This window comes from Mucilaginibacter frigoritolerans (assembly GCF_007830615.1).
Taxonomy (GTDB): domain Bacteria; phylum Bacteroidota; class Bacteroidia; order Sphingobacteriales; family Sphingobacteriaceae; genus Mucilaginibacter; species Mucilaginibacter frigoritolerans.
Map to the genome: position 1 here is coordinate 57,672 of NZ_VLLI01000005.1, position 323,167 is coordinate 380,838.

Genomic DNA, 323,167 nt, shown 5'->3' on the forward strand with positions numbered 1-323,167 from the left:
TCAGGTCTAAATCAGGAAATGCCAACAGGAGTTGACGAGCTACAAGAGGAACTCCGAATGGCAATGCTGAAGATAGAGCTGCTGGAGACGATGATAGACATAGCCGATGAAAAGTTGGGGGCGAATATCAGAAAAAAAGCCGGGGCCAGGCAATCAGGAGAATAGTACAAAGACAGGGGAAGGGCAATTTGTCGCGTCTTTGTACATTGTCAGGCTATTCCCGTCAGGCATATTATAAGGGTCAGGTTTTAAAGGAGCATCAGGCATTCGTTGGCGAGGTTATCATTGAAAAGGTAAAAGCTTACCGCAAGGTACAGCCGAGGATAGGTGCTCGAAAGCTGCTGTTCATGCTGTCGCCGTTTATGCATCGGCATCAGTTAAAGATAAGCCGGGATCGTTTTTTTACGTTATTACGTGATAACTGGCTTTTGATAGGCAGAAGACGACGTGGCAAGCCAAAAACGACGGATTCGAGTCATTGGATGCGGAAATATCCCGATTTGGCAAAAGACCTTAGCCCTGTGTGTGCAGAGGGCTTATGGGTAAGCGATATTACCTATGTAGACCTCAATGAAGGCCATTGTTATCTAAGCCTGGTGACAGATGCCTACAGTCGTAAAATAGTAGGCTACCATCTGAGTGACAATCTTTATGCCCGTGGGCCTGTAGCAGCGCTGGAAATGGCTATCAGTGGATCTCGCGATATGACTGGGTTGATCCATCATTCAGATCGCGGCTCACAATATTGTTGTAATGATTATATAGGCATTTTGCAAAAGCATCAGATCGGCATCAGCATGACCCAAAGCGGGGACCCACGGGAGAATGCAATAGCAGAAAGAGTGAACGGCATATTAAAAACAGAAGTTTTAAAACAAGAAGTTTTTGCGGACATAGCTTCGGCCAAAGTAGCAGTTAAGGAGGCAGTTGAAACATATAATTACCTAAGACCACATAGTAGCGTCAGCATGTTAACTCCAGCATTGGCACACCGGGCACACGGCGGACTTGAGCAGAGTTGGAAAAACTATTACAAGTATAAACCAGAAACTAGCGAAATAATGGATGGTTGAGGAGTACGGTTTTCTCCACAAAAAGCAGGAGTTCTTTAAAAAGAAAAAGAAGCAAAAAAAGAAAAAGGGCATTAGAATGTTGAAAAGGCGTTGCCTTTCCAACATTCTAACACCACAAATAAGTAACCAATAATTATTAATTTTGAATGTCAACTTTTCTCAGGACGAGTCATTGCCCCAGGTGTTTCTTTTTGTTTCATGTTTTTGAGGGACAACATAAAACCAGCGTTGATGCCCGGCCTCAACTGATATCAGTTTGATGAATTAATTATAGTAGAATAGTCTTAATATATTATGGAAGTTTTGGGAGTATAATTACTGGTATATTAATGTGGTAAGTGGCGTACAAATTTGTACCCCGATTAAAAAACTTAACCATCTGTTCTTTTGGCCCTTGGACTACCGCAAGCAAGTCTGTTTTTTTGTTAGCTTTTAACCAATCCCAATTTTTTTGGTGACCAGTATCCGGAATGCTACGAAAATAGACACCACCGCAATTCAGTTTTCGGTACAGGTCTTGATTAAGTTGCTTTTCCGCATCTTGGACAATGGGGTCAGAAGGGTTTTCGTTCAAATGGGCCACCATCAACTCGGCAGCGAAACTTTCCATCAGGTTGCCAAGCTCCCCAACAGAATCGATATCGTACGCGTGAAGCATTGAGGCAAACGCTATTTTTTCAAAATTTTTAATAACTGCATATTCAGGAACGAGCATAACCGGAACGGTGGCCCAGTCAATGATACGGGTAAAAGCATCGCTAAGAATAAAGTCTGCCATATCAACATTAACAGGAGGTGCCATTACAATCATCGAGATATTTTTGTTTCCCATTATGGTTGTCATAATATCGACTAATTCCGTATCTGTGTTATTAAAAGATATTTCTGGCAAATAGGACCCTTGAAAAGCCCTGTTTTTCAAATCCTGTTCCATACAAGAAGCAAAATCTTCAATAGGATTACCTACAATAAAGGAGGGCTCCGTTTCGCCTGCCGGTACAAGGTTTTTGATAACAGCAACAGGACAGAGACTGAATAACAGTACTTTTGCTTTCATTTTTTTTGCAATACGCAAGGCAAAGCGCGTTGTATGATTGGCGTTTGCTGACAAATCGGTTAACACGGCTATGGTTTTCATTTCTTTACGGTTTACTATAAAATGGCGTTAGCCGGTGATAAGGTAGATTTAGTATAACGAAACAGTTCTTTTTTAGTAGACCGTACGTCTGCAAATAGCTCCTGTAGTTCGGTTTGCAGGTTGTTATATTGTTCAAGTAACCTGAAGTTCATTTCTTTTTTTAAGTCGCTGATGTAAGGTTCAATCAATGTCAGAAATTCAGATATCTTAATTTTTAAAGCCTCAAGTTGTTTTTCCTGGCCATTAATCATCAACAAGAATCGCGATTTGTCGGTTGGGGGAGTTGCTTCCGGCAAGTAACTATCTATTCCCTTCCTGAAAAAAAGAGTTTCAGATTCAAGAAAAGAAATATCCTGAAGCCAATGTGTTACTTGGATATAGAGTTCTTGTAACTCTGTCTCCAGCCCTGTATCATATAATGTTTTCGTCATGATGTGAAAATTTGTTGGTGAGGATTATTGTTGATTTGTAACCTTGAAAATGAGCAAAGGGACAGTTGATAAATCGGCCATTTTTTTAGTATGGCTACGCTCAAAAAGCTCTGCAAAAAGGTTTCTTGATTTATGCGCCATGGCCAATATATCTACTTGACTGCGCCCACAGAGCCACTCAAGGCCATCTTCAATATTTTTATTATCAATCAGCCTGTAGTAGATATTCGGATAATCTGCTTTGTTGGATAGCTCAATCAGGCAATCTGAAATCCTTTTTTTCAGAATATCTGTTTGATCGCGATAATTTGTAATATGGGTTAGTAAAATTTTGGCATTTAGAGGCTTGGCAATTTCAATAAGTCTGTATATAGTGTTCAGATCATTATCGATATTTTTAAATTCTGTAGCAAAAGCGATTTTTCTAATCTGTTTGTAAACTGTTCCGGGTTTAACCAGCAGTAAAGGTTGGTTTGAATTGTCAATGAGTGTATTGGTATGATTTTCAACTAATAGGCCAGATAGAACGCCTCCTTTATGCGTTCCTAAAACGATAAGGTCAATTGTAAGGTTTTCTGTGATCCCCTTGATCACATCACTAACTCTTCCTGCTTTGCTAATACAAATAACTTTCGGTTTATAACTTTCAGGAGGTACAGTTGATTCTAATTCCTTTTTTAATTGGTCAAGATCAGTCTTACAGTCTTCTATCAAATTATCAAATTCATCAGGGGGCCAGCATACGAATGATGACTGCGGAATTTCTGCAGGAACAATCATTGCGCTACAAAGCAGCACATTTGCTTCTATTTGTCGGGCCATGTCATATCCATATTGTACGGCCTGTTTGGAGCTTTCTGAAAAATCAGTTGTCAGGAGTAATGTTTTCATGTCCTAATGAGTTAAAATTTCATTGGTAAAACTCCGTAATTTATGGCAGCAGAAAAGTGACCCCGGTCACTTGTTGAAATGATCTTTAATCAAAAATGTGACAAATGATTATACAAAAAACCATAATTCTACCAGTTTTGACGGTGTAAAACGTTTTTAGCTAATTACGCTTAATTCTATACTAGATTAACTCCGGTAATTCAGCAACGTGCCAAGGGCAATTATGTATAATATCATTCTACAGTTTGATCAAAGTCATTTCTGTGCTTAACTTCAGTATTTAAATTTGATTCATAATCAACATTAAATATTAGGTTATGAAAAATATCTTAGTCCCTACCGATTTTTCTCCAGCTGCAAACTGTGCAGCACGATATGCGTTACATCTTGCAGCCTTTTTAAAAGCAGATTTGACACTTTGTAACGCCATGTTGATACCAGTTAATGCTATAGCAGCCGCTCAGGTTGCCTGGCCTTTGGAAACCTATGATGAAATTAAAAAAGAGGTTACTGAACAATTGCAGCAGGAAACTGAAAAGTTGAAACACTTGTTAATTGAAAGGACTGACTTTTTTCCAAATGAATTTCGTCCAGATATTTCTTACACCAGCGAAGTTGGTGAAGTGACCGATGTTATCCAAGACGTAATGGATAAATATTATATATCACTGCTTGTTATGGGAATGTCAGGAAAGAGTGGATTGGAACGTTTCTTTATGGGTAGCCCTAGCCATGAAGTAATTGAAAAAGGTAATTTCCCGGTTTTGCTGATTCCTCCATCATATACTTTTCAGCCAGTAAAAAAAATAGCATTTGCTACCAACTTTGATAGGGGAGATGTGAATGTGCTGCATACACTGGCTTGTTTTGCCAAGACATTAGACGCAGAAATTGAGGTATGCCACATTTCAGATAATAAGTTTGAAGAAACAGAGGGAAAATATCTGGCTGATGTTTTTGTTATGGAGATTTGTAATAAAGTAAACTATCCAAAAATTCATTATAATCACATAAAAAGCAGGCAGGTAAATCAAGGTCTAAACTGGTTACATGAACATGCTGGGGTGGATATGCTTGTAATGGTTCACCGACCACATAGTTTCTTAGCTAATATGTTTTTGAGTAGTCATACACAGAAATTGGCCCAACATGTAAGTTTGCCGTTGCTGGTATTCCCACCAGAATATGGTGCAGCTATTTGAGTCGCAAAATATGGTAATAGTTGTATTGGGATTAACCGGACAATTTTATTTCAAATTGGCCTGGTGATATTTTGAAGTTGCGAATTACATGAGCTAAGCAAGAACTTTATTTGATGACCAGAAGGTTACTGTGTAGTAAGTAGTAATTAAAACTCAATTTTAAATACGTGAAATGATGTTTCGTGGAAATAGCTTATTGTCCAATTATTAAGGGTACATATGTTTTTTACTATGGCTAAACCCAATCCCGTACCTTCTGATTTATTGCCTTTTTTAAACCTATCAAACATATTGCTCTTGTCTAAAATCTGGGGTAATCCATCGTTTTTAAACAGAAGTTTATCAGTGTTTAAAATAATGATCAATTTTCCTTTGCTTATATTATGCCTTATAGCATTACTGAATAAATTATTGAGCAGTATATCAATCAAATACTTGCTGGCAGAAATTTCTTTAATAGCCAGATGAGTTTCTACCTTTATTTGTTTATCATTTGTTAACTCATAAAACTGTTTTATTTTTTCTTCAATTAAAATATCCAGCCTCAATAGTTCAATATCAGCTATCAGGTTGTTTTCAATTTTCACCAGCAATAATAATGATTGGTTTAACCTTGCCAGTTTGTTTGTAGCAGCATATATATCATTTATTTGTTCATATTGATCCGTCTTTAGGGTTTCATCCTGTATTAATGTATCCAGTTTTGAAGTGATTACTGCCAATGGGGTTTGCATTTCATGAGAGGCATTTTCCGTGAACTCTTTTAAATTTTGAAAGTCGTTTTTTACATTTAATGACATCAACTGAACGGTATCATTCAATTCATTAAACTCATCAACTTTAGTGCTTTTTAAAATGAGGCTTTTATTATCTGAAATATTGAAAGATTTTAATTCGGCAAGTGTTTTATAAAAAGGTTTCCATAAACCGTTTAAAATATATCTGTTGGTTATAAAAAGAGTAAGTAATAATCCAATTGATAAAACTAGTGTTATTAAACCTATTATCTGCACCAGGTACTCTGTATCTGCTCTGGATACAATGAGTGTAGTTAAATAATTGTTGCCATTTAGCGTTATAATGGATGAAACAGCTCTTCCTTCTTCCTTCTTCCTTCTTTTTCTCTTTAGGATTAATATATATAGTATCAAAAAAACGCTTGTTAATTTCTTGCTTATTGGTTTTTAAAAATATTACGAGGTCCTCATCAAAATCAACCTGCCTGGGTAATTTATGGTTTGCCTTAATATAATCTTTAATCCCGTCAATTTCCTCTATTAAATTTAGGTCGAGCTGTTTTTTGGCGATATAATTAATTGTGAAAAAGTAAATTATAGCCCCTATAAACAATACAGAAATGGTAATAATAATACTTGCTTTATTGTAATGGACCGAAAGTTTCATTAAGCTTTAAATTTATAGCCAATGCCATATACCGAACCGATATAATCGTTGCATTTAGCATCCAAAAGTTTTTTTCTGAGGTTTTTAATATGCGTATAAATAAAATCAAAGTTATTATGCATGTCCATTTCGTCGCCCCATAAATGTTCGGCAATTGCATTTTTTGATATTACCTTTCCTTTGTTTGCAATGAAATATAATAGCATATCATATTCTTTGCGGGTAAGTATAATCGGTGTATCATTAACTTCTACCGTCCTTCCCTGTAAATTGACAGTGATTTCATTGAAAATTATATTGTTATTACTATTAGCAGCTTTTCGCCTGTAAACAGAAGCAACCCGTGCTTTTAATTCTGCCAAATGAAAGGGTTTTGTTAAATAATCATCAGCCCCTATGTTCAAACCTTTAATTTTATCATCTAATGAGTTTCTGGCTGATATAATGAGCACAGCCTCATCTTTCATTGCTTTTTTTAAAAAATTAAGCACCTCAAAACCTTCACCATCGGGCAGGCCTATGTCAAGTAATACACAATCATAATTGTAGCTTGATAATTTATCAATAGCGCCAGCGAGGTTAACTGTGCTTTCACAAATATTACCATCTTCATTAAAATAGGTGGTTATATTTTCACGCAGAGCTTGTTCATCTTCTATTACAAGGAGTTTCACTTTGGGTTTTTATCAAATATAACGTTAGATTTTTTTTAAATATATTGAGTGCTTGTATTTATAAAAGTTATAAATAATAATAATATTTATTAAACACTACAGAATTGCTTCAAATTCAATAAGTACATTTATATAATAAACCCATATGAGTAAGAATACAAAAGCCACATTTGTTATACAAAAGGTACAACCTGGACTTTTAGGACTAATGGACGGCTCGGTCTCAACACTCGCACCCATATTTGCCACAGCAGGTTTAACGCATCAGCCTATTAAGGCCTTTTATGTAGGGTTGGCTGCCTCATTGGGAGCCGGGATTAGTATGGGCCTGGCCGAAGCATTATCAGATGATGGCACAGTTACAGGCCGCGGTAGCCCGTTAGTTAGGGGAGGTATTACTGCATTTGCCACGGCATTGGGTGGTATGCTGCATACCTTGCCATTTTTAATAGACAATTTGCGTATTGCACTGCATTTTGCATATGTTGTGGTTGTATGTGAATTGTTAGTAATCGCCTTTATCCGTTACAAATTTATGGAAACGCCATTAGTGAAAACCATATTACAGGTTATTGTAGGTGGCGGAATTGTATTTCTGCTGGGCATTTATTTAGGCAATGTAGGGAGTTAATAAATTAATAATGAATATAATAGAACCAACAAGTAAAAATCTTAATAATCCATCTACAGTTAAAAGATATTCAGCAAGCCTGCGATTATGGCATTGGTTAAATATGATCGTTATAAGTGGGTCGCTTATTACGGTACTCATAAATTCCACCATAACCGATAAACATGCAATTACTGATCTTGTAAAAGTAAGAATACAGGAAACAAAAGGAGTTGATAATGACCTGAGCCGTTCAGTTGCCGGTGCTCTTGAAGATAAAGTTTGGGATATACATATTTACTTTGGTTACTGCCTTGCCGGGTTGCTGTTTTTTCGTTTGATACTTGAATTTTTTCAGGTAGCCGATCAGAAATTTATAAGAAGATTAAAAAAAGCCTCAGCTCAATTTAAAGCAATTAAAAAAGATCGTCAGGAAGCTTTACATGAACTCACTGTTAAAATAATATATGCAATTTTTTACTGCTTGTTAGCCATAATGGTGGTAACAGGCCTGTCACTTGCGTTTGATGATGATTTTCAGGTACTCAAATCAATACATCGCCCGGTTAAAAATGTTCATGGGTTTTGTATGTACCTGATATTGGCATTTATTGTTGTTCATTTAGTAGGTGTATTTTTGGCCGAACGTAAAAAGGATAGTAAAGGGATTGTTTCTGATATGATAAATGGCGGTTAAATAAATAAATGATCATGAAAGCTTATTCAATTATTGTTGCATTATTTATTTGTTCTGTAAATAGTGGTTTAGCTCAGCGCTATATACCTGTTGAACAAAGCTCATCGGTACAATTTAATGTATCACATCAAATGATATTTAAAAGTACAGTTACAGGTACATTTAAAGGTTTAAAAGGGACAATAGTGTTTGATCCATCTAATGTTACAGGGGCTACATTTGATATATCGGTAGCCGCAGGTACTGTTGAATCGGGAATTGGTATGCGAGATAATCACTTAAAAGAAGAAAGCTATTTTGATGTAAAGAAATATCCATTAATAAGCATTAAGTCCCAGTCCATTATCAAAACATCAGGAGAGAATACTTATACTTTCGTTGGTGCACTTACCATGAAAGGCGTAACTAAGACCATCTCATTCCCATTTACAGCCAAAGCCGAAAATGGAGGTTATCATTTTAAGGGGAATTTTAAATTAAACCGTTTGGAATATAATATAAGTACTGATAATTCAATTGATAAGAATGTTGAGGTTGATCTGGATGTTGTTGCCAAATAACCTCAACACTGTTTGATCCTATTTAAATCCAACACTTACGATACTACATTGGATACCAGATCCGTAGTTTGTCTGAACCCTGGTCTTTAGATAATGATTTTATAAATACAAAACAGGCAATAGTGCTACCACTGTTGCCTGTTTTGTATTGACTGCTTTTAATGGCGGGAATTCCTTTATTAAGGAAAGAATATTCAATATTCTAAAGATCCACCTTAAAGCCATACTTTGAACTGAACTTTTTATAAAGTTGTTTATGCAGATTATCAAGGTTAATATCGCGGCCCTGTATAAATGCTTTCTGGACATTGAGGGATATCATATCTAACGCATCACCACCGGAGATAAAAAGATTGGCATCCTTACCAACTTCCAGCGTGCCAGTAGTTTTATCAATACCCAAAATTTTTGCGTTGTTAATAGTTATCATACTTAAGGCTTGTTCCTTGGTTAAGCCATAGCCAACTGCCTCTCCAGCCTCAAACGGCAAATTACGCTGGCGCCAGTAGCCAATTCCGGTTAAACCGTACAGCACCCCTGCATCCTGCAATATTTTGGGCAATTTGTATGGTTGATAAACATCATCATCATCTCTTGCCGGCAAACGTTGTGTTTCCTTTAAAATAACTGGAACATTGTTGTCTTTTAATACACTGGTAACCAAATATGATTCATAACCGCCAACAATAACCTCGCTTATCCCGAATTTTTTAGCAAAGCTAACCGCCTGTATAATTTCCTTGGCGCCATCAGCATTTACAAATAATTTTTTGGTGCCGTTAAAAAGCCCTTTCATTGCTTCAAAGCGGATATTTATAACAGCTGGTTTTGCAATTTCGGAGTAGGCTTTGGCCTCGGTAAATAATTCTGTTATGGCATCAATGGCCTTTTGTGCCTTTTCTGCCGGAGTTTCTTGTTGGCCGGTAGTAGGGGCGGCAGTTCTTCTTCTGGTATTGGTAACAACAATGGGCCAGGTTAAATGTATACCTATATCAGTTTTATAAGCAGCATCTTCCCAGTTCCATGCATCTAATTGCACTACAGATGATTGTCCGGAAATTACACCGCCATCTGGAGTTGTCTGCGCTAATAAAATTCCATTGGAACGTACTGTAGGTATTACTTTCGAATCTGTGTTGTACGCTATTAAAGCACGTGCATCAGGGTTCAGTTCGCCGGTTTCTTCATCGTCAACATTGCCTCTGGCACCCTCTTCAATTTCAATTAATCCAAGAGTTGTTATCGGACAAATAAAACCCGGATAAACCTGTTTGCCGGTAGCGTCAACAACAATCGCACCTGCAATATTTGGTGCTGAACCTTCGCCTATGGCAGTTATCTTACCTTTATCAAAGGCCACGTAACCATTGGTTATTACTTGTCCATTGCCAACATGTATAATACCGCCGGTTATAATTATGGCTTGTGATTGTGCTGGTGCAGGCGAAATATTTGCCTGTCCATAAGTGAGGATAGTGGTAAACAATAATCCTCCAATAATTAAAAATATCTTTTTCATCTTAAAATCAGTTCTGGATTATTGATTATTTTGAGTTTGAATGTTTGTTTGTGTTGCGCCAACGCTGCTTTCTCCAACTCCGTCATCATCGTTGTCTTCATCTTCATCTTTAATACGCGGTCTTCTGCCGGGTGGCTTTTGTGTTAATGAGCCTTTGTTTTTTGCAGCTATCATTTTTTGGATGATCCTTGCTTCATCAGCCTTCATTGTTTTCTGATTTTCAGCATCTTTTTCTATATCCCAATAAGGAATACCATCCACATAAGTTTTTTCGGCAACAGCGTAAATAGAAAGCGGATCGGTTGACCAAAGTACCAAATCAGCATCTTTACCCACTTTTATACTGCCTACCCGCTTATCAATGTGTAGCATTTTGGCAGGATTAAGGGTAACAAATTTAAATGCTTCTTCTTCGCTTACGTGTCCATAAGCAACTGCCTTGCCTGCTTCTTGATTAAGCCTGCGGGCCATTTCCTCATCATCTGAGTTAAAAGCTACTACTATTCCTTCTTCATGCATGATTGCACCGTTGTAGGGGATTGCCTCGGCAACTTCGTTTTTGTAGGCCCACCAATCAGAGAAGGTTGAACCTGCAATATTACGGGCCTTCATTTTATCGGCAACTTTATACCCTTCCAAAATGTGGGTAAAAGTATTGATTCTGAAGCCCATTGAATCTGCAACGTGCATCAGCATATTCAATTCAGATTGTACATAAGAGTGACAGGTTATGAAACGTTTGTTATCCAAAATCTCAACTATGGCATCTAGTTCAAGATCACGGCGTACATTGTTGCTTTTTACTGCACGGGCAGTTTTGTATTCTTTAGCACGGGTAAATTCATCAACATAAACCTGTTCTACTCCCATACGGGTTTGAGGATAGCGCAGCGTTACGCCAAATGGCTGATTGTTATTACTGCCCTTAACATTTTCTCCTAATGCAAATTTGATAAAGCCATCAGACCCTTCAAATTTCATATCATCAGCCAATACTCCCCAGCGGTGTTTAATCAATTGTGTTTGACCGCCAATAGGGTTTGCAGAGCCATGAAGAATGTGGGATGTTGTAACCCCACCAGCAAGTTGCCTATAAATATTAATATCTTCCGGATTTAATACATCAGCAATCCTTACTTCCGCGGTAACAGCCTGGGTGCCTTCATTTATACCTCCTTCGGCTGCAATATGGGAGTGTTCATCAACAATACCTGGCGATAAGTGCTTGCCAGTAGCGTCAATAACTTTTGCTTTTCCGGCGGCAAGATTAGTGCCTACTGCTTTTATCTTTCCGTTTTCAATTAAAACATCTGCATTTTTTAGAATACCTTCTTTTTCATTGGTCCAAACAGTGGCATTTTTAAATAAAACGGTTTCAGCCTTCGGTAATTCGGTATAACCATACGCGCCGAAAGGATAAATAACGGAGCCATTGGTAATTGTTGGTTTAGGAGCTTCATGTGCTGTTTGCGGACCTGCAGCACTGATGTAGGTGGCTGTCCAGGTGATGTCAGTACCATCAGGCATTTTACCGTTTCCATGAAAGGTAAGCGGCGATATTGCCGTAATATATCCTGTTAAACGTACATTGCTGCCTGGTTTATTTTTTGTCTCGAAGAAAATACTCACGATGTCACCGCTACGGTTAATTGTACCTTTGGTACGAACACTGTCATCGCTTCGCTCAACACTTAGGTCATATGAACCAGGTGTTCCGCTGATTTTAAGTGTTAATCCCTGCAATACATCGCTTGCTAAAGTATAGTTGCCGCGCAAATCTGTAACATCAAGTTTAGTTACTACGTATTTGCGACCTTCTATCCAATTTTCATAAATAACATTATCTTTTTTAAATAGTTCATTAGAAGTAATGATGAAATTGGCCATCTTGCCTTTCTCCAGTGTTCCCACCTTGTCTGCTATGCCCAGCATTGTAGCCGGGACAATGGTCAATGAATTTAAGGCTTGTTTCTCGCTGAGCCCATTATCAATTGCTGTGCGCAGGTTATTCCAAAAATCTGTAGGTTTTTGCAACCCAAATGAAGTTATGGCAAAATTGATCCCGGCTTTTTCTAATGTAGCCGGATTAGTAGGAGCCAGTTCCCAATTTTTCAACTGGGTATAGCTTATATTGCGTGCATCCAAAGGATCTTCTACATCGTATGGATCAGGAAATGTAAGCGGAATAATGAAACTGCTGCCGGTAGCCTTCATTGCATCTATGCGCCGGTATTCGTTTCCGTCAGTTTTAAAAATATATTGTTTGCCAAATTCCTTTGCTATTTTATTGGCACGCATTACATTCAGTGCATCGGTAGTTTCAAAAATTTGTGGAATATCCTGTGTATGATTAAAAGCATCTAACGAAATATTGTATTCTGCTGTTTGGGTTTTATACCATTGTGCATCATAATAGGTTTGGCGGAGCAATGCAATACTACCCATCAGTGATGAAGGGTAATTAGTTGCGGCAGTGCCTTTGCTAAATGAATAGTTTGCCGCCGCCTGGTCGTTTAGCATCACCTGGTTATCACGTTCATCGCCAAGGCTAACAGCTACTGATGTGCCTCGGGCAATGCCATCATGTATTAAGGATTGTACAACGCCGAAGCCATTTTTCTTATAATCTTCGGCAGCAGTTGCGTTGGCATGAAATACCGCTTTTGCACTCATCTCTGGTTTGATGGATTCATTCCATCCATAGGCACCCTGTTTGGTTGAAGTATAAACCGGTACTCGACCAAAACTTACTTGTTGAAAAGCTGCACGTGGTGCTTCGGGCATGCCATAAGTAGTATAGGCATCAATAAGACCGGGGTAAATGTATTTACCTTTTAAGTCGATGACTACATAGCCAGCCGGTACTTTAACAGCAGGGCCTACTTCTTCAATCTTCCTGTCTTTAATTAGTAAGGTACCATTGGTGATAGTTTGGTTGGCGCTTACCACAATGTTGGCATTGGTGAAAGCGTACAGTCCCGGTCGGATATCCCACGGGCCATTAACGGGGAATGTTTCCTGTGCCAAAACAAATTGGGTTAAGAAAACAATACAACAAATAAGGTATAGTTTTTTCATTTTCAGTAATAGTTATTGCTAATATATTAAATAAACGAATACTTTTTTTTCCTCTGGAGGGTGAGAAGGCTTACATTTTCGCCAGATGATATAATAAACGGGGAATTTGTGTTCTTGTCACAAAAAAATCACAAACCAGACACTGATTTCTATGATTATTTAAGTGGGATTTAGAGATTACCCTTTTTCTTTTAAATTATTCGCTTTCTTCTTCAAGGCGTTCTTCTTCCAAATCAAGCCGGTTTTCAATTATACGGATCACATCATCATCATAACCATTCTTTCTTCTGAAGGCATGCAATTCCCGTCGCTCATGTTCAATGATCTCAATCATTACTTTCTTAAACCTGCCAATTAAGTTTCCTGGCTTTGCATCCATGAGTAGCTTCACCTTAAAATCATATAGCTCGTGTTTGTTTTTTAGCAGTGCATTATCCGTAATATCGGCAGGATATGTTTCCCTTAACTTTTTGAGTGCCGAGTTATACAATTGCAGTTCAATTTCTAAAATTTGCTGTTCATCGGTTTTTGCGGGAATAAATTGTGGTTTTATTTTCTTGATCAACCACGGTAATAACAGCCCTTGCCCTACAAGAGTAATAATGATAACCACAAAGGTGATGAACAAAATCATATCCCTGTTAGGAAATGACCGGCCTCCGGGCAGTAGCAAAGGTATGGATAGTGCAGAGGCCAGTGATACTACACCACGCATTCCCATAAAGCTGCTGATTAACGGATTTCGCCAGCCGGGCCTTCTTTGAGCAACGGTTATGAAACGGCCAATAAACCTCGTAAACACAGATGAAAAAAGCCCTGAAAATAGCCTTACAAAAATCACTACCAGTGATATTAATGAGGCAACCATTAATGACTCAGTTAATGCTCCATCTTTAACACTATGAATAATTTCAGGTAATTGTAGCCCTATCAGAAAAAACACTACCGCATTTAGTATAAAAACCAATGCCGACCAGATGGCATTTGATTTAAGACGACTGGAATGAGAAAATACAAAATGATTTTGGTAGGCGATAAATAAGCCTCCGCTAACCACGGCCAGTACACCCGATGAGTGTAATGCCTCGGCAGTCAGGTAAATGAGATAAGGTAATACGATAGATAAAGTAATATTGAGGTTTGCAGTAGTTGGAAGCCAGCGAAAAATGGCATAAAAAATGAAACCAATAACCACGCCAATTATAATGCCTGATATAACCACCATTATAAAACCGAAAGCCGCCTCGTGCCATACAAAATGGTTACTGATAATTGCCAATAACGCAAAGCGGAAAATGGTTAAACTGGTTGCATCATTAAGCAAGCTTTCACCTTCAAGAATGGAAGCCAGTGCCTTTGGGATTTTTACAAATTTCAAAATGGCTGATGCTGCAGCGGTATCGGGCGGTGAAATGATAGCGCCTAATAAAAAGCCCTGTGCCAGCGTAAATCCTGGGATAAGATAATAGCTCACTAAGGCTACGGAAGTAGCTGTTAATAACACATACCCCAGGGCCATTACGCTTATAATACGGCGCCAGTACCATAACGCTTTCCATGAAGTGTTTTGTGCTGCGTCATACAAAATAGGGGGTAATATGATAAGAAAAACCAGATCGGGGTTGATATGTGTATTGGGGATGCCAGGAATAAAACCTGCTATTAAGCCAGCGATTACTAAGAATATTGGATAGGCAATTTTAAGCCTTTGTGCAAGCAGTACCAGAAACGAAACGCTTAGTACTAACCCTAAGCAAAGGAGTAATATTTCATGCATGTTTAAAATTGCAGTTTTGATTTTAAAATTGCAAGGCTAATGGTCATTACTAATTTGTAGTATTAACAATAAAGTTTTAGAGGTTAAATTTTATTTGCCTATGTATTAAATTAGTTACAATGTTCTAATATGATAAAAAGCATGACTTTCGAAACAAAAAATACGTTAAAGGAAAAAAAGTTAATTGCTAATTTTATTGTAAATTTTTCTGAAACAAAAATTATATTTAATTGTAGTTGTACAAGTTTTTAAATTTAACCCCTGTTTTTTATCCTAAATTATTTATCCGATGAAAGATGATATTTTGGAAGCGCTCTTAGAGCCCGTAACGTTTTCCACCCCAACTGATAATGAATCCCTTGATTTGAAAGAGTTGTTACGCGTGTTGTCATTGGTTAAAAACGGAAAGTTAAGCACCCGGATGCCGGTTACTCAAGCAGGAATTAACGGAAGGATTTGTGAAGTACTGAATGATATCATTGACATGAATGAGCGTTTAGTGGCAGAAATTTCGTCCGCAGAAAAAATTATAGGTAAAAAGGGCAACTTGTCAAAAAGAATTGAATTATTAGATGCACGAGGGGATTGGGCAGGTGGAGTAACATCGTTAAATAATTTAATATCTGATTTAACATCTCCAACACTTGAAATTGCAGGGATGATTAATTCGGTAGCCAATGGCGATTTGTCCAAACATATTCCGCTTGAAATTAGCGGACATCCGTTAAAGGGCGAATTTTTGCGTATTGCAAAAGAATCCAACCAGATGCTTTCCAAGCTTCAATTATTTTCGATGGAAGTAACACGGGTAGCCAGACAGGTGGGTTCTGAAGGGAAATTGGGTGAACAAGCGCGTATAAAAGGCGTTGCAGGTGTATGGGCAGAGTTAACAGATTCGGTAAACCAAATGGCAGGTAACCTTACAGCCCAGGTGCGAAATGTAGCAGCGGTGACCACCGCGGTTGCAAAAGGTGACCTTTCCCGGAAAATTACGGTAGAAGCCAAAGGGGAAATACTCGAATTAAAAAATACCATCAATACAATGGTGGATCAGCTGAATTCATTTTCATCAGAAGTAACGCGTGTGGCGCTCGAAGTGGGTACGGAAGGAAAGCTGGGCGGGCAGGCAAAAGTACCCGGTGTTGCAGGTACATGGAAGGATTTAACAGATTCGGTAAACCGTATGGCGGGTAACCTTACCTCGCAGGTGAGAAATATAGCCGGTGTAACAACAGCAGTAGCAAATGGTGACCTTTCCAAAAAAATTACAGTAGACGTAAAAGGGGAGATGCTGGAATTGAAAAAGACCATCAATACAATGGTGGATCAGCTGAACTCTTTTGCATCAGAAGTAACGCGTGTGGCACTTGAAGTAGGTACAGAAGGTAAATTAGGAGGCCAGGCCAGGGTAAAAGGAGTAGGTGGGGTATGGAAAGATCTGACAGATTCTGTAAATCAGATGGGTAGTAACCTTACCGATCAGGTACGAAATATAGCCTGGGTTACCACTGCAGTAGCAAAAGGAGATTTATCAAGAAAGATTACAGTAGATGCCAAGGGCGAGCTTTTGGAGCTGAAAAATACGATCAATACGATGGTGGATCAGCTAAACTCTTTCTCATTTGAGGTTACACGTGTGGCTCGTGAGGTGGGTTCAGAAGGGCAGTTGGGTGGCCAGGCTAATGTGCCGGGTGTAGGTGGTACATGGAAAGATTTAACAGATTCGGTAAACCAAATGGCCGGTAACTTAACCGGACAGGTGCGTAACATAGCAGAAGTAACCACTGCGGTGGCAAAAGGTGATTTATCCAAAAAGATTACGGTTGACGTACAGGGAGAAATGCTTGAGCTTAAGATCACCATTAATACGATGGTGGATCAACTGAACTCCTTCGGATCGGAAGTAACACGTGTGGCCCGTGAGGTGGGCTCTGAAGGGCAATTAGGTGGTCAGGCGAACGTGCCAGGAGTAGGTGGTACCTGGAAAGATTTGACAGATTCTGTAAATAAAATGGCGGATAACCTTACCTCGCAGGTAAGAAATATTGCGGAGGTAACCACCGCGGTGGCAAAAGGTGACCTTTCGCGTAAAATTACAGTAAATGCAAAAGGTGAGTTATTGGAGCTGAAGGATACTATCAATACTATGGTGGATCAGCTCCGTGGCTTCGCATCAGAGGTAACGCGTGTGGCCCGTGAGGTGGGTTCAGAAGGGCAGTTGGGCGGTCAGGCTAACGTACCGGGTGTGGATGGTACCTGGAAAGATTTAACTGACTCGGTAAACAAGATGGCCGGTAACCTTACCGCACAATTGAGAAATATTGCTGATGTATCCATCGCGATAGCAAATGGAGACTTATCTAAAAAGATCACGGTAGACGTGCGGGGAGAGATTCTTCAGTTAAAGGAAACCATCAATACCATGGTGGATCAGCTTCGCGGATTTGCATCAGAAGTAACGCGAGTGGCCCGTGAGGTGGGTACCGACGGTAATCTTGGTGGACAGGCCTTTGTGCCGGGTGTTGCGGGTACCTGGAAAGATTTAACGGACTCGGTAAACCAGATGTCGAGTAACTTAACCTCACAGGTACGTAATATTGCCGAAGTAACCAAGGCGGTGGCTAGCGGTGACCTTTCCAAAACGGTAATCATCGACGTAAAGGGTGAAATTATGGATTTAAAGAACACCATTAACACAATGGTGGATCAGCTGAACTCCTTTGCATCAGAAGTAACGCGTGTGGCCCGTGAGGTGGGTACCGAAGGAAAATTGGGTGGCCAGGCGCATGTAAAAGGTGTGGGTGGTACCTGGAAGGATTTAACGGACTCGGTAAACCAGATGGCATCCAACTTAACCGGTCAGATCCGTGGTATTGCGAAGGTGGCAACCGGTATTGCTAAAGGGAACTTAAAACAGCGCCTATCTATCAATGCCTTGGGTGAAGTGGCGCAGCTTACAGATACCATTAATGAGATGATTGATACCCTGGCGGTATTCGCAGACGAAGTAACCACAGTTGCGCGTGAGGTGGGTGTACAGGGACGCTTGGGTGGGCAAGCAAGTGTGCCGGGTGCATCTGGAACCTGGAAAGACTTAACAGAGAACGTAAATCAGCTGGCACAGAATTTAACGGTGCAGGTGCGTTCTATCTCCGAAGTAGCATCCGCAGTAACCAAGGGTGACTTAACCCGGACTATCCGTGTGGATGCCAAGGGCGAGTTAGAGGCTTTGAAAGATACCATTAACCAGATGATTGCCAATTTGAAGGGTACTACCCTCAGAAATCATGAGCAGGATTGGTTAAAATCAAACCTTGCAAAATTTGCCCAGATGTTGCAGGGGCAAAGGGATAGAAATGCGGTGGCAAATAAAGTTCTTTCGGAATTGGCCGAATTGGTAAACGCCCGTTATGGTGCATTTTACATTTTGGAACAGCGGGAATTTGCAGATGAGCCTACGCTTAAACTATTTGCCGGCTATGCCCAAAAGAATCGTAAATTAATTAACCAGGAATTTGAATTAAGTGAAGGTTTGGTGGGGCAATGCGCAAAGGATAAAGAGCGGATCCGTTTATCGAATGTTCCGGCAGAGTATCTTCAGATAAGTTCCGGTATTGGCAGCGCTGCGCCTATTGACCTGGTTATTTTGCCGGTGTTATTTGAAAACAATGTAAAAGCGGTAATTGAGCTTGCTTCATTTGATAATTTTAGCGACACACACATTGACTTTCTGGATCAGCTAACAGAAAGTATTGGTATTGTATTGAACAATATTGAAACCAATACCCGTACAGAGGAACTTCTGAAGCAATCACAATCACTTGCTGGTGAGTTATCTGCTCAACAGGAAGAACTAAGAAGGGCTAATGATGAGTTGCATGATAAAGGACGTTCATTAGAGGAAAAGGCTGAGCAGCTTACGCTAACATCTAAATATAAATCAGAGTTCCTGGCAAATATGTCGCACGAGTTAAGAACTCCGCTTAATAGCTTATTGATTCTGGCACAACAGCTTTTTGAAAACCCGGAAGGGAATTTGACCGAAAAACAGCGAATGTTTGCTAAAACAATTCATTCATGTGGGGATGACCTGATCCAGTTGATTAATGATATTCTTGATCTTTCGAAAATAGAATCGGGAGTGATTTTTGCAGATGTAATGCCTGTTAACTTTAAGGAGATTGCTTCGTTCGCTGAATCAACATTTAAACCGATATCAGAAGCCAAGAATCTTAAATTTGAGATAGACATTGAAGAAGGGCTGCCGGAAATGCTGGAGACCGACATGCAACGCTTAAACCAAATCTTAAAGAACCTTTTATCTAACGCATTTAAATTTACTGAAAAGGGCGGGGTACGGCTTGAAATATTCAGACCAAGTTTAAAACATGAAAATCCTTTAGCCAATGCTGAATCAGTGATTGCCTTTTCAATTATTGATACTGGTATAGGTATTTCAAAAAACACACAGGGAATAATATTTGAAGCATTTCAACAAGCAGAAGGTTCAACAAGCCGTAAATATGGGGGCACAGGTTTGGGCCTATCAATCAGTAAGGGTTTTGCAGAACTTTTGGGAGGTACAATAACTGTAGGCAGCGAATTAGGTAAAGGTAGTGTATTTACTTTATTCCTTCCATTAAAGTATAATGAGGGTACAAAATTAACTGTTAATAATCCGGTAAAAGAAAACCTTCCGGCCCAGCATTCCAGAACCAATTTGCTGGATACAACGGAGTTAATGATAGATGATGATCGTCATAATATCTCGGCCGAGGACAAGGTTTTACTGGTTATTGAAGATGACCTGAGGTTTACCAAAATAGTTGTTGATAAGGCACATGATTTTGGTTTGAAAGTACTGGTGGCTATTAGTTATTTAGAGATTTTTGAAAGCATCCAGAAATACGACCCGATAGCGATCACGCTGGATGTTAATATGCCCGAATCAAATGGCTGGAAAATAATTAAGCTGTTAAAAGCTGATATTAATTTCAGACATATCCCAATTCATATCATTTCAGGTGAAGACAGCAAGCTGATGGCAGTGAAGTTAGGTGCCAAAAGTTTTAATCTGAAACCGCTTTCTAATAATTCGCTGGATGACTTAATTTCTGGGATTGTTCATTTTAGTGAGCAAATAAAAAAGAAATTACTGATTATAGAAGATAATGAAAATGAACTGGAGTTGCTTACCAGGATGCTGGCTGGGGATGGGATTGAAGTATTATCTGCTAATACAGCTAAAAAAGGGTTAGCTCTATTAAAGAAAGAAGCATTTGATTGCATTATTTTGGATTTTGTTTTGCCTGATGCTAATGGGCTTGACCTGCTTAACCGGATAAATGCACTGAAGAAGCCCCAAACAACCATTATCTTGCATTCGGCCCGTGACTTTACACAAAACGAATTGATTTTATTAAAGCGGCTTAATCATAAAATTATAACTAAAACATCAACCTCACATGCCTATCTTTTAGAGGAAATATTGAACTTACTACATATTCATAAACGTTTTATAAGTGCAGAAAACTTGAATCTGATAGGAAGTATAAATACCAGTAGTGACGTTTTGGAAGGTAAAAAAGTGCTGGTTGTTGATGATGATGTGCGTAATTTATTTGCCTTAACTGCGGTATTTGAACGCTCAAATATAGAAGTGATAACTGCTGAAAGTGGTAGGGAAGCGCTTGAATTGCTAAATAGCGATAAAAAAATAGACATTGTATTAATGGATATCATGATGCCCGAAATGGACGGCTATGAAACTATCCAGATAATAAGGAAAGAGCCGAAACATAAATATTTGCCAATTATTGCGGTTACTGCAAAGGCAATGATTGGTGACCGTCAAAAATGTATATCTTCGGGTGCATCTGATTATATTACAAAACCGGTTAAAACGGATCAATTGCTGTCATTAATGCGGGTGTGGTTAATCAAATAAATATTGTCAAAAAATGATATCCAGGTTCAAAAATGGTTGCTGATATTCCTATTAAGATTTTGCTGGTTGACGATAACGAGAACAATCTTATGTCGATGGAACTGGTGTTGGAGAGTGATGATTACTCTTTTTTTAAGGCAACGTCAGGAAGGGAAGCATTGCGCATTTTATTAAAAGAAGAGGAATTTTCACTGATATTATTGGATGTTAAAATGCCAATAATGGATGGTTATGAAACTGCAGAGCTTATTTATGAAAGAGACAAGCTTAAAGGCATCCCTATCATTTTTATTACCGCTCATGACTATGAGGAAGAAGCCATGTTTAAAGGCTATAAGGCTGGTGCTGTTGATTTTATCAGAAAACCTTTTAAACCCGAGATATTAAGATCAAAAGTTGCTGTTTTTGTTGAACTGTACAAAAAAAACAGGCTTTTAAGGAAGCAGGAAGAAAGGCTTCAACTAATAAATAATGATCTGACACTATCCAACCAGGAACTGGAGCAACGGGTTTTAGAACGGACAATTGAGTTGGAGAATTTAAACAAAGAATTGACTGAGTTAAATTTATCCAAGGATAAATTCTTGTCTGTTATATCTCATGATTTAAGAAATCCTTTAACTTCATTGCTTATTTCATCCAACAACCTGTACACTAATTTAGAAAATATCGGTCCAAAAGAAATAACCATGTTTGCAGGCATTATTCATCGTACCTCCAATAAAATATTGGAACAGTTGAATGAGTTGGTTGAATGGGCAAAAAAGCAGCGCGAAAAAACAAATTTTAATCCGGAAAACTTTCAGCTGCTTAAGGGAATAAACCAATCTTTTGAATTGATAAGGCCAAATGCTGTGCAGAAATCCATCACTATTAAAACAGAAATTGATGAGGATATTTATATAAGTGCAGATCCGCCAATGTTCAGATCAATTATACAGAATTTGGTTACTAATTCTATAAAATTTACTCCTCATGGAGGGGTAATAAATTGTATGGCAAAATCTGTTGGTTCAATGATTGAAATTTGTATACAGGATCACGGTGTTGGGATGTCTGAGGAAACCAAGACCAATCTTTTGAGTAATAATACTTATGTGTCAGAAACAGGAACTGATAAAGAGCAGGGGAGTGGTTTAGGCTTATTTTTGGTTAAAGAATTTATAACCCAGCATGGCGGAGCGGTAACCATAGATAGTGAGCTTGGAAAAGGCACCTCGTTTTTCTTTACTATGCCCAGAGTGGAGACTTATATTACACATTAAGGTATAGGACTAACACCCCATAAAAAAACGGGATGGTCAAAGACCATCCCGTTTTTTTATGGGGTATAGAAAATTCTATTAATTCCCTGGTTCGTCTGAAGGAGTACCTACAATTTTATAAACCTTGTTGCCATTATTATCTGTAGTTATTTGATAATAATAATCATCAGGCGATACATAGAAAGTCTCACCATTGATTTTTATTTTCCTTGAATCTTGTGGTAACTCATTATACACATCCCCAATTTGCGGAGCTTGCTGAGGTGCTGCACTTACGTTATTTCCGTTTGGTTGTCCGTTAGCTCCATTACCTGTGTCTAAACGTCCGTCTTTACCGGCTATTACATAAGTGGTAGAACCATCATCTTTGGTTACGGGTTGATAATACACTCCATTCAATTCGTAATATTGCTGCCCGTCAATTGTGATTGGCTGAGCGTTATTTGGTAAAGTAGTTATTTCGGCGCCCAATGGTGGCTCAACTACAGTATACTGGCTATTGTTGTATTGGTAGTAGAAACCGTTACTGTAATAATATTGTGCGTCGCCCCAATAAAACGGATAATAGCCATAAGGTAAATAACCTATACTGAAGCCAAGTCGTGGCCAGTAAAGGCTTGCATAGAAGCCACCGCCCCAATAGAAACCACCACGACCTCCCCACCAGCCGCGTGCACCCCAGTAATGAGGTCCATAATAACCGCGGCCACCATAATAACCACGACCGCCATAATAACTGCGACCGCCATAATATCTTCCTCCGGCATAGTGGCCAGCATAGCCACCGTGTGCAACTACTCCTGTACGTACACCGACACCGCCACGAACACCAACTGCACCGCGAAAGCCATTAGTTACTGCAGCATGTCCGGCTGTGCCTCTAAATCCGCCATTGGTTCGCGGGGCAAATGAGCGTGATGGAGCTGCTGACATTGAACGGCCACCGCCGCTAAAGTGACCGCCGCCACCGCCAGAAAAATGACCTCCGCCACCGCCAGAATGACCTCCGCCACCACCGTGACCTCCACGCTGAGCGTTAGCAGGAATAACTAAAAACAGACACATTAGTCCGCTTAGTGATGTTAGAATTAAATATTTAAATGCCCTTTTCATGATTTGTAATTTATACAGCTTTTTAGCTTGTTATTTTATAGACTTAATAAATAGTCAACGGTTTAATGTTGCAAAATAATTATTTTAATATTTTTAATTGTGAAGTTATAGTCATTTAATTCAAATGAATTTATCGTATGGTTTCCTTGTAAAATAGCTTAAATTTATACCTTAGCGTCATCACAAATTGCAGTAAATACAACTAATATCTAACAAAAAATGATCATAAAAGACACTAATGCACTGAATCAGGTAGTTGAGTTTCATACTACTTTTAAACATCCGGTTATTGAAAAACCGGCTATTCCATCAAAAGAAAGATGCGAACTGAGGGTTTCTCTTTTGGCTGAAGAGTTAAAAGAACTACAGCAAGCCATTGATGATAATAACCTGGTTGAAATTGCCGATGCATTGTGCGATCTGCAATATGTACTTTCGGGCGCTATTTTAGAGTTTGGCCTTGGCGAAAAATTCAAAGAACTATTTGATGAGGTTCACCGCTCCAACATGAGTAAAGCATGTAAAACAGTTGAAGAAGCTAATCTCACTATCAATCATTACAAAAACACTGCCAATACAACATCATACCATAAGGAAATTGATGGCCTGTTCCTGGTTTATCGTACGGCGGATAATAAAACGTTAAAGTCTGTTAATTATTCTCCGGCAGATTTAGGCGGAATATTGGAGGCTTAATACCTCCAATATTTATAGTTATACCCTTAAAAATGTTTTCTTTTCGTATAAATATCTTAAAAATAGCCATTTAACCAGTACAAAGGTTGCGGCCATTATTACGGCGCCATAGGGTTGACCTGCCAGTTGCCCCAACCAACCAAATAAGCTGGTATTAGTATATGTCCATTTAATAAAATGACTTGAAATATAGATTAGTATAGAGTTCATACCAATCACTTTGAAAAAGAATGCCCATTTTTTGTATCCCAGAATGTCAATTATATAATAGAATAACGACATTAATAACAAACTGATCCCGCCCACATGGAGCACAAACGAACTTGACCATAAATTTTTATTGATAGGAAAATCAAGGTTCCAGATTTGAGCAAGTATTAAAAATATAACACCGGTAATAGCCAGCCATAATGCTTTACGTGTTGGCTCCATGTTTTTTCTTTTCAATATAGTACCCGCCCATATGCCCAGTAAACCAGTGCTGATTGCCGGGATAGTAGAAAAAAGCCCTTCCGGATCGTGCATGTTTATTTTGGTACCCGGGTAAGGAACGTATAATTTACCAGGTAAAATTGTTCGGTCAACATAAGAGGCAAAGTTGCCGGCGGGCGTAAGGTCGCCAGGATGGAAGCCAGGTGCAGAGCTGAACTTAAGTAACAAATAATATCCCACTATAAAAAAACAGAACCAAAAGATCTGCGCCCATTCTTTGGCATACAGGTAAATAATGTTGGCTATCATATAAGCAATACCAATACGACCTAATACGCTTGGGAATCGGATATCGGCAATCGGCTGTATTTTTAACCCGTTGTTAACAAAAAGGCCCAGGAGAATTAAAAAGATGGTTCTTTTAACAACTCTTAATAGCAGTTGTCCGCGGGTTTTTCCTTTTTCAAACTCACGGCCAACAGAGAATGGAGTTGAAACACCGGCCATAAACAAAAACAATGGGAAGATGGTATCATACGCATGAAACCCGTTCCAGTCGGGATGTGTAAATTGTAACGACAAGGTATTCCAGAATGCCGATTGGTGATTGGTTGCGGCAGCCATGGTATGAAAAATTTCTTCTGCTCCAATAATCCAGAACATGTCAAAGCCGCGTAGGGCATCGAGTGAGTATAACCGGGTTGGGGCAGAATCTAAATCATCAGTGGTTGGTGCTGTTTTTGTGGTTGAGGCCATAATAGTTTAAAAATCAGGTAATAATTATTGGAAAATTAAACTATTAAATTTTATTTTCAAAGCATCCGCCACTAAGTTTAATTATTAAAGGAGTTGGGTTGATATTCACGGTGTTCAAAAATGAACTGATAAACACCGTGAACTTTATATTAATTCGTGTCGATAACGGCCGGCAAAATGTATCGCTCCATCATTTGGTCAACCTGTGGATGGGCATATGGCGCACCATATGCCGTTGCTGTAATAACAATAACCAGAGGCTGATCTTTAAATACAAATATGGAATTACCCCCGTTGCCCGCACAATAAAAAGTTTCGTAAGCTTTATTCTTTACTACATATTTTTTATTCCAGAACAGGTAGCCATAATACTCTCCATTTCTGCCAGGGAGTGCTTTATATTTGGTAAACGTTTTTTCTATCCAAAACTTTGGGATTACTTGTTTGCTGTTCCATTTTCCATCATTTTTATAAAGCTGACCAAACTTGGCAAAATCCAATGCTTTTAACCTGATGCCACCAGCTGTATTTGGTACATGCTGCGGGGTATATTGCCATTTGTAATCCCTGATATTTAATGGCTTAAAAAGCTTTTCATCCGCATATTTGTCCAGCCCCCCGGGAACGGTTTTGTTTAAAATGTCGCCTAAAAGAATTACACCAGCAGTAAAATAATGCCATTCGTCTTTTGGCCGGGTTAAACTTACCGGAACGCTTAATGCAAATTTTACCCAGTTATCTGTTGGATACATATTTTCTTCATTGCCAGGCGAGGCATCTATATCATCATTACCGTCAAAAACAGAGCTCATAGTGAGCAGGTTTTTAATGCTTACTTCCTCTTTTAATGGCGAATAATGGTCGAATGATTTCAAATCATAAAACTCCTTCAATGTCTGATCTTCGCTTTTTAAGTAACCTTCACCCATGGCAATGCCGGTAATGGCTGATGCAAAAGATTTCCCAACCGAGCGTGGGTCGTGGAGTGTATCGCGTCCTTCGCCATTAAAATATTCTTCAACCAGCAGCTTACCATTTTTGATAACTACCACACTGCTGATGTTTTTAAATACGGCAGCGTCAATATAGGCCTTTAACTCTTTGATTTTATTGCTATCAAGCTTTTCTGTCGAAACAGGAAAACCATCATAAGCTTTAACCGGGTTAAGGTTGATTTTAGCAAGGTCGATCTTGGGTTTCCGGTTCACGGTTATATTTAGTTCGCCTTTGGCTATCAGGTTACCCACTTTAAGCGTTGCTAGTTGTACATAGGGCCGTATTTCCATTCGTAGCAGGTGCTTCCCTTCGGTTAAGGCGCTATCGCCTCCAAAATGCATAAATCTGCCCCAAAATGATTGCGTCCACAAGGTATTTTCTGCCTGGTAGTTTATTAAAGGTTTGCTAATTATGGTTTCAAAGTTTTTGATACTGCCATATGGTGCACCTGGATGCAGGTTACTGCTGTACACCAAATGATCATCAATAAATAAGGAAAATTGATAGCAGCCAATTTTTACCAATGAATCGGCATTTAATTCAGGAGCTAACTGATGCATGTAATTGGTGAGCGAGTTGCCCATAAAAACGGTAATAAACAGATTGCTTTTATTGGTAAGGGTATAGGCTGATAAGAAGTCTGTTTTCTTTAACTCAGCAGCAGTAATAGCTTTCTCCGTAAAAATGATCTGGCCAATATTGTTCTGGTGCAAGGCCGAGGTAATACCCTGTGTTTTAACAATATCATTTTGCTGTGCCGAAAGCTGCAGAGAACAAGTCATTAACAGCACTAAAAAGTAATAATGGCGCATAAATAGTTTTTTAAGTTTCATACCCAAAGCTAAAGTGAAATAAGGTCCCAAAATAGAACCATATTAACATCGGTTTTATAAAAGCCTTCGGTATTGTAAAGGTGATAGGTGCTGTAATGATTTAAATGAGCGGATAAAATGGCTTTGATCTGCAAAGCCACATTGAAAGGCTATTTCAGTTAGTGAAAGGTCGGCTTTGGGTAATAACGAAAGGGCCCGCTCAATCTTGAGGGCTCTCCTGTAATCCCCCAGTCTGCAGTTAAAATGTTTGTAAAAATCACGGGATAAATGAACAGGATGGATGTTCAGGGTTTTAGCTATATCAGTTAAACTTAGATCTTCAATCGTATCGTTCAATAATTCCCTGATCTGATCAACCCATTTGGGCTTTTTCTTGTCGCCTGTTACCTGAATGTTATTCATCAAGCTAAACAATTCAACCAAAAGCACATCAATAGCCAAAGCTCCATTATGCTGATCGAGTTTGCTTTCCCTGAATAAGTTGTACATCAGCATTTTTGCATGCGGATCTGCAAAGTTAATGCTCCCCTGTATGCCTGCATTGCTTATTTCGTATTTGCATAACCAATCCTTCTCCAGCTCAATATGAAAGCCACGGGTGAAGCCATTGGGCTTAATGTTATAATGTGATTCCTGCCAGTTATGAAATAATAAACTACCGGCATCACAATGATAAGTTTCTTTTTTATTGCCTTCAACTACGCGGCCTTCAAGAATAAAAGTGAAATATGCATTTTCATGATAATGCCAGTCAACCTTTTCGTGGGTATATTCTGTATCGGTTAAGGTTAAACCATCAAGCCTGATGGTCTCATTTGTAATGCCATAAAACTGACCGGTTTTTAAATTATTCATTCAGGTATGCATATAACATACTTGTTGACTTTAGGATTGGGGAAATGTTACAGAATTAACTAATTAAATCCGTGTCGTTTTGTATCCCCGCAGGAGGGTCTTAAGGATTTCTGCGGGGACAATATTTAATTATTAAGGCAAATCAATCACAAATGTAATTGACCCACTCAGGGAGAAAGTAACATTATTAAACGTTACATCCGACCCAACCTGTGATGTAAAGCCTGTTACCATTACAGTAGCCGTATTGGCTCCACTTATTTCAACATTATAAGTACCTACGGGTATAGAATATGGCCCGGAGCTGTATCCTGTAGGTACGCTAATTACTGTTACAGGATGCCCGTATTGCCAAAAAATGATAGAATAGGGTACCGGATTGCTATTATAGAAATAGCCTGTGGCATTGGTAATGTTTAGCTTTACGTTTTTAGAATTAGCGCGTTTTGCAGGTGCAGCATTTACTGCTTTTGGAGCTGGCGCAAAACTGGTTTGACTTAAAAGGCATAGCAAAGCCAGTCCGCAGAGGATTAGGTTCTTTTTCATAATGGTTATTGGTTAATTATTTAGTATAGATTAAAATTAATTATTTAAAATAAATAAACAAATGGTATTAATCTTTTCTTGTTTAATTATAATAAAAGTTAATAATTTAAATTAATTTGATCAAACCCATTAGCATTTTTGCTGTTTTTAGATTAATGGATCTTCTGATTAAAAAACTCGAAAAAATAGGACGTGATCCTAAAACTACCGCTAAAGTAATAGGTTTGCGTTACGTGGCAGATACCGTGCCCGGGTACACCCGGAAAAAGTCAGGTAAAGGATGGAGTTATTATGATACCGATAACAAGCTGGTTAAAGATAAAGCGTTAATTAGTCGTTTTAATTATCTGGTGATACCACCAGCTTACACCCATGTATGGATCTCACCATTTGAAAACGGGCATTTGCAATTTACCGGCAAAGATGCTGCCGGCCGCAAACAATACCGCTATCATCCCGCATGGAACAAAATTCGTAATCAATCCAAATACTATCGCTTGCAGGCATTTGCGGCTTACCTTCCGGCAATCAGGAAACAGGTTGATAAAGATCTTAGTAGAAAGGAGCTCGATCATGATAAAATTGTTGCCCTGGTAATCAGGCTAATGGAGCTTACCAGCATCAGGATAGGGAATGAGGCCTATAAGAAACTCTATGGATCATTTGGTTTAACCACTTTAATGAACAAGCATGTTAAAATTGAAGGCTCTGCTATTAATTTTGAATTTAAGGGTAAAAAAGGAGTTTATCATAAAATAGCATTACACAGCATTAAACTGGCCCGACTGGTAAAACAGTGCCGCGATTTACCAGGAAAGGAACTTTTTCAATATTATAATGATGATGGAAGCCGTTGTAATATAGGATCAGAAGATGTAAATAATTATTTAAAGGAAATTACGGGTGAGGATTTTACCGCAAAAGATTTCCGTACCTGGGCAGGCAGTGTAAACGCCCTATATGCTTTTAAACATGCGGGCGAATTTGAAACCGTTGTCGAATGTCGTAAAAAGATTATAAACGTGCTTGATGAAGTGGCTTTAAATTTGGGTAATACGCGTACCGTTTGCAAAAAGTATTACGTGCACCCAACCGTAATAAAAAGCTATGAAGATGGTGCATTGTTTAAATATATTAGTCAAATAGATGACGATAAAAACACCAATTCGGCTGATTTGAACACTGCCGAAAAAGCATTATTGCTCATATTGGAAAAGGAAAAGCTGGCCGAAGCGAGTTAGTAACATTATTTTTTGTGTAACTGAAAAATTACCTCCTTAGGTTATAGGAAGATTCAAGCTAATCATTTAATTTAGGTGACTTAAATATGACAATATGCTGATCAACCGAAAAGTCTTAGCTACCCTGGGTTTGGCTGCTGTAGTAACAGTGGTTTCATTAACCTCTATGGCCCCCGAGAAAGAGGGATTTAAAAATCTGAAAGTACTACCCAAAAACATTACAGACAAGCAATTGGACCATGTTATGGATGAATGGGCACATTCATTAGGCGTACGTTGCGGCTTTTGCCATGTACGTGATGAAGCTGCCAAAAAGATGGATTTTGCCAGCGATGCTAAGCCTGAAAAAGAAATGGCTCGTAAAATGTTCAAGATGATGAACAAAATCAACGAAAAATATTTTGAAGCTAAAAAAGATTCCTTAGGAATGATAGCTGAATCTGGAGTAAATTGCTACTCTTGTCACCGAGGTGAATCACATCCTGAAGTTAAAATGCCCGAAATACACAGAGGTCCGGGTGGGCCGCCACCTGCTCCAGCAGCTCCCGGAACAACGCCTCCTCCGCCGCCACCTGCTCCTCCGGGAAATAATAATTAATAGCATAAAAAAACACCCTTTAGCATTATGCTAAGGGGTGTCTTGTTTTAGAGGATTGCTGTTTATAATATAAAATAAACTAAGCAGCAAAACATAGTTTAAAACAATACTTACTTTTCAGCTCTCTTTATATATTTTTTATAAAGATATTCAGCGTAGCCCACACTAACATAATCCGGGAATTTCCAATTAGGCCAGTAGGTTCTTTTCAGGTATTTAAGATAACTGAAAAATAACACTCCGAGGAATAAGATTACAGAAAAACATAATAAAACTTTTACAAGAAAAATGATAGCATCCATTTTATGATAAGTTTGTTTTTTTAATTGTACGGGTTATTTAGTCATTGGGTTACAGTACATTGGTGAATGTTTGTAACTTTTAAGCCAATAATAAATTAGACTTGTATACTTTGGTTAACAGATAATCAAAATTCAATAAATCTGCTACCTTTGAGTTTATACTATGCAGAAAATTCTTGTTGCCAATCGTGGAGAAATTGCTTTAAGAGTAATGCGCTCTGCCCGCGAAATGGGTATTAAAACAGTCGCAGTTTATTCGGATGCCGACCGGGATGCATTACATGTTCGTTATGCGGATGAGTCTGTTCATATTGGCGAGGCACCATCAAATAAGTCATACTTAGTGGGTTCAAAAATAATTGATGCTTGCATCAAAACGGGGGCAGATGCTATACATCCGGGTTATGGCTTTTTAAGTGAAAACGCGGCTTTTGCCCGGCAAGTAAGAGAAGCCGGACTGATACTAATAGGTCCTTCGCCCGAAGCGATGGAGGTGATGGGTAATAAGCTTTCAGCCAAAGCTGCCGCCCTTAAATATAACATTCCTATGGTACCTGGTACCGAAGAGGCTATAACAGATGTTAATGAAGCTAAAAAACGTGCTGTAGAGGTTGGTTTTCCTATTCTGATTAAGGCAGCTGCAGGTGGTGGTGGCAAGGGCATGCGTATTGTTGAAAGTGAGCTTGTTTTTGAAGAACAAATGCAACTGGCCGTATCCGAAGCTGTTTCGGCTTTTGGGGATGGCTCAGTGTTTATTGAGCGGTATGTTTCATCACCAAGGCACATTGAAATACAGGTGTTAGGTGATACACATGGTAACATCCTGCATTTATTTGAGCGTGATTGTTCAGTGCAACGCCGGCATCAAAAGGTAGTAGAGGAAGCGCCGTCATCAGTTTTAACACCCCAGATAAGGGAGCAAATGGGCAAATGTGCGGTAGATGTGGCTCGTTCGGTTAATTATAGCGGAGCCGGTACGGTTGAGTTTATAATGGACGAAAATCTGAATTTCTATTTCCTTGAAATGAATACCCGCTTACAGGTAGAGCATCCGGTAACGGAATTGATAACAGGAATTGATTTGGTTAAAGAACAGATCAAAATAGCCAGAGGAGAAGCTATTAGCTTTAAACAGGATGGCTTACAGATAAATGGCCATGCAATTGAACTGAGGGTTTATGCTGAGGATCCTGATAATAACTTTTTGCCTGATATCGGTACACTTAAAACCTATATCACCCCAAAAGGGCCTGGTGTAAGGGTAGATGATGGTTTTGAACAGGGTATGGAAATCCCTATTTACTACGACCCGATGATTGCCAAGCTGGTAACCTACGGCAAAGACAGAACAGAAGCAATAGATAGAATGATTCGCGCTATTGATGAGTATAAAATAACCGGGATAACAACCACATTAGGTTTCGGTAAATTTGTAATGCAGCATGAAGCATTCGCTTCCGGAAATTTTGACACTCACTTTGTAAGCAAATATTTTACTCCTGGCAGTTTAAATAAGGGTAATGAGGAAGAGGCCTTAATCGCTGCTTTGGTTATGGAAACCTTGCTGAATGCCAAAGCCGTGGCAATAAATAACAACATACAAACCGAAGACTCCAATTGGGTTAAAAACAGGAGAGGATAGTTTTGGGTATTTAGTCAGGAATATTAAAGTCTTTAAGCCTAATACGATTTCATTATTTGGTCAACAAACGCAACCTGTGCTGCATTGATTTTTTGCTTAGCTGTTTCGAAATCAAACCAGGCCCCTTTATCAATTTCAGGGAATGATTGTTTTTTGCCTGATTTGGGCGGCCATTCTATCTCAAATTGATTACTTACTATATTATCGTGATTAATATCACCTTCTAACGCCCAGGCGTAAACCTTTTTGCCACTTTTTAGTATAACCGGATTTAACAGGATAAAATCACCGTCAATAGAGGAGCCGGTTTCTTCAAAAAACTCACGTTTGGCGGCATCAAGGGCCTTTTCATCATCTAAAAACTCACCCTTGGGGATAGACCATGTGCCCAGATCCTTATTCTTAAAGAACGGCCCTCCAGGATGCACCAGGAAAAACTGCAATTGATTATTAATTCTTCTGAATAGTAAGATTCCGGCACTTTGTTTGGACATGGGTAAGATTTAAAACTAAGTTAATAAAACTCAAAGCTATTATCATTAAATTTGATTTGAACACAAAAGTTTAACATTTGATATGATTGACAGCAAGTGGAAAAGTTTTAAGGTAACCGGCGATTATAATATTGACATCAGAAGCTTATATGAAGCGTGGGCAACTACGGAAGGTATTGAGAAATGGTTTTTACGGAAAGCAAATTATTACACCGTACCCTTACGCCTGCGCGAGGTGGATGAATTTATTTTAAAAGAGGATACTTACGAGTGGTATTGGTTTGGTTATGATGATGATATGGTAGAAAAGGGTCAGATACTGGAAGCTAACGGAACCGATTTTATAAAGTTTACTTTTTCTGGTGGTAGTACGGTAAGTATCAGTATTTATAGCCGTAATGGCGTTTCCATTGTTGAACTTTTACAGGAAAACATCCCATTGGAAAATGACCCCTCACAGAACCTTTTTGTACAATGCCAGATAGGGTGGACCTTTTACTTGGCCAACTTGAAATCGGTACTGGAAGGCGGTGTTGATCTCCGCAATAAAAAGCTGGAGGTAAGCAGCAATTTCAAATAGAATAAAAAGCTTTAGGCTGACAAAAAGCTAATGGCATTTAATTAGTTTTGCCAGCAAATACTCCATTTTAAGGAGACTTACGCAACATGTTTACAGGAATAATAGAAACTTTAGGAAAGATTACTTCTTTGGTTCACGATCAGGGAAATTTACATATCACAGTAGAATCATCTATCTCATCAGAGCTGAAAATTGACCAGTCTGTTGCCCACAATGGTGTTTGTTTAACGGTTATTGCACTGGCAGATGGTAAACACACCGTAACTGCTATTGAAGAAACGCTGAATAAAACCAGTCTGGGTCATTTAAAACATGGCGATTTGATTAACCTGGAACGCTGCATGCAAATGAATGCCCGCCTGGATGGCCACATTGTACAAGGGCACGTAGATCAAACGGCTATCTGTACCGCCTTTAAGGAATTAGATGGCAGCTGGGAATATACTTTTGAGTACGATGCCTCAAACGGCAATGTAACGGTTGAAAAAGGCTCTATCTGCGTAAACGGCATCAGTCTTACAGTTGTTAATTCAAAAATCAATAGTTTTTCGGTAGCTATAATTCCTTATACATTTGAACATACCAATCTGCAACATGTGCGCGAAGGTTCAACCGTAAACCTGGAGTTTGATATTATAGGAAAATACGTTGCGCGTTTAATGCAGCGTTAATGCGTTAGTTCAACCATTCGTCTTTTGGCATAAGCTACGTAGGACTGCTGCTCCTGTGGCGGATTACTTTTAAGGTACTTTCTATAGTTTTGTAAAGCCTGTTTCCTGTTTCTTAGTTCTGTATCATACATGTTTGCCAGTGCATAATATGTTATGGGCTTCACTCCGTATAATAAGCTTTTTTCATAGGCATTTACCGATTTCTTAAGCTGATGTATTTTATCATAAGAGTCGCCGATTTCACTGTAGTATGAACACGCATTAGGTGATACTGCTTCTTTAATGGCCTTATCAAAGTAAACTATGGCCATTTTTTGGTCTTTCAGCGCTTTATAACTCATCGCAGTATAATAGTATGACGTTTCGCTCGGTGTTTGATTTTGTTCCAGTATTTTAAAAGTATTAATGCTGTTAACATATTGATTAAGATGAAAATATGAAGTCCCCAACATATTTATTACCACACTGATCTGATCACCTGACTTTATAAGCTTATTGCATACTTCAACAGTTTCCGGGTACTGTTCCAGGCGGTATACAGTTTGCGCCTTTGCAAATAATAGCAATAGGTTTCCGGTATCAGCCTTAAGGGCAATGTCTACAACGGTATCGGCATTTTTATAAAATTTAAAGTTGAGGTAAAAGGTCGCCAGATCATAAGCCACGTCAGGTTCAACAGGGTTAATTTTGTTGGCTTGATGTAAGTACTTTATTGCACCAGGAATGTCCCCTGCATTTTGTGATAGAGTACCCATTTGTTTCAATACATTAAAGTTCGTACTGTCTTTAAGTAATATTTTTTTGTAGTAGCCAATAGCCTTAACATCGTTTCCGCGGCGGGCATTTATACTGCCAAGATTAAATAACGCAGCTATATTGGTGGTATCAGCATCATAAATACGCTGGTAATATCCATCAGCATCAGGGAGCCTTCCGGCCATCTGTGAAGCATATGCCAGACCTGATAATATTTTCACATCGCTTACGGGCTCGGGGTGTGTTTTCTTCAAATAATCTGCAGCTTCAGAAAATCGTTGCGTTTGATAATATTCAAGCAAAAGTGAGTCGGCAGCTTTAGTGTTTGGCTGGGCTATTAATAATTTAAACAAGGTTATCAGAATGGTAGTGAGTACACTTTTTTTCATTTAACTAATTTATTAGTTAAATGTGATAAATCCAAATTGTCAAACATTTTCCGGAAAATGATGTTCCTTAAACATTACCAAAACATAACAAATATGGATAAGTTAAAGAAGTTCGGATTGATGGAAAAGATTGTCCATGAATTGGAAGATTTGAAAAATAGTCAACAAGCCATTATTCAAAAACTGGCAAAAATTGAAGTTGACAATATAGAGTTAGGGGATAAACGCCTTGAAAAGGACCTGCCCGACATGCACCAGCGTGTAACTGATAACCTTGATACTATTGCAAGTATTCTGGAGGATTTTGCTTCACAAACCGATAAGTTTAGTGATAACAACAATATTGCTGCGCTAAAAGAGCAGGAAGCCTTAGCTAAGCACTAAATAATAAAAGACCTGCGAATAAGCTTCGCAGGTCTTTATTAATATTTGCAGGGAGTATTTTAGTCTCAGTTACTGGTACTGAATATAAATAGGAGCAGGTTTTAATTTCAGTAGTTCGGCCGGTGTTAACATACGGTGAGGCTCATTTTTTATATCATTTTTATAAAACAACTTAAAGCCTGTAAATTGTACCGGTTCCTGCTCTATAAAGTAAAAATAAGATCCCTTTTTCAAATCAGGACCGCCCCAGCCATCCATATCCATTACCAATTGAGTTTCAGGACGTAGTTTGATGTTTTTGTAATTGGTTACCATTCTTTTGGTAAAGCGGTGTATAATGAAAATTTTAGGCGGCAGGTTATACTTATTTACTAATGATGCCAGGTATTTGCTTACATAATTAACATCTTCTGCATCAAAAGTACCTATCCTTTTACCGGGAATACTGCCTTCTTTCATCGAAAACTCCGGATCAATGCCTAAATGAACATTAGGCATTTTTAAATATTTTTCTAATAGCGGAACTTCTTTTTCAACCGTACTGAAACCTACCTGCAGATCTAAAAATACAATAGCATTTATAGAGTGCGCCATGTGTATTACGCTATCAATCTGCTTAAAGGGCATGCGCAGGTTGTGCAGGCCATTGGCACCAGCGTAAGCCTGTGCAGTAACGCAGATATAATGTAAGGCAGGTTTTACTGGTGTATTGGGATCTGCTTTTTCCCAAACCTTTACTTCACCTTGCAATTTGGTTAACATCACTTTTGGTGGATATTGACCCAGCACCCCCATGTTTTTAGAATACATGTTGCCATAATAGGCTACCACCCGGTAAAATGGTAATATAGCACCCGGCAAAGGATAAGGAGCATTTTTTACAGGCCATCTGCTGCTTTTTCCATTAGCCAATTTTAGTACTAATGAATCGTATAAAGTTGTGTCTAAGGTTTTAACAGTTGTGTCTTTGTATTTTAGATAATTAACTTTCGCAGATGCGGATGTATAGGTTAAAAGAACCAGGGCTAATATTGAAAAAAGGATAGATTTGTTGTTTTTCAAAATAGGTAGTTTATGATTAATGATAAATATTTTGTTAATGCCTTATTGCCTTTTTGTAAAGACTAAAATAGGTTTGCAAAGCATATCGCAAATGTGCAGGTAATTTATTTAATTTATCAATTCATTTTCGAGATAATCTCCATTTTATTAGAATAAGGGAGATTGTTATATTTTTTATCCAGACTGGAAAAAGTAGACTTACGGCGTTTTTCAAAAACACCGTAAGTCTTTTTAATACTAATTTTAATTTGAGGATGTTGTGGTTGTAGTTGGCGCCGGTGGTGTTGCCGGGGCAGGCGCTGTGTCCGACGCATGTGGTTTGTAAATTGCACAAGTAGCAAAATCAATAATAGCACCTGGCCAAAAAATTAAGATAAAGGATTTCGAAAAATAGAATTCCAATAGTTGACTTTGGGAATAATGAATTTTGTGATTTAATAATTGCATTAATAAGGGATTTGGGTTTCCCAAATATATAGGATTAAACGAAAAGAACAAACCCAAAACTTTAGTTTTGGGTTTGTTCTAATTATCTATTCAATACTTTTTCCCTTCATTGCAGTGCTTATAGCTTCATCCATCAAGCGTTCAGCAAACGGACGGGTAAACTCATTCAGCTCATCAATTGATTTGTGAATCAAATCTTTGTCGCCGCTGGTTAACGCATCTTTTAACTTTTGGACGTATTGGGTTGTTTCGCTTATTTCAGTTATCGATAAAAAGTTGCTGTACTTTTTTATAAAGTTCTCAACTGTATATGTCATTTGTTCACCTTCTGTGCGGGCTTCAATCAGCATTCGCTGTGCTACATCATCTTTAGCATGGGTAATACTGTCCATCAGCATTTGTTCAACCTGGTCGTCTGTTATGCCGTAGGTGGGTTTTACTTCTACCTCTTGTTTCACACCGGAGCGAAGCTCAATGGCCTGAATTTTTAAAATGCCATCTGCGTTTAACAGAAAGTTAATATCCACTTTTGGGAAGCCAGCAGGCATAGAAGGGATACCTTTCAAATCAAATTCAGCCAGTTTACGGTTTTCTTTAATCAGATCACGCTCACCCTGGTACACGGCAATTTTCATATTTACCTGCCCATCAATAGAAGTTGTGTACTGTCTTCCGGCTTTGGTGGGTATTTTTGAATTACGCGGGATAATTACATCCATTAAACCACCCATGGTTTCAATTCCAAGCGAGAGGGGAGTAACATCAAGTAGTAAAATATCGGAACGGTTACCGGCTAAAACATCGGCTTGTATAGCTGCACCAAGAGCAACTACTTCATCTGGATTTACTTCATCATGTACAGGGCGTCCGAAAAACTCAGCTACCATTTTTTTAACCAATGCCGTACGAGTTGAGCCGCCAACCATAATCACTTCATCGATCTGGCCGATTTCCAGTTTGGCATCTTTTAAAGCATTCTGGCAACAGGTAATGGTTTCCTGTACTTTGGGTAATATTAGCTCGTTAAAAGTATTACGATCTATAGTATACCATATATCGCCTATTTTTTCGTTAAAAAGACTTTGATGTGCAAATGCCTTTTTTGCTTCTTCAGCCTTTAAACGCAGTCGCTGGGCTAGTTTATTATCGGCAATAAGGTCAGCTTTGTTTAGTTGGTTTTTCTCTATCCAGTAGTCAACAATGGCGCTGTCAAAATCATCACCTCCTAAAAAGGTATTGCCATTGGTTGATAAAACCTCAAAAATGCCGTTTTGGATCTGTAGTATCGAAACATCGAATGTACCGCCGCCCAAGTCGTAAACCGCAATTGTCTTTGTTTCTTCCGGATTTAAACCGATGCCATAAGCCAGACTCGCTGCGGTAGGCTCGTTTACAATACGTAAAACATCTAGTCCTGCAAGCTTACCTGCATCTCGGGTAGCCTGGCGCTGTGAATCGTTAAAATAGGCGGGAACGGTAATAACCGCGCGGTTAACAGGCGTTTTTAAAGCATGTTCGGCACGTACTTTTAATTCTTTTAATATCAGGCCGGATAGTTCTATTGGCGTATAAAATTTGTCACCAACTTTTATTTTTACCAGGCTTTCGCTATCATCATCAATAACTTTATAAGAAAAAAAGTCTTTATAATTCTCGATGTCTTTATAAGAACGACCCAACAGACGCTTTACCGAGAAAACAGTGTTTTGCGGATCGGTTATTAAATAGTCTTTAGCCTCATTACCAACGGTAATATCTCCTGTTGGGCCAAAATGTACAACAGACGGCACCAAAACGCCCTTGCCGGTATCATTAATAACCTGTGGGTTTTTATCAGGGTTGATAAAAGCCACTAGGGAATTGGTAGTTCCAAGGTCAATACCTACAATTAATTCTTCCTTTTGTATAGAACCTGTTGCCAGGTTGATAGAAACTTTAGCCATGATATGTATAACAACGGGCAAATGTAGGAAGTTTTACAAGATGCTGTGTCATATCAGTGTTTTTGATTTTAGAAATTGTATTATGCCCGAATTTTACGTGCCGAAAATTTTAGTGCGGATTTTTACGTTTATAGGCAAAAGAATTCTTTATAATCTGGTTCACACATTTAATATTTTGTCTTTACTTTCACATCTGATGAAATACCCCTTACTTTTTACCTTATTATTAGTTATTGTATCAGCCACAAACACCTTGGCCCAGGAGTTTGGCGGTAACCCTCCATCCATTAAATGGGAACAGATCAATATGCCAGCTGCCAAGGTGATATTTCCGGTCGGTTTGGATTCTGCAGGGTTACGAGTAGCCAATATTGTAAGGCAAATGAACAAAGCCATACAGCCGACTATCGGTTTTAAACAAAGGCAAATCAGTATTTTATTACAAAATCAGACTACCATAGCCAATGCCTATGTGGGTTTGGCGCCTTTCAGAAGTGAATTTTACTTAACGCCCGAGCAAAACAGTTTTGAGATAGGCAGCCTTTCGTGGCCGGAGCAATTGGCCATACACGAGTTCAGGCACGTACAGCAATATAATAATTTCAACGTGGGATTTTCACATGTATTAAAAGTGTTTTTTGGCGAGGGCGGGCAGGCCTTAGGTAACGATGCTGCCATTCCCAATTGGTTTTTTGAGGGCGATGCTGTTTTTAATGAAACGCATGTAAGCGAACAGGGCAGAGGACGGCTTCCATATTTCTTTAACGGCTTCCGTGCTTTATGGGTAGATGACCAGGATTATAGCTACATGAAGATCCGTAATGGCTCTTTACGGGATTATACGCCCGATTGGTACCCTCTGGGCTATATGCTGGTATCATACGGAAGAAATACCTATGGCGACGATTTCTGGAAAAAAGTAACCCACGATGCCGCCGCTTACAAAGGTGTTTTTTATCCTTTTCAAAAAGCGATAAAAGATTATTCGGGCAAAGATTTTACACAGTTTAAAAATGATGGACTGAACTTCTATAAAAAACAATTTGATTCCACGCTGTCAGGGAATCAATCCGTTAATAGACCGCCAATTAAGCCCCATCAGCATTTTATTGCCGACCGGGAATATCCTGCCTATGTAAATGACAGCACCGTTATTTACATGAAGAGTACATATAATCATATCCCGGTATTTGTACAAAAAAACGGAGCATATGAAAAAAAGATCAGTGTTCGTTCGGTTTCGCTGGATACTTATTTCGCATATAGCGATGGTAAAATTGTTTACGCGGCTTACCGCCCGGACTTACGCTGGAACTATCGCGATTATAGCGAATTGATGGTGCTCGATGTAAAAACAGGTAAAGAGCACAGGCTTACCAAAAACACTAAATATTTCTCGCCCGATTTTAGTCCCGATGGAAAAACAATTGTAACGGTTAAAGAGGGGACTAACGGTAAATGTGAGGTTCATTTGCTAAACGCTGCTGACGGTAAACTGATTGGCATTGTTTCTAACAAGGAAAACCTGTTTTATACCTATCCAAAGTTTTATGGAAACGATAAGCTGATTGCTGCCATACGCACGCCTAAGGGCCAGATGTCACTGGATTTAATCGACATAAAAACCGGAAAAAATCAATATCTGCTGCCATTTTCTTATCAACCTATAGCCTTCCCCATGGTGAAAAACGATACGGTTTATTTTTCAGCAACATTAGGAAAAGACGACCGTATCTTCGCTTTAAGCCTTATTGGTCATAAGCTATTAGAATTGAATAACTATAACGTCAATTATTCTGTGGGGAACTACGAGGCGGCTATCAGCAATAATAAATTTGCTTGGGTTGGCCTTACCGCCTTTGGATACCAGGTTAACGAAGCAGATAAAACAAAACTGCAATGGCAAGCAGTTGATTCGTTAGAGGTAAGAAACTCATTATATGATTTTGGTATCAGCGTCTTAAAAAGGGATAGCTCAACCGATTTGCTGGCTTCAGTAAAAAATGATTCATTACCCATTACTAAATACCATAAATCGCATCATCTTTTCAATTTTCATAGCCTCGTCCCCAATTTTAATGATCCTAATTATACGCTAAGCCTGCAAGGCGAAAATGTGCTGAATACTTTGCAATCGGCACTCTCTTTTACCTATAATCGAGATGAAGGTTATAAACAGCTCGGTTTTGATGCAGTTTATGGCGCTTTATTCCCTTACTTATCTGCCGGGGCCGACTATACTATTGACAGACGAAGTTATTACAAAGGCTATAATGTTTATTGGAATGAAACCGATCTGCACGGCGGGTTCGAACTGCCGTTTAATTTAAGTAGCGGGAAAAACTTAACAGGTTTACAAATCGGGAGCGACATATATTATACGCAAAGTATGTTTCAGCAGCCCTTCCGTAATGTCTTCGCTAATCAGAATTATGCCTATAGTAATGATTATATCAGCTTTAGTAATAATATTCAGCAGGCAAGGCAAAATATATTCCCGCGTTTTGGGCAAACTATTATGCTGAATTATAAAACTGCCATAAGCGGCATAAATGCCGACCAGTTCCTTGCAAACGGGTCGTTTTATTTCCCGGGTTTTGCCATCAATAATAACCTGGTTATCAATTTGGCCTATCAGCAAAAAAACAAAAATAGTGTTATTGATTTTTCGAATGATTTTCCATTTTCGAGAGGTTACACTGCAGAAAATTTATATAACATGAATAAATTTGGTGCCAATTATCATTTCCCAATAGCTTATCCCGATGCAGGGTTTGGTAATGCCTTTTATCTATTCAGAATCCGCGGCAACGCTTTCTACGACGATACTTATGCTAACGATTTTTATAGTGATGGCAGCAAATTCAAAGCCACCTTCCGCTCTGCCGGAGCAGAGATATACTTCGATGGGCAATTATTTAATGAGGGAGCAGTATCCTTCGGTTTCAGATATAGCTATTTGCTTGATCCGGATATTTTTGGAGGCACAGGGCGTAGCCGCTTCGAGATCATCGTTCCGGTTACGGTATTTTAGAATAGCTCAATCTGTACGTAACATAATTGGGCCAGTTTCTACTGGCTTTAATAATTTTGTGCCGTTAACTTCAACATCTTCATAAGTTAGGTGTTCGGCATTATCAACAACCTGGTCTTTAGGCGTACTTTTAATAGTTACTTTTTTTAGGCTGATGTTTTTTAGCGGGTTTCCCTTAACACCAACGGCATAAATTCCTGCTTCGCCTGAATAATTGCAGCTCACATTCTGAATAATAAAATTATTAAAGCGCGTAGGATAATGTCCACCGCGCGAGCCATGATAGTTATTTTCAAAGCGGATAAATGCCGAGAGGGTGCTATCACATTGCACGTCGCTTACATGAATATCTTCTATAAATCCTCCACGATCCAAATTTGATTTAAAGTAAATGGCACTCAGGCATTTTTTTATTTTAATGTTATACATATAAATATTCCGCACCCCTGCAGACATTTCGCTGCCAATGCAAAGCCCGTTAGTTTTAGAATTAAAAATACAATCTCGCACTACTAAGTTTTCCGTTGGTTGGCCAATGCGCCAGCCATCTTGGTCGCGACCAGCTTTAATGGCAATGCCATCGTCGCCCGTGGTAAAATTGCAATGTTGAATTAAAACGTTGGTACATGCTTCCGGATCACAGCCATCGTTATTCAGGTTCATGCTGTTAATGGTTACATTTTGTACGGTTACATTATTGCAAAGCACCGGATGAATTACCCAATAGGGGGCATCAATAATACTGATACCATCTACCAATACATTTTTACAACCAAAAAATTGGATCATATCGGGTGGTAAATATGATCCGGCGCCGAATACCCTTTCATAAACAGGGGTGCCGTCATGTCCCATTTGTCTTAATTTATTTTGTTCTTCCGAGCGTTGCGGGCGCCATTTGGCAAAGTTTTTACTGGCCGATCCATTTATTTTTCCGTTGCCGGTAATAGCAATGTCTGAACATTGATAAGCATAAAAAAGCGGTGAATAATTAAATAATTCGGTGCCTTCCCATAAAGTTAATACAGCAGGCAAATAATCTTTGTCATCTGCCGAAAAAATAAGCTCGGCGCCATCTTCAAAATGAAGGTTCACATGGCTCTTTAAAACGATGGCCCCGGCAATAAAAAAGGTGCCTTTCGGTACAATTACTTCTCCGCCACCTTCCACACTGCATTGATTAATCACTTTATCAAATACTGCTTTCGTATCTGTCTTTCCGTTGGCAATGGCGCCAAAAATGGTAATGTCGTATGTCGCCTTTTTAAACTCAGGTACTTTTATGTTTAGGAGAATATCGCCAACAGGGGTGCTCACTTTTTGCTGTGCAAACGAGATGAACGAAACCAAAAGCGAGGTTAGTACAAAAAAGGCCTTTTTTAAATTAAGGTAAAACTGGTTCATAATGGAAAATTGACTAAAGATATAAGGAATATGTATTCGTCCAAATGTTGTAACAAGGGATATACATTACTTAATCATATTTTTTATCAGTTCGCCCAAAGTTTTAAGGCTTTGTTCAATTATATCGCTAAAACTGATGCCAAAGCTGATGCGGATAAAATTGGTGAATCGGGCATCAGTACTAAAAATTTGACCAGGTGCTATGCTAATGTTTTGTCCCATAGCCACTTGGTAAAGCTCAAAGGCATTAATGCTTTTGTCTAGTTCTATCCAAAGGGCATAACCACCCTGAGGGCGACTTATTTTGGTGTTTTCCGGGAAATAACTGGCAATTGCCTGTGTGTATTTTATACATTGGGTGTTCAATTCCCGGCGTAAATTGCGCATGTGTAAGTCGTATCTGCCCGTTTCAAAAAAGTGGCCAATAGCCGCCTGGGTAGGAGTGGCTGAACTCACCGTATGCATCATTTTTAGGTCGATAATCTGCTCTTTAAACCTACCTGGTATGCACCAACCCACCCGGTAGCCCGGTGCCAGCGATTTGGAGACCGACGAACATAACATTACCCAGCCTTCAGTATCGAAACTTTTACAGGTACGGGGGCGGCTTTTGCCAAAATAAATCTCACCATAAATATCATCCTCAATTAAAGGTATCTTTCTTTCAGTAATTAAGTTAACCAGTTGTTGTTTTCTGTCATCAGGCATACAACTGCCAACCGGGTTGCTGAAATTGGTTACAAACAGGCACGCTTTTATATCTACCTTATTCATCGCTTGTTCTAAATAATCAATGTCGATACCGCTTTCCGGATCAACCGGGATTTCCAATACCTTGAGGTCTAGGCTCAACATTACATTAAATATCCCGAAATAGGTAGGACTTTCAATAGCTACTGTATCCCCCGGCTTGGTTATAGCCCGCAGGCAAAACACCAAAGCCTCCTGGCAGCCTTGGGTAGTTACCACATCGTTTTCGGTGATTTGTCCACCCCAGTTAAAAGCGTTTTTAGCAACCTGTTTGCGCAAGGATAAATTCCCCTGTAAAAACTCATAGTTCACATTTCCACTAGGGCTTTTGCGAATGGCTTCCATCATTGACTTGTTGAGCCGAGCCAATGGTATCAAGTTTAAAGATGGAGAGGAACGAGACAACCGTAGCACACTCTCTTCCGTCATGTTTCTATAAACCATGGAAATCATTTCTTTAACGCTAACCTCTTCAATCTTTTTTAACGGAGGTTTTACCGTAGGCGTTTTTGAAAACCTGGAAGGTAGATATTTAATGTAATAGCCCGATTTTGGACGCGCTTCTATGAGTCCCATGTTTTCCAACTCAACATAGGCTTTATAAGCTGTACTGATACTTATACCCTGTTGTGTACTCAAATATCTTACAGAAGGCAATTTATCACCTGAATTAAGCAGATTCTGCTTAATTTGATTTTCAATGCGTGAAACTATTTTGGAGTAAAGGAACTCCTCTTCTGCAATGCCGGATAAATTTTCCATAATAATCTGTTATGGTCAAAATTAACGATTCTGTATCTGTTTTGCTATTCACTAATGCTTTAATTTTGTGTTGATAGAAAATAAATAAATATGGAGTTGCAAATAATTGATTACCGGCCAGAATATCAGCCCTATTTTGAGAAGTTTAACAAACAATGGCTGGAAGAATATTTTACTGTTGAACCTCTTGATAAGTGGGTACTGGAGCAACCGGAAGAGGCCATTATAAAAAACGGTGGAAAAATATACTTTTTAACATCGGGCGATAAGGTGGTGGGTACTGTTGCTTTGCGATTTATTGAGGAGGGCGTTTTTGAGTTAACCAAAATGGCGGTGGATAAATCATACAGAGGTACTGGTGCCGGTCAGTTTTTATGTCAGGCTGGAATAGACAAAGCGCATGAAATGGGTATACAAAAGCTTATCCTTTTTTCCAACCGGATATTGAAAAATGCCATTCACATTTATCATAAATTGGGTTTTACAGAAATACCCGTTGAACAGGGTACTTATGGCAGGGCCGATATTATGATGGAAATTAATTTCTAACATCAATTAACCAGAAATGCAAATCAAATCAATTACCGACCAGGAAGTACAACAGTACAGGGCCGAAACAAGGGGAACCACTCAGCGTATTCATTTTAACAATGCAGGATCATCGTTGCCGCCGGATGTTGTGGTGGATACCGTTGTTAACTATTTAAAGGAAGAAGCTATTTATGGCGGATACGAAACCGAAGCTAAATATAAAGAACAGCTAAACAATACCTACAGCCTTATTGCCCGGTTAATAAATGCTGATAAAGATGAAATTGCCCTTGTAGAAAATGCCAGCTCCGCCTGGGGAATAGCATTTAATGGGATAGAATTTAAACCTGGAGATGAGGTGATTATTTCGGAAATGGAATATGTAACCAATATAATTGGTTTTTTAAATGCCGAAAAAACACGTGGTATTAAAACAAGAATTGTTTATAACGATGAACAAGGTAATTTTGATTTGAAAACTCTGGTAGAAGCGATATCGGCCAAAACAAAACTGATTGCTGTAACCCATATCGCTTCTACCACAGGTGGGGTGATGCCTGTTGTTGAAATTGGTAAAATAGCGCGAAAACATAACATCTTATACCTGGTTGATGCCTGTCAAAGCGTAGGGCAGGTGCCGGTAGACGTAAAAGAGATTGATTGCGATATGCTTTCAGTAACCGGACGTAAATACTTGCGTGCTCCAAGAGGCACCGGCTTTTTATATGTCAGAAAACACATTTTGGATAAAATAAAACTCAGCTTTATTGATGGTTTTGCTGTCAAATCTGTGAGTCAGGATGAGTTTAAGCTAAAGGACGACGCGCGCAGATTTGAATTGTATGAAAAGAACAGAGCGATTACGTTGGGTCTGGGCAAAGCAGTGGAATATGCACTCAATATCGGGGTCGACAGGATATGGCACCGCGTTCAACAGCTGGCAATATTAATGCGCAGGCACTTAAATAATATTGATGGTGTAACGGTTCATGATATAGGCGATCAGCAATGCGGTATCGTCACTTTCTCAGTAAGCGGGTTTGAAGCAGTGGCCATAAAAAATAAACTGGCGGAAAAGCAGATTAATGTATCCGTCGGCCTCGCCCAATCAACATTAATTTACATGGACAAATACCATTTAACAAGTGTGGTAAGGGCATCGGTACATTACTATAATACCGAAGAGGAAATATTGTTGATGTGCAATGAGCTTACCCTGTTATTAAAAACGGTAGCCTCCGAAGTTTACCCTAAATAATATGCAGGCCGCCTGTCGTTCAACAAGTCGTTAAACTCATTAAAATGTTTGTCGCGTGTTAATAAAGGATCAATTTCAAGTGTGATGACCCGTTCTTCCGTTTTATTAGCTTGTTCAATAGGTTCACCGGTAAAGTTGTATAATACGGATCCGCCGGTAAAGGTAAGAGTTTGGGTGCTTCCATCTTCAAGTTGGCGGGTTTCTGTTCCGCAGCGATTGGTTACAGCAACAAATACCTTGTTTTCGAGTGCACGGGCTGGCAAACCTATGCGCCATACGTCCGAAACAAGGTTGGATGGACAGGCAATCACGTCGGCGCCTAACAGCGCCAGGCTGCGCGCAGCTTCAGGGTAGCGCCAGTCGTTACAAACCATAATGCCCACTTTGCAATCTTTTAAAGGGTGTTCAACTACAAAAAAGCCTGAATCTCCTTCATTAAAACATCCTTTTTCGCGGAAAAATAAATGGGTTTTGCGGTATGACTTCACTTCACCATTAGGGAGAGCTATTAAAGCAGCATTGTATACGTTACCTGCACTTTTCTCTACAAACCCGGCAACTACCATAGCTTGGTGATCTTTTGCCAATTGTTTAAAAAAAGCTATACTTTGTCCGTTGAAATCTTCCGCAGCAGTTATAGTTTCTTCGCGGGTTATGAATGAGTATCCGGTTGTACTCAGTTCGGGCAGCACAATAATATCTGTCTGTACATCTTTTAACAAATGAGCTATTTGCTGTAAATTCAAAGCAACATTGCCCCAAACCGGTGTGAACTGTACAAGACTGATGTTAAGCATATAAAGATTATTTTAAAATAGACCTAAGCAAAGCTAATCTCTAATTACTAACTTTCAATCTCTGGTAAAAGTATTCTGAAAATTGATCCTTCGCCCTCATTACTTTCAACTTCAATTTTGCCTTTGTGCTTTTCAACAATCTGTTTCACAATGCTCAAACCAAGTCCGGTGGATTGTTCACCGTTAAGACCCGGTCTTCCTGCTTTAGTAAATGGATCAAAAATAATAGGCAATTTTTCTTTTGGGATACCGATACCTTTATCCTTTACTTCAATAACAACATGTTTCTTGTTTTTGCTCAAAATAACATCCACCTTAGTATTAGGTTTCGAAAATTTTAGTGCATTCCCAATCAGGTTATCCAGTACCCGTTGAAATTTTTCCATATTTATCATGGCATAAGCTGGGCTGGCCCTGCTTATCAATTCAATATTTTTGGTATCTTTTTGAATTTTCCAAATATTGGCAATATCAATTAAAAACTTATTTATTTCCGTTTTTTTGGTGACGAGTTCAACAATGTTTTCGTTACGGGCCGACTCCAGTAATTCATCAATAATACTACGTGCTTTACCACATGATGTCTTTATCAGATCTAAGTTTTCTTGTGTATCCTCGTCAATTTCGTCCATTTCCATCATCATCGCTATAGATTCAACTGCAGCTATTGGGTTACGTAAGTCATGCGCTACCAAGCCAAGCAACTGGCTTTTAAATTCACTCCCCCGTTCAATTTCAGCGTTTTTTTTCCTTATCTCTATCAATTGCATGTAATAATTAGCCTTGTAGGTAAAAAAATACCTTGATACCAAATAAAAACCACCCAGTAAGATAAATGAAATTAACTGGTTATAAAGCATTTCCGTGTCAAATGCATGATTATGTATAAGTAATGAAGTAAACAGCAATTCGGCTGCAATCATCAGGATAATAGTTTCAAAATATTCAAAAACAAACAGGATACTTACAATAATTAATGCTATAAGGTACAAAGTAAGTGCATTGCGCGGATCTGAAGTAGCGATAAAACTGGAGTACATACCACAAGAGATGAGGTACAGAGAAAACGAAAAAACAAAAAACGACATTATGGCAGTTGATCTCTTTGTTTTTCTAAAGCTATCTATCAGAACGTTACTTGAAAGATAGTAGATAAAACTGCCTGCAATAAACACCCAATTGGTTACATTAAATTCGGGAAAGTTTTCGGCTTTGGTGAGGCTCAACGGAAAAACAAAATAAAGCAGCCTGATAATTGAATTTAAAATTAAAAAAATGACACTAGCTATTCGCACCGATAGCAGGTTTTGGCCCGTATAGTAGTGGCGGTAGGCAGCTTTATACTTACCTGGCAAATATTTAAAAAAGCGTTTATCCAAGGGTGTATAAGAATTACATAGGAACCCAAAAATAGGGATTATTTACTAATTGTTAAATGTAATTATCACAATAATAGTCAATGACAAATTAACCGACCGGTAAAATTTTAAGAGACAATTTAACAGTATTGATGCACTGGCAGGGGATTTGATCGGCTTAGACGGATTAAGTTGAGCGGATGATTGAGTGAATTAAATGTAATGTTTTATATAAATATTTTGATTCAACAAAGCATCCCTTAACCAGTCTTCAAAAACAAAAACTATGAATTTTAACAATTTTACCATAAAAGCACAGGAAGCCGTACAAAAGGCTTCCGAAATAGCAACGGGCAACCAGCAACAAGCTATTGAAACAGCGCATCTGTTAAAAGGTTTGTTATTGGTTGATGAAAATGTTATTTCCTACTTATTAAAAAAATTAAACGTAAATATTAACCGCCTTAATGAAACACTTGATCAGCAGATTGGTTCGTTTCCTAAAGTTAGCGGCAGTAATGTTTATTTATCATCAGGTTCCAACTCAGCCTTACAAAAGGCACAGTCATATTTAAAAGAGTTTAAGGATGAGTTTGTATCTGTTGAGCATATTTTATTGGGAATTTTATCAGTAAATGATAAAACCAGCACAGCGTTAAAAGATTACGGTGTAAACGAAAAAGACCTTAAAAAGGCTATTGTAAGTTTAAGGGGTGATAATAAAGTTACAGATCAAAACGCCGAAGCTACTTATAATGCTTTAAATAAATATGCACGTAATCTGAATGAATATGCCGAATCAGGCAAATTGGACCCGGTTATAGGCAGGGATGAAGAGATTAGGCGTGTGATACAAATATTATCGCGTCGTACTAAGAATAACCCAATACTTGTTGGCGAACCAGGGGTTGGTAAAACTGCTATTGCAGAAGGTATCGCTTTCCGTATTATAAAAGGCGATGTTCCAGAAAGCCTCAAATCAAAAACCGTTTATTCGTTAGATATGGGAGCCCTAATAGCTGGTGCCAAATATAAGGGCGAGTTTGAGGAACGTTTAAAAGCTGTTATAAAAGAAGTTACCCAGGCTGATGGTGAAATCATTATGTTTATTGATGAGATCCATACGCTGGTAGGTGCAGGAGGTGGTGAAGGTGCCATGGATGCAGCTAATATATTGAAACCGGCTTTAGCTCGTGGCGAATTAAGAGCTATTGGTGCAACCACATTAAACGAATATCAAAAATACATTGAGAAGGATAAAGCGCTGGAACGTCGTTTCCAGATGGTGCTGGTGGATGAACCTGATACAGCCGATGCTATTTCCATTTTACGTGGTTTAAAGGAACGTTATGAAACCCACCACAAGGTGAGGATTAAAGACGAAGCAATTATTGCCGCTGTTGAAATGTCACAACGCTATATTTCAGACCGTTTTTTACCAGATAAAGCAATTGACCTGATGGATGAGGCTGCTTCTAAATTACGTTTGGAAATGGATTCTGTTCCCGAAGCTGTCGACGAATTGGAACGCCGTATTATGCAATTGGAAATTGAGCGCGAAGCCATTAAACGTGAAAAGGATGATAAAAAGGTAAAAGAACTAAGTGTAGAAATTGCTAATCTTTCTGCTGATCGCGATTCTTTACGTGCTAAATGGCAGGGTGAAAAAGATATTGTTGATGGCATTAACCTGAAAGTTGAGCAGATTGAAAACTATAAACAGGAAGCAGAACAGGCGGAACGTGCCGGTGACTATGGTAAAGTAGCCGAGTTACGCTATGGCACCATAGTAAAAGCCCAGCAGGAAGTTGAACAGTTGAAAGCTGACTTGCTTGAAAATCAGAGCGATAGCCGCATGCTGAAGGAAGAAGTCACTGCCGATGATATTGCAGGGGTAGTTTCACGCTGGACAGGCATCCCGGTTTCAAAAATGATCCAGAGTGAGCGTGAGAAATTGCTGCACCTGGAAGAAGAACTGCATAAACGTGTAGCAGGGCAGGAGGAAGCGATAGAAGCTATAAGTGACGCTATCCGCCGTAGCCGTGCTGGTTTGCAGGATAAACGCAAACCTATTGGTTCGTTCATATTTTTAGGAACAACAGGCGTGGGTAAAACAGAATTGGCCAAAGCTTTGGCTGAGTACCTGTTTAACGATGAAAGTGCGATGGTGAGAATAGATATGTCAGAGTACCAGGAGCGCCACGCAGTATCCAGATTAATTGGAGCGCCTCCGGGCTATGTAGGCTATGATGAAGGCGGCCAATTAACCGAGGCTGTACGCCGCAAACCATACAGTGTAATATTGCTGGATGAGATTGAGAAAGCGCATCCGGATGTGTTTAATATCCTGTTACAGGTTTTGGATGATGGACGTTTAACTGATAATAAAGGCAGATTGGTGAACTTTAAAAACACTATCATTATCATGACATCCAACATCGGTTCCAACATTATTCAGGAAAACTTCCAGGATTTTGATGATAGTGATAAGGATGAAGTGATCGCTAAAACTAAGAATCAATTGTTTGATTTGTTAAGGGCAACCATTCGTCCGGAGTTTTTGAACAGGATTGACGAGATCATTATGTTTACACCGCTGAGCCGTGATGAAATTACAGAGATTGTGAAATTGCAGTTTAAACAGGTTCAGCAAACTTTGGCAGAAATGGGTGTAACCATTGAAGCGTCAGAAGAAGCATTGGATTGGCTGGCACAACTAGGTTATGACCCTCAGTTTGGAGCAAGACCATTGAAACGCGTTATCCAGAAGAAGATACTGAACGAATTGTCAAAACAAATATTGGCAGGAAAAGTAGACAGAGACAGCAAGATTAAACTGGATATGTTCGACAATCAGTTTGTGTTTTTAAATGAAAATAATGTGGAGGAGCAATCTGTTAAATAAACAGGTTGGGTATTAAGGAAAATAACTACACAATATATATTACAGCAGGAAGCCGCCTCAAAATAAAATTTGCGACGGCTTCTTTATTGATATTATAATACTATCAAAAGTTGTTATTTTAGTGTTCATCATCTCATATAATGAACAATATTTTTTCCATTCGCCTGATTAAACCTGAAGATACCCAAGGGGTATTAGCTATCTATGCTCCATATATTACTGACGCTGTTATATCTTTCGAATACGAAGTGCCTTTGGTGAGTGAATTTGCTGAAAGGATCAGTACCATAAGTAAAGAATACCCATGGTTGGTTTGTGAGTATAATAATGAAATTATAGGGTACGTTTATAGCAGCAAACACAGAGCGCGAACTGCTTACCAATGGTCTGCAGAGTGTACGGTGTACTTATCTGAGGGTTTTCATCGTCTTGGACTTGCACGGATATTGTACAAAGCTTTGTTTGATATTTTGAAGCTTCAAAATATTATAAATATTTATGCAGGTATAACGGTGCCTAATATTAAAAGTGAAGAATTTCATAAATCGATGGGCTTTTATCTGATAGGGACTTATAAAAATGTGGGCTACAAATTCAATAAATGGCATGATGTTGCCTGGTTTCAGCTTGACCTGGGCGAACATGCCATCAATCCGCCTGATCCAAAAAACATTACCGAAATTAGTGATAGCGTTGAAGTAACTGCAATTATACAGAAAGCGAATAAATCCTTATCTCACATAAAGTTGGTGTAATTGGGGCTTTACCCTAAACTAAAACGGCTGCCCATTTACACAGGCAGCCGCTTTCTATTTAATCTGTTTTATTTCGATTTTTTGTCAGATGATTGTTTTACCTGCTTTGTAGGTTTCTGTCTTGATTTGTTATTGTTGTTTCCGTTTCCTGCATTACCAGGTCCTTTTGGCACGGCAGGAGCGTTTGAAACACCAGGTCCTCTTGGTACACCTGGACTATTTGTTGTAGCTGCCGCGTTTGATCCGCCTGGCCTGGCTGATGTACCAGGCGTATTAGATGCGCCTGGTCTTGCCGTATTGGAGGCGCCAGGAGTATTATTAGAAGCCACTGGAGCAGCTGGCCTTGCATTGTTATTTTGAACTCCATTTGGTGCAGGTCTTCCGGTATTAACCGGACCTCTTTCCGGTGCTCTTTCTGCTGCAAAGTTTGGTTTACCACCACTTCTGAACTGGTTCTTATCTTCACGTGCTACCTGTTGATTTCTGATCTGTTCAGGAGTTGCCATAACATGGCGCTCGTGCATCGCTTCCATTTCGTGTGGTGTTGGCCGGGCTACTACACCTCCGTTGCCGTTAAAGCTGTAACGGTTTCTGGGGCCTTCATTAACAATTACGGTTCTGTCGACATAAGTGTTATGTACAATAGTCACATTTACCCTAACAACTGCAGTATTATAACGGAAATGACCTTCACGCCATTCCCCGCCACCGTAACCAACGCCACCGTAGCCACAACCGTAATTTATACCGCCGTAAAAGCCAATACTATTTCCCCAATATCCAGAATGGTAAACATAAAAATGGCCTACAAACCCCCAGTATGGAGGTGTCCATAAAAGGCCTGGACTTGGTGGAGCTACCCATACACCAGGTACCCAATAGTAATCATTTCTTTGCGGGCTATATGACCAGAATCCCGGCTGCCACAGGTATCCGTCTTGCGGGCACTCAGGCTGCTCATAATCTGGTAATGGAGGTGGCGCTGCTTCAACAGATAAATTTGTATCAACCGGAGCAGTATTGTCAACTGCAGCATCGTTTGCAGGTGTACCCTGATTCATACCAGCAGGTACCGGAGGTGCAGCCTGAACAGGAGGTGGGGTATTAAACTTACCATATGTCAAACAATTGTTCAGGTTATTTACATTGTACCCTTGTATTAGTTGAGGGTCCCAGTTTTGTGTATTGGGATTGTAGAAATACAAAGTGTTCTGATCAACATTATACAAAAATGTATAGATGGGAATAGTTTGCGTGTAATATTTGCTTTCGTAGGTAAGTTGATAAGCGTTTCCATTTGTTTGCGGATCGGCTTGCGAAATTACCACGCTTCTACGGCCAGGTGTCATTCTTGATGGCATCCTGCCTATATTGGTATTTAGTACCAGGTCAATAAATGCATCTTTAAACATAATTGCTGCATCACTCATAGCCGGGGTTTCCTGTCCGGTTTGGTAGTCAATAGCAAAAATGCTTGCTTCAGGATGCCTGTCCGGGACGTTGTTTTGCGCACGTACCATGGTTGTTAAGCCCAGTACAAGCATTAAAATAAAAGTAAAATGTTTCATGTTTTAACAAATCTTGATTAATTAAGGCAAATAAACAGGCGGATTTAAAAGTGTTTGTTGGTTCAAAATCAATGAATTAAGATGGGTATACATCTGTTTTTGCTCATTTAATTTGAAGCTTTAAATATAATACCGTTCCTGAATAATGCAAATTATCATTTACATGTTATACGTTTTGTTCATTTATATTGGTTGCCGGATGTATGTAACTTAATTATAACATATGTTTATTTATGTACAGCCCATCTATTTTAAATGCACTGCAAACAAGCCGTCTGTTTTAGGGTTAAGTAAGATATTACTCAAATAAAAATTGCCATGCAAACCTATAATAACCTGGTTGAAGCCACCAATGATCTTATGAAAAGAGGATACACAGAGAATCTTAGTCTTGAAGGTGATACTGTTGACGATAAAGAAAAGAAAATCAAAATGACTGCTGACGATTTCGAGATTGATGAGTTTTACCGCTTCGAAGGTGCCAGCAATCCGGATGATATGTCTATTATTTATGCAGTTAATTCTCCGAAATATAAATTGAAAGGGATACTAGTAAATGCTTTCGGCACTTATGCCAATAATAGTAAATCAGCAATTTTGGCCAAGTTGCATCATTACCAGGTTAATGATCATTTGAAATAACCCAAGGTGCATTTATGTTGTTAATTTATAAACGTTAGAGTTGTGCTAATATCTTTTTGCCCCTTGATTGGATTCCGGCAGAACCGTTACGCATCAAAAATTTGATCTGGTTGGCTAATTCTTCTTTTATCCAGGGGTAACGATACCTTAAATTGAATAAGGTTTCTGAGGCAAAGCATTTCACTGCCACTTTAACTTTGGGGTCAATCATCCAGTCAAAACATTGTTCAACTACAGGTTCCATATCCAGTCCGGCGAGTTTGTTTTTTATGGAGATAGCAACTTTCGCCTCCGTAATATGCATCATAATTTTAGCGTAGTGCCTTTTGCAACTGGCGTGTTTAACATCTTTTATACGTGATACGAAATATTCCAGCTCATTTCCGTATCGCTCCGGATGCTGCAGAAAAACATTTTCCAGGATCCATGCAGCACGAAAAGCGATGTTTTTATCCGGATGAAAAGTAAGCTCTATCAGGTTGTGCAAATCAAATTGCTCTTCTTTTAAAATACGGCTCAGTTCCAAAACTTTGGTTTTGCCGATAGTATCAGATATTTGTTCAAGCAAATTGTCCATAATGGATATGCTAAATTCAATATTATACTCTGAAAGTTATAATTTATTCATTTTCAAATTTTAAGGCCAACAAATACTCAAGTGGTATTCTCTATCAACAAAAATTCTACCTTTGCTTTCCGTTAAATCAAAGTTTACATATGGTTAAATTCAACCGTTTCACGCTGGACAATGGCCTTCGGGTGCTTGTTCACGAAGATAATACAACCCCTATGGCGGTGCTAAATATTTTATATGATGTTGGCGCCCGCGATGAAGATCCTGATCAAACCGGCTTTGCCCATTTATTTGAGCACCTGATGTTTGGCGGATCTGTAAATATACCCAACTATGATGAACCGCTTCAACGCGTAGGAGGCGAAAATAACGCCTTTACCAGCAATGATATTACCAATTATTATATCACCCTGCCTTCGGCAAATTTAGAGACTGCATTCTGGTTGGAGAGCGACCGCATGTTGAGTCTTGCTTTCAGCGAAAAAAGCCTGGAGGTACAGCGTAATGTGGTTATTGAGGAATTTAAGCAACGTTATTTAAATCAGCCTTATGGCGATGTTTGGTTAAAGTTAAGACCACTGGTTTATAAAAAACATCCTTATCAATGGGCAACTATTGGTAAAGAAATTAAACATATTGAAGATGCTAAGATAGAAGATGTAAAAGCTTTCTTTAAAAAGCATTATAATCCGCAAAATGCTATAATAGTGGTTGGCGGCAATGTGAAAACGGAAGATATAAAACAGCTATCAGAAAAATGGTTTGGGTCAATCCCGGCAGGTGAAAAATATCATCGTAATTTGCCACAGGAGCCAGAGCAGCATGATGAACGCCGGAGCACAGTTACCGCAAAAGTTCCGCTTAATGATGTTTATATAGCGTTTCAGATGGGAGCGAGGCTGGACAAATCTTATTATGCTGCTGAACTTATTTCTGACATTTTATCGCGCGGTAATTCATCTAGATTATATCGTAACCTGGTAAAAGAAAAAGAGTTATTCAGCGAAGTACATGCTTACATGTCGGGCAGTTTGGACAAAGGCATGTTTGTGTTTGAAGGTAAACCGCTTGAAAACGTGAGTACAGAAACAGCTGAAGCAGCCATTTGGGAAGAACTGGAGCGCATTAAAACAGAGTTGATACCTGCTGATGAACTCATCAAGGTGAAAAATAAGATTGAATCGACAATGATATTTTCGGAAATGGCTTTGCTGGATAAGGCAATGAACCTGGCTTCGTTCGAGTTGCTGGGCGATGCTGATCTGCTAAACCATGAAACAGGGAAATATTTGGCAGTAACAGCGGAGGAGATTAAGAATCTTTCAAATGAAATATTTAGAAGAGATAATTCATCAACACTTATTTACCTGGCTGAGAAAGCGTGAATCTGAACTTTAGTTTTAATAAAAAACGACCAACGAAACAATGATTATAGATAGAAAAAAAGCCCCGGAATTCAGGGCCATTGATAATATAAACCTGATAAAACCTGTAAAGCAAAAGTTGGATAATGGTTGTAATGTTTTTTCGTTTAACTCCGGCGATCAGGATCTGGTGCGTATTGAATGGATATTTGGCAATCAACGCTTTGACGAAAAAAAGCCTTTACTAAACGTTGCTGTTAACACGATGCTTACGGATGGCACCAGTACTTTAACGGCAGCACAAATTGCTGATAAGGTTGATTTTTATGGCGCTTTTTTACAAGTAGATTATGGGTATGATAATTCGCAGGTTGTGTTATATAGTTTAAATAAACATTTACAGCATACCCTGCCCGTAATAAAGGATATTCTTACAGATTCAGTATTCCCTGAGAAGGAACTGGAAACGTTTATCCGTAATCAGCAGCAGAAATTACAGGTAAGTATGCAGAAGAATGATTTTGTGGCCCGTCGTGGTTTTAACAAGGCATTGTATGGCGACACCCTGTATGGTTTAGGTGCTGAAAATGATACTTACAAAACGCTTCGCCGCGAGGATATGCTGCTGTTTTTTAAACAAATGTATCAGCCATCCAATTGCACTATTATTGTTGCCGGTAAAATTGAACCGGGAATATTAGAGCTAATAACCGACACTTTTGATAAAAAATGGGTAAACTCTTCCGAAAAATCAGATACCAGCCAACCTGAATTAAAACCTTCGGCAGAGCATTTTTACTTTATTGAGAAGCCCGATGCCCTGCAGTCTGCTATTCGTATGGGCATTCCGGCTATAAATCGTAATCATCCTGATTTTGCAGCATTGCAGGTTTTGAACACGATTTTGGGTGGCTATTTTGGGTCAAGATTAATGGCTAACATCCGCGAGGATAAAGGATATACGTACGGAATCGGATCGGGCATGTCGGCCTTAAAACATGGCGGGGCATTGTTTATAGCTACCGAAGTAGGAGCCGATGTTTGTAAAGCAGCGGTAAATGAAATTGAGAAAGAATTGAATTTATTGCAGACAGAATTAATTACAGAAGAGGAATTGTCCCTTGTGCGTAACTTCTTGTTAGGTTCTTTATTGGGCAGTTTGGAGAATGTTTTTTCTCATGCCGATAAATTTAAGAATCTGTATTTCGCCGGATTAGATTATGATTATTATGATTATTATGATCGTTATGTAGAAACGGTTAAAACGGTAACAGCCGGACATTTACAAGAACTGGCTAAACAATATCTGAACTTTAACCAGTTTTATAAGGTTATTGTAGGAAAGTATTAAGGTGGATTTCGGATTTCGGAATTTCTATTTCGGAATTGTTATTTAAAAAGTTGATAGATCGGCGTTGTTTTGAAATATAGGCTGTCATTAGAAGGCAATTTTAATAAGCTATCATTCCAAATGATAAATAAATCCGCAATTGAAATTCCGAAATCCGAAATAAATAGTATCTTTGCCCGGCAAATAACAAATATTTGCCATGCAATTAGACCCCCAGAAATTTGTTGCCGAAGGATTAACTTACGACGACGTTTTACTACTCCCGGCTTATTCAGAAGTTTTACCGCGCGATGTTGACACCAGCTCATATCTCACAAAAAAGATCAGGATAAATATTCCTATTCTTTCTGCTGCTATGGATACCGTTACGGAATCAGCTTTGGCAATTGCTATTGCTCAGGCCGGCGGTATTGGTATTCTGCATAAAAACATGACCATTCAGGCACAGGCTGACGAGGTACGTAAGGTAAAACGTTCAGAAAGTGGCATGATTCAGGATCCGGTTACCCTGCACGAGGCATCAACCGTTGCTGATGCAGTGAAAATAATGCGCGAATACCGCATAGGTGGCATCCCGATCATCGACGGAAAAAATAAATTAAAAGGTATCATTACCAATCGTGATCTTCGTTTTCAAAAAGAAATGACGCGTCCGGTTAGTGAAGTAATGACCAGTGTCAACCTGATTACTGCACCACAAGGAACTACCTTATTTCAGGCAGAAGAAATATTACAGAGCCACAAAATTGAAAAATTACCGGTAGTTGATAACGAAGGTGTTTTACGGGGCTTAATCACTTTTAAAGATATTCAGAAATTCAAAAACTTCCCAAGTGCCTGTAAAGACGAGTTTGGTCGTTTACGCGTTGGCGCTGCCGTTGGGGTAGCTGCCGATAATATTGACCGGGTTAAAGCATTGGTTGCGGCAGGGGTTGATGTTATTACTGTTGATACCGCACATGGTCATTCAAAAGGGGTTATTGATATGGTTAAAAATGTGAAAGCTTTATACCCTGAATTGCAGGTAATAGCTGGTAACATAGCAACCGGCGAGGCTGCCATTGCCCTTGCAGATGCAGGTGCTGATGCGGTTAAAGTAGGTATAGGTCCGGGTTCAATTTGTACAACCCGTATCGTGGCCGGTGTTGGTGTACCGCAGTTATTTGCCGTTTATGAGTGCGCCAAAGCATTGGAAGGCCGCGGTATTCCGGTTATTGCTGATGGTGGTATTAAACAAACCGGAGATATTGTAAAAGCAATTGCTGCAGGTGCAAGCTCTATAATGGCAGGTTCATTGTTTGCAGGTGTTGAAGAGTCACCGGGTGAAACCATTATTTACGAAGGCCGCAAGTTTAAATCATACCGTGGTATGGGTTCTGTTGAGGCAATGGACAAAGGTTCAAAGGATCGTTATTTTCAAGATGAAACAGATGTGGTAACCAAATTAGTACCGGAAGGCATTGTGGGCCGCGTACCATACAAAGGCACCCTTGCCGAAGTAATTTACCAATACATAGGAGGATTGCGTGCCGGGATGCATTATTGCGGTGCCGCCAATATTGAGGATTTACAAAAAGCCAAATTTGTGCGCATTACAGCTGCCGGAATGAAAGAAAGTCATCCGCATGATATTACTATAACAAAAGAGGCTCCGAATTATTCAAGATAATAGGAAAGCCTATAAATTATACAAAGTCCGGGAGTGAATACTTCCGGACTTTTTTGCTTTATAAAGCATCGTAAAACAAAGCTGAGGCACCTAATATAGCACTGTTGGCTAATTCAGATGTTAGTATTTTTAAGCGATCAATACTTTTAGGGTAACCAAAGGTTTTTATCTTTTCCCACATCGTTTTTTCAAAGAATTTAAAAGCCGAAGAAACGGATCCGCCTAAAATAATCAGTTCAGGGTCGTAGGTATACATAATAAGCTTTATGGCATTTCCCAAGTGAGAGCCTAACTCGGCATAAAGTTTTAATGCCTGTTGTTCTCCCTTTTGGGCATTTTTAAAAACATCTTCTCCGTTCAGACTATATACATTTTGAAAAAATGAACCGCTGCAATAGTATTCATAGTTATGGTCAAGATAATCAACCATTCCAAATTCTCCGGCACCGCAATTTGGCCCAGCATAAAGTTTATTATTGATAATAATGCCAGCCCCAAGCCCGGTACCAATAGCTAATCCCACCATGTCAGCGTGGTTTTGGCCTTTACCGAAGTAATGTTCGCCCATGGCAAAGCAGTTGGCATCATTGTTTACATAAATCGGGATCTGATAGCGAGCTTCCATAATCTGTTTTAAGTGAACTTCTTTCCACGATGGAATATGCTGTACATCGTAAACAATACCTTCTTTTACATTCACCACGCTGGGTACACCTATACCGATGGCTTTTGCTTCACTATCAACCAGTTGATCTGCAATGAAAAATACATCTTCCAAAACCTGTTCTTCCGTACCGTTTTTGTGGATAGGCTGGGATATAATGTTGCCGATGTTACCATCAATAACCGAAGCGCCCCGTATGTTGGTGGCACCCAGGTCAATACCGATCAGTTGTGCGTTTTTCATAGGTTATTGGTATTCAATTTTACAATAAGTTTTTGAAAATATTTGTTTTTAAGAATTTACATATATCCCTTAAATAGTAATTTTCAATGCTTTTGTTGATAACTCCAGTGTTAATAAGTGTGCAAAATATAAGTATTTATTGCTAAACTGATTACATATCAGTGAGGAAGTGCTGTGGATGGAATTGTTAGAAACATGTTAATAAAAAATGAAAATAATGCTTGACAAATATTCATTAAGCTCCTATCTTAGAAATATCAAGAACGACGTACTTTGACAGCCTTACAGGAATACAGAAATTGAATCGGGCAAATCCTCGGAGGAGCTAAAGATCATGGAAGTACCTGAATCATCTGGAAAGTAAAAGGCGAGAGCTTTGGAAAAGAAAGATAATTAAAGAGGTATTAGCAAGGATTACAATTTTTTACGGAGAAAAGTAAAAACCACTAATGTACTGAAAGAATCAATGTTTGCAAGAACAACAGAATAGCAGTCGGTCAGCTTACACAAAACTTGGTGCTTTTTGAGTAACTACGGTTAAGCAAAGGGTTAGAAAACGGAAGTCAAATCGAAAGAAGAGGCTTCCGTTTTCGTTTTTATAAGCTTTTTTTTGACGGGTAACATTGTTTTTCATTTTTGTGGCCGCCTTAAAATCGCTAATTTAGCCATAACATGAGCAAGGACGGCAAAAGCAAGACCAACGGAAGACCGAAAATATTTGTTTTAGATACCTCAGTAATCTTATACGATCATAACGCTTTCGAAAATTTTCAGGAACACGATGTAGCCATACCCATTCAGGTATTGGAAGAACTGGATAATATGAAAAGCGGTAATGATACCCGCAATTTTGAAGCCCGCAGCTTTATCAGGCTGATGGATGAGTTATCACACAACCGTCTTATTAATAAATGGCAGCCGCTAAACGGAAAAGGCAAGGGGAATTTTAAGGTTATTATTGACACTAAAAATCTGGCTGCTGATGCCGAAACCGTTTTCGGATCGGCAAAAACAGATCATCGCATATTAAATGCTGCATTAGGTTTGCAGGAAGAACATCCTGATAAAAAAGTGATACTGGTTTCCAAAGATATATGCCTGCGTTTAAAAGCAAAAGCACTTAACCTGCATGCGGAAGATTACGAAACAGGTAAAATTAAAAATCTTGCAGAACTTTATACAGGTGAGACCACTTTAAGCAAGGTTGCTGAAAAATTGATCACCCAACTAAACAAAGCAGATAGTATCCCTGCTGGAGATTTAGAGCTGGAGCATCATACCAGTAATCATTTTTATATTCTGAATGGTAAAAAGGGTTCTGTCCCTGGTTTTTATAATTCAAAAACTGCTCAACTCGAGAAAATAACTGAACAGCCTGTTTTTAATGTACATCCCCGTAATGTTGAACAATCTTTTGCTATCCACGCTTTATTGCATCCGGATATAAAACTGGTTACCATACAGGGTAATGCTGGCACTGGTAAAACGCTATTGGCTCTTGCCGGGGCTTTGGAGCAACGTAAATACTTCAGGCAGATATTTGTTACCAGGCCTATTGTACCTTTAAGTAATAAGGATATAGGCTTTTTACCCGGGGATATTAAATCTAAAATAGATCCATACATGGCCCCGATTTGGGATAATCTTAAATTTATAAAAGACCAGTTTGCAGAGGATGAGAAAATGCAGGCTAAAATTGATGAATTGGTGGCAAACGAAAAAATATCCATTACACCGCTGGCCTTTATCCGCGGACGGACGCTGAGTAAGATATTTTTTATAGTGGATGAGGCACAAAACCTTACCCCGCATGAAGTAAAGACCATTATATCACGTGCCGGAGAAGATAGTAAGTTTGTTTTTACGGGTGATATCTATCAGATTGATACCCCGTATCTGGATGCCGAAAGTAATGGCCTGAGCTACCTGATTGATAAAGCCAAAGGACATCCGTTATACGCACACATTACCCTGCAAAAAGGGGAGAGAAGCGAGCTGGCTAATTTGGCGACGGAACTTTTATAGTGCTATTCACCATTTGCTTCAACTATGTGATCTGTTACCCTTGCAATATCATTGCTAATCTTATTAATAAAACCAAGCTGCTCTTTTAGCAAAATTTCATCGGCAGAAAGTTTAACAACCGATTCATTTTCCACAACCGGATGAGTTTTACCCGTATTAAATTCAACGATTCGTCCATTGAATTTTTTGTTGCACTCATTCAGTACCGATATACTCTTTTTTATGAGTTTTAAATTTTCGGATGGGGCAGCGTGTAATGCTTTGTTTGACACTGAAGAGGCAATAGTAGCAATGTACGATGATAAAATATGGTTAAGTACAACAAATTTGTGCAGTTCTTTTATATTACGCTGCTTGCTCTTGGGTTCAGAGGTCATCCTCTCAAAAGCGGCAGATAAATTGGCCGATTTTACGAATACATCCTTGCGGGCCAGTTTATATTCAATAGTACCCACTTGTTTCCCTATAATGCTTTCGGCTATTTTTACCAGGTAATTAATATTAGCGGTAATAACACCTACCAGGTTATCCTGTATCTTTTCAAACTCCCAGCTCGGGAAAATGATATAGCTGGCAATAAGCGCAATCGATGAGCCGATAATAGTATCAATAATACGCTCTTTTACTACTAAACCTACTCCTAAAAATTTAAAAAGGATAAGTACATAAGGAGTCATGAAAATTACACTTACTACATAATTTAACCGTAAAAAGCTGTAGGTGCCAATCATTAATATCACCAAAAGTGCAAACTGGATATTTTTATCAGGAATAAACATTAATATAATAATGCCTGCTATACCACCAAAAATGGTACCAATTAAGCGCTGGTAATTACGCTGCTTGGACAGACTGAAACCGGGTTTTAGGATTACAATAATGGTAAGTAATATCCAATAACTATGATGCCCAAGTGAAATACTCTTAGCGGTTATAAAGCCAACCAGACATACCATAGATACCCTTAAAGCATGTTTAAAGGCTGCTGAGCCAAATGAGAAATTATCGAAAAATACATGTGGCGCGTAATCCTGCTGAGGTACAAATTTTGCAAACTCCAGTTTGTTTTCCGAATCTTCCAGCAAGGTTTTGGACGATTTGAAGTGGTAATAATTACCCATGCTTTTTATCCTGTCGTTCAGATCGCGCAGGTTGATCAGTATTTTTTTAAGGGCAATATTGGTAGCAGTTTGATCATTGGTTTTTATTTCATCAATTTTAAGTTTTAACTGTTCAAGTACCGGGTCAAAATCAAATTGACTCCTGTTTCTTTTATTTGTTAAAACCATGTAAGCAATATTGTCCATCTCATCAGCCATTTGCCTTATAATCAACGATATGTCATCTAAAATACCTGTGGATTTGAATTTTTCATTGATATGGCTATAATCATAATGGGTAGCCATTACCTGTTCAAACATATCCACCAAATCAACAAAAGTAAGCACAAGTATCCGGCTAACATTTGTTGATTCCTTGACCATGATCCTACTTTTAAAAAGCAATTCCCTTACTGCATCCTGATGTTGGCTAACAATTATTTGCTTTGAAACCAGCTTGCGATAGTTTTTATCGATATCTGTATTTGGTGAATAAAAATCGGCTTTGATCCTTAAAAAATCAGCTATATCAGCAATGTTCTCTCCTAAAACCTGTTGGGCAGCACGATAAGGCCTTATGCCGAAAAATACCAGGCTAAACAGCATATACCATATCCCTCCGGCTAAAATAGTTGCACTTAAAGGCAAAACCTCGTTAGGTTTGGCTGCTTTATCCATCATAAAGATCATTACCAGCAAGGCACATGTCCCTACAGAGGCTGCCCGGTTGCCGTAAACCGTAAACATGGAGAAAAAGAAGGAAAATAAAGTGATTTCAGTGCCCAGGGTAAACAGGCTTAGTCTGGCAAATCCGGTTGTAACAGCCACCACAAACAGAAAAAAATTCCCGATGGCCATGGCATTCCGTTTATGCGAAACAGGACCCGGACTATCAATGGTGCAAATACAAAGTGCTCCTAATGAAAGGGTTAATCCTATATCAAATTGATTGAATTGGGCAAATACCAATGAAGGCAGCAGGATGCCGATAGTCATACGCAACCCATCAGAGAAATATTGGCTGTAAAAAAAGCTTTTAATCTCCCTGATGTTTGTTTTCATATACGTTTTTTTTGTGCTTAAATTGGTTGTCAAATTTACATAAATTAAATTTATTGGTTACTTTTTAATAGATATTGCATTAATATTTGATAACCATTATAAATTACTCATTTTTTTATAAATTTAAATTTTAGATATTTAAATTCACGCCCTGAAAAGCACGGCTAATTTGATAAATAATATCTGCTGCTATTTAACCAATTATAGTAAACTTACTTTTTATATCCAACTTATCCTGATATGCCTTTAACGTTAAAACTCAGCCAAAGAGAAACAGCTTTTAATAACGAAGTTGTAACCCGCTTTGAGTTATATAACAGCTTGTTTCAAACGCTGCCTTTTTACCAGGTAAAAGATACCGGCATTCTGTTGCCGTTTTTTAGCTCCCATTGCGAAAAGGAAGTAAGTAAAGAAGTATCGCCAACCACTATTATTGAGTCGTTCTTCAAAAAATATGTCCCGGATATTGAGCACCAGGAGCAGATAAACCGTTTGTTTCGCTTTATTCAATACATTGAACGCCAGGTAGTATTATTTGATGCCATTGAAGATTCTTCCTTTAGTAAAATTGGTCGCTCTGACGATAGCGGAACGCTGCAAAGTTTGTTACAACAGGCCGCAGTTAGTGATCAGGCACGCAATAGTATCAGTGAAAAGCTTAATGATTTTTCATTAAGGTTGGTATTGACTGCACATCCAACACAATTTTACCCAGGAAGCATACTTGGTATCATGACTGACCTGATTGAAGCACTTAAAACTAATGATATTAACAATATCGACGTTTTATTACAGCAATTGGGGAAAACCCCGTTTTTCAATAAAACATCGCCAACCCCGGTTGACGAGGCCATTAGCCTGGCCTGGTTTCTGGAAAATATATTTTATCATGCAGTATCTGGCATTCAATCAAAGCTTGATGAAGAGTTTGATTTAAAGGCCGACCGCAAAAGTCAGCTGCTTGAATTGGGCTTTTGGCCGGGTGGCGACAGGGATGGGAACCCTAATGTAACTACAGAAACCACAAAAGCGGTTGCCAGCTTTTTAAGACAAAGGGTATTTCGTTGCTACTATCGTGATATTAGGGTTTTAAAACGCAGAATAACCTTCCGTGGTGTTGAAAAAGCAGTGGCTACACTTGAGCAGATTATTTATGATAATGCCAATAATAAACAGAATCCGGAAGATTTGCAGGATGAAATATTAGAGTTACTGCAGTCTATTAAACATACCTTAATTACCAGTCACGATAGTCTTTTTGTGAATATTGTTGATGATCTGATTAAGAAAGTTCAGCTGTTTGGATGTTATTTTGCCACGCTTGATATCAGGCAAGATAGTAGGGTGTTACGTAACGTGTTTAATTTCAGTACAAAACAATCTGAAATTAATAGTGGAATTAAAGCAGGGTATGAAGATCTGGACGAGAAAGATAAACTGGATAACCTGCAATTTAACGAAGCAGATTTCCATTGCCCGGATGATGCTGATAAATTGATTTGCGATACACTAAATACCATCAGGCTGATGAAAGAGATTCAGCAAAGTAATGGTGAAAAGGCTTGTCAGCGCTTTATTATCAGTAATTGTCAGCAGGCATCAGATATTTTGCAGTTGATTAATCTGTTTTTGTGGAGCGGTTGGAAAAAAGACAATTTGAGCGTTGACTTTATGCCTCTGTTTGAAACAGTGAACGATTTGAAACATGCAGCCGGGGTAATGGAACTATTGTATACGCATCCTTTTTACAAAGAACATTTACAGAGCCGTGGCAACCTGCAGAGTATTATGCTTGGTTTTTCTGATAGTACCAAGGATGGTGGTTACCTGATGGCCAATTGGTCAATTTATAAAGCTAAGGTTGAGTTAACTGCTATAGCACGCAAATATGGTGTATCGTTGGCGTTTTTTGACGGCAGGGGCGGCCCACCGGCACGTGGAGGTGGTAAAACCCATCGTTTTTACGCTTCAATGGGCGAGGAGATTGCTAATGAACATATCCAGCTAACCATTCAGGGACAAACTGTAAGCTCTCAATACGGCTCAGTAGAAACGGCAAGGTTTAATATGGAGCAATTGATTAATGCCGGTATTACATCGGCATTAAACCCTAATAAAGATGATTTATTGGATACCCGGCATAAAGAACTGATATCAGCCATGGCTGATGAGAGTTTTAAGCTGTTTATTGACCTGCGCCAGCATCCATTGTTTGTAGAGTATCTGGAGAAATTTAGTCCGCTGAAGTTGCTGTCACACATCAATATCAGCAGCAGGCCAACCAAGCGCAATTCTGATGCTCAGCTTAAGCTAGAAGATTTAAGAGCTATTAGTTTTGTTACTTCATGGAGCCAGTTAAAGCAAAGTATCCCGGGCTTTTATGGAGTAGGTACAGCGCTAAATAAGATGAAAACAGATGGTAACTGGAACGAGATAAAGGAGTTGTACAATTCATCTGGTTTCTTTAAAACAATGGTTGATAATTGTACCATGTCCATGACCAAATCTGATTTCAGGGTAACAGCTTACCTGGAGAAAGATAAAAAGTTCGGACAGTTCTGGAAACTGTTAAAGGATGAGTTTGAGCTAACCAAAGCCATGCTGTTTGAATTAACCGGTACTAAAGTTTTGATGCAGGAATATCCTGTTGAACGTCGGTCAATCGCTATCCGCGAAAAAATTGTATTGCCGCTGGTTATCATACAGCATTATGCATTGCAATGTTTAAACAATTGCAATGATGAAGAATTAATTAAAATATATAATAAGCTGGTTATCAGAACAGTATATGGTATTGTAAATGCCGGCCGTAACTTGGCATAATAGATTTAATAAAATATCTGAATTCCTTAATTGAATAGGGATTCAGATATTTTAATTTTTGAAAAGGTTATTAAAATCAGCATAGGATTTTACCCCATTTACATAAGTAAACGTACCTTTTCGCAGCACTTCTTCTGCTGCATTGAAAAATGCGCCATAGGCGGCTCTCATAAAAGAAGAACCAATACTTACCCTTTTTACTCCAATTTTGGCGAGCATATCTACAGTAAAATTGCTTCCTGATATTCCCATAATTACATTTACCGGTCGGGGAGCTACCGCCTTAACAACGGCCTCAATTTCTTCAGGAGTTTTTAGTCCTGGGGCGAACAGTACGTCGGCGTCGGCATCGGCAAATGCCTCCAAGCGCTTTATAGTGTTTTTAAGATCGGGCCTACCATATAAAAAGTTTTCGGCCCTTGCGGTAAGTGTAAAAGGATGAGGTAAGCTTTGCGCTACCTGCACAGATGCTTTTATACGTTCAACGGCCAACTCGAAAGGGTATATTGGGTTGGCTGGATCTCCTGTAGCATCTTCAATTGAACCGCCTGCAAGGCCGGCTTTAGCTGCTAAAAGGATAGTTTCGGCACAGGTTGCTGGATCATCACCATAACCATTTTCCAAATCGGCTGATACGGGCAGGCCAGTAGCATTTATAATGCTTTGAGCATTTTTCAAACTGTCTTCACGGGATATTAATGAAAGTCCGTCTGGCAGGCCAAGTGAAAAAGCAAGGCCCCCGCTGGTAGTAGCAAGCGCTTTGTATCCAAGGCTCTCCAATATTTTTGCTGAACCTGCATCCCAGGGATTAGGAATAACAAATATTCCTTCGCGCTGGTGCAGTTTTTTGAAAGCTTCTGCTTTTGTCTTAAATGAATGGTTATCGCCGGTATTCATCATCGTTAATTTTATAGTAAAAATAAAAGTATGAATATTTTTATCTGGTACTTTGAAAATAATTTTAGTTTTTAGCTTTAATTCTATTGGCTGTTCAACTATTTTGCTAAATTGTCACAGGATTGTAAGTCAGGTAAGGATGTCAATTAAGCCCTAACATATTTATATCAAAAAATGAAGAATTTAATTACCCCGGTTCTTGGATTGATTATTTTATTAACGATAGCTTGTAATAACCGGCATGCTAAAAATTATAATAATTCAAGTGTGGATTCGGCGGGAGCATCTTTTATAAAAAACGGAATTACCGGGGGGCTTACAGAAATAAAAGCATCAGGTGAAGCTATAACCAACTCTAATAATCAAAGAGTAATTGCTTTAGCGAAAATGATGATTGATGACCATACCACTGCTGGAGATGAATTAACAAAGATAAAAACAGATAAACAGGTGAGTGGTGCAGATTCGATTAGCGCGGAGCACCAGTTATTAATTGAAAATCTTTCGAAAAAAACAGGAACCGCATTTGATAAGGAATATTTACAAATGATGGTTGCCGATCATATTGAAGCTGTAAAGCTATTTACAGCAGGTAGTCATAATCCAGATACAGAGATCAGTAAATTTGCTGCAGCCACATTGCCGGTTATCCAAACGCACCTGGATTCTGCTAATGCTATTTTGTTATCATTGAAATAATAAAACCTAGCGACGTAGTACTTTGCGTATCTGAGTTTAGAATGATTGTTTTTTTGGCCGTATATTTGACCCGAGACAGATAAATTGATGAAGAAAAACTTTTTTATTGCCTTTGAGGGTATTGATGGTAGCGGTAAAAGCACACAGGTAAAATTATTAACAGATCAGCTTACAGCGGCAGGGCATAAGGTTTACGTAACCTGCGAGCCTTCAGAAGGCCCGATAGGGAAGATGATAAGGGATATCTTCACCCACAAGATGGAAGCCGATCACAAGACAATAGCAGGGCTTTTTGTTGCAGATCGATTAGACCATTTGCTTAATAAAAGAGATGGTATTCTTAAAAAACTGGAAGAAGGTTATACCGTATTAACGGATCGTTATTATTTTTCTTCATACGCTTATCAAAGCCCTTACATGGATTTAAATTGGGTAATTGAAGCTAATTCATTAAGTGCTGACCTGCTGAGGCCAGATTTGAATATTTACATCGATATACCTGCAGAAATTAGTGTTGACCGCTTAAGGAAGGGGCGAAGTTCAACCGAACTTTACGAAACACTTGAAAATCTACAGAATGTTAGGAATAAATATTTTGAAGTGATGGAGTTGCTGAAAGATGAAGAGAAAGTGATGGTTACTGATGGCAACCGACCACCTGAATTGATTGCTGAAGAAATCTGGAAAAAAATATCTAAAGAATTTATAGAAAGTCCGGTGCTGTAAACCGATTCAAAAAAAATATCCTATGAATTTTATCAATTCATAGGATATATCATATGTTTTAAAGCTGTTAAAGCTTAAAATTTTCTTGCTTTTACCGGAACATAAACCGGTTTCAAGTTAAAGTTATCAGGTACTTTACCATAATACTTGTTATCAATTCTTACTGCTAAGAAACCATTTCCGATTAAAAATTCAACACGTGGCTTACGGTTCATAATAATTTAAATTAAATTTAACTAAGTCAACAACAATTAGATCTTGATATTGTTTAATCAAATATTGCAAATAATTATGACAATTGCAAGCTTTTGATTTTTTAATTATATAAATATTAAGAATATGACTTTTTTATTAAAAAAATATTCTTGAAAGCGCTAAAATAAAGTTAACTGCTGTTGCACAGGTGGTTGTACCTTGCCCATAACCGTACGGCCCCCGTATTTCCATGAGTTTTCCCGCTCCTGCTCAATCACTTTATCGAAATTTGCATTTGGAATAAAGTTTTCTTCAGCACGTTGCGTTATTTGTGTTAATCGTTTAATGGCTTCATTTTTTTCTGAATTACCAAGCTTGGCTTTATGAATGGCGTTTTGCAATATGCCAATAGTTTCATTATATACTTTTACTGGCACTGGGAAAGGATGCCCATCTTTACCGCCATGTGCAAATGAAAATCTTGCAGGGTCCTTAAATCTGGAAGGGGCACCGTGAATTACTTCACTAACCAATGCCAGCGATTGCAACGTACGCGGGCCTAATCCCTGTAGTAGCAATAAGTCTTCAAAATCTTTGGGTTGTTTTTCCTGCGCCAGCCATAAAACAGCGCCCAGTCTTTTGAGGTCCACATCCTTCGCGCGTACATCGTGGTGAGCTGGCATAACCAGTTTGCTGATTTCTTTGAGCATCTGATCCGGATTTTCTCCTGCTATCAGCATTACGCTTTTGCGGGACCCGTCAGCCTGCTTATCGGCCATGTTTAAAATATTTCCGATATTTTGGCCGTAAATGAAAGTATGCGGATCATCCACAAAAGAGGTAAGTGTTTCTGAATGCCAATGATAACGGCGGGCAGTGCTGGTTTTATCGCTCATGCCTTGCTGAACAACTGCCCATTGTCCGCTACTGCTTAAAATGAAATTGTGAGTATATAGTTGAAATCCATCCTGAATGGCGGTATTATCTACCTTGGCACTTAGTTTACTGCATTTTACCAGGTGATGACCATCCAGGCCAATGGTTTCGCCAATCTTTAACAGTTCATCCGGTGTTTGTTTGGAGTATTTGCCTTTGCCACCGCAAATGTAAATTCCCAGCTCCTTGCTGTGCGGGTTAACAGAATGTTTTAAAGCGCCCATTACTGAAGTGGTAATGCCTGATGAGTGCCAGTCCATACCCATTACAGCACCAAGACTTTGAAACCAGAATGGATCACTAAGGCGGCGTAAAACCTCATCCTTGCCATAATCCATCACAATATTTTCAACCACAGCCAAGCCAAGCTTTGCCATCCTTTCGGCAAGCCAAACAGGTACATGGCCATAGTGTAAAGGCAAATCAGCACTTCCCGAACGCTTCATGCTAACAAATTTAGCAAAATTTCTGAATTTTTGTTTGAACCGGAATTTATTGAATTAAAGAATTAATAGAATTTTAACTTGTCATTCCAAAAAATCCGGTAATTCAATGAATTCGGGTTCTGAAATTATTTCAGCGCATCAAACCCATATTTGGCATCGCTCCAAAATTCATCCAATGCGATAATACGGGGTTTAAAGAAAGAGATCAGTTCGGGCCAGTCGCTTTTGTTGAAGATGCTCACACCATCTATTTGTTTAAATATACGGCTGATGGTTTTGCCATATTCATCCCTGCCATGTAATTCCCAGCTCCATGGTTCATTTTGATAGGAGGTAAGAATGTTTTTATATTCCAGAAACTGTTCAAAAAACAATTCCTGGATACCCGGATCGGGATGAATAAGCTCAATTGCTATGGAAGCCGAGCGTTTATCGGCCTGCATTTTGAAGAAAACGTGTTTGATACCGGTTTTATAGTTTACCCAGTTTACCCTTAAACCTTCGGCTGATAGTTGCGGGGCAATATACTGGCCAAAGGTTGTCCAAAAGGCTTGTTTTAGTTGGGATGCTTCTTCTTTTGAATACAAAACGCAGGTTTACTTTATTTAACAACAAAAGGCAACGTTATCTTTTCGTCGCGTGAGTTATCGCTCAATATTAATTTATAATCGCCCGGATAAACTTTCCAGCCGTGGTTGCTCAAGTCCCATTTCTGCAATTCCTTTACCGGTATTTTGATGGTAACAGATTGTGAATTGCCTTGGGGTATTGAAATCCGTTTAAAGCTTTTTAATTCTTTTACCGGCATGCGGTCAATTTTCGGGTATTCGATATAGGCTTGTACCACTTCATCTCCATCCATTGGCCCTGTATTTTTAACCTGCACGTTAACGCTCAGTGTATCGGTTGTTTTGTATTTACTGTTTAAATTGCCTTCCTGTTTATAATCAAAAGTGGTATAGCTTAAGCCAAATCCAAAAGGATACTGTACCGGGCCGTCATAATAACGATAGGTACGCCCTTTCATGCTATAATTGCTATAATCGGGTACATTGCTTAGTGATTTATAAAAAGTAAGAGGCAAATGCCCTGATGGGGAAATATCGCCAAAAACAATATCAGCCAAAGCATTTCCACCTTGCTCGCCAGGATACCAGGCAAAAATAATGGCATCGGCGTATGGAGCAATGGCATCAATATTTACATCGCTGCCTGCGGTAATAACCGCTATGATGGGTTTGTTTTTTACTGATTTTCTTAACTCTTTCATAAAAGCAATTTCACTTGCAGGCAAGTTCAAGTTCTTTTTATCGCCGCCGCCTTCTGATAAAAAAGCATCACCGGCTTCGCCCTCCAGAACAGGAGACAAGCCGATTACTGCAATAGTGGCATCGCAATTTCCGGCAGCCCAGGTACCACCAAAATGGGTAGTGTCTTTATAATCCGATCCCTGGTCATACTCTACTCTTGTGCCCGGCCCAACGGCTGCTGTTATGCCTTCTACAAAGTTTACCACTTTGCTGCTGGTGCCGTGATAATTGGCCACCATAGCATCAAACGAAGCGGCATTAGGACCTAATACCATAATGCTGGAATAGTCGCTTTTTTTCAACGGCAAAACATGATTATCGTTTTTAAGCAGCACCATAGTTTGTTGTGCAGCTTTACGTGCAAGGGCAATATGTGCCGCATTGTGCACACTATCGGCTCCATAAGTATGGTATGGTATTAAAGTGGCATCATCATAAAAGCCCAGCTTAAATTCGGTGCGAAGTATGGCTGATAAAGCGCCATCAATTTCTTTTTCGGTTAATAGGCCCTGTTTAACGGCTTTTATGGCATCTTCCTGTAATACCGTAGAGCAATCAAGATCTATACCTGCTTTGATGGCTGCAGCAGCTGTTTCAACCGGTCCAGGCAAAGTTTTGTGGGTACTGTACACATCATTTAATGCACCGCAGTCTGTAACTACATGGCCCTTAAATCCCCATTCTTTTCTTAGGATATCGGTTAACAAAACTTTATTAATGGAGTTAGGCACACCATTAACACGATTATAAGCGCTCATTACCGATTCTACGCCGTTATTAACCAGTGCATGAAATGCATAGAGATAGGTTTCGCGGAAATCCTTCTCATCAATTTTAGCGTCAAAATAATCACGTGTGGCTTCGGGGCCGCTGTGTACAGCAAAGTGTTTAGCCGTGGCCGATGTTTTTAAGTAATGCGGATCATCGCCTTGTAAACCTTTTACAAATGCGCTGCCCATTATGGAGGTTAAATAAGGATCTTCCCCATAAGTTTCCTGTCCGCGGCCCCAGCGCGGATCGCGAAAGATATTGATATTGGGCGTCCAAAAGGTAAGGCCCATGTATTGTAAATGACGATCTTGAGCTATAGCCAGGTTATACTTGGCCCGTGCCTCTGTTGATATAGCAGTGGAGACCTGCTTCAATAAATCATTATTAAACGTTGCCGCCATTCCTATTGCCTGGGGGAATACAGTTGCCTCCCCGGCCCGCGCAACGCCATGCAGTGCCTCATTCCACCAGTTATAAGCTGGTATGCCTAAACGGGGTACAGCTTTACTCTGATAGCCCAACAGGCTTACTTTTTCTTCTAAAGTTAATCGTGAAACCAAATCCTTCACCCTTACATCAATTGGCTGGGATGAGTCTTTGAAAATTAGTTTTTCCTGTGCATTAGAAATAAAAGGAAGAAGTAGTAGCGAAAGCTGTAGTAATTGCTGTTTTAATTTCATTTATTCTGAAGTATGGAGTCTGGAGCCAAAAATGATTAAAATATTGGATATTTTTTCTTGTCATTAATCATTTGGTCATTATTTCATTAGTCATTGGTAGGAGTGGCCATGGTCGATAGTCCATAGACCATGGTAGCAGTTTGGTTGATACTGATGAAATAATCCCTTCTGCCACGAGTGGTAACAATGGTGAGGGGAATGAGGTTTGACAGCAAAAACAATTACTTTAGCCCACATATTATAAAGACCGGAAAGGCCGGATGATTTTTATTTAGATTTTAATGAAACGGATATTTTTATTTACAGCGATTTTGTCGCTTATTCAGTTATCGCTTAGCGCATTTGGACAGGATACTTTATTGTTTGATACACTTGTAAAACCGCAGTTAATATCTAGACAATTTAGCTTTACTGAAGGCGCCTCGGTTGATAAAAAGGGGAATGTGTTTTTTACCGATCAACCCAATAACAAAATATGGGAATACAGTACAGATGGCAAGCTATCTGTTTTTCTGGATAGTGCAGGAAGAAGTAATGGGATGTATTTTGATAAGAAAGGCAATTTGGTGACCTGTGCCGATGAAAAAGACCAGCTTTGGTTAATCAGTCCGGATAAAAAGATTAAAGTACTGCTGAGCGAATATAAGGGGCATTTAATGAATGGCCCGAATGATGTATGGATTGATAGGAAAGGAGGGATCTATATGACCGATCCATATTACCAGAGGCCTTACTGGGCGCGCACCAAGCCTGATCTGGATGGACAAAGAGTTTATTATTTACCAAAGGGCGCAAAGCAGCCCGTTATTGTAGATGCCGATTTAAAACAGCCCAACGGAATAGTAGGCACGCCGGATGGAAAATATCTGTACGTGGCTGACATTGGTGATAATAAAACCTATAAATACACAATTAATAAAAACGGGACTTTAAGTGATCGTGTACTTTTTGTTAAGCAGGGGGCAGATGGGATGACATTGGATATTAAAGGAAATGTTTATTTGTGTGGTAAAGGGGTTACGATTTATAATCCGCAGGGAAAAAAGATAGCTCACATAGATATTGATGAGCCATGGACAGCTAATCTGTGTTTCGGCGGCATACATAAAGATGTACTTTTTATCAACGCTTCAACAGCACTTTATACCGTTCAAATGAATGTGAAAGGGGTTGAATAAATTGTTTTATTATGTTGATTTTAAATAAACTAATGGTTAATTAGTGTTAATAATCAATATTATATGATTGTTAATTAAAGTTTTTAATTAGGATAATTAAATGGCGGTAGGGTAATTGTTAATTATTTTATTCCTCTAGGTTTAAATTTCTATTGATGCTAAGCCAGATGCGTCCCATTGCCGGTGATACCATTGCTGTATTATTGTATACACACCTTTAATAATAAATCAAATAATTTAAAACTCCAGGCTGTAAACCAATTATTTTTCTAATTTTATACAATAAACCATTATAAAATCCAATACCCTGTTAATGTGCTTATGTTGCAGGTAATGAATGTTTTGATTAATTGATTTGGCTGCATGAAACGAATTTTACTGCTAATTTCTATCTTATTCTTATTTCGTTTTGTTTCCCTGGCACAGGGTTATGACAGTCTTTTGGTGAAGCTTAATAATACCGTTGATACTAAAAAAAAATACGATAGTGAAAAGTTAGCCCGCATTGAAAAATTGCAGCAGGATCTGGATAATGCGGCGAATCCCGATCTGAACTTTAAGTACAATATCTATTTAAAGTTTTACGAAGAATATAAATCATTCAACTACAATAAAGCTTTTAGCTACGCCAAAAAATTACAGCAAACAGGTGTGCTATTAAAAGATCCAGCAAAAATTGCCTACAGCCGTATTAAATTCGGTTTCATACTGTTATCATCGGGAATGTTTAAAGAAACCTTTGATACGCTTAAAACAGTTAATGTGAAACTGCTTAATAATGAAGAGCGTAAAGAATACTACTTTTTAACGGCCCGCACCTATTACGATCTTTCTGATTTTGATAAGGATGATTATTATGCACCCATTTACAATGCCCGGGCAGGAAAGTATATTGATTCGGGAGTTACCTTATGTAAGTCAAATTCGTTTGAACATATTTATTACACTGCTTTAAAATTTCTTAAAACGGGGCAGCCCGATAAGGCCATTAATAATTTAAAAACGCTTGTTCATGATTATCATTTAACCGATCATCAGTATGCTGTAACCGCTTCTACTTTGAGCGATATTTATATTCGTAATAATCAGGTTGACAGTGCTATTGGGTTATTAATTTCTGCTGCCATGGCTGATATCCGGTCGTCAACAAAAGAAGCTGCTGCTATGACCAATTTGGCTCAGTTATTATATAAGAATGATGATGTAGAAAATGCTTATATCTACATTAAACAAGCTTTGGATGATGCTATTTATTATGGTGCAAGGCAAAGAAAGATACAGGTTAGTGCCATACTCCCGATAATCGCAGGCTCCCGTATCAATTCTGTTGAGGGGCAACGGAAGGCTTTGTTCTTTTATGCATCATCACTTACTATTCTGGCTCTTATTATTGTTGTGTTTGCGGTTATTATTTATAAGCAGCTCAGGAAGTTACGCGCCGCTGATAAAATCATTATTGAAACCAATCACCATCTTCAGGAAAGCATCAATAAACTAAATGAGGCCAATAAGATAAAGGAAGAATACATAGGATATTATTTTAATCTGATATCTGAATACATCAATAAACTGGATAAGTTTAAACGCTCAGTTGATAATAAATTAATTACCCGAAGGTTTGAAGATATCAGCATACTTGTAAATAATATCAACCTTACAAAAGAACGCGAAGAGCTTTTTATAAACTTCGATAAAGCCTTTCTTAAGATATTTCCCAATTTTGTAGATAGTTATAATGCTCTTTTTGGAGAGGATAGCCATGTTAAACTTTTACCCAACCAATTACTGAATACCGACCTGCGCATTTTTGCTTTGGTACGGCTTGGAATTAATGATACCGAAAAGATAGCTCATATCCTGGAATATTCTGTTAATACCATTTACAATTACAAGGCCCGGATAAAAGCCAGATCAATTATCTCCAACGATGAATTTGAAGAGGCGATTATGGCTATAAAAGCCATTTAAATTTCCACTCTGCATTTATATTTGATTATACTACGTTTATATTTTACACTTTTGGATTTTTAGTTAAATAGTTGATATTTAATTAATTATATTTTAGCTTATTCCGCTGTTGTTTATATTTTGACTGTGAAATTAGCAACTGCATTTATAATCTCTTCTCTTTGGTATGTCAATTAAAGCCAATCTGTAGCGCTTAAATAATTGACTTATTTATAAACCAAGTTTCCAAATCTTATTGTGTCATGAAAATGAAAAGAACACCTTTCGGGTTGTTTAAGTACATTTCTGTAAGTGCATTGTTATGTGCCAGAAATGCTCCTGAAGCAAAGTATTTAAACACCTGTTTCCTTTCGGGTTAAGTGTCTTATAGCAGTACAACGTGCTATACCCAGTAACCACCAATCAACCAATTAATAAACTCTAATTTTTAAGCATTATGTATAAAAAACAATTACTAAAATTATTTTTTTGCTCTTTGTTTTTACTGTTATCATCATGGGCTATGGCTCAAAAAATAACAGTTACCGGTAAAGTTACCGACGAAAAAGGGCAAGTACTTCCCGGCGCTTCTGTTGAGATAAAGCAGAAAAATACAGGGACTAATACAGACCTTAACGGAAAATACTCGTTAAGTGTAAACGCTAATGATGTATTGATCTTTTCTATGCTTGGGTATGCTAAACAGGAAATACCTGTTAAAAACCAAAGTGTAATAGATGTTCAATTAGCTGAAGACAACCAAACTTTAAATGAAGTAGTGGTAGTTGGCTACGGCACTCAAAGAAGAAAAGACCTTACAGGTTCAATTTCTTCTGTTAAAGGAGCTGTTTTTAAAGATCAACCTATTACTAACCCAATTGAAGCGTTGCAAGGTAGGGTGGCAGGCGTTAACGTCATTGAAAGCTCTGCCGCTCCGGATGCGGTACCTCAGGTGATCATAAGGGGTGTAGCATCTTTTTATCAGCCTAATCCGCTTTACATAGTTGACGGCGTGAGAAGATCGGATCTCAATAATGTTAATCCGCAAGATATTGAGTCCATTGACGTGATGAAAGATGCAGCATCTGCAGCTATTTATGGCTCAGCAGCGGCAGGTGGGGTTATATTGGTTACTACCAAGAGAGGTTCAAACGCCGGAGCCCCACCTTCCATCAATTTTAGTGCGAGATATGGTGTTACCAATCCAAAATTGGTTCAATTGCTTAATCGGGATGATTATATCAAAATGGAGAATGTGGTTAATCCTAAATTCTTCAATGGCGCTACCATGACCGATACTTTAGCAAACACTAACTGGGTTGATGCATTGTATCGCAACGGTACCGAGCAAAACTATAATCTTTCTATTTCTGGTGCTTCAACCAATGTGAATTATCTGGCTTCCGGATTTTATAATCAGCAAACCGGTATTTTCATCAAAAACTATTCAAATATCGGCGGTTTCAGGGCCAATACTGATTACAAACTAGGCAAAAATATCACCATCGGCGAGCAGATTGATGGTTCACAACGCATCACCTCACCACTTGTTGGTGCCCAGGCCGATTTGCATAATGCACCATTCCGTACACAACCCATTATCCCTATTTATAACAAGGATGGTTCATACGGAACGGAACCTGCCGGCTACAATGGTCTTCAGTTTTCAGGCCCGAATCCATTAGGTGCGGTAAATTCCGCAATGGCTCAGGATACCAAGAATAATTTCCAGGGTAATGTTTACGCAGACATTAAACTTCCTTTGCATCTGGATTTTAAAACTACTTTAGGTTATAGCTATTACCTGGAAACAGAAGACTTTTTCCAAAATACCTATAATTTTGGCCCTGTTTCTTCAAACATTAATTCACTTAACAAGTCATATGCACAAAGCAGCCAGTTGTTAACCAACTATGTACTTTCTTATAATCAAAGCTTTGGTAAACATCATATCAATGCACTGGCAGGTTATGAGCAGATTGTTGATAAAACAAATAATATTTATGCCGGTGAAAGCCAGGTAGGTATTCCAGGTTATTCTTTCGTTCAGACTTCTTCTTCTGCGCTTTCGCTTTCAGGTACTTATGACCCTCAAAGCTTAATCAAATCGCAATTTGCAAGAGTAAATTATAACTTCAATGAAAGATATTTCATCTCTGGCTCAATAAGGCAGGATGCTAACTATACCCAGTTTGGTCCTGATAAGGTAAAAGGTGTTTTCCCAGCAGCATCTGCTGGTTGGACAATAAGCGAAGAGCCTTTCTTTAAGAAGATTGCACCGGGTGTTAATAGTTTGAAATTACGTGGCAGCTATGGTAAATTAGGTAACAGTACAGGTTTTCCTGCATATCTGTTTACTTCAAACTACAGCCAGTTTAATTTAAGTACAGGTATAGCCGGTGGCGCACAAGGATTCGCTCCTGGTCAGCCTTTCCAAATCGCTAACTCTTTAAATAGTATCCCTAATCCTGATTTACATTGGGAAACCATTACCGAAACCAATATCGGTATTGATGGAGAAGCACTACATGGTAGCTTATATTTCACAGCCGAATATTACAACAAAAACACTTCCGATTTAATTTACGCCCTTTCCCTGCCAACAAGTACTGGTTTTACACAATCATACATTACCAATATCGGAACAGTTAATAACAAAGGTTTCGATTTTATGGCTGGTTATCGCAATAAAATTGGTAAACTGGGTTTCGACATAAGTGCTAATGCAAGCTTTAACAAAAACAAAGTAACCAAGCTTAGCGGAGCAGCAACTGATGCAGTTTATGGTGGTTACAATTACTATAACATGGGTGATAATGCATTTAACACCATGCCAAACCAACAATTAACCATTACAAAGGTTGGACAACCATTTGGTGAATTTTATGGCTACAAGGTTCTTGGAATATTCCAAACTGATGCGCAAGCCTCACATCAAACGGTAAACGGAAATGTGGCTCATGCTGGTGACCTTCAATTCCAGGATTTAAACGGCGATGGAAAAATTGATGCTAACGATAGGCAGGTAATAGGTAACCCTAACCCTAAAATGACTTACGGTTTCAATATCCGTCTTAATTATCAGGGCTTTGATTTGGCTGCTTTGTTTAATGGTGTTGCCGGGGTGCAGTTGTTTAATGGTGTAAAATCATATGAGCAATATCCGTTTGCTGATGGTAACACTACCAAACAAATTTTTAACGATTCATTCTTTGGTAGCAATGGTTTAACCTCACAACCAAGGGTTGGTATCCCATCAAATGGTGGCTTTATTTTAGATCCAAACCAGAACTACACCTCTGTAAATAGCTACTTTGTTGAGAATGGGGCCTATTTAAAGCTTAAAAACTTACAGTTAGGCTATACTTTTTCCGGTAATGTGTTAAAACAAATCAGCGTCAAAACTTTAAGGGTATTTGTGATGGCAAACAATGTATTTACTATCACCAAGTATAAAGGACTGGATCCGGAGTTAGGCAGTGCATTTACTACCGGTGGTACGGTTAATCCTACTACGCAAGGTATTGATGCGGTAACCAATTATCCACAAGCAAGGATTTACTCAGCAGGCGTTGATGTTAGTTTTTAATAATAAACCTTAAAATTTACGAAGATGTTAAAGAAAAAATATATAGCAGCACTCGCACTAATTTTACTGGCGGGATGTAAAAAAGATCCAATTAATGTTGGACCTCCAAATCAATATAGTAGCAGTACTTTTCCAAAAACTGTAAGTGATTTGCAAAGTGTGCTGGTTTCATGCTACGCCAACCTGCGCGATCAAGGCATATTTGGCTTCCACTTTTTGCCAAAGGCACTATCAAATTCCATGCATACGGTTAACTCCGAATATAACGGTGATCCGGGATGGAACGAAATGGCTGCTAATAATCTTTCCGTAGGCAATGAATACCCTTCAGAAACCTGGCAGGCGCTTTATACAGGTGTGAAAAACTGTAACGTAACCATTTATGCTGCCGGTACTTTATTGAAAAATAACCCATCAGCTGATCAGCAGACTATTAACCTGGTGCTTGGACAAGCATACTGTTTAAGGGGGTGGTATTATATGGAATTGGAATGTTTGTTTGGCGAGGCCTACATGCAGGCTGGTGGTGTAAATGGCGACAAAATGGGCGTGCCTTTGTATACCGAAGTGCCACAAAATTTAGCACAAACACAAGTTGCACGCAGTTCTGTAAAAGATACCTGGGCCTTAATCATCAGCGACGAAAAACAGGCTGCTGCTTTATTAAAAGGACAAGTTTGGCCTTCAACGGATGCGGCAAGAGCTACTGAATGGGCCGCTAAGGGACTACTGGGCAAAGCATATGTTTATACCCAGGATTGGGCCGATGCAGTTACTACATTGAAGGATGTAATACAAAACAGCGGTAAAACCTTAATGCCGTATACTACTTATCATGATGCATTTAATGGTAATAATAAATTTAACAGCGAATCACTGTTGGAACTTTATATTGACCAAAATTCAATGGGTGGTTATGGTATTTACAGTGGTGCTGCCAATTCATCTACCATTGATGGTTTAATTTGGGCTCCACGCACATTCGGAGGTTACAATGGAACTATTCCTTTTGATGGTACTGAGGGCACTACACAGGCGCTGGGTTATCCAAACGAATTTGTGCATGATCAGAACGTTGTCCGTTTTGGTTATTCTATTGGAAGTGCCTATAATCTGGTTGCTAACCCGAAATATACAGGCTCCAATCCGTCATTCCTTAATCCGCAATTAATTCAAGATCCTGCGTATACAGCTCAAGCTATAGCAGTAAGAACAAGTCAAACTGCAGATCCGCGTTTATATGTAAATACCCTGCAACCATGGGTAGACTCTGTAAAATTCGATGGTGTAAACTGGGCAAAAGTGGCAAAACCAGATGTGTACGCTTTTCAGCAAAATCATTACGGGTTTAGCATGAGGAAATACTCACCAATTGACTATAACGAGAATACCATCAACTCGGATAAATGGGATTATTACCTGCTGCGTTTAGCTGATGTATATTTATTGTATGCAGAAGCAAGTGTAGGTGCCGGTGATGCAGTAACAGGTCTTGAATATCTGAACAAAGTAAAACGCAGGGCTTACGGTTTATCAATCAATGCTGCTTCGGCAATTGACTACAAATCATTAACAGATCAAACCAGTGCTGCAAATCCAGTTAGCCCCGATCCGGTATTGGGTCATAATCCTTTATATTATGAGCGTTGGGCCGAATTATTTAATGAAGGAACCTGGTGGTTTGATGTGTGCCGTTGGAAAATAGGTGATTCAGAAGCAGCTTATTTTGGTTCAGCCATTAATGTTACTCAACCACTTACCGCAACCTTTAGCGATAATAAATCATATGTATGGCCTATTCCGTTAAGTGAGATTAATACAAACTCAAAAATCAAGCAGAACCCGGGGTACTGATATAGTTGATTAATAAGTGTAAAGCCGGTGAGATGGCTTTACACTTTTTTGTTTGTTACTATAAACCAAACATCCCAGGTATGATTTATAGTAACTTGCTTCTTTGTACTATTATCAAATAATGTAATCCTTTATTAACAGCAATAAAAAGGCATCAATAAATGCTTGGATTATTTGAAGCTGGGGAATTTTAACCGAATAAATTATACAATAATGAAAAGAATATTTGTCTGTTTATTTAGCCTGGTAATTTTCAGTGCTGTAAAAGCGCAGGATATACCGGCTATCAATGCAAGCATGAACAAGGTTAAATTGAATTTTATGCTTGATGCAGATGGCAAACCTGTTTACAGTGTTTTTTATGGCAATAAAGCAGTCATAAATAATTCTTACCTCGGAATTAAGCTGGCTAATGACAGTGCATTCGATAAAAATTTTGCTTTAACGGGCTCAGAAAAGACTGATGTTGACGAAACCTGGCAACCGGTTTGGGGCGAAGTAAAAGACATTCGTAACCACTATCAACAGGTTATTGTTCATCTGAAACAAAAGAACGCTCCGGGTAGATTGATGAATATTATTTTCAGGGTATTTACGGATGGGGTTGGTTTCAGATATGAATTTCCAAAACAGGCAGGTCTTAAATATTTTACGGTGGCTGATGAATTAACTGAGTTTAGTTTAACCGGTGATCATAAAACTTTTTGGATTCCAGGTGATTACGATAGTAATGAGTACCAATACACTATTTCACCTTTGAGTAAGGTAGATGCGTCTGTACTGGCAAAATCAGCAACGGATATTGCTGTACGTTTTGTACCTGATAAGTATGGCATACAAACGCCTTTGATGATGAAAACTGTCGATGGACTTTATATCAATATTCATGAAGCGGCTTTGTCAAACTATACCTCCATGCAATTGCATGTAGATGCCAAAACATTTAAACTAACAGCTAATTTGGTGCCTGATGCAGTGGGTAATAAAGCTTACATGCTTGCTCCCTGCAGCACCCCATGGCGCACAATTATTGTAAGTGATAAAGCAGCTGATATCTTGTCATCTAAAATGATTTTGAATTTGAATGAGCCATCAAAAATTGAGAATACTTCATGGATAAAACCAATGAAATTTGTTGGCGTTTGGCTGGAAATGCAAACTGGAAAAAGTACATGGAATTATGCCGATAGGGCAGATACGCTTGGTGCAGATGGAAAACTTATTCCGAATGGAAAACACGGAGCTAATACGGCGAATGTAAAAAGGTACATTGATTTTGCTGCCAGTAATGGAATTGGAGGTGTTTTGGTTGAGGGATGGAACGTAGGCTGGGAAGACTGGTTTGGCAACTGGAAAGAGAATGTGTTTGATTTTGTTACACCATATCCTGATTTTGATGTTAAAGCCATTACTGATTACGCCGCTTCGAAAGGTGTAAAAATGATTATGCACAACGAAACCTCAGGCTCAGCTACCAATTATGAGCGACAGATGGATACTGCTTTCCGTTTTATGAATAAATTTGGATATACATCAGTTAAAACCGGTTATGTAGGAAAAATTATTCCGCGAGGCGAGCATCATGACGGGCCCTGGATGGTTGCCCATTATGTTAGGGTTGCAGAAAAAGCTGCACAATATCATGTAATGTTGGATGCCCATGAGCCGGTTAGACCAACAGGTTTACAACGTACCTATCCAAACTGGATGGCTTGTGAAGCCGGACGTGGAAATGAATATAATTTATTTAGTAGTGGCAATAACCCTGGACATGAAACCATTATGCCCTTTACCCGCTTAATGGGTGGCCCAATGGATTATACGCCTGGAGTTTTTAATATTAATGGATATTCTACTGTTCCTGGAAGACAAATCCATACCACATTAGCCAAACAACTGGCTTTATATGTTACCATGTACAGTCCGCTGCAAATGGCGGCTGATATCCCTGATAGCTATGAACAACATATGGATGCTTTCCAGTTTATAAAAGATGTAGCTGTTGACTGGGATGATACCAAAATTGTTGAAGCTGAACCGGGAGAATACATTACCATAGCCCGTAAAGAAAAGAATGCACCTAATTGGTTTGTAGGTGCCATTACAAATGAAAATGCACGTAATGCTGTTATACCGCTCGATTTTTTGGATAAGGATAAAAAATATGTTGTTACTATTTATGCAGATGGTGCTGGTGCCGACTGGAAAAAAAATCCGGAAACATATCAGATCACCAAATGCTTAGCAAAATCAGGAACAATACTTAATATCAAATTGGCAAATGGAGGCGGAGCCGCAATCAGCATAAAACCCGCTGCCGAAGAAGACAAAGGCCTGAAGTTTTATAAATAGATATTATCTAAACCTTGTTGTTTTTTAAAGTGTGCAACTTTGCACGCTTTTTTTGTTTCTAGCTATTTGTGTAATTAAAAGCATTTCAAGGTTTAGTTATAGCTTTTTTTAATTGCCTTTTTTAATATATCCACAGCTTCTTTTAATTCACTATGATTTAATGAAGCAAAACCTAGTCTTATCGCGTGGTTTTTAAAGTTTTTATCATGGTAGTAATCAAGCCCGTTACTAATAGAGAGCCCCATTTCAGCTGCTTTTTCGGCTACTTTTGCGGTATCATGTTTATTAATATAATTAATCCATATGGCAAAGCCTCCTTCAGGCACTTTGAAAGATATTTCGTCTGACAAATGTTCATTAAGTAAACGACAAAGCTCATCGCGCCTTTCATGGTAAAGTTTGTTGGCTTTTTTTAGGTGTCGTCCAATATCCCCGTTTTTTAAAAGATTAGCCATTGCTTCTTCCAGCAAATGCTCTCCCTGACGGTCAATTAGTTTACGAAGCTTCGTGACTTGTATTAAAAAGTTCTGCGGTGCTACCATAAAACCAATTCGGATACCCGGTGCAATGGTTTTACAAAATGAACCAATATAAATTACATTGCCATAATAATTGGCGCTGGCTAAAGGTAATACAGGACTACTGGTATACTGAAAATCAAAATCATAGTCGTCCTCAATAATTGCAAACTTATAGTTTTTGGCCAACTCCAACAGACGCATTCGGCGGTCAGGACTAAGCGTTACCGTAGTTGGAGTATGATGATGAGGGATCACATATAATAACCTTACTTTTTTCTTTTTGCAAATAGCTTCTACAGCATCCATATCAATTCCATACTCATCAACCGGTACCAATTCCAGCTTTCCACCAGCCTGCTCAAACACTTCATTTGCCCCAGAATAACCAGGCTCGCCAACAATAACGATGTCATTTTTAGTTAATAAAATTTGTGCTGTAAGGTAAAGTGCCATTTGTACTCCCTTGGTTATCAAAATATCCTCTGACCCAATATGAAGGCCACGGGTTTCAAAAAGAAAGCTGGCAAGTTCATTTCTCAGGTTTTCTGAGCCCTGTTCCGGCCCGTACATCAGGTATTTATGGGTGAATTGATAATTTGCAAACCGCCTGTATTCTCTAACAAGCAACTCAACAGGAGCAATGCGGGTATCCGGAAAGCCGTCATTAAAAAAAAGGTTACCTTCTGCGCTCTTTTTAAACAAACTGATGCCAGTTGTTTTATTTTCAACATTAAAAGAAGTTTCATTTGGTAAACTATGCGGTTTAACCAGATCCAATATGGGTCTTGGCTTAACATCCGGGAGTTTTTTGGCCACAAAGATTCCTTTACGCGGATATACATCTATCCAGCTTTGAGCATACAATTCATCATAGGCGGCAACAATAGTTTTCCGGTGAACTTGCATGCCGTCTGCCAGTGTTCTGCTTGAAGGTAACGCAGAGCCAGGCGATAAAGTTCCTTGCCTTATATGAGCAATTATACCATTGGCTATCTGTTGATAAACAGGTATATGAAGATTTTTGTCAATTTTTAAAAGGTTTTCAGTTAATATCATTCTGGACTACCTTGTTTGTTGTTTGTGGACTACTAAAATAGTCCAATAGTCTGGTATTTTCGGGTATAAATAATAAAATAATTATGGAAAAGAATTCAATAGTTAAAATCATATCAGTATATCTAAGAGTTGCAATTGCAACTGCATACCTATGGGAAGTTGCTGATCGTTTAGGTTTTCTTGGTGCACACGGTCAGCCACACGTAGGTTGGGGCGATTGGGCACACTTTATTGATTATGCAAGTCAGGTAATGCATTTTTTACCGTCTTCTTTTATTCCGGTGCTTGCTGTATTTGCATCATTGGGCGAAGGCCTTTTTGGACTGATGCTGTTATTCGGCTTGTTTACCCGTATAGCAGCTTTAGGCAGCGGTGTTTTAAGTTTATGTTTTGCCATAGCTATGGCCATTTCTTTTGGTATTGATTCACCTTTAGGTTATTCTGTTTTCACACTAAGTGCTGCAAGTTTCCTTTTGGCAATGCAACCACAATACGCTTTTAGTATTGATGCACTATTGAATAAAAATAAAGTACAAAATGATTTATCAACCTTATAAATAAATACTGAGCCATGAAATTGAAACACACAAAAACTTTATCAATAATTCTCTTGATGATCCTGTCCGCCATAAAAGTTTGGGCGCAGCAGCCTGTTCGCCTATCATCAGCTGGGAAGATTATGGATATCACAATTCTAAAAAAACTGATTAATGAACCTGGCATTAATAATAAAGAGGTAAGGATAGAGGTAGTCAGTTTTCCTCCAGGGAGTACATCACCGCCACACATGCACCCATGCCCAACCTTTGGCTATGTACTTGAAGGAGAAATAGAATCAGTTTTTGAAGGTCAAAAGCATATTTATAAGCAGGGTGATTCCTTTTATGAAAAGTCTTTTGGATTGCATTCTGTTACGCATAACAATAATCTTTCAAAACAGGCTAAACTATTGGTGTTCTTTATTGCAGACCCGAATCAATCAACCAGTGTTCCACCTAAAAATAGTTCAAAAGTGGACAGGTAGTTTATTAAAATGAAAGCAAAATAACTTATATCAATAAAACAAAAAAATGAATAAAGCTTTGATATGTACCACTTGTGGTACTCAATATCCACCCGATAAGGAAGTGCCAGACTTATGTACTATTTGCAATGATGATCGTCAGTACATTGCTGAAAACGGGCAACATTGGACAACAATGGATGAACTTAAGAAAACCTATGCCACTAGAGTTGAACTAATTGCAGAGCAGATATACAGTTTAAGAGTACAACCTGATTTCGCCTTAACTAACCGGGCGCTGCTGGTAAAATCAGCTGGTGGTAATATTTTATGGGATTGCATTCCACTTCCCGATGCGGAGACAATTGATTTTATCAAGGCGAACGGGGGGCTTAAAGCAATTGTATTTTCGCACCCGCATTATTATAGTACAATGAATGAGTGGGCGTCATTGTTTAATTGTCCTGTTTATATTCATGAAAATGATAGGGAATGGATTAAGTATAATAACGAACATATCCACTTATGGAGTGGCCAAACCCAGCAGTTATGGGACGATATCCGGATTATTCATACTGGTGGGCATTTTCCGGGAAGTTGTGTGCTGCATATTCCTGCTTTGTCAGAAAAAGGAACGATTTTATGTGGGGATAGCCTTTATATTTCATGTAGCAAACGCCACACGGCTGTTATGTACAGTTATCCCAACCAAATTTTATTACCCCGAAACGAGTTTGCTACTTTTTATCAAAAATGGGATGGAATAACGTTTGACACTATGTACGGTGCTTTTGACAACCAGGATTTAAAAGGAAATGCCATGCAGGTATTTGAAGTATCAATGCAACGGTACAAAAAAAGTTATGGGTTGTAGCATTATTTGCTACAACCCATAATAATGATAAAGATGAGTATTTTAATTACTCTCCTCTTTTTAAACCGAATTTCTCTATTTTACTGTAAAGGTGGCTGCGTTGTATATCAATATCATCGGCAGTTTTTGAAACGTTCCAGTTGTTTTTCTCCAATTTAAATTTGATATACTCCCGTTCGGCGAAATCTTTGTACTCCTGGAAATTTGCAAACTGGTCATAGTCGGTTTGCTGGCCCGCAGGTACATTGGTTATACCTGTTGATGATGATGGATTGGCAAAAGCCTTTACATCGGCATCAGTAATAATTTTATCACTTAAAATAATTAAACGTTCCACCATATTGCGCAACTCGCGGATGTTACCGGTCCAAGGCAGTGATTTTAAGGCATCCATAGCAGCTTCTGATATTTTTTTAACCGGCATGCCGTAATCATTGCATATCTCATCTAAAAAACTCTGTGTAAGTAAGCCTATGTCGTCTTTACGATCGGTGAGGGAAGGTACGTGTATTAAAATAACACTTAAGCGGTGGTATAAGTCCATCCGGAAGTTACCTGCTTCAATCTCTTTTAAAAGATCTTTGTTGGTAGCGGCTACTACCCGCACATCTACTTCAATTTCTTTTTCACCGCCCACACGGGTAATCTTATTTTCCTGTAATGCACGTAATACTTTAGCCTGGGTAGGAGGACTCATATCGCCAATTTCGTCCAAAAATAAAGTTCCGCCATTAGCAGATTCAAACTTGCCTATACGTTGTTTGATGGCAGAAGTAAATGAACCTTTTTCATGCCCGAATAGTTCACTTTCAATTAATTCAGAAGGTATGGCAGCGCAATTTACTTCAATAAGTGGTGCACCAGAGCGGTTTGATTTTTCATGCAGCCAACGGGCTACCAGCTCTTTACCGCTTCCGTTTGCACCTGTAATTAATACACGGGCATCCGTAGGCGCAACCCTTTCAATGGTTTCTTTGATTTTCAGTATGGCCTGGGAACCGCCTAAAATAGGCCTGACTTTGGATACCCGTCTCTTTAATACTTTAGCTTCTGATACCAGACTCCCTCTGTCGAGTGCGTTGCGGACAGTAATAAGTAAACGGTTAAGATCGGGTGGTTTTGATATAAAATCAAATGCTCCTTTTTTACTGGCTTCAACGGCTGTTTCTACAGTTCCATGGCCGGATATCATGATAAAAGGAAGGTCTGGTTTAATATAAAGACCTTCAGTTAGCACTTCCATGCCGTCCATCCGGTTCATTTTAATATCACACAAAACTAGGTCATAATCATTCTTTCTGATTAATTCCAGGCCGTCTATTCCATTATCAACATCTTCAACTTCATAATCTTCGTATTCCAAAATTTCGCGTAGTGTACTGCGAATAGAGCGTTCATCATCAATAATTAAAATTTTTGCCATATTCTATAAAAATATTCTCGGGTGGGGTGTGAAAATGCTAATATATGTAATTGTATAGAAAAACAAACACTTTTTTAAGTATATGGTTTTGCAGATATGCAAATAAATATATAAGCCCACGCAAAATGGTGTTTGAGCGTTTTTTAATTATGTAACATGTTTATAAACAGAGGATAGCGGTGCCCAAAGAGAAAATAAAATCAGGCCAATTGTTCAAAATCTTCCAAAGTATCTATATCTATCTTTCCTTTTTCAAATGGAACTATAGTTACCGTATCAGTATATTTTGTAAGTAATTTTTTAGCTCCTTCAGTTCCTTTAAGGCCCAGTAATTCGTCAAAGTATGCTTTATCAAACAAGGCAGGCGGTCCAACTGTATCATTATATCCACAAGCCGCAATGCCCGACTTAGTTTTGGCAAGCGTTAGCATGTTCAAGATGTGTGTATCAATAAATGGCTGGTCGCAGAGCATCAGGATTACGGAACTTATAGCCGGATTAAGTTCTTGTATTTTGGCAACACCCAGCCTGATAGAAGAAGCTATACCTTCAATCCAGTTATTGTTTTGAATGATACTTATCTCAGGTTCATTAATAGTTGGAATAATTACTTCTGCATTGGCACCTAAAATTACCATTATTGTTTCGCATGCGGATGAATGTGCAGTTTCAATTGCCCGTTGTAAAAGTGTTTGCCCTTTGTAAACTAAATTTTGCTTCGGTTTACCCAGTCTGGAAGAAGAACCGGCTGCAAGGATAATAATTCCGATTACAGGTTTACTCATGGTTTTATTTGCATTGATTTTGTTACCCAACAAATGTAAAGTTATGTTGTTGATAAGCTTGAATTACCTTTGGTTTACAAAAAATACAATTAAACAACACTCTGTAAATTTGTAATAGGTATTTTTACAGAAGGAATATCTGTATAATAGCCATTGATGGTTATTTATTTTTGAACTATATAAATACTTAATACTTGTTACTGGATAATCACGGAAGAAAAATTAATTACCTGAGACTGGCGGTGACTGACAGGTGTAATTTACGTTGTTTTTACTGCATGCCCGAGGAGGGATTGAACTGGCTTTCGCGTAAGGAATTGATGACCTACGAAGAAATGCTGTTGCTTTGCACCGTATTGGTACAAATGGGCATCGAAAAAATACGGATAACAGGAGGTGAACCCTTTGTACGTAAAGATATTATGCAACTTTTAACGGCTTTATCAGCCCTTGATGGATTAAAGGAACTAACTATAACTACTAACGGTGTATTAACTGCGCCTTATGTAAAAGAATTAAAAAGCATTGGTGTGAAATCAGTAAACCTTAGTCTGGATACATTAGATAGCAATCGTTTTTTTTCTATAACCGGCAGGGATGAATTCGCAAACGTTATGGCTACTATGGATGAACTGCTAAAGAATAACATGGAGGTGAAGATAAATGCTGTGGTGATGGATGGTAAAAACACACAGGATATTATTCCGCTTGTTGAATTAACAAAAGAATTGCCTTTAAGTGTTCGCTTTATTGAAGAAATGCCTTTTAATGGCGATGGCCATGTTTATAATGGTTTAAAATGGGACTATGTGCGTATTTTAGAGGAAATACAAAATCATTATCCGCAAATTGAAAAGCTTACTGATCCATTATATTCTACCTCGTATAATTATCAGGTTAAAGGACATAAAGGTAGTATCGGTATTATAGCAGCCTATTCACGCACTTTTTGCGGTACCTGTAACCGTATTCGTGTTACACCTGTTGGTGAACTGAAAACCTGTTTATATGATAGTGGAATATTAAATGTAAAAGATTTGATTAGAGAAGGACGCAATGAAGAGCATTTAAGAAATATAATGATAAATACTTTTAATAACAGGGCAAAGGATGGTTGGGAAGCAGAGCGTTTAAGGCCCGCTAATAACAACGTTCATGAATCAATGGCTACCATTGGGGGCTGAGAGAAGTCATAACAAGAAATAGTTGCACAAATGATAACCGTAGAAGAGGCAGAAAAAATAATACTTGAACAGGTAACTGATTACGGGGCCGAGATTATTCCGTTTGAGCAGGCATTGGGTAGAGTGCTGGCTGAAAATATTAAAGCCGATAGGGACTTGCCTCCGTTTGACCGTGTAACTATGGATGGTATTGCCATAAATTATAATGCGATTGAGAATGGTATAAGTACCTTCAGGGTTAAATTAACAAAGGCCGCCGGTGATGAACCTGTTGATATTGATGAACATGCAGAATGTGTGGAGATTATGACCGGAGCTATGTTGCCTCCTTCAACAGATACTGTTATTAAGTATGAAGATCTGGAAATGCGGGCCGGGTTGGCAACTTTGGTAACCAACGACATAAAAAGAGGCCAAAATATCCATTATAAAGGGAATGATAAAAGGCAGGATGATATTGTAGCTTCAATAGGACAATTAATTACGCCTGGCATTATAAGCATGGTAGCATCTGTAGGGGAAACAGAATTACGGGTAAAAAAAATGCCCAGGGTGGTTATTTTGTCGTCAGGTGATGAACTGATTGAGGTAAATCAAACACCATCTCAATATCAAATCAGGCGATCAAACAATTACACGGTTAAAGCAGTATTAAAGCAACATAATCTGGATGCAGAAATGCTGCATTTGCCGGATGATGAAGCAATTATTAAAAAACAATTAAAAACCTGCATTGAAAAATATGATGTGTTGCTGTTAAGCGGCGGCGTATCAATGGGTAAATTTGATTACATTCCTAAAGCATTAGATGAATTGAATGTAACCAAGCTCTTTCATAAAGTTCAGCAGCGTCCTGGTAAACCATTCTGGTTTGGCAAACACGAAAAAGGAAACCTGGTGTTTGCACTTCCAGGTAACCCGGTTGCAACCTTTATGTGTATTTACAGGTATTTTTTACCCTGGCTTAATGCCTCACTTGGTTTGGAAGAGAAGCCCGTAATGAGGGCAGTGTTAAATAACCGGGTAAGTTTTATTCATCCCTTAAAATACTTTATGCAGGTTAAATTGCATTATAATGAATATTGCCAGCTAATGGCTACCCCTGTAGAAGGTAATGGATCGGGTGATTTTGCAAATTTGGCAGATACTGATGCCTTTATGGAATTACCTTTGGAAAGAAATGAATTTAAAAGGGGAGAGGCTTTTAAAATATGGAAGTTTAATCACAGATTTTAATGATTGGGTTGATTAGACAGATTTTTAATGGACGATTATAAGTATTCAGAGATAACACATAAAATAATTGGATGCGCTATGCGGGTGCATTCTTTTTTAGGTAATGGGTTTCAGGAATTTATATATCAAAGAGTATTAGCACTTGAATTTACAAAGGCTGGATTGAGCTTTAAAAGAGAAATCGCAGTGCCAATTTTTTATAAAGATTATGCTGAGCCCATAGGAACAAGGAGAGTTGACTTTTTAGTTGAAGACTTAGTATTAGTTGAATTAAAAGCGTTGATTGTATTGGAGGATGTGCATTTAAATCAAATATTAAATTACTTAAGAGCTTACAAAATTGAGATTGGCTTATTAATAAACTTTGGAGAAAAAAGTCTGAATTTCAAAAGGCTAATTTTATCACCAAGAAATATCAGTCAATAATAAAATTATCTGTTAAATCAATTAATCATTCAAAATCTGTGATCACTCATCTCGACGATAAAAATAATCCAACAATGGTTGATGTTGCCGGTAAGCAGGTTACACACCGTACTGCTGTTGCACGGAGCATAGTTTCATTGCCTGATGAAGTATTAAATTATCTGGTTGATGGTGATTTGAAAACTAAAAAAGGTTCAGTATTTCAGATTGCTATTATTGCTGGTATAATGGCCGCTAAAAAAACCGGTGACCTCATTCCTCTTTGCCATCCGCTGGGTTTGGATAACTGTAACGTTGTTATCAGCCTGAATGAAAAACAGGAGGTAGTAATTGATTGTACAGCAAGTATTACCGCTAAAACCGGGGTAGAGATGGAAGCATTGGTTGGGGCATCAATTGCAGCTTTAACCATTTATGATATGTGTAAAGCAATGAGTCATGATATCGTGATAAAGGAAACAATACTGTTATCAAAAACAGGAGGTAAACGTGATTTCAAAAGAACATAAAAAGCATACTAATTTGCAAAGACCTGCATTTGGTAATTTTAGCCGGAATGAATGGGCCATTGTTGGTGCACCCTGTACTACCATAAAATTATTGGCAGATCAGGTTATTAACGCTCTATCTTCGAAATATAAATGTGCCTATGCTGATACTGCTCATAATGATGATACGATCTTGTCGCCTGGAAGATTATCAAATGGAGCAGCATTAGAGTATACTGATCAGGTAAATTACAGACAATTAGATTATGCCGAATCATTTAACTCATTTAAGCTGAAAGAAATTTTCTCATCGTCAGATTTGGTTTTGGTTAATGGCAACCATCAACAGGCCAAAGCGCAGGTGGTTATTATTTATGCTAACAAAAAGGCTTCTCTACACAAAAGAATTGAACAATTAACCAATGTACAAATGATATTATTGGCAGAAGATGTTACCGAAGCTTTTGATTTTGTAAAAGAAGCTATTCCCAATTGGCAGCAATTACCATTGTACAGACTTGATGAAACCGAAAAGATCATTTCGTTTTTTGAAACTCAGATGCAACATGCGCGCCCTGTTTTAAATGGGTTGGTATTGGCTGGTGGTAAAAGCGAAAGAATGGGTTTTGACAAAGGTTCCGTTAATTGGCATGGGAAAGAACAGCGCTATTATATGGCAGATTTGCTCAAATCCTTTTGCAATGAGGTGTTTATATCATGCCGATCCGATCAGCAGAAAGAAATTGATGCGAATTATTTAAGAATTGCCGATACATTTACGGGCTTGGGCCCTTTTGGTGCTATACTATCTGCATTTCGTGAGAAACCTGATAATGCATGGTTGATTATAGCCTGCGATTTGCCACTCATCGACGAAAATACCCTTAAATATTTAACTGCTAACAGAAATGTTTCGTCAATAGCCACAGCTTATCAAAGTACCTTTGATGATTTTCCTGAGCCTTTAATAACTATTTGGGAGCCAAAAAGCTATCCGGTTTTACTTTCTTTTTTAGCGCAGGGATATTCATGTCCGCGTAAGGTATTGATCAATAGTGATATCACTTTGTTAAATGCACCTAATCCTGACGATTTAACCAATGTGAATACACAAGAAGAGTTGGATAAGGTTAAACATTTACTTAATCAAAAAATAGCTATACAATGAACCCTGACTTTTTGAGATACAGTTGCCAGATAGCACTACCCGGCTTTGAAGAAAAAGCTCAATTGCTTTTACAGAAAGCGAGGGTGCTGGTAGTGGGTGCGGGGGGGCTGGGCTGTCCGGCGGCGCAATATCTGGCTGCGGCTGGTGTGGGTAATTTAGGCTTAGCGGATTTTGATATTGTATCTGTGGGTAATCTGCACAGGCAAATATTGTATACACCAGAAGACGCAGGAGAAAAAAAAGTTTCTATTGCTTGCGAACGTCTGCAAAAGCAAAATCCCGGCATAAAATTGATACCGCATGATATAAGGGTAACATCTCAAAATGTAATGGACCTGCTGTTGCAATATGACATAATAGTTGATGGTACTGATAATTTTGATACCCGCTATTTATTGAATGATGCCGCTGTAATTTTGAATAAGCCCGTTGTTTACGGAGCGATATATCAGTACGAGGGACAGGTTGCTGTTTGGAACATTGAGAATGAAAGCGGAGTTAAAACACCAAACTATCGAGATCTTTTTCCAAATGTGAATGCATCACAAATACCTAATTGTGCCGAAGGTGGGGTAATACCAACACTTGCTGGTATTATTGGTTGCATACAGGCTAATGAGGTAATTAAATATATTACTAAAACAGGTGAATTATTAGTCGGAAAAGTCATGATTTTTGATGCGCAAACTTTGCAAAGCCGTATCATAAAAATAGGGGAGGTTACTGGTACACACATAGTACGTTTAACCGAAACTGTTTTTGTGCCTGAAATTTCTGCCGCCGATTTAAAAAGGGAACTTCAAGAAAATGCAGTTGAATTGGTGGATGTGCGAACTATAGAAGAGCGTGAAGACTTCAATATAGGTGGGCAACATATCCCAATAGATGAATTGTATAATCAGATCAATGATCTGGATAAAAACACTAAAACTGTTTTTTATTGTGCTTCTGGCAAAAGAAGTGCAGAAGCTATCAAATTCATCAAAAAACGATTCCCTGATGCGCCTTTTTTTTCTCTTGAAGGCGGATTAAAAGACTGGCGGAATTAAAAAATGTAAGGCTTGCCTTGATCGGCATTATGGATGTGCTGCAACCCAAACTTCCCCATCCTCAAATATTTCTTTTTTCCAAATAGGAACGGTTTGTTTCAGCGTATCAATAATAAACCGGCAAGCATCAAACGCAGCAGCCCGGTGCGCGGCAGAAACCGCTATAATTACGGGTATTTCTCCAACTTCAAGTACACCTGTTCTATGGTGGATCAGTATTTTTTGAACCGGCCATTTTTCGAAAGCCTGTTTGGCAATTTTCTCCATTTCTGCTATTGCCATTGGTTCATAAGCCTCAAATTCAAGCCGAATAACCGGTTTCCCCTTTGTAGCATTACGCACTGTTCCAATAAAAACGTCAATACCACCTGATTCAGGAGACATAATCCAATCCGTTGCTGATTGAATGTTTAAAGGAGCTGAAAATATTTTGATTACTGTATTCAAGAAATTGTTTTTGATTTTATCAGCCTCCGCTTACAGGTGGTATAATGGCAATTTCATCCCGCTCGTGGATAGTATCTCCGGGTAATGCATATTCATTGTTTACTGCTATCATATATGAGGCTAATTGCTTTAGCCTGGGATATTGATGCTCAAGAACATATTTTAAGTTGTAAACCGTAGCATCATTGGCTAGTTCTAAATTAACTGATGATCTGCCAAAAATTTCCTTCGAAATACCAAAGGCCAGTACTTTAATATTCATTATTCAAAATTAGTTACAAATAGTGATAGTATGACAATCTGGAAGCATAATTGTTGTTTATTGAGCTTTAATTAAATGTAAAAAAATAAATATGAATTGTATATTTGACTATGGCTGCCGTTTCAATAAAAAAAATCTCCATTACAAGGGTCAATAATCTGGAATTTACAGATACCACCGACGCCCTCGCCATTGAAGAGCCCTTAGAAATAAGGTTGGAATATGGCCCTGAAACAGAACGTAAAGTTCAAAATATTTCTGTAACCATGCGCACACCAGGTAATGATGCAGAATTGGCAACAGGCTTTTTATTTACAGAAGGGATTATTAAAAGCAAAGCAGATATAGCAAATACAGGTTATTGTTTTATTGCGTGTGCAGAGAATAAAGAGAATGTTGTGCAAGTAAGCCTGGTACCTGGCGTTATGCCTAATCTGCATAATACCGAAAGAAATTTTTATACAACCTCAAGCTGCGGTGTATGCGGAAAAGGTTCTATTAATGCTATTCGTACAGTAAGTACATTTACTCAACAAAAAACAGGTCAAATTGCTGTAAATGCCGAATTGCTTTACAACTTACCGATAGTTTTACAGCAACACCAGGCAGTATTTGCTGATACAGGGGCGCTGCATGCCTCTGCATTGTTTAATTTGAAGGGGGAGTTACAGCTGGTTAAGGAGGATGTTGGGCGTCACAATGCATTAGATAAGCTGATTGGGGCTTCTTTAAATAATAATCAACTTCCTCTTGATAATAGTATTTTGCTTTTAAGTGGTAGAGCCAGTTTTGAACTAATACAAAAGGCCGCTATGGCAGGTATTCAAATTGTTGCGGCTGTTGGGGCGCCATCAAGTTTAGCTGTTGAGCTGGCTGAAGAATTTAATATTACACTTACAGGATTTTTGCGAAATAACCGTTTTAATATTTATACTGCGGCACACCGCATTTTACTACCATCATATGAAGTTACGAATTAAAGGCAATTCATTAAGATACCGCCTTACAAAATCAGATGTTTCGCAATTAGCAGAAAAGAGCTATGTGGAAGAAAAAGTGGATTTTGGAGAACAGGTATTAATTTATGCTTTAAAAATCACTAATGATGCTGTTTTAATATCAACCTTTAAAAATAATACCATTACCTTATGTATGCCAGTTAACATGTTAACTGAATTACAAAATACAGATAAGGTTGGTTTTGAAGGTGAGCATGGAAATCTGCATTTATTAATTGAAAAGGATTTTACTTGTTTAGATAACGTTATAGAAGATCAAAGTGATAATTATCCCAACCCTTTAGCCGAAAAGTTTTATGAAAAATAATGATAATTTACCTGCATCAGAAAACCCAGAAGAATTATTAAAGCTAAAACTCACTGAACCTAAAAAGTGGGCGGCGGGGATCCCTGCTGTACTGGTAGCCGGTACTGACGTTATTGAAGAAGCCGGACTGGTAAGAGGATTAACGGGTTTATTCCACATGAATAAAAAAGGTGGCTTTGATTGTTCAAGCTGTGCCTGGCCTGATCCGGATGATGAACGCTCACCAATTGCTGAGTATTGCGAGAATGGCGCTAAAGCATTTGCGGAAGAAGCCACTACCAAAAAACTGGATGCGTCTTTTTTTGCAAATAATGCCGTAGCTGATCTGGCTAAACTTAATGACTATGAAATAGGGAAAAAAGGTAGGATTGCACAACCTGTTTATTTACCAAAGGGAGCTACTCATTATCAACCTATAAGCTGGGATGAAGCTTTCAAAAAAATAGCATCTCAATTAAATAGTTTGGACACTGCAAACGAAGCTGCCTTTTATACCTCGGGCCGAACCAGTAATGAGGCTTCATTTATGTACCAATTATTTGTGCGGGAATTTGGTACCAATAACATGCCCGATTGCTCCAACATGTGTCACGAATCAACCAGCGTGGCTTTGGCTGAAGCAATAGGAATTGGTAAAGGCACTGTTAAGCTTAATGATTTTTATGATACTGATGTAATTATCATAATTGGGCAAAACCCTGGCACTAATCACCCAAGAATGCTATCTGCTTTGGAAAAGGCAAAAAATAACGGATCAAAAATAATAGCCATAAATCCCCTGCATGAAGCTGGATTGATGGCATTTAAAAATCCTCAAAAAGTAAAGGGTGTTTTAGGCTTTGGCACGCAATTAGCCGATTTATATCTCCAGGTTAAAATCAATGGCGATATGGCGCTTATTAAAGCCATAGAAAAGCTGCTTTATGATGCTGAACGTGAAACACCTGGTAAAGTATTTGATAATGAATTTATACAAAACAAAACAGTGGGCTATGAAGAATTCATTGATCATTTAAAAAAATACAATCCATTAGAACTTGCAGAAGAAGCAGGTGTTCCATTTGCACAGGTACAGCAAGCTGCTGATATGCTTAAAGATAAAAGCAGGATAATTATTTGCTGGGCAATGGGTGTTACACAACAGGTTAATGGTGTCGATACAATTAAAGAAATTGTTAACCTGGCCATATTAAAAGGTAGTATTGGTAAAGCAGGTGCAGGCTTATGTCCGGTGCGTGGTCACAGCAATGTGCAGGGTAATCGTACAATGATGATTTGGGAACGTCCCAAAATGTCACAATTGGATAAACTTAAGGAAGTATTTGGCTTTGAACCACCACGCGAAAAAGGGTATGATGTAGTAGAATCAATAAAAGCAATGCATGAAGGGACGGTAAAAGTTTTTTTTGCCATGGGTGGTAATTTTCTGTCAGCTACACCGGATACTGTATTTACAGCTGAAGCAATGCGTAAATTGAAGCTATCTGTCCATGTATCTACCAAATTAAACCGTAGCCATTTGGTGCATGGCGAAGAAGCTATTATTTTACCCACCTTATCAAGAAGCGATAAAGATGTGGTAAACGGCGAGGAGCAATTTATAAGTTGTGAAAACTCCATGGGGGTAGTTCAAATGTCCAAAGGGATTTTAGATCCTGTTTCAACGGATTTATTAAACGAAAACCAAATTGTATGTAAGCTGGCTAAAGCAACTTTAGGAGCTCGTTCTGTTATTGATTGGGATAAATATGCCGTTAGTTACGATGAGGTGCGTAATGCCATAGAAAAGACTATTCCCGGGTTTACTGATTATAATATTAAGGTTCGTAAACCGGGGGGATTTTATTTACCTAATGCACCACGTGAAGGCCGGTTTGAAAATACAGAATTTAATGGGAAAGCTCCGTTTACAATAACTAATTTGCCTGAGCATAAATTGGCGGAAGACGAATATATGATGACCAGCATCAGAACACACGATCAGTTTAATACTACCATTTATGGATTAAATGACCGGTACCGTGGAATACACAATGAGCGCAGGGTTATTTTTATGAATGAAAAGGACATAGAAAAGGGAGGCTTTAAACCTGGTGAAAAGGTTGATCTGTTTAATTATTATGATGGCATTGAAAGGGTTGCCCGGCTTTTTATAATTGTACCTTATAATATACCCGAACGTAATACTGCAACTTATTATCCCGAAACAAATGTTTTAATACCCATAAATAGTGTTGCGCTTAAAAGTAATACACCAACATCAAAACTTATTTTCATCAAAATAAAGAAACATATTCCGGTTAATTTAAATTAACCGGAATATCTAATTCCGTTGATTGGTTAATCCAACAAAAAAAGGCGGTCTTTTAAAATGCTCTTTTAATGTTAAGAAATTATCAATTAAAAGGGCATTTTTTGTGTCTATATAACGCCTGTGTTATCCCAAAAAAACCATTGCGTTAAGGAATTGTAATTGGCTATAAAATTCAGAATTTACACAGAATTGAGGAGGTTTCTTTGTGAAAAAAAGCTCCTTAATGAATCAAATTACCAAATATTTATCCCTCTTTTTTAAAGCAAATCTCAATTGCTATAGTGAAAAAGATTTGGCAATAAAACCGGTTCATGAAAATGAAATACCGGAACTGAAATCTCTTTTGTCAGGCATTTATTGTACCGGAAATTCTATTCAAAAGGATTTTTTATATGGATGTAGCTTAAATTTTTAGCCTACGCATGCTCAATTGAAAAAATGAATATCAGCTTATTATTAATTAACGCAAAACTCACTTAATGGAATCAAATTTACTTATTCACAAAAAACTATACTTATTCATTTTACTACTTGTTTGCAGCACTACACTACTGCAGGCACAAACCATTAAAGGAAACATTACTGACGCCAAAAATGGTGAAACTTTAATTGGAGCTACTGTCCATATTGAAAAAGGCACTTACCAGCAAAATACAACAGTTAAGCTTGATGGTACATATGTATTTAAAAACGTTCCGGCTGGCGAATACAAGTTACAGGTAAAATATGTTGGCTATAAAACCACTAAAGAATATACAATTGAAGTAAAGCAAGATGAGATTGCTGTTTTAAATGTGGCAATGGTTGATAATTCGACCGCTCTTAATGAGGTAACCATTACAGAACATGCCGGTAAAGCAACTGACAGATCAGCAAGAAGTGACGAAAAAAACTCAAATAATACCATCAATGTGGTTTCGGCCCAAAGTATTGCCATTTCTCCGGATGTGCTGGTATCTAATGTATTGAGCAGAGTATCCGGCATTTCAATAGACAGAAGCAGTACAGGTGATGCACAACATGTTATTATTCGTGGTATGGATAAACAGTACAATACTACTTTAATAAATGGAATTAAAATACCGAGTCCGGATAATAAGAACAGATTTGTTCCGCTGGATATTTTCCCTGCTGGATTGGTGGATCAGATAGAGGTTTTTAAAACACTTACTCCTGATATGGAAGGTGATGCCTCAGGAGGTGTGGTTAATTTGGTAATGAAAACCGCACCTGACAAATTGAAAATAGAAGGTGATTTTGGTACAGGCTACAGCCAGTTGTTTTTTGACAGGCCATTTGCAAGCTTTGATCACAGTACTGTAAATAGTAAGGCCCCTGGCGAGATAAATCCAGGTGGGATTGCCAGTCCCAGCGATTTTCCATATCAAAACCTGTTAACAAAAACAGGTAATCCGCCACCCAACACCAATGCCAGTTTAACCATAGGAAATAGGTATTTGAATAATAAGTTAGGTGTATTATTTTCAGGAAGTTACCAAAACCTGTATCAAGGTAGCAATAGTTTTGCTGTAATCCAAACAAATGATATTGGGCCGGCACAGGGTAACTCTAAACAAAATACCGAAACAGGTTTTCAAGATACTTACAATCGTCAGTATTCAACACAACTTCAACGTTTAGGGGCCATTGCATCTATTGATTATAAATTCGATAATAACAACGTTATCAATTTGTTCGCCACTTATCTGGAGTTAAATCAATACCGCGTACGTCAAACACAGGATGATACTTATGGTGGTTATACTTATCAAGGATACCGAGGTACATTTTCTGTTGATAATTTAACAGAAACCAGGAGCGACCTTCAAAGCATTTATAATATAACGTTAAGTGGAAAACACAAAATAAGCAGCCCATTTTCATTGGACTGGACAGTAGCAAATTCTCAGGCTACACACAAACTACCTGATGACGCAGAATTTGATACAAAGTATGGAACAAGTCCCACTACAACAACTAACGAGGCAACCGGTAATCCTGCCGAACCTTATGTTTCGGTTGCACAAGGTGTAACCAATGGGCCAGTATACGTTCAGAATGAGTCAAGAACATGGACACATAATACAGACAAGGACCTATCAGCTTATTTAAACCTTCATTACAATGTTAAGATATTCGGCAGGACAGCAATTTTTTCAGCCGGAGGAATGTTCAGGCATAAAACCAGGGATAATTTTAACGACTCCTATAACTTGCCAAATACAATAGTTAACGGTGAACCGGAAGTCTACACTTCAATTCCTGCAGCAAAATTCATGTTTACAGGCTCGGATACAGTTAATGCAAAAGGTTCTTCAGCAACCGACCCAGGTGTTTACACCTTCGTTGAAAATATTCATGCGTTATACGGTATGGTGAAATATTATATAACAGAGCGGTTAGATGTAATAGCGGGCTTAAGAGGCGAACACACCTATCAAAATTATTATTCGCTACTGCCGTCGTACCTGCCCGGCAAAACAGCCACAATAACCTATCTGGATTACCTTCCAAGTGTAAATATTAAATATGCACTTACAAATGAACAGGCATTAAGAGCATCATATTATGAATCTATCCTAAGACCGGCATTTGCCGATCTTATCCCTTACCCGGATCCTATTGCTAATGAGGAGTATTCACATGTTGGTAACCCTTATTTACAACATACTGTAATTAATAATTACGATTTACGGTATGAGTTTTTCCCGGGAGCATTTGATGAGTTTATGTTAGGCGCATTTTATAAGCAATTAACTAATCCTATTGAAACCGAACTTGCGCAATCAACAACTGGGGCCGGAGGCCTATCGCTTACTCCTAATAACTTCGGTAACGCTACAAATTATGGGCTTGAACTCGAAGCAAAAAAGTTCTTTGGTAACATTGGGGCTTCAGTAAACTATACTTATACCAATTCTCAAATTACTACTCTGAAAACGATTACACTAAACAATACACTTACCCATATAGATCAAACCAGGCCATTGCAGGGGCAGGCGGCCAATATAGGCAATGCATCCTTATTATATAAAGATCAAAAGATCGGAGTAGATGCGCAATTATCATTATCATATATAGGTGAAAGGATAGCGGCCGTGTCAAGTTATTATGGTTTAGATACATGGGAGCGACCTTCTACCTTTCTTGACTTTTCGGCTCAAAAGAAGATTGGCCCCCATTTTATTATTTACATAAAGGCTAATAACCTGTTAAATACACCTTACCAGCTGATCTTGAAACAAAATAATACCTATCTGTATTCAGGGCTGGCCAAATTACCGCACCAGGAAAGTGCCGATTATACCACATTACAGTACGATCAATTTTATGCACGTTACAACTTAGGTATTAAATACAATTTTTAAAAACTTCAACAACAATTAATAAAATCAATTAATCAATTTCATCATTTTATGAAAAAACTACAAATTATTGCGTTGGGCATATCACTTCTTGCACTTGCTGCATGCAGTAAGAAGAGTGATAACGCTGTGGTATCTGTACCACAAATTCAAATCGGCAAGGCAATTCCTAATACAGGAGTTTTACCTGCTGGTAGCTACAAAGGTACCTTGCTTGCAAATCAAACCTACACTGTAGGCGGTGATATTACCATTAATGCTGGCGATACCCTTTTAATACAAAAAGGTGTTAAAATTAATATGACAAATGGCGCAAACTTTATTGTAAATGGTGATTTAATTAGCCTTGGCACAAGTAGTTCACCAGTTACTATTACAGATCCCCGCAGAACTAAGGTACCAGGTACATCTGTTTTAGGTCAGGATTCAGCATATGTTGGTGGATGGGGTGGTATCTACGCAGGTCCTACAAGCAAGTTAGTAGTACTTAAATGGACTCACCTTGACTTTGGTGGCGCTGCTTTGAAAGCTCTTCCTTTTACTGGTGCTAATTCATTAAAAGTAGGTGCTCAATACATCCTTTATTTTACCAACCCAAATGGAGTTTTTATAATGGAAGATTCATGGATGTACGGTTCTCCTGATGACGCAACCCGTTTTTATGGTGGTTATTATAATATTATGCGTAATACCATGGAAAAATGCGGTAGTAATGGTGGTGACGGTTTCAACGCAAAAGGTAGTGCTGTTGGTAACATGGCTTATAATTTAATTATAGGTGGTGCAACAAATGGTACCAAAACTGCCAGTGACGGTACTACTGCCGGCGAATGTCAGTTTACCATGTACAATAACACCTATGTGAATGATGGTTTCAGAAATAATGGTGTATACGGCGCAAGAAGCGGTTCTGTAGAAATAGAAAACAATTCAAGGGCATTAGTATATAACAACCTAATCGTTAATTGTGATTTTGGTGTACGTATAGCTGGTGGCCCGGCTGGTGCAAAAGTTTATCTTGCTGATACAACTTTAGTTACCAATGGTAGTGTTTTATTCCCACAAACCAAATATGGTTATAATTTTTATTATGCTGATGCTGCCTCAATAGCAGATCAGTTTGTGCCTACAAACGTTGCTCAGCAAGTGGTAACTCATCCTCAATCAACTGATATTCCTAATATGGCTGCATTCTTAGGTGTTAATTATACTTTTGGTTTAGTTTATGACGGTTCTTCACTTGTTGGAAAAAACAATCCTATGTTTACCAATTTCCCACTGCCTGCAACTGCTGGTTCATGGGTAACCCAATGTTCTGTTGATGGTTATAATTTCCGTTTGCAGTCTGGTTCTCCTGCTGCAGGTAAAGGAACAACTACTGCTTTCCAACCTATTACAACTGGTATTCCTCTTGATGCTAACTTTGGTTCAAGTGGTATTACGCCTCCGGGACAAGATATCGGTTGCTACCAGTTAAATGGTACTGGTAACCAACACTAAGAAATAAGGAAATACTATCAGGTATACTCCTGTAACCCATTTTTATAAGGCATTGCTTTATAGAAATGGGTTTTTTTGTACAATAAATTCAGATCCTTCGTTTAAGGGTCATTATTACCATATCATGTTTGTTGTCATGAAAAACCTCAAGCACCAGGTTACGGTCATTTTGTGATTTAAATATATCATCAATTTGTTCAAGACTCATAGTGGATGTTGGTTTTAAATTGATGGATAAAATTTCATCATCTTTCTCCAGCCCAATTGTGTCGCCGGCGGATCCTGGTTCGACCCTGCTGATTATAATGTGTTTATAGTCATCGCCCCCGGCATAATATTCTAGCCCACTCATGTCATGTTCAAATGGTTCTTTGAAATTCGGACCGGGCTTTAAATAAATTAAATTGTTATGATAATCAAACACTATAATAAATCTTTTTAATATTCCAAGACCTAAATTCCCATCTCTTTTTATATCCTCACTTTTACAAATCAGGGAGTCGCCTGTTGGAAAAGAAGATACGATGTTCCTGATTTTGTATTTGCCCAATTCAACCTCACTTATCCGGCTTATATAGCCGCTAACAGGTCCATTAAATCCCATTCCTAAATTAGCTGCAATGCAATTTTTAGGTAATGCCTTCTCCATGTTTTCTAATAAAAGGGGATGACCTGCTCCCAGGTCAATAACAAGTTTGGTTTTCTTTATACAACCATCGGGCATATTAACATTTGTTTCCAGGTAAGGCTTATGATCTTCAATAGTAATTGGTATTTTTTCACCCTTTCCATACAGGCGGACATCTCCTGGCCTGTAAACTGTAAGTGTTGAATCGCTAAAATCAACTCTAACAGCCAGGTTATTAAAGAACTCATATCCAAGCAAGCCATGTATGGGCATTCCGGCGTAGTTGGATAATCCAAAATTGTCTTTTTTAAGTATGGCCGCAGCCACATCATGGCTAGTTAATCCCGGTATATTTATTTGCAGAGGGGCCGTAGCATAAGCCTCATAATCATCTCCTTCACCCAATCCGCCCAATTTCAAAGTACGGTTTTTGCAAACTTTAAGACTGTCTATTAGCTGTGGATCGGTAATAATCATCAAACCCACACCTGTATCCATAATAAAGTTAAACGGCCCTTTATTGTTAATTTCTACCTTAATAATGATCATGTTCCGTACCAGCCTGAACGGGATTATTACCCTTTTTTTATGACCATTGATATCAAAATATTGAGCGTCTACTGATGATGCTAAAAAGCAGCTCAAAAACAATAGCCAAAATACCCAGCCATGAATAGTTTTAGCATGCATAATTCAAATTTGTTGGTTTACACTTTAAATATTGAAAATGTAAACCCCTTCCTGTTAAAGTATATTTAGGTATCCGGTATGTCAAAGAAACTTAATGTTAAAAGCTCTAAAATTATTAGCTCTAAGTAATTAAGATTTCCGTATATTTTTTATAAATTGAGGTTTTAATTGGCTCCGGACCTTATATTGTTGTAAAGATTTTTACACTTTCAAAGTATAAATTTAAGCATGATTAATAAATAAAGCTATTCATAGGCTGTACAAGTTGATACAAGTTTGTACAAAAGAATCTGTTCGTTAATCTGTTATATTTTTGTTTGAAATTTGATTTTAAGCTATGCACACTGATGAGTTTTTAATAGAGAAAACCAAAAAACTGTTCGAATCCAATACCGGATGGGGGGATAGTGACGATTGGACAAATCAGGATTTTGTTATATTAAGCGAAAAGATACAGGAGCGTACGGGTGTGGCACTTAGTCATGTTACTTTAAAAAGGGTATGGGGGAAGGTGAAATATGAAAGTTTGCCCAATACACATACTTTAGATACCCTCGTACAGTTTCTGGGGTATCAAAACTGGCGGGATTTTAAATCACAAAATGGCAATGGTTCTGTAAAAGAAAAAACAGCTCAGCCGGTAATTGAAATTGAGAATAGTTTAGCTATACAATCGTCTCCAAAAAAGAAAAAAAAGGTTTTAAGAGGCATTACAATTATAGTTACGGTGTTAGTTTTAAGCGCTTTAATATTCTATATCAAAAATTATAACCGTGCTGTTGAAGATAATGAGTACAGCTTTAGTAGTAAAAAAGTAGTTTCAGAGGGGCTGCCAAATTCGGTTATCTTTAATTATGATGCTTCTAAATCGCCTTATGATTCTGTAATTATTCAGCAATCATGGGACAAGAATTTGCAGGTAAAAGTTTCAAAGTATCAACATCAACATACTTCAATTTATTACTATCCTGATTATTATAAAGCCAAATTGATTGTTGGAAACAGTATTGTAAGTATGCACAGGCTTTTAATAAAGTCAAATGGTTGGTTACCCATTGTTCCTCAATCGCCGGTACCAGTTTATTTTAAAAAAGAAGATGCCATATCCAATGGGAAAATGACATTATCTATCGGAAAATTGCAGGAAAGGAATATAAAAATGCAGCCAACGCCGCCAAGTGTCCTTTTTGCCAATGTGCAGGATTTTGGTGAGATCTACAGTGATAACTTTACTTTTGAAACTTCCCTTAAAAATGACTACCACGAAGGCGCCGCGGTTTGCCAGTCGACAAAAATATACCTGTTGTGTGAAGGAACTGCTGTTTATATTCCGCTGTGTAATAAAGGGTGCATCTCTGATGCTGATTTGCTTTTTACCAATTTTTATACATCAGGCAAACAGGAAGATTTGTCCGCTTTTGGGGTCGACTTTAATGCATTTGTAAAGGTTAGGATTGAAACAAAAAACAGGAAGGCCAATATTTTTATCAATGATAAATTGGTTTATAAAGTTAACAAAGACATTATCCGCTCAAAAATAATTGGCATTGATTTTCTGTTTCAGGGAACAGGCTCTGTTGATTATGTGAAGTTATTCAACAATAAAGTAAATTATGAAGATGATTTTTAGGTATTATCTTATTTACAGTATTTTTTAATAGCCTCAATTGCTTCTTTTGAGCCCAATTGAAGGGCTTTATTAAGGTCAACACATCCATTCTTCACATCGTAAATTTGCGCTTCTGCAATTCCGCGATTTAGCCATGAATCATAATTTTTGTCATTTAATGCTATTGCAGTAGTGAAGTCTTTTATGGCTCCGGGCTCGTCTTTTAAGTTCAACTTAGCTTTGCCGGATAATATATAGTTGTTTTCGTCTTTAGGGCTTAATTTTATAGCACGGGCAAAGTCTGCATGCATTGCTGTTGTATCAAGTGTATAACTTTCAGCAAGGCCACGGTAAGCGTAAGTTTTAACATTATCAGGGTTGATCAGCAACACACTGATATAATCATATACGGCTCCTTCATAATTCTTTTGAATCATTTTTAAATTGCCCCTGTAAAAGTATGCCTCATCATTATTCTGATTGCTGTCCAATGCCATTTGAATATATTTTGCAGCCTCATCGTAATCCTTTAAACCAAGTTTTACATTCCCAATGTTTGCATTGGCTATGGAATACATTTTTTTTCCAACAGTTATAGCTTTATTAAACTCAGCAATTGCTCCTGTATTATCGCCTAAACCTTCCATTGCCTTACCGCGCTCAATGTAAAACTTTCCGTCTTTGGTTTGGGTATTGATAGCCTTATTGAAAAATAACAATGCTTCCCGGTATTGGTGATCAGCATTGAGTTCCTGGCCAAATCTTAATTGTCCATCCAGGTTGTTCGGATCAAATTCCAATTGTTTTTTAAAATCTGCTATGGCTCCTTTTTTATCGCCCAGCCTGCTTTTAACCTTTGCCCTTGTAGAATAGGCGTATCCGTTGCTCGGAAATAATTGTATAGCTTTATCCAGATCATTTAAAGCACCAACATAATCTGCCTGCATTGACTTTACTTCGCCACGGCCGCCATATGCATCTGAATTTTTAGGTTCATTTTGTATAGCTGTATTAAAATCAGCAAGGGCGCCTACGGTATCATGTAATGCTGTTTTGGCTTTTGCTCGCGTAATGTATGCATAAGCATCGCCATTATACATTACTGCAGAATCGCCGTCAAGCAAAGCTTTATGATAATCTTTTAACGATATCTCTACATCACCACGATTTTGAAATGCCTTTGCAAATTTATGATCAAGCTGTAAAGCATGGTTAAAATCGGCTATTGCAGCAAGCGTATCATTCAATTTGCTTTTTGAGATACCCCGGTACAAGTAAAGTTCAGGGTTATTAGGGTTAAGTTGAATAGCTTTATTAAAATAATCAATAGCCTCTTTGTTATCTTCTGTATTGCTGGCCGCTTTTGCCAGGTAATAATAGCCGTTAGGTATATTGGGGTTTATGGCAATAGCTTGTTTATAATCGTCAATGGCACCTTTATAATCTCTTAAATTTACCTTAATGTTGGCCCGGTAAAAAATAGCTTCTGAATTTTTAGGGTTCATCCGGATAGTTGTATTGTAATCTTCAATGGCGCCATTATAATCAGCAATCGTGCCTTTTGAATTTGCCCTGTAAAAGTAGATGTCGGCATTTGTTGGATTAAACTTTATAGCGGTACTATAATCCTGTATTGCTCCTTTATTATCACCTAAATTAGTTTTTGCAACACCCCTGTATTCATACAGTTCCGGATTGCTTGGTGCGTATTCCATTGCTTTTGTAAAATCATCTACAGCACCGGCGTAGTCATTGGAGTTTTCTTTAGCATTTGCTCTATAGTGATAAACATCAGCAGTATGTAAGCCTAAACCAATGGCCTTAGTATAATCATCAATAGCTTTTTGGTATGCTTTGATATTTTGATTAGCATTTGCCCGATAATAAAATACTTCAGCATTACCCGGATCAAATTCTATAACTTTTGAAAAGTCTGCTATTGCTGCCTGGTAGTCATGTATATTGCCGTTTGCATTTCCACGATACAGGTACGCTTTTGCATTTTTATTATTCAGATCTATAGATTTGGTGAATTCAGCTATTGCACCTTTATAGTCTTTAATATTAGCTTTATCATTGCCCTGCTTCAGAAATTCCTCAGAAGTTTGAGCGAAGCAGAGATAAGGTAAAAAGGAAATTATAAATAATAGTCTTTTCATGATTTTAGTAACATCAATTATTGGCAATAAATAAGCCAAATATTTAAATGATGGATATATTATTATCTTTTAGTTAAGAATGGTTAATAAGTTAATAGTTTATTGTGCCAAGATAGCTAAAACAAAGAAAATCACGCTTCATTATTGCTAAATATACTTAAAATGAATAATTGCACCTGTTAAAAATGGTAGGGGCATTAATACGACAATATTCGATAAATGGTTGTATTAGTTAAAATAGGGAATAAGTTTCTAATTATGGGATTTATAATCCCCAGATAAAGAAAAATTAATTCATTCTTCTCCAGAACTAAATGAAATAAAAAAATATTATTTAATTCTACTAATTATATAGATTTAGTAGTATATTTGTTTCGCTGAAGAAAATGACAACTAAAAACGCACATATCATTAATCAAATTACATACGGAAAAAAGCCGGAATGTATATTGATGTGCTGTTGTTGTAAAATGTGAATCGCTCTCAGCGGTTTATCATCAATAGCTCAATTTAATACCTCATTTTAAATTTCTTTACCCATTCACTTTATAAAAGATGTTAGTAACAGCAAGTAAATATCCAACTTTTGATCTTTCAGAAATTGTAACTGATAATGATCTTTCATATAGGGCTTTCCAACCGTTGCAACCGGTTAAAAGAGGTAACTTTGTTCCTGATTTTAATTTGAACAATGAATACGCCCTTTGGCAGCGCTTTAGTAACGGAACCGAAACACATGGGCCGGTTTCAGTAAGGCAATTATTAAATAAGCCATTGGTAATTAGCTTTTACTCTAAACACTGGCTTAACTATGGTTTGCAACAATTAAACTTGTTAAATGCGTTGCAGCAAGAGATTAAAGCACATGGCGGTAATTTATTGATCCTTACTGCCGAAAAAGATGAAGAGCTGACAAAAATTGCATGGGAAAACAACCTGTCATTAAATTTTTATTATGACAGGAATAATGTAATTGCAGAGCAATTAAGGGTTTACTCTGATAATGACCCGGTATGGAATAAGTTTTCGGGCATTGATACCAACGTTCCTTTACTGGCAACTTATATTATTAATACCTCTAAACAAGTGGTTTATGATCATATTGATACTGATTTTACCGGAACTTTTTCTGGTAAGGATATTCTTTCTGTAGTATATGAATCTGCCTTACTTCAAAATAATAAAAAGTCAGCTTGAAAGTTATAACTACATAATCTTAATTGACAAATAATAAATGAACATGCACGTAAAGTGGTTGTATATTATTCTGATTTTGATATGTATCAAAGTTCCGTTGTATGCTCAAACCACAACACATTATGATTATGCAGCAATAGATGCAGGTTTGAAATCAACTATAACTCATTCAAGTAATAGTGATTTAGCTGTAAGCAACAATAACGAAGAGTTAAAATTATTAAACGATCTGGAGAATAGTTTTGATAAAAAACCAAGCCGTAAGGCACTGTTATTGTTTTTAAGAAAGATAAATGCAGATGAAAATTTAAAAGACACCCGTTCAGGATCGAAGCTTTACTTGCATATGGCAACAGCATTTGCCAGGTTGAAATTATATCCGCTGGTAATGAAGTGTTATTTTAAAACCATTTTGCCTTACGATGATATTTATAAGGAAGGACATTTCATTAAACAATCAAGTAATGATAGCACAACATCATTGCAACAAAAAGATGCTGATAGTTCAGTTGATGTTACTGGTCTTTTAGCCATTAATAATCGCGATAGTTTACTTTTGAAAACCGACAGTGACTTTTATAATCACGACCGAAAAGAGGTTAAATCAAGGGCAATACCTGAATATGATATTGTTAGTCCTTTTAATGATGGTAAAACTGCGGTTAAGTACGCTATGCTGATTCATATTCAACAGCCGGTATCAGGTAAACCTAAAGTGTTTGTAAAAATAAATAGGGTAGGACATACATTTATTACACTCATCAAATACAATTCAGATTCAACCTATGTTGCCAGATCATTTGGCTTTTATCCACAGAAAGATAATATTTTATCAGCAACACCTATTTTCCCATCATCAACTTCCGAATTTAAGAATGATAAAATGCACGATTGGGATGAGGTAATAGGGAAATTTATTTCAAAAAGAAGGTTTCAAAAGGTTCTGGATTTGGTTAAACAGTATGACCATGAAAAATACAACCTCAATAAAAATAACTGTACCGATTTTGGCCTGAATGCAGCCGTAATTAGTGGTATTAATATATCAGGTACAGCTGGCAAATGGCCCCTTGGTCATGGTAATAATCCAGGAAATACAGGCCAGAGCGTTTTACAGGGAAAAGTAACTAATGCAGATACCGGAAACAAGGATGATTTGTTTATTTATAACGATCTGATTCCTGCCAATTAAACCTGCCTATTTCAAATTTATGGTAAAAGAATCTAATAATGAAGCTTGCTCATTTAATGTGCCTTCGGTAGGTATAGTATAGTAGTTACCTGAAAGGTTAAATTGATCTGCTGTTTTTTCAATAGCAATTTTTAAGAACCCGTGCTTATTATCACAATATTTTTCAAGAAAAACATTATCCAGGTAATTACTGGTGTCTGGAAATTCAGCATCATTTAATGGGGCAATAGCGTGAAGTTGTGCATAACCACCGGCTCCGGCTACTACAAATGGCAGTACCTTTCCATCAGGATAATGTTTGCTAAATCGTTGGTAGTTGTGAACATGTCCGCTTAAAACAATATTAGGTATTACATTTGCATCCTCAAAACACTCATTCAAAAATAATTGCATGCGCAAGCTCGATCCATGATTGGTATCTGCAGAATATGCTGAATGGTGCAAACAAATAACTATTGCCTTTTCATTTTTCTGATTTCCGGCTTTTTTCAGCTCTTCAACAAACCAGTCCTTTTGTTCGGGGGTAATAGTTCCAAACCTTGGCACATTGCTGTACAGACAAATAATATTGGCTAAGGGTGTTTCCAGCGTCCAGTAAATATTAGGCTGAATATTGCTTTTAAAATTGGTATCTCCCGCAAATGGAATAGGTCTTGATTGGGTATCACAAAACACTTTTAAAAAAGCATCGAGACTTTTAGGTTTAAGCGGATCATTAGCATCAACATCCGCATCATGATTACCAGATATTGCAAATATAGGTGCAGGGTAATTTTTAAAAGGCTCAAAAAACTGAGGGTAGTATTTATGTTCCTGACCAAAATTGTAAACCAGGTCGCCCAGATGAAAAAAGAACTGCGGCTTATCTTGTTCTACAATTGTTTCATCATATTGCTTCATCATTTCGCTTACCACCTGGTGCTGAAAAGTTGGAAGTGTAATACCACCGGTATCGCCACAAATGTGAAAAACCATTTTGTTTTCCGGCAGATTTGGCTTTAATTCTTCAAGTACTAAATGGTAGGGGTAAGAGCCCACCGGAGGTGGTAGCGGACGGAATTTCTCCTGATCATCAATAGCAGCAATTTTAAAAACGGGTCTTTTACGAGGGTTAGTGGAGAATGATGGCATTTAAAATTTAAAGCTTAAACGTTAAGGGATGTTTAAAGCAAATATAGTTTTCAGCTGTAAATAAATGACTAAATACCACTATAAATTAGCAGCAATTGTTATTTATTAACATAGTAACTCCATTAATTTCATGGTAATTAACTAATTTACATTATCTATTAAATATTTATGCCCTGCTATTTTATTGATCCTGATATTGCGAAAGCCAAGACCATTAATGCTGATTTTTACACCAGTGCTGCGGTGTTTGAAGAATGTAAAGAGAAGCTATTTGCTACTTCGTGGCAATTTATTGGCAGTGAGGAACTGGTAAGTGAAAACGGATCAGCGTACCCATTTATTTTATTAGAAAACTATATAAATGAACCATTATTACTTACAAGAGATAAAAAAAATGAGCTGAGTATTTTATCAAATGTATGTACCCATCGTGGAAACCTGGTTGTTGATAAAGTTTGTAAAACCAATAGCTTAAAATGCAGCTATCATGGGCGTATGTTTGGCTTGGATGGAAAATTTATTTCAATGCCTGAATTTAAGGAGGTAGAAGATTTTCCTGCAGCATCAGATGATTTACACCGTCTGAACTTATTTAAGTGGAGCAAATGGTTATTTACTGCAATTGATCCGCAATACCCTTATGAACTATTCTTTCGGGATATGATGGAGAGAGTGGGCTGGATGCCTTTGGATGATTTTGAGTTTGAACCGGCTTTATCCAGGGTTTTTAAGGTAAAAGCGAATTGGGCCCTTTATTGTGAAAATTATCTTGAAGGATTTCATATTCCATTTGTACATGCAGGTTTAAATGCTGTGATTGATTTTGGTGAATATGCTACCGAGTTGTTTTTTCCATACTCCAGCCTGCAGATTGGTATTGCAAAAACTGATGAAGACTGTTTTGATTTGCCGGTTTCATCGCCAGATTATGGTAAGAATATAGCTGCTTACTATTTTTGGGTATTCCCCAATATGATGTTTAATTTTTATCCCTGGGGGCTTTCAGTAAATGTAGTGGAACCATTATCTGTTGGTGAGTGTAAGGTATGTTTTTACACTTATGTGTGGGATGAATCAAAACTGAATAAAGGGGCGGGAGCAGGGCTGGATAAAGTTGAACAAGAGGACGAAGAAATTGTAGAAAATGTTCAGCGCGGAGTTCGGTCTCGCTTTTACAAAAATGGGCGGTATTCCGTAACCCGGGAACAAGGCACACATCATTTCCATAGGATATTGGCCGAGTTTATGAATAAATAATAAAGCCCTTAATAAATGCATTTTTTGATAGCAATATTTCAATATTTATATAACAAAAATAGCTGTTAATGGTTAACAAATAAAGTTTTGTATAGTGAGTGTAAATTTAATGCTGAATTTATATGTTTAAACATCTATTTATCTATATTTGTTCTCAATAAAACAAAACGAAAAACAATCAAAAAATAAAATCATGGCAACAACATCAAAATGGGTAATTGACCCAATGCACTCAGAAGTTCAGTTTAAAGTAAAACACCTGGTTATTTCAACTGTAAGTGGTTTTTTTAAAAGTTTTGAAGGGACCCTTGAAACTGAGAACGACGATTTTGAGAATGCAAATATTTACTTCGCATTAAACATTGATAGTATTGATACTAATCAATCACAAAGAGATGAGCACTTAAAATCAGCTGAATTTTTTGATGCAGCTCAGTTTCCTCAAATTACTTTTAAATCAACTTCATTCAAAAAAACTGATGATGATGAATTTAAATTAACAGGCGATCTTACTGTAAAAGGTGTTACCAAAACGGTAACGCTTGATGCTGAATTTGGTGGTTCAACTGATGATTTTTATGGCAATACAAAAGCTGGTTTTGAAGTTACCGGTAAAATTAACCGTAAAGATTTTGGTTTAACCTGGGAAGGTATAACTGAAGCTGGTTCTGTTGTTGTTGGTGAGGATATAAAATTGCTTATTAACATCCAGTTTGCAAAACAAAAATAATTGTTGATTTGATAATGTTGATGGCATCGATTTGCTCTCAATTATATGACAAGCCCCATATCAAAAGCCATTTGCGGAAGCAAATGGCTTTTTGTCTTCAACTTATTGCGGTATATTTGTAATATCATCATGCTTATAAAAATCTATCCTGAAAATCCTAACCCGAAAGCAATAGAACAGGTTGTTGATGTATTGCGCAAGGGCGGTTTAATTATTTACCCTACCGACACTGTTTATGGTCTTGGATGTGATATTACCAATCACAAAGCTATTGAGGCTATTTGCAGGATCAGAAATATTAAACCAGATAAGGCCAATTTTTCTTTTATCTGTTATGATTTAAGTCATATTTCTGATTACATCAAGCCTATAGATAATACAACTTTCAGGGTGTTAAAAAAGGCGCTTCCAGGTCCATTTACCTTTATTTTTAATGCCAATCATAACGTACCTAAATTGTTAAGTTCCAACAAAAAAACGGTAGGTATAAGGGTGCCCGATAACAATATAGCCCGTGAAATTGTAAAGATTTTGGGTAATCCTATTCTGTCAACCTCTATAAAAGATGACGACGAGATCATTGAATACTCAACCGATCCTGAATTGATCTACGAGAAGTATGAAAATATGGTTGATATTGTCATTGATGGCGGCTATGGTGAAAATATACCCTCAACAGTGGTGGATTGTACAAATGGTGACTTTGAGATCATCCGTGAAGGTAAAGGCGAGTTGGAGATGTATTTGTAATTTTAATGTATGCGTCTCAACTGGAGGATGGTGTTAAACTTCCTTCTTTTTTTATTACCAGTTTATGTATCTTTTCATACAGTTCTTTGGTATCAAATGGTTTAGAGATAAAATCATTCATGCCTATTTCAATGCAGTGTTCGTATTCGCCTTTAAACGTATGGGCAGACATTGCAATAATAGGTATATCCTTTTTGTCAGTCTCTAATTCCCGTATCTTACGTGTGGCTTCATAACCATCCATTTCGGGCATCTGTAAATCCATCAGAATAATATCAAAGTTACTGTTGCAGTGTTTTTCTAGCGCAATTAATCCATTTTCGGCCACATCGGTTTTAAAACCTTGTTTTTTCAGCACTTTTATCACAAGCATTTGGTTTATCATATTGTCTTCAACAACTAAAATATTAATGCCTTTACCTTTTTGAATTAATATTTCTGTTTGCACTGGAACTGTAATGCTTGTTTTATCTGTGGACTTCAGAAAAGTGAGGTTGAACTGAAAATCTGATCCAAAACCGGGTTTGCTATTTAAAAATATTTCTCCGTTCTGTAATTTTACCAATTGCTTTACAATACTTAACCCAAGCCCTGATCCTCCGAATTTACGTGCGGTGTCATTGGTTGCCTGTTCAAAGCTTTCAAATATTTTTTCCTGTTTATCAAGCGGGATTCCAATACCGGTATCTTTTACACTAAATGCAAGGGAAATGTTATCTGTATTTTCTTCAACGAAGGTTACGGAAATTTTTATTTCTCCTTTTTCAGTAAATTTTATTGCGTTTGAAACCAGGTTAAGCAATATTTGATTTAGGCGGACAGCATCACCAATTACCATTTCAGGAACGCGCTCATCAATATAACATTTAAGATCAACACCTTTTTGTTTTGATTTGGGTTCCATCATTAGTATGGTGGTATGGATAATATCCCTCAAATTGAATGGTATATTTTCAAAAACAATTTTACCGGCTTCCATTCTTGAAAAGTCAAGAATATCGTTCAGAATAACCAGCAGGTCATCGCCTGATTTAATAATGATGTGGATATATTCCTGCTGTTCTTTGGTTTCTAACGATTCTTCCAGCAATCTGGCAAAACCAAGTATCGCATTCATCGGCGTCCTGATTTCGTGGCTCATTTTGGCCAGGAAAAGCTGTTTGGTTTTCTCGGAGGCTTCGGCCCTTTCTTTTTCTTTTTTAAGTTTTTCTTCGGCCTCTTTAAGCTCATGTATATTGCGCATGTTATGCTCAAGGGTTTCTATCATCTGGTTAAAGGACCTTGCAAGCATGCCAATTTCATCACGCGAATAAACCTTTACTCTGGTTTCTAATGATCCTTTACCGATGAGGGTAGCTCCGTCAATTATGGCCTTTATACCCTTTTCAATACTACGGCTTACAGAAATAGTTATTAATATACTGGTAGAACCTATGGTAAGTGATAAAGTAAGCAATAACCGTAATACAATGTTTTCGAGCCAGCGAGAACCTTCGCCAAGTGTAAATGAAAAATCATCTTCAAGTTTGGTGAGTTTTCTGTTTATAAGTTCTGCTTTAGCAAGCTCCTTGTCAATATCGTCCTGAGAAACTGTTTTGGAAAGTATCATTGCGTGAAGCTTATCACTGATAGCTATCAATTGTTCCATTGTTTGTTCGGCTTGTCCCCAAATAACAATTACCTTACTTAAGTATGATACCCTATAAAAGCGCCTGAGTAGGCTAATCATTCCATCTACATCAACGGGTTCATTGCGGCCATCAATAAATCCCTGGCGGGCAATCTGCAAATCGGGTTTGGGCTTTAATAATTCGAGCCGGGTCCTGTTATCACCAAACGGCACCTTTAAAAAATCCCGAAAATCCTTATAATCCTTTTCATTATGTGAATGGGCATATATTTGCAAGCTGTAAACGGCATCTTTTTGTGCTTTCGACCATAATCCCTCACCATTTACAAAAGCTCTGACAGAAGTTAAGGTGCTAATGGCAAACCATAGTGTGCATAATTCAATGGTGACTAATAAGGCCATTATACCAACTGTGAAATACAACTTTCTGGCAATGGAGATGTCTTTAAGCCTTTTTTGAAAAAAAGAAATTACCATTTTAAAGGATTTAGGTATAAAAATAACGTTTAGTTATATATTATACGAAAACTATTAATTAATAGTTATGCGAAACGGCTTTATGTGATAAGTATTTTTAATGTTTTGTTAAAAGTGCTTATTTATTGTCAATATTGACATTATTACTGATAATTGGAACTTTCATTAATTAGCTTGTAATTAATGAAAGTTTGAAAGGAAGGGGTAAATACTCACTAATCCCTTTTACAATTACGCGTGAATAGATACAGAATTTACTCAAAACAGTGGGGTTTTATTGCTGAATCTATCTTATTGATTTGATGAATGCAGGGATTTTTTCTAAATAATTTTCTGTTCCCAGCAGTTTTACAAAAGCGCTACCCACAATAGCCCCGGCAGCATATTCCGTTGCTTTTTTAAATGATTTATTATCTGAAATGCCGAAACCAATAATGGCCGGATTTTTTAAATGCATAGCTTTAACCCGTTTGTAGTAATCTTCAATGTTTACAGATACCTGCAAATTGCCACCGGTAATTGATGATGATGAAAGTAAGTAAATAAAGCTGTTACTTAACTCATCTATCTTATGGATACGATCATCTGATGTTTGAGGGGTAACCAGGAATATATTGCTCAGATTGTTGTTCTTAAAATAATCAGCATATAAGGTTTCGTACTCATACATAGGTAAATCGGGTACAATGACGCCATCAACACCTACTTCGGCAGCCTTTTTGCAAAAGTTTTCTACACCGTACTGAACCATTGGATTTACATACCCCATTAACAGTATCGGTATGGTAACGCGTTTGCGTAAATCAGCCAATTGATCAAATAACAGATGCAGATTCATGCCTTTTTCCAGTGCTACTTCTGAGCTATGTTGTATGGTTGGGCCATCAGCAACAGGGTCAGAATAAGGAAAACCTATCTCCAGGAAATCAGCTCCAGCTTTTTCCAATGCTTCGGCAATATCAAGCGTTGTATTGGGTTCAGGATAACCTGCGGTAAAGTATATAGATAATAAATTATCCTTTTTTGAATTGAAAAGTTGATTTAAACGGTTCATGTCTTTGTTTTTTGTCCATAGTCGATAGACCATAGCCTATGGTATGTTTTTATTGTATTTATTGCCTTTGCTATCGTCTATGGTCTATCGACCATTGACTTCTAATATCCAAAATATTTTATATAAGTATCCAGATCCTTATCTCCACGGCCCGAAATACAAATCACTACGTTATCATCTTTTTTGAATTGCATTTTTTCCAGTTGCGCCAGAGCATGTGCCGTTTCAATGGCTGGAATGATGCCTTCCAACTGTGAACAAAGCAAGCCGGCCTGCATAGCTTCATCATCAGTAATACTTACATATTGGGCCCTTTTTATTTTATATAAATGCGCATGTTGCGGACCGATTCCCGGATAATCTAAACCCGCTGATACAGAGTAAGGCTCAACTACCTGGCCATCATCTGTTTGCATCAATATGGTACGGCTGCCATGTAAAACGCCCTCGCGGCCAAGGAAAGTAGTGGCTGCTGAATGTCCGCTTTCAACACCTTTACCCGCAGCTTCAACGGCAACCAGTTTTACGCTTTCATCATCTAAAAAATAATAAAACATACCCATGGCATTGCTACCACCGCCTACGCAGGCTATTGCATATTGTGGTAATTCATTACCTGTTTTTTCCAGTAGCTGTTTTTTGGTTTCGAATGATATAACTGATTGAAAACGTGCTACCATATCCGGATAAGGGTAGGGGCCAACTACCGAACCTATAATATAATGGGTATCAACCGGGTTACCTATCCAGTCGCGCAGTGCTTCATTTGTAGCATCTTTTAAGGTCTTACTTCCAGAAGTTGCAGGAACAACTTTGGCGCCCAGCATTTTCATACGGGAAACATTTGGCGCCTGGCGGGCCATATCAATTTCGCCCATGTATACCACACATTCAATACCCATTAACGCACAAACAGTAGCAGTGGCTACGCCATGCTGCCCTGCGCCAGTTTCTGCAATGATGCGTTTTTTACCCAGGCGTTTGGCTAAAAGGATCTGTCCAATGGCATTATTAATTTTGTGCGAACCAGTATGATTTAAATCTTCGCGTTTAAAAAATATGTTTGCACCATATTTCTCTGAATATCTTTTAGCGTGATACAGGGGAGATGGCCTGCCTACATAATCTTTTAAAAGATTATCAAATTCGGCTTTAAAGCCCGGATCATTTATAATGGATAAATATTGCTGGCGCAATTCTTCCACATTGGGATACAACATTTCGGGAATGTAAGCGCCCCCAAAATCTCCATAATATCCATGTTCATTAACTCCGTAATTCATCAGTCTATATTTTGTTTAATGATATCAAATGCTTGTTCTAATTTTTTTATATCCTTTATTCCCGGCGAAGTTTCAAACTTGCTGTTCAGATCTACACCATAAAATTGAGGGTGGTAAATACTTTTTACAGCATCCAGATTATCCAAACTTAATCCGCCACTTAAAAAGAAAGGGATATCTAATTCATATTTATCTAGCACATTCCAATCAAACATAATGCCCGAGCCACCGTGAGCCTTTGTTTTAGTATCGAAAAGGAACAGGTCAACCTTGTTTTTGTATTTATCTAATTGTTTAAAATCAAAATCATTGTCTATACCAAATGCTTTGATCACTATGGCTTTATTTCTGAGTGTTTTGCAAAATGCCGGGGTCTCATTACCGTGAAGCTGTATAAAATCAAAATCGTATTGATCGATTAAACGATTTATAGTATCCATGTCCTCATTTACAAAAACTGCAGTTTTGTTAATTGAGGTCGGGATTATTTCAAGTTCATCTGATGGCAGGTTATCTACAAACCTGGGTGAATTGCCATAAAATATAAATCCCATATAATCAGGATTTAATGCGGCAACTGCTTTTATGTTTTCGGGGTCTTTTAAACCGCAAATTTTTATTTTCATTTTAGTTCTCCACCAAAGTTCTAAAGCTTCTTAATGCTTTTTTGCTAATCAGTGCTTCTTCTGCTTCATAAAAGCTATCTGCAAAGCTTTTTTCAGGATTAATAGTTTTGATGGCAAGGGCAGCATTGCATAATACAACATTGTTTTGGGCAGCAGTAGCCTCCCCATTCAATACCGTCATAAAAATACCGGCCGATTCGCTTACAGTACTTCCTCCTAATATTTGTTTCGGATCCAGTTGTTCAAATCCCAACTCTTCAATGCTGTTAATTCTTTCACCTTCGGCAGAAAACGTTTTGAAATCGCAGGTTAATGAAACTTCATCGTAACCATCCAAAGCATTTAAAATAGTATAACGGGTATTTGATTTTTGGTACAAATAAGCATAAACCCTTGCCAGTTCAAGGTTAAACACACCTACCAGCTGATTTTCGGGCTTTGCCGGGTTGACCAATGGGCCCAGCATATTAAAAAAGGTTTTTACACCGAGTTCTCTGCGGATAGGAGCCACCGTTTTCATTGCAGGATGGAACAACGGAGCGTGTAGAAAACAGATGTTAGCATCATTGACATTGGTTTTAAGCTTATCCCCATCATTAGTAAACTTATAGCCTAAAAACTCCATCACATTTGACGAACCACAACCTGAGGAAACACCATAATTACCATGTTTAGCTACTTTGTACCCAGCACCAGCCACTACAAATGATGCAAGGGTTGATATATTAAAAGTATCTTTACCATCACCGCCGGTACCGCAAAGGTCTATTAATTGATCTGTTTCCAGGTCTATTGGCAAACAGAGCTCCAGCATGGCATCGCGGAAGCCTTCCAACTCGTTAACAGTAATGCTACGCATGCAATAAGCAGTCATAAAGGCTGCCATTTGCGAGTTATTGTATTTACCTTGAGCAATAGCTGTCAAAATATCTTTTGATTGCTCGCGGCTAAAGGTTTTGTGTTCAAAAAGATGGTTTAAAATCTGTTTCATTTTAGTGTATAAAAAAAGGGTTACCAAAACTGGCAACCCTTCTGAATATGTTAAAAAAACAAAAATGGAATTGCCTTACGATTACTCGTTAAGCCACCACCAATTGTTGTTTAATACTTTCATTTGTTGTTTAATGGCACAAATATGGAAATAGTTTTTACTAAAAGCAAGCAGAATGATATTTTTACATGGAAAGTTCAATTAATTAGTAATTGATTTGAATAGTTTGAGGATTATTAGCTTTAATCATTATTCTATCATTAGGACTTTCCGGAAACAAACAAGCAACTATGGCTATTCATAATCAAAAAATAAACCCTGAAGATGATCTTGGCTTTGGACCCCAGCCGGTAATTAAAAACCAGCCTTTAATTAATAAGGATGGAACGCCAAACGTAAAACGGGTTGGTCTGCCATTTTTTAATACAGCAAATAATTACCATAATTTAATTACCATGAGCTGGACAAAGTTCTGGGTTTTGGTAGTAAGCGGTTATTTGATCATTAATATCTTATTTGCCTTTATCTATATGCTCTGTGGGCCCGGAAGCCTGGATGGTACATCGGGTAATACCACCTTTCATCATTTTATGGATTCTTTGTTTTTTTCGGCACAGACTATATCCACTGTGGGATATGGACATATTAGTCCGAGAGGGATGGCATCCAACAGCATAGCTGCTTTAGAATCAATGATGGGTTTACTTGCTTTTGCTTTGGCTACAGGTTTGCTTTATGGTCGTTTTTCAAGACCATCTGCCCAGATAGCATTCAGTAAAAATATTTTAATAGCGCCATACCTGGAAAAAAGCAGGGGGTTGATGTTCAGGTTAGCGAATTTACGCCGGAATATGCTTATTGATCTGGATATTGAGATTATGTTTTCTTTTAATGAAACGGTTGATGGCAAAACACTCCGCCGATTTTACCCGCTCAAGCTTGAACGACGTAAAGTAAGTGTGCTTACTTTAAACTGGACTGTTGTGCATCCGCTTGATGAAAATAGCCCCCTGGTTGATATGACACTGGATGACCTGGAAAAATCAGAAGCGGGTTTTACCATTTTGCTGAGGGCCTTTGATGATACTTTTTCGCAAACAGTACATGCCCGTACATCTTATCAATATGATGATGTTATTTGGGGCGCTAAATTTAAACCTATATTTAACCGGGATGCGGATGGAGGAATAATACTTGATTTAAGCAAGATTAATGATCATGAATTGATTGAAGTTTAGCGGGAATAGGAGGGTTTATATGCTAAATTACGATTAACATATAAACCATTATGGTTATTTCAACAAGCTGTTCTTTTCTTTCGCCATAGTATTATAAACCATTTTATCCAAAAGGCCAGGCAGGAACTTACTCAGAAAAACAACCAGTTTTCCTTGTGTGGTCATAATTAATGTTCTGGCTCTTTTTTCAACGCCATCTGCAATGATTTTGGCAACTTCATCTGAAGTCATCATCTTTTCTTCGTGAAGAGTGCTTTCTCCCTGCTCAATTCCATTTTTGTCTAAAGCTGTATTACGAATGTTCGATGCGGTAAAACCAGGACATGCAGTTAAAATGTGAATATCGTTTTTAAGATTTTCGACTCTTAAAGCATCCAGAAAACCATTCATAGCAAATTTTGATGCCGAATAGCCAGTACGACCTGGCAATCCTTTGTAACCAGCAATAGAGGATACGCCAACAATACTTCCTTTTGTTTTTAAAATTTCTGGCAATGCATATTTTGTGCAATATACTGTGCCCCAAAAATTAACATCCATAACTGATTTTAATACATCAACACCAGCATCGTTCAACAAAGCCCGCATAGAAATGCCGGCATTGTTAATTAAAACATCAATGCGGCCATAAGTAGTAAGGGTTTGTTTAATTAAGTGACGGCAATCTTCCTCAACGGTAACATCACACTGAACGGCAATTGCTTTTACCGCGTATTGTTTTTCAATGCTTTCTGTTAATTGGCACAGTGTAACATACTGGCGGGCAGCTAAAACAAGATTAGCACCGCGTTTGGCAAATTCAATAGCTAATGATTTTCCTATACCTGAAGAGGCTCCGGTGATGACTACAATTTTATCATTTAACTTCATAAGTGGAATGGAATAGCTGGGGAATACCCTGAATTCTTATTTCGGGCATCCTTATTAAATATTTGACGGCGAATATAACCATTGCACCATAAAAATACTTAATGTAACTCCAGCTTAATTTCTCCAGCTCTTTACTTTCTAAATTGATAAAATATGTTTTTGGGAAATAATAATTTTTGAATCCTGCAACGCGTATCCGGTAGGACAGATCAATATTATGGCCGTACATAAAGAAACGTTCGTCAAACAAACCAATTTCATTTAATACCGATTTGCGAATAAACATACAGTCGCTGCTTAAAATGTCTATTTCTGAAATCTGAAACTCTTCAACCCAGTCTTTACGGTTACGATCATACAGACGGGTTTTTGATAAAAATTTAGCAAAGCCAATGAATTTTAAAAATGCGCCCCATGTATTATTTAAACCATGTATAGATTCGGGTAAAAAACGCCCCTGTGGATTAAGCATTCTAACAGACAAACCTCCAGCATCTTTGTGTTCGTCCATAAAGACTATCATTTTTTCTAAAGAGTCTTTGCCGCAAATTGTATCCGCATTGACCAGTAAAATATACTCCCCTGTACATAATTGTAAAGCTTTATTATTTGCTTTTGCAATTCCGGTATAGGTTTCGTTGGTAACAACTTTAAAATCAGGGAAATTAGTTTCCACCATTTCCAATGATTTATCTGTAGATGCATTGTCTGCTATAATTATCTCATAATCAATATTTTTGCAGGCAATGATAAATGAATTTAACGCTTGTTTTAACAATGCGCAAGCATTGTGATTAACTACAACTACAGATAATTTCATAATTACTTGGATAATGAATTAGTATACGGAACCCTTGTAGTGATAGACCTCCCTAAGGTGATCTCATCCACGTACTCTAATTCACCACCAAAAGCTATGCCACGAGCAATTGTTGAAATGGTTATATCGAATGATTTTAATCGTTTGTGTAAATAGAATATAGTAGTATCACCTTCCATGGTGGCGCTTAAAGCAAAAATAATTTCTTTTACTTCATCGTTTTTAAGGCGTTCAACCAATGAATCTACCTGTAGATCTGATGGGCCAATGCCATCCATAGGGGAAATTAATCCGCCTAAAACATGATATACGCCATTGTATTGATTGGTATTTTCAATAGCCATAACATCACGGGTATCTTCTACCACACAAATTACACTATGGTCACGTTTAGGTGAAGCGCAGATCTGGCAAATGGTATGATCAGATATATTTAAACAAACCTCACAAAACTGAATCTCGTTACGCAGTTTACTTATAGAAGCACTAAATTTTTCCACATCGCTTTTATCCTGATTAAGCAGGTGCAATACAAGGCGTAAAGCAGTTTTTTGACCAACTCCCGGTAATTTAGCAAATTCGGCTACAGCATCTTCCAGCAACTTTGATGAAAAGTTCATGTTGCGAAGATAGTGAATAGTCCGAAACACAGGAAGTATGGAATGGCTACCATTTTATTAATGGCATTGAAATTATTTTGTTTAATAAAGTACTATACATAACTTGTCGGCAGGAAAACTATTTACTGTTAAACATCTCTCCGGGCTTTACCGATTTTACGGAATCCGGACTAAAATAAAAACATGTCTCCCGGAATATTACTCTCTTTCATAATAGGTTATTTTTTAGTGTTGCTGGTTATATCGTGGTTAACCTCTCGTAAGTCTTCTGATAATGACACTTTTTTTGTAGCCAACCGCAACTCAAAATGGTATTTGGTAGCTTTTGGGATGATTGGTACCGCCTTAAGTGGGGTAACTTTTATCTCTGTTCCCGGAAAAGTTGGTGCTATAACCGGTGATCAGTTTGAATACTTCCAATTCGTTTTAGGGAATGCTGCAGGCTTTATAGTTATTGCAACCGTTTTATTGCCGCTTTATTATCGATTGCAGCTAACATCCATTTACAGTTATATTGAAGGAGCATTGGGAAAATGGAGCTACAAAACTGCTGCCGGAATATTTTCCATTAGCCGCATAATCGGTTCTTCATTCAGGCTGTATCTGGTAGTTATTGTATTACAGAAATTTATTTTTGATAGTTACCATATACCTTTTGCTGTTACCGGGCTCATTTGCTTGGTATTAATATGGTCATATACCTTTAAGGGCGGCTTAAAAACAATTATTATTACGGATAGTCTGCAAACACTGTTTTTAGTTTCATCGGTATTTTTATCTATCTATTTTATATGCCAGAGTTTGCACTACAATATTTTTGAAGCAGCCGATGCCATTAAGAACAGCAGCTATTCAAAAATTTTCTTTTTTAATGATTTCTTGACCAGCAAATTTCATTTTGCAAAGGCCTTTTTTGGCGGTCTGTTTATTACCGTAGCCATGACCGGCCTTGACCAGGATTTGATGCAAAAAAACCTGAGTCTGAAAAATATCCGCGAAGCAAAAAAGAACATGTTCAGCTTTACAGCCGTTTTTGTGGTGATCAATATTTTCTTTTTAAGTGTAGGTGCATTGCTTTACCTGTATGCTACCCGTTACGGCATAAAGGTTGAAAAAACAGACTATTTATATCCTACCATTGCTTTAAAATATCTGGGTGTTGTACCGGCAATGGTGTTTATGCTGGGATTAACAGCGGCTACTTTTGCTACAACAGATTCGGCTTTAACAGCGCTTACTACTTCTTTTTGTGTTGATTTTTTAGGTTTTAATAAAAATAAAGACTTGAACAGTAAAAAAATGGTAAAAATGCGCCATTATGTACACATTGCCTTTTCAGGTTGTATGTTTTTAACCATTATTATATTTAATTCAATTAATGATGGGGCAGTGGTGAGTGCTATATTTAAGGTCGCATCATATACTTACGGGCCATTGCTTGGTTTATACTCTTTTGGGTTATTTATGAGCAACAGACAGGTTAATGATAAGCTTGTGCCGTTTATCTGTTTAATATCACCGGCAATCTGTTATTATTTGAGTACACATTCAGCTCAATTACTGGGGGGATATGTTTTTGATAACGAACTGATAATAGTTAACGGTTTAATTACATTTGGTGGATTGCTGCTTACATCCAAAAAATCTGAAAGACGGGGAGATCAAAGATCTTTAAGGTTTAATGAGGCAGGAATATAGTATTTTTGAAAATTAATTAACATCTACCGGATATTACCGACATCCGGACTAATAAAATAATATGACAGGTGAAGATAAAATAAGACAAGCGTTTGAGAACAAAAACTGGCAGGAAATAAAGGTTACTGATTCATGGCAGATATTTAAGATAATGGCCGAATTTGTGGATGGCTTTGAAAAATTAGCTAAGATAGGGCCATGTGTTTCTATATTTGGTTCAGCACGTACCAAGAATGATAATAAATATTACAAGCTGGCAGAAGATGCGGCCCGTTTATTAACTGAACGGGGATATGGTGTAATTTCTGGTGGCGGCCCGGGTGTTATGGAGGCTGCAAACAAAGGCGCTTATGAAGCCGGGGGTAAATCAGTAGGATTGAATATTGAATTGCCGTTTGAGCAATTTCATAATAAGTATATTGACAGGGATAAGATACTGGAGTTTGATTACTTTTTTATCCGTAAGGTAATGTTCATGAAATACTCGCAAGGATTTATTATCCTGCCGGGAGGTTTTGGAACGATGGATGAATCATTTGAAGCGATTACCCTAATTCAAACAGGGAAAATTGCCCGGTTCCCGATTGTTTTTGTCGGCGTTGATTACTGGAAAGGGCTTTTTAACTGGGTGGAAGAAAAGATGCTTAACGAAGAGCATAATATTCATCCGGATGATTTAAACCTGTACCGCGTGGTTGATACTGCAGAAGAGGCTGCTGAGCACATCTTCAGGTTTTATGATAAGTACGTTCTTAAACCGAACTTTTAATTAATACAACCATTTAAAAAGTATTGAACATCATTTTTAATAAGCAGGTCTATCACTTATAGTGTTTACCTGCTTATTTATTTTTAACCGGATTAAAACTTTTTAGCAAAATGGTTATTTCTCATCAATATGGCAAAAACTAAACAATCTGCAGCACTCGGTTTTATATTTATTACCATTTTTATTGATGTGCTGGGATTAGGGATTATTATTCCCGTTTTGCCAAAATTACTGCAAATACTAGGGCATATTGATGTACGCGGGGCATCCAGATATAACGGTTTGTTAACCTTTGTGTATGCCTCCATGCAGTTGATATTTGCAAGTATTATGGGTAACCTGAGCGACCGATTTGGCCGCAGGCCTATTTTACTTATTTCACTATTTGGATTTGGTATTGATTATATGGTGATGGCTTTTGCACCAACTATTTTATGGTTGTTTGTTGGGCGTACCATAGCAGGTATTTGCGGTGCCAGCACATCCACCGCTACTGCATACATTGCCGATGTAAGTACGGGTGATAAAAGGGCCGCTAATTTTGGATTAGTAGGTGCCGCCTCTGCTGTGGGGCTGATATTTGGGATTGCGCTTGGTGCGTACCTTTCGGCCATTAATTTAAGATTACCCTTTATTGCAGCCGGTGCTTTTGCATTCAGCAATGGGCTTTACGGCTTGTTTGTCTTACCTGAATCACTAACGCCAGAGCATCGCCGGAAGTTTGAATGGAAGCGCGCCAATCCATTTTTAGCCTTGTTAAGAATCTATCAAAAACAACCAGCCCTGGCGAGTTTATTGGGTGCAACCGCGATAGTTTATATCGCCCAAAAGGCGGTGGAATACCTGCTTTCGTTTTTTGTGTATGAAAAATTTAACTGGACTCCAGCCAGCGTTGGTACCCTGGGGATATTTATAGGTTTGGTTTTGGTTGGCATACAAGGAGGACTCATCAGGTATACAGTGCCCAAATTTGGCCAGCAAAAAAATATTATAGCAGGGCTGATCTTTTACGCTATCGGATTAATACTTATAGCATTTGCCAGCCAGGGCTGGATGCTTTATTTGTTTATGATCCCGTATTGTTTGGGAGGATTGTCGGGCCCGGCATTACAAGGCATAGCAAGTAATAAGGTTGCCCAAAACGAACAGGGAGAACTACAGGGGGCCTTTGCTATTTTAAACAGCATAAGCCTGATAATTGGACCTCTTTTGTTTAGCTATGTGTTTTTCTTTTTTACAAAAAAAACATCATCTGTTTATTTTCCAGGTGCGCCGTATCTTCTGGGTGCTATATTGATGCTTGTCAGTACTGTTATTACTGTCCGGAGCTTTAAAAAAGCTTAATCGTTTAAACCACTAACACCGCCGGATATTACAAACTTCATCATATCGGCAGCACTTTTATCAATGTGTTTTACTTTGTCACTTGAAATGATAACCACTTGCCCTGCAAACGAATAGGAGTAAGGGAAATAAACGGCTACTTCGCCGGGTAAATTTAAGGATGACAGGTCTTTTTGAACCAGGAAGCCGATTTTTTTTAGTCCGAATTCATTTACCTCCACCAAAACCGGCTCATTAAACTTTTTCTCTTCGCCTACAAAAGCTTCTGTTAAATCTTTTATGGATGAATACAGGAATTTGAAAAGGGGCAAACGGTTAAGCCAGCGGTTAAACCAGCGCTTAATAGGATCGGTAACTACGTTTGTTATTAAAATCCCCGCAATAAAAATAACCAACAGTACATTTAAAATGCCCAGACCAGGAATATATATGGGTTTCCCCGTTTTTGACCCGGGCCAGAAAATGTCACTCAGGTTAAGGGCATTGTCAATGCTTCTGACTGCCCAAAATATCAAAAAAAAGGCTGCCCCAAGCGGTACGACTACTAATAGTCCTTTTACAAAGTAATTTAATAAGGCCGTGGCTATCTTTTTCATCTGGTATTAAAATTTACTCATAAAAGTACACTCTTTTCACCCTCTGCGAAACATTTGTTAGTATTTCATACGGTATGGTGCCAATTTGGGTTGCAAGTTCCTCAATCCGTAACTGATCATTAAAAACGATTACCTCATCGCCCTCTTTAACATCCGTTCCAGAAACATCCAGCATACACATATCCATGGTGATATTACCTACGGTGGGCGCTTTAACGCCTTTTATCATCATTTTACCAACGCCATTACCAAAGGCACGTAAATATCCATCAGCATAACCTATACGTACAGTTGCAATTTTACCATCTTTTGCCAGCTTGCCGCTGCGGTTGTAGCTTACAGTTTCATTTGCTTTAATCTTTTTTACCTGCGAAACACTGGTTTTTAAGCTGGCTATTGGCTGTAAACCGCCATCAGAAGCTTTTACAGCGGCGTCAACCCCGTATAAGCCTATGCCGAGCCTTACCATGTCATAATGGGCATTTGGCCAGCGTACAATGCCCGATGTGTTGCAAATGTGTTTAATCACTTTATAACCCAAAGTTTTTTCAATTTGCTTAAAAGCTTTTTCAAAGTTTTTGATTTGCTTTAAGGTAAATTCATCGTGCTGGCTGGCGTCACTTGCTACCAGGTGTGAAAATACCGACTGTACGTGCAGGTATGGGTTCTTTTCCAGCAGATCGCATAAGGTCTCAATCTCAAAATTTTCAAAACCCAGGCGGTGCATACCAGTATCTATTTTAAAATGGACAGGATAGTTTAATACATTTTTATCCTGTGCGTATTTAATGTAATCATCAAAAAGGCCGAAGCTGTAAATAACAGGCTCAAGTTTATATTCAATCAGTTTATCAAAGGCCGATAATTCGGGGTTTAACACCATTATGGGCAACGTGATTCCGGTTGACCGTAATGCCACGCCCTCATCTATATAGGCTACTGCCAGGTAATCAACCTTGTTGTATTGAAGCATGTTGGCTACTTCGAAAGTGCCGCTGCCATACGAAAATGCTTTTACCATCGCCATTACCTTAACTCCTGGCTTTAATTTATGGCGATAATAGTTCAGGTTGTTTAATAATGCATTCAGGTTTATTTCTAAAATGGTTTCGTGCGCCTTTTGTACCAATGCACGGCTAACACGTTCAAATTCAAAGCTGCGCGAACCTTTTATCAGGATGGTTTCCTCTTTAAAATTCAGTGCACGCAGGTTTTGCAGCATGGATGCGGTGTCGGGATAGAAATGTTTTTCAGGTACATCGAAATAATCCTTGTGCGCCAGCAAAGCTTCGCCAACACCAACAAACTTGTCGACCTTTTTTATGCTGATCATATCGGCAACCTGTTTATACAAAACATCCGGCTGCAAGCCTGATTGGAAAATATCTGACAGGATCAACGTTTTTTTAGTGTGCTGATTTTGCTGGTTCAAAAAGTTTAAAGCAATTTCTAACGACTGTATATCAGAGTTGTAAGAATCATCAATAACCGAGCAATCATTAATGCCGGTTTTCAGTTCCAGGCGCATGCTTACCGCATTTAGGTGCTCAATCCGCTTGTCGGCTTCTACCGGGATGTAATCCATGGCCAGCATTACCGCCCAACAAACAATGGCGTTTTCAACCGATGCTTCATCCAGAAAGGGGATAAGACATTCTATCTCACGCTCCTTGTATTTCGCACGCAGGTAAAAGTTTTTCGAAATTACTGTCTCACTAAAAACATACAGGTCGGCCTGTTTAAATTTAGTACTCCATGTAAAGCAAGTTTTGGCTTTTATGTGCGTTTTAAAATCTATCAGCTGATCATAATTGTGGATCAGCAAACGGCAATTTTTAAATAGTTGCAGCTTTTCAATTACTTTTTGATTCCGGCTTTCAAAGCCTTCATCATGGGCCGGGCCTATATGGGTTAACACACCTATAGAAGGTTTTATCATCGCTTCCAGCTTATTCATTTCGCTGGTGGTGGAGATACCCGCTTCAAATATGCCCAGGTTATTCTTTTCATTTATCTGCCAAACAGAAAGCGGGACTCCGATTTGTGAGTTATAACTTTTAGGATTGCGAACAATATTTTTATCATTACACAGCAATTGGTACAACCATTCTTTTACAATGGTTTTGCCGTTGCTGCCGGTAATGCCGATAACTTCCAGATTAAAACGGTTACGGTGATAAGTGGCAAGGGTTTGCAAGGCCTGCAGCACATCATCAACAATTAAGAAATTAGCTTCCGGTACTTTAATTTCCGGGCCTTGCTTTACCACAAAGTTGCGTACACCGGCTGCGTAGGCTTCGGCTATAAACTCATGCCCGTTTCTGCGTCCGCTTAGAGCGAAAAATAAGCCTTCAGATGGATTACTGATCCTACGACTATCTGTTAACAAGGTACTGATGGTATATTCATGTCTGATGTTTCCAATGGCACGAATGATCCGTTGAATGTCTGAAATGAGGTATTGATTATTGGGCATGGCACGAAATTGCTTATATTTCTGTAGATAGAAGAATTTTTAACGAATTTTGGTTTGATGGATTATCCAAAAACTAATAAAATTTTTACCGAAGCAGCCGCACAAACCAAAGCCGAGCATTATTGCGCCTACCAGGAACGCTCGCAACAGGAAATGCGCGATAAATTATACGAATGGGGTTTACACAGTTTGGCGGTCGAAAATATTATCAGCAGGCTGATAGGCGATAATTTTTTGAACGAAGAGCGTTTTGCAAAAGCCTATGCCATCGGGAAGTTTAAACAAAAAGGGTGGGGGAAGATGAAGATAAAGCAAGGACTGAAATTGAAAAGGGTACCCGATGTTTTGATCAAAAAAGCCATGCAGTTAATAGACGGCGATGAGTATTTATTGACCCTGCAAAAGATTTTAATCAAAAAAGCAGCTTTGACAAGCGAAAAAGATGCCTACAAACGCAGGTATAAGCTGCATCTGTATGCTTTAAGTCGTGGATATGAAAATGATATCATTTCTGATGTTTTGAAATCCAGTGACTTATAAAATAATTAAAAAAAAGTAAAATTATTCCTTGCAGAATATTCTTTTCTGTCTATATTTGCACTCCGCAAGCGAAAAGGATATAGAAGTGATTGAAAAGCGGAATAAAATGCGAAAGTAGCTCAGTTGGTAGAGCACGACCTTGCCAAGGTCGGGGTCGCGAGTTCGAATCTCGTCTTTCGCTCAAATCCCTTTCTAAAGAAGGGATTTATTGTTAAAAGGTTTAAACACCTGCTCAGATGGTGGAACTGGTAGACACGCAGGACTTAAAATCCTGTTCCCGTAAACGGAGTGCGGGTTCGATTCCCGCTCTGAGTACAAATCCCGATACCGGCGTATCGGGATTTTGTGTTAATATGAATACCTATACCAATGCGAAAGTAGCTCAGTTGGTAGAGCACGACCTTGCCAAGGTCGGGGTCGCGAGTTCGAATCTCGTCTTTCGCTCTGAATCCTTTCCGTATCCGGAAGGGATTTTTTGTTTCTAATGGACGTTGGTCTTGTCCCACGAATACATGACACAGTACGAAACACGCCGGGCCAGGCGAAACAAGCGATATCTGTAAATCAATAAGTTAACCTGCCCGATGGGCTATGTTGGGACAAATGGGCCAAAAAATGTGAAATTTTAGCGAAGAAATGCTCGCCTCCCGGGACAAAATCAGCATTGTGTCGTTTTATGAGGAGATCGCTGTTTCAGGATGGTATATAAAAGCTCGAAAATATTTATCGAAGCATCTTTTTAATACCAGATACAATTATGTTTACTTTAAAAAGCCATCCAGATAACCTAATATTGTGTTCGTCTGCATCATTAGGCTGACATGCCCCTGCGAAGGAACAATGGCCAAATGCGATTTTGGCATCGGTACCAAATCGGCAGATACGCCACCCCCAAGTAATTGATATGTTTTCATCAACTCAATTTTATCCAGGCCATCGTTGTCGCCTGAGATGATCAATACCGGCGAAGTAATTTTCGCAATATTGCTGTCACCCATGTCGAATGGCGTCCCGGCAAAAGCAATCATCTGTTCTAAAAACTTTGTCCATTTTGTTTTGTCCGGTGCTACAGCATCATATGCTGCTTTCATGGGGGTATTCGTTAAAAATTCGGGTTTCAAACCTTTAAGCGCATTAGTTACTACTGGCAACCAACCACTACTTTTATAAGTAGAAGAAATGATCACTAATTTTCTTACCCGTTTAGGGCTTTGTATTGTCAACTGGTAAGCCACGGAGCCACCCATGCTATATCCGGCAACATCAGCACTGTCAACTTTTAAGTAATTCATTACTCCTTCCACATCACTTGCCAGGGTAGCCAAGTCTAATTTTCTGTCTGAAAATGGTGTGTGCCCATGCCCTTGCATTTCAATGGCAATTACTTTTCTTGTTTTTGACAATTCAGGTATTAATTGCCCCCAATTCATCTCAATGGTATAAAAAGCACCATGCAGCAAAACGAGAGGCTTACCCTCGCCATATACTTCATAATAAACTTTAATGCCATTAACAGGTACGTAGCCACTGTCAGCCGGTTTATTCTGTTGCCCTTTAGACTGAAATACTGTAAAAAAAAGCATAGCAATAATTATTAATATTGGTTTGGGGACATTAGATTCCTTAAATACTCTTTTCATAAAACGTTATTTAAATTACTTTTTTACTTTAATTTCATGCTTACGCTACCCGGTTTCCGGCATTTTCGTGTTAATGTTACTATATGTTCAAAGATTCTGATCTTTCTCAGTTTGTTTTCTATAAGTTTAATATTTGTCCAAAGTTAAACTGGTCAGGGAACACGCGTGAGGGGAATACGTGACAATATGAGGGGCATTTGTGACCATTTGGATTTGTCCAAAGCGGGGGGATTTAGCTATATAATTACCCTTCCGGTTTAGCGGTGGTAAAGTTGAAGGCCTGCAAAAAGCATAAGAAAGGCTAAAAGGCCAAATAAGATAAATGCGATTATTGTCACTAGCCAGCGTGGCAACTTAGATACCTCAAATGAACGTTTTTTCATTTTTATGTGGTTAATTATAAATATTAATCTGTTTTGCCTGTCAATTATTTGTTATAACGCATTCTCTGAATTATTATTAGTGAAGCACGAAATATTATAAATCCATTGAGGTTTCATATGGCTATAGGTTTACCATTTGTTCGCATAACCAGATTTCTGGAAAAATTCATGCACCTGATTATTATCACTATAATTCAACTCGATAATTTTGCGGATCGCCAGTTGTTTATCTTTTTCGTTATTATAATAGGACTTGCAAATTTCGTAACCCATAAAATATCCAAGATCCTGAATACCACCAGGTGCGGTTCCTCCATTATAAAGCCAGCCTTTAATTTCTTTGTCATACATTTCACCTTTAAATTTCTCCCAAAGTTCCCGTTCATGCAGTCGCCCATAAGTCATGTAAGGGAACATTAACTGCTTTTTTACAATTAACTCGGCAATAAATTCACAAGCCCCTTCTTCAATACAGTAAGCCATCAGGTTCATGGTGCCCTTATCTTCGGCTTCAAGCCCAATCTGCTGTGTATGGGTGGCCTCATGTGTTACTATATAAACTACGTTAAGGTTATTTTTGAATACATTTTGTAAAAATGGAGATAACTCTGATGCGTCAACAGAGCTGTCTGCTGCGGCCATTTCAGTTCCGATTAAAATCCGGCCGGTTGAAGTTGTACCGCCGGTATTTAAATGAGCTATGGAAAAAAAGATTTCAGGTTGTTTAAAATTAGGATAAAGTAGTTTATAGCTATTCATGTTATCCTGTATGGCTTGCTTGTATAAATCAATTTTCAGTGTTTTCGCTCTTATTGATTGCCAAAATTTTGGATATTTATTTATTGATTCGACATATTTACTGGCGTTAAGCTTGGGTCTTAATTTTATAAAGTCCCGCATTCCGGAAGATGCTTTGTCAATAAAAAAAGTTTGCAAAACCTGCTTCTGTGCTGTTGTATCCTTAAGTTCAATCACCCGATCATAAGCCGCCCAGAAGTTGGTGATATCTGTTGTGTGAATTTTTGACAACTGCTGGCCTTGTGAAAAAGCCCTTCCCGAAAAAATGATTAAAAATTGCAGAAATATAATGGTGGTTCTTTTCATAGTCTCAACCAAATATAAGATGAGATTAAGGTAAAAGGAAATAAAAAACAGCAGATAATAAAGCCTGGAATAGCATGCGAGTTAATGTGTTTTTTATTATTAATAAATTAATTTTCAATGATTTGTATATTGTATTTATAGTTAGCGGATTGATATTTCATGCATATTTACTTATCAATATCTCACACGCGTAATTCGTTATCTTTAAGACTATAAGCCTAAAACTACTTTTCTGCTTATTTTTACCTGAAAAATTGCTTTAAATGGATGTCCTGATCGAAAATATAAAAAGCTACGTGCCGCTGTCATTGGCAGATGAAGAAATTATCAGGAAGCTATTTCATAAAAAAATAATTGAGAAAGATGAACATTTGCTGGAAGCAGGCCAGATTTGCCGCCATGTTACCTTTATTGAACAGGGACTGGTGAGATATTATTTTTTCACTAACGGTGAAGAGCAAACCAATTATTTTAGTAAGGAAGGAGATTGGGTTTGCCATTACCCAAGTTTTATACCCAAAACGCCCACAACTATGTATATACAAGCGGTGGAGCCTACCACAGCATGGACTATCACCTACGACGACTTGCAAATCTTCTATCAGGAGGTTAAATACGGAGAAAGATTTGGCCGTTTAGGTATTGAACATGTCTTCAATAGTATTATTGGGCAGGTTACATCACTCTATACCGACAAACCCGAAGTACGTTATGAAAAATTTATAAAGGCCTATTTTGGTATTGCCCAGCGGATACCCCAATACTATATTGCCTCTTATGTAGGTGTCAAACCTCAGTCACTAAGCCGCATCCGTAAAAGAATTTCTACTCAATTTTGATTTGTTAACCCAGGTGCATCAATACTGATTGCTGCCACGATAATTTTGTTTCAACATTTAAAAACAAATTATCATGACAACTAAAATTTCTTATTCAATTGCATTATTAGTAGGCCTGGGAATGATTTTCCTTGGGGCCCGTTTCTTTTTCTCTCCTGAAGTAGCAACAGCCGGATATGGCATTCACTTTAATGCAGGTGGAGATTATTCCTTTCACCATATAAAAGGTATCAGGGATATATTTTCCGGTATACTTTTGTGCGCCTTTGTTCTGCTGGATGAAAGACGGGCCGTGGGGGTGACCTTGTTAACCGGGTCAATAATTTCCTTTACCGACATGCTTATTGTGCTGAGCAAAAGCTATAATGGCGTTGTCCAGGCAACGCCGCATATCGTGGCAACCATCCTTTTAATTGTTTTCGGAGTTCTTTTATTGGCAACTAAACCTCAAAAAAAGGCGTTATGAAAACCTTCGCTGGCGCACGCGTGCCGCGTGTGTCCATCAACCAACCAGGCTTTATAAGTACGAAATGTTAATCAACCGGTCGCTGGCGCACGCGTGCCGCGTGTGTCCATCAACTAACCAGGCTTTATAAGTACGAAATGTTAATCAACTGGTCACTGGCGCACACGTGCCGCGTGTGTCCTTCAGCCAATCAAGCTTTTATAAGTACAAAATATCAATAAGTCCTTTACCGCCCGAATAGTCAATAGCACCTGAGTATTTCCAATGCCACGGCTCAACAACAAATCCGGAAGCGACCGGGTTATTATGTATGTAATCAGCTTTTTGCTCGGTTACTTCCGGGCTCCAGAGTTCTATCGGATGGCTATCATGCTGCCAAAACTGATAGTTGGTGTTATTACTGCTTTTTGCGGCAGCTCTTTTAAACATCCACAACATCCATTCTTTTCGGGATTCCTGCGTGTTGGTACTTATAGTTTTTATTAATTGTTTTGACGTAAATTCTTTAAACCTTCCTAATATTATTTCAGGATTATTATCCCTGGCACAGTAGATTAAATGGATATGGCTTGGCATAATGCACCAACAATATAATTCCATACCAATGTATTTTGACAATAGGTTAAACTATCAATTATTATTTCATTGTATTCTGGGCGGATAAATACATCTATCCAATTAACTGTTGCAAAGCTTACAAAATACAATCCTTCTTTATTAGCAAATTTATATTTCCTGCTCATGATTAATATTTATTGCAATATAGATGAATTGTATAATAGATATATGTATGCAATAGGTATAAAGGACACACGCGACACGCGTGCGCCAGCAACGGATTTGTTTGGCTTACGCGGTGGTTGTTGAGAATTATCCTGTTGTGTTGTATGTAATAAATACTTACTTTAGGTCTTTCCTAAACCCAAAACACATACACAATGAATCATCCCAATTGGATGGGCGACCTGCTTGCCTCTCGCCCTAATTTCGGTAATCTTAAAATTAATCAGGTAATGCTTCCCGGCACTCATGACTCCGGCACTTTCAGGATCGGCGCTCCTCAGGAGAGCGATCACACGGCGCGCACACAATCATTAAGCTTTGCTCAGCAATTGGAGTTAGGCGTAAGGTATTTTGATCTGCGCGTAAAACTGAAGAATTCGGCATATTATCCTTATCATGGCCCCTGGACCTCTGATAGTGACCTTTGCAGAAAGGGAGACAATCCTGACGACCCCAACAATAAGCTCCAATTTAAACAGATGCGCGATTTTCTGAAACAGCATCCCAAGGAGATCATTATCCTTAAATTCCAGGGTTTCCTGGATTTGACAAGCGATCAGGATTATTACGACCTGGTAGAGCTGCTGAAAAAATACTTTAATTTTCCAGGCTGCAATTTGGTGACGCTGCCGCATGGTACCGCAGCAGAAATCAATAAGCAAACCGTAAACAGTTTGCTTGCTGCCAACAAGCGCGTATTTTTATTTTTTGATAAAACCGATGTGCCCATACAAAAAAAGGTATGGGATTTTGCTTTTCAGTATTTACCAACGTTAAAAAAACTCATGTACGGTCTGTGGGATCCTTATTGGCATGATGAAGGCGCGAATATAGCTGATGACAATATTGACCTGAATATACGCTGGTGGCCCTTTCATCTGCGCAACCTGAGTACTTGGAACTACGACGGCTTTTTTGTGCTGCAATCGCATATGCAGCAACTCCCCGGCAAAGAGAGCGACGCCTACTTCAATATTTCAGAACAGGTAGCTGCCGCAACCTATTACATGGATAAAGACCCTCAGGGGAACTTAATCCGTAACAATGCCCGTAACATTGCGAAATATATTGAATGGTATAATGCCGGTAAAAAGGTAAACATCGTAACATTCGATTTTATCCAGCATGGCGATGTTTGCGATGCAATTGTCAATAACTACCTGAATAAGGTATTTTCTTAAGCAAGTATTGCTAACGCCTAACAATAAAGCCTGATATTTTGTATCAGGCTTTATTGTTGTTGAGCTTCCACTATAGGTACTAAGCGTAAATTTCAAGTGTTTATATTAATGTCCAAATTTTGCGGGTGACAATACCTGCGAAGGCTGTGTATTTTGCATAACGAAGACTAAAGGACACAAGCGACACGCGTGCGCCAGCAATGGGGAGCAACCCCGCTGTGACGTAAGGATATCAGGTGTTAAACAGTTTCCAATTACCCTCGGAAACCACCTCGACTGCGCCGTCTGTCACTTTGATGGCGGTATTGTCGTCAATTGCATATACAGGTACCGGAAGTTTTGCAGCCCATTTTTCTGCATTGGTTCCGCAAGCGTCCGGGTGCTCATTGTTATCAAAGTGGGGGATCAGGGCAAAGTCAACCAGTCCTGCTCCCTGGGCTGTAACAAATTGCCTGCTGATTTCTCCCTGCGGTGTATCGAATACCATGGCCTCTGATGAATGCACGCTATTGATGCCATTCGGCGGGTTACGGTAGGTTTCGCCGAAAAAGGAAGACACCGCCATACTCCCTGCGCTTACCCCAACATACACCAAATCCCTGGGTAGTGATGGAAATAGGTCGGCCAGGCCAGACTGCCGCATCCAGTACGCCAGGTATACGGGGTCGCCGCCCCAAACCAACAGCGCATCGGCTTCTTCAACCGAAGAAACCCAAGCTTTTTTATCAATGCCGGGCAGCGCTGTGAGTTCCAGCACACCAACAGACTTCCAGCCCAATTGGACGAGTGGTGATTTGACGTTTCCGCAGATAGCCTGGTGCGCAAAATAAGCACCACCAGGGAAGGGGTGTATAGCAGTGGGAATGAACAGCGCATTGCACTCCGTTATTGGTTTGCCCAAAAGACTGACCAGTACATTGTGAATGCTGCTGTTATTGATACCTGAAGAAGTGAGAAGGAGTTTCATAATTTGTTTTTGTGTTTTAAGCTGAACGTTTTATGCATTTTAAAGCGGGGATGATTTAGAAATGTTGCTCAAACCGCAGGTTTACGCTCATTGTTTCAAGTACCGAAGCGCAACGGCCCCTGATTTAAAAACCTTCGACTCAACCAATTTTAATTGTAACCGTTCTGGCAGGCTGCCTTCCACCAGGCGCGTCCCCCGGCCAACAATTACCGGATGAACAACGAGGTGATATTCATCGATCACGCCCGCCTGTGCTAATTGTGGGATCATGCTTACCGTACCAAGATAAATGTTTTTGCCAGGCGTCTGCTTCAGTTTCAACAATTCAGCTGCTGGGTCTGTGCTGACAACACGCGTATTGTATTCAGCGTTGGCTAAAGTTCGCGAAAAAACAACTTTGTCTAAGGCGGTGAGCCTTTGACCAAATTCAGTATCTAATTCGTCGTTCCAATTGGCCTCGTCGGCCCAATAGGGAAACATAATCTCATACATTTTACGCCCGTAGGCGATAAGGTCAACGTCCTGATTCATCAGGACGTTAAAATATCCACCAACTTCCTCATCGGGGCCAGGAAGACTCATGTGGCCGACGCAGCCGTCGATACTCATGTTGATGGCTAAGATTACTTTTCTCATGGTTTAATTTAGTTTTAATTTTCACTTGGCGCCTGCACCGTTTACATAACAAAGTTACGGGCGTGAATAAGGATAACAACCCCCAAATGCGACATTTTTAAGGGGTGTTTACGACCTTGAGTTGTATATTTACAATATAAAGCATGTTTCCATCCTGGTGCCTGATAAATGTGTTTAATTAATTTCCGGTATCGGTACATTTAGAATCGAACAATAAAGCCTGGTATGAAAATATCAGGCTTTGTTGGTATGTACTGTCCTGCTCGGTAATGATTTTCAGTCCCGATAATTCCGATAGTCAATAATATGTGCAATAGTTAGGGGGCAAATATCATAATTCCTGACTACATGGACATGATATGCAGGGTTGTATCTGACAGATCCTGCGAGAATATAAAAAACTACAATTGTAGTTGTATAATTACAAAATTAGTTTTATAATTGTATATGAAACGACTAAGCGAAAAAGAAGAAACGCTGATGCAGGCAGTTTGGAAATTAAAAAAAGCCTTTGTTAAGGAGGTGCGCGATGAGCTGCCCGATCCTAAACCCCATATAAATACTGTATCAACTATGATGCGCCGATTGGCAGATAAGGGGTTTTTAAAATTCGAAGATTTTGGCAGTACCTACCGCTATGCGGCGGCGGTATCGAAAATGGAATATACCAGGAAATTTGTAACGCCTCTTTTGGCGGGGCTGTTTGGTAATTCTATGAAAAATGTGGTATCGTTTTTTGCGGAAGAGGACGAAGTATCCTTAGATGAACTAAAGGAGATCATTAAAATGATAGAAGATAAGAGCAAATAAATTTCAGTACTATGGAACCATTAATTATCTACCTGTTAAAGGCCAATGTGGTTATATCCATATTGTTCCTGTTTTATTTATTGGTGCTTAAAAACGATAAATCATTTTGGCAAAATAGGTTTTACCTGCTATTCAGTTTATTGTTATCGCTGTTTTTGCCTTTGTTGCCGGGGATGAATTTTTCGAATTTAGACGGGCTACAACGTAAAATAACGATGGCTAACCCATTAAATAGCCTGTATATAACTTTTGGCAATTCGCAAATGGTTAACACGCATGTTAGTACGGGTGTTAACACGGCTCATGTTGCTATTCAACAAGGCTTTATACTTCCGTCACTCATGCAAACCTTAGTTGGTATTTACTTATTGGTAAGCCTCATTTTGCTGATAAGATTGGCTATAAAATTACTTAAACTCGGCATCCTGATCAAAAAGACCGATAAACATTTAACAGAAGGTATTTACCATTGTGCTTTTGATGGAACTGCTCCGTTTTCCTTTTTCAAGTACATGGTTATCAATAAACAACTTTTTAATGATCGTGAATTGCGGCAAATTATTTCGCATGAAAAGGTACACATACAACAATGGCATAGTATAGATATACTTTTTGCAGAACTGGCGCACACCATATTATGGGTTAACCCGCTAATGGTATACTTAAAACGATGCATCAAGCTTAACCACGAATACATTGCCGACAGTGAAGTAATAAATAGCGGCGTTGATAAAAAAGACTATCAGTTTAGTATCCTGCATAGATCGTTTAAACTCCAGGCCTCCCAATTAACCAATTTATATGGTTCTTCAAAAATTAAAACCCGTATCAAAATGATGAATTTAAAAAAAACGCCAAACGCAAATTTGTATAAGTATGCCTTTGTATTATTATTGGTTGCAGCCAGTTATTTCTTAATAAACCCATCAAGCGCGAGTGCCGCGTTGCAGAAAGACGTGACCGAAAAAGGCGCGACTGACGTTACCGATCCCTTAAAAGCTATTGAAGGTTTATATAAGATGCCTGATAAAAGCGCTTTTATAAAATTAACCGAAGTAAACAATGCCTTAGTGGTTAAACAATTATGGAACGGGGTCGAATTTTCACTAAAACAAAAAAGCGAACTTGAATTTACCATGACGGATGGTGCATCATTTAAGTTTACAAAAGACAAAGATGGAAATGTGACACAAGTACTGGCCTTTGAACACGATACCTGGCTGAGGGCAAACAACAGTGACCTAAAGGAAACAGCACTTAATACACAGCAGCTTAAAGCCTTGGAGGGGATTTACCAAAGTGAGGCGAATAAGGCGGCATACGTACAGGTTATTGCAAAGCAAAAATCAATTATCGCTAAACAACTTTGGGATGGCAAAGAAATAACTATGTCGGCCCAATCGGATGTCTCGTTTCTTGTTAATGTTCCCTACTTAAGAATGGTTAAATTTACAAAAAATGATAAGGGGATCGCTACAATGTTCATGACCTTGAATAAAAAGGAGTGGAACAAAGTTGATAGTTATCACCCCGCCGATCAAATAAAATTGCCTGCACAGGACCTGAAAAAATTTGAGGGCTATTATGAGTTTAGAGACAGAAAAGGGCAATTTTTACAAATTACCGCTACCGGCAATGGCTTAGTTTTGAAGGAATTATGGGACAACAGGCTAGTTGATTTTACAGCCACAGGCCCCCTGGCGTTTTATACAAAAGAGAACCCGGAGTTTACCCTTGAGTTTACTGCTGATAATACCGGCCGCATTACCCAGGTTTTGGCCTGGGGAAAGGATGTTTGGAATAGAAATGATAACTATCACGCCCTCGTCGAAATAAAATTAGCATCACAGGACCTGAAAAAATTTGTGGGCAAGTATGAGTTTAGAGACGAGAAAGGGCGATTTATACAAATTAGTGCTACTGACAGTGGTTTAGTTTTAAAGCAATTATGGGATAACCAGCAAATCGGTTTTTCAGCCGCAAGCCCGTTAGAATTTTTTTCAAAAGAGCATACTAACTTTACCCTTCGGTTTACCAGTGACAATGCCGGCCACATTACCCAGGTTTTGGCCTTTGGACAAGATGTTTGGAATAAAGTGAATTAAAGGTAATGCTACTTACGCAAGCATCAACTATTATTAAACCGATTGAACCATGAAAAAAATAATATTATTCCTGTTAATAATCCCCTTCGCCTGTATGGCGCAGGAAACGCGGCCCGTTGCCGTAGAGTCAATGACGCCGGAGCTTACAAAGGTGGTGGTTGATACTTTGTCGAAAGCATTGATTGCTAACTATGTTTTTACAGATAAAGCACAAGTGATGAGCAAGTATCTTTACGGGCAATTGGCAAAGGGCGTTTACAATAATATCAAGGACCCGCAAGCTTTTGCTGAACAAATCTCGACCGACTTGCAAACAGGCTGCCCCGACCTCCACATGGGTTTCCATTATAATGCCCGGCTGGCGCAATTGGGCCCGCCACCACCAATGAATGGTCCTGACCCACGCCAGGATTCACTTCGAAATGCCGACATGGCGGCACGTAATTTCGCGTTCACGGCTTCAGAAATTTTACCCGGCAATGTAGGCTACGTGAAATTTAACGGCTTTGTGGATGTTACCCCCCCCGCCATACAAACCGTTACAGCGGCCTTTCGCTTCGTACAGCATACCAAAGCATTGATCATCGACCTGCGCGAAAATCATGGCGGCAGCCCGGAGATGGTTAAACAGGTGGCAAGTTATTTCTTCCCGGAAAAAACACGGGTGAATGATATCATTGTCCCCAATAAGCGTGATACCTCCAAGGGCTGGACAGATCCAACAGCCACCGACGGGGTTATCCTCCGGATGCCGGTGTATATATTAACCAGCTCCCAAACGGTTTCTGCAGCCGAAGACTTGGCTTACGCGATGCAGGCGACAAAAAGAGGAACTATAGCAGGTGAAAAAACAGCAGGTGGCTCCCATCCGGTGGGTCCGGTCTTTTTGGGTCATGGCTTTGTAGCGGGCATTCCGTTTGCTCATTCGTATAATATCCATACCGGGACAGAATGGGAAGGTATCGGGGTTGTACCGGACATTGCGCTTAAGGCGGATGCATCGCTGGATGAAATCAGTTTAACCTTATTCCCCAATTCCTGGTATGCAAATCAGCATAAAGCTGTAGACCGGCCGGTAGAACCCTCTACCGTTCAGGCTTATCTTGGCACTTATGAGGGCGGGCTAAAGTTTTATATAAAAGACGGCGCTCTGTATTGTGAAAACCCGGAACGAGGAAACCAGGTTTTTAAATTGCGTTATATCTCACCCGGATTTTTCCAGCTGGACGAAAACGTACAGGTTAAATTCGGTCAACAACAGGGAGCTGCTTCCGGGATGCAGTTTTATTGGAGCAATGGCAACATCTCGTTTAAACAAAAGAACCAATAAAAAGGTATAAAATTTCTTTGTAGAAGAGCACATTGGGTCATCATTATCCTGCTGGTTTTGAGTGCTTCATCTCAGCAGGGCCTCCGGGGCGGCACGCTTGTTTAGTCACTCGAATTGGCAGAGGATTAGGTTTGCAGCTGCCCTACGTATTGATAAGTGTTGATGAGCACGCCCGTGGGTGTGGCTTTTGAGCTAACGAAAGCGAGTTCGCTCGGCTCAACACTGTTTGTAAAGAAGCGTTTGCCCTGGCCCAGCAATACCGGGTATACGAATAGAACAACCTCGTCAACCAATCCCTGTCCGAGCAGCACAGACGTTAGCGTGGAACTTCCCCAGAGGATCAGGTCAGGGCCGTTCGTTGACTTAACGCCGCGGATACCTTCGATGATGTCTGCACCCAGGTCACTAACTGGGCCCCATCCGAGGCTGTCAGACCTGTGGGTCGCAACGTATTTGGTGGCGGCGTTTAACCCGTTCGCCAGCGGACTGTCCCCGGCATTTGGCCAGAAGCCGGCCCATATATCGTAGGTGCGGCGGCCAAGCAGCAGATCAAAGCTTGTGCCTTGTGCCTCAATGACGGCCTCGCACCCAGCCGGACTTCGAAACGGTGCAATCCATCCGCCATGCGGGTAGTCGTCGCCGTCTTCGCCCCGTCCGCCGGGTGCCTGGATCACACCATCCAGCGAGATATGTTCAATAATTCTGAGTTTTCTCATTTTGTTTGCTAATAGTTTATTATTTGTCCAAAGTTAAAACGGACAAGATACATACATGAGGTGCAATCGTGACAATAAGAGGGCGTTTTTGTGACTGTTTGTGTTTGTGTAATTGGAGGAAATAATTAAAAATCAAATGCTGATTTTCTCACTTTGGTCGTCCTGCTCGGTTATGCAGCGTTTACAAGTTGGCCGTGTACTCGTGTTATTTTACTTTAGCACAGCACAATACTTAACCCACTGGTAGCTGCACATAAAAAGTAGTTCCGTTGCCCTTATCGCTGTTAAACCAGATACTGCCCCCATGTGCTTCCACTATCTGTTTGGAAATGGCCAACCCCAGGCCGAAGGGTTGCTCACCAGCTGTTCCCTGCCTTTTGGCCTCGGTGAACATATCAAATATTTTATCCTTCATTTCTAAAGGGATTCCTATACCATGATCTTCTACCTGGATAATAACATGGTTGGCATTTTCTGTCATTTTTACCAATATATTTGCCCCGGTAGGGCTGAATTTAATGGCATTGGCGATCAGGTTGCTCACCACCCGCCACATTTTTTCGCGGTTAACAGACAAGGTAACGGGCGCTGCCTGCAAAGTGATTTGCTGCATCTTTGCTTCGGCTTTGAAACGCATCAGGTCTACACAGTAATACAACATCTGGTACAGATCTATCGGTTCTTTTTTCATGTCCTCGACGTGAGAGTGCACCTGCAAAAGGTCGCTAACCAGTTCAAGCGAGTTTTGCCCCGAGGTTTTAATCAGTTCCAGCATCATTCGGTCATCTTCTGAACGGTCTGGATCATCCAGCATCAGCGTGGCTACCGAGGTAATGCCGCCAATTGGGTTGCGCAGGTCATGGGCGGCAATCTTCATCATCCGGGTATTGTCTGCCTGGCTTTGCTCTAAGTCGCCCAGTGTTTTTTTCATCTGATTGTTCTGTTCACGGCTTTGTTTATTTAAACGATTGGAAATCTGGTACATGCGGTAAATAATCACGATCAGTAGGATGCTTATCATGCAAACGAAAATCAGTAGCCAAATTTTTGTCTTATTACTTTCGTTTTTGGTTTGAAGCAGTGTGTTATCATCCTGTATCGCATTATACTTTATATAATCGCCTATAAATTTTTTCAATTGATCGTTTTCGGCTGTTAATGCTGTTTCTATTTGGCGGTGAACACTAATTATTTTATCCTTATCGCCACTTATTTCGGTATATGCCAAAATGACCTTTAATACCTTTACCTTTAAATAAACATATCCCTTTGCATTGATAAGCTGATAAGCACGGTTATAATAGCTCAGCACGCTGTCCGGCTTGTCTTGATAATAAGCGGCAAACTGGCCAAGTGAATTAATTTCAAAATATTCCATCCCTGCATTTCGTGAGTCGGATAAGGCTCGTTGGATCATAGATAATGCCTCTTTCTTGCGCCCTTCATCAAACAGCTCACTGGCTTGCAACTGCATAATGACTATCAGCATCTGCTGATCCTTATACCGGGTGGCAATTTTCTGCGACTTATTAAGGTAATACCGAATGCTATCGTGCGTAAGGGCAGCATTGACGATACAATAATTGGCATATACCATGCTCATCATGCTATCCTTTTTTAACTTTTGGCCTGTTTTAATAGCGAGGAGGGAAAGGGATTTAGCGCGTACGGTGTCTTGCATACCAAGGTACACGGTGGCCATATTCATCAACACCTGCGTTGTGTTTGCTGTATCAGACTGTAATTTGGAAGCAGACAAAACCTTGCTGAACAATTGCAATGATTCCCGGAACAGTCCTTTTAAAAAAAGTGCTGAAGCGATAACATTGTCGGCTGCTGTTTCGCCTTTGAGATAGTGTAGCCTTACTGCCATCGTTTTGGCTTTCCTGCCGTAATAAAAGCAGCTGTCGGGGTTTTTGAGGTAGTAGAGCATCCCTATCCGATTAAGGCTATTGACCAGGCTGCTGCTATCTTTGATGGAAGAAAGTTTGTGTTGTTCTTGTTGTATCAGTGCGGTTTGGCCTTGCGCCGGGCTGTAGCAAAGGTAAAATAACAGGAACAGTATAAGATAGCGAATTAGTTTTAGTAAATTCATTTGCTCATGGGTAAAAACTTGATCGTAAGTTACAATTTTCCCGGAGTCTAAAATATTAGTTATTATTTATTGTATGCAGCCTCATTGACCCAATGAAACCCCCGTTGCAACAGCGGGAAGCCATTAGGATCTAACCTTCTCATCCAAACTTCAACTGAATCTTTTTTCCACACTCCTTTTATTATCAAATAAGTAGCTGTATCGGTCTTTTTCACACCTTTGAAATTTTTTAATTCTGCAAGTCCTAGCTTTGTTAAATTGTATATTAAATGGAACTTATGTGTTGTATCTGAATAGGTATAGGCTACAATTGTATGTTTTTTTAAATCAGGCTTAAAGCTGTAATTACTAACGCTGTCATCCATCATTTGAATTTGCGCGCCGCCATCACGACTTATCATAAATTTTCGCCAGCGGGTAGTGTCAGTTGTTAAAGGTTTTAATGTGTCCTTGTTTTTTATAAAAGCTTCTACATTATATATACCGTATAATGGTGGTTTTTTAGCCTTGCTGCCGTATTGTTTTTCCCTGGCAAGGGCATCGACTACGCCGAAGTAAAGTGTATAGAAAATCAAAGCATATTTTACAACAATTAGTGTGGTGTTTTTCCATCTCGCGTTAAAGCGGCGGGGCATAAGGTTTGACGGAAGTGTGTCCCTGTTTCTAAAGAAAAAATTTATCAGCCGGTCTGTATCCCTAAGCATTAAAAAGATGCACATTACAACAAGCATAGTTGCAAGCAGCTTTACCGGTACATCAAAACAATAATTAATGGCCATTATATTAACGGCAACAACCAGGCCCACTATGGCGCCAAGCGTGCTGGTTTTTCTGAAAAATAACAGTAACCCTGTAATTATTTCGGCAGAGCCTGTAAAATAGTTAAAGCCTCTTGAATATCCCATATACGTCCATGCAAGGCCCATTGGCGAAAGTTTGCCAACAGGTTCCAATAACCTGCTAAACGATGGAGCCGGGAACTGCAGTTTGATTACCTTATAAAGCCCGTAGCATATCATGGTGATAGCAACATAGTATATAGATTGCCTGTAAATTATCAGAATAGGGGATCACTCCATTTGGATTAAAAAATATGTACAAAATGAAAAACAACATGAAGAATCGGAATGCTACTTTTTGGGCGATTGTCCAGTAGGCAGGTTCAGCTGGTATGGTTGTCATGCAGTTTTTTAGGTTATTAAATTGTGATTATCAACCTCTAAAATAAAGAATTAATAATAATAGTTTGGTAGCTAATATTTAAGCCCGGGCAATTCATGACTGAGGTGAAAAACTCAAAAGTTAAAATCGATTTGACAACGGTTTACTTAACAATCCAGTAGGCAGTCTAACAATAAACAAAACGCGCTCTCTCAAAACTGAAATGATACGCAGCGAAGTAGCCCCAATAATCCGTCCGGCTAAGCATGTCGCTTATCTGAAATAACGAAAGGCTTTTTCAGTCATAATCAGTTGTACTGATTATGACTGACAGTTAAATGTATTTAAAATTTATCAATCTGAAACGATTGGATAAGCTTTTCCACTAGTCCAGGCATATCGGTTGGACGAAATAATGGAATCTAATAAACAGACAATGCCGACCGGGGGATGTAATAATTTGTGCCAATTTGGTTAGTTATTTCTCTAAACTCCAACCTTTTTCAAAATAAAAAAGGAATCATCCGGATAATTAAACGTATCTTGCCACCTTAACCAATAATTATAATGGCAACAGGAACAGTAAAATTTTTTAATGAATCAAAAGGCTTCGGCTTTATTACACCAACAAGTGGCGGCAAAGAAGTATTTGTACACGTAACAGGACTGATTGATCAGATCCGTGAAAACGATGAAGTTAGCTACGAAGTAGAAGAAGGTAAAAAAGGCCCGAGTGCCGTTAAAGTAAAAATAGCATAAGCATTGGCAAGATCAACAGAAACATTTAGTAAAAAAGAAAAAGAAAAGGCCCGCTTAAAAAAGGCGAAAGACAAAAAGGAGAGGGCAGAAGACCGCAAGGCTAATGCTGGCAAGGGCAAAAGTTTGGAGGATATGATGGCTTATATTGATGAGCATGGTAATATTACTTCAACTCCGCCCGATCCATCCAGGAAGATAAAGATTAATGTAGAAGATATCCAGATTGGCGTTGCCAAGCAGGAAGATGTACCGCATGATACTGTACGAAACGGCGTGGTTACCTTTTTTAATGAAGCAAAGGGCTACGGTTTTATTAGAGACATGCAAACAGAAGAAAGCATTTTTGTGCATATTAATGCCTTAACTGAGCCTTTAAAAGAAAACAACATGGTCACTTTTGAAACAGAACAGGGCCAAAAAGGACTGTCTGCAATTAAAGTGAAAAAGAAATAAGAACCGGATAAGGGTTGGTTTAATTTCAATAATCAAGGTTAGTACTTTGATGAGATTTTTTCTTTCCTTTCAACATAATTAATTCTAAACCATTCGTCGCGCTATTTACTGAATATTTTCAATAAATTGATTCGGAATTTGTTTTGTGCTATGCTAAGTAGCATCACCGTATATTCAACATAGGTTGGGTATACGGTTTTTTGTTTAGGGAGATATTCAAACAAGAAAGCCTGACATTAAAAATATCAGGCTTTCTTGTTTTGAGAATATATCAGAAAATAATTAGATCTCTACATTCGCCACAAAGGATTTCATTACGTGATTGATATCCAAAAATTGAGAAGCAAACCAAAGCGCATTGTTTCTTTTCTCGGTAAATGAGCTATCCGGTTTTAAGGTGCCGATTAGTTTTGATAATAATTGTGGGTTGTCTGGTTCGGCTATATACCCTAAATCATACTCTTTAATTAAATCATACATTGATGTTCCGGGTAAGGCTGTTGCAATGCATACGCCTCCCATACCCAAAATAGTGGTGAGTTTTGATGGCATCATCAAGTCGCCAGCTTTGGCTTTCTGAAGTACCAGGTGATAATCGGCCATGTTTAAAAACTCGTTAAAGAGAGCTTTATCCTGTACTGGCAAAAATTTCACGTTTGTTAATTTTTTCTGTTCAGTTATTTCCATTAACCGCTCTTTGTAAGGTCCTGATCCGCAGATAATGAATTGGATGTTTTTATTATCCATATGGTTTTCGGCCGCTAAAAGAATATGGTCAAGAGCTTGTTTTTCGCCAATGGCTCCAGAATAAAGGAATAAAATATCATCGTTTTTATAGCCCCAGTTGGTTTTAAGCTTATCGCGGTCCTTAAGCGGGAATATATAAGAAGAGTCAACCCAGTTAGGGAATAAGAAAACATCCCTGTCGAGTTTTTGCTTTATTTTATTAACCATACCAGAAGAGATACTGCTTACATAATTAGCTTTTGAAAGCAGATTTTTTTCGCTCTTGTAGATAATGTCAAAAAGCTTCTTGTTCGACAGCATATTCAGCTCTTGTGCGGCATCAATTTGCAAATCCTGGATATGATAGAGTAATTTGCTGCCTGTTCGCTTTTTAAGCATTAAACCAAGGTATCCCAAGTGAAAAGGCGGGGCAATGGTGATGATTAGATCGAATCTTTTTCCGGTTATAATTAAACCGAGTATTTTCCAGATCATTGAAGTCCAGAAGGAAAAATCTTGTATTATTCTTTTTTTGCCCGATGGATTAGAAGGTACATATAGCGGACAGCGATATATTGTTGTTGTGGTATTAGATTCCGGGTATTTTATGATTTCTTTTTTAAACCAGAATGAACGTTTTTTGTAAGGTTCCTGTACTTCCCATTGTGGATAATATGGATAAGTAGTAATAACAGAACAATCATAACCATTAACAGCCAGCCAGTTCATCATTTCACCATTATATTTACCAATACCAGTTGGCTCTGGCGTAAAATTTTGGCTAATAAGTAAAACTTTTTTATTAGCGATCAAATTATTTTTACTCGAACTCATTTATTGATATTTTAAGATATTTTTAAATAGTGTATTGCGTTATTATTAATTTGTTTTTGTACGAAACTTGAAAACCTGACAATTGCCAGGTAAGTGAATTCCGGAAAACTATTGTTGCTTTTGGGGCCAGTAGTAACGATACTATTAAGTTTTTTATAAACCGTGTGTAATTAAATGTTAGTAGTAAGAGCCATTAAAACCGCAACAGAGGAACACTGTGACGTCCAAAAACAGCCATTGTATATTCAATACCTATAGAATAGAAAGAATAAAAGTGTACAGAAGCAGGTACTTGAACGTTATTAAAGCCATCAAGACCAAGACCGGTAACATAATTAAGGCTATACGATAAATTGATTTTTAAAAGCGGGTCATTATAATAGCTTTTTATATTAATATTATAACCAAACTCCACCGGAATAACAGGTGTTTTATAGCGAATATAAGTTGAAGCATCAGGATATATATCATTTATGCGGTTATGTAAATAACCGATTCCTGTGGCGGCATAAAAATGCCTCATAGGATCTAAAAAAGCATCTTCATCTATAAGAGTTCCGAAGTGTAAATTAGCTTTGACAATAACTGCCTGGTATTTATTTATAAAATTGACGTTATTCAGGCTGAACGGAAAGCCATTAGGTGTTCCTGCACTTAAAGTGCCAAATTGTGTTTCCAATGATACATCAAAAAAGTCAGAGGGATAATAATTGACTTTTACGCTATACCCAAATGATGCTTTTGAATTTGTAAAATAAGTATTTACACCACCGGCATTAAACCCTAAATTAAGTGATTGCTCATCGTTTTGTGCTTTTAAAGTGCCGCAAATGAAGATAAAAGCTATTAGTAGAAGTACTTTGTTCATATGATATTTTTTAGGCGCATTAAATATCAAGCTGTTTTAGTCTTATTTAAAAGACGATAAATTACTATTGAATATTTAATGCTTCAAATCCTGATTGAACTTATACGAAACTTTACGATTTGAGTTCGCTATTAATAATAAAATATTACATAGATTTATTAAAAGCGTTGTATCAGTTGTTTTGCCTATTCAGAATTTCCCTTGTTTTGATGACAATAAAATATTCATAAATGGATTGAAGAGCAGCATAAGTTAAGCCTGCCCTGCCATCTAAAAATGCCCTGCGCCAAATAACCATATAAAACCATTTAATAAGCGTACGGAAAGGCAGCTTATAAAAAAAACCTTTTTGATGATATCTGCGTTGAGAAAAGTCGCGGCTGAATAACATTTTTTTCAGTGAAAACTTTTCGCCGCCGGTATTTTCTTCTATCCATCGTTTAGCTTCCATGGTAGAGTACTGGTTATGCTTTGTTAACCAATGCGATATTCCTTTTGAAAAGGGATAATGATCAAAGTAGCCCGGTAAATCTTCCACCTTACCGTCAATTTCCAACACCTCATTAATTTCCCTCATGTACTTTGCTTTACCGAGCCTAACCAGGCGGATATAGTAGGGCGAAATTTGAGCATGTTTAAGCCATGTGCCCCATAAATAGTCTTTTCTGCGTATTCTGTAGGCATTGGTATCCCCGTTATTATCCTTTAATGCTTCATTTATAATTTTTATAAGTGATTCGGGAATACGTTCATCAGCGTCCAGAATCAGCAGCCAATCATATTTATACTTAATAGATTCCAGTGCCGCATTCCTTTGGGATGCATAGCCGTCAAACTTTCTTTGTGTTACGGTTGCATTGGCTTTACGGGCAATTTCAATGGTTGAATCATCACTGAAAGAATCAAACACGTGTATATCATCACACCAGGATATTGACTTTAAGCATCCCGGAAGATCATTCTCTTCGTTTTTAGTAAGTATAAGAACTGAAACCATAAAAAATTAAAGCTATTACTACGAATACCCTGGTTATTTTGCAGGATTCCCTTTTACCGTTGTATTTGGCAAAACGTTTTTGGTAACTACACTACATGCACCCACTATGGCATATTCACCTATAGTTACACCCGGCATAATAAATGCCCGGGCACTGATAAAAGAATATGCACCAATTATAATAGGAGAGGTAACAAGGTTTCTTGCAGGTTGTGTGAAATCATGCGTACCTGTGCAGAGATAGGCCTCTTGTGCCACAGTAGCATGTTCATGAATTTCAATAACACCCAGTGTGTAGGCGTTTGCCCTGTCGCCTAAGCAAGCACGATGGTGCATAATTAAGTTCCATGGAATCTGAATCCGGGCTCGTTGGTGAACAAATGGACGTCCAGAAATTTTTGCGCCAAATGCTTTTAACCAAAATAATCTCCAAAAATTTGCAGGTTTTGGTGTCCACGAACAGAAAATTAACCAAACATATTCCCACAAAACCATTTTAATGCGCTGGCTTTTGCTCCACGGACTATCATAAGGAGTATTTTGAGCGTGAAGTTTTTTAGCCATTTTTCTTTTCGTCCAATAAATGCTTAAATTCTTTGATAAATTGATGAGCTATATTTGATGCAGAATGTGTTTTCCGCACTTTAGTAACTTTATCGGCGAGCGTTGTCAGGTAAGCCTGATTATCCTCTAAAGATAAGATGAGCTTTGAAAGCTCGTCAATAGCGTTGTGGGAGCGATGATTGAAAACTAAACCATTTTCGCCATTTTTTATAAAGTCTTTGAAGCATAAAAGATCAGAAACTATCGGAACACAGCCCCATGACATTGCTTCCAGTGGAGATATCCCAAATGTTTCCCCTTTTTCGGCTAAAGATGGATAAATAAAAATGGTTGCCTTTTTGTAATGTTCGTTAAGTTTCTCTATATCAAAAATTGGTTCCAGGAATTCAATAGGAGCATTTCCGGCCAATACTTTTAAAGAGTTAATATAATCTGCACCGCCGCCGCCCATTGAAATTTCCCATGGGCCAATGATCCGTAGCCGGTATTTTGATGAAGATTTTTTAAATGCATTAATCAGCATATTTAAACCCTTTTCGGGATGAATGCGGCCTGTGAATAATATTATCGGTTCTTTTTGATTAAAATCAACTTTCTCTGCCGCATCAAATGGGAGAGGATTGGGAATCATTGAAATCTTATTTTGATAAACCAACGGAAGTTCCTCTTTAATAGCTTCAACCACAGAGTTGGAGTTAGCTCTTAAACAAAGTACTTTTTTATAGAATTTCATTTGCCCCTTGGGCATGCGTTGCACGTCTACTACTGCTGATTTTATTGCTTTTTTGGATAGAATTAACGGGGCCCAAAATGTGCTTGTAATGATGATATCAAAATCTTGAGGGATCACTTTTTTTACCCTCATCGTGTAAATGAGATCAAAAAATTTCAGAATAATTCCTGATTTTGGAGTTTTAAATCCTTTTACTCTCAGATAGTTAACACCATCAATGGTTTCTGTTTCGCTTAATGTTTCAAATTTTTTAGAAATGTGGGTTACCTCATGCCCCATTTTAGCGAATTCTTTTCCCAGCGAAAACCACATTTTTTCTACGGCTCCCCCCAACAATGCAGGAACTGGTAAAAATGCTCCTTGTACGATAATTATTTTCAAAATAAATTAGTATTAGATATTTATAGCCAATTTAAATTGGGTTATGGTTAATAAAGGCATTGAAAAAATTGCTTGCCGCTTTACTGGTGGTAAACAGCTGTTGATAGGTGTTTAATGCACAATTGCTCTCTTTTACTTTTTCTGCAGCATCTAAGGATATCCATTTTTCTAAAATGTTCTTTATCCCGCTAATAGTGTCGTCACAAATTAAGCCACCACCTGAGTCCATAATTTCTCTCCAAATATTTACCTGATTTGATATTAATACGGGTTTACCACATGCCAATGCCTCAACAACAGCTATCCCGAAGTTTTCCTGGTGACTGGGAAGTACAAATGCCTCACAGCCATAAAATGCACCCCATTTGGCATCTCCGGTAAGCATCCCTGGAAAAAATACATCCTTTTTAATTTCAGGTTCATTTTCTAGCAGTTGTTGTATCATTATACCAAATGGCGTGTCCAAACCAGGCCCGGCTATAACCAGTTTGGGCATGTTTTTATTAGCCAGCCTTTTATGAAGACTGATATAAGCGTTTAAAAGCAGATCAACACCCTTTTTTTGGTGCACCCGGCTTAAAAATAGTAAATAAGGCGATCCGTTTAAACCTGGGCAAAGCTGGTTAAAAGCAAGTGATAAATTATCATTGTATGGTTGTGGGGTAGCCACTCCATAGCCTACATTATATTCTTTTTTAGGACGATACGGCTTAAATGTTTCGCGGGCTAATAGTAATTCAGTTTCACAAGTAAATAATAAACCATCTGCATCGTTAACTACTTTACTTTCAATTAGTTTCCAATATAGCCAATTTCTTATTGCCTTTAGTTTTCTGCCACTGGCCCGTTGAAAATAAGGATCAAGCATACCATGTGGCATTACCAGAATGCGGGGAAATGGTTTGCCGGCAGTTTCTTTTTTTAGCTTTTTTAATACTTTCCAGGCTGCGTAGCTTTGATACAACCATAGCCCGTTAATCATTACTACATCAAATCGTAATATATTGCTTTTTAACCAATCAATTAGCTCGGGCGAATAGCACCAGGGGCCTTTAGCTGGCCCCAGCGCATGTATCTTAAATTCATCTTTTCCTAAATAGGCTGAATCCGGTGCATCAACACAGGCTACTTCACGGATAACTCCCATTCCAAGCATTGCGTTGTTAAGGGTCCGTATTCCCTGAGCGGGGCCACCATTTTCAGGGCTCATACTGGTTATAACATGCAGTAAATTCATAACCTAACTTTATAACAGACGGTGCAATTTATTTTCTGATTGCAAGGATATATTTTTATAAATACTTTCAATTTGTTCCAACACGGATTCAGGCTCAAACCTTTTTACATTTTTTAAGCCGCTTTCAATTACTCCATTTAATACTGTCTCCGGTAATTGTAATACATAGTCAATTAAGTCTGCAGCTTCCTGAGCCCAATTATTAACCTCGTTTATATTGTAAGGTCGTTTGGGTATAAAAAAGGCTGCTTTACCGGCAACTTCGGTCATGGGTGCTTCATTAGTAGTAATTACCGGACATGCTGATGCCATAGCTTCTGCAATTGGCCACCCGAAGCCCTCTGCAAGCGAGGGGAATAAGAAAACTGATGCACCAGCATATGCCATCCTGACAAATTCATCGTTTAAGCCTGATATCAAATGTATGTCAGCTTTATATGGTGAAAGGCTGTGCATTTCTGAAATTTTTAAAGATGGAGAATAGCCAATCATTAAAAGAGGCAGATTAATTGCCGATTTTTTTCTCCATGCATTATATATTTCAATAACACCAGTGCGGTTTTTATACCATTGATTACCACCTACATGAAGAATAAAGCCATTTGCTAAATCAATGCCAAGTTTTTTGGTTAATTGATTTCTGCTTTCTGCACGAGATTGGTATGAGAACAATTGATTTAAACCATTGTATACAACCTCCGAAATCAAGGGCGCAATTTTGAGCATTGAATGCAGATCTGACCTGGTTTTTTCAGACACGGAAATGAAATTTTTTCCGGTTGAATATCCTCTCTTAATTAAGGCCTGATATTGACGACCAGACCATGATACAGGGTTTTCGGGGATTTGCCTTAATGCCGAACGCTGAGCCAAAAAATCATGACAGTGAATAACATGTAGCCTATCGGCAACCAAAGGCACCCAGGGGCCCAATGCCTGATCGCAAAAGGCAAATATGGTATCCTTTGAGCATCTTTTTATTCTTTTGCGTATAGTTAAAGGGAAAATAAGATATTGATCAGTATAACCCATCCACTTTTTCAATGAAGCAGGTACTTTTAAGTTGAAAAAATATGGTTTTGGAGTCCAAATCTCAACCTCATGCTTTTTGCTTTTCATGCCGTTGATAAGCATATTTGCAAAACGCGGCATGCTTTGGTGATTTGAAAATTCAGGATGAGTGAAAAAAACAATCCTCATTAAATAAAATTCAAAGTTGAGGTTAAATGACCAAAAAATGGAATAGTCATCTTAAAAATAATTTTTCAAGGAATAATCTGAATTTCGGGGTTTTATATTCAGTAAATATTGCCACAATGTATGAACAAATGAATATGAATACGAGTACAGAAATGAATATTAAATAACCAATTAAGCTTGGGGCGTTCCAAATGCCAATAAAGTAATAATTTCTGATGATTGTTAATATTAACATAATTATTGGAAAATGAATAAGGTAAGTGCTATATGAAAAGGACGAAAGTTTTTCGTTGGCCTTTAAAAAAAAACCCTTAGCTGGTTGATTATAATTCTCAAAAGACGAAATTCCAAAAGCAACAATTAATGCTAATATAAAATCATATAAAAAATCATCAATATGAACCACTTTTTTTAATGCAAGCCAAATTGGTAATGCAATTAAGGATATAAATTTATATGGTTTTTTTAATGTTATATAAAAAGGTATTAAGCCAATAAGCCATATGAAAAATGAAAGCTTAATGCTTTGGGGTAAAAAAGTAAACATTAAGATTAATAATATTGCACATAAAAAGGCATATTTATTTTTACTTTTTATAAATATTAATAATAATGAACAGCACGGAAAAGCTACATAATACCAAAATTCATATGCTAAACTCCATAATGGACTATTACTTCCAATTGGTGGTAAAATAATTGTTTGCATCATACAGAGGGACGTTACAAAATATTTAAATGACAAACGATTTGCAATTGAAAAGCCTAAAGTTGCGGTTTTGATTTTGTCTGTATAAAGTCCCACCTGATCAAAATAAATTCCGGTGTGGTCAAGTACAATTGTAAGAACAAGCGCGAATAACAAAACGGCGTAAAGGCGGCTGATTCTTTTTAGAGCATATAGTTTTATATCGAATTTCCCTTTTCTGATTTCTGAAATTACAGAACCCCCAACTAAATATCCGCTTAAAACGAAAAAAATAACAACTGCTTGGTGCCCCAGGCTTGTTAATAGATAGAAGAATTTAGTAAATGCATTAGCATGCTTTAGCAACGGATAATCTTTAAATAAAATGGATCTTAAGTGATTAAACACCACTAACAATGCCGATCCCCACCTTAACAAATGAATGAAATTTGACCTTGAAAGCCTTATGTATGTCATTTTAATAGATTCAATTAATTGATAATAATTGGGTTATAATTATTAATCGATTTATCATTGGTTAATTCGATAAATAAATCTTTCATTCGGCTTTCTATTGTCCAATTATTTTTTTTAAAAGTTCGTTCAGCATTTTTTCCAATTTGCAAGGAAAGACCAGGCTGTGATAAAACCTCAGTAATGATTTTTGAACACTCAGCCTCATTATTGTAAAAAAAAGCTGTTTCACCATTTGTAAACATTTTTTCGTGAATTGGTGTTTTTTTAACTAATGCTGCAGTAGCACATCCAGGTATCTCGTATGATCGCATAGTCCATTCATCGTGATTGGAGTCAGATACCGTACATAATGCTAATTCTGAAGAACGGATAACATTAGCATAGTCTTCACCCCAAACTGGCGGATGAAAGTTATTAGGAAATCGATTTACTAAATTTCCGCTTCTTTTATTCCATAATTGGCCAAAAACGTGTATGTCAATGCCATCATTTAGCAATCGTTCAATAAAGGCCCCTCTTTTATCCATACAGGTACCAACAAAACTAACAGGGTAGATTTTTATTTCATTTTTAGAAGGATGATATAACGGACTGTAGATTCCATGTTGCCATAATCGGCATTTATTTGCACCTAGAGATTGAAGATTTTTAATATCATTTTCACGCTTTACTAAATGTAAATCGAAATAGGGAACCAGTTTTAGGTAATCCTTCCACATCCATTTATCTCCATTTCTATCTCCCCAGGGATTGTCATCCTGCATAGAGATTAGATAGGGCCGGGGATTAATTTTTTTTACTTCTTCTAAAACAGAAGGCTGTATTTCACGGGGCCACTCAAGCCATATTATATCAGGTTTATTAATTTTACAAATGTTGATAAAATCTTTTTCAAGGGACGCTGAATTTTGTCTAAACCTTGGAGTTTGTAAAATTTTGGCAAAAGATTCTGCTCGTTTTCCAAGTTTGGAGGGATAATTACTTGTATTAAAAACAACTACCTCTATACCACATTGCTGTATAGCCCAAAGCCTTTGAAAGCCAGATGCACTTGGGTTATTGAGGTAAGCAGCAAAAATTATTTTCATATATTAAAATAAGTTGTGTTCAATACAGAGTAGATCTTGTAATGAATCAGTCTATTTGATCTAAGTGGTTAATTTGTAGTTATTTGAAGTTTTTTAATTGTAATTCACCTTTGTTATCTAGCTCTCTTGCTTTAAACATATCAATGGGAGATCTTAGTTTTCTTAAAATCCATAATGTAATAGCATAAATTAAAACTCGTTGTATTATTCCTCTTATCAGACTCCCTTCCAGAGCATCCACGCCATCTAAAGAAATATCAAAGTAGATTGTAAAAGTTAATAAAAGCGCTAATGTGGGTACTTTTATATTGGATGTTGATTTTAAATAAAATGGAGAAAAAAATCCATGATAAATACTAAATATAAGGTAATAGTTTAAAGCCAGGAAAAGTGGGTACCACCAGGAAAATAATGCAAATGCATTTGTAGGAATAGAACCAGTTTTAAAGCCCCCAACTTCGGCTCCAGTCGCTAGATTATCTATTTCATCTCCAACCGAGTGAGAGCTTACCTTTATTTTATCAACTTTTATGGAAAACAAACTCAGAACAGGCTGAGGTAGTTGAACCATTATTCTGTCAAAGGTAAATGCTCTTAATTTATCGAAATCACCGTTATTAAATAGCCCAACTCTGTATAGGCAATTATCATCAAATTTTATTTGAATAAAACGTGCCAAAAAGGGATTTCGGACATAGTTTTCTTGCCATTCTTGCTCCGCTGATACGCCTTTAGTTAGTTCTACCTGTTGATCTTTATAATCGGCAATAGCTCGTTTGTCAAAAAAACGATCAACAGTTGCTTTAAATTGCTCGGAACTTGTACGGTTTTCCCGCGCTCCTCGTTCAATAAGAATAGCAGTGGATAAGTCTGAAAATTGCCCAATTACCGCGATACCTATTACTCCTCTGATTAGCCCTGTTTTTATTGATTTTTGAGTAACAATTGTTTGGCCAGACAACACGGTAAGTAACCAACCGGCTACAACAATACCAATAGGTTGAACCATGGCTATCCGAGTATTATAAACAAACGAAAAAACCACCTGTACAAGGTAAAATAAAAATAACCATATTCTTTGCTTTTTTATAAAAAAACGGTTATAATATGGAGGAAGCAGCATTAGAAATGGTGCCATCATTAAATAGGCAAAACCATCTAAAAGTTTAGAAACAATTATCGGTGGATGCAGTGTTTTTAATAAAATTGCAAACAACCCAATTAGTCCGATAATCCATAAACTTTTGGATGGTAATGTTATTTTAGATTTTAGCTTTCGACTTAAACTGCTTACCCCTTTACGAATATATAAGGATGATTCTGAGCATGATAAATAGTGCGCAAAAAGAATACAAAATGCAAATATTAATCGATGTTCAAAGGTTTGGACAGGAACTACAAGTGATTCAATAATCGGATTCCCTTCAAGTAATGTACCAACCATTGGGGCAATGCTATTTGCCGATATCATTAGAAAAACTACTGTAGCTGATAAAGCTGCTCCAATGCTAATATTGCGGTAACTGAAAACAATTATACAACCAGAAATGAATGCGGTAAGTGCAAATAAATTTGATATTATATTTGCAGGACTTACATCCAATAACATTTGTCCGAAAAACACACATATAGACCCCGTTATTAGTGTTTTACGAATAATACTTAAACTTTGGATATAGTTTTTGTTATACAGCACGGGTAAAATTAAAAATCATTTTTATGGTAAAAGGAGCTTAAGCTGTAATCTATTGTTAAGAATAGTTTCATTTTGTGGAGATATTATAACTAAATTTTAAGTAAAGTGGAGCCTTTAATACACAATCTACCACCAATTGCATTGTTGTCCAATTTGAAATGCCCAATCTTGTTCTGTAGGCAAATTTTTGATGTATGAGTTATCTGGGTATTGCTCTTTAATTTTAAAAATATGATTTAATACTTTATTTCTAAAATCATCAACTGTGTTATCAGATATTAATACCCATGGGTTATTTGTAAACATCTCAGAGATATGTGATTCAACATTAATAACTACTGGAACATGCCTATACAAAGCCTCTAAAACGGGTAATCCATATCCCTGGCGTGCAGGTACTAAAAATAAATCACATTTACTATATTGGTCTTCAACTTGTTCTGTAGTTAAAAAACCAGGAAAACTAACGTTCTTTTCCAAGCCCATTTCTTTCGACAATGTCTGCAAGTAGTTCATTTGAGGGCCATTGCCAGCAATAACCACTTCAACATCTTCGAATCCAATTTTACTGTTTTTAACAAGGTATTGTGCAGTTTCTAATATCCAGTCTAAATTTTTTGAGGTATTAAGCCGTGAAATAGAAAATATGCGTAATATTTTACCATTAAAACGCGGTGACTGGTTAATACTGCGGGTAGGGGGAAGCCCACCCTGATATATAACACCAAATTTTCTGCGGTATAATGATTCAAGCTCTTTTGTATTCCAGTTTGTCATAGTAAGGCAAACTTTTGCACGGCTAACTCCATTAAAAGTAATAAAATTGGAAATATGGCTTCGAAGGGTTGCAATCCAATTTTTTAGTGCAGATTTAGGTACTGAGGGACTTAGTAAACTTGGAGGATCAGTATAATGAAGAATATAATTATTATTAAAAAATGCACCGTAGAAACCAGCCTTTCCTCCCATAAAAAATGGCAAACCCAATAACTCGTTTTTATTTTGTTTTAACCACCTTTTTAATCTTAATGATTTAACCAGTGGATTCCAGTGATCTTTAATCTCTACTGTAATAAGCTGGTCTAAATATCCTGGCATGTTTATATGATCATAAAAGCAAACTAACACAGGTATATGCCCATTTCTAATAATTTCTGATGCAAGGGCAATTATATTTCTCTCAATGCCTCCGTATTCGCCAATATGTGGATAAAAGATGATTGCTTTTTTCATTAACGGTATGAATCCTTTTGTATTAATTTCTCAATTTATTAGCACAAAATTTGGCTAGTTTATGTGATGGTTTTTCAATGATAATATAAAATGCATAAACTATAAGGTGTAAAGTCGCTAACATTAAAATCCAAAAAATTAAATAGCCGGGAAAATAGGCAGCCGGATATTTATTGAAGGCCCAAAATACCAGTGTATGTATTAAATATAATGAGTAAGATGCTAAACCAAAGCGTTCTAAAAGCACAGAAGATTCTGCATTACCAAAATTGTGATATAAAACTTCTTTTTCTATCCAAAAGAAAGCATACAATCCAAATAATAAGATGGTAAATTGGGTAGTAAATATCAAACCAATAAATGGCAGTGTAACAATTTTTAAATATAAGCCGAGCCTGTATAGCGGAAAAGTAAATCCTGAAAAGAAAAGAGCACCCAACCTCCATCTTAACAATGGATTTTGTTTATCATTTGAAATCTTATTAGTATTAGATGCATCAGAAACTCTTTCTGCTATTAAAACACCTGCCAGCCAACAAGGAAATGCCAATAATGCTGGCTTCCAATCTAAAAAACCACCATCACCAATTTCATGAAAGTACATTTGCCTGTCTGCAGCCCATGTAATAATCAGCACAATTGAAATAAGACTCATTAATAAAATTAATTGAATAAGCATTCCCTTTTTTATTACTACCAAAATTAGCGGGTAAATAAGATAATAAAATCCTTCGCAATACAATGTCCAGATAGGTACTACTCTTAGGAAGCCATTTGGGTGTTGAAAGTTGGCTAATTTTCCAATAATTAAACATGCAATTAAGGGTAACGATAGTCTTAAAAACCTAGCAGTATAAAATGATTTAAGATCTAATGAATTTCTGCGAATATTGGGATAATGGATACAAAGTCCGGATATAATAAAAAAACATATTACCGCAGCTTGTCCATTAATAAGCCACCCATATAAATGCTCTAAAAACTCAAATGCTTTTGTATTAACATGGCCAGCAAAGAGGGGCGGTAAGCCACCATGAAAAAAAAACACCCACAAAGCGAAAATATATCTAAGTTGGTCAATACCTAAAATATGTTTTAATGGCGGTGCTGTAATTTGACGGTTATAGCGATTTAGAATTAACATGTTTAGTTAAATGTATTCGGGTTTGTTTACTGCGAATTTATCATCAATCAAAGCTAATTTTATTTAGCATTGGAAACTTCTGTCTGCTTTAATTGTTGGTTGTTATTGTTATTCAATAGCATTTGGGCGATTTTTTTACCAATGCTGATAAAGTAAGTTTCGATATATTTATAAGTGAGTTTTGAAAAAAAGAATGATAAAATCGTAACAGTAGCAAATACAAGTATTACAGCTAAATTACTATCAATATCGACACCTGTAATTTTAAGGAACTCAAGAACAATCCATAGAAAAGCAAAATGAGATATATACATTGAATAGCTTACCTCACCAATGGTGGGAAATAGTTTATGCAAATGGATTTTTGAAATTAATTTTGCTGTTAAACAGGATATTACACCGGCAACAGGAGGGAGAATAATCCATGACCAGCTTGAAAAACCAAGATAATAAGATGCGATAATTGTAATTACACCGGCAATTGTTCCCCATATTAATATTTTGAAGAATGTTTTACTTTGCCAGTAAAAAAAAAGTAGTATTCCCCAAACAAAAAGAGACATTTGATTTGCGATAAAATAATAGGCAAATGCCCCTCCTCCTTGACCGTGATGTCCATTTAATTTTGCAACAAATAGAAGAGCCCCTACTGCAAACAATGAAAAAAATTGCACAGGTAATAGATAAGCTCTTGAAATTTTAGTTAAATTAAGTATAAACGGAAAAAAAACATAAAAGAGCATTTCGCATCCTATTGACCAGCCGCCAGGTACTATATTGTTATTTGCAGCAGGGTACAGGCCGTTAAGAAATAAAATATTACATAAAATGTTCTTTTTTGTATAGTCTTCAATATTACCGGGATGCCATATTCCAATATTATTTGAAGTAATAGATGATAAGTAGTAATACGCAATTATTGCGATATAATACATCGGAGCTATCCTGAATAGTCTTTTGATATAGAAACCAGCCAAACTTTTAGACCAAAGCGTTAATTTTGAACCGGTATAGCATAACGTAAAAGCAGACATTACAAAGAATAATTGAACACCACATTTTCCCCACTGTGAAAATATGCGAATAAACGCTGCATTAGGAAATACTTCGCCTGCATGATGGAATATTACCAATAAAATCGCCAAGGCTCTTAAATTATTAATAAATTGAAGCTTTGGAGGATGAATAGAATCAACCGAGCTAAATGAATAGTTTTGCATGCTATTTAACCAATTAGGGGTCTTTACGGAAGATTTTGATTGCTAATGAGTCATTGCTGTGTTCCGTATGTTCACCTTGGAACGCTTTTATGTTTTTATTATTTTGAAGCTATATTTTTCGCTTCTTCAGCAACAGCTACTATCTGCTTTGCATAGGTTTGCCATCCACCCAATGCCTTTACCTTTTCAAGGCAAGCGACACTCATACCTTTACGCATATTTTCGTCATCGGCCAGTTTTGTAAAAGCTTCTGTCAAAGCTTGTGGGTTACGTGCCGGAACAATTAATCCCTCATGCCCATTTTCAAACAGGGTTTCAGAACCTGTATTTGGGGTTGCAATAATTGGGCACCCGCATGCCATTGCCTGGATTTGTACAAGAGCTAAGCCCTCTTCAATGCTTGGTAAAACCAATGCATGCGCAGATGATAAATATTGTTTCACACTGGCACGTGGCACCATGCCTACAAATGTGACATGATCAGTTCCTATTGAGTTAATTAATGGTTTGATATCATCAGCGACACTTCCAACTACTATTAATTCTTTATTTGGATGATCAAATGCCTTAAAAGCTTCCAATAAGTAAGGAACTCCTTTTCTCAAGGAAAACTGACCAACAAATACAAGTCTAAAGGTATTATCTATAGGGGCACCTGTTGGGAAAAACTCTTTTAATGAAACGCCGTAAGGGACAACTCTGATTTTATTTGCATCGGTTCCCTGATCTATAAAAGTTTGTTTTACAAAATGAGAAGCAACGGTTATAAGAGTTGCCTCATTAGCTTCGGCTTCTTCATTTTCGATAAGCCATGGATGTACTGACCTATAAGGCATATTCCATCTTTTGTGCTCATCATTTAATGAAATATCGGCATGTCTTATTTGTGTTGAGCCACGGTCCATAATATAACCGGCCCCCCGACTTTTTGCTACTCTTCCTGCATGTAAACCGGAACCTGAAATCCCCATATAGGCATCACACTCCGGCAGATTACGACCAACCCATCTTGAATAAAATTTTGTATTTAGGACGGCAATTTCATCATCCATCGTATTGGTATAAAATGGTAATTTATGTCCAACTCTACGAATTCCTTCAAATAAAAAATTACATGATATCAAATCACGTGGTATTTCTTGTTCATTTGATTCCTTTTTCGCTTTCCACCAAGGTAATGAAGTAAATATTTGTTTTAAGTTACCCATTTGGTATAGTTCCCGGGCAAGATCCATATGATGATATCGAACCCAGGTTGATTGAACTATTTTCATTTAACAGGATTTTATAGTGATGAGATTATAGTAAGAAGTTTTGCTCTATTCTAACGAGATCTGCTTATCAATTTGTTGGCTGTATGTAAGCCCGATTTAATTTCATCCCATATACCTGAAAGAAAGTTACTTAAATTATCTCCAGTTAATTGTAATGAGCGCCTTATAACATATGGTATTAAAATAAAATCAGCAATTAATGTGGAAATTGCCGCACCTTCAACACCATAATAGTAAGATAGAATTGCACATGTTAAGATAGCCATTGTACTTGCAATTAAATATCTTATAGCTAAGCCTTCATGTTTATTACATGATGTATGAACAACGCTGCTGGTATACCAGATTGCGTTGAAAATAATAGGAAACAGAAATAAAATAAGTAAATGTTGAGGCAATGGTATGGCTTTTCTAGTCCATAATGCATAGATATCATGCCCGAAAAAGGATAATATCAATACACACAGTACCGAAGCTATAAATGTAAAACCAACCCCCAACCGATGTAGTCGTGCTGCTTTTACCAGGTTATTAGTGCCAATTAATATACTAAGTTCCGGCCAAATTATTGCGTTTACCATTTCCATTAACTGATTTATTGATCTAACCATTGTTCTAACCGTTGCAAATAAGGCTACAGCAACTGGCCCCAGAATTCCTTGTATAACTAAGATGTTTCCTTGAAAAATAAGTGCGTTACCTAATGGAAACGCTTGGAATGCTATACCTTTTCTGAACAATAAACGAAACCGGCTTACTTCAATATCTTTAAATGAAAAGGAAAGGATAGGTAATGATTTGCCGCTGAGCCAGGTATTTATGAAAAGATAAACCAGCATGGAGGAAAGTAATGACAAAGCAAGATAATCATAGCGGGTGGTAAACCTTAACACTATAACCATTAACAATAGCTCCAACCAAGGTTTAAAGCTATCGAGTAACATGGATAAATGCGCCCTTCTTGCTGCACGAAAGCGGCCGCTCAGCACATCGGTAGTAAAGGATAGAAAAACAGATGAACAAAGCCATATCATGGTTAATGTTAACTCTTTATGCCTGCTTCTGGAAAGATTGAAAAAGCTTTCCCATGGGATAAATGGAGCAATCAACACAACCAGTAAAATACCAATTGCACTTATTGTAGCAATTAAAGCAACCGTGCTGGATAATATTTTCCGTGCTTTATCAACCTCACCATTGGCCATGGCTATTGACATTTCATTAGCTGAAACACTACCGAAGCCCATGTTTGCTAATGTTAGCCATGATGGAAGTGAAGCAATAACAATCCAAAGTCCATATCCTTCAACACCCAAATAGTACAACAATAACGGTACCTGTATAATGCGAAAAAGGAGTGTAGAGATTTTAGACCATACGCCAACAATAGAATTTTTAATTAATGCTTTTTTAACCTGCATATAAAATTGCTGCTATTTGAAGAGCTTAAATTTTAATAAATTGATCTGAGGAGGATTGAGCTAAAGCTTTTTGATAGTATCTGGTTATAAAACAACTTCTACATTATCAGTGCTCATTGCTATTAGTGCAATATTTAAACTGGGTATTTCAACTTGTATTTGTTTGCCTTTCAGGGAAACTACAGTTCCTTGCATGTTTCTGAAAGCTCCCGAGGTAACTTTGATTTTGTGGCCCGCTGCAATATTAACCTGCCTAATAAAAACGTTATCGTAAGTATGTAAAAAACATTTTATCTGTTCTATTTCCGCTGCCGGAACTATAGCTGGTTTACTAAGCCAATAGATATAGCTAACAATGCCTGGAATCCCAGGTACCTTCCATTTTTGATCTTCTGAAACCCGAACAAAAACGTAAGACTTAAAAAAGGGCTCCGAAACTATTTTTTCTCTATCACTCCACTGGCGTGTTACTTTATTAAGCGGACAGTAATTTTCAATCCGGGCATTTGTCAATAGTTCTGCCACTTTTTTCTCCCACCTTGGTTTTGTATAAACTACATACCAATGCTTGTCAATTTCATTATTTACAAAAGCAGCCACACTCATCTTTAGCTATGTTTTTTATTTACCAAACCTTCTTCCTATGTTTTTAAATATGTTATTTGATTTCTTTATTGCGGTATCTTCGGCATAATTATAACCGTAACCATATCCATAACTTTGACCGTAGCCCTGACCAAAGCCCTGACGGAACATACCCCTTGGTTTAATGCCATTAAATATGATGTTAACATTGTTTAATTCATCGTTATCATAAATTTCATCAATCATCTTCAAATACAATTTCGGCGTATAGTTATGACGAATTACATATAAACAGATGTCGGAGTAAACGTTTAGTAATTTGGCATCTGTAATTAAACTTACAGGCGGCGAGTCAATCAGGATATAATCAAAATCTTTTTTCAATTCCTTTATTAACAAATCCAACTTCTCGTTAAGCAAAAGTTCAGTAGGATTAGGTGCTATTGCTCCGGCCGTAAAGACAAACAGATTTGGAATTTCAGGTAGGGGTTTTTTGATTTCATCAATGGTTGATAATCCGACAAGATAGTCTGAAATGCCATTTTCGCGATTTATTTTTAGCATTTTCGCGAATTTAGGTTTACGTAAATCCAGCTCAAGTAGTGCAACCTTTTTGTTTGCCAGAGTCATGGCTATCGCAAGGTTTATGGCCATAAAACTCTTCCCTTCGCCCGAAATAGAGGAGGTCATTAATATAACCTTCTTATCGTCCTGAATTCCAGAATAACTGAGGGCAGTGCGGAGGGCTCTGAATTGTTCGGCAATTACCGTATTATTACCATCTTTAATTTTAATAGGCTCTTCTCCTGGATCAAACAATATTTCTGCTATGATAGGTGCACTTGTACCATTTTCAATTTCGGAGCGAAATAGTATCAGTTTATTATAAACCTCACGTGCCAAAACAAAAATTACTGCTGCAAATATTCCTAATACTATAGCAATCATATAAACATTGCTCGCTACAGGCTGTATTGGATTAGGGTTGCTTTCAGCAGCATCAATTATACGGCTATCAGATACTGAAGCTGCTAATGATAATTGTGTTTCTTCTCTTTTTTGAAGCAGAAATGAATAAATTCCGCTTTTAATGAGTTGATCACGGCTTATCTGAACCAATGCCCTTTCCTTCTGAGGAACTGATTTTAATGAGCTGGTCAATCTGTTATTATTGGCTTGCAACTGAGCCCTTGAAGCTAGTAAATTTTGACGAATAGTATGAATGTTCTCAAGAATACTGGGCTTCAGTTGTGCAATTTGAGTTTTTATATCAATAATAGAAGGGGAATTTTCTCCAGAAATTTTTCTTAACCTTTCCAGCTGGATATCATCTTCGTAAAGCTTTAAAAGTAATTGTGTTAACAATTGATCAGTAATTATAGCTGTACCGGGAACAACACCGGGTTCCTCACCTTTTTTGACAATATATTTTTCAACCTGATCAAGAACAGATAATTGAATATTAATCTCATTTATTTTAAGATCGCTTTCCTGAACGCTGGTTAAAAATATTTTACCTTCTTCAGACACGTCAACAATATTCTCTTTTGACTTGTATTGCTGTATATCACCTTCAACTTTCGAAAGCTCGCCGTTTACAATTTTGAGTCTATCCTCCAAAAATGTAAGTGTTCGTGCAGCTATAGTGTTTTTATCTTCAATTCCATTTTTACTATAATCATTAATCAACGTATTAAGAATGCTTTCAGCACGTAATGGGTTCTGATCTGTAAATTTCAATGAAATGATTGAAGATTGTTTTGAATTGGCCGATACTGAAAATGCACCTATAAGCTGTTTTGCGGAAGCTTTAACAGATTTTAGTTGAAGAGAAAAAGGGTGTTTCGTGCTGTTTGCGGGTAATGAACTTAATGAATCCGCAGATTTATAAATCACGAAATCACCATAAGGAGTATTAACGGGCGTGTTTAATGTATATTTTTTGCCACCTATTTTCACTGCATTTTCTGCTGATAGATATTCGAATGGAATAGGGGCTATTGTACTTTTTATATTTTCAGGATGTAAGGCAACAAAATTAACAGGATAAGAAGGGTAGGATAGAACATTTCTAACCTGCCCTTTTTGATAAATTTGAGCATACAATCCCATCTCTGTTACCACTTGGCGCATTAATGAGTGTGATTTTAATACCACTAACTCGTTTTCAACATTTTTTTTGGTTCCTGATATATTTAATGATTCTAATATGTTAGTACCCTGATCGTCATTTTTATCATCTTTTAATAAGATTGATGCGCTAGCTTCATAAACAGGTGATTGATAATGAATATAAATCGATGCACCTACTATTGATAGAAAGAATGTCAGTAAAAAAATAGGCCAGTAAGGGACATAACGATAAGCAATGCTCTTAAAAATGTTATTTGATTCATCCAGTTCAACAAAATCTGAATTTTCCCTTTTTTTCGTGTTATTCATCAATGAAAAATTACTATTTACGAATGGCTAAAGTTAATATGACTGCTAATAATGATAATGCGCTTAAGAAAATGGGAATTGTTTGCGTGCTTCGTTCACTTAGTCCAGCCTTAGCTTTGTTACCTTCAATATAAATCAAATCATTATTTTGAAGATAATACAAGTCCTTATCAAATATTTGATCGTTGTTAAGGCTGAAGCGTTTGTAAACTAATTTATTGCCCACCATACGAACCAGCAAGGCGTTGTCTCTTCTGCCGTAAACTGTTAAATCACCGGCTAAACCTAAGGCTTCAGGAAGTGTGATTTTTTCATTTGGAACTGGAATCACTCCGGGATGATTAACTTCTCCCAGTATAGTTATTTTATAATTAAGTACACGTATAGTAACTATTGGATCAAGTACAATTTTTTTATCAATAAATTCCTTTTTTATTTCTTCTGCTAATTCTTCTTTAGTTAACCCTTCAGCTTTGATTATACCCAGCAATGGTAAAGTAATATAGCCTTTTTCATCAACCAAATTTCCTGTCATTGATCCACCTGAAGATGCGCCACTAGCATTCGCAGTCGCTGCTGAAGGTAGCGTGCCAGTTGAAGTAGTACTAACACTGGTTTGATTAAAAACAGCCATAGCCTGTACATCCAAACTTTCGATAGTGATTTGAAGTAAATCGTTTTTATTTATTTTGAACAATTTGGGGATGGCTTGCATTTGGACTGTAGTGTCCCTGGGGATATTATTAAAGTATGCTAACCTTTTACTATTAACACATGAATTCATAGTTAACATTACTATAAAAACTGTGAGTGGAAAATACAAGCTGTTTTTTGTGAATTTCATATAGCTTCGCTTTTCTCAGTCACAGATTTTTATTTTGCAACCGAGCTAAAATTGGGGCTAATATCTGTTTAAAATGATATTAGGGATTCTTTTAAATTATATCAAAAAAGTGAATTTTGATTATAAAAAAAACAATAATACGTGTGTTTTTTTAAAAAAAACGTATATAATACTATATTTTTATTAACATTAATCAATAAGAAAATATCAATTCTTTTTAAGAAGTAATAAAAAAATTACACTTTATTTACTCCTCATTAATCTCAACATTTTGATTAAATCAAAATGTTACTTTTTTGTCTTTTTTTAATATTAGAAAATAGTAATAAGTATATTCCCGTTTTCTGATATTTAGCCTCTATACGTAATTAAGCCTTAATAAGTTAGCCGGAGGAGGGATTTTATACGTAAAACGTTGTAGAGTCCTGAAGGTGAGTAATTTTAAAACAAAGAACGCAATCTGAATTAAATTGCGTTCTTTGTTTTTGACTATTTTTTTATTTAATTATTAGGGAAGGAGATGAAGGAAAAAAAATATTAATTAATCAATAAGTAATTAACCCTGATAAGCCATTGATTTAGATAATTCTTCATTTAATCTGAATGTTTTATCAAGAAATTCCAACTTTTGTATTGCGCGGTTATAAGCGTCTTCTCCCAATAATAAATGTGTTGGAGGATTTTCGTCATAGGCAATTTGTATCATTGCTGCAGCGGCTTTCTCTGGGTCGCCAGCCTGGTTACCATTAAGCTTTTGATAACGTGCATGTGATGCTCTTACGTCCTGATAATCTTCAATTGCATTTTTTGTTAAAAATAGTGAATCAGCGGTTAAAAAACTTGTACGGAATGCCCCGGGTGCAACAACTGTAACTTTAATACCCAATGCTTTTACATCTTCAGCCAACACCTCTGATAAGCCAACTACAGCAAACTTAGTAGCAGCATATAAAGCCCAGCCAATCCCTCCTGTAATACCAGCAATAGACGAAATGTTTATAATATGCCCTGACCGTTGTTTGCGCAGGTAAGGCATTACATTACGAATTACGTTTAAAGTGCCGAAAATATTTATATCAAAGCAATCCCTTACTTCGCGGTCTGTTAGTTCTTCAATACTGCCGCCAATACCATAACCGGCATTGTTAATTACTACATCAATTTGCCCGAATACACAATTTGTTTTAAGCAATGCATCAGCCACACTTGCTTCATCTGCTAAATCAACCTGAAGTGGAAGGAAATTATCAGATATCTCGTTAACAGCTGTAGTAAGTTCTTCAATATTCCTTGAGGTTGCAGCAACCTTTTGTCCTTTCGCTAATAATTGTTTTACCAGGCTTAATCCAAATCCTTTAGAAGCACCTGTTATAAACCATGTTTTATTGTTTTGTATCATACGTTGATTTTTGTTGATTCAAAGATATATTGAGGATGAGACAAATGAATTACATCATTCAAACCAATGGTTACAAAATTCAAACAATTCTATAGGCGGAAGGTGTGGTTTGGGTATGCTTTTTGAAAAAGTTGTTAAAATGCGTGGGTTCTTCAAATCCAAGGCAATAGCTTATTTCAGCAATATTCCAGTTAGTATGTTTGAGCAAAGCTTTAGCTTCACTGGTTATGCGCTCAAATATGTGATCAGTAGTTGTTTTGCCCGTAGTATGGCGTATTGCACGGTTTAAATGGTTAACATGCACCGCTAATTGATTGGCAAAATCTTTAGGCGAACGCATGTCAAATCTCTGGTTAGGTGATTCAATGGGAAATTGCCGTTCAAGTAGCTCTGTAAAAACTGCAGTAATGCGGGAATTGGCGTCCGGATGCTTATAAAGTGTTTCTGACGGTTCAATTTTCATTGCGTAATGAATCATTTCCATTACGTAATTGCGCAACAGATCATATTTAAAACGGTAGTCTGAATTAATTTCAACTAATGCTTTTTCAAATAAGCTGCTTATATAAGCATCCTGATCAGTGTTAAGTATATAGACAGGTTTGCTGCCTATAGCAAACATTGGAAGTTCATTTATGTTGCTCCGGAGTGTTTCGGTAAAAAATGGTTCCTTAAAGATGCAAAAGAAGCCAGAAGATTCATCAGATAAATATTCAAAAGTATATGGTACCTGCGGATTAAAGAAAATAAGCGCTGAACCATCCACTTCAATACTTTTGTCGGCGTAATGATAAATTGTTCTGCCACGAAATAAACTGATTTTATAAAAATCCCTCCGGCTATACTTTATTGCCTTTGTGGTTATTGCCTTAGTTTTTTCTGTTTTGAATACGTTAAAGTGCCCTGCTTCTTGACCCGTATTTTCAGGTAAGCAATTAAATTTTTGTTGGTAAAACTCTTGGAGTGTTTCAGTCTCTGCCATATGGCAAAGTTACGTAATTCAAACCAATTACTTTAATTATCCAAGTGCTGCAGACAAATCTTCAATTAAATCATCAATATGTTCAAGGCCAACAGATACTCGTAATAAATTCAATGGTGTTTTGGTATCCGGCCCTTCCACAGATGCACGGTGTTCAATCAGACTCTCTACACCACCTAAACTGGTTGCCTGGGTAAACAATTTAAGGCTATTGATAACGCGTTTTGCTTCCTCTTGTCCATCTTTAACGCAAAAAGAAAGCATGCCACCAAAGGCGGTCATTTGCTCTTTAGCAATTTCATGCTGCGGATGAGAGGGCAGCCCCGGATACATTACTTTCTCAACTTTGGGGTGCCCTTCTAAAAATTCGGCCAGCAATTGTGCATTATGAATATGCCCGCGCATACGATAAGGTAAGGTTTTGATGCTTCGTGCCAGCATATAACAATCCATTGGCGATGGTATAGCCCCCCCCATTTCCTGCACCTGGCGTATTTTTAACCATCTTTCATTCTTCTCTCCAGTAATTACTACTCCACCCATCAAGTCACTATGACCACCAAAGTATTTGGTTGACGAATGCATTACCAGATCAGCGCCTAAAGCAAGTGGCTGCTGGCAAATAGGAGTGGCGAAAGTATTATCACAGGCAACCATAATGTGTTTTGCATGTGCTATGGCTATCACTTTCTTAATATCTGTAATTTTGAGTAATGGGTTTGATGGAGTTTCAATCCATATTAAGCCAGTTTCGGGCCTGATATGGTTTTGCAAAATATGCGGATCATTGATATCAATAAAATCAAATGTTAAAATATCTGAAAACAAGGTTTTAAGCTGATTACATAAACCATGATACATATCATCTGGTGCTATAACATGTGTACCTGCAGGTAACGATTGAAATATAGCCATCCCGGCAGCATTACCTGAGGCAAAAGCAGCGGCATCAGCACCACCTTCTAATTGTGCCAGTACATTTTCAAGCATTTTACGGTTGGGGTTGCTGGCACGGCTGTAAATATGCCCACCAAGGTAAGTGCCATCAGCAGAACGTTCAAACGTAGTAGAAAGTACGATGGGTTGAATAACTGCCTTTGATGAAGCATCAGTGTGATTGGCTGCATGTATAGCTATGGTTTCTATCTTCATTTAAAAATAATTTGTACAAACTTAATGTTTTGGAGCAAGCACGCTTAAACATTTTAAAAGAAGTAAAATAAAACCAATAAATTAGTACACGGTAAATATAACCATGTTCACATTTTAAAGTATTATGGATAATATGCAGGATGCAGTCACTAAGCTAAATGATGCTTTAGATTATTTTTTTAAGCAAGATTTAAAGGCAATTAATTGGGATAATAAACCCGCTGTTGAAAAGTGGTCAAAAAAAGAAATTATCGGGCATTTAATTGATAGTGCGCAGGTAAATCTGCAACGTTTGGTTCGATGTACTTATGAAGAGAATTTTAAACTGATATATGAACAGGAGCAATGGGTAAAGGCACAGCATTACCAGGATGCTGACATTGATTTTTTATTGACTTTATGGAAATCTATCAATGTCCAGATCATTAGAGTTATTGAAAATTACCCGGCAGATAGATCTCAAATGCAATGCGATACCGGAAAAAAAGAGAAGAGTCTGCATACCGTATCATGGCTGGCTCTTGATTATGTAGATCACCTTAAACATCATCTGCAACAAATAGTATAATTTAAAATTGATGGGAACGAATGACAAATCAATTGGCCAAACAGCAGGCTATTCGGGTACGCCCTTAGCAAAGAAACTTGGCTTAAAGGCGGGTTTTAATATCAGGTTGATAAATGCGCCCGAAGGCTATTTTGATCTGTTTACTGATTTACCTATTAATCTTGATTTGAGCGATAACGAATCCGCTAAAAAGGATTTTATTCATTTTTTTGTAATGAATGAGAACGAATATATCAGCAAGCTGCCTGTATTGAAAAAACAGATAAAGCCCGATGGTATGATATGGGTTTCATGGCCAAAAAAGGCATCAAAAGTGAATACAGATATTACAGAAAATACGATCAGAAGCTATGCTATACAAATAGGCCTGGTTGATATAAAGGTTTGTGCAGTTAATGAAATATGGTCGGGCCTTAAGTTAGTTATACCTGTAAAAGAAAGATGACTTAATGAACATAATTGTCAACCAAGCTAAATTAAACAAAATGTGTAACTTCGTACTCTTTTAATAAGGATATGCCTAAAATTGAACTTTCCCGCGTTACCGGCGATTATGGCTTTGAAGCCACAGATGAAAACGGACATGTTGTAAAAATGGATAGTAGCCCCGAAAGCGGTGGCCAAAACTATGGTGTAAGGCCTATGCAAATGTTATTAATGGGTCTTGCTGGTTGCTCGGCAATTGATGTTATTGCTATTCTTAAAAAACAGCGCCAGGAAGTTAAAGACTACAAAATGGTTGTAAACGGTGAGCGTGAAGCAGGGAAGGAACCTTCTTTATGGCAAACTGTAAATGTGGAATTCCATTTATATGGAGATATTGATGAAGATAAGGCCGCCAAAGCCGTTGAATTATCACTTAATAAATATTGTTCCGTAGCCGCAACTCTTGAAAAGGCCGGCGCAGATATTAAATACAAAGTATTTGTCCATTCGGCCTGATTGGTGCTGAATAACTCAAAACCTTCAGTTATTAATTAATGCAATACTGGTGTAAATCTTGCATCAGTATTGCTTTGTATTTTCAGATCTTCCCAAACATTTGGACATTGATTTCCTATGAGTTTTTTTTGATGAATCTATTTAATAACATTTTTTTAAATATCAATAGTATACATAATAAATATTATTAAACTTTTGAAATTTTTCTAATTCATTCAAAAGAATAGGGCAGTTTATTTAGATGGTGTTAAGAATTCAGACTACTTACGATTTAATAATAATATTAATTTAACATACATAACTGTACTCTTTTAAACTCATATTTTTAACACTAAGTGCTTACTGAGCTTCCATTATAATTATGGGTAAACATATAGTGCTATTTATTTAATAAGGTGTTTTACTTTCAATTGTTAATCAGTTAGTTATATAATTAATTTAATAATTAATATTTGTGTTTTTATGTGATAGATATTCCATTATTCTGAATGTTTTTTTTAGTGGCACTAATGTTGACTTCCTTCATTGTGTGTTATTATAAAAAACACTAACTAATTTTTAACCATATGAAAACAAGTTTAAAAAAGGCCTCTCTGGTGTTGTCCGGAATACTGGTAGGAGGTAAGTTATTAGCCCAAACAGCTGATTCTTCGCACGTAGCAACAGATTATGTAAAACCTTTTTCAGCCAATACTTTTTACAATACCTGGTCAATTGGTGTTAATGGCGGTGTCCTAACTCCATATACTATTTTTGGATCAAACAGAAATCAGGATTTTACGCATCCAAAATCAGAGATTGGTTATGGCGCATTTATTAAAGACCAGATAACATCAGCGGTAGCATTCCGGGTTGATTATCTTGGTGGCAAAGTTGAAGGCAACGACAGCCAGGTTGATCAATTAGGTGATAGTTACAGTCATTTTACTACAAAACTCCATTACGGACTAAGCTTAAGCACTGAAATAACAGTTGGTAATATTAGCTGGCACGATAATAAAAGTGCTATTCAGCCATATTTTACTGCAGGTGGTGGTATAATGAGTTATACACCTGTTATTACTACAGCAGCAGGAGCCACTTCAAATTTTAAAACTGACGGAAGTGGATCAATTAATGAATTTTATGTACCCGTTGGCGTAGGATTGAAGTTCGATTTGGCGCCGGGAATAAATCTTGATCTTGGTTATCAGGTCAACTTTGTTTATTCTGATAATTTTGACGGCTACAAATACGGTTTAAATAATGATCGTTTTTCTTATGGCCACATAGGTCTTGAATTTGCACTGGGGGGACACAAGCCACAGTTGGCTACACATAATCCTGTTTCTTCAATGCGCCAGGAATATTTATGGGAAAACCAGCATACCCGAAAAGAGTTACAAATGCAGATTGATGCCGAAAAAGCACAAAATGATCAGTTAAGAAATGATTTAAACACTACTAATGCTAATCTTGCCAAATTTACTACAGATAGTGATGGCGATGGTGTTCCAGACTTTTACGACAAATGTCCGAATACTCCTCCCGGAACTAAAGTTGATGGTTCAGGCTGTCCGCTTCCAAAAGCTGAAGTAAAAGTTTACGTAACTGAGCAAGACAGAGAAATTGTTAAAGAAGCGATCAGGAATCTTGAGTTTGATTTTGGAAAATCAACTATTCGTGAGCATTCTTTTCCAAGTTTGGATAAAGTTGCACAATTACTAATCGACAAAAAGTTCCATTTAAAATTAGCCGGTTATACCGATAATGTAGGTTCAGTTGCTGCCAACTTAAAACTTTCAAAAGATCGTGCTGAAGCTATCAAAACTTACCTGGTAGGTAAAGGTGCTGATGCATCATTAATAACAGCCGAAGGTTATGGTAAGGCACATCCTATTGCCACCAATAAAACTGCTGCTGGTCGTCAAACTAACCGCAGAGTTGAATTCTCTTTGTATTAAGATGTAAATTCTTAAACAGCTATAAAATAACGAAGCCGCTCAATTGAGCGGCTTTGTTTGTATAATTTAAATCGGTTATTCAGCTTCAAAAAACTCGGTTAAGGCTCCAAAATAGGTACCGTCCCATCCGTCTACAAAATCCTTGTATTCGGCATCTGGGATGTTGGTGTGTTTTAGTTCAACAGAAGTGGCCGTTTTATCAGCGTGCAATTTTATAGTTACTATTGATGCTTCAGGTTGCCCGTCAAAATACCATTGCTGGACGATTTTTTTTCCTTCTTCAAATTCCAGGTTTTTTCCTACAATACTTCCTTCCCACATAGAAAATTCAGAACCTGGCTCAGTCGACATCTCTGCCGGTTCCCCTGTCCACAATTCTATGGTAATTGGATTAGTTAGTGCTATATAAATTTCTTCTGGCGTAGCGTCAATGCGGTAATATTTTTTGAAATCCTTCATTTTTATCGGGCTGAATAAACATTCTCAGTGGTTCAAAATTAACCTAAAGGCAGCACAGTTTTACCATAAACTTCATTTAAAACATTTGCAATCCCTGCATAAATAGCTGATGCACCACAAAAAATGCCTTCATATCCGGCAAATTTGCCTATAGCGCCGTTACCGGTAGCATGCTCCGCTGCAAGTAAAAAGAATAGTATAGTTAAGCTTGCAAAAACCACTTGGAGTGCGCGATTCAATTTTAAGGTGCCAAAAAACAAACAAAGTGTAAATATACCCCACATAATCAAATAAGCGCACATCGCACTGTCTGAAGCTGCTGGCGCCCATCCCAACTTAGGGATCACTATTAATCCTACCAGCGATAACCAGAAAAATCCATAAGAAGTAAAGGCGGTTAATCCGAAGGTATTATTCTTTTTAGATTCAATAATACCGGCAATTACCTGTGCCAGACCACCATAAAAAATGCCCATAGCCAATATCATGGAGTTAAGCTCAAAGAAGCCGGCATTATGCAGGTTTAATAAAACAGTGGTCATACCAAAGGCACAAAGACCAAGAGGAGCGGGATTGGCAATGCCATCCTTCGCCGGAACGGGAGTAGTTGGAATCATGATAGTTTAAAAGGTTTTAATTGGTTTATCATGCAATTTAATTTATATAAATGCCTTTAGCAATTTTATTTTACAAACCGATCATTAACTTTAGCGTTAACTAATGAGCTATGCAGAAACTAGTTTTATTACGCCACGGCGAGAGTGTTTGGAATAAAGAAAACCGCTTTACCGGCTGGACCGATGTAGACCTGTCTGAAGAAGGCGTAAATCAGGCTAAGCATGCCGGTGAGTTACTAAAAAAGCATGGTTATACTTTTGATGTTGCTTTTACGTCGCTATTAAAACGGTCTATAAAAACGCTTCATTCAGCATTAGAAGAAGTGGATAACTTGTGGATCCCGGTGCAAAAATCATGGCGTTTAAACGAACGGTTTTATGGTGCCTTGCAGGGACTTAATAAAGCTGAAACAGCAGCCAAATATGGCGAAGAACAGGTTCATAAATGGCGGCGCGATCCGAATGAATTACCGCCTGCTATTACAAAAGATGATGACCGATATCCTGGCAAAGATATTCGTTATAAAGAGCTTACAGAACGGGAATTGCCTTTAACCGAAAACCTGAGCCAAACAATGGCCCGGGTATTACCTTTCTGGAATGAATTTATTGTAAGGGATATAAAGAAGGATAAAAAGGTAATAGTATGTGCACATGGCAATAGCCTTCGTGCTTTAGTTCAATATATTGATCACCTTACAGATGAAGAGGTAAGTAATCTGGATATTCCTACCGGGACGCCTCTGATTTATGAACTTGATGAAGGTCTTGAGCGGATAAGGCATTATTATTTGGAGTAGCAGCAAATAGCAGAGGCGAAATATATTGCGCCTCTGCTATAAAACTTATCCCATTGCTTTATTTAAAGCGATGATCGCTTCGTCAAAATCCTCTCTCGCTATAATAAACTGAATATTTACTTTTCTCAAAGCAAAGCCCGCACTTTTTATGTTGATGCCTTTTTCGGCTAAAGATGCTGCTGATTTGGCTAATAAACCGGGCTGATCCATGTTTGAACCGATAAGGCAAACCATAGCAACTTTTTCTGTAGTAACTTTTTCAAATTTATCTTCGAGTTCGTGTATCAGCTTTTTATTCAGGTCTTTTTCCCAAATAACTATTGAAATACTGTTGGCGCTTGTAGCCTTAAAGCTATAGCTTACGCCAAACTTATAAAATAACTGCATAATTTCCAGGTCACTACCTGGTGTGCCAACCATCGAAGGGTCGTAAATATCAATGATCAATACCTTTTCGGTGCCGGTAATTACTTCAACACGTTTGTGCTCGCAAACATACTCACGGGTAATAAGCGTGCCTGGGTGCTCTGGCTCAAAAGTATTTTTTATGCGCAGATTAATGTCATTGATTTCCAAAGGTTTTGATGCTTTGGGATGGATGGCTTCCATACCAACATCAGCCAGCTGGTCGGCAACATCATAATTGGTATACCCAACAGGATGACAGTTGTCAATGCCTACTAAAACAGGATCAGCAGTACATAAGTGATATTCTTTGTGAATTATAGCTTCATGTGGTTGTACTTCAACCGCTATTTTGCTAAAGGTAACTTCCGAGTAGCCACGGTCAAACTCGCGCATAATGCCTTCAGTTCCTTTGGCATAACCAGTTGCAATGCAAATGGTGTTTTCAAAGTCGATGTGTTGCAGGTCCTTTTTAATACGCTGATCAATAGTGTAGGAGTGATGATCATGAAAGCCACTCAAATCAATTAAAGTAGCATTAATGCCCATATTTTGAAGGATATTAGTAAAGTTAAAAGCCGAATGACTTTCACCTATCGAAGCCAGAATTTCTCTAGCCGCCTGTAATATACCTTCTTTGCTTACATAACCAGATGCCAGGATATTGGCAAGGTTTTCCAGGTAGGTTTGTGCATCTCTTATCCGTTTTTCAATAAATAAATTTGCCGTAGTAAGTTCAAGGCCAAGGTGTTCATATGTTTTGTTAATGGCCTTTAATTTGACGATAAGTTCATTTAAAGGTTTGTGAAAATCCTGGTAGTTAGCCAGTTTATGATAAACACCCGGCTCACCGGTCTTTTTATTTTCCAGCAGCATATTGGTAACACCAGAGAATGCTGATACTACAAATATGCGGTTATATAACTGTTGTCTTTCGCGTTCAAAAAGTATGATATTTTTTATTACGTCGCCTAATGCGGTCATAGATGTACCGCCAATTTTTTCTACTGTTAACATTTTAAAATAACATTTTGCTGCCCTGGCACTAAAACTATACCATCAGCAAAATAATGGTTTAATAATTGGAATATTTAAATTATATAATTGATTGTCAATTGTTTTTGTATATGATCCATTCCGTATGAAAAGTATCAATCTGATAGCCTTTTATTGAATTGATATGGTCACTAGTGTTTCAACTCGCAATGCTTATCCCTGGTAAAGGTCTCCTGCCTTTTCTGCCGACAGTTTGATCCCCTTTATCATGGCTGAACTGAAACCGTTATGTTCCATTTCATTTAAGCCGGCAATGGTACAACCACTTGGTGAGGTTACCTTATCAATTTCTTGTTCGGGATGCGAGGAAAGTTGTAATAACAGGTCGGCTGCACCTTTAGCTGTTTGAGCGGCCATTTTTAAAGCATCATGCGCATGAAAACCAATTTCTGTTCCACCTTGTGATGCTGCCCTTATAGAACGCAGAAAAAAGGCTATTCCACAAGCACAAAGAGCTGTTGCGGATGTCATTAACTCTTCATTGATCTGTATGGTTGTGCCAACGGTATCAAAAAGAGATCGCACAAAGTTAATATTCTTTGATGTACCATTGTCTGTCGCTATACAAGTCATCGACTGGCCAATAGCAATAGCCGTATTGGGCATTGCACGAATAATCTGAACGTTCATATCCAGTTGTTTACGAATATCACTACAGCTAACACCAGAAATTACTGAGATAATCAATTGCTTTTCGGGTTTTAACGATGCTTTTATTTCATCCAGTAATTTATTAAGCTGTTGAGGTAATACCGCCAGTACAATAAAATCAGCCTTTTTTACTGCTTTAAGATTATTGTCGGTTGTATAGTAACCCATATCTGAAAGTTCGGCCAAGGCGCCAACATTTCTACGGGTGAGCGAAATTTGCTGTGGTTTACATTTTCCGGATTTTACAAGTCCCTTAGCTAATGATAAGCCTATATTCCCACTTCCTAAAATTGCAATATGCTGTTGTGAATTCATAAGCTTTTACTTAAACGTGTTCCAAATGGTTGATTATGTTTTAACTTACCCAGATCGTCTGAATGCCCTATTATAACGGCTTTAACACCGCTTGATATTGCTGTAAAGGCATTATCCAATTTCGGTAACATCCCGCTGTGGATGATCTGCTGTGTTTTTAAGTCCTCATATTTTAAAGGATCAATATCCTTTATCAGAGAATGCTCATCATTTATATCTTTTAAAACGCCCTTTTTTTCAAAACAATAAATAAGGGTAGTTTCATACAATTTGGCTAATGCTACAGCTATTGCTGATGCAATGGTATCGGCATTGGTATTTAACAGTTGTCCGTCACCATCGTGCGTTATTGCACAAAAAACGGGTGTAAATCTGGCCTCCATTAAATTACTGATGCTTTGAGGATTAATAGAATTTTCATCAATATCGCCCACAAAGCCATAATCAATTGTTTTTACAGGGCGCTTTTTGGTGCGGATAAAGTCGCCGTCGGCCCCGGTTAGCCCTATTGCATTATTGCCGTTGCGTTGTAGTTGCGCCACTATGTTTTTATTAATTAAACCACCGTAAACCATGGTCACTACGCGCAAAGTTTCAATGTCGGTTATCCGCCGTCCATCAACTAGTTTTGGCTCAATGCCAAGGGTTTCAGATAATTGTGTAGCTACTTTACCACCACCATGTACCAATATTTTGTAGCCCGGTAATGCTGTGAAATCCTTTAAAAACTTATATAGGTTTTCAGAATTATCAATAACGTTTCCGCCTATTTTTATAACATACAGTTTCTTATCATCCTTAATTGTTTCTGATTGTGTTGAAACTGTGTCACTTTTACTCATATTAACCCTTTTATTAATCAATAGAAGTTAAAAATCTTCTAATATTTCTTGTTTGCGGATAAAATTACTAAAAAATGCCCTATTTTATTTAATATTTGATTCAAAACAGGTGTTTTTGTATTGAAATATTTAATCAATGTTAATTTAAGTTAAATTTAATATAAACACATAACATTTATTCCCAATTGGGTATTTTATTTATATGGCGAATTTCAAAACCAGCATAGCAGTATTTTGTTAGTAAATCTATTGTTTGTTATAATAGCGTAAGGATATTTAAGATTGCAATAGGTTTGTTAAAGATTATGTATAATTGAGTTATAAGAATAGCATATGTTTACTGTTGACCAGGAAAAAAGTAAAACGCAAAGACCACGTGTAGTTATTATTGGAGGAGGATTTGGAGGGTTATCACTGGCTAAAAAATTAAAAAAGGCACCTGTTGATGTGCTTTTGATCGATAAGCATAATTATCATACTTTTCAGCCTTTACTTTACCAGGTGGCTATTGGCGCAATAGCGGCTGATTCTATTGCTTTTCCTATCCGCAGAATATTTACAAAATTTAATAACTTCAGCTTTAGCATGGCTGAGGTTGAAAAGATTAACCCGGAGTCAAATACCCTCACAACAAATATAGGGGATATCCATTATGATTACCTGGTTATAGCAACAGGTTCCAATACCAATTTTTTTAATAACAAGGACATTGAGCATTTTGCTATGCCCATGAAAAATATTCCGGAAGCGTTAAACTTAAGGAGCCTGGTTGTTCAGAATCTCGAAACAGCATTGGTAACGGCTGATATGCGGGAAAAATTTGCACTCATGACCTTTGTGGTAGTTGGCGGAGGCCCTACAGGTGTTGAATTAGCCGGTGCACTTGCCGAAATGCGTCATTTGATATTGATGCAGGATTACCATGGCCTAAGCAAATACGATATGCGTGTTTACCTTGTTGAAGGTAAAGACAAGCTGCTGGCTGCCATGTCTCCAAAGGCCTCAATAAAAGCAAAGGAGTTTTTGCACAATGCTGATGTAACTATATTTAATAGCGCCCATGTACAAAGTTATGATGGCTTTTACTTGACTATTGATAACGGTAAAACCATAAAAACACGCAATGTTTTATGGGCTGCCGGTGTTAAAGGCGAAATGCCCGAAGGCCTGCCTGCAGAAGCGATAAACAAGGCAAACAGGATTTATACTGATACCATAAACAGGGTTAAGGGCTATGACAACATTTTTGCAATTGGCGATGTGGCTATAATGATAACAGATGAATATCCTAACGGGCATCCTGGGCAAGCACCTGCTGCTATTCAGCAGGGAGAACAACTGGGTGAAAATCTTATACGCCTGGTAACGGGAGAGGCCACCATACCATTTAAATATAGAGACAAAGGCTCATTAGCTACCATTGGCCGTAATCAGGCAGTTGCCGATTTGGGTAAATTTCACTTTCAGGGCTTTTTTGCGTGGTTATTATGGGGAGTGGTTCACATTATGTCGTTGGCAGGTTTTTCAAATAAAGGCGTTGTGTTTTTAACCTGGGTATTCAATTATATTGCTAAAAATAGTGATAACCGCTTGGTGGTAAGATATTTCAATACAGAAACCCGCATGGCTGATAATGATTCGAAATAGTCCGGCAAACTTTTTATTTGCGTTGAAGTTTTATTACCTTACCATAAGTAATAAATGTATAGATGGATATATTTCTGGTTATTACCTTACTCGTTTTAGTTAGTGCTTTCTGCTCTTATTTAAATGCACGCTTTGTAAAACTTCCTGGTGCTATCGGGATAATTACCATAGCTATTGTAGTTTCCGTAATTACTATTGTAATAGATAAATTAAATCCGGATGGTGCTCATTACCTTTCCGTATTAGCCAAAGAAATCCATTTTCCCGAAACTGTTTTAAATATAATGCTTGGGTTTTTGTTGTTTGCAAGCTCATTTAACGCCAATAATAAGAATCTCAAAAAAGAAGCCAGAGCTGTACTTGTTTTAAGTACCGTGAGTATTGTAATCTCTTCGGCAATATTTGGTGTTTTATTTTATGGTTTATCATTTGTTTTTAATTTGGAGATACCATTACTCTATTGTCTTTTATTTGGAGCACTGATATCACCAACTGATCCTGTAGCGGTATCGGCAGTTATTAAAACCTCTAAAATACCTCAAAATTTGGCCACCATTATTTCCGGCGAATCTTTGTTTAACGATGGGGTAGGACTGGTTCTTTTTGTTACCCTACTAGAAATAATAGATTCAGGAATAGAGCATATGACCTTTGCGAAAACTGCCATGCTATTTGCACGCGAGGTCTTCGGCGGAGGTACTCTAGGTTTAATATCAGGTTTTATTGCATTCCGTTTAATGAAATCAATTAACGATTTTCAAACCATTGTGCTGATCTCCTTATCATTGGTATTAAGTATTTCGGTTATTGGCTTGTATTTACACTTGTCTGTCCCTTTGGCTGTTGTTTCAGCGGGCCTATTTGCGAGTAATTATACTATCAATGGTGATGAGCATGAACATTCGCATGAAGCACTCGGGAAATTCTGGCACCTGGTTGATGAAATGCTGAATACTGTTTTATTTGTAATGATCGGCTTACAAATGATCAATTTTCCGTTTTTAAAGGATTACTGGCTAACCGGCGCTGCTGCAATTATCATTACGCTTTTGGCCAGGTGGATAAGCGTGGTATTTCCATTAACTTTCTTCTGCCGAACATTAAAAATAAATTTCAATAGTATGAATGTACTTACCTGGGCCGGATTAAGGGGAGGGATCTCTATTGCACTGGCCCTGTCATTGCCGGATAGTCCGTATCGCGATATTATACTCTCGGCGAGTTATTTTATAGTGATCTTCTCTATTGTAGTACAGGGATTAACTTTAAATAAGGTAATCAATCGGCTAATAAAACCACTTTAAGATATTAGCTGTCTTTTTTCTTTAATTGCGACATGTAATCAGCAATATCTTTCTCATTGGAGTTTTCGGAATGTCTCAGTTCCTTAATAATGCTGTTTATTTCCTTTTGAGTTTTATTCTGACTAAGCTTACTTTTTGCCTGAAGGTCATCTACCACAATTTCAAAGGCTGTAATACCTTTCATCATGTTTTGTTTAAAGGTATCAGGCAAGCTATCCCATTGTTTTAAGTAGTCAGCCTCGTAATAATTGATGGTTTCTTTTAATAAAGCAGCTTTTTTATCCGCACCTTCTAATAAGGTATATTTACCATAGGCGTGTACAGCAAGATAATTCCAGGTAGGTACATTTTCTACCTTTTCATAATGTTTGGGGGAGATATAAGCATGCGGCTCAGTAAATATTACTAAAACACGAGTATCTATACTATCTATAGCCTGTGGATTAACTTTTGCAAAATGCGATTTTAATATAAGCTTGTCATCCTGCTGACTAATTATAAAGGGTAGGTGAGTAGCAACCGGTAGCCCATCCTTAACAGAAACAATAGTTGCAAAGCTGTACCGCTGCATAAAACTAATAGCTTCCTTCGGGTCTTCGAGTTTATTAAAGGATGGAATGTACATTACCTTAACTGATTAAGTTTGTGAATAGTTAACTAAGGCCTTCCAGCATTCTTTTTAACACAGCCTGTGCAGCCCAAACGCGATTTGCTGCTTCGTGAACTACTACAGAACTTTCACCGTCCAGAATTTCGTCAGAGAGCTCTAAATTACGTCGTACAGGCAGACAATGCATTATTTTTGCTTTGTTGGTGTTTTTTAGTCTGTCATTGGTAAGCATCCAATCCTCGTTTCCACCAAATACTTTTCCGTAAGGCTCATAAGCCGACCAGTTTTTTACGTAGATAAAATCTGCATCAGCAATAGCTTCCTCCTGGTTATGTGTAATGGTAGCTCCTTGGGTAAAATCACTGCAAAGTTCATATCCCTTTGGATGAGCAATGGTAAAATCAACATCAGCCTTACACATCCATTCGGCAAATGAATTAGGTACTGCCTGTGGTAGTGGTTTAATATGCGGTGCCCAGGTTAATACTACTTTAGGCCTGGCCCGTGTTTTTAATTCTTCAATGGTTACCAAATCCGCCAGACTTTGAAGTGGGTGACGTGTTGCCGACTCCAGGCTTACTATCGGTACACCGCAAAACTCAACAAATTTGTTGAAGATCATCTCGCTGTAGTCTTCCTCGCGGTTCTTTAAACCAGGGAATGAACGTACCCCAATGATATCCGCATATTGGCCCATTACGGCTGCTGCTTCACGGATATGCTCAACCGTATTGCCATTCATTATAGCCCCGTCACGAAGCTCCAGTGCCCAGCCTTCCTTATCAATATTTAGCACCATTACATTCATACCCAGGTTTAAAGCAGCTTTTTGTGTGCTCATGCGGGTACGTAAGCTTGGATTTAAGAATACTAATGCTATGGTCTTATTTTCTCCCAGATCCTTGTAAGCATAAGGGAATTGCTTTAACTGCAAAGCTTCTTTAACAAGTGCGTTAACGTCGGTAACATCATTAACAGAGGAAAATAATTTCATGGCTTTATTGAGAGTAGTGAAAAGTTATTGATTGAGTACGGTTGTAAATGCTTCTAAAAATCTGTCGGCGTGTGCTTTGGTTAAATTAAGCGCAGGCAACAGTCTGATCACATTTGGCTTAGCTTCGCCAGTAAAAATATGGTGCTTAAATAACAGATCTTTTTTTACATGAGACAGTTCGGCAGGTAATTCAATGCCGATCATTAAACCTCGTCCGCGTACTTCTTTTACCTGGGTAAATTTCTTCAGTTCAGTAATTAAATAGCCGCCAACTTCTGCTGCGTTTTGTAACAGATTATCGCGTTCCATTACTTCTAATACAGCTAAACCAGCGGCACAGGCTAAGTGATTTCCGCCAAAGGTAGTACCCAGCATACCATAAGCCGGCTGTATTTTGGGCGATATGATAATGCCCCCAACCGGGAAACCATTACCCATACCTTTAGCCATGGTATAAATATCGGCATTTACACCTGCAAAATCGTGCGAAAAGAATTTGCCTGTTCTGCCATATCCGCATTGTACCGAATCGGCAATGAATACAGCATTGTGTGCATCGCACAGGCTTCTTATTTTTTGTAAAAAGCTTTCTGGAGCTACCTGTATCCCACCAACACCCTGTATGCCTTCAATAATTACCGATGATATTTCATTTTCAGCAAAGGCTTTTTCTAACGATGCTTCATCTTTCCATGGTAAAAAGATAGCATTTGGGGTTTCGTTAACAGGGGCAACAATTTTAGGGTTATCAGTAACCGCAACTGCTAAAGAGGTACGGCCATGAAATGATCCGGTAAAGGCAATCACTTTCTTTTTGCCATTGTAAAATGATGCCAGCTTTAAAGCGTTCTCATTGGCCTCGGCTCCTGAGTTACACAGAAACAACTGGTAATCTTCTTTATCCGAAACATGACCCAGTTTCTCAGCTAGTTCTTTTTGCAGAGGAATCTCGATAGAGTTAGAGTAGAAACCTATTTGATGCAACTGATCTTCCAATCGTTTTACATAGTGAGGGTTAGTATGGCCTATGGATATAACAGCATGACCGCCATAAAGATCCAGGTATTCCTGCCCTTTATCGTCAAACACCAAACTGCCAACACCTTTTACAATGTTGATTGGATTAATGGGATATACGTCAAATAGTTTCATTCTGTGTTAAAGTTTAAAGCTAAACAACAAAGCAAGGCTCGTTTATTCAGTTTTATAATAATTAATTTATCAAAAGCTTTCGGCTTGCGGCCTCCGGCTTAAAATCCTGTTGCTTTTAATCTTAATCCGGCTTTTTCATCCAGCCCAAACATTAAGTTCATATTTTGAACGGCTTGCCCTGATGCTCCTTTTAAAAGGTTATCGATTATGCTGATGATTAACAGTTTGTTACCATGTTTTTTCACCTGGATAAAGCACTTGTTGGTATTTACCACCTGTTTCAAATCAATATCATGATTAGTAACATGGGTAAACGGATGCTCTGCATAGTATTGCTTGTATAACTTTAAAGCCTCAGCTTCGGTTATGTCACAATCAATATACATGGAGGCTATAATGCCACGTGTATAATCACCGCGATAGGGGATGAAGTTTATTGTCTGTCCAAACTGTGGCTGTAACTGGTTAAGCGATTGCCCTATCTCGTTTAAATGCTGATGTTCAAAAGCTTTGTAAACCGAAAGGTTGTCGTTTCTCCAGGTAAAGTGGGTAGTGCCTGATAAACTTTGTCCGGCGCCTGTTGATCCTGTAGTTGCTGTGATATGCACCTCGTGGTTCAATAGTTTTTTTGAAGCAAGTGGCAGTAAACCCAATTGCAGGCAGGTAGCAAAGCAACCCGGGTTAGCAATGTTTTGTGCCTGTTTAATTGCATCGCGGTTTAACTCTGGTAGACCGTAAACAAAGGTTTTGGTTTTATGCTTTGCATTTTGGGTTAACCTGAAATCCTGACTAAGATCAATTACCTTAATATGGTCGGGAATATTATTGGCATCCAAAAACTTTTTAGCATCGCCATGACCTACACAAAGAAACAATACATCAATATTAAAGGCCAGTTCGGCAGCAAACTTCAGGTCGGTATCGCCAAACAGATCGGTGTGCACGGCATATACATAGTTACCGGCATTGCTGGTGCTATGTACAAAGGCAATTTCCACATCAGGGTGGTTAATCAGAATGCGCAGCATTTCGCCGCCTGTATAACCTGCTCCGCCAACTATGCCCGCTAATATTTTTTTATTGTTATTCATTGTATTAAACTTAAGAAGTTTGGTTAACCTTATGATAGATCATTACCTGGTTGCCAAATATTTTCGAAAATCCTTTCACATCTTCACCTGTCCAGGCGTTGTTCATCTCACCATAGCTGCCAAATTTATTTGACATCAGATCATGTGCTGACTCTATGCCAATTACCTGGAAACGATATGGATGCAGTTGTACAAATACCTTACCGCTCACATTGTGTTGAGTGTCTGACAGGAAAGCTTCGATGTTGCGCATGATAGGATCATGGAACTGACCTTCGTGCAACCAGTTACCGTAGAAGCTGGAAAGCTGGTCTTTCCATGATAGCTGCCATTTGGTTAATACGTGTTTTTCTAAGGTATGGTGTGCCTTGATAATGATCATTGGTGCAGCAGCTTCAAAGCCTACGCGGCCCTTAATGCCGATAATGGTATCGCCCACGTGGATGTCCCTGCCAATTCCGTAAGGCTGTGCAATGGCCTGTAAGGCTTGTATGGCTTTGGTTGGATGATCGAAAGTTTCGCCATCAATGCCAATCAATTCGCCTTTTTCAAATACCAGTTCCAGGTTTTTAACTTCTGATGATGTAACCTGTGTTGGCCATGCTTCTTCAGGTAAACCTAAGTTTGAGGTCAGTGTTTCTTTACCTCCAACAGAAGTTCCCCAGATACCTTTATTGATAGAGTATTTTGCTTTTTCGAAGTTCATATCCACACCATGATCTTTCAGGTATTGGATCTCTGCTTCCCTGCTCAGTTTTAAATCACGGATAGGAGTGATGATCTGTACATCAGGAACCAGGATATTAAAGATCATGTCAAAACGTACCTGGTCATTACCGGCACCGGTACTGCCATGTGCTACAAATTCGGCACCAATTTCTTTTGCATAGTTAGCAATAGCAGTTGCCTGGCTAACACGCTCTGCACTTACTGATAACGGGTAGGTGTTGTTTTTTAACACGTTACCATAAATCAGGAACCTTACGCAGGTATTATAAAAGTTTTTCGTTTCGTCTACTACGTGGTGCGAGGTAACACCCATTTTATAGGCACGTTCTTCAACGCCTTTCAGCTCTTCATTACTAAAACCACCTGTATTTACAATTACTGAGTGAACTTCATATCCTAAATCCTGTGTCAGGTAAATACAGCAAAATGAGGTATCTAAACCGCCGCTGTAGGCTAAAACTACTTTCTTTTTCATATTATTTGTTGGAGCTAAAATCACAAGCCTGTCAAACTAAATCTTTTATCGCCTGCTGATCTTTTGTTATTTATTTTTCTGATTATGCCAATTAACATGGCTTTTACTTCATCTAATAGTTGAGTTGTTTTAAGTTGTTCGTCGCTGTTAAAATAAGCTAAGTCACTACTTAATAAACAACAAAACTCTAATTCGTAAACAGCGCCTAATGCTGCTTCTAAATAAAGTGCAAAATCTACTTCCCTGAATTTGCCGCATCCTTTAACAATATTGGATGAAATGGCGAACGCTGCTTTTTTGGTTTGACTTAATAAATCTTGGTGTTCACTTAATGGAAATTTTGGAAGAAGATTTGAGTAGACGAACAAATTCAGTTCGTGCGATTTTTTCCATACTTCTAATTTTTTAAAATCTCTCATTTTATGAACTAAAGGGAAGCCAAAGCCGTGACCTCTATTTTAAATTGTAAACACTCAACTTTCCGAACCTATACGTTTCTTAATGGCATTTTCAATACGCTCCAGCAGGGTAGCTTTATGCGTAATTTTTTTCATTTTGTCTTCGTATTCTTTTTGTTTTTCGGCAGGATCAAACAGCATGGCTGTACACATACAGTTTTTGCGGTTTTTGCTCATCAGGATGTCGTAATTAACGCAGCTTTTGCATCCGGCCCAAAAATCTTCATCCTGCGTAAGCTCTGAATAGGTTACCGGCTCGTAACCCAAATCAGAATTTATTTTCATTACGGCTAAGCCGGTAGTAAGGCCAAATATCTTAGCCTCCGGGAACTTTGTACGTGAAAGTTCAAATATTCGTTCCTTAATGGCTTTTGCTAACCCGGCTTTTCTGAAGATAGGGTTTACAATTAAACCCGAGTTGGCTACGAAATCGCCGTGGCTCCAGGTTTCAATATAGCAGAAACCTGCCCAGGTGCCATCTTTATGTAAAGCAATAACGGCTTTACCTTCTAGCATTTTATTAGCAACATATTCAGATGAACGCTGCGCTATACCTGTGCCGCGTGCTTTAGCCGATTCGGCCATTTCTTCGCATATATGAGGTGCAAAATCAACATGCTGTGCTGATGCTACCTGAATATCAAAATCTTGTATGGTCATTGAAATAGAAAAATTACCGTTAAATTATTTGCCTTTTACAGCGTTAAATAATTAGATGATCTTTTAGTTGTGAAGTTTAACGAAAAAACTCCGGGAGGGTTTGTAATCAGAGGAGTAAATCAAACCCGTGGCATATAGGGCCTTCGTCGTGACGGAGAAAATACAAAAACGGTTGAAATCAAAGCAGCGGCAACAGGAGCAAATATTGCTCTTATTGAGGGCTTGTTTAAGCTTTGTTGTTTCATTTTTTAGCGTGTTTTGTTCTTTTTTTAATTTTGGTGCAAATTATTGCATTAATTTTTACTTATGCAAGAAAAAAGTTAATTAGTTTACCTGTGCTTAGTGCTGCCAGAGTTTTTTTACTATCAGATGATTAGTTTAACCAGTCTGCCCAACCAAGGTGGTCATAATCAATCAAGCTTCTTCAAAATATCCTCCATAATCATTTCGGCATGTACCCTTGAGTTTTCTATGAACCATAAATGAGTATCAAGCCCGCCACACACCACGCCGGCAAGGTATAGGCCCGGTAAATTGGTTTCCATGGTATCCGGATGATAATGAGGAATATACTTATCATCAGATAATATGATGCCTAGGCTTTTCAGGAACTCAAAATTAGGCTTATAACCCGTCATAGCCATCACAAAATCATTGGGGATGGTGATAATGCCTTCAGGGGTTTCAATGTCTACTTCCTGCTCTCGGATGGCCCTTAAATGGGAATTAAAATGCGCCTTGATGCTGCCCTCTTTAATACGGTTAATAATATCGGGCCTAACCCAATATTTTACGCGGCTGCTTACTTCATCACCACGAATAACCAGTGTTACTTCTACGCCCTTACGGTAGGTTTCCAGTGCCACATCAATAGCCGAGTTGCTTGAACCCACTACCACCACCTTTTGCATGGCATAATAATGCGGGTCCTTATAGTAATGTTTTACTTTGGGCAGCTCTTCGCCGGGAATGCCCAGCTTAACAGGAATATCATAAAACCCGGTAGACAGGATCACCTTTTTAGCTTGGTAGCTTGTTTTGCTGGTAGTGATGATAAATGCTTCCCCTTCTTTTTTTACCGATTTTACTTCTTCAAAAAGATTAATGGGCATGTTGTTTGATGTAGCCACACGGCGGTAATATTCAAGCGCTTCGGAGCGGGTAGGTTTGTTGCTGATGGTTACAAAGGGGACTCCGCCTATTTCCAGTTTTTCGGAAGTTGAGAAAAAAGTCATGGTGGAAGGGTAGTTATACAGGGAGTTTACCAGGCAGCCTTTTTCAACAATTAAAAAACTTAGTCCTGCCTTTTGTGCTTCCAATCCGCAGGCAATACCAATAGGGCCGCCGCCTATTATTAAAATATCAAGCATAGCACAAAAATACGAATAAAGGCTGATTTTCGGCAGAATTTAAAGTACAGGACGTTATAATTCTTCTCATATTTGATGTTCTAATATGTCGGAAAACAAAACAGCGCATCATTTATTCGTACTGGAAGGCATCACCTTTCAAAATTTAACCGAAACGGAGATTTCAAGACATACTGCTATCAATTTTAATCCTGATCAATTGGATGCCCGCTATGTTTTCCCTTCGGAGATAAGTATTAATAAGGGCTCATTTAATAATAAGGATGTAAAGCTTACCTTTTCGGATGTAACCTTACTGCAAGAAGATAACCGGCTGATTGTGGGTTGTGAATGCGCCGCTGCTCCTCATAAAAAATTATGTGCCCACCAGGCTGCTGTTTTATTGGCAGTTTTAAAAAAGGATGATTATCGCGTTTTCTTTGATAAACCACTTCGGGATATAAAATTAAGAAGGTTTGCAGTAGATTATGGAATGGAGGATGAAGCCGGTCTGGATGATTTTTTTCAAATAGAGAACACCAGGAATGGCAACACCATACATGCACGATTACCATCATTGTTAGCTGTCAATAAAGAAAGTATAAATGCGCTCAGGGCCGTGATAGTGCCTGATGCCGAACCTGTGATAAACGAAGAACAGCCCATTTGCATCATTATAAGGGAACATAAGTATTACAAATACCTGTATATTGATCTTTATGAGGCTCAGTTTACTAAAGATGGTAATATAAAGAATCCTTTAAAAGCTGTTGCTCCGCTTGATTTGATGTGGAAAACCAATGATGCAGAACAGTTAAAGTTTTTTGCAGGGGTACATAAGTTTCAAAATCATTTAAACAAAACACCTGCCGATGCAGATATTACGGCATTAAAAGCCATTGTCAACAACCCCCTGAAATATGATTTCTATTTCCACGATGCAGAGGTTTCTGAAAAAATAACAGCCAGTTCTGTTTTTCCGGTTAAAGTTGGTTCCATAACAGACGAGCCCAAACTGGCAATAAACCCCAAAGAGCAATTTTTTGAGCTTTCGGGAAGTATCTCCATCGCGAGGCGGATATATGAGCTAAAGGACCTGGCCGTAAGGTTTACCTATTTTGTTTGGACCGGCGATGGGCTGTATCTGGCGGCAAACCTGCAGCAGCTAAAAGTTATGGCATTGCTTACCCGTAAAAGTGATAACCTGCTGGTGCATGCCTCTAAGTTTGAGGAATTACGAAAACAATTACTTTCTCAGCTGGAAGATAAAGTGAGCATTGACTATAAGCATATCCCTGCTGCTACACCAAAACAATTGGAGGCCGAAGGATTCAATAAAGAGACAGAGCGGATTATTTATCTTTCAGATTTCGGTGCCCACGTAATGATTATCCCGGTGATGCGCTATGGCGAAGTGGAAATTTCTATCCGCACAAAAAAACAAATCTATTCAGCTGATAAAAAAGGAAAGCCGTTTCTGGTAGCCAGAAATTACACTGAAGAGGATGATTTTACTGCCCTGCTGGTTAAACAACATACCTGGTTTGAAGAGCAGCTGGAAGATGATCTCTACTATTTTTATCTGCATAAAAAGTATTTTTTGGATGAAGAATGGTTCCTGAATGTGTTTGAAGAGTGGCGAACCCAGGGTATTACCATACTTGGATTTAATGAGCTGGAGGGCAATAAGCTAAACCCCTATAAGGTTAAAATAAATATAAAGGTGCTCAGTGGCATCAATTGGTTCAATGTTGTGGTCGACGGGCGTTTCGGCCGGAAAAAGGCTGCGCTTAAACAGATATACCGTGCCGTTAAAAACAAAACCAAGTATGTGCAGCTGGATGACGGAACGCTGGGTATTTTACCGCAGCAATGGATAGAAAAGTTTACCGATTACTTTAACGCCGGCGAAGTTGCTGAAGATGACTCTTTGCAGGTATCCAAATCTAATTTTACAACTATTGAGTGGTTATTTGATAACGCTATGCTGGATGAGCGCGTTAAAGAAGAGATCTCCGTTTATCATCAAAAATTATCGGGCTTTGAATCGGTACAAAGCATAACCACACCTAAAGATTTTAATGGCGAATTGCGCCCTTACCAGCAGCAGGGACTCAGCTGGCTTAACTTTTTGGATGATTTCAACTTCGGCGGTTGCCTGGCCGACGACATGGGCCTTGGTAAAACAGTACAGGTTATCGCATTCATTCTTTCGCAGCGCGCCAAGGTGAGCCATAATGTGAACCTCATAGTGGTACCTACCTCGTTAATATTTAACTGGCAGCATGAAATTGAAAAATTTGCCCCTTCCATACGTGTTCATACTATTTATGGGGCCGAGCGTATTAAGCATACCGAATATTTTGGCCATTACGAAGTGGTGCTTACATCATACGGCACTTTGCTGGCTGATATAGTGTTTTTAAAGAACTATGAGTTCAATTATATCTTTCTGGATGAGTCGCAGCAGATTAAAAATCCCGAGTCGCAGCGATATAAAGCCACACGGCTTTTAAAATCAAGAAACAAGATAGTACTGACCGGAACCCCTTTTGAAAACAACACCTTTGATTTGTACGGGCAATTGTCTTTTGCCTGCCCGGGGCTTTTGGGAAGCAAAACCTATTTTAAACAGATTTACTCCATGCCGATAGATATGTTTAAAAGCAGTAAACGGGCAACGGAGTTACAGCAAAAGATAAGTCCGTTTGTTTTGCGCCGCACCAAACAGGATGTGGCTACAGACCTGCCCGAAAAAACGGAAATGGTATTGTACTGCGAAATGAAGCCGGAACAACGCAGCATTTACGAGGCCTACGAAAAGGAGTTTAGGGATTATATTGCGGCAACTACCGGCGAAGAACTGAAAAAAAGCCCGATGAACGTACTGAAAGGCTTAACACGGTTAAGACAAATATGCGATTCGCCCTTATTGATTAAGGGAGAAAAGATGCCAGGCCATTCTTCAGCTAAAATTGATATGCTGATGGAGGAGATTGAAGGCAAAATGCACCGGCACAAAATCCTGGTTTTTTCGCAATTTGTTACTATGCTTGATTTGATCAGAGCAGAACTGAAGAAAAAAGCGATAAGGTTTACCTACTTAACAGGGCAAACCCGTAACCGGCAGCAAGTGATAGAAGAGTTTCAAAACGATAGTGAAGTAAGGGTTTTCCTCATAAGCTTAAAAGCAGGAGGGACCGGGCTAAACCTTACCGAGGCTGATTATGTTTACCTGGTTGACCCCTGGTGGAACCCTGCGGTAGAGAACCAGGCTATTGACCGCTGCCACCGTATAGGACAAGATAAGAATATTGTTGCCGTGCGGCTTATTTGCCCGGATACCATTGAAGAGAAAATAATGGTTTTACAGGAAACTAAGCATAGTTTGGCTAAAGATATCGTGACAACCGATAATTCGTTTATTCAGTCGCTATCCAAAAAGCAGCTGGTGAGGCTTTTTGATAAGGACGCTGAGCAAAGAGTCCTGTAAAATCATGCTTATTGTATTAGTAAATCTGAACCGTTGATAGCTATGGAGAACAGGGTAGAAGCTTGTTTATCCGTTAGGGAAATAGCGTAATTAAAAATCAGGCGCGTGATAGAAGGGGATGTTTTCCGGACATGGAAAAAAAAGAAAATAAAAAAGGGTAAGCTACTTCTATCGCGCCGCTCAACTCTCTACCCTTGCTGTGTTCCCACCCTGGGGGAGTTCAAGAGGAGCTGGCCGTAAAAGACTTACCCCGGCGCAAAGATAGAAAAAGGTTTGTTTTTGGTTAATAAATTGTTAAAAAAGACTAAATTGCTGAGTGTTAGACTTGTTAATGGTTAAAAGAGGCGTTTTTAGCTTCAGGTTGGCAAAATCATCAAAGTTTATATGCTGGTTAAACGGCATTTCCTTGTAAATTTTATAGCTTTTATCGTAACCGATGTGTTCACGCCTCAGTATGGTGAGCTGATCGACCTTAAATTCATGCCGCCATTGCTTGTTTTTAAAGTGTGGCCATAGCTTGTTAAAGTTATCCTTGCTGATTGATCTTGCTATGGTGATGTGCGGCTCGAAGGGTGGCGTATTAAAATACCTGCGCAAAGTTTTAAACCACACTTTAGTTAATGGGGTTGAAACCAGTTTGGCATAAATAGAGGCGGTTTCCTGCTGATCGAAATAATCAAAGCCATCAATAGTTAGGGTTATTGGCGGCAGGTTTTGCAAGTCGCGTTCTAGTTTAGGGATAAGCGGACCTACCCAAACCGGCTTTTTGCGCATCCAGGGTTGAACGGTAATATGGGCCTTAGAGAACAATCCCTCGTACTCACCAATTACGGCGGCACTGCTGAGCTTTAGTTTTTTTACCTGTTGGCTTACTTCTGCCGGTGGGGCAAGTATAATTAAATAGTTCTGGTAGCCTGTCATCGCTTTAAAATTTAATAAAACTAAATTACTAATATTTTTAGTAATTGTAAAATTAATTTGAATTTTTTTAGCAGATAAAATGCTGATAAAGCTGAGTGGCCGGCCGGCCGTAGGGGTGGACAGGCCAGCCAGGAATGGTTACAACCTCACAAAAAAATAATAAAATTATATTTAGTGATTAAAGTCATTTTAATTTAGTGATAATGAGTTAGTTTTATATGCTGAAACTGGAGGTAATATGTTAGATGACGAGTTTGCCATAGCATATCTTAAAGCAGTTGAGAAGAAACATAAGGATTACTTTAAATCTTCAAAACTGGGTATAATGAATTGTGTGGTTATTAAAGGCAAATCACTCGTATCTGTTCATGTTATAAACAAAGACTTACCATTTGAAATCAGGCATGACATCGAAATGATGTTTTGGGTAGAATGATTGTGCCACCCTTAATCAAACCCTTACTTTGTAGTAACCTTAGTCAGTTTGCTGTATTCGGCGTCGTTGGGTTCCCATAGTTCAATCTTGTTGCCTTCGGGGTCCATAATATGTACAAAGCTGCCGTAGCTGGCTTTTTCTACACTATCAACAGGCAGTATTCCAGCGGCTTTAAGGTTGATGAGCAACTGGCTCAGCTGTTCTACCCGGTAATTGATCATAAACTGCTTGTCTGACGGTTGGAAGTATTTAGTGGTTTCCCTAAACGGAGCCCAAAGGGTAAAGCCTTTTTTGGTACTATCCAAGCCCTGGTGCCATTCAAAACTGGTACCGCTCTGATCTATTTGCAGACCCAAATTTTTGCCATACCAGGCCTTTAACGCAGCAGGATCTTTCGCCTTAAAAAATATACCGCCAATGCCCGTTACCCGCGGACCTTTATTAGCAGTATTGGTTAAGCGACTAAAGCCATAGCCGAGCAAAAAAGCAAGGCTCAACATAATGCCCAGGGTTAGTTTTTTCATTGTAATGGTTTTGAGTATTTAAAGATAGGGAATTTGGATGGAGAGATGCAAGCTGTAAAATGCTGTTGTTTGAAGGGTTGGTAAGGGGCTATAAAGCTCAATAATTTTTTTCGTTTGATATATTACTATATTAGTAGTAAATAATTGAATTTAAATTAGATATATAAACATATGGACGAAGTCAGTAAATTCATATTTGGCTCAGGAAATGGATACAATGGATTTGATCGGGTAGCTTTTTGGACGTCTTTACTAGGATTAATTGCTTTGTATCAATTGATAGGGCTAAAAAAAGTCTCGAAGGCTGATTTTATTAATCAATTTACAAAAGACTTTTTTAATGCCTCAACGCAAAATCTAATAATTCTTTTAAACTACAATGCCTTGGACTTTAAAGTAAAAGAAGTAAATCTTGGCAATGATGTTCCCTGTGAACATTTTCCTTATTTTGAAGTAAATAGAAAATCTGTCAAGCAACTTCCAATTGATGGAAAAAATGCTAAAAAGTACTTGTACAGAGACAATTATAGCGGTTTTGAAATGGACGACTTGCTTTTGGGCCTTTTTGAGGATATTGGGTGCTTTGAAAAACAGGGTCTAATTGGTATTCAAGCAGTTTATGATACTTTTAGCTGGTATATTGAAACGGCATGGAATAGCCCTGCAATTAAGAATTATATAGAATATAGCCAAAATTTAGAAAAAGATGGTGATGATATTTATGAGAATTTTAAATACATCTTCACTAAAAGCGAATCATTCGGTAAAGCAAAATTAAATGGAGACTGGATTTGGTTTTGGAAATTAAAGTGGTTTGTTTCCAATAAAATTTTGAAAAGATAGGTCTAAAGAAATTGAGTCATAGACCTGTCCTGTGAGATTTACTTCTGACTAATTAATAAAGTACTGTTTCTTTTCCTTTATGAAATTTGCTACTTTAGAATCTAAAATGATGTCTTGATACCTAATTTGTGACTTCAATACAATACCCTCTAAGGAGGTACATCTGCTTAAGGCTACATAAGTCTGACCATGAGCAAATGCACCATTACCTAAATCAATTATTACGTTATCAAATGTTTGCCCCTGACTTTTGTGTATGGTCATGGCCCAAGCTGGTTTTAAAGGATATTGAGTAAATGAACCGGTTACTATGGCTTCTATCTTATTTTCTTCTTTATTGTATTCATATTCAATCACTTCCCATGTGGCCTTTTCAATGGTATATGTGACATTATCTATTTTTATTAAAATATTAGAACTTGAAAGATCTTGAATGATACCAAGGCTACCATTCACCCATCTTTTTTGACTGTCATTTTTCAACATCATGATTTGCGCACCTTTTTTTAAACTAAGATAAGGTTCAGTAGGATAAGAAGCCTTGTCGAATTTACCCGAAATTGTAGCATTGTAAATATATTCTTTTGATTGTAAACTGTTCATCTGATTTCTATTCACATCATCAGCAATATTATTTGTGGTAGTTAACGTTAAGCTCACATTTTTTGTATCGTTAATATAATAAGGAATATATCTTTTATTGAGTACTAGTAACTCTAATGCAGATACTTTAGCTTCCCTAATACTGTTCAATATGTCTTTAAAATCGGAATCCTTTTGGCGGAATATCTTTTGTAATTCAATATATTCCAAGTTTATTTCTCTAAAGACTTTCGCATTGAAAAAATAAATGCCCCCAAAATGCTCTTCAAAATATTGAGTAAGGTCTTTTCCTACAACCACCGGGGGCAACTGATAAAGATCACCAAAGAAGACCATTTGAACGCCTCCAAATGGGGTATTATTATTCCTATTTATTCTAAGTGCATAATCTATGCCATCCAATAAATCAGCTCGCACCATTGAGATTTCATCGATAATGATCATGTTGACTTTATTAAATAAGTCTTGCCTTGCATAATCCTTTGATATGTGTTTCTTTTCTAAAAGTTGAGGCGCAAATCGAAAAAAGGAATGTATTGTAGATCCTTCTACCTGAATAGCTGCTATACCGGTAGGGGCCAAAACAATTACATTTTTTCGAGTCTTTTGCCTGAAATAAGTTAGTAATGTGGATTTACCTGTACCAGCCTTACCTGTGATATATGCACACTTGGTGCTATTTTCCATTAAATCAAAAGCTTTATTAAATTCATCAGTAATGATTAAGCCTTCAGGCAACTTATTTTTGCCAATAAACTTTTTTTTTGATGGTATGCTGTAATTAGTTGGTGCTTTTTTAGTGACCGGATATATTGTTGGATATTTTGTAATAGCTTTTGTGGTGCTTTTACTTCCAGATTTAGAAAACATATTTGAAATAACTATGATAAAAATAATTAAAAGAATTATCCACATGTTTTAGGTTTAAATAGAAATTTAACTAAGTAACATTAAATTAACTATAAAAGTAATGTTAAACATTGTAAATTTAGTTACATATTTCTTTACCCCCTCACTCCAAATCCCTCAAACCCCATTCGCGTTCCATTTCCCATTCCAGTAGTTTGGTTTCAATAAATTGGTCGGCTATGTTTTGTCAATAATAGCTGTTTATGATAAAATCTGTTATTTTTACTGCATAGATCATATTCAGCTATACACCTTATCTAAATGACTGAACCCGTAACTTCAAAATTCGCCAGTTATTATTGGTTAAAAGTAACGTTTCTATCCATTTTTGTACCCTTGGCAATAAGCGCCTGCCTGTGGGCTGTTATTGTAAAACATAATAACTATAGCCAGGTGCAATTAATAGCATTTACGCTATTTCCGGCATGGCTGGTGCTATTATACATTTACCAGGTTGTATTTACATGTGTTAGGATCACCACTGCCCCCGAGGGGCTGATTTGGCTTAATTTGCTCACCAAAAAGAGGATGGTAATTAATTACTCAGATATTGAACACGTAGATAATCATAAAGTGATTGACAATAATAGGGGTATGTCGCCTTTTACCACTGCACATAAACTGGTAATTGAACTATCAACCGGAAAATTCCTTAGTTTTAAGGATGACCAGTATGCAAATTACGAAGAGCTTAAAGAAGCGGTAAGGCGCCGCCGGTTTAATTTGGATTGAAATCTACTAAAAGCACGTCATGCTGAGTTTGTTTAAGTACCCCAATTGCAAAGTATACACCAAGCAGGCCGATTGCTAATAACTAAACCCTGCACCATCAGGAAGTTTTACAACCAGATCGTTATTTTTCGGACTGCCACTTTCATATCTAACAATTACAGTATCGCCCACCTGACAACATTTATGGTTGCATTCGCTACAGAAACTGCTTGGCACAAATCCTTTAAAATCATCTCCATACGCTGAAAATGTATAATCTAAGGTGAGGTTGCCTTTTACTCCCTTATTTATTCCTTGAGATATTCCCTTTGTATAAACAGCATTTTTTTCCCTGTTGTATTTCTTCAAAAAAACAAATGAGAATATTATAATAAAAAGGAATATTATAGTCAGGTTACTCCAACCAATTTTTTGTGTTATTTTTTCTATCATTTTTCTATTCTGTTGTTGGTTATAAAATAAATTGAGCGATAAGTCGCCGCCGGTTTAATTTGGATTGATGGGAGGAGTCAGTTTTAATTATGATTTTTGGCAGCTAATTGCTTTCGCCATTTAGCTAAGGGGATAAGCTTATCGTTTATCACATCCCAATAATAAATAGCATAGGTTTTTGAGTCGACCATAAACTTAAAGTGAGGAACCATATTCATTCCGTTATCTTCTGATACAGTTAACTGATAATACTTTCCATCTTTGCGTGGCCTGTCTTCAATATAGGTTTGCAAATGCCTTTTGCCTTTGGTGGTTTTAATCATGTAATTATCAGCCTTAATTACTTCGGGTAAGGATGCAATAAGATCACAGATTTTGTCTTCCTTTTGCGCTACCGATAATTGATGTTTTTGGGCATAATCCCCTTGCGAAAACAGGACAGCAAAAAGTAAAAAGGTTAGGGTGATTTTTGTCATTTAGTGAAGTAAAGCTAATACTTATTGGCAAATTTCAAAACTGCAATCCTCAAAAAGCCAGCAACCTGTTACCAAAGGTTAGCTCCTTGTACAATGTCCATTCGCAGTACTCAGCAAAAGTGTCACGGTGCAGTATGGTGAGGCTGTTTACAGTAAATGAAGTAATCAGGGGTTTACTTACCAGGTTGGGCCATAGCTTATTGAAGCCTGTTAGTGGGATATTGGGTACCAGCGGGATATGCGGAACGGCATTGGGCGTTTTTAAGCCTATTTGCTTATTTAGCAGCCTGAACCAGTTATTCACCTTTTCATCTGCCGCAATTTGGGTATAAATTGTTTTGGCATTATATCCTTTGCTACAATTACCGAAGCCGTTTATCTGCAATTCAATGGGCGGCATGGTGCTAATTCTTTTGGCCATTAATTCAATAGCCGGTTGTACCAAAAAAGGCTTGCAGCGTACCTGGTGCGTAATAATTAAGTTTGGTGTTCGCTTTATCCCCTCAAACTCACCAATCAGCTTTGCCGATGCGCGTTTATATCTCCCTATCTGATTTTTTACATCATCGGGCAGCGATATAACAATCAAATAATCGGCATAGCTTAACATTTACAACAGATTTTTCGGACCGCTAAAATGCTAATTTTTTTAGTAATTTCAATTTATTTTTTACCTTTGTTCAATGTCTTTTCAACGCCAAATTGTACATATTGACCTCGATTCGTTCTTTGTATCGGTTGAGCGGAAGTTTGATCCTTCGCTTATCGGCAAGGCGGTAATTATTGGTGGCTCGGCAGATAGGGGCGTGGTGGCATCATGCAGTTATGAGGCCCGTGCATTTGGCGTACATTCGGCTATGCCTACGCGGCAGGCTTTGCAGCTGTGCCCGCATGCTATACTGATAAGAGGTAGTCACGGGCGCTATGGCGAGGCTTCACGCGAAGTTACGGAGATCATCCATAATGCAGTGCCACTGTATCAAAAAACATCGGTAGATGAGTTTTATATCGATTATACAGGCATGGATCGTTTCCATAACGCTTACCAGCATGCCAGCGAGTTAAGGCAGAAGATTATGCGGGATACAGGTTTACCTATTTCCTTCGGGATGGCATCGGGCAAAACGGTGGCCAAGATGGCTACCAACGAGGCCAAACCTAACGGACAATTGCTGATACCACATGGTAAGGAAAAAGAGTTCCTGGCACCCTTAAACATTAACAAGATACCGGGATTGGGCGAAAGCACCAGCCAGAAGCTGTACCAGTACGGCATTGAAAAGATAGGCGACCTGCAAAAGGCAGATATCCGCTTTCTGGAAGCCATTTTGGGCAAGGCGGGCAAGTTTATCTGGGAACGGGCCAATGGTATTGACCATAGTGAGATTATTCCGTATAGCGACCGTAAATCCATCTCTACCGAGCATACTTTTCATACCAATATAGCCGATAAGAATGCCATAGAAACCATCCTCGTATCCATGACGGAGGAATTGGCCTACAAGCTGCGCAAGGAGAACAAAGTAGCTTCCTGCCTGGCTATAAAGGTGCGCTATGCCAATTTTGAAACCCATACCCAGCAGGAAAAGATAAGCCTAACCGCAGCTGAGCATATTTTAATACCGGGTGTTAAAAACCTATTGAAAAAAGCCTGGAACCAGTACCGCCCCATCAGGCTGATAGGCGTAAGATTGAGCGACCTATGCAGCGGCAGCTATCAGATAAATCTTTTTGATGATAACGAGGAGCGCATAAAGCTATACAAGGCCATGGATAAGATCAACTTTAAGTTCGGCGAAAAAACCGTGTGCCGGGCCGCCGGTATGGAAATTGGTACGAGGAACTTTAATCCGTTTATGAGGGGGTAAGGAAGGTGAAAGTTCTTAGGCCTTAAGCTGTTAAAAAACAGTATATTTATAACCTATGATCTTATCTAAAAGATGTATTCTGTTTGTAGCCTTGTTTATTTTTGCTGCCTGTAAAAAGCAATCCCAGCCTCCTTTAAAACCGGTAACACCATCATCAATTTATAAAATTGAGCTGGTTAGCGGGGCTAATCAAACCGATACGGTTGGTCATCAGCTTAAAACAGAGGTGCTAGTTAACGTTTATAAAAATGGCGCTCTTTATGGCAATTCATTAGTGTATTTCCAGGTTAGCGGGGGCTGTTCTGACGATTATTCGGTATATTCTTTTACCGCAGTGCAGGAGGGTATTAATGGCTACAACTGGAACCTGAATGAAGTACCAGGTGTACAAACCTTAAAGATAGTTTTGTGCGATCTTCAAAAAAATCATCTTGACTCTATCTCCATTACTGCAAATGCTTTAAAAGCTTCAGGAAAAGGAATACTCACACCAGCTTGTGTAGGGGTTGTACCAACCAATGGCCCCGAGTTTTATAAGCTTAATTCAGGCCGTATTATTGCAAACTTTGTTGGCTCACCCAGATATTCGGATGATAATGGGATAAGCTGGCGGCCAATCACTGCGCTTAATAACGCTATGGTTCGTAAAATGGTAATAGCTCCCGATGATAAGATCTTCGCATTGGTGTCAGGCGGTTTAATTTACTCTGCCGATAAGGGCATTACCTGGTCATTATTGGTTAAAGATGATCCGTTTAATATTTCCCTTACAGATATTACCTATACCCGTAACGGTAAGCTTTTTTATGCCGATAATACCGGTTCAAGAAATATTTACCTGTCAACAAATAACGGTAAGTCGTTTAAAACAATTTCCTTACCTGGTATTTATGGAGATTTGAACTTTTATGGATTAGCTGAACAAAGCAACGGTAATTTATACATTTTGGGTGATGCCGGAGCCTTATTGAAATCAACAGACGGAGGGGTAAACTGGAGCCTGGTTAATGCTTACAATAGTGCCAGCAGGGTACTTTACGAAGCTATGTTTATTGATGATAACGATAATATTTACCTATGGAGGAATGATTATACCCCGGGTTTATACGTATCAACAGACAATACCCAAACTGTTAGCCGGATAAACTTTAACCCCGATGTTTTTGCTGCGCCCGATATTTATGCTGACCAAATAACCAAACAGCATGATGGTTATTACTACATCCGTACAGTGGTGGATGGGGTTTACCGTACAAAGGATTTTGTAAATATTGAGCATCTGAACTCCAGGTATAATTTAAAGGTAACTGATGCAGTGATAGCTAATAATAATAATCTGATAGTGGCAACAGGCGAATACAGGGCATTATGGTATATTCCTAATTAACAGGTTATGTTTTATTAGAAAATGCTTTTTAACTTTGTGAGCGTTGTTTAAATAGAACTTAGTTATAGCTCTTTCCTCATCAGTAAATCAACCTGGCGGTCATCGCCTAAAAAGAAATCGTGGCTGCCGAATGGTTTAAATCCGCTGTGTTCATAAAACCCGATGGCTTGTTTGTTATGTTCCCATACCCCCAGCCAGATATAGCCGAATTGTTTGTTTAGGGCGATATCTATGGCAAAGTTCAGCAACAGTTTCCCGATTTTTTTACCATGATGTTCGCCCGATACGTAGATGCGCTCGATCTCCAGCGTGTCATTACTCTGTGGTTCCGTTTGGGCATTGCCGAAATTTAACTTCATGTAGCCACCAATTTCATTGTCAACAATGGCAAAATAAAACTCAGAATCAGGATTACTCAGCTCGGTGTGGATTTTTTCGGGAGTAAAAGCCACAGCAGAGTAGGCCTCCATGTTTTCGGGCGTATTTAAATGGGCAAAGAATTCGTAAAATGTTTTTTACTGAACGCTCGCAAAGCATCCGCATCGGCTATTGTTACTTTTTGGATAGAAACCATTTTGACTTGAATAGGACGCTAATTTGAAAATGTTTTTTAATTTTTTATAATCAATTCCTTAGTCAAACTGCTCTTGCAAACGTATCAGCCTGTCGATCATTAAATTGAGCTTTTCCTCTTCGTTTTTAAACATGCGTGGTTTCACGTAAAAAGTAATAAACAGAAACCAGGTAGTGATGGAGCCGTAAGTGATTAGCTTAAAATATAGCGGGGCATCTTCCAGTACTTCAACAAAGTAAAGGCCAAGCCCGGTGCTGATCATCAGCATAAAAATATAATAAAACCAGCCTATAACCTTGCTGCGGTTGCGTTGATATTCTTTTAAACTATTGAGGTATTCGGTTGGGTTAAGGGTTAAATCGTGTTTGTTTAAAATATGGTAATGCCTGATAACCAGTGACAGGTAGGTGATCATGGTAACCAGTATAATTAATATACCGATGGTGGTAGCAGGGGAGCGGAAGGCAAAAAACAACGTGACGATAAACGAACACACAATAAGGGCTATCATAGCCACAATAACCCAGTATAGTTTATTGGTTATGCCCCGGATACCTTTTTTTACCTGCTTCAGCACATCATCCACCGAAAGCTTGTCGGCTGCTGGCTGTCCCTGCCATACCGACATTAAGTGCTCAAACTCTTTCATAGTGGTTGTATAATTCTGTTAATTTCTGTTTTATACGATATATTTTCACCCGCAGATTTCCCTCCGATATCCCTGAAACTTCCGCAATTTCAGGATATGGCACCTCATCAAGCACCAATGTAATAATTATTCTTTCCGACTCTTCCAACTTCGATATACATTTATAGAGCAGTGCAACCTGCTCGTTTTTTTCTGATAGTTCTTCTTTTTTTGTTTCTGCAATAAGTGGTGTAAGTTCATCCTTTGCCTGTCGCTTTTCCGAGCGCAGGTAAGTTAAACAGGTATTAACAGCAATGCGGTAAATCCAGGTTGATATCATGGCCTGATTTCTGAATTTATCGAGATTTTGCCAAACCTTTAAAAAAGTTTCCTGTAACAGATCGCTCGCAGCATCATCGTCCCCCGTATAGCCATAGCACAAGTGATAGATCTTTTTTGAATTGGCTTCGTAAATCTTCTTAAAAGCTGCTTCTTTGTCTGCCACTATCAGTTAATTTTTATTGTTTAGATGTTGTGTTGTATCAAATGTTACAACGGATATTCATTCTTATAAAACCACGGAAACTTCTTGTCTGCCTCTTCCAGCAAAGTGTTGTATTCCTGGTGATAATCAAACTGCATATCCTCGTGCAATTTACTAATCAGTGTTTTTATTTTTTCTACCTGCCTGGTCAGTATCAGCCTTAAAGGCTTGTATCCTGATTTTCTTTCTGTATACTGGAGGTAATTATAGCAAAAGTTCAGCAACAGGTCAATCTCCGCCTGTTTGGATGCCATAAATTTGGTGTACTTGGTTATCAGTCTTAAAATTTTACGGATGCTCTTAGCCGCCGCATAGCTCTGTGATGGCAGCTGACTAAACATAAAACCAACCTCACCCTTCACTTTCTCTGTAAAGGCTTGCTCATCGTTCGCTTCAAAAAGAAGGTAAGCCAATAGCTCCTTATTCTCTTTTTTATAACGAGCCAAACGCAGGCACAGTTCGGCAACTTGTACGGACGACAAATGCTGAACTTCTTTCTTTATATCACTTAATCCATAGGTGGTGATGCTCATGGTGGTGCAAATTAGTAAAATATGGTGAAATTATTAACTCACCCGATCGACGCTTCGCTGGATCACTCTCTCTACGACAAGTCGTAAAGAGGGAAGAGAAAACAGTTTAAATTATTCACCTATCCATTTTTATTCCCTCTTTTTTGCTTGCAAAAGAGAGGGATGTCGAGCGAAGCAATGACAAGGTGAGTAAACTATGCGCCATACACAGTAACAATTTCATAGTTAAATGTTTTATCAACAATTATTCTCTTGATAATTTGGTTTAAATGAATAATATTGTGTTACCAATTATTAATCCTTTACGTGCTTTAATTTCTTTAACCAGTTAAATTATGTCTGCAGACACTGTTAATATAAACGGTAAGGCTAAGGCCAATAATACTTATGATGCAATTGTAATAGGCTCCGGTATAAGCGGTGGCTGGGCAGCCAAAGAGCTAACCGAACGTGGTCTTAAAACGATTATGTTAGAGCGCGGACGTAATTTTGAGCATCTGAAAGATTATAAAACTGCTGCAAAAGATCCCTGGGAATTTGAACACCGGGGTGCCATTACACTGGAGCAGCGCAAAGTTAGGCCGGTAATATCACGCGGATGGGGAGCTACAGAGCCTATAATGGACTACTGGGCCAACGAAGAAGAGGCCCCTTATACGGAGATTAAACCTTTTAACTGGTGGCGCTCATACCAATTGGGCGGTAGATCTATTTTATGGGGCAGACAAAGCTACCGCTGGAGCGATTTTGATTTTGAAGCGAATTTAAAAGATGGCTGGGCCATTGACTGGCCTATACGCTATAAAGATTTGGCACCATGGTATGATCATGTAGAGAAGTTTGCGGGAGTAAACGGCACACTGGAAGGGCTTCCCCAATTACCGGACGGACACTTTTTAAAGCCGATGGAGCTGAATGTAGTGGAAAAAGATGTAGCGGCACGTATCAAAAAACACTATAACAATACACGCCATATGATTATTGGCCGCAGTGCCAATTTAACGGAGGCCATACCGGGCAGAACAGCTTGTCATTTCCGCAACCGTTGCTGGGAGGGATGCCCGTTTGGAGGATATTTCAGTACACAATCATCAACCTTACCGGCCGCAGTGGCTACTGGTAATTTAACGGTGAGGCCGTTTTCTATCGTTACCAAAATCATCTATGATAAAGATACCCAAAAGGCTACCGGCGTAGAGATTATAGATGCAGAAACGCATCAAACCTATGAATATCACGCTAAAATAGTTTTCGTAAATGCATCCACCCTAAACAGTGCCTGGGTGCTGATGAATTCGGCTACCGACATTTGGCCGGGTGGCTTAGGCAGCAGCAGCGGTGAGCTGGGGCATAATATTATGGATCATCACTATAATCTCGGTGCATCAGGCGTAATGGAGGGTTATGAAGATAAATATACTTTCGGGCGCAGACCAAATGGTGTTTATGTAGTGCGTTTTGCCAACCTGTTTAATGATAAGCGCGATTATATCCGCGGCTTTGGTTACCAGGGCGGTGCGGGGCGTGAAGGATGGAGCCGCAACGTAGCGGAACTGAATATCGGTGCAGCCTTTAAAGAAGCCTTAACAGAACCGGGACAATGGACGATAGGTATAGGCGGTTTCGGCGAATTGCTGCCTTACCACGAAAATAAGATCACCCTCGATCCCGTAAGGAAAGATAAATGGGGGCTGTCTATATTGGCTATGGACGCCGAAATAAAAGATAATGAGAAAAAGATGCGGGTAGATATTGTGAAGGAAGCCAGGGAGATGCTGGAAGTTGCCGGAGTGAAGCAAATTACCACATGGGATCATGGACATAACGTTGGCGATGGCATCCACGAGATGGGTACTGCACGTATGGGTCGCGATCCTAAAACATCAGTGTTGAATGGCAATAACCAGGTTTGGGATGCTAAAAACGTATTTGTAACCGATGGTGCCAGCATGGTATCGTCAGCCTGTCAAAATCCATCATTAACCTACATGGCTTTAACTGCCAGGGCTGCTAACTTTGCTGTAGATGAATTAAAAAAAGGGAATATCTAACTATATACACATCATGAAAAACAAACTGCTTCTTATCATTCTTTTGAGCCTGTTTACCTCAGGTTTATTTGCTAAACAAAGGTTGCTGATCTTTAGTAAAACAGTAGGATGGCACCATACGTCAATCCCGGCAGGTATTACCGCCATTATAAAATTGGGACAGGAGAATAATTTTGATGTAGATACTACCATTGATGCCCGCAAGTTTACTTATGCTAATTTAAAGCAATATGCCGCCGTTATCTTTTTGAATACCACCGGCGATGTTTTGGATATTGCACAGCAAGCCGAATTTGAAAAGTATATTAAAGCAGGTGGTGGTTTTGTGGGCGTACATTCGGCTACGGATACAGAATACGATTGGCCATGGTATGGTAACCTGGTTGGAGCTTACTTTAAGAGCCATCCTGCCCAGCAAACTGCCGTTTTTCATGTGGTTGACCGTGATTTTATTGCTACCAAACACCTGCCTGCAGAATGGAAAAGGTTTGATGAGCTATACAATTTTAAATGGATATCGCCGGATATTCATGTGCTGATCACTATTGATGAAAAGACTTATACTGGTGGCACAAACGGTGATAACCATCCAATGAGCTGGTATCACGATTATGATGGAGGCAGATCATTTTATACTGCTTTGGGTCATACCGATGAATCGTACGTTGATCCGCTTTATTTGAAACATTTACTGGGTGGTATTGAATATGCCATGGGTAATGCCGGTAAATAAAGACGATGCAGCAAACGACCTCCTTATTTTATTTCACTATAAATGTTTCTGTTTGTGTAGTATGGGCGCTAAAATAGCCTAAAGTAGTAGGGGTAATATTAGTAGGCGGATTGGAAGGGGTAACGCCACCACCAGGGCCGTTTGGATCTTGCTGCATCAGGGTATACCAGTAAGTGTAAATGGGTTTGTCAATACATTGCATTTCAACCTTGGCCGTATCGCCCGGATGAATGTCAATGTCATTTTCAATCAGATCGATATTGGAATAGCGGCCATCAGAAAAATCATCATTAAAAGCAAAAACGCTTTTCACCTGAACCGAGTTAACATACAATACAAAGCGGTATTGATTCGGTATTCCTGCCGGATCCTGAAAATGGACAGTTACTTGCCTTAGGTTTTTACTGGTGTTAAAAAAGCTCGCTCTGGATGTTATCGAATCAAGGTGTACAAATCCAGGCATGGTTGATTTAGCTGTGTATGTTTTACCACCGGTTACCACTGTCATAGTGTAAGTGTTTCCCGTTTTGCCCGCCATTGAAGGTATTGAATACGTACCAGCAGGAGATTCAGTAAAAGGATAGATATTACCCAGGCTGTCTGTAACAGAAACAGTAGCGCCTGAAACAGCCGGATAAGTATTGGTGCTGGTAAATGCTACATTTCTACTCAGTTTAATATATTGAGGGCCTGGTACCTGTGTAACATTGCCTTCAATTACCAGCTGTCCACTAACATTTCCCAGTTTAAGATCAATTACTTTGGTACATGATGTTATAATGCCAAGGATGATAAAGAAGGATATATATAGTTTTATAGTTCTCATGGTGTCAGCTGCAATTAAAATTTAAAATTCCAGGTAACGGATGGTATCCTGGTGGCAAAAATACTGGTTTCAACCGCTTCGGTAGTGTTAGGTACCGTTTTGCTGTCGCGGAAAGTGATAATATAAGGGTTCCTGTAGGCAAAAACATTGTAGATACCGAAGGTCCAGCTGGAGTGGTATTTTTTATGTTGTTTTCCTTCTAGCGTAGCACCAATATCCATACGTTGGGTTGGCGGCAAGCGGTATCCGTTACGTTCGGAATACGAAAAGGTTGTTAATCCGCCAATTTCATATTTACCGGTTGGGTAAGTAACGGCATTCCCTGTTCCATAAATATAGGTGGCTGAAAGATTCCAACGTTTGGTGAGTTGGTAGATGCCCACTACAGAAAGATCGTGTGTGCGATCCTGCCTTGCAGGGTAATAATTGCCGTTATTAATATCAGCAAACTTTAACTCCGTGCGCGATAGGGTATAACCTATCCATCCGTTAAAGCGGCCATATTTCTTCTTTAAAAACAGCTCCAATCCGTAAGCTCTTCCTGATCCATATGTCAATTGCGATTCTACATCCTGGTTGGCTATAAGCTGGGCGCCGTCTTTATAATCAATCTGGTTTTGCAGCCATTTATAGTATATCTCAGCAGAAAATTCAAAGATATTATCGCTAAAATTTCTGAAATAACCGGTAGATACCTGGTCGGCTATTTCGGGTTTAATGTTATTACTGCTCATCACGTAAAGGTCAGTAGGTGTTGCACTGGTTGAATTACTGAGCAGGTGAATGTTTTGTGTATTACGGTTATAGGAAGCCTTTATTGAACTTTCCTCATTAAGTAAATAGCTTCCGGAAAAGCGAGGCTCCAGGTTAAAATAATCTTTTACCAATTGGCCCGAAGTGTAGGTCTTGGAGGTTATCGTATTACCCGCTTCGTCATACGTACTGAAAGTGCCTGGACCCAGTAAAAACATGCCGCTAAGTCTTACGCCATACAGAAAGGTTAGTTTGCTGGTTACGCGCCAGTCGTCGCTTAAGTACGCAGCGTTTTCGTAGCCATAGCGTTCTTCAATGCTTTTGTCATTAAAGCTGGAGGTGGAAGAAGTGGTGATATTACCTGGTGCAATAGTATGATGCAGCACATTCAAGCCAAATTTTAAGGTATGGTTATTAGAGATAGAATATTGCAGATCTTCCTTGAAATTAACGTCGGTAATTTGTGAGGTAGCCTTAAAGTTATCATCGCTTTCAAAATCCTGTATAGCATAGTTGTAATTACTGTATACAATGGAGGTATTTGAAAACAGGCGATTATTAAATATGTGATTAAACCTGAGAGTACCGGTTGAATTTCCCCAGTTGGTACCAAATGTATTCTTTAGGCCCAATACGTCCTTACCAAAATATCCCGAGAGATAAACAGCATTCTTATCATCAAAATGATAATTGGCTTTGGCATTCAAATCATAAAAATAAAGGGAGCTGCCTTTTACGGTAGAGTCGGATGATGCTTTCAGGAATAAATCGATATAAGTTCTGCGGGCACTGATCATAAAGGAACCTTTATCCTCCACTATCGGGCCTTCAACCTTGATGCGGGAGGAAATTAGCCCTAAACCGCCCTGAACGGTGTAATCTTTGTTATTACCATCATTCATCTTTACATCCAATACTGATGATAACCTGCCTCCATATTCTGCAGGCATACCGCCTTTGTATAAACTCACATCCTTAATAGCATCCGAGTTAAAAGTGGAGAAAAAACCGAACAGGTGAGACGCATTGTAAACGGTGGCTTCATCTAGTAAAATCAGGTTTTGGTCAGATCCTCCGCCACGCACGTAAAAGCCTGTATTGCCCTCGCCGGCTGATTTTACACCGGGTAACAGGGATATTGTTTTTAAAATATCTTTTTCGCCCAAAAGCACAGGTACGTTGTTAATCTGGCTCATGTTGAGCTTTTCGACACCCATTTGTGGCGCGGCGACATTGTCGTTATTGGGTTTGTTGCCGCTGATCACCACTTCCTGCAATTCGCTTTTTGAGCTTATAGCGACATTGATGTCGAGGTTTTTTGTTAGTGAGATGCTTTTTTCAATGGTTTGGTAACCAATATAGCTGATCTGTAAGGTATAGTCGCCTTTTGGCGCGGTTAGTGAATAAAAGCCGTAGCTATTAGTCGCAGTTCCAATTTGCGGAAGCTCTTTTATGCGTACAGAGGCACCAATCAATTGTTCACCGGTTGCATTGTCTTTAATAGTGCCGCTTATTGTAAAGTTTTTCTGGGCAAATGCCTGAAAAGTACTTAGTAAAATTAAAATAGGTAGTAGAATTTTATTCATTTATGATACTAAGATGCAAATGTATTGGATTAGTTACTGTAATTATTAACAAAATGGTAACCGTCGATAAAATTAATTATAAGATGTTGCAGGCTTAATGTATGTTTGATGTTAGCGATCATATCAGCCTGAATAACGACCATGCTAACAATAAGAAAAGCCCTGCCCGCAGATAACGATGAAATATGGCATATTATAAAAGAGGTGATAGCTTCTGGTGATACCTATGTTTTTTCACCGGATTCATCGAAAGAAAAAATGTTAAACTTTTGGTGCAGCAATGATAAGCATGTTTATGTTGCCCTTTGGGATGATCAAATCGCCGGGACATTCTTTTTAAAGGATAATCAGCCCGATTTAGGTTCGCATATTGCCAATGCGGGATACATGGCTTCATCCCAATTTTCGGGAAAAGGTATTGGAAAGCAAATGTGCCTGTTTTCGATAGAAGAAGCTAAAAGGTTAGGATATAAAGCAATGCAGTTTAATATTGTGATTAAAAGTAATGAAAGGGCTGTAGCTTTATGGCAAAAGTTAGGGTTTGCCATAATTGGTGAAATTCCGGATGCATTTAACCATCAGCAAAATGGAATGACTAATGCTTATATTATGTATCGAAAAATATAGATATAAACTATTCTTTCTTCTTTATTTCAAAAACGCCATTTTTGTAATCCTTCACAAACTGCTCATAATCCTTTTTTACCTTTTTAGCGTATTTTAAGGCATAACCCAGCACTTCTTGTTGCCACTCAGCCGAAGTTCCGAAAGCAGAAAGGTCATCAATATTGGATGAGCCCTGTATGCCACCGCTACGTAATTGTGCGGAGGCCAGGAGCGAGGCCATATCATCAATTACCTGGTAAATATCACGGTATTCATCTTTAAGCAGTTTAAACTTTATAGTGTCTTTAACAGGCTGAAGCTCTTGTATTACGTAGGATTCATCTCTGAATACCGTAGTGCTTAAAAGTGATGACGATACGTTTTGCATCCTTTTTTGAATAGTGATAATGCGTTCTGCCTCAGTTTGCCATTGTAACTGCTTTACCTTTACATAAGGAGCTACTGACGACATGGTTGATTGCTTCATGTCCACCAGTAAGTATTTGTTTTTGGTGTTGGTACTTTTAAGTAAAAATAAGTATCGTTTTAAACCTAAACTGCCGGTACCTGCTAACCTGAAAACAACACCTTTTACCTCGTAATTATAAGGGCCATCGCTGCTGTTGGCTATCCACTCATTAACATGGGCCGTTAACTCATGCTTCAACTTTTTATCAACCTTAAAATGCCTTTCATCTTGCAGTGAGAGCATTATTTTCTTTTTCTTGCTAATGGTGCGTTTTTTAAGCAGCTCTTTTTCTGTTGCTTTATCAGCTGAGTTTAAAAAATTACAAACTATGCCTTTAGCTGTCCTTGGCTCAATACTTATAGCTTTTCCTTTAGCCAGAGTAGTTGAGTAAGTTTTTAAAAACAGCTGCACCATCTTTTCAGCTTTCTCTGGCTCTATTTCTAAGGCATCAAAGGCGATAAATATACTGGTTGCCATTCTGGCAACTTCATAACATGCAGGAGCCAATATGCCTTCGTCAAAATCGTTCATATCAAAATAAAGCAATTTGTTGTCGCCTTTATAACTGCCATAATTTTCTATGTGGAGATCACCGCAAATCCATGTTAAGGGGGACAAAGGAAGCGGATTGGCATTTGCCAGGTCTTCATAAAACAAATGGCAGGTTCCACGATAAAACCGGAAGGCATTTTCGGTCATGGCTTCATACTTTAGTTGTACCATTTCGGGCAATAGGGGGGCGTTGAAGGTTTTTAACCTTTCGGCGAGTTGAGACATTGAATTTTGATTTTTTGTTTAAGCCCGCGTGATTTTTGAGGGATTAATTATCAATAAAGGTTTAAGCTTTGTTTATGTTTGAAATAAAATTTGTTGCGTATGCAAAAGCCGGAATTTAAACTTAATGGCAGGATATGGATTGAAACACCAGAAGGCAAGGTATTAGGTATGGGGCGTGTTGAGTTACTGGAACGGATAAAAGAGTCTGGGTCGATAAGGCAGGCTGCCTTGCAAATGAAAATGTCGTATAAACAAGCCTGGGACATGGTAAACCATATGAATGATCACTTTGGGGAAGTGCTTGTGATTTCGCACAGAGGCGGCAAGGGTGGAGGGAATGCTATAGTAACCGAATATGGATTACAGGTTATTGTACAGTATCACATTCTGCAAAGCAAGTTTAAAGCGTTTTTGGAAGATAACCTTGGCAGCGTAGTGTTGTGAATGATTTCTTTAGGACTTATTAACAGGAATAAATTCTTGATCTTTGGGTTATATTTTAATAAATATAATGAGGCGTTTACGTAAAGACATAAAGATCGTGAATTATCTGCTCAAAATAAATCTATAAATCCATCTAAATGAAAAAACAGTTTATCATCATTTTATTAAGTATTACCGGATTAACCCGCGTTGCAATTGCACAGGCACAAAATACTGGCAAGCAGCAAACAGTTAAGATTAGTGGTGAAGTTATTACACCACTTGAACTTAAACTGAGCGATCTGCAGCAATTCCCACAAGCAACAGTTGTGCGTAAAGACAAGGATGGTAAAGATCACCAATATTCGGGTGTTATTTTAGCTGCGATTCTGCAAAAAGCAGGAGTTACTCTTGGGAAAGATTTAAGGGGCAAAAATTTAACCAAATATGTAAAAGTTGAAGCCAGCGATGGTTACCAGGTGATTTTTGCATTGGCTGAGCTGGATAAGGATTTTACAGATAGAACTATTATATTAGCTTCACAAGTTGATGGCGCTCCTTTAGCAGCAGGTGATGGCCCCTTCCGGATCATTGTACAGGATGAAAAGAAACCTGCAAGATGCATTAAGCAGGTTACTGCCATAATTATTCAGTTTGCCAAATAAGTTGTATTTTGGTGATGTGAGCCTCAATTAAAATCAATAATATATGGTTATGGCTGATGAAGTAAACAATAATCCTTTCAATATTTCAGGTGTTACAGCCCTGTTTCAGGTATTTGATATGCCTCAATCGCTTAATTTTTACAGGGATATATTGGGATTTAAAGTAATAATGTCATCTGGCGAAGGTGATGATGTTGACTGGGTTTTAATGCGGTTAAACGATACGGAACTGATGTTGAATACCGCTTATGAAAAACCTAACAGGCCACAATCGCCCGATTCACTCAGAAATGACTGGCATAATGATGTCAGTTTATATTTTGGTTGCCCGGATACTGACGATTTGTACGCCTACCTTATTAAAAAAGGTTTAAAAATAAAAAAGCCTGAGATAACCGGCTATGGATGGAAAGCTTTGTCACTACATGATCCGGATGGTTACCGTTTATGCTTCCATTGGCCATTACAGAATGCATGATTTAAATGAGAAAAGTCTTAACTTATCCAAAATCTATATTTCCCTAAAAAATATTACTTGAATAGTTGATCCTTTATCTTCACAAAGATTTGATATTGATAACCACAATTTTACAAATGTCTATCTGAATGAAATATTATTAGTGTGATTTGTTGATTGATTATTAAAAAAGATCCATCCTCAGCTTAAAATATTTGTTAAAACATTTTTCCTGTTTTTTTATTAATATGTTGCTGATTATCAAATGGAAATTAAAGCTTTATTTCGGATTTTGTGCTGTAACCTATATCCGTTTCTTTTGCATATCAACCTAAAAAAATATAATAACTATTCTTTATCCAATGAATTAATAAATCAAACCAACCAGATATTATTTGAACCCTATTAAGTAACAAAAGCATTCGATTAAGCCCGGTAACATCAATTTAACAATATTGTTACCTTAAAGGTGGTATGTTTTTATCAATTTTACAAAGTCAACCAGATAGCCGTAATTGCTAAGCAATCCGGCTATCAAGAATAGTAATATTCACTTATATGAAAACTTATACATTAAAAATACAAATCATACTGTTTTAAAATGGCGAAGATATATTATAATAAAAGTGCTATACGTGCTTCCCTGCTTATTACCTGTTTGTTTTGTTTGCCTTTTATTTCTTACTCACAAACTAAAACTGCCACAAATGCAGGTTCTAAAAGCATTGCCCCTCCGCTGGTAGTGCCTGATACTACCAAAAATAGCTTATTGCTGCCGGTAGTTATTAAGGATACCGGTAAAGTTCAATATTTTACACTAAAACAATGTATCGATTATGCTTTACAACATCAGCCGGGTTTAAATATAGCGCTCATCAATGTTGATGTTGCTAAAACAACCAATGCAATTTCTCTTTCAGGATGGCTGCCTCAAGTAAATGCCTCTGGTGATCTTATTCATAACATCCAGACCAACGGTTCAACAACTACTACTAATAATGGCAGTGGTTCAACAACCACAACAACAAACAAAACAGGGTATACCAATAGTTTTGTGCCGGGCGTTGCGGTTACACAAACTATATTTAACCCAAGTTTGCTGTATGCTTATAAAAGTGCGCCATTGTATGTTAAACAGGCTCAACAGGTAACGGATAGTACTAAAATTTTCCTGGTTTCATCAGTCAGTAAATCATTTTATACCTTATTGAATACGCTTGAGCAGATCAATGTTTTTAAGGAAGACACCGCACGTTTAGGTAAAAGCTTAAGGGATGCCTACCATCAATATAAAGGTGGTATTGTTGATGAGACCGATTATGAACAGGCAGATATTACCTTAAACAATTCAAAAGCGCAATTAAAACAGGCTAATGAAAATGTTGTACCACAATATGCAACCTTAAAAAAACTATTAGGTTATCCTGTTGATAAACAGTTTAATGTTGTTTTTGATACTTTAGAAATGATGAACAGCATTCATATTGATACTACCGAACAGCTTCAGTATGAAAAACGCATTGAGTTTCAATCATTAAAAACAAGTAAAGATTTGCAATCACAACTTGTAAATTATTACAAGTTCGCTTGGTTGCCAACATTATCGGCCTTTTTTAATTATGACCTTACATTTGCCAATAATAATTATAACAACCTGTTGAGCTCTTCGTATCCTAACTCCTACGTAGGTTTATCATTCAGTTTACCCATTTTTACCGGCTTTTCAAGAGTGAACAATGTTAAAAAAGCCAGATTACAGCAACAGATACTTGACTGGGATGAAACTGACCTGAAATCGGCCATAAACGTTGAGTATACATCGGCATTAGCCAATTATAAGGGCAATTACTATAATCTGCAATTACTGCAAAGAAATGTTAACCTGGCCAGAAGGGTTTATTTTGTGGTTGACCTGCAATACAAACAAGGTATAGTAGCCTACCTGAATGTAATTACTGCCGAATCGAACTTAATGACATCAGAAATAAGTTATTTAAATGCTTTATTCCAGGTTTTATCAAACAAGATAGATCTGCAAAAAGCAATGGGAAACATTTCATATTAACTGTATAAAACCAACAATCTCTATGAATAGAGTAATATTAAATACCATTTTTATTAGTTGCCTTATTGTTACTGCCTGTAAAAAGAAGCAACCGCCTGTAAATCCAGAGGTGCCTGTTAATTTAATGACCTTAAAAGCAAAACGGGTTTTGTATTTTGATAAGTATCCTTCAACAACCCAGGCACTGAGTCAGGTTAATTTGCTGCCGCAGGTAACAGGTTCTATTACCGGCATATTCTTTAAAGAAGGTACCCATGTTGAAAAAGGACAAAAGCTATATGAAATTGATCAACGCCTTTATCAGGCAGCTTATGACCAGGCTGTAGCCAATCTGAGGGTTTCACAAGGAACTTTGGTGCAATCACAACAGGATGCTGACAGGTACGAGTATTTAAATAAATATAATGCGGTAGCCAAGCAGCTTTATGATCACGCGGTTATTACGCTTGAAAATGCAAAGGCTACTGTAAAGGCTTCTGAACAGCAAGTGAAAACAGCTAAAACTAATTTGGCTTATTCTGTAGTTTATGCACCATTTACTGGAACAATTGGTTTTAGCCAGGTAAAGTTAGGAGATGTGGTGACCCCCGGAACAACTATATTAAATACAATTTCGACAGATAGCCCAATGGCGGTTGATTTTATCATTAATGAAAAGAATCTGCCGTTTTTTGAAAAACTGCAGATCAACAAAGTAAATGTAGATTCATTATTTACCATTTTGTTGCCCGATAACTCTCTTTATCCATACAATGGAAAAATATCAGTGATTGACCGCGCTGTTGATTCCCAAACTGGTTCTATACGGGTAAGGCTTGTTTTTGATAACCCTAAAGGCATATTAAGAGTAGGTATGAGCTGCGTTGTGCGCGTGCATAACCAGGAAACCACACCGGTATTGGTATTGCCAAGCAAAGCAGTTGTTGAGCAAATGGGCGAGTACTTTGTATTTACAGCAAAGGATAGTGTTGTAACTGTATCTAAAGATAGTTTGGCGAAAAACCCTAAAGCTGATGTATCTGGCAAACCAAGATTATTTGCGCATCAGAAAAAAGTGCAGGTTGGTCAAACTATTGGGCCAAATGTAATTGTTAAGAGCGGTGTTAATGAGGGTGAAAAAATAATTACTGATGGTGTACAAACACTTCATGACGGAGCGCCGGTAACAACTGCTAATAAAGTAGCGCCTACACAAGGTGGTAAACACTAACAAAAAACCAGGTTTCTTTATAATCTGTGTGTTTTAGATGATGATTAATGTATGATTGCTAATACCTTTATTAAAAGACCCGTTACTGCTATAGTTATATCCATTGTATTGGTAATAACAGGTACAGTAAGTATTTTACTTTTGCCGATTGACCAGTATCCGGATATTACCCCGCCTATTGTACAGGTTAACGGGCAGTTTACCGGTGCCGATGCACAAACGGTTGAGCAAACCGTTGCCACACCTATTGAAGAGCAGGTTAATGGTACACCGGGGATGGAATACATGCAAAGCAACAGTACCAACAACGGGCTGATGACCATGAATGTTACCTTTAAAATAGGTACCGACATTGACGTTGCCGCGCTGGATGTTCAAAACCGTGTTAGTATTGCCACGCCTTTATTACCGGCAGTAGTGAGCAGGCTTGGCTTAACGGTGCGCGCACTTAACCCCAGTATGCTGATGATGGTGGCTATTTATGCACCAAAAGACAGTCATAATATTACCTTTCTGGATAACTACACCAATATCTTTATACAGGATGCGCTTTTACGTGTGCCGGGTGTAGGTAGTATCAGCAGGTTTACAGATGATTTTAGTATGCGTATCTGGATGAAACCGGATAAAATGGCATCCTATAGCTTAACGCCCTCTGATGTTATTGCCGCTTTAAATGCGCAGAACGTGCAGGTAGCAGCCGGTACAGCCGGTGTGCCGCCTCAATCGTCCAGCCAGACTTATGAGTTGGGTATCCTGGTTAATGGCCGTTTGAGCAAAGTATCAGAATTTGAAAATATCATTGTAAAAACTATCCCTGCAACCGGCGAACTGGTTTATATGAAAGATGTAGCCCGCGTTGAGCTGGGTAAATTTACTTTTTCAAGTAATTCATTTGTTGATGGTCACCGGGCTTCGTATCTGCAAATATACCAGGCTCCGGGTAGCAATGCGTTGCAGACAGCAAATGGTGTTTATACCGAGCTGGCTAAACTGCGCCAAACCTTCCCAGCCGATGTTGAATACAGTGTACCATTCGAATCAGTTACCGTAGTAAAGGTTTCTATGCAGGATGTTGTTGGAACCTTGCTTAAAACACTTGCGTTAGTGGCAGTAGTAGTGTTTTTATTCCTGCAAACCTGGCGATCAACACTTATACCTGTATTGGCTATCCCTGTATCCATATTTGGTACTTTCTGTTTCTTTATACCGTTGGGCTTTACTATAAATACCCTTACCATGTTTGGTTTCGTACTGGCCATAGGTATTGTGGTGGATGATGCCATTATTGTGGTAGAGGCTGTACAGCATTATATCGACCATGATAAAATGTCGCCTAAAGAAGCTACTTACCAGGCGATGAAGGACATATCTGCACCGGTTGTGGCCATTGCGCTCATTCTGGCTGCGGTGTTTGTGCCGGTAGGATTTATTCCGGGTATAGTTGGTCGTTTATATCAGCAGTTCGCTATAACCATCGCTATATCGGTAATGATATCTGCATTTATCGCATTGTCATTAACCCCTGCGCTTTGTACCTTATTACTAAAACCAACCGATCCCGACAGAAAACCAAATATACTGGACCGTGGCTTTATTAAATTTAACGCATGGTTTGATCGTATTACAGCAAGATATACAGAAGGTGTTCGTAAAAGTATAATCGGGGCAAGATATATTATTATCCTTTTGCTTTGTGTTTGTATCGGAACTTACTTTATGTTCCAGCATAAACCGTCAGGATTTATTCCTTCCGAGGATGATGGAAACCTATACGTTACTTTTCAATTACCTCCGGCGGCGTCTACTGCTGCTTCGGTTGAGGTAATGCAGAAGATAATGAAAGTTGTTGGTGCAACGCCGGGCGTAGCGCATTATGCGGCGCTATCGGGCTTAAACGTAGTAACCAATGCCAGTAACTCTAATAACGGTACTATTTATTGCCAGTTGGCTCCGTGGGATGAACGTGGTGAAGAAAGCCAGCAGGTGCCGGGTATCATCAAGGTTTTACAAAAACGAATAGAGGATGCAGGTGTAAAAGATGCTAACGTTCAAGTAATACAACCTTCACCATTACCTGGTGTAGGTTCAACAGTTGGTTTCAGTATGCAGATTGAGCAGCGGAGCACCACCGATGATATTCATCAGTTTGAAAATGTTGTAAACAAGTTTGTTAATGATGCCAATAAAAACCCGGCAATTACCAAATCATTTAGCTACTTTACTGCCCATACACCAAACTTCAACCTAAAAGTTGATCGTGAAAAATGCGAGAAACTGGGTGTAAATGTTTCTGATGTGTTTACCACCATACAGGCATTTATGGGTAGTTTGTATATTAATGATTTTACAACCTATAACCGTACTTTCCATGTGGTTGTACAAGCCGATACAGCGTACAGGGCCGATATAGCCGAAATGAATAAATATTATGTGCGTAACCAGGCAGGAACCATGGTTCCGCTCGGAACTTTAATTAGTTACACGCCTACTGAGGCAGCACCGGTTATTTCACATTTCAATATCTTCCGCACAGCGGAAATAGATGGCTCGTCAGCGCCGGGTTACAGCAGTACCGATGCCTTAAATGCATTGCAGCAGCTGGCAGCCAAAGAATTGCCTGAGGGGTATACCTATGAATTTTCGGGATTAAGTTATGAGGAAGTAAAGGCCGGGTCTACCACCATTTACATCTTCATGTTTTCTATCACGTTCGTATTTCTTTTCCTGGCGGCGTTATACGAAAGCTGGTCGGTTCCTTTCTCTGTATTGCTCGCTGTACCGATAGGTGCATTCGGTGCGATACTGGCATTGGAATTGGTTCCAAGTCTAACAAACAACGTTTACGCGCAGATAGGTTTAATAACGCTGATAGGACTTGCAGCGAAGAACGCTATCCTGATAGTTGAGTTTGCCAAAGTGCGGGTTGACAGGGGAGAGGATCTGCTGAAATCTACACTGGATGCAGTAAGCCTGCGTTTGCGCCCCATTATCATGACTTCGCTGGCATTTATCTTGGGTGTATTACCACTGGTACTGGCAACAGGCGCAGGTGCAGTAGCCCGCAGAACCATTGGTTATACAGTTTTAGGCGGGATGCTCGCAGCGTCAACTATTGCGATATTCGTTGTTCCGGTATTGTATGTACTGATAACCAGGATGTCGTACGGTAAAGAAAGACTCGAATATCTGAAAGCCCACCACGAAGAGTTGATGGAGAAAGAGCGAAAGGTTGAAGAACAAAATATTGACCCTGAATTGGAATTCGAGATACAAAAATCACGTGAACTGGGTAAATCTGATAAAAAATGATTGCGAATACATTTATTAAAAGACCGGTAACTGCAATCGTTATATCAGTTGTATTAATGATTTCAGGGACGATATGTCTTTTTAACCTTGCTGTTGACCAATATCCGAATATATCTCCGCCAAGTGTTGGTGTAAATGCATCCTATACAGGTGCTGATGCCGAAACTGTAGAGCAAACGGTTGCCATCCCTATTGAAGAACAGGTGAATGGTACCCCAGGCATGGAATACATGCAGAGTACCAGTACCAACAGTGGTGGTATGAGCATTAGGGTAACTTTTAATATAGGTACCAATGTTCAAATTGCGGCCTTGAATGTGCAGAACAGGGTGGGCATTGCTGCACCTTTACTGCCGGCTGTAGTAAGTAAACTAGGCGCAACGGTGCGGGCAAGTAACCCCGATCAGTTAATGCTGATCGCCATCTACTCCCCTAAAAAAACGCACGGAATAACTTTCCTTGATAACTATACCAGTACTTTTATTGAAGATGCCATTCTTCGTGTTCCCGGAGTGGGTGACGTAAGCGCACGTACCGATCAGTTCAGTATGCGTATCTGGATGAATCCGGATAAAATGGCTTCCTATAGTTTAACCCCGGCTGATGTAAGCGCTGCGTTAACGGCGCAGAACGTTTATGTTGCAGCAGGATCGGTAGGGGCGCCACCCCAAAATAATTCACAAGCTAATGAAGTGGGTATTTTGGTAAACGGGATGCTCAGTAAGGCAAAGGACTACGAGAAAATTATTGTTAAAACCATACCATCAACCGGCGAATTAGTCTATTTAAAAGACGTAGCCCGCGTTGAATTAGGGAAATTTACCTTTTCGAGCAATGCATTTGTTGATGGTAACAGGGCCTCTACTATCCAGATATATCAATCACCCGGAAGTAATGCCTTGCAGACTGCTGATAATGTATACGCTGAGTTAGCTAAACTGAAAAAGTCGTTCCCTAATGATGTGGATTATATTGTGCCATTTGAATCGGTAACCATTATAAAGGTTTCGATGCAGGAAGTGGTAGGCACTTTGTTAAAGGCACTTGCACTGGTGGCAATAGTGGTATTCCTTTTCTTACAAAATTGGAGGTCAACCATAATTCCTATTCTGGCTATTCCAGTATCCATATTGGCTACATTTTGTCTTTTTATCCCATTAGGCTTCACCATAAATACGTTAACCATGTTTGGCTTTGTACTGGCCATAGGTATAGTGGTGGATGATGCCATTATTGTGGTGGAGGCGGTGCAGCATTATATTGATGAACAGCATATGTCGCCCAAGGAAGCTACCTACCATGCGATGAAAGAGATTTCGGCACCGGTTGTAGCTATCGCTTTAATTCTGGCTTCGGTGTTTGTTCCGGTAGGCTTTATACCCGGTATTGTTGGGCGTTTGTACCAGCAGTTTGCTATAACCATCGCTATATCGGTAATGTTTTCGGCTTTCATAGCCTTGTCATTAACACCTGCTCTTTGTTCTTTGTTGTTAAGACCATCACATCACGCTAGCCAAAAATCAAACTGGCTGGATAAGTTTTTCGACTGGTTCAACAGTGGTTTTGAAAAAATCACCTTTAAATATTCAAATGGCGTAAAACGGAGTATCAAACACTCCAAATTGATTGTTATACTATTGGTAATGATCTGCGCAGGTACTATTCTTTTGTTTAAAACAAAACCATCAGGATTTGTGCCTTCTGAAGATGGCGGACGTTTGTATCTTACTTATCAATTACCTGATGCATCATCAACTACTATGTCAGTAAACGTGATGGAGAAGCTGATGAAAATAGTGAGCTCAACGCCAGGGATATTGCATTTAACGGCTATATCAGGTTTCAATATACTAAACGGAGGTGCCAACTCCAACGCCGGTTCTATGTTTTGTATGCTTACGCCTTGGGATGACCGTACGACGCAGCAAACACAAATGCAAGGCTTAATGGATAACCTTAGAAAAAGGATTGCCAAAGCCGGTATTAAAAATGCAAATGTCGTAGTGATCCAGCCGCCACCAATAAGGGGCATTGGTTTAGCTGCCGGCTTTAGTATGCAGATTGAACAAGGTAACTCAACCGATGATATTCATCAATTTGAGAAAAATGTACAGAAGTTTGTAGCTGCTGCGAAAAAGAATCCGGCAACATCAACAGCGTTCTGTTATTTCTCAGCGCATACCCCAAGTTATAACCTTACTGTCGACAGGGAAAAATGCGAAAAGCTGGGCGTAAACATTTCTGATGTATTCTCCACCATGCAATCATACATGGGTAGTTTGTTTGTAAATAACTTTACACTTTACAACCGTACATATCACGTAGTAATACAGGCAGATACTACTTATCGTGCTTTAATCAGCAATATGAATAAGTATTATGTGCGTAATTCGGTTGGCAATATGGTGCCGTTGAGTACAGTTATTACCTATAAACCGGATATTGCTGCGCCATTGATTACCCACTTTAATATATTCCGCTCTGCCGAGGTTGATGGTTCCATACCACCGGGATACAGCAGCGGTCAATCACTGGATGCTTTGAAGCAGATTGCTACTAAAACTTTACCAAGGGGTTATACTTATGATTTTTCAGGATTAAGCTATGAAGAGATCAAGGCAGGTTCAATTACGGTTTATATATTCCTGTTCTCCATCATCTTTGTATTCCTTTTCCTGGCAGCGTTATATGAAAGCTGGTCGGTTCCATTCTCTGTACTACTGGCGGTGCCTGTGAGTGCTTTTGGGGCTATTGTGGCGCTTTTCTGTATGCCGACTATAACTAATAACGTTTACGCCCAGATAGGCTTAATCACGCTGATAGGATTGTCTGCAAAGAATGCCATCCTGATAGTAGAGTTTGCCAAGTTAAGGGTTGACAGGGGTGAGGAGCTATTGCAATCAACACTGGAGGCTGTGCGTTTAAGGCTACGCCCTATTATCATGACTTCTATGGCGTTTATATTGGGTGTATTGCCACTGGTATTTGCAACAGGAGCAGGTGCAGAATCAAGGAATACTATCGGTATAACCGTTTTGGGCGGAATGATCGCATCGTCAACTATTTCCATCTTTATTGTGCCTGTATTGTTTGTGTTGTTTACCCGCTTATCCTATGGTAAAAAAGAATTAGAATGGTTGCAGGCTAATCATGAGTTACTGATGGAGAAAGCCAAAAAAGTAGAGGAGCAGAACATCGACCCAGAATTGGAATATGATATAGCCCAGGCTAATGCTCAAAACAAAGCTGAAAGGGATGAAATTTACGGTAAGGTAAAAGACAATAAAGACAAAGACGAGAAATAGCATTCATTCTAAATCCCTGGCATTGATTAGCCGGAAAACAATATCTAATTAATAATCATGTAACAGGTGGCCGGCCGGATGGTAACGCTACCCGGGCCGGCCACTTAGCTTTTGTCGGGATCTATCCCCAGAACAAATAGGATACAAATATTGCGGCAATAATTCCGGCAAAATCAGCTATAAGTCCTGCCGGTATGGCGTAACGGGATTTCTTTATACCTACTGATCCAAAATATAAGGCTACGATATAAAAAGTAGTATCGGATGAGCCATTGAATACGCATCCCAGGCGGCCTGCAAAGCTATCGGGGCCATAGGTGGTCATACCGTTAATCATCATGGCTTTTGATCCTGAACCGCTGAGCGGTTTCAAATAGGCAACTGGCATGGCATCAACAAAGCGTGTGTCGAGGTTAAGGTGTACAATAATCCAGCGCAAACCATCATTAATATAACCCAGCGCCCCGCATGAGCGGAATACACTGATGCCCACTAGCATAGCCACCAGATATGGGATTATTTTTACTGAGGTTTCAAAACCTTGTTTGGCACCATCAATAAAAGATTCAAATACATTTACTTTTTTATACAGTGCGCCGGTTACAAATATTACGGGGATAGAAAACAACATTAAGTTGCTCGCCACTTTTGATACCAGGCTGATCTGTTCTTTGCTTAAATGGGTATTAAAATACCAAACCAGTAACAGAATAAAGGCCGTTATACCACCCAACCAGCTAACAATAACCCTATCAAACAGGTTGATTTTTTGTTTAATGGAAACTGCTATAATACCAATCAAAGCCGCCACATAAGTTGCAATGATGCAGGGAATAAAAACATCTGTAGGGTCTTTAGCGTGCAGAATGGCCCTTTGGGCAATAATGGTAACCGGCAGCAATTGTAAGCCGGAGGTGAGCAGTACCAGGTACATGATTTGCGCGTTAGACGCTGTTTCTTTGTCTTTGTTTAATTCCTGAAGACTGCCTATGGCTTTCAATCCTAGTGGGGTGGCAGCATTATCAAGTCCCAATAAATTTGCCGAAAAGCTCATTAATATTTGTCCTGTGGCAGGGTGGTCTTTAGGCACTTCGGGAAATAAGCGGCTAAAAAATGGGCCCACTATACGTGAAAGGAACCTGATGGCACCTGCTTTTTCGCCAATGTTCATAATACCCAGCCATAGGGCCATATTACCGGCCAGCGGCAGCGCAATATCCATTACCGATGCCTTTGATGAATCAAACATGCCGGATACCAGATGCATAAAAATTTCAGTATCGCCAAAAAATATGAGCCTGATCAACGCAATAACAAAGGCTATCAGAAAAAAGGCTATCCAGATATAATTAAGGGCCATGTGGGATTATTATTAAGGCTTTGAAGATAATGGTTTTTGATAATTAAAGAAGACATCTATTCCAAAAAAATCAACCTGACCTTGTATTCGAAATAAATTAATGGACTTATAAATAAATGTTACACCATCATTACATTAACATTTCCTATTTTTGTACAAAGTTTTTTGAATGGAAGCTGAAAATAATTTACTGCTATTACTGCAAAATCCTCATTTACCCGCCGGTTTAAAAGACATCGTCCAAAAAGTGCTAAACGGTGAACGCATTACATTTGATGAAGGTGTTTTACTATATGAACAAGGCGAATTGGGGTATCTGGGTGTTTTGGCCAACTATATCCGCGAAAAGCGTCACGGTAACAAAACCTATTTTAACCGTAACTTTCATATTGAGCCAACTAACCTTTGTGTTTATGACTGTAAGTTCTGCTCATACTCCAGGCTGTTGAAACAGAAATCAGAAGGGTGGGAGTATACGATGGAGGAGATGCTGGCCATGGTGTACAGATATGATAATGAACCGGTTACCGAAGTGCACATTGTTGGCGGGGTTTTACCGCAATACGATGTTGCTTTTTATAGCGAACTATTCAGTAAGATAAGAGAACACAGGCCAGAGCTGCATGTAAAAGCCTTAACCCCGGTTGAATATCATTATATCTTCAAAAAAGCTAAAATTGATTATGCTACAGGGATGCGCCTGATGTATGAGGCTGGTCTAGGGTCGATTCCAGGCGGAGGGGCGGAAATATTCCATCCGGAAGTGAGGGATCTGATCTCCAAAGATAAATGTACCGGCGAGCAATGGCTGGCAATACATGAAGAATGGCATAAACTGGGCGGCCGATCAAACGCTACCATGTTATATGGCCATATTGAAAAATTCTGGCACCGGGTGGATCATATGGATCGCTTGCGTAATTTGCAGGATAAGACAGGTGGTTTCCAGACATTTATTCCACTGAAATTCCGTAACCAGGATAACCAGATGTCGCACGTACCTGAATCAACAGTGGTTGAGGATTTGCGTAACTATGCCATAGCAAGAATCTACCTGGATAACTTTGATCATATTAAAGCTTACTGGGCAATGATAAGCCGCACCACCGCGCAGTTATCCTTGAATTTTGGGGTTGATGATATTGACGGAACGCTTGATGATACTACCAAAATTTATTCAATGGCCGGTGCTGAAGAGCAAAATCCGGGTATGAGTACTAAACAATTGGTTGAGCTGATAAAACATGTTGGCAGGCACCCAATTGAGCGTGATACTTTGTACAATGTAGTTACGGACTATACCAACTTTGAATTTCCGGAAGAAGTAAAACCACAATTTTATAAGTTGCCGGTTATTAATTAGGTTATTGATTCATTGTCCATAAGTCATTTCTTATTTAAAGATGACTCAATGTTGAAATGACCCAATGACAGAACGACCTAATGATATAATGAACAAAACACTATACATTGTCCGCCATGGGCAAACTGATTTAAATAAGCGTGGGGTTATACAAGGCCGGGGGATGGACACGGACCTGAATGACGAGGGGCGCAAACAGGCACAACAGTTTTTTAATGCTTATCAATCAGTGCCTTTTGACAAGATCTACATATCAAAATTAAAGCGTACCCAGCAAAGTATTCAGCCTTTTATTGATTTGGGCATTCCTTTTGAAAAGCTTGCCGGGCTTGATGAGCTTGGATGGGGAATTCATGAAGGACAACCATCAACACCTGAAAACAAGATTGAGTTTATGCAGATTATGCGTAACTGGATTGATGGTAAACTTGATGCCAAGTTTGAAGGTGGTGAAAGCCCTAATGAAGTAAAGGCCAGGCAACTGGAAGCACTTAAAGTTATAATGAGCCACCCGGAAGAAGAAACCGTGCTTATTTGTATGCATGGCAGGGCGCTGCGTTTATTTTTGTGCCTGCTTACTGAAAAACCACTTACCGAAATGGATACCTTTCCTCATCAAAACCTGGTTTTATATAAAGTTTTTTATGACGGTGAAAAATATACCATTACCGACTTTAATGATGCCAATCATCTCAAACAATCTTAATACTTCTAATTTATACTTGTGAACAAGATCAGAATATCAGCAGTTAGCTATACTAATACCAAACCATTTATTTACGGCCTGCAGCATACAGGCATCCTTGATAAAATAGAATTGAGCCTGGATAACCCAACGGATTGTGCTCAGAAATTGATTGATGATGTTGTGGATATTGGCTTGATTCCGGTGGCCGCAACGCTGAGTTTACCTCAATGGAATATTGTATCAGATTATTGTATTGGCGCGGTGGGAGCGGTGAATTCAGTATTCATTTTCAGTAATTGCGATATTAGGGAAATAGAAACCTTACAGCTTGATCCTCAGTCACGTTCGTCAAATAATTTGGCCAAAGTTTTACTGAAGAATTACTGGAAGTCAGATTATCAGATGATTTCTGATTCGCCAGATTATTCAGAGTCAAAAGATCCCAAAACAGCCTTCGTAATGATAGGTGACCGTACGTTTGGGAAGAAGGATAAATACCCATTTGTATATGACCTTGCGGAAGAGTGGCAGCATTTTACAGGCCTCCCATTTACGTTTGCTGCATGGATTGCCAATAAACCAATCCCTAAAGAATTTATGGACGAGTTTAATAAAGCACTCAAATACGGACTTGACCATCGTGCCGAATTGTTAAAGGAGCTTCCGCATAGAAATGACTTCGATTTAGAAGATTACCTGATGCATAAGCTTGATTTTAATTTGACAGATGATAAAAAGAAAGCCTTGTATTTGTTTCTTGATTATATAAAAGCACTTTAAAGGCTTTTGTGCAGCTTTACTCTTCGTGGTTAAACTAAATTCCTTAAAATGAGTTTAATACTTGTAAAGGATAATTTATTGGTTTGCACCGGTCATGAAGGAATTACTATAGCTTTAAGCCACCTAACAAGTGGCTTTTTTTATGACCAATAATCTAATATTTCTTTTGAAAAAACTTTCTTTATTGTGCTTATTGCTATTTACTATTTTAAGTTTTATTGTGGGCTTTTTCTGTATTGATGCACGTATACACCCTCACGAAAAAGGAATTTCAAAAACAGACATTTTAGACTACATATACGTATCTGTAACACTTTTATTTCTATACATAATCTGCAAGATCATTACCTTTATTTTATCTAAAAAATTAAGAGCATAAAAAAGCCTTAATTTTCCTCATGGTCTAACATATATAGTCTTGTATCAAGACAAAAAGGACTAGCCATCCCGCGGCAATTTAGCGGGACGATGATTGTATGAAGCAGAAAATCCTTTGTTTACTTAATCCTGTTCGAATTATAATATAATTTGCTGAAAGATTATCAATTAAAACATATTCTGTTTATCTTAAGCTCATAAATTACACCTATGAGTACAACACCATCATTAAAAGGACAATCGGCATTAGTTACCGGTGCCGATAGCGGCATTGGTAAAGGCGTTGCGCTGGCATTGGCCGCCGCGGGCGCTAACGTTATTATAAACCACGTAGATGCACATGAAGTTGCACAGCAAACCGTCGATGAGATTACTGCGGCTGGCGGCAATGCTTATGCTATACATGCAGACATCAGCAAAGAAGATGAAGTGCAGGCCATGTTTGCCGAAATGTATAAACAATATGGTACCATTGACATATTGGTAAACAATGCAGGCTTACAAAAAGATTCGAAATTTGTTGATATGACGCTGGATCAGTGGAACACGGTGATCAGCATTAACCTAACCGGTCAGTTTTTATGCGCCAGGGAGGCAGCACGGGAATTTATCCGTAGGGGAGTTATTCCTGAAAGGAGCAAGGCCGCCGGGAAGATTATTTGTATGAGCAGTGTGCATGAAGTTATTCCCTGGGGTGGGCACGTAAACTATGCTACCAGTAAAGGGGGGGTAATGATGCTGATGAAAAGCATGGCGCAGGAACTGGCGCCGCATAAAATACGCGTGGTATCCATTGGCCCCGGTGCCATACAAACCCATATTAATCAGTCCGCATGGAACACCCCCGAAGCTTTGAACAGTTTATTAACACTTATACCTTATAATAGAATAGGTGAGCCTGATGATATTGGTAAAGTAGCCGTATGGCTTGCATCAGACGAAGCAGATTATATAACCGGCACTACCATTTTTGTAGATGGCGGAATGACACTGTATCCCGGATTTGCAGACAATGGATAAAAAAGGAAGTTTATAGTTTAGTTTATTTCAGGTAATTTTACTGGTTTGTGTCAGCCGAATCTCATCTTAAAAAGATATCAATCAGTAATTTAAGTTTTAGGGGATAAAAACCACATAAAATTCAGGTTACTTTAATGTAAAGAAGCCGTTACGATACAAGTAATGGCTTTTTTTGTGCTTTTTGTGATTGACATATTGTAAAAAATACACTAAGTGGGTTGTGATAATTTAAATTTTCTATCAAAAAAGAGCTATAATTATGAAATATTCATAAAAGTGAATTTTAATTGCGATGGTTTGCAATTATTAGTTATTTTTGTTGCGGATTTAAAATTAAAAGAAACATGAAAAAAATATTTTTAACAATCGCAGCCGCTGCCCTGTTCAGCGTTAGTGTATTTGCCGCAGATGGTGGTAAAAAAGCAACTGAAAACACAGTTAACATTTCTTACAGCGTTCAGCAAGCTTTCAGCGCTGATTTTGCTGAAGCTACTAATGTAATCTGGTCTGCAGATAAAAACTGCCAAAAAGCTGATTTCGTTATTGATGGTGTTAAGAAAACTGCATTTTATACTCCTGCTGGTGATTATTTGGGTTTAACTCAGTATGTTGATTACAAAGCTATCCCAGCAAAATCACAAAAATTAATTGCTGATCAATACAAAGGCTACGAAGCTAAAAGCGTAATCGTTTTCCAGGCTTACGTATCTGTTGATTCAGCTATTGAACCAACTACTTATTTTGTTGATCTTAAAAACACAGATCATGAAGTATTGGTAAGAGTTACTAACTCTGGTAACATAGAATTTTTCAAACAGGTAAAGTAATTATCTGGTTTATATTTTTGGTTTAGTTATAGCCACCCTTCTGTTTAGAAGGGTGGCTTTTTTGTTTTTTGTGCTTTTTTGAGGCTTATTTGGCATTTTTTAAAACAACTGGTGGCTTAAAACCTTTTTAAGGAAATGATTTTGTATGGCAAAAACTATAATTGTTTCCAATAGGTTACCCGTTAAAATATCAAAAACAGACAATGAATATATGTTATCTACCAGCGAAGGTGGTTTAGCTACCGGTTTGGGTTCAATTTATAAACAAGGCGATAATAAATGGATAGGGTGGCCCGGAATTGAAATTGATGAAAAGGAGGATCAGGATAATGTAAGCGCCCAATTGGCAAAACTGAGTCTGGAACCGGTGTTTTTAAATCAGGAGGAGATAAATCAGTATTACGAAGGCTTCTCTAATGATGTTTTATGGCCAGTGTTTCATTATTATGTTTCAACCTATAGTGTTTACAAACAATCCAACTGGGATTATTATCAAGCGGTAAATAAAAAATTTGCAGAAGCTGTTTTAAAAATAGCAGAGCCTGGCGATGTAATATGGATACATGATTACCAGTTATTGCTTTTGCCCGCGTTAATAAGAAAAGAACTACCTGATGTATCTATTGGCTTTTTTCAGCATATCCCGTTCCCTTCAAATGAATTATTCAGGCTGATACCCTGGCGCAAAGAATTGCTGGAAGGAATGTTAGGGGCAGACCTGATCGGTTTCCACACGTTTGATGATGTACGCCATTTCTTGGGTGCTGTAACACGCGTTTTACCTGTGAATGCTTCTGCTAATGTTTTAACAGTTGACGAACGTTTGGTAGTGGCCGAATCATTCCCGATGGGAATTGATAATGAAAAATATGCTTCACTCCCTTTACAGAAGGGTGTCCTTGAACAAAAGGCCTTAATTAAAGAAACTTTTAAAAATTCAAAGCTGATCCTGTCTATTGACCGTTTGGATTACAGTAAAGGTATATTACAGCGTTTACAAGCCTTTGAGCAATTGTTGCAGCAACATCCGGAATATTGCGAAAAGGTTACCTTATATATGATTGTGGTACCATCAAGAGACTCGGTACCTCAATATGCCCATCTACGGGAGGAGATTGATAAAAGGGTTGGCAACATCAATGCATTATACCGTAAAATGGATTGGACGCCTATTCATTATTACTATCGTTCATTTCCTATTGAAATGCTATCGGCCTTATATTCTTCTGCTGATGTTTGCCTGGTAACCCCCTTAAGGGATGGAATGAACCTGGTGAGCAAAGAGTATGTTGCCAGTAGGGTAAATGATGATGGCGTGCTGATATTAAGTGAAATGGCAGGCGCATCAAAAGAATTGATAGATGCTGTGATTGTAAATCCGAATAACAGCGGTGAAGTATGTAATGCGATAATAGAGGCCATTAATATGCCTTTAGATGAACAGAAAAGACGAATGAAGCAAATGCGTCAGCTGGTTTCTAAATTTAACATTACACACTGGGTTAAGGTGTTTATGGATAAACTGAAAGAAGTAAAACAGATGCAGCGTTCCATGCAAACCCGGCATGTGAGCTTTGCAACTGAGCAATCAATCGTTAATCGTTATATTAAAACGAAGAAAAGGATCATTTTTTTAGATTATGATGGAACCCTGGTGGGTTTTAAATCAAACATAGCACAAGCCTATCCTGATGAAGCCCTTTTTTCGATCATCGATAAGCTTAGTGAAGATCCGGCTAATGAACTGGTTTTGATCAGTGGACGCAAACACCAGAATTTGGGTGATTGGTTTGGCGATAAGAATATGTACCTGATAGCCGAACATGGGTCGTGGTTTAAACAGCAGAATAAATCGTGGCACAAGATTTCAGGACTTTCAGATGCCTGGAAACACGATATTTACCCGATATTAGATACTTATGTTGACCGTACACCCGGTACGTTTATAGAGGAGAAAACCTATTCGCTGGTTTGGCATTACCGTAATGCACAAAAAGGTTTAGGCGAATTAAGGGCGAATGAACTGATGAATAATTTGAAGTATCATGCCACAGATAAAGGCCTGCAATTACTACCTGGCGATAAAGTGCTTGAAGTTAAAAATATGGAAATAAACAAAGGTAAAGCTGCTTCTATACTGCTTGAAAAAAATGATTATGATTTCATAATTGCCTTTGGAGATGATTATACCGACGAAGATGTTTTTAAATCGTTACCAGATACTGCTATCACTATAAAAGTAGGGAGTAATGTATCTGCAGCTAAATTTTACTTACGTAACCCGATGGAGGTACGCAATATGCTTACCCGTTTTACTGAAAGTACTGTTTTAGAGGTAAAAGGATAGATAAAGCATCTAAAAAGAACGACACTATTTCATCAGTGTACATGGGGTCCATTTTTGAACACCATGTGCACTGTTTTTATTTTACAAGAATATTGGCCGGTCAAGCTTCATTGCTATGCGGTAGGCTGCATTCATTAAACCCACATGACTGTAGGCCTGTGGGAAATTCCCCCATTGGCTGCCGTCATTTTCATCTACATCCTCACTAAATAATAGCAGGTGGTTGGAGTATTGGAGTAGGTTCTCAAATTCGCGCATAGCATCGTCAAGTCTGCCTACACTAGCTAAAGCTTCTACATACCAGAAAGCGCATATTAAAAACGTTGTTTTTGGGCGGCCAAAATCATCTTTATATAAATACCTGTAAAATAATCCGTTGGGAGTTTTTAGTTCTTTTTCCAACGCAATGAGATGGTCTTTAGCCCTGTCAGACGCAGGGTCAAGGTAATTCATCATAATTAGCTGCAAAGTGCTGGCATCCAGATTAGCGCTGCCTGCCGAATTGGTATATACTTTTCTAACCGGGTCGTAACAACTTTCAATATGTTCTGCTGCACGGTTTTTAAGGGCGATGGCTTTGTCTGTCAGTTCTTTATTGTCAATAGTACGGGCCATTTTTTCGGCAGCCGAAGCACCTGCCCACTGGAAAAGGTTACTATAACAATGCACATTCGCCATGTTACGGAATTCCCAAATACCAGCATCTTTTTCATCAATAGTATGTTCTATTTTCTTGAGTAAAAACTCTATCCATTTCACAGAATCCTTTCTTTCTGAAAAAATGAAGCGATGGTCTGTGTAGAGTGGGAGTACGGAGATCATCACCTGTCCGTAAATATCATTCTGAATGTGCTCATAAGCCTGGTTGCCAATCCGCACAGGCTGGTTACCCATATAGCCTTCCAGGTCGGTTAATATTTGCTCGGTTAGCTGTTTCTTGCCTGTTATGCCGTAAAGTGGCTGGTAGCGCTCCGTTTCATTAAATGAAATATCGGTAACGTAATTGAAGTATTTCTCCATCTCCTCAAAATGGCCAATGTGATTCAACGAGGTTAATACGTAATAGGTATCGCGCAGCCAACAATAACGGTAATCCCAGTTACGGCCGCTGCCAGGAGATTCGGGTAGGCTGGTTGTGCTGGCGGCTATAATAGCTCCGGTATCTTCAAACTGGTGTATTTTTAAGGCCAATGCAGACCTTATTACAAAAGGTTGGTAATAGGTAGCTATTGACGAGTGTTTTATCCATGTGCGCCAGTATTGTGTGGTTTCACGTAAAAAACGTTCAGCAGTGCTTATCAGCGGTGCTTCTAAAGGCTCGCCATAGGTCATTACCAGATACTTGGCTTCACTTATCACAAATGGCTGTTCGTCAAAAACATAGCTTATTGGTATGTTTGTTGTAAGCCTGATGTTTTCTTCGCCACCTAAAAACTGAATATGGTTACTGCCCCGGTTTACATCAAGTTTTATATTGCCATAATCAGAGACAGGTTCACATTTTACCACAATCTGCGGCGATCCGTTCAGTGGCTCTACCTTACGGATCAGCATTAAGGATTTATAATAACGCTGGTGTTCAAAAAAACGTGGAGCAAAGTCTGTAATGCGGTATTTGCTGCTGTTTTGGGCAGTTATTTCGGTTATCAATACATTGGTGTTTTCCAGGTAATACTGATGGGAGGTATAATCACTTGTAGGGAGTATTGAAAATGCGCCACCCTTTTTTTGATCCAGTAAACCGCCGAAGATAAAAGTGCTGTCAAATCGCGGCCAGCAAAGCCAGTCGACATTAGTATTTTTATTAATGTGCGCCAGGAAAGCGCAATTACCGATTATGCCGGTATCATAGGTGTGTCTATCCATAAATAAGCTTAAAGTAGGAGCAACAAAGTTTGCCGTATAATGTTGTGATAGGTTTAATTAAGTTGGATTACCTTTAACTGACTGTTTAATTAAGAATAAAACTATAATATCTATGTAAATTGTAGTGTTTTTTCAAAATCACTATTGATTAATGAAACAATCAGCTTAACTTAGTGCATTATTAAACAAATAAATTATTAAATTATGAGTTTACGATTAGGAGATAAGGCTCCAAATTTTAAAGCAAAAACATCCGAAGGCGAGATAGACTTTTACGAATATCTTGGCGATAGCTGGGGTGTGTTATTTTCCCATCCTGCAGATTATACCCCGGTTTGTACCACTGAGTTAGGTAAAACAGCTTCACTAAAAAGTGAATTTGAAAAACGCAACGTAAAGGTAATTGCATTGAGTGTTGATTCAGTTGAATCGCACAAAGGATGGATAAAGGATATTAATGAAACACAGGGTGTTGAAGTTAATTTCCCGATAATAGGGGATGAGAACCGAGAGATTGCACTTGCATATGATATGATTCATCCTAATGCGTCATTAACAGCTACTGTGCGGTCATTATTTGTAATAGCGCCCGATAAAACCATTAAACTGATCATCACTTATCCAGCCTCAACCGGAAGGAATTTCCAGGAAATATTAAGGGTAATCGATTCCCTGCAATTAACGGCCAATTATAGCGTGGCTACCCCAGCCGATTGGAAGGATGGTGAAGACGTTGTGGTGGTACCTGCAATTAAAACAGAAGACATCCCCGCAAAATTTCCAAAAGGTTTTACACAGGTTAAACCCTATTTAAGGTTAACCCCACAACCAAATAAATAATTTTATTTGGTTGTTAATTATTTTATATATTTGAAAAGATTGGTTTTTCTATATCTTTCTGATTATAATACTATTTTATTCAGTTTGGCATAGGTTTTTAATCTGTAACACAATTTTTTATACAACAATTATAATATTTTATGAAAACTGGAAAAGTAAAATGGTTTAACACACAAAAAGGTTATGGTTTTATTGTTACCGACGATGGTAAGGATCTTTTTGTACACTTTAAGGATGTACAAGGCGGCGTAAATGCCATTAAAGATAACGATAGCGTTACATACGACGTAGAAGAGGGCAGAAAAGGATTACAGGCTGTAAATGTAAAAAAAGCATAATTTTTCTAATTTTTAATTAGGAGAACCTCTGCCACCCAGAGGTTTTTTTGTTTTATTTTTTTTGGGTTTTTAATAATTCTGCTACATTAGCCAACCAATTTGTTTAAACTATGACTGATGCAGCTTCGGCTAAAGCCAAAAGAAATGTGATCTTTTTAGTTCTCGTAGCTTCCTTAGGCTACTTTGTAGATATCTATGATTTACTGGTCTTTTCTATAGTAAGAAAAAGCAGCTTACTCTCTATTGGCGTTAAACCTGCCGATATACTGCCCCAGGGACTTTTTATCATTAATTTACAAATGTTTGGCTTGCTTCTTGGCGGTATTTTGTGGGGTATAGTTGGTGATAAATTAGGAAGAATAAAAGTACTTTTTGGTTCTATATTACTTTACTCATTGGCCAATTTCGCTAATGCCTTTGTACACGACGTAAATACGTACGCAGCTATCCGCTTTATTGCAGGCATAGGCCTGGCAGGTGAACTAGGTGCGGGAATTACATTGGTTACAGAAACATTAAGCAAAGAGAGAAGAGGTTCGGGAACAACGATTGTAGCTGTAATTGGATTATTTGGTGCAGCGCTTGCCGTAACCGTGGCCAAACATGGTTGGCAAAATGCTTACATTGTAGGTGGAGTTTTAGGTATTTTATTACTCTTGTTGCGTATAGGTACCTTTGAATCAGGAATGTTCAAAAATATAGAACAAAGTGAAATTAAAAAAGGTAATTTCCTGATGCTTTTCAATAATTGGGGCCGTTTTAAAAAATATATTTATTGCATTTTAATTGGTGCACCACTTTGGTACGTTGTGGGTGTTTTGGTTACCCTTTCGCCCGAGTTTGGCAAAGCACTGGGAGCCACCGAGCCATTAAGTGCTGCTGATGGTATTTTATATACCTATATCGGTATAGCGGTTGGCGGTATATTTGCCGGTTTGCTGGCGCAGTTTACTAAATCAAGAAAAATTACTATGGCGGTTTTTCTGTCACTTTCAGCAATTAGCGTGGTTTGTTATTTAAGTGCCAAAGGATTAAACAGCAGGGAATTTGTTTGGCTTTGTTTTTTTATGGGCTGTGCCGTTGGTTATTGGGCAACATTTGTAACCATAGCTGCGGAGCAATTCGGTACCAATATCAGGGCAACAGTAGCTACCACGGTCCCAAATTTTGTAAGGGGATCATTAATACCTATCAATTTGGCTTTTACCGCGTTGGTGGTGCATTATGGTATGGTTACCAGTGGCTATATTATGATGGCCATTCTTACTGTTATTGCTTTACTATCCGTTAGTCAGCTAAAGGAAACGTATGGAAAAGATCTTGATTACGTTGAAGCTTCCTAACCACATAAAACATTACGAGTCTACATAAAAAATCTGCAACTTTGCTTCCATGATAACCAAGGAACAAATAGCCGCCGATTACCAGCAAATTCAGGATGAAATATGTGCGGCGTTGGAATTGACGGACGGAAAATCAGTTTTTGAAGAAGAAAAATGGGAGCGTGAAGGCGGCGGCGGTGGCCGCACCCGTATTATCCAGAATGGTAATATATTTGAAAGAGGAGGAGTGAACTTCTCAGCAGTTCATGGACAATTACCGGATACCATGAAAAAAGCCCTGAAAGTTGATCAGGACGATTTTTTTGCTACAGGTGTTTCCATTGTGATCCATCCCAATCATCCCATGGTTCCTATCATCCATATGAATATCAGGTATTTTGAAATGCCTTCTTCATTCGGAACAGGAACTGAACCTGTAAGATGGTTTGGCGGTGGTATAGATTTAACACCACACTATATTTTTGATGCTGACTCAGCCTATTTTCACGAATACTTAAGGTCGGTTTGTAACGCATACTCTTCCGACTTCTATCACCGTTTTAAATTATGGGCCGATGATTACTTTTTCATTAAACACCGTAATGAGACCAGGGGTATAGGCGGTATATTTTATGACCGTTTAACCGCAACTGAAGATACCAGTTGGGATAATATATTTGAGTTTTCAAAAGCTGTTGGACGCTCATTTATCCCAATTTATACAGAATTGGTTAACCGAAATCGGGGTAAAGCTTTTAATGAAAATCATCAGCAATGGCAGTATCAGCGCCGCAGCAGGTATACCGAGTTTAACCTGGTGTATGATGCGGGTACCAAATTTGGTCTGGAAACTAACGGACGTATTGAATCTATTTTGATGAGTCTGCCACCAACAGCCAAATGGGTTTATAATTATCAACCCGAAGCTGGTAGTGAGGAAGAAAAGACTTTATCGCTTCTGAAAAAAGGAATTAACTGGGTGTAAAAAACTGTTTTCAATGAAAAACTGGTTGCTTATTTTATCTGCTTTGCTATTATGCTCTTTCATAAAGCCGGTTAGCCTTAAAGGTAACTGGGAATTTGAGGGCGGTATTTACAATGGTAAAAAAGAAGGTGCTCCAACTGCATATGCTTTACACCGCAAGTACAATGAAAATAGTTATGAAGCCTTTGTGGTAGAAAAAGGTTATGAACCTGAGAAGTTTGAAGCTGGTACCTATGTGTTAAACGGTGATACCTGTGTTGATACAGAAACTTTTTGCACCCAGCCCTCAAAAATTACCAATATTCCAATCCATTACCTGTATACGATAAAAAATGATACGCTTACTTTAAAGGGTACTTTACCTACCGGAATGCAGGTTGAAGAGTACTGGAAAAAAATAAAATAGCAATACCCAAAAAACCATTACCAAATAAAACCGTCAGCCGGTATAAAATACCCCATTTTGTGGATAAAACCTATAAATGTTACTAAAAATGGCATGGTAAAACCATTAATTTTCTTAACTTCGCAGGTCGTTTAAAAACACTTTTTGAACGGGCAATTATAGAGAGAAGATTCTACAACGAAATAAAAAATGGCCGAAGGAACAGACAACGATAATTCACAAAAAGAAGACAGAATAATTTCGATAAATATTGATGAAGAGATGCGGTCAGCCTACATTGATTATTCAATGTCGGTTATTGTATCAAGAGCATTACCAGATGTTCGTGACGGCTTAAAACCAGTACACAGACGCGTTTTGTACGGTATGCTTGATTTGGGCTTAAATAACAATAAACCCTATAAAAAATCGGCCCGTATAGTAGGTGAGGTGCTAGGTAAGTACCACCCGCATGGTGACAAGTCTGTTTATGATGCCATGGTACGTATGGCACAGGATTGGAGCTTACGCTATCCGTTTGTTGAAGGACAAGGTAACTACGGATCAATTGACGGTGATGAACCGGCGGCAATGCGATATACAGAGGCAAGGCTTGAAAAGATTGCCGAAGAAATGTTGGCTGATATCAATAAAGACACCATTGATTTTCAATTAAACTTTGACGATTCCTTACAGGAACCAACGGTGCTACCTGCAAAATTCCCTAATTTATTAGTAAACGGAGCCTCAGGTATTGCGGTTGGTATGGCCACTAACATGGCTCCGCATAACTTAACAGAAGTAGTTAACGCAACTCTTGCACTAATAGATAACCGCCAGATTGAGGTTGGGGAACTGATGAAATACATCAAAGGCCCGGATTTTCCTACAGGAGGTATTATATACGGCTTTGAAGGTGCCCGTGAAGCTTTTGAGACAGGAAGAGGCAGAATTGTAATAAGATCGAGAGCTGAAATTGAAACTTATAATAACGATAGAGAACGTATTATAGTAACTGAAGTGCCTTATCAGGTAAATAAATCATTAATGATTGAGCGTACTGCTGAGTTGGTTAATGAAAAGAAACTGGAAGGGATTTCTGCTATCAGAGACGAGTCTAATAGGTTAGGTATTCGTGTTGTTTACGAAATAAAACGTGATGCCAATGCTGCTATAGTTCTCAATAACCTGTATAAGTATACCTCACTGCAAACATCATTCAGCATAAATAATATTGCGTTGGTGCATGGCAGACCAATGTTGCTAAACCTTAAAGATCTGATTCATCATTTTGTTGAACACAGACATGAGGTGGTTATCCGCCGTACGAAATTTGAGCTTTCAGAGGCTCAGAAACGTGCCCATATACTCGAAGGATTATTGATAGCACTAGATCACCTTGATGAAGTTATCCGGTTGATACGTGCTTCAAATACACCTGATGACGCGAGAGAAGGTTTGATAACCCAATTCGGTTTATCAGATATACAAGCCCGTGCTATTCTGGATATGACGCTAAGAAGGTTAACAGGACTTGAGCGTGATAAGATTAAAGATGAGTATGAAAGCTTAATGAAACTGATTGACTACTTAAACTCTGTTTTGGCTGATGAAGGGCTGAGAATGCAGATTATTAGAGATGAGTTAATAGAAATAAGGGATAAATACGGTGATGAGCGTAAAACTGAAATGGTTCACTCATCTGCAGAAATGCAAACTGAAGACTTTATTGAAGATGAGGACGTAGTGATTACCATTTCGCGTGAGGGGTATATTAAACGTACTCCGTTAACAGAATACCGCAGGCAGGGTAGAGGTGGTAAAGGTTCGATCGGTAGTAACAGTCGCGATTCTGATTTTATTGAACATTTATTAGTGGCGTCAAACCACAACTACATGCTGTTCTTTACCGAGTCGGGTCAATGTTTCTGGCTGAGGGTATTCGAAATACCTGAAGGAACCAGAACATCAAAAGGCAGAGCTATTCAGAATATTATCAATATTCCTAAAGAAGAAAATATCAAGGCATATATCAAATTGATTAATTTGAAGGATAAAGAATACCTTGAAAATAACTTCATTATTATGTGTACCAAAAAAGGTACCATCAAAAAGACTTCACTTGAGGCCTATTCACGTCCGCGTGCAAATGGCATCAATGCTATTAATATCAACGAAGGTGATTCATTGCTTGAAGCAAGCTTAACCAGCGGCAGCAGCGAAATTGTAATGGCTTTAAAATCTGGTCGTGCAATACGCTTTAATGAATCAAATGTACGTCCGATGGGTCGTACCGCAACAGGTGTACGTGGTATTACGTTAGAAGATGATAACGACGAGGTTGTAGGCATGATCAGTATTGATAATCCTGAAACAACGGTATTAGTGGTTTCTGAAAAGGGCTATGGTAAACGTACTGATATTGACGATTATAGAGTAACTAACAGAGGCGGCAAAGGCGTTAAAACCCTAAACGTTACTGAAAAAACCGGAAAACTGGTTGCCATTAAAGGTGTTACTGATAATGAGGATCTGATGATTATCAATAAATCAGGTATCATTATAAGGATAGCCATTAGTGAACTCCGTACTATGGGAAGAGCAACACAGGGCGTTAGGTTGATAACCTTGAAAGGAAATGATGAGATTGCATCAATTGCCAAAGTTGAACATGATGAGGATGAAGATAAGGAGCTTGATGAAAATGCAGAAAGCAACGGAACAGAGCCTGATGCAGATGATACCATAGAAACAAACGAATAAACAGCATGCAAAGCCGTAAAATAATAATACCGGTTTTAGTCCTTTTGTTCACCACTTCTGCAGCCTTTTCCCAAAAAGAGGCTTTAAAGAGTGTGGTGAACAATTTGGCTTTTTATAAGCAAAAAAAGGACCTTAAATATTTAGCCAGCGCCAAAAAGTCTGTAGATAGTTTATTTACAACCCATGAGGACTCATTAGACGTTGAAAAGTTAGTTTACAGGGCTATAGTCAATACAAGTATTTTATACATTGACAGCTTGAATAAACTGAATCAGCCTGCAAAGTTTTTTACGCAAACAACAGATTTGGTTGATAAGCTAATTGCCAATAGGAAAATTTACAGATATCCGGAGGAAATTGATTATGTAAGGCGATGTTTAACAAATGTTTATGTTAGAAAAGCATTTGAATACGTCAGGACTTCCGATTTTATAAATGCTATTCAGTTATTCGAGGCTGCACAGAAATATTCCCCGGACTACAAACAATTAAAGGCTTATATTGCTTATTCCAATAATAAACTAGGTAATTTACAACTGGCCGCAAAATATTATACCGATTTAATAAATACAGATAGTGTTAAGGCAGAATATGTAGAATCAGCATCTAATATTTACAAATCAATAGGGGATACCGTAACGGCGCTTGAAATTATTAAAAAGGGTCGTAGATTATTACCCGATAATAAGTCTTTGTTGCTTGATGAAGCAAATATTTATAATAACAGAAAAGATTATAAGGCATTAGGGCCATTATTGCCGGCATTACTTGATATCAATATTAATAATGCAGATATTGCCTTTGTTGCTGCAAACTGTTATGACCATTTGAACCAGTATGATAAAGCGGAATCGCTTTATTTAAGAACCATTGAATTAAATAGTTCTGCATTTGATCCTATATTTAATTTGGGATTATTATACTTTAAACAAAGCTTGTTAAAAAGGGAGAAAGATACTGAACAAAATGCAGCCCGTGCAGCACAATGGTTGGAAAAAGCGAATGAAATAGACCCCAATGATTCGAAATGCCTGGAAGTATTAAAATTAGTTTACGCTCAAAGTGGAAATCAAAATCAAGTAAATAAGATAAATAATAAACTAAAACAGTTAACCAATTAATAAATAATCATGAAAATCAAACTATTGATGGTGGGCCTTTTGGGCTTGATATCAGCAACAACGTTTGCACAAAAAGGGGAATTAAATAATGCCCAGGACAAATACAATCAATACCAGGTTTCTGCCGGATCAAAAGTTCCGGTAATTGTGGCTCAGGGTAAAGCCAGCATTACAGATGCTAAAACATCTATCGACAAAGCTTCAGTTAACCCGAAAACTTCAGCATTACCGCTTACATACGCATTAAAGGCTGCTATTTATGCTTCCATAGCCGTTGATGATTCAGTGCAAACTACTTCAATTGTTGAGTTTAATACAGCATCCGAAGCTTTAAAACAAGCTAAAACGCTTGATACCAAAAATGAAAATGCAAAACTAACCGACCATGCCAATATTCAGTTAGCGCAATACTTATTAAATAAAGGAATTACTGATTTTCAAAACAAGAAGTTTGATGACGCATACAAATCCTTTGATAGTGCGCGTCAGTTAATACCAACTGATACCACAACCATTTTAAATACCGCTATTGCAGCCATCAATGCCAAAAACTATAATGCAGCAATTTTAAATTATAAAGATTTATTGACGACCAATTATTCAGGCAAAAACAGGATTTATAACGATTTGCCTAATATTTACCTAATGAATAAAGATACAGCAGGTGCGGTGAAGATTATTGACGAAGCTTTAGTTAAATATCCCGGAAATACTGCTTTACAAAGAGAAGAGATAGAAATTGCCTTACAAACTGGTAAAACAGCAGATATCACCGGTAAATTACAGGCAGCAATTGCTAATGATCCTAAAAACAAGCTTTTATATTACTATGCGGGTTTAACTTACATCCAAATCGGTGATGCTGCAAATACAAGTTCAGCCAAAATGAAAGATGATGCAGCAAAAAAAGCTACTTATCAAACCGCTTTGGACAATTACTCAAAAGGAGTTGATTACTGTAAAAAAGCTATAGAAATTGACCCGGATTACTTTGAAGCAAACTTAAATTGTGGCTATGCATTAATAAGACCGGCAGTTGATTTATATAATGTTGCCAGAAATATCCCTGTAAATAAAGAAAAGGAATATCAGGCAGCCATTGCAAAAGCAAATGCACAGTTTGATCTGGCAAAACCGTATTTACAAAAAGCTGTTGATTTGAATCCGAAATCTGTTGATGCCTTAACCAACTTAAGAAACTACTACAGAGGAAAGACTGATCCGGCTCATGCTGCAGAAAACACTGCAAAAGCAAACGATTTGAAAAAACAAATTGATGCCTTAACAGGAGGCAAATAAAATAGAAAGGGACGTGTAGTCCCTTTTTAAAGGAATTATTACTTAACATAATGTTAATTATATGAATTAATAGGATATGTTTAAAAGGACTTATTTGTCAATAATATTCCATCTTTTTTATTGGTTTATTATCATACACAAAACATGTCTAACTTGTATCATTTGATATAAGTTAATTGAGATCATGGATTTTAAAATAAAAAACAAAACAGCATTAGTAACCGGATCAACTGCCGGCATTGGATACGCGATTGCTAAAGCATTAGCAAATGAAGGCGTCAATGTAATTGTAAACGGACGTAAAACTGATCGCGTAAATGAGGCTGTAGGAAAATTAAAAAAAGAAACGGGAATGGCAAACATTACCGGCATAGCTGCTGATTTTGAAGATAAAGAACAAGTTGGGCAATTAATTAATCAGTTACCAGAAGTTGATATCCTCATTAATAATGTAGGCATTTTTGAACCTAAAGCTTTTAATGATATTACAGATGAAGATTGGTTTAAATTTTATGAGGTAAATGTGCTGAGCGGTATCAGGTTGTCGAGAGCATATTTTAATAAAATGATTGCTAAAAACTGGGGCCGTATTATATTTATTTCAAGTGAATCTGCCATTCAGATACCAGAAGAAATGATTCACTACGGAATGACTAAAACTGCCCAGATTGCTGTCGCACGAGGGCTTGCCGAATTGACAAAGGGAACCAATGTTACTGTAAATACCCGTACTACCGGGCCCAACTTTATCCGAAGGCGTGGGTGGTTTTATTGAAAACCTGGCAAATGGTAAAGGTATTACTACTGACGAAGTTGAAAAACAATTTTTCCAAACAATGCGTCCTACTTCACTTTTGCGACGCTTTATTGAGCCTGATGAAATTGCCAGTTTAGTAACTTATCTGGCAAGTGATTTATCAATAGCAACCAACGGTGCAGCTGTACGGGCTGATGGCGGTGTAATTAAAAGTGCATTTTAATAGAATAAAAGTTAAAAACAAATGGCCGGAAAAGTATTCCGGCCATTTGTTGTATAAAGATATTAATGATGAGTGGTGTCTTTTTTCACGGCTGTGTCCTTTTTTATGGTATCAACCGTTGATGCCGGAGCACTCATTTTACTTGTATCTTTACTGGTAGTATCACTGCTGCTTGCATTTTTTTGCGAGCTGCAACTGCTTGTAATCGTGCAAATCATTGCCACTATTACCGCGAAACTTAAAATTTGCTTTTTCATAGGTGTTTTAGTTTTATTCATTTATCAAATTTCATAACACTAAAAGTTTCAGCATTGTTTGTATAAAAACAATCAATTAAGGTAAATGATTACATTATAAAGATGTAAATTATTGTAAGCCGAGTTTAAACATTAACGGATTTTTCTGATATTTAGCCAATATGTTAGTATCTGAAGGTGTATTGAAATGGGCTATCAACCTCTACCCTCCTCTGTTTTTTCAGCGCATCCGGGTAATTAAATTTGATAAAGGATTTACTGGTGCCAGCATTAAAGTCAGCAAAAGTATTTTAAATACAAACTATCATGATTCTATTTTTGGCGGCACCATATTTTCCGCAGCCGATCCATTTTATCCCGTTTTATTTTACCAGGTATTAATTCGCAAGGGCTATAAAGTTAAAGCATGGTCACGATCATCAGCTATCAGGTTTGTTAAGCCTGGAAAAACAGATTTATATTTCAGAGCACAGATTACAGAAAAGGATATATCAGGTTGTGAACATCAATTGAATACAACAGGAAAATTCAGGAAATCGTTTCAGGTGGAGATTTATGATAAAATGGATAAATTATGTGCATCCCTTATTAATGAAATTTATGTACGTAATTTAAATTTCATTGATGATAAAACGGATGATTTAACTATTGAAGATTAATTAATAAAAGTTCAGAATTTATAAATGCTTGTAATAATGAATGATGACGTTTTCCTTAAAAAAGGGTTTCAAATATCTACAGATAAAAACCTTTTAGACATTGAAGTGATTTACAAATATCTGAACGAAGATTCTTATTGGGCGCAAGGTATCCCTTCTGAACGATTAACAAGGGCTATTGAAAACTCACTTTGTTTTGGCGTTTATAGTCAGGCGCATTTGGCAGGCTTCGCAAGGGTAATAACTGATAAGGCTACTTTTGCATACATTTGCGACGTTTTTATTTTGCCGCAATTCAGAGGTGTCGGTTTATCAAAATGGCTGATACAAACCATTGTTGAGCACCCAGAATTGCAGGGATTAAGAAGATGGTCATTAGCTACATCAGATGCACATGGCTTATATAGTCAATTCGGGTTTTCGTCAATAACAAAGCCCGAAAGTTGGATGGAGATATTTAAACCTTATCAACTTATAAAGAAAGAGGAAAAATAACTATGAATGTGAAAAGGCTGATTTTTGAAGGAGAAGGGGTATCACTAGATTTTAAGAAGACCATTACAAGTTGCGAAAAAATTGCGCGTACAATGGTGTCTTTTGCTAATAACAGAGGTGGTAAATTATTGATTGGTGTAGCAGATGATGGCTCTATAAAAGGCGTAAAATCAGAAGATGAAGAACGTTACATGATTACCAAAGCAGCTCACCTTTTTGCCCGGCCAGCCCTCGACCCTAGCTTTGAGGAGGTTTATGTTGATGAGAAACTGGTATTAGTAGTTGAAATACCCGGAAGTAACCTGAAACCTCATTATGCCCTTGCCGAGGATGGTAAATGGTGGGTGTATGTAAGGGTAAAAGATAAAAGCGTACTGGCCAGCAAAATTGTAGTTGATGTTTTAAAAAGATCAGCATCAAATGAAGGTGTTCTAATTGAGTATTCAACGCTCGAAAAAACACTTTTGGAGTATTTGGACAAAACTGTAAGGATAACCATAAAAGAGTGCTGTGAGTTGCTTAAAATAAGTCGTAAGCGTGCACAGCAACTACTGGTAGATTTGATCCTGTCAGGTATCATCCGGATTAATACTACTGAAAAGGAAGAGTTTTATACAGCAGTAAGTTAATTTGATAAATAGGGATTATCTGAATCGGGTTATTGAATGGCAGGAATAATATAATGGATAAATAATGCCTGAGAATCATTCCTTAAGCTTTTACCATAATTACCGACTGTTATAATTACTATCATATGGTATGGGTTTAATACAAAGATGCGCTGTCCTCCATTGCCCTTTGCAGCTACTGCTTCCAACCCTTTTCTGTTAACTTTTATGCTGTCTATCCAAAATTGGTAACCATATCCTCCAGGGCCTTCTTCTTCAGGACGTTTTATTGCAATGGTGCTGGAGGAATCTACCCATTTTGAGGGTAGTATTTGCTTTTGGTTGTATATGCCATGATTGGCGTATAACATTGCAAATTTTAAAAGATCTCTTGATCGCAAACGTAATCCTGATGCCGCTGCCGGGTCTCCCCCATCCATTTTTATCCACACATGACTAGTTATCCCCAAAGGGGTAAACAAGTTTTTAGTTGCATAGTTGTTAATGTCTTCACCGCTTACTTTCTTTATAATGGCTGCAAGCAGCTGTGTTCCGCCACTGTTATAATTCCAGGTTGTTCCGGGTGTAACAGCAATCGGTCTGCTAAGAATAAAGGCAAGCGGATTGGAACTATGTTCCATAATGGATTCGCAATTTTTCAATTCATCATTATTCCCTTCATCCCAACTTAAACCCGAACTCATGGTGAGCAGCTGGCGGATGGTTATGTTTTTTTTCTCACTGGTATTATATTGACTATACTCGGGAAAGAATGAAAATACAGGCTGATTAATATCCTTGATCAGGTGTTGATTGATGGCAATACCAATACATGCTGAAACAATACTTTTAGATATGCTTCTCACATCATGCAGATCGTTAACGGAATGCTCCGCATAACCAAGGTCTTTACCCCATATTTCATCTTTCCCAGCGAAATATTGCTCATAAATCAATTTTCCATCCTTTTCGATAAGCAAGCTATGAATGTTAGGAATACTATCTGCCAGGATAAGCCGGGTAAGTTTATTTATTTTTTGTGAATCCAGTCCGCAACGATTTACAGTACCCACCGGGATATCATCATTCAATGGCCTGGGTGTTGAATAAGCATAAAAAGAAATTCGCCGATGTTTGTTGCTACATGAAAATAACACAAATAATAATGCTGCATAAAAGACAGACTTAAGTATATATGCCCTTTTAACAATTTTCATAAAATGAACCGGATGGTTTAATTACTGGGAAACTGTATTTAGTAATACATGACAAGAAAGAAAATCTGATGTTGCATAGATTTATACCTATTAAACGATTTTACCTCAATGGAGGGCATTAATAAATCTTGATATTTTGTAAATATTGATTACCATTGTTTTATTAATTCATCTTATACCTTTTATCATAATTAAAAAAACAATGGATCAGAAACCATCAAACGCGTTTATAGGCGCATCATGGGCAGCTTTAATCATCGGTTTTATAGCATACAACATCGGCTTGTGGAATGCCAAAATGGTACTTAACGAAAAAGGATATTACTTCACCATATTGCTTTTTGGACTCTTTGCTGCAATATCAGTACAAAAAAGTGTTAGGGACAGATTGGAGGGTATCCAGGTTACCAATATTTATTATGGCTTAAGCTGGGCCTGTACCCTTATTTGTGTCTTGCTTCTTACTGTAGGTTTGTGGAATGCAGATTTAACCTTAAGCGAAAAAGGCTTTTATGCCATGTCGTTTTTACTTACCTTATTTGCAGCTATAGCTGTACAAAAGAATACCAGGGATCTGATTAATTTTGACAAGATTGAACGAAAAAGTAACCTTGTCTAACTAGTAGAAGGTAGTCAATTCGGACATTAAATAATAAATCCTGCTGAATTTTGACTAAGCAAAAGCCTTGAAAGTATAACTTTCAGGGCTTTGTTGGTTTTAATAAGTATCCAGCAAAATGAATGCTTTTATTTTAGGTAGGCGTATTTTTGATTCTTAACTTCGGCATCTCAAAACCAAAGTTGCCGTATCTCACATTTATTATCAATGAAATCTATCTACCAAAAATATAAAGGTCATTATTTTGATAACCTTAACCTGGCTATCCCGGTGGTAATATCCCAATTGGGCCATACGCTTGTACAAACTTCTGATACTATTATTGTAGGTCACTTTGCTGGTACCGTTTCGCTGGCAGCGGTATCACTGGCTAATAGTATTTTTGTGATTCTACTGGTTATAGGTATTGGTGTATCTTATGGGATAACACCTTTAATTGCCCAGCATAATGGCCGTGATAATTATGCCGAGTGCGGACAGCTGCTTTCAAATAGTTTGTTTATAAACGTACTAACAGGTATAATACTTTTCACTGTTACAATAGTTGGCTCCATATTATTACTGAATCACCTGCATCAAACCCCTGCTGTAGTAAGCCAGGCAAAGCCATTTCTGTTCTTACTGGGGCTGTCAATTATACCTATGCTGATATTCAATACCTTTAAGCAATTTGCCGAAGGTCTGGGCTTTACTAAACAGGCCATGCTTATTTCAATTTGGGGTAATGTACTTAATGTTTGTGTGGGTATAGTTTTTGTAAAAGGGCTATTTGGTATTAGCCCAATGGGTGTTAAGGGTGTTGGTTACAGTACCCTAATAGATCGCTGTTTAATGGCGCTGGTAATGAGTATGTATGTTTTCAAGTCTGTTAACTTTAAAAAGTATCTCAAAGGCTTTTACCTAACCAATATAAGTAAGGTCCGTTGTTTACAAATTTTAAGCATCGGTGCGCCAGTGGCCATGCAGTACGCTTTTGAGATCAGCGCGTTTAGTGCGGCTGCAGTAATTATAGGTACTATCGGTTACCACGAGCAGGCCGCTCACCAGGTGGCCATTAACCTTGCATCTATTACTTATATGATGGCTAGTGGCTTATCAGCAGCAGCAGCAATAAAATCAGGAAACTACTTTGGGGTAAGTGATCATCAAAAATTGCGGCACTCGGCTATATCCAGCTATCACATTGTTATAGCCTTTATGTGTTGCACAGCTATCCTGTTTACTTTGCTTAATCATGTACTTCCGTGGATTTACACTTCTGATACCATGGTGATAGGTATTGCTGCACAGTTACTTATCATTGCTGCGCTATTTCAATTGTTTGATGGTACGCAGGTAGTGGGCTTAGGTATATTGCGTGGAATGGGTGATGTGAACATTCCGACATTAATCACTTTTCTGGCATATTGGGTGATTGGTTTACCGGTTGGGTATGTTTTGGGGATCATCCTTCATCTGGGTGTTAAAGGCGTATGGTACGGATTGGTGCTGGGTTTGATGGTGTCTTCTATCTTGTTGTTTTTTCGTTTCCAGTTTATCAGCAAACGGAATGAGGATAAAACGGTGATGATACCAGCGCAGGACTAAAAGTATAACTCGTTAGCTACCCGGTAGGTATTACAATGTGCATCAACAATATCCCTGATGTTAGGCGAATAGCCCCCTCCCATGCTTACCTGAACCGGAATGTGGTGTTTGACGCATTGTTCTAATACAAATTGATCGCGGGCTTTACAGGCGTCTCTGCTTAAAGCCATCTTGCCAAGCTTATCTGTTGCCAGTACATCCACACCCGAAAGGTAAAATATAAAGTCAGGCTTTTGCTGTTCAATCAATCCGGGCAGTGTTTGTTGAAGTATTTGCAAATATTCTTCGTCACCGGTACCATCCGGTAAGGCAATGTCAAGGTCGGATTTTTCTTTCCTGAACGGGAAGTTATTAGCCCCATGCATAGAAAAAGTAAACACCCTTTGCTCCTGTTCAAATATCTGCGCGGTGCCATTCCCCTGGTGCACATCTAAATCGATGATTAATATAGATGTAGCTAATTTACTGTTTAATAAATAATTAGCTGTAATTGCCTGGTCGTTTAATAAACAAAAGCCTTCTCCCCAATTGGTGCCGGCATGATGTGTTCCTCCGGCAATGTTAAAAGCCACGCCATACTGAAAAGCATAATGGCAAGCCTCTATTGTGCCCTGAGCAATGCGCTGTTCACGCTCCACTAATTGGGTAGATAACGGGAAGCCTGTCCGGCGTTGTTCTTTGGCAGGTAGGGTTAAATCCCTTAATTGCTCCCAATAGTTTTTCTCGTGCGTCCAGCAGATCACTTCTTCTGATGTCAGAGACGGTGTGAATAAATTATTCTTACTGATTAATCCCTCGTGAAGTAATTGTTCAGGTATCAATTCATATTTCAGCATTGGAAAACGATGTCCCTCTGGCAGCGGATGGATATATATCGGATCGAAGGCTATTTTGAGCATTAATATTTTGTTGAAATCGGACTTAGGCAAATTTGGAAAGAAAAATGGAATTTCAACAGGCTAACAATAAAACGAACGAATTAGAGAGGCTATAATCAATCCTTTTTTCTCAGACTTATAAATGTGAGTCCAAGCGGTTGAAGTTTATTCTGGCGGCCTTTAAAGCGCCCTGGGTAGGGATCACTAACGATTGTGTATACCCGGAAGTCAGATATTATCATTTTCGAAATTTCTATCGGACAGTAACATTGAACAGTGATTTGTCCATACCTAATGATTGATTTTTTGCTTTAGTTATTAACTATAAACACTTGATTATTATTATATTATATAGTTTAATATAATGGAATAAACCTCCGGTTTATACAGCATTGTAAATCTTTAGTTTAATTGAAATTTACTCACTCCACGTGTTTGGAAACTGAAGATGAATCAGTCTGCAAAAAACAATTACTTAGTCAAAATGAAAAAAAAAGCGACAAGGCATTTGCAATGATGGTTAGTTTTTTTAAATCGATTTTAGGCCGCCTAATCAATTTTCTCCCAGTGAAGCTGCGAGAATACCGGCAACGTCAAAAACTTGCTTAAAGCTGTTATAAAGCGGCACCGGGCTTAGGCGAATTACGTTAGGTTCGCGCCAATCGCCAATAACGCTATGGCTTGTTAAAAAATCAAACGTTTTGCGGGCATTGTTTTTGCAAACTATTGAAAGTTGGCAACCCCGTTCGTCTTTGTTTTTTGGGGTGATTATCCTAAGCACGTCTTCGCCTTTGTTCTGGTTAATTTGTTCAATAAGGAATTCCAGATAGCCTGTTAGTAGCTGACTCTTTGCCCGCAGAGGCTCCAATCCGCCTGCCTGTTGAAAGATATCCAGTGCAGCCTTATGCAGGGTTAGTAACATTACCGGGCTTGTACTGAGCTGCCATCCTGCGGCTCCGATTTCCGGCTCAAAATCGTGCGTCATCAAAAAGCGTTTATCTTCACGGTAGCCCCACCACCCCTCAAAGCGGTTAAGTGATTGATTATTAAAATGCTTCTCATTTACAAAAATTCCGCTGATACCACCAGGGCCCGAGTTCATGTATTTGTATGAACACCATGCTGCAAAATCCACATCCCAGTCATGTAAATTCAACAACACATTCCCGGCAGCATGCGCCAGATCAAACCCTGCAAACGCCCCAACCTTATGGGCCGTTTTGGTAATTGCTTCGATATCATAGAATTGCCCGGTGAAATAATTTACCCCGCCAAACAGCACCAAAGCAAGATCATCAGCATGATTGTTAATCGTTTTCAGGATGTCTTCTGTCCTTAAAATTGATTCCCCTTCTCTTGGAAAAATTTCAATAATAGCCTCTTTCGGATCATAACCATGAAACCTGGCCTGGCTGGCAAAAGCATATTGATCTGAAGGGAAAGCACCGCCTTCCATTATTATTTTATAACGTTTACTAGTTGGTTTATAGAAGCTTACCATCAATAAATGAAGGTTAACTGTTAGCGAATTCATTATAGTAACCTCGTCTTTTTTGGCACCAAGCAGGTTGGCAAGTATCCCGGTTAGCTTTTTATGGTAGCCCAACCAGGGATCATCACCCTCAAAAAAACCTTCAATGCCCAGGTTTTTCCAATTAGCAAACTGATCCAAAACATACTGCTGTGCTGTTACCGGTTGAAGCCCCAGGGAATTTCCGCAGAAATATATTACATCCTTCCCTTTATTTTGTGGTACCAAAAATAGTTTTTTTAAATCTTTTAATTCATCCTGTTCATCAAGCGCAGTAGCAAATGCTAGTGTATTCTGGTAGTTCATTGGTCGTTTTAGGTTCTTTTTATATTACAAGTAATAGGGTATAATTTACTGTTTATTAACCGTATATGTGTTTTATTGCATGTCAAAAAAATTAACATGCCTGGTCATTGCTTTGCACAACCTGCTCTTTCTACAACAAGTCGTAAAGCGGGCGAAGAAAAGGATTTGACCAAAATTAGTTAAATTATTTGTTTGGCTTGCTTACGTAAATATTCCCTTTTACATAAAACCGGTAAGGCAGTAAGGCATCTTCGGCGGCATAGGATACACCTATTCTTGGACCCGCCATGATTTCACTGTCCGGATAAGATAGGCCGCGATCTTCAATCCAGATAACATCGCTCTGCAGACTTAATGTATTTATTTTACGCGATATGCCCAATGCTTTAGCTACAGAGCCAGGCCCTGAAGTGATATTGGGTTTCACAACCGGCATGTTCCGGCGCAGTTGCATCAGCTCCAGGCCTTCAGTCGGATTAATAGCTCTGATCAGTATGGCATGTGGTTGCCCTTCTACCGAAGTCACGATATTGAACATCTCATGAATGCCATAGCAGAGGTACACATAGCTGATACCTCCCTGCATAAACATGGTTTGTGTTCGGGGCGTTTGTTTGTTGCCATAAGCATGTGATGCTTTGTCAATAGCGCCATTATATGCTTCTGTTTCAACTATATATCCACCTGTAGTTATACCGTCAATACAGGTAAATAGATATTTACCAAGTAGGTCCCTGCTCAGTGCAACTACATCAGCACTATGATAATATGTTTCCGGCAGCTTCATTTTTAATTCAATATAGACTTTAGTATCTTATTTATTTCTTGCGCCTTATCAAATATCATAATGTGAGTGCCACCTTTTACAATAATAGCATCTTTGATCCTTTTATAAGAAAAAACCAAATCTCTATCGCCGGTTATGTGAATGACATTTGGAGGAATGGTCTTGTTCTTCCATTTTAAAACTGCTCCCATTGCCCATTTTATAAATACAGGTGATGATTTTTTAAGCATATCCCTAAAAAGCCAGCTATCCGCTTTACTCATATGCCCGAATAGTGGTTCTACCAGGGAATCCACGCTGGTAAATGCTTTGCCAGGAATGATTTTATAAATAGGGAATCTCCTGAAAAATTTAAAATACCCAGGCGCCTCATCAATAGTTTTAATACTTGAAATGAGAATTACTTTTTTAACCGGAAGGTGTTTGGCTATTTCAATGGCAATCATTCCACCCAATGAATTGCCAATTATTATTGAATTATTGCTTATATTGTATTGTGATACAATCTTTTGTGTATAAGTGGATAAAGTGTCGGTGCTATCAGGTGCTATCCAATCAACTCGGGTAACGTCGAACCCCTTTAAGTCGATATTATTATATACCCGGGTATCGGCCCCTAATCCGGGTATTAAAAATATTCTACTCATTTAAAAATTTACCAGTTTTACGATGGCTTCCAAGTATTGGGCATCGGTTTCGTCAAACTGATCCAGTTCTTCGCTATCCACATCCAGCACGGCTACTACCCTGCCATTATGAAATACCGGCACTACAATTTCGGATTGTGAAAGCGAGCTGCAGGCAATATGTCCGGGGAACTGTTCTACATCCGGAACAATTAGTGTTTTTTCCTGTTGCCATGAAGTGCCACAAACACCTTTTCCCAATGCAATGCGAGTACAGGCCACAGGTCCCTGGAACGGACCCAATACTAACTCATTATCTTTTACCAGGTAAAAACCAACCCAAAACCACTTAAATTGTTCTTTTAGAGCAGCACATACATTGGCAAGGTTTGCCACCAAATCAGCTTCGCCATAAAGCAAAGCTTCAATCTGGGGTAATAGTGACTGATACTGTTCTTTCTTGTCGGTTGATGCGGTTATGTTTAAATCTTCGGCCATGGTGCAAAAATAACATTGCTATGTTAAAAGTAATTAAGATGAATCTCATATTTAATCTTTTATTTAGCACACCTTACCACAAAAAAGGTAAAGCATCAAAACTTTTGAAACATGAGAATTATTGCAGAGCTACCACATCCCGAATTTAAAATATCCATTCTGAATATGAACCATAAGTTTATTGTAAAGATGGAGCAGGGGAACCTGGAACAGATCTATAAAATTGCAGAAGCCGATTTACTCGACGGGGTTAACAGTGTATTTGAATTGTTGGATGATGAATTTTTAAAAACCGTTTTGGCCCGCTTTCATGAAATGCGTAAGGATTTTAAGGAAAGTTATAACAGGTATAATTATTAGTTTTCTGTTTAATATATAATTATCTGAAAATTAAATACTTATATAGGTGTTAGGCGTTAAACAAAATTTAATTTGGCAGGTTTTATTAAAATTCAATTAAGAAGTACTTAAAGTAAATGAATTTACTATTCATGTATTTTAATTAAAATATTGATAATTAATTAGTTATAAAAAACACCAAATTATATTTGGCAATAAGAATATTATAGAAATGAAAGATTTTAAGGTAAAAAAGGTTGAAAAGTCGCTTGAAAAGGAACTTCAACACAAAATTGATTATAAAACGAAACCACTTGGTTCACTTGGAAAGTTGGAAGATATTGCATTGCAAATTGGGCTCATTCAGGAAACATTGAGTCCGAAGATCAAGTCCCCCACGGTGTTGGTTTTTGCCGGCGACCATGGAATTGCCAACGATGGTGTTAGCCCCTATCCGCAGGAAGTAACTTACCAAATGGTGATGAACTTTTTAAACGAGGGTGCAGGTATTAATGTATTTGCAAGGCAAAACGGCCTTGTTGTAAAAGTTGTGGATGCAGGAGTTAATTATGATTTCGGCAGCCTGGGCAAATTGCTTCATTACAAAGTAAACAAAGGAACCCGCAGCTTTTTGAATAATACTGCCATGGAGCGCATAGAACTAAGCGAGTGCTTTATAAAAGGTTCGGCCATTGTGAATGATCTTTTTGAGAAAGGCTGTAACTGTATTGCTTTTGGCGAGATGGGAATTGGTAACACTTCATCGGCTGCTATGCTGATGCATTACTTTACTGAAACCGATTTACATGACTGTGTTGGCCGAGGTACAGGCTTAGATAATAAAGGACTAAAAAAGAAAATCGGGGTATTAGAAGCCGCCGTTGAATTTCATGGAGAACTCGAAGATTGGGAAAAGATCATGATGGCTTTTTCGGGTTTTGAAATTGCTATGATGACGGGAGCCATGTTGCAGGCCGCTGAAAATAAAATGGTTATTTTACTGGATGGCTTTATTGCCACTACCGCTTATCTGGCAGCTTATAAACTATACCCGGAAATAAAGAATTATGTAATTGCCTGCCATTTATCGGATGAAAAAGGTCATAAACTATTACTGGAATATCTGGGAGTATCACCCTTGTTGAGCTTGGGTATGCGGCTTGGTGAAGGTACAGGAACCGCCATTGCTTTTCCAATAGTAAATGCATCTGTTAATTTTTTGAATGAAATGGCCAGCTTTGAGTCTGCTGGTGTAAGTAATAAGGAATAATGAAAAAAGAGGTCCGTATTTTTTTTACCGCATTAATGTTTTTCACTCGGATCCCCTGTCCTAAATGGGTTGATCATTCCGAAGAATATCTGAATAAATCATCCCGGTATTTTCCGATGGTTGGTATTTTGGTTGGATCGATAAGTGCTTTGTTTTTTTATGGGTTTCAATTCATTCTCCCTAAAGAAATTGCCCTTTTATTAAGTATGGCTGCCTCGATATTAACCACCGGCGCTTTCCATGAGGATGGCTTTGCCGATGTATGCGATGGTTTTGGCGGCGGCTGGACTAAAGAGAAGATTTTACTGATTATGAAAGACTCGCGCCTGGGTACTTATGGCGTAATCGGCATTGGCTTAATGCTGTTATTAAAATGGACGAGCCTGAATTATCTGCCAACAGAAACTATTGTTATAACTTTAATAGCAGGGCATGCGATCAGTCGGTTAAATGCCGTTTCACTAATCTTTACAGATGAATACGCTCGCGAAGATGATACCAGCAAAACCAAACCACTTGCTACCAAAATGAGCACGGGTGGATTAGCATTTGCCATTATTACCGGATTGCTTCCTTTGTTATTATTTGCCACTGTTTATGTTTGGATTACTTTAGTTCCGTTGTTGCTGGTGCGCTGGTATTTTTCAGGATATTTTAAAAAGTGGATAGGTGGTTATACAGGCGATTGCCTGGGAGCTGTCCAACAAGTGTCAGAAGTAGTGTTTTATCTTTCCTTACTGGTTATATTTAAATACGCTAACTAATGGAAATTTATCTAATCAGGCATACTGCCGTGCATAACCCCGGCAAACTTTGTTATGGACAATCAGACATAGCCCTAAAAGCTGACTGGCAGACGGCATTTAATACATTGAAAGAAACCTTAGGCGACAAAACAGACGGTGCCGTATTTTACTCGAGTCCTTTTGAACGTTGTACTCAACTAGCCCAGTTTTTGTCGGACGACAACTATCAAGTTGATCCGAAACTTTCCGAAATGCATTTTGGCGATTGGGAGCAAAAAGCCTGGACCGAAATTGATGAGGCTGTTTTAAATTTATGGATGGCCGATTATGTAAACTTCCGAGTTCCGGGAGGCGAAAACTTTAATAATCTGTATGATCGCTGTGCTCAATTTTGGGATGATTTGTTATTACAAACGCAACCCAAAAGTTACATCCTGAGTCATGCAGGTGTTATCCGGTCGTTGCTTGCTTATGTTTTAAAAATTCCGCTCGACAAAGTTTTTCAACTGGATATCGACTATGGCACCATTACAAAAATTACCACAAGCGGCAAAGATGACCAATATCAAAAAGTGAATTATATCAATTATCAGGCAACAGATCACAATACCAAAAACCAGATATTGTAGTAACCGGGTTGGATGAAAAGCAGGTGTCGTCTGTATTTTTCGGTGCGGCATATTGCTTAAATACCTTTTCACCTGTTTTATAATTTATTGGAGTTTTGAATATCGGTCCCTTAAAAACGAAGGTATGAAACTCTCCATTTTCGCCACAAACATCCACATCAACGGGTAGTTCACTAATCAGTTCGGGACTAATTTCCCGGCCAACAAAGTTTTCCAATCGGGCCTGTGTGCAGGCTATCACGGTTCCAAAACCTAATGTTAGAAATTCATTGATCAGTTCATGCGAGTCGCGTTTCCAGAGCGGGTAAATACCCGTCATGCCAATTTCTGCAAGTCTTTCATCACGATACTTTTTAAGGTCTTCCAAAAAAATATCGCCAAAAATAGAATGTGTAATCCCTTCTCCTTTTAATTTTTGCAGATGATGGCTCATAGTATCATCATATTCTTTCATTCCCGGCATTTCAGGCAGTCTGATCTCGTATAATGGAACACCGATACTTTCAGCCTGCATAACCAATAACTCTTCCCTTACCCCATGCATAGAAATACGATTAAGGGCATCATTAACCGTGGTAACCAAATATTTGATTTCGATATCAGGATTCTGCAAACAATGATATAGTGCAAGCGCACTATCTTTTCCACCGCTCCAGTTAAATATGCATTGTAGTTTTTGAGGCATGATGATGTATTGGTATTACTGTTTTAATAGGTTTCGTTAAAAATTAGTTCTGAAAGCTTTTTGCGGTTTTCCCATTTTAGAAGTTCTAATTCGGGTTGTTGTAAAAAGCCATTGGTATATCCGAGACAGAAATAGCCTATCAGTTTATTGTCTTTAGGTGCTTTCAGTATCTGCTTAACCTTTTCCGGGTCAATAATACTTACCCAGCCCATGCCAATATTAAGTGCACGGGCCATTAACCACATGTTCTGTATGGCGCAGACTACGCTGTACATACCCACTTCGGCCATGGATGTTTGTCCAAGTATGGGTTTGTCGGAACCTGCATAAAAGATGGCGATATTTAACGGAGCTTCAAAGATACCCTCCAGCTTTAGACGATTATATTCTTGTTGTTTTTCATCTTTGAAAAGTTTAGAAGCCTTTTCGTTTTCCGTGTTGAATGTAGATTTTACCTGTTCTTTTATCTCTTTACTTTTTATGATTACAAATTGCCAGGGCTGTGAAAAACCAACCGAAGGTGCATTTACCGCTGCCTCCAATATCTGACTGATCTTTTCTTCTTCGATAGTTTCATCGGTAAAACGGTTTCCTCTTACATCCCTCCTGTTCGTAATTATTTCAAGCAATAAATCCGCTTCGTGCTGCAGAAACAATCGTTCATTAAGATCTTCCATTTAATTAGGCATTTAATAATTCGTCAACCAGTTTGGGAACTCCAATAGTTGCTTTTTCTTCTATTTTAACCACGCCAGTTAAGTTATAAACGGTTGGTATTTTAGGATCGATGATGTATTTAACAATGTCAGTATCGACATAACCGATTAGGCCTGCCGCAGGATACACCGCTAGTGATGAACCTATTAATACAAAAATATCCGCTTCTCGGCAAATGTTCATGGCGGGTACAATCATAGGTACATCTTCGCCGAACCAAACTACGTGCGGACGCAATGGTGAACCAAATTCGCATTTCTCATTCATGCCGATCTCCCACCCGTCTATCGGGTAGGTAAGGGTTGCTTTTTTGCTTGATTGCGACCGTGTAATAACCCCGTGCAGATGGACTACATTGCTTGACCCGGCACGCTCATGCAGGTCGTCAATATTTTGGGTAATGATGGTAACCTTGTATTTTTCTTCTAACTTGGCCAAAGCAAGATGGGCTGCGTTTGGTTGCGCTTCCAATACTGATTTTCTTCTTTCATTATAGAACTGTTGTACTAAGACGGGATTGCGATGCCAGGCTTCAGGCGTTGCAACATCCTCAATATCATAACCTTCCCATAAGCCATCGCTATCGCGAAAGGTTTTTAGGCCACTTTCGGCGCTTATGCCGGCACCAGTAAGAATAACTACGTGTTTCATTACTTTAAGTCTAATGGTAGCCCTGATACCATAAAAATAGCTTTATCTGCCTTTGCGGCAATATGTTGGTTAATCCAGCCTTGCAAATCCGCAAACTTCCGACCTATTTCGGTATCGGCGTGCATTCCCATACCAATTTCGTTAGAAATAATGATCCAGGTGGCATCAACTTCGGCAAATTGATCAAATTCCTCTTTAATTAAACTTAAAGTTTCATCCACATGGTATTTGGTATCCGAAAAAAAGTTGGTGAGCCATAAGGTAACACAGTCCAATACCACTACCCTACCTTTTAAGGCTAGTTTTGAAGGATTTTTTTCTTCCTCAATGTTTTCCCAGCGTTCATCTCTATCTTGTTGATGGCGTTTAATGCGGCTTTTAAAATCATCATCCCATTTTCGGGCGGTTGCAAGATAAACAGGATTATCGCTTAAGCCTAAAGCCAGCTTTTGTGCATAGCTGCTTTTGCCAGACCGTGTGCCACCTGTAATATAATAGATCATAAAATTCAGCCTATAAAAAAAGCGACCTGCCTGAAGACTGATCGCTTTTTATTGATTTTTTATATAATTAAATAGCTAACTCTTTATTTAAACGCAGGAAAGTGAACTTTCTTTGAGCCAGTTCAAAGCCGCCAAATAGAATTGCGCTAAAAATAAGGGTAGCATAAAGCCCATTTAATTCAAAAGGAATTGCTGCGGCCAGTGATTCAAAGTAACCATAAAAGCTCTTTGAATATAATGTTCCTTGTAACCAGGGATCAATATCGGTAACTAACCAGTGAATAACAATAGTAAGTACTGAGCCTGCTGCAACATTTATAACAGTTACCTTTCTGATAAAGGTTCCTACCAGCACCATCAAGGCATAGGCTATATAAACCGGCAAAGCGCCGCTATAAAAGAGCATAAATTTGCCGAAATACATATAGTCCAGCGGTATATCACTTATAAATAAAATAACTAAAGGAACAAGAAATGCTTTCCATTTATCGGCAAAATAAGCTCCACCAAACATTGCAATTGCACCTACCGGAGTGAAATTGCTCCAGCCAGTAAGATGATTGAAATTGATTAATCTGGTAGCTGCGGCACAAATAATCATGAAGATTAATGCGCCATTTCTTAAGTTTATTTTTTTTAGTGACATAGCTAAATTTATGAGGTAAAAATACGGATTATACTTTCAAATAAACAATTCCTAATTGATCTGATATTTTACTCCGGCCATAAAATTAAACCTGGAGGTATTATATCCCAACCAATCGGTATATTTTTCATCAAGCAGGTTTTTTAAATCGGCAAATAGACTGATGTGTTTGTTTGCTTCAAATTGCAGATGCGCGTCAACCAGATTATAATGTTTTAAGGTTACATTGGAACCGGTTGTGAAATTCTCATCAGTCCTGTCACCAGTATACCTGTAATTTACACCAGCTGAAAAGTTGCTGATAAATTGATAATAGATATTAGCGCCATAAGTGTTTTTTGGTCTGCGGATAAGGTAATTGGTCACAACTCCGTTTACATCAGTCAATGCTCCGGTTACATAAGCATAATAGGCTGATGCTGTAAAATCATTGTTTTTATACTTTAACTCAGATTCAAACCCTTTATTTTTTTGGAATGAACCATTTTCATATTTTCCGTAAGGAGGGTCATTCTCTTCAATAAAATAGATTACATTCTTTGTATTGTATTTATAAAAAACGGTATTGAATGATAATGTGTTTTTAAGTATCTCCCAGTCAAAGCCAGCTTCATATGAAGTAGTTGTTTCTGGTTTTAGGTATGTGCCTCCATATTGGGAATATAATTGATAAAGGGATGGAGATTTAAAAGCAGAAGCTGTGGTTGCAAATATTTTAAGCTGATCAAATAATAATACAGAAGGACTTACTGTATAATTATACTTACTACCGTATTGGCTATCATGGTCATAGCCATTGCCTAATTCCATATGAAAAATTCCGGCTTTAAAGAATAGAGAAGCGTAAGCATTGAAAATATTATCTGTTGCTTGAGTTTTAGGTATTGTATCAAATGTGCTGAGTTGGTTGGTACTTCTATGTTTAAAATCAGCACCAGTTACAATACTAAAATACTTGCAAAATTCGTAATTGAAAATAGCCTCTGCATCTGTAATATTTCCGGTGTTTTTTTGGTATGATGCAAAATCAAAATTGGTTGGGCCCGCTAGGTCATTATAGTTGTTCTTAACATCAGTTTCGCTAATGTTGATTTTCAGGTCACCTTTATGAATTTTTAAATCGGCACCTAAACCGCCAAATAGGAATGTATTGGCATAGGTATAGTTCTGGTCGTCAGTAAAAGCTTCCTGGGGTAAATGCCCTGTATTATAGCTGCCTTGAAAATTTCCATTTATTACCAAATTGTCGGATACCTTTTGATTCAGATTTACGCTTGCTGAACGCTGATGAAAATCATCATTCCTAAACCCACCTTTACCAGTAGTATCTGTAGCTGCTGGAAAACCATGCGAATCGGTATTCGATAAATTGATAGCAACTCCGGTGTTTTTTATATTTCCGTTAATACCTGCCGACTCTTTAAAGGTGTCATAAGAGCCGCCACTAAGCTGAACGTTGCTTTTTAAGCCTTGCCCTTTAGCGTGTTTGGTAATAATGTTGATTACACCAGCAACAGCGTCCGATCCATATAATGTAGAGCCACTGCCTTTTAATATTTCGATGTGATCTATCTGGTCGAGTGGAAAAGCATTAAGATCATAACTGCCATCAATTGTCGATGGATTATTTACCGGAAAACCATCAATAAGGATCAATGTATTACCGGTTGTAGCCCCGCGCATATAAACATCGGAGCTAATTCCAGGAGCATTATTGGCACCTGAAAAAACAATACCCGGAACGGTGTTTAATAATTGAGGCAGCGTTTTACCTTGTGCGTGTTTGATGTCATCTGCTGTAATTACACTAACTACACGGCCAATTTCTGATTGCTTTTGTGGCGAACGTGTAGCTGTTACTACTACATCATTAAGTACTTTAGTAGTGTCTTGTGCGTGTGCTGCTGTATTAAGCAACACCAGTTGGACAAGCCCCAGGCCTGTAGCAACTAAAACATAATTTTTTTTCATGTTGTTGTGAGTTTTAACCCACAGCATACAGAAATGAACAGAATGGAAACAAACAACCAACAAAGAAGAGTTTCACATCCAAGCCTCAATCCCCGAAAGCTATGAATAATATAGTGCTGAGGCAGGTCTTCTGACTTACTCCCCGTTTGCCCGGTCTTCCCATTCCGTTTTAGCGGAACAGTGACTAATTGATTGGACAACAGTTTATGGAGCTTACAGCTGCGGGACAGTAACGGAATTACACCGTATTCCCTTTTAATTTCTTATGGTATTATCCTTAAGAAAACCTAAAGCGATGCAAAAGTAAGATAAGAATTAACAAACACAAACTATCATTCGTATATTTAATTTGATGAAATATTTTTGTACTATAACCCTGTTAATGATCAACATGCTTTCGTTGGCACAATCGCCCGATACAACTTTTCTTAAAAATCTGGTAGAATCCCACCAGGAGCTATTTAGTCACATTCTTAATCATCCTACACATAATGAAGTGCAAATACTTTACACTCAAATAGACAGGGATGAAAACAATGTGCCGCACTTTAAATCATTTAGCTACCGGCTTAACGCTAAACACTATTTTTATCCTGCCAGCACTGTAAAATTGCCTACAGCTATCTTTGCACTTGAGAAACTAAATGAGTTGAATATACCTCATCTGAATAAAAATACCGTAATGAAAACGGATAGTTCCTTCGAGGGTGAAACCAGGATGATTCAGGATAGTTCAGCTTATAATTTGTTACCCAGCATTGGTAATTACATCAAAAAAATATTACTGGTAAGCGATAATTATGCTTATAACCGGCTTTATGAGTTTGTTGGCCGCGCTGAAATTAATGCAAAATTAAAAAAGTATGGTTTAAACAATACACGCATTATTGGACGATTAGCTATAGGCGATGGCGGCGATGCCGCAAAACACACTAATGCAATTGATTTTTATAAGGGAGAAAAATTAATCTATCATCAGCCTAGCCAATATGACAATAACGATTATCCTATGCATTTGGATAATATGTTACAGGGTAAGGGGTATATTAATGGCAATAATCAGTTAATAATGCAACCATTTGATTTCAGCAACAAAAATGTTTATACTATTGCTGATCAGCAAATGGTACTGAAGCGTTTATTGTTCCCCGAGGCTTTTCCGGAAGATGAGCAATTTGATCTGAAACCTACCGATTACGATTTTTTGTATCATTATATGAGCATGTTTCCCAACGAGAGCCACTACCCTTCTTATAGTTCGGACTACTATCCTGCTTTTTGTAAATTTCTGTTTTACGGAGGTGACAGTACTGCTGTAATTAATCCTGATATCAGGATATTTAATAAAGTGGGCGATTCATATGGCTACGATATTGATAATGCTTACTTCGTCGATTTTAAAAACAAGGTTGAGTTTATACTTACTGCTGTAGTTCAATCAAACGACGATGGTATTTATAACGATGACAAATATGAATATAAAACGATATGCCTTCCTTTTTTAAAAAACCTCGGTCAGGTAATTTATCAATATGAACTAAATCGACCTAAAAAATATTTACCCGATTTGAAAAAGTTTAAGTTTAGCTATTAGTATATTCTTTTAGTGATGTTTTTGTTTAATTTCATTTAAAGAAAACCTCCTGTATTAATGTTTGTTGAAATAATAAACCTCTTTAAACATTATTATGGCAACAACAACATTGCAAAGGATAAACGGATACGAACCCGTTTCTGCACATAACAGCATAAATTTAAACTGGTCCGAGCGCTATGTGTCTATAGCTGCGGGCGTACAACTTAGCCTTTCAGGAATAAAACATTTATTTAAAAGTCCTTTTACCAGCTTGCTGAAACTTGGAGCAGGCGGTTATTTGTTAAACAGGGGTGTTACCGGGCATTGTGAATTGTATTCGCAGGCTGGGAAGGTAAATACCGATCCGGTTAATATCAGGATCAAATCTTCCTTTAAAGTAAATAAATCACGAAAGTTTGTTTATGAGTTTTGGCGTCAGCTGGATAATTTGCCGTTGTTTATGAATCATTTGAGCCGTGTTAATGTAATTGATGATGAACGCTCCCACTGGGTACTTAAATTGCCCACCGGAGTTGCCAAAATAAGCTGGGATGCCGAAATTGTAATGGATGTGCCCTACGAACTCATTGGCTGGAGCTCAGTTCCTGGTTCTGCGATTGATAATGCCGGTAAAATAAGGTTCAGGGATGCGCAGGATGGCGGAACGCTGATTGATCTGATAATCAGTTATCAGCCCCCTGCCGGAGGATTAGGTGCAGGCCTTGCCCATGTACTTAACCCTGTGTTCAAAAACATGATTGATGCCGACGTGCAAAATTTTAAGCAGTTTATGGATTTGGAAGATAAAGATGATGTGGTAATTATTGTGAACTAGAAGCAATCCAACCATTATCAACAGATTAATTTAAATACTAAGGGGCCGCCTCAATAATATGAAGCGGCCTCTTTTACTTTTACTTTTACTTTTGGGTGATTTACTTTTGATTAGTTTTGATCACTTACTCAAGACTCAAAAATGGCTCCGATTACTATAAACATAGATTCTATTGAATTTCTGAAAGATCTCTCCAAAAACAATAACCGCGAATGGTTCAATACCTATAAAGACCGCTATGTTGAAGCACAGAATAATATTGTTGCCTTTGCTGATGCCCTGATTATAGAAATGAACAGGCATGATCAAATCGAAACCGCCTCAGGTAAAAAAAGCTTATTCCGGATTTATAAAGATGTACGTTTTTCAAAAGATAAAATGCCATATAATACCCATTGGAGCGGATCTTTAAAAAGGGCTACTAAAAAGCTTAGAGGCGGTTATTATTTTAGGCTTGAACCAGGAAATTCATTTATTGCTGCCGGTTTTTTCGGGCCTGAACCAAACGATATGAAAAGGATAAGGCAGGATATTGATGCCAATTATGAAGACTGGGGAAAACTGCTTGCTAACCCAGCACTGGTAAAAACATTTGGGAAAATGAGAGGAGCGCAGATCAAATCCGCTCCGCGGGGATATGCAAAAGATCATCCTGCAATTGATCTCTTACAGTATAAACAGTTTTTGTTTAAGTACGAATTTAGTGATGAGGAGATACTCAACTCCGATTTTTTATTTAAGGTGAATGCAATATTTAAAAATATGCGCCCTTTTTTAGATTATATGAGTGAGGTATTATCAACCGATGCCAATGGTATATCTATTTTAGATTGATATTGTATAGATGGTGAGGCCTAAAAGCAAAAAAAGCTGTCTCTTTTTACAGAGACAACTTTTTTCCTTGTTTTTAAAACGATATTTTTAAATTATTTTACTGCATCAACAACTGCTTTAAAAGCATCCGGATGATTCATAGCTAAATCAGCTAATACCTTACGGTTTAAACCAATTTCTTTTGCTGTTAATTTACCCATTAATTGAGAGTAAGAAATTCCGTGCTGACGGGCACCAGCGTTAATACGTTGGATCCATAAAGCTCTGAACTCTCTTTTCTTGGTTTTACGGTCGCGGTAAGCGTACTGTAAGCCTTTTTCAACTGTGTTTTTAGCAACGGTATACACCTTGCTACGTGAACCCCAATAGCCTTTGGCTAGGTTCATGATTTTTTTCCGGCGTCTTCTCGACGCTACTGCGTTAACTGAACGTGGCATGATTTTGTTTTTTGGTAGTGAGTGCCAGTTTTAATACTGAACTTTAAACTCTAATACCTGGTTAAAAAATTGTTAATTACTTACCTATGCAAAGCATACGTTTTACGTTACCCATGTCAGCATCAGAAACTAAACTGGTGTGAGTAAGGTTACGCTTACGTTTTGTCGACATCTTGGTTAAGATGTGGCTTTTGTAGGCGTTCTTCCTGGTGATTTTACCTGTTCCAGTAAGCTTAAAGCGCTTTTTGGCACTGGAATTGGTCTTCATTTTTGGCATAACCGTCTGTATATGTATTTATTTAATTAATTCTTTTTTTTAGAACTGAGATTTGGGACGTGAGATTTGAGAATTCTTTTGTCTCACATCTCCAATCTAATATCTCACATCTATTTCTTCGCTCCCTTAGGGGTAACGGTTAAAAACATGCGTTTACCTTCAAGCTTTGGTAATTGCTCCACCTTACCCACTTCTTCAAGCGCCTGTGCAAAACGCAATAGTAATATTTCACCCTGCTCTTTGTAAACAATTGCACGCCCTTTAAAGTGTACGTAAGCTCTTACCTTTTCGCCCGCTTCCAAAAACTTAATGGCATGCTTTAATTTAAATTCAAAGTCATGATCATCGGTATTCGGTCCGAAACGGATTTCTTTGATAACGGTCTGCTTGGCGTTACTTTTAATTTCCTTTAACTTTTTCTTCTGCTCGTAAATAAACTTGTTATAGTCTGTTACTTTACAAACAGGAGGCACCGCATTGGGAGATATCTCTACCAGATCCAATTCCTGCTCCTCTGCTATTGCCAGGGCATCCCGTAGTGAATAAACTCCCTGCTCCACATTATCGCCCACAAGGCGAACTTCCTGAGCACGGATAAATTGATTGATGTTGTGTTCAGCTTCCTTTTTCTTAAATGGTAGCCTTGGTCCTCTGTTGAAAGGTTTGTTTAATGCCAATTTATACTGTTATTTCTTTAATTATTTGTTTTTTAAATTCCTCTATGCTCATACTTCCCAAATCACCCTGGCCATGTCTCCTTACAGAAACCAAGCCTTCGGCTGCTTCTTTTTCACCAACAATCAGCATATAGGGGATTTTTTTGACTTCAGCATCACGTATCTTACGTCCTATTTTCTCATCCCTGAAATCAATAAGCCCGCAAATATCGGAATCTTTTAATGATTCTGAAAGTTTTTTTGCATAATCTTCATATTTTTCTGAAATAGGCAAAATAATAAACTGCTCAGGCGATAACCACAACGGGAAATTACCAGCGCAATGTTCAATCAATACGGCAATAAACCTTTCCAATGAGCCGAATGGCGCCCTGTGAATCATTACCGGGCGGTGTTTCTGGTTATCGCTTCCGGTGTATTCCAGTTCAAAACGCTCAGGTAAATTGTAGTCAACCTGTATAGTTCCCAGCTGCCATTTTCTGCCTAAAGCATCCTTCACCATAAAATCAAGCTTAGGGCCGTAAAACGCTGCTTCACCTAATTCTACAACAGTTTTTAATCCTTTTTCTTCAGCAGCCTCTATAATAGCTGATTCGGCCAGCGCCCAGTTTTCATCAGTGCCAATATACTTGGCCTTATTTTCCGGGTCGCGAAGTGATACCTGTGCAGTATAGTTTTCAAAGCCCAGGGCTGTAAATACGTATAATACCAGGTCAATTACTTTTTTAAATTCTTCTTTTACCTGGTCAGGACGGCAAAATAAGTGCGCATCATCCTGAGTAAATCCACGTACACGGGTTAAGCCATGCAGCTCGCCGCTTTGTTCATAACGGTAAACAGTACCAAACTCCGCATAACGTACCGGAAGATCCTTGTACGAACGTGGCTTGGTTTTATACATTTCGCAGTGATGCGGGCAGTTCATCGGTTTTAAGAAGAACTCCTCACCTTCCTGCGGTGTTTTTATAGGTTGAAAAGAATCCGCACCATATTTTTCATAGTGGCCCGAAGTTACATACAGGTTTTTATGACCAATGTGCGGTGAAATTACCTGCTCGTAGCCAGCCTTTACCTGTGCTTTTTGCAGAAAATTTGTAAGGCGTTCGCGCAATGCAGCTCCTTTAGGTAACCATAATGGCAGGCCCATGCCTACCTTTTCAGAAAAGGCAAACAGTTCCATTTCTTTACCCAGCTTGCGGTGGTCGCGTTTTTTGGCTTCCTCCAGCAATTGCAGGTATTCGGTAAGCTCACTCGCTTTAGGGAAAGTTACGCCATAAATACGGGTAAGCTGTTTACGGCTCTCATCGCCGCGCCAGTAAGCACCGGCAACGCTCATCAGTTTTACAGCCTTTATAAAGCCTGTATTAGGGATGTGCGGCCCGCGGCACAGATCGGTAAAGTTACCTTGTGTATAAAAGGTAATAGAGCCATCAGGCAGATCCTTAATCAGGTCGAGCTTGTACTCATCGCCTTTTTCGGTAAAATATTCAATAGCATCGGCTTTGCTAACTGGTTTGCGTACAAATTCTTCTTTGGTTTTAGCCAGTTCCAGAATTTTGTCTTCTATCTTTTTAAATTCTTCTGATGAAAATTCGCGATCACCAAAATCAACATCATAGTAAAAGCCGGTTTCAATTGCCGGACCGATACCAAATTTAGTGCCCGGATAAAGCGCTTCCAAAGCCTCGGCCATTAAGTGGGCCGATGAATGCCAGAAGGTTGATTTACCCTGCAGATCGTTCCAGGTTAACAGTTTAATAGAGGCATCCTGCTCAATAGCACGACCTGCATCCCAAACCTGTCCGTTTACTTCTGCTGCTAATACGTTTCTTGCTAATCCTTCAGAGATCGACTGTGCGATTTGAAAGGAACTTGCTCCTTTTTCATACTGACGTACAGAACCATCAGGGAGAGTAATGTTAATCATCTACAACTATGATTTAAATTTTATAATTTGTGTTACTTGTTTAATCACCTACCAAGTGATCTTTAATTTTTGTGGTGCGAATTTAAGGAATTATTTTGAAAGGGATGTGTTGATATTGTAATGATTTTTAGAGGATAATTTTGATGTTGTAGCCAACAAGAGTAAGTGGCCGGCCACTTACCGGTAAGTATTCTTTGTTTTTATTTTGGTGCTATAATCTTGACCTCATTAATTCCGCAATCGAAATTCCGACTTCCGCAATCCCCTATACATTCCCCCATCCCATCGCCAAAACATCAGCCAGGTGGTAAGTTTTAATGGGAAGGTTGTTTTTGTCGATATAGCTTTGAAGGTGCATTAAGCAGGATGCATCGGTGGAGATAATATATTCTGCTTCTGCCTCAAGCGCATTGTCAACCTTTTGTTGCGCCATGGCTGTTGATATGGCATCAAACTTAACGGCAAAAGTACCGCCAAATCCACAGCAGGTTTCATTGTCCATCAAATCTACCAGATCCAATCCCAGTACTTTTGATAACAGCTGACGTGGTTCGGTTTTAATTTTGCATTCGCGTAAGGCAGCGCAGCTATCGTGATAAACGGCTTTACCGTCCAGCTCGGCACCAAAATAGTCAACCTGTAAAATATTCACCAGGAAGTCTGAAAGCTCATAGATATTGCCCTGCACATTGCGGCATTTGTTGTGTACGGCGGTATTGGTAAACAGATCGTTATAATAGTTTTTCACCATGCCGGTGCAGGAGGCCGATGGGGTTACAATTACGCTATCGGTAGGAAAATCATTTAAAAATTTGCTACCTATTGCTTTGGCATCGTCCCAAAAACCGGCGTTAAAGGCAGGCTGGCCGCAACAGGTTTGCGATGGATTGTAGTTGACTGTGCATCCTGCTTTTTGAAGTACTTTTACGGTATTAAAGGCAGTTTCAGGAAATAATTGATCAATAAAACAAGGAATAAACAGTTCAATATTCATCAGCAATAATTAAAGGCGCTAAATTCCGAATTTTCCTTAAGCTTTCTATCCTTTACGGGTAAAGAAAATAAAAGGAATATTTTGGATCAGATAAATATACAAATACCGGGAGGATTTGTGTGGAGTATTGCAGATTATTAGGTTTTCTTTATTTCATAGTGATAAAAAGATCTGTATTCACCCTGTTCAAAATACTCCTGCGTAAACCCCAGTTTTTCAATTACCCTTATGGATGCATCGTTACCTGCCTGTATACTGGTTACAATACGTTGTATATCCAGTTTATTAAAGCCGAATTCAATAAAAGCACGCCCAGCTTCAGTAGCAAATCCGCGACTCCAGTAAGGTTTTGCAATATAAAGTCCCAATGATGCCTCGCCTGCGATCGGACTGCCATCTTTATCAAAATGTGGATAAATTCCGCATCGGCCTACGTATTTATTTTCTGGCTTATAAATGGTGGCCCACATAGCTAAATTATTCGGAGCGCGTACCAAACCCGGTAGGAATCGGTTTTCGGCTTCTTCGCGGGTACGCGGCTTTCCACCCACATAGCGGCGCACATCCGGGTCCATCTCCATAGCACAATAAGCATCTATATCTCTCAGCTCCTGCTGCCTGAATAATAGCCTCTCTGTTTCCAATAAGATCATTTATGATATTGATGTTTAGTTTTTAAATAATTGATTATTATTGTTACATAATGGGACATTGGTAATTTATAAATTTACAATACAGTTTCATTTCCTCCATATCAATTTTAAACCAATTTATGAGAACTTATTTTAGTTTTTTAACGCTCCTGATATTTATGATGAGCAGCGCAATGGCACAAAACAATCCGCAGGTTAAAATCAGCAATGGCACTTTAGAAGGCACCTTCAATGCTGCTACCGGCATCAATAGCTTTAAGGGCGTTCCGTATGCATTACCACCGGTGGGCGATCTGCGCTGGAAAGAACCGCAGCCTGCTGCCAACTGGACAGGCGTACGCAAGGCTGATCATTTTGGCCATATGGCGATGCAAAAGCATGTTTTTAGCGATATGATATTCCGCGGAGATACCACCAGCGAAGACTGTTTATACCTTAATGTATGGGTGCCTGCAAAACAATCAGCCAAAAAACTACCTGTGTTAGTATATTTTTATGGCGGAGGATTTGTTGCCGGTGATGGTTCAGAAACTCGCTATGATGGTGAAAGTATGGCACAAAAAGGAATTATTGCCATAACTGTAAATTACCGTTTGGGCATATTCGGCTTTTTCTCCCATCCTGAATTAACCAAAGAATCGGCACACCATTCATCCGGAAATTATGGTTTGCTGGATCAAAATGCGGCCCTACGTTGGGTGCAAGCCAATATAACCACCTTTGGTGGCGACCCTAAACTGGTAACTATAGCAGGCGAGTCGGCAGGTTCTATTTCTGTATCTGCACAGATGGCCTCTCCCCTTTCAAAAGATTTAATTAACGGTGCAATTGGCGAAAGCGGCGCTATGATTAAACCGACCGCTCCGGCTATACCATTGGCCGAGGGAGAACAAAATGGTGTAAATCTGGCTACAAATTTAAACGCAAACTCGTTGGCCGACCTACGCGCTTTTCCAGCGGCGCAATTACTTGATTATGCATCAAAACCAGGCAATTTCAGGCTGGCAGCAACGGTGGATGGTTATTTTCTGCCAAAAACACCTGCTGCCATTTTTGAGGCAGGAGAACAAGCTCATGTGCCCTTGCTGGTTGGCTGGAACTCTACCGAAGTACCTTATCAGGCGCTGATGGGTGGAGATATGCCAACACCAGAAAATTATGCTGCAAAGGTAAAGCAGCAGTTTGGGGATAATGCTGCAGAGGTTTTAAAACTCTATCCCGGAACAACACAAGAAGAGGTAATTAAATCGGCCACTGCATTAGCCAGCGACAGATTTATAGCCTACAGCACCTGGAAATGGGCCGACTTACAAACAAAAACCGGAACTAAACCGGTATACCGTTACTTATTTTCATGTCCAAGACCCCCGGAAGTTAATCCTGTTTCTATCTTTAATAAATTGCCACCAGCATTGGTAGGTGCCTCACACGCATCAGAAATTGAGTTTGCAATGGGCAACCTGCAATACAATAAAGTTTACGCATGGACACCTGTTGATTATAGTGTATCGGCAGCTATGCAAAACTACTTTGCCAACTTTGTTAAAACGGGCAATCCGAATGCAGCAGGTTTACCTGTGTGGACACCAAATACCAATGGCAGTGTGGTAAAGTTCATCAATATCAATTCTAACACCGAGCTTCAAACAGAAACCAACGGTGCTCGTTATTTGTTTCTGGATAAGTTTTACAGTAAATAAAATATCAATATTAAAGCGATGGGTTTAAAACCCGTCGCTTTGAATAATTACTCATCAACATGTATCCGCAGCTGCTTGCTCATATAAAAAAGTACGTACAGCTAACACTGCAGGAGGAGCAATCGCTTTGTGATAAACTGGAACTTATCAAACTAAAAAAGAAAGCTTTTTTACTGGAGCCTGGCGAACATTGCAAAGGAAATTACTTTGTGGTGAAGGGGTGCATGCGGCAGTTTCTGGTGAACAATAAGTTGAACGAGCAAATTATACAGTTCGGTATTGAAAACTGGTGGATTGCCGACCAGGATAGCCTGATGGCCAATAAACCTTCCAATTGTTTTATACAGGCTGTAGAGGCTTCGGAACTGTTGCTGCTTACGGAAAAAAGCAGGTCTCCCCTATTTGAATCGATACCTAAACTGGAAAGCTATTTCCGTATTATGATGCAAACCGCTTTTGTGGCTGCGCAGCGCAGGATAGGTTTTATTTTTAACATGACGGATGAGGAACGTTACCGATACTTCGCCCGGCTGTATCCTGATTTTATGCAACGCGTACCGCAATACATGCTGGCCTCTTACCTGGGCTTCACACCACAGTTTTTGAGCAGACTAAGGGCTAAAGGGGCCTCACCTAAATCCTCTCCGGGAGAGAGGACTTAAACTTCGCGCTTTTTAAATTTAAAGCCCTCTCTTCCCGAGAGGGTTGGGATAGGCTAATTGATTTTCTTAAACTCAGTTCATTTTTTGAAGGGCTTTTGTTGCTGAACTTTGATTTATCAAATAAAACAAAATGAGCAACAGAATTAAAATTAACCAGGCAGATCCGGCCGCATACAAAGCTATGATGGCAATGGAACATTATGTAGAAAGCACAAGTCTTACCACCAAACACAAGGACCTTATAAAAATAAGGGCATCACAAATAAACGGCTGTGCTTACTGTATCGATATGCACACCCACGATGCCCGCAAAGCCGGTGAAACCGAACAAAGGATTTACGCACTTAATGCATGGCGCGAAACGCCGTTTTTTGACGAACAGGAAAGAGCCATATTGGCCCTTACGGAAGAGGTTACCTTAATTAGTAACAAGGTATCTGATGAAACCTATAACAATACAGCAGCGTTGTTTGATGAAGCTTATTTGGCGCAGATTATTATGGCTATTATTACTATTAATGCCTGGAATAGAATTGGTGTAAGTACTAAGATGGAACCAGCTTTGGTTTGAATGGAGTTAAGCATTACGAAGCTCTGTACTTCGTAATGCTTATTTATCTTTATTGAATTTGATAGACCACCGCCTGATATGGCAGTAACTTGCTTTTATCAGATATGGATCCCTCATAATTACTTAAAACAAGTTTGGCAGTTGACAGATCATATCCGGTTTTTACTTCGGCAACGGTACTGGTAAAATTGAGTACGATGAGCAGTTTCTTGCCATCAAGTTCGCGGGTGTAGGCGTAAACTTTTGGGTTGTCTTTATCCAGCAGGGTGTATTTGCCATAAACCAGCACCAGGTTTTCCTTTCGTAGTTTGGTTAGTTTTCTAAAATAATTTAAACAGCTGTTCTTGTCCTTTTCTTCCGCAGCAACATTAATGGTTTTGTAATTATCATTAACCTTTATCCAGGGTGTTCCTGTAGTGAAACCTGCATTTACAGAACTGTCCCATTGAAAAGGTGTACGTGAATTATCCCTGCTGCTGAATTTTGCTTCCTTTAAAAAATCGGGAATAGAACCGCCGATATTTAGCTGGTGATGATATTCGTTTAATAAGGATACATCCCGGTAATCTTCAATTTTAGTAAATCCTGGGTTACTCATACCTAATTCATCGCCATTATAATAATAAGGTGTGCCACGCATGGTCATTAAAAAGGTAGAAAGCATTTTCGACGATACTTCCCTGAATTCGGGACTATCATTGCCATATCTGCTTACTAGCCTCGCCTGGTCATGATTAGCCAGGAAGATAGAGAGCCATCCCTTATCAGCAAAAACGCTGTCCCATTTACTGAATACCCGCTTAAACTCTAGTAAATTGTACCCGCTAGATTTTGCAATACTAACGCCATCAAAAGCATAAGCCATATTTAATTCATGACGATCGGCATCTACCATGTTGTGGGCATCTTCGTAGGTGTTACCTGCACCTTCGGCTACACTCATTACGTTGTACTTGCTTAATACCTCTTTGTTAATTTGCTGCAAGTAGCCGTGCAAGCCGGTAACCATGCCATAGTATTGATTGAAATTCTTTTCAAATCCCTTCGGGAAAGCCGGGAAGGTAGTGTCTTTGGCAGCATACTGAAAAGCATCCATGCGAAATCCGTCTATCCCCTTATCGGCCCAAAACTTCATGATATTAAAAACCTCCTGTCTTACTTTGGGGTTTTCCCAGTTCAGGTCTGGTTGCTTGCGCGAAAAATAGTGAAGGTAATAGGCATTAGTCAGGGAATCGTACCGCCAGGCATCATGATTTATATCGAACAAGCTATAACGATATGGCGGTTTACCATTTTCGGCATTCAACCAGTGATAATATTCGCGGTAAGGGTTGGTTCTTGAACTGCGGCTTTGTTTGAACCATTCGTGCTCATCGCTGCTATGGTTTACCACCAGATCCATCACCAATTTTATACCACGGTAATGCAGACCCTTCAGCATTACGTTAAAATCTTCTATGGTGCCGAAGTCGCTCATAATGTTGCGATAGTCGCTCACATCATAACCGTTATCATCATTAGGCGAGCTATAGATGGGGTTGAGCCAAACCACATCCACACCAAGACTTTTGATATAATCTAATTTCGATATGATTCCTTTTAAATCGCCAATACCATCACCATTATTATCCTTAAAGCTTCGCGGATATATTTGATAAACCACTGCTTCTTTCCACCATTTACGGTCAATTTTGTGGGTTGTATCAGTCTGTCCGAAAACGTTTCCGGAACACAGAATGATGATACAAGCTACAACGATTTTTTTTAGGTTGAAGGCAGGTGATGACGGAATATAACTATTCATGGCGTTTTTAAAAATATGGCTCCTTATGAAAGGATAAAAATAGGTTTACGGGATAAAGATAGGAATGTTTTGGCTGATGTGGATAAAAGAGCTTTTTCAAATAAATGATACTGAGTGATTTTATTTTAAAAATGTTTATAAGATATTGGATGTTAGTTATTTTCAACATATAGATCTGATCATCTGACTTATTGTTGTTGGGGTTATTTTTCCGTATTAAGTCAAATTATAAGTAGTAATTGATTGTGGTAAAAACAGAAAAAATTAAATAGATTAGATGAAATTAATCACGATATGCAAAACACATTTTTTGACCAAAAATTGCATGAAGAAGATATCGACCTTGGTACTAATGAAGATGTTTTAAAAAGAATTTACAAGGATAATGTAAAGCAAACCGATATGCTGCCTGTGGAGTTCTTTTTTGTTACGGATAAAAAAGCTAAAGCAACAGCTTTTAAAAAACAGCTTAAAGAAAAATTCCCGGCTTATGATTCTTTAGAGATTTCGGATTACGATGCTAATTTTGAGATATCAGGTATAACCGATCCTATAGAAATGAGTTTATCGGCAATTAATAGTTGGAATCAGACAATGTGGGATTTTGGTTACCAGTTTGATTGCAAGTTTGATGGATGGCAAGCGGAAAGTTGATTTAACATATAATATTTTTGTGACCACCGGTGTCCCTGATATCATCCCCGGGAAAAGCAAATAAAGTAACATCCCATGGAAGAAGAACAAATACGTGAAGCGCTGGATGCGCACTGGCAAGCATCTGCAATTGGTGATGCAAACGCAGAGCATGATATTTATGATGATAATACCATTTGTGATTATCCGCAGTCGGGCGAACGAATCTTCGGACGGAGTAATTTGCAGGCTTTACGCAGTCATCATCCGGGTAAGCCTTCAGGCTTTAATGTAAGGAGAGTCCTGGGAAAAGGTAATCTTTGGATCACGGAATATACCATCACCTATCAGGGGAAACCAGCATTCACCGTAAGTATTATGGAGTTTCGTAACGGTAAAGTTGTACACGAGACACAGTACTTCGCAGACCCTTTTGAAGCGCCGACCTGGCGAAGCCAATGGGTTGAGAAGATTGAATGACGCAATTTTTAAACAAAAAAGCCGCCAACTTTTCAGTTAACGGCTTTAAAACATTCAAGTGCGGAAGAAGGGACTCGAACCCCCACGCCTCGCGGCGCCAGATCCTAAGTCTGGTGCGGCTACCAATTACGCCACTTCCGCGTTTTTGATTTTTAAGAGGCTGCAAAGATAGATTAAAATAGCAGATTTAAAAATTGAAATTAAAAAAAATCTTAATCTATTACCTTAATGCCTGATCCTCAATAAAAATCAATTGTTTAATTCTTTGTTCAACCATTCAAAATATGCCGGGGCATGCAATAAACGGCTGCCATACCACGAAAATATTTCACCATCCACCAGTTTTATAATGGCATCAGGCAGTATCGCTTTAAGCTCTTCTATATGCTTTTCTTTAAAGGGATAAGGTTCTGAAGATAACAAAACTACCTTCGGATCGGCGCTTATCAACATATCCACATTTATTTCCGGATACCTGTCTGCTTTAAATACATTCATTAAGCTGCATTTTTGCAACATATCATCTATAAAGGTATTTTGTCCTGCCACCATATAAGGTTTGCGCCAAATGAAATAAGCGGTGCTTAAGCAAGGCTTTAGGGTTAGCTTATTAAACCCTTGTTCAATATCATCCTTTAATATTTTTGCTTCTGCGGCTTTGCCAACCAGGACTCCTACCCTTTCAATCATATTCAAGGAACCTGCAAGGTTGCTGATGTCACTTATCCAAACCGGGCAAATATCCATTAAGCCTTCAACCTGGCTACGTTCATTCTCTTCTTTATTGGCGATGATCAGGTCGGGCTGAAGTGATTTTATTTTGGCAATATCCAATTGCTTTGTGCCGCCAATCTTAATGGTAGATTTAAATTTATCCTGAGGATGAATGCAGAATTTCGTTATGCCGATGATCTCCTCATTTAAACCCAAGTAAAACAAAAGCTCGGTTTGCGAAGGCACTACAGAAATAATCCGTTTAGGTACGGATGCTAATGATATCTCTCTGTTTAGCTGATCGTGAAATATTGGCATCAGTTTAATTGGATTGGATGGACTGAAAGAAAGTCCATCCAATTTGTACTCCTATTGATTATAAATCTGGTAAATACCGCTCACCTTTCTGTCGCTCGCAGAACCTACCAGAATGGCTGTAATTTTCTTTTCTATCATCAACTGTTCGGCATGATGGATGAACTCGTTTTCGTCAATAAATATCGGTGATCTGCTCATCATATCTATTGCTGTATGAGTGGTGGTATCTGGGTTTTTAATCAAGGCACGTCTCAGGTCACCATCTGTAACTACTCCTTTAACATCCTGTGCATCACCAACTATAACCATTCCTAAACGACCTTCAGACATGCAAAGCAACAATTCTGTAAAAGAAGCCGTCTCGCTGATGAAAGGCAAATTATCCGTTCGCATAAGGTCTTTTACCTTGATCAATAATTTACGGCCCAAACTTCCACCGGGATGAAAACGGGCAAAATCTTCATGTTGAAACTGGCGCGATTCCATCAATGCAACCGCCAAGGCATCCCCCATAACCAGAGTTGCTGTGGTAGATGAAGTGGGCGCTAAAGCCAGTGGACAGGCTTCCTGCTTAATGTTCACATTAAGGTGGTAATGGCTGTTTTTCGCAACGGTTGAATTAGGGTTACCGGTTATACCAATAATAGTGTTTTGATTCCATTTTAAAAATGGAATCAATTTTAATACCTCATCGGTCTCGCCCGAATAAGAGATCAGGATCACCATATCATCACCGCCCACCATACCCAAATCACCATGAAAGGCTTCACCTGGATGCAGGAAAAAACTGGGCGTGCCAGTGCTGGCCAAAGTAGCCGCTACCTTTTTACCAATAATTCCGGATTTACCAATACCGATAACGATAACTTTGCCATTGGCTTTCAGTATTACCTCAACAACTTTGGTAAACTCATCATCAATAAGGCTGGCAACGTGTTTTAAGGAGTCAATTTCTGTATCAAAAACCCTTTTTGCAATTTCTTTCATTTATCAAAGAATGCTGCTAATTGTAAAAATCAAAAACTTAGGCTTATCCTAATAGCGGTTTAATTACTTCTTCCAGCTCATGCAGGCGAACCATGTTAGGCCCGTCGCTCAGGGCATGGTCAGGATCAGGGTGGGCTTCCATAAAATAGCCACTGGCACCAAAGGCTTTAGCAGCAAGCGCCATCATCGGTACAAAAGTACGGTCGCCACCGGTTTTGCCACCTGCACCGCCAGGGCGCTGCACCGAATGTGTACAATCCATACAAACTGGATGACCAAAGGCTTTCATATCATAAATGTTCCTGAAATCAACTGCAAGGTTATTATAGCCGTACATGTTGCCACGCTCGGTTAAAATTACCTGGTTGTTTCCGGCTTCTATTACTTTTTGTGCAGGATAAAACATATCCTGTCCTGATAAAAACTGTGCTTTTTTAACATTCACAATTTTACCAGTTTTAGCCGCAGCAACCAGCAGATCAGTTTGACGGCATAAAAATGCCGGGATCTGTAATATATCTACCACCTGGCCAACAATTTCAGCCTGGAAGGGCTCGTGAATGTCAGTAGTCATTGGCAAGCCAAAGCGTTCTTTTACTTTCAACAGCATTTCCATACCGTGTTCAAGCCCCGGACCGCGATAAGAATGGATAGACGTCCGGTTAGCTTTATCAAATGATGATTTAAAAATAACAGGAACATTGTACTTCTGCCCTATTTCGGCTACCTTTTCGGCAACGGTGTATAACAGCTCCTGGTTTTCCATTACACAGGGACCTAATATAAAAAACGGCTTCTGCCGCATCTGATCAAATAGCATTGCGTTTGAAAATAACGTGTATGTTTTGTGAATTACTGCGTAAAGATGAGAATTATTTTGAGAAGTCAGCGAGTTGGTAATCCAGCAAAAATGTGAGGGCGGTCTTTGGGATTGTAAGTCCTAAACCATTTTTCACCCGCAGGCTCACCTACTTCTACACTTTAGGACTACCTTTGCAGCATGAATTACTTTGAGTTTTACGGTATCGAAGAATCGTTTACACCTGATGCTGCTTTATTAAAGAAGAAGTTTTATGAGTTGAGCAAGAAGTACCATCCAGACTTTTATGCCAATGAAGATGACGAGAAACAACAGGAAATATTAGAACTTTCCACCATAAATAACAAGGCTTATCAGACGCTTTCTGACCCTTACAAGCGCCTGGAATACGTTTTATCGCTCCATGAATTGCTAAAAGAGGGTGCAAAACCACAACTTCCAGCAGATTTTTTAATGGAAATGATGGATGTAAATGAGCGCCTGATGGAAGTGGACTCTGCAACTGAATTGGGTCATATCACCGCAGAAGTACTTGCTGTTGAGGATGATATTAACCAAAAGATCACGAGTGCCACGAGCGGCTATGCCCATTTGAATGACACTGCTAAAGAAGAAAGATTGAATGAAATTGCAGATTGTTATTATAGACAAAAATATTTGTTGCGTATTAAAGAGAGTTTGAATACATTTGCATCCCGCTTTTGAACGAACTAATCCACCGTTCATACAGGAAAGGCCCAGATGGCGGAATCGGTAGACGCGTTGGTCTCAAACACCAATAACTTCACGGTTGTGCCGGTTCGACCCCGGCTCTGGGTACTTTGGAAAAGCCCTTCGATACGTCGAAGGGCTTTGTTTTTTTAAATCAAAACCCGTTCTTCTTGAAAGTGTTGTCCCGCGAATACATGACACAAAAGAAACACTGTGGGATGGTGAAATAATGCATTCTGTAAATCAATAAGTTATAAGAAATATGGGCTAAACTGGGACAGCGTGGGCTAAAAATCTGAAAAAAAACTCTTTACATTGAGTAGAAAGGGTTTTAGTTTTTAGTGAATATTTAATGTGGCTTCATCGCTCGGAAAAAATCGTTTTGGTTCAATCTCTGGTAAGGATAATCCTTTTAATTATATCATATTAGTAGTTCACGATAAAGTTTTACAAATATCAATTGAAGTCTGATAAGATCAATTTCAGGGCGGGGAGATTCTTCTTAAGAGCCAACTTCAAGCTTATATCCCTTGCTGCGTATAACAACAATGTTGATATTCGGATCAAGTTCCAATTTTTTTCTAAGTTTTGATATGAACATATCCAGACTACGCCCCACAATAACACCTTCATCTTCCCAGATCTCTTTTTGCAGACGGCTTCTCTCTATAGTCTGGTTAGGAGACAACGCGAAAATGAGCAGCAGACGTGTTTCAGTTCCAGTTAGGTCTATGGTCTTTTTATTTATTACCAGTTGCCGCTCCTGCGCATCAAACAACACCGAGCCAAAAGTGAATATCTTGGTGCACTGATCGTTAGGTAAGGCTCTCCGCGGCTTAACAGATCTCAAAAAAATAAAACCAACAAATGCTAAAAATGGCAGGCTGCCCAGAAGATATCCATTCTTTGCGTTATTTATGCCTGCCGGTTTGAATTTAATGTTGATCATGTAACATGCTCTGGGTTGTTCTCTTCCTATACATGCTACAATATCATCTTTAGTATTTTGGGATATAGCGTATCCATAGGCTACACTGGAGTTGCTACAGTTCAGAACGTTAACAACATAATCACGTGCGAGCGGGTCTTTGGCCAACAAACGCCGGGTAGTATTCACCAGGGAGTCCGGTTGAAAAGTAAGATCATTCTCAAACGTGATCTGGTATTCATTTTCTGCGATCTTTTTTACCGGCAGCACCCTCGACGTACTGTCGCCAGACTGTAAGAGTAGCTCATGTCCGATCCTGCGGAGCAAAACTTCCCTTCTGGCGATATCAAAGTCGTCACTCCCGGTCATACTGAAAGCCGCGCAGATTACAGAGATAAACGAGAGTAATATCAATCCACACAGGTACTTGCGTTTCCCAGAGAGGAGATTTCGGCTATCAAACATAATATTTGCGATTTATTTACAAAGTTTACATTTTTATTTACAATCCAAATCTCTCAAGCCGAAAAATATCAAAGTAGATTCGCTGAATCAATTTTGATATGATATGAAAAATAAAAAAAATGTCTTATGCGGTCTGATTATTTTGCTGGCAGGAGTATTTTACTTTCCCGTACTGGCTCAACAAAAAAAAAGCGCTCAGGATGTTGTTTACCAGCTCGATGTTAAAAAGAGTAAACTGTTTTGGAAGGCTCCCAAAAACCGGCATAATGGTTTCATATTATTTAATTCGGGCACCCTTAGCAACATTGTCGCCGGCTGGCCTACACGGGGTACTTTCAATATAAATATGAACAGTATGAGGAGTATCGACAAACCCACAGCTGGCGGAAGAAAAAACGTTGACGATAAACTGAGCAGCGAAGACTTCTTTGCTGTATCAAGATATCCTACAGCCACCATGCTCGTTAAACAGATCCTTCCGGAAAAGAATACTGCTGCTACCTATAGGGTTTCGGGTGAGCTGACCATCAAAGGTGTGACTAAACCCATCGAATTTGCAACTATTATGAAGCAGAATGGCAGTACGATTACAGCAACGGCAAACACGAACATTAGCCGCGCAAACTGGAATATCAATCATCAACCACAGCCGACATCATGGGACTTCTTTGCACGCATGAAAGACAACCTTGTTGACGATGACATCTCTGTCAGTCTGGAACTGGTGTTTGCTAAGAAACAATTGTAATGTAATTAAAAGAAAAAATGAAAAGCTACTCACAGATTTACGCTTTGTTTTTGACGCTTGTTTTTTGCACTTCCTGTGGACAAAACCAAACAGAAGAAAAAAAAAACATTGTCAATTCCGAAACCAAAGGTGCAATTACCTCCCACGGACCTCAAAGCATCACTCGTAATATCATACAAAATAGAAACGGCAACATTTGGATTGCTGCATTTGATGGTATTTTTCGGTACGATGGAAAGTCTTTTACCAATATTACAAGTAAAGTGAGTTCGGCCCGCTTCTTTTCTGTTTTAGAAGATAGAAAAGGTAATTTTTGGTTCGGCTCCATTGGCTCAGGTGTTTACTATTATGATGGGAAATCCTTTCAAAATTTCACAACCAGGGAGGGACTTCTTAATAATGAAGTTACAAGTATTTATGAAGATAAAAAAGGCAACATCTGGTTCGGTGTTTCTGGAGGAGCAAGCTGTTACGATGGGAAGTCCTTTCGGAATTATATCATAGATGGAAATGCCATGATGGAGGATCGGACAGGGAAAACTTTTCCGAATAGACGTCCTTATGAGGTTACGTCTATTATTGAGAATAAAACAGGCAAGTTTTGGTTTGCTACAAGAGGCAATACCTTTGTGTATGATGGAAAAACATTTACCGTTTTCACTCATGAGGACAAACCTTTTACGAATGTTCGTACTATAATCGAAGATAAAACAGGCAATATCTGGCTTGGTGGAGCTGATGGCCTTTGGCGTTATGACGGCATTACATTTATCAATTTTACGCAAAAGTTTGTTGGTTATATAATCGAAGATAAAAAAGGCAATATTTGGACCAGTTCAGAAAGCGCTAATAGCCCAGCCTGGGTTGGTTCAGAAACCGGAAATATCCAAGTTTGGGCACTTTCCCGGTATGACGAAAAGTCCTTGTCTGATAAAAAGCCAACAGTAACCGAAATAACAAATAAAGGAATGATTTTCGGGATCTTAGAAGATGATAAAGGAAGTATTTGGTTTGGCGCTTTTGATGGGGTGCATCGTTATGATGGAAATGCCATTAAGAAACTTTAAAGGTAAAGAGGGTCGAAGTAATGTGTTGCGGTTCGAGTCCCTTCTTCCACCTCTAATATTAAAATCTAGTATTATTTAAAAAAATGCTCGATATTTAATATGATGTTTGGTTTCATGAAGAAAGTCCTGCTCCTTTTATTATTATCAATTTCTATATTTTATAAAGCCACAGCCCAAGAATCAATAAACACTACAGATACAATCGTAGTCGGCAGCATTGAAAAAAGCTTTCCTGGTGGTTTTGATGCTTTTAACAAGTATGTAAAAAAAAATGTCCGCCCACCTGTTATCGCTTATGAAAATAGTAAGGTAGGTATAACTTATGTAAGCTTCATTATTGAACCAGATGGTAGTGTAAGTCATGTTTGTACTATCCTTGAAGCCGGTAGTGGTATGGACGAAGAGGCAATTCGGGCTATCAATATCTCAAAGAATTGGTTACCAGTTGCAATAGATAATAAACCAGTAAGATCTTTTTGCAGAGTAGGCGTTCAGTTTTTTGCCAACTTTGATAAGGGGGCGATGTGGGTAGAAGCCAAAAAAATAGATTAATGCTGTCTATTTACTACATTCCAACTTGCAAATCATTATGAAAATTGGTTTAATATTTCTACAATTAGACTATAGAAAAGCCCTTCGATACGTCGAAGGGCTTTGTTGTTTTTATAGGATATAAACCTGGTTTGCTTTACCCCTCTTTTACCTTGCAGACCGGGTTATGGTAAACAGGAAAATTTAATGAGTTTGCTATAAAACATAATTCATTTGCTTTTTTGTGAAGCTCATTCGCTTTTTTCATCATCGAAATATCTGTTACGGTAGCTATTGGGTTTAAAGTTGCTTCTGTAAATTTACCGCCGCCATTTGCTGTTTCAATCATTATAGCCGTGGCGTGGTCAATATAATCTGTTATGATGATCCCGGCCACTGCGCATAAATGCAAATACCACAGCATGTGGCAGGATGTAATAGAAGCTAACAAAAGGTCTTCCGGATTATGTTTCGTTTTATCACCACGAAATGCCGGGTCAGAAGAACCCCAAATTTCAACTTTATTATCAATGTGTATCGAGTGATTTCTTTCAAATTCTTTATAACCTGACGTGCCTGTTCCGGTGTTGCCTGTCCACTTCACTATCAGGCTATAATTGTGTTGTTCATTCATGTTTTTTTTATTTATTTAGCTCCACCATTCTTTAATCCATTCTTCTGATACTTTTTTGCCTTTTTCATAGTCGTCAACAACTACAATTAATTGATTAGAATGATCACTGTATTGTACCAAGATATTTATATTGGCTTCTGCAATCTTCCTGCAAAACATACCTAATTGTCCTGGAACATCCTGACGAAGTTTTTGAACAATAACATCGCTTATTTTCACTACCTCAATTTGAACCTTTGCTAATTCTTCCCTGGCTCTTTCTGCTTCTTCCACTAAGAAATGAGCAATTGATGTTTTCCCATTTTGAAATACTCCGCCGCCTTCCAGTCTGATTTTGTTTTTCCCTAATGTTTCACCCATCAGCGCCAGCGCACCCGGCTCGTTCTTTAATAAAATTTCTATGTCTTGCATTTTCTATGTCTTTATTTTTTCAAAAGAACATCAATTATTACTTTTACATTTCATTTAAAACTGAATTATGACTGTAGAGGATAAATTTGTTTCCCTTTCTGCCTTGATTTGTGAACCCACAAGGGCAAGAATGTTATGGAACTTGCTTGATTTCAGGGCATATACGGCAAGTGAGCTGTCCATTGTTGCTGATACTTCCCCTACTTCTGCAAGTAATCATTTGTCAAAGTTATTGGAAGCAGGAATAGTTAAAGTTGAAATTCAGGGACGGCATAGGTATTACTCGCTTTCAAATCCCGAAGTTGCTTATGCTATTGAGGGATTGGCAAATCTTGTAAATAACAGTAGTGCTGCTAAAAGCGTAAAAAAAGAACCAGAAAAGAATGGTGTGAAATATTGCAGAACTTGTTATGATCATTTAGCGGGTTTTGTTGGTGTTAAAATTGTTGAAGCATTAGAGGGAAAAGGGTATTTAACAAAATCAGAGAACGGTTATCTGATTTCCGAAAGCGGTTGGGAATGGTTTACGTTTTTAAATATTATGAAAGAAGATTTTAAGAATAATCGCCGCCCTTTGACCCGTCAATGTATTGATTGGTCTGAACGCCGCCCACACTTAGCTGGTCAGCTTGGCGCAGAATTTCTAAGTAAAATGCTTGAAAGAAATTGGTTTAAAAAGATTCAGTTTTCAAGAGAGTTAGTCATAACAGGAAAAGGGTATCAGGAACTTTATGATTTGCTGGGTATCGATTTACAATAATCGCAAACACCTGATCAAACAAAACAATTTTAGACTATAGTTAAAGCATAATCAATCATTATAATTAAGATTGGTTATCACGATAATTGCATATCTTTAAATGCTTTTTCTTCATTAATAAATTTAGAGTATATGATATCAATCTATCCTGATCATGAAGAAAATAGACTCGCCGCCCTTAATTCCTACAATATTCTAGATACTGCTAACGAAAAAGATTTTGACGATCTCACTATTCTCGCATCTGCAATTTGTCAAACCCCTATAGCCTTTATAAGCCTGATTGATGATAAAAGGCAATGGTTCAAATCACGTAAAGGAATTAGCGAAAGTGAAACCCCTATAGATGTTTCATTTTGTGTTCATACCATCGCCTCTAATAATGATATCATGATAGTGGAAGATGCAAATAAAGATGAACGGTTTGCAGAAAATCCATTGGTGAAGGGTGAAGAAAAAATAACTTTTTATGCAGGAGTACCTTTAATTAACGAAGATGGTTTTGCACTAGGTTCGTTATGCGTTGTTGACCAAAAGCAAAAGCAATTGACGGATGAACAAACTGTTGCTTTAAAAATTATAGCCAAACAAGTAGTGGATAAATTAGAGCTAAGAAAAAAAGCGATTGAGTTGGAAATGGTGAATAAGGAACTGATTAAATCTAATTTGTTTATACAAAAATTTGCCTCCATGGCTGCTCATGATATCAGGAATCCTATGAGTAGTATTTTGCTTACGGCACAATCTATGAAGGCCAGGATGCAAAAGCTGGGTGACGCTAAATATGAAGAATTGGTAGATATAAATATCAATTCGACCAAACGCTTAATGGTGCTATTGGATGATATGCTGGCGTATTCAAAGACACCTGCATTATTATTGACTCAAAAGGAAACAATAAACTTATCGGAGTTATTGATGACAGTGACAGGTATGATAAATGTCCCCGTTAATTTTAATATACAACTTCCTGCTGAAAACTATTTGCTAACGGTTTCGGCCGTGGCGCTGCAACAAATATTTATTAACCTGCTCACCAATGCCATCCGTTATAACGATAAAACGCAGGGTGAGGTAAATATCAGGTTTAACCAGGATGATGAATACTATTATTTTGAAATAGAGGACAATGGAATTGGCATTGCCATGGAGTACTACGAAAAAATATTTAATAATAATTTTACGCTTAATATTGTGGACCGATATGACAAAAAGGGTTCAGGTATTGGCCTGTCAACTGTTAAAGAGATAATAAAATCTTTGCAGGGGAAAATTAGTGTGAACTCAATTATAGGGCAATTTACTACCTTCTATATTAGTTTGCCGAGATAAAGCAGCAACTGAAATTATTCTTTTAATAATTTCAGTTGCTGATACCCATAATTATCTTAATAACATTTTAGGGTTATAGGCAACCAGATATTGCAAGTCTTTATCTACCGAATTCGAATGATCTCCTGAATTTCCGGCACCCGATTTTATTTGTGCCAATCGTTCCTTTACCAGTTTAAAAAACTCCAATAGTACTTCAGGTAATACTTTTACTGATACTGTTGGATAATACTGTTTTTCAAGCTCCTTTTTTTTGCCTTCTGATGCAACCTGTAGTTCCCAGCCGTCATCGGCTTTAAAACCAAACTCACTTGCGCAATTGTTTAAATCATATACGTAAACCATGGCCTGGTGAGCTACTGTTTTATTTTTTACTGTGTTGCTTGTTATCATGCTCTTTTTTTACTGGGGGATGTAAGTTCCATTTTTGACACGGATCCTTTTCCGGTCTGGTAGTCCGACTGCGATTTATTGACGTTTACAGAAGGTGCCTTCTTTTTATCTTTAACTGAATTCTTTCCTTTCATAATCCTGTTTATTTATTGTTAAATATTAAAAACACACGATATACTTGATGAAACAAGTTTTTCATGAGTTGGTGATTTTATCTGCGTAAAGCTTAAATATTACCGGTGAGAAAAAATTGGTAATGCCTAAGAGAAGTAATTTTTTAAGGAATTAAGTAAAGATAGTCTTTTAAAATTTAGCATTGTCATTCCAGTAACACATTCGTAAGAATTTTGTAAATAAAAAAACCATTGAGTTAGATCCCAATGGCCATGAAAGCAAATAAGCTCTTATAAAATTAACTGGAAATTAGCTCTAATATTATTGCTTACTTATCCATTATCCTTTTATCAAGCTCATAATTCCCGAAACGGCAATTTGAAGCCCGACGCAAAAGATTAAAAAAGCACTGATACGATTTACTATTACTTCGCCGCTGGAGCCCAGGTAATTGATTATTCTTTTTGTATTGAGATAAAAAATATAAATCAGCATACATATAAAAATGATAGCCAACATTATGGCAATGGTATTTTCCAGATAATTACTGAAGTCCTTTCCTTCACTTTGTGCACTCAATGTAAATAAAACAGAAATGGTTCCGGCCCCTGTTGTTATTGGAAAGGTGATGGGATAAAACAACTTATCATCAATCCCTTCATGCACCTTTAAATCTTTGCCGGCCATCGGGCCATCGTCGTCAGGCTTTTTATCAGTAGTTAATGATTCCCAACCTATTTTGCATATCATAATTCCCCCGGCAAGCTGCACCACAGGTATAGAAAGACCGAATACCTTAAGAATGTAATGACCGGTGAATAACGCTACGGTACAAACGCAAAAGGCATAAAAAGTAATTTTACGTACAGCACTCCTTTTTTCATTCTGATCAAGATGACCAAAAAACGGACTAACAATAAAAGCTGAACCTATGGGGTTAACCACAGGAAATAAAGCAATGATCCCGATAAATAGTAAATGGATAAAAGTATTATAGTGGATGATCATGGGCTAAAAATAAGCATTTGCTATGCCCTGTTAAAATCCCTTGTGAAAAATTTATTATTGGATTGAAGATTGTTCGGTGTTCATTGTTTGATGCATGAACACCTTGAACGCTTGGTAAATTATTATTTTTCGTTAATTAGTGCCAGTAGCTTTTTAAATATCTCGTTATTATTATAAACTCCTCTAAAGTCACCCGAATGAGGCCCGTAAGCAAATACCGGAACAGGCGTGCCCGTGTGATCATTGGTACTAAAATCTCCCCATACATACCCTTTTGAAATATTACCATCCAATAAAGTTAAGCCACCTGTTTCATGATCGGCGGTTACAATTACCAATGTTTCACCATCTTCATCAGCAAAGCGTAGGGCATTACCCAGCATCCTGTCAAAATCGCTGTTTTCAGTTATTACCTGCTGCAGATTATTGCTATGGCCGCCATAATCAATCTGCGAGCCTTCAATCATCATAAAAAAACCTTCAGGATTGCTTTTAAAGGTATTGGTTACCTTGTTAAGTGCCAGCGATAAATAATTCCCCCTGCCCTGCATTTTAGGCCTAGTAACACTGTCATCCATTAGTGCCAATATCTTTTTGGCCGGCGAATTTAAAAAAGTATCAAAATTGCGGATAACAGTATATCCTTTTTGCTGCATTTTATCTAAAGGAGATTCATCGTTTACTTTCTGCGTGAAATCTTTATAGGCTGAACCTAAAAAGATATCAATTGATGATGAAACAATGTCATTTGCAATAGCTGTACTGCTAGATCGTTCTGATTGGTGCGCATAGAAAACTGCAGGTGTAGCGTCCGTTAATTCGCATACTACAATATCAGCAGTTTTTTTACCGGCTTCAGCACTATAATCGGCCAGTGATTTTAATGGCTTTCCCGCTGTGTCAACGCCAACAGCCCGGTCATTTGTTTTTTGCCCGTTGGCAAAGGCTGTACCTCCGGCTGCTGAATCAGTGATATAAGCATCTGCTGAATTGGTTATTGAAAAACCAATATTCAGCATTTGAAATATATTTAACTGACCGTGGTTGGCGGTATAGGTAGCATATATTTGCGATAAGCCCATTCCGTCGCCAATACATAAAATGATATTTTTAACCTTTTTTATTGCCCCATCCGAATGATAAGTTGGGTGATAAATTTCGTAAGGTTGATTTGACACATATTCATCTTTAGGCTTCTTGTTTAAAAAATCGCCTAATTCTTCAACCTTGTCTGTGCCTATAACATCAACCCCCAATCTGATGAGTGCCAACCAGCTGCTTTTAGTATCAGGAGTTTCCCAAAAGCGTATTTTTTTGCCCAGAGCATGTACACTATCAATGCCATTCTTTATCCTCCTGATTTCATCATGGTTGAGTACTCCTTTCCCATTCCATTTTACGTATTTGCTAAATGGAAAGCTTACCAACCCAATTTTACTCCATTGTTGCGGAGTAAATCCATCTAAATGGTCTGCATCAAAAAGTATCCAGCCAGGGTAGTTCAGCAGTTCATTGGCAGGTGGTACCGCCCCTGTCATAACTATTGATAACCTGCCCGGATGACCTGGGTAGGAGAAATATTTTTCCAACGGCTTAAGCTCTTTTATAACCAGAGGTATCACAGCTTTATAATCTTCTTTTATTTCAATAAGTAAGCGTAATTGTCTCTTCTGATCGACCCTAAGCTTTTTTATCAGTGGATCGGTGTATAAAATTTTCAGAGATCTGTCTGCGCTTATATATTTCTTATCATGCGCCACCATTAATTGCCCGTTAACAGCATATACATCAGCTTCTATTGAACCAAAACCTTTTTCGTATGCCCTGTAAAAGGGTATATTATTATTGTAGTCGTTATGTGAGTGTGCGTCAGCAACTGAATACTCTTTTATTTGTGCTTTTGCAATTATGCTTATGTTTAGTAACAGGGTTAATAAGGGGATTACCTTTATGGACTTTATCATGTTTGATTTTAATGCAAAAGCGCAAATTGCCCCTTATTTGATTATAAGGAGCAATGAACTTGTGAACAATATTTAATGTGCCAAAGTAAAAGCAGAATTATTAAGGTATTCTTAAGTAAATGTTAACATCTTGATGCGTTTTAATTACCTAGTTTGTCCCAATGGCCTTAATACAATATCATTCACATTAATATTTCCCGGCTGACTGATGGCATAAATCACCGCATTAACAACAGCTTCCTCGTTCATCTTGGGCATGTTGGCCAGATTTCCAAAAGCGGCTTTAATTTTAGGGCTCGTAATATCACGTCCTAATTCAGATTGGGTGGCGCCCGGAAATACGGTAGTAACCTTTATAGTTTGTGCAACCTCTTCGCGAAGGGTATCCATAATAGCCCGTACGGCGAATTTAGTGCCACTGTAAACACCAATACCAGGAGTGGTTTTTAGGCCTCCCACAGATGAAGTAGCCAAAATATGACCTTCGCCCCTTTTCAGCATGTACGGTAACACAGCATTAATGCCGTACAATACCCCCTTAATATTAATATCTATCATCCGGTCCCATTCTTCAACAAGCCCTTCGTCAAAAAAGGATATCGGCATTATTCCAGCATTGTTCCATAACACGTCAATATGTCCAAATTTGCTAATGGCTTGTTGTATAAGATTATCCAGATCAGCACGTTTGCTTACATCGGTCACTACGTATAAGGCATTATCGCCCATGTTTGCTGTTAATGTTTTTAGCTGGTCTTCTCTTCGTGCTGCAAGTACTACTTTAGCACCAAGTTCAACAAACTTGCATGCCGCTGCTGCTCCTATCCCACTGCTGGCGCCGGTAATGACAATTACTTTGTCTTTAATATTTTCCATTGTTATAGTTTATAAGTTATCAAAATTGGTAGATATGGTAACATGTTTCCATGTATCAAACTCTTCCTGCTCAGCTTTGCGTTTGTCGGCCAACATTTGCCAGGCATCAGGGCCCATTAACAAGTGTACCGGTGGATTAGGTTCTTCTGTCAATTTAACCAGCGCTGCAACCAGCTTATCGGGATCACCTTGTTGGTTTCCGTTCATTTGTTTCAATGCTGTTTCCCTTTCTTCAACATTATATTCCGCAATTCTGTTTTTAGCCATAAGGAATGAACCTTCTTCCAAAAAGCTTGTTCGGAAATAGCCGGGAGCAACTACAGTAACGTTTATGCCAAATTCTTTTACCTCCTCAGCCAGGGCTTCTGATAAACCAATCATTGCAAATTTTGATGAGGCGTAACTTGATGAATTAGAGAATCCTTTGTAACCGGCAACAGAGGAGATATTGAAGATATAGCCCGATTTTTGTTTCCTTAGATATGGCATAGCTGCGTGGATTACATTGAAGGCGCCAAATACGTTTACAGACATACAATCCCGAAATTCCTGCCCTGTTAAAGCTTCAATGCTACCCAATATACCATAGCCAGCATTGTTAACAATCACATCCAGGCCGCCGAATTTTTCAATAGTCTTATCAATGGCACTGTTGACGCTTTCTTCATTAGTAATATCAACGGTTAATGCCAATAGGTTTTCTTTTGTAGCAGATATTTTATTTTCAATATCTGTGGCATTGCGCGAAGTGGCGGCAACTTTATCGCCCTTTTGCAATAAAAGTTTAACCAGTGCAAGGCCCAAGCCTTTTGATGCGCCGGTTACAAACCATACTTTTTTCTTGTTTTTATTTTCCTGTATCATAAACAATGTTTTATGATACAAATTTAAGGGACTTCAATATTGCAAAATTATGCCAATCAAACACATAGTTATGAAATGACAACCAATTGTTTCCTGAATTGATTGGGCGATTGTGCCGTTTGTTTTTTGAAGAAGATATTAAAATTGGATGCATGTTCAAAACCCAGGCAATAACCAATTTCGTTAATTGCCCAATTGCTATGGAGCAACAGAGCTCTTGCTTCTTTAATTATTCTTTCTGTAATATGTTCTGTAGTTGTTTTGCCGGTTATTTCTCTTAATGCCCGGTTAAGGTGATTAGTGTGAATGGCCATCTGGCTTGCAAATTCATTTGCATTTTTAAGGCGTATAGTGTGCTGAGGTGAAGGGATGGGGAATTGCCTTTCCAATAATTTAAAAAACAATTCGCTAATGCGGGCCGAAGATGAACCTGCTTTATAATGATTCTCCGAAGGCTCAATTTTAAGCGCTTCGTGCATAATGATTTGCAAATAGCTTCGTATAAGGTCGTATTTATTAATGTATGACGACTGGATTTCTGTATTCATCTGCTCAAAAATTCCGTTTAAAAATATAACGGACTTTTCATCAGGCTGTAAAACATGATTGCCACTCACCTTAAATAAGGGTGATGTGGAGAGGCTATCCGTTTTCAAATTATGATTTATAAACTCTTCTGTAAATAGGCAGGAATACCCCCTGTTATTTGCTGATATAGGCTCCCATGAATAAGGAATCATCGGGTTAAAAAAGGCAATCATATTGTTTTTAATATGAAAAGTCTTATCTGCATACGATAGAATGCCTTCACCCTCAATTATAAGCGAAATTTTATAAAAATCGCGTCTGTTATGCGGTAATGCTATAGCATGACAATAATCCTCAGACCTGTAAATATTAAATTGCCCCGGCTCAGAGCCATCCTTTGTTAAACGGTGATGAAAATCGCCTGCGGTTTCTTTAGGATACATTTAATAAAGTTATGAAATTCAAACAACATAAAGCCAATAACTATTTTGAAAACCCATCTGGCTGAAAATCCAGCGAAATAGAATTCATGCAAAATCTTTTATAGGTTGGCGGCGGCCCGTCATCAAAAATATGCCCCAGGTGTGACCCGCATCTGGCACAGATTACTTCAGTGCGTTCCATTCCGTACGAATTATCCGCACGGTATATCACGCTGTTTTTTCTTATCGGCTCAAAAAAACTTGGCCATCCACAGCTACTCGCGAACTTGGCATCCGATTTAAACAGCACATTTCCGCAAACAGCACAGTAATAGGTTCCTTTAGCATTTTTATCCCAGTATTGACCTGTAAACGGTTGCTCAGTAGCTTGTTCCCTTGCGGTAGCGTATAAGGCCGGTGGCAAAATCTTTTTCCATTCTGCATCACTTACGTTTAACTTTTTAGTATCGGTATTAGAGTAATACGGATTGTTCTCGTGCCCCTTTGTTGTTTTAAGTTGTTGCGCGAAGGCATAGGAAACAGAAACGGATAAAATGGTAATTAGTATGAAGGTTGATTTCATTTTTTTAGTTTGTCTTTAAACACTTTTCTGAATTTTTCTAATTCTGGTTGAATTACATATTTGCAGTAAGGCTGGTCGCCATTTAAACTATAGTAATTCTGGTGGTAATTTTCTGCTTTGTAAAATATAGTATAAGGAACAACCTGGGTTACGATATCTGTTTTATAGGCTTTTTCCTGGTTAAGTTTACTGATATAATACTTTGCTTTTTCCTTTTGTTCGGCATTGTGGTAAAAAATGGCCGAACGGTATTGTGTGCCTACATCATTACCTTGTCTGTTAAGTTGGGTAGGGTCATGCGCTACAAAAAAAGCTTCCAATAATTCGTCATATGAAATTACTGCCGGATCATAAACAATATTACAAGCTTCGGCGTGTCCGGTTGTTCCGGTACAAACCTGTTCATAGCTTGGGTTGGCTACATGGCCGCCGGCAAAGCCAGAAGTGACTTTTTCTACTCCCCGTAATTCTTTAAATTTTGCTTCGGTGCACCAAAAGCAGCCGGTTGCAAATGTGGCTGTATCCAGCTTTTTTAATTTTGAAGGTTGAACAGAGGCTTTAGCCCGGATGGTTATAGAAAAACTTGAAATAAAGAGTACAATTAAAAAACAAATTGTTTTGTTCATATATAGTTTGCTAAACGTGTTAATAAAAGTTACATTAATATAATTAGTGTGAAGATTATCTTTTTCTGTTTATAAATACGGTTTAATAACAATTAAAGTGGCTTTTAGGTTTAAATTTGATTTGTAAATGACAAAGCTTTGGCAATCATTAATAGTTTGAAATGTGGATAACGTTAATGTGTTTATAACTAAATCTGCATTAATAAGCATTCTATTTTATCTTCGTTTATAATTTATTGTTGTAAGGTAATGGCGCGGCTTAAACTTTTTATGTTACTATTAGGTTGCAAACCGCCCGGGCGACATATTGAACAACACGATGTTTTCTTCGGCATTGCCGGATCATTGAGTGAACTTGTCCCGGAAATAAAAGCGTTTTGGCCAGAACCTGAAAAGATTCATATCGATGCCTGGCGAGAGGTGACAGCGGTTGATGGATACCAGATTAACATCATCAACAAGGGAGAAACAAACAATACATCAGCCGATCTGATGATGAGGTTGTTTTTTGTTAATTTAGGGGGCTATCAACCAGATAAGTTTGAAGAACAACACTATGTTATTCTCACTGCCAAAAAAGATCGTGCAGCCGCTTTTAAAGCTTCTAAAGAAACTTTATTTTTCCGGCATAATCATTTTGAAGGTGCCAGCTCGCATATTGACGATAAATATGGTATTGATGTTGATGATCTTTACCAAATTGAAGACATCCTTTCTGATTCTCAAAAAGAAAAATATCAGATTGAATTAACTCCTATGGCTGATTTATCAGATGATCAGATAAATTTGGGGTATTTCAAATTAGACAGGTTACCTTGACTGTTTTTATTGATTTCTTCCTGATATTTCTTTAATTGATATGTTTGATCTTAATTCATTCTGACCTATTTCCTTTTTTTCTGCAAATTCTCTTCTACCCTGAATTTTACAATTTTAGCAACCAGTTCCAAAGGTAGTGGCTGACTGAATGGAAATTGAACAGAGCCCTTCCCTGTTTTATAAACTGATAATTCGGTCTTAAATTCTTCAAGACCTGATCCTCTTGGATACAAACCAATGTGATTAGTGTGTGCCGCAAACCATACCAGCATGCCGTTTAATTTAAAAGCGGGTATTCCATAGCTTATTACTTCTAAAGCTTGCGGAGCAGCGGTTTTAACGATGGCCCTCATTTGCTCCAATAACTTTTGAATATCCGTAGGGAAACTTAAAATATAGGCATCTACATCAATTGGCTTGTTCATTATTTTACCGGTTATTATCTCAACATTACTTTATCCCCTTAAAAAAACTTCAACAAGCAGCAGCAAAGCAATTGTCAAAACGTAAAGTAGATTCTTAACCTTTAAAATTATCACAAAACTTCAATATAAAAAAGCCCTGGTTATCTTAACCAGGGCCTGTGTTTTTAACGCTTTTGAAGATGCTAAGCTATCTTATAAAACAAATATTTTTACATCATATGTTTTGCTTATAACAAATTGTGCAATACCACCATGTATGGTAACCACAATCTGGGTATCGCCCGTTTGTAACGAATTAAATGTCCAAACAATGTCGCTGTCCAATATACCTGCAGTTACTATTTGTAATATGCTTGGGTCATATTTAATATCAACGCTACCAAATTTCGGCACAATGGCATTTTCGGTGATATTAAATGGCAATTTAAATAACACATTTAGTTGTGTGGCGTCAGGCGATGCTGTACTTACTACCGCATCTGCTGCTGGATTAGCAGCATTGGATGTTTCAAGACCCGTAGTTGGAGGGATAATGCCGCTGTAGTAAATAGGTACGGCAACACCCTCCGGATTATTTGCCGTTACAATAAGTACCGATTTTGAATTAAAATTTGGTTGCGGCAAGTAAATGCTGAATGCCTGTTTGTGTTCATATGGCTGTTGTTTGCCGGTTATTGGACCTGTCCAACCCATTAACGAGAATTTAAGACCGCCAAAAAAAGTGTCCCTGTAAAAACTGATTCCGCTGGTAAACTCCAATGCCGAACCTTGTGCATACAAAGATAATTGCTTTGTACTGCTGTCATAAAATGCCGAAAGTTGATCTGCCGGCAATAATCCTAAAAATCCCATGATAAAGTAAATGATTTGTGTTGCTTACTCTGTTCAGTTTTCAGCTTCCCTGTTTAGCCTATTCAGAGGTATGCAGAGTACTTGGGCAGAGCAAGAACAAGTGCTGAGAATTTGTTCCTGCTCTGCAAAGCTTAAACTGTGTATCGGAATAGGTTATTCAAACTTAGGGCAAAAGCTTTTAAGCAGGCAGGGTGTTATTACGGTTTAACAAATAGTGTTTATACTGTATTTAGTTGCGAATAAACCGAAAAATGATAAAGTATCATTTAGCAATTTTACATCATTGTTAGCTTTATGAAATTAAATGTACTTTAATTACATTTATGGCGGATCGTATCTTTCAAAACCTAAATTATAAACAAAGGAATGTCAACACAGGAAATAGTCCCTTCAAGTGAAACCGGGAAACTAAAGCTTAAACATCTTAAACGTTACTGGAATAAAGCTCTGTTGAAAAGAGAAGGAAAGCTGGCTAATGATTCTTTTCCGGAAGAATGGAAAATAGATACTACTTTACTGACAGTTGCAGGACTTGGGTTAGAACAAACTGTACTTTACGTATACCGGCAAGCACCCTCGTTTGATGAATTTGAAGACTGGATTTTGGAAGTTTCCGGTGTACCTGATGCCGAAAAAGTTGCTCAGTTTAACCGCTTATTTGAAGATAAAAATATTTCCAGTTCAGCTCCTGTTAAAAGAGAATTATTAACGGATGAGGATTGGGCTTTTTGGAATCAGAATGGTTATGTCGTTATAAAAAATGCGATAATCAAAGAACAGTGTGATGAGGCCATACAGGCGATTTGTGAATTTATCAAAGTAGATCGTTATGATAAAAATACCTGGTATAACATTCATCCGGAAAGGCAAGGAATAATGGTTCAGCTTTTTCAGCATAGTGCGCTTGAGCAAAACCGGAAATCTTCTAAAATTAAAAGAGCTTTTGAAGAGCTATGGAACAGAACAGATCTGTGGATGAACACTGACCGGGCTGGTTTTAACCCACCCCAAACAGAATCATTTAAATTTACAGGCCCCTTTCTTCACTGGGACGTGAGTATTCATCCGCCTGTCCGTTTTGGGACACAGGGTATTCTTTATCTTTCTGATACTGTAGCCAATCAGGGCGCTTTTACATTAGTTCCGGGCTTTCATAATGTTTTGGAGGAATGGCTAAAGAATTTACCTCCAGGCACTGACCCAAGAAAAGAAGATTTATATGCGCTAGGTGCCAAACCGATAGCAGCAAATGCTGGCGATTGTATTATCTGGCATCATGCACTTCCACATGGAAGCAGCCCGAATACGGCTGATCTACCCCGTTTTGTTCAATACATTAACTACGCTCCTTTTGATGAAAAGGAAAGCGAAATCTGGCTGTAAAGTGACTATGTTATTAACTTTTTAATTTATACATATCTAATAATAAATACGTTAATACCAATTCATATGATGATATGATCTTGAAAATGTTGAAAAGAAATATTGATATGAATGATTGAAAACTCATAAATATTCGAAAATTGCACACTCATGAAAAAAGATTACAAAACCGAAATCGAAAGAAAAGGAAAATCAACTAAGCAGGGAATGGTTGTACTGGTGATATTTATTATCTTGTTTTTGATTGTTATGGTAAGAGTTGCTTTACGATCAGATTTAGGGGATACGCTTTCCAATGGTATGCCTTCTGATAATGATGCCTTCACCATTGCTAAGGACTATATTAAAACCACTTCAAGTTCAACAGATATCCGCTTTACTGATGATAGTTTTCGGGGGGATCATGAGGCTGATTCTGTGTATGTGATTAAGTCAACCTATGAATCTGGCCCAAATACTGATAAAACCAACTTTTCTATTACCTTAAAATATCATGGTGGCAACAAGTTAAATAATAGCAGCTGGTCTGTTATTAGTCTGATTGCAGATAATTAAAAAAGCAAGCCTGAAAAATCAAGCCTGCTTCAATCACTCTAAAACAATCACCTCTAAATTAGAAGTATTTTAAACTTACTATGAAAGTAGTATCTACAAAATTAAAATACAAAGGTATTGATTAGAACCTGGTATACAGGTAAATACATTTTCTTTTTACTAAATAGTGACAGAAGACGAAAATTAATTAAGCAGACCTTTTATAAAAATATCAGCAAGCAGCAGGCGCTTATTATGGATTTCTTCCAAATCTTCTTTGCGGTGGAACATGGTCTTTTTATTAGATATCGAGCTTACTCTTACTCCATGCAAAGCATCTAGCAATAAACTTATAATTTCTGATGGGTTTTCAACCGGTTTTATATTCCCTTTATATGCTTCAATATTTATTGCATTAACAAGCAAATCAATCTCTGATTGATGAACCTTTTCAACAATTTCCCATATGGCATCAGGCAGGTTTTGCTCGTTAAGTCGGAAAAAATCAAAAAAATTGTAGTTTGTTACAATAAAATCGTGCTGCGTATTTATTTGAAATACAAAAGCTTCCTTTAAGTTACAAAAGGTATTTATTCTGCTTTCTAAAATTTTTAAATAGTCGGTAGCAACTTTTTGCATTACAGCTACATAAAGCTGACTTTTATCAGGGAAGTAATAATACAACAAAGCTTTCGACATGGATAAATCCCCGGCTATCTCATTCATTGTAGTTTTTGAATAGCCATAATGTAAAAAACGCTGATGAGCGGCATCCAGAATTTTTTCCTTTTTAATATCCTGTTGATCAGTAACAGTAATCATTTGTTGAATTAATTATAAAATATAATACCAGATAAAGCTAAAATAGGTTGCTTGGGATTTACTGACTTTTTTAACAAATCTATCAAAATTTACAAAACTTTTTTTGTTTTAGCAACTAATAAAAAAAATAGCCGCTCCATATACTGGAACGGCTATTTTTTTATTGAAGTATAATAAGTTCCTGTTTTAATTAAACAGTAGCTGGTTCAAACTCTTCTTCTACTATTTTTTCCTTATTTCCACTTAGTTTATTTTTTAATCTTACCCTTATAATATACATACAAGGAACAAGTATAAGTGTGATAATTGTTGCAAATCCCAAACCAAATATCATTGTCCATGATAAAGGTCCCCAGAAAGCTACATTATCACCACCAAAATAAATATGTGGTTTAAAGTGAGTAAACAAGCCAGCAAAGTCAATATTAAAGCCTACAGCCAAAGGTATTAAACCTAATATGGCTGCACTTGCAGTAAGCAATACCGGTGTCATACGAGTTCTTGCGGCTTCAACTACTGCATCATGCAGGTTTAATCCCTGCTCTAACAGCATATCCGAAAATTCAACCAGTAAAATCCCGTTTCGGACTACCACCCCTGCGAGGGCAATGATACCAACACCAGACATTACCAGAGAGAAAGTCATATGGAAAATGCTCAGTCCAAGGAATACACCAATAATGCTAAAGAATATTTCACTCAAAATAATCAATGTTTTACCAATTGAATTAAACAGCGCCATCAGAATAACCAGGATCATTCCAAATGATATCAGTAGCGCTTTACCTAGGAAAGCGCCGGTTTCGGCCTGATCTTCCTGTGAGCCTCCCATTTTGATAGATACATTCTCAGGCAGCTTAAAGTTTTTAAGTGCATTTGATATTTGTGCGTTTACATCGGCAGGAGTATTTGGCTTAATTACGTTTGAGCCTAATGTGAGTACTCTTCTTTGCTGCTTGTGTTTAATATTAGCATACGTATTAGTATAACGAATATCAGTAAAGGCCGAAATAGGTACTTGTCTTATTGCACCACCAGATGCTAAATCACGGTAGGTTATCTTAAGATTTCGTAACGCATCGATATTATTACGTTGATCTTCCTGGGCACGTACATCTATTTCGTAGTTATCTTCAGTAGTATTTCTAAAATCAGATGCCTTGGCACCGTATATTGAAGCACCCAAAGCCTGGTTTATTTGATTAGTAGTTATTCCTTCACGATTAGCCCTTTCACGGTCAACATCAAAAATAATTTCAGGCTTATCACTTTGTACATCCGGAACAAGCTGTTCTATACCTGCTATATTTTGTTGTTCGAGGAATTTTTTTAGCCGACTTGCAGTATGTACCAGTGTATCCAAATTGTCGCCAGCTATTTCTAAACTAACATCCTTTTGTACCGGAGGGCCGCTGGCTTCCTGTGTAACAGCAATTTGTGCGCCCGGGAGACCCTGTACCGATGCTCTGATCCGATTTAATACTTTTTTAGTGTCCTTGCCATTCCTTTTGCCAAATTCAACAAATGCCACGGTAATTTTACCCTTATTATAATACGTACCCTGATCTTCGTCAGAAGGGTCAGTTACGCCTACGGAAACGTTTGATATAATGGATGTTACAATGTCTTTGTCTGGTTCAACCACCTGGGCAACTCTTTTTTCTAATTTAGAAACCACCTGGTTAGTATAGGCCTGATCTGTACCAATTGGCATGGTTACGTATACATAAGCAAAGTTTGGATCGGCAGATGGGAATAGTTCTAAGTTAAGCTTACTTGCTATTGAAAATCCAATGGTAAAAATAAAAAGGAATATTGTACCTCCCAATACCCACCACGGGCTATGTACAGCTTTTTCGAGTAAATTGGCGTACCAGGTTTGAAAACGTGGCCATGCTTTTTTCTGGAACCTGTCAATCACCTTTAACAATACAAAGTGATTGAAAAGGAATAAGAATATAATCAGCACCATAAAGTTACCTATACCAATGCTGACAACACCAGTTGCCGCAAGCAGGTAAAAAAACACGGTTATAGCAGCAAGTATTCCTGTAGTACGTGCTGTTTTACGGTCAAACGTTTGATGATCATGTTCACCTTCGTGATGCGGTTTCATAAAATCGACCGCAAAAACAGGGTTCATGATATAAGCTACCACCAGTGAAGCAAGCAAAGTAATAATTAGCGTAATAGGCAGAAAGAACATAAAACTACCTATTAAACTATGCCAGAATGCTAACGGAATAAATGGTGCCAGTGTAGTCATTGTACCTGAAAATACTGGCATAAATACCTCTCCAGCTGCTATTTTAGCAGCCTTTTTGATAGGTATAGCCCCATTGTTAAAAATACGATGTGTATTTTCAATTACTACAATAGCATCATCCACTACTATACCCAGTGCCAGTAGAAAAGAGAACAATACAATCATATTCAGTGTAAATCCGATCCAGGGCATAATTAAAAATGCTATAAAACAGGATAATGGGACTGAAAGCGCTACGAATATAGCATTAGTACTACCCATAAAAAACATCAGGATAACTGTTACCAATATAAAACCAATGATAATGGTGTTGATTAGGTCGTTCAAAGTTGAACGTGTTTTATCTGATTGATCACCAGTAACAGTTATACTTAATCCCTTTGGAAAAATTGTAGCTTGTTTTTGCTTAATGAGTGAGTATATCTCATCAGAAGCCTCGATCAAGTTTTCACCTGCTCTTTTGCTTACATTAAGCGTAATTACATTTTTAAAGTTAGGATCATTGGGCGTTTTTAAACGGGCATAGCTTTTCTGATCCTGAAAAGCATCTCTTACCTGGGCAATATCACTTAAATAGATTGCTCGGCCTTGAGGATTTCTGATTACCATTGCAGCAACCTGCTCAGCGCTTTTAAAATCCTCTTTTATATCTACGGCACGTTGCTCACCGTCAGCAGTTATAGTGCCAGCAGTCGAAAGTATATTTTCATTGCCAATAGCCTGTATAATATCATTATAACCAACCTGTGCCGCAGTCATTTTATTGATATCGACATTGATCTGTATGTTTGGTTCCAGGGCTCCAACTTCATCAACTTTTGATATTTGCTTCATACCTTCGATATCGTCTTTCAGGTTATCTGCATACTCTTTTAGTTTTTTAAGATCATAATCACCGGAGATATTTACATACAATATGGGTTGGTCGGCTATATTGATATCGGAAATATCAGATTCCTTTAAGTTATTATCGTTTTGTGGAAGATCCTGTTTTGCTTTGTCAACCGCATCCTTAACGTCTGTTTTAGCGTCCCTTATATTTACATCGGTATTAAACTCTGCAGTAATCACCGAAACATTCTGTTGCGTATTTGAGGTGACTTTTTTTAAGCCTTTGAGCGATTTCAACTGCTTTTCGAGCTGACGAGTCACTAATGTTTCAATATTTTGAGGCGATTGACCTGCATACGCTGTCGTTACGTAAATTTTAGGTATAGCTATATCCGGAAAGTTTTCTTTTGGCAAACTATAGTAGGATGAAAATCCCAATACCACAAGTAAGAACATCAGTACGTATACTGCCCGCTTGTTATCAATGGCCCAGCTTGAGGGGCCGAATTCTTTTTCCTGGTCTTTCATTTTAAATCAGTTTATATAATTAATTACCAGCTTGTAATATTCTTACTTTATCGCCGTCGCCAAGTTCACTGGCGCCTTCAGTTATGACCTGGTCACCAGCGGTAAGGCCTGATTTTACTTCGGTTAAATTGTTTGAGGTGGCGCCTTCTGTAATGTTTTTGCGTTTTGCAAAGCCGTTTACATTTACATACACGTAATCGCCTTCATCTGATTTTTGGATACTGTTTAACGGAACAACAATTGCATTGTGCCTTGAGTAATTGGCAATTTTCACAACAGCAGTCATATTAGGGCGAAACTCTTTGTTTTGTGGCAGTTGTACTTCAATGCCAAAACTGCGCGAGTTAGGGTCAATAACTTTAGCAGCAAAGGTAACCTTTGTTCTTAATGAATCATCCACATCAGGGAAAAGGATTAAAACACTATCACCCTGATTAACACTACCTGAATACGATTCTGGGACATCAGCTTTAACTTTTAAATAGTTAGCATTCACAATACGAATACCGGTAGTTCCTGGCTGTGCTATCTGTCCCAATTTAAGGTCCATCTGATCAATGGTGCCGTTTATGGGTGATACTATACGATAAAGATCTGCTTGCTGACGTAAAGAAGCCACTTGTTTTATGGAGCTTTGTAAAGCTGTTTGAGCCTGTAAGAATTGTACCTCGGTGCCAATTTTTTGATCCCATAAGTTTTTCTGACGTTCAAACAAAGTACGATTCAGATTAACCTGGGTTTCTGCCTGGGCAATGTTCTGAACTAAAACGCTATTGTCTAATTGTACCAAAACCTGTCCCTTAGTTACTTTTTGACCTGGCTTTACATAAATAGCTGTAATGGACCCTGGAGATTGCGGATAGGCTGTGACATTTTCCAAGGCATCTATACGGCCTTGGATTTGTACATAGTTGGTGAAATTACTTGCCTTAATAGTATAAGCACTTACATCAGTTGTTTTTACAGAGTCTTTTTTGCCAACTTCTAATTGTAGTTGAGTTATTTTTGAATTGATATCTGCCTGTTGTTTTTTCAGATCAGCCAGCTCAGCAGCTTTATCTTTAGGTTTACTGCAAGCCGCCAGTGCCAGTATTGCCGAAATGTATATTAGTTTTTTCATGTCTCTTTTTTATATGCTGTTAATAGTATAAGGTTATAATTATTTAATGCGCCCGTATGCTTTGTCTAAATCAACTTTGCTTACCAATGTATCGTACAAGCCTTTTATATAGTTATTATCAGCCTGTTCGAGGTCTGTCTGAGCCTGTGTAACTTCTATACTTGAGCCTACTCCTTGTTTATATTTGATTTCAGTTACCCTCAGAATTTCTCGTGCTAATTCTTGACTTTGCTTTTGATTTTTTAATGTTTGCAGACCATTTGTATAAGTAATCTGAGCCTGACTTGCTTGAAGAGTTAACGCATTCTTAAGATTATATAAATCATTCTCCGATTTTAACACTGCTATTTTCGACTGCCTTACCTGGTTTATTCTTTGACCACCACTGAAAATCGGGACATTTAGATTTACGCCTATATAGGTTGCAGGATATGAGGTTTTATAAAGCTGACTGAAGCTATTGTTTTGATAAGTAATAGCAGAATTTCCAACTGCCGACAAAGTTGGAAGATATTGCGATTTTTTACGTTGCAAATCAAGCTCATTAAGTTTCAAATTGGTTTCAGTTAGGCTATATTCAATTCTATTATGATAAAATGAAGTGTCAATACCATTGTCCGCTAAATTGTCTTCAAGTTTTATATCTTCAAGTTTGTCTATCAAAACCAACTTAGCATTGATAGGCATACCCATTTGGAATTTTAAAAGCTGATAATTTAAAACTAGCAGCCTAACCGTATTATCTCTATTGGTTAGCAAATTGTTATATTGAACCTGTAATCTTTGTACATCTATCAATTCTACAAAACCTTGTTTGTTTTGAGCAATAGTTTGATCTAATTGTTGTTTAAGTTGTTCAATGTTGGCATCTAGTAATTTTATTTGTTCATTACTAACCAATACCTGATAATAAGCTTTGGTAACGTTTACATTTGCTTCTATTTTTGAACGTGTAAACATACATTGAGATAACTCTTTATAAGTTTTTGAAGCCTTTAATCCCACAAGGTATGAGCCGTCAAATAATATTTGATTTAGCGTTACCCCTAAATTACTATTATAAGTTTGATATAAACTTATTGACTGTGGTTTAGAATTGCTTTGAGGCGCAGTTGCCGATATAACCTCATTAGTGGAGCTGTTCTTAACGTTTTGTTGATTCAGAATAGAGTAAATAGGACCTGATATAAAATCTGGGAATATAATTGACGGTGTTTTTAAATAATCTTGAAAACCAGCAGTACCACTAATCTGTGGCAAGCCAATTCCGGTTGTTTCTTTCACCTTATATTCTGCGCTCTTAATATCCAAAGCAGCATTTACAACAGAGTCTTGATGGGCGTAGGCATAATTCACACAATCAGCTACAGTATATTTATATATGCCGGTATCCTGAACCGCTTGCTGTGCCTGGCTTTTTAAGGCCATTGTACACAATATGGAAGCTATTAGTAATTTATATTTCATTTTTATTGGTTGTGTTTTGTGTATATCGATTTAAGATCTTTTAATTGGACATTATTATCAAAATAAAGCATTGTAAATGACAGCCCTATGTCAACAGCTTTACTCGTTAGCAATGTTTTTGTATTGATTGAGTAATTTATATCCCTTAAGTGTACAAATGCCATAGTTGAAATGTTCGTTAAATTGTTGCTGTACTGTCCATGTGTTAAATTCAGCAACAGGGAAAATAGTGGTGTTAAAGCCAAATTCTACCTGGTTAACCCGCATCCGGGCAATTATTTTAACATCAATCTCGGGTCTTATATATCCCTGATTAATTCCCTTATTTAAAAGCTCTTCAAGTGTATGTACTAATACCCCCGATTTAAAGTTCTGAAACTGCCTCCAGGCCTCAGGATGATACTTTTGCATGTCATGAATTACTATCGGGTTAATTCTTGAAAATATTTCTTCCGAACATTTCATCATATTAATCATCTCTTCAATCACATTGCCCGATTTGCTGATAATGTCAGCCATCTGATCTTCATCCTCTTTTAGCTTCTTCCTCACCAAAGCTATCACCAATTCATTTTTATCTTTAAAAAATTGGTAGATGGTTTTTTTTGACATACCCAGGTGCCTGGCTATATCATCCATTGTGATGCTTTTTATCCCTGCTGTTAAAAACAGTTCTTCGCTACCCTGAATTATTCTTTCTGTTTGAACCATTGACTTAATTGGTCAAAACTATGGAAACATTTTTAGATTTCAAAGTTTCCAAAGCGAAAAAACAATTCATCCAAAGTTATTTTTAAGACATTGATTTTTAGATGGGTAATATTGCCATTATACAGGGCTTTTTGCGACAATCTTATCCCCTAAATCAGGACCTTTATGTATAAAGCCATCATAAAAACCCCGGCTTAATTGCTAACTTTGCAAAAAATTAACACACATGAACTTAACACCTCTTTCAGCAATATCGCCCATTGATGGCCGTTACCGTAATACTACCGCAGAACTAGCCTTGTACTTTTCGGAATATGCCCTTATAAAATACCGCGTGTTTGTTGAAATAGAATACTTTATAGCTTTATGCGAACATCCTTTGCCTCAACTACAAAACTTTGATAAAAATGTAGCGGAAAAGTTACGTGATATCTACAAAAAATTTAGCGAGGCTGATGCGGAGAGTATTAAAGTTATTGAAAAAACAACCAACCATGATGTTAAGGCGGTTGAATATTTTATAAAGAAAGAGTTTGATAAACTGGGCCTTAGCGAGTATAAAGAGTTTATACATTTTGGTTTAACCTCACAGGATATTAATAATACAGCGATCCCGTATACTGTTAAACTGGCTTTAAATAATACTTATTACCCAGCCATTAATGAGTTAATAGACATATTAAAAAAATACGCTGCCGATTGGGAAAATGTTTCCATGTTGGCGCATACCCACGGGCAGCCAGCCTCGCCAAGCCGGTTGGGAAAAGAAATTCAGGTTTTTATTGAAAGACTAGAGAATCAACTAAACTTGTTAAAACCTATACCCTATTCAGCAAAGTTTGGTGGAGCCACCGGTAACTTTAATGCGCATAATATTGGTTATCCTGAAATTGACTGGAAGGCATTCGGAAATAATTTCGTAAACAATATTTTAGGTTTAAGCAGGTCGCAGTTTACTACTCAAATAGAGCATTATGATAATTTTGCAGCACAGTGCGATGCTTTAAAAAGAATAAATAATATACTGATTGATCTTAACCGGGATATGTGGGCGTATATCTCGATGAATTATTTTAAACAGAAAATAAAAGAAGGCGAAATAGGCTCATCAGCTATGCCGCATAAAGTTAACCCTATTGATTTTGAAAATTCTGAAGGTAACCTGGGTATTGCAAATGCATTGTTTGAACATTTTGCGGCTAAATTGCCAATCTCAAGATTGCAACGCGATTTAACTGATTCAACCGTTTTGCGGAATGTTGGCGTGCCCGTGGCACATACTTTAATTGCTATTAAATCAACCGTAAAAGGTTTAAACAAATTACTGCTAAACCAGAATGCTTTAAATGCCGATCTGGAAGCTAACTGGGCTGTTGTTGCCGAAGCTATACAAACCATCCTGCGCCGTGAAGGATATCCAAATCCTTATGAAGCATTAAAAGAGCTCACCCGCACTAATCAGGGAGTAAATGCAGCAACTATTGCTGATTTTGTTGAAGGGCTGGATATAAGCGCAACTATTAAAGAGGAGATAAAAAAGATTTCTCCATCTAATTATACAGGCATTTAAACTTCAAACATATAAGTCACGCATAGGTCATAACTGTTTAATAGTACTGAATAAATCAAAAAGCTATCTAAATTTGTTAATTGATTATATTAATTTAAAACTAAGATGAATATCAACGTATATACAGAATCAACTCCAAACCCAGCAACAATGAAGTTCATTGTGAACAAGTTGCTGATTAACGGAAGCGTAGACTTTGCAACCAGAGAAAGTGCAGAAAAATCGCCTTTTGCTAAAGAGTTATTCAAATTTTCATTTGTTAACGGAGTTTTCTTTGCAAGTAACTTTGTTACTGTTACCAAATTTGACGGAGACAGTTGGGATGATATTTTGCCGATATTAAAAGAGTTTGTAAAAGGCGCTGTTGAGGCTGAATTGAAAGTTCAGGAAGAAGAACAAGCCGAAGCGGGCAACTTTGAAGGTTCAGAGACAGAAGTGAAAATACAGCAGATATTACATGATTATGTTCGCCCTGCGGTTGAACAGGATGGCGGTGCTATCACTTATAAATCGTTTGACGAAGGTGTGGTTACCGTTGAATTGCGTGGCTCTTGCAGCGGTTGCCCTTCATCAACAGTAACGCTTAAATCTGGAATTGAGAACTTGCTTAAGCGTATGGTTCCTGAAGTTACCGAAGTAATATCGGAAGCTCTATAATAATATTAGACGCTAATTAGATCGAATTTTTTCGAATTTCACGAATTATATCTGAAATGATTATTTGTGAAATTCGAGGAAATTCGATTTTTTTTATTCGTGTTTAATTAGAAATATTTTTGAATAGCTTCCAGCATTTCTTTGGTTATTTTGCCATTGGTTGCTAATAGTTCGCGAGTGTTGAGGCACTCCTGTCCTCCCTTAAAGTTAACTGCATCCCCTCCTGCCTGTCTTAAAATGACTATACCCCCAGCTACATCCCATGGATTTAAATTGTACTCGTAATAACCGTCAAAACGTCCGCAGGCAGTATAAACTAAATCAACCGCGGCCGATCCTAAACGACGCAAGCCATGACAGCTTTTCATCAGTTCGGTAAATAAAGCAATATAAGCAGGCTGTTTTTCAAAATCATAATAAGGGAAACCGGTAGCCAGTAAACTTTTATCAATAGTTTTATTGTCGCTTACTTTGATTACATTCCCATTCAGGAATGCCTTGGACCCCTGCCACGCGTAAAAACATTCGTCCTGGTTAACTTCATATACAACGCCTAAAATAAGTTCTTCATTCTCTTGCAATGCAATACTCACTGAATAAACCGGTAAGCCATGGATGAAATTGGTTGTACCATCAAGAGGATCAATTATCCAATTATATTTTTCGCCTTTTTTGTTGATGGTCTTTTCTTCAGTTAAAAAACCAGCTTCGGGTAAAACTTTTTCTAAGGCGGCAACAATAATTTGCTCGGCTGTTTTATCGACGTATGATACCAGGTCATTAAGACCTTTGATCTCAATTTTGTCTGCACTAAATGTTTTTCGTTGTTCGCGTATAAACGCTCCTGCTTCTTTAGCAATCTCAACTACTTTGCTGGTTACTTGTTCCAGTTGCATGGTGTCTTAATGATAAACTAAATGAAAAAAACTTGTGTACAAAATAGCTTGCAAAAAATAAGCTTAAAGCAGCAATTGGCCTGGCTACCGGAGGATATATATGTACATACTGAATAAAAAACTTTAAAACCATAAGGTTTGCAAAAAAACCAATGATTGCTACAGATATAAACCTGATGAATTGCACAACTGGAGATAGTTTGGATTCAGAAAACACAAAATAGCGTGTAATCAGGAAATTAACCACTACGCCCATAAAAAACGAAAGGGCCAATGACAGTGTGGAGTTACGTACTGTAAATGAAAATATAAGATATGTTTTTTCCGTAAGTAAATTATGGTAAAAAAGATAAAAAGCAGATACATCAACCAAAAAGCCCACACCCGCAGAGAGTACAAACCTGATAACCTGGTTTTTTAATAATTTTTGCCCCAGGGGTATATTAGCCATGTGTTGTTGATATCACTTTTTTATTTTTACCATTATAAATTAACGCAGCACCTCCAACTATCATTAATAGAGATATCATTTCAGCTTGTGTAAAACTAATACCGGCTACATGATATTTGGTATTTACCCGGATCAGCTCAATAAAGAATCTTTCAACCCCGTTTAATATCATATAAATGCCAAACATTACACCGGCTACTTTTATTCTACCTCGGATGCTCCACAAAAAGAAGAACAGTAATATGCAAACAACTGACTCATAAAACGAAGTAGGAAAAACAGGTACCGGTAATACATGGCAAAATTTACCTGTACAAAGCGGAATGGAAACGCCTTCGTCATTTACATTATGAGGAAAGTTAAAGGCCCACATCCAATCAGGTGCCCAGTTTAGCCAATGTGGTTTAGGAGCCAGGTTGTTAATACCCCAATCTCCATCTCCCGACATTTGACAGCCGATACGGCCCACCCCATAAGCCAGCATCATACCCGGGCCTCCAATATCAAGCATATCTAATGGTTTAATGCCATGTTTATGTGCAATGTATAATACTGCTGCTCCACCGCAAATTAAACCGCCATAAAAAGTTAGTCCGCTAAAACCTATCAGCATACCAACCGGATCTTTCATAAAATCGCCCCAGTTTTCGAGTGCATTAAATACTTTTGCTCCTGCAAAACCACACACTGCCGCCCAAAAAAGTATGCTGCCCATTAATTCGGCAGGATGAACAGTTACTTCTTGTTTTTTAGGTTCGGGTAATAACTGTTTTTTATTTTCATAAAAGGCCCAATAAGCAAAAGCTGCTGCTCCGATTATCCCCCCTAACCAGTTTCCACGGGCAGATAAAATAAAATCCTGTGGATTATCTAATAAATCGTGATAGTGCAAGATTGAATCCAGTAATTTGAATCCTAAAACGAAACCAAAAAAGGCATTGCCAATCAGCTCAGTGCTTGAAATTTTTGCACCTACAGTTATGGTCTTCTTAAATGAATGAACAACCCCAAGCCTTTCTTTACGATTAAACTCTTGTACAAAAGCCCAATAGCCTGCAATAAAGGCTATGGCTACAAAAAATCCAAATGTTTGTATAGGCAGAGGAATATAAATACCGGTAAAATATTGGATAAGTGAGGATAAAGTTGGAAACATGGATTAAAAAATTTGGGCCAATATAGCGTTTAATGAGCTAATATTTCTTCGCTTTCTGTAACTTCAACATCACCATCGAGTGAAATTTTTGTTAAATAAACCGCTTTCAGTTCGTTTACTAAAACCGGGTCGTATTTGGTTTTTACTTTCACATAGTTACGGGTAAAACCATGCATAAAACCATCTTTAATATCACCCTCAAACAATACTTCTTCTGTTTTATTTAAATTACTTTCGTAAAACGCTCTTCTTTTTTTATCAGACAAAATGTGCAACATTTTACTCCTATCGGCTCTTGTTGAGCCCGGTACAACACCGCTCATTTCGCTGGCCAAGGTGTTTTCCCTTTCTGAGTAAGTAAATACGTGCAGGTAGGAAACGTTTAGCTCGTTTAAAAAATTATAGGTTTCAATAAATTCTTCCCTCGTTTCGCCCGGAAAACCTACAATTACATCAACCCCAATACAACAATGGGGCATTAGCTGCTTAATTTTACTTACCCGGTTAGCATATAACTCACGTTTGTACCTGCGGCGCATGAGACCTAATATTTTATCGGAGCCTGATTGTAATGGAATATGAAAGTGCGGTACAAATCGTTTTGATTGTGCTACAAACTCAATGATCTCATCGGTTAGCAAATTAGGCTCAATGGATGAAATACGGAACCTGTTAATGCCTTCTACCTTATCCAGTTCTTTAACAAGATCGAAGAACTTATCATGGCGCTCCCCGTCACGGATCCCGAAATCACCCAGATTAACCCCTGTTAAAACAATTTCTTTTACTCCCGAAGCTGCTATTTCTTTAGCCCGTTCAATTACGTTCTCAATAGTATCGCTGCGGCTGCTGCCACGTGCTAAGGGAATAGTACAAAAAGTACAGGAATAATCACAGCCATCCTGAACCTTTAAAAAAGTACGGGTACGATCGCCAAATGACCAGGCTGAAACAAACTGGTTTGCTTCAGAAACAGGGTGATTATAAACTACTGCTTTCGGATTTTTTGTTAGATCGGTAATATAATCTACTATCTGGAATTTTTCAGCCGCCCCTAAAACCATATCCACTCCTGGAATTTCGGCAATTTCTTTTGGTTTTAACTGGGCATAACAACCTACTATGGTTACATAGGCATTAGGTGATATTTTAAGTGCTTCGCTTACAACTTTTCTGCACTTTTTATCGGCATTTTCAGTAACTGAACAAGTGTTAATAACGAAAACATCAGGTGTATTGGTAAAATCAACCGTCTCGTAGCCGGCATTATTAAACAGGCGACCTATGGAGGAGGTCTCGGAATAATTCAGCTTACAGCCTAATGTATAAAATGCTACTTTCTTGTTCATTTTTTGAAGCGGCAAAGATAGGTAATTTAGTCGGAAAGTTCGAAAAGCGTAGAAATGTGAGTAAAACGAACGTGATTTTTTACTTTCATTTTATTATTACTCACTCCACCTATAGCTTTCATTCTCCAGTCCAATTAAATCAATTATCCGGTTAACCACGGTCATTGCTAGATCTTCTATGGTTTTGGGTTTACTGTAAAATGAAGGAATTGCCGGACAGATAATACCACCTGCTTCAGTTACCGTTTGCATGTTACGGATATGAATAAGGTTGAATGGCATATCCCTCGCAACAAGTATTAGTCTGCGGCGTTCTTTTAAAATAACGTCAGCAGTACGTGTAATCAGATCATCGGATATCCCGTTTGCAATACGTCCCAAAGCTCCCATTGAGCAAGGAACAATAACCATGGTATCGAATTTTGCCGACCCCGAAGCAAAGGGAGCCATGAAATCTTTTTTGCTGTATGTTTTATAAGGGTGGTTGCTATAATCCTCACTATCCAGTTCAAATTTCCAAACATCTTTAGCATTATCAGACATTACTATAGCAACATCAGCTATTTGAGCATTTAACTGTTGCAGTTTTTGTAATAGCAATTTGGCATAAATTGAACCGCTGGCTCCGGTAATGGCTACTATAATCTTTTTCTTCATATATCTCAATAATTAGCCCGCTAGTAAAATTTCAGGCATAAAAAAGGGTCGAATAACAAGTACTCGACCCTACATCTACCTATGAAAAACATGCCCTTTGAGAGGGCATTACAAATATAGTAACAGTTATTTAATTTTTAAACAATTTCTTAAAATAAATTTAACCTGCATTGTTGAAGTTTTTTTCGATAAGTGTTTGAATAATACCGTCTACCAAACCGGCTGTTGGTACATAGATATTTTTTATGTTGGCGCATTTCATAACAGTCATGTAAACTTCGCATGCAGGTATAATAACGTCGGCACGATCCTGGTTTAAGCCAAGCACATTGATTCTGTCTTTCAGCGAAAATGAACTTAAGTAATTGTAAAGTGATTTAAGTTTACCAAATGATAATGGAGCTTTATCCTTTTCTTCCGATAATTTGTACAGTTTATTGATATTGCCACCGGTACCGATGCCCGATATCAGTTTAAACTGCCTGGTATTATCGCGGATGAAATCTTTCATTTCATTCCAGGTTTCTTCCGTATCCTGATTATCCAGCATGCGGATAGTACCAATATTAAAAGATTTTGAAGCCCATAATTCCCCGGCCGAAAACATGGATAATTCAGTACTGCCCCCACCTACATCAATATACAAGTAGTTTTTACTTTTATCTATATTTTGTTCAATGTGACTTGCGTAAATAATGCCGGCTTCCTTTTGTCCTTCAATAATTTCAATGTTTAAGTCAGCTGATTCTTTTATCCGTTTTACCACCTCATTTCCGTTTTTAGCTTCACGCATAGCAGAGGTAGCAAAAGCCAGGTAATCTGTAACTTTATAAACTTCCATCAGGTTACTAAAGGCCTGCATTGTTTTTAAAAGCTCAGCTGTTTTTCGTTCTGAAATATGATGGTCCAGAAAAGCATCGTCTCCCAGCCTCAAAGGCACCCTTATCAGGGTGTTTTTTTTAAATGAAACTGAACCTTTATTTTCAATTATGTCGGCTATAAGTAATCGTACTGCGTTTGAACCTATATCAATGGCGGCGTATCTCAATTTGTTTTTGTTTTATATTTCAGATAATTATAAATGTCAACCTGTGCTCTGTGAGGTACAGCTGAGTTAGTTTTGTGGTATTTATTAGTGTTATGGCTGTTTATTTCGCGCGATTTGGTATTATCCTCCAGCTGAAGATCAATGATCTCCCTGATTTCTTTCTTAAGCGGCTCATCATAAATAGGAAAGCCAACTTCTACACGGGTATCAATATTCCGGGTCATAAAATCGGCCGAAGTCAAATAAATCAGCTCATCTCCCCCATTGCAATAAATGTGTACACGCGAATGTTCCAGGTATTTATCGATGATACTTAATACCTCTATGTTTTCACTATATCCCTTCATCCCGGCAATTAAGCAGCACATACCTCTTATAATCAGCTTAATTTTAACACCTGCGTTGCTGGCCTGGTAAAGCTTGGCTATGATTTGCTCATCAGCCAGGCTATTCATTTTTAAAATCATATAGGCCTTTTTGCCGGCTTTGGCATTCTTTATTTCATTATCAATCAACTTGTAAATTGCCGGACGAGAGTCTATTGGCGATACGATTAGGCTTTTTAACCCTTTAGGCAGAATGTTTTTATTTAATGCTTTGAAAACATTAACCAAATCGGCAGTTATTCTTTTATCAGCTGTAAGCAAGGTGTGGTCGGCATACAACTGCGCGGTTTTCTCGTTAAAGTTACCGGTTGACAAACATGCGTAGTATTCAGTTTTTCCTTTATCAACTCTGGAAACAAGACAAATTTTTGAGTGGACTTTATAGTTTTCAATTCCATATAAAACGTTAACACCTTCTTCTTCCAGCCTTCTGCTCCACCCTATGTTGTTCTGCTCATCAAAGCGGGCCCTTAGTTCAACCAAACAAGTAACGTTTTTTCCATTCTTGGCAGCATTCATTAAAGCATGCATTACCCTTGAATTTTCGGCCAAACGATAAACGGCAATACTGATTTCTTTTACTTTTGGATCGATTGCCGCTTCGCGCAGGAAGTGGATTACGTAATCATAAGACTGATACGGCGTACTGATTAGATAATCCTTTTTTGCGATCATACCCATCAGACTTTTTCCAAATGATAGCCCCTCAACAGGTAAAGGAATGTTTTTTTCATACTCCAGCTCATGTCTGCCAACGTTAGGAAAAGCGATGAAGTTCTTGAAGTTATGATAACGATTGCCAGGTATCAGACTTTCGCCATGCAATCCCATTTTGGTAACGAGATATTTCAGCATATCCAGCGGCATTTCTGAATCATACAGTAAACGCATGGGTTTACCTTTTTTGCGTTTTTGAAGGCTTTTAGATAAAGCATCAATGAATTTTTCACTTACTTCTTTATCCAGATCAAGCTCCGCATCGCGGGTTAACTGAATGGAGTATGCTTCAATGGTATCATGCTCAAAAATGAAAAATATATCTTCTAAACTGTAACGAATAATATCATCCAGTAAAATGATAAACTTCAGGTTGTTGGTTTCTGGTAAAACCACAAATCTTGAAAGCATATCGGGAAATTCAATCAGAGCAAGACGTGATTTTTTGCCTTTAGTAAGTTTTACAAAAAAGTATATGGCCCTGTCCCGCAATTCAGGTAGAGGTAAACTTTCATCCAGCATTATAGGTACAAGCGTAGCCAGAAGCTTTTCTCGGAAATAATGCTTTACAAATTCTCCCCTGCTAACATTCAGCTGTTTGTCGTTAAGAATAAAGATCTTTTCTTCGGCCAGCTGTTTTACAATGATATTCTCATAAAGGTTGTTAAACTTACGTTCCTGCCTTACAACAATATTTTTAATCTGGTTTAAAATCTTTTTTGGATTATAACCCAAAATTTCTTTTGCTTTTAAATTCAGGTTTGATAACCGGCTTAATGTTGCTACCCTTACTCTGTAAAACTCATCCAGATTAGATGAAAATATAGCCAAGAACTTTATCCTGTCAATTAATGGTACAGTTGGATCTGCAGCTTCCTGCAAAACTCTGTCGTTAAAATACAACCAGCTTATTTCGCGGTTTATTAAAGGTACATGTTTAGTCTCCATATAAAAGGCAGGCTTTTCGGCCATTTTTACAAATCTGCTTATTTAATTGTTAAGTTAATATTAACTCATTGGTATGTAAATGTGTTTTTATTGTTAGGTTAATATATTATTCGATTTTAGCACATTACCTGTTTGAGTTAATTTTAAGGTGTAAAGCTGAAAAAAAATGATTGTTTTACTATATTTTTTGTCCGTTTGCTAATTTATAAATTCCTTAAATTAGGATTACCACAAATACTATCATTAATTTTGCTGCACCTAAAAAAGTACAAATTATGCCAACATTTGATATTGTAAGTAAAATTGACGGACAAACATTAGATAATGCTATTAATATCGCAAAAAAGGAAATACTTAACCGGTATGATTTTAATGGCACAAAAGGTACCATAGATCTGGATAAGAAAACCAATACTTTAACGATAGTTATTGAAAATGAGATGCGACTGAAAGCGATTCAGGATGCGATAATAGGCCGGATGGTTAAACAAAATTTGGATCCCAATGCCCTTGATTTTGGAAAAGAAGAGTACGCATCTGGCAATATGATCCGAAAGGAGATAAAAATTAAGGAAGGTATTGATAAAGAAGCTGCGAAAAAGATTGTTAAAAAGATTAAAGATAGCGGCTTAAAAGTACAGGCATCTATAATGGACGATCAGGTACGCGTTCAGGGTAAAAAGATAGATGATTTGCAAGCCGTAATCAGCCTTTGCAGATCCGATAACTTTGGTCAACCTTTGCAATATATTAATATGAGGGATTAAGTTGATTTCAGAGTTCTGGTGTTCGAAATAAAAAAGCCGCTCCTTATGGAACGGCCTTTCTAAACTAAACCAACTTATTATGAAAACACTCTTTTATTCTGTTTCGAAGTTCGAAAGTATTAGTGTCCGGTAAAGATTAAAAAAAAGCAAGGGAGGTTTTTAAAGACCTCCCTTTATTGGTAGTTTTAAGTTACCACACAAAAAAACACCAA

Annotated in this window: 289 protein-coding genes, 5 tRNA genes, 1 other RNA gene and 1 riboswitch (1 of these 296 running past the window's edge); of the genes, 138 read left to right on the forward strand and 157 right to left on the reverse strand. The window is 38.2% G+C overall.

Translation table 11 applies throughout. The features are described 5' to 3' along the window. Positions 1–165, forward strand: the 3' portion of a protein-coding gene (locus tag JN11_RS09395) for a hypothetical protein (RefSeq protein ID WP_144911964.1). 66 nt of this gene lie to the left of the window's left edge; only the last 165 of its 231 coding nucleotides appear in the window; the start codon falls outside the window, past its left edge; it ends in the stop codon at positions 163–165. A 41-nt stretch (positions 166–206) separates the two neighbouring features. Then, positions 207–1,073: an IS3 family transposase gene (locus JN11_RS09400; RefSeq protein WP_246138977.1), complete on the forward strand. Its 867-nt coding sequence runs from the start codon at positions 207–209 to the stop codon at positions 1,071–1,073. Between the two features lie 292 nt (positions 1,074–1,365). Here the strand turns inward: JN11_RS09400 and JN11_RS09405 are convergent, their stop codons facing one another. Genes JN11_RS09405 through JN11_RS09415 form a run of 3 tightly spaced genes read right to left on the reverse strand, consistent with a single transcriptional unit; the run spans position 1,366 to position 3,533 of the window. Further along, entirely contained in the window at positions 1,366–2,211 is an 846-nt protein-coding gene (locus JN11_RS09405; RefSeq protein ID WP_144911967.1) for an adenine nucleotide alpha hydrolase family protein, read from the reverse strand. A gap of 14 nt (positions 2,212–2,225) precedes the next feature. Continuing rightward, on the reverse strand, positions 2,226–2,642 hold the full coding sequence (locus JN11_RS09410; protein ID WP_144911969.1) for a hypothetical protein: 417 nt from the start codon (positions 2,640–2,642) through the stop codon (positions 2,226–2,228). Between the two features lie 24 nt (positions 2,643–2,666). Then, positions 2,667–3,533 (reverse strand): universal stress protein, encoded by an 867-nt coding sequence (locus JN11_RS09415; RefSeq protein WP_144911971.1) that lies wholly within the window; start codon positions 3,531–3,533, stop codon positions 2,667–2,669. A gap of 317 nt (positions 3,534–3,850) precedes the next feature. Here JN11_RS09415 and JN11_RS09420 point away from each other — a divergent pair, with 317 nt between their 5' ends. Beyond that, on the forward strand, positions 3,851–4,735 hold the full coding sequence (locus JN11_RS09420) for a universal stress protein (RefSeq protein WP_144911973.1): 885 nt from the start codon (positions 3,851–3,853) through the stop codon (positions 4,733–4,735). Positions 4,736–4,881: 146 nt separating this feature from the next. Here JN11_RS09420 and JN11_RS09425 read toward each other — a convergent pair whose 3' ends face one another. Together JN11_RS09425 and JN11_RS09430 are read right to left on the reverse strand one after the other, a co-directional pair. Next, on the reverse strand, positions 4,882–5,886 hold the full coding sequence (locus JN11_RS09425; RefSeq protein ID WP_144911975.1) for a sensor histidine kinase: 1,005 nt from the start codon (positions 5,884–5,886) through the stop codon (positions 4,882–4,884). A gap of 252 nt (positions 5,887–6,138) precedes the next feature. Then, positions 6,139–6,813: a response regulator transcription factor gene (locus tag JN11_RS09430; protein ID WP_144911976.1), complete on the reverse strand. Its 675-nt coding sequence runs from the start codon at positions 6,811–6,813 to the stop codon at positions 6,139–6,141. Positions 6,814–6,958: 145 nt separating this feature from the next. On the opposite strand from JN11_RS09430, the gene JN11_RS09435 reads away from it, so the two are divergent. Genes JN11_RS09435 through JN11_RS09445 form a run of 3 tightly spaced genes read left to right on the forward strand, consistent with a single transcriptional unit; the run spans position 6,959 to position 8,680 of the window. Then, positions 6,959–7,444 (forward strand): VIT1/CCC1 transporter family protein, encoded by a 486-nt coding sequence (locus JN11_RS09435; RefSeq protein WP_144911978.1) that lies wholly within the window; start codon positions 6,959–6,961, stop codon positions 7,442–7,444. Positions 7,445–7,454: 10 nt separating this feature from the next. Further along, positions 7,455–8,120 carry a cytochrome b/b6 domain-containing protein gene (locus JN11_RS09440; protein ID WP_144911979.1) on the forward strand — a complete coding sequence of 222 codons (666 nt, stop codon included), beginning with the start codon at positions 7,455–7,457 and terminating at the stop codon, positions 8,118–8,120. A 14-nt stretch (positions 8,121–8,134) separates the two neighbouring features. Beyond that, the gene (locus JN11_RS09445) at positions 8,135–8,680 is read left to right on the forward strand and encodes a YceI family protein (protein WP_170227732.1); all 546 of its coding nucleotides are present in this window, start codon (positions 8,135–8,137) and stop codon (positions 8,678–8,680) included. Positions 8,681–8,882: 202 nt separating this feature from the next. Here the strand turns inward: JN11_RS09445 and JN11_RS09450 are convergent, their stop codons facing one another. From JN11_RS09450 to JN11_RS09460, 3 genes are all read right to left on the reverse strand, one after another. Then, complete coding sequence (locus JN11_RS09450; protein WP_144911983.1) at positions 8,883–10,199, reverse strand: amidohydrolase family protein; 1,317 nt, start codon at positions 10,197–10,199, stop codon at positions 8,883–8,885. Between the two features lie 18 nt (positions 10,200–10,217). Next, positions 10,218–13,277 carry an amidohydrolase family protein gene (locus tag JN11_RS09455; protein WP_144911985.1) on the reverse strand — a complete coding sequence of 1,020 codons (3,060 nt, stop codon included), beginning with the start codon at positions 13,275–13,277 and terminating at the stop codon, positions 10,218–10,220. Positions 13,278–13,473: 196 nt separating this feature from the next. Next, positions 13,474–15,054, reverse strand: coding sequence for a Na+/H+ antiporter (locus tag JN11_RS09460; protein WP_144911987.1), 1,581 nt, complete (start codon positions 15,052–15,054; stop codon positions 13,474–13,476). 289 nt (positions 15,055–15,343) lie between these two features. Here JN11_RS09460 and JN11_RS09465 point away from each other — a divergent pair, with 289 nt between their 5' ends. Together JN11_RS09465 and JN11_RS09470 are read left to right on the forward strand one after the other, a co-directional pair. After that, a complete protein-coding gene (locus JN11_RS09465) occupies positions 15,344–21,001 on the forward strand; it encodes a HAMP domain-containing protein (protein WP_144911989.1) in 5,658 nt (1,885 codons plus the stop codon). A gap of 32 nt (positions 21,002–21,033) precedes the next feature. Then, positions 21,034–22,266, forward strand: coding sequence for a hybrid sensor histidine kinase/response regulator (locus JN11_RS09470; RefSeq protein ID WP_144911991.1), 1,233 nt, complete (start codon positions 21,034–21,036; stop codon positions 22,264–22,266). A gap of 78 nt (positions 22,267–22,344) precedes the next feature. Here the strand turns inward: JN11_RS09470 and JN11_RS09475 are convergent, their stop codons facing one another. Then, the gene (locus tag JN11_RS09475; protein WP_144911993.1) at positions 22,345–23,379 is read right to left on the reverse strand and encodes a DUF6515 family protein; all 1,035 of its coding nucleotides are present in this window, start codon (positions 23,377–23,379) and stop codon (positions 22,345–22,347) included. A gap of 219 nt (positions 23,380–23,598) precedes the next feature. Between JN11_RS09475 and JN11_RS09480 the strand changes: the two genes are divergently transcribed. Then, positions 23,599–24,075, forward strand: coding sequence for a pyrophosphohydrolase domain-containing protein (locus JN11_RS09480; protein WP_211360714.1), 477 nt, complete (start codon positions 23,599–23,601; stop codon positions 24,073–24,075). Between the two features lie 18 nt (positions 24,076–24,093). On the opposite strand, the gene JN11_RS09485 is transcribed toward JN11_RS09480, so the two are convergent. From JN11_RS09485 to JN11_RS09500, 4 genes are all read right to left on the reverse strand, one after another. Next, positions 24,094–25,263: an acyltransferase family protein gene (locus tag JN11_RS09485; protein WP_144911995.1), complete on the reverse strand. Its 1,170-nt coding sequence runs from the start codon at positions 25,261–25,263 to the stop codon at positions 24,094–24,096. A gap of 149 nt (positions 25,264–25,412) precedes the next feature. Then, a complete protein-coding gene (locus JN11_RS09490; RefSeq protein WP_246138978.1) occupies positions 25,413–27,092 on the reverse strand; it encodes a serine hydrolase domain-containing protein in 1,680 nt (559 codons plus the stop codon). A gap of 54 nt (positions 27,093–27,146) precedes the next feature. Further along, positions 27,147–27,947: an AraC family transcriptional regulator gene (locus JN11_RS09495; RefSeq protein ID WP_144911997.1), complete on the reverse strand. Its 801-nt coding sequence runs from the start codon at positions 27,945–27,947 to the stop codon at positions 27,147–27,149. Positions 27,948–28,079: 132 nt separating this feature from the next. Further along, a complete protein-coding gene (locus JN11_RS09500) occupies positions 28,080–28,493 on the reverse strand; it encodes a hypothetical protein (protein ID WP_144911999.1) in 414 nt (137 codons plus the stop codon). A 155-nt stretch (positions 28,494–28,648) separates the two neighbouring features. Here JN11_RS09500 and JN11_RS09505 point away from each other — a divergent pair, with 155 nt between their 5' ends. The 3 genes from JN11_RS09505 (at position 28,649) to accC (ending at position 32,276) form a co-directional block, all read left to right on the forward strand. Beyond that, positions 28,649–29,734 (forward strand): DNA topoisomerase IB, encoded by a 1,086-nt coding sequence (locus JN11_RS09505; protein ID WP_144912000.1) that lies wholly within the window; start codon positions 28,649–28,651, stop codon positions 29,732–29,734. A 94-nt stretch (positions 29,735–29,828) separates the two neighbouring features. After that, complete coding sequence (locus JN11_RS09510) at positions 29,829–30,332, forward strand: c-type cytochrome (protein ID WP_144912002.1); 504 nt, start codon at positions 29,829–29,831, stop codon at positions 30,330–30,332. Positions 30,333–30,797: 465 nt separating this feature from the next. Further along, complete coding sequence (gene accC / locus JN11_RS09515; RefSeq protein ID WP_144912004.1) at positions 30,798–32,276, forward strand: acetyl-CoA carboxylase biotin carboxylase subunit; 1,479 nt, start codon at positions 30,798–30,800, stop codon at positions 32,274–32,276. A 38-nt stretch (positions 32,277–32,314) separates the two neighbouring features. On the opposite strand, the gene JN11_RS09520 is transcribed toward accC, so the two are convergent. Further along, entirely contained in the window at positions 32,315–32,770 is a 456-nt protein-coding gene (locus JN11_RS09520; protein WP_144912005.1) for an NUDIX domain-containing protein, read from the reverse strand. An 82-nt stretch (positions 32,771–32,852) separates the two neighbouring features. Between JN11_RS09520 and JN11_RS09525 the strand changes: the two genes are divergently transcribed. Together JN11_RS09525 and JN11_RS09530 are read left to right on the forward strand one after the other, a co-directional pair. Further along, positions 32,853–33,350 (forward strand): SRPBCC family protein, encoded by a 498-nt coding sequence (locus JN11_RS09525; protein ID WP_144912007.1) that lies wholly within the window; start codon positions 32,853–32,855, stop codon positions 33,348–33,350. An 86-nt stretch (positions 33,351–33,436) separates the two neighbouring features. After that, entirely contained in the window at positions 33,437–34,021 is a 585-nt protein-coding gene (locus tag JN11_RS09530; RefSeq protein WP_144912009.1) for a riboflavin synthase, read from the forward strand. Here JN11_RS09530 and JN11_RS09535 read toward each other — a convergent pair. Further along, positions 34,018–35,166 carry a tetratricopeptide repeat protein gene (locus tag JN11_RS09535; protein ID WP_144912010.1) on the reverse strand — a complete coding sequence of 383 codons (1,149 nt, stop codon included), beginning with the start codon at positions 35,164–35,166 and terminating at the stop codon, positions 34,018–34,020. The two genes, JN11_RS09530 and JN11_RS09535, sit on opposite strands and share 4 nt — an antisense overlap. Before the next feature lie 93 nt (positions 35,167–35,259). Between JN11_RS09535 and JN11_RS09540 the strand changes: the two genes are divergently transcribed. Next, positions 35,260–35,550: a hypothetical protein gene (locus tag JN11_RS09540; RefSeq protein ID WP_144912012.1), complete on the forward strand. Its 291-nt coding sequence runs from the start codon at positions 35,260–35,262 to the stop codon at positions 35,548–35,550. A 69-nt stretch (positions 35,551–35,619) separates the two neighbouring features. On the opposite strand, the gene JN11_RS09545 is transcribed toward JN11_RS09540, so the two are convergent. Then, positions 35,620–36,612, reverse strand: a complete 993-nt coding sequence (locus JN11_RS09545; protein WP_144912014.1) for a hypothetical protein — start codon at positions 36,610–36,612, stop codon at positions 35,620–35,622. 533 nt (positions 36,613–37,145) lie between these two features. Continuing rightward, positions 37,146–39,002 (reverse strand): Fe-S protein assembly chaperone HscA, encoded by a 1,857-nt coding sequence (hscA, locus tag JN11_RS09550; protein WP_144912016.1) that lies wholly within the window; start codon positions 39,000–39,002, stop codon positions 37,146–37,148. 196 nt (positions 39,003–39,198) lie between these two features. On the opposite strand from hscA, the gene JN11_RS09555 reads away from it, so the two are divergent. Continuing rightward, entirely contained in the window at positions 39,199–42,036 is a 2,838-nt protein-coding gene (locus tag JN11_RS09555) for a glycoside hydrolase family 26 protein (protein WP_144912018.1), read from the forward strand. Between the two features lie 6 nt (positions 42,037–42,042). On the opposite strand, the gene JN11_RS09560 is transcribed toward JN11_RS09555, so the two are convergent. Together JN11_RS09560 and JN11_RS09565 are read right to left on the reverse strand one after the other, a co-directional pair. Continuing rightward, complete coding sequence (locus JN11_RS09560) at positions 42,043–43,440, reverse strand: glycoside hydrolase family 28 protein (protein ID WP_144912020.1); 1,398 nt, start codon at positions 43,438–43,440, stop codon at positions 42,043–42,045. Positions 43,441–43,506: 66 nt separating this feature from the next. After that, on the reverse strand, positions 43,507–44,952 hold the full coding sequence (locus JN11_RS09565) for an aminotransferase-like domain-containing protein (protein WP_144912022.1): 1,446 nt from the start codon (positions 44,950–44,952) through the stop codon (positions 43,507–43,509). A gap of 90 nt (positions 44,953–45,042) precedes the next feature. Between JN11_RS09565 and JN11_RS09570 the strand changes: the two genes are divergently transcribed. After that, complete coding sequence (locus JN11_RS09570; protein WP_144912024.1) at positions 45,043–45,501, forward strand: GNAT family N-acetyltransferase; 459 nt, start codon at positions 45,043–45,045, stop codon at positions 45,499–45,501. 16 nt (positions 45,502–45,517) lie between these two features. Next, positions 45,518–46,741 carry an aminotransferase class V-fold PLP-dependent enzyme gene (locus JN11_RS09575; protein ID WP_144912026.1) on the forward strand — a complete coding sequence of 408 codons (1,224 nt, stop codon included), beginning with the start codon at positions 45,518–45,520 and terminating at the stop codon, positions 46,739–46,741. Here the strand turns inward: JN11_RS09575 and JN11_RS09580 are convergent. Together JN11_RS09580 and JN11_RS09585 are read right to left on the reverse strand one after the other, a co-directional pair. Then, positions 46,729–47,538: a nitrilase-related carbon-nitrogen hydrolase gene (locus JN11_RS09580; protein ID WP_144912028.1), complete on the reverse strand. Its 810-nt coding sequence runs from the start codon at positions 47,536–47,538 to the stop codon at positions 46,729–46,731. The two genes, JN11_RS09575 and JN11_RS09580, sit on opposite strands and share 13 nt — an antisense overlap. Positions 47,539–47,585: 47 nt before the next feature. Then, a complete protein-coding gene (locus JN11_RS09585; RefSeq protein WP_144912030.1) occupies positions 47,586–48,917 on the reverse strand; it encodes a sensor histidine kinase in 1,332 nt (443 codons plus the stop codon). Between the two features lie 265 nt (positions 48,918–49,182). On the opposite strand from JN11_RS09585, the gene clpB reads away from it, so the two are divergent. Then, complete coding sequence (gene clpB, locus JN11_RS09590; protein WP_144912032.1) at positions 49,183–51,801, forward strand: ATP-dependent chaperone ClpB; 2,619 nt, start codon at positions 49,183–49,185, stop codon at positions 51,799–51,801. A gap of 140 nt (positions 51,802–51,941) precedes the next feature. Next, on the forward strand, positions 51,942–52,556 hold the full coding sequence (locus JN11_RS09595) for a GNAT family N-acetyltransferase (protein WP_144912034.1): 615 nt from the start codon (positions 51,942–51,944) through the stop codon (positions 52,554–52,556). Between the two features lie 68 nt (positions 52,557–52,624). On the opposite strand, the gene JN11_RS09600 is transcribed toward JN11_RS09595, so the two are convergent. Further along, positions 52,625–54,124 carry a YXWGXW repeat-containing protein gene (locus tag JN11_RS09600; protein WP_211360715.1) on the reverse strand — a complete coding sequence of 500 codons (1,500 nt, stop codon included), beginning with the start codon at positions 54,122–54,124 and terminating at the stop codon, positions 52,625–52,627. A gap of 318 nt (positions 54,125–54,442) precedes the next feature. On the opposite strand from JN11_RS09600, the gene JN11_RS09605 reads away from it, so the two are divergent. Beyond that, the gene (locus JN11_RS09605; protein ID WP_144912036.1) at positions 54,443–54,766 is read left to right on the forward strand and encodes a phosphoribosylpyrophosphate synthetase; all 324 of its coding nucleotides are present in this window, start codon (positions 54,443–54,445) and stop codon (positions 54,764–54,766) included. Positions 54,767–54,800: 34 nt separating this feature from the next. Here the strand turns inward: JN11_RS09605 and JN11_RS09610 are convergent, their stop codons facing one another. Next, positions 54,801–55,343, reverse strand: a complete 543-nt coding sequence (locus JN11_RS09610) for a hypothetical protein (RefSeq protein ID WP_144912038.1) — start codon at positions 55,341–55,343, stop codon at positions 54,801–54,803. Positions 55,344–55,483: 140 nt separating this feature from the next. On the opposite strand from JN11_RS09610, the gene JN11_RS09615 reads away from it, so the two are divergent. The 3 genes from JN11_RS09615 to guaB all read left to right on the forward strand — a co-directional run bounded on the left by JN11_RS09615 (position 55,484) and on the right by guaB (position 59,724). Next, positions 55,484–56,725: a M16 family metallopeptidase gene (locus JN11_RS09615; RefSeq protein ID WP_144912039.1), complete on the forward strand. Its 1,242-nt coding sequence runs from the start codon at positions 55,484–55,486 to the stop codon at positions 56,723–56,725. 40 nt (positions 56,726–56,765) lie between these two features. Then, the gene (locus tag JN11_RS09620) at positions 56,766–58,055 is read left to right on the forward strand and encodes a M16 family metallopeptidase (RefSeq protein WP_317131268.1); all 1,290 of its coding nucleotides are present in this window, start codon (positions 56,766–56,768) and stop codon (positions 58,053–58,055) included. Between the two features lie 199 nt (positions 58,056–58,254). After that, complete coding sequence (guaB, locus tag JN11_RS09625; RefSeq protein ID WP_144912041.1) at positions 58,255–59,724, forward strand: IMP dehydrogenase; 1,470 nt, start codon at positions 58,255–58,257, stop codon at positions 59,722–59,724. 58 nt (positions 59,725–59,782) lie between these two features. Here guaB and JN11_RS09630 read toward each other — a convergent pair whose 3' ends face one another. Continuing rightward, positions 59,783–60,631: an ROK family protein gene (locus JN11_RS09630; RefSeq protein ID WP_144912043.1), complete on the reverse strand. Its 849-nt coding sequence runs from the start codon at positions 60,629–60,631 to the stop codon at positions 59,783–59,785. Between the two features lie 672 nt (positions 60,632–61,303). Here JN11_RS09630 and JN11_RS09635 point away from each other — a divergent pair. Beyond that, complete coding sequence (locus JN11_RS09635; RefSeq protein ID WP_144912044.1) at positions 61,304–62,656, forward strand: PhoH family protein; 1,353 nt, start codon at positions 61,304–61,306, stop codon at positions 62,654–62,656. A 2-nt stretch (positions 62,657–62,658) separates the two neighbouring features. Here the strand turns inward: JN11_RS09635 and JN11_RS09640 are convergent, their stop codons facing one another. Beyond that, complete coding sequence (locus JN11_RS09640) at positions 62,659–64,818, reverse strand: FUSC family membrane protein (protein ID WP_144912046.1); 2,160 nt, start codon at positions 64,816–64,818, stop codon at positions 62,659–62,661. Between the two features lie 240 nt (positions 64,819–65,058). Between JN11_RS09640 and JN11_RS09645 the strand changes: the two genes are divergently transcribed. Further along, the gene (locus JN11_RS09645; RefSeq protein WP_144912048.1) at positions 65,059–67,641 is read left to right on the forward strand and encodes a phosphoenolpyruvate carboxylase; all 2,583 of its coding nucleotides are present in this window, start codon (positions 65,059–65,061) and stop codon (positions 67,639–67,641) included. Positions 67,642–67,692: 51 nt separating this feature from the next. Here the strand turns inward: JN11_RS09645 and JN11_RS09650 are convergent, their stop codons facing one another. Continuing rightward, entirely contained in the window at positions 67,693–68,541 is an 849-nt protein-coding gene (locus JN11_RS09650) for an isocitrate lyase/PEP mutase family protein (RefSeq protein ID WP_211360716.1), read from the reverse strand. Positions 68,542–68,712: 171 nt separating this feature from the next. On the opposite strand from JN11_RS09650, the gene JN11_RS09655 reads away from it, so the two are divergent. Continuing rightward, the gene (locus JN11_RS09655) at positions 68,713–69,237 is read left to right on the forward strand and encodes a DUF4142 domain-containing protein (RefSeq protein ID WP_144912050.1); all 525 of its coding nucleotides are present in this window, start codon (positions 68,713–68,715) and stop codon (positions 69,235–69,237) included. 87 nt (positions 69,238–69,324) lie between these two features. Further along, positions 69,325–69,963 (forward strand): dTMP kinase, encoded by a 639-nt coding sequence (gene tmk / locus JN11_RS09660; protein WP_144912052.1) that lies wholly within the window; start codon positions 69,325–69,327, stop codon positions 69,961–69,963. Between the two features lie 74 nt (positions 69,964–70,037). Here tmk and JN11_RS24420 read toward each other — a convergent pair whose 3' ends face one another. From JN11_RS24420 to JN11_RS09675, 4 genes are all read right to left on the reverse strand, one after another. Continuing rightward, on the reverse strand, positions 70,038–70,178 hold the full coding sequence (locus JN11_RS24420) for a hypothetical protein (protein WP_170227733.1): 141 nt from the start codon (positions 70,176–70,178) through the stop codon (positions 70,038–70,040). A 159-nt stretch (positions 70,179–70,337) separates the two neighbouring features. Beyond that, positions 70,338–71,540 (reverse strand): DUF763 domain-containing protein, encoded by a 1,203-nt coding sequence (locus JN11_RS09665; RefSeq protein ID WP_144912054.1) that lies wholly within the window; start codon positions 71,538–71,540, stop codon positions 70,338–70,340. Between the two features lie 125 nt (positions 71,541–71,665). Then, on the reverse strand, positions 71,666–72,127 hold the full coding sequence (locus tag JN11_RS09670) for a DUF4268 domain-containing protein (RefSeq protein ID WP_144912056.1): 462 nt from the start codon (positions 72,125–72,127) through the stop codon (positions 71,666–71,668). A 14-nt stretch (positions 72,128–72,141) separates the two neighbouring features. Further along, positions 72,142–74,301, reverse strand: a complete 2,160-nt coding sequence (locus tag JN11_RS09675; RefSeq protein ID WP_144912058.1) for a glycoside hydrolase family 3 N-terminal domain-containing protein — start codon at positions 74,299–74,301, stop codon at positions 72,142–72,144. A gap of 281 nt (positions 74,302–74,582) precedes the next feature. Between JN11_RS09675 and JN11_RS09680 the strand changes: the two genes are divergently transcribed. From JN11_RS09680 to JN11_RS09700, 5 genes are all read left to right on the forward strand, one after another. Then, a complete protein-coding gene (locus JN11_RS09680) occupies positions 74,583–75,479 on the forward strand; it encodes an SMP-30/gluconolactonase/LRE family protein (RefSeq protein ID WP_144912060.1) in 897 nt (298 codons plus the stop codon). A gap of 363 nt (positions 75,480–75,842) precedes the next feature. After that, on the forward strand, positions 75,843–77,447 hold the full coding sequence (locus JN11_RS09685) for a DUF6377 domain-containing protein (protein ID WP_246138979.1): 1,605 nt from the start codon (positions 75,843–75,845) through the stop codon (positions 77,445–77,447). Positions 77,448–77,949: 502 nt separating this feature from the next. Further along, positions 77,950–81,015 (forward strand): SusC/RagA family TonB-linked outer membrane protein, encoded by a 3,066-nt coding sequence (locus JN11_RS09690; protein ID WP_246138980.1) that lies wholly within the window; start codon positions 77,950–77,952, stop codon positions 81,013–81,015. A 24-nt stretch (positions 81,016–81,039) separates the two neighbouring features. Then, positions 81,040–82,869: a RagB/SusD family nutrient uptake outer membrane protein gene (locus tag JN11_RS09695; RefSeq protein WP_144912064.1), complete on the forward strand. Its 1,830-nt coding sequence runs from the start codon at positions 81,040–81,042 to the stop codon at positions 82,867–82,869. A 213-nt stretch (positions 82,870–83,082) separates the two neighbouring features. Further along, on the forward strand, positions 83,083–85,221 hold the full coding sequence (locus JN11_RS09700) for a glycoside hydrolase family 97 protein (protein WP_144912066.1): 2,139 nt from the start codon (positions 83,083–83,085) through the stop codon (positions 85,219–85,221). Between the two features lie 92 nt (positions 85,222–85,313). Here JN11_RS09700 and pdxR read toward each other — a convergent pair whose 3' ends face one another. Next, entirely contained in the window at positions 85,314–86,798 is a 1,485-nt protein-coding gene (gene pdxR / locus JN11_RS09705) for a MocR-like pyridoxine biosynthesis transcription factor PdxR (RefSeq protein WP_144912068.1), read from the reverse strand. An 83-nt stretch (positions 86,799–86,881) separates the two neighbouring features. Here pdxR and JN11_RS09710 point away from each other — a divergent pair, with 83 nt between their 5' ends. Genes JN11_RS09710 through JN11_RS09720 form a run of 3 tightly spaced genes read left to right on the forward strand, consistent with a single transcriptional unit; the run spans position 86,882 to position 88,675 of the window. Then, positions 86,882–87,355, forward strand: coding sequence for a TQO small subunit DoxD (locus tag JN11_RS09710; protein WP_144912070.1), 474 nt, complete (start codon positions 86,882–86,884; stop codon positions 87,353–87,355). Positions 87,356–87,369: 14 nt separating this feature from the next. Continuing rightward, positions 87,370–87,822, forward strand: a complete 453-nt coding sequence (locus tag JN11_RS09715; protein WP_144912072.1) for a cupin domain-containing protein — start codon at positions 87,370–87,372, stop codon at positions 87,820–87,822. Between the two features lie 46 nt (positions 87,823–87,868). Beyond that, on the forward strand, positions 87,869–88,675 hold the full coding sequence (locus JN11_RS09720) for an MBL fold metallo-hydrolase (RefSeq protein WP_144912074.1): 807 nt from the start codon (positions 87,869–87,871) through the stop codon (positions 88,673–88,675). Between the two features lie 46 nt (positions 88,676–88,721). Here the strand turns inward: JN11_RS09720 and JN11_RS09725 are convergent, their stop codons facing one another. After that, complete coding sequence (locus JN11_RS09725) at positions 88,722–90,098, reverse strand: sigma-54-dependent transcriptional regulator (RefSeq protein WP_144912077.1); 1,377 nt, start codon at positions 90,096–90,098, stop codon at positions 88,722–88,724. A gap of 200 nt (positions 90,099–90,298) precedes the next feature. Beyond that, positions 90,299–90,883 carry a nucleotidyltransferase family protein gene (locus JN11_RS09730; protein ID WP_144912079.1) on the reverse strand — a complete coding sequence of 195 codons (585 nt, stop codon included), beginning with the start codon at positions 90,881–90,883 and terminating at the stop codon, positions 90,299–90,301. A 194-nt stretch (positions 90,884–91,077) separates the two neighbouring features. Between JN11_RS09730 and moaA the strand changes: the two genes are divergently transcribed. The 6 genes from moaA to JN11_RS09760 are packed head-to-tail and all read left to right on the forward strand — an operon-like array spanning position 91,078 to position 96,434. Next, positions 91,078–92,067 (forward strand): GTP 3',8-cyclase MoaA, encoded by a 990-nt coding sequence (moaA, locus tag JN11_RS09735; RefSeq protein ID WP_144912081.1) that lies wholly within the window; start codon positions 91,078–91,080, stop codon positions 92,065–92,067. 30 nt (positions 92,068–92,097) lie between these two features. Further along, positions 92,098–93,303 (forward strand): molybdopterin molybdotransferase MoeA, encoded by a 1,206-nt coding sequence (locus tag JN11_RS09740; protein WP_144912083.1) that lies wholly within the window; start codon positions 92,098–92,100, stop codon positions 93,301–93,303. 27 nt (positions 93,304–93,330) lie between these two features. Continuing rightward, on the forward strand, positions 93,331–93,729 hold the full coding sequence (locus tag JN11_RS09745; protein ID WP_144912086.1) for a GxxExxY protein: 399 nt from the start codon (positions 93,331–93,333) through the stop codon (positions 93,727–93,729). 38 nt (positions 93,730–93,767) lie between these two features. Next, positions 93,768–94,238 (forward strand): cyclic pyranopterin monophosphate synthase MoaC, encoded by a 471-nt coding sequence (gene moaC / locus JN11_RS09750; protein WP_246138982.1) that lies wholly within the window; start codon positions 93,768–93,770, stop codon positions 94,236–94,238. After that, positions 94,219–95,385 carry an NTP transferase domain-containing protein gene (locus tag JN11_RS24650; protein WP_211360717.1) on the forward strand — a complete coding sequence of 389 codons (1,167 nt, stop codon included), beginning with the start codon at positions 94,219–94,221 and terminating at the stop codon, positions 95,383–95,385. The genes moaC and JN11_RS24650 overlap by 20 nt, the downstream gene beginning before the upstream one ends. After that, a complete protein-coding gene (locus JN11_RS09760) occupies positions 95,382–96,434 on the forward strand; it encodes a HesA/MoeB/ThiF family protein (protein ID WP_144912088.1) in 1,053 nt (350 codons plus the stop codon). Before JN11_RS24650 ends, JN11_RS09760 begins: the two co-directional genes overlap by 4 nt. A 27-nt stretch (positions 96,435–96,461) precedes the next feature. On the opposite strand, the gene JN11_RS09765 is transcribed toward JN11_RS09760, so the two are convergent. Then, positions 96,462–96,881, reverse strand: a complete 420-nt coding sequence (locus tag JN11_RS09765) for a molybdenum cofactor biosynthesis protein MoaE (RefSeq protein WP_262713276.1) — start codon at positions 96,879–96,881, stop codon at positions 96,462–96,464. 19 nt (positions 96,882–96,900) lie between these two features. Further along, a complete protein-coding gene (locus JN11_RS09770; RefSeq protein WP_144912091.1) occupies positions 96,901–97,143 on the reverse strand; it encodes a MoaD/ThiS family protein in 243 nt (80 codons plus the stop codon). A 110-nt stretch (positions 97,144–97,253) separates the two neighbouring features. Between JN11_RS09770 and fdhD the strand changes: the two genes are divergently transcribed. From fdhD to JN11_RS09795, 5 genes are all read left to right on the forward strand, one after another. Next, positions 97,254–98,123, forward strand: a complete 870-nt coding sequence (gene fdhD / locus JN11_RS09775) for a formate dehydrogenase accessory sulfurtransferase FdhD (protein ID WP_144912093.1) — start codon at positions 97,254–97,256, stop codon at positions 98,121–98,123. Beyond that, positions 98,107–98,469, forward strand: a complete 363-nt coding sequence (locus JN11_RS09780; RefSeq protein ID WP_144912094.1) for a DUF7009 family protein — start codon at positions 98,107–98,109, stop codon at positions 98,467–98,469. The genes fdhD and JN11_RS09780 overlap by 17 nt, the downstream gene beginning before the upstream one ends. Continuing rightward, the gene (locus tag JN11_RS09785; RefSeq protein ID WP_144912097.1) at positions 98,459–100,783 is read left to right on the forward strand and encodes an FdhF/YdeP family oxidoreductase; all 2,325 of its coding nucleotides are present in this window, start codon (positions 98,459–98,461) and stop codon (positions 100,781–100,783) included. Before JN11_RS09780 ends, JN11_RS09785 begins: the two co-directional genes overlap by 11 nt. A 479-nt stretch (positions 100,784–101,262) precedes the next feature. Beyond that, complete coding sequence (locus tag JN11_RS09790) at positions 101,263–104,151, forward strand: TonB-dependent receptor (RefSeq protein ID WP_144912099.1); 2,889 nt, start codon at positions 101,263–101,265, stop codon at positions 104,149–104,151. A gap of 48 nt (positions 104,152–104,199) precedes the next feature. Next, positions 104,200–105,648, forward strand: a complete 1,449-nt coding sequence (locus JN11_RS09795) for a hypothetical protein (RefSeq protein WP_144912101.1) — start codon at positions 104,200–104,202, stop codon at positions 105,646–105,648. An 88-nt stretch (positions 105,649–105,736) separates the two neighbouring features. Here JN11_RS09795 and JN11_RS09800 read toward each other — a convergent pair whose 3' ends face one another. Then, positions 105,737–106,966: an aspartyl protease family protein gene (locus JN11_RS09800; RefSeq protein WP_144912103.1), complete on the reverse strand. Its 1,230-nt coding sequence runs from the start codon at positions 106,964–106,966 to the stop codon at positions 105,737–105,739. A 337-nt stretch (positions 106,967–107,303) separates the two neighbouring features. On the opposite strand from JN11_RS09800, the gene JN11_RS09805 reads away from it, so the two are divergent. Beyond that, positions 107,304–108,596 carry a hypothetical protein gene (locus tag JN11_RS09805; RefSeq protein WP_144912105.1) on the forward strand — a complete coding sequence of 431 codons (1,293 nt, stop codon included), beginning with the start codon at positions 107,304–107,306 and terminating at the stop codon, positions 108,594–108,596. An 8-nt stretch (positions 108,597–108,604) separates the two neighbouring features. On the opposite strand, the gene JN11_RS09810 is transcribed toward JN11_RS09805, so the two are convergent. Beyond that, positions 108,605–110,734, reverse strand: coding sequence for a tetratricopeptide repeat protein (locus tag JN11_RS09810; RefSeq protein ID WP_144912107.1), 2,130 nt, complete (start codon positions 110,732–110,734; stop codon positions 108,605–108,607). 555 nt (positions 110,735–111,289) lie between these two features. Here JN11_RS09810 and JN11_RS09815 point away from each other — a divergent pair. Both JN11_RS09815 and JN11_RS09820 read left to right on the forward strand, forming a co-directional pair. Continuing rightward, entirely contained in the window at positions 111,290–111,931 is a 642-nt protein-coding gene (locus JN11_RS09815; RefSeq protein WP_144912109.1) for a redoxin domain-containing protein, read from the forward strand. Positions 111,932–111,968: 37 nt separating this feature from the next. Beyond that, positions 111,969–113,123 (forward strand): hypothetical protein, encoded by a 1,155-nt coding sequence (locus JN11_RS09820; protein ID WP_144912111.1) that lies wholly within the window; start codon positions 111,969–111,971, stop codon positions 113,121–113,123. A 6-nt stretch (positions 113,124–113,129) separates the two neighbouring features. On the opposite strand, the gene JN11_RS09825 is transcribed toward JN11_RS09820, so the two are convergent. Further along, the gene (locus JN11_RS09825; protein ID WP_144912113.1) at positions 113,130–114,254 is read right to left on the reverse strand and encodes a metallophosphoesterase family protein; all 1,125 of its coding nucleotides are present in this window, start codon (positions 114,252–114,254) and stop codon (positions 113,130–113,132) included. Between the two features lie 168 nt (positions 114,255–114,422). On the opposite strand from JN11_RS09825, the gene JN11_RS09830 reads away from it, so the two are divergent. The 3 genes from JN11_RS09830 (at position 114,423) to JN11_RS09840 (ending at position 116,991) form a co-directional block, all read left to right on the forward strand. After that, entirely contained in the window at positions 114,423–115,511 is a 1,089-nt protein-coding gene (locus tag JN11_RS09830; RefSeq protein WP_144912115.1) for an aromatic ring-hydroxylating oxygenase subunit alpha, read from the forward strand. 193 nt (positions 115,512–115,704) lie between these two features. Further along, positions 115,705–116,241 (forward strand): YceI family protein, encoded by a 537-nt coding sequence (locus JN11_RS09835; protein WP_144912117.1) that lies wholly within the window; start codon positions 115,705–115,707, stop codon positions 116,239–116,241. Positions 116,242–116,370: 129 nt separating this feature from the next. Next, a complete protein-coding gene (locus JN11_RS09840) occupies positions 116,371–116,991 on the forward strand; it encodes an L-threonylcarbamoyladenylate synthase (protein ID WP_144912118.1) in 621 nt (206 codons plus the stop codon). A gap of 16 nt (positions 116,992–117,007) precedes the next feature. Here the strand turns inward: JN11_RS09840 and JN11_RS09845 are convergent, their stop codons facing one another. The 5 genes from JN11_RS09845 to trpD all read right to left on the reverse strand — a co-directional run bounded on the left by JN11_RS09845 (position 117,008) and on the right by trpD (position 123,052). Then, entirely contained in the window at positions 117,008–119,098 is a 2,091-nt protein-coding gene (locus tag JN11_RS09845) for a hybrid sensor histidine kinase/response regulator (RefSeq protein ID WP_144912120.1), read from the reverse strand. Between the two features lie 286 nt (positions 119,099–119,384). Beyond that, complete coding sequence (trpA, locus tag JN11_RS09850) at positions 119,385–120,152, reverse strand: tryptophan synthase subunit alpha (RefSeq protein WP_144912479.1); 768 nt, start codon at positions 120,150–120,152, stop codon at positions 119,385–119,387. A gap of 101 nt (positions 120,153–120,253) precedes the next feature. Beyond that, positions 120,254–121,435, reverse strand: a complete 1,182-nt coding sequence (gene trpB, locus JN11_RS09855; protein ID WP_211360719.1) for a tryptophan synthase subunit beta — start codon at positions 121,433–121,435, stop codon at positions 120,254–120,256. Next, positions 121,435–122,061 carry a phosphoribosylanthranilate isomerase gene (locus JN11_RS09860; protein WP_144912123.1) on the reverse strand — a complete coding sequence of 209 codons (627 nt, stop codon included), beginning with the start codon at positions 122,059–122,061 and terminating at the stop codon, positions 121,435–121,437. The genes trpB and JN11_RS09860 overlap by 1 nt, the downstream gene beginning before the upstream one ends. A 1-nt stretch (position 122,062) precedes the next feature. Continuing rightward, entirely contained in the window at positions 122,063–123,052 is a 990-nt protein-coding gene (trpD, locus tag JN11_RS09865; RefSeq protein ID WP_144912125.1) for an anthranilate phosphoribosyltransferase, read from the reverse strand. A 290-nt stretch (positions 123,053–123,342) separates the two neighbouring features. On the opposite strand from trpD, the gene JN11_RS09870 reads away from it, so the two are divergent. Then, the gene (locus tag JN11_RS09870) at positions 123,343–124,290 is read left to right on the forward strand and encodes an ion channel (protein WP_144912127.1); all 948 of its coding nucleotides are present in this window, start codon (positions 123,343–123,345) and stop codon (positions 124,288–124,290) included. 54 nt (positions 124,291–124,344) lie between these two features. Here JN11_RS09870 and JN11_RS09875 read toward each other — a convergent pair whose 3' ends face one another. The 3 genes from JN11_RS09875 to recR are packed head-to-tail and all read right to left on the reverse strand — an operon-like array spanning position 124,345 to position 126,600. After that, positions 124,345–125,160, reverse strand: a complete 816-nt coding sequence (locus tag JN11_RS09875; protein ID WP_144912129.1) for an SDR family oxidoreductase — start codon at positions 125,158–125,160, stop codon at positions 124,345–124,347. Next, on the reverse strand, positions 125,147–125,980 hold the full coding sequence (locus JN11_RS09880) for a glycosyltransferase family 2 protein (protein ID WP_144912131.1): 834 nt from the start codon (positions 125,978–125,980) through the stop codon (positions 125,147–125,149). The genes JN11_RS09875 and JN11_RS09880 overlap by 14 nt, the downstream gene beginning before the upstream one ends. A gap of 2 nt (positions 125,981–125,982) precedes the next feature. Then, the gene (recR, locus tag JN11_RS09885; protein WP_144912132.1) at positions 125,983–126,600 is read right to left on the reverse strand and encodes a recombination mediator RecR; all 618 of its coding nucleotides are present in this window, start codon (positions 126,598–126,600) and stop codon (positions 125,983–125,985) included. A 183-nt stretch (positions 126,601–126,783) separates the two neighbouring features. Between recR and JN11_RS09890 the strand changes: the two genes are divergently transcribed. The 3 genes from JN11_RS09890 to JN11_RS09900 all read left to right on the forward strand — a co-directional run bounded on the left by JN11_RS09890 (position 126,784) and on the right by JN11_RS09900 (position 130,411). After that, the gene (locus JN11_RS09890; RefSeq protein WP_144912134.1) at positions 126,784–128,298 is read left to right on the forward strand and encodes a sodium:solute symporter; all 1,515 of its coding nucleotides are present in this window, start codon (positions 126,784–126,786) and stop codon (positions 128,296–128,298) included. A gap of 61 nt (positions 128,299–128,359) precedes the next feature. Then, on the forward strand, positions 128,360–129,067 hold the full coding sequence (locus JN11_RS09895) for an LOG family protein (protein ID WP_144912136.1): 708 nt from the start codon (positions 128,360–128,362) through the stop codon (positions 129,065–129,067). 129 nt (positions 129,068–129,196) lie between these two features. Next, on the forward strand, positions 129,197–130,411 hold the full coding sequence (locus JN11_RS09900; protein WP_144912138.1) for a TCR/Tet family MFS transporter: 1,215 nt from the start codon (positions 129,197–129,199) through the stop codon (positions 130,409–130,411). Here JN11_RS09900 and JN11_RS09905 read toward each other — a convergent pair. Both JN11_RS09905 and JN11_RS09910 read right to left on the reverse strand, forming a co-directional pair. Next, a complete protein-coding gene (locus tag JN11_RS09905) occupies positions 130,408–131,007 on the reverse strand; it encodes a DUF502 domain-containing protein (protein ID WP_144912140.1) in 600 nt (199 codons plus the stop codon). The two genes, JN11_RS09900 and JN11_RS09905, sit on opposite strands and share 4 nt — an antisense overlap. A gap of 13 nt (positions 131,008–131,020) precedes the next feature. Beyond that, complete coding sequence (locus tag JN11_RS09910; RefSeq protein ID WP_144912142.1) at positions 131,021–133,483, reverse strand: bifunctional UDP-N-acetylmuramoyl-tripeptide:D-alanyl-D-alanine ligase/alanine racemase; 2,463 nt, start codon at positions 133,481–133,483, stop codon at positions 131,021–131,023. A gap of 57 nt (positions 133,484–133,540) precedes the next feature. Between JN11_RS09910 and JN11_RS09915 the strand changes: the two genes are divergently transcribed. The 4 genes from JN11_RS09915 (at position 133,541) to JN11_RS09930 (ending at position 134,467) form a co-directional block, all read left to right on the forward strand. Next, the gene (locus tag JN11_RS09915) at positions 133,541–134,023 is read left to right on the forward strand and encodes a regulatory protein RecX (protein WP_144912144.1); all 483 of its coding nucleotides are present in this window, start codon (positions 133,541–133,543) and stop codon (positions 134,021–134,023) included. A 108-nt stretch (positions 134,024–134,131) separates the two neighbouring features. Continuing rightward, positions 134,132–134,204 (forward strand) — tRNA-Gly (locus JN11_RS09920). 49 nt (positions 134,205–134,253) lie between these two features. Further along, positions 134,254–134,338: transfer RNA gene (locus tag JN11_RS09925), tRNA-Leu, on the forward strand. A 56-nt stretch (positions 134,339–134,394) separates the two neighbouring features. Continuing rightward, positions 134,395–134,467: transfer RNA gene (locus JN11_RS09930), tRNA-Gly, on the forward strand. A gap of 317 nt (positions 134,468–134,784) precedes the next feature. On the opposite strand, the gene JN11_RS09935 is transcribed toward JN11_RS09930, so the two are convergent. Together JN11_RS09935 and JN11_RS09940 are read right to left on the reverse strand one after the other, a co-directional pair. Then, positions 134,785–135,663 carry an alpha/beta fold hydrolase gene (locus tag JN11_RS09935; RefSeq protein WP_144912145.1) on the reverse strand — a complete coding sequence of 293 codons (879 nt, stop codon included), beginning with the start codon at positions 135,661–135,663 and terminating at the stop codon, positions 134,785–134,787. Positions 135,664–136,175: 512 nt separating this feature from the next. Beyond that, positions 136,176–137,150, reverse strand: a complete 975-nt coding sequence (locus tag JN11_RS09940; protein WP_144912147.1) for a DUF2268 domain-containing putative Zn-dependent protease — start codon at positions 137,148–137,150, stop codon at positions 136,176–136,178. A gap of 263 nt (positions 137,151–137,413) precedes the next feature. Here JN11_RS09940 and JN11_RS09945 point away from each other — a divergent pair, with 263 nt between their 5' ends. Continuing rightward, positions 137,414–137,989 carry a Crp/Fnr family transcriptional regulator gene (locus JN11_RS09945; protein WP_144912149.1) on the forward strand — a complete coding sequence of 192 codons (576 nt, stop codon included), beginning with the start codon at positions 137,414–137,416 and terminating at the stop codon, positions 137,987–137,989. A 73-nt stretch (positions 137,990–138,062) separates the two neighbouring features. Continuing rightward, positions 138,063–138,455: a DUF4267 domain-containing protein gene (locus tag JN11_RS09950; RefSeq protein WP_144912151.1), complete on the forward strand. Its 393-nt coding sequence runs from the start codon at positions 138,063–138,065 to the stop codon at positions 138,453–138,455. Positions 138,456–138,653: 198 nt separating this feature from the next. Here the strand turns inward: JN11_RS09950 and JN11_RS09955 are convergent, their stop codons facing one another. After that, on the reverse strand, positions 138,654–139,031 hold the full coding sequence (locus JN11_RS09955; RefSeq protein ID WP_246138983.1) for a hypothetical protein: 378 nt from the start codon (positions 139,029–139,031) through the stop codon (positions 138,654–138,656). After that, positions 139,010–139,198 (reverse strand): hypothetical protein, encoded by a 189-nt coding sequence (locus JN11_RS24730; RefSeq protein ID WP_246138984.1) that lies wholly within the window; start codon positions 139,196–139,198, stop codon positions 139,010–139,012. The genes JN11_RS09955 and JN11_RS24730 overlap by 22 nt, the downstream gene beginning before the upstream one ends. A gap of 195 nt (positions 139,199–139,393) precedes the next feature. Here JN11_RS24730 and JN11_RS09960 point away from each other — a divergent pair, with 195 nt between their 5' ends. Next, on the forward strand, positions 139,394–140,419 hold the full coding sequence (locus JN11_RS09960; protein WP_144912153.1) for a PI-PLC domain-containing protein: 1,026 nt from the start codon (positions 139,394–139,396) through the stop codon (positions 140,417–140,419). A 232-nt stretch (positions 140,420–140,651) separates the two neighbouring features. Here the strand turns inward: JN11_RS09960 and JN11_RS09965 are convergent, their stop codons facing one another. Both JN11_RS09965 and JN11_RS09970 read right to left on the reverse strand, forming a co-directional pair. Beyond that, entirely contained in the window at positions 140,652–141,386 is a 735-nt protein-coding gene (locus JN11_RS09965) for a Type 1 glutamine amidotransferase-like domain-containing protein (RefSeq protein ID WP_144912155.1), read from the reverse strand. A gap of 87 nt (positions 141,387–141,473) precedes the next feature. Beyond that, the gene (locus JN11_RS09970; protein WP_144912156.1) at positions 141,474–142,022 is read right to left on the reverse strand and encodes a dihydrofolate reductase family protein; all 549 of its coding nucleotides are present in this window, start codon (positions 142,020–142,022) and stop codon (positions 141,474–141,476) included. Positions 142,023–142,469: 447 nt separating this feature from the next. Between JN11_RS09970 and JN11_RS09975 the strand changes: the two genes are divergently transcribed. From JN11_RS09975 to JN11_RS09985, 3 genes are read left to right on the forward strand one after another with little or no spacing between them, the layout of a single operon-like run. Then, positions 142,470–142,832 (forward strand): BlaI/MecI/CopY family transcriptional regulator, encoded by a 363-nt coding sequence (locus JN11_RS09975; RefSeq protein WP_144912158.1) that lies wholly within the window; start codon positions 142,470–142,472, stop codon positions 142,830–142,832. An 11-nt stretch (positions 142,833–142,843) separates the two neighbouring features. Further along, positions 142,844–144,937: a M56 family metallopeptidase gene (locus JN11_RS09980; protein ID WP_144912159.1), complete on the forward strand. Its 2,094-nt coding sequence runs from the start codon at positions 142,844–142,846 to the stop codon at positions 144,935–144,937. Positions 144,938–144,986: 49 nt separating this feature from the next. After that, on the forward strand, positions 144,987–146,267 hold the full coding sequence (locus tag JN11_RS09985) for a S41 family peptidase (protein ID WP_144912161.1): 1,281 nt from the start codon (positions 144,987–144,989) through the stop codon (positions 146,265–146,267). 125 nt (positions 146,268–146,392) lie between these two features. Here JN11_RS09985 and JN11_RS09990 read toward each other — a convergent pair whose 3' ends face one another. The 3 genes from JN11_RS09990 to JN11_RS10000 form a co-directional block, all read right to left on the reverse strand. Continuing rightward, complete coding sequence (locus JN11_RS09990; protein ID WP_144912163.1) at positions 146,393–146,983, reverse strand: dihydrofolate reductase family protein; 591 nt, start codon at positions 146,981–146,983, stop codon at positions 146,393–146,395. A 232-nt stretch (positions 146,984–147,215) separates the two neighbouring features. Further along, on the reverse strand, positions 147,216–149,078 hold the full coding sequence (locus tag JN11_RS09995; RefSeq protein WP_144912165.1) for a sensor histidine kinase: 1,863 nt from the start codon (positions 149,076–149,078) through the stop codon (positions 147,216–147,218). 62 nt (positions 149,079–149,140) lie between these two features. After that, positions 149,141–150,097, reverse strand: coding sequence for a hypothetical protein (locus JN11_RS10000; protein ID WP_144912167.1), 957 nt, complete (start codon positions 150,095–150,097; stop codon positions 149,141–149,143). A gap of 709 nt (positions 150,098–150,806) precedes the next feature. Between JN11_RS10000 and JN11_RS10005 the strand changes: the two genes are divergently transcribed. After that, positions 150,807–150,998: a cold-shock protein gene (locus JN11_RS10005; protein WP_144912169.1), complete on the forward strand. Its 192-nt coding sequence runs from the start codon at positions 150,807–150,809 to the stop codon at positions 150,996–150,998. Positions 150,999–151,001: 3 nt separating this feature from the next. Beyond that, on the forward strand, positions 151,002–151,451 hold the full coding sequence (locus JN11_RS10010) for a cold shock domain-containing protein (protein WP_144912171.1): 450 nt from the start codon (positions 151,002–151,004) through the stop codon (positions 151,449–151,451). 282 nt (positions 151,452–151,733) lie between these two features. Here JN11_RS10010 and JN11_RS10015 read toward each other — a convergent pair whose 3' ends face one another. The 21 genes from JN11_RS10015 to JN11_RS10115 all read right to left on the reverse strand — a co-directional run bounded on the left by JN11_RS10015 (position 151,734) and on the right by JN11_RS10115 (position 176,636). Beyond that, complete coding sequence (locus tag JN11_RS10015; protein WP_246138985.1) at positions 151,734–153,011, reverse strand: WcaI family glycosyltransferase; 1,278 nt, start codon at positions 153,009–153,011, stop codon at positions 151,734–151,736. 193 nt (positions 153,012–153,204) lie between these two features. After that, entirely contained in the window at positions 153,205–153,879 is a 675-nt protein-coding gene (locus JN11_RS10020; protein ID WP_144912173.1) for a hypothetical protein, read from the reverse strand. A 172-nt stretch (positions 153,880–154,051) separates the two neighbouring features. Then, positions 154,052–154,876: a glycosyltransferase family 2 protein gene (locus JN11_RS10025; protein ID WP_144912175.1), complete on the reverse strand. Its 825-nt coding sequence runs from the start codon at positions 154,874–154,876 to the stop codon at positions 154,052–154,054. Positions 154,877–154,909: 33 nt separating this feature from the next. Then, entirely contained in the window at positions 154,910–155,440 is a 531-nt protein-coding gene (locus JN11_RS10030) for an LbetaH domain-containing protein (RefSeq protein WP_144912177.1), read from the reverse strand. Then, positions 155,433–156,554 carry a glycosyltransferase family 4 protein gene (locus tag JN11_RS10035; protein WP_144912178.1) on the reverse strand — a complete coding sequence of 374 codons (1,122 nt, stop codon included), beginning with the start codon at positions 156,552–156,554 and terminating at the stop codon, positions 155,433–155,435. Before JN11_RS10035 ends, JN11_RS10030 begins: the two co-directional genes overlap by 8 nt. A gap of 31 nt (positions 156,555–156,585) precedes the next feature. Beyond that, positions 156,586–157,791, reverse strand: coding sequence for a glycosyltransferase (locus tag JN11_RS10040; RefSeq protein WP_144912180.1), 1,206 nt, complete (start codon positions 157,789–157,791; stop codon positions 156,586–156,588). A 9-nt stretch (positions 157,792–157,800) separates the two neighbouring features. After that, positions 157,801–158,991 carry a glycosyltransferase gene (locus JN11_RS10045; protein ID WP_144912182.1) on the reverse strand — a complete coding sequence of 397 codons (1,191 nt, stop codon included), beginning with the start codon at positions 158,989–158,991 and terminating at the stop codon, positions 157,801–157,803. Between the two features lie 46 nt (positions 158,992–159,037). Further along, positions 159,038–160,156, reverse strand: coding sequence for an acyltransferase family protein (locus JN11_RS10050; protein ID WP_144912184.1), 1,119 nt, complete (start codon positions 160,154–160,156; stop codon positions 159,038–159,040). 14 nt (positions 160,157–160,170) lie between these two features. Beyond that, positions 160,171–161,244 (reverse strand): glycosyltransferase family protein, encoded by a 1,074-nt coding sequence (locus JN11_RS10055; protein WP_144912186.1) that lies wholly within the window; start codon positions 161,242–161,244, stop codon positions 160,171–160,173. A 79-nt stretch (positions 161,245–161,323) separates the two neighbouring features. After that, complete coding sequence (locus tag JN11_RS10060) at positions 161,324–162,868, reverse strand: hypothetical protein (protein WP_170227734.1); 1,545 nt, start codon at positions 162,866–162,868, stop codon at positions 161,324–161,326. 198 nt (positions 162,869–163,066) lie between these two features. After that, on the reverse strand, positions 163,067–164,173 hold the full coding sequence (locus tag JN11_RS10065) for a glycosyltransferase (RefSeq protein WP_144912190.1): 1,107 nt from the start codon (positions 164,171–164,173) through the stop codon (positions 163,067–163,069). Positions 164,174–164,195: 22 nt separating this feature from the next. Next, positions 164,196–165,317 carry an acyltransferase family protein gene (locus JN11_RS10070; protein WP_144912191.1) on the reverse strand — a complete coding sequence of 374 codons (1,122 nt, stop codon included), beginning with the start codon at positions 165,315–165,317 and terminating at the stop codon, positions 164,196–164,198. Between the two features lie 59 nt (positions 165,318–165,376). After that, complete coding sequence (locus JN11_RS10075) at positions 165,377–166,537, reverse strand: acyltransferase family protein (protein WP_144912193.1); 1,161 nt, start codon at positions 166,535–166,537, stop codon at positions 165,377–165,379. A 98-nt stretch (positions 166,538–166,635) separates the two neighbouring features. Beyond that, positions 166,636–167,811: a glycosyltransferase family 4 protein gene (locus JN11_RS10080; protein WP_144912195.1), complete on the reverse strand. Its 1,176-nt coding sequence runs from the start codon at positions 167,809–167,811 to the stop codon at positions 166,636–166,638. Positions 167,812–167,861: 50 nt separating this feature from the next. Beyond that, positions 167,862–169,232 (reverse strand): lipopolysaccharide biosynthesis protein, encoded by a 1,371-nt coding sequence (locus tag JN11_RS10085; protein ID WP_144912197.1) that lies wholly within the window; start codon positions 169,230–169,232, stop codon positions 167,862–167,864. Positions 169,233–169,316: 84 nt separating this feature from the next. Continuing rightward, complete coding sequence (locus tag JN11_RS10090) at positions 169,317–169,838, reverse strand: UpxY family transcription antiterminator (protein ID WP_144912199.1); 522 nt, start codon at positions 169,836–169,838, stop codon at positions 169,317–169,319. A 15-nt stretch (positions 169,839–169,853) separates the two neighbouring features. Beyond that, positions 169,854–172,259: a GumC family protein gene (locus JN11_RS10095; protein WP_144912201.1), complete on the reverse strand. Its 2,406-nt coding sequence runs from the start codon at positions 172,257–172,259 to the stop codon at positions 169,854–169,856. A 13-nt stretch (positions 172,260–172,272) separates the two neighbouring features. Next, positions 172,273–172,974 carry a polysaccharide biosynthesis/export family protein gene (locus JN11_RS10100; RefSeq protein ID WP_170227735.1) on the reverse strand — a complete coding sequence of 234 codons (702 nt, stop codon included), beginning with the start codon at positions 172,972–172,974 and terminating at the stop codon, positions 172,273–172,275. Between the two features lie 685 nt (positions 172,975–173,659). After that, the gene (locus JN11_RS10105) at positions 173,660–174,502 is read right to left on the reverse strand and encodes an SDR family NAD(P)-dependent oxidoreductase (RefSeq protein WP_144912205.1); all 843 of its coding nucleotides are present in this window, start codon (positions 174,500–174,502) and stop codon (positions 173,660–173,662) included. A gap of 79 nt (positions 174,503–174,581) precedes the next feature. After that, positions 174,582–175,484, reverse strand: a complete 903-nt coding sequence (locus JN11_RS10110; protein WP_144912206.1) for a helix-turn-helix domain-containing protein — start codon at positions 175,482–175,484, stop codon at positions 174,582–174,584. Positions 175,485–175,520: 36 nt separating this feature from the next. Next, a complete protein-coding gene (locus tag JN11_RS10115) occupies positions 175,521–176,636 on the reverse strand; it encodes a trans-sulfuration enzyme family protein (RefSeq protein WP_144912208.1) in 1,116 nt (371 codons plus the stop codon). Between the two features lie 124 nt (positions 176,637–176,760). Between JN11_RS10115 and JN11_RS10120 the strand changes: the two genes are divergently transcribed. The 4 genes from JN11_RS10120 to JN11_RS10135 all read left to right on the forward strand — a co-directional run bounded on the left by JN11_RS10120 (position 176,761) and on the right by JN11_RS10135 (position 180,089). After that, positions 176,761–177,204 (forward strand): DinB family protein, encoded by a 444-nt coding sequence (locus JN11_RS10120; RefSeq protein WP_144912209.1) that lies wholly within the window; start codon positions 176,761–176,763, stop codon positions 177,202–177,204. Positions 177,205–177,214: 10 nt separating this feature from the next. Beyond that, a complete protein-coding gene (locus JN11_RS10125; RefSeq protein ID WP_144912210.1) occupies positions 177,215–177,649 on the forward strand; it encodes a DUF3052 family protein in 435 nt (144 codons plus the stop codon). A gap of 71 nt (positions 177,650–177,720) precedes the next feature. Beyond that, the gene (locus JN11_RS10130) at positions 177,721–178,146 is read left to right on the forward strand and encodes an OsmC family protein (protein WP_144912212.1); all 426 of its coding nucleotides are present in this window, start codon (positions 177,721–177,723) and stop codon (positions 178,144–178,146) included. Positions 178,147–178,712: 566 nt separating this feature from the next. After that, positions 178,713–180,089 carry an OmpA family protein gene (locus JN11_RS10135; RefSeq protein WP_144912213.1) on the forward strand — a complete coding sequence of 459 codons (1,377 nt, stop codon included), beginning with the start codon at positions 178,713–178,715 and terminating at the stop codon, positions 180,087–180,089. A 75-nt stretch (positions 180,090–180,164) separates the two neighbouring features. On the opposite strand, the gene JN11_RS10140 is transcribed toward JN11_RS10135, so the two are convergent. Further along, positions 180,165–180,548 (reverse strand): SRPBCC domain-containing protein, encoded by a 384-nt coding sequence (locus tag JN11_RS10140; RefSeq protein ID WP_144912215.1) that lies wholly within the window; start codon positions 180,546–180,548, stop codon positions 180,165–180,167. Positions 180,549–180,586: 38 nt separating this feature from the next. Beyond that, on the reverse strand, positions 180,587–181,165 hold the full coding sequence (locus JN11_RS10145) for an acetate uptake transporter (protein ID WP_144912217.1): 579 nt from the start codon (positions 181,163–181,165) through the stop codon (positions 180,587–180,589). A gap of 110 nt (positions 181,166–181,275) precedes the next feature. Between JN11_RS10145 and gpmA the strand changes: the two genes are divergently transcribed. Then, on the forward strand, positions 181,276–181,965 hold the full coding sequence (gene gpmA, locus JN11_RS10150) for a 2,3-diphosphoglycerate-dependent phosphoglycerate mutase (protein ID WP_144912218.1): 690 nt from the start codon (positions 181,276–181,278) through the stop codon (positions 181,963–181,965). Between the two features lie 45 nt (positions 181,966–182,010). Here the strand turns inward: gpmA and JN11_RS10155 are convergent, their stop codons facing one another. The 3 genes from JN11_RS10155 to argB form a co-directional block, all read right to left on the reverse strand. Beyond that, complete coding sequence (locus tag JN11_RS10155) at positions 182,011–183,387, reverse strand: aspartate kinase (RefSeq protein WP_144912220.1); 1,377 nt, start codon at positions 183,385–183,387, stop codon at positions 182,011–182,013. Between the two features lie 192 nt (positions 183,388–183,579). Beyond that, positions 183,580–184,392 carry a pyrroline-5-carboxylate reductase gene (gene proC, locus JN11_RS10160; RefSeq protein ID WP_144912222.1) on the reverse strand — a complete coding sequence of 271 codons (813 nt, stop codon included), beginning with the start codon at positions 184,390–184,392 and terminating at the stop codon, positions 183,580–183,582. Beyond that, complete coding sequence (argB, locus tag JN11_RS10165) at positions 184,389–185,234, reverse strand: acetylglutamate kinase (RefSeq protein WP_144912224.1); 846 nt, start codon at positions 185,232–185,234, stop codon at positions 184,389–184,391. The genes proC and argB overlap by 4 nt, the downstream gene beginning before the upstream one ends. Before the next feature lie 333 nt (positions 185,235–185,567). On the opposite strand from argB, the gene JN11_RS10170 reads away from it, so the two are divergent. Together JN11_RS10170 and JN11_RS10175 are read left to right on the forward strand one after the other, a co-directional pair. Beyond that, a complete protein-coding gene (locus JN11_RS10170) occupies positions 185,568–186,881 on the forward strand; it encodes an NAD(P)/FAD-dependent oxidoreductase (RefSeq protein WP_144912226.1) in 1,314 nt (437 codons plus the stop codon). Positions 186,882–186,943: 62 nt separating this feature from the next. Beyond that, positions 186,944–188,185: a cation:proton antiporter gene (locus JN11_RS10175; RefSeq protein WP_144912228.1), complete on the forward strand. Its 1,242-nt coding sequence runs from the start codon at positions 186,944–186,946 to the stop codon at positions 188,183–188,185. A 4-nt stretch (positions 188,186–188,189) separates the two neighbouring features. Here JN11_RS10175 and JN11_RS10180 read toward each other — a convergent pair whose 3' ends face one another. From JN11_RS10180 to JN11_RS10215, 8 genes are all read right to left on the reverse strand, one after another. After that, positions 188,190–188,810, reverse strand: coding sequence for an FMN-binding negative transcriptional regulator (locus tag JN11_RS10180; protein ID WP_144912230.1), 621 nt, complete (start codon positions 188,808–188,810; stop codon positions 188,190–188,192). Positions 188,811–188,838: 28 nt separating this feature from the next. Then, positions 188,839–189,789, reverse strand: coding sequence for a Rossmann-fold NAD(P)-binding domain-containing protein (locus tag JN11_RS10185; RefSeq protein ID WP_144912231.1), 951 nt, complete (start codon positions 189,787–189,789; stop codon positions 188,839–188,841). A gap of 24 nt (positions 189,790–189,813) precedes the next feature. Further along, complete coding sequence (locus tag JN11_RS10190) at positions 189,814–190,941, reverse strand: aspartate aminotransferase family protein (RefSeq protein WP_144912233.1); 1,128 nt, start codon at positions 190,939–190,941, stop codon at positions 189,814–189,816. 98 nt (positions 190,942–191,039) lie between these two features. Continuing rightward, positions 191,040–192,032 (reverse strand): N-acetyl-gamma-glutamyl-phosphate reductase, encoded by a 993-nt coding sequence (gene argC / locus JN11_RS10195; protein ID WP_144912235.1) that lies wholly within the window; start codon positions 192,030–192,032, stop codon positions 191,040–191,042. A gap of 10 nt (positions 192,033–192,042) precedes the next feature. Next, complete coding sequence (gene argG, locus JN11_RS10200) at positions 192,043–193,236, reverse strand: argininosuccinate synthase (RefSeq protein ID WP_144912236.1); 1,194 nt, start codon at positions 193,234–193,236, stop codon at positions 192,043–192,045. A 20-nt stretch (positions 193,237–193,256) separates the two neighbouring features. Continuing rightward, on the reverse strand, positions 193,257–193,655 hold the full coding sequence (locus JN11_RS10205; RefSeq protein WP_144912238.1) for a four helix bundle protein: 399 nt from the start codon (positions 193,653–193,655) through the stop codon (positions 193,257–193,259). 54 nt (positions 193,656–193,709) lie between these two features. Further along, on the reverse strand, positions 193,710–194,354 hold the full coding sequence (locus JN11_RS10210) for a GNAT family N-acetyltransferase (protein WP_144912240.1): 645 nt from the start codon (positions 194,352–194,354) through the stop codon (positions 193,710–193,712). Positions 194,355–194,764: 410 nt separating this feature from the next. Further along, positions 194,765–195,724 (reverse strand): YpdA family putative bacillithiol disulfide reductase, encoded by a 960-nt coding sequence (locus JN11_RS10215; protein WP_144912242.1) that lies wholly within the window; start codon positions 195,722–195,724, stop codon positions 194,765–194,767. A gap of 85 nt (positions 195,725–195,809) precedes the next feature. On the opposite strand from JN11_RS10215, the gene JN11_RS10220 reads away from it, so the two are divergent. After that, a complete protein-coding gene (locus JN11_RS10220) occupies positions 195,810–199,196 on the forward strand; it encodes a DEAD/DEAH box helicase (RefSeq protein WP_144912243.1) in 3,387 nt (1,128 codons plus the stop codon). 152 nt (positions 199,197–199,348) lie between these two features. Here JN11_RS10220 and ffs read toward each other — a convergent pair. Then, positions 199,349–199,447, reverse strand: an RNA gene (gene ffs / locus JN11_RS10225) — signal recognition particle sRNA small type. Positions 199,448–199,490: 43 nt separating this feature from the next. Beyond that, positions 199,491–200,117, reverse strand: coding sequence for a 2'-5' RNA ligase family protein (locus JN11_RS10230; protein ID WP_144912245.1), 627 nt, complete (start codon positions 200,115–200,117; stop codon positions 199,491–199,493). Positions 200,118–200,355: 238 nt separating this feature from the next. Between JN11_RS10230 and JN11_RS10235 the strand changes: the two genes are divergently transcribed. Next, entirely contained in the window at positions 200,356–200,553 is a 198-nt protein-coding gene (locus tag JN11_RS10235; protein ID WP_144912247.1) for a hypothetical protein, read from the forward strand. 23 nt (positions 200,554–200,576) lie between these two features. Here the strand turns inward: JN11_RS10235 and JN11_RS10240 are convergent, their stop codons facing one another. Beyond that, a complete protein-coding gene (locus tag JN11_RS10240) occupies positions 200,577–201,077 on the reverse strand; it encodes a VOC family protein (protein ID WP_144912249.1) in 501 nt (166 codons plus the stop codon). 171 nt (positions 201,078–201,248) lie between these two features. Between JN11_RS10240 and JN11_RS10245 the strand changes: the two genes are divergently transcribed. Further along, entirely contained in the window at positions 201,249–201,920 is a 672-nt protein-coding gene (locus JN11_RS10245; RefSeq protein WP_144912251.1) for a hypothetical protein, read from the forward strand. A gap of 48 nt (positions 201,921–201,968) precedes the next feature. Here JN11_RS10245 and JN11_RS24925 read toward each other — a convergent pair whose 3' ends face one another. Continuing rightward, entirely contained in the window at positions 201,969–203,438 is a 1,470-nt protein-coding gene (locus tag JN11_RS24925; RefSeq protein ID WP_144912253.1) for an ATP-dependent DNA helicase, read from the reverse strand. 255 nt (positions 203,439–203,693) lie between these two features. Here JN11_RS24925 and JN11_RS10255 point away from each other — a divergent pair, with 255 nt between their 5' ends. After that, positions 203,694–204,164, forward strand: a complete 471-nt coding sequence (locus JN11_RS10255; protein ID WP_144912255.1) for a hypothetical protein — start codon at positions 203,694–203,696, stop codon at positions 204,162–204,164. 75 nt (positions 204,165–204,239) lie between these two features. Here the strand turns inward: JN11_RS10255 and JN11_RS10260 are convergent, their stop codons facing one another. The 3 genes from JN11_RS10260 to JN11_RS10270 all read right to left on the reverse strand — a co-directional run bounded on the left by JN11_RS10260 (position 204,240) and on the right by JN11_RS10270 (position 205,682). After that, complete coding sequence (locus tag JN11_RS10260) at positions 204,240–204,596, reverse strand: hypothetical protein (protein ID WP_144912256.1); 357 nt, start codon at positions 204,594–204,596, stop codon at positions 204,240–204,242. A gap of 83 nt (positions 204,597–204,679) precedes the next feature. Continuing rightward, complete coding sequence (locus tag JN11_RS10265; protein ID WP_144912258.1) at positions 204,680–205,072, reverse strand: hypothetical protein; 393 nt, start codon at positions 205,070–205,072, stop codon at positions 204,680–204,682. A gap of 49 nt (positions 205,073–205,121) precedes the next feature. Next, positions 205,122–205,682: a hypothetical protein gene (locus JN11_RS10270; protein ID WP_144912260.1), complete on the reverse strand. Its 561-nt coding sequence runs from the start codon at positions 205,680–205,682 to the stop codon at positions 205,122–205,124. Between the two features lie 73 nt (positions 205,683–205,755). Between JN11_RS10270 and dinB the strand changes: the two genes are divergently transcribed. Together dinB and JN11_RS10280 are read left to right on the forward strand one after the other, a co-directional pair. After that, the gene (gene dinB, locus JN11_RS10275) at positions 205,756–206,940 is read left to right on the forward strand and encodes a DNA polymerase IV (RefSeq protein WP_144912262.1); all 1,185 of its coding nucleotides are present in this window, start codon (positions 205,756–205,758) and stop codon (positions 206,938–206,940) included. A gap of 55 nt (positions 206,941–206,995) precedes the next feature. Continuing rightward, positions 206,996–208,327, forward strand: a complete 1,332-nt coding sequence (locus tag JN11_RS10280) for a WD40/YVTN/BNR-like repeat-containing protein (protein ID WP_144912263.1) — start codon at positions 206,996–206,998, stop codon at positions 208,325–208,327. Between the two features lie 62 nt (positions 208,328–208,389). Here JN11_RS10280 and JN11_RS10285 read toward each other — a convergent pair whose 3' ends face one another. The 4 genes from JN11_RS10285 to JN11_RS10300 form a co-directional block, all read right to left on the reverse strand. Continuing rightward, entirely contained in the window at positions 208,390–208,797 is a 408-nt protein-coding gene (locus JN11_RS10285; RefSeq protein ID WP_144912265.1) for a GNAT family N-acetyltransferase, read from the reverse strand. Positions 208,798–208,959: 162 nt separating this feature from the next. Further along, positions 208,960–209,550, reverse strand: a complete 591-nt coding sequence (locus tag JN11_RS10290; RefSeq protein WP_144912267.1) for a hypothetical protein — start codon at positions 209,548–209,550, stop codon at positions 208,960–208,962. Next, positions 209,537–210,034, reverse strand: a complete 498-nt coding sequence (locus JN11_RS10295) for an RNA polymerase sigma factor (RefSeq protein ID WP_144912269.1) — start codon at positions 210,032–210,034, stop codon at positions 209,537–209,539. The genes JN11_RS10290 and JN11_RS10295 overlap by 14 nt, the downstream gene beginning before the upstream one ends. Positions 210,035–210,078: 44 nt before the next feature. Beyond that, on the reverse strand, positions 210,079–210,606 hold the full coding sequence (locus JN11_RS10300) for a hypothetical protein (protein WP_144912271.1): 528 nt from the start codon (positions 210,604–210,606) through the stop codon (positions 210,079–210,081). Positions 210,607–210,941: 335 nt separating this feature from the next. Here JN11_RS10300 and JN11_RS10305 point away from each other — a divergent pair, with 335 nt between their 5' ends. Next, complete coding sequence (locus tag JN11_RS10305) at positions 210,942–212,657, forward strand: GMC oxidoreductase (protein WP_144912273.1); 1,716 nt, start codon at positions 210,942–210,944, stop codon at positions 212,655–212,657. Between the two features lie 13 nt (positions 212,658–212,670). After that, the gene (locus JN11_RS10310) at positions 212,671–213,390 is read left to right on the forward strand and encodes a ThuA domain-containing protein (RefSeq protein WP_144912275.1); all 720 of its coding nucleotides are present in this window, start codon (positions 212,671–212,673) and stop codon (positions 213,388–213,390) included. A 28-nt stretch (positions 213,391–213,418) separates the two neighbouring features. Here JN11_RS10310 and JN11_RS10315 read toward each other — a convergent pair whose 3' ends face one another. Then, positions 213,419–214,216, reverse strand: coding sequence for a DUF4249 domain-containing protein (locus JN11_RS10315; RefSeq protein ID WP_144912277.1), 798 nt, complete (start codon positions 214,214–214,216; stop codon positions 213,419–213,421). A 14-nt stretch (positions 214,217–214,230) separates the two neighbouring features. Next, on the reverse strand, positions 214,231–216,555 hold the full coding sequence (locus tag JN11_RS10320; RefSeq protein WP_144912279.1) for a TonB-dependent receptor: 2,325 nt from the start codon (positions 216,553–216,555) through the stop codon (positions 214,231–214,233). Between the two features lie 141 nt (positions 216,556–216,696). Here JN11_RS10320 and JN11_RS10325 point away from each other — a divergent pair, with 141 nt between their 5' ends. After that, positions 216,697–217,182: a GNAT family N-acetyltransferase gene (locus JN11_RS10325; RefSeq protein ID WP_144912281.1), complete on the forward strand. Its 486-nt coding sequence runs from the start codon at positions 216,697–216,699 to the stop codon at positions 217,180–217,182. A 7-nt stretch (positions 217,183–217,189) separates the two neighbouring features. Here the strand turns inward: JN11_RS10325 and JN11_RS10330 are convergent, their stop codons facing one another. Beyond that, entirely contained in the window at positions 217,190–218,407 is a 1,218-nt protein-coding gene (locus JN11_RS10330; protein WP_144912283.1) for a DUF2252 domain-containing protein, read from the reverse strand. Positions 218,408–218,506: 99 nt separating this feature from the next. Between JN11_RS10330 and JN11_RS10335 the strand changes: the two genes are divergently transcribed. The 7 genes from JN11_RS10335 (at position 218,507) to JN11_RS10365 (ending at position 229,844) form a co-directional block, all read left to right on the forward strand. Continuing rightward, positions 218,507–218,851, forward strand: coding sequence for a winged helix-turn-helix domain-containing protein (locus JN11_RS10335; protein ID WP_144912285.1), 345 nt, complete (start codon positions 218,507–218,509; stop codon positions 218,849–218,851). A 137-nt stretch (positions 218,852–218,988) separates the two neighbouring features. Continuing rightward, positions 218,989–219,495 (forward strand): molybdopterin-dependent oxidoreductase, encoded by a 507-nt coding sequence (locus JN11_RS10340; RefSeq protein ID WP_144912287.1) that lies wholly within the window; start codon positions 218,989–218,991, stop codon positions 219,493–219,495. Between the two features lie 49 nt (positions 219,496–219,544). Then, the gene (locus JN11_RS10345) at positions 219,545–219,973 is read left to right on the forward strand and encodes a VOC family protein (protein WP_144912289.1); all 429 of its coding nucleotides are present in this window, start codon (positions 219,545–219,547) and stop codon (positions 219,971–219,973) included. Positions 219,974–220,553: 580 nt separating this feature from the next. Beyond that, positions 220,554–222,017: a TolC family protein gene (locus JN11_RS10350; RefSeq protein ID WP_144912291.1), complete on the forward strand. Its 1,464-nt coding sequence runs from the start codon at positions 220,554–220,556 to the stop codon at positions 222,015–222,017. 22 nt (positions 222,018–222,039) lie between these two features. After that, a complete protein-coding gene (locus JN11_RS10355) occupies positions 222,040–223,227 on the forward strand; it encodes an efflux RND transporter periplasmic adaptor subunit (protein WP_144912293.1) in 1,188 nt (395 codons plus the stop codon). A 51-nt stretch (positions 223,228–223,278) separates the two neighbouring features. Then, a complete protein-coding gene (locus tag JN11_RS10360; protein ID WP_144912295.1) occupies positions 223,279–226,539 on the forward strand; it encodes an efflux RND transporter permease subunit in 3,261 nt (1,086 codons plus the stop codon). Then, the gene (locus tag JN11_RS10365) at positions 226,536–229,844 is read left to right on the forward strand and encodes an efflux RND transporter permease subunit (protein WP_144912297.1); all 3,309 of its coding nucleotides are present in this window, start codon (positions 226,536–226,538) and stop codon (positions 229,842–229,844) included. The genes JN11_RS10360 and JN11_RS10365 overlap by 4 nt, the downstream gene beginning before the upstream one ends. Before the next feature lie 121 nt (positions 229,845–229,965). Here the strand turns inward: JN11_RS10365 and JN11_RS10370 are convergent, their stop codons facing one another. Next, entirely contained in the window at positions 229,966–231,204 is a 1,239-nt protein-coding gene (locus JN11_RS10370; protein ID WP_144912299.1) for a nucleoside recognition domain-containing protein, read from the reverse strand. Between the two features lie 169 nt (positions 231,205–231,373). Here JN11_RS10370 and mqnE point away from each other — a divergent pair, with 169 nt between their 5' ends. From mqnE to JN11_RS10400, 6 genes are all read left to right on the forward strand, one after another. Continuing rightward, positions 231,374–232,567, forward strand: a complete 1,194-nt coding sequence (gene mqnE, locus JN11_RS10375; protein ID WP_144912301.1) for an aminofutalosine synthase MqnE — start codon at positions 231,374–231,376, stop codon at positions 232,565–232,567. An 88-nt stretch (positions 232,568–232,655) separates the two neighbouring features. Continuing rightward, a complete protein-coding gene (locus JN11_RS10380; RefSeq protein WP_144912303.1) occupies positions 232,656–233,273 on the forward strand; it encodes a histidine phosphatase family protein in 618 nt (205 codons plus the stop codon). An 18-nt stretch (positions 233,274–233,291) separates the two neighbouring features. Continuing rightward, positions 233,292–234,035 (forward strand): menaquinone biosynthetic enzyme MqnA/MqnD family protein, encoded by a 744-nt coding sequence (locus JN11_RS10385; protein WP_144912305.1) that lies wholly within the window; start codon positions 233,292–233,294, stop codon positions 234,033–234,035. 588 nt (positions 234,036–234,623) lie between these two features. Then, positions 234,624–235,433, forward strand: a complete 810-nt coding sequence (locus tag JN11_RS10390) for an SDR family oxidoreductase (protein WP_144912307.1) — start codon at positions 234,624–234,626, stop codon at positions 235,431–235,433. Positions 235,434–235,777: 344 nt separating this feature from the next. Beyond that, positions 235,778–236,260, forward strand: a complete 483-nt coding sequence (locus tag JN11_RS10395; RefSeq protein WP_144912308.1) for a hypothetical protein — start codon at positions 235,778–235,780, stop codon at positions 236,258–236,260. A gap of 145 nt (positions 236,261–236,405) precedes the next feature. Further along, positions 236,406–238,607 (forward strand): bifunctional alpha,alpha-trehalose-phosphate synthase (UDP-forming)/trehalose-phosphatase, encoded by a 2,202-nt coding sequence (locus JN11_RS10400; protein ID WP_144912310.1) that lies wholly within the window; start codon positions 236,406–236,408, stop codon positions 238,605–238,607. Between the two features lie 81 nt (positions 238,608–238,688). Here the strand turns inward: JN11_RS10400 and JN11_RS10405 are convergent, their stop codons facing one another. Next, positions 238,689–240,473 (reverse strand): glycoside hydrolase family 15 protein, encoded by a 1,785-nt coding sequence (locus JN11_RS10405; RefSeq protein ID WP_144912312.1) that lies wholly within the window; start codon positions 240,471–240,473, stop codon positions 238,689–238,691. A gap of 204 nt (positions 240,474–240,677) precedes the next feature. Between JN11_RS10405 and JN11_RS10410 the strand changes: the two genes are divergently transcribed. From JN11_RS10410 to JN11_RS24835, 10 genes are all read left to right on the forward strand, one after another. After that, positions 240,678–241,313 carry a peroxiredoxin gene (locus JN11_RS10410; protein ID WP_144912314.1) on the forward strand — a complete coding sequence of 212 codons (636 nt, stop codon included), beginning with the start codon at positions 240,678–240,680 and terminating at the stop codon, positions 241,311–241,313. A gap of 140 nt (positions 241,314–241,453) precedes the next feature. Continuing rightward, complete coding sequence (locus tag JN11_RS10415) at positions 241,454–241,651, forward strand: cold-shock protein (RefSeq protein ID WP_144912316.1); 198 nt, start codon at positions 241,454–241,456, stop codon at positions 241,649–241,651. A gap of 110 nt (positions 241,652–241,761) precedes the next feature. After that, entirely contained in the window at positions 241,762–242,994 is a 1,233-nt protein-coding gene (locus tag JN11_RS10420) for an MFS transporter (protein ID WP_144912318.1), read from the forward strand. Positions 242,995–243,043: 49 nt separating this feature from the next. Then, positions 243,044–243,958: an oxygen-dependent coproporphyrinogen oxidase gene (gene hemF, locus JN11_RS10425; RefSeq protein ID WP_144912320.1), complete on the forward strand. Its 915-nt coding sequence runs from the start codon at positions 243,044–243,046 to the stop codon at positions 243,956–243,958. Between the two features lie 13 nt (positions 243,959–243,971). Then, on the forward strand, positions 243,972–244,364 hold the full coding sequence (locus JN11_RS10430) for a hypothetical protein (protein WP_144912322.1): 393 nt from the start codon (positions 243,972–243,974) through the stop codon (positions 244,362–244,364). Between the two features lie 189 nt (positions 244,365–244,553). Further along, the gene (gene gyrA / locus JN11_RS10435; RefSeq protein WP_144912324.1) at positions 244,554–247,106 is read left to right on the forward strand and encodes a DNA gyrase subunit A; all 2,553 of its coding nucleotides are present in this window, start codon (positions 244,554–244,556) and stop codon (positions 247,104–247,106) included. 5 nt (positions 247,107–247,111) lie between these two features. Continuing rightward, on the forward strand, positions 247,112–248,227 hold the full coding sequence (locus JN11_RS10440; RefSeq protein WP_144912326.1) for a tetratricopeptide repeat protein: 1,116 nt from the start codon (positions 247,112–247,114) through the stop codon (positions 248,225–248,227). A 9-nt stretch (positions 248,228–248,236) separates the two neighbouring features. Beyond that, the gene (locus JN11_RS10445; RefSeq protein ID WP_144912328.1) at positions 248,237–249,526 is read left to right on the forward strand and encodes a tetratricopeptide repeat protein; all 1,290 of its coding nucleotides are present in this window, start codon (positions 248,237–248,239) and stop codon (positions 249,524–249,526) included. A 184-nt stretch (positions 249,527–249,710) separates the two neighbouring features. Beyond that, entirely contained in the window at positions 249,711–250,301 is a 591-nt protein-coding gene (locus JN11_RS10450; protein WP_262713278.1) for an SDR family NAD(P)-dependent oxidoreductase, read from the forward strand. Continuing rightward, positions 250,285–250,506 (forward strand): SDR family oxidoreductase, encoded by a 222-nt coding sequence (locus JN11_RS24835; RefSeq protein WP_262713279.1) that lies wholly within the window; start codon positions 250,285–250,287, stop codon positions 250,504–250,506. Before JN11_RS10450 ends, JN11_RS24835 begins: the two co-directional genes overlap by 17 nt. Positions 250,507–250,568: 62 nt before the next feature. On the opposite strand, the gene JN11_RS10455 is transcribed toward JN11_RS24835, so the two are convergent. After that, the gene (locus JN11_RS10455) at positions 250,569–250,763 is read right to left on the reverse strand and encodes a hypothetical protein (RefSeq protein ID WP_144912330.1); all 195 of its coding nucleotides are present in this window, start codon (positions 250,761–250,763) and stop codon (positions 250,569–250,571) included. A 161-nt stretch (positions 250,764–250,924) separates the two neighbouring features. On the opposite strand from JN11_RS10455, the gene JN11_RS10460 reads away from it, so the two are divergent. Genes JN11_RS10460 through JN11_RS10470 form a run of 3 tightly spaced genes read left to right on the forward strand, consistent with a single transcriptional unit; the run spans position 250,925 to position 252,546 of the window. Then, the gene (locus tag JN11_RS10460) at positions 250,925–251,422 is read left to right on the forward strand and encodes a PaaI family thioesterase (protein WP_144912332.1); all 498 of its coding nucleotides are present in this window, start codon (positions 250,925–250,927) and stop codon (positions 251,420–251,422) included. A gap of 36 nt (positions 251,423–251,458) precedes the next feature. Beyond that, positions 251,459–251,917, forward strand: a complete 459-nt coding sequence (locus tag JN11_RS10465; RefSeq protein WP_144912334.1) for a GNAT family N-acetyltransferase — start codon at positions 251,459–251,461, stop codon at positions 251,915–251,917. Positions 251,918–251,919: 2 nt separating this feature from the next. After that, entirely contained in the window at positions 251,920–252,546 is a 627-nt protein-coding gene (locus JN11_RS10470; protein ID WP_144912336.1) for an AlbA family DNA-binding domain-containing protein, read from the forward strand. Positions 252,547–252,575: 29 nt separating this feature from the next. On the opposite strand, the gene JN11_RS10475 is transcribed toward JN11_RS10470, so the two are convergent. Continuing rightward, entirely contained in the window at positions 252,576–253,742 is a 1,167-nt protein-coding gene (locus JN11_RS10475) for a serine hydrolase domain-containing protein (RefSeq protein WP_144912338.1), read from the reverse strand. A gap of 202 nt (positions 253,743–253,944) precedes the next feature. On the opposite strand from JN11_RS10475, the gene yiaA reads away from it, so the two are divergent. Continuing rightward, a complete protein-coding gene (gene yiaA / locus JN11_RS10480) occupies positions 253,945–254,361 on the forward strand; it encodes an inner membrane protein YiaA (RefSeq protein WP_144912340.1) in 417 nt (138 codons plus the stop codon). A 207-nt stretch (positions 254,362–254,568) separates the two neighbouring features. After that, positions 254,569–255,948 carry an MATE family efflux transporter gene (locus JN11_RS10485; RefSeq protein ID WP_144912341.1) on the forward strand — a complete coding sequence of 460 codons (1,380 nt, stop codon included), beginning with the start codon at positions 254,569–254,571 and terminating at the stop codon, positions 255,946–255,948. Here the strand turns inward: JN11_RS10485 and JN11_RS10490 are convergent. The 5 genes from JN11_RS10490 to JN11_RS10510 form a co-directional block, all read right to left on the reverse strand. After that, complete coding sequence (locus tag JN11_RS10490; RefSeq protein WP_144912343.1) at positions 255,945–256,847, reverse strand: histone deacetylase family protein; 903 nt, start codon at positions 256,845–256,847, stop codon at positions 255,945–255,947. The genes JN11_RS10485 and JN11_RS10490 overlap by 4 nt on opposite strands. 532 nt (positions 256,848–257,379) lie before the next feature. Next, positions 257,380–258,663, reverse strand: coding sequence for a kynureninase (kynU, locus tag JN11_RS10495; RefSeq protein ID WP_144912345.1), 1,284 nt, complete (start codon positions 258,661–258,663; stop codon positions 257,380–257,382). A gap of 184 nt (positions 258,664–258,847) precedes the next feature. Continuing rightward, positions 258,848–259,450, reverse strand: a complete 603-nt coding sequence (locus JN11_RS10500) for a DNA-3-methyladenine glycosylase (RefSeq protein WP_144912347.1) — start codon at positions 259,448–259,450, stop codon at positions 258,848–258,850. Between the two features lie 2 nt (positions 259,451–259,452). Next, positions 259,453–260,097, reverse strand: coding sequence for an alpha/beta hydrolase (locus JN11_RS10505; protein WP_144912348.1), 645 nt, complete (start codon positions 260,095–260,097; stop codon positions 259,453–259,455). Then, entirely contained in the window at positions 260,098–260,574 is a 477-nt protein-coding gene (locus JN11_RS10510) for a GAF domain-containing protein (protein ID WP_144912350.1), read from the reverse strand. 111 nt (positions 260,575–260,685) lie between these two features. Between JN11_RS10510 and JN11_RS10515 the strand changes: the two genes are divergently transcribed. From JN11_RS10515 to cobC, 4 genes are all read left to right on the forward strand, one after another. Then, positions 260,686–260,934, forward strand: coding sequence for a hypothetical protein (locus JN11_RS10515; protein WP_144912352.1), 249 nt, complete (start codon positions 260,686–260,688; stop codon positions 260,932–260,934). 211 nt (positions 260,935–261,145) lie between these two features. After that, positions 261,146–262,183, forward strand: a complete 1,038-nt coding sequence (gene cobT, locus JN11_RS10520; RefSeq protein ID WP_144912353.1) for a nicotinate-nucleotide--dimethylbenzimidazole phosphoribosyltransferase — start codon at positions 261,146–261,148, stop codon at positions 262,181–262,183. Beyond that, positions 262,183–262,947 carry an adenosylcobinamide-GDP ribazoletransferase gene (locus tag JN11_RS10525; RefSeq protein WP_144912355.1) on the forward strand — a complete coding sequence of 255 codons (765 nt, stop codon included), beginning with the start codon at positions 262,183–262,185 and terminating at the stop codon, positions 262,945–262,947. The genes cobT and JN11_RS10525 overlap by 1 nt, the downstream gene beginning before the upstream one ends. Continuing rightward, a complete protein-coding gene (gene cobC / locus JN11_RS10530) occupies positions 262,947–263,558 on the forward strand; it encodes an alpha-ribazole phosphatase (protein WP_144912357.1) in 612 nt (203 codons plus the stop codon). The genes JN11_RS10525 and cobC overlap by 1 nt, the downstream gene beginning before the upstream one ends. On the opposite strand, the gene JN11_RS10535 is transcribed toward cobC, so the two are convergent. From JN11_RS10535 to JN11_RS10560, 6 genes are all read right to left on the reverse strand, one after another. Next, positions 263,512–264,243 (reverse strand): Dph6-related ATP pyrophosphatase, encoded by a 732-nt coding sequence (locus tag JN11_RS10535; protein WP_144912359.1) that lies wholly within the window; start codon positions 264,241–264,243, stop codon positions 263,512–263,514. The genes cobC and JN11_RS10535 overlap by 47 nt on opposite strands. Before the next feature lie 23 nt (positions 264,244–264,266). Next, on the reverse strand, positions 264,267–264,920 hold the full coding sequence (bluB, locus tag JN11_RS10540; RefSeq protein WP_144912360.1) for a 5,6-dimethylbenzimidazole synthase: 654 nt from the start codon (positions 264,918–264,920) through the stop codon (positions 264,267–264,269). 4 nt (positions 264,921–264,924) lie between these two features. Further along, positions 264,925–265,611: an SIR2 family NAD-dependent protein deacylase gene (locus JN11_RS10545; RefSeq protein ID WP_144912362.1), complete on the reverse strand. Its 687-nt coding sequence runs from the start codon at positions 265,609–265,611 to the stop codon at positions 264,925–264,927. Then, positions 265,611–266,114, reverse strand: coding sequence for a bifunctional adenosylcobinamide kinase/adenosylcobinamide-phosphate guanylyltransferase (locus JN11_RS10550; protein ID WP_144912364.1), 504 nt, complete (start codon positions 266,112–266,114; stop codon positions 265,611–265,613). The genes JN11_RS10545 and JN11_RS10550 overlap by 1 nt, the downstream gene beginning before the upstream one ends. 67 nt (positions 266,115–266,181) lie before the next feature. Next, entirely contained in the window at positions 266,182–266,760 is a 579-nt protein-coding gene (locus JN11_RS10555; RefSeq protein WP_144912366.1) for a DUF6580 family putative transport protein, read from the reverse strand. 51 nt (positions 266,761–266,811) lie between these two features. Next, complete coding sequence (locus tag JN11_RS10560) at positions 266,812–268,731, reverse strand: TonB-dependent receptor plug domain-containing protein (protein WP_170227736.1); 1,920 nt, start codon at positions 268,729–268,731, stop codon at positions 266,812–266,814. A 103-nt stretch (positions 268,732–268,834) separates the two neighbouring features. Further along, a riboswitch (cobalamin riboswitch) is annotated at positions 268,835–269,037 on the reverse strand. 46 nt (positions 269,038–269,083) lie between these two features. Between JN11_RS10560 and JN11_RS10565 the strand changes: the two genes are divergently transcribed. The 3 genes from JN11_RS10565 (at position 269,084) to JN11_RS10575 (ending at position 271,976) form a co-directional block, all read left to right on the forward strand. Next, a complete protein-coding gene (locus JN11_RS10565) occupies positions 269,084–270,325 on the forward strand; it encodes a serine hydrolase (protein WP_144912371.1) in 1,242 nt (413 codons plus the stop codon). A 94-nt stretch (positions 270,326–270,419) separates the two neighbouring features. After that, positions 270,420–271,142: an SRPBCC family protein gene (locus JN11_RS10570; RefSeq protein WP_144912372.1), complete on the forward strand. Its 723-nt coding sequence runs from the start codon at positions 270,420–270,422 to the stop codon at positions 271,140–271,142. Positions 271,143–271,283: 141 nt separating this feature from the next. After that, complete coding sequence (locus JN11_RS10575; RefSeq protein ID WP_144912374.1) at positions 271,284–271,976, forward strand: DUF2461 domain-containing protein; 693 nt, start codon at positions 271,284–271,286, stop codon at positions 271,974–271,976. 92 nt (positions 271,977–272,068) lie between these two features. On the opposite strand, the gene rplT is transcribed toward JN11_RS10575, so the two are convergent. The 6 genes from rplT to JN11_RS10605 form a co-directional block, all read right to left on the reverse strand. Beyond that, positions 272,069–272,413: a 50S ribosomal protein L20 gene (gene rplT, locus JN11_RS10580; RefSeq protein WP_144912376.1), complete on the reverse strand. Its 345-nt coding sequence runs from the start codon at positions 272,411–272,413 to the stop codon at positions 272,069–272,071. Positions 272,414–272,489: 76 nt separating this feature from the next. Continuing rightward, positions 272,490–272,690: a 50S ribosomal protein L35 gene (gene rpmI, locus JN11_RS10585; RefSeq protein ID WP_094570984.1), complete on the reverse strand. Its 201-nt coding sequence runs from the start codon at positions 272,688–272,690 to the stop codon at positions 272,490–272,492. 110 nt (positions 272,691–272,800) lie between these two features. Next, positions 272,801–273,367 carry a translation initiation factor IF-3 gene (gene infC / locus JN11_RS10590; protein ID WP_144912377.1) on the reverse strand — a complete coding sequence of 189 codons (567 nt, stop codon included), beginning with the start codon at positions 273,365–273,367 and terminating at the stop codon, positions 272,801–272,803. 1 nt (position 273,368) lies between these two features. Continuing rightward, positions 273,369–275,294 carry a threonine--tRNA ligase gene (gene thrS, locus JN11_RS10595; RefSeq protein ID WP_144912379.1) on the reverse strand — a complete coding sequence of 642 codons (1,926 nt, stop codon included), beginning with the start codon at positions 275,292–275,294 and terminating at the stop codon, positions 273,369–273,371. A gap of 265 nt (positions 275,295–275,559) precedes the next feature. Then, a complete protein-coding gene (locus tag JN11_RS10600) occupies positions 275,560–276,288 on the reverse strand; it encodes a (Fe-S)-binding protein (RefSeq protein ID WP_144912380.1) in 729 nt (242 codons plus the stop codon). A 137-nt stretch (positions 276,289–276,425) separates the two neighbouring features. Continuing rightward, a complete protein-coding gene (locus JN11_RS10605; protein WP_144912382.1) occupies positions 276,426–276,941 on the reverse strand; it encodes a GNAT family N-acetyltransferase in 516 nt (171 codons plus the stop codon). A 119-nt stretch (positions 276,942–277,060) separates the two neighbouring features. Between JN11_RS10605 and JN11_RS10610 the strand changes: the two genes are divergently transcribed. The 3 genes from JN11_RS10610 to JN11_RS10620 all read left to right on the forward strand — a co-directional run bounded on the left by JN11_RS10610 (position 277,061) and on the right by JN11_RS10620 (position 279,874). Beyond that, positions 277,061–278,641: a carboxylesterase/lipase family protein gene (locus tag JN11_RS10610; protein ID WP_144912384.1), complete on the forward strand. Its 1,581-nt coding sequence runs from the start codon at positions 277,061–277,063 to the stop codon at positions 278,639–278,641. A gap of 59 nt (positions 278,642–278,700) precedes the next feature. Next, complete coding sequence (locus tag JN11_RS10615) at positions 278,701–279,303, forward strand: Crp/Fnr family transcriptional regulator (RefSeq protein WP_144912385.1); 603 nt, start codon at positions 278,701–278,703, stop codon at positions 279,301–279,303. A gap of 130 nt (positions 279,304–279,433) precedes the next feature. Next, on the forward strand, positions 279,434–279,874 hold the full coding sequence (locus tag JN11_RS10620) for a carboxymuconolactone decarboxylase family protein (RefSeq protein WP_144912387.1): 441 nt from the start codon (positions 279,434–279,436) through the stop codon (positions 279,872–279,874). A 49-nt stretch (positions 279,875–279,923) separates the two neighbouring features. Here the strand turns inward: JN11_RS10620 and JN11_RS10625 are convergent, their stop codons facing one another. Next, positions 279,924–281,678 carry a glycoside hydrolase family 13 protein gene (locus tag JN11_RS10625; RefSeq protein WP_144912389.1) on the reverse strand — a complete coding sequence of 585 codons (1,755 nt, stop codon included), beginning with the start codon at positions 281,676–281,678 and terminating at the stop codon, positions 279,924–279,926. 294 nt (positions 281,679–281,972) lie between these two features. Here JN11_RS10625 and JN11_RS10630 point away from each other — a divergent pair, with 294 nt between their 5' ends. After that, the gene (locus JN11_RS10630) at positions 281,973–282,332 is read left to right on the forward strand and encodes a ribonuclease E inhibitor RraB (RefSeq protein WP_144912390.1); all 360 of its coding nucleotides are present in this window, start codon (positions 281,973–281,975) and stop codon (positions 282,330–282,332) included. A 75-nt stretch (positions 282,333–282,407) separates the two neighbouring features. After that, positions 282,408–282,791 (forward strand): nuclear transport factor 2-like protein, encoded by a 384-nt coding sequence (locus JN11_RS10635; protein ID WP_144912392.1) that lies wholly within the window; start codon positions 282,408–282,410, stop codon positions 282,789–282,791. Between the two features lie 59 nt (positions 282,792–282,850). Here the strand turns inward: JN11_RS10635 and JN11_RS10640 are convergent. The 4 genes from JN11_RS10640 to kdsA all read right to left on the reverse strand — a co-directional run bounded on the left by JN11_RS10640 (position 282,851) and on the right by kdsA (position 285,630). Next, a tRNA-Leu gene (locus JN11_RS10640) sits at positions 282,851–282,932 on the reverse strand. Positions 282,933–283,040: 108 nt separating this feature from the next. After that, a complete protein-coding gene (locus JN11_RS10645) occupies positions 283,041–283,823 on the reverse strand; it encodes an ABC transporter substrate-binding protein (RefSeq protein ID WP_144912394.1) in 783 nt (260 codons plus the stop codon). A gap of 51 nt (positions 283,824–283,874) precedes the next feature. Further along, positions 283,875–284,810 (reverse strand): KpsF/GutQ family sugar-phosphate isomerase, encoded by a 936-nt coding sequence (locus tag JN11_RS10650; RefSeq protein WP_144912395.1) that lies wholly within the window; start codon positions 284,808–284,810, stop codon positions 283,875–283,877. A gap of 43 nt (positions 284,811–284,853) precedes the next feature. Next, the gene (kdsA, locus tag JN11_RS10655; protein ID WP_144912397.1) at positions 284,854–285,630 is read right to left on the reverse strand and encodes a 3-deoxy-8-phosphooctulonate synthase; all 777 of its coding nucleotides are present in this window, start codon (positions 285,628–285,630) and stop codon (positions 284,854–284,856) included. Between the two features lie 180 nt (positions 285,631–285,810). Between kdsA and hscB the strand changes: the two genes are divergently transcribed. Then, positions 285,811–286,335, forward strand: coding sequence for a Fe-S protein assembly co-chaperone HscB (hscB, locus tag JN11_RS10660; RefSeq protein WP_144912398.1), 525 nt, complete (start codon positions 285,811–285,813; stop codon positions 286,333–286,335). A gap of 30 nt (positions 286,336–286,365) precedes the next feature. Next, positions 286,366–286,449 (forward strand) — tRNA-Leu (locus JN11_RS10665). 394 nt (positions 286,450–286,843) lie between these two features. Here JN11_RS10665 and JN11_RS10670 read toward each other — a convergent pair. After that, positions 286,844–287,596, reverse strand: a complete 753-nt coding sequence (locus JN11_RS10670) for a winged helix-turn-helix domain-containing protein (RefSeq protein ID WP_246138987.1) — start codon at positions 287,594–287,596, stop codon at positions 286,844–286,846. Between the two features lie 241 nt (positions 287,597–287,837). On the opposite strand from JN11_RS10670, the gene JN11_RS10675 reads away from it, so the two are divergent. From JN11_RS10675 to JN11_RS10685, 3 genes are all read left to right on the forward strand, one after another. Beyond that, on the forward strand, positions 287,838–288,482 hold the full coding sequence (locus JN11_RS10675; protein ID WP_144912402.1) for a YceI family protein: 645 nt from the start codon (positions 287,838–287,840) through the stop codon (positions 288,480–288,482). A gap of 17 nt (positions 288,483–288,499) precedes the next feature. After that, positions 288,500–289,549, forward strand: a complete 1,050-nt coding sequence (locus tag JN11_RS10680) for a ligand-binding sensor domain-containing protein (protein ID WP_144912404.1) — start codon at positions 288,500–288,502, stop codon at positions 289,547–289,549. 114 nt (positions 289,550–289,663) lie between these two features. After that, the gene (locus JN11_RS10685; RefSeq protein WP_170227737.1) at positions 289,664–290,101 is read left to right on the forward strand and encodes an energy transducer TonB; all 438 of its coding nucleotides are present in this window, start codon (positions 289,664–289,666) and stop codon (positions 290,099–290,101) included. Positions 290,102–290,237: 136 nt separating this feature from the next. Here the strand turns inward: JN11_RS10685 and JN11_RS10690 are convergent, their stop codons facing one another. Continuing rightward, the gene (locus tag JN11_RS10690; RefSeq protein WP_211360722.1) at positions 290,238–290,714 is read right to left on the reverse strand and encodes an OsmC family protein; all 477 of its coding nucleotides are present in this window, start codon (positions 290,712–290,714) and stop codon (positions 290,238–290,240) included. A gap of 15 nt (positions 290,715–290,729) precedes the next feature. Continuing rightward, complete coding sequence (locus JN11_RS10695) at positions 290,730–291,125, reverse strand: amino acid-binding ACT domain-containing protein (RefSeq protein WP_144912409.1); 396 nt, start codon at positions 291,123–291,125, stop codon at positions 290,730–290,732. Between the two features lie 67 nt (positions 291,126–291,192). Between JN11_RS10695 and JN11_RS10700 the strand changes: the two genes are divergently transcribed. Both JN11_RS10700 and JN11_RS10705 read left to right on the forward strand, forming a co-directional pair. After that, entirely contained in the window at positions 291,193–291,885 is a 693-nt protein-coding gene (locus JN11_RS10700) for an ArsR/SmtB family transcription factor (protein WP_144912410.1), read from the forward strand. Between the two features lie 132 nt (positions 291,886–292,017). Continuing rightward, a complete protein-coding gene (locus JN11_RS10705) occupies positions 292,018–293,217 on the forward strand; it encodes a sensor histidine kinase (RefSeq protein WP_144912412.1) in 1,200 nt (399 codons plus the stop codon). Between the two features lie 51 nt (positions 293,218–293,268). On the opposite strand, the gene JN11_RS10710 is transcribed toward JN11_RS10705, so the two are convergent. The 9 genes from JN11_RS10710 to msrA all read right to left on the reverse strand — a co-directional run bounded on the left by JN11_RS10710 (position 293,269) and on the right by msrA (position 300,595). After that, positions 293,269–293,610 (reverse strand): hypothetical protein, encoded by a 342-nt coding sequence (locus JN11_RS10710; protein ID WP_144912414.1) that lies wholly within the window; start codon positions 293,608–293,610, stop codon positions 293,269–293,271. Next, positions 293,607–293,744, reverse strand: coding sequence for a hypothetical protein (locus JN11_RS24425; RefSeq protein WP_170227738.1), 138 nt, complete (start codon positions 293,742–293,744; stop codon positions 293,607–293,609). The genes JN11_RS10710 and JN11_RS24425 overlap by 4 nt, the downstream gene beginning before the upstream one ends. A gap of 319 nt (positions 293,745–294,063) precedes the next feature. After that, positions 294,064–294,732, reverse strand: a complete 669-nt coding sequence (locus JN11_RS10715) for a MarC family protein (RefSeq protein ID WP_144912415.1) — start codon at positions 294,730–294,732, stop codon at positions 294,064–294,066. Positions 294,733–294,854: 122 nt separating this feature from the next. After that, a complete protein-coding gene (locus JN11_RS10720) occupies positions 294,855–296,696 on the reverse strand; it encodes an alkaline phosphatase (RefSeq protein ID WP_144912417.1) in 1,842 nt (613 codons plus the stop codon). 144 nt (positions 296,697–296,840) lie between these two features. After that, the gene (locus JN11_RS10725) at positions 296,841–297,572 is read right to left on the reverse strand and encodes an SDR family oxidoreductase (RefSeq protein ID WP_144912419.1); all 732 of its coding nucleotides are present in this window, start codon (positions 297,570–297,572) and stop codon (positions 296,841–296,843) included. A 9-nt stretch (positions 297,573–297,581) separates the two neighbouring features. After that, the gene (locus tag JN11_RS10730; protein ID WP_144912420.1) at positions 297,582–298,436 is read right to left on the reverse strand and encodes an SDR family NAD(P)-dependent oxidoreductase; all 855 of its coding nucleotides are present in this window, start codon (positions 298,434–298,436) and stop codon (positions 297,582–297,584) included. Positions 298,437–298,504: 68 nt separating this feature from the next. Continuing rightward, positions 298,505–299,407, reverse strand: a complete 903-nt coding sequence (locus JN11_RS10735) for an AraC family transcriptional regulator (RefSeq protein ID WP_144912422.1) — start codon at positions 299,405–299,407, stop codon at positions 298,505–298,507. 40 nt (positions 299,408–299,447) lie between these two features. After that, positions 299,448–299,969 (reverse strand): peptide-methionine (R)-S-oxide reductase MsrB, encoded by a 522-nt coding sequence (msrB, locus tag JN11_RS10740; protein ID WP_144912423.1) that lies wholly within the window; start codon positions 299,967–299,969, stop codon positions 299,448–299,450. Beyond that, the gene (msrA, locus tag JN11_RS10745) at positions 299,966–300,595 is read right to left on the reverse strand and encodes a peptide-methionine (S)-S-oxide reductase MsrA (RefSeq protein WP_144912425.1); all 630 of its coding nucleotides are present in this window, start codon (positions 300,593–300,595) and stop codon (positions 299,966–299,968) included. The genes msrB and msrA overlap by 4 nt, the downstream gene beginning before the upstream one ends. A 270-nt stretch (positions 300,596–300,865) precedes the next feature. Between msrA and JN11_RS10750 the strand changes: the two genes are divergently transcribed. Continuing rightward, a complete protein-coding gene (locus tag JN11_RS10750; RefSeq protein WP_246138988.1) occupies positions 300,866–301,414 on the forward strand; it encodes a DUF1543 domain-containing protein in 549 nt (182 codons plus the stop codon). Between the two features lie 65 nt (positions 301,415–301,479). On the opposite strand, the gene JN11_RS10755 is transcribed toward JN11_RS10750, so the two are convergent. Together JN11_RS10755 and JN11_RS10760 are read right to left on the reverse strand one after the other, a co-directional pair. After that, on the reverse strand, positions 301,480–301,839 hold the full coding sequence (locus JN11_RS10755) for an iron chaperone (RefSeq protein WP_144912429.1): 360 nt from the start codon (positions 301,837–301,839) through the stop codon (positions 301,480–301,482). A gap of 192 nt (positions 301,840–302,031) precedes the next feature. Further along, positions 302,032–302,691, reverse strand: coding sequence for a hypothetical protein (locus JN11_RS10760; protein ID WP_144912431.1), 660 nt, complete (start codon positions 302,689–302,691; stop codon positions 302,032–302,034). A gap of 366 nt (positions 302,692–303,057) precedes the next feature. Here JN11_RS10760 and JN11_RS10765 point away from each other — a divergent pair, with 366 nt between their 5' ends. Both JN11_RS10765 and JN11_RS10770 read left to right on the forward strand, forming a co-directional pair. Continuing rightward, positions 303,058–304,074 carry a phytanoyl-CoA dioxygenase family protein gene (locus tag JN11_RS10765; RefSeq protein ID WP_144912433.1) on the forward strand — a complete coding sequence of 339 codons (1,017 nt, stop codon included), beginning with the start codon at positions 303,058–303,060 and terminating at the stop codon, positions 304,072–304,074. A gap of 150 nt (positions 304,075–304,224) precedes the next feature. Beyond that, positions 304,225–304,629 carry a hypothetical protein gene (locus tag JN11_RS10770; protein ID WP_144912434.1) on the forward strand — a complete coding sequence of 135 codons (405 nt, stop codon included), beginning with the start codon at positions 304,225–304,227 and terminating at the stop codon, positions 304,627–304,629. A gap of 183 nt (positions 304,630–304,812) precedes the next feature. On the opposite strand, the gene JN11_RS10775 is transcribed toward JN11_RS10770, so the two are convergent. The 5 genes from JN11_RS10775 to JN11_RS10795 form a co-directional block, all read right to left on the reverse strand. Then, positions 304,813–305,430: a TetR/AcrR family transcriptional regulator gene (locus JN11_RS10775; protein ID WP_144912436.1), complete on the reverse strand. Its 618-nt coding sequence runs from the start codon at positions 305,428–305,430 to the stop codon at positions 304,813–304,815. 190 nt (positions 305,431–305,620) lie between these two features. Further along, a complete protein-coding gene (locus JN11_RS10780; RefSeq protein ID WP_144912437.1) occupies positions 305,621–309,055 on the reverse strand; it encodes an efflux RND transporter permease subunit in 3,435 nt (1,144 codons plus the stop codon). A 19-nt stretch (positions 309,056–309,074) separates the two neighbouring features. After that, the gene (locus JN11_RS10785; protein WP_144912439.1) at positions 309,075–310,175 is read right to left on the reverse strand and encodes an efflux RND transporter periplasmic adaptor subunit; all 1,101 of its coding nucleotides are present in this window, start codon (positions 310,173–310,175) and stop codon (positions 309,075–309,077) included. Positions 310,176–310,214: 39 nt separating this feature from the next. After that, the gene (locus JN11_RS10790; protein ID WP_144912440.1) at positions 310,215–311,642 is read right to left on the reverse strand and encodes a TolC family protein; all 1,428 of its coding nucleotides are present in this window, start codon (positions 311,640–311,642) and stop codon (positions 310,215–310,217) included. A 99-nt stretch (positions 311,643–311,741) separates the two neighbouring features. After that, a complete protein-coding gene (locus tag JN11_RS10795; protein WP_144912442.1) occupies positions 311,742–312,353 on the reverse strand; it encodes a TetR/AcrR family transcriptional regulator in 612 nt (203 codons plus the stop codon). Positions 312,354–312,579: 226 nt separating this feature from the next. Here JN11_RS10795 and purB point away from each other — a divergent pair, with 226 nt between their 5' ends. Further along, entirely contained in the window at positions 312,580–313,923 is a 1,344-nt protein-coding gene (gene purB / locus JN11_RS10800) for an adenylosuccinate lyase (RefSeq protein ID WP_144912444.1), read from the forward strand. Between the two features lie 105 nt (positions 313,924–314,028). Next, positions 314,029–314,580, forward strand: coding sequence for a NifU family protein (locus JN11_RS10805; RefSeq protein WP_144912446.1), 552 nt, complete (start codon positions 314,029–314,031; stop codon positions 314,578–314,580). Positions 314,581–314,687: 107 nt separating this feature from the next. Here the strand turns inward: JN11_RS10805 and JN11_RS10810 are convergent, their stop codons facing one another. The 7 genes from JN11_RS10810 to ppk1 form a co-directional block, all read right to left on the reverse strand. Beyond that, positions 314,688–315,476 (reverse strand): inositol monophosphatase family protein, encoded by a 789-nt coding sequence (locus JN11_RS10810; RefSeq protein WP_144912447.1) that lies wholly within the window; start codon positions 315,474–315,476, stop codon positions 314,688–314,690. After that, positions 315,442–315,927, reverse strand: coding sequence for a GtrA family protein (locus JN11_RS10815; RefSeq protein WP_144912449.1), 486 nt, complete (start codon positions 315,925–315,927; stop codon positions 315,442–315,444). The genes JN11_RS10810 and JN11_RS10815 overlap by 35 nt, the downstream gene beginning before the upstream one ends. Then, positions 315,920–317,083: a prolipoprotein diacylglyceryl transferase gene (locus JN11_RS10820; RefSeq protein WP_144912450.1), complete on the reverse strand. Its 1,164-nt coding sequence runs from the start codon at positions 317,081–317,083 to the stop codon at positions 315,920–315,922. The genes JN11_RS10815 and JN11_RS10820 overlap by 8 nt, the downstream gene beginning before the upstream one ends. 29 nt (positions 317,084–317,112) lie before the next feature. Next, on the reverse strand, positions 317,113–318,432 hold the full coding sequence (mtaB, locus tag JN11_RS10825) for a tRNA (N(6)-L-threonylcarbamoyladenosine(37)-C(2))-methylthiotransferase MtaB (RefSeq protein ID WP_144912452.1): 1,320 nt from the start codon (positions 318,430–318,432) through the stop codon (positions 317,113–317,115). A 96-nt stretch (positions 318,433–318,528) separates the two neighbouring features. Then, positions 318,529–319,089 (reverse strand): UbiX family flavin prenyltransferase, encoded by a 561-nt coding sequence (locus tag JN11_RS10830; RefSeq protein WP_144912454.1) that lies wholly within the window; start codon positions 319,087–319,089, stop codon positions 318,529–318,531. Positions 319,090–319,249: 160 nt separating this feature from the next. Further along, the gene (locus JN11_RS10835) at positions 319,250–320,137 is read right to left on the reverse strand and encodes a Ppx/GppA phosphatase family protein (RefSeq protein ID WP_144912456.1); all 888 of its coding nucleotides are present in this window, start codon (positions 320,135–320,137) and stop codon (positions 319,250–319,252) included. Continuing rightward, the gene (gene ppk1, locus JN11_RS10840) at positions 320,134–322,188 is read right to left on the reverse strand and encodes a polyphosphate kinase 1 (protein ID WP_144912482.1); all 2,055 of its coding nucleotides are present in this window, start codon (positions 322,186–322,188) and stop codon (positions 320,134–320,136) included. Before ppk1 ends, JN11_RS10835 begins: the two co-directional genes overlap by 4 nt. Positions 322,189–322,463: 275 nt before the next feature. Between ppk1 and JN11_RS10845 the strand changes: the two genes are divergently transcribed. Continuing rightward, complete coding sequence (locus JN11_RS10845; protein ID WP_144912458.1) at positions 322,464–322,955, forward strand: YajQ family cyclic di-GMP-binding protein; 492 nt, start codon at positions 322,464–322,466, stop codon at positions 322,953–322,955. The last annotated feature ends 212 nt before the right edge of the window (positions 322,956–323,167 follow it).

What these genes read in the sequence shown, in the direction of transcription:
- JN11_RS10815 (WP_144912449.1), bottom strand. Translation starts at nt 315,927, where the DNA reads ATGGCTAATATACCCCTGGGGCAAAAATTATTAAAAAACCAGGTTATC.
- JN11_RS09570 (WP_144912024.1), top strand. Translation starts at nt 45,043, where the DNA reads ATGGAGTTGCAAATAATTGATTACCGGCCAGAATATCAGCCCTATTTT.
- JN11_RS09970 (WP_144912156.1), bottom strand. Translation starts at nt 142,022, where the DNA reads ATGAGAAAAGTAATCTTAGCCATCAACATGAGTATCGACGGCTGCGTC.
- JN11_RS10770 (WP_144912434.1), top strand. Translation starts at nt 304,225, where the DNA reads ATGAAAAAAGATTACAAAACCGAAATCGAAAGAAAAGGAAAATCAACT.
- JN11_RS10210 (WP_144912240.1), bottom strand. Translation starts at nt 194,354, where the DNA reads ATGACCATACAAGATTTTGATATTCAGGTAGCATCAGCACAGCATGTT.
- JN11_RS10245 (WP_144912251.1), top strand. Translation starts at nt 201,249, where the DNA reads ATGGACGAAGTCAGTAAATTCATATTTGGCTCAGGAAATGGATACAAT.
- JN11_RS10460 (WP_144912332.1), top strand. Translation starts at nt 250,925, where the DNA reads ATGTTAGTATCTGAAGGTGTATTGAAATGGGCTATCAACCTCTACCCT.
- JN11_RS09910 (WP_144912142.1), bottom strand. Translation starts at nt 133,483, where the DNA reads ATGCCCAATAATCAATACCTCATTTCAGACATTCAACGGATCATTCGT.
- JN11_RS09695 (WP_144912064.1), top strand. Translation starts at nt 81,040, where the DNA reads ATGTTAAAGAAAAAATATATAGCAGCACTCGCACTAATTTTACTGGCG.
- JN11_RS09720 (WP_144912074.1), top strand. Translation starts at nt 87,869, where the DNA reads ATGAATAAAGCTTTGATATGTACCACTTGTGGTACTCAATATCCACCC.
- JN11_RS09905 (WP_144912140.1), bottom strand. Translation starts at nt 131,007, where the DNA reads ATGAAAAAGATAGCCACGGCCTTATTAAATTACTTTGTAAAAGGACTA.
- JN11_RS10715 (WP_144912415.1), bottom strand. Translation starts at nt 294,732, where the DNA reads ATGATCATCCACTATAATACTTTTATCCATTTACTATTTATCGGGATC.
- mqnE (WP_144912301.1), top strand. Translation starts at nt 231,374, where the DNA reads ATGGAAGCTGAAAATAATTTACTGCTATTACTGCAAAATCCTCATTTA.
- JN11_RS10610 (WP_144912384.1), top strand. Translation starts at nt 277,061, where the DNA reads ATGAGAACTTATTTTAGTTTTTTAACGCTCCTGATATTTATGATGAGC.
- JN11_RS10605 (WP_144912382.1), bottom strand. Translation starts at nt 276,941, where the DNA reads ATGATCTTATTGGAAACAGAGAGGCTATTATTCAGGCAGCAGGAGCTG.
- JN11_RS10455 (WP_144912330.1), bottom strand. Translation starts at nt 250,763, where the DNA reads ATGAAAAAGCAAATTTTAAGTTTCGCGGTAATAGTGGCAATGATTTGC.
- bluB (WP_144912360.1), bottom strand. Translation starts at nt 264,920, where the DNA reads ATGGAAGATCTTAATGAACGATTGTTTCTGCAGCACGAAGCGGATTTA.
- JN11_RS10330 (WP_144912283.1), bottom strand. Translation starts at nt 218,407, where the DNA reads ATGTCTCAACTCGCCGAAAGGTTAAAAACCTTCAACGCCCCCCTATTG.
- JN11_RS10170 (WP_144912226.1), top strand. Translation starts at nt 185,568, where the DNA reads ATGTTTACTGTTGACCAGGAAAAAAGTAAAACGCAAAGACCACGTGTA.
- JN11_RS10390 (WP_144912307.1), top strand. Translation starts at nt 234,624, where the DNA reads ATGAGTACAACACCATCATTAAAAGGACAATCGGCATTAGTTACCGGT.
- JN11_RS10735 (WP_144912422.1), bottom strand. Translation starts at nt 299,407, where the DNA reads ATGTATCCTAAAGAAACCGCAGGCGATTTTCATCACCGTTTAACAAAG.
- JN11_RS09760 (WP_144912088.1), top strand. Translation starts at nt 95,382, where the DNA reads ATGAACCCTGACTTTTTGAGATACAGTTGCCAGATAGCACTACCCGGC.
- guaB (WP_144912041.1), top strand. Translation starts at nt 58,255, where the DNA reads ATGCAATTAGACCCCCAGAAATTTGTTGCCGAAGGATTAACTTACGAC.
- JN11_RS09965 (WP_144912155.1), bottom strand. Translation starts at nt 141,386, where the DNA reads ATGAAACTCCTTCTCACTTCTTCAGGTATCAATAACAGCAGCATTCAC.
- JN11_RS09810 (WP_144912107.1), bottom strand. Translation starts at nt 110,734, where the DNA reads ATGAAAAGACTATTATTTATAATTTCCTTTTTACCTTATCTCTGCTTC.
- trpA (WP_144912479.1), bottom strand. Translation starts at nt 120,152, where the DNA reads ATGAACCGTTTAAATCAACTTTTCAATTCAAAAAAGGATAATTTATTA.
- JN11_RS09435 (WP_144911978.1), top strand. Translation starts at nt 6,959, where the DNA reads ATGAGTAAGAATACAAAAGCCACATTTGTTATACAAAAGGTACAACCT.
- cobC (WP_144912357.1), top strand. Translation starts at nt 262,947, where the DNA reads ATGGAAATTTATCTAATCAGGCATACTGCCGTGCATAACCCCGGCAAA.
- JN11_RS09890 (WP_144912134.1), top strand. Translation starts at nt 126,784, where the DNA reads ATGTCTCCCGGAATATTACTCTCTTTCATAATAGGTTATTTTTTAGTG.
- JN11_RS10515 (WP_144912352.1), top strand. Translation starts at nt 260,686, where the DNA reads ATGAGAATTATTGCAGAGCTACCACATCCCGAATTTAAAATATCCATT.
- JN11_RS09575 (WP_144912026.1), top strand. Translation starts at nt 45,518, where the DNA reads ATGCAAATCAAATCAATTACCGACCAGGAAGTACAACAGTACAGGGCC.
- JN11_RS09650 (WP_211360716.1), bottom strand. Translation starts at nt 68,541, where the DNA reads ATGATGAATACCGGCGATAACCATTCATTTAAGACAAAAGCAGAAGCT.
- hscA (WP_144912016.1), bottom strand. Translation starts at nt 39,002, where the DNA reads ATGGCTAAAGTTTCTATCAACCTGGCAACAGGTTCTATACAAAAGGAA.
- accC (WP_144912004.1), top strand. Translation starts at nt 30,798, where the DNA reads ATGCAGAAAATTCTTGTTGCCAATCGTGGAGAAATTGCTTTAAGAGTA.
- JN11_RS09995 (WP_144912165.1), bottom strand. Translation starts at nt 149,078, where the DNA reads ATGAATTTACTAAAACTAATTCGCTATCTTATACTGTTCCTGTTATTT.
- JN11_RS10360 (WP_144912295.1), top strand. Translation starts at nt 223,279, where the DNA reads ATGATTGCTAATACCTTTATTAAAAGACCCGTTACTGCTATAGTTATA.
- cobT (WP_144912353.1), top strand. Translation starts at nt 261,146, where the DNA reads ATGAAAGATTTTAAGGTAAAAAAGGTTGAAAAGTCGCTTGAAAAGGAA.
- JN11_RS09845 (WP_144912120.1), bottom strand. Translation starts at nt 119,098, where the DNA reads ATGGTAATTTCTTTTTTTCAAAAAAGGCTTAAAGACATCTCCATTGCC.
- JN11_RS10095 (WP_144912201.1), bottom strand. Translation starts at nt 172,259, where the DNA reads ATGAATAACACGAAAAAAAGGGAAAATTCAGATTTTGTTGAACTGGAT.
- JN11_RS10350 (WP_144912291.1), top strand. Translation starts at nt 220,554, where the DNA reads ATGGCGAAGATATATTATAATAAAAGTGCTATACGTGCTTCCCTGCTT.
- JN11_RS09580 (WP_144912028.1), bottom strand. Translation starts at nt 47,538, where the DNA reads ATGCTTAACATCAGTCTTGTACAGTTCACACCGGTTTGGGGCAATGTT.
- JN11_RS10685 (WP_170227737.1), top strand. Translation starts at nt 289,664, where the DNA reads ATGAAGAAAGTCCTGCTCCTTTTATTATTATCAATTTCTATATTTTAT.
- JN11_RS09605 (WP_144912036.1), top strand. Translation starts at nt 54,443, where the DNA reads ATGCAAACCTATAATAACCTGGTTGAAGCCACCAATGATCTTATGAAA.
- JN11_RS09615 (WP_144912039.1), top strand. Translation starts at nt 55,484, where the DNA reads ATGGTTAAATTCAACCGTTTCACGCTGGACAATGGCCTTCGGGTGCTT.
- JN11_RS10555 (WP_144912366.1), bottom strand. Translation starts at nt 266,760, where the DNA reads ATGTCACTAAAAAAAATAAACTTAAGAAATGGCGCATTAATCTTCATG.
- JN11_RS09950 (WP_144912151.1), top strand. Translation starts at nt 138,063, where the DNA reads ATGACAACTAAAATTTCTTATTCAATTGCATTATTAGTAGGCCTGGGA.
- JN11_RS09985 (WP_144912161.1), top strand. Translation starts at nt 144,987, where the DNA reads ATGAAAAAAATAATATTATTCCTGTTAATAATCCCCTTCGCCTGTATG.
- JN11_RS10755 (WP_144912429.1), bottom strand. Translation starts at nt 301,839, where the DNA reads ATGAACAAGCCAATTGATGTAGATGCCTATATTTTAAGTTTCCCTACG.
- JN11_RS10305 (WP_144912273.1), top strand. Translation starts at nt 210,942, where the DNA reads ATGTCTGCAGACACTGTTAATATAAACGGTAAGGCTAAGGCCAATAAT.
- JN11_RS10690 (WP_211360722.1), bottom strand. Translation starts at nt 290,714, where the DNA reads ATGAATGAACAACACAATTATAGCCTGATAGTGAAGTGGACAGGCAAC.
- JN11_RS09895 (WP_144912136.1), top strand. Translation starts at nt 128,360, where the DNA reads ATGACAGGTGAAGATAAAATAAGACAAGCGTTTGAGAACAAAAACTGG.
- JN11_RS10000 (WP_144912167.1), bottom strand. Translation starts at nt 150,097, where the DNA reads ATGATATGCTACGGGCTTTATAAGGTAATCAAACTGCAGTTCCCGGCT.
- JN11_RS09690 (WP_246138980.1), top strand. Translation starts at nt 77,950, where the DNA reads ATGGCTCAAAAAATAACAGTTACCGGTAAAGTTACCGACGAAAAAGGG.
- JN11_RS10180 (WP_144912230.1), bottom strand. Translation starts at nt 188,810, where the DNA reads ATGTACATTCCATCCTTTAATAAACTCGAAGACCCGAAGGAAGCTATT.
- JN11_RS09560 (WP_144912020.1), bottom strand. Translation starts at nt 43,440, where the DNA reads ATGAACCAGTTTTACCTTAATTTAAAAAAGGCCTTTTTTGTACTAACC.
- JN11_RS10065 (WP_144912190.1), bottom strand. Translation starts at nt 164,173, where the DNA reads ATGAAAAAAGCAATCATCTTTTATCCACATATTGGCGAATACGGAGGC.
- thrS (WP_144912379.1), bottom strand. Translation starts at nt 275,294, where the DNA reads ATGATTAACATTACTCTCCCTGATGGTTCTGTACGTCAGTATGAAAAA.
- hemF (WP_144912320.1), top strand. Translation starts at nt 243,044, where the DNA reads ATGATAACCAAGGAACAAATAGCCGCCGATTACCAGCAAATTCAGGAT.
- JN11_RS10805 (WP_144912446.1), top strand. Translation starts at nt 314,029, where the DNA reads ATGAATATCAACGTATATACAGAATCAACTCCAAACCCAGCAACAATG.
- JN11_RS10325 (WP_144912281.1), top strand. Translation starts at nt 216,697, where the DNA reads ATGCTAACAATAAGAAAAGCCCTGCCCGCAGATAACGATGAAATATGG.
- JN11_RS09945 (WP_144912149.1), top strand. Translation starts at nt 137,414, where the DNA reads ATGGATGTCCTGATCGAAAATATAAAAAGCTACGTGCCGCTGTCATTG.
- msrB (WP_144912423.1), bottom strand. Translation starts at nt 299,969, where the DNA reads ATGAAATCAACCTTCATACTAATTACCATTTTATCCGTTTCTGTTTCC.
- JN11_RS09795 (WP_144912101.1), top strand. Translation starts at nt 104,200, where the DNA reads ATGAAAAAACTACAAATTATTGCGTTGGGCATATCACTTCTTGCACTT.
- JN11_RS09840 (WP_144912118.1), top strand. Translation starts at nt 116,371, where the DNA reads ATGCTTATAAAAATCTATCCTGAAAATCCTAACCCGAAAGCAATAGAA.
- JN11_RS10355 (WP_144912293.1), top strand. Translation starts at nt 222,040, where the DNA reads ATGAATAGAGTAATATTAAATACCATTTTTATTAGTTGCCTTATTGTT.
- JN11_RS09990 (WP_144912163.1), bottom strand. Translation starts at nt 146,983, where the DNA reads ATGAGAAAACTCAGAATTATTGAACATATCTCGCTGGATGGTGTGATC.
- fdhD (WP_144912093.1), top strand. Translation starts at nt 97,254, where the DNA reads ATGGCTGCCGTTTCAATAAAAAAAATCTCCATTACAAGGGTCAATAAT.
- JN11_RS10845 (WP_144912458.1), top strand. Translation starts at nt 322,464, where the DNA reads ATGCCAACATTTGATATTGTAAGTAAAATTGACGGACAAACATTAGAT.
- JN11_RS10055 (WP_144912186.1), bottom strand. Translation starts at nt 161,244, where the DNA reads ATGAAAATAATTTTTGCTGCTTACCTCAATAACCCAAGTGCATCTGGC.
- JN11_RS09820 (WP_144912111.1), top strand. Translation starts at nt 111,969, where the DNA reads ATGAACATGCACGTAAAGTGGTTGTATATTATTCTGATTTTGATATGT.
- JN11_RS09830 (WP_144912115.1), top strand. Translation starts at nt 114,423, where the DNA reads ATGCCCTGCTATTTTATTGATCCTGATATTGCGAAAGCCAAGACCATT.
- JN11_RS10565 (WP_144912371.1), top strand. Translation starts at nt 269,084, where the DNA reads ATGAAATATTTTTGTACTATAACCCTGTTAATGATCAACATGCTTTCG.
- mtaB (WP_144912452.1), bottom strand. Translation starts at nt 318,432, where the DNA reads ATGAACAAGAAAGTAGCATTTTATACATTAGGCTGTAAGCTGAATTAT.
- JN11_RS10790 (WP_144912440.1), bottom strand. Translation starts at nt 311,642, where the DNA reads ATGAAATATAAATTACTAATAGCTTCCATATTGTGTACAATGGCCTTA.
- JN11_RS10020 (WP_144912173.1), bottom strand. Translation starts at nt 153,879, where the DNA reads ATGAACAAAGTACTTCTACTAATAGCTTTTATCTTCATTTGCGGCACT.
- JN11_RS10765 (WP_144912433.1), top strand. Translation starts at nt 303,058, where the DNA reads ATGTCAACACAGGAAATAGTCCCTTCAAGTGAAACCGGGAAACTAAAG.
- JN11_RS10090 (WP_144912199.1), bottom strand. Translation starts at nt 169,838, where the DNA reads ATGAGTGTGGCTGCTTTTGTAAATAATGAAATTGACAAGCATTGGTAT.
- JN11_RS10045 (WP_144912182.1), bottom strand. Translation starts at nt 158,991, where the DNA reads ATGAGGATTGTTTTTTTCACTCATCCTGAATTTTCAAATCACCAAAGC.
- JN11_RS09725 (WP_144912077.1), bottom strand. Translation starts at nt 90,098, where the DNA reads ATGGCAAAAATTTTAATTATTGATGATGAACGCTCTATTCGCAGTACA.
- JN11_RS10525 (WP_144912355.1), top strand. Translation starts at nt 262,183, where the DNA reads ATGAAAAAAGAGGTCCGTATTTTTTTTACCGCATTAATGTTTTTCACT.
- JN11_RS09540 (WP_144912012.1), top strand. Translation starts at nt 35,260, where the DNA reads ATGGATAAGTTAAAGAAGTTCGGATTGATGGAAAAGATTGTCCATGAA.
- JN11_RS09900 (WP_144912138.1), top strand. Translation starts at nt 129,197, where the DNA reads ATGGCAAAAACTAAACAATCTGCAGCACTCGGTTTTATATTTATTACC.
- JN11_RS10710 (WP_144912414.1), bottom strand. Translation starts at nt 293,610, where the DNA reads ATGATAACAAGCAACACAGTAAAAAATAAAACAGTAGCTCACCAGGCC.
- JN11_RS10650 (WP_144912395.1), bottom strand. Translation starts at nt 284,810, where the DNA reads ATGAAAGAAATTGCAAAAAGGGTTTTTGATACAGAAATTGACTCCTTA.
- JN11_RS09455 (WP_144911985.1), bottom strand. Translation starts at nt 13,277, where the DNA reads ATGAAAAAACTATACCTTATTTGTTGTATTGTTTTCTTAACCCAATTT.
- JN11_RS09860 (WP_144912123.1), bottom strand. Translation starts at nt 122,061, where the DNA reads ATGAAAATAAAAATTTGCGGTTTAAAAGACCCCGAAAACATAAAAGCA.
- JN11_RS09665 (WP_144912054.1), bottom strand. Translation starts at nt 71,540, where the DNA reads ATGAAGCGTTCGGGAAGTGCTGATTTGCCTTTACACTATGGCCATGTA.
- JN11_RS10445 (WP_144912328.1), top strand. Translation starts at nt 248,237, where the DNA reads ATGAAAATCAAACTATTGATGGTGGGCCTTTTGGGCTTGATATCAGCA.
- JN11_RS10175 (WP_144912228.1), top strand. Translation starts at nt 186,944, where the DNA reads ATGGATATATTTCTGGTTATTACCTTACTCGTTTTAGTTAGTGCTTTC.
- msrA (WP_144912425.1), bottom strand. Translation starts at nt 300,595, where the DNA reads ATGAACAAAACAATTTGTTTTTTAATTGTACTCTTTATTTCAAGTTTT.
- JN11_RS10135 (WP_144912213.1), top strand. Translation starts at nt 178,713, where the DNA reads ATGAAAACAAGTTTAAAAAAGGCCTCTCTGGTGTTGTCCGGAATACTG.
- JN11_RS10600 (WP_144912380.1), bottom strand. Translation starts at nt 276,288, where the DNA reads ATGAATATTGAACTGTTTATTCCTTGTTTTATTGATCAATTATTTCCT.
- JN11_RS10780 (WP_144912437.1), bottom strand. Translation starts at nt 309,055, where the DNA reads ATGAAAGACCAGGAAAAAGAATTCGGCCCCTCAAGCTGGGCCATTGAT.
- JN11_RS10720 (WP_144912417.1), bottom strand. Translation starts at nt 296,696, where the DNA reads ATGATAAAGTCCATAAAGGTAATCCCCTTATTAACCCTGTTACTAAAC.
- JN11_RS10395 (WP_144912308.1), top strand. Translation starts at nt 235,778, where the DNA reads ATGAAAAAAATATTTTTAACAATCGCAGCCGCTGCCCTGTTCAGCGTT.
- JN11_RS10635 (WP_144912392.1), top strand. Translation starts at nt 282,408, where the DNA reads ATGGAAGAAGAACAAATACGTGAAGCGCTGGATGCGCACTGGCAAGCA.
- JN11_RS10680 (WP_144912404.1), top strand. Translation starts at nt 288,500, where the DNA reads ATGAAAAGCTACTCACAGATTTACGCTTTGTTTTTGACGCTTGTTTTT.
- rplT (WP_144912376.1), bottom strand. Translation starts at nt 272,413, where the DNA reads ATGCCACGTTCAGTTAACGCAGTAGCGTCGAGAAGACGCCGGAAAAAA.
- JN11_RS10025 (WP_144912175.1), bottom strand. Translation starts at nt 154,876, where the DNA reads ATGGTTTCAGTTCTTATACTTACTAAAAACGAAGAGAATGATCTTCCG.
- JN11_RS09595 (WP_144912034.1), top strand. Translation starts at nt 51,942, where the DNA reads ATGAACAATATTTTTTCCATTCGCCTGATTAAACCTGAAGATACCCAA.
- JN11_RS10285 (WP_144912265.1), bottom strand. Translation starts at nt 208,797, where the DNA reads ATGGAGGCCTACTCTGCTGTGGCTTTTACTCCCGAAAAAATCCACACC.
- JN11_RS09980 (WP_144912159.1), top strand. Translation starts at nt 142,844, where the DNA reads ATGGAACCATTAATTATCTACCTGTTAAAGGCCAATGTGGTTATATCC.
- JN11_RS09715 (WP_144912072.1), top strand. Translation starts at nt 87,370, where the DNA reads ATGAAATTGAAACACACAAAAACTTTATCAATAATTCTCTTGATGATC.
- JN11_RS10255 (WP_144912255.1), top strand. Translation starts at nt 203,694, where the DNA reads ATGACTGAACCCGTAACTTCAAAATTCGCCAGTTATTATTGGTTAAAA.
- JN11_RS10070 (WP_144912191.1), bottom strand. Translation starts at nt 165,317, where the DNA reads ATGTTAATTCTAAATCGCTATAACCGTCAAATTACAGCACCGCCATTA.
- JN11_RS09620 (WP_317131268.1), top strand. Translation starts at nt 56,766, where the DNA reads ATGATTATAGATAGAAAAAAAGCCCCGGAATTCAGGGCCATTGATAAT.
- JN11_RS10075 (WP_144912193.1), bottom strand. Translation starts at nt 166,537, where the DNA reads ATGCAAAACTATTCATTTAGCTCGGTTGATTCTATTCATCCTCCAAAG.
- JN11_RS09410 (WP_144911969.1), bottom strand. Translation starts at nt 2,642, where the DNA reads ATGACGAAAACATTATATGATACAGGGCTGGAGACAGAGTTACAAGAA.
- JN11_RS10365 (WP_144912297.1), top strand. Translation starts at nt 226,536, where the DNA reads ATGATTGCGAATACATTTATTAAAAGACCGGTAACTGCAATCGTTATA.
- JN11_RS10730 (WP_144912420.1), bottom strand. Translation starts at nt 298,436, where the DNA reads ATGATACAGGAAAATAAAAACAAGAAAAAAGTATGGTTTGTAACCGGC.
- JN11_RS09685 (WP_246138979.1), top strand. Translation starts at nt 75,843, where the DNA reads ATGAAACGAATTTTACTGCTAATTTCTATCTTATTCTTATTTCGTTTT.
- JN11_RS10155 (WP_144912220.1), bottom strand. Translation starts at nt 183,387, where the DNA reads ATGTTAACAGTAGAAAAAATTGGCGGTACATCTATGACCGCATTAGGC.
- JN11_RS09915 (WP_144912144.1), top strand. Translation starts at nt 133,541, where the DNA reads ATGGATTATCCAAAAACTAATAAAATTTTTACCGAAGCAGCCGCACAA.
- JN11_RS10220 (WP_144912243.1), top strand. Translation starts at nt 195,810, where the DNA reads ATGTCGGAAAACAAAACAGCGCATCATTTATTCGTACTGGAAGGCATC.
- gpmA (WP_144912218.1), top strand. Translation starts at nt 181,276, where the DNA reads ATGCAGAAACTAGTTTTATTACGCCACGGCGAGAGTGTTTGGAATAAA.
- JN11_RS09975 (WP_144912158.1), top strand. Translation starts at nt 142,470, where the DNA reads ATGAAACGACTAAGCGAAAAAGAAGAAACGCTGATGCAGGCAGTTTGG.
- JN11_RS09800 (WP_144912103.1), bottom strand. Translation starts at nt 106,966, where the DNA reads ATGCATGCTAAAACTATTCATGGCTGGGTATTTTGGCTATTGTTTTTG.
- JN11_RS10270 (WP_144912260.1), bottom strand. Translation starts at nt 205,682, where the DNA reads ATGTTAAGCTATGCCGATTATTTGATTGTTATATCGCTGCCCGATGAT.
- JN11_RS10705 (WP_144912412.1), top strand. Translation starts at nt 292,018, where the DNA reads ATGATATCAATCTATCCTGATCATGAAGAAAATAGACTCGCCGCCCTT.
- JN11_RS24425 (WP_170227738.1), bottom strand. Translation starts at nt 293,744, where the DNA reads ATGAAAGGAAAGAATTCAGTTAAAGATAAAAAGAAGGCACCTTCTGTA.
- JN11_RS10080 (WP_144912195.1), bottom strand. Translation starts at nt 167,811, where the DNA reads ATGAAAATAGTTCAATCAACCTGGGTTCGATATCATCATATGGATCTT.
- JN11_RS09500 (WP_144911999.1), bottom strand. Translation starts at nt 28,493, where the DNA reads ATGAAAAAGAACCTAATCCTCTGCGGACTGGCTTTGCTATGCCTTTTA.
- JN11_RS10490 (WP_144912343.1), bottom strand. Translation starts at nt 256,847, where the DNA reads ATGCTCAAAATAGCCTTCGATCCGATATATATCCATCCGCTGCCAGAG.
- JN11_RS09445 (WP_170227732.1), top strand. Translation starts at nt 8,135, where the DNA reads ATGAAAGCTTATTCAATTATTGTTGCATTATTTATTTGTTCTGTAAAT.
- JN11_RS10400 (WP_144912310.1), top strand. Translation starts at nt 236,406, where the DNA reads ATGGCAAAAACTATAATTGTTTCCAATAGGTTACCCGTTAAAATATCA.
- JN11_RS10320 (WP_144912279.1), bottom strand. Translation starts at nt 216,555, where the DNA reads ATGAATAAAATTCTACTACCTATTTTAATTTTACTAAGTACTTTTCAG.
- JN11_RS10140 (WP_144912215.1), bottom strand. Translation starts at nt 180,548, where the DNA reads ATGAAGGATTTCAAAAAATATTACCGCATTGACGCTACGCCAGAAGAA.
- JN11_RS10370 (WP_144912299.1), bottom strand. Translation starts at nt 231,204, where the DNA reads ATGGCCCTTAATTATATCTGGATAGCCTTTTTTCTGATAGCCTTTGTT.
- JN11_RS09780 (WP_144912094.1), top strand. Translation starts at nt 98,107, where the DNA reads ATGAAGTTACGAATTAAAGGCAATTCATTAAGATACCGCCTTACAAAA.
- JN11_RS09940 (WP_144912147.1), bottom strand. Translation starts at nt 137,150, where the DNA reads ATGAAAAGAACCACCATTATATTTCTGCAATTTTTAATCATTTTTTCG.
- JN11_RS10240 (WP_144912249.1), bottom strand. Translation starts at nt 201,077, where the DNA reads ATGAAAAAACTAACCCTGGGCATTATGTTGAGCCTTGCTTTTTTGCTC.
- JN11_RS09680 (WP_144912060.1), top strand. Translation starts at nt 74,583, where the DNA reads ATGAAACGGATATTTTTATTTACAGCGATTTTGTCGCTTATTCAGTTA.
- JN11_RS10545 (WP_144912362.1), bottom strand. Translation starts at nt 265,611, where the DNA reads ATGAAACACGTAGTTATTCTTACTGGTGCCGGCATAAGCGCCGAAAGT.
- JN11_RS10820 (WP_144912450.1), bottom strand. Translation starts at nt 317,083, where the DNA reads ATGTTTCCAACTTTATCCTCACTTATCCAATATTTTACCGGTATTTAT.
- JN11_RS10280 (WP_144912263.1), top strand. Translation starts at nt 206,996, where the DNA reads ATGATCTTATCTAAAAGATGTATTCTGTTTGTAGCCTTGTTTATTTTT.
- hscB (WP_144912398.1), top strand. Translation starts at nt 285,811, where the DNA reads ATGAATTACTTTGAGTTTTACGGTATCGAAGAATCGTTTACACCTGAT.
- JN11_RS10440 (WP_144912326.1), top strand. Translation starts at nt 247,112, where the DNA reads ATGCAAAGCCGTAAAATAATAATACCGGTTTTAGTCCTTTTGTTCACC.
- clpB (WP_144912032.1), top strand. Translation starts at nt 49,183, where the DNA reads ATGAATTTTAACAATTTTACCATAAAAGCACAGGAAGCCGTACAAAAG.
- JN11_RS09955 (WP_246138983.1), bottom strand. Translation starts at nt 139,031, where the DNA reads ATGCCAAGCCATATCCATTTAATCTACTGTGCCAGGGATAATAATCCT.
- JN11_RS10050 (WP_144912184.1), bottom strand. Translation starts at nt 160,156, where the DNA reads ATGACATACATAAGGCTTTCAAGGTCAAATTTCATTCATTTGTTAAGG.
- JN11_RS10110 (WP_144912206.1), bottom strand. Translation starts at nt 175,484, where the DNA reads ATGGCAGAGACTGAAACACTCCAAGAGTTTTACCAACAAAAATTTAAT.
- JN11_RS10700 (WP_144912410.1), top strand. Translation starts at nt 291,193, where the DNA reads ATGACTGTAGAGGATAAATTTGTTTCCCTTTCTGCCTTGATTTGTGAA.
- kynU (WP_144912345.1), bottom strand. Translation starts at nt 258,663, where the DNA reads ATGAACTACCAGAATACACTAGCATTTGCTACTGCGCTTGATGAACAG.
- JN11_RS10235 (WP_144912247.1), top strand. Translation starts at nt 200,356, where the DNA reads ATGTTAGATGACGAGTTTGCCATAGCATATCTTAAAGCAGTTGAGAAG.
- JN11_RS10560 (WP_170227736.1), bottom strand. Translation starts at nt 268,731, where the DNA reads ATGAAAAAAAATTATGTTTTAGTTGCTACAGGCCTGGGGCTTGTCCAA.
- JN11_RS09475 (WP_144911993.1), bottom strand. Translation starts at nt 23,379, where the DNA reads ATGAAAAGGGCATTTAAATATTTAATTCTAACATCACTAAGCGGACTA.
- JN11_RS09450 (WP_144911983.1), bottom strand. Translation starts at nt 10,199, where the DNA reads ATGAAAAAGATATTTTTAATTATTGGAGGATTATTGTTTACCACTATC.
- JN11_RS09825 (WP_144912113.1), bottom strand. Translation starts at nt 114,254, where the DNA reads ATGCCATCATTCTCCACTAACCCTCGTAAAAGACCCGTTTTTAAAATT.
- JN11_RS09630 (WP_144912043.1), bottom strand. Translation starts at nt 60,631, where the DNA reads ATGAAAAACGCACAACTGATCGGTATTGACCTGGGTGCCACCAACATA.
- JN11_RS10145 (WP_144912217.1), bottom strand. Translation starts at nt 181,165, where the DNA reads ATGATTCCAACTACTCCCGTTCCGGCGAAGGATGGCATTGCCAATCCC.
- JN11_RS10575 (WP_144912374.1), top strand. Translation starts at nt 271,284, where the DNA reads ATGGCTCCGATTACTATAAACATAGATTCTATTGAATTTCTGAAAGAT.
- JN11_RS10630 (WP_144912390.1), top strand. Translation starts at nt 281,973, where the DNA reads ATGCAAAACACATTTTTTGACCAAAAATTGCATGAAGAAGATATCGAC.
- argG (WP_144912236.1), bottom strand. Translation starts at nt 193,236, where the DNA reads ATGAAAAAGAAAGTAGTTTTAGCCTACAGCGGCGGTTTAGATACCTCA.
- kdsA (WP_144912397.1), bottom strand. Translation starts at nt 285,630, where the DNA reads ATGCTATTTGATCAGATGCGGCAGAAGCCGTTTTTTATATTAGGTCCC.
- JN11_RS10645 (WP_144912394.1), bottom strand. Translation starts at nt 283,823, where the DNA reads ATGCCAATATTTCACGATCAGCTAAACAGAGAGATATCATTAGCATCC.
- JN11_RS10340 (WP_144912287.1), top strand. Translation starts at nt 218,989, where the DNA reads ATGAAAAAACAGTTTATCATCATTTTATTAAGTATTACCGGATTAACC.
- JN11_RS09635 (WP_144912044.1), top strand. Translation starts at nt 61,304, where the DNA reads ATGAGCAAGGACGGCAAAAGCAAGACCAACGGAAGACCGAAAATATTT.
- JN11_RS10450 (WP_262713278.1), top strand. Translation starts at nt 249,711, where the DNA reads ATGGATTTTAAAATAAAAAACAAAACAGCATTAGTAACCGGATCAACT.
- JN11_RS10315 (WP_144912277.1), bottom strand. Translation starts at nt 214,216, where the DNA reads ATGAGAACTATAAAACTATATATATCCTTCTTTATCATCCTTGGCATT.
- gyrA (WP_144912324.1), top strand. Translation starts at nt 244,554, where the DNA reads ATGGCCGAAGGAACAGACAACGATAATTCACAAAAAGAAGACAGAATA.
- JN11_RS09700 (WP_144912066.1), top strand. Translation starts at nt 83,083, where the DNA reads ATGAAAAGAATATTTGTCTGTTTATTTAGCCTGGTAATTTTCAGTGCT.
- JN11_RS09505 (WP_144912000.1), top strand. Translation starts at nt 28,649, where the DNA reads ATGGATCTTCTGATTAAAAAACTCGAAAAAATAGGACGTGATCCTAAA.
- JN11_RS10830 (WP_144912454.1), bottom strand. Translation starts at nt 319,089, where the DNA reads ATGAAGAAAAAGATTATAGTAGCCATTACCGGAGCCAGCGGTTCAATT.
- JN11_RS10290 (WP_144912267.1), bottom strand. Translation starts at nt 209,550, where the DNA reads ATGAAAGAGTTTGAGCACTTAATGTCGGTATGGCAGGGACAGCCAGCA.
- JN11_RS10505 (WP_144912348.1), bottom strand. Translation starts at nt 260,097, where the DNA reads ATGAGTAGAATATTTTTAATACCCGGATTAGGGGCCGATACCCGGGTA.
- dinB (WP_144912262.1), top strand. Translation starts at nt 205,756, where the DNA reads ATGTCTTTTCAACGCCAAATTGTACATATTGACCTCGATTCGTTCTTT.
- JN11_RS10775 (WP_144912436.1), bottom strand. Translation starts at nt 305,430, where the DNA reads ATGATTACTGTTACTGATCAACAGGATATTAAAAAGGAAAAAATTCTG.
- JN11_RS09415 (WP_144911971.1), bottom strand. Translation starts at nt 3,533, where the DNA reads ATGAAAACATTACTCCTGACAACTGATTTTTCAGAAAGCTCCAAACAG.
- JN11_RS09880 (WP_144912131.1), bottom strand. Translation starts at nt 125,980, where the DNA reads ATGAAATTATCTGTAGTTGTAGTTAATCACAATGCTTGCGCATTGTTA.
- JN11_RS09485 (WP_144911995.1), bottom strand. Translation starts at nt 25,263, where the DNA reads ATGGCCTCAACCACAAAAACAGCACCAACCACTGATGATTTAGATTCT.
- JN11_RS10550 (WP_144912364.1), bottom strand. Translation starts at nt 266,114, where the DNA reads ATGATCTATTATATTACAGGTGGCACACGGTCTGGCAAAAGCAGCTAT.
- JN11_RS10380 (WP_144912303.1), top strand. Translation starts at nt 232,656, where the DNA reads ATGAACAAAACACTATACATTGTCCGCCATGGGCAAACTGATTTAAAT.
- JN11_RS09610 (WP_144912038.1), bottom strand. Translation starts at nt 55,343, where the DNA reads ATGGACAATTTGCTTGAACAAATATCTGATACTATCGGCAAAACCAAA.
- JN11_RS10510 (WP_144912350.1), bottom strand. Translation starts at nt 260,574, where the DNA reads ATGGCCGAAGATTTAAACATAACCGCATCAACCGACAAGAAAGAACAG.
- JN11_RS09785 (WP_144912097.1), top strand. Translation starts at nt 98,459, where the DNA reads ATGAAAAATAATGATAATTTACCTGCATCAGAAAACCCAGAAGAATTA.
- JN11_RS10300 (WP_144912271.1), bottom strand. Translation starts at nt 210,606, where the DNA reads ATGAGCATCACCACCTATGGATTAAGTGATATAAAGAAAGAAGTTCAG.
- JN11_RS10470 (WP_144912336.1), top strand. Translation starts at nt 251,920, where the DNA reads ATGAATGTGAAAAGGCTGATTTTTGAAGGAGAAGGGGTATCACTAGAT.
- JN11_RS10475 (WP_144912338.1), bottom strand. Translation starts at nt 253,742, where the DNA reads ATGAAAATTGTTAAAAGGGCATATATACTTAAGTCTGTCTTTTATGCA.
- JN11_RS10030 (WP_144912177.1), bottom strand. Translation starts at nt 155,440, where the DNA reads ATGGCTAAAAAACTTCACGCTCAAAATACTCCTTATGATAGTCCGTGG.
- JN11_RS10265 (WP_144912258.1), bottom strand. Translation starts at nt 205,072, where the DNA reads ATGACAAAAATCACCCTAACCTTTTTACTTTTTGCTGTCCTGTTTTCG.
- JN11_RS10695 (WP_144912409.1), bottom strand. Translation starts at nt 291,125, where the DNA reads ATGCAAGACATAGAAATTTTATTAAAGAACGAGCCGGGTGCGCTGGCG.
- JN11_RS10785 (WP_144912439.1), bottom strand. Translation starts at nt 310,175, where the DNA reads ATGAAAAAACTAATATACATTTCGGCAATACTGGCACTGGCGGCTTGC.
- JN11_RS09535 (WP_144912010.1), bottom strand. Translation starts at nt 35,166, where the DNA reads ATGAAAAAAAGTGTACTCACTACCATTCTGATAACCTTGTTTAAATTA.
- JN11_RS10725 (WP_144912419.1), bottom strand. Translation starts at nt 297,572, where the DNA reads ATGGAAAATATTAAAGACAAAGTAATTGTCATTACCGGCGCCAGCAGT.
- argC (WP_144912235.1), bottom strand. Translation starts at nt 192,032, where the DNA reads ATGAATAACAATAAAAAAATATTAGCGGGCATAGTTGGCGGAGCAGGT.
- JN11_RS10535 (WP_144912359.1), bottom strand. Translation starts at nt 264,243, where the DNA reads ATGCCTCAAAAACTACAATGCATATTTAACTGGAGCGGTGGAAAAGAT.
- JN11_RS10795 (WP_144912442.1), bottom strand. Translation starts at nt 312,353, where the DNA reads ATGGTTCAAACAGAAAGAATAATTCAGGGTAGCGAAGAACTGTTTTTA.
- JN11_RS10485 (WP_144912341.1), top strand. Translation starts at nt 254,569, where the DNA reads ATGAAATCTATCTACCAAAAATATAAAGGTCATTATTTTGATAACCTT.
- JN11_RS10125 (WP_144912210.1), top strand. Translation starts at nt 177,215, where the DNA reads ATGGGAACGAATGACAAATCAATTGGCCAAACAGCAGGCTATTCGGGT.
- JN11_RS10215 (WP_144912242.1), bottom strand. Translation starts at nt 195,724, where the DNA reads ATGCTTGATATTTTAATAATAGGCGGCGGCCCTATTGGTATTGCCTGC.
- JN11_RS24925 (WP_144912253.1), bottom strand. Translation starts at nt 203,438, where the DNA reads ATGTGGATAATTCTTTTAATTATTTTTATCATAGTTATTTCAAATATG.
- JN11_RS09960 (WP_144912153.1), top strand. Translation starts at nt 139,394, where the DNA reads ATGAATCATCCCAATTGGATGGGCGACCTGCTTGCCTCTCGCCCTAAT.
- JN11_RS09495 (WP_144911997.1), bottom strand. Translation starts at nt 27,947, where the DNA reads ATGAATAATTTAAAAACCGGTCAGTTTTATGGCATTACAAATGAGACC.
- JN11_RS10465 (WP_144912334.1), top strand. Translation starts at nt 251,459, where the DNA reads ATGAATGATGACGTTTTCCTTAAAAAAGGGTTTCAAATATCTACAGAT.
- JN11_RS10570 (WP_144912372.1), top strand. Translation starts at nt 270,420, where the DNA reads ATGGCAACAACAACATTGCAAAGGATAAACGGATACGAACCCGTTTCT.
- JN11_RS09420 (WP_144911973.1), top strand. Translation starts at nt 3,851, where the DNA reads ATGAAAAATATCTTAGTCCCTACCGATTTTTCTCCAGCTGCAAACTGT.
- JN11_RS09790 (WP_144912099.1), top strand. Translation starts at nt 101,263, where the DNA reads ATGGAATCAAATTTACTTATTCACAAAAAACTATACTTATTCATTTTA.
- trpD (WP_144912125.1), bottom strand. Translation starts at nt 123,052, where the DNA reads ATGAAACAGATTTTAAACCATCTTTTTGAACACAAAACCTTTAGCCGC.
- JN11_RS09465 (WP_144911989.1), top strand. Translation starts at nt 15,344, where the DNA reads ATGAAAGATGATATTTTGGAAGCGCTCTTAGAGCCCGTAACGTTTTCC.
- JN11_RS09520 (WP_144912005.1), bottom strand. Translation starts at nt 32,770, where the DNA reads ATGTCCAAACAAAGTGCCGGAATCTTACTATTCAGAAGAATTAATAAT.
- JN11_RS10410 (WP_144912314.1), top strand. Translation starts at nt 240,678, where the DNA reads ATGAGTTTACGATTAGGAGATAAGGCTCCAAATTTTAAAGCAAAAACA.
- JN11_RS09645 (WP_144912048.1), top strand. Translation starts at nt 65,059, where the DNA reads ATGCCTTTAACGTTAAAACTCAGCCAAAGAGAAACAGCTTTTAATAAC.
- JN11_RS09815 (WP_144912109.1), top strand. Translation starts at nt 111,290, where the DNA reads ATGTTAGTAACAGCAAGTAAATATCCAACTTTTGATCTTTCAGAAATT.
- proC (WP_144912222.1), bottom strand. Translation starts at nt 184,392, where the DNA reads ATGAATTCACAACAGCATATTGCAATTTTAGGAAGTGGGAATATAGGC.
- JN11_RS09935 (WP_144912145.1), bottom strand. Translation starts at nt 135,663, where the DNA reads ATGAAAAGAGTATTTAAGGAATCTAATGTCCCCAAACCAATATTAATA.
- JN11_RS10230 (WP_144912245.1), bottom strand. Translation starts at nt 200,117, where the DNA reads ATGACAGGCTACCAGAACTATTTAATTATACTTGCCCCACCGGCAGAA.
- JN11_RS10105 (WP_144912205.1), bottom strand. Translation starts at nt 174,502, where the DNA reads ATGATACAAAACAATAAAACATGGTTTATAACAGGTGCTTCTAAAGGA.
- JN11_RS09525 (WP_144912007.1), top strand. Translation starts at nt 32,853, where the DNA reads ATGATTGACAGCAAGTGGAAAAGTTTTAAGGTAACCGGCGATTATAAT.
- JN11_RS09460 (WP_144911987.1), bottom strand. Translation starts at nt 15,054, where the DNA reads ATGCATGAAATATTACTCCTTTGCTTAGGGTTAGTACTAAGCGTTTCG.
- JN11_RS09655 (WP_144912050.1), top strand. Translation starts at nt 68,713, where the DNA reads ATGAAGAATTTAATTACCCCGGTTCTTGGATTGATTATTTTATTAACG.
- JN11_RS10675 (WP_144912402.1), top strand. Translation starts at nt 287,838, where the DNA reads ATGAAAAATAAAAAAAATGTCTTATGCGGTCTGATTATTTTGCTGGCA.
- JN11_RS24730 (WP_246138984.1), bottom strand. Translation starts at nt 139,198, where the DNA reads ATGAGCAGGAAATATAAATTTGCTAATAAAGAAGGATTGTATTTTGTA.
- JN11_RS10345 (WP_144912289.1), top strand. Translation starts at nt 219,545, where the DNA reads ATGGCTGATGAAGTAAACAATAATCCTTTCAATATTTCAGGTGTTACA.
- argB (WP_144912224.1), bottom strand. Translation starts at nt 185,234, where the DNA reads ATGAGTAAAAGTGACACAGTTTCAACACAATCAGAAACAATTAAGGAT.
- JN11_RS10625 (WP_144912389.1), bottom strand. Translation starts at nt 281,678, where the DNA reads ATGAATAGTTATATTCCGTCATCACCTGCCTTCAACCTAAAAAAAATC.
- pdxR (WP_144912068.1), bottom strand. Translation starts at nt 86,798, where the DNA reads ATGATATTAACTGAAAACCTTTTAAAAATTGACAAAAATCTTCATATA.
- yiaA (WP_144912340.1), top strand. Translation starts at nt 253,945, where the DNA reads ATGGATCAGAAACCATCAAACGCGTTTATAGGCGCATCATGGGCAGCT.
- JN11_RS10335 (WP_144912285.1), top strand. Translation starts at nt 218,507, where the DNA reads ATGCAAAAGCCGGAATTTAAACTTAATGGCAGGATATGGATTGAAACA.
- JN11_RS09675 (WP_144912058.1), bottom strand. Translation starts at nt 74,301, where the DNA reads ATGAAATTAAAACAGCAATTACTACAGCTTTCGCTACTACTTCTTCCT.
- JN11_RS09405 (WP_144911967.1), bottom strand. Translation starts at nt 2,211, where the DNA reads ATGAAAACCATAGCCGTGTTAACCGATTTGTCAGCAAACGCCAATCAT.
- ppk1 (WP_144912482.1), bottom strand. Translation starts at nt 322,188, where the DNA reads ATGGAGACTAAACATGTACCTTTAATAAACCGCGAAATAAGCTGGTTG.
- JN11_RS10260 (WP_144912256.1), bottom strand. Translation starts at nt 204,596, where the DNA reads ATGATAGAAAAAATAACACAAAAAATTGGTTGGAGTAACCTGACTATA.
- JN11_RS10405 (WP_144912312.1), bottom strand. Translation starts at nt 240,473, where the DNA reads ATGGATAGACACACCTATGATACCGGCATAATCGGTAATTGCGCTTTC.
- JN11_RS10190 (WP_144912233.1), bottom strand. Translation starts at nt 190,941, where the DNA reads ATGAAACTATTTGACGTATATCCCATTAATCCAATCAACATTGTAAAA.
- trpB (WP_211360719.1), bottom strand. Translation starts at nt 121,435, where the DNA reads ATGAATTACGGAGTTAATGAACATGGATATTATGGAGATTTTGGGGGC.
- recR (WP_144912132.1), bottom strand. Translation starts at nt 126,600, where the DNA reads ATGAACTTTTCATCAAAGTTGCTGGAAGATGCTGTAGCCGAATTTGCT.
- JN11_RS09440 (WP_144911979.1), top strand. Translation starts at nt 7,455, where the DNA reads ATGAATATAATAGAACCAACAAGTAAAAATCTTAATAATCCATCTACA.
- JN11_RS10205 (WP_144912238.1), bottom strand. Translation starts at nt 193,655, where the DNA reads ATGAGAGATTTTAAAAAATTAGAAGTATGGAAAAAATCGCACGAACTG.
- JN11_RS10415 (WP_144912316.1), top strand. Translation starts at nt 241,454, where the DNA reads ATGAAAACTGGAAAAGTAAAATGGTTTAACACACAAAAAGGTTATGGT.
- JN11_RS10185 (WP_144912231.1), bottom strand. Translation starts at nt 189,789, where the DNA reads ATGAAATTATTTTCCTCTGTTAATGATGTTACCGACGTTAACGCACTT.
- JN11_RS10310 (WP_144912275.1), top strand. Translation starts at nt 212,671, where the DNA reads ATGAAAAACAAACTGCTTCTTATCATTCTTTTGAGCCTGTTTACCTCA.
- JN11_RS09530 (WP_144912009.1), top strand. Translation starts at nt 33,437, where the DNA reads ATGTTTACAGGAATAATAGAAACTTTAGGAAAGATTACTTCTTTGGTT.
- JN11_RS10750 (WP_246138988.1), top strand. Translation starts at nt 300,866, where the DNA reads ATGTTACTATTAGGTTGCAAACCGCCCGGGCGACATATTGAACAACAC.
- JN11_RS09835 (WP_144912117.1), top strand. Translation starts at nt 115,705, where the DNA reads ATGGCAACAACATCAAAATGGGTAATTGACCCAATGCACTCAGAAGTT.
- JN11_RS09600 (WP_211360715.1), bottom strand. Translation starts at nt 54,124, where the DNA reads ATGAAACATTTTACTTTTATTTTAATGCTTGTACTGGGCTTAACAACC.
- JN11_RS10005 (WP_144912169.1), top strand. Translation starts at nt 150,807, where the DNA reads ATGGCAACAGGAACAGTAAAATTTTTTAATGAATCAAAAGGCTTCGGC.
- JN11_RS10120 (WP_144912209.1), top strand. Translation starts at nt 176,761, where the DNA reads ATGGATAATATGCAGGATGCAGTCACTAAGCTAAATGATGCTTTAGAT.
- JN11_RS10040 (WP_144912180.1), bottom strand. Translation starts at nt 157,791, where the DNA reads ATGAATTTACTGCATGTTATAACCAGTATGAGCCCTGAAAATGGTGGC.
- JN11_RS10130 (WP_144912212.1), top strand. Translation starts at nt 177,721, where the DNA reads ATGCCTAAAATTGAACTTTCCCGCGTTACCGGCGATTATGGCTTTGAA.
- rpmI (WP_094570984.1), bottom strand. Translation starts at nt 272,690, where the DNA reads ATGCCAAAAATGAAGACCAATTCCAGTGCCAAAAAGCGCTTTAAGCTT.
- JN11_RS09640 (WP_144912046.1), bottom strand. Translation starts at nt 64,818, where the DNA reads ATGAAAACAAACATCAGGGAGATTAAAAGCTTTTTTTACAGCCAATAT.
- JN11_RS09805 (WP_144912105.1), top strand. Translation starts at nt 107,304, where the DNA reads ATGCACACTGATGAGTTTTTAATAGAGAAAACCAAAAAACTGTTCGAA.
- JN11_RS09480 (WP_211360714.1), top strand. Translation starts at nt 23,599, where the DNA reads ATGATCATAAAAGACACTAATGCACTGAATCAGGTAGTTGAGTTTCAT.
- JN11_RS10760 (WP_144912431.1), bottom strand. Translation starts at nt 302,691, where the DNA reads ATGGGATTTTTAGGATTATTGCCGGCAGATCAACTTTCGGCATTTTAT.
- JN11_RS10100 (WP_170227735.1), bottom strand. Translation starts at nt 172,974, where the DNA reads ATGCAAGCCATCCCCAAATTGTTCAAAATAAATAAAAACGATTTACTT.
- JN11_RS10810 (WP_144912447.1), bottom strand. Translation starts at nt 315,476, where the DNA reads ATGCAACTGGAACAAGTAACCAGCAAAGTAGTTGAGATTGCTAAAGAA.
- JN11_RS10615 (WP_144912385.1), top strand. Translation starts at nt 278,701, where the DNA reads ATGTATCCGCAGCTGCTTGCTCATATAAAAAAGTACGTACAGCTAACA.
- JN11_RS10420 (WP_144912318.1), top strand. Translation starts at nt 241,762, where the DNA reads ATGACTGATGCAGCTTCGGCTAAAGCCAAAAGAAATGTGATCTTTTTA.
- JN11_RS09510 (WP_144912002.1), top strand. Translation starts at nt 29,829, where the DNA reads ATGCTGATCAACCGAAAAGTCTTAGCTACCCTGGGTTTGGCTGCTGTA.
- JN11_RS10085 (WP_144912197.1), bottom strand. Translation starts at nt 169,232, where the DNA reads ATGCAGGTTAAAAAAGCATTAATTAAAAATTCTATTGTTGGCGTATGG.
- JN11_RS24420 (WP_170227733.1), bottom strand. Translation starts at nt 70,178, where the DNA reads ATGAACCGTAAGCCACGTGTTGAATTTTTAATCGGAAATGGTTTCTTA.
- JN11_RS10500 (WP_144912347.1), bottom strand. Translation starts at nt 259,450, where the DNA reads ATGAAGCTGCCGGAAACATATTATCATAGTGCTGATGTAGTTGCACTG.
- JN11_RS09710 (WP_144912070.1), top strand. Translation starts at nt 86,882, where the DNA reads ATGGAAAAGAATTCAATAGTTAAAATCATATCAGTATATCTAAGAGTT.
- JN11_RS09875 (WP_144912129.1), bottom strand. Translation starts at nt 125,160, where the DNA reads ATGAAGTTAAATGATAAAATTGTAGTCATCACCGGAGCCTCTTCAGGT.
- JN11_RS09770 (WP_144912091.1), bottom strand. Translation starts at nt 97,143, where the DNA reads ATGAATATTAAAGTACTGGCCTTTGGTATTTCGAAGGAAATTTTTGGC.
- JN11_RS09470 (WP_144911991.1), top strand. Translation starts at nt 21,034, where the DNA reads ATGGTTGCTGATATTCCTATTAAGATTTTGCTGGTTGACGATAACGAG.
- JN11_RS10430 (WP_144912322.1), top strand. Translation starts at nt 243,972, where the DNA reads ATGAAAAACTGGTTGCTTATTTTATCTGCTTTGCTATTATGCTCTTTC.
- JN11_RS09490 (WP_246138978.1), bottom strand. Translation starts at nt 27,092, where the DNA reads ATGAAACTTAAAAAACTATTTATGCGCCATTATTACTTTTTAGTGCTG.
- purB (WP_144912444.1), top strand. Translation starts at nt 312,580, where the DNA reads ATGAACTTAACACCTCTTTCAGCAATATCGCCCATTGATGGCCGTTAC.
- JN11_RS09555 (WP_144912018.1), top strand. Translation starts at nt 39,199, where the DNA reads ATGAAATACCCCTTACTTTTTACCTTATTATTAGTTATTGTATCAGCC.
- JN11_RS10115 (WP_144912208.1), bottom strand. Translation starts at nt 176,636, where the DNA reads ATGAAGATAGAAACCATAGCTATACATGCAGCCAATCACACTGATGCT.
- tmk (WP_144912052.1), top strand. Translation starts at nt 69,325, where the DNA reads ATGAAGAAAAACTTTTTTATTGCCTTTGAGGGTATTGATGGTAGCGGT.
- JN11_RS09870 (WP_144912127.1), top strand. Translation starts at nt 123,343, where the DNA reads ATGGCTATTCATAATCAAAAAATAAACCCTGAAGATGATCTTGGCTTT.
- JN11_RS09730 (WP_144912079.1), bottom strand. Translation starts at nt 90,883, where the DNA reads ATGAGTAAACCTGTAATCGGAATTATTATCCTTGCAGCCGGTTCTTCT.
- JN11_RS10015 (WP_246138985.1), bottom strand. Translation starts at nt 153,011, where the DNA reads ATGAGTTCGAGTAAAAATAATTTGATCGCTAATAAAAAAGTTTTACTT.
- JN11_RS10620 (WP_144912387.1), top strand. Translation starts at nt 279,434, where the DNA reads ATGAGCAACAGAATTAAAATTAACCAGGCAGATCCGGCCGCATACAAA.
- JN11_RS09565 (WP_144912022.1), bottom strand. Translation starts at nt 44,952, where the DNA reads ATGGAAAATTTATCCGGCATTGCAGAAGAGGAGTTCCTTTACTCCAAA.
- JN11_RS09740 (WP_144912083.1), top strand. Translation starts at nt 92,098, where the DNA reads ATGATAACCGTAGAAGAGGCAGAAAAAATAATACTTGAACAGGTAACT.
- JN11_RS09745 (WP_144912086.1), top strand. Translation starts at nt 93,331, where the DNA reads ATGGACGATTATAAGTATTCAGAGATAACACATAAAATAATTGGATGC.